The following is a 461,373-nucleotide window of genomic DNA, read 5'->3' as shown; positions in this document are numbered from 1 at the left end:
GCCTTGTTCATATAGACGACCTGATAGTTCCGGTCGCAAATCATCACGTTCACGGCGGCGTTATCCAGGCCCGCCTGCAACCGCGCGGTCTCGACTTCCAACTTGCGCGTTTGCGTCACGTTCAGCCATTCGAGCGAATTGCCCACATATTCGCCCTTCTCGTTGGTGATGGCCTTCACCATCAGGTCCAAGGTCAAGGGGCCCAGCTGAATGTCGGCCCGGTGCGGGAGATTCTTCGGATTCTCCAAGATCCGGCGGATGCGGCCCGCGTCTTTATGGAATCCATCGATGCAGGTTCCCACCAGCTTGCTGCTGTCGAAGCCCGGCAGCACTTTGCGCAGGTCCGCTTCGATCTCGCGGAAGGAGGTCAGCGCCCCCTCGTTCACATAGGTGATCACCAGGTTCCGGTCGCACATCAGGAGGTTGGCCCGCGCATTGTTCAGTGTGGAGACCATCTCCTGCTGCTTGGCCGAGGCCTGCTCCAGCGAGGTGCCCATGTCATTGAAGGCCGCCGCCAGTTCGCCCACTTCATCCCGCGTCGTCACCGAAGACCGCGCCGCCAGGTTCCCGCCCCCCAAGGCCTGCGCCGCCGTCAGCACATCGGCCAAGTTCTTCGCGATGAACCGCGCCAGCAGCCACCCGAACAGCAGCCCCAGCGCAATCCCTCCCGCGCTCGCCCCCAGCATGATCATCTTGGTATCCATGAAGGTCTGAACCGCCCCGTCGTATTTCTGCTGGGCGATCTTCGTCTTCGTGTCGACCACGTTGTTGATCGCCTCAATCGATGCGCCGAACTTCGCGGCTCCCTCGCCCTTCATCGCGGCCAGGGCATCGGCCTGCCGCCCCTCCCGCAAAGCCTTGAAGATCACCGTCTCACGGTAGGTCCGGTAGTCGTCATATTTGGCGACGAATTGATCGTACGCAGCACGGACCTCTTCGGAGCGAATCGTCTTGGAAAAGGCGTCGCGAGTTTCCGCAATCTGGCCGCCCAGCTCGCCAACCTTGGCCAGCGCGGCCTCACGGTCGGCGGCGCTCGTAGTTAAAATGGCCGTGATGGTCTGCGCCCGCACCTGGTGAATCAGCCCACGCACTCTGGTGATCATCATCAGCGGCTTCAACTGCACGTTCTGGATGTTCTCGGTGTTATCGCGCAGCGCCGCCGCGTTATAGAGGCAGATGCCGGTCAGCCCCGCCATGATGGCCCCGGTGAAGGCAAACCCCAGCATCAGTTTCGTCGCGGTCTTCAGATTTCCAAACCAGGTCAACATGGAAGCCCCCTTTGGTGATGGCAATGGATGTCGTGGTGCCGATGCCGGTGTGCCCGGCGCCGGTGATGCCGTGGAAGACGGGCTGGGCCCGCCATGGTAGCGCGCCGCCCCTTGCAGCATGATCGTGGTGATGGCCCCACAGGCCTCGGTCCAGGCCTGTTTGACTGGCGGCGTCCAAGCCGGGCCGGCGAACTCCGCCAGCACCGCCAATAAGTTCTCTCCGACCGCCTCGTAATGCGCCGGCAGCGCGCCATACTCCACATGGCGGGCGCCCAGCGTCTGCAAGGCCTCGGTCAGTTTGTCTGGACGGCGGAGGTTCTGCACGACCAGCACCAGGGAGGCCAGCAGCTTCTTCTTCTGTTCCGCCAGCGTCGTGTGCTTGAAGAGGGGGATGACGGCGGGATACTTCTGAAACAGCCGTTCGTAGAACCGGCTCACCAGCGCTTCGCCCTTCGGCGCCACCAGCTTGAAACTCTGCTCCAATAGCTCGACGTTCAATCCCATCTGATTTCTCCCTGAGAGAGGTTCAGCGCCTGGCGCCCCCTATAGGCGCACGGCCCGTGACCCTGGCACACACACTCAGGTCCCGCGCCTGGCGCGGGACCTCTGCCCCGGCTGTCAGGCCGCGGCGGCGATCGCGTCCTTGACCTCCTGCTCGATGAGCAGCCGGTCGATGTCCAGCAGCGAGATCAACCTGTCGCCGGACTTGCCGATGCCGTTGAGGAAGGTGACATTCACCTTGGCCCCGAATTCGGGCGCCGCTTGAATATCTTTCCTGTCGATGTTCAGCACGTCGGAGACCGCATCCACGACCAGCCCCATCACTTTATCCTGCACCACCACCACCACGATGACGGTAAACATCGTATAGTCGATGGTCGGCAGGCCAAACTTCGTCCGTAATTCCACGATCGGCACGATGGTGCCCCGCAGATTGAGCACCCCCTTAATGTGCGGCGGCGTGTTGGGAATCTTCGTGACGGCTGTATAGCCCTTGATTTCCTGCACCCGGAGGATGTCCACCCCATACAGCTCCTCCCCGAGGCTGAACGTCAGAAACTGGCTGCCGTCGGTGGTAAGCCCGATCTGCTGATTGCTGTCTTTGCTGACGCTGTCCGACACTGCTGCCATGGAGGCCTCCTTCATGAAGTGATGGGTGATGGGGAAAGGCCCGAGGTGAGGTCAGAAACGGGCGCGGGGCTAGAGGCTAGGGACAAGAGGTGGAATACCACCCTTTCCGCTCCCTAGCCCCTTGCTCTCACCTCTCCGCATTCCGCCTCGAGCCTCTTCTCATGCCGCCCCTTGCCCTCATCCTTTTCAAAAACATTTTCACACTCGAAGTCTTTGGCCCAGCATGCGTGGAATCCACACAAGAGCATGCCCTGCCGAAGGCTGTATCGGTGAGAGGCCGGGGCAAACTAAAGACGTGTTTTGTCCCTATCGCTAGGGACGTGCTCAGAGGAGAGGGTCGGCGGACAGGGAACGGGGGGCGGACTGAGTCGTATAGCGGCTCAAATACAAGGCCACCGCTTCGGAGCGGCGCGACACATTCAATTTGCTGAACACGTTGGTTAAATAGTTCCGCACGGTCTTATCGCTCAGCGTCATCGCCACGGCGATTTCCTTGTTCGTGAGCCCCTGCGCAACCAGCGCGAGAACGCGCTGCTCCTGTTGAGAGAGGCCCGGCGGGGCCTCGGCAGGACTGGACAGCGCATTGATGCGCGCCCTCGCCCGCTCCGCCAGCATCGGATCGAGGCAGGACCCTCCGCCGGCAACATGCACGACGGATTGCACGAGCGTGGCGCTGCTGACTTCCTTCAACAAATACCCTTGCGCGCCCGCCATGACGGTCGCGAACACCGCCTCGTCGTCCACGTAGGACGTGAGGAACAGCACCCGGGTGCCGGGGCAGGCAGCCCGAATCTCGCGGCACCCTTCGACTCCATGGCCGTCCGGCAGCCGGAGATCGAGCAGGACAACATCAGGCTGCAACTGCTGGCTGAGCGCGAGTCCTTCGGCCAGCGTGCCGGCTTCGCCGACCACAGAAATAACCGAGGGCTGCTCCTCGAATAACGTCCGCAACCCAAGGCGAAGCAGTTGATGATCGTCCACCAGCAGCAGCCGAATCGGGGTGCCTTCAGATCGAGACATGCGTGGCTCTCCTTATCAGGGTGATCACAATACGTGTGCCGGTTCCCGGCGCCGTCGTTATGGCTATCGCGGCGCCAATCTGCCTGGCGCGGGCCTCCATATTGCCCATCCCCAGGCCCTGCTTCCTGGAGTCGGCCGGGTTGAATCCACAGCCGTCGTCTTCAATCGTCATCTGCCAGCGGTCGCCGGCGGGAACCAGCGCGATCCGGCAGCGGGTCGCGGAAGCATGGCGGACGACATTGCTCATCGCCTCCCGCACGATGTACAGCAGATGCCTGATCTCGTCCGGCGGCAAGTCCGCCAACTCCTCGTCCCGCTCAGGCAGCTCCAGCAGCCATTCCACCGAAGACACCCCCCGGTACGTGTCTATAAGAGTCGAGAGACCGCTGCGGATGGTCTCGGCCTGCGCCCATACCGGATCCTGGCCGCCCATGAACCGGCGCACTTCGGCGATCATCAGCGCCAGGTCTTCGATCTGCACGTCCAGGCTCTTCTGGGCGTTGCCGGATTGCGAAGCCAGCAGGCGGCGGCTGTGTTCCAGGCCCAGCCGGAGGGCATACAGCGATTGCAGCACACCGTCGTGCAAATTGCGCATGAGGGCTTCGCGTTCTTGCATGACCCGGTCCATGACGGCGTGGGCCTGGCGCATGGCTTCCAACTGTTTGCGGCCGGTCACGTCGTGCACCATACCGAGCGATCTCACGACCGCCCCGGCTGCGTTGCGGATATGCACGCACTTCTCATGGACGATACGGATGTCGCCTGTGCCCTGCGCGACAATGCGATGCTCGATCTCATACGAATCGAGCCCATCCCGGATCGAACCCGCATAGGCGGCATCCACGGCCGCGCGGTCGTCGGGATGCACGCAGGCCAGGAAGGATTCGTAGGTCGCTACGCCTTCGCCCGGTTCGATGCCAAAAATACGGAAGGTCTCATCCGACCAGGTCAACCGGCCGGCCTCCACATCCAGCTCCCAACTGCCGAGATGCGCGAGCGCCTGGGCCTGATTCAGCCGCCCCTCACTCTCGCGCAATTGCGCCTCCATCCGCTGGCGCTCGTCGATTTCAACGCGCAGCGCATGGTTGGATTCGGCCAGATCCATGGTCCGCTCGAACACCCGCCGTTCCAATTCCGCATGCGATTCCCGCAAGGCCTGTTCCATCCGCTTGCGCTCGGTAATGTCTTCCGAGATGCCCACCAGATAGGCCGGCTCGCCAGTGGCGCCGAACATGGGAATTTTTCTTGTATGCAAATACCGGACACCATGGGGCGTATCGATCCGCTCTTCGGGAATATCGACCAGGTGGCCGCTCGCCAGCACCTCGCGGTCTTTCGCCGTGAACAGGTCGGCCTGCTCTTTGGGAAAAAGGTCGAAATTGTTTTTACCCAGGATGTCCTGCGCCGAGACGCCCAGCAGCTCTTCGCAGGCCCGGTTGAACCGCACATGCCGCAGCTCCCGCGCCTCCTTTACGAACACCACGCTGGGCAAATGATTCAACACCGACGCGATAAAGGCTTCCGATTGCCGCAGCCGTTCCTCACTCTGCTTGCGCTCAGTGATGTCTTCCGAGATCCCCAGCAGATACCGAGGCGTGCCGTTGGAATCGGTTAATGGAATCTTTTTGGTGTGCAGATACCGTATCCCGTTGTGCTTCGTCTGGATACCCTCTTCCGGAATATCCAGCAAGCGTCCTCCGGCCAGCACCCGCCGATCCGCCGCCGTAAATGTCTCGGCATCCTTGGCCGGGAAAAAGTCATAATCATTCTTGCCCAGCAGTTCGTCGTGCGAATAGCCGAGCAGCGCTTCACCGGCCTTGTTCAACCGCACGAACCGCAGCCCCTCGGCCTCTTTCACAAAGACCATGTTCGGCAGATTATCCAAGACCGAGGCCAAGAACGCCTCCGACTCTCGCAGCCGCTCCTCCGCCCGCTTGCGCTCCGTCAGATCGGTATGGGTGCCGACTACGCGCAGAGGCTTGCCATGAGCATCCCGAGTCACCACCTTCCCACGAGCGAGAATCCATTTATACGAGCCATCCTTGCACAAGAGGCGGTGTTCGCTCACATACAGATCCGGCTCTCCATCGAAATGTTTCCGGATCTCCTCGTAGGCAGCCGCTTTGTCCTCCGGATGAACACGGCAATCCCACTCGCCAAAGGTATCCCCGATCTCGTGTGGCTCATACCCAAGCATGGTCTTCCAGCGTGTGGAAAAATACACCTGGTTGGTCTGGGCATTCCAATCCCACACCCCGTCGCCGCTGCCCTCGAAAGCGTACTGCCAGCGTTCTTCCGATTCCCTCAACGCGGCCTCCGCCGCCGATTGGGCGGCGGCCTGCCGCGCCCGTTCGATTTCCGTGGCGATCCGCTGGGCAAAGATCCGCAACAATTCCTGCTCTTCCTCGGTGAAGTCGCGCGGTTTGTCGTCCAGCAGGCAGGTCACCGCCACCACCTCCCCCCGGCTGTCCAGCGACGGCACGCCGCAGTAGGCCATGGCCTGGTGGGCCCGGAGAAACGCGGCCTCCGGAAACCGCTCCATGACCCGGTCGAACACGCGCAGATCCTTGGCCGTTTTCACGGTTGCGCAGGGGGTGATGGCGAGCGGACAGCGGCCGGCATTCCGCGTCACCTGGCCGTTCATATAGAGGGACTTGAACAACAGCTCCTCTCCCACGATCTCAGAGAGACAGACGATGCGCACGTCGAACATCTGGCCCAGCACGCGCGAGGCTTCGTCAAAGATATGGTTGGGATCTCCAGAAAGCGTCAGGCTCCAGGCCGACAAGTGCTTCAACCGGGCGATGCGGGCGATGGCCTGCTCCGACTGCTGCACCGCCGCCGCGGTCTTCGCTGCGAGCCGCCGAGCCTGTTCCAAACCGGCGGCAATGCTCAAGAGCAGGATCGACGCCACTGCCCGGTTGAACAGGACCGCCGGGAACAGAGGTCCGGAGGAACACAGAACGCCCAGTATCGTCAAGCCGATCAGACCGCCTGCCGCCCAATAACGGACCCCACGCGCGGGCAGGAACCAGGTGAGGAGGAGCGGCAGCACATAGAGCATTGGCACGGCATAGCCGAGGGGCAGCAGCAGGTCGGCTGAGAAGATGCCGCCGACAAGACAGAGCCAGGCCATCACGGCAGGTTGATGAACCGGTCTCCTGATAGTTTGCCACAAGGACCCGAGGGCAAAGTTAGCCATGCCCCTCAATCTTGCAAATGGCCTGCCGAGGGAGAGTCTGGGAATAGCGGCCTGAGCAGAGGATTTTGTGGCTTTTGAGGCACCATCGGCAAAATTTGCCGGTCTAACGGCGGTCTCAGAGACAGAACCTAGACGAGCCCGTCAATACTCTGACGCATGGGGAAGTGATCGGGCATGGGCCAGAAGTTTGGCACGAGGCAAGGGGCGAGGGGGAAGGGAATGGTGATGGGCGAAGCCTGATGAGGGCCGGAAGGGACGCCGGTCTTCCCTGCACCGGTCACACTTCACAACTCACGCTGTTCATCCCGTCGAGGAATACCGGTCAAGATAGTCTTGGGCAAAGGCACGCGCGTCCGACACGAGCAGGGCCGACAGCACCGCCACGTCCTGCTGCAACGATTCGAGCACGAGACGATCGATCATCTTCACATCCGGCTCCAGACTAAACCCGGTGTCCGATTCGCTCTCGGAATAGGACACACAGATATGCCAGGGGTTCGCAATCTGTTTCTTGAAATGCCAGTACGCCAGCAAATCGCCGATCAACCGTGCAAACACCAGCGAACGAGTATAGAACCAGACTTGCGGCAGCCGCCGCAACGTCCCATCAGGAGACATGTGGCCCTCACAGGACCAGACGGGCGGACAGACTCGCAGCGACATGAACGAGAAGACGAGCGGGGCAATCTTCGGTTCGATGGGATACCGCATACCGTCTGAGGACATCTCCACCGAGGCAGAGATACAATCAGGCCCACAGGCACAGGTACAGACCGGTGAATGAGAACAGGGGCACGGCACCGTGCACGACGGACACACGCGCACGTCCCGATAGGAGGGTTGCTCGAGGAAACCAATGAGATCACGGCGTCTGCTCGCCTCAGCCTCTGGATTGGGATCCGGCTTGTAGAGTTTCATCGATCATCCCTACACCTGCGCATCGATATTCCCCAGCGCGACAGAATACCATTCTTTACTACCACGAATGCTGATGGATAGGAATAGGAATTGAGAAATACCACACATAAATGTGGGGCGCAGAGATGCGATCAGGTTAGAGCCGGGCTCGTGGGACGGTTGCAGACAGGTGCGGGGCGCGAGGCGAAGGGGAACAGGGGACGTGATGGATGAAGGGTGATGAATGATCGGTGAAGGGAAGAACACAATCCCTTCCGACACTCATCACCCATCACCGATCACTCATCACATTCTTCTAGAACTCCTCAAACTCATCCTTTTTGGTTGCATGGCCGTTCCCTGAGGCCACTCCGGCGGGTTTCGGCGCCGGCCGGGCGGCCGGGCTCTTGGCCACCGTCTTCACCCGAGCCCCTGGCCCCTCGCCCCTCGCCCCTCCTCCGACCCCTCGCCCCTCGCCTCTGGCCCCTGGCCCACTCATATTCACCTTAAAGGCGGCCACCTGGCGCATCAGCTCCTGGGCCTGCGCCTTCATGGACTGGCTGGCGCTCGTCGTCTCTTCCACCAAGGCCGCGTTCTGCTGCGTGGTCTCGTCCATCTGCATGATCGCCTTGTTCACCTGGTCGATCCCGCTCGCCTGTTCTTGCGAAGCCGCCGTGATCTCCGCGATGATGTCGCTCACCCGTTTCACCGAGCTCACGATCTCGTCCAGCGTCTTCCCGGACTGATCCACCAGCTCGCTCCCGTCGGTCACCCGCTGGATCGACTCGTTGATGAGCCCCTTGATCTCCTTCGCCGCCGTCGCCGACCGTTGCGCCAAGTTGCGCACTTCGGCCGCCACCACGGCAAACCCGCGCCCATGTTCCCCCGCCCGCGCCGCTTCCACCGCGGCATTCAGGGCCAAGAGATTGGTCTGGAAGGCAATTTCATCGATCACCGTGATGATGTCGGCGATCTTCTTGCTGCTCTGGTTGATCGCCCCCATGGCCTCAATGGCTTTCGTGGTCACCGCCCCGCCCTTGTCGGCGGTGTCGCGGGCGGCACTTGCCAGTTGATTGGCCTGCTTTGCATTATCCGCATTTTGTTTGACCGTGCTCGTCATTTCTTCCATGGACGCGCTGGTCTCTTCCAGCGAACTAGCCTGTTCGCTCGTCCGTTGCGAGAGGTCTTCGCTGCCCTTGCTGATCTGCTCCGACCCCGCCGTCACGGCTTCCACCGCCTCGCGCACGGTCATGATGGTCTGGGTCAGGTTATGGACCACGGCGTTGATACTGCTCTTCACCTTTTCCAATTCCCCCTGGTACTTCCCATTCATCTCCTCCGTCAGATCGTTGCTGGCCAGCCGCCCCAACACCGCCTGGGCTTCAGCCACCAATTGCTCCATTTCGGCCTGCGCCTTCTTCTGCGGCGTGATATCCGTCGCAAACTTCACGACCTTGTAGACCTTGCCGTTGGCATCCACGATCGGATTGTAGGAGGCCTGAATCCAAATTTCCTTGCCCCCCTTGCCGATCCGGCGATACACGCCCGCATCGAACTCGCCCCGGTTCAGCTTCTGCCAGAAGGCGGCGTACTCGCCTGTGCTCGTATAGGCCGGATCACAGAACATCCGGTGGTGCTGCCCCTGGATCTCCGGCAGTGTATAGCCCAGACAATTCAGGAAGTTGTCGTTCGCCGTCATCACCGTGCCGTCCAGCTTGAACTCGATGGCCGCTTGCGCCTTATTAATGGCATTGATCTTCCCCTCGAATTCGGCATTGCGATTCTTGTCCGCCGTGATGTCGGTCGCAAACTTCATAACCTTATAGGGCTTGCCATTCGCATCCATAATGGGATTGTAGGAGGCCTGAATCCAGATCTCCTTGCCCCCTTTGCCGATCCGGCGATACACGCCCGCATCGAACTCGCCCCGGTTCAGCTTCTGCCAGAAGGCGGCGTACTCGCCTGTGCTCGTATAGGCCGGATCACAGAACATCCGGTGATGCTGCCCCTGGATCTCCTGGAGGCTATAGCCCAGGCAATTGAGGAAGTTGTCGTTGGCGGTAATCACCGTCCCGTCGAGGTTGAACTCGATGACGGCTTGCGCTTTGCCGATGGCATTGGTCACGCCTTTGATCTCCGCCGCCTGCGCCTGCGCCTGCTGCATCATTTCCTGCTGTTTGGCCGAGGCCTGCTCCAGCGAGGTGCCCATGTCGTTGAAGGCCGTCGCCAGCGCCCCCACTTCGTCGGTCGTCGCGACGGAAGACCGCGCCGCCAGGTCCCCGCTCCCCAAGGCCTGCGCCGCCGTCAGCACGTCGGCCAGATTCCGGGACAGAAATCTCGCGATCCACCAGCCCAAAACAAGGCCCACGACAATGCCAGTGGCGATGAGGCCGATGAGCAGATTCCGTGAGCCTTGATACGCCTGCTGACCGGCGTCAAAGTTCTCCTTCGCCTGTTTCTCATTGTCATCGATGAGGGTGCTCAAATGCTCCACGACCCGCTTGTATTTGGGCGCGACCTCCGTCTTCATGACCTGATAGGCCTGCTTGTCCTTCCCCTCGCGGCTGAGCGGCAAGGTCTGCGCATCGCGCGCCTTGAGATAGTCGGCCCAGGCCTCCCGGTACTTCGGATACACCTCCCGCTCCACTGAGGAGGTCATCAAAGGCTCATACTTCGGCCAGCGCTCGGCGATTTCGCCTTCGAGCTTCTTGAGCGTCGCTTCGATCTCCGCCTTTTCCTCTGAGGTCGGCGCCGCGATGTGCTGAATCACGTTGGCGCGCACTTGGTGCGTGCGCCCGCGCATTTCCGCCAGCAGCTTGATCGGCTGAAGATTCGTTTCATAGATCGACTGGGCGCCCAGATTGAGCTGGTTCATATTCATGAGCGCGATCACGCCGACCCCGGCCATGATCACCCCGGTGAGTGCAAACCCCAGCATCAGCTTCGTCACGGTTTTCAGATTGCCAAACCAGCTCGACATAGACGCCCCCTTGTCCGATGGATATCGCGGTGTGGAAGATGACGGTCCTGCCAGATTGTGCGACCGGCCAGAGCCGGCCTGGCGGGCAGCTCCTTGCAGCATGATGGTCTTGATGGCGCCATAGGCTTCGGTCCAGGCTTGTTTGACTTGCGGCGTCCAAGCCGGGCCGGCGAATTCGCCCAGCACCGCCAGCAGATTCTCTCCCACCGCGTCATAATGCCCCGGCTGCGCGCCATATCCGACATGGCGGGCGCCCAGCGTCTGCAAGGCGTTCGTCAGCTTGTCCGGATGCCGGAGATTTTGCATGACCAAGACCAGCGAGGCCAGCAGCTTCTTCTTCTGCTCAGGCAAGGAGGTCTCTTTGAACAAAGGCTTGACGGAGGGATATTTCTGAAATAGCCGCTCATAGAACCGGCTGACCAGCGCCTCCCCTTTGGGGGCGACCAACTTGAAACTCTGCTCCAGTAACTCGACGTTCAATCCCATGACTGCTCCATGCTCCTCTGCGATTGTTTCATTCCACTCCGGCCTGCCCCCACCACCCATCACCTATCACACGTCACACCGCACGCATCTCGCGGTTACGCAGCCTCCGCCATATCGGCGTCGGTCAGCAGCCGGTCGATGTCGAGCAGCGCGATCAGCTTGTCGCCGGATTTGCCGATGCCATTCAGGAACGTCACATCGGCTTTAGCCCCAAACTCGGGCGCCGACTGAATATCTTTCTTCTCGATATCGAGCACATCGGACACGGCATCCACGATCAGCCCCATCACCTTGTCTCGCACCACGACCACGACGATGACCGTGAACATGGTGTACTCGATCGTCGGCAGGCCGAACTTGGTCCGCAATTCCACGATCGGGACGATGGTGCCCCGGAGGTTCAGCACCCCCTTGATATGAGGCGGCGTGTTCGGAATCTTCGTGACGGCCGTATAGCCCTTGATTTCCTGCACCCGGAGGATATCCACCCCGTACAGCTCCTCACCCAGGCTAAACGTCAAAAACTGGCTGCCGTCAGTGGTCAGGCCGCTCTGCTGATTGCTCACTTTTACCGTCGTGTCGGCTGCTACCGCTGCCATAACATCCTCCCTCATGTAGTGATCCGTGATGAGCGTCGGGAAGGTACATTCGCCCCCCCTCACTGATCACTCATCACTAATCACACGTCCCGTGGTCCTCACACGCTAGGGACAAATCCCTCTACTGGAGTGCCTATCGGCGAATAGCAGGGGAATCTTGAATCCCCCAATAGAAATTTAAATAGAGGACACCAGTCCTCGGCCGCACAATTCGTGGCCGGACATGTCTTGAAAAGGATGGCTCAGGAAGGCTCGCGCGATGTGGATGACAAGAAGGCGCTTAGACAGAATCTCCTATCTGGTTGATATTACAATAATTAGCAGCCTACTAAGGGAAATAATACAGACGGGCGAGGGGTTCGGGGCGTGAGGCAAGGGGCGAGAAGTGGGAATCCCGCCCTTCCAACCCCTCGCCCCTCATCCCGTGCCTCTCGCCTATTTAGAACTCCTCAAACTCATCCTTCTTGGTTGCATGGCCGTTCCCTGAGGCCACTCCGGCGGGTTTCGGCGCCGGCCGGGCGGCCGGGCTCTTGGCCACCGTCTTCACCCGTGCCCCTGCCCCCTCGCCCCTCGCCCCTCCTCCGACCCCTCGCCCCTCGCCTCTGGCCCCTGGCCCACTCATATTCACCTTGAACGCTTCCACCTGGCGCATCAGCTCCTGGGCCTGCGCCTTCATGGACTGGCTGGCGCTCGTCGTCTCTTCCACCAGCGCCGCGTTCTGCTGCGTCGTCTCGTCCATCTGCATGATCGCCTTGTTCACCTGATCGATCCCGCTCGCCTGCTCCTGCGAGGCCGCCGTGATCTCCGCGATGATGTCGGTCACCCGTTTCACCGAGCTCACGATTTCCTCCAGCGTCTTCCCGGACTGATCCACCAGCTCGCTCCCGTCGGTCACCCGCTGGATCGACTCGTTGATGAGCCCCTTGATCTCCTTCGCCGCCGTCGCCGACCGCTGCGCCAGGTTGCGCACTTCCGCCGCCACCACGGCAAAGCCGCGGCCGTGCTCCCCGGCCCGCGCCGCTTCGACCGCGGCATTCAAGGCCAAGAGATTGGTCTGGAAGGCGATCTCGTCGATGACCGTGATGATGTCGGCGATCTTCTTGCTGCTCTGGTTGATCGCCCCCATGGCCTCAATGGCTTTCGTGGTCACCGCCCCGCCCTTGTCGGCGGTGTCCCGCGCCGCGATGGCCAATTGATTGGCCTGCTTCGCGTTATCCGCATTCTGCTTCACGGTGCTCGTCATCTCTTCCATGGACGCGCTGGTCTCTTCCAGCGAACTGGCCTGTTCGCTCGTCCGCTGCGAGAGGTCTTCGCTCCCCTTGCTGATCTGCTCCGACCCCGCCGTCACGGCTTCCACCGCCTCACGCACGGTGATCATCGTGTGCGTCAAATTATTGAGCGCCGTATTGATACTGGTCTTGATCCGCTCCAGTTCGCCCTGATAGGTCCCGCTCATTTGCTGCGTGAGATCGCCTTGCGCCAAGGCGCCGAGCGATTGCTGCGCTTCGGCCATGCAGGCTTCCAATTCAGCCTGGGCTTTTTTTTGCGCCGTAATGTCGGTCGCAAACTTCACGACCTTATAGACTTTCCCCTTGGCGTCCACGATCGGATTGTAGGAGGCCTGAATCCAGATCTCTTTGCCCCCCTTGCCGATCCGGCGGTACACGCCCGCATCGAACTCGCCCCGGTTCAGCTTCTGCCAAAAGGCCGCGTACTCGCCCGTGCTCGTATAGGCCGGATCACAGAACATCCGGTGGTGCTGCCCTTTGACTTCATTAAGTGTGTACCCCAGGCAATTCAGAAAATTGTCATTCGCCGTGATGACCGTGCCGTCCAGGCTGAACTCGATCGCCGCCTGCGCCTTGTTGATGGCGTTGAGCTTGCCCTCGAACTCGGCGTTGCGGTTCTTGTCGGCCGTAATGTCGGTCGCAAACTTCACGACCTTGTAGACTTTCCCCTTGGCGTCCACGATCGGATTGTAGGAGGCCTGAATCCAGACCTCTTTGCCCCCCTTGCCGATCCGGCGATACACGCCCGCATCGAACTCGCCCCGGTTCAGCTTCTGCCAAAAGGCCGCGTACTCGCCCGTGCTCGTATAGGCCGGATCACAGAACATCCGATGGTGCTGCCCCTGGATTTCATTGAGTGTGTAGCCCAGGCAATTCAGAAAATTGTCATTCGCCGTGATGACCGTGCCGTCCAGGCTGAACTCGATCGCCGCCTGCGTCTTGTTGATGGCGTTGAGCTTGCCCTCGAACTCGGCGTTGCGGTTCTTGTCGGCCGTGATGTCGGTCGCGAACTTCACGACCTTGTAGGGCTTGTGGTTGGCGTCCAGAATCGGATTGTAGGAGGCCTGAATCCAGACCTCTTTGCCCCCCTTGCCGATCCGGCGGTACACGCCCGCATCGAACTCGCCCCGGTTCAGCTTCTGCCAAAAGGCCGCGTACTCGCCCGTGCTCGTATAGGCCGGATCACAGAACATCCGATGGTGCTGCCCCTCCACTTCCTGAAGCGTATAGCCGAGAGTTTTCAAGAAGTTGTCGTTGGCCGTAATGATCGTGCCATTCAGATTGAATTCGATGACGGCCTGCACCCGGTCGATCGCTTCGACTCTCGCCTTCAAGTCATTGTCCGTGGATTCTTTTGCAAACAAATTTCGCAGCGACATGATCACTCCTCCTTAGTATTGGCGCCGGAGACGGAGCCGAATCGCGGACGCTTCCCAGCACAATCTGTTGTAGTGATAGACACTTAGGCTGCCGCGGCCTCCCGCATATCCGCATCGGTGAGCAGCCGGTCGATATCAAGCAGCGCCACCAGCTTGTCGCCGGACTTGCCGATCCCGTTTAAAAACGTCACGTTCACCTTGGCGCCGAACTCGGGCGCCGCCTGAATATCTTTCCTCGCGATGTCCAGCACGTCGGACACGGCATCGACGATGAGGCCCATCACTTTGTCCTGTACCACGACGACCACAATCACCGTGAACATCGTGTACTCGATCGTCGGCAGGCCGAACTTGGTCCGCAATTCCACAATCGGGACGATGGTGCCCCTCAGATTGAGAACCCCCTTGATGTGCGGCGGCGTGTTCGGAATCTTTGTGACGGCTGTGTAGCCCTTGATTTCCTGCACTCGAAGAATATCCACCCCATACAACTCCTCACCCAGGCTGAACGTCAAAAACTGGCTCCCATCAGTCGTGGGCCCCACTTGCTGATGCCCCTCTTTTGCAACACTTTCAACTGCTACAGCCGCCATAACACCCTCCCCATGAAGTGATGAGTGATGGGTATTCACTCGTCACTGCTTTCCTTTGTCCTTACCAACTAGGGACATTTGCCTTACACTAGGGACTGTATCGGAAATTTACTGGGATACTTTAGAGGGCAATAGGAACAAATGACGTTTTGCACCAGAGAAACAGGGTCATTTGCCTATATTGGGGTACACCGGACGGGGGGAAGTCACAGACGGGTGCGAGGCACGGGGCCAGGGGCGAGGGGGAAGGCAAAAACAGGTGAGAGGTTCGGGGCGCGAGGCAAGGGGAAGTCACAGACGGGCAAGGGGTCCGGGGCGCGAGGCGATAGGACGGTCAAGAATAGGCAAGAGGCACGGGGCAAGGGGTCGGAAAGATCGTCCTCTCGCCCCTAACCCCGTGCCTCTCGCCTGTCATCATCTTTCAGAAAAGATAGATCACTTGGAACGACAGGGTTTCCTGATTGTTCACCGGCCGGTTGCCATACAAAAAGACATTTTTATCGGACTTATCGTACCGGAACTCCAGACGCGTGATGAGCGACGGGACCGGCCTGTACTGGAGAGTCGAGGTATATTCCCACAAGGTCTGCTCAACGCCGCCAGTGCTGGCATTGGCGCAGGTATTCCAGCCGCCCGGCACGCCGCTAAATGGATTACTTGTGGTGCCATTCGTACCAACGGTGCTGCCGGTACAAGTGCGGGCTCCGCCCGAATCTTCAAAGATCTCGCCGCGCAGCCGCAGGCTCCAGCGCTCGTCGAAATCGTGGAGCAGATAGGCGCCGAGGCCTTTCCAATGCGCCGTTTTCCCGCCAGTCTTCGCCAGATTGGCATTTCCTTCATTGCCATAGTACGGCTCCAGGATGATCGTATCCTGTGCCGTCGCCTTGATCGTGACGATCGAGCCCGACACAAACCGCATGGCTTTAGGATCGCTCCCGGTTGCGCCGGTGATGCAACCACTGGCGCCTCCAGTCGTCAGCCCGCCTTGGCAATTAGACTGTTCCGCGCCGTAAGACCCATAGAAGCTCAGGCCAAACCGGTCGTGCGGCGTCAGGGCCAGCAGCCACTCGACGGTTTTGCCCTTGTTGTTGTCGTCGATATTGTCCCAGCCGTTGACCAGGCCAACCACCGCCGTCACGACAGGATTGAATTGATACGTGGCGCGAATGCCGGTCGTCGTGAAGGCCTGGGCCAGGCCGAACATGAAGGTGCGGGAGAAGTTGGGATTTTCCCAGCTATTGATCACCTCATATCCGATCAGCGTGTTCATCTTCCCCACTTGAATCTTGAGGCCGTTGCCGACCGGGAGAATGTATTCCGCATAGAGTTCTTGGAAATCCAGCTCATTGCTCGCGGTCCCCGGCTGGTAATTCGTCCTCGCGCGGGTCACGCGCGCATCCGGGCCGAAATTCAGCCGCGCGCGAAAGCCCGCCCGCTCCAGCCCGCTGCCATTGGCATCGGCGGGCCGTTCAAGCATGACTTGCAGCATGTGCGGCATGAAGGCATTCGCATTGGTATCGAAAATACGGAGCTGGTTCAGATTGGTGCCGGGGTTGTTGAAATTGTGCGTATAGGCCACATCGAGAAATCCGGAGGCCTTGAAGCCCAGCGTTTTCCAGATGGATTCCGCCTCGACTTTCTTCTCCAACACTGCCAACCGGTCCTGCACAGTCGGCGCCGCGCTCGGTGCGGCGGCAGGCGCTTCCGCCCATGCCGGATAGGCCCCGATCAATCCCATAACGGCACAGACCCCGGCCAATCGCAGATAGCGTATATTCATTGTTCGTAATCCTTTCGCGATTTCATGGATGGGTGACGGGCATGCTCACAAACGGGCGCGTGGCACGAGGCGCGAGGCGAGGGGGAGGAGAAGAGCACTCCGCTCCTCGTTCCACCTCTCGCCCCTCGCCCCGTGCCTCTCGCCTATTTAGAACTCCTCAAACTCATCCTTCTTGGCCGCATGGCCGTTCCCCGAGGCCACTCCGACGGGCTTCGGCGTCTCCCGAGGAGCCGACTTCTGAGCCACGGGCTTGGCCGCTGCCTTCACCCGTGCCCCGTGCCCTTCGCCTCTGGCCCCTGGCCCACTCATATTCACCTTAAACGCCTCCACCTGGCGCATCAGCTCCTGAGCCTGCGCCTTCATGGACTGGCTGGCGCTCGTCGTTTCTTCCACCAAGGCCGCGTTCTGCTGCGTCGCTTCGTCCATCTGCATGATCGCCTTGTTCACCTGGTCGATCCCGCTGGCCTGCTCCTGCGAGGCCGCCGTGATCTCCGCGATGATGTCGCTCACCCGTTTCACCGAGCTCACGATCTCTTCCAGCGTCTTGCCGGACTGATCCACCAGTTCGCTCCCGTCATTCACCCGCTGGATCGACTCGTTGATGAGCCCCTTGATCTCCTTCGCCGCCGTCGCCGACCGCTGCGCCAGGTTGCGCACTTCCGCCGCCACCACGGCAAACCCGCGGCCATGTTCTCCCGCCCGCGCCGCTTCCACGGCGGCATTCAGGGCCAGCAAGTTAGTCTGGAAGGCGATCTCGTCGATGACCGTGATGATGTCGGCGATCTTCTTGCTGCTCTGATTAATCGCCCCCATGGCCTCAATGGCTTTCGTGGTCACCGCCCCGCCCTTGTCGGCGGTGTCGCGCGCCGCGCTCGCCAGTTGATTGGCCTGCTTCGCGTTGTCCGCGTTTTGTTTGACCGTGCTCGTCATTTCTTCCATGGACGCGCTGGTCTCTTCCAGCGAACTGGCCTGTTCGCTCGTCCGCTGCGAGAGGTCTTCACTCCCCTTGCTGATCTGCTCCGACCCCGCCGTGACGGCTTCCACCGCCTCACGCACGGTCGTCATGGTCTGGGTCAGGTTGTGGACCACGGCATTGATGCTGTCCTTGATCTTGGCCAGCTCACCTTGATATTGGCCGCGCATCTGCTCGGTCAGATCGTTGCTGGCCAGCCGCCCCAGCACGCCCTGCGCTTCAGCCACCAGTTGCTCCATTTCGGCCTGCGCCTTCTTCTGCGGCGTGATATCCGTCGCAAACTTCACGACCTTGTAGACCTTGCCATTGGCGTCCACGATCGGGTTGTAGGAGGCTTGAATCCAAATTTCCTTGCCCCCTTTGCCGATCCGGCGGTACACGCCCGCATCGAACTCGCCCCGGTTCAGCTTCTGCCAGAAGGCCGCGTACTCGCCGGTGCTCGTATAGGCCGGATCACAGAACATCCGATGATGCTGCCCCTGGATCTCCGGCAGCGTATAGCCCAGGCAGTTCAGGAAATTGTCGTTCGCCGTCATCACCGTGCCATCCAGCTTGAACTCGATGGCGGCCTGGGCCTTGCCGATGGCGCTGATCTTGCCCTCAGCCTCCGCCGCCTGGTTCTTCTGCGCGGTGATGTCGGTCGCGAACTTCATGACCTTGTAGGGCTTGCCGTTCACATCGAGGATCGGGTTGTAGGAGGCCTGAATCCAGATCTCCTTGCCGCCCTTGCCGATTCGGCGATAGACCCCCGCATCGAACTCGCCCCGGTTCAGTTTCTGCCAGAAGGCTTGATAGTTCCCGCTGGCCGTATAGGCCGGATCGCAGAACAGGCGATGATGATGCCCCTGGATCTCCGGCAGCGTATAACCCAGGCAATTCAGGAAGTTGTCGTTCGCCGTGATCACCGTCCCATCCAGGTTGAACTCGATGACGGCCTGCGCCTTGCCGATGGCGTTGGTCACACCCTTGATCTCCGCCGCCGCCACTTGCGCCTGCTGCATCATCTCCTGTTGCTTGGCGCTCGCCTGTTCCAACGACGTACCCATGTCGTTGAAGGCTGTCGCCAGCGCGCCCACTTCGTCGGTCGTGGCCACGCTTGACCGCGCCGCAAGATTCCCATCCCCCAACGCCTGCGCCGCCGTCAGCACGTCGGTCAGATTCCGGGATAGGAACCGCGCGATCAGCCAGCCCAGCAGCATCCCCACCGCGATCGCCAGCGCCGTGCCGGCCGCCAGCGTCACGAGGGCATTGGCCGCCGCCGCCCGTCCGTCGTCGTTCATGTCCTTCGCCACGTCTTGCACCGTCTTCAGCAACTCATCCAGCGCCGCATTGGTCGCCATCAGCTTGAGCAAGACCTGCTGCGTGTTGAAGACTTTCGCCTTCTCGGTCAACTGGGCGGCTTCGGCCGGTGTCTTGGCCTGCCGCGCCTGTGCGTCCATGACCAACACCTCACTAGCCGATTCGAGATAACTGTCTAACTTCTCCCGTAATGTCTTGAGATCCTTGGCTTCGTCCCGCCCGGATTTGGATACGCGCAGCACGGTGGCCGCGTAATCGCCCAGCGATTTGAGCATGGCTTCCTTGATCGGAGGCAGCTCCGCGCGCGTCTTCTCCGCAGCCGCCGGATCCGCGGTCGAAAGCAGCAAGGCCACCCGGTTCCGGTACCGCATCAAATTGACCGACACTTTGGCCAGATCCGTGGCGGCCACGGTGTAATCTTCATAGACGATGCGCAACTTTTCCCGCACATCCATCAATCCCTGCGCCACAGCCGCGCCCAGGGCGCACATGATGAGCCCCATCAGGGCATAGCCCAGGATCAACTTCGTCGCCGTTTGTCTATTGCCAAACCAGGTCAACATGGCAGTCTCCTTTTTTTACTGATATCCGATTGGCCCTCACGCCCCGTGTCCTTAAGCCGCGGTGGCCAGGGCCTCTTTGATCTCCTGATCGATGAGCAAGCGGTCGATATCCAACAGTGAGATCAGCTTGTCGCCGGACTTCCCGATGCCGTTGAGGAAGGTCACATTCACCTTGGCCCCGAACTCCGGCGCCGCTTGAATATCTTTCTTATCGATGTTCAACACGTCGGACACAGCATCCACGACCAGCCCCATGACTTTGTCTTGCACGACCACCACGACGATCACCGTGAACATCGTATAATCGATGGTCGGCAGGCCGAACTTGGTCCGCAGTTCGACGATCGGCACAATCGTCCCTCTGAGATTCAGCACGCCCTTGATGTGCGGCGGCGTGTTGGGAATCTTCGTGACGGCCGTGTAGCCCTTGATTTCCTGCACCCGGAGAATGTCCACTCCATACAGCTCCTCCCCCAGGCTGAACGTCAGAAACTGGCTGTCGTCGGTGGTCAGCCCAGTTTGCTGGCTGCTGTCTTTCGTGATCGTCTCTACCGCTGCCGCCATGGGATCCTCCTTCATGAAGTGATGGGTCACAACCGCCCTACAGCCATAGCGGCTCGACATCTGTCTCTCATCCACTAGGGAGCCTATCGGCATCCCAATGGCGATTCTTTAGCGTTAGTAAAATATATGCGGGTGTTTCTTGAATAGGAGCGCCGCCGTCCGGCCGTGGCGGCGCCACAGCCGGATAGCGGCAGAGATGTCGTGCTACTGTGCGGATGCGGGAGGGGGATCCTGAAAAACCGTCTAGGCCGCCACCGGAGTCCCTCGACGGGCCATTTCCAAGAGGCCCCGGACATCCAGAATGAAGCCCACGGTGCCGTCGCCGAGGATCGTGGCGCCGGCCACGCCTTCGACTTTGCGGAAATTCTGCTCCATGCTCTTGATGACCACCTGCTGCTGGCCGAGAATCTCGTCCACCATGACCGCGACCCGTTCCCCTTCCGTTTCCAGAATCAGGAGAATCGCCTTGGTGGGATCGGTGTATTCCGGCTGCAACGAGAAGACCTCGTACATGCGCATCATCGGCAGGTAGGTGCCCCGCACGTTGATGAGCTCGCCTTTGCCCACCACGGTCTTGATGACCTCAGGCTTGGGCTGGATGGATTCCAGGATAGAGAGCAGCGGCACGATGTAGGTTTCTTGGCCGACCCGGACGGTCATGCCGTCGATGATGGCCAGGGTCAGCGGCAGCTTGAGGGTAAAGGTGGTGCCTTTGCCCAGCGCCGTCTTGATGCTGACGGTGCCGCCCAGGGCTTCGATATTCCGCTTGACGACGTCCATGCCCACGCCGCGGCCGGACACGTCGGTCACTTTTTCCGCTGTCGAGAACCCGGGCTTGAAAATGAGCGCCCAGATCTGATCGTCGGACAGTTTGTCGTTTTCGGTGATCAAGCCCTGCTTGATGCCCTTGGCGAGAATCTTGTCGCGGTTCAAACCGCGGCCGTCGTCTTCGACGGTGATGCAGATGCTGCCGCCTTCATGGAAGGCGTTGAGCCGGATAGTGCCCAGCTCGGGTTTGTTATTATCGAGGCGTTCCTCCGGCGGCTCCAGGCCGTGATCGGCGGAATTGCGCACCAGGTGCGTCAGGGGATCGCCGATGGATTCGATGACGGTCTTGTCCAGTTCGGTTTCTTCGCCCGACAGGACCAGCTGAATCTTCTTGCCCGCTTTGGCCGACAGGTCGCGGACCAGCCGCGGGAAGCGGCTGAAGGCGGTGCCGATCGGCAGCATGCGGATGCCCATGACGCGTTCCTGGATTTCGCGCGTGTTGCGTTCCAGCTGCGCCATGCGCTCCAAGAGGATCGGCATCTGGCGCATCTCGAACCGGGCGCCCAGGTCGCTCAGCATCGACTGAGTGATGACCAGTTCGCCGACGAGGTTGATGAGCTTGTCGATCTTGGCGGTATCCACCCGGATGGAGGCCGTATCGGTCTTCTTGGCGTGGGCGGCGGATTCTTGCTGCCGCTGCTTCAGCAACGCCTGCTCGACCTGCTGCGGCGTGACGGCCTGCTGCTCGACGAGAATTTCGCCGACGCGCTTCTGCTGCGACAAGGCCTTATCCAGCGTCTCCCGCGAGACGGCGCCGCTTTCGACCAGCAGTTCGCCCAAAGGCTTGGGCTCTTCGCCTTCAGCAGGCGCGAGGCCAGAGGCAATGGGCAAGGGGTTCGAGGCCAGAGGCGATGGGCTGGCGGGTTGAAGCCGGTTTTCCTCTCGCGCCTCGTGCCCTTCTTCAATTTTGAGAATGCTGTCTTCACGAACAAATTCAAACACCCCTTCCACCACTTTCCGGTCTTTGACGGTATTCAGCTTCATCGTCCAGGCCAGATAGCAGGTCTCCGGATCCATGGCGGCCAATTCCGGCAGCTTGGTTGTATCGACGGTGACCTCGGACAAGGTGCCCAGGGCGCCCAATTCCTTGAAAATTTGCAAGGGGTCAAGACCCCGCTGGAAGAGCCAAGCCGGCGGAGTCCAACTGATGATATAGGTGTGGCCTTGATTGGCAGCCGGCGCGGACGCCGCCTTCGCAGCCACTCCGGCCTGAGGCGCCGCCTGGCCGCCCGACTCACTGGCCGCCGCCAGTTCGCCGGTGAGCCGCTGCACTACTTCATTATCGACCGGCTCATTGCTCTTGGCCGCCTCGATGAGGGTCTTCAGACAATCGGTGGATTTCAAGAGCAGGTCGGCAATCTGCGGGGTCACCACTTTCTGGCCATTGCGCAGCAGATCCAGCAGGGTCTCCATCTTGTGCGTGAATTGGGCCACCGCGTTGAACCCGAACATCCCGGCTGTGCCCTTGATGGAATGGGCCGAGCGGAAGATCTTGGCCAGCAGATCGAGGTCCTCGGGGTGCTGTTCGAGCGCCAGCAGGCCCTCCTCGACAATGGCCAGATGTTCCGCGGCTTCCTCGAAAAATGCGTCTTGGAATTGTGCGAAATCGTTGCTCATAATATCCTCGGTATCCTCGTCTGGCGAGCGGTATGAGGCCCGGGGCTTGAGGTCTGTCAGGGGCGCCTCTCGCCTCGTGCCGCTGTCCCCGTGCCCGTTATGCCGGCATCACCTTCGCAATGATTTTCAGCATCAGCTCTGGGTTGAACGGCTTCACGATCCACCCCGTGGCGCCGGCTTCTTTGCCGGCTTTCTTTTTATCCTCAGCCGACTCCGTGGTCAGCATCAGAATAGGCGTGAACTTGAAGGTCGCTATTTTTCGCAATTCCTTGATGAGCGTGATGCCGTCCATCTCCGGCATGTTCAGATCCGTGACGACCAAATCCATTTTGGCCCCCCCGGCGACTTTATTCACGGCATCGATTCCGTGTTCGGCTTCGATGACCTTGAAGCCGGCATTAGTGAGGGTAAAGGCGACCATCTGCCGCATGGTAGGTGAATCATCGACGATCAACGCTGTCTTGGCCATGTCCAACTCCCCGCTTTAGTAATAAATCCATTGCCCCGTTAGAATAACGTCACGGACTCATCCTGCCCCCCGGCTTGACCGACCGGCGCCGGCGGTGTCTGTTCCCCCCGCGCGGCCGCGTGAATGCGGCGCTCGGCTTCCATCGTGTAGCTGTGCTCCAAATCCTTGAGCAGCGAGAGGCTATCCGCCAGATCCTGATCCGGCTTCCCATCGACCAAATGCTGCAAATGGTCGCGCAAATGCGTGAGCGCGTGCTCGACGTGTTCGAGCTTTTGCCTGGTAATGTCTTGAAATTGCAGCGCCATCACGATGCGGCCCACATCGCTGGACAGTTCGGTCGCCCGCTGTTTCGACTCCCGCACCGAGGCCAGCAGCTGCTCCCGCTGTGCGGCATCGAGGTTCCGGTCAGCCTGGCCGAGGTGGATCGCTTCTTCCGCCTGTCGGCTGGCCCGCTGCGAGATCGCCTGCAGATTCGTCATCAGATTGAGCGCCGCCGTCTCGGTTTGTTCCGTCACGGCGTTCATCTGCCGGATGAGCACCGGAATGAGCGGCAACGCGCAACTTGCAAAGGCTTTCCAGGGTTTTGAGGAATCTGTCATAAATCCCGCTATTCGCTTAATGGCTCGGTGAACCCCAGTTGGGTCAATTTTGCCTGGAGATTTTCCGGGATGACGGGCACCAGCAACCGGCCCGATTGTTTGGCGGCCCACATGAGCTGGATCGCCGCCGTATCGACCCGCTTGACCTGGCTCAGATCCAGGCAGACCAGTCCGTCATTCTTCAGCAGGGTGATCAGCGACTCTTTGAACGCCGCCGCTTCGAAAATGCTAAGGTCTCCGGCCGGCGCATATTGTCGTGAATTGGCATCCATGATTCCCTCGCTCTCTCCCGGTTGCACGGTTCCGTCCGGCTGGGTTTTGCCTGGACCGAGTACGTTCTTTATCGGCAGTTCCCGTTCTTACTTGAATGTGCCCGCACTATTTTCTTTCGTCGCGCCTGGCGCCACCTCCGGAGCCGTGGCGGCGGCCGCCGCTGGATCTTCTGCCGGTTCTATCGCGGATGGCCCGGCAGGATCTCCGGACGGTCTTCGCGCATCCTTCTGTTTCATAATGGCAATTTCCACCCGCCGGTTCTTGGCGCGATGCTCGGGGGTCAAATTGTCGGTCACCGGCCTCGCATCGGCATAGCCGACCGCCGACAAGGCATTGGATGGAACCCCATATAACTCGCTCAGCACCCGCACGATCATCACCGCCCTGGTCGCGGACAGCTCCCAATTGGAGGGGAATTGCACGGTACGGATTGGTACGTTGTCGGCATGCCCTTCGACACGCACCTGTTTGTTCAATTCCACCAGCACATCGGCCAGAGCCCGGAGAAACGGGAGGGCCTCCGGAAGCAGCGTGGCTTCTCCGCTCTTGAACAAGACGGCATCCGGAATGGTCAGGACCAATTCGCCGTTGCGCTCCTCGACGATCGGCGCCCGGTCGGCCTGCGACGTTTGCAGCATGGTTTTGACAATGTCCCGAATCCGCCGGATGACCGGCTCTTTGGCGTCGAGCAGCGGCGGATTGATAGAAGCGGGCTTATTGTCGCCCATGACAAATGGCTGCATCGAGGTCGGCGGAGCGGGAAAGGGGTTCAGGGCCGCCTTGATGGATTCGCTAACGGTGCGAAACTTTCCCTCGTTGACCGCGGACACGGAATACATGACGACGAAGAAGGCAAACAGCAAGGTGATGAAGTCCGCATAGGACACCAGCCACCGCTCATGATTCTCGTGTTCTTCGTGTTTTTTCTTTGCCATGTCTGGCCGTTACACATGAACCGCGAAACGTGAAACGCAGGCATTCTGAGGCGAGATACGCTTCACGAACGACACACGACAATTCACTTCTTCGCTTCCTTCGTCCGTTCGCCGTGCGGCAGGAAGCTTTCGAGTTTTTCCTGCAGCAGCCGAGGATTTTCGCCCTGGGCCAGGCCCACCAGGCCGAGGATGATCATGTTCCGCGCGCCGGCTTCCTCTTTCAGCTTGAATTTGATCTTGTTGGCAAACGGCAAGAAAAAGAGGTTGGCCGCGCCGACGCCGTAGACGGTGGCGACGAACGCCACGGCGATGCCGCCGCCGAGCTTCGAGGGATCGGCGAGGTTTTCCATTACGTGAATCAAGCCCAGCACGGCGCCAAGAATGCCGACGGTCGGAGCATATCCGCCGGCCGCTTCCCACACTTTGGCCGCCAGAATCCCTTCTTCTTCATGGTGCTCCATTTCGATTTCGAGGATTTCATGCACGGCCTTGGGATCGGTGCCGTCCACGATCAGCTGGACCCCCTTTCTAAAAAAGGGATCCTTGATATCCTTGAGCTTCGCTTCAAGCGCCAGCAGGCCCTGCTTTCTCGAGACATTCGCCAAATCCAGGATGAGCTTGATCGTGCCTTTGAGGTCATTGTGCGGATTTCCGATCACCAGACCGAGCGATCCGATGGCTTTGATCACGACCGACAAGGGGTTTTGCACGCAGCAGGCGCCGATGGTGCCGCCCATGACGATAATGAAGGCGGTGAGCTGCATGATGGAGCCGAGATGGCCCCCTTCAAGCGCCTGGCCGCCGATGATCGACCCCAGCGCGAGCACAATGCCGAGGATGGTTGCGATATCCACGTCGAGTCGGTCTTTCTACCCCTGCGGGTTACGCACGCGAAGGCACCGGATCTGCCGCTCCTACTTTTGAACTATTGCGCGAGCCCTCGCGCCTCTGATACCGTCCAGGAACACGAAGGGAGCCCGCATGAATTCGTCGGACATTCTCATTCTCGATGCGAAGCAAGCGATTCTGGAGGAGCAACATCGCCGGTTTCAGGAGCTGCAGGCCGATGGCAATTGGCACGCCGCGCTGCCTCAGCTGCAGCAGACGCTGACCTGCGCGTCCGACCTTCTTCAGGAGTCTCTCACGCTGCTGGAGAAAGTGCTCAACCAGGCGCCGCTTTCAGCGCCGCCCTCTCTTCCCCCCGACTCCCCTGTCTGAACCGCCTGCTGCCGGGACGCCGGATTACTTGAATCCGAACTGGGCGAGAATATCGTCGGCGACGTTCTGCTTCATGGAGGTCATTTTCGTTTCCTCCAGCTGCTTGAGCATCTCGCCGGCCTTCCCCGCCACAACCGGATCCCCGGCGTTTTGCTGAATTCCAAACACCACGACGAGTTCCATCAACTTGCCTTGCACGTCGTCGATGATCGTCACCAGTTTTTTGACCCGCTGGGCCACCAAATCCTGAAACGACAGGGCCGTCATGATTTCGGTGAGGTGCTTGTCGTCCTGCCCCAAGTCGAGCGAGATTTTCTTGACGCGCCGGGCAAGGCTGGAGCAATCGACGGCTTCCAGCGTTTCCACGATGGCGGCCAGCTCTTTGACGGCCCGGCTGCGGTTGTCCTGAATCATTTCCGTCAGCCGCATCACTTCCAGCGTGCCATCCTCGGTCATTTTATTCAGGTCGGTCAGATGGGTGGCGGCCATCGGGAGTTCGTTGCTGCTGGACATGATCGGCCTGCCGACCTCGCTGAGCTTCCGCATGGCGGATTCCACAAAGCGGGCCAATTCGCCCAGTTCTTCGTATAATTTATTGGTGCCGTTCTGCACGGTATCCTCCCCTTCTCGCGTCGCGCGTGTGCCCCACCGCCTTCGAATCAGGCACCGCTATTTGAAGATCTTCCCCATCTTTTCCTGCATCGTTTCGGCCGTAAACGGCTTCACGATGTAGTTGCTCACCCCCGCCTGAATCGCTTCGACCAGGTTGGCCTGCTGGGCTTCGGCCGTCACCATGAGCACGGGAATCGCTTTGAGTTTTTCGTCGGCGCGGATCGCCCGCAGCATGTCGATGCCGGTCATGACCGGCATATTCCAGTCGGACACGACGAACCCGTAGGAGGAATCGGCCTGCAATTTCTGCAAGCCTTCCTGGCCGTTCTCGGCCTCTTCCGTATTGCCGAATCCCAATTGCTTCAGGATATTTTTGACAATTCGCCGCATGGTCGCCATGTCATCGACAATCAGGATTTTCATGTTTGGATCTGCAGGCATGGGTCCTCCTCTTTCCTTCCAAATACAGGTTCCGTTTCGCACACCGCGGCCCCGAGGGACCGCTCCCGTTCGAGGCACACCTCCGCCGCTTGTGCCTGTCTATCGCCGTGACCGGACAACGCGAATGCGCTAGGCCGCCAGGGACCGGCTATGCATCCAGTCATGGATGTCGCGCCGCAGGAAGCGCCAATGCTTCCCGATCTTCGACGCCGGCAATTCGCCGATCCGCGCGAGCTTGTAGACGGTCGATTTGGGCACCCGCAGAAATTGGGCGACTTCCATCACCGTCATGATCTCGCCATCCGTTGTGTGTGCAGAGTCTGTGGTTGATGCTGGTATAGGATTATTCATAGTGAGTGGATTATCGGTGTCGCCGATGGAAAACTTGAGAGCCTGCTGATGCCGAATATGGCAGATCCCATTCGGATGGGAGTCCGGCGGGAAATTTGCACCTGCTACTCCCAATAATCACGAGATTGCGTTTTTCTAAAATTCAGGCCGAAACAAGAGCCGGCTCCCATTACAATCCGGCAAAAATGGACACCTATGACAAAAATTGTCTCTATCGCATCCGGAAAAGGCGGCGTTGGAAAAAGTGTAGTGGCGGCCAATCTGGCCCTCTTATTGGCTCAACGCGGCCAGCGGGTCGTCCTGGCCGATCTGGACCTTGGCGGGGCCGACAGCCACATTCTCTTCGGCCTAGGCAATCCCCCGCTGACGCTCACCGATTTTATAGACCATCGCGTCCCGGCACTGGCGGATGTGGCCCAGCCGCTTCCCGTGCACCAGAATTTGCGGATTATTCCCGGCACCGGTGATACTCTGGCGACGGCCAATCTTGCCTATTCGAAAAAGAAACGCCTGATTCGCCATTTTCAAGAACTGGACACCGATGTGATCGTGGCCGATATCGGCGCTGGGACCAGCTACCATGCCCTCGATTTCTTTTTGATGGCCGACCATCATCTCGCCGTGGCGACGCCGGATCCGACCTCGGTGCTGGATTTGTACCGCTTCATCAAATTGGCGGCGATTCGCCTGGTTCTCTCCTCCTTTCTTGCCCGCGACGTGGTGGCGGAAGCCTTGGCGGATCGCGATTACTCCAGTGTAGAGGAAGTGCTGGATGTGGCCGGCAAAACGGACGAAGCAGGCCGGGGGATCGCGGAATCGGCGCTCCGGTCATTCCAGCCAGCCCTGATCCTGAACCGCGTGGCAGGCCGAGCACGGGTGAATGTGCCGCAACTCCGCAAGCTCCTCAAGGAATATGTCGGCGGCGATTTGACGCTGCTGGGTGAAATCCCTGACGATCCGGCCATGGACCGCGCGGTGCGCAGCTATCGGCCGGTAACCGTCAGCGAACCGAACGCCCCGTCGGCGGCAGCCTTGAATCGGATTGCGGATGCCCTCCTGCCCATCCTGGCAGCCGCACCCAAGCAAGCCGCGTAAGAATCGTCAAACGTGAGACGTGAAAGGTGAAACGTTTCATCTTTCACGATTGACGTTTGACGCAACTGCTAGCGCTGCTGGCGGCGGGCACGAAGCCGTTCGGCTTGGAGATGAATGATGTGCCGGATGATGTGTTCCTGATTATCGGCGGAGAGATCGACAAATTCCGTGGCGAGATCGCACCCCTGGTTCTGCGGCAGCGGCGCCGCGCGAATAACTTTTGCGACCGTGTGAACCGGGGTGAAGGGGGGAAGGATGATCTTCAACGCAAGATGATCGTCTTCCCGAAACATCCGTGTGGATGCAAAACTGATCCCGCCACCGCTGATATTCACGGCGGTCAGCCTGGCGATGGCAATGCTGTTCGGCTGGGTGTGCGCAATCGCTTTCAGCAGCACTTCCATCAGCCAATCGATTTTCATCATCCAGGGCAGCAGCGTGGACTCGGCCAGCAACTCTCCCGATCGCGCCAGCAGATCTGCGGTCGGCTTGTTGATCGCCGCGGAGACCATTTCTTCCGTCACCGGAGACAGGCCAGGCGGGGGCGCATCCGGAGGATCGCTCACCAGGCGGTATTCCAACAATAGGTGATCATCGATGCGGATCCACTCGCGGCGTTCGTCCGTATCCGCTGCGCTGCGTACCGCCGAATCGTTGTGTGCTGGAACCGCCATCCCCTCTCCTTCCGGCAACCTCAGGCCGCCGCGCAAATCGCCGCCGCCTGCACGGGCGCCAGATGCACTGGGCTGTGCACGACGACGCGGTTGCGCCCTTGCGCCTTGGCCTCGTACAGCGCGCTGTCCGCCGCCTCGATCCAGTCGGCAATGGAGGCGATCGCGGGATGCGGCGCATCCGCCAGCCCGATGCTGACAGTCGTGCGCACCATTCCATCCTCAAGCCTGAAGGCCTGCCGCTCAATGAGGCTGCGCAACCGTTCGGCCAGGGCGTGGGCCTGCTCCAGCGACGTATGCGGCAACACGACGGCAAACTCTTCTCCGCCATATCGGCCGACGATATCGATGTCGCGCACCGTGTCGGTCATCAGTTTCGCCAGGTCTTTGAGCACCTGATCGCCGGCGGTGTGGCCGAGCCGATCGTTCACTGTTTTAAAATAGTCCAGATCCAGCAGCATGAGACACGCGGAGGTGCCGTAGCGCAACCCCGCCTTGAACTCACGCGCGAGCGGCGCATCGAGCGCGCGCCGATTGAGCACGCCGGTGAGCGGGTCGCGCAAGGCCAATTCCTGAATGTGCTGGTAAGTGTCGGCATTGCGCAAGCTCAGCGACAAGGACGTGCCGATGGTCGCCAGGAGCTGCTGCTCTTGTTCGGTAAACGGCGTGGAGCCGGTGCGCGCGACATGGAGGACGCCGTGGCTATGCGGCCCGAACACAAGCGGAATGTCGCAGGCCAAGCCGTCCGGAGTCGGTCCGTCCCCCGCGGCGCCGGTGACCGTGGAGGCAATCGGCAGCGGCCGCGAATGCACCATTCGTAATGTCGTCGCACCGGCCGTGATCCGGCTGTGCGTGCGCTCGATCCGGCTGATCAGATGCGCGCGCACCGCGGCTTCTCGGTCCCGCGCCGGCTCGCTCAGCCAGGTCCAGACTTGCGTGGGACTGCTGCGCGCCACCCCGATCAGATCGGCTCTGATCAATGCCGGCAGACCGGCAAATAAGGCCTGCACGACGGCTTCGGCGTTGAGCGACCCGGCGAGCGCCTGCGTCAGCTGGTTCAACCCCGCCAGGCGCTGATTGTAATCTTTCAACATATCCCGGTCGTGCGACAGCGCGGCATTCGCGGAGGCGAGTTCGCCGGACAGATTCCTGACTTCGAGAAACGTCCGCCGGTTCGCCAAGCCACTGGTGATCGCATCGGTCAACCGGGCGCTCGTACAGGGCCAGCTGATATAGTCGAAGGCCCCGCGCCTGAGGCTGAGCGCCACACTATCGGCCTTCATGTGTTTCCCCAGCAATATGATGCAGAGATCGTTTTGCCGTGCGGCCGCTTCGTTCAGGAACGCCAAGGTATCAGCCATGTCTGCCTCTGTCTGATACACGATGGCATGGACGTCCGGCGTGAGCGATTGATCGAGTCGGAATGCGGCGCGGGCCACCGGCACGAGGGTGAACCCTTGAGCGGACACATGCCGCCAGCGCGGGTCTCTGTGCAAGGCCGCCGTGCCGACCAGCAGCACCGTTGAAGGGGGCTGATGTCTCGCCATGCTTACGGCTTCCTCGGTTTCTCCGAATGGGTATCGGCTTTCGCGCCTGTCTTGTGCGCGTGCCGCTCACGCGCTTCCGCGGACACGGAGACGCGGTCCTCGCGTCGGGGTGAGTCGCCCGCCGGCTGAGCCGGCGGCTTCCCTTCATGCAAGGTTCGCTGATAGGTCCGCACGATGTTATGGATCTGATTCGTTTCAATGGCCATAACAGCCTCCCGGATACGATTGGTTAGACATGTTTCTCAATCGTCCCTGAGCCTGCTGACGCTCCGCCATTCCATTGGCGCAGTCCTTGTAACCGTTGCCGGATCACCAGCGCATGCTCCAGCAATGACATCACGCCCGCTTGGGCCAAACGAGCCCGTTCCGCCACTTCCCGATCGAGCGCCTGTACTCTCGCCAGGGCCTCAGGCTGAAGCGCCGATTGCGCCAGCACCGTTTCTCGCCGCTGGTAATGGGCCGCCACGAGATTCCATTCCCCTCTCGCCGCCGCCACACTCGCAGCTTCGGTGATCTCTTCAAGCGTCCCGGCCTGGTCGGAAGATGGGCGTTCCATGCCGCTACCGGGCCATGGCCAGGGGCGCTTGGTGTTGTGCCGCCACTTCCCGCCAGGCCTCACGCAAGGTGTTCAGGCAACGGAGAGGCCCGTCGAGCTTCCGCATGTTGTTCCGGGCATTGGCCTCGATCAGTTCCGCCAGCATGTAATCGTAGAGCCGGTGCAGCGACTTGGCGATGTCTCCGCCCTGTTCATAATCCAGCACGCTGTCCAGCTCCCCAACAATCGAGATGGCGCGCCCCAAAAATCGGGCCTTGTCCGCCAGACTGTTGGTCTCGATGGCTCGGCGGGACAGTTCAATGGACTGAATCGCCGCGTCATAGAGCAGGACGACCAGTTGCACCCGTGAGGAGGTCAGGATCTGTGTCTGCTGGTACTGATTGGCATATTGTGTGAGCATGTGATTCTTCCTTGAATCGTGGCTATTATCGTGACGACGATACGGACGAGAGATAATTCGATTGGCTCTTCAGCTGGCTCAATAATCCATCGAGCGCCGCATACTGCGCTTTCAACCGTGTCTCGTATTGAGAGATCGCGTCTTCCTTTTTCGCGATCTCGTCCGTCAAGCTGGAGATTTGCTTGGTCAGCCCTGATTTCCTGAGCGTCAGCGGCCCATTCGTGACATCGTCGAGTACATCGACAGCATCGCTCATTAATTGAGCCACGCCCGTGATGCCGGTTTGCTTGATAAAGAGATTCTTCACCGCCGTATAGCTGCTGCTCAACACACTATCCAGCTTGGCGGCATCAACGGTAATGGTACCATCACGCTCCGTTTTAAACCCGATCTCCCCGGTGGAACCAAGCGTAGACACCCCGGAAACAGTCGAGGACAGGGCCGTTCGAATCTTCGACAGAACGGTCTTGACGGTGGGCTCATTGAAAAAGAGGCCACCTTTTTTGGTCGTCACATCGTAGGTGTTCCGTTCGTTGATGAACTTGACGACATCGTTATAGGCCGTAGCCACCGCCGTAATGTTGGCCTTCACGGCGCTCACATCCCGCGTGACATTGACTTGGACGGTCGAGGTGCCGGACGTCGTGCCGGTCAACGTCAGCGTGACGCCTGGAATGGCGTCGGTAATGGTGTTGCTGCTACGGGTCAGGGTGACCGTTGCCGAGCTCCCAACGACGACTGTGGCGTCCTGCGCCGCTTGCAGCGTATCCACACCGGTCGCCACCATATCTAAATCCGTGTCATCGGCCACGACGGTGATGCCGTTCGAAGCCCCTGTGCTATTCGACGTGAGAGCCAGACGATAGGCCGGAGTGGTATCTGAGCCGGTATTGATGATGGAGGCCGTCACCCCTGCTCCCAAGTCATTGATCGCAGTTTTGAGATCGTCCAGCGTCGCCGTCGCGCTCAGACTGACCGTTTGGTTGCTCCCGGTCCCTACTTTAAAGGTGAAGGTCCCAGAGGCGCCTGACACAATATCCGTCGTCGTCGCCGCGACGGTTTTGGCCGCTTTGCTGACCACCTGGTGGGCTTGGGCCAGTTGCGTAATTTTCAGCGTATAGGTTCCCGGCGAGGCCGTCGAAGACCCTGTCGCGCTGACGAGCGTGTCATCCGACACGCTGGTCGCGGACCGATCGAATGACGTCGCCAGCCGCAGCTTGTCGGCTGCGCTTTGCAGCATGATCAGCTTCGTGCTGAGCGTGGCATAGTCCGTGGACTTCGAATTGAGGGTGGCTTTCTTTTCGGTCAGACGATCAACTGGCAAATGCGCGACCTTGACCAGCTGATCAACGACTTGCCCGAAATCGAGCCCGTTGCCGAGCCCGCCGAAACTGATGGTCGCCATTGGGGTCCCTCATCCCTCTGCGCGTCAGGCCTGCTCCGCGAGGAGCACGCCTTTCGAGCCGGACAAATATTTCGCCAGCTCGAGAATTTCCTTCGCCGGAAACTGGCGGATCACTTCGCCAGATTCTTCGTTGAACACCTTGACGATGACGCGTTTCGTATCGTCATCGACTTCCAGCCTCAACTTCGCATCCGTCGTCTTGATGAGATCGCTGACCTTGGCCACCGCCTGATCGAGCGTGGCTCGCTCGATCGGGTCGGATGGCGTCTGCTCGGAACCAGGTTGCATCCGTGCGGCAGCCGGCTTGGGAGCCGCTGCATCTGCCGGTTCACCCCCCTGATGGGGCGTGGTCAGGAGATCCGCCGTCTTGTTGACCGGTGTAATCATGGCAGCCTCCGTGTGAACCAATCGGATGGGCGGCCGCTCATCACGAGCGGCCGCCCATGCCGTTTACTAACCTCTCAACAAGGCCAGCGCCTGTTGCGGCAAGGTATTCGCCTGTGCGAGCACAGAGATACCGGTCTGCACCAGGATCTGGTTCTTGGTGAATTGCGAGGTTTCATACGCCACGTCCGCATCGCGGATGCGCGACTCTGCAGCCGTGAGGTTTTCACTCGTGATCTGCAGGTTGGAAATGGTCGCTTCGAACCGGTTCTGGAGTGACCCGTATTCGGCGCGAGCCGTCGCCACGGCGCTGATCGCATTGTCGATGTTTCCCAACGCGCTCTGCGCCGCCGCAGAGGTGGACACGTTCACCGAGCTCATGCTCAAGGACGAGAGCGAGATGTCGTTCAAGTCCAGCGACAACGTGTTGCCGGAACCGCTCCGGAAGCCGATCTGCACGGAGAACGTGATCGAGCTGCCGCTCGTCAGCGCCTGGCCGTTGAATTCCGTGGTCTGCGCAATACGATCGATTTCCGACCGCAACGCCACGAACTCCTGATCGATGTACGAACGTTCGGTGGCGCCGACCGTGCCGCTGGCGGACTGTGACGACAGTTCGCGCATACGAGACAGCAAGGACCCGATCGTGGCGGCCGCGCCGTCGGCGATCTGCGTCAAGCTGATGCCGTCGGAGGCGTTCCGGGTCGCCTGATTGATACTGCGAACCTGAGCGCGCAACGACTCGGACAAACCGAGACCGGCGGCATCATCCGCGGCGCGGGTGATGCGCAAGCCGGATGAGAGCCGTTCGACCGACCGCTGCAAGCCCCCGGTGTTGACTGACAGGTTCCTCTGGGCTGCAATCGACGCCGGGTTGTTGTTAATGATAAGTGCCATGGATGCTTCCTCCTTGACTGTCTCACTGACTGACGCTATCTCGCTTCTGCGTCCGTGCTGAAGCGTATGGCCCGTCTACACCTGTAGATCGGTTGCCTTCCTTATCGGCTAAACCAGCAGGGACTTGAGGCCACGCAGGAAGAAGCAGTGAACAGTTCGAGCCGGCAGGAATGAACACGAACGGAGACCGCCATTCTAGGCCTCCAACCGCGGCATCAGCTCATATTCCAGCACATCCGCCAGGCGCACCAGATCCCGGTCGGCCCGCGCCTGCAACAACTCCCGCACCCACACCGGCAACTCGTGGCTTTGAGCCGAGGCGGACGGCGACGACTCGACGTATTCAATGTAGTCGGCGAGCTGCCCCAGCCAGGCATCGAGGCCGGCGGTCGATTCTTCCCCGAGCCTGAACCGGGTGGCCAGGCCGCGGGCATCGTTTCTCAAGAGCGTCGCATACCGTCGAATCGTGTTCTGGGCTTCCTGCATAACGTCGTCCATGCTCCGGGACGAGGCCTGGATCCGCGAATATCGGCTGCTGGATTCCCCCAAAAACGCGGGATCCAAATCGCGGTCGGTGATCGGCCGCTGATCGACCATCAGCGACGTGATGAGACGCGCGCGGGCATGGGCTTTTTCCGTAATGTCGGCCAGCACTTCGCCAAGCGTGCTCTGTTTCACGACATCCCACTGTTCCTGATCGAGGGTGACATGCATAACGCCTCTCTTTCTGTTGTCTAATCGGGCACCCAGCCCGCGTGAAATGTTCGATGCGATCAATAGGCAGCGACGGTTCCTCTGAGCATTGGCAATGGCCGCACAGCAGCCGGATGCGTCCGCTGGGTCAGACGGCGATGCACATCGGTCAGCTGCCGTTGCCACTGCCGATAGGCTTGCGCATGGTGCTGGGCCATCCGATCCAGTCCCCGGACATCGTCATTGTGAATCATCCGCCAGAAGACGGCGGTCACAGGGGAACTGGCTGCCGCCGCCAAGCCAATGTCTACCACCCGGTCTCGCAACGCCGCTTGCGCCCGTTGCAAGGAGAGCAAGGACGAGGGCGCCGCCGAAACCGCCCGGACAATTCCCTCGGCCTGGCGGCACAACTGTTCGACCTCCGGCAACATCCCGGCGATGTGCTGGGCGGCCTGCTCGGCGTCCGACGGCAAACCGGGATCTGCGGGAATCCGGCTGGCAGTGCCCGTGAGCCATTCGTACCAATAGCGGCGCCAAAACCGGCTGTACCAGTCCCGATCCGATGTCCCGGTGATTCCCACAGGCCGGAAGGTGCCCAACTGATCTTCGTCAATGCCTGATTCATACACACCATAGCCCGGTTCAGAAGCTGGCACCGGCCCCTGCCCCACCACATGCCGCATGAGGTCGGCGACCATGCCGGTCGGAATGCGGTCTTTACAGGTCTGGTGCCCGCAGACTCGGTCGAACCCGCAGGGCGCGCAGTCCAACTCCGGCTGGATCACCCAATGGCCCGGTCCATGCGGTCCGGTCTCGCGGAAATCCACGTGCCCCACGGACAGATCGATGACCGGCGTCTTGACGCCCACGGCCAGGTGCATGGGCCCTGTATCGTTGGTGAGCAGGAGGCGGCATTCGGCCAGCAGTCCGACAAGCTGCTCCAACGTGGTGTGGCCCGCGGCGCTCACCAGCGGCTGCCGTCCGCTGGCAGCCCGATAGGCCTGCACCACCTGGGCGATGGTCTCCTGCTCGGAAGGGGTGCCGATCAAGACGATGCCTCCGGCCCATCGGAGGCTGAACTGCGCCAGCGTCTGTCCGAAATGATGAGGCCGCCAGGCCTTCATCACATCGCTGGCCCCCGCCTGGACCGCAATCCACTCGGCCGGCGCATCGGGCGGCGCGGCAAGAAATCGCTTTGCCCAGTCTTTGGCCTGCGGCGTGACGGTCACCGACAAGGGGGCAAACGCCCCAGCTCGGCTGCCGCCGAGCGCATACACATCGACCAGATTGAAACGGTTCAATGACCGGAACCGGTGCATGTCGGTGAAATAGCCCATCCAGCCGTTCTCGATCACGCTCGCCCCATCCCAAGCCGCGCGGGCGCCGCGGATATCCGGCGCGCCGATGTAGGTGCTGAGCAGCGCGCTGGGCCGATTGAACGTCAGGTTGATAATCCGGTCGTACCGGCGCGCCACCATCGGAGCCGCCCACAGGGCCATGTCCCGATAAAGGGACACGGCGCTTTTCGCCGCGACACGGCTGTCGTCGATCAGAGCATGAAAGTCGAAGGGAAGAATCTCTCGCAGTCCGGTCAACAGCGAGGCGACTGCGGCGAATCGCCGGTCGACAATCAAATCGACCGCGGCCCCCGGCCATTCTTCCTGCAGCCGCGCCAGAAGCGTCCCCATCTGGACGAGATCGCCCATCCGGGTCACGTTCACGATCAGCACCTGCCGCGTCATGCGACATCCCGCATTTCTTCGCGATAGCTGTCGAGCATCAGGATCAAGAGATCCTCGCGCGCGAGTTCTGCTCCGGGCCCCTTGGCTCTGATATGCGCCGCCAGGTCTTTGAGTTCAACCCGCTGGGTGCCGGGGAATTGCCGCAATCGTGCCGCCAGTTCAGGCGCCGCCGAGGCCTGCTCCGCCAGCGCGCCCGCGTTCCGCTCTCCCCGCAAGATGGAGCCGATGCGATCGGGCTGGCGCAGGCCCAGCTCGGCCAGCAAGGCGGTCATGCGATGCTGATAGGTATGTTCCCGCAACACCCGCTGGCGTGCCGCGTCGGCGATGCGCCGGCGGCCGGCCGGATCGCCCAGCCAGGTCCGGATCAACGCGCGGACTTCGTCGGCCCGATCGAATTGGACGACTTCTTCACCGGTGAACAGCTCGCCCAGCAAGGCGCGGCGGTCGGTCAATTGAAACGCCCCGCAGGCGGCCAGTTCGAAGGTCCGGGGATTCACAAAGTCGCCCTGCGGATCGAGGCCTTCACCCGTGCAGGAGTGGAGGTTCAGATTGATGGCCGTGGCATTGAACACGCTCAAGCAGGTTTCCGTATCGATGCGGGCGCCCTGGCGCTGCAACACGGGAGCGAGATCGGCCGCGCCGTCCCATTCATTCCCCCACAGCTTGAAGCTCCACTCCCTGGAGATCCAGCGGGGCAGCAGCCTGCGGCGGTTGGGATACCCCGCCCCAACAAACGACACATCGGCGCCGAATTCCGCCTGTTCCTCAGCCGTGAGAATCAGTGGCCGATGGATGACGGGATCGGCGGCCATCGGCAGGTAGCTGACATGCGGCGCGCCGGCCCGTTTCAACGCCGCCTGGCACTCGGCCTGCTGAATCACAAACCAGTAGTCATAGCCCGGCGCAAGTTGCTGCCAATAGGTCAGGTGCCGGTAGTTTTCCACAAACCACATGGCCGTCAAGAATTTCTTGCGGCGCAGGTGTTCGAGCGCGCCCAAGCTCATCGGCGCCTGCGCCATGGCGAGCACGAGGTCCGGCGGATCCTCGGCCAGCTCGGTCAGGGTGCTCATGCTCAGCACGTCGGCGAAGCGGTTTTGCATGGCGGCGCGATGGCGGGCATCCCGAAACGAGCCAAACGCCTCATAGCTGCGATGGTGTACGCTGTGATCGATCCAGCTGACGCGGTGTCCCAAAGCCTCCAAGGCCCGGACGACGTAGCCGGTAATCGGCAAGGAGCCGCCGTAAATAGGCCCAACCACCGCGACATGAAGCTGCCCGCTCTGCTGCGCCGCGACCAACCGCCGCAAATGGGTCTCAAGCTGCTGATGACGCTCGGCATGGATCCGTGCCGCAGGACCATAGGTAAAGAACCGCAACGGCGTGGACTTCCCGGCCAGCCGCGCGGCCATGTCTTCCGGACTGCCCCAGAGCCATTCAATCGTCCCGCACCAGGCTTCCAATGGCCGGCAGCCGATGGCATCGTGGAGCGCCGCGAGATCCGGCACGACAACGGCCAGCTTCGTCTCCGCCGGCTTCAGCGCGGCCAGGGCTTCGATGTGATAGAGCAACCCGGCCCCCAGGACGACACCCACTTCGCCCGGTTGCCATTCTTTGACCAGCGCCTGAGCCCAGGCCTCGGCCTCTTTTCGGGGATCATAGGCGCTGTGAATCCACTGGCCTTGGACCTTGGCCGTCGGACTTCCCTCCCGTGAAGGGCTGATGGTCAGGCTCCCGCCCAGGCTGTCCCGCACCGCGGCAGCGAACGTGGGATCATGCTTGCTCAGGCGCTCAAGATTGCGTTCAAACACACTCATATATTCCTCAAGCCGCGACCGCGCGGTGTAATTCCTGCCAGATTGCTTCTCGCGCGCGAGGCGGCGCCGCCGCTTCACCCGCCTTCGTATAATAGGTTCCCCGGGCATCGGCCTGACTCATCCAGATCGACCACCCATTGAGCGCGGCGGGGGGCCGATTGAGGAGCGCGTCCAGCGACGATTCGATCGGCCACGTCGTGGGGACCGCCAGACCGCCGTCCGGACTTTCTGCTTGCCACACGATATGTCCCGGCCCATAGGGACCGGTCTCATGCACTCTCGCGCGGGCGATGTACCATCCGATCACGGGCGTGCCGACCGCGGCAGCCACATGCAGCGGGCCTGTATCCGACCCGATCACCCGCTGGCAGCGTGAGAGCACGACGGCCAATTCAGGCACGGTCGTTCTCCCCGTGACATCCCAGACTCGCCCCTGCAAAGATGCCGGCAACGCATCCTGTATCTGCCGCGCCCGTTCCCGCTCGGCTCCCTGCCCGATCAAGACGACCCGGCCACGCGAAGCCTGATTTAAAAATTGCACGATCCAGGTGCGCCACACCTCGGCGGGAATCTGCCGAGCCTGATCACCTGCCCCGACAATGAGGCCGATCCACGGAGTGCCCTCTTGCCCAATCCGTTCCAGATCCGCCGGCAGCGCCGTAGCCGGGAGCTGAAGATGCGCAGCCTGCCCCGGCGGGACGACTCCGCACAGCCCGCAAAAGGCGTCCGATAGATGCACATGATTGGTCTTGCGCGTTGTGGCGATCTCTCTGATATACGCCGCCCACGGAGTCAGGCGCTCGCTCAGCGGCCCGTCAGCCAATGGGCCAACGGTCTCCTGGGCCAGCAGCGCGCCGGCCAGGATGGCGCGCGGATGCTGGTTCAGAACATAGGCCCGGTCATAGGAATCGGAACAGAGGGCGGCCAGTTCGGCTTCGATGTGACGGAGCTGATCGCGCCTGATGCCGGTCGCCGCTTGTGAAGCCCACTGTTGCCAGACCGTACCATCCCATCCCATCACCCGATCAATACCGGGGATCATCCCAGCAAGATCGCGAAGCTGGGCCGGGCACAGCAGATCGATCCGATCCTGTGGGTGGCGCGCGCGCAAGGCGGCCAGTACCGGCATCGATTGCACCAGGTCACCGAGCCGGGCCAACTGTACGACCAGAATCCGCTTCATGGTTGTCTACGCCGGCGACACATCCATGGCCAGCACCGCTTCCTTCCCGGCAATCGCTTGCCGCAACTCCCGCATCCCCTCGTGATCGGGAGCCAGCGCCTCCAACTGGGCATATTCCTGCCGCGCCTGCTCGACGTGATCGGCGCGCAGCAGCACGCCGGCATAGGCAAACCGCGCCGAGATGTCGCTGGGATTGCGGGCGACATAGTTCCGCAGCTGCACACAGAGTTCCGGCCAGCGGTTCTGCGCCGTGCCGGCTCGCAGCAGCCAATGAATGACTTCGGCATCATCGGGATTTTCACCCAAGACTCGCAAAAATGTTTGCCACGCTCCCTGCGGATAGGCCCGTCCCATCGAGGCCATGCCGATCCCCATCAGGCACTTCCTGCGGTCGGCCCCTTGATTCAAGGCGGTCGTAAAGGCAATTTCCGCGTCACGATACTGTTCCCGCTGCATGTGGAGAATAGCTTTGAGCAGCAGCCCCTCGGCATGGGACGGATAGTGCTTCAGCAGCGCCTCCAGCCGCGAGGCCGCGGCCGTGACTTGTCCCTTGCTCAAGGCCTCTCGAATGATCGAAATCTGTTCCGCCGCCGGATCGTCGAGCGCCGCGATCCGGCGCATAAAGGACGCCGTAAGCGCCGGCTGCTTGATGGCCTCGGCCACCGACGCGGCCCATTTCAATACAGAGCGATCGGCCGGCCAGTCAGCGTACTTGCCCAGTTGCTGCACGACCGCCGCATCATCCCGGCGCTTTGCCGCCAGTTGCGTCTCGGCCACGATCCCCCACGCCTGCCGATCCTCGGATCTGTCCAGGACCTGCAACTCGCTTTCCGCCCGTCCATTCCGTGACACCGACACCGCCTTGTATCCATCCTCCACATAGAGACTGTCATCATCCACCAGCCACCACGCGTGCCCCCACCGCTGCATGAGACGGCGGCCATTCTCCGCATCATGCTGCTTGCGGCCCGGCGTCTGGCTTTCCAGATGGAACAGGACGCTCTTGGGCTGATACACGATGCGGTGCCCCTGCTCACGCGCCTTGAAGCAGAGATCCACATCTTCAAATCCGTTGACATATCCCTCATCGAACCCGCCCAGCTCCTCGAACAGAGTCCGGCGGATCAACACGCACGCCCCGGTCACCGCATTCAGCTCGCGGCGTTTGTTGACCGCCGGATGGGTTTCGGCAAATCCCCGGTAGATGTGGTAGGGCGTGTGCGTAAGCCGGTCCACCGCCACTCCCGCGTGCTGGACCGTCCGGTCAGGATACAGCAGCTTGCTCCCCACGACCGCAATGCCCTGATCTCCCTTGACCTCTTCCACCAATGCGCTGAGCCATCCTTTCAGGGGAATGGTGTCGTTGTTGAGGAACACCAGATAGTCGCCCTTGGCGGCCGCGGCGCCCTGATTGCAGGCCTTGGCAAACCCCAGATTCTCCCGGTTACGGATGACCTGAATATCCCCGCCCAGCGAGTTCAACAGGTCCGGCGTGCCATCGGTCGAGCCGTTGTCTACCACGATGACTTCGTACGACGCCCCCTCCGTGACCTCCGCCAGCGCCATCACGCACTGCTGGGTCAGCTCCACTTTGTTCCAGACCGGGATAATGATGGAACAATCATACTGCTTGGCCTTGGTCTCCCGATGCGCAGCCGCCTCCCGGCGGAGCCCCGCCAGACGCTCGCGCTGCTGCTGCACAATCTGGGGATAGGGCGCCGCATAGGGCGCATACTTGCGATAGATGATCTCCGCCGTTCGCGCGAAGGCCTCGCGCGGCTGGCTCGACATGGTCGTCCCGTCGGTGCGCCAAGTAAATTCTGCCGTCGTTTGCGCAATATGCGCGAACGAATAGCGGGTCGCCAGCCTGATCCACAAATCCCAATCCTCATGCACAAACAGACTCTCATCGAACCCGCCAACCTCATCCAGGCACGTCCGCTCATGCATCACGCAGAGCACCGGCATGTAATTGTTGATCAGCAACTGATGGGGATTGAATTCGTGCGAATACGGCCGGTCCCGGCCAACCTCCATGATACGCTCCCCCTCCACACGTTCATGCACCCGCCAGGCATCCGTATACGCCACTTTGCAATCACCCGTTTCCAGCCGGCTCACCAAGACGCGCAGGTGATCCGGCAAGAACCGGTCATCATCATCCAGATAACAGACATATTTCCCGGCTGCATGACGCAGGCCCGTGTTGCGGGATGCCGCGAGGCCGCGATTGAGATCATGCGTGATGAGGGTGATCCGTCCATCACGATTCAAGTCCGACACCACCGCCTCAACGGACACCGTTCCGTCGTTCACCACAATGATCTGGAAATCCTGATAGTCCTGTGCCTGCACACTGGCAATCGCTTTGCGCAACCGCTCCGGCCGATTAAAGGTCGGGATGATCACGCTGACCATCGGCGCGCAATTGATCGACGGCCTGGGCAGGGAGGGCGTAATCGCGGCCCGTTGGGCGATCCACACCTGGTAAATCGGCAGAAGATTTCTGGTCCTGAGGTCGTGCGCCGTCACCGTGGGAACATACCGGAGCATCGGGATTTCCACGTAAATCCGCTCGACGCCCAGCGGCGTGAAGCCCTGGCCGGTTAGAAAATTCGCCAACTGCTGTTCCGTAACCCAGTCCTCCACCGGCTGGCTGGGCGGGGCAATTGCTTGCCAGCGTTCCCACATTTCTCCTCGTGGAGTCGTGAGAATAAGATAGCCGTCCGGTGTCAGCAGCCGCTTAAGCCCATCCAGAAATGCGGGCTTCTGCGGATGCGGCACATGTTCAATCACCTCGGAACTCAGCACGATATCGTAGGGGCGGAAATCCGGCCGCGCCAAAACGGTTTCTGCCGTTCCCGTTTCAAAGCGAAGATGGGGAAACATCTTGCGCGCGTGGGCGACGACGCCGGCCACCGGTTCAACCCCTTCGACGCTTCCATATTCCGAGGCCAGATTCGCCAGCCACCCGCGGCCGCAGCCAACCTCTAATATCCGCAGAGTGGCCTCCGGACGTTCCTTTTGGACTCGCCGCAGCACATGTTCAAGAAACCCGGCGATCTTGGCCCAGCGGGCCGCTTCATCCGGATTCGGTTCAGGAGTAGACCAATGGGGGCTGTTGACGAACATGTTGACGTAGAATTGCTCCTGATCCATAGACCCCTCGTGTGATGATGGCTGTGGTGGATGAACCCTTGGCGTTTGCCCTGGACCGCCGTTCGGAACCGTCGTCTTCCAATCCGCCGGCGATACTTCAGCCGGAATTGGCGTGCTCGCACCACTGAGCCGGTCATACTCGGCACGAAGTTCCTCCCGCGACCGAGCCACAGCAGGCGGCATAGCAAACGGCCTGGCCAGGCTCCCGGTACGAATCAGCGATATCCAGCCGGCCAGAATGTCACGCCACTGAAAACAGGCTGCCCAATGCTCATACCCTGACTGAGCCAGCCGAGACCGGAAATCTGGATGCGTCATGCAGACCTGCACGGCCCTCCGAAACTCCGGGAGCGGAAGCACAAGCCCGCCGGCCTGGCTGGCGGCCGTCCCGCAACCTGGCGCCGCCAGCCAGGGGCGCCGGAGGCTCATGGCCTCCAAGAGGCACAGCGGGGACACTTCAGCATCGGACGACAACACCACGAGATCCGCGGCCTGCATGGCCGAAGCCACCCCCTGCCGGTCCAAGCCCGGCAGAAACAGCACCTCCGGACAGGCTGACAGGCGGCGCATGACCTCCTCGACATACTCGGTTTCATGGGTCCGGTGGCCAATGACCACCAATCGCGACCCCGGCGGAAGCGGAGTCAGCGCATCCAGCAACCCCACGTGATTCTTTACCCGGTAAAGATTGGCCAGGTGCAGGATCACAAATTCGTCGCGGGCGATGCCATGCCGCGCACGAAAATCGTTTGTTGGCGTGAGCGTCCGCGTGCCATTCGGGACCACCGTGACGGGAATCCCCTCTTCGCGGCAATATCGGGCATCCAGCGTTTCCTGGCCCAACACAATCACCCCCGCGGACTCACCGGCCAATTGCTTCATCAACCGTTGCACGTGGGGACGGCCCCGGAGAAAATCGTACCCCTCCTGATTGATCGTCGGCTGAAAGAGGATGCGCCGCTCGCGCAACCGGGGAATCATGAGAACGGCAAAAAACAAGGGGTTCACGGGAGAGCCAATCAGAATCACCGCGTCATGCCCGCCGGACTCCACCAATTCCCTGACCTGGAGCGCCGCCGCCGGCATGCCTCCGCTCATTTGATCCGGCTCATCGACTTCGATGATCTGAATGCCGCGATGAACCGCTGCCGTGCGATCCGGCTGCCGATAGCAGGCCACCTGCACCTGGACACCCGACGCGGCAAGGTCGCACCCCAATTCTTCCACCACAGTTTCGACCCCGCCAACCGACGGCCAAAAATACGGGGTCACGATCAGCACGGAGCGCGCAGCCGCCCCCTGGCCGACTGGCAACGATGACGGGCTCGAAGCAGCCACGTCCGGCTTCCATGCGACCATGTCAATCGGCACAGGGGGATTCGACGGCACCACGGCTTTCCTATCTGGGTCGTACGGCTGCGACGCCGGTGGAGACGACAAGAACAGCCGCGTGAAGACCTCCAGTTCTTTCAAGGCGTACTGCCGCGCGTCCTTTTCCCGGTCTGGCGCCAGCGGAGCCAGCACAATTCCATGCGCCGCTCCCAGGAGCGCGAACAGCGCCAGCGGGTCTCCCGATGCCCGAAATTGATCGGCTTTCCGGCGGATATCGGCGGTCAGCGTATTCCACTGCCGGATATCCTTTTCGTACATAGTCTTGTACCGACGATAGATCGTCTCGGGCGTATAGGCCGTGCCATGCCGGCCCACCACATCGGGGTGCAAGATCCACTTGATGCCATGCCGGCCCATTTGTTCGAGCAGATCCATCTCGCTGGCTTTCACATCCTGAAAGGCCAGCCCCTTCATGAGGGCGGTGCGGTAAATCTTCACCCCCTGGATGGTTCTCCCACGATCATCGTCATGCAGATGGAAACAGATCATCCCAACATCGTCCGGCGCGCGACGCATGGCGGCTTCCATTGTGGCCACCGCATCCGGCTGCAAGATCATGTCCTCGTCGACCTGGATAAAGAACTCGGTCGCGCAGTCCGTGATCATTTTCTGCGCCGCCGCGCTGAACGGACTGACATTCCGGATGAATTCCAGCACGAATGAGGCCCCCTGCTGAGCCTCAAGCCCAGCCTTGCAGGAAGGGAACGCCGGATCGTCCACAGTCAGCACGAACACCGTCGTCGCAGGCATTGCCGGTTTGCCGGCATGAACGAGCGCTGAGCTACACCCATTATTCGTGTGCGCATGCACTGGTGTGCCCTCCTCTTGGAATCGAGGCTCCCGTCCTGTTTGAATCCAGCTCAAGATTTGTGCCGCACGTTGCTCCGTTGTATGAGCCCCAAGCACCGCCGCACGCGCGGCAATGGCAATATCCCGCCCATAATCGGCATCCTGGGCGAGTCGCGCTAAATGCTCCCTCAATACCGTAGGGCACTCTTTGGAATAGAGGAGAATTTCTCGCCCGTCGGCGAACAGTGCCTTTGTTTTCGGGCGATCGGGAACCTCCCACGACACAACCGGGCGGCCCGCTGCCATCGCTTCGATCACACGCCCTGCGTAGCCCTGAAATAGGCTCGGCAAATTGACGATCGCACGCCACGGCTTCAGGTGAGCCAGCCAATTCGCAAAGATGGCTTCTCGCAACTGCCGCCACCCATTCACATAGTCGGTCAGTGCGTCAGGATTCGGCCGCCAGCCCGACTGAAACCTGGCGGCTACTCCTCGATGCAAGGCATCGAACAATCGAGGAAAGTCCGTCGAGGATTCGGCGGACTGGGGACGAACCAGCAGCTCTTTGAGTCCAGGCATTTCCAGCCACGCACTCCGGTCCCCATACAGTTCGCCGTAAAACGCCGCCTCTTGACGGGATACTGACTCGACAGCAGAGGCTATGTACCTCCTCGGCACCGCGGCTGGCCAGAATGCAGCCCGCACGGTGCCCTGCTCATTGAATCGCCTGGCATCCTCTTCGTCCACAGCCAGCACATGAGTCATGTGGCGAGTCTGTCGTTCAACGATACCGGCCCGCTCCCGTAAATGCGGCCACCGCAGACAATCCTGTTCGCTATACCGAAGCGATTCCATAATGAGGCCGACCCTAACTGGCGCCAATTCGGCAACCCATTCCAGAAAAGCATCTGAATAGCGGTTATGGACAAGCCACACCCAGACTTGATCAAAGCGTTGGCCGGCGACGAGATCTTTCGCATAATGGAGCCAGGACAGTGGCGAGGTATCCGGTACGTGGCTCAGTACCGGCAGCGTGACACACTCACAGCCATTAGCACGAAGCCCGTCTTCCACTGCGAAGTTGCCTCCGTACGACCAAGCTTTCGCCTGTGCCCACGTCGGAAACTCCAGTTGCAGGAGCAGGATTCTCGGTGTCCCCATCATCTCCTTGCATCCCCGTCGACATAATACCGCCCTACACCGCCAGCCTTGGAAGAAGCAAGATCACTAAGCGGTCGTATTCCACCAGTCCCATATCCAGTTTGAACGCCCCCTGCAGGCCTCATCGTGCACCACAACCGCCATAAATGCGGCCAACTTGCCATCCAGCAGGCCGAGGCGACGTCATACCAGGCAACAGTGCTCATGCCGCGCACACCTCCCGAAAGAGTTCCGCTATCCGCAGCATCAAGTGCGGATCAGAATATTGAGACGAAGACAGCGCCTGATTTCGGCACGGCACGGCCGTGAGCCTGGCATGCAGGGCTTCCGCCACCGCATCCACATTGTCAACATTGATCTGCTTCACCGAGGCATAATCGTCCAGCAACAGGCTTGCCTTAGCATCATCAAAGTACACGCGGTTCCTTGCGAGTCCGTTCAGGATCAGACCGGCGGCCGGATCATTCACATATTCTTCCGCCCCTGGCGCATCAGAACACAGCACATAGCATCCACTGCAAATCGCTCGTGTGATTGACATGGAATGAAGCCCCATCGATGGCAAGAGCATCACATCCGCACTGTCGTAGTACGCTTGCAACTCAGATTCTGACGCTCTTGTAATCTGCCGCACGTAGGGGGAACGCACGATCGCCATAACCTCTTCCGGCAGATCATCTGGAGTCAATCCGACAATGACTAGCTCCAGCGGAATCATTGCCCCTACCCTGTGAAAGGCCAACAGGGTTGTGACACCGCCTCGCAGCCAAAAGCTGGAAGACTCGCCATGAAAAGAATTCGTGAACAGAATCCGGCGCCTGCCCTTTGTGGGTGGGATCGGCTGCCCGCCAGGCAGTTGCCTAGCCCGCTCAACACTCCGCTGTACGAATGGCATAAGCGGGATATACGCAGTCTTGTCCTGAATGACAGGATCGGGAAACAAGCCTCGCAAGTACTGAAGTCCGGTAGCCGAATGCGAGACGATCTTTTTAATATTTAAATGTGCGAGCGATGCTCTGATCAGGGGATAAAACGGATGATCTACCAGTGAGGTGCCCCTGGCGAATTTTCCATGAGATACCTCAGGCCAAAAGAACAGAATTGGGGTTTCGAAATGCACGATGCTGCTATACCGCAGAGATGGAAGAATGGTGTGATGAAACCCAACACTATTTGGTGGTGCTACGGCATCGGATAAATGATACCTGGTCGCGACGAAGCGCTGGACAATATCACGCTCTACACCCGTTAAGGCCTGCATCTCATCTTCCAGACGTCGGTAATATGCTGCAAACTCTGAGCGGTCGAACATGGGGTTGACCTGAGGCCCCGCGATGCTGACCTGGCCAGCCAAGCTATCCAATACACTAACAATCAATGGGTGTGCGCCATTCAGATACTGCGCGAGCGTCCATGGAACGAAGAGGGATTTCATAGCTTTACCACCATCATTCTCCAGGCCCTGCTCACGGCTGTTGCATCTGAACCGCGTCAGAATATATAGGGCTCATCCACCTTCTTATTCCGGAGCCGTCCCGAAGCCAGCAGCGTGTAGTACATCAAGAGATTGGCGGACGATCCGGAATTGCAATGAATCGAATGGGGTACTCCAAGCCACTTGGACCACTGTGACTCGAATTCGACGGTCACCGGGCCTTTCGTCAGGCGCGGATAGGTTTGGAGCCAAGCGATGAGCCGGTCGATGTCCTGTTGATCGATGGTGTCGTAGGCTAGACACCATCGCGGATTGAGGGTGGCGGGCGACGCGGCAGAGCTCTTCATAGGCTAGACTCCTGACAAAGGTGGCACCACGATCCGTGTGGCACATGAGAGGAGTACAAAATATGTGCCAGACCGCCTGACCCACATTAGATGTCAGATTTTGCCGTATGAGAGAGAAGATTCCGTTGACCCGGTATAAATTGCCGAGGTAGCTGGAAAGACTCGCCTAGCGAGGATTCTGTTGCAGGATGGCCCTACCAAGCGGAAAAATGCTCAGCCCCTTTCTGACTGGTCCACTTTTGAATCGCCTGTTGGACGGACCCTCCCCACCCGCGATATTCGATGTACTCCATTTCCTGAAAACGAAACTCGATCCCCACAAGACAGGTGCTGTCATGAAAATCCGCACTTTTCACAATACCCGTCAAATTTGTGACATGCCCCAATCCAGCCAGTTCAAAGGCCATGCGTACTTTTTGGCCAGGCTTGATCCAGTGATGCGACTGTGACAGGACCACACTGCAGCCCCCAAGACTCAAATCTCTGAGAATCCCTCCGAGCATGTCAGCAGAAGGACGATGTCCACCATGGCCCATCCCGCCTTCCGCGCGCTCCAACAGTACCGGCTCTCTCGACGACACGCGCACATACTTCCGAAGGTGCATGCTTTCGACGATCTGCGGATAGGCGAGAAACAGGAGCGGCACAGGCGCCGAAACAAGATCGCGAATCTCGCTCCGATACCCGACCAATTGCCCCGCATGTTCATAGCTCACACTGCACGCGGTTCCGCGAGGAATCTCTGTCCCATGCGCGATCTGCGATGGCCATTCACAGATGAGCCAGGCATGCTCTTTCCACCCCAGGAGCGCTGACCCAAAGATGCCCTGCTGCTCACCGAGCACCAACGATAATTTCAGCGGAAGGCCGACCGTCATAAAGGCGCCCGGCGATGGCTGCATCGTCGAGATGTCGTTCATGCGCGCTCCGAGTCAAGATAGATTCCGGGTGAAATCCCCGTCGTGGCACGATCTGTCACGCTGACAATGGTGCGCCGCACCGTGTTCTTTTCTTGGACGGCCAAGTCAATCGTTTCCGGCTGCGATAACAGCACATTTCCAGGCCCCTTGACGACGATCACCACCGGAGTCAGCGGAGTCTCATGATTGAGACGACCCACCACCGCCAACTCTCCCGTATTCAGCACCACTAACGATCCGACGGGATACACCCCGACAACCTGGATAAACCGCTGAACCAAACGTGGATCCAGATGGCCCTTCTGGGAAATGAGATACAAAAATTGCAACGCTTCGTGAGCTGGTTTGGCTTTATGGTAGCACCGCTCGCTCGTAATGGCATCATAGATATCGACCACCGCGGAAATCAGCCCAAACTGACTGAGCTGATCCCCCGTCCGCTGGTAGGGATAGCCGCTGCCATCGACGCGCTCATGATGCTCGAGCGCCGGCTTCAAGAAGCAATCCGGCAAATCTGTCGTACCCGACAGCACCTCGGCTCCGCGCAGCGCGTGCTGCTTCATGATTTCGAATTCATGCGGCTCGTACTTTCCCGGCTTATTTAGAATCTCCAGGGGAATCTTCGTTTTTCCGATATCGTGCAGCAAGGTGCCGACGCCCAGCTGATGAATCTCCTCCCCAACAAAGCCGAGATTACGGCCCATCGAAATGGCCAGCAACGACGTATTCACCGAGTGAAAGAACGTATATTCGTCAAAATGCTTGAGACGCGAGAGACTGGTCAATGCATCGGGATTGCGCAACACACTGTCGGCCATGTCGGCTACGACTTGATTCACCGCATCCATATTGATATCGCGGCCCATCCGCACATCGTTCATCGCGTCCTGAATGACGGTCTTCGCCGCCGCGTAGACAACCCGCGCCGCCGGCAACTCCTCTTCGAATGGGAGGACTTCCGTTTGGGGATCCGCTTTACTTGGCGATTCGGCAACAACAGGTCCTAAGTCCTCTGACGTCTCTTGAGGGTGCCCACTCACGGTCTCGCCTGGCCCGGCCAGCTCGGCATCATTGGCAATTTCGACCGTTTGCACACCCGAGGCCTTGAGCTGCTCGATTTGCTCTCCCGAAGTGACGGTCATCCGATGCCGGAAAAAGGGGGTCGCAAACCAGGAACGATCTAATTTTTCGATGCGCATGCCGGGCCGTAACTGATCAATATGAATACGAGTGGACATTCATCACCTGCAATTGAGAACAACAAGGCCTGCCCCTGCCAGGGCGCTCCGATTCTTTATCGGCAGGATGGAGTCCAGGCTTGAGCCATTGGGCCGCATTTCGCAAGCATTTTCATAGCCTTGGGCATGATTCCTGCCCTTGTCCGCCAAGTAAAGAACCGTCTAAAACTAGCCGATAGGATATGCGGGATCCTGCATCATGCAGCCACATGACCTGTGCATGAAGGGGTAAAGGAGCGCCGCATTCATGAGTACAACCAAGCGTATTTCCATCGATGAAGTGACCCCGGGTATGTTCATTCTCGACGTGAACCTGCCGTGGTACCGAACCCCCTTCCTGTTTCATTCCCGTGTCATTGAAGATCTCAAAGCGATCCAGCAGATGAAGGATCATGGCATCACCACTGTCATGATCGATACGAGCAAAGGCCGGGATGTGGCCGATGTGACCAATGACCCGGTTCGACCTTCGACGCCCGCTGAACCGGCGGCAGACACCTCCGCCCAGCAGTTGCAACCCCAGACCTCGGCCGAAGCGGTGTATAGCGAGGCGCATGAGGCCGTCGACCGCATCTTTGCCGATCTGGAACGCGGTCTGCCTCCGACTCCGGCCAAAACGAAAGCGATCGTCGAGCGGGTCTTGGCACATGTGCTCGACCGGCCTGACACGATGATCGCACAAGGGATCATCCAGAAAATGCGCGACTTCGACCGTTCTCTCGCCGCGCACGCCCTCGATGTCTGCATCCTCGCGCTCGTGGTGGCCGTTGAACAGGGAGTCGATCCCGCGCTCTACGATCATGTGGGGGCCGGCGCCCTCTTGCACGATGTGGGGTATGTGAGGCTTCCCCGCAATCTCGTACGAAAACGCTCCGACTGCACGGAACCGGAGCGCCGGCTTTTGCAGAAACACCCCCAATTGGGCGTGTCCTTGCTGAGGGAACACACGGCGTTTCCCGAAGATGTGCTGCGCATCGTGCAGGAACACCATGAGTATGCCAACGGCAGCGGCTACCCGAGCGGCATATCCGCGACGTCACTGTCTCCTCTGGCTCAACTGGTCGGCATCGTCAATTTCTATGACAGCCTCGTCTGCCGGCGCGGCGGGCGCCCGGCCATGAACCCGCACGATGCCATCCGGCAACTCTTCCTCGCCGGCGAACAACAGCTCTACGCCAAATCGCTGGTCGAGACCGTCATTCGCAGTATCGGGGTCTACCCTGTCGGCAGCCTGGTCCGCCTCAATACTGGCGAACAGGCCATCGTGGTTGGCGCCAATCCGACGCAACGGCTGAAACCGCAAGTCAGGATCATTGGCGGTCCGCAGGGAGAATCCTATACCAATCCCGAACGCATCGATCTAGCCATGCCCGGCCAGTACGGTGTGACACGAACAATTCTGCGTGTGCTCGATCCGATGCAAGAACGCGTGAATGTCTCCTTGTATTTAAGCGATGTCGCGAATCGGCTGGCTTCATGAACGACGCGTCGTCACCGCAACCGCCTCTGCCCTCGGCTGGTCTTCGAACTCATGCATTGCTCCGCCATGAGGCGCTGCTCGATGGGCTGCCGCTGGGAGTGGCGCTGCTCGATCACACCGGCGTGATTCAGGCGATCAATGCCGAGGGGGCCCGGTTATTGGGGGGCACCGCACAACACTATCGCGGACAACTCTTTGCCCGCATCTGGAGCCAGGTCACCAGGAGCGATGCGGCGGCCGTTCAGGAGCAGCTCTCCGCCGTGTACCGGGATGGCCAGCCCCTGCAACCTGCCCTGGTTGAGATTCACCGGCAGACCGAAGGCTCTACACCGGTGGAATGGACATGCCTGCGGATCGATCAGGATGGAGAACCGGGCCTCTCCATCAGCTTTCGGGATGTGTCTCGCGAGCGCGATTTGCAGCAGGATCGGAATCGTCTCATCGCCATTGCCGATGAAAGTCCCTATCCAATTATCGAACTCGACCGCCATGCCAATCTTGTCTATGCCAATCCCATGATGACGGAGCTGCTAGGACAATACGGCTATTCACCCAACGGCTTTCCTCGCATCGCCCCTCGCGCACTTCCCGAACTGGTGACGCAATGCCTGTCCTTGGGCATGGCCATTCACGGCGAGGAGGTGCGTCTTCCCGAAGCCAGCTTCTCCTGGATCTTGTGCCCCGTCCCTGCCAACGCCCATGTGCGCGGCTATGCGGTCGAATTGACCGCCGTTCACCGGGTGCAGCAGGCGCTGCAGCGAACAGCCGATGAATTGCAGGCCAACAACCTTCGCCTGGACGGAGCCCTCCAGGAAGCCAAAGCCGCAACCCGCACCAAGGCGGCCTTTCTGGCTACCGTCAGCCACGAACTGCGGACCCCGATGAACGGCGTGATCGGCATGACCAGCTTACTGCTGGAAACTGCCATGACGCCGGAACAACGCACCTATGCGGACACGATTCGCCAGTGCGGAGAATCCCTCTTGCTGTTGATTAACGACGTCCTGGAGTGCAGCAAGATTGAGGCGGGCAAATTGGAGCTGGAATGCCTGGACTTCAATCTGCGCGTCACCCTGGACGAGGTGTTGCGTCAGTTTGCCGAACGGGCCGAGTCAAAAGGCCTGGAGCTGATCGGATTGGTCCATGCCGAAGTCCCGACTGGATTGCGGGGTGACCCGGCCCGGTTGCGTCAGGTCCTGACCAATCTCGTCGGCAATGCCATCAAATTCACCGATCACGGAGAAGTGTCGCTGCAGGCCTATCTGGCAGAAGACCTGCCCGATGCGGCCGTGATTCGCTTCGAGATCACCGACAGCGGAATCGGCATTCATCCGGATACCGTGGAGAAGCTCTTCAAGCCATTCGTGCAAGCCGACAGTTCGACGACCAGGAGATATGGCGGGACAGGCCTGGGCCTCTCCATTTCCAAACAGCTCATTGAACTGATGAACGGACACATCGGTGTTCACAGCGCACCCGGCCAGGGAAGCACCTTCTGGTGTACTGCCAGATTTCTGAAACAACCTGTCGCAGAACCGGCGATCAGCCCGCTGGCAGATCTGCAAGGACGGCGTGTCTTAATCGTCGACGATAACGAATCCAACCGGCTCATCTTGCGGCACCTCACATCCGGATGGGGCATGATCGCTGAAGAAGCAGACAACGCCCAGGCCGCGCTGGAGCGGATAGCCGCCGCGGAATCCCGCGGTGAGCCCTACCATTGCGCATTGCTCGATGTCGTCATGCCGGGAAAAGACGGGTTTCAGCTTGCCGGAGAGCTCCAACAGCGACCGTCGAACCGGATGACTCGAGTGGTGATGATGACGTCCATCCTGCAGCAAGGCCATGCGGAACGAGCCAGGCTAGCAGGCGCGCGCGCCTATCTGAGCAAACCGGTGAGGCATGACGAATTGCGGGATTGCCTGCGCAGGGTGCTGGACGTTGCACTCATAACACAGTCATTAACCACACCCGGCGATTCCGCATCCCCTCAGTTTATTACACGCCACAACTTGCCCAGCCAAACCGTCCGCCCGACCATCCTGATCGTGGAAGACAATGCGATCAATCAAAAACTGGCTGCCCGCATGGTCGAGAAACTCGGGTATCAATCGGATGTGGTTGAGAATGGACGGGAGGCGCTCGCCGCCATTGAAAGCAACCGCTATGCGGCGATCTTCATGGATTGCCAGATGCCGGTGATGGACGGGTTTGAGGCCACCCAGGCCATCCGGGCACTGGAAGCCAGCGGCAAAATGTATTCGAGCGCCGGTCACCTGCCGATTATCGCCGTGACCGCCAATGCCATGCAGGGGGATCGGGAGCGCTGTCTCGCCGCAGGCATGGACGACTACATGGCCAAGCCGATCAAATTGATCGAGGTGCGGGACACGCTTGCCCGATGGATCATACTCCCCTCACCACATACCGCGCCTGACACGGAGGCCACACAACCAGCCCCTATGCTCCCCCATCAGGGGATCTTCGATCCGGTCCAAATGACGTACAATATCGGCGACGACCGCGATCTCGTGATGCAATTGATCGATCTTTTTCTGGACGGGCACCCCGCGGTCCTTGCCAAGATCCGGACAGCGCTCTCACGGAATGATGCGAATACGGTGGCGATCTTGGCCCACACCCTCAAAGGAAGCGCCCGCAACCTCTGCGCGGCGGAAGTCGCCTTTACAGCCGGCCGCTTGGAGGCCATCGGTCATCTGGGCAGGTTAGAGGATGCCCCGCCCCTCTGCGCCCAACTCCAGGCGGATCTGCAGCGATTAATTCATGCCCTCATCTCCTACCGCCGGGCCATCGACCCGCCGAATCATCAAGCAGCCTGATCGATGATCGTACAGTGGAGACTTGCTCTGCGAGAGATAGTTACGCGGCAGAACCGACCGTTGCGCTCGCGGCCGGACCGGCCGAGGCTGCAGCATGCGGCGTGGATGGAAACAACGGATAGCGGGTTGGATATTCGTCGGTGAGCACAAGCTGTTTGCACAGCTTGGTCCGGGAATTCATCAGCAAGGGACCTCGAAGATTCGCCGTAATGCCCGTTGGGTCCTCCGACGGAATCGTCAAGAGAACGGACAGGATCAATTCGTCCTGCTCCGTGGCTTTGACTTCAGTCACGGCATCCGAGGAAATATCGACGTTGTAGCCAGGATGAAACAGCGCCGGATCGATGATCACGAAGGCCACGCCCGGCTCATCCAGCGATTGCAGCCACTTGAAGGGCGCATCGGTATCATGATCAAGAATGACGAACCGTTGAGATTCCGGAAACCCCAAGAGGCCGGCAGGAAAAGTCAGGATGTTCCCGTCTTGTATGTCGAATTCCCCAAAGCGGGTGGAACGGCAATGCATGAGATGTCCTTATGACGCGATCCGTCGATTAGGCGGTGCCAGGCGCCTGAAGGCCTCCAAAGGGACCACTTGCGTCCGGGCCGCCAGCTTGTTCTCGTCCTGAATCCTGGCATGCACTTCATCGCGATGGACTTCCACCGCCTGAGGCGCTTCAATGCCCAGGCGGACCTGTCCGCCTTTCATTCCCAGGACGACGACTCGAATGTTGGGACCGATCGTGACGCCTTCGCCACGTCTCCGTGTAAGGACCAGCATGAATGCCTTCCATGGCCGTATGTGCTCTGTACCCTACGACACTATCGGTTGAATGCGAGAAACCTTGAGCGGCCGCGCTCCTTTTACTGGAGATAATTGAGCAACGATGTATTAAAGAGCTGATTCAAGGTACGGCTGGCCGCCTCGATCGAATATTGCTGCAAGGTCAGATCCGAAATCGCCTTGGCCAAATCGACGTCTTCCGTTTCCGACAGCGTTTGGGTAAAGAAGCTCTTCGCTTCATCCAGGCGCGCCCCGGTGGCATCCAGCCGATTCGAGAGCGCCCCCACCTCACCCAACACGGCCCCGGCCTGGCTCAGGCCCTGATTAAAATCTCCGATCGTCTCACTGATGCCGCCCCGGTAATTCGTCCGCAAGGAAGTCACGAGATTCTTGATCGACGCAAAGAGATCGACATCGGGCCCCACAAACGCCTGGTTGCCCGGCACATTGGTCGAAACCGTTTGATTCGGCCCCACTTCCACATGATGCACACCGGCATCGCCTTGATACTGCAGCCCGGTAACCAGGGCAAACCGGTCGCCGGTCGCCGGCGAGCTGCTGCCGGTCGTCAAGGTAACCCGAAGCCCCTCAAAACTGATCTCGGTGCCGGCACTGTAGGCTTGATTGGCCAACACCGTCCTGGGTGTGAGGCCCACGGCATACGTATCGCCGGTCTGCGGGCCGCCCTGCTGTCCGTTCGTCAAGACCACGCGCAGGCCATCGAACTCGATGGCATTCCCGGAAACATACGTATTGCCTGACGAGACCGTCGTACTCGTCGTGGTGTTCACGATGTTGAACTGCGTGCTGGAAGTAAATTGAATCGCATAGCTATTCAGCGTCAGATTATTGGGCGCGATAATGCCGGCGTCGGCGGTCAAGGCGCCTCCCGCATTCGACGCGCCGCGTGTCACCGCCACCGGCGCGGTCACATCCAGCACATCATAGGTCGACGCGGAAGAAAAGCGAATCATGTAGTCGTCCAGAGTGACTTGGTTCTCATCGGCCACTGTCCCCTGGCTCGCGATCGCGCCGCCGGTATTGGTTGACGCGGGACTGCTCGTGGCCGTGATCGCAAACGGAGAGGCGCCGGTCGTCCGGCTTCCCCCATTCAACCCCAGCGACGCTCTGGCCGTTCCCCCCGTGATGGCAACCGTCGATGTCGGGCCAGACGTATCCGATGCGATCACGAGATGATCGGTGTCGAATATCACGGTCACGTGCTTGCCCGCGGCGGACAGCGCGGAATCGGCGTTGATTTGCGTTTGGACCTGCGCCGCCAACTGTGCGCCGGTGAAACTTCCGGTCGCAGTCGTCAGGTCGATGGTGCCGGATGTCGTCCCATCGACGGACACGACTAAGGTGTCATTCGTCCCATTGGTGAGCGTAACGGGTGCCGTAATGGCGAGGCCTGTGGTCCGCCCGTGGGTGCTGGTCCCGGTAAAGACGGCCTGCCCGTTCAACTCGGAATTGGCATATTGCTGAACGAGGCCGTATAATTGGCGCACTTCCTGTGACCCGCTGACACGTTCGGAAAGCCCGTTCGTGTCGGTCCTGAACTGCACCGCCAGTTCCTGAATCCGGCTCAACGTGCTGGTCGTGCTGGTCAGTAATGAACCGCTCAGATCGAGTCGCGAGCGCCCCAGCGAGATGTTCCGGAGGCGTTGATCGATCGCCGCAACCGACGCTTTATCCAGCCCGATGAGGTTAAAGGCACTGGGGTCGTCCGACGGCTGGCGCACTTTCTTGCCCGTCGAAACCTGCTGTTGAAACTCCAGCGCGCGCGCGCGCGAACGCTGGAGATTATTCACCAGAAGGCCAAAGGTTTGTTGTTCGGTCACTCGCATCGCAATCGCCCCTCTTACCGCTTCAAGGAAAGCAGGGTATCGTACATTTCATCCGTGATTTTGATTAATCGGGAGGCCGCCTCAAATCCGCGCTGAAACTTGATCATATTGACCAATTCTTCATCGATCGAGACACCCGATACCTGCGCCCGGAATCCATCCAGTTGATCGCGCAAGATTTCCTGTGCGCCTAAATCCCGATCGGCCGTTTGGGCCAACACGCCAATATTCGCCGCCGCATTTCGATAACTGTCCTGAAGCGTGATGTTGCCTAACGACGAAAAGCTCTGCCCTTGAATGGCCACCAATTGCAGCATCGTGTCGTTATTCCCCGGCACTCCGGTGCGCGTGGACGATGCCGCGACGGAAGCCGGCGTCGTCAACGCAACAGAAATGTCACGAGCCGTGTTCTCATAGGAATTCACCCGAAACACATCATTGGCTGCGGGCGCGCCACTGACCGTGACGCTGAGGCCGTCGAAGTTGACCGTCATAGGACTGCTGTAAGTGCCACTCGCCGCCGTACTGGTCCCGCCGGTCAATCCCAAGGAGGCCCGTGCAGTCCCGCCGGTCACATTCACGGCGGAAGAAGCTGTCGTATTGTTGGAGGTAATCACAAACCGGCTGGTCGTCGTGTCGTAGGTGACCGATACCGAGAGCCCCGCCGCATTGATTTTCGCCTGCATCTCCTGCGCGAGCGCGGCGCCGGAGGAGTAGGCCCCCCCCGTCAAAGTAACGCCGACTGCCGCTCCCCCATCCACCGTCACCGTCAGCGTATCGTTCGTGCCCGTCACAATGTTCAATGGAGACCCGGACGAAGGCGCGGTTATGGCCGTCCCCGTATAGTTTCCCTTGATCGTGGCACCCGTGGTGGTATCGACGATGGAATAGGCGCTGGAAGAGGAAAACTGAATTTCATAGTCGTGAAAAGTCAGCAGACTATTGGCGGTGATCGCGCCGCTCCCGATGGTGCCGGTGCCCTGATTATCGGCAGACGCTTCGGTGGTCACGCTCAAGGGAGAAAAGAAATCCTGGCCGGTCGATCCATCGAGACCGAATCCTTGCCGGTGGATCTGGTTTACGGCGTTCGACAACGTCGCCGCCAGCCGGTCGAACCTCGCCTGGAGATCCGGAATCGTGGTATCACGCAGATCCAGGAGACTGCGAAGACTGCCATTGGAAATATACTGGTCAATCCTGATCGTCCGTGAGCCACCCATCGCATACCCGATCTCGACCATCCCACCGTTCTCAGCAGAGGTTACCGTCGTCAGATCACGCTGAGTGGTATTATCCACCAGTATTTGCCCGCGCGCGGCAAATACGGTAAGTCCACCCGTGGACGTTTCTGCTGTCGTAACATCGATCCGCTTGGCCAGCTCGTTCAGCGCCAGATCGCGTTGATCGCGCAAATCATTGGCATTTTGCCCCATCAACTCAGCCGAAGTAATTTGGCCGTTCAATTCCGCAATTTGCTTAGTATAGCTATTAATCTCCGTCACGGTTTGCGTGACTTGGAGATTGAGCGATTGTCGTGTCGTGGTCAAATCCGACGCGGTTTGATTCAACGCGGCAGCTAATTGTGAGGATTTAGCCAGCAACACGGACCGAGCCGCCAAGTCGTTGGGCGACGTCGAGACGTCTTGCAAACCTTGATAAAAGTCGTTCAAGCGCGCGCTGATCCCCTGATCGTTGCTGTCACCAAAAATACTTTGCAGGCGAAACAGTTCGTCACGCGACAGAGTCAACCGGCCGAGCGTCTGTTGCGAGGTCGTGATCTGCTGATTGACAAACGTATTAATGTTCCGGCGAATGGAGGTGGCCTGAACCCCCGTCCCCATCATACCGGGCTGACCACTAATAGGGCTTCGCTCTGCAAGAACAGCTTCCTGCCTAGTGTAGCCTGGGGTATTGACGTTGGCGACGTTGTGTCCCGTAACCGCCATCGCCTGCTGCGAGGTATTGAGTGCCGAGCGGGCGATATCGAATAAGGAAGTCAGGCCGACCATAGCTACCCCTGCTGATAGAGCATGGCTGCGGAAGACTGAAGCGTGGCCCGCTGCCCGTTCCGATTGTAGGCGTCTGCGCCAGATAGGGTTGCGGTGCCTGCCGCCAGGGCGCCTTCAATCACATGGCGAATGCCTTCGATTAAGACGACGTTCTGCTTGATTTCCTCCCGCGCTCGTTTCGCGACGGTCATCAGCGCGTCGTGATGGCGCCGTAAGGCTGGAACATGGGGGCTTTGCCAGCAATCCAGCAAGGCTTGAACAGACGTTGCAGCCTCCGGCAGGTTTGCCATCTCTGCAAGGCCACGGATCGCGGCTTCCCTGGACTGGGTCAGCGTCTGAAGCGTCTCCAGTATCGCAAGACGGCGGAGATTGATATCGTGAAACTCTGTAATGGCTAGAGCCTTAATCGCACGCCGCTCTTCCTCGACAGTTTCGAGCAGCGCATGACAGGACTCGCATTCCTGGATAAGAACCTGGCTCAGCGCCTGTGCCTGTGAAGAACTCCCCGAAGTCATAACGCACTCCTTGCGACCCTGCTTCGGAACCGGCGAAGCCATCCTGGCTTCGATTCTGACGACAACCGACGCTGTTTCTACAGGACCGCGTCGGTCAACACTTGCTTCATAATCGCATCGCCGACCTTGCGGCCACTCACATCATACGTGCCGCTATCGATCGCCTGCTTGATGCGATCGACCCGTGCCTCACGTTCAGGATCAGGCTCTTGGCCCAGCGCCCGAATACGCTGCAACTCCTTCGCCTGCTCTGAAATGTGGACTTGATCCTTGCCGGATTCCTTCTGGGCCGTCGACCGTGCCGGGGCTGGCCCGTTGGCGGGCTGAACCCCCAAAAGAATCTTGGCTAATTGATCTGCCCGACCGTGACCTGAAATCTCCATGATGCGCTCCTCTTGCTAACGACTGGTTGGCTCCCCTGATGTGACCATCCGGAGGCTCCAATCCCTCTCGCATCCTTTATCGGCTTCCAGGGCGTGGAACTTGAGGGGGCGGCGTAAAATTTTTTTCGATATACGATTCGACCATCTTGGCAATCCCGATCCCACCGGCATCGGCAGCCCGATTACTGATCTCCTGGTCATAAAAGGAATAAAAATATTGGGCATCTTTCCCGGTCATGCCTGTTTCATGAACCGTTTCCCTCATGACTTTCAGCAGATACGAGATAAAGAAGGCCTCATACTGCTTGGCCGCCTTGCGCATTTCTTCAGGATTTTGTGGAATTGACTGCGTCTGTGACGGGGCAGAGGCGCCGGTCAGAGATAATGAGCCCCCCTGATCCAGCGTCTGCATCATGGGAACCACTGACGTCTCGTTTATCCTCACACGATCACCATGATAACACTAAAATATACTTTAAATTCAATTATATGCCTAAATAATCTCAAGGCTTGCCTGAAGTGCCCCTGAAGCCCGTAAGGAAGAAAGGATGGCCACCAAGTCCCGAGGCGTCACCCCGACTGCATTGAGAGCTCGCACCACATCGCCTAACGTGACCGTTTCATCCACCACCATCAATCTGGACTCCTGCTCTTTCACCTCGGTCTGGACATCCGGCGTCACAACGGTTTGTCCACCCGTTGATCCGATTAACGGAGCTGGCGGCTGGGACACATTCAAGGTATTCTTCACCGAGATCGTCAAATTGCCGTGAGAAATTGCGCAGGTCGATATACGGACATGCTCCCCCAATACGACGGTTCCCGTCCGTTCATTCACCACCACCTTCGCCGCGGCATCGACGGAGACATCCAATCCTTCGATTGAAGCGATATACTCGACGACCCGCCCGTGAAAAGCGGTTGGAATAAGGGCCTTTACGGATCCCGCATTGACTGCGGCGGCACTCCCCTTGCCAAATACCCCCTCGATCGCCTCGGCCGTCCGAATCGCCGTGGTAAAGTCCGCCTGGCGCAACAAAATCGAAACCGTTTCCCAGGAATCGATATCGACGACCGCTTCCTTCTCAATAATGGCCCCGCCCGGCACGACACCGGCGGCCTGATGGTTCTTCGTCACCGTCGCCCCGCCCGCGCCTCCCATCCCACCCAAGAATCCTCCGATCGACACCGGACCCTGGGCCACGGCAAAGACCTGCTGGTTAGCCGCCTTCAACGGCGTGAGCAGCAAAGTCCCACCCTGAAGACTCTTGGCATTGGCCATCGAGGACACCACGACATCGAGCGTCATGCCCGGCTTGGCGAAGGGCGGCAATTTCGTCGTCACCATCACCGACGCAATATTCCTCGTGAGCAATTGAATGGGATCGATCACCAAATTGATCCCCATCTTGTTCAACATCGACATCATGGCCTGAATGGTAAACTGGCCGCCGATAACCTGGTCCCCGGTGCGATCCAACCCAACGATCAAGCCGTAGCCGATCAATTGGTTCTCGCGCACGCCTTCGATCGTCCCGATGTCCTTGATCCGGACCGCATCGGCGGGAATCGGCAGGAGTACCAGCCCAGCTAATACACTGCTCACGATAACTTGAATCCACCGTGTCATCATTGCAATACGATGTCCTTTTGCCCTGAGGCCCGATGAGGAGATTGGGCCGGTGCTTTCCGTCCAAGCCAGCGAGACAACCAGCCCTGCTCCGGCTCGGGCTCTTGCCCAGCTCCGCTCGGAACAGCTCCATTATGCCAATAGACCGTGCGCGTCGGAAGCAGCGGCGGCGCCAAATCCGCGCGCCGGACGACACCGCTCAGCACCATCATTTTGAGCGAATCCAGCGAGAGGGGTTTGCGCCATGGGAGCCATCGCCGTACCGGCTTACGCCTGACCGTCGTTGCCATCTCCCCCCCTTTCATCAGAACGGATAAATCCAGTCGAGAATGCGGACCAGCCAGCCAGGCCGCTGCACATCGTCCAGCACACCAAGTCCGGTATATTCGATTTTGGCGTCGGCAATGGCGGAGGACAGGACCGTGTTTTTAGTATCCACGTCCACGCGGCGGACGATGCCGGAAATCGTCATCAACTGTTTCTCCGCATTGACACTCACCTCCCGATGGCCCTCCACTCGAAGATCGCCGTTGGGTGACACTTCCGTCACAATCACCGAGATCGTTCCCGTCAAGGTACCTTCCCGATTGGTGGCTCCTTTGCCGTTGAACTTATTGTGCGCGCTCGCATCAATGCCCAGTCCGCGCCGCGCTTCATCGCCGAGACGGATCCCCGGAATGCCGATGTAGCCCACCCCGGTTCCGGCCAGGCTGTTCTCCATCGTCGATTCCCGTTGCGCCGCCGTGTCCGCTGACTTCGACCCCTTATGCTTCTCGACAATTTTCACGGTCAGAATGTCGCCCACCCGCATCGCGCGCATGTCTTCATACAAATACGCGCGGCCATTCTCCTCCTGCCAGAGCGAACCGGTCGTTTTAGGCGGAGGAAGCGGCGGAATAGTCAGCTTGCTCGATGTCGAGGGTGTATTGGTACAGCCGCCCGCCAGCAGCGCAAGGAGCAAACAGCCACCGCCTGTCATGCGTGAGATCTGCATTGGCACTCCTAAAAGTCCACCTGAACCAAGCCCGGCGCAATAATCTTCGCCCGCAGTTCCCGTCCGGAATCGAGATTGGCCACCATCACGGTCTGCCCAACCTGGCCGCTTCCCTTCGTGACGCCGGTTGTCTGGATCGACAATCCTCCCCGTTTCGCTTCAATCAACACCCGATCGCCCTTCTTGATTAAAATGGGGGCTTTCAGAAAGGCCTGGCGCAGCGGAGTGTTGGGCTGTAACGGACGTGCGGCGCTCTTGCCCTGTACCAAATTGAGATCCGTGACAAACTGAGACTTGAGATCGTAGGTCACGATCCGCGCCATCGTCAGATCCTCGGCCTCAAGGATTTCATCCGCTTTGACGGAGCGATTCGGGACGACGACGTCGATTGAGGCCGCCAGATCCACCAGCACCTCCATCGTTTTCCAAGCCTTTCCATCGATCACAATCTGCACGTTCACATTCCGCCGTCCCATGGCGCCTTCGGACGCCACAGGGAGAACGAGCAATTCCGCGGCCCCGACGGGAATCTTCACGGATACAGCCGGCTCAATCACCGCCACCTGCACGGCTTTGACGCGAGACCCCCATTCATTCTCGAAATATTTCCGAACCGCCAGCTGGATCTGCTCGACGGACACCTCTCCCTTTGCGGGACGCCCGGCATCGAACTTGTGCGGCGCCGGCCCTCCTTGGCCGGCCACCGACGCCAGGTGCACCACCTTTTCGGACCCCGCGCCCCATGCCTGCCCCACGATTACCTGGACGAGAACAGCGGCGAAGATCAGTCCTATTCGATACATGGTCACCCCTTATCTGCGGAGATTATTGGCAATCGACATCATCTCGTCCGATGCCTGAATGGTCTTCGAGTTAATTTCGTAACTCCGTTGCGCGATGATCATATTGACCATTTCTTCCGCCAAGTTGACGTTCGAGCTTTCCAGAAATCCCTGTTGAATCTGGCCGAAGCCCGTCGAGAATCCGCCGGTCCCTTGCGTGGGCGGGCCGGACGCAAAACTGTCGATCATTAAATTGTTCCCCATGGCGACGAGGCCGGAGGGATTATCGAAGCGGGTCAGCTGGATTTGGCCGACTTGAGACGCCTGAGTGACGCCCGGCAGCAGGACGGACACGGTGCCATCCTGGCCGATATCCACTTTCAACGCGCCCGACGGAATCGTGATCACGGGGTTCAGCAAGTCGCCGTCGCCGGTCACCAGATTGCCGACGTTGTCACGCTTGAAGGACCCGTTGCGGGTATACATGATCGTGCCGTCCGGCCTGGAAACCTGGAAAAAACCCGGCCCATCAATGGCCAGGTCCAGATCGTTGTTCGTCTGCCGCATATTGCCCTGAAGCCATTCCTTTGAAACAGTCGTGGGTCGCACGCCGCCGCCGACTTGAATGCCGACCGGATAGACCCCCACGTTCGACGCGTTCGTGCCGGGCAGGCGCTGGATTTGGTAGAGCAAATCCGCGAATTCCGCCCGGCTGCGCTTGAACGAGTTCGTATTGACGTTGGCAAGGTTGTGGGCAATGGTATCGACGTTGAGTTGTTGCGCCGTCATACCCGTTGCCGCGGTCCACATGGCTCGAATCATACTTCCCTCCGGTCAGTCGGGCGTGAGTTCCGGGGCACGAGGCGAGAGGGAGATTCCCGTTTACCATCCCTCGCCACTAGCCCCTTGCCTCACGCCAGGTTCAGTTACAGCACTCGTCCGACATCCTGAATCGCCTCTTCGGCCATGCGATCCAGCGTTTGAATAAGCTTTTGTGCCGATTCGTATCCGCGCATCCCCTGAATCATCTTGACCATCTCTCCCACCGAATTCACATTCGACTCTTCGACATGGCCCACTTGAATCGATGGATTCTTCGCAACCGCGCCCTTATCGGACGCGAACATGCCTTCCGTGTATTTCTCCGGCATCTGATCGTCAGGGAACTCCACCACCTTGATCTTGCCCACGGGATTCCCATCGACCTTGATCTCTCCCTGGGCCGAGATCTCCAGCTTCCCTGCCGGAATCTTCAGTTCTCCCTCCGTTCCCATCACCGGATACCCAAGGTTCGTCACAAGCCGGCGCTGATTGTCGAGCGACAGCATCCCGTTTCTAGTAAACCGCGTGCCCTGAGGCGTCTTCACTTCAAAAAATCCTCGCCCATCGATCGCCACGTCGAGAGGATTGCCCGTCAGACGAATCCGTCCGGCATCATAGGTCGTCTTCAAGGCATAGGGAGCGACATACACACGCTCAGCCGGGCCGAAGGGCTTCACCAGCATCCGATTCGCAAAGGCGTTGGCATTGGCCACCATCGGCACACCCGTCTGCACTTTGGGCAAAATCGATTTGAACGCTTGCTCATCCTGCTTGAAGCCCGGGGTGTTCACATTAGCCATGTTATTGGCAAACACCTGCATGCGCCGTTCATGAGCGATCGCACCGGACAGGATCGGATAGATACCTCGATTCATCGCGTACACTCCTGGATGGATGCCGTCGAACAACTACACAGCAACCGTCATGCCAGAGCAGTGCGGTGTCCGAATTCAACACTAGTATGAGAATTTACTGGGGATTGCGCCGTGAACTCGTCAGAAGACTGACAGACTGCGAGAATATTGGCAGATGCACGAGGCGGAAAGTTCCACCGGAGCGGCAGAAAGTGCCTAGTTTGGACAGGTGTTATGCGGCTCGCGATGCGTGCGGGGAAACGGAATTGGCCCCTGGTCTCTCTTGCCAGGCCGAGCCGGAGAAATGGATGGGATGCTCCGAACTCGCACGCGTCAGTGACTGAACCGCCTGAGCCAGCAAGGCTTCACCGGACACGATCTCAGGACCCAGCATCGCGCTGCCGATCCGGCAGGACAACACGACCTCTTGCCCCGACACCAATAACGGGAGGGAGAGCGTGCGCTGAATGCGGTCCGCGCAAGCCCTGATCTGCTCTCCTGACACAACCGTCTCGATCAGGACCGCAAACCGTTGCCCCCCCAGATAGGCCACCGTATCACGGGATTGGAGCGCGCTCTTGATGCGAGCCGCTTCCACACGCGCGACCAGCGTCACGCTCGCTGGCGTTCCTGCTTTCGAATCCGGCCGGAAGTGGCTCAATTCGACGACCAGCACACCGACACTCCGCCCAAGATCTGACGCCTGCTCGGCCGCATGCTCCAAAAGAACGCCAAACAGGCGGATCGTCGGCAGCCCGGTGACTTGGTCATAGGCGGCCAGGCCCTGTCCTTGCGGAACGGCATGGGTGCGCTGGGTACGCGGCCAGCACCAGAATCCGGCAAGACCGCATCCCACACTGACCAACACACCAACCAGGCCCCCCAGCCCCCCTGTTCTAAAACTCGCGGCGGCAATCACGGATGATACTGGCCCGACATGCCTCGCTGAACCAGTGGCCTCGAGAATCGCCCCCTGTGCGGTGAGAAGGCACCCAAGCAACGCAAGTAGAAACCAGCCCAGAGCGAGCGGCCGCGAGGGCCGCACGCAGCCGATGCTGGACGAGACCAGGTCGCGGATCCGGCGAGCAAAGAACCCGCGCCAGCCATGGCTGAAAGAATGACCGATTGCTGTGGAGACCATCAGAGATTGTCGCTTCATGCCAATGCAGTTCCTGCCACCACGGCTTCCATGACAGATCTTTGTCGGCTGATTTGCGGAAGAACTAAAATCGGAAGGCCGGGGATTGCAGCGAACACGGCGGGCGGGGCCCTACGGCCCCCGCGCCTCCCGCCTTAATGCTCTACCTGTAGATGCGCTTTCAACCGCACGATCGCTTTCGTATGGATTTGGCACACACGGGACTCCGTCACCTTCAGCAGCTCACCGATTTCTTTCATCGTAAGTTCTTCATAATAGTAGAGCGTCAACACGAGCCGTTCCTTTTCCGGGAGATCCTGGATCGCTTCGGCAATCGATTCCCGTTCACGCTCATTCACCAGACTGGAGAGCGGGTCAGGATGATGCGTATCGGCCAGCATCTTGACCACCTTATGGCCATCCGGCTCCTGAAGTCCCAGGTCATCGATGCTGATCATGACCGCACCCCGCGCCCGGGAAAGAAAGTCGTCGAGCTCCGACATCGGCATCTTGAGCTCCCCGGCTACCTCTTCATCGGACGGCGGACGGCCCAGCCGGTTGAGGAGCGTGACATGCGCCTTCTGCAAGACGCCGATGCGCTCATGCACCGAGCGCGGCACCCAATCCATCGAACGAATTTCATCCAGCATGGCGCCGCGAATGCGGAATTCCGCATAAGTTTTGAATTTGGCTTCGCGGGACGGATCGTACTTGTCCATCGCATCCATCAGGCCGATCGTCCCGACTGAAATCAAGTCTTCCGCATCCAAATAGGCCGGAAGCCTGAAGGCCAGCCGATGAGCCATGGCCCGAATCACATGCGCAAACTCCTTGATCAATTTTTCGCGCTGGGCCAGTCCGCTGGGAATGGCCGGATGCTCTCGACCGACTGCCGTTTTGCTCATAATCAATTCGCCTATCGCTCCCTCAGACCGCGGAAGTGGTGTGGATCAATCGTTGCCAGAGAAGCTGCACGGAACTTTTCGGGAAGACAGGGGCGTGCCACTGCATAACCCGCCGTGCAAGCCCGGTAATGGCCTGGGCCGCCGGCGAGTCCGGATAGACCTCCATGAAGGCCTTCTGCTGCCTGACCGCAAACGGCACATAGTCATCCTTCGGAATATAGCCAACATATTCGATGGCGACATGCAGGAATCGATCCGCGGCTGTGTCCAACTTGCGGAACACCTCCATCGCTTCCCGCGGACTCTTCGCCATGTTCACCAGCACTTTAAAGCGATGTTCTCTGTATTGGCGGGCCAAAACTTTGATCAAGGCATAGGCGTCGGTCAACGAGGTCGGCTCCGGAGAGACGACGATGATGGAATCTTGTGCCGAGGAGGCAAAAAAGGTCACGTTCGAGGAAATTCCTGCTCCGGTATCGATGAGGAGCACATCCACGGATTCAGAGACCTGCTCCAGCTGATCCAGCAGCAGCAGCTGCTGTGATTCCGTCAGCGCCGTAAGCTGAGGCACCCCCGAGCTCGCGGGCAACACCCGAATGCCGCCCGGCCCGTCAAGAATGACATCGTTGAGCGAATGGGTCCCGGCCAGCACGTGTTCCAGCGTATATTCAGGCACCAACCCGAGCAGCACATCCATGTTCCCCAGGCCCAGATCGGCATCCAAAACCAGCACGCGCTTGCCGGCTTTGCTCAATGCGATGGCCAGATTGGCCACCACGTTGCTTTTTCCGACTCCGCCCTTTCCACTCGCCACTGTGATGACATGGGTGAGTGCGCGGGGGTGGTCCATTACCTCAGCTGCTGTCGGTGAAACAAATCGACTCTGCATGCGAGATCCTCCTACCCTTTGACAAGCCTGGTCATATCGGAATCCATGGTGGTGGACGAGAGCAGCGTGACCTGGTCTTCATCCACCGAGGGCGGCTCCGCCACACGATAGCGCCGGCGGATCAGAAATTCCGCCAGCCGTTGCGGCGACGCCATTTCGAGATCCTCCGGCACCCGCTGTCCGGCGCTCCAGTAGGACAAGGGAATGCCCGCGTGGTAGGCCAGATCGTAGAGCGCGCCGAACGCCTCCGTTTCATCGAGTTTGGTGAACAACAACCGGAGCAAGGGCAAATCGTTCACCTTGGCCAATTGCCGTTGCAGGTCCTGTTCCCGCGTGGCGGCGGACAGCACGAGATGGGTTTGCACTTCCGGCTCATCCCGCAGCGCCCGGTGCAAGTCGTGGACGAGGGCCACATCGCTCTCGCCGAATCCGGCCGTGTCGATCAGCACGACATCGGTGTGCGCCTGTCGCCGCACGCCCTCGGCCGCCTGTTTGGCCGACGTCGCCGACGCGAAGGGGATTCCCAGCACCTTGGCATACATCCGGACATGCTCGACGGAGGCCGGACGATAGGTATCGAACGTAATGATGGCGACCGACTTCTTTTCTTCCAAGCGATAATGGGCGGCCAGCTTCGTGAGAGAGGTTGTCTTTCCAACCCCGCTCGTTCCCATCATGATCGCGATCGCCCGATCGCCCGCTCCGGCGAGCAAGGGCCCGCTGACACGGATATCCTTTGCAATCAGCGCCGCCAGCGCCGCCTGCTGCTCTTCCAGCGATTGCCGCGCCTCCGGCTTCCCTTCCGCGGCCAGTTCATGGCCGAGGCGGTCTGCCGTCGAAGGCCGCAATCCCTGCATCACCAGATTGCGGCACAACGTGGCCATCTCGGGATTCTTGTGGACGCCCAGCGATTGCACCTCCACGGGCAATGACGCGGACAGCTGCTGGCTCAGCGCGCGCAGTTCCCGGCGCAAGGCCTGAACGCGCGCCTGTTTCCAGGACGAGGCCCGGACCGGTTGATCCGCCGTGGCCGGACGCGCCACAACCGCCGCGCTCGATCTCGCCACAGGACCGACGCTCGGCTCTGCTTCGGAAGAAGGGCGGACCCCGAGCACGGACTCAGGAACCGGCCGCGCAACGGACACGGACGCCGGAACAGGCGCAGGAGATGGCGGCGGCGTAGCGAGCAAGCTCTGCAAGGTGGCGCGAAACGCTTCCTTGGCCACAGGCTGGAGCTCCGGGACTGGGGCGGGAGCCTGGGCCTGGGCCTGAACTTTGACCGCAGGCGGCTCCGCCGGTTTGGGCTCCGGCTTCTTGGCAATGGGCGCGGACTCAGGCGGTTGAAAAGATGACAGCGCGGGAAGGGGGTCGTCTTCGGCCGCCGCCATGACTTCCAGCACCGGCTTATTGAAATAGCTCATGAGCCGGCCGCCATGCCGCACTTCCTTGGACGACAGAATCACCGCATCCGGTCCCAATTCGGCCTTAATCGACCGGATGGCATCCTGCATGGTGAGCGCATGAAATGTTTTGACCTTCACAAATCACCTCACGACGGTTGAGGAAGTTCCGAATCAAGCCGGACCGTATCGACCGACTGCAAGCGCACCAGCGCATCGATTTCATTCATCCCAAGCACCGGCACCGAGTGCAGCAGCCGGTCGGTCAGACGCCGCAGATGCCTCCGCACGGCCGGAGAACAGAGCACGACCGGCTGTTGCCCGCGCGACGCCACGCGCTCGGCCGATTGCTTCAAGGCGGTCAACAATTTGTGCGACAGACCCGGGTCCAGATTCAGCAGACTGCCCTGCGGAACGGCCGCGGCCTGTTCGGCCAGCGTGCGGTCGAGTCTCGGATCGAGCGTAATCACCGACAGCGACCCGTCCGGGGATTGATACTGCTTCGTAATGGTTCGAGCCAGCGATTGACGCGCCATCTCCGTCAGCAGCTCTGCATCCTTCGTGCTATGCGCATGATCGGCGACGGCTTCCAAAATCGACCGCATGTCCCGTATCGGAATGCCTTCCTTCAGAAGATTCCCGAGAATCCTCACCACCGTTCCCAGCGAGACCAAGGTCGGAATCAATTCCTCCACGAGTTTCGGGTGGGTCTTGCCGACTTCGTCCAGCAAGGCTTGCGCTTCCTGCCGCCCCAACAGCTCATGACCATGCCGTTTAATGATTTCGGAGAGATGGGTAGTGATCGCCGAACTGGGGTCCACGACCGTATAGCCAGCGATTTGCGCTTGCTCACGCGCCTCTTCCGTCACCCAGAGGGCCGGCAAGCCGAATGCGGGTTCCTTTGTGGGAATCCCCTGCACCATCCCCCGCTGCGCCGTCCCTGGGTCGATCGCCAGCACATGGCCCGGCAACACCTCGGCCTTGGCCACCTCGACCCCCTTCAACATAATCGCGTATTCGTTGGGACGCAGTTGCAGGTTATCGCGAATATGAATGGGCGGCACCACGAAGCCCATCGATTCGGCAAACTGCCGCCGCAAGCCCTTGATGCGATCCAGCAGCGCATTGCCCTGCGTCCCTTCCACCAGGCTGATCAAGCCGTAGCCGACCTGCACTTCCATCAGATCCAGCGGCGTCACCTGCGTCACAGGCTCTTCGGTTTTCGCGGTCACGGGCGCCGGAGCCGCTTCCGCCGGAGCCTGGGCGCGCTGATGCAGATGATAGGCCAGCCAGGTGACGCCGCCGCCCAGGAGCAGAAAGGCCACATGCGGCAACCCCGGCACAAAACCGAGGGCCAGCAGAATGCCGCCCGCGCTGCCGACGGCTTTCGGCGACATCAGCACCTGGCGGGTCATTTCACCGCCCAAATCGGTGTCGGCCGCCGCGCGCGTGACCACAAAGCCGGCCGCGGTCGAGACAATGAGGGCCGGAATCTGCGCCACCAGGCCTTCACCCACCGTCAGGAGCGTATAGGTTTGCGCCGCCAAGGCCGGACTCATCCCTTGCTGAAGAATGCCGATCGTCAATCCGCCGATGATGTTCACCAGCACGATAATGACCGCGGCCACCGCATCGCCGCGCACGAATTTGCTGGCACCGTCCATGGCACCATAAAAGTCGGCCTCTTCGGCGATTTCTTTCCGGCGGCGCCGGGCCTCCGCTTCGTTGATCACACCCGCATTGAGATCGGCGTCGATGCTCATTTGCTTGCCGGGCATGGCGTCCAAGGTAAACCGCGCGGCAACTTCCGCCACACGGCCGGCGCCCTTCGTCACGACAACGAAGTTGATAATGACCAGAATCGCGAACACCACCAGGCCGACCGTATAGTTCCCGCCCACCACGAAATTACCGAACGCCCGGATCACTTCACCGGCTGCCGCCGCCCCTTCGTTGCCATGCAGCAGAATCAGCCGGGTCGACGCGATATTGAGCGAGAGGCGCAGGAGCGTCACCATCAGCAGCACGGACGGAAATACGGAAAATTCGATCGGCCGCCGGACTTGCAAGCCTACGAGCAGCACGATCACCGACACGGTGATATCGAAACTCAGCAGCAGGTCGAGCAGGAACCGCGGCAGCGGCAGCAGCATGACCATCAGGATGGCCACCACCCCGACCGACATGATAATGTCCGGATGCTTGAGCAACGGCGCGGGTTGAACGGGTTCCACGGCAGCGGCCATACGCGATATTCCTTTTTCTTAGAGCTGGCCCGGCGAGACACCCTTCGCGCGATAGACAAAGGCCAGAATTTCGGCCACGGCGCGATAGAGGTTCCCGGGAATTTCCTTGCCGATATCCACGAGCTTGTACAGGGTGCGGGCGACCGGCTTGTTTTCGATCACGGGCACGCCATGGTGCCGCGCCAGTTCACGAATCCGTTCGGCGACAAACCCGGCGCCCTTGGCCACCACGAAGGGCGCGGCCATCTTCGTACTGTCATACTTAATCGCCACGGCCAAGTGCGTCGGGTTGGTGACCACCACATCGGCGGTCTTCACCGCCGCCATCATCCGCTTCTTGGACAAGTCCCGCTGCGCCGCCCGCACACGCCCGCGAATGAGCGGATCGCCTTCCGACGCCTTATGCTCTTCTTTGATTTCCTGTTTCGTCATCCGCAGGCTGCGTTCCCATTCATAGCGCTGGTAGAGGTAATCCAGCCCCGCGAGAGCCGCCAGGGCGCCGGTCACACCGATCGCGACCTTGAACACCAGTTTCCCGGCCATATGCATGGCGGTCCCCAGATCGTAATCAATCAGGGCCGGCAGCACGACCAGATCGTGGCGGGCGGTCAGCATCGCCACACCGGTGATAATCGCAATCTTGAGCAGCCCCTTGACCAGTTCCATGACCGATCGGAACGAGGCGAGCTTCGAGAGCCCTTTGAGCGGACTGAGCCGTGAGAAGTCGAGCTGGATGGCGTTAGGCCGCCACATCCATCCCGTCTGCGCCAGAGACGCCCCGACACCCAACAGGACAATGACACCCAGGAGCGGAAGCACGAACGACAACAGGGTTGTGCCCATCTGGACCAGAATGGTGTGCACCTGATCGACCGTCAGCGAGCGCAGGGCCGCGGGTTCAAACGACATGGCCAGCCCTTGGCGCGTCACTTCCGTGAGCTGCCGGACACCGAAGGGCGTCATCGCCGCCAAAAACCCCACGCCGCCCAACAGCACGGCGGCCGTCCCCACATCGCGGCTGATCGCGATTTGGCCTTGGCGGCGCGCCTCCTCTTTGCGTTTCGGTGTCGCCTGCTCTGTTTTATTGCTGTCGTCATCAGCCATGGCCGAGGCTCCGCATCAAGGCTTCGATGGTCAGCTGAAGCTGCTCGATCTGTGTCGCGAGCATCTCGACGGTAAACGGCATCCCGATCGCCAGCACCGCCAGCCCGCCCGCAATGGTGATGGGAAAGCTCAAGACAAAGACATTGACCTGGGGCACCGCCCGCCCGAGCAGGGCCAGCAGCACATTGATCAAAAGAATGGTGATCAGCACCGGCGCCGCCAGCTTCAACCCGATGGTAAACATCTGCTGGGAAAGCAGCAGGATCTCCTCGCCCACGGTCGCGGACAGCTTTGCGCCGAACGCCGGAATGGCCTCGTAGCTGTGAATGATCGTGGCAATGATCAGCATGTGCGCATTGAGCGACAGAAAGACCAGCGACGCCAGCATGGTATAGAACTGCCCCACCATCGGGGCTTGCTGCGAGGTGGTCGGATCGAAGAGATGCACCGCGCCAAAGCCCATTTGCGTCCCCACGATTTCCCCCACCAATTCCAGCGAGCCGAAAAACAGGCGCACGGCCAACCCGATCGTCAGCCCGATCAGCAGCTCACTCACCAGTCCGGCGGCCAGAAACATCGGATCGGGCGAAATGGCCGGAGGCACATGAATCACCGGGGACAGCACCACGCCCAGCACGAGGATCAAGGCCAGTTTGACCTTCATCGGAACCGTCCGGCCGCCAAACACCGGGAGCGCCGCCAGCAGACCGCCGATCCGGGAGACCAGCACCAGGAAGGACTGGAACTCCGGCAGCAGAATATGAATCGTCTGAGTGAGTCCCATAGTCCCGCCTTAATGGGCGTAATTCGGAATGCTGATCAGCAAATCGCTCATGAACGAGGTCAGCACGCCGAGCATCCAGGGCATGAACACCAGAATGGCGCCGAAAAGCGTCAGGATTTTCGGCACGAAACTGAGCGTCGCCTCATTCAATTGCGTCATGGCTTGAAAGGCGCTGACCGCCAAGCCGACGATCAAACTCAGGCCCAAGATCGGCGCGGACACAAGCAGCGTCGTCTCCAAGGCCTGCCGTCCCAATTCGGTCACCATTTCTGGAGTCATAGGATTACTGGAAGCTCCTTACCATCGAACCCACCACTAAATACCAGCCGTCGGCCAGCACAAAGAGAATCAATTTGAACGGAAGAGAAATGACCACCGGCGGCAGCAGCATCATGCCCATCGACATCAGAATGCTGGCGACGACCATGTCCACGATCAGGAACGGAATGTAGATCAGGAAGCCGATTTGAAAGGAGATGCGCAGCTCGCTCAGAATAAACGCCGGAATGACGACATGCGTGGGCACCTGCTCCACCGACTCCGGCTTCGGGATCTTGCTTAAATTGATGAACAGCTCCAAATCCTTGTCGCGCAATTGCCGCAGCATAAATCCGCGCACCGGCTCCATGCCCTTCTTCCAGGCGTCTTCATAGGAGATTTGCTCCGCGAGGAGCGGCTGCAAGGCATCGGCATACACCCGCTCCCCGACCGGCGCCATGATGAACATCGTGAGAAAGAGGGCGAGCGCCAGCAACACCTGGTTCGGCGGAACGGCCTGGGTGCCCAGCGCTTGCCGCAGAAAAGAGAGCACAATGACGATGCGGGTAAAGGACGTCACCATGATGAAGAAGGCCGGCGCCAGGGAAAGGACGGTCAGGAGAATGAGGATTTGAATGACGACGGCCGTCTGCTTGGGCGAGTCGGTTCCCAAATCGATGCTGACCGACGGCCCTGCCGCCAAAGCCGGCTCCGGAGCCAGCGCCGCAATCAATAGACCGAGGGAAAGGAGGAGCCCGATCATGCGAAGACAGCTCCGCCAGTCAAGGCGCCACGCGTCCGGCATGCGGTTAGTCGTCATGGCCGCCTTTCTTTGTCTGCCGGAGGCTGTCGGAAAGCTGTTGCAACCAGGCGGCGGGGCCCGTTGCGGAAGGAGCCACAAGTGACACGGAACCGCTTCGGGCGGACTCGTCCAGAAAGGTCTGCACCTTCTGCTGATCGTCAATGCGCCCCAGCGGGACGAGGTCGGTGGCCGTCATGCCGACAATCAGGTATTCTCCGGCAACCGACACCAGCGCGATCGACTTCCTTGGCGCCAGATAGGTATTGGCCACGACCTGCACGAGCGGCGTGGCGCCCGGCACCCCGCCCCTGGCACCCACCATGCGGCGCGCCCCCCAGGCCACCAGCCCCATCAGGAGCAGGACGACGGCGAGGGCGGAGACGGTTCTGGCCAGACTGTCCCATAGATCGATCACCGGTGCGCGCTCCTTGTCTCGGCTTAGGCAAGCTGTTTCACACGTTCAGCGGCACTCACCACGTCGGTCAGGCGGATGCCGAATTTCTCGTTCACGACCACGACTTCGCCTTTGGCCACCAGCTTATTGTTCACCATCACTTCCATCGGCTCGCCCGCCAGCTTGTCGAGCTCGATCACCGAGCCCTGCGCGAGCTGGAGCAAATCCCGGATGGCCATCTTGGTCGATCCGACATAGACGGTCACCTTCATCGGAATATCGAGGATGAAATCGATATTCTTCGGCGGTTCCGCTGTCGCCGTGTTGGTGACGGGCGGGAACGATGCCGGCGTGGCACCGGCGGCACCTGCCGTATTGGTCGTCTGGGCTCCATCTGTGTCGGCCATGTGTCGTCTCCCCTGCTAGATCAGATTAATTCAGCACCTTGGTCACCCGGCAGGCATGATTGCCGCGAAACACACCCGGGCTGCCCTCGAACTTCACATAGTCTTCGATAAAGCATTCGAGCGGATCGCCGGGGCGCTGATCCAGCATCACGACGTCCCCCGGCGAAAAGTTCAGCACATCCTGGACGGTCACCGTCGTCGTGCCCAAGCGCACGGCGATGGGCAATTCACACTCATGGATCATCTCGCGGAACCGGTTGTTCCACGCGCCGTCCTGCTCCAACTGATCGGAAACAAGCCCCGAATACAGTTTTTCCTTGATCGGCTCGAGCATCGCGTAGGGGTAGACGACAAACAGATCACGAGTGGTCTCACCGATAATCACTTGCAAGGTCACCACAATCACGACTTCCGACGCCGTCACGACCATGGCAAACTGCGGATTGCTCTCCGAACGGACGTAATCGATTTTGACGGGGAGGATCGCCTGCCAGGATTTTTCCAGATCGCTCAACGCCAGGAGCATGAGCTTCTTGATCATCCGCACTTGGACGGCGGTAAAATCTCGCCCTTCCGGCTTGACGTGGGTCTGGCCCTTTCCGCCGAAGAAGTAATCCACCAGCAGATAGACGAGGAACGCATCCATGACGAAGAGGCCGTTCCCTCTCAAAGGCGCCATGTGAAACACATTGAGCGACGAGGGCATCGGAACCCGTTTGAGAAACTCGCCGAATTTGATGACCTGTGTGCCCACGACGAGAAAATCGATCGGTTCCCGCAACACCCCGGTCCAAGAAGCCGATTGACGCCGGATAAACCGGTCGTTGATCATCTCCAACGTCGGCATGCGCCCACGAATGATCCGCTCTTGATTTTGCAGATCGTACTGCTTGACCCCGTCACCGGCCCCATCTGAACCCGCTTCAACCTTCGGGTCCGTATCGACTTCTCCGGAGACGACGCCTTTCAGCAGCGCATCGATTTCATCTTGGGAAAGGATCTTTTCCATACAACGCCGCTATTGCACCACGAAATCGGTAAAGTAGACGGTCTTCACGCCGGGCTTCGGCAGCAAGGCATTGACCCGCTGGGTGATTTCATCCCGCAGCTGAAACTTGCCTTGCGGCGTGCGGATGCTGGCGGAATCCTTACTGGACAGCAGGACAAGAATCGTGTCTCTCAATTGTGGAATACGGCCGGACAGATTGGCCGACACCGACTCGTTTTCGACCTCCAGCTTCACCGTTAGCTTCAGGTAGCGGATATCCGGCGCATCGGCAAGATTGACGATAAAGGGTTCTGTCTCGAAGATGACCCCGGGCGATGCGGCACCGGTACCTTTCGCGGTGTCGCCATGACCTTCCGCCTTGGCCGGCGCCTCAGGCGCATGCGCACTGGCCGTCTCCCCGCCTCCGCTATGTCCGCCCATCATCTTAATCACGACAAATGCCCCACCGACCCCAACAACCAGCGCGGCCGCCACAATAATGATCAAGAGCTTGATCGGAAAAGCCGGAGGGGCTGCCGAAATAGGGGATTTTTCATCTATCGCTGCTTCTGCCATAGGACCCTCCTCACGCATGAACGATCAGTTAGTGGGACTTGTGCAATGCATATGCCAATTGAACACGGGAAAGGACGCCGCTGCAGGCATGCGAATTCCTACGCCAGATACAGGCCTTTTCTAGATACTGTGGCGCCCTCCCCACTAAGAGGAGCCCATGGGCAGCCGTGTGCTTGACAGCGTCAGAATTCTGACGGAGATCTGGATAGGAGCAGTGGTCGGATAAGGAGGAGAATCTGGCCGGCCTGGAAATCAGGCTGGCATGGCCTGGGCGGTCACGTCAGACGTGACCGCCCAGGATAACCGCGAAATCGTTACCGCTTCAGATTCACCAATTCTTGCAAAATCTCATCCGATGTCGTGATGACACGGGAATTGGCCTGGAATCCGCGCTGCGCGGCAATCATATCGATGAAACTTTGGCCCAGGTCCACATTGGACAATTCCAAGGAGTTCGAGAGCACCCGGCCCAATCCGGCACTATCCGGCGCACCGGTGACCGGCTGACCGGAATTCCCCGATTCGGCAAAGGTATTTTTGCCCGTTCTGGTCAAACCGATCGGGTCAGGGAAACGGGCCAGGACGACTTGCGCGAGGGCCCGCAACTGTCCGTTGGAAAACCGCCCGCTGATGACGCCATTTGCATCCACACTAAAGGCCTGGAGCGATCCCGCCGCATAGCCATCTTGTGTTTGCTGCACCAGCGAGGACGTCGAACCAAACTGGGTGGTGCCATCCAGACCGCTCCCGCCATCCGTGATCACGCTGGACCCAAAATTGTAGGTAATGAGCTGATCCGGTGTCGCGCCGTTAAAGTCAACTTGAAGCTGACCTGGCGTCGATCCAAGCGCCCCAGCCGCCGTTCCCGTATCGAATCGCATCATCGGGCTTTCTCTCTGCAAGGTCCCGTCCGTCCCGAAAGTCAGCGTCCCGGCGCCGATTCGCACAATGCCCAACGTCGAATCTATATTGGCTGAATTATAATTGGCCGTATTCACGTCGGCCGTCGTTGCCACAACATTATAATTCCACGTATTGGACCCCACCTTCGTAAAATAGGTCGTCAGCAAATGATCGTTGCCTAAACTGTCATAGATGGTCATGGACGTCGAAAAATTCGAGGTGCCGACTGGATCAGCAATACTGAAATCCGTACCCGTCGTTGACGTGGCTGCCGCCATATTGAGATTGGCAAACAAAGTATCCGCCCCATTGGCTGCCGCGACTACCGTACTCGTATTGGTGGTCACATCGTTGGTCGTGCCGGAAATACCCGATCGGAAGGTAAAGATATTGCTCGGACTCACCGTGGCTTGAAATCCATCATAGGCGGCCTGGAGATAGGGATTTGTGGCCGTTAATCCCCGCACGGCATTTTGAATCGCACTGGCCAAGGCTGACCCAGTCAATCCGTTCGCCACGGTAATAGTTCGCGCACCATCTCCATTCAAGTTGATGGTGAACGAGTTGTTTCCCGCTGCCGTCGTTGTCACAGAGGCCGCGCTCCCCACCAGACTGGCTTCCACCCCCGTCACCGCGGTCCCGGAATTCAAGTTAGCCGCGACAAACGCAGCCGCCGTCGCATTCGGCGCCGCCGTCGTCGTCGGCAACGCGATATCCCCGATATTACCGGTAATCGTGCCGGCCGTATCTGCTAAGTACCCTTGCAGCTTGAATCCTGTCGGATCCACGACGACACTGTCTTTATTCAACCGAAAGAGTCCGTTTCGACCATAGAATGTCGCGTTTTGAGAGTCGTGCATGATGAAAAATCCGTTGCCGTCGATGGCCAGATCCAACGTATTTGAGGATGTCGCCAAAGATCCTTGGGTGAAATCGCCTTGCACAGAGGTCAGCGCCACGCCGATACCGGTCTGGACGGCTCCTGATCCGCCCGAGATCGAGGAGCTGATCAGGTCTGCAAAAGTGGCGCGGCTCCCCTTGAACCCCACCGTACTGAGGTTCGCGATATTGTTCCCGATGACCGACAAGGCCGTCCCGTTGGCATTCAAGCCGCTGACGCCGGCAAAGAGAGACGATAAGATACCCATGGATACAACCCTCCTTCTGTGTGTGTCTGCTTACTCGCTCGTATGTTACTGAAGCTCCACAATAGCCTTGCGATCGATCACCTGGTCGCCTGCCACCAATTGCGTCTGGCCATTGGTGCTCCGAATCCCCGTTACTGTGAGAGTCGATGCGGTGGCCACCTGTACCGCCGCGCCTTTAGTATCTTTTGCAACAATCTGATACTGATAGACTCCCGGTTGCATCAGTGCCCCACTTTGATTACGTCCGTCCCACTGCGCTTGTTGCTTTCCGGCCCCTTGCGTCCCGAGGTCGAGGGTCCGAATCACCTTATTGTTCTGATCCAGAATTGCCGCGCGGACAGAGGCCGCATCGCGATCCAGCGCATAGGTCATCGGCGCTGGTCCGGTCCCAAGCTGAATCAATGCGCCTTCAACTTGCACCTGACGGCCGATCATCGGCAGCAACGCATACTGCATGGCATCATTTTGATTCGTGATGCTCTGCTCGAGCAGCTTCACCTGCTGCGTGCTCTGATCCAATTGGCTGAATTGGGCCAGCTGCGTGACAAATTCAGTATTGTCCATCGGCTTCAGCGGATCCTGATTCTTCAACTGCGTCACCAGCAACTTGAGGAAATCATCTTTCCCCATTTGATTGGCGCCGGTAATATCGGCGAGCTTCGGAGTAGCACCTGCGGCTGTCGTTTGGACGGTTGGTGATGTAACGGTTGCCATGGTGATAGTCCTCTTTCTGCTACGCCACGAGATTCAAGATCCCCGGCCGATGATGTGTGCTTGCAAGAGCGGCGTCAGAACCCTGTCCTTGAGAGCCGCCCTGTCGATAGGCCCCATCCCACTGGTTCTGTCCCTGCGGGGTCTGTTGCTGGAACGAACGGCCCGCGCTCTGCCGGTCGATATCGACTCGAAATTGCCCCATGTCCAATCCAGCATTCTGAAGCGCGGCTTGCAGCTTCTCCTGACCGTTGGCCAAAAACTGGCCGACCTCGGCACGGTCTGATGTGAAGTAGGCATGAACCGTGTCTTGATTCATCGCCACCCGAATATTCACCCGGCCCAAATCGGCTTGGGCCACTTCCAGGACCACCGATCGGGTATGGTTCGGGCCCTCTGCCGGCATCCAATCGGTCGCCTGCACCGACTGGGACATGGCCGGCTGGGACGCCTGATGAGCAGGGGAAGCCGGCTGGCCGGTCAGGACCGTTCTGGAGTCCGCAACACCTGCCGCCACTCCGGCAAAGCTCGCCTGGGCTGGTGCCTGGCCAGGCGCCGCCCCGGCACTTGCCGGGAACACATTCTCGCTCTGACGATCACGGCGTTCCTGCTCCGAGAGATCAGAGCCATTCTGCGTCCGGTGTTCTTCTGAAAATGACTGCCACGCGGCCGCTGTCACCGTCGGCTCATCGGAAGCCGAGAGTTTCTTCGGTTGCGGCTGTTCCGGCAAAGACTCAGGGCGCGCCTGACCTGTTTGACGAACCTCGTCCTGTTCATGGACTGGGAGCTGAAGCGATTCGAGACTCGCTGGCTGCGCCTCTGCCTGCGGCACAGCCGTGGGTACGGCCACAGACCCCGTCGGCGGCACGGCAACCGGCACGGCCGAGACAAGCGGCTGTGCATCTGATGACTTGGCATCCTTGGCAGGAGTCTGCCTGGCGACAGGGCTCGCTTGTGCCGCAACCGGCTCGTCAGACGCCATCACAGACATCGTCTGCATACCTGGAACGGGCGCCGGTTCTTCCAGTGAGGCCATGCCGGCTATGCTCGAAGAGGCAGGTGAAGATTCGTCATGTGATGCCGCCGGTTTGGCTCCATCAGAAGCCGCTTGTGACACGGCTGCGCCAACAACGGAAGCGTGTGAAGAGGGGGTTCCCTCCAGCGGTATCGAATGGGCATCCTCCTGGCCTGATCCCATCCCCTGCCCCATCACGTCTGGAACCGCTGTTGGAGCCGGCTCTGAAACTGGCGCACTGGCCAGTGCCAGCAACACCGCTTGCATCGTCGCATCTGGCATGCCGGACGATTCCGTGCCGGTCTTGGCCGCAACCTCTTGCTCTCCCGCCTGATCGGAGTCGCCGGCCTGTTTCGACTCAACCGCCTGATCCGGCTTCGTTGAATGATCCGGTGCCTCAGGTTGGTCAGAGGCGCTGGCCTGATCCTGCGTCTCAGTCTGCTCCTGCGTGACGGATTCTTCCGACTTTGAGGACGGCTCAGACTCGCGCATCTGACGTGGTTTCACAGATGGCTTCGATTCCGCATGGCGGTCATCCGAGGATGTGGTTCTTGGAGAAGAATCTGAATCCTGGTTCGGCTGGTTGCGCGCTGGCTCCTCTGATCGCTCGTGCCGCATCTCACGCTGACGGCCTGAAACAGAACGGAGAACGGATGAAAAGGGTTTCTCTGGTAGGCCCGAGGCCACAAACTTCTCCCCGGATCCCTGACGGGCCGGCGTTCCCGCACCGGGGGTCACGGGAGCGGGAGCAGTGATTGTGGGGATCGCCGAAAAATCCATAATCTCCTTTAGCCCCCCATCAGCACTCGGGTGGCTCGCCAAGGGAGATTTCAAGCCTCGTGCCAAAACATGGCAATCGCAAAACCCCAATAAATGCGGCATTTTCACGAGAACAGTTGCGGGAGAACAGCCAGAGCGGAAAGAAATGCTGGGGCAGTAGGCAAGAACGATCTAGCAGGTTGCGAAAATAATCGCGCAGAGCCGTCAGCATCGATGAATGAATCAAGCATGGGAGCAGCCCGGAGCAATCGCAGGATGATCAAAAAGGCCGTCCAGCAAGGCCGCAGCCAGCGAAGAGGCGACGCGTACTGACGAACGTACGGAGAGCCTCTGAGCGCCGCGAGAACGCCGCTGGCGGACTTTTTCAGCATCCTGTTAGTGAGACAATCGAGAATTACGGGGCAGGAGCTAACAATTGTTCGGTCAATTTGGCGGCCCGCTCGGCTTTCATTTGCGCGAGAATGGCGCCGGCGGTTTTGCCTTTCACGAGGCGCAACATTTCAATGGCCTTCCGTTCCGGCATCTGTTCCAGCCGGGCGGCGGCATCTTCGGCCGGCATCGATTCATACATCTTGGCGAGTTGCGCCTGACTCTGAACCTTTTGCTCTTGCGACTGTTTGGCCGCGGCCGCTTTGCGATCGGCCAGCACTTGCTCCTGCTGGGCCTTTTGTGCATCCGCCTGTTTTTTGGACTTTTCCTGTGCCTCTTCCAACCGCTTTTGCATGGCCTCGCTTCTCGCCAGCACAGCCTCCACTTCAGCTTTCAGCGCGAGCAGCCGCGCCTCTTCTTGCCGGACCGCCTGCTCACGGCGGTCCAGATCTTTCTTCCGCAAGTCCATCATCTCGATCAGCTCTCGTGGCGTGTCGATGGCAGGGCCCTGCGTAACAGGGGCCGCAGAGGGCAGATCAGCGGCATTCTCCTTCTTCTCGCCCGCTCCATCCGGCGATGCCCCAGTGGCAGACATGGACATCGAGGTGGCACTTGTAGAGGCCGTCGTTTGCGCGTCGGAGGAGGCTGGCCCAAGCTGTACCATGACCCAGAACAAGATCAGCGATCCTGCCACACCGCCCATCAGCGTCCACAGATGCCGGCGGCGATCGGAACGGGTGTGGGACCGGCCCACTCCCGCGCCCTGACGGGTGGCATGACGAAGGGTGATGCGATCAGGACTGCAATCGAGACTCCGGCGAGTCATGGCTACAATTCTCCCTTGGAAGCCCCATGATAATGGGCGGCGTCGTCCGTCGCATGCTGCTCACGGCGGCGCTCCTCCGTCTGAGCGGCCTCCCGGTAACGTTCCGCCAGCCGCTCCAGCGTCTGGCGGTCCTGCCGGGCCGCCACCAATCTCACCTGCACGTCTTCCCATTGCTGGCGCCAGTGCGCCACGGTTCGCCGGGCCTGTTCCGATGCGGCGGCATGCGCTTCGAACCGCGATTGCCATTGCAGCAGCTGCTCGATCTGCATGCCCTCCCGCATCTCTTGCCGGTAGCGCTCTTCCTGCACCCCCTGCTCCTGGGCCAGACGCTCGCAGGACTGCTCTGCCTGCATGAGAGCCTGCGCCACCTGCGCCAGCTCCATCTTCAGCTGATCCTCCACTTGTGTCCGATACTGTTGCAGCGACGTCAAGCTCATGTGGTCTGTTTCGCCAATGCCAGCAAATCCTGGCGTGAGGCCGCGAAGTCGGCCGGCTGATCGACCGGCTGCCGCAGAAAGGCGTTGATCGCCTCCTGCGCGCGCACGGCACGATCGAGCATCGCATTCATCCCTTGCTTATAGGCCCCCAAGAGAATGAGGTCTTCCGATTGCCGGTATCGCGCAATGAGTTCGACCATCTGGCGGGCGGCGGATTCCTGCTCCCGGCTGACGATGTCCCGCATGACGCGGCTCGTGCTTTGGAGCACATCGATCGCCGGAAAATGATTCTGCGCCGCAAGGGTGCGCGAGAGAACAATGTGGCCGTCGAGAATGGACCGGACGGTATCCGCAATCGGATCGGACAGATCGTCGCCGTCAACCAGGACGGTATACAGCCCCGTAATCGTGCCGGTTCCAGGCCCAGTCCCCACCCGCTCCAGCAGCTTCGGCAGCATGGCGAACACCGACGGCGTATAGCCCTTGGTGGTCGGCGGTTCGCCGATCGCCAAGCCCACTTCCCGCTGGCTATAGGCCAGGCGGGTCAAGGAATCCATCAGCAGCAGCACCTGCTTGCCCTGATCGCGGAAGTATTCCGCAATACTGGTCGCCACCAGCGAGGCGCGCAGGCGAACCAGCGGAGGCTGGTCCGATGTCGCAACGATCACAACCGAACGCTGCAGCGCCGCAGGTCCGAGATCGCGCTCGAGAAACTCGTTCACTTCACGGCCCCGTTCGCCGATCAACGCAATGACATTGACATCCGCCTGGGTATAGCGGCTGATCATGCCGAGCAACACGCTCTTGCCGACTCCCGATCCGGCAAAGATGCCGACCTTCTGTCCCCGTCCACAGGTCAGGCAGGCGTTAATGGCCCGCACACCCAGATCGAGAGGGGTCGCGATGCGGCTGCGCGACAAGGGATTCGGAGGGCTGGCATGAAGCGGATACTGCGCCTCGGCCACGATCGGCCCTTTGCCATCGATCGGTTCCCCGAGACCATTGAGCACCCGCCCCAGGAGAGCGGGTCCGACCGGAAGGCGCGCCGCCTGCCCTGTCGGCGCGATGCGGCTGGAGGGCCCGATCCCCTGCATCTCTCCCAGCGGCATGAGCAGGACACGATCGGCCCGAAACCCGACGACTTCGGCGGGAATCACCCCTCGCCCATCCTCACGCGTAATATGGCAAATATCTCCCACGGTCGATCTGGCACCATAGCCTTCGATGACCAGTCCAACAGCCTGGGCGACGCGCCCTGTGACAGCGAGGGGATCGACCTGGTCGAGCAAATCGCTAAACGACATAATGCCCTCTGGCTCGAAAAGCCGCACTACAGCCCTCGATGACAAGTCCAATAACCTGCGCGACCCGGCCGGTCACGGATAACGGATCGACCTGGTCGAGCAGATCACCGAGCGACATGCTGTCCTCTTGCTCTGAGCGCTTCTCCGAGCCGCATGAGCTGCGTATCGAGCGACGCATCGACCACCCGGTTCTCCGTGTGCAGGATGCAACTGCCGCGCGACAGAGAAGGATCCGGCTCCACATGGAGCGTCACCGTCACATCCCCCATCTGACTGAGTTCGGCCCGCACGGAGTCCAGCAGCGCCGCATCGGCGGGATGGGCTTGAAGCGTAACCTTGGTGGACTCCCGCAGTGTGGCCAGCGCCGTTTTAGCCTGGCCGACGATTTGCTCTTTGCTCTGGGCCGCGTTCTCACGCAAGACTTTGGTCGCCACGTGAAAGGCCAGGCTCACCACGTCGTGCTCCACCGTCTGCTGCAACCCATTCAACGCCTGATTGAATGCCTGAACGGCGTTCGCGAGCAGCGCGCGATCCTGAGCGACCGTGGCGCGGTCCTGCTGGCGCCGCGCTTCATCCCGGGCCAGCGCCTGCCGTTCCCCTTCAGCCACGCCCCGCTCATACTCTGTGAGACCGTCTTGCCCGCGGGACGCGCCATCCTCCCCGAAGGTTTGCAGTACCATGTTCTGCACATGCAACCCGCCGGCGCGAACGACGGCATGTTTCAGCACCGTATTTTCCAGCCGCAACCGATAGAGTTCGAGCAGCCGGCGAGCCGTGAGCAAGACCACATCGTTCTGGACCGGCTTCATGAGAAAATCGGTGGCCCCGGCTTTCATCGCCCGCACGGCCAATTCGATGCTCGGCGCCCCGGTCATCACGACCCCGATAATCCGCCGGTCGTGCTGCTGCGCCTGCTCCAGCAGACTGATCCCGTCCTGGTCGGGCAGTGTGACATCCACCATCACCAGCGAAGGCGAGGCCTGCTTCAGCAGCGCAAGGGCTTCCTGCCCAGACCCGGCGACGCGAATCGCCACGCCTTCAGACTGAAAGAGCTCCAAAAACAGATGCCGGATGCTCTCATCATCATCGACCACAAGGATGGACCCCTGCATCCGCTTGCCGCTCGAGAATGCGGCCGCCGCAAGGGCGGCAGGCGTCGTCGTGCCGGTCTCCATCTAGAGCATTTCCTCCCCGGCTCCCGCCACGATAATACGGCCTTCCTCCTCCAGCTTGCGGCATACCTTGAGAATGTTTTGCTGGGCGCGCTCCACATCGGTAATCCTGACCGGACCTTTGGACTCCATGTCTTCCTTGAGCATTTCTGCCGCACGGGAGGACATATTCTTGAAAAACTTATCCTGGATGGTGAGATCGGCGCCGCGCAAAGCCAGCGGGAGATCGTCCTTGCTGATTTCCTTCATCAGCTCCTGCATGCCGCGATCGTCCAGCTTGATCAAGTCGTCGAACACGAACATCAACGCTCGGATGGCATCCGCCAGCGGCTGGCTCCGTTCCGCGATCTTCGCCATGATGGTGCCTTCCGTGTTTTTATCGAGCCGCGTCATGATGTCGGCCATCACTTCAGCTCCACCAAGCGTCTGGGCCCGCATGCCGGTGCTGGCCAGCAGCGTTTCTTGAAGTGTATTACTGAGTTCCTCCAACACGTCCGGCTGCACATCTTCCATCGTGGCCAAACGCAGCGCGACGTCGCCGCGCAGAAATTCCGGCAACTGCGCCAGCACCTGGCTCGCCTGTTCGCTTTCCAGATGGGCAAAAATCACCGCGATCGTCTGCGGATGTTCGGTCTTCACCATTTGCACGATGGTTTTCACATCGACCCATTTGAGGGCTTCGAGTCCGGGGTAGGTTTTGCGGCTCATCGACTCGATGATGGCCTTGGCTTTCTCCGGACCCAGGGCTTTGATCAGGATATTCTTGATGTATTCATTGCCTTTGAACTGCACTTCACCGACCGCGCTGGCGGCTTGGAATTCGGAAATCACCAATTCTTCTTCTTCCTTGGTAATTTTAGCCGTCCCATTCATGTAGTTCCCAAGCTTCTTGATCTCCTTGGGATCCAGCTGCTTGAGGACTTGCGCCGCCGCTTCCTCTCCGATCGCGCGCAGCAGAATCGCGGCCTTCTGCTCACCTGCCATTTGCTTGGGTGCTGCCGCCATTGCTACGCATTCCCCTTCAGCCACTGCTTGACGACCACCGCGGTGTTCTCAGGGCTCCGCTTGGCCATATCGACCACCTGCGCGCGTGACACGCCCGCTTCGAGCGAGGCTTCGACCGCGCTGACCGGAGCCGGAAGGGTCGGTGTTCCCGCCTCGTTTGACGGCCCTTTCTCCTCCGCGGTGGGCCCCAGCATGGCAATCAGCGGACGGACCACGAAGAAGAGAATCAGGAGGAACAACAGGCCGCCCACGCCATAGCGGAGATAGGGAATCCACGGCTTGGGTCCGTCGGCGATGGCTTCGACCGTCGAGACAGCCGGTTCTTCTGGGCCGAATCCGAACTGGACGTTCACGACCTGCACTTGATCCTGCCGCTCGGCGGAATAGCCCATGGCTTTTTTGACAATCTCTTCGATGCGCTTCAAATCTTCTTCCGATCGCGGAATGTATTTTTTCACGGCATCCACCGCCGCCTCTCCGTCCGCCGCTTTCGGTGTCTCGTAGGTGCCATCGACCAGCACGGCGACAGAGAGCTTCTTGATCGCGCCGACCGGTTCCACGATGCGGGACACGGTCCGGCTGATTTCATAATTGACGGTCTCATTCTTGGTTTGCGTGGCATTGGAACTGGTTTGAGCGGCTTCCAGATCGGAACCCGGCGGCACATTCGACTGGACACCGGGCACCCCGCCAGACACACCGTTCACGCCGCTCGACTTTTCCTGGCCGCGCTGTTCGCTGCGCACCACCTGCCCGTTCGGATCGTAGCGCTCTTCCGTCGTTTCGACTTTGCGAAAATCGATCAGGCCGGAGACGCGGACCACGGCCTTGTTCACACCGACAATCCGCTCGAGCATGCTTTGCACTCTGGTCTCGATGTCCTTTTCGACCGTGTGCTGATATTCCAGCTGCGTGCTGCTCAAGCCCACCGTTTCATCCGCAGCCGTGGAGGACAGCAACAGTCCGTGTCCGTCCACAACAGTGACATCGCGCGCCTGAAGCCCCTCCACACTGCTGGCCACCAGATGGACGACGCCCTGCACTTGGGATTTGGACAAGGTCAGACTATTGCGCAACGACACGACAACCGACGCCCGGGCACGATCCTGCTCGTTGGCAAAGAGCCGCCGCTCGGGAATGGCCAGGTGCACGCGCGCCCGCTCGACTTCCGGCATCTGCGCGATCGTCCGGGCCAGCTCCCCCTGCAACGCGCGCCGGTAATTCAGCTTTTGCACGAAGTCCGACATGCCGATGGAGGTGCGGTCGAAAATCTCATACCCGACGCCGCCTCCCCGCGGAATGCCTTGCGTGGCGAGCTGCAGCCGCAACTCATGCACCTGGGCCGAGGGCACGAGAATCGTCGCGCCGCCGCCGGTTGTTTCGTACGGCGTTTTCGCTTCTTTCAACTTGTCGATGATGGCCGCCGCGTCTTCACTGTTCACGTTCGTGAAGAGCACTTGCATATCCGGCTGCTGCGTCCAGAGCGCCAGGGCGATCAGCCCGGCCACGGATCCGGCCAGCGCGACAAGAATGATCAGGCGTTGATTGATCGAGAATTTCGAAAACATGCTGGGTGTTTACCTTGTTCATGCCGCCATCGGCGGTTAAATCTGCATCCGCTGAATTTCTTCGTAGGCGCCCACCAGTTTATTGCGGATCTGCATCATCAGCTGAAACGAGGCATCGGCTTGCTGCAAGGCCACCATCGTCCGATGGAGATCCTGGGTTTGCCCGGTCATGAGGGCATCGACGGCCTGATTGGCCTGCAACTGCACGTCGTTGGCTTTGCCGATGGCCGACTTCAGCGAATCCACAAAGGTGCCGGACGCGCCGGAGTCGCCCTGCCCCGGGCTGACGATCTTGTCAGAGATCGGTTGAATGGCTGGAGAGATTCCCTGAATTGGCGTCATGGCTTACCTCCCACACTCTCAGGCAATGTTCCACATGGAACATTGCTCATTACGACACGGAACAATACCATCATTGGTTATCGTCCAATTTCTAGCGCCTTGTTCCACATGGCGCGGGTGGCATTGATGGCTTGCACGTTGGCTTCATAGGCCCGTGACGCGCCGATCATGTTCACCATTTCCTCCATGACATTGACGTTCGGCAGCCGCACAAACCCTTTGGGATCGGCGTCCGGATGGTGCGGATCGTAGATCATCTGTCCCGGCTTCGGGTCCTCCACCACGCGCGACACGGACACGCCTTCCAGCGCATGCGCCGCCTGGCCGATCGCCACCTGCCGGAACGCCTTCTGAAACGCACTCGGCACGGCGGTCGAGCGAAAGACCACATCGCGGCGTTTATACGGCCCTCCGCTGGCAGTTCTAGTGGATTGCGCGTTGGCCAGATTGCTCGCGATGACATTCAAGCGGCGCCGCTGCGCGTCAAGCCCCGACACCGAAATCGCCATCGAATCAGTCATGTCCATGGTCGGTCCTCCTCATCTCTACTCCCGGCTTACCGGGCATCCCGAATGGCACTCAGCAATTGGTGAAACCGCATCGCCGTAATGCTCGCGGCGGCGTTGTATTGCATGGCGTTGTCGGACAGCTTGGCCATCTCCAGTTCCAGATTGACGGAGTTGGCGTCCAAGGGCAGATCCCCGGCAGGCACTTCCGCCAATTTTCCCGTCACGGTCTGATACCCCTGCGCGCCATGCGGACCGATATGCTGGCCCTGCGTGACCGCCAATGTCAGCGGAAAGCGTCCCTTGTGGGCCGCCTGTAATTGTTCGACAAACTGCAGATCCGACGCGCGATAGCCGGGCGTTTCCTCGTTGGCAAGGTTGGAGGAGATCACCCGCTGCCTGGCGCTCCGCAGATCCATATTCCGATGGAGCAATTGCATGGTGTTATCGATAATGTTCATCGCGCACCTCCTCCCCTCAACTCACGATTGCAACCTTGGTGCCCGGATTTTCCTCGCGGCATCGAGGACCCGGCAGCCTTGACCCGGCAAGAGTTGCCCAGGCCCGATCACTCCGCCCGGCAAGGATTTCCCTTTATTTAGCCCCGTCACACCGACAGCGGACGCTCCGTCTCCCGGTATTCGCGCAACTTATTGCGTAAGGTGCGAATGCTGATGCCCAATTCTTTGGCCGCATGCGTGCGGTTATCTTTGACACGCGCCAAAGTTTTGAATATCAACTCCCGCTCCATTTCCCAGAGAGATCCGTTGATGAGCGTCTGCACCGGAGGCGCGGCTGACGCCGGGGCCTGTGCGGGCATCGCCATCTGATCCGGCTGTCCTGACGGGAGATGGGCCGGAAGGATCGTCCCCTGCCCGGCCAAAAGCACGGCCCGCTCCATCACATTTTCCAGTTCACGCACGTTGCCTTTCCAGGGGAGCGTCTGGAGATGCGCGAGCGCCGCGTCGGAAAGACTAGGCTGCGGAAGCCCGTTGCGCGTGGCTGCCGTCCCGGAAAAATGCCGGGCCAGCAAGGCGATGTCGGCAGGCCGTTCGCGCAAGGGCGGCACCGTGATGGGAAATACGTTCAACCGATAGTACAGATCCTCCCGAAACCGCCCCTGCTCCACTTCGCGATACAGCGTGCGGTTCGTGGTGGCAATGACCCGGATATTGACGGGAATCGGATCCCGTCCGCCAATGCGATCGACTTCACGCTCCTGCAACACGCGCAAGAGCTTGGCCTGCAACCCCAGGTTCATCTCGCTGATTTCGTCCAGCAAGATGGTGCCGGTATGGGCCATTTCGAATTTTCCGATTTTCTTCAGCATCGCCCCCGTAAAGGCGCCCCGCTCATGGCCGAACAGCTCGCTCTCCAGCAACCCGTCCGGCAAGGCGGCGCAATTCACCGCGATAAAGGGGCGATGGGCGCGAGGGCTGCGGGCGTGGATAAATCTTGCCAGCAACTCCTTTCCGGTCCCGCTTTCGCCATTGATCAAGACCGTGGCTTGACTGGCCGCCACCCCTTCCACCGTGCTCAAGAGCCGGACCATGCCGGGATCTTGCGTAAGGATCGCCCGGCCTTCGACCGCCACGGGCGAGGTGGGCGATTCGGTTTCGCGGCCGTCTTTCAAATTCAGAATGATACGCTCCAGCAAATCCATCGAGAACGGTTTGAGGATATAATCGCTGGCTCCGTACTTCATGGCCTCAACCGCCGTCTCCACCGTGCCATAGGCGGTCATGAGCACGATCATCGTCTGGGGCGCGCGCGCCTTGATCTCCTTGATCAGGTCCAAGCCGGTCATGCGGGGCATCTTCAGATCCGTGAGAACCAGCCAGGGCTTGAACCGGACAAGCCGGTCCAGCGCATCGGCGCCGTCGACCGCGCCCTGCACCTCATAGCCAAGACGGCGAACCGTTTCCATGAGCGCCGTGCGCATCGACGGCTCATCATCAACGATCAGCACCCGCTCAATGGTCTCAGGGGCATCTGTCAGCAACTCTCGGTCAGTCATGGCGGCGATCCTCCATCTTGCGGGCGTCAGGGGTGGGTGAGACAGCCGTCACGCCGGCCATCTCGCAACGATCAGTCGTCACATCATCGCCGCCCGCCGGTTGCGGGAGCAGGATGGTGAACGTGGTGCCTTCACCGACCCGGCTCTCCACATCGATGCGCCCGTGATGGGCATCGATAATGGCATGCACAATGGCCAGGCCCAGGCCGGTTCCCTCATCCTTGGTCGTGAAGAAGGGGTCGAAAATGCGCTGCCGGTTGGCCGGATCGATCCCTTGGCCCGAATCCGTGACGGTCATGCGAATCGACGGCTCTCCGAGCGGTTGATCGGCCATCCCGGTAAGGGCCAGCGTCAACCGGCCTCCTGCCGGCATCGCCTGGACGGCATTGAGAATCAGATTGAGCAGCACCTGCTTGAGCTGGCCCTCGTTGCACCAGAGTGAGGGAATCCGAGGATCCAGATTCAACCGGATATCGACCGCGCTCTTGGCCATGGCGTGTGAGGCCAGCGACAAGGCATCGAGAACCAGCGGTTCAATCCGGTGCCAGGCGCGGGAGGATCGTTCCGGCCTCGTATACAGCAGCAAATTTGACAACAACCGGTCGAGCCCATGCACGGCCTGTGAGATCTGTTCCGCGTACCCCAGACTCCTCGGCATCTCGTGCAGGTCACGGCGCAACATCGACGCGAACAATTCCACGCTGCCGAGGGGATTCCGAATCTCATGCGCAATGCGCCCGACCATTTCCCCCATGGCGGCAAGACGGTGCTGCCGCTGAAGGCGCTCTTCCAATTCACACATCTGCGATACGTCATGCACCAGCAAGAGGCTTCCGGAGGGACTCCCTGAAGAGGCCTCCATCGCACTCCGCGACAGCGTGAGCAGTCTCTGCCCGACACGTTGAGGATGCCCGCTGACGCAGACATGCAGGCGCTCCAACACCTGCGCGACCGGCTGCTCCAGAAGAGCCTCCTGCGTGACACCCAATAGCGTCACCGCCGCGGCATTCGCCCGGGTAATCTTCCCCGCATCGTCCAACACCAGCACGCCGGTTGTCAGGGAGTTGAGAATGCCGCTGAGATGCAGCCGCATGGCCTCATTCTCGCGCAACTGGGCCCGCAACGCGTCGTTGCTCTGCGCGAGTTCCACATCCATTTGCTCGATCCGCTGCGTCAGCGTCGAATAGGATTGCTGGAGCGTATGGGCGGCTTGATCGAAGGTCTGAAAGGCTTGTTGCAAGAGATCGCGTTCGGCCGGATGCGCCGCGGACGGTGGCGTCATAGTCCCTCCTCCTTCGGCTGCTGCCGCGCCTGCCGGATGACGTCGTAATAGTGAGCCGAAAAGCGCGTGAGCAATTGATCCTCGCTCTGCCCCAATTCCGCCAAGGCGACCGTGGCGCGATCGTACTGTTTCAAGGCCCGCCACCCGCGCGCGATCTGGAGCCTGGCCCAGTCGATCTGCGCGGGGGACGGTTTCTTCTCGATGACCGTGTGGTACACCTCGTTCGCTTGTTCATGGCGTTTTAATTGTGACAACAGATCGGCATAGGCCATCAGGGCGGCCACGGATTTCGGCGCGCCCGCTTTAAACGCTTCCTCAACCGCCAGCACCGCTTCGTCGGGCTTCTTCATCTGGAGAAGGACGGCCGCCAGTTGCTGATACATCCAGGGCCGTTCCGGATGGCGTGGATGGCGGAGAATCCACTGGCGGCAGAAGTGCAACAACCCGGCCGTGTCCTGCTCTTCCATCATCGCGGTCACGAGCAGCCGCAACCCTTCGGACTGAAAGCGGCCATCGGGAAACTGGAGGCGTGCCCGCTCCAGCACGCCTCTCGCCGCGGCCGGATCGTGCTGATCAAGATAGGTTTTGCCGAGACTGACCAAGGCCTCCTCTGTGAGCGCCGGCAGCTTGTTCGCCTTCACCAACGCCTGATAGAGCCGCCCGGCTTCGCCGATAAACCCCAGGCGCCGATGCGCATCGGCAATCGTGAGCAGGAGCGGAGAGGCGAGATAGTGCCGCTCGCCAGCGGGCCCATGACGCTGAAAGAGGCTGATCAAGGTGACATCGTCCTGCGAGCGGGCGGCCGCTTCCATCCAGGGCTGCAACAGCGTAGCCAGCCGCCTCGACGCTGTTATCGGCCAGGGATCTTCCGGAGCCCTCTCCCCGCGCTCTACGATTTCCTTGTACACGGAGAGCGCCTGCGGAATCTCGTCGCGGCGTTCATGATACCGGGCCAAATACAACAGCGCTTCGCTCCCGATCGCATGGCGGTCGTATTGCTTGGCCACCGCTCGCATGCGGGTTTCAAAATCGAGCGCGGCAAACCCTTCCTCAGATCCATGATGAATCGTTTCGAATACATTCAAGCCGAGCCGCTGCCCCCCGGCCTGATGCAGGCGCTCGGAGACCAATGCCGCCAGCCGAACCTGCGCCAAATCCCCGGCTTCCGAACCGCGATAGTGGCCCGCCACAAAATCAAGAAAGAGTTCGGCCGAAGGGCGATGATCCGATGCCAGCAAACTATCGGCAAGACGCAACAGAGCGCCCGGCGCATCGGGATGGCGAGGGATCACATTATAAAACTGCAGGAGAAGCTCTCTCCCGAGCCCGCCATGCTGCGCGTCCATTTCAATCGCGGCATATCGCTGCAGCACCATCGGGTCGATCCGAACGGCCGCAGGCCATCGCCGATAGCTCAAGTCATACAGCACACGCGCGTCACGAAAGCGCCGCTGCCGAAACAGGCTGTGGGCCAAGCCAACCGTTGCCGGCATGAGCACCTGTTCATACCGGCTCTGCTTCCGGACATTCTCAAAGGCCTGTCCGGCCTCGGTCCATTTCTTCAATGCCAGAAAGGTATACCCGAGCCCCAGCAACGCCCGGTGGCCATCCGGCGTGTTGGGGCTATGAGCCATGGCCCGCTCATACATCGATTGGGCCTCGTGATACCAGGCTTGCTGCAGATAGAGATCGGCGATGCGCCACTCGGCGCGAAGCGCATTATCCGATTGCGGATACTCCAGCACCAACGTCTTATACTGGTTGATGGCATTCAGGCGATGCGTGTTAGAGGCGCCTTCGAGAAGAAACGATTCCGCCAGAAACGCGAGGGCCGAGGGAGCCAAGGAGCTGGAGGGCTGCTGCGCCAACACTTTTTCGAAGTGGCGGCGCGCCTGCGTCCAGTCTTCTTTCTTATACGCGCTGATGCCCTCCTGCAAGGCCAGACTATCCATCCCCTGTGAATGGCCTTCCAGCCGAGGCCCGTCATCGGGCAGAGGCTGGCCCGGCAACTCGATCTGCTCCGGCTGCCCCGCAGCAGACGGCAGTATCGTCGAGGAGGCGGCAGGTTGAGCGGTTGGCGATTCACCGAACGCGAGGGAACGCTCGACACACCACACAAGCAGCGCGAGGATCAATTGTGTCCAAACCAATCGTGATGACTTCACGGATTGGCTTATTCAGCAAAGACCATGCCCTCCCTATCGCATTTGATTTACTGGGCAAAAACGGCCGCCTGGCGGGTTGCGGCCGTGACCATTCCCCTGGCGCCGTCAAAACTCTCGACAGCACAGAAGATGAGACAGTCAATGAATTGACAACGGGGGGATGGCTAGTTCGAGAGCGCGTCGACTTGGGCTTTGGCGTCAAAGCCTTTGCGTTTGAGTTTTTCGACGAGGGTTGTCCGATTGACGTGGAGCAGCTGCGCGGCTCTCGCCGTGACGCCGTTCGCCTTCCGCAAGGCTTCGACGATCAGCTGATTTTCATACTGCTCCACTTCGTTGGAGAGATGAATGCCGTCTTCAGTGAAGCGAATGAACTGCTCTTTCATTTCCGCGGGACGCGCGGGTTTGTGGCGAATTTTTTCCGGCAAATCAATCACGGTCAAGAGGCCCTCTTTTTTCAGGACCACCAGCCGCTCCACCATATTCTCCAACTCCCGAATATTACCGGGCCAATCATACGCTGCCAGAAAGCCCATCGCCTCTGGCGCAAAACCCGTCACATGCGTGCGTTTCGTCTGATTGAAACGCGTGAGAAAATGCTCGACGAGCAAGGGGATATCGCTGCGCCGGTCCCGCAAGGGCGGGGTCACAATCGGAATCACATTGAGGCGATAATAGAGGTCCTGCCGAAACCGCTTTTCCTCCACCATTTTCTCAAGATCCTGATTCGTCGCCGCCACGATGCGCACATCGACTTGAATCGTCCGGTTGCCGCCGACCCGCTCGAAAGCGCGCTCCTGCAACACGCGCAGCAGCTTAACCTGCAGCGGAAGGCTCATTTCACCGATTTCGTCGAGAAAAATCGTCCCCCCGTTGGCCATTTCGAACCGGCCCATTCTGGTATGGGCCGCGCCGGTAAAGGCGCCCTTCTCATGGCCGAACAGTTCCGACTCCAGCAGATTTTCAGGAATGGCGCCGCAATTCACGGGAACCAGCGGACGATCTTTGCGCGAGCTGTTGAAGTGGAGCATCCGCGCGACCAGTTCCTTGCCGGTTCCGCTTTCTCCCTGGACCAGCACGGTACTGTCGCTATCCGCCACCTTCTCCACGAAATCGAGCACCTGGCGAATCGGCTCGCTGACGCCAATCAACTGTTCCAGCCGGTATTGATCGCGGACCGCTTTTCGAAGGAGATGATTTTCCTGGCGGAGGCGCTGAAACTCTACCGCTTTCTTGACGACGACGATAGCCGTATCCGGATCGAAGGGCTTGGTGATAACGCCCGCTTTCATCGCCCGCACGGCGCACTCCACCGTTCCAAACCCCGTCATCACAATGGGAATGATTTTGGCATCGATTCGGCTGATGCGATCGATGACTTCAAGACCATCAAAGTCCGGCAATTGAAAATCCGTGATGACGATCTGGACAGGGTGATCCTTGACCATTTGGACACCGCTGGTCGCGTCCTCCGCGACAGACACCGCATAGCCCTCATTCGTGAGGGTTTCTTCCAAAACCTCGCGAACCGCTTGATCATCGTCGATAATGAGAATGTGGGTCTGAGACATCGCGTTTCGTTCCGGTGCAGATCAGGCTGAATTTGGCTTAGATTAATGTGCCGAGGCCCTACAATGCAAGGGAGACGATCGCACTAGAGGCGATACGAAAGAGGGGGGAATTTCTTGACAGCATCTTTACGGAGTTGTTAGGGTGCGCTGTTCTCAGGTCTCTTCGACACATCTATATAGACGGGCTGGCGTAGCTCAATGGCAGAGCAGCGGTTTTGTAAACCGCTGGTTGGAGGTTCAATTCCTCTCGCCAGCTCCACACTTTACGACATAGCAGCAAAATCAGCACATTTCCTGAAAATTCTGGCACTTACGCGACAGATCTCACTAATCCCTTAAGACTCAATGAGCTTCGGATCCCCCTCTAGCTCCTCTATTTCTTCCTCGGCCGCCATCCCTTTGGTCGTCGATGGGTGCAGGCCATATTTTCGCAGCATTTTATAGAAATCCGCCCGATACCGGCCCGCAAACTGAGCCGCCCGCGAGATATTCCCCCCCGTCAGCTGCAAGACGTTCTTGAGGTAGGTGCGCTCAAATTCCTCTTTCGCCTCCGTGAGCGGCTTCAACGGCGTGTCAGCGGACGCGCTCACCGACGGGAGCAGATCCGGCGTAATCATGTCCTGACGGGACAGCACGACGGCTTTTTCGATGGCATTCTCCAGCTCTCGAACATTGCCGGCCCAGGGATTGATCATCAGCCGGTGGAGCGCCGCAGGAGTAAACCCGCGCACATCCTTATTGGCCCGCTTGACGCTCATCTTCAGAAAATGCTGCGCCAAGAGCGGAATGTCATCACGCCGGTCGCGAAGCGGTGGAATGAACAGCGGGACCACCGAAAGACGGTAGTACAAATCGTTTCGGAAGCTGCCGTTCTTGACCGCTTCCCCAAGATCTTTATTGGTGGCGGCAATGATGCGGACGTCGATCTTTGTGGAAAGTTCGGACCCCACCTCGCGCACCTCCCGCTCCTGCACGGCGCGCAGCAATTTCACCTGCATCGAGAGCGGCATCTCCCCGATTTCGTCAAGAAACAGCGTGCCGCCGTTCGCGCTTTGAAAAAGCCCTTTCTTCGGGCCATGCGCGCTGGTGAAGGCGCCGCGGACATGTCCAAACAACTCACTTTCAAACAGCATTTCCGGGATGGCCGCACAGTTCAACGCGACAAAGGGCCCCTTGCTGCGCCGGCTATTGGTGTGGATGACCCGCGCCATCACCTCCTTGCCGGTGCCAGTCTCGCCATAGAGCAGAATCGTCGCATCCGAATCGGCCACTTGCGCGACCTGCTGAAACAGCTGCTGCATGGCGGGGCTGCGGGCCACCACGTTTTCAAGTCCGTACAGCTCCTTGACCAGGGATTTGAGCCGCTGGATTTCCAGGCTCATGCGCTGTTGGGACAGCGCTTTCTCGATCGTCGCTTTCAATTCCTTGTCATCGAACGGCTTGGTGAGATACCCGAAGGCACCCCGCTGCATGGCCTCGACCGCATTGGGAATGCTCCCATGCGCGGTCAGGATAATCACGGGCAGTTCCGGATGAAGGCGAAGCAACTCTTCGGTCACTTCCAGCCCGTTTTCTCCATTGAGGCGCAAATCGGTAATGGCGAGGTTAAACATCATTTTTTTCGCCTCTGCCAGCGCCGCCTTCCCGGTCGTGCAGGGCGTGACGGCAAACCCCATGGCCGACAGGCGCATTTTCAGGAGGTGCAGCAAGCCCTCGTCATCGTCAACGACTAAAATATGTTCGTGCTCCATGGTGTTCCTTATGGGGTTAGGTCAGGATTTGGCACCGGGAGACCGCCCACAGAGGGACGGATCGGACGAACCTTCTCCCGCATCTCTTGATCGATCCGCTTCAGCGCCTCCAGCTGGGCAGACAATTCCTCGATCTTCTTGTCCCGCTCCTGCAATTGCTTTTGCAGCGCGTGCACGGAAACCGGCTCGGACTTTTGACTGTCCCGGTCCTTCCTCGACGTCAGCAACTCGATTTTCCGCTCAAGGTCGGCCAGCTCCCGCTGTAACGACTCGACCGTTTGGGCATCGGTTTCTTTCAGCACGCGCAATTGTTGCGTGACGATTTCCCGGTCCAGCAAATCCCGCACAAGCCGGTTCGCAACATGATTGAGCGACGCATGCGCCTCAGCCAGCGCCGGCGCGATGAGGACCGCTTGGGCCCAGGATTGCTCTTTTTGCACGGTCCGCTCCTGCAGCAACTGCAGCCAGGCTTGACTGGAGGCCGCCAGACGGCTCTTGGGGGCTACGGCCAGCACCCGCCCAAAGTATTTCTCCGCGACGTCGCGGCTTTCATAGAGTCCCAAGAGCGCGCGGGTAAAGTACACATGATCGCAGGAGCTGGTTTCATTGCATTTTGCCGCTAAACCGTCTTGTTTCCTAATCAGGGCTTGATAGGCCTTGGCGTCTACCGGGTCCACAGTGAAATAGGGCTGGTGGCTCGGCAAGGGGGATGTCCACAGCGCGCACCCGCTGAAGACCATCGCCAGGGGAATCGTCCATCCTGCGGCTCTCATCCTGGACATGCTCAATTTGCTCCCCCAGGCTTGGTCAGCCGCAGAACAAAACGCACCGTCGTATCCTTCCCGGCCTCGCTCTCGATCCAAATTCGCCCCCCGTGCGCCTCCACCACCTTTTTGGCCAGCGCCAATCCTAATCCACTGCCGGCCAAGGCATGCTTCGGCTTATTCTTGCCCTGATAGAACCGTTCAAAAATATGCGGGAGATCTTCCGTCGCAATACCGGGACCGGAATCCGACACCGCGACCTCCAGCGTGCCGCCCTTGAAGTCCGGCGTGATCTGAATCTTGACGGCACTGCCTTCCGGGCTGAACTTCAAAGCATTGGACAGGAGGTTATCCAGCACCTGCTCAATGCGCGCGGTATCGGCCTTCACCCACAGCCGTTCCTCCGGATGCTCGACAAACACCTGCACATGCTTGGAATCCGCCAGCAACTGCACCTTTTTGACGGAAATATCGGCCACCCGGCGCAATTCGGTCGGCACGATACGGTACTCCATCATACCGGCTTCCATCTTGGAGAGGTCAAGTATCGTCGAGATCAGATGAATCAGACGCCGGCTGCTGTCCGCCATGATCAGCAGCGTGGTGCGCTGGTCCGCCTTTAATGGGCCGGGGATTTCGTCGAGCAACAAATGCGTCCCCTCCTGGATCGACGCCATCGGCGTGCGCAATTCGTGCGAGACGTGCGCCAGAAACTCCGCTTTCATATCATCCAGCTCTTGCAGCTTCTCGCCCATCCAGTTCACCGTATCCACGAGGTCCCGCAATTCCGGCGGCGCGGAAATCTGAAGCGGCGTGCCGAAATGGCCCTGTCCGATCTGCTTGATATGGCCCTGCAGCTGGCGCAGCGGGAAGAGAATGCTGTAACTGGCAATCCCCGCCAATCCGAGACCGAACACCAAGGCCACCAGCACCAGCTGCTCCGTCGCCGCCTCGGCCTGCGCGGCGCGCGCACGCGACTCGCTCACCCCCGCACTGATGCGCGCTTCGTGCAGATCCATGTAGCCCTGAATGGAGGCCGTCATCTGGTCCATCAGGAGATCGCGGCGGGCTTCATAAGCCGGCGACCCCGAGGCGGACTGTTCGATGACACGCGAAAACTCCTCATGCGCCAGCACCAGCCGCTCCTGAAACAGACGGCCGGTTTCCTGCAACCGCGAGACCCCCGGCGACACGGTTTCTTGTGCCCGCAACTGCTGGAGGCTTCGTTGAAACTCTTCCACCTCTTCGTTGAAATTCTTCAGAAACGTCTGGTCTTTAGTCGCCAGATACTTCTTTTCGCTGTTCAACTGTTCATACAGCCCCGCTTGAAGGCGCTTTGCCGCATCGACCGCCGGATAATGGGACAGCACCATATCGGTGCTCAGCGCCGTCAATTGCCGGAGCTGAAACAGCGCATACAAATTCACGCCGGCCATCACGACAATGATGACCAGGCAGGTCAGAACCAGCCGCCAGAAAATCGATAACTGCACGCCTCGGGAACCTTCCGTCCGCGGAGAAAAGGGAAAACCTGATCCAGGTGTAGGAAAACCCATACACTATTTCACTTCTCGACTCAAGCGCGCGTCCTGCCTCAGCTCGCTGAGCGGGTGATCGTCACGGGACGTTGGGGTGAAAGGCCCACTACTGCATTGCCGCAATGGATAAGGACATTCTGAGAGCCACTGCTCTCGCCGATCCCCTAACGCCCCGGGTCGAACCCACGGGCAAAGAGGCGCTGACGGCGAGATGATCCATGTAGTAATGCAAAGAGATGGCCACGAAAGAGGAGAATGCTCATGGCGACAGGAGGAGTGAGGAGGATGGCGAGAATCCAATAGGCGTCGGCGGAAAACCCCAGGTAGGAAAACCATCCGCCGAGCACCGTAAAGGGCAAAATCAGCAATTGAAAGAAATCGAGCCCTGCCCCACGGCCAAGCCGGCTCGACAACGAGACAAACTCCCGCAGCCCGGTTGGCGAAAGCACGACGGGAAGCATCAACAGGCCGAAAGGCAGAAACCATTCAATCCAATTTTCCAGCACAAACTCATAGGAGGTCTTGAACACATCGAGGGGGGAATCGTGCCGGACTTGGTAAATAACCTCGAGCGCCGGGTTGAGCAGGATAAAGAGGAGCACGAGGCAGGCGGACGAGAGAAACTGGCCGTAGGGATTGGCCTGCGTGCCCATATCGAGCGCCATGATAGGAAGCCAGAGCACAAATCCCACGCCAATGACATCCCAGAAATAATGCCCGAAGCTGTCGAGAATGTCCTGAAATTGAAGCGTCCGCGCCCGGCTGAGCGATTGTTCGATCAAATGCAAGGTGGCCCCGACCAGCAGGGCATTGGCGGCGCCGAGCATAAAACCGCCGGCCATTCCCAAGGGACCGGCGATCCGGGAAATGCCCACAAACAAGGCGGCAAATCCGACCAGCGCCAGCATGGCGATCCACCCACGGCGCAAAGACTGTCCGGTCGAATGGAGTGCGTCTCGATAGAGCGCGATCAGCGACGTCAGCGGGTTTGTCATATCTCGTCATCCCACGTGGTTCGATCAAAATCCGAATGCGCACCATAGTCTGGATCGCCCTGACGGTCAAGATTCCATTGCGGACAGCCAGAATCTCCTGCCCCCATGGCTTGACTCGTTCCAGCCCGTGCTTATTGAACAAGTACCAGACAATTATTGAAACGAACCGGGAGAATAGCCCCATGGATATGAATCGGATGACGGTGAAGCTGCAGGACGCCTTACAGGCCGCGTCTTCCCATGCCATGCGGCGCAACCATCAAGGAATTGATGTCGAACATGTGTTACTCGCCTTGCTGGAGCAGGAAGGGGGAACGACATCCGCCTTGTTGGAACAAGCAGGGGTTGCCGTATCTGCCGCGCGGCAAGCGGCCGAGCAGGCGCTGAATAAACTGCCCCAGGTACAAGGCGCCACCGGCAGCCCGGGGCAAATCCATGTCACCAGCCGGCTCAGCCAGGTCCTCGCGAAGGCGGAAGACGAGCGCACCGCGTTGAAAGACGACTATCTCAGCGTGGAACATCTCCTGCTCGCCATGGTGCAGGAAGGCGGCATCTTCAAGAAGCTGGGTGTGACCAGAGACCGTCTGTTAGCCGGACTGCAACAGGTGCGCGGCAATCAGCGCGTGACCAGCCAGGATCCGGAAAGCACCTACCAATCGCTCGAAAAATACGGCCGCGACCTGACCAAGCTGGCGGGGCAAGGGAAACTCGATCCCGTGATCGGCCGGGACGACGAAATCCGCCGGGTGATCCAAATTCTCTCCCGCCGAACGAAAAACAATCCGGTCCTGATCGGCGAACCGGGCGTCGGCAAAACCGCCATCGTCGAAGGGCTGGCCATCCGCATTATTAAAGGCGATGTGCCGGAAGGCTTGAAACACAAGCGGGTCATCGCGCTCGACATGGGCGCGTTGGTCGCGGGCGCAAAATTCCGGGGCGAGTTTGAAGAACGGCTCAAAGCCGTCTTGAAGGAAATCCAATCGTCACAGGGACAAATCCTCCTGTTCATCGACGAGCTGCATACCGTCGTGGGCGCCGGCGCGGCCGAAGGGTCCATGGATGCGGCCAATCTGTTGAAGCCGATGCTCGCCCGCGGCGAGCTGCACCTGATCGGGGCCACCACGCTCGACGAATATCGCAAACATATCGAAAAAGATGCGGCGCTCGAACGGCGGTTCCAAACGGTCTTGGTCGATCAACCGTCCGTTGAGGATACGGTGTCCATTCTCCGCGGCCTCAAAGAACGTTACGAAATCCACCACGGCGTGCGCATCAAGGACGGCGCCCTCGTCGCCGCCGCGAAGCTGTCGCATCGCTATATCGCGGACCGGTTCCTCCCGGACAAAGCCATCGACCTGGTCGATGAAGCGGCGGCCAGGCTCCGGACGGAAATCGACAGCCTGCCGGCTGAATTGGACGAAGTCTCGCGCAAAGTACTCCAGCTGGAAATCGAACGCGAAGCGCTCAAAAAAGAAAAGGATCAGGCCAGCGCGGCCCGTTTGACGGCACTGGAAAGCGAGCTCGCCGACAAACAACGGACCGGACAGGCGCTCAAAACGCAGTGGGAATCGGAGAAGGCTTCCGTGGGACACCTGCGGAAAATCCGTGAGGCGATTGAAGCGGTGAAACTGAAGATCGAGCAGGCGGAGCGCGCCTATGATCTGAATCGCGTGGCGGAACTCCGCTATGGCGAACTCCCCCGTTTGGAGCGGGAACTGGCGGTCGAACAAACCTCGCTGGGCAAGAAGCAGCATGAGAACCGCTTGCTGAAGGAAGAAGTCGATGAGGATGAGATTGCCGCCGTCGTCAGCCGGTGGACCGGCATCCCCGTGTCACGACTGATGGAAGGCGAATCGGACAAACTGCTCAAGCTCGAAGACCTGCTGCATCAACGGGTGGTGGGGCAGGATGAAGGCGTCCGGGCGGTGGCCGATGCCGTGCTGCGCGCCAGATCCGGCATCAAGGATCCCAACCGGCCGATCGGCTCCTTTCTGTTTCTGGGCCCGACCGGCGTGGGCAAAACCGAACTCGCCCGCGCGCTGGCCTCGGTCCTCTTCGATGATGAAAACAACCTCATTCGGATCGATATGTCCGAATATATGGAGAAGCATACCGTCGCCCGCTTGATCGGGGCCCCTCCCGGCTATGTGGGCTTCGAGGAAGGCGGCCAGCTGACCGAAGCGGTGCGGCGCCGGCCCTTCTGCGTCGTGCTCTTCGATGAAATCGAAAAAGCGCACCACGATGTCTTCAACGTCCTCCTCCAGGTGCTCGATGACGGGCGCTTGACCGATTCCCAAGGCCGGACCGTCGATTTCAAGAATACGGTCCTCATCATGACCTCGAATATCGGCAGCCCGCAGATCTTGGAATCGCAACAAACCGGCGCCACCTATGAGCAGATGCGGGAGGTCGTCATGGGCGAGCTCCGGCAGCATTTCCGGCCGGAGTTTCTGAACCGGGTCGATGAGGCGGTCGTCTTCCATCCGCTGGCATCCGCCCAGCTGGTGAAGATTGTCGGGATTCAGTTGGAACGGTTGAAAGCCCGGCTTGCCGAACGCCGCATTACGCTGGCGATCTCGGCGGCGGCGCTGGCCCATTTGGGAGAACGAGGCTACGATCCGGTGTACGGCGCGCGGCCGCTGAAGCGGCTCATTCAGCAGGAACTCGAAACACCCCTGGCCCGGCTCTTGGTCAAGGGGGAATTGCGCGACGGCGATACGGCGTCCGTGGATATGAAAGAACAGGGGCTGGTCATTATCCCGACGGTGACGGCGGAGGGCTGATCGCCCTCCCCTAGCCGATCACAATCGACCCGCCTTTTTGATCCTGCGTCACACCGCTGGTCTTGAGCTTGTCGAGCCGCCACTCCTTCGCCGACACTTCGAGGGTGTGCCCTTTCATCGTGAGAAATTCGCCTTTGGAGAAAATCACGACGTTGGGCGCCTTGGCCTCGACCTGAAGCAGCACTTTCCCCGTCGCCGTTTCCTTCAGCAGGACCGTCTTGGGAGTCTTCGTGACATCGTACGCCCGCCGTTCATTGAACGTAATATTGCTATCGACCATCTTCACCAGCATTTTCCCCGTCTGATCGAACAAGGCGAAGCTCACCAGCAACGCGCCGGTGGAGGGATGCTGCGCCACTTGCATGAGCGGCACGCCTTCGACTTCGATCGTCCCGTCCGTATTGCGATAGAGATTCGACCCGATTTGAAGATCCATGATTCCCCTTTACCTGATGCGGGTTCGGGGTGCACCGAACCCTGCGCTATGATTTCTTAATCCGATCGAGGATCAAGGCGATACAGCCGCCCAAGAGCCCGCCGCCGATCACCGTCGTCAAGAGCTCCGCGAGCTTGAGCGTCCACACCGACCCCTGCGCCTGCATGACATCGCGAATCCCGCCCTGGAGCATGAGCACCGACAACGCCATCGTCGCCCCCACCACGAACCACCAGAGAAATACTTTAATTGTGGGAAACACGGCTGGTCTTATCCCTCAATGGTCCGATCGAGCGCCCGATATTGAATCGCTTCGGCGATATGCGCGACCTCGATCTTCTCCGCGGCCGCGAGATCGGCAATCGTCCTGGCCACCCGCAAAATCCGTCCGTGCGCGCGCGCGGACAAATGCAGCCTCGCCATGGCCTGTTCCAGGAGTTCCTGGGGCGCGGTGGACAGTCCACAATACCGCTTCACGAGTCTGGGCTTCAACTGGGCATTTGTATAGATGCCATCGGACGTGTAGCGGGCCCGCTGGCGCTCGCGGGCGGCCAGTACGCGCGCGCGAATGGCGGCGGAGCTTTCGCTGGGCGGCTGTTCAGTCCGCAGCTCCCGCACCGGCACCGGCGGCACCTCTAAATGAAGATCCAGCCGGTCTAACAAGGGACCGGAGAGTTTCGCCCGGTAGCGGCGGATCTGCGGCACGGTGCAGACGCAGGGGCGCGACCGGTCGCCGTAATACCCGCAGGGACAGGGATTCATCGCGGCGATCAGCATAAACCGGGCGGGATAGCGCAAGGACCCGCTGGCTCTCGTCAGAGTCACATGCCCGTCTTCGAGGGGCTGCCGCAAGCCCTCCAGCACCGGCCGCTTGAACTCAGGCGATTCATCGAGGAACAGCACCCCATTGTGGGCCAACGACACTTCACCCGGTTTGGGAACGGCTCCCCCGCCGACCAGGCCCGCATCGGAAATACTGTGGTGCGGCGCCCGAAAGGGCCGCACCATGAGCAGGGGCCGCTCCGGCGCCAGTTGCCCCGCCACACTGTGCACTCGCGTCGTTTCAATCGCTTCATCCAATTCCATGATGGGCAAGATGGATGGCAGCCGCCTCGCCAGCATCGTCTTGCCGGATCCCGGCGGGCCGATCATCAGCAGATTGTGGCCGCCGGCCGCCGCCACTTCCAACGCCCGCTTGGCATGATCCTGCCCCCGCACATCGGCATAGTCTTCATCCTCCGCCGGGCGAAGCGACTCCAGATGCATCCGATTCGAGACGGACGGCAACAACGCGTGCGCCCCTTTCAGAAACTCGACCGCCTCAGGAAGGGTATGGATGGGATAGGCCGTCACCCCCTCGACGAGCGCCGCCTCAGGCCCATTCTCCGCCGGCAGCAGAAGCTCATAGCCCTTGCGGCACGCCAACCCAAACGACAAGGCCCCCACAATCGGCTTGATCCGGCCATCGAGCGAGAGCTCCCCCAGCAGGACCCGCCGGTCGAGCGCAGCTTGCGGAATGATGTCCTCCGCCACCAAGATGCCGATGGCGATGGCCAGATCCAGGCCGGAGCCTTCTTTTTTGATTCCGGCAGGAGCGAGATTGACGGTGATGCGTTTGGCGGGAAAATGAAACCCGGTATTCTTCAGCGCGGCGCGGACACGATCCCGGCTCTCCCGGACCGTCGCGTCCGGCAGGCCCACCACGGAAAATTGCGGGAGCCCTCCGGAGATATCGACTTCGACGTCAACCAAATGGGCATCGAGACCAACGAGCGCAGCGCTCGCGACCTTGGCCAGCATGCATTCACAGCCTTTCTGTGCCCGGGAGACGCGGAATTATAGAAAGTCCTGGCATCGGTTTCAAGAGAACCGGCGCACCCTGCTCGTGCGGTAGCTCCGCTCCCGGCAACTCTGTATAATGAGCCGCATGCACCTCTGGCCCACTCCCCCAGGGGATTCTCGTCTCGATCAGCAAGCCGCCAGGGCCAGACAGCCGTCCCCTGCTGCGAGGGTAATGCTGATCGCGCTGGCCGGCCTATTCTTCATTGGCATCTCCCCCGCGCCAAGCCAGGCCACGCCACACCTTGTCCAAGCCCCGCGATCGGGAAAAGCGTCTTCGCCCCAGATCGGCGCCGTGATGGCTGCGCTGGCCACCTTGCAGGATGCCGGCGTGCTGCCCCCGGAAGACTCACGCGAAGCGACACACATCATTAAGTGGACGATTCAATTTCAATCGGTCTTTATGAAAAGCGACGATGCGGCGGTCCGAACCTTTGCCCTCCAAGCCCTGGCGCCCTCCGATGGAGAACAGGCGCCTGAGAGGCTGGCGTCGCTTCGCGCGACCGGATGGACGGCGGAGATCCTTGAGGCGCTCGCCGAAGAGGAAGCCCGTACGGCGGAAGAGGCCCGACAACTCCTCGCTCCCGGGTTCGGCCAATTCAATCTCTCCGTGGAAGACTTTCACCGTTTTACGCAACTGGTGCGCGAGGCACGGGAGTCATTCACCCGGCGCGGGCTGGAGTTCAAGACCGTGTTCGCCACACGCAGAAAGGAGATGCCGGGAGCCGGTTCAAATTATTAAAGGAAGTGCACCGTTCAACGACATCGCATGTCCGATGTGACACAAGGAGGTTTCTATGGCAACCAGGGCGTACATTCTGATCAAGGTGAAGGCGGGAAAAACGAAAGACGTCGTGCAGGCGTTGAAAAAGATCCCCGGCGTTGAACAGGCCCATTCCTGCTTCGGCCGGCCGGACATCTTTGTGTTCATCAGTGTCCAAGACGAGCGGTCACTGTCGGACGTGGTTATTACCAAGGTCCATTCCATTGACGGGGTCGAAGAGACCGATACCCATATCGTCGCGGAAGGCTAGCTGGCCAGCGGCAAGGTCACCGGACTTCCTCCGGCCTCTGCGGACCGGTAGCAGGCTTCTGCCAGTTCCACGGCACGGCACCCGTCTTCGCCGGTAATCGGCATAGGCCTGTGCTGTTCCAACGCCCGCAGAAACTCCCTGATCGTGACCAGTACGGTCTGGCTCGGGGGGACCGTCTGCTCCTCACCGGCGGCGGCCGGCACAATCGAGCGCAGCTGGCGGTTGCTCCAATCAGCCGTCAGCTGCCCCTCTGACCCAATCCATTCCACGCGTCCCACACGTCCGGCGGCCACACGAGCCACCTCGATGGCGCATTGCGTGCCACCGTCCGTGAGAAGATGCACCATGGCCAAGGTCTCCGGAGCGGCCGGCGGAAGCCGGTCCATCAGACAGCGCACGGCACGGATCTCCTCCCCCGTCACATAGCGGACCAAATCCAGCAGATGCACGCCGAACTCCAGCAACGCCCCCCGCTTGCCATACCCATCGGCATGCGTGGCATCGCGCCCCTTTGTTTCAATCCGGCTCGTCAGCACAAGATGATGGGAACGGCCGATCGTGGGCTTGGCCGCCCGCAGCCATTGAATCGTCTGATCAAACCGCAGCGTCTGCGCCGTCATGAGCGGAACGCCGGCCTTCACCGCCGCCTCGACCATCGTGCAGGCGTCTTGATAGGTCGTCGCCAGCGGTTTCTCGATCAGCACCGGCTTGCCCGCCGCCACCGCCGCCAGACAGATTTCCTTGTGCAGAATCGGCGGCGTCACGACGATGACCGCCTGAACCTGCGGGTCGGCGATCAATTCCTTGACCGATCCATACATCCTGACAGACTCGCTGCCGGAAAGATCCAGTCCCTGAGCAGGATGCTGCCGGCAGACTGCGTGCAGCCTGGCATCTGGAATATCCTGGAGGATGTGGCGGGCATAGCGAATGCCATGGCGGCCGGCGCCGATGAGCCCAAGACCGATCGAATGCGTTGACGACATGTCTCCTCCCAGCTCCGCACACTCTAGACAGGATGTGAAAACGGGTCAATGTCTCCGTACAATCTTCCCCGCACGCCACCATGACACCGCTCCGTTGACATTCCCGCAAACGGTTGCCTATAGTCGGCCACTCACGAGACGCAGCTTCATATTCTTCGCACCAGAGACCGCTGAGAAAGGTTCGAGCGCCATGACGACCACACATTCGGCCCCCTTTACGCTGGAACAAATCGGAACCGGGGCCGCCCGCTTCCCAAGTGGCGTGCCGATCCCAACCCATTCGGATCAGATGGTCGATCCCTATTTCAAAACGCGGATGCCCAAAGAGCACCAAATCGACAGTCTTCTGTTCTGGCCGCAAGACAAAAACATCTATCCCGGACTCGTGCTCCTCCATGACCAATGGGGGCTGACCGGACAGATGAAGGATTTGGGCGCACGCCTGGCCTGCGAAGGCTATGTCGTCGTGATCCCCAACCTCTACGGCCGCCTGGGCGGCATGGTCACGGCCAACGACGAAGTGGCTGAAGCCTTGAGGGCCAAAATCAACGATACCCTGGTGCTGCAGGACATCAACTCCTGCTGCGAATATCTCAATACACGCGACTTTGCCAAACGGAACATTCACGGAGTCGTCGGCTACGGCATGGGCGGCTCCCTCGCCCTGCGCTTTGCCGCGCAGCGGAAGCGCCTGCGCGCCACCGTCGCCTATTACGGAAAAGCGCCCCAGCCGCGCGAGCTGATGAAGGACGTCCAATCCCCGATCCTCTACCATCAAGCGGGACAAGACACCTGGGCCACCGCCGACGATGCCGAGCAACTGCGCGCCGCCGCCGCGGAATACGGCAAGAAAGTCGAGATCCAGACCTATCCGGATGCGCCCCATGCCTTCTGCAACGAGATGAAGCGCGACAGCTACCGGCCTGAGCCGACCGCGGCCGCATGGGAACGGACCGCCCTCTTTCTCAAAACCTGTTTCCAAGGAACGTGATTCGGATCGCCATCCGCCGATTCTTACCCAATCCGCTGAGACGCCACACTATGCGCCTTTCAATACACTCGATTGCCGCCGCCACGCTGCTACTGACTCTGACATTGCTGCCCGGTGCGCTGAGCGCTCTGCCGCCGGCACAGGCAGCGGAATCTCCCGCAGGACCAGCCGATCTCTTGCCCGTCATGCAGAAATACGGCGAGCAGCTCGGCGCCGTCACCGGAGAGGCACAGGCTGTGGGGCTCTTCGTCACGCAGGTCGGCCCGGCGCTGGGTCTGCACGACGTCGCCACGACGCTGGCCGCCAAAACGATTCCGGCTAAAGTCGCCAAAGAGCTGGGAGTCCAAGAGCTGACGGGTTCCGCCCAACGGCTCATCGCCAACCTTGCCGCGTGGCAGATTGCCGACCGCCTGTCGCAATCCCTGAGCGAACGGGCCACCCCCGTCTTTACACCTCCACCGGCGCTGATGGACTGGATCCAAACCTCTTCGCCCCTGCCCGTTCTCACGCAGATGACCAAGGAATTGTCGCAGCTGGCCGGGGAAAAGCCGGAGGCAACCGCGGCCGACCGCACGCCTCTAGCCCTGGCAGCAGGACGGCTGGCGCTCGACGCGCAACAGCGCGCCATGGCGGAATGGTGGCAGCTCAAGACCTGGAAAGACCGGGTTCGGACGGTGCGCGGACGCAGCCGGCTCTGCGGAACCTGGCAATGGATCATTCACAATCACCAGCAGCATCATCAGGAACAAAAATTCCCCCTGCTCTTCCCTCCTCCGGGGCCAGACTATCCCCTCGCGTCCGGGCTGACCGAAGTCATCGTACTGGGAGAGAACGTCTATCTCCGATGGGAAAGCAACGGCCTAGTTCAGGAAGACAGCCTCCAGTTCACCAAGGAAGGAAGAGGCCTCGAAGGCACCTTCGTGAACTCGCAAGGGGGATGGGGATCAATTAGCGGAAAACGGACCAGCGACTGCAAACCGTAACGCGACGACCGAGCGCGCCCTCACTCTTGCGAGACCACCGTCCCACGCCAGACAGACCAGCCCAAAAGACTCCAGCCGGTGATAAAGGCCAGGCCCCCGATCGGCGTGATCGCACCAAGCCAGCGAATGCCCAACAACGAGACGCCGTAGAGGCTCCCGCAAAACAGGAGCATCCCTGCGGCAAAACACCAACCCGCCCGCGCCACGCCTGGGCAATCGAACGCCCGTCCGGCCACACCCGCGGCCACCATCCCAAGCGAATGGTACATCTGATAGCGCGCCGCGGTTTCAAAGACCGCCAGCATCGGCGGCTCCAGCATATTCTTCAGCATATGCGCGCCAAAGGCGCCTGCGGCCACGGACAGCCCGGCCAAGAGACACCCCAGCGCGGTGACAGACTGCAACGACCGTGATGATGCCATGACATGCTCACAAACTGGTGAATCGATCGCGCCGAGTGAACCGGCGGCGTATTTTAGCAAACTCCACACCAAGACGATATGCGAGTGATCCGTTGAGAGATCAAACGGCTCCACTCTATTTTTTCATCATGTTCTAAACGGCAGCTTAGAATGGCTGGCCGATACCAGTTGGCAGAAAAGAAAAACTCTCAACTTTTTTCGATTCGCCCCTATTTTGGCATGGAACCGCTCGGTCCCCACCTTCTGTGGATAATCCTGTGTGTAAGTTCCTTTTTACATACAGGAATGCATGAACTGTGATGCGTTGAGACCACATTGCCTAAGAATTAGGCATTGATGCCATGTCACCCGCACCACAATATGTAGTGGACAGACCTCTTATTCCATAGTTTTTTATACATTCCCAAGAAATACTGGCTTGACAACATTATTTTTCCGCTCCTAGTGCGAGTTCGAGAGCCTCAAAAAAAGAAATATCCACAGGGGCAATGGTTTTCTGAGAAAAAGTGACGCAATCCTGCATCATAACAGGCGATTAAAAACGTCAAGATCCAAACCGACAAATTTCAAAAAAAAGGGCACTCCTACCCCCGGCCCTCACTCTTCCCCCTCTTTATCTGCATTCCTTTATCTGAACCGATCAATTGACTTCGCCTTTCCACCTCCCTACTATGCCCGAGCTCATTTACGGAAACCGCCCATGGCCACCACTCCACTACAAGATCTTGCCGCCTCCCTTCACGATTGCCAGCGCTGCAAACTGGCCAAACTGGGGCGCAGCCAGGTGGTATTCGGCGTCGGCAATCCACACGCCGACATTATGTTCGTGGGGGAAGCGCCGGGATTCAACGAGGATCAGAAGGGCGAGCCCTTCGTCGGCGCGGCGGGAAAGCTCTTAAACGATCTCCTGCAATCTGCGAACTTGTCGCGCGATCAGATCTACATCGCCAACGTCATCAAGTGCCGTCCGCCGAATAACCGCGATCCGGAGCCGGATGAAGTCGAGACCTGCAAGCCGTTTTTGCTCCAGCAGATTCAGTTGATCCGGCCCAAGTTGGTCTGCACGCTCGGCAATTGGGCCACGCAGACCTTGCTGGAACGAAAAGTGGGGATTACCAAGGTGAAGGCCCAGGCCTTTTATCTGAAAGACTTCGTGCTCTTCCCGCTGCTGCACCCGGCGGCGGCGCTGCACCAAGGGAATCTGCTGCCGACCTTGAAAGAAGATTTCAAGAAGTTGAAGGAGTTTCTCGACAAACACACGAAACCGGCTGAACCAGCACCCGGCAAGCCAGCAACAGGCCCGACCCTACAAATCGACTCGCCGACTCCGGAACAGACCAGCCTGTTCTGAATCGTCCCCTCGCAAACGCCCGGCACATGTTCTTCGCATATCTTGAATGAGCCCATTAGGGTCGGATCTTGTATTGTGCACTCCGCCTAGCAACACGGCAGCACTGACATCCAGCGCTGTGAACTCCCACGCCCCGCCATTCGTTTCGGACGTTTCACCTTTCACGTTTGACGTTTCACGAGGACGCCATTCCTCATTAAGGAATGGCGTCGGATCCACGAACAACCCATAGCCGGCGGCGTCGGTATCCAACGTGATCGTGGTGCCGGTCGTGAGCGCGAGGTACCCATCAGCCAGATCGGCTATTGTAATGGTGGCCTTACTGAGCAGCGCGAGTTGATCGAAGCTGAGAGCTGATGGCTGAGAGCTGATAGCTTCGGAATTGTTGACCAAATTCCGATCAGTCGGTACAGTTTGGCTACCGAAGGAGGGACTATGCTGAAGTTGGCCTTGATTCTCGCTGTCGCTGTTGCTCAAGTGGGGTGCAGCGTTGAAGAGGGGGTTGGACCTTACAGACCTACACCCATGACCAACGATAACCGGGACCAATTGGAAGGGCTCAAGCGAGAATTTCTGAACATCGAAGATCTCAGAATTGGCGATGGCCCCCTTGCCGCTTGGGGCCGAAGAATCAAGGCCAACATTGAAGTCCATTATACTGACGACACCGTTATCTATGAAGGATCTATATTCGACGATGTCGGCTTTGAGGGAAGCGTCTTCATGTATAACGCAACCCAAAAGAGTGGAGCTTTGAACAGTAGTCAAGTCGGTATCTGGCTGGGAATAAACGGCATGGCTGTTGGAGGCAAGCGACGCATTACCATTCAGCCCAGATTGGTTGACACTGGACCGCTCGTCAAGAGCATCCCCGGCTATGGAGGGGCGGATGTCCGCAAAGATACGCTGATTGTCGAGGCTACCCTGACAGCTTCCTGTGTGCCCACCCTGCTGAGAGCCATTCACTTTCCCACTAGCCGCTACATGATCGAACGAGAAGTCGGGTGCCGAGACCATGAAGAGCCCCGCCGTACTTCCAGCGATCCCATCTGGAAACTCTATTAGGTTACTTGTTCCCGTTGACAGCCCCGACCACTGAGCAGCGGCCACTGCCAGAAACGGATTTATCACTGACTGAGCAATCTGGACTTCAGAGCTGATGTTAGGCTGCGCGGCAGCCTCCGCCATGATTGGTGAGCCTGGTAATCGCAATGCGATGTTATCAAGCAGCAGACTCGCGGGACGTTCTCGTACGATAGGCAGGGTGCCTGTCATCGACAAGCGGAAGCTAAGAGATGTGACCTTGCCGTGCAAATCCACACTTGGGCTCTGTGGATTTCCTAAATCCTGCCTGGCTATGAGCGACACCTCCGTATGGAACCAGCCTGACTGACCGGCTATAGGCGTTGGCGTTACCTTCGGCCCAAGTTCATAATCTTGTCCGTCGATACGAGCAAAAATTCGCACATCAGGCGTACGGGTCGATTGCCCACCTTGACCATCCCCGCCCAATTCAGCCGACAGCATAAAATCAAACTGCAGTGCCTGAGCTGTGGGCGAAATGAATAACCGGTTATGCACAATTTGAGAATCGAACAAGTCATCAAGGAATGCCGCATGGCCTTGCAATCCATTGGATTCAATTATCGCCTGTCCAGATGCATTCACTTTCGGAACAACGACAACGGGTCTCAAGCTAGTGGTCAGTTGAGCGCTGAGACTCTGATGTAGCGACCATCCTGGAGTGCTAGTCTCATATGATGGGAACCGCTCTGCACGATGTAAGTTTCCGTGTTCAAAGTTCCCGTTAAAGATTGTCTCAATGGCCTCACCATTTGGATGAACAATCGCCTTCATAGGTCCATCAGTGTTGTCAAACTGTACCCCCCGCCCAACTAACGAAGAATCAAGGAACTGCACACCACCGCCAGGAGAAAACGCCCATCCTTCACCGATCCCCTCCCATACCGAATCTGGACGGTCAAACGGGAATGTTAATAAGCCATTGTGGGGATACTCATGCGCGACATACCAGGGGATCTTTGATCCTTTAAATGGATCCGAAACGTTCGTGCCCAGAGCTCCCCCTGGCGCAACAACAAAACTTGAAACATTATTGTAGAGATTTCTGAAAATCGGCTCTCCTTTTGCGGATGTGAATTCAAATGTAGGAAGGCTGAGATCGACCGTTCCTGCATACCATCTCCACACCCGGCTGTGGGGACCTCCGATACCCTCCAGACTCAGCAGCGGTATGCTCGAAAAGTCATCTTGAGTAAATAGAGCTCTCCCTGGTGTCCCATTTTTAATCCCGCTCAGCGCAGCATTGATCTCAAAACCAGATAGTGCCCGTCCGTTTGGAGTAAAGGTTAGTGCATCTCTTTCCTTTGCTGCTTCCTGAAAGTAATTATCCGCAAAAATGACATTGCTCCATCGCGTGACATCGGGATCATAGAATTCATCGTAGAAGATGTTACTGGGTATGCCTTTGAAGATTGCATCAAAGATAGCCGCAGGCTGGACAAAAGTTGGGTTCTTTAGACCATTTACAATCGCCCCACCTGCAAGAAGAATAAAATCTTTGGTAAAGGTCCCGCGATCAACCTTGAGCGATGGCTGATTGAAGTCATGCGGATCAAGGGTCGTCATCCGTACTAGCGTGGATGGAACTTCGGTGCCCAATCTCTGCACGATTTCACTATTCACGACTGTCCCACGGCTATGAGCAATGAAGTGCATCGGAGAGGAGAAAACCTTTCCACTAAGATCCTGATTCAACTTCAGGAAATGGGGTCAGGCATTACTATTGACTTATAAGCGGGATCCATCGACCGCCGAGCTCACATGCTCGAGACCCATCCCATGCCCCAGCTCGTGCATCAGCACCGACAGCAAGTCGCTCTTCCCAGCGGCAGGGCAGCAGCCTTCCTCTTCGGATGGCTCCTCCTCTCCGGCATATCAAACCATTGCACCAGCATCTCGTCCCACCAGCCCTCGGTCACGCAAAAGAAATAAGGGTTTTCCAACTCAACATTTCCCAGCACATGACCGTCTTGAATTTGTGAAACGTCGCTCGTCTCTTGGCGAATAGAACGAGGGTTCATCCCTGCTTGCAAAATTCGCTTCGCGTTTCACGAGAGACACTCACGCCACCGCCACCCTCCTCCCTCCCCCAAAACCTACTCGACGACCCTCCACCTCGCCAGAAGGCTGGATTGCTTGTCATATTTACGCGAAATGAGTATTCTCCCCACAAGGAAAGCAGAGAGACGCGATGACGACCGATGATGTCCTGAAATCCAAGCGCAACGATATTCTCCGGCTTGCGGCACAACACGGCGCCCGCCATGTGCGTGTGTTCGGATCGGCGGCGCGCGGAGAGGCAGGCCCGGCCAGCGACATCGATTTATTGGTCCGGATGGACCGTGGACGGAGCTTGCTGGACTTGATCGAACTGAGCCAGGAACTAGAGTCCGTCCTGCACCGTAAAGTGGATATCCTTACCGACGAGGGCCTGAGTCCTTACCTTGAACAGCGCATCCTTGACGAAGCCGTTCCGCTATGAAGGATGACCGCATCTACCTGCTCCACGTTCGCGACGCGATCCAATATATTCTGGAATACACTGCCGCCGGCAAGGATCGTTTCTTCACGGACAGAAAAACACAGGATGCCGTCGTCAGAAATCTGGAAATTATTGGCGAGGCGACCAAACGCATATCGGCCCCCCTCAAAGAGGCTCATCCCGACATTTCTTGGAAACCCATCGCCGGAATGCGAGACAAGCTGGCGCACGATTATTTCGGCGTCAACCTTCAGCTCGTATGGGATGTTGTTGAGCGCGACTTGCCTATTCTGAAGGGCAAGATTGCGCAACTTCTGGAAGACCTAGGCAGTCGATCCTAGCCGGGAATCAGGACTGTCAATCCTCGACCCATGACAGTCCGATGCTTTGCTATCGGTCCACCGGCGAGACTTGTTCGCAGCAGAGCTTACGCTTTCGATTCGACCTTGGTGGATGAGTCTGACGCTGAATCAGCGGCTTCGCCGCCTTCTTCTTCGGCCGGCTTCTCTTCTTCCGGCATATCGAACCATTGCACCAGCATCTCATCCCACCAGCCTTCGGTCACGTCGTCGCCGGGATCGGTGCCGAGAAACGCAACCTCATCTTTCTTGACGTCAGGACCTACCAAATGGGGCTGGAACTTCGCGCGATCGATGACTTCTTTGGTGGCATAGCCGCCGATGATCCAGGCATCCGGATCGGCCCGGCGCGATTTGTAGGCCTTCAACTCGATCTTCAAATACATGAAGATCTGCTGCTGGACCGGATCCAGCACGCCGGACTGGGGCAGGCTGAGCGTCTTTTCAATTTTCTTGCGCCAGTGCCGGTCGTCATAGCGCGACGTGACCAGCTGGAGCATTTTCTTTCCGAGTTCGGCATCAAGCGGCATGGAAACTCCTAGTGGCTAGAGGCACGCGGCTAGAGGTAAGAGGGACGCCTGGGTCTCTCGCCACTGGCCCCTCGCCTCTTGCCCATCTTACATTTTGAGATGCTGCTGGAAAAATGCGAGGGTTCTGCCCCAGGCATCTTTCGCTTCAGCAGCCCGATACACATCTTTCCGCAGATCATTGAAGAACGCATGCGGGGCACCCGGATAGGTCTTGATCTCACCGGGCTTCTTGTACTTTTTCAGCGCTGTCACCAGTCGCTGCACATCGGCTTTGGTAATCCAGCCGTCGTCTTCTCCATAGATATAGAGGACCGGCGCCGAGAGTTGCGCTAACGGTGCATCGGGATTCGGCACTTGCCCATAGAATGGAACCGCGGCCTTAATGTCTCCGTTCACACAAGGCAGCATCAAGGCATAGGAACCGCCCATGCAGAACCCTGTGACCCCGATACGGGCCGGATCGACTTCCGGCACAGTCTTGAGATAGGCCACCGTGGCATTCAAATCCTTCAACCCATCTTCTTGTTTGAGCAAGCCCATGAGTTCGCCCGCCCGATTGGAATTGCTCATCGGGACCACTTCGTTCTGAAGCCGCGAGTACAGATCCGGCGCAATCGCCACATAGCCTTCCGCCGCAAAGCGCTTGGCAATATCCTTCACATGCTCGTTCAGCCCCCACCATTCCTGAATCACGATGATCGTGGGGCGGCGCTCCTTCGTCTGCGGCGCGGTCACATAGGCGCGCACCGTGACGTCACCGCTCGGATACTGCACCATGGTCTCTCTGATCGGTTCAGCCATATTTCACCTTGCTACACCTGCACGCATTTCATCCCTGCATCCGAACCATCAGCCATAGACTAGCCGCCATTCGCCCTAGTTTCCCGCCACCATCAGTTCGGCCAATTTGAGGGTCGGGCTGGCTACCCTGCTGCGGAAGACCAGATCGTTCCCCACCATCTCGATGTCCTGGAACATCTGTTTCAGATTACCGGCAATCGTGATCTCTTCGACCGGATAGGCCAGCTCGCCATTTTCAATCCAGTAGCCGCAGGCCCCGCGGGAGTAATCGCCCGTCACCATATTGATGCCAAACCCGATCAACTCGGTGACATAGAGCCCGTCTTTCACGGACGCAATCATCTCTTGCGGACTTTTCGATCCGGGAACCAGATAGAAATTGGTCGGGCCAACCGACGGGCTTTCCCCCACACTCCGTGACGCATTCCCCGTCGAGGCCATCCCCAGTTTCTTGCCCGAATAGGTATCGAGCAGATAGCTCTTCAAGACTCCGCGTTCGACGATCATGTTCTTGCGCGTCGCCAATCCTTCTCCATCGAACGGCCGGGACCCGAGCCCCCCGTCCATCCGCCCATCGTCATAGACCGTAATGAGATCGGATGCGATGCGGTTGCCCAGTTGATCGAGCAGAAATGACGCCCGCTTGTAGAGGCCGTAGCCGGACACGGCGCTACAGAGGTTGCCGAGCAGGCTCCCGGCCGTTTCTTGGTCGAAAATCACCGGCACGCGCTTGGTCGCCACCTTGCGGCCACCCAGGCGGCGCAAGGTGCGCCGTGCGGCTTCCTGGCCGATCGATTCCGGCGTAGAGAGCTTAAGAAATTTGCGCTGCACTTCATACCAGGAGTCCCGCTGCATGCCGCCGCTCACCGGATCCGTCGCGATCGGCGACACCGCCAGCGAAAAACTGGAACTGCGGTACTCCCCGATGAATCCGTGACTGTTCCCCAGCACCACGCGGCCGGACGATGAATCGAAATCGGCGCCTTCGGAATTCGTGATCCGCTGGTCCGCCGCCATCGCGGCAGCCTCCGCCCGCTTGGCCAGCTCGATCTGATGATCGGGATTGAGTTTCGTCGCATCGTAGAGATCGAGATCGGGCCATGCGGCCGCCATCTGCGACGCATCCGGCAACCCGGACACCTCGTCCGGCACCACCGCCTTGGCCAGCGTACAGGTTTCATCGACCAGCCGATGCAGCGACTCGGTCGAAAAATCGGAGGTCGAGGTGCAGGCCGAGTGCTTGCCCACAAACACCCGCAACCCCAGCCGCTTTTCCCGGGCCTTGCTCAAGCGATCGACGACGCCCACCCGCACTTGCACGGAAAAGGTTTCGCCGTCCGCGACCACGATATCCGCTTCCGTTGCGCCGCACGCTTTCGCACGAGCCAGCACATCGGCAGCCAGCTGCGCATATCCGTTCGTCTGTTGGAGGGTGTCGCTCATCGTCTTACCGTTGCGTCCCGCCAACGGTGATTTCATCGATTTTGAGGGTCGGCAATCCGACGCCCACCGGCACGGACTGTCCATCCTTGCCACAGGTGCCGATGCCGTTATCCAACTTGAGATCGTGTCCAACCATGGACACCTTCGTCAATATTTCCGGGCCGTTGCCGATCAACGTCGCCCCTTTGACCGGCTTCGTAATCTTGCCGTCCTCGATGAGATAGGCCTCGCTCGCGGAGAACACGAATTTGCCGCTGGTGATATCCACCTGCCCACCGCCGAACGTGACGGCATAGAGGCCCCGCTTCACCGATTTGAGAATCTCAGCGGGGTCCGACTCGCCCGCGAGCATGAAGGTGTTCGTCATCCGAGGCAGCACGACGCTTTGATAGCTTTCACGCCGGCCGTTGCCGGTCAGCGGAATGCCCATCAGCCGCGCATTGAGCTTATCCGTGATATAGCCGCGCAGAATGCCCTTCTCGATCAAAACCGTCCGGCCCGTCGGCGTGCCCTCGTCATCCATGTTCAATGAGCCGCGGCGGAAGGGCAAGGTCCCATCATCCACGATCGTACAGACATCGGACGCCACGCGTTTGCCGATCAGGCTTGAAAAGGCGGAGGTTTTCTTGCGGTTGAAGTCGGCTTCCAGGCCGTGGCCGATGGCTTCATGCAGCAAAATGCCGGGCCATCCTCCGCCCAGCACCACCGGCATGACACCGGCCGGCGCATCCACCGCCGACAAGTTGAGAATCGCCTCGCGCGCCGCTTCTCTCGCGTATTCCACATACCGGCTCTCATCGCGATAGAACTCGAACCCGACCCGTCCGCCCCCGCCGAACGACCCCACCTGCCGATTGCCATTCTCTTCGGCAATACAAGTCACTTGGAGCCGCGAGAGCGGCTGCACATCGCCGATCAGCGTGCCATCGGACGTGGCCACCACAACAATCTTATATTCGGTATTAAAGGACGCCAGCACATTCTTGATCCGCGGATCGTAGCGGCGCGCCTCCGCATCGATGGCATTGAGCAGCGCCACCCGGTCGGCCGTGGCCACTTCCGCCTTGGCCCGCTCGATGGGATAGAGATCCCGCGTAGGGCGCCGCTGCACCGGCACCGGCAGCCCCCGATCGCCTTTGGGAGAGTTCGCAATATAGCGCGCCGTATCGGCGGCAATTTCCAAATCTTTTTTGGTCAGTTCATCGGAATAGGCAAAACCCGTTTTTTCACCGGCAGTGGCCCGCACCCCAACGCCCTGAGAAATGCTCTTGGCCGCCCGCTTGACGATGCCTTCTTCCATGGACACGGATTCGGATACCCGTGACTCGAAGTAGAGATCGGCATAATCGACATCGCGGACATTCAACCGGTCGAGCGCATGGCGGACCTCCAGGTCTGTCATGCCGAATCTGGCAAGCTGAACGGAATCGGACATCGATCGGTTCCTTCATCGAGTAAGGACGGACAAGCGCCGAGTATAGCTGATTCATTTCCGCAGCCGCAATGCGACGTCTATTAACCATTGACAGATATAGGGCTTTTACTAAATATGGTTTGACATTGTGTACCCCCGCCAGTAGACTTTGCTCACCTGCCCTTGTGTCTGTACAAGAAAGGACACCGACTCGATTCCCATGCAACCGTCATCTTCATCCCCCGGTTTGGAACAGCTTTCTGAACAGGATTTGACCGCCAAATTGGAGCCGGAACTGCTCCCGAAACATGTCGCAGTCATCATGGATGGCAACGGCCGTTGGGCGGAACTGCAGGGCCTCCCCCGCATCGCCGGTCACCGGGAGGGGATCAATTCCGTCCGTGAAATGATTACGCTCTGCCTCGAACTGGGCATCCAACACCTGACGATCTATGCCTTCTCCCAGGAAAACTGGAACCGGCCCATGCAGGAGATCTCAGCCCTCATGGGTCTGCTGGAACATTATCTCTCCACCGAACGGGCCAGCCTGATCGAGCAACGCATCCGCTTCCGCGCAATCGGACGCCTTGAGGCGCTTCCCGAGTCGGCCCGGCACTGGGTGAAAACCACAGAACAAGAAACAGCCCATTTGGACAAAATGCACCTGACCGTCGCCCTCAGCTACGGAGGACGCGCGGAAATCGTCGATGCCGTGCGTGGCATCGTCGCCGACACCCAGAGTGGAAAAATCAGGCCGGATCGGCTGGACGAATCCCTGGTGCAGCAGTATCTGTATACCCACCCGCTTCCTGATCCGGATCTCCTGATCAGAACCAGCGGCGAAACACGCATTAGCAATTTCCTGCTCTGGCAACTCGCCTATACCGAGCTCTATTTCACCGCCACGCCCTGGCCAGACTTCCGCCGGCGCGAATTTCTCCTGGCGCTGATCGAGTACCAGCGGCGTGAGCGCCGGTTCGGCCGGGTCCTGAGCGCGGTGTCATCATAATTCCCGTGGGCAATCTCGGAACCGTAGATCCCCCTGCCGATCGGCCGACACCGGCTCCGTCTGCGCCCGCCGCGGCCAAACGATTCGACATTCGACGGGTCTATACCGCCCTCATCGGCATCCCCATTGTCTACGGCATTATCCGCTACCTGCCCGCCTGGGGCGTGACCGCTCTGGCCGTATGCGGCGGCCTGCTGGCCCTGCTCGAATTGACCCGGATGTGTTTCGGCGACCGGCGCAACCGGGCATTGCTCGGCATCGCTCTCGGCCTGACCGCCTTGCTCATTGCCAGCCCCCACGGCACAGTTCCCGTCATCGCGATAGTCTTGCCGGGCATGCTGCTCGCGCTGCTGGCCATGCTGTTGTCCTCGAACCCGCTTGAATCGCGTTTTCGAGACACGACCGTCGCCGTATTTGGCTCGCTCTATGTTGGGCTGACCCTGAGCACGCTGGTCTCAACACGCACCTTGCCCGGGGGAGAATGGCTGATTGTGTGCATCGCCCTCGTCACCTGGGCCGGCGACATCGGCGCCTACTATGCCGGCACCTTGTGGGGACGACATCCGCTGGCCCCCTCGATCAGTCCGAAAAAGTCCTGGGAAGGATTGGCGGGAGGGCTCGCGCTCTCTCTGCTTGTCGCCCTGCTCGCGCAGTTCTGGCTGGTTCCGCAATTGACCGTTGCGGATGCGCTGATCCTGGGCCTCCTCATGACCGGAACCGGCCTCCTCGGAGACCTCTGTGAATCAGCCATCAAGCGCAGCGTCGGCGTCAAAGATTCCGGCGGCTTGCTTCCCGGTCACGGCGGCATGCTCGATCGCCTGGATAGTCTCTTGTTCACCGCCCCCACCTTCTACTACTATGTCACGCTGGTCCGCGGCCTCTCGCCGCTGCCCTAGGCAGGAGACGCTATGAAAACCATCATCATTTTAGGCTCGACCGGATCGATCGGCACCAATACGCTGGACATCGTCCAGCGATTTCCTGAAGAGTTCCGTGTCGCCGGCCTCACTGCCGGCAACAACATCGACAAACTCGAAGAACAGATTCGGATCTTCAAGCCCAGAGTCGTCGCCGTCTCCAATGATGCGGCCGCCGCGACGCTTCGGCAACGCTGTGCCGGCATCCCGGTCGACATCCTCGCCGGCGAAAAAGGCATCGCGGACGTCGCATCTTTGCCGGAAGCCGAAATGGTGATTTCCGCCATCGTCGGCGCAGCGGGGCTGGTCCCCACCCTCGCCGCGATTCGCACCGGCAAACACATCGCCCTCGCGAATAAAGAGCCCATGGTCATGGCGGGTAAACTCATGCAGGAGGAAGCCCGCAAACACGGCGTCAACATCTTCCCCGTCGACAGCGAACACAGCGCCATTTTTCAATCCCTGGTCGGGCATCGCCTCCAGGACGTCCGCCGCTTGATCCTCACCGCTTCCGGCGGGGCGCTCTGGACCTTGACGAAAGAGCAGCTGCGCGATGTCACGCCCGAGCGGGCCTTGCAGCATCCGAACTGGAAGATGGGCTCCAAGATCACGATCGATTCCGCCACGCTGATGAACAAAGGGCTGGAAGTCGTCGAAGCCCGCTGGCTGTTCGACATTCCAGAATCACGCATCGAGGTGCTGGTCCATCGGGAAAGCATCATTCACTCGCTGGTGGAATACGAAGACCGCTCCATGATCGCCCAGCTCGGATTGCCGGATATGCGCACGCCCATTTCCTATGCCATGCGCTATCCGGAGCGGCTCCCCCTGGATCTGCCCTCCTTGGACCTGGCCGAAGTGGGGAAATTGACGTTCTGCAAGCCCGATCACGAACGATTCCCCTGCCTCCAGCTCGGCTATGAATCGCTGCGGATCGGCGGCACGATGCCGGCGGCGATGAATGCCGCCAACGAGATCGCGGTCGAGGCCTTCCTTCAAAAAGGCATCCGGTTTCTCGAAATCGCCGAGGTCATTCGACAGACCATGGACGCGCATGCCCCCAAAGAAATCCACTCCTTGGAAGACGCGCTCGATGCGGATCGGTGGGCGAGAGACAAAGCCGAATCGCTGGTTCACGCCTTGCCGCGCTGACCGGTCATTTTGACTTTTACCGGATGAATGTTAGATTAAGATCCTGAACCTTTCACACTGAGCACCAACTATTATGATATCCGCCTTTACCTGGTCCCCCGATACGCTCTGGATCTTGATGCAAAAAGCCTGGTGGTTCCTCGTCGTGCTCGGCGTCCTCGTCGCCTTCCACGAACTGGGGCACTTTCTGGCCGCCCGCTGGGTCGGCGTCAAAGTCTTGAAATTCTCTCTGGGATTCGGCCCAAAAATTTTTGGCCGGCAAGTGGGGGAAACCGAATATCTGCTCTCCGCCATCCCCTTGGGTGGCTACGTGAAACTCTTCGGCGAAGATGAAACCGAAGCGACCACGCAGGAAGACCGGCGCCGGTCCTTTGCCCATCAGGGCTTATGGGGCAAAGTCCTGATTGTCGCCGCCGGCCCAGGCTTCAATTTCATCCTCGCCTATCTGATTTTTGCCGGCTGGCTCTCGACGGGCGCGCCCTTGTTCGTGCCCACGTTCCGCGACCTGAGTCCCGATATCGAAGCGCTCGTTCCCGGCTCACCGGCCGCATCGGCTGGCATGGAAATCGGCGATCGCATCACCAAGGTCAACGGGAAAGACATCTCGACCAGAACGGAATTGCTGGACGCCGTCGCGCAAAGCAAGGGCCAACCCCTCACGATCGAAGTCAAGCGCGATGCCCAGGTCAAGCCCCTGACCGTCACTCCGGTGCCGGTGCAGGGCCAGCCTTCAGAAACGGCTGACACCGCCTACACCATCGGCGTCGAAGAAACGCCCCCCCTGGTCACGTCCGTGATGCATGGATTGCCTGCCGCGACCGCCGGGTTCCAGGCCGGAGACCGTGTCGTGGCCATTGAAGGCCAGCCGATCTATACCTGGCTCCAAATGACGACCATTGTGCGGGATAATCCTGCCAAACCCTTGCAAGTGGATATCCTTCGCGACGGACAGCGCATTCGCCTCAGCGTGACGCCGTCAGCCGAAAAAGCCACCGTCAACGGGCAATCCATCGAGGTGGGGAAAATCGGCATTTCCGGCCCAGGCCGCTCGCTGATGCACGCGAACAACCCGCTGCAAGCGGTCTATCAGGGACTCGATGCGACGTGGGGCTGGACGGAATTGACGGCGGTCGGGCTCTATAAAATGGTCGTGGGCGATATTTCGAGCAAGAATATCGGCGGACCGCTGACGATCGCGAACATCTCCGGAGAAGCCGCCTCACAAGGCGCCTCCAGCGTGGTCTTCCTGATTGCCATCCTCAGCATCAATCTCGGGGTGCTCAATCTCCTTCCCATTCCGATTTTGGACGGGGGGCACTTGCTCTTTTTCCTCATTGAAGGCATCCTGCGGAAACCACTCGGCGACCGGCAGCGGGAAATCGCCCAACAAGTCGGGTTGGTCTTGCTGGTCGGCGTCATGATTTTCGCTTTTTGGAACGACATCGAACGACTCTTCCTTCGCTAACACCCATGAAAACATCCCAGCTCCTGATCCCCACATTACGGGAAGTTCCCGGTGAGGCTGAAACTGTCAGCCACAAACTGATGCTGCGCGCCGGCATGATCCGGAAAGTCGCCGCCGGCATCTACACCTATCTCCCCCTCGGCCTGCGCGTGATTCGCAAGGTCGAACAGATTATCCGCGAGGAGATGAATCAGGCCGGCGCCCAGGAAGTGCTCATGCCGATGGCCTCTCCCGCCGAACTCTGGCGCGAAACAGGCCGTTGGGATTTTTACGGGAAAGAGCTGTTGCGGTTTAAAGACCGGCACGAGCGGGATTTTTGCCTGGGGCCCACGCACGAAGAAGTCATCACCGACCTCTTCCGCCGGGAAGTGAAATCCTATCGGCAACTGCCGATGAACTTCTATCAGATCCAAACGAAGTTCAGAGACGAGATCCGCCCGCGGTTCGGCCTCATGCGCGGACGAGAATTCCTCATGAAGGACGCGTATAGCTTCGATCGCGATGACGCCGGCGCCAGGCTGAACTATCAGAAGATGTATGACGCCTATCACCGGATCTTTACCCGCTGCGGCCTGACATTCCGCGCCGTGGAGGCGGACACCGGACTCATCGGCGGCAGCTCATCGCACGAATTCATGGTCTTGGCCGATACCGGCGAGGAAACCGTCGTCTACAGCGACCAGGGCACCTACGCCGCCAACGTCGAACGGGCGGAAGTCCTGCCTCCAAGTCAGACCGAACAGGATGCCCTCAAGCCCCTGCACACCGTCTCCACGCCGAATTGCCGCAGCATTGAAGAGGTCACAGCCTTTCTCAAGATCTCCCCGGCCCGCCTCGTCAAAACGCTGCTCTATACAACGGGAAAAGAGACCGTGGCCGTCCTCGTGCGAGGCGATCATACGGTCAACGAAATCAAGCTCAAGAAAGTGCTGGGCGTGACGGACATCGAACTGGCCGGTCCGGCCACCGTTGAGAAATCCACCGGAGCCCCGGTCGGGTTTGCCGGCCCTGTCGGGTTACAAGGCATTCGAATGTTTGCCGACCATGCCGTTCCCGCCTTGCGTAATGTGGTCGTCGGCGCCAACCGCCTCGACACGCATTATGTCGATGCCAACTGGGAGCGCGACTTCAAGGCCGACCAGGTCCTCGACCTCCGCAACGCACAGGCCGGCGATCCCTCCCCTCGACAGGACGGCACGCTGAAAGCGACCAAAGGCATCGAGGTCGGGCACGTGTTCATGCTCGGCACAAAGTACAGCAAGGCCATGAACGCCACGTTCCTGGATCCGCAGGGCAAGGAATGTCTGGCCGTCATGGGCTGCTACGGCATCGGGGTCAGCCGGTCCGCGGCCGCCTCGATCGAGCAAAATCACGACGAGCGCGGCATCATCTGGCCTTTCCCCATCGCTCCGTTCCATGTCCATCTGATCCCGGTCAGCCAATCGGACAAGACCGCAGAAGCCACCGCCGCGATCTATGCGGACCTTGTGGCGGGCGGATTCGAAGTGCTCTGGGACGACCGGGAAGACCGCGCCGGCGTCAAGTTCAACGATGCCGATCTCATCGGCGCCCCCTTCCAAGTCGTGGTTGGCGACAAAGGATTGGCGGAAGGCGTCGTGGAAGTCAAAATCCGTCGATCCGGAATCAAAACTCGCATCGCGCCGGCTGAACTGCTGCCGCATCTCCGCGCCGCAATCCCTGCGACCAATCCCCAGCCATAATTATCCGCCCGCTCTTCCGGTGAGTCCTTCGTGCACCGTCCTATTCCTGCTTGAATAAACTTGTCTTTTCCTTGCCTTCCCATGCCATTGGGCTAGACTGACCTTCATTGAGCAATCTGCGCCGCTTCTTCGGGAAGCCGGCTGCTCATGACGCGAACCACGCGCCCATTTGGTTCACAACGCTGAGCGAAACAGAACTGCCGGGACGCAGGCAATCCAATGACGCCAAACCTTCAAGAACTGCAGCCAAAAGCCGAGCATGCCGAGCACGTCAAACGGATTACGACTCAAATCAACGCGGCCACCGACCTCGATCACATTCTGCTCGACCTGCATAAAGAGATTCTTGGCTTATTCGACGCCGAAGACCTGACACTCTTTGCCTTCGACTCAGAAAAAAAAGAAATCTTTTCCAAAGTCCTGCAAGTCGATGGTGTCCAAGAAGTCCGTATTCCCATCTCGGAGCAAAGCCTCGCCGGTTTTTGCGCCAAATACCTGCGCCCCGTCAATATCGCCGATGCCTATAATCTGGCCGAGCTCCAAAGCATCCATCCAGCCCTGCTTCATGACACCTCCTATGACAAAAGCACCGGGTTTAAGACCAAACAGGTCCTGACCTATCCGATCGTTGCCGACAATAAATATCTGATGGGCGTCCTCCAGCTCCTGAACAAGAAAAGCGGCAGCCGCTTTACCAGGAAGGATGAGGAGTCGGTCGCCGAAATCGCCAAAGCCCTGGGCATCGCCTTTTTCAACCTCCGAAAAGTCACCAAAAAGAATCCGACCAAGTTCGACCTCCTCGTCACAAATAACCGCATCGCCCAAAATGATCTTGAGAACGCCCTCGCGGAGTCCCGCAAAGGGATGAGTGACCTCGAAAGCATTCTGATCGAAAAGTACAAGGTCCCCAAACTCGACCTGGGGAAATCGCTCGCCCAATTTTTCAAATGTCCCTACATCGAATACAGCGAACGCACCCTCGTCGATATTGAGCTGCTCAAAAATCTGAACGTCGATTACTTGAAAAAGAACCACTGGATGCCGCTCAAGCGGGATCGCACGGCGATTGAAATTCTGACCGATGACCCTGGCGATCTGGACCGCGTCCAGGACATCAAACGCACGTTCCCCGGGCTCAATATCCGCTTTGCCGTCAGCCTGCGCCGCGACATCGCCCAATTCCTCGCCTCCGCCACAGGGCAGAGCGATACAGGGGGGGGCCGCAAACTTGACGAAAATGTCTCCGACATTCTCGGCGAACTTGTCACCGAGGCCCAGGCTGAGGCGATGGAGGATGCGTCTGGGGGAAGCGGCCTGGATGAAAATGACAGTGCGATCGTGCGTCTGGCCAACCAAATCATCGCCGACGCCTATCGCCAGAACGCTTCGGATATTCACATCGAACCCTATGGAGAAAAGCGCGAAACACTGGTCAGGTTCCGGGTCGACGGCGACTGTTTCGAATACATGAAGATTCCGCAAAGCTACCGGCGCGCCATTGTCTCCCGCCTCAAAATTATGGCGAGTTTGGATATTGCCGAGCGGCGGAAACCGCAGGACGGCAAGATCAAATTCAAGCTGAATGAAACCAAGGAGATCGAACTCCGCGTCGCCACGCTGCCCACCGCGGGCTTCAACGAAGACGTGGTCATGCGTATCCTGGCGGCCAGCGAACCTCTGCCGCTCGACAAGATGGGGTTCTCGGATCGCAACCTCAAAGGCATCAAGGACATTTCCACAAAACCCTACGGCATCATTTTGTGTGTCGGACCGACCGGATCAGGGAAAACGACCACGCTGCATTCCGTGCTGGGCAACATCAATACTCCGGACATTAAAATTTGGACCGCGGAAGACCCCGTCGAAATCACGCAATACGGACTGCGCCAGGTCCAAGTCCAGCCCAAAATCGGCTTCACGTTCGCGGCCGCGATGCGCGCCTTTCTCCGCGCCGACCCGGACGTCATCATGGTCGGTGAAATGCGAGACAAGGAAACCGCCGATACCGGCATTGAGGCTTCGCTGACCGGCCACTTGGTGCTCAGCACCTTGCACACCAATAGCGCGGTGGAAACGGTCACCCGTCTTCTGGACATGGGCTGCGATCCCTTCAGTTTTGCCGATGCCATGCTCGGCGTCCTCGCGCAACGGTTGGCCCGCCGGGTCTGCAAAGACTGCAAGGAACAATATGTGGGCAGTCCGGTAGAGTATGAGGAAATCCGGCAAGGCTATGGGCCAGAATATTGGGACAAACTCGGCATCAAACAGGACAATACCTTCCGCTTGACCCGAGGAAAAGGATGCGAGACCTGTAACCGATCAGGATTCAAAGGGCGGGTTGCGTTGCATGAGCTCCTGCTCGGATCGGATAAGATGAAACGGATGATCCAAGAAAAGGCCCGGACCGAAGATATGTTGCGAGCGGCCCTCGAAGAAGGGATGACGACCTTGATGCAAGACGGGATTCAGAAAGTTCTACAGGGTCACACCACCTTTAAAGAAGTCAAGGCGGTGGCGATCAAGTAACTATTCTCCGACGAACTGGATAGACCTTCCCTCAAGGCCCGGACTCCTCCAAGGAACCCGGGCCTTGACGCATGGACCCTCCCAATATAACCCTCCTATGACGAAAGTTGACAGTGAGAGGCCTCTACGACTAGCTCCGCATAGCCGAGTGTATTATTCTACCCGCGAGACCGACGATCCAGTCAGTCTCGCACAAGCCAAGAGGAGAAGAGAGGATATGACGAACGTCCATCGAATCATTGCACTCAGTGTATCAAGCGGCCTGATCCTAACCGGCTGCGCGGAAGAGGACCCCTATATGAAGACGAAGATCGGGGCGGCGATCGGCGCGGTAGTCGGCGCAGGGGCAGGAGCCGCCATCGACAAGAAGAATCGGGGGCGTGGAGCGGCGATTGGCGCGGCGGTGGGAGTGCTGGCCGGCGGTGGGGTCGGTCTTTACATGGACAAACAGAAGAAGGCCATCGAGGAGAAGCTTGCCAAGGAACTCCAATCCCACGACGTCGAGCTCAAGAAGCTTCCTGACAACAGCATCCAGGTTGACGTCAAAAGCGAAGCCTCCTTCGCCATGGGCAGCACAGAGATAAAATCCTCCTTTCACGACGTCTTGGCAAAACTTGGCGGTGTGGTCACGCAGTATGACAGCACCGCCGTCCATGTCATCGGCCACACCGACGATCAGGGAACCGCCGCCTTTAACCAACAGCTCTCGGAACAACGGGCGCAGGCCGTCGCCGCACAGCTGTTGAGCGCCGGCGTCCATCAAACCCGCGTCCTGACGGAGGGCCGTGGAGAATCTCAGCCGAAAGCCGCCAACACGACACCGGAGGGCCGCAGCCAGAACCGGCGGGTCGAAATCTACCTGAAACCCGTCGTCGAAGGCCAAGAAGCCGCCGCATTCGCGCCGCCCAAGTAAGCAACACAAGCTCGGCGTGGGATAGCCTCTGGCTATTCCACGCCACCCCTTTTCCTCTTCCCTCTACATCAGCCAGCCTCTGGCCTCGCATCCTCTTTGCCAGTACCATCCCGTAATCCATGCGCCAATAGATGCAGGCCACTCCCACCGCCTTTTCCCCTGGCATTCGGTGCCCAGTGCCCGGCACATTCTTCCCGCCCACACAAGCAGAGAATCGGCGCTGAAGACACATAGCCCATTCGGCGTACTATTTGAGCGCGCCATCGGTGGCACGAAAGTTGGACATCACAGCGGGAATGAACACCTCCTCATTCTTCGACCGGCTCACCCAAGACGTCGCCCCGCTCGGAACCTTGCACGCGCCGCTGCTCAGCTGGCTCGGCTCGATCGGCCTCCTCATCTTTTTTGCCTGGCACATCATCCAGCTCTCCCGCCACACCGCACAGGCCCGGCAGCCATTTCAACGGCTCGGTGAGACGCTGGCGCCCTTGGTGCAAGAACGCCAGCGCCAAGCCACGTCCCGCTTCCCGCACCATCGCCGAACGATGAGCGCCAACGGGCCGGTTGCCGAGCTCAATCATCGTGATGGGCAAGACCTTCAACGAGTCGATACCGCCTTTCGGCAAGAGCCCCTCCTCGCGCAAGCCTGGAACCGGTATCGGCAAACCCTGGTCACCGAACAGGTACCCTGGTATGTCGAACCGCGCATATTCAGTTCCCGCGCCGCGCAGGACCTCTTCGCGCTGGACGCACTCTTCAGCAGCCGCATCAACCTCGCGTGGTATGGCCAGGTTCCCGCGCTCCTGACCGGTTTCGGCCTGCTCTTGACCTTTGTCGCCCTCCTGATCGGGCTCAGCAAGCTCCAGCTCCATACGGACGGACACACCATCGTCGGCATTCAAGGATTGATCAATGGCCTGGCTGGAAAATTTCTGACCTCCATTATCGGGCTGCTGTGCGCCAACCTGTTCACCTTCATTGAAAAACCGGCGATGTTCCGGCTGCTCGCGGCTCACCAGACCTGTATGCACCACCTCGATGAACTCTTCCCGCGAAAAACACTGGAACAACTGTTGGAAGGATTGCACGGCCTCTCCCAGGGAGAACCGCACGCGAACCAATTCGTCCGACACTCCGCGGAATCGTCCCTACCAACGGACGCTCTGACGCAGCCGATCCGGACCATGACGGACGCGATGCACACGCTGACCCAGGACCTTCGCACGCACCTGCTCTCGACGCAGCCCTCGCGCGAGTCCGATCCTGTGCAGATCCTGTCAGACAACTTAGCTCCGCTGATACAAGGCCTCACCGGCACCGTCGAACGGCTCACCGACATTTTGAATACGCAGCAACAGCAGCACTATGCCTCCACGACCCAGGTGAACCACCTGATCGATCAACTGACGGGACGGCTCAACAGCGAGCGCGAGCTCACCCACGCTCCGTCTCCCACTCCACAGCCAGGATGGTTCAGAAAAATCCACGCCGCCGGACGAGGGCTTCGCCCATGAGACTCGATCATCAGGCCGATGCGCGCATCGGCCGCCAGGAGCGTCGAGATGCCGTTTAACGAAACTTCGCACAAGTCCGTCGTCTCGCACACCACGACTAACGGCCTCATGGACTTGATGACCTCGCTTGCCATCATCTTCATCCTGCTCCTGGCGGCCTCCCTCGCGCCGCCATCGGATGCTGATGGCCCGCGAGCGGAAACGGTCACGACACCGGCCCGTGCCACAGTCCTGGAGCCGGATGTCCGCAGTGCCCTGCACAGGCATTTGCAGCCCTTCGGATTGTCCGTAGACGCCGATCCGCACGACCCGCTGCTGATGCACATCGTGATACCCGACGATCTGCTCAACTTCGAATTCGGCCAGAGCACGCTCACCAAGAGCGCCGAACGCTTTCTTCAGGAAATGATGCCCCGGTACGCCGCCGCACTGTGCGGTTCGCTCCGCGGCCACGTCGATTCGGTGGTGATCGAAGGACACACCGATGACCTTGGCCAGGACACCGTGAATTTACGGCTGAGCCAGGAGCGGTCTTTCCGGGTGATGGTGAAAGGACTCGACGTGATCGAGCGTGACGCTCCGTCGGTCGCCGCCTGCTTCCAGCGTATGACATCGGCCAGCGGACGCGGGAAGCAAGACCTCATTTACGATCCGGCCACAGGCGTTGACCGCGGCAAGAGCCGGCGAGTGATCTTCAAAATTCGCCTCCGATCGGACGAACAGCGGCGCCAGCTGGCGGAAGCGGCGCACCCTTCCCTGCAGAAGCCTGCCCATCGGGGCTCCGCGGCTTTCTAGCAACCGACGTCTCGCCTCTTTGTTCTCTGCCAGACCTGCGCATCGGCCGATCGGTCGTCGTTCCCATCGGCCCAAGAGGCTCGGTGCCGCTTTGACTGAACCAGCCCTTCATGGTACTGTGAAACAACAATCACGCAACGGGAATATCCCTCTCGCCCCGCTCCAGGTCTTCCGCGTGTTGTTTCACATGACCGACGTAATGATGCAGCCGCCATCCGCATCACACTGATGCACGTGAGATTCCTGCATCAGAGCCGTTAGGAAAGACCGCCGCAAGCCGACGGGGATTCGAGCAAGACGCCACAGGGCCGGCATTCACGAGATCACCAAGGAGGTCACCATCGCACGTCCAGGCAAAACGACCATGGCCAAGCGGGATCGCGAAAAATCGATTCAGGCCAAGCGGAAAGAAAAGGAAGAAAAGCGGATTATTCGCAAGAACGAAAAAGATGTCCGTGGGACGACGCCCGAAGGGGAAGACCCCGATTTGGCAGGACTCCGATGGGGGCCGCAAGCCCCTCTCTTTTAGCCAGACGCCGACGAGGGGACCGAGATCATCGGCCCCCTCCTCATGCGTGATTACGCAGGACGCACAAACCGATCCGCCCCAAACGCGCCGCGCAGCCGTTGCGTGATAAAACGGCGAAATTCCACTTTCTGCTTGAGCATCAAGACCAATCCCTCGGCATCCACCAGCACGAACAGATCGTCCTCGACGACCAGCGTCCGCGCTTGATCGCCCAGGTTGATCCGGTACTGCGTACGCCCGTCGGGATTTCGACCGGGGCCATTGACCAGCTCGGTCAGCCCATCAACGACACCTTCCTGATTGTCCGTCCGCAACCGCACTTTGGTCCCATCCGGGATCCTGATCCATGAGGTTCCTTTAGTGGCCGATGGGCTTTGCGTCTCAGGCATAACATCCTCTTCTAAAAGTAAATGAATGAGCGAGCGAGCGATCCATCTCGAGGCCCCTCGCTAATTTCCCGTCGTGCGCTGAACGGGCTGCTCGCCTCGCGGCGCGCCATGCCCGGCGTACCGGCGGTCTCGCTGCCCAGACGGACGCCCCTGCGCCGGCCGGCCCGAGCGCTGCAGCCCCCTCGGCGCATGGGAGCTCAACGATGGACTCGCACTCCCCGGCGCAAGCGGAACCGCATGCCCCAGCAGCTGCTCGATGGCCCGCAGTTGCAGCGAATCTTCCGCCGTCACAAAGCTCGTGGCCCGTCCGGTCGTCTTCATCCGGGCGGTCCGTCCGATGCGATGCACATAGTCTTCCGGAGAATTCGGCAAATCGAAATTGATCACATGGCCGATATTGGCCACATCGATGCCTCGGGCCGCGATATCGGTCGCCACCAGGACCCGAAAGGTCCCGCGCTTGAAGCCTTCCAGCGCAGCCCGGCGCTGCGAGAGGCTCCGATCGCCATGCAACACCGCCACCTTGTGCCCGACCCGGTCCAAAACCCGGCCCAGCTTGTCGGCGCGATGCTTCGTGCGCGTGAAGACCAGCACCGTATCCTGCTCCTGCCCCAGCAGCGCCACCAGCAAATCGGCTTTGCCGTCATGGGTCGTATGGTGCAAGGCCTGCGTGACGCCGTCCGCCGTCGTGGCAGAAGGCGTGACCATCACCTTGACCGGATTATTCACGCTCGCCTGCACGAGGCGGGTGAGATCCGCCGGCAGCGTGGCCGAGAACAGCAAGGTCTGCCGTTCTTCCGGAAGCGCATCGAGAATCTGATTGATCTGCGGCGCAAAGCCCATATCCAGCATCCGGTCCGCTTCGTCCAAGACGAGGATCTTGATCGGCGCCAGATTGACCGTGCCGTTCCACATATGATCGAGCAACCGGCCCGGTGTGGCCACGATAATGTCCGGCCGCTGCCGGAGTCCGCGCACCTGGGCCTGCATATCGGCGCCACCCATAATCGCGGTAGCGGAAATGCGGCGGCCGGCGCCAAGCTTCTCGATGGTGGCCAGAATCTGCAGCGCCAGTTCGCGCGTCGGCGCGAGAATCAACGCTTGCGGCTGGCCTTTCGGCAAGACCGCCAATCGCTCGATAATCGGGATGACGAACGCCGCCGTCTTTCCCGTTCCGGTCTGCGCGCAGCCGATGACATCCCGGCCGGCCATTGCAGGCGGAATGGCCTGGGTTTGAATGGGAGTTGGGGAGGTGTACCCGGCCTTGACGAGGTCGCCCAATAACGCCTCAGACAAGCCCAGAGCATGAAAATTCTCGTGAACAGACGTATCCACTGCACTATCCTTTCAGTTTGATCGCATTATGACGGGATCAGAGAACCGAGGGGAGAAACAACCGACGAAGGGTGCAACTCCAGACTGGACCTGGTCGCGATGCGATCGCGAAGTCCGTTATGGTGTGAACATTGCCTCGCCGGACTACTGCGAAACCAATGTATCCACAACATACAGCATGACCGTTCAGCCGTCAACCTCTTGCACAGTTTGAAAAAAGAACGTGCTCCGCTCTTCACAACGGATCACGCGCTAGAGTAGTCGCCATCTGTATCCGTCTGTGCTATCGTAATCGGGAAATATAAAGGGACACATCACGATGACCACCACTGCAGTTCCCATTCGATTGGCCCGCCGTTATCACGTCGGCTGGACCGTGGTGCTCTTTCTCTCCATTGTGGCCGGCGCCTTGCTGGCCATTCCGACTTACGCCTATTTCTACGACTACTCCTGGCTCGACTGGACGCTCTTCGGCATTCTGTACATGGTCAGCGGGCTCGGCATCACAGTCGGCTATCACCGGCTCATGTCCCATCGCAGTTTCGACTGCCCGAACTGGGTCAAAGGGGCCCTCCTCATCGCCGGAGCCTGGGCTCTGCAAAACAGCGCCATCAAATGGACCGCCGACCATCTCCGCCATCACGCCCAGTGCGATCAAGAAGCCGATCCGTACAACGCCCAGCTCGGATTCTGGCACAGCCACTGCGGCTGGCTCTTCGCGGAGCGAAAGCATGATGATATCCAGTATGCCTCGCGCGTCGCGCAAGATCCTGTCGCCATCTGGCAACACAAGTACTATGCCCTCATCGTCCTGGCCGGACTCGCGATGACCTTCCTCATCGGATTCATGGCCAACGGGCTCATCGGCGGCATCGGCTGCTTTCTTCTCGCGGGAGTGGGCCGGACGTTCGCCGTCTTGAACTCCACCTTTTGCATCAACTCCATCTGCCACCTCTGGGGGAGTCAGCCGCATGGATCGAAAGATTCCAGCCGGGATAGCTGGCTGGTTTCACTGATTACCTTCGGAGAGGGCTACCACAATTACCACCACATGTATCCCAGCGACTATCGCAACGGCCCTCACTGGTACGACTTCGACCCTTCCAAATGGCTCATTTACAGTCTGTATCTGCTGGGCCTCGCCTCTGGACTGCGCACGGCCTCCTATTCCGGAACCACATCCGCGCGGCCTTCGTAAGCCGCCGCCGGCATCACGCAAGAACCGCAGCCCCCACGGCCTCGGTTTGACTCCAACCCAGGCCCATGATAGGGTATGGCTTCGTACGAGCGAGATTCCTCCCTTCGCGCTCTCCCTTGTCACTCCCAGTCTCTGCGCGACAGTCGCCGTAGTGTAGCGGCGCTTATGCCGACTCCTGTTGAATGGTTATTCGTGCCATTCACGCGAGGAGGCATCCTGCATGGTGATCGACTCCGGTTTCTCCGTCGTGTGCCCAGGGATCACCCTGGCGCATATCTTACGGCCCTGTAGAAGGAGCATGTCCATGAAGATTTCGTCCGTCTGGAAAAGCGGCAAGACGACCAAGAAGAAGAACCGATCCGTCCATAAACCGAAGATCCGCTGGGAAATGCTGGGGCTGACCGATCCCAATCTTGTGGACAATTCCCCTTCCATCGAAACCATCAGACTCGAAGTGTCGTCTATGGCCCGATTCGGCATTGGACCGGACACGCGCTCACGCGTCGCGGCTCAGGAAAGTAAGTCCTTGGGACGAAACCATCCATCAGCGGCAAGCAGAACCAGCCGCCGCGGCGCAACCGGCGCCGCCGAGTAGAGCCGGGAGAGCGGCTTGGCGGCCGGAGTGCCGGCGTCCCGTAAATCCGCTGCGTGAGCGGGACGACGGCATACCACCCGCCCCAACTCGTCTCTTTCCATGCGTTGCACGGCAAACGGTTCCTGATGCCGTGACAGGCAGTGTTTCGGCCGCGCTGAGGCGCAGCCGGATCGACACGCCAGATAATTCAGACGCCTCGTTCACAGACATCACGGGATTAGAGACCCCACGCACTGCGCTCCTGGCGCAACTGGCATGAAAGAAAGGCCGTCCGTAGCATGCTCGTATTCCACAACCTTCTTCAGTGGTTCAGCCATAACCCGCTGGGTGCGGCCACCGTCGTCTATATCACCAGTGTGTGCGGCGTGCTGGTCTATGGCTATTTTGAGCCCAGAGATCCACGATAGCGCCGGAGGCCCAACAGGTCATGCCAGGGAGCATATGAATATCGATGGGGAAACGGGTTCTCTATGTCGGTGGACTATCGGAAGGCATCTCGGACATCGAGCTGTGCGACCTGTTCAGGAAATACGGAGCCGTGGCACGCGCCACCATCGTCCGGCACAAACACAGCGGCAAATCGGCGGGATACGGTTTTGTGGAAATGGGCTCCGGCGAGCAAGCCTTGACCGCGGCCCTCGCGCTGGAGGGCACGCAATTCGCCGGCCAATCGCTGCGGCTATACGTCACTCCGCATATCACGCACACGACATGAGCACGCAACACCACCTTGACAGGAGCAGGCACTGATGAGCCGCACCAATCTTGACCTTCTGATGACATTTCCCGACGGTTCACACCTGGTCATCAGCACGCAATGCTCGAAAGAGAAAGAGTTTTCCTGCGTGCTCTATACCGCCACGCTCGGGAAAGACGATCAGGCTACTTTTCAGATCGTCTCCAACCATCTGTCGGCCTCGACCAGCCTGCACGCGCAATCGCATGCCTATGACTACGCGCTGCGGCACTTTCCTCAGGCGAACGGCCTGTTGAAAAAGCCCCCGTACCTCATCTGGTCCGGTCCCCGAGCAACACTGAATCAGTAATCGCGCCCCCAGCCAAGACTAGGAGAACGGCAGGTGCGGCGGCACGTCGGCCTGCGTTGAGAGTTTCAACCCTTCAATCGCCCTCGCAACATCCGCCTCCGTCGATCCAAACCGGTCCCCCATCACCTTGATCGCCTGCTTGATAGCTGCCGTCATCTTCACAATTTGTTCGTCCGCTGTCATGCCCATCTCCCTTCGTCAATTTACTTGCCCACACCCATTCCCGCCTCTCCTATCATGGTTGCATCACCATGATCTGATCCTTCATCCCGTCATAGACATCCTGCGACAGCACGTGCCTTGTCACCAGATCCTCTGTCCGCTGATAGGGCCGACCCTGTACGATCTTCTTGGCGCACAACACTCCGCTGCCGTTCAGAGATTGAAGCCGTTTGGACGTCGCACAATTAATATCCGTCAATTTGTACGTCTGAAGCCCCAACTCGTCGGCAATCAGGTACACCTTTGCGGCAATCGCCTCAGCCCACCGATTGCTGGTTGTCATTGAGTGGACATTGCGTCCCATCATCAGTCCTCCTTTCAGTACACGCCGTCTCCCCTGCCTGCGAAGCAGACACAATGGATACGGTACGACACCACCCCGTGCGCATCACCCCAACACGATCCGAATGCGATGCGCGCCGTCGAAAACAAGCGGAATCCCTTCCCGGCCAGTCACCGGCTGCCCGTCCAACTCTGTCAGCGTCACGCCACGGCTCACATGGTGCGGATTTTCGACCGAGATGTCATAGACCGCTGAATGATACCGGAACTGAATGGAATACCCGGGCCAGTTATGTGGAATACACGGATCGATGCAGAGAGTCGCGCCCCGTAAGCGAAAGCCAAGCATTCCTTCCACACCGGCCCGATAGAACCAGCCGGCCGCCCCGCTGTACCAGGTCCATCCTCCCCGCCCGACGTGCGGAGGCTCGGCATACACATCCCCGGCGACCACATAGGGCTCGACTTTGTACCGTTGCACGTTTGCGCGCGAGGCAATGCGTTGAACAGGATTTAACAGGCGGAACAATTCGCCGGCCTTATCTCCATCACCCAGTGCCACGAATGCCAGCACCGTCCAGACGGCCGCATGCGTGTATTGGCCTCCGTTTTCGCGAATGCCCGGGAGATAGCCTTTGATATATCCGGGATCCATTGCCGTCTGGTCAAAAGGTGGCGTCAATAACCTGATCAGCCCGTCTCGCCGGTTGACCAGGTACTGATCCACCGCCGCCATGGCGCGCGCACCGCGGGCCGGGTCCGCTGCGCCGCTGATCACACCCCAAGACTGCGCGATCGAATCGATCCGGCATTCCTGGCCCGCCGCAGATCCAAGGGGCGTCCCATCGTCACAATACGCGCGCCGGTACCATTCTCCGTCCCACCCCTCCCGCTCGATCGCGGCCTTCAACGCGCTCACATGAAGCCGCCAGGCTTCTGCCCGCACATGCTCGCCTCGGGAGGCGGCCACTTTGGCAAACTCCCAGAGCACCGTATGCAGGAACCAGCCGAGCCAGACACTTTCCCCCCTGCCCTCCTGGCCGACACGATTCATCCCGTCATTCCAGTCTCCGGCGCCCATAAGCGGGAGGCCGTGACGGCCAACAGCCAGACTCCGGTCCAAGGCCCGCGCACAATGTTCAAAGAGCGTGGCGCGCGTCTCGGACACCCTTGGCTGAAAATAGGATTCCTGTTGCCCCTCCGCCAACCTCTCGCCTTCCAAAAAAGGCACCAGCTCATCGAGCACGGTCATGTCGCCCGTGACCTCAAGAAATTGAACGACCGCATACGGCAACCAGAGCAGGTCGTCGGAAATACGGGTCCGCACACCACGACCTGACGGAGGATGCCACCAGTGCTGCACATCGCCCTCGACGAATTGCCGGGCGGCGGCCCGCAGCAGATGCTCACGGGTCACATCGCGCGCCGCCACACTCAGGGCCATGACATCCTGAAGCTGGTCACGAAACCCGTAGGCCCCGCTCAACTGATAAAACGCCGCCCGCGCCCAGACGCGGCACACCAGCGTCTGATAGAGGGCCCAGCGGTTCAACATGACATCCGTGGCCCGCTCAGGCGTGCGGACCTGCACCGCACCCAACACGTCATCCCACCGACGGATCACGTCGCCCAGGAGCGCGTTCATATCCATACCGCGATACCGCTCGACCAAGAGACGCGACTGCTCCCGTCCCTCCGTCTGGCCAAGAAACCAGACGATCTCAGCCCGTTCGTCCGCCGCCAGCTCAATCGTCAATTGGAGCGCGGCACAGGGATCGAGGCCGGCGCCGACACGGCCAGACAATGTTCCTCCAAGCGCAAGCGCCAGCGGGCGCTCGGGAGTGCCATTGCGGCCAAGGAATTCCGCACGATCGCCGGTCCAGGACGTCTGCTTCCCTGCGAGATCGGAAAACGCGATGCGGCCGCCGAATTCACCGCTCCAGGCATTCCGCGCAAACAGCGCACCGGTCTCGGGATCCATCTCCGTCACGAGATACGGCGCGGAGTCGCTGCGGGAACTCCCCAACACCCACTCCGCATAGGCCGTAATGGACAAGCGCCGGGAACGGCCGGACAGATTCTGCAGCGTCAGTCTCGAAATCTTGATCGGGTCTTCAGGCGGCACACATTGCAGCAGTTCGGCCAGAATGCCATGCGACCCATGATGGAACCGGCTATAGCCCTGTCCGTGACAGGCGACATAGGGTGCCGGGTCATCGCGAATCGGAAGGGCCGTGGGACTCCATACCTCCTGTGACTCGTCATCGCGGATATAGAACGCCTCTCCGGATAGATCGGTTACCGGATCATTCGACCAGGGCGTCAGCTGATTCTCGTGGCTATTCAACGACCAGGTGAACCCCGAGCCAGATTCCGAAACCAGAAAGCCGAACGATGGGTTCGCAATCACGTTGACCCACGGGCGCGGCGTCCTCAGCCCTTCACCAAGCATCGTGACATACTCACGGCCCTCATCGGCAAAACCGCCCAGTCCGTTAAAAAATTCGAGGTTCCGGTCAGGCAAGGGCACATCCAGCCGTTTCTGAACACGCCGGATTGGCGCCGTGGGTGGCGGGGGGCTCTGCCGGCGCTGTAATCGGGTCACCTGCTCCGCCAACGAGCCCCGCCGGCTCAACAGCACAACCCGGGCCGCTTGCTGCAAGAGCAGCCGGTCTTGCGCAGAGAGCAGATCGGTCCGCAGGAGATAAATGCCGCCCCGTGGCGCTCCGGTATCAGGACAGAGGCGCAATCGGCTGCCTTTCACCAGCGCCTCCAGCGAGCCTTGCAGGCCCTGCTCGTATGACGACGCCTTCTCGTTCAGGATGACCACATCGGCCGCCAGCTGTCTCATGCGCCAATATTCATGGGCCCGAAGCAATTGCCGGACGAGATCGACATCCTCCGCCTTATCAACCGAGGCTAAGACGATGGGCAAATCACCGGAGATGCCATGGGCCCAGAGTGCCGTACGATCCAGCGTACTGTCGGCCAGCGTCTCTGCAGAGGGCCGCAGGGAGGCATCGGCATATAACACCGCATTCGCCAATCGCTGAAAGAGCTGCGCTTCACCGGTCTCAATGCCGAGATGATGCAGTTGGACGTGCGCCTGCGTCCAGGCCAGCGACACGGCCCGCTCAAATACCCTCGCATCGCAATACTTATCCGCCAGGTCCAGCACCTGCTCGCGAGTGGACCCGGCAATAGTTGAAAACACGACATGCACCGTCCCTCCAGCTGGCACACGCACCGTGCGGCGCAGACTCATCATAGGATCGAGGACGGACCCGGCTGTATTCGACAGCGGCCGGCCGTCCATCATCGAGACGGCCGTACGGACATGATGCCCGCGGCCCAAAAATCGGGCACGATCCGTTTCATATTCCAAGGCCCCCACCGTCTCCCCTTCGACCACCACCACATGAGCGAGCCAGACCGCCGGTTCCTCGTCTGACCGTCTGCGCCGAGTGGCGAGCAATGCCCCCACCTCCTGCACGAATTCCGTCTGCACAAAGAGATTGCCAAAAGCCGGATGGGCGACATCGGCCGCCTGCGGAGCCAGAGCCAGTTCGGCATAGGAGGTGACTTGCAGATCGCGGGCGCTGGCGCCCAGATTGCTGATCGAAAGGCGCCGGACTTCGGCATCATCCTCTGATGACACCACCACCTCGAGCGTGGTGCTCCACTTGCCATCCCGCCGGATAATCTCCGCGCGTTCTTCGCAAAACGTCACCTCATAGTCGTCAGGCTCGACGCCGCTGGGCTGATACCCCGCGGACCAGACACCCCCCGTCGTCATGTCGCGGAGAAATACATAGGCGCCCCAATTATCCCGCGTCGCATCCTCCCGCCAGCGCGTCACAGCCATATCCCGCCATCGGCTATAGCCCGAGCCTGCCGCCGTCACCATCACGGCATACTGCCCATTCGAGAGCAGATGGGTGCGCGGTGTCTCCTCATGCGGCGACGTCAATCGCCGCACGACCGGCGGAATGAGATCGCGGACCTGCGCCACGGCAGATACCTCGTCCGCTCGCGGCCTCGTCACCGGCACATCGCGCGGCGTGCGTTCCTGGAGCAGGAGCTCCGCCGCCCGGACCATCGGCTCGGCGTGAAAGCGGCTTCGCATCGCCCCGCCGTTCAGCACATTTGCGATGGCAATGAGCGTCATGCCCTGATGATGCGACATATAGGCCTGGATGACCGTCACCGATGCCCCGTCAGGAACGCGTGTGCCGGTATAATCCAGCGCCTCATAATAGCCATATGCGCCCCGTCCGCCGGCCTCGGCCAGTCGAGCGAATCCTTGCACCGCCGCGGCGGGATCGATCATGGCCGCGAGCGCCGTCGCATAAGGGGCCACGACGACATCGTCGATCAGACCGCGCTTGAGGCCAAGACCCGGCACCCCGAAGCTGGAATACTGGTAGGTCAAATCCAGATCTCTGGCATTGTAGGCCGACTCCGACACCCCCCAGGGCACGCCGCGTTCCGCCCCATACTGAATCTGCCGATGCACAATCAGGTCATAGGTCCGGCTCAGCAAGCTGCCAGGCGGGCACCGCATCACCAGCGCGGGCATCAGATATTCGAAGATCGAACCAGACCAGGACACCAGCGCGGAACCCGTCCCCACCGGCGTCAACGCCCGGCCCAAGTGAAACCAGTGCGAGGCCGGCACATCCCCCTTCGCGATAGCCAGAAAGCTCGCCAGCCTGGCCTCCGACGCCAATAAGTCGTAGCAGCTGGGATCCAAACTGTTGTCCGCCACACGATAGCCGATGGAAAGCAGCTTGCGCGTCGGATCGAACAAGAAGGCGAAATCCATGGCGCGCACCAGACGTTCCGCGTCGTCCGCCATTGCCGCGAGACGCCGGGTCAACAGCGTGACATCGGCAGCCGATTGCCGCAGCGCGTCAGCCAAGGCCGCAATCCGCCCCAAACTGACCCGGTGCGGCGCGGGAGTGCTGAGCCGTTCGCTCCGCAGGGAGTCGAGCGCACGGAGCGCGGCCTCACACCGTTCCGGCGCGCTGGCCAGCGTGGGAACGGGATGGAAGTGCGGCGCAATGACCGCCCACTCCGGGGACGGCCCAGAAGGTCCATCGAACAGAGCCGCAAGGTCTTTGTCACTGAAGCGGATCCAGGGAAGCACCAGCGCCGCGTCCCGAACATGGCTCTCGACGCAGACGCGGATCGCCTCGGCCCAGATGCGCAACTCCCCGTCCGGCCCTTCTCCCCGCTCCTGCGAGAGGGCCTGCGCCATATCGGCCACCGTACGGGAGACGGTATGCAGGTGGCCAATCCGGCTCGTCCACCCTGCGGCATCGCCCGGCCGCGACCGTAACGCGGCCGCCACCAGATCGACCGCCTGGCTCAACTGTTTGCGAGTCACCGTGTGTGTCTGTCGCTGATCCGGTATCTCTGCGAGTGCCTCGCGTAATAACTGGATGGCATCATCGATGCCGGCCAACAGATTGCCGTCGATAGAGGAGGACTGAATCAGTTCGCGGCATCCATTGCTCACGGCCACCAAATGTCCCGCGAGATTCCCGCTATCGACCGAGGACACATACTTGGGATCCAGCGGGCACAGCGTACGCGTGTCGTACCAGTTGTAAAAATGTCCGTGGCACCGCTCGAGACGGTGCATGGTGGCCAGCGTGGCGTCCAGCCGTTCGGCCGCCTCGACCGTCCCCAGCCAGCCCAGATCACGGGCGGCCAGGGTGGAGAGCAGATAGAGCCCGATATTCGTCGGAGATGTGCGATGCGCGACGACGGGTTTCGGATCTTCCTGAAAGTTATCGGGGGGCAGTGCATGGTCCTCCGAGGAGACGAACGTCTCGAAGAACCGCCAGGTCCGGCGCGCAATCAATCGCAGGGCTCTGGCATCCGCCGGGGACACCGGCTCGGCCCCGATCTGTGGAGGCGGCAGACTGACCCACCGCGCCACGGCAGGAGCCGCCACCCAGAGCAGGAGAAACGGAGCCGCAGCGGCCCAGGAACCCTCCCCTCCCCACACCGCCACTCCGCCGCCTGCCAGGACGGCCAGCGCCACACTGCCGGCCATGCGGCGGTACATCCCGGTCAAGTTGCACGTGTACGCTTGCTCGGCTTGCGCCGCTGTCACCCATTCCAGCATCGGCCGGTGCGTGATCGCAAGCCGTCCGAGCGTCCGAACAATCGCATCCATCATGAGCCAGGCCTGATGCGCGAGGAAGGTGGACGTCAAGCCGATTTGCGCCGCGGCCAACTTGAGGTCGGCGCCAACCCCTCGCAAATGAGTACGCAGCGCCACACCGGGCCGGCGTGGGTAGAGCCCGAGTACAACGGACACGAGCGAGGGAATCGCGATGGCGCTCAGAATACATCCGGACCACACCCAGGCCGATCCCTTCGGCAGCAGCCACCCGGCGATCAATGTCAGACAGGCCGTGGGAGCCGACAACGTACGGCGAAGATTATCGGCCATCTTCCAGCGGCCGATCGCGGGAATCGTGACCGGTCGAGCAGGCATTGAACCGGTGTGTCCGCGACCGAACAGCCAGGGCAGCAACTGCCAATCGCCGCGCGCCCAGCGATGCTGTCTGGCGGCCGCCGCTTCATAATGGGCGGGAAAGGCTTCGAACAGTTCGATGTCGGTCGCCAGGGCCGCGCGCGCGAACAGCCCTTCAAAGAGATCGTGACTGAGCATCGTATTATCCGGCACCTTCCCGGCCAGCGCCGCCTCGAACGCGTCGATCTCATAAATGCCCTTGCCGGTGTACGATCCTTCCCGAAACAAATCCTGGTAGACATCGGACACGGCCGAGGCGTAGGGATCGACCCCGCTGGGGCCGGAAAACGTTTGTTGAAAATAGGACCCCTCGCCGCTGCCCGGCAGCGACGGCGTAATGCGCGGCTGCACGACTCCATAGCCATCGAGCACACGACCGGCGCGCGGGTCGAACCGGGGCCGGTTCAGCGGATGGGCCATAGTGCCGATCAAGCGGTGCGCAGCTCCTCGCGGCAGCCGTGTATCGGCATCCAGCGTGATGACAAACCGGACCGATGGAATGACTTCGGGAGGATGCCCGCAGACGGATATGAACGTCGTGCTTGCCGAACCGCGCAGCAATTGATTCAACTCGTGCAGCTTGCCGCGCTTCCGTTCCCATCCCATCCAGAGATGCTCGGACTCGTTCCAGAGGCGACGGCGATGCAACAGCACAAAACGCGATCCGCCTCCGGCCGCGGGGCCATACCGCCGGTTCAGACGCGCGATCCCCTCGCCCGCGCTCGCCAGCAGCTCGGCATCGCCCGGCAGGCATTCACTCGGCGCATCTCGCCAGTCAGAAAGCAGCACGAAGCGCAAGTCCTCATCCGCATTCGCCAGATAGTGCACTTCCAACCGCTCGACGTGCTCCTCAATGCCCTGTGGATCCGTCAGCAGCGTGGGCACCACGACGATCGTCCGCAACTCTTTCGGGATGCCGTTGCGCAACGCCATGCGGGGCAAAGGCCGCGGACCGAGAATCGTCATCACGGTCCGATTGATCAGCGCCATCGCGACATCCGATGCAGGGACGAGGGCCAGAAGACCGAGCAAGGCGAGACCCGCGATGCCCACACCCGTGTGATCCGCGTACCACAGCGGCAAGGCCAGAACCATGGCGGTCACAACGGCCAGCGATCCCAAATAGCCAGGCGCCGACGCCTGGACATACCACCGCACCAGCCGCTGCTTCCAGGACTCCCGGTAGCCCAGTTCGCGTTCAAAGGCCCGGCGGCCTTGTGAGATGAGGTAATAGCCGGGATCCCGCTGCCGTTCCCGCTCCGGCTGTGCCGACGCATGAGCCTCAGCCCCCGCCTGCAGAGCGCGCTGCACCACACGCGTGGCCACGTCGATTTCAGAAAGCCCCGTGCCGCGCGAGAGATCTTCAACGCCATGCCGGTAGGTGTCTCGGGTGACAAAATCCATCTCGGCATAACCGGAAGCACGCCGCAACATCGCATCCACCAGGCTGACGTGCTCGACAAACTCCGCCCAGTCGAAAGCCGAGGTCAGCCGCATGCTGGTAATGACATTGCGCACGGTCACACTCATGGCCGCCTGTTGCTGATGCTCGGCATGCACCATGTCGTCGGCGGTCGTCCCCTGCGCGGCCAGCCGTTCGTCCAGCCACCGCAGCACAGGACGCACCTTGGGATCCAGGTCGCGAAGCCGCTGGACCAGCTGCACGGCAAACGCCGTGGCCAATGGCCTGTGTTCAAACCGGCGCAACGCCGTGGCCGGAGACTCAGGGGCCACCGCCCCGCTCCCCAGCAGGCTGTCTGCCAGTTCGTCGGCTTCCAGCCTGGCGGCGCGGCTCTGCACCATCCGTTCAGCCAGCCGGCGAAGGTTTTCGACGAGCACGACACGCAGCGAAATCGCCACGGCCCATAATTCCCCCATCGTCAGCGGTTGCACACGCTGATAGGCCACAACAAACCGGCGCAGCATGTCGGGATCGAACCGGCTGTCGGTGTGCGCGACGAATGCCCAGGCGACCCCGAATACCCGTGGATACTGCTGCAAATGCCCGGATGCCAGCTTCGGCAATTGCCGGTAATACCCAGGGGGCAAATCATCGACAATCTCGCGAAGCTGTTCATCCACAATGTGGAAATTATCGACCAGCCACTCCGCGGCAGGGGTAATGGCCTTCTCATCACGAATCGCGCGGGCGATCGTCCGGTAGGAATCCACCAACACCCGTCCATTCTCCAGGACGCGGGGCATGAGGAGTCCGCCCCGCCGGGAGTCGTCCGTCACAACCTGCGCCACCGCCAGACTCTCCGCATGCTGTTCAAGGCGCTCGGCGCCAAACAACTCGGCGCGTATCGGCTCGTTCAGCTCTGCACTCAAAGGAACAAATGAAGGCACTGTATCCATGGGTCTCCCTGTTCGATCCTGATGCTTCGGGAGCAATCCGCTGCACAAGCGGACGCAAGAAGTGTGCGATCGCGCGGCTCGATGGGAAGGGACGCACGCGACAGAGATCGAAGAATCGGCAGGGTGAGCTATCGCCCCCGGTTCAGCGAATAGGATCCGCTCGACGGCAAGACGGGAGCATGCACGCTGTCCACGGTCTGTTGCAGTTCACGCAAGGCCTGAGCGATCTGTTTGGCCGAGCAATGACGCAAGGCATGAAGGCTCTTCCCCGTCCATAGCCGAAGGCCCTTTTGCGGGGAACCATTCAATGTCAGCACATAGGTCCGTTGTGTCTGTTTCATACCGTCCTCCGTTGTGTTGATAGCACTGCCTCACTGGCCTCCCTGGGGATCAGCGTTTCGAGGCCACGGCTCTCCTGAGGGCATCGATGATCGCAAGGATCACCGAACCCATCACGAGGCCCGCCGGCCAGATCGCCTCCCAGTTCCACACCGTCATGCTCCCTTCCAGCGGCGCCAGCCCCCATCACTCCGTGGCCCTGCCAAGAACCCGGGCGCCGCTCTTCGGCCTCCCTTTGCCTGGATGCACGGGAGGAGCCCCGGGAACCCTGGCCCGGCTCCGAGGCGGAGACTGGTGGCTCGCTCGATTGGCTTGAATGCCGGGATCCGTCGTCTCACCACAGAGCAGACACCGCCAGCCTCCCACGGCATCCTGACTCGACGCATCTCTCAGCTCGATGGCCATCATCAGCCCTTGGCATCGTAAACACTTCATACACGCGCCCTACCTTCTTTTAATGATGTTGCCGTCTCGATTGCTCCATTGCTGGGAGGAGCCAGGACATCTTCAGGGCCAGCCGTTCCTTCCGGGATGGCTGGCCACATCAGATACGGTGCTGCACAGACTCAGAACTTCAACGCATCTGCGCTCAGCGTGCGGGCCCCCTCCTCATGCGTACAGCTCCGTTCAGCCAACAGGCGTTGTCCAACCGTCGCCACCGCGGGAATTCTTGCCAAGCAGGCCTTGAGCGTATCCTCTACTGCGCCCGTTGCAACCTGGCTCAGCGCGTTCGCTTGCACAGACACCCGCGCGCCTTTCTCCACCTGATCAGCCGCATCGCTTGACAGCGCCATCCACGGCCCCATCGCCAGCACGACCGAGAGCCCCAGGACTTGTGTCGCGAACCATTTGGTTGTCATCGCGCTCCTCCTCATTTCACATCGGGTCCACAGTTGGCACTTCAGGATGGACCCATTCCATGAAGCGCATGCGAACGTGCACGTTCTCCGAGATCAAAGATGCACCGCGGACCAGACCCTGATACCGTTCAATTCACTCGCACACAATTGAAGGCGCTGCGGGCGCACGGAGTTCGAGAGGACGACGGAGACCGAGGGATCAGACGCGCTGAGGAAGATGGGGATGCGCGAGAGATGGGAGAATCGACAGAGTTTACAATACCATAATTTTCATTATCATTCTACAAGCCACCGAAAGAACCGGCAACATGCGTCCTTGCAAACAAAGAATCGGATATTGAGCGAGACATGACGCCCGTTGCCCATACTCCATTCCACCATCTCTATCATCGCGGCAATAGTACTGCTCCGCGTTCGCTATTTACCCAAGTGCGTGGTACAGTGACTGCATCAGTGCATCCCGCATGCTCGTACTCCCTCATCATTCCGTCCGTTCCCTCTGCGCCGGCGCGCGATCGTTCTGACAGTCTGCACCGTTCCTCCGTCATCGCTTGCGGCGCATGCCAGAGTGGCATGCGCCTGGTTATCGAAGTGGCCCGCCCTTCAGCCGAAGGCGGAAGATCAGGATGAAGGCATAAGGAGACCCCGCATGACGACTGTATCACCCCATCCCGCACGCACAGAGAAGCCCTGGGTCCGCATTCCCGATGGGACCATGGTTCGGCATCGCCAGGAAGGACATGACGGCATCATCGATGGCCTGACAGAATTCGTTTCGGGGCCTGAGCGGAATCCTGACGGAAAAACGCAATACCGGCTCAATGTCGGCTCTCCGACCCGGCAACTGGTCACGGAACACGACCTTTCCATTCTGCTCGACAAAGAGAACCTGATCATCATGGCGCGGCAGAAAGAACCCTATCGCCGCTCTGTGACCGCACACCTGCGGAGCGCATTCGCCGACGACCGTTTTGTACGGTCCGCCTGATTCAGGGCGGGCCTCGCGGCCGAATAGAGGCCGTCACCCAACGAGGGAGCATGACTGAGATCTGCTATTCCAAGGGGAAAAAGATTATTCTTCTTCCGGAACAAAACAGGCAGGGAATCTGGTTCTGCCGTTTTACGATTCCGGGACTAGTGGAGGCCCCTCCCCGCGAATCCGGCAAGAACTCCCCTGATGGCTACAAGTCCGAATGGGAGGCCAAGACAGCCGCATACGAAGCAGCCAAGCGGGCCATCGACTCCGTGATAGAGGGTGCGAATAACCGCATCCCGGGAGGATCTCATGGGCCACACCTCACTCAAAAAACGGCATCGGCAACACACACAACAGGAACGGCAGCAGGCCAAGGCGTTGCGCCGCGACCAACGGAAACAGGAAAAGCCGGCCCTCATCCGGGTCGCCGGTGAGGAGGACCCGGATCTCAAAGGCATGGTGCCAGGTCCGCAGCGGCCGCCCGACAACAACGAGCCCTAACCGCACAGACGGCCGCCCGCATGCGGAATTCGCCGAGACATTCGCTTATTCCCGGAAGGCGTGCTAGGATATACCTGTTTCAACGCGGCGGGCCTCGCATGGAACATCTCATCGAACGGCCCATCACCGATGTTGTTGTCACCGAGAATCTGATCGGAAGTCTGACCTAAGCCGCCTTCATGATTGCGTCTTTGGCCCATTCCTCCCCTCTCCTGCTCGAGTCTCAGACAATATCATTCTCAGAAGGAGGAACCCCCATGGGTTCAAAATTGTATGTCGGCGGCTTGCCCTACTCGGCGACCGAAACGCAGCTCACCACTTTGTTTGCCACGCACGGCACCGTTGAGTCGGCGCGCGTGATTGCGGACAAGTTCACCGGACAATCGCGGGGCTTCGGCTTCGTCGAAATGTCGACCCCTGAAGAAGCCAAGGCAGCCATTGCAGCCTTGAACGGATCCCAGATGGACGGCCGCTCCTTGACCGTGAACGAAGCCAAGCCCCAAGAACCCCGCACCGGCGGCGGTGGCGGCGGCGGACGGTTCAGCGGCGGCGGCGGTGGACGCGGGAACGATTTCGGCAGCCGCAGCCGGTTCTAACGCCACACGGCGGATCGCAGAGGGGCGCCTCACCGAGGCGCCCCTCTCTCACCTCTCAGAGGATCTCTGCGATGACCTCAGCCTCCGAATCCTCGCCAACATGCACCCGCAGCAGGCCCAATTACCTGACAATGGCCTTGTTTGCACTCGTCTCATTGGGAACGGTCATCGGCGTCCCAGCCTTCGCCTACTGGTATGGATACACGTGGGTAGACTGGACGATGTTCGGACTGCTGTATGTCATGACGGGGTTGGGCATTACGGTCGGCTACCATCGCCTAATGGCGCACCGCAGCTTCGATTGCCCCGATTGGGTCAAGGCGGGGTTCTTAATCGCCGGCGGATGGGCGCTTGAAAACTCCGCGCTCAAATGGGCGGCCGATCATATCCGCCACCATGCCTGCTGCGACCAAGAAGCCGATCCGTATAATGCGCAGCGCGGGTTTTGGTATAGCCACTGCGGATGGCTGTTTTTCAAAGATCTGAACGCCAACGAAAAATATGCCTCACGCCTTCGGCAGGACCCTGTCGTCATGTGGCAGCATCGGCACTATCTGCTCATCGTCCTCTCGGGCCTCGCGCTCACGTTTGTCGTGGGCTTTCTTCACAACGGGTGGATCGGCGGCCTGGGATGTTTCCTGCTGGCCGGGGTGGGACGAACCTTTGCCGTGCTGAATTCAACCTTTTGCATCAACTCGGTCTGCCATCTCTGGGGAAACCAGCCGCACGGCCAAGCCGACTCCAGCCGCGACAGCTGGCTGGTCTCGCTGCTGACATTCGGCGAAGGCTACCATAACTATCACCACACCCATCAAAGCGACTACCGCAACGGCCCCCGGTGGTACAACTTCGACCCGTCAAAATGGTTGATCTATACCCTGTCCAAACTCGGCTTAGCCTCCTCCCTTCGCACGGCGCCCAACACATAACACCGCAGCCGCGTCTGCGGCGCGCACAACGCGGCGCGCGGCTCTCAGACGCTTCCGATGAATTCTGTCCTGGGGTGCTCTACTGAACCAGCACTGAGACCGGCCATTCGAAGATAGCCGGCCTCAGGAATGACGGGATAAAACGGGAGCGCGCTTATTTACCGGTAGGCCGCTTCGGCTTCTTCGGCCGGTCCGCTTCCGACGACTCCCCTTGCGAGAGCAGATCTTCAACCTGTCCTTCGTTGCATGTGAGATCATCGGAATCCCGAATGGGCATCACCGGATCGATTTTCTTCGCCGTCTTCTCATCTCGTGGACTCTTGGATGTCTCTTGCATTGGTCTATCCTTGCGCAGCAACCCGCTACCGTTGAATGGCCTTACTCCCAGATCCGATGCACTTCGCTCACATGCTCAACCCCGTCCGTCTTGCCGATCTGCCACTGCACCCCGTCGGGAATCGCCACAACTTTGAGTTCGGCGCAATGGCCATTGGCATCGGCACAGAGCTCTTCCACGACACGGACGAGCATGGCATCATTGCGCGGAACGAGTTGTCCGCACTGATTCAAACTCGGTTCGCGCGGCCCGGCGGCTTGCGGCCAATAGGCGCCGCGATTCGTCTCCTGCAGCGCCTCCGCCTGCCCCAATTCCCGCAACCGCATGAATGCCTTATGGCTCAAACAAAACCGATCGACACTGGTATTGATCACGATCTTTTGCATCGCTCGATCTCCTTTCTCCCATATATCTCTGCGCACCGGGCACGGCCCCGGCGCGATAATCGACCGATCGATCGACTACGCCACCGGCTTGGGGTCTTGATAGCCGATGTAATTCCCCGTCCAATGTGAATAGCGGCGATTGGCCCAGGTGCTGACTTCCTCCTGCTCCACAGCCCCATACCGTTTCTGAAGCACCGTGGCGAAGGCCGCCAGATCGCCCTGGATTTCCAGAAGATCTTGATCGGTAATCTTCTCCCATTTTGTCTTCAGCGGAGCCTTCAATTGATCCCAGAACTGTCCGAATTGTTCCTGATTCATCGCGCACTCCTTTGTGATGAGATGACAGACGGATCCCCGATGACACGATCAACAGACCGGAACGGACAGAGACCGCGTGCACGAAGATCGATACGCTGGCGTAGAAGCGGCGGAGACCGGGGAATCAGACGCGCCGGCACGAAACAGGAAAGAATGCGCGAGAGATGGGACAGTCGGCGTGGCTCAATACGTCATAAACCACCCTACAGGGCAAGGCGCTGCACTGTCAATGTCGATTGGGCCGGCTACGCCGGAGGTTTCTCGCCGGAGAGCTTCTTGTGCAAATACTTGCGGCTGAGCGTGGTGATGAGAAACGCGAGTCCGACGGCGATGGGAACGAATACGGCGGACGCCACATTCGCATTGTGCAGCCAGCCCAATTCATGAAACCCCTTGAAGAGATACGCGGCCAGTCCGCTCAAGTAATAGGCAATCACGATGACGGAGAGGCCCTCGACCGTATGCTGGAGAATGGCCTGGCTCTTGGTCGTCTTATCCACGCTCGTGAGCAACGCCAGATTCTGCGCTTCCAGCATCAAATCGACCCGGGCCCGAATGATCGAGATGATCCCTTCGAATCCGCTGCCCAGCGTCTCCATCCGCTTCAAGAGCTGCTGATAGCCCTCCGCCACGCCGGTCACTCCGCTCAGCACATAGTCGGACACAGGCCGATACGACACCAGCGGCCGCTCCGCCAGCGACGCCAATGTGGCGTGCACAATCTTATCGTAGGGCAATGACGCCGATAGCTCGAAGTGCAACCGTCCGGCCAGCCGATTCGTCTTCAACAAATCCTGCGTCAGGCTGTTCAGCCATCGCTGCAACGTCAGCGAGTCGGCGTGGCCGATATGCCCAGTAATAATTTCGCGCTGCTGCATATGGACCTGCTCGAACTTATGGACCGAGTCGATCGCGGCCGAGAACAGCGGCTTCTGCATCAGCAATAGATGATAATACGTTTCGATCCGCACGATTGCATCCACGATATCCTTCAGATGCGAGGCCTCGGTCCGCCCTGACCCGACGCTGACCAGATAGCGCTCACGCCGCTGCTCGTCCGGCGTAAAACTCGTCACCAGCGACGTGGCCTCGTCAAAAATCTTGCTCCCATAGATCACCGGGCCCGGCAGAACCGCAGACAGTTCATCCCGCGAAGGAATGGCCTCGGCCCGCAAGACAATGTCCAGTCGGCACACCTCAAGCCCCAAGGGCGTGACCGGAAACCGGTAGTCGGGAAAGAGCAGCGGCCCAAAACTGACCGTGGCGGCCGCACCGACGGGAAGGTGCCACAACTGATAACTGTAGTACTCCGTGTGGGCCTGCCACACGACGATCAAGCGATCCCCATTCCCCGCGACCTTGACGCCGTACCCAAACGTGTCCCGCAGCACCGTGTGATTCGGCGCCATCTGAAACGACTCGACGATGCGGCGAAATTCCTCACGGCTGGCCGGCCGGTCAGTCGGAGGGTCGGCCATCCGAAACGCCTTGTAATGCACATGCGCCGGCACACGCAGCCACTCCGTCAGCGGAATCTGCGGCCGCTCATGCAGCTTTCTCAAAAGTTCGTCCGTGCCGGCTTTCTTGTCGTCTGGTTGCTCCACAATGCCCTCACAAATGACGCGCATCTTAGCGCAATTCAGGATCGATTCGCTATTCGAACCGGATCATGCCGCCTGCACAATCTCCTGATAATACCCTTCCAGATCGGCCACACGATCCGGCGGAACGATCACCAATTGCCGCTGATCAAAGGTGTTCGCACAATACAGATAGATTCCGCCTGCAATCCTGCCAAGCTCGACGTGCAACTGGCGCCCGTCGGCCTCTTGTCGCGTGCACTCGTTCAACACCATGCGATCCGTGAGTTGTTCCCACGCCCGCTGCGCCGACGGCCAATGATTTTCGTAGAGCGGCGCATGCGGATCCTGAGACTGCCGCACCGTGGCGTCAAACAGAAGGCCCTCATCAGGCTCCGGCGACTCATCCCAGGCGCCATTCCCTGGCTGGCGTTCGCCCAGCACATAGAATGGCCCATCGTCGGCCACTTCCTCCACAAGCCGGTACCGGACAGGTTCCGGCTGTTCGGCCAAATGCCACCCTCGCGCCGCCAGCGCACGCTGAAACGGCACCCGCCGCGCCAACTGACTGGTTTTCTCGAACAGGATCACCCTGGCTCCTGGCGCCAGGAGGCTTGCCAGCCGATCGAGTCGAGAGCCGAGCCCGGTGCGCCGTTCAAAGTCCGCCTGCTGAAGACCATCGCGATCCCGTTCGAACGTCTCCCAGCTCCGGCTTGGCACGCCGGGATCCTGTTCCGCCTGCACCAGCGCGTGCGTGGCGACAATCAGATCATAGGAGCGGCGCGGAGAGACGGCATCGAGATCCGCGCAATGAAAACGGACATTCGTCAAGCCCAGCCGCTCCGCCTGCTCCTGCGCCCTCGCGATGGAGGCCGGCGAGCGATCGATCCCGACGAATTCCGCCTGTGGGTACTGCTGCGCATAGAAGGTCGTCAGAATCCCGATTCCGCAGCCGACATCCAATACCGTCTGCGCCGGAGATAGGCGGGCGGCCACACGCGCTCCGATCTCGCAGTAATACTCGTAGCGCTGGCTGTAGAGAACGGGCAGGATGTGAGGCTGCGCCGTCAGATCGTAAAACGCGATGTCGTCACAGAGCGCCCCGCTCCGTTTGCGTTCGACCTGCTGATTGAGCTGATTGAGATCGGCGGAAGAAAACGCGTCCCGCTGCCAGGCGAAATAGTCGGCATCGGACAGCACATGCCGAAGTCCCCATCGTGCCAGGTGGGCATGAAGTTGGTCGAGCAAGACAGAACTGTTCATGCGCCTCTCGCTAGAGGATGTTCAAACAGTCTGCCTGCAAGGCCGCAGTGAATGAGGGGCCGAGGCGTACTGAGTTAGTACGTCGAGGGTCCGAATGAAACGAGAACGCAGCAAGCGGGCTGTTTCAACATCCTCACGCACGCTTCAGCATGATCGCGTCTTCATAGGTATCCGGCACCGGATGCGGGTACCGCAACTGCCCGCCGCCAAGCACGACATACTTTTCGTTCGTCAGCTGCTCCACCCCGATCGGCCCCTTCGTCTGCACGCGCGAGAGATTTAGTCCGATATCCGGCCCCGCCCCATAGCTATCGCCCGCATTCAGCCGCGTTGAGGCATTCACCATCACCGCCGTCGCATCAACCTCGCGGGTAAACCGCATGGCGTGATTATAATCGGAGGTGGCAATCACCGCCGTCAGACAAGGGCCGTGCTGGGCAATGTGCGCGAGCGCGTCGTCGAGATCGGCCACCATCTTGATCGCCAAGACCGGCGCCAGGAACTGCCTGTGCCAATCTTCCTCCGTCGCCGGCTCGACCGCCTGATGGCCGGTCATGGCCATCTGCCCCATCATCGCCACGGTTTTGGGACAGCCGATCACCCGGATCTTATATTCATCGAGCAGCCGGCGAATCAATGCAGGCAAAAACGGCCTGGCCACCGCCTGCTGGACTAACAGCGTATCGATCGAATTCGGCGCGGACGCCTGTTGAATTTTTGAATTGATAATCACGTTCTGGGCCATGGGGATATCGGCATCGGCATCGACGTAGGCATGGCTGATCCCGCCGTCGTAGCACAAGATCGGCATCTTCGCCGAGTCCAGCACGGCCTTGCGCAGGCCCGCACCGCCGCGAGGGATAATCCCGTCCACGCTCTTGCCGGCCCGCATGATGTCCATGGCGACTTCTTTTTCCGGCCGGTCGATCAGCAGCCACGCGCCGGACGGCACCCCCGCCTGCTCCGCCGCCTCACGCAAGCCCCGTTCGATCGCCTGATGGGTCCGGTTCCATTCAAACGCCGGGCGAAACACACACACATTGCCGGACTTGAGACAGAGGGCGAGCGACTCCACGGTGATCAGGGGTTTCAATTCGGAAATGACCGCGATCACCCCGATGGGCACACGCACCCGGCTGACCAGCAGACCATCCGGCCGTTCCCACCGTTTCGTCACCGCCCCAACGGGATCAGGCAGATCAGCGATCTGGCGCAGGCGATCAGCCATTTCTTTCACATCGTCCGCAGTCACTCGCACGCGGGTCACCGCTTCCTTCACCCGTTCGCCCCGTGCGCCTTCCCCCAGCAGGGTCTTGCCGACCGCCTCTACATCGAGCTTGTTAGCCGCTAAAATCTGTTCCTCGTCCTGCTCCAGCCGATCGGCCATCGCGCGCAGCGCCTTCTCCTTGACCGGCCCGGAAAGCAACGAGAGCGGACCCACGACATCCCGGCATGTTTTCAACAGCTTATCGATGTACATCTTAACGGGAACTTCAGGCATATCGGAGCCCCTTTTCTGAGAAAAGTCGTCGCAGAATACCGCGCGGACTATAGCATGCGATTTTTTCGAGAGTAAAGCCGAGCCTGCGCCCGATGCGCATTCCATGACGCACCGCCGACGCTTATCCAACCTGCGGCGGGACACGCTTGCCATGCTCCGACGCCAGCCACCGGCTCAGCCAGGCCCAGAGCACCATCACCGGAATAAGGGCCCACGCGATTTGCAGCGTCGTCACCCCCAGCGCCTTGACGCCCGTCACCAGCCACCCGGTTGAGGCATCGCCCCCACGCGAGACCGCTGTATCGATGAAGTTCTTGGCCTTATATTTCTCTTCCCGGCTCACGACCGTAAAGAGCATTTCCCGCGCCGGTTTGGACAACGCATATTCCCCTACACGCCGCACGACGGAAAAAATGACGTAGACGACGAGCCCTGGCCAGAGCGCGATCCCAAGAAATCCGGCCAGACTGACGACGGGAAGAACCAGCAAGGCCGCCACCAGGCCAAACCGGCCAACCAGGCGATGGGTGATCAGGACCTGCGTCAGCCAGGTCAGGATATTCGTCGCAAAATCCATTGCGGAAAAGAGCCGCGTTCGCGCCTCTGGCGTCGCCACATACTCAGCCACCAGACGCACCTGTTCAAAGTAGAGAAAGGTGGCGGTCATCGTGAGCATCGCCAGATACCCACAAATCCCCAGCAGGTAGGGAGAGGCCAAGGCCAACCGGATGCCTGCCAGGACTCCACCGCCGAGCGGCTCCCCGGCCGGGGCCTGCCGCCCTGCCGCCCGGTCACGGCTCCACCGCTCCAACCGGTAGATGCAACCCATGCACGCCAACAAAAACAGTCCCGACACCAGCATCAGTACCGGGACCGGACACAGATAGGTCAGGCCGGTTGTCAGCAGCGGCCCCACGAGCGCGCCCGTGCTCCCGCCCGCGGCAATCACCCCGAACAGCCGCACCCCCTGCTCCGGCGTGAAGAGATCAGCCATCAAACTCCAGAAGACGGACACGACAAACAGATTAAACACGGAGAGCCAGACGAAGAACACACGCGCGATCCATTCAGGATGCCACTGGCTCGTCATGGCCGCAAAAAAACACAGGAGATGGACGATAAAGAAGAGATAGACCGACAACAGCAGCCGGGCACGGGAATAGCGCGCCGAAACAAATCCAAACAGGGGTGTCGCGACCAGGAGGGTCAGGAACGTGCCCGTCATCATCCAGGGAAGATGCTGCACGCCGCCCTCGATCGCCATCTCATCGCGCACGGGACGCAGAATGTAGTAACCGCAGAGCAAACAGAAGAAATAGACGAACGACCAGAGCAGCGGCGCCCGCTCGTCCGCTTCGACCTTGGCCCATGTCCAGAATCGCTCAAGCAGCATGGCCTCGTCCTATCACGCGAAGACAGTGCCCGACCGTTCTCCTCTCCTGCAAGGAGAAAATTTGCTACAATGCGCCGACATCTTTCTTCTGGAGGAGCCATGATCGATCTTCGCAGCGACACCGTCACCCTCCCGACCGACGCCATGCGCAACGCCATGGCACGGGCCGAAGTCGGCGATGACGTCTACGGCGAAGATCCCACGGTCAACCGCCTCCAAGAAATGGCCGCCGCGCTGCTGGGCAAACGCGCGGCCCTCTTCGTGCCCTCCGGCACCATGGCGAACCAGCTCGCCATTCGCGTCCATACCCAGCCGGGACAAGAAGTCATCGTCGAGAGCACGGCCCACATCGTGCGCTACGAACAGGGGGCCGCCGGCGCCCTGGCGGGCGTGCAATTGCATTGGGTCACGGGCGACCGCGGGATCATGACGGCGGATCAGGTCGAAGCGGCTATCCGGCCGAAAGATCCCTACAGCATCCCCACCGGCTTGATCTGTCTCGAGAACACACACAACAGCGGAGGCGGCACCATCTACTCCCTCTCCACCATCGAAAAGATTCGCGCCATCGCGACGAAACACGGCATCCCCATGCACCTCGACGGCGCGCGGTTGTTCAACGCCGTGGCCGCCACGACGCTGCCGCCCGCGACCTATGCGCAGCATTTTGAAACCGTCTCCTTTTGCCTCTCAAAAGGCCTCGGCGCGCCGGCCGGCTCGCTGCTGGTCTCCAGCGATAGTCAGCTCATCGACAAGGCCCGCCGCTTCCGCCGCATGTACGGCGGCGCCATGCGCCAGGCCGGGATCCTCGCGGCGGCGGGCATCCATGCGCTCGACCACCATGTGGCGCGATTGAAAGACGATCACGACCACGCCAAACGGCTCGCGCGCGCCCTGTACCAGATGCCGGCCGTCCGCATCGCGCCGCAGCATGTCGAAACCAATATCGTCATGTTCGAGATTCCCGAACATCGCCTCACGCCCGCCGAACTGGTCGCACAGCTCAAGCAAGAGGGCCTGCTCATCCATACCGTCGGCGGGCACCGGTTCCGAGCCGTGACCCATCTCAACATCACCGCGAAACAGATCGACGCGGCGGTCGAAATCTTCGCACGAGTCCTCGGCTCCTGAGGCGCGTCCGTTGACACCTCCTGCCGCGGCTCCTACAATGCGGACTATTACCTATCGAGAGATCGTATGCCGCTCCACATGGTGTCGTTCCAACAAATCAGCCGCATTCTCGACGTGACCGATGGGCTCGGCCTCAACCGGGAATGGGTCGAAATCCCTCTCTCGCCGGAAAGCCCAGGGCTCGTGCGCAAACTGACCAACGGCAAACTGGAAATCGTGGTCGATGCGGACCAGCCGTTCGACCAATGGCTCATGTCGCTTCCGGCTCAAATCCAGCAGGCGCACGGATAATTATGGACTCGCACGTATCAGCACCGATCCCCACGCGGGAAGAACTCAACGCCGAGCTGCTGGAGGTACCGGAACCGCCCGAGCAACCGGCGACACCCGAGCCCCCCGGATTCGACGATAGCGTCGCCATCGCGCTCAAACATATCCGCGGGCGCCGCGGCGGCGACCTCGTCGGCATTCTCATGGTCGGGTCCGGCGCACGCCGCGCCATCACCCCGCACAGCGATATCGATCTGATCGCACTGGTCAAAGGAGACCGGGAAGGGCATGAAATCCTCCGGGCCGGGGAACGCCTGGTCGATATCCGCTACTACGGATACAAACTCGTTGAGGACGAACTCGCCTACTCATTCGTGCTGCCCTCGCTCCTGCGAAAAGCCCGTATCCTGCACGACCACGAGGGAATCAGCGCCACCCTCATCGAGAAAGCCAGCCAGCGATTCCGAAAAGGGCCGCCGGCCACCTCCATGAACGAACAGATCCGCATCAAAGCGGAATGCCTGCACTGGCTGGGCAAAGCCCAGGACGTCCTGGATAAGCCGGCGCTCGCGCAATACCTGCTCAATACGTTTTTTGAGGAGTCCACCCAGGCCTTCTTTCGGATTCGGGGATTCTGGCTGACCGCTCCTGTGGATATCCATCGTTTCATGTCGTCCCGTGAACCGGCGCTTGCCGATCTGGCCGCCCGCTTCCTCCTCGCCTCCAACGTGGCCGACCGGCTTAACTTTGGGCGGCAATTTGCCGATCTACTCTTTAAAGACATCCCCAATCCAGCACGCATCGACTAGGACGGTCGTGCCACTGAGCGGATGTCCTGTGTGCCTGGTACGGCCGAATCGTCACCACGAGCGGACTCGCTTCGCGGAGTGTCCGCTCAGGCAATAGCGAACACCACTCAGCCATCACCTATACGTACGCGAAGGAGCTGCCATGGAACTCGGATTCATCGGGCTTGGCAAAATGGGCATGAACATGGTCACGCGATTACGCCGCGACCAGCATCGTGTCGTCGTCTTCGACCGGTCGGCCGATCTGGTCACGCAGGCTGAGGGCCAGGGCTGCATCGCCTCGTCCTCGCTCGCCGATCTCGTTGGCAAACTCAGCGCCCCGCGAACGGTGTGGATCATGGTCCCCTCGGGCATGCCGACAGAAGAGACCGTACACGCCGTCGCCGCCCTGCTCCATCCAGGCGACACCATCATTGATGGTGGAAATACCCGGTTCCATGACGATGTCCGTCGAGCCGCTGAGCTCAAAGCCAGACAGATCCATTACATCGATGCCGGCACCAGCGGCGGCATCTGGGGACTGAAAGTGGGGTATTGCCTCATGATTGGCGGGGAGGAGGCTCCGATCAAGCGGCTCACACCGCTCTTCACGACACTCGCCCCCGAGAACGGCTGGGCCCATGTCGGCGGCCACGGCGCCGGACACTATGTGAAAATGGTGCACAACGGCATCGAGTACAGCATGATGCAGGGCTATGCCGAAGGGTTTGAGCTGATGTCCAAGAGTGAATACCACCTCGACCTGGGCCGCATCGCCGACTTGTGGATGCACGGCAGTGTGGTGCGCTCATGGCTCTTGGAGCTGGCGGTCAGCGCGCTCAAGGACGACCCCAAACTGGAGAAGCTCAAAGGCTTTGTGCAGGACTCAGGAGAAGGCCGCTGGATGATTGCCGACGCCATCGAAAAAGATGTGCCGGTCCCGACGCTCACGACCGCCCTCTTTACCCGATTCCGGTCGCGGCAGGAACAATCCTTTGCCGAGAAGATGCTGGCGGCGCTACGGAATGCCTTCGGCGGCCACGCCGTACGCCGGTAATCACACGATTCCAACCTCACAAGGGCATCCATGGCAGCCACGAACCCACGCATCGACATCAGCCCGTCCCAGGAGACCCTGCCTCCCGTCGAGCCCTGCACGCTGGTGATTTTCGGCGGATCGGGCGATCTGGCCAAACGCCGGCTGATCCCCGCGCTCTATAATCTGCTCCTCGACGGCCTCATGCCCTCCAACTATGTCGTGCTGGGACTCGGCCGCAAACCGATGAGTGACGATGAGTTCCGCGCCGCCGTTCGCGAGGGGGTCATGACACATTCCCGCCAGGCGCTGATTGAGGACACCTGGAATGCGTTCGCCCGCCATCTGTTCTACCTGGCCGGAGAAAACGACGATCCGCACACCTACATCCGGCTCAAGGCCCGTGCGGAGGAGCTGGAACAGACCTTCCGCTTGCCGGGCAACCGCATCTTCTATCTCAGCATCCCGCCCAGCTCGTTCACGCCTGTGTGCGAAGGCCTCTCCAGCTCAGGCGCCGCCATCAAAGCCAATGGCCATAGTCCCTACGCCCGCATCATCGTGGAAAAACCGGTCGGCCGCGATCTGGCCTCGGCCAAAGCCATTAATGAAGTCACCGCCCGCGTCTTCGACGAATCTCAAATCTTTCGAATCGACCATTATCTGGGCAAAGAAACCGTGCAGAACCTCATGGTCGTGCGGTTCGCCAACAGCATCTTCGAGCCACTCTGGAACCACAAATACATCGACCACGTCCAAATCACCGTCAGCGAAGCGGAGGGGGTCGGCACCAGAGCCAGCTATTACGAAGAAGCGGGCGCGTTGCGCGACATGGTGCAAAACCACCTCCTCCAATTGCTCTGTCTCGTGGCCATGGAACCGCCCTACTCGCTCGACCCGGATGTCGTGCGCAACGCCAAGATGGAAGTGCTGCGCTGCCTGCGCCCAATCGCGGGGAAAGACGTGGAGGAATTTACGGTTCGCGCACAGTACACCGAAGGCACCGCCCACGGTGAAGCGGTGCCGGGCTATCGGCGGGCACAAGGGGTACGCCCCAATTCGACGACCGAAACCTATGTCGCGCTGAAGTGTTTCGTGGAAAATTGGCGCTGGTCCGGCGTGCCCTTCTACCTGCGCACCGGCAAGGCCTTGCCGTTACGCGCGAGTGAAATCGCGGTGCAGTTCAAAGACATTCCGCAAATTCTCTTCAACGCCAACGCCCAGGCCCCGCAGGCTCCCAATGTCCTGACACTCCGTATTCAGCCGGAAGAAGGCTTGTCGTTGCGCATCGTCTCGCGCGTGCCTGGCACCAGAGCGCAGACACATCCGGTTGAAATGAATTTCAAGTACGGGGAAGTCTTCGGCCGCCCCTCACCCGAAGCCTACGAGCGGCTGCTCTTAGACGTCATGGCCGGGGATGCGTCACGCTTTATGCGCCGTGACGCCGTAGAAGCCTCCTGGGCCTGGATTACGCAGATCCTTGACGGGTGGCAACAATCCGGACAACGCTGGCTCCCAGAATATCAAGCCGGCACCTGGGGCCCGGTCGAAGCCGACCGCCTCATCCAACACGACGGCCGCACCTGGCGGACGCTGTAAGTGCTCACCGAGCGGTGTGCACCTGCTTCCGAATCTCCTCCTTCGTTCCCAACCCGCCGATGAACCGCTCGAACGATCCATCACGGTAGAGGGCCAGGGCCGGAAGCGAGGTCACGTCGAGTTCGGCTGGGATCTGGAAGTTCTCCTCGACGTTCATGGCCAGAACCAGCACCTTCGCTCCGAGTTCGTCCTGCAATTGCGCCAATTCGCGCATCAACGCGTGACAATGCCCGCAACCCGGCTTCCAGAACTCGACCAGCACCGGCACGGCGGCACGCTCGACCACCCGGTCGAAATCCGCATCGGTCACTGGTTGAAGGCCTAAAGACATCGTCGCGATTATTGCTGTGCCAATGCAGGCTGCAAGACCTGCCGATAGACGAGATCGGCAAAAAGACGATAGCCCGCCGTGCTGAGATGGAGCCCGTCGTTGGAATACTCCCGGGCCAGCAAGTTGGTGTCTGGTTCGGCGGTGGCGGCAAACAAGTCGATCGCCGGAAGCGCCTTCGTCCTGGCATAGGCACCGATCAAGCCATTGAGTTCGAAGCGCCGGGCCACATGACCGGCCACCCACTCCTGCCCCTCGCGGCTGCTTCCGGCATCTTCCACCCTGAGGGAGGGCACGGTGACCGGAACCGGCACTCCGCCGGCGGCCAGCGTCTGTTCATACATCTTGACCAAGTTGCGCATGATCTCGGCCGGCGGCCCATTCCACCCCAGGTCGTTGGTTCCTCCCAGAATGACGACATAGTGGGGGTGATGCGCCAACACATCCCGCCGGAACCGCAAGAGCATTTCCGCGGTCAATTCGCCGCAGATTCCACTGACCCGCACCTCACCGGCGGTACCGAGCCGTGCCTGCACCCACTCGCCATAGGGAGTGGACTGACCTTGGGGATTCTCCCTCGTCGGGGCCTGAAACCCGGCAGTCAGGCTGTCGCCAAAACAGATGACGCGGACGGGCTGATTCATCGTGGCGCGATTGTACCGGCCACGACGCCTTCTGACAAGCAACCGGATGACGCCGCCCTCATACATTCCGCTAGTCAAGAATACCGATTTTCTTGACGATTTTTCGATGTCCCGATAAGTGTACTACTATGTCAGAATTGAAGGTGGCCCAAGAGATGATGGCCGCAGCAGTGGCTGCGAAACAGCAGGCTGCCCCCGAAGTGACTTCGGTGGTCCAGCTGCTGAAATCGCTGGACCGTGCGTCGAAAAACATCCGCACCTTCGGGATACGCAACAGCGTCGCGCAGAAGTTTTTTAACCAGTTTTATACGGACCTGACCACCCACCTTGCCCATTTCAACGCCTTAACCTTTCTCGTGCAACGAGACGGGCTCTACCTCATGGACCAACTGGTCTATAGCTCCCAGACCGCCGAGGCCGGTGAGAACTTTGCCTTTACGCTCTACAGCGACGGCATTCGCGAGCTGACGCTGCACCCCGATATCACGGAAGAAGATGTGCTCTTCTTCTTCGAAGCCTTATGGAACACCTCCACCACAGACGGATCGGAAGACGATGACATCGTCACGCGCCTGTGGACCAAAAATCTCCCCACGATCACGATCGTGACCGCCGATGAAGTGATGAAAGTGTCAGACATCGATACCGTCCTGACGCCGCAAGCACACACCCCGCTGGAGGCCTCTCTCAAGGACATCCTCGAAGATGTTCGCGCGGCAAAAGCCGCCGACCCGCAACACACGCAGTCCCAGAAACCCCGCCTGACCTCCGGCATCATGGGCTATGACGTGTCGGAATTTGAACTGGCGTCCCTCGAACGCGATATTGCGGCCGAGTCGGCCCGTCAGAGTGCCTCCTATGTCCTTGAGATCCTCAGCGCGATTCTCTCCTCGGAACGGTCCCCTGTCTTGCTGAGTAAAGTCCTCGATATCTATGACGGCGTCCTCATCTCGCTGTTTCAAGGCGGACACTGGACACTGGCGGAACAAGTCCTCAGTCTTCTCGGCGATGCCGAGGCCATGCGCCAGGACTTGACGCCGGAGCACCGCGAGAAAATCGGCGCGATACTGGAGCGGATCGGGCAACCGGAGCACGTGAAACTGATTGAGCGCTACCTCAATACCACAGACGACCCGTCCCTGGACGGGCTGCCCTCGGTCCTCCTCATGATGAAACCCTCCGCGATCTCCGCGCTCTGCACGCTGCTCGGAAATTTGGAGCACCCCACGCATCAAACGTTGCTGTGCAGTGTTTTGACAGACCTTGCCAAGAACACACCGGACTTGCTGGTCCGCCATCTCACCGACCGGAAACCGGCGCTTGTGCGCAATCTCTTGAGCGTGATCGCCCAATGGAATATGCCAAGCCTGGCCGACAGTGTCGAGAAGATCATCCGGTACCCGGATCCGCTCATCCGGCGTGAGGTGATCCGCACGCTTTCAACCCTGAGACCATCGGGCAGCGGCGCCAAGATCGTCCCGCTGTTGAACGACCACGATGAAGCCGTGCGCCTCGCCGCGCTCAAGCCCCTGCTGACCGGCCACTATACGGCTCCGTTTTCCATCTGGGAACCGATCGTCACGGCGGAAACCTTTGGCGAGCGCCCGCCTGCGGAACGGCGCAATATCTTCCACGCCATGCGTGCAACCGCCGGAGACGAAGCCGTCCCCTTTTTGATGAATCTGCTCACGGAGTGGGGATGGACGAATCGGAAAAAACGGGAAGAGCTGGCCCTGCTGGCCGTCGATGCCCTCGGCAAGCTCGGAACCGCAGCCGCGCAGCACGCGCTGGGAACCGGCGCCGAGAAAGGAACGGCCGCGGTCAAGAAAGCCTGCGTGACTGCGCTGGCCCAGATGACGAAACACCTGGATACGCGCTAGCCGACACATTTTATGTATTGCGAGGACGCGTCTCGTGACTGAACCATTGCGCAGCTCAGACCCCGCCACAGCCTCTGCGGCGGCGGCACAGCCCATTCTGACCCATGAAAAATCGCTCACGAAGAAAGTGGCGAAGGGATCGGAAGCCGGCGACATCTACGACCAGCAAGTCCTCATGCTGGGCACGCAATTGGTCACCCAGCTGAGCATCCTCATCAAGATGTTCCGCATCCATGGCCGCACAAACGCCGCGCTGGATGGCCCCGTCGACACCGCCATGACCGTGATCGCCACGCTGGCTCATGAGGAGCCCGCCACCATCCGGCTTCAAAACGATTTTCTCTTTCTCGGCCAGCGCCACCTGAAAGTGACCTCCGGGCAAATGGCCGTGTTCTCGATCGTCATCGACACGTTCAACAAATGGAACATCGGCGGGGTTTCGTTTGCAGCCTCGACGACTCCGCGGGATCTTCGAGAACTGGCGTACCAGCTGGCCACATTCGATGTCGTCAAAAGCTCACTGGACACCCTGCGTACCGCGCTGGAAGAACAGTCCGTCAAGGGCATTACCATCGAAGAGCGCCGGGTCCTTCGCGGCAAAGCGACGGCGAAAACACGCTATGCCAACGCCGCCGCCGCCGTTGGGAAACTCATCCAAGACTCTCGTGAAAAAGGCACCATCGGGTTCAAACAGGCGAAACGGGCGATTCAAAGCATCGTCGACCTCATGATGAACGACGAAGCCTCCCTGCTCGGGCTGACGACCTTGCGCTGCCACGATCAATACACCCACAACCACTCCGTCAACGTTTCTCTGCTCTCAATGGCCTTGGGAAACCGGGCCGGCTATCCCAAAGTCGAGCTGGCCGATTTGGGGCTCGCAGCCCTCTTCCACGATCTCGGGAAAGCCACCATCCCGATGGAGGTGTTGAACAAGCCGGGAGAATTCACAGAAGAAGAATGGCAAATGATGCGCAATCATCCCACCGAGGGGGCACTGAGCCTCGCGCAGATGCGCGGGATCACCAATTTGCCAGGCCGCATGGCCTCCGCCTCATTCGAGCACCACATGAACCTGGACTATTCCGGCTATCCCAAGCTCAACGTCCCCTGGAAATTGTCCATGACCGGGCGCATCCTCATGATCGCCGACTGTTATGACGCCATGACCTCGTCGCGGGTCTATCGGCGGGAGCCGATGTCTCCGGCCAAAGTCCTGAATATCATGTTTGCCAAGTCCGGCTCGTCCTTCGATCCCACCCTGATGAAGCTCTTCATGACCTGCGTCGGCATTATTCCGATCGGCAGCCTCGTCATGCTGGACACGAATGAGCTGGCCGTCGTCCTCAAGCCTGCGATCGACCAGGCCGAGGCGGAATATCCCTACGTCAAGGTGATCACGGATCCCGCCGGAACGCCGATCGACAATGGCCGCGAACTCGACCTCCGCGAGAAGGACGAGATGGGCGAATACCGCCACTATATTGTCCGGCTCATCGACAATACCGAGCGCAAATTCGACACCAGCCGCTATTTCGTCTAGCCAGGCGATACCGCCTTGACAGGCACCCATTGCCTCGTTATTCTCACCCGCGATCAGCTCAAGTCCTGCGTCATGCTTAGCCTAAGGAGTATTGATATGCGCCTCCCGGTCTTCCGGACCCTGTGTGCCACCGCCCTGTTGACCCTCGCCCTGTCGCCCCTGTCCACCTCGCTCCACGCCGCCGAGGCGTTCAAAATGGGGGTCGTCGATCCCCAAAGCGTGCTGGAGAAATCGAAAGCCGGGAAAAAAGCGCTGGAGGGGCTGAAGGAATATGTCTCCACCCGCCAGAAACTGCTCTCCCGGGATGAAGAGGACTTGCGCAACTACGAGAAGCAATTGAAGGAGCAAGCGGCGAAGTTGAGCGACGCTGAGAAAAAAGAAAAAGAAGCGCAGTTCCGCGGCAAGATTCAGGACTATCAACGGCGCGCGCAGGAATTCAATCAGGAATTACAGGGCAAGCAAAAGGAACTGGTGGACGACTATATGAAGCGGATCTCCGCGGCGACCCAAACCGTGGCCGAAAAGGGCGGCTTCTCGCTCGTCGTCGATAAGGGCAGCGAACAGACCATCAAAATCGTGATTTACAGCAAAGACACGATCGACCTTACCGAACAGGTCGTCAAAGAATTTGACCGCGTCAACAAGTAATCCGGATCTACGCCGGCTGGCCCTTCTCCAAGGGACAGCCGGCTTCCCGCCAGGCCTTAATTCCCCCGTCCATTGAGATCACATCGGTATAGCCCATCTGCTGCAGCGCCTCTGCCGCCAACACAGACCGATAGCCCCCTCCGCAATACAGGACGATCGAGGCCTGCTTATCGGGAATCACCGTCTCAATGTCGCGCTCGATGATGCCCTTCCCAAGATGACAGGCTCCGGCCGCATGATCCTTCGCAAACTCATGGTCTTCCCGCACATCCACCAAGTGAAAGCGCTCTCCGCGCGCCTGCCTGGCCTGCACATCGGCCACCGTGCACTCCCTCACCCGCTGCCTCGCCTGCTCCACTAATCGCAAAAATCCAGGATTATGCTGCATCGGTCCTCCTTTTACTCGAACAGTGAACACTGTACGGCCCCAGAACGCCGGAAAGTGGAGGGAATCTCGCCCCTATCCGTCTCCTGAAAGCCGGTCTTGCGCTTCGTCACCTCAAACAACTGCTCAATCATTTGCCAATAGGTCCCGCGCCCCTGATGACGGGCAAAGAACGCAGTGTCTGTGAGATGCCCCTCCCGCGCCTCCCGCAACCGATTGACGATCTTGCTGAACCGATCCGGAAACGCCGCTTGCATCCGTTCGAGAAACACCGGTTCGACGCTCCCGGACAATCGCAGCAAACTATACGTGACGGTCCTGGCTCCGGCCTCATAGGCTCGCGCCAACAACTCTGGAATCGCCTCGTCATTGAGCCCGGGAATAACCGGCGCGAGCGACAGGCCGACCGGAATCCCGGCCTCCGCCAGCGCCTGCATCGTCTCAAACCGCTTTGACGGCGAGGGCGCCTGCGGCTCGACCAGCCGCGCAGTCTCGTGATCCGCAAAGGGAATACTGACATACACCTGCACCCAGGCTTCCCGGTGCAAACGCGCCAACACATCCAGATCTCGCCGGATCAGCGCCCCTTTCGTGATAACCCCCACAGGATTCCGGTACTCGGCACAGACCTCCAGACAGGCACGCGTCAACTCATACGAGGCTTCGAGCGGCTGATAGCAATCGGTGTTGCCGGAAAATACGATCAACTCCCCTTGCCAGGACGGCTTCTCGAACGCACGCCGCAGCAACTGCGGCGCCTCTTCCTTCACCATGATTTTCGTATCGAAGTCGGTCCCTGCTCCAAAGCCCCAGTACTCATGGGACGGCCTGGCGTAACAGTAGGCGCACCCGTGAAAACAGCCACGGTAGGGATTGACGCTCCAGCGAAAAGGCAGGTCCGGGCTGTCATTGCGGCTGAGAATCTCGCGGCTGGCGTCTTCAAAAATCGTCAGCGTCGCGGCAGGGGCCGGCTCCAACAATTCTCGATGCCGCGACTCAAACGGATTGGGAGGATTGGCCACAGGACGCATAGCGCTATCCTGTCCAGCCGCAGCCATCCTTGTCAATCCAGACCCTGCGGTTTCGTTGACTCTGCCCGAATCAGGTGCTAGATTCCTCGAACTTTTTCAGGAGTTGAGTCGTGTACGATCTACGTCAGCTGCGCGATAATCTGGAATCGATCCGTGAGCGCCTGGGCCGCCGGGGAACCGACGTGCCGTGGGACAACATGAAGCAACTGGTAGAAGAGCGCCGGAGCATGACCACCCAGGTGGAGCAGCTCCGTTCTGAGCTCAAAAAAGGCTCCGAGGATGTCGCCCGCCTCAAACGGGAGAAACAACCGGCCGACGAGGCCGTTGCCGCGATGAAACAGCTTGGCGATCGGATCCGCGAGATCGAAACCGGCCTCCGTGGAGTGGAAGATACCCTGGCCGACATGAATCTGCGCATCCCCAATGTTCCGCACGAATCCGTCCCGGCCGGACGGGATGCAGCAGACAACATGGAAATCCGCCGCTGGGGCACCCACCCCACATTCACGTTTGCCCCCAAACCCCATTGGGACTTGGGGGAAGCCCTGGGCATCCTGGATTTCGATCGCGCCGCCAAGCTAGCCGGCGCGCGATTCGCCGTAATGCTGGGGGCCGGGGCCAGGCTGGAACGGGCCTTGATCAATTACATGCTGGACCGGCACACCACGCAGCATGGCTACCGGGAAGTCTTGCCGCCACTCCTGGTCAACCGCGCCACCATGACCGGCACAGGACAACTGCCCAAGTTTGAAGAGGATCTGTTTCGCCTGAAGGATGAAGATTACTTTCTCATTCCTACGGCGGAAGTCCCGGTCACCAACCTGCATCGGGACGAACTGCTCGACGAAGACGCCCTGCCGATCCGCTACACCGCCTACACCCCCTGCTTCCGCCGCGAAGCGGGATCCTATGGGAAAGATACGAGAGGCCTCATCCGGCTCCATCAGTTCAACAAGGTAGAACTCGTCTCCTTCTGCGCGCCAGAGCAGTCACACACAGAGCTGGAGCGGCTTACCGGACACGCCGAGAGTATCTTGCAGGGATTGGGGCTGCCCTATCGGGTCATGACCCTCTGCAGCGGAGATATGGGGTTTTCGGCGGCCAAGACGTACGATATCGAGGTGTGGCTCCCGTCGCAGCAACAGTATCGGGAGATTTCCTCCTGCAGCAACTTTGAAGCGTTTCAGGCGCGGCGCGCGAGCATTCGCTATCGAACCAAAGGCGACAAGAAAACGGCCAAGACGGAGTTCGTCCATACGCTCAATGGCTCGGGCCTGGCTGTCGGCCGCACCTTGCTGGCCATCCTGGAAAATTATCAGCGCGAGGACGGGAGCATCACGGTCCCGGAACCGCTCCGCCCCTACATGGGAGGGCTTGACTGCATCAGCAAATAACGGCACAACCTACAACGACAAGCGTGCATACGGAGGGGTGACGGAGCGGCCGAACGTGCCAGTCTTGAAAACTGGAGACCTCGCAAGGGGTCCGCGAGTTCAAATCTCGCCCCCTCCGCCATACCCCTCTTCCCTGCGATCTTCCAATTCTACGCCCGAATCAAGATTTGCTCACAGGCTTCGCTTAGAGACGCTTGCTGTTCTTCCGAATACCGCACCAATCGAGCCCTCTCGCGCGCATCGATTGTAATGAGTTCGATCGCGACCCATTGATGGCTCACCGATCGCACCTCTGCCAGCTGAATAACGATATAGCTGTCATCGTTCGGGAGCCAGAGCCGGACTCTGACCAGGTCACCCGCCGAAAGAAAGCCAGGCTCCCTCAGCCTTCGATCGACCCCGGATATTTCATAGATACAGCCTTCCGCCTGATACTGCGGAGCCACCGAACTTAACATGCAATCTATTGTGACCGTTCCCACAGACATCCGATCGTTCCTCCTCCCCCTGAGCGATTCGTTCACGCTCCACGGTATCCTTTCGACCATCGGCACCACTATCCCCCAGAAGTTGGATATTCCCCCTCTTTCAACCACTGCTGGTAACATTCCGCGCCTGCCACGATTTCAGCCAGACACACAGGCCCCTCAATGTGGGAAGCACACCCTACCTCTTCGGTATTTCACACCGCCACGGAACCCCGTATCGTGTCTCCTGCCAGCCTGAGCAGGCGATGAGAAAGGCACCGAAGTACGCACACCATGACAACAGGTTGATCCGCGTAAGGAGGGAGCCCCATGCAAAAACAAATCGGCAAGGTGGGAACCATTCGGAGAAACGTCGACGGAAAAGCCTGCGCATTCTGTGGGAGCCATCAATATCAACTCCGTCTGACCCCCGCGGCCGAACCGGGAATCGTGAAGCTCCATGCCTATTGCGTCCAGTGCCACCGCCAACACTCGATTGGCAACAATCTTGGAGACATCCTCTGGATGTAGATGCCGTCTTTCGGCCTTGAGTCCCCTTCACCGCTAGAGGGAGGAACATATGCACAGACCCCTGACCCGCTGGAATCACTACCGGCACACTCGCAGACAAACCCGTACCGCCCTTCGTTTGCTCACCCTGAGCGGTGTCATTCGCCCAAGTACCAGCGAGCCTCGCTATATCATCTCACCGTTGAAAGTGACCGCACTTCGTGACCATCAGGAATGCCCGGTGCAGATTCAGCCCCATGTTCCATCACGCCCCCATCAGATAAACCTGGCCATAACCCGCCTTCAAGCCACAGCCAAAACCTGGGTTGAATTTTCCACCCACCACTTGCGGCAGTTGCACTGGGGAATGGGAAAGGCGGCCTGGCGCATTATCGGAATTCCTTCTGTCCGATAAGACCTTTTACTTGTGCCGCTCATGCCGGCTGAGGTAATATCAGCCCGCTCGTTAGCGGACCAATCCCCACTGACGAAAACATGCCCGTTCGATGCCCACGGACATGCGCCCCATCGCAGCCCTATCGTGGAGAGGTGGCCGAGTACGGCCGAAGGCAACGGTTTGCTAAACCGTCGTAGGGAGAATATCCTTACCGAGGGTTCAAATCCCTCCCTCTCCGCCATTTTTTGAACGAGGATTTCCTCACCATCACGAAAGGATGATCCATGCGCATCGTTGCATTGCTCGCGGCTCTGCTGCTGACAGCGTCACCCACACTGGCAGCCTCAGGAGACCCCACGACAGACGACCAAAAAACCCTCTATGCCCTGGGCTTGGCCATCAGCCAATCCTTAGGCACCTTTGCCCTCAGTGAAGCGGAATTAGAATTTGTCAAATCCGGCATCGCGGACGGCGTCTTGAAGCGCACTCCCAAAGCGGATCTCCAGGCATTCGGACCAAAGATTCAACAACTCCAGCAAGCCAGAGCCGCAGCCGTGGCCGAGGGCGAAAAGAAAGCCGGCGCGGCCTACCTGGCTAAAGCGGCAGCAGAAAAAGGCTCCACCAAAACGGACTCCGGCATCATCATCACCCCGATCAAGCCGGGCACCGGCGCCGCACCTAAAGCTACCGATACTGTAAAGGTCCACTACCACGGCACCCTCATCGATGGCACCGTATTCGACAGCTCCGTGAAGCGCGGTGAACCAGCCACCTTCCCGCTGAGCCAAGTCATCAAGTGCTGGACCGAAGGCGTGCAACAGATCAAAGTCGGCGGCAAGAGCCGCCTCGTATGCCCCGCCAACCTCGCCTATGGCGACCGTGGCTCGCCTCCCGTGATCAAGCCGGGCGCCACGCTGACCTTTGAAGTTGAGCTATTAGAGATCGTCGCGGCAAAATAACCGGCCGTGACAGACAGAGGAGCGGCGGCACCGATCGGTGCCGCCGTTTTTTTCGACAAGAAACATGGAGCAGGCCCAATTGGTCTTGACCAACTCACGGCTCCTGCGGTATTGTCACCACCTTCCGCGACCGAGCCTCTTAGCGTGCCGAGGTAGCTCAGTTGGTAGAGCACAGCCCTGAAAAGGCTGGTGTCGACAGTTCGATTCTGTCCCTCGGCACCATATCCCCTTCAAAATATTAACAAAATCCAGCTTCATTCGACCCCGTCAAAAAGCCACGATTTCAGCATTTTTCAGCTTATTTCGCCCGATTGGTTGTCCAAATGGTTGTCCAAGACCATGAGCGGTCAACCAGCTCCCAGGGCTTAGAGACGATCCTTTTTCATGCGCTACAATGCCCTGTCTTACACCCCGTTTTATGTTCGCCACCATCACCGTCCCTTCCCCGTTACGGCTCATAATCGTTGTCGAAAAATCTATGCGGGCCGCATTCATCTCATCGCGCAACACTGTCATGACACTGTCTTGACATCGCTTCCCTCTTACGCTACCTTTAATACCAAGGAGAGGTGCCAAGATGACAGTCCGTGCTATTCGAAGCGAAAAACTGGATCTTCGGCTGAGTGCCTCAGATAAGCGGATACTGGAAGCGGCGGCCTCCGTTTCCAGTCGATCAGTGAGTGACTTTGTCCGTGAAAGTGCGCTCGCGCACGCTGATGAAACCCTGGCAGATCGTCGCACCTTCCTCCTGAGCAAAGCACAATGGGCTGAGTTTCAGGCGGCGCTCGATGCTCCGACTCGCCCCCTCCCTCGCATGAAAGAACTCCTGACTGAGCCAGGATTCTTTGACGCCCGCCCTCTTCACCGCACGACAGAACCGCGTTGACTCGAACGATCGAAAAGCTTCAGCGCCACCACGCCGTTGATGCATTCGACTGCGGCCGAAAAGAGCTGAATCGCTTTCTCCAGCAATACGCCCTCCCCAATCAACAGAGCGGGGGATCACAAACCTATGTGGGGGTGGTCGATGACACCATCGTCGGCTATTACGCACTCGCGGTCGGATCGGTTGAGCAAGCCATGGCCCCGGAACGAGTGAAGAAAGGGCTCGCCAAACATGCCATTCCAATCATGCTGCTCGCCCGGTTAGCCGTAGATCTTCACTGGCAGAAGCAAGGAGTGGGTGCTGCACTCCTCAAGGATGCAACCCTGCGAACCCTACAGGCTGCGGATATTGCCGGAATCCGTACCTTGGTGGTCCATGCCAAAGACGAGAAAGCAAAACAGTTCTACGAACGCTTCGATTTCCTCCCCTCCCCCAGCGATCCGTTGCATCTCTTCATGCTCTTAAAAGACCTTCGAACGCTCTTTTCGTAAGACGCGCTCTCATCAAGACCCTCCACGCCTCCTCCTCTCTCGTCGTTCCTATTCCCTCTTAACACTGTTGTCCCCATAGACGCCCGGGCCATCCTTGCCACCTTCATTTCATGTGGGTCCAGTCTGTCCCTCGGCACCATAATCCCCTTCAAAATATTAACAAAATCCAGCTTCATTCGACCCCGTCAAAAAGCCACGATTTCAGCATTTTTCAGCTTATTTCGCCCGATTGGTTGTCCAAGAAGTTGTCCGAGACCAACTGCCGTACTCCCACGCTAGAGAGTCAGATCCAAACGCTGTAGACAATCAAATCCCTTGACCTATGAAGCATTAAGTAACGAATCAGTATTGAACTCTCGCAGCATAGAACGCAGTCTTTTCCATAGATGAATCCATTTTGATCCGGGCTGAATTCTTTTAGGTTCTTACAAGAATCTCGTTTCATCAATTCCATATTTCGCAAGAAAACGAAACCCCTCCAATAAGCCCGCCAATTCACGCCTGAGAAGACCACACCATCGCAGACTAACCTGCCTTCGCATTGGCCTCTCGTTTGCAAATTCATTTCAACGAGAACCAAGAGCTGGACGCTAGCAATCAAATGCCGTCCACACCGGCAAGGAGCTGACCATGGATTTCACACTATTGATCTTCTTCTCCAATACCCTCATGGCCCTCTTTATCTATCTGGTCCTGAGGCTGATTTGGCAAGACTGACAGGGAAACGGCGTCATGCAGTTTGCCCTGAATGGGAATGTCAGAACCGAGGTCCCGATGCTTCTCCTCCTTCAACCGTTGCCTTGGCAAAGAGCCGGCCATGCGGCATCCGGCTCACATGCGGAGTCGAGTCGCTCCACACAGCCTGGATCGTGCCCAATCCAGACTCTGCCTGCCGCCTCCACGCCGAGGACATGGGAGCCGCCCTTTCCCTTCATGGAGCGGCGGCTCCTTCAAACGGTCAAGGCACAATATGAACGGAGCAGGTGGGCAATACAAACGGAAGCACGGCGGGATCAAGCTGAAACGGATCGAGCCCCTGCAGCATCGAAGCGGATGCATTCTTTGCACGGAGGACAACCCCGCCGTCACGGCGCTGCACCAGAGTTATCGAAGGCCATACCGGTTCATGTGCCGCAGGGGGGAGAACATCCAGTGACAGCCAACGAACGGACACACCAGCTGGCAACCGAGAAGAGACAAGAGGCACGATCGGAAGACCGGGGGCAGAATCAATGATCGAGGAGGAGACGTAAAAGGCTTTGCCTGCAGAGGACTTATCGCCCAGGCCCGTCTGAAAGCAGCCGGCTAGCATTGAGGCCAAACACAGGATCCAGCATGACCGTTGCGTCAAATCCACCATCAGCCCACTCCCGAAGAAAAGCCGTTGCTTCTCTATCGGAAATTGCTGGGATATCTAAAGGCGTTTGCAGAAGAGAATATACGGAAATTACCACAATATGCGCATAGCCTCACATAGCTGGAGAACCCTCCCCGATAACCATAAAGGGTTATTGCGAATATTGCGAAAAAGGCCTAGTTAGGCACCATATCTGACAGGCTGCAGGGTCCACGACAGATCGGCTGACGACAAATGGAGGAGAGCCACGGAATGGCTCTCAGGCTCAAATGCTCACTCCTCCCCTTACTTTTCCACAGCAGCTGCTGCATGGATCTGGCCGGATAATGGAACTCGACCGCTCTCGCTTGTTGCTCGGCTTCAAACGCCCTCAAACATGTGCCACGGTTAAGAATCTGCTGCAAGGAAGCGGGCTCATCCTCGAAGACTCACCGGACCAATCCGATCGTGCTGCGTTCCTTCCGGGGGAACGCGTCCACCACACCGACCAGCGCTTTTGGGTTCGGACGCCCGGCAACAAGCCGGTCGATCAGCGAATTTGGAACGCGCTCGGCTCTAGAACTAGCCAAACACAACTGGAATGGATCGGCCCGGTTTATCGGTTGCCGGAGACAACGGGACGAAAAGGGCTGCTCTGTCCCCTACCCAATACGCTCGTCATCAAGCCCGCTCAACAAGCAACGGTGGTGATAGCAAATAGCCTAGAGGCTCTTACCATAAAGATGCGCCGCTTAGGCCTGGAAGAAGTGTCTGGACAAGAAGCCGCGTGTGCGTTTCGAGCTTATCAACTTAAACAGCCAAAAAAGAACAGTGCCTACGACCTAAACAAACACCTCCAGGAGAACGCACGGGATTCCGTCGAGTTCGTCGATTTTGATTATATGCCTCTATTGGATTCCATCGCATCCGGCGGCCAGCACGCCCCGACCGGACGTCTCTATGAGCAGCAATGGAATTTAACACAGATCGGCGCTCAAAAAGGCTGGGGTATTACAACCGGACACCGCACAGTAGTCGTAGCCGTGATCGACCGGGGCTGCGATCTCACACACCCGAGCCTACAGGCTGCTTATACAACAACGGGCGCAACAGTTTCAGGCTCCAGCATCGTCCCGGGAGGCCAGGCCGTCAACAGCTCGCATGGAACCTATTGCGCGGGCATCATTGCGGCCGAATGGAAAGACCATTGCGTTGCAGGGCTGGCTCCGAATTGCGCGATCATGCCCATTCGGCTCCAGACAGAAACATCACAGGAATTGGCCATCGCCATTGAGCATGCGACGAATCAGCGCGCCCATGTGATCAGCATAAGCTTGGCGGACAATGGATTCGAAAGCCCGAGCGTGAGAGACGCCATCAGAAAGGCGTCCAGCCAAGACATTGTGATCTGTGCTGCGACAGGGAATACCAACGGTTCCTCGATTGCCTACCCCGCATCCGATCCATCGGTCATCGCGTGCGGTGCATTCAGCCTCGATGGCAATAATACCGAGAAGCGCTGCGACGAAACCGTGTGGGGAACCGGGTGGGGATCGAATTACGGCACGGGACTCTCCGTGGTGGCTCCCGGGAACCATATCATCACCACCCAAAACAACGACTCGGGAAGTGCCGATGGCGATTACACAATGGATTTCTGGGGAACCTCTTCGGCGACCCCCCACGTAGCGGCGCTGGCCGCTCTGGTCATCAGCGTCTATGAGAGTACCGGGAAGTCCTACACAAGCCGGGACGTGCGCGACATTATTGAAAGCACCGTAACGCCATTGCCTGCACCTCCCTATCTATACAATCACAATGATCCCACGGGCACCCCTTATCCCTACCTCTGGGATCAAGAAACAGGATACGGCCGCATCAGTGTAGATAGGGCGCTGCAAGAGGCATACAAGCGTTGCACAGGAGGCAGCCCATAGATGGGCAATAGGTTCGTCGGAATTATCTAAGGTATTGTGATCCGGGGAGCCGGGATGTCCGCTACCCCAATATTCTCACCCCCCACAGGAGGAGAACATGACGAAGACACCAACGCTGCTGCTCGCCACACTGTGCTTGCTGGCCACTGCGGTCATCTTGCCCGTGCCATCACAGGCCGCCACCGGTTTAACCGTCGTGATCCAGGGCACACAGCTCACGGCCGGAAATTGCACCGATTTCCCGAACGACGTCGTTCTCAGCAATTGCGACGGAACCGCTAAAAGCTATAGTGGGATTACCATTGAAAAAAAACCGGGTGCCGCCAATCCGGCAATGGCAAAAGTGACCGACGGCAACAATGACTCGATCTGGGTTGAAAATGTGCTCATCACGGCCAGCACGGAGCCAGTGAACGGAGACATCGTATTTTTCGCACAGTTCGATGCACCACCGACAGCCAATCCGAGCGCCAACCCTCCAGTTCAAGTCCAATTTGATCGAACGGCCAACGGTTCGATGACGCGGGGAAGCAATGCAGCTAAAGATGACTGGTTCAAGGTCACCGGCTGGGTCAATGACAACAATACAGGAGACAACGAGATCGCGACATATCAGCAAAAGTCCGTGTGTTGCTCCATCCCGGCATCGTATGGCAATTTCAATCTGGCGACGAGTGAAACCTGGAGTTCCGGTCTTGCCGGAAGCCGTGTAATGAAGGGAGAATTCTGGTTCTATCAGAAATACGCGGGTGACAAACTCACCTTATCGCTTGTCGAAGTGAAGTCTGCCGCAATTGCAAACGTTCCGAACTTCGGCCAGACCGGAGTGTTCGACGGGTATGCCGAAAGATTTTTGAAGCCGTAACCAGAGGACCGCAGGGGAAAGGTTCTAATGGCGGGGTCGGATTTGGGCGGGGAGAATCGATCATGAACGACACAACTAGCCGGAATCAGCTTCCTCGCTTATCTCCAAACTCAAGCATAGGCCTCATCCTTGCCATTTTGGCCTTTCTCTCGTTCACGACAAACAGCCTTCGAGCCCAAGTCACAACCTCGATTACCTCGACGAATGGCGCAGGAAATCTCAACACCACGATCACACCGAATGGAAATCTCTACAACATCACCGGCGGCACGAGACCGGGCAGCGGTCCGAACCTGTTACATAGCTTTGGAGACTTCATCATTGGACCGGGGGATGTCGCCAACTTCCTCAACAGCAGCGGGCTACAAACATCCAACATCCTTGGCCGCGTCACAGGCGGAAATGTCTCGAATATCTATGGGACGATTCAAACCACCCAGTTCGTGAACCCGAACGGGGCCGCCGTCAATTTGTTTCTGATGAACCCTGCCGGCATCGTCTTCGGCCCAACCGCCAGCTTGAATGTCGGCGGATCGGTCGCCTTCACCACCGCCAACTACATTCGCCTGTTCGACGGAACGAACAGCACAAACTTCTACGCGAATCCGGCGAGCGACAGCCTCTCAAACAGCGTGCTTTCCGTGTCGCCCATCGCGAGTTTTGGATTCTTGGAGCCCGCCGCCTTTGGATTCCTGGATGCCGCCCCTGCTCCCATTACCGTTCTAGGCAGCGCGCTCTCCGTTCCTGTCAGCCAATCGATGACCTTGGCTGGCGGAGATATTACGATCACATCCGATCCCGCCACCGGTACACCGAGCATGCTCGCAGCGCCAGCCGGTGAAATCCGACTGGCCAGCGTGGCCTCGCCTGGCGAAATTCTCCTCCCCAATTTGCAGACCGGCCCGAACATCAACAGCCAGTCATTTTCGACCATGGGAACCATCACGCTCTCGGAAGGCGCCTTCCTCGACACGAGCGATAACGCCTTCGAAGCCGGAGGCGCAGGAGGCACCATCCGTATTCGAGGCGGACAGTTGGTGATGGACAGCGCCCTTCTTTTTTCAGCAACCCAAGGGAACGTGGACGGCGCGCCGACCGCCATCGATATCAACCTGACCGGCGATCTGTCGCTCAATAATACAATCGGGATGCCAAGCACAATCTTTTCCGCAGGGACTGGACAAGGCCGTTCCGGTGATATCTCCATCAACGCCCAGAATGTGCAAGTGTCGGGAGGATCCCTCCTAGGAACCTCAACGGACGGCGATGCCCAAGCGGGAAGCATCAACATAACAGCATCCGGGATTGTCTCCGTCACTGGAGGCGACGGCCTAGGAGGCTTCAGCAGTATCCAGAGCAGCACGACGGGAGGAAACGTTGTAGCCCGTGCCGGCGATGGCGGGCAGATTACAATCAACGCCGCCTCGATTTCCCTTGGAGAACAAGGCGGAATCCAAACCCTAACCATAGCCGATGGAAAGTCAGGGAATATCGCCCTTTCGGCCGAGAACCTCACGATTACCGGAGGAGGATTTATTGAGACGATCGGCACAAGCCAGGGTGCAGCTGGAAGTATCGCTGTAACTTCGACCGGCACAGTGTCCCTTGCCGGGGCCTCACAATTCACCCAACCCACGCAAAGCCGCATCAGCACTTCTCAGGCCGGGCTTGGGTCAAGCGGCGACATTTCAATCACTGCAAAGAATTTTCGCCTTACCGATGCCGCTCAACTATTTACGATATCTGACACGGCCGCCAGTGGCACCGTGAACATTACCGCCATAGACTCGATTCTTATCGGACAAAGCGCTGAGATAAACAGCCGAACGAGATCAGTCGGCGCTGATACAGGTCCCATCCAGTTATCCGCACTCAAGAGTATCACTCTTGACGATCACGCCGTTCTTCGAAGTTCCACGACTGAGAGCGGAACCGGAGGGGCGATCAACCTCACAGGAGAATCGATCACGCTGTCCGGCCAAAGCTTAATCACAAGCCGCACCGTATCTTCCGGCCAAGGCGGCCAGATTCAACTCAGCGCATCCGACTCAATTTCTCTTTTGAGTGGATCCATAATCACCACCGAAAGCCTGAGCACATCGACCGGTACAGCCGGGTCAGTCGCCATCACAGCCGGCAAGCAAGTCTTGTTGATGGACCGGGGCACCAAAGTCCTCTCTGATACTCAAGGGCCTGGTGCAGGCGGCGATATTACCGTAACCGCCGGACAATCCGTGACCATGAGCGGTGGCGCATCGATTTCAGCCAGCAGCGCCGGGCCCGGCAATGCCGGCAATATTGCCATCGCTGCGGGACAAGCGTTTCGCATGACAGACAGCACGGTGCGAGCTGAGGCCGCGCAGGCTGGCGGCGGCAATATCGACATCCGCGCGACGGATCTCATCCGGCTGACGGACAGCACCATCAGCACTTCGGTGCTCGGCGGTGCCGGCGGCGGCGGCAATATTTTCATCGATCCGAACGTGGTCATTCTGCGGAACAGCCAGATTCTCGCCCAGGCGGTGCAAGGCAACGGGGGCGCCATCACCATCAACTACTCCCAGCTCTACCTGCAAGACGCCCTAAGCCTGGTCGATGCCTCATCACAGTTCGGCCTGGATGGCCCGGTGAACATTCAGTCGCCGACGTCGAGCCTGAGCGGCACCGTCTCGTCCCTGCCCGCCTCGTTGCGGCAAACGCAGACGCTGCGGACGGGACGGTGCGCCGCCCTCGCGGACAGCCAAGCCAGCAGCTTGCTCATCGCCGGACGCGACCATTTACCGGCGGAACCAGCCGGGTGGTCACCGAGCCCCTTCGCAACCGGCGGAGAGAACAGCGGCCCATTCGCCCGGACCGTGCCATCACGTGAGACCGTCACGACGCCGGCCGACGAATCGGTCTCGTTGCGCCGCATGAATCCGGCCGGCTTTCTGACCCAGAGCTTCGCGGAGAATGGGTTGACCGGATGCCGCGCTTAAGCTCCGACGCGGCCGATCGTATGCGGCGCGTGCCGGCACAGCCGGGAACACGCCTCGCACGCTTCTTGGGGGTCGTTATGCTGCTCGCACTGACGCAGCCGCCGCTCTTCGCGCAAGTCATACCGCCGGTCTTCGACCCGACCGGCCGTTCCGGCGAACCGTCCGGACCGCTGAAAAAAGAGTTTCCGCCGCCCGGCCCGCCGCCCGGTCCGGTCCTGCCACCGGTTCCCCGCCCTCCCGACGGCGATCTCAAGCAGCCGTTGGGACAGATCCGCGTCTTTGTCCATGACATCCATGTGACCGGCAGCACCGTCTTCACGGACGCAGAGATCGACGCAGTCACCAGCCCCTATAAGGGCCGCACCCTCACGACAGACGATCTGGAGCGGCTGCGCCTCGCGTTGACACTCCTCTATGTCAACCACGGCTATATCACCTCAGGCGCGATCATCCCCGATCAGGATGTGACCTTCAACACCATCACGATCCAGATCGTCGAAGGCGCGCTGGCACGGATCGATGTGGAGGGCACCGAGTGGTTCCGCCCCGACTACCTGCGTGATCGGGTCGCACTCGGCGCGGGCACCCCGTTTGCCATCGCCCCATTGCAAGAGCGGCTGCAACTCTTGCAGCAAGATAGCCGGATCGAGCGCATCAACGCCGAACTCCGCCCCGGAGACCGGCGCGGCGAAAGCATCTTGAACCTGCGCGTCACGGAAGCGAGCCCCTGGAAAGCCTGGCTGGATCTGAACAACCATCAAACGCCCGTCGTCGGCGCCGAACGAGGACTGGCCACCGTCGCGCATCAGAACCTCACCGGCCATGGCGATCTCTTTTCCTTCACCTACGGCCGGTCTCGCGGCGTCAATCCCATCATCGATACCTCCTATACGCTGCCGGTCTCCCGCTACGACACCACCGTGACGGGGTACTACCGGCGCAACGACTTTCTCGTCGTCGCCGACAACTTTCGGTCCCTCGATGTGCGGTCTGACGCGGAGATCATCGGTGTCACCATCCGCCAGCCGCTCTATAAAACCCTGACCGACGAGTTCGCCGTCGCCGTGACCGGTGAACGCTTGTACAACAAAGTCACCTGGAGCGTCGGCACCAACGATCTGATTCCCGGCTCGTCGGATACCGGGGTCAATACGGTCAGCGCGCTCCGCTTCATCCAAGAATATGTGCATCGGACGCCGAGTGCCGTGGTGGCCGCGCGTTCCCGTTTTTCGATCGGCCTTGATGCGCTGGGCGCGACAAATAATGCCGGTCCCCTGCCCGACTCGCAATTCTTCTCCTGGTTAGGACAGGTCCAGGGCCTGCGGCGGCTCGATGACTGGGGGGGCGTGCAACTACTGGGACAGATGAGCCTCCAACTCTCGAACGACCGCCTCTTCCCGCTGGAACAGGTGCCGGTCGGAGGACGGTTCAGCGTACGGGGGTATCGGGAGAATACCCTCATCCGCGACAATGCGTTCCTCGCCTCCCTCGAATCGCGCATCCCGCTGCTGGCCTTTCCATCCGGAGAGCCCCGGCTGCAATTCGCCCAATTCGCCGATATGGGCCGTGCATGGGATGCCAAGGGCAGCACGGCCGAGCCCAACACCTTGGCCAGCGTCGGGCTCGGCCTACGCTGGACTCTCCTGCCGCAAGAGCGCGCGCGATTCGAACTCTATTGGGGGCATCCGCTCAACCATGTGTCCCATCCGCCTGGCAATCTGCAAGACCATGGCATCCACCTGCAAATGGTTGTACAGGTCTTATAAAGGACAACGCCCATGCCCCATCGAGATCGGTCTCTCCCGCGCGGCTTCCCCCTCAACCCCCATCGTACGGGCGTGGCACGAGGCCGCCGGATCTTGTTGCGTCTGCTGCTCTGTGGACTCTTCCTGATCACCGGCCTGAACCTGGCAATCGCAGCAGACCATCCTGACCAGCTCATGACCCAGGGCTCGGAGGCCTTTCACCGTGGTGATTTCGAACAGGCCCTCGCCGCCTGGAAAGACGCCGCCCGGTTATTCGGGGAGCAGGGCGCCGTGCGCCTGCAAAGCCAGGCACTCCTCGGCGCCGCGCAAGCCGCGCAGACACTCGGACATACGAAGCAGGCGCTCCAATCTCTGGAACTCGCGCTCGCCCTGGCACAACAACAGACCGACAGGGTCTGGCAGGCCACCGTGCTGGCCCACCTGGGACGCGCCTATCTGGAGACCCGCCACCTGGACATGGCGGCGGATCTGCTCGCCCAAGCCCACACCATGGCCGGCCAGCAGCCCTCTCCCTCGCTGATGGCCTCGATTCTGAACGATCAAGGCATCCTTGCCGTGCTTCAGCAACACGAGGCCGATGCGCTGGCCGCTTTTGCCGACGCCATCCGCCTCGCCCAGGCCGGACAGGCGCCAATGGTGGCCCTCCACGCACGGATCAATGCCGCACGCGCCGCCCTGCGGCTCGGCCGTCCTGACGACAGCCGGCGATGGACGGATCAGGCGCTTGAGCAACTCACCCTGCTGCCGCCATCCCACGACAAAGCCCAGGCGCTTGTGCGTGTGGGACGCTTGTACGCACGGCTCCGGACGCTGCTGCCAGACATCCAATCGCCCCTCTTGCTGCGCGCCGCCGGGGCGCTTCAGGAATCGGCCACGGTTGCGAAGTCCCTCGGCGATACCCGCACGCTCTCCTATGCGCTCGGCTATCTGGGCCATCTGTACGAAACAGAGCACCGGCTGGACGACGCAATCCATCTCACCAGACAAGCCTGGTTTGCCGCCCAGTCGGTGGACGCGCCGGAATCGCTGTATCGGTGGGAATGGCAGTTGGGACGCGAATTGGGACTGGCAGGCCAATTGGACGAGGCGATCGATGCCTACCGGCACGCCGTCGCCACCCTGCAGCCCATCCGGCCACAACTCACACAGGCGCACGCCGGCGACCCGCCGGACGAGCAGGACTCGATCCGCCCGCTCTTTTTCGAACTGGCGGACCTGCTTCTCCAACGCGCCTCGCGCGGCCCCGGCGCGCCCGGCATCGAGCAGGACATCCTGGCCGCGCGGGACGCCATCGAAGCCTCTAAGGCCGCCGAGCTTCGCGACTACTTTCGTGACGACTGCGTGGATGCGCTCCAGGCGCGCACAATGCCCTTCGACCGGCTCGCCCCGTCCACTGCGGTCGTCTACCCGATCCTTTTCCCAACCAGGATTGAACTGCTGGTCAGTCTTCCAACCGGACTCACGCGCTACCTCGTGCCCATCGACGACAAACGGGTCACGCAGGAAATCAGAGCGTTCCGCCGCCTGCTGGAAAAACGGACGACGCATGAGTATCTGCCTCATGCCCAGCACCTCTACGACTGGCTCGTACGGCCAATCCAGGCCGACTTGAACCGCCTGCACATTACGACGCTCGTCTTCGTGCCCGATCGTGCGCTGAGAACCGTGCCGATGGCGGCGCTGCACGACGGAACCGCCTTTCTCATCGACCGGTACGCCGTCGCCTCGACCCCCGGATTGACGTTAACCGACCCCCACCCGCTGGACCGAACACGCACACGCATCCTGGCGGCCGGGTTGACGGTCTCCGTGCAGGGTTTTCCGGCCCTGCCTTACGTCGCGGAAGAACTCGCTTCGATTGAATCACTCTACAAGGGGCAGCGCCTCGAAAATCATGACTTTCTGGCTACCCGCCTCGAAACGGAATTACGCGAAGGCCGCTACGGGGTGCTGCACATTGCCACCCACGGACACTTTTCCCCTGAACCTGCGGACTCGTTTCTGCTCACTTACGACGGCAAACTGACCATGACACAGTTGGACCGCCTGGTTGGGCTCCTGCGCTTCCGGCAAGACCCGCTCGAACTGCTAACCCTGAGCGCCTGCCAAACCGGCATCGGCGACGACCGTGCCGCCTTGGGCCTCGCCGGCGTGGCGATCAAAGCCGGAGCCCGTAGCGCGCTGGCGTCCCTCTGGTTCATCAATGACGAAGCCTCCACCGCCCTCATTGCGGAATTCTACCGGCAGCTCAACAATCCTTCGGCCTCAAAGGCCGAGGCCCTGCAGCGAGCCCAGCGCCATCTGCTGAAGGACCGCGTGTATGCCCACCCGGCGTACTGGGCGGCATTCCTCTTGCTGAACAATTGGCTATAAATATGAAACCATTTTATGCTACGGTATTCGCGATGGAGAGTCATTCAGACGGTGGAGCAACAAGGCCTCTTGTGCGGCGCACATTGCCATATTTGATGCGAGCGCTGTGTGCCGGTCTCATCCTATCGTTCTCTCCCTCGTTCGGACAGACGGCCGATCTCCCCGCTGAAATCCCCTCCGAGAGCGGCTCCGATGCCTCCATACCAATCTATACGCCGCCCCCCAAACTGGTTCCCCGTGCACGCGTTGGAGGCTCCCTTCGCGGAACGGAAGGGAGCGATCCGGAGATTCAGGCCCTTGTCCCGGATCATGTCGGACTAACCATCAGCCGGACACCCGTCTTGAATTGGTTCCTCTCCAAGCCGACCGCCTATACTGTACGGTTCACCCTGGTTGACAATCGCCAGATTCAACCCGTCTACGAAGCTCCCCTGCCTTCTCCGAAAGCCGCCGGCATCCAGGCGATCAATCTGAAAGAGCTGGGGCTCTCCCTTGAACCGGACGTGCAATACCGCTGGTATGTGTCCGTTGTCCGCAATCCCGACTCTCCATCTCAAGATATCGTCGCCGGCGGCGTCATTGAGCGCTGTGAGTTCAACGCCTGCCTGGTGGAGGCAGGGCCGGATCTCACCTGCACGACACACAGCGTCAGTGAGAATGCACATAACGGGTTTTGGTACGATGCCATGTCCTGCCTCTGTTCGCTCATCGAACACCACCCAACAGATAAATCCCTCCGCCGCATGCGGGCGGCGCTGCTCAAACAAGTCGGTCTCCACGGCGTCGCGGAATGGGATTTACGAGCCCTCTCCTCGCATCCTCGTTAGGCCATTCTTTTTCCTCAATATGGTTTTTGAACAGTCGGGAGAATCCTTTTTAGACCAACGACGAATCCATTTTGATTCACTTTAAGAATTTTCTCCCATCTGCTATTCCCGCCATAGCCCCGACAAAATAAATTTTCCCACTATTCTGCCGCATTCTTACTGATCCCATCGGGTTTGTCCGCAACGGCATGTGGTTTGCGTTGCTACTCCAATATTGTCCCATCAGCACCACCGCACTCAGGAGAAGACAGGATGACACTGGAATTCCTTATTATCTGGGTCCCCTTGGTCAGCATCCTGGGCGTTGTGTGGTTCCTGGTCTTGTCCATTACCCTTGACGATCGGCGTATCATCCAAAAGGAACCGGCACATGGCACAACAGACCTCGAAGCATCCGACCCCCCTCAACACCGCCCCTCCCCCCCAGGACCTATGGCCCAATAGTCATAGTCAGCCGACAACGGCGGCGCGGCGCTTGTCCGTGAAAAGTGCCCCCGCCTCTCTGACGGCTCATGGCACCTCACGTGTCACCGTGAATGTGCCCACCATTCTGATCGAGCGCCTCCGAAATGCCATTTATTGGACTGAACGAGCCACGCTGGCGCGTGTCATTACCGATGCGCTGCACGATGCCGTGGCCGAAATGGAACAGGCAAACGGCGGAGTCTTCCCTCCTCGTCTTGCGCCCTTGAAACCGGGAAGGCCCCGTCGCAGGCCGATACCTCAACCGCATCCGCCTTGCGAACGGACTGTCTAGACAGTACGATGGCACGAGCATTTCGAAACAGCCTTATCTGAGACCACCCGCACCTGTCCGCACCCTAGTATGTTGAGGTGCTATGGCCGTCGATACCGCCTCCTATGCCGTCCTCGTCGTTGAAGACAATCCGGACATTGTCGTCAGCCTGCAGGACCTGCTCATTCATGACGGGTATGCGGTCCACACCGCCACCTCCTGCGCCCAAGCGCTCGCCCACCTCCATGCCCACCGGTTTAATGCGGTCTTGCTCGACGTCACACTGCCCGATGGCGATGGACTGACGCTCCTCGGCACCATCCAGCAGCTGGACCCGCACTTGCCGGTCATCATCGTGACCGCCAGCACGGCCACGGAGAAAACCGTGGGCTCACTGTCACGGGGCGCGTACGCCTATCTGACCAAACCCTACCACCGCGAGGAGCTTCGGCAAACGCTCCGGCGCGCCATCGGGGTCAAGGAACTCGCGGTGAAAGCGCAGCAGGCCGAGCATCTCTTGACGGAAAGCGAACACCGCTTCCGCTCGCTGGTGGAATCGGCCAGCGATGCCATCGTCGTTGCGGACGGGCGCGGCACCATCGTCTCGCACAACCGCTCGGCGGCCACGATGTTCGGCTACCCGCACGACGGGCTGCTTGGGCAGCCCCTTACCATCCTGATGCCCGTCCGCTTTCGAGACCGGCATCTGGCCGGGCTGGCGCGCGTCGAGACAACCGGGGTGAGCCGTCTGATCGGATCGGCGGTCGAGCTGCAAGGGATCAAGAAGGATGGCACCGAATTTCCGATCGAACTCTCGCTGGCCACATGGAAAACCGGCGGCGGCAATTTTTACAGCGGCATCATTCGAGACATTTCACAGCGGAAGCAGATCGAAGAAACGCTGCGCCGCAGCGAGCGGTTGCTGAAAGATATTATCGACAATAGCACCGCGGTCATTTACGTGAAAGGCGCGGACGGCCGGTACATCCTGACCAATCGGCGGTTCCAGGAATTGTTCCATCTGACGGCCGGGCAGATTGCCGGACGCACCGACCACGACCTCTTTCCCCCCAAGATCGCCGAGGTCTTCAGCGCCAATGATCGCCAGGTCTTGGACCGCAATGGGCCGGCGGAATACGACGAGACCGCCCCGCATCCGGACGGACTCCATCACTACATCTCCATCAAATTTCCGCTGTGCGACGACACCGGCGGGCCTTACGCCGTCTGCGGCATCTCCACCGACATTACCGAACGCAAACGAATCGGCGACCATCTCAGAACCAATGAGGAGCGGATTCAGCACGCGCTCGGAAGCGCGCGCATCGGCATTTGGGACTGGAACCTCCGGACAGACCGTTGTTACTGGTCGCCGATCGCCCATGACCTGCTCGGAGACCCAGCCGGATCGGGCCTCATAAGCCGGCAAGACTTTCTCGCGCGGATCCATCCCGACGACCGGCCCTCGATCCTGGCCGCGCTCCGCCTGGCGGACAGCACCTCACAGGGCGAAATCGCCTTCGAGCATCGAGTCCGCCGCCCTGACGGCACCCTTCGGTGGCTGGCATGGTCCGGCCATATTATTCATGACGAGACGGGACGAGCCTCTCGCATCGTGGGCACCGTCCAAGCGCACACACCGCCCGGCCGCTGACCGTCATCATGCCAATATACGGATGCCGCACAGCACACCTCTCTCACCTCCGGCATGGCGCGGCCGGACAGCATCTGCTCGCCCTCATCTTGGCACTCCTCGCCTCCATCTTCGCCATTCCGCCGGCACAGGCCGCCGAGATCGCAATCCTCAAGTCCTCGGACCTGCCGGCCTACGCCCAGGCCATCGAAGGCTTCAAAGCCACAGCTCCGGCCTCCGCAACCTATGTGGAATACGATCTGCGCAATGATGCCGAGCTGGGCCTCCTCTTGGCCAAGAAAATCAGAGCTTCGGACGCGCAGATGGTCCTCGCCGTCGGCATCAAAGCCGCGCTGGCCGCCAAGCACGAAATTGCGGATATCCCCATCGTCTATATGATGATCCTCGACCCGCTCAAGCACCGCCTCACGGCGCCCAATATGACCGGCACGCAATTAGAAATTCCGCTCCACCGACAATTCAAAATCATCCACACCCTGCTGCCATCGTTGCGGCGGCTCGGCGTCCTCTTTGAGTCCAACAAATCCGCCGCTCGAATCAATGATGCCGTCCTACAGGCCGCCGCCAGCGGGTTTCGACTGGAATCCTTTCCCGTCGGCAGCGAGAAAGACATCCCTCAGCAACTGCGCGCGCTGCTCGCCGAAGTCGAGGGCCTTTGGCTGACGCCAGACTCCACCGTCCTGACCGCTGAGTCGATTCGGTTTATTCTTGAGTCCGCCCTCGCGCGGCATATTCCGGTGATCGGGTTTTCGCCGGAATTGACGAAGCTTGGGGCGCTGCTCAGTATTTCGATTGCCTACGGCGATGTCGGCCGCGAAACCGGGCAGCTGGCCAAACGTCTGCTCGACGGAGAACGAATACTTTCGACGAAGCCGGTCCCGATCGAACGCATGACGATCACAGTGAATCACAAGACCGCCAACTTCCTGGGCATCGCCTTTCCCGGCGACCTCGAACGCCTGATCGATGCCACTTATTAGGAGGCGACGCCATGCACCCTGACCCCGCCCCTCTCCGCCACGCATCCCCGCCGCCCGGCTCCCCCGCAAGCCCGTTCATCAGCTTGCGCACGAAGTTCGTGCTGTTCTTCAGCCTCATCCTCGTCCTCACCTGCTCCACCTTGAGCTGGTATTTTGTCGAAACCAAACGCGCCGCCATGATGGAGGATCTCCATCGTCTCGGCACCATCCTTCTGGCCAACGTCGCGCATAACGATCATTTTCGTTTTGCGGCCTTAATCGCGGAAGATCCCATTACCTTGCAACAATACATCGATGGACTCGCCTCCATCGACGAAGTCGTCTATGTCGTTATCACGAACGCTCAGGGCCGCATTCTCGCCAAACAGAGCAAGGACACCTATCCCTCCGCCACAGGCTCGCACCCATCCGCAACGCTCCCCCTCTACCCGGATGCCGATATCGCCGCCCGGGCCGTACAGGCACACGCCGCAACTCCGCAGGTCACACCGCTCACGGCGCCAGGCACGCTCGCGCCCCAATCTTCCGAGCGCCACTCGCTCTGGTTTGACGTGTTCCCTGCCCTCTCGGAGAATCTCTATGACTTCGCCCTGCCGATACGCCGCCCCTCGGCGATGCCCCTTCCTCCCTTTGCGCTCGACCCCGACAATCTGACGGCTCCGCGGAGCGAGACGGCCGCCCCGGCCATCTATGGCATCGTTCAAATCGGCCTCACCGACAAACATGTCCGCCAGTCAGTCATCACCATGATGGGAAACGTCTTTGCCTTGACCGCCCTCATCATTGTCGCCGGCATTGCCGGCGCCCACATGTTGACGGCCAAAATTACCACGCCACTGCGGCGGCTCGCCGACATGGCCCGCCAAGTGTCCACCGGTGCCGTCCCGGAGCACTTGCCCGCAACGACGCATGACGAAGTAGGCCAATTGACCTGCCTGTTCAACGACATGGCCCGCTCGGTGCAAGAACGCAATCAGGCCATCACCGCCAACCTCCATACCATTACACGGCACGTCAGCCAGCTCACCACGCTGCATCAAGCCAGCGCGGCCATTGCCAGCACACTGAACATGAACGTGCTCCTCGATACCGTGCTGCAATTGCTGGTCGGTAATCTCGGTTTTGTGCGCATGGTGCTGAGCCTTCGCCACGAAGACCGGGAGACGTCCTATATTGCCAGAGTCACCGGCGTCTCGCCCGACGTCGCCGAATCCGCCTATCGCCTGGAGATTCCCATTCGCGACGACGGCTCCATCACCGCCGCGCTCTTGCTGCATGGAACACCGGTGCTCGTGGAACACCTGGAATCCGAAACCGGCCGGATCCACCCGCCGGTGCTGGCATTACTCCAAGACACCGGCATCTCGTCCTTTATTGCCGTGCCGCTGCAAAGCCGGAACGGCATTGTGGGATATCTGGCCGGAGACCGCGGCCAGCAGGCCTGCACCGAAGACGATCTCCGGATTCTCCTGACGATTGCCAGCCATGTCGCCGCCGCCATCGATAACACGCGGGCCTACATGCACTTGTCCGAGCTCACCCAGCACCTCGAAGAGCGCATTCGCGAACGCACCGACGAACTGTCTCGGGCAAACGACCAACTGCAGGCCCACGACCGGCGGCGCTCGACCTTCTTATCGGTGGTGTCTCATGAATTGCGCACGCCCATGACCGCGATCCGCAACTTTGCGGAAAACATGCTCGACGGGGTCACCGGCCCATTGACCCCCCAGCAGACCACCTACCTCGCCCGCATCGAACACAACGTGGCCCGGCTCGCCCGCATCATCAATCAATTACTGGACTGGTCCCGTTTGGACAGACAGAAAGACGTACTGCACCCGGACTCCGTCTGCATCGCGGAGATCGCGGTCACGGCCATAGACAGCCTGCAAGCCGTCGCGGCGGAAAAACAGGTGACACTGGTCATCGACGCCCATGCGACACTGCCACAGGTCTACGGTGATCGGGATAAACTGGAACAGATCCTCTGGAACCTCATCGGAAATGCCATCAAATTCACTCCGCCTGGCGGAACCGTGACCATCTCCTTTTCCCGCACAGCCGACGACATGGTCAAAACCTGCGTGGCCGATACGGGCTGCGGGATTTCTCCGCAACATCTGCCCCATATTTTCGATGAATTCTCTAAAGTGCCCTCATCAATGCCGGCCTCTCAAGGAGCCCAGCTTGGCTTATTCATCACCAAAACCCTCGTGGCCATGCACAAAGGAGAGATTGCTGTCGAAAGCGCGCCTGGATCGGGAACCCGGATCTTCTTTACCGTGCCCATTGCCGGCATATCCGGCCCCCCCTGCGCCCCGATAACACGAACATTTTGAGAGGAAATGGCAGCCCATCTCAGTCGAAGCGCACATATGATCGCAGAGGAACCAAGCCGAGTAAGGAGCATGTCTTTTCCCGGCGCAATACCGTAGAATTCTTACCCTGGAGCACCGTCCGCTATGCGTGCGAAAATTCTGATTGTTGACGATGACCGCGACATTCTCCTTGGGCTGGAGAATCGCATGGCCTGGATGGGCCACGAGGTTCTCACGGCTCAGGATGGCAAGGAGGGCCTGCGGCTCATCGAGCAGGAACACCCTGACCTGGTGCTTCTGGACCTGGAACTGCCGTTCCTCTCAGGACTCGACATCCTGAAACAGATTCGCGACAAATCCCAGACAAGAGCCAGGCCGGGCGATTCCACCGGCCTCTCATCGGACCACACGGCCCCCCAGGTCATCATCCTCACCGCGTTCGGCACCGTCGAGCGCGCCGTGCAAGCCATGCAATTGGGAGCCTGCGATTTCATTCCCAAGCCCTTCACCGGCGAGCATCTCACCGTCGTCATTAATAAGGCGCTCGCATCCGTGTCGCTTCATCGCCAGGTCGATGTGCTCCGAAAAGAAGTCGCCGAACGATACACCTCGGTCACGGGCCGCGCCGCTACGATGGCGGCCCCGCTCAAGCTGGCGCAACAAGCGGCGGGGTCCAACACCACCGTGCTCCTGCTGGGAGAAACGGGAACCGGCAAGGAAGTCATGGCCCGCGCCATCCATCAGTGGAGTCCGCGCCGGGACAAGCCGTTCATCGCCGTCAATTGCGCGGCGCTCCCCGAAAGCCTGCTGGAGAACGAATTATTCGGCCATGAGCGGGGCGCGTTTACAGGCGCGCTCAAGCGCGAGCCGGGGAAAATCGAAATCGCCGAAGGCGGCACCCTCTTTCTGGATGAAATCGGCGACATGCCCCTCCCGATGCAAAGCCATCTCTTGCGGGTCCTGCAAGATCAAGTGTTCTATCGCATCGGCGGCTCGCAAGCCGTGCACACAGATGTCCGATTCATCGCCGCCACCAATAAAGACCTTCGCCAGGCCATTCGGCAAGGAGCCTTCCGGGAAGATTTATTTTATCGCCTCGACATCATCACCCTCCGGCTGCCGCCGCTCCGCGAGCGGATAGAGGATCTGCCCATCCTCGCGGATCATTTCCTCAGCCGGGCCGTCCAGTTCGGCGCACGCCAGCACTGCACCTTGAGCCCTGCCGCATTACAAAGGCTTCACCATTACCACTGGCCCGGCAATATCCGGGAATTGGAAAATGTGCTGACCAGAGCGCTGGTGTTATGCGAGGGATCCGTCATTGAACCGGTCCATCTCACCCTCTCTTCGGAACAGACCGGCCCGTCGTCTGGCAACCACCAGCCCCTTGCTCTTGAGCAGGGCTATCACGAGTTGATGGAAACATACAGCCGAACCATTATCGAGGAGGCTCTGCGCCGCACTGGATGGAACCAGACCAGATCCGCTGAGCTCTTGGGACTCCAACGGACCTACCTCACCAAACTTCTCAGACTCAAGCAGATTCCCGGCCGGCCTCCTGGAGGCGCACTGGGCCATTCCAACAGGGACGATTCACGCCTGTATCCATAGAGAAAGATTTCCGCCTCCCCTTCATTGAACTGCTACCGATCCAACGTGGATCATTTTGGAATCAATTCCCCCCAGCCCTCAATGTGTAGTACTGGCTCAGCCCCGGCACCTACAGGCACAACATCACGCCAATGCACGGCTCTCTCCCGCCCTCCGCATTGATTGGACAGACTCACCTCTCTGGTTCGGCGCTTGCATTTATTGCTATGCAACCACCACTCAAAATTAGGCCAGAAGCAGCCATATGATGGATTTCATTCTTCTGCTCATCGTCGCGAACAGCCTGGTCGCCGCATGCGTCTACTTCATCATTAGCCGCATCTGGGGAACTCCGGACTTGCGCGCAAAAGACACGGCTCAGCCTGTCAGCACGCCTTATGCACAGCAAGCCCTCAGAGCCTGTTATCAGTTGAACGATATCGCCCTTGAGGCCTCCCCCGCTGAACCGCTGCCGTTCTCCCGCCACGCGATCCCCTTGCCATCGCCGGACACGGCGACTGTTCGGGTCACACTAAAATCGCCATAACAGCCGCATCAGACCGGAGTTCCATATACGCATTCACATAAGACACAATCCTGCGTCTGCGCGCTTACAAGACAACAACCCGACCCGCGGCATTGGCGTCGAGCCGCCGCCGGATCATGCACAGTCTGCTTCGCTACCCCTTCACGCACACGAGCGGTTCGAGTCTGGCGACCTTCCGCGCCAGGTTCGCGTCATCCGCCGCATCGACCACTTCGCTGACATCCTTGTAGGCGCCCGGCGCTTCTTCGGCGACTCCGCGCATGGATGGGCTGCGGATCAGAATCCCACGCGCCGCCAGCTCCTTCACCACATCACGGCCATGCCACTGCCTGAGCGCCTGATGCCGGCTCATGCTGCGGCCCGCTCCGTGGCAGGCGGACCCGAACGCCAGCGTCATGCTCTCCTTCGTGCCCACGAGCACATAGGAGGCCGTTCCCATGGTTCCGCCAATCAGCACCGGCTGCCCCACAGCCCGGAGCGGCGGAGGAATATCAGGATGGCCTGGTCCAAAAGCCCGCGTGGCGCCTTTACGATGGACGAAAAGGCGCATCACCCTTCCATCGATGACATGCTCCTCAACTTTGCAGGTGTTATGCGACACGTCGTAGAGCAGAGAGAGCGTCGCCTGTGGCAAGACCTCCTCAAAGATCTGCCTGACGAGATGGGTGACGATCTGGCGGTTGGCGAGGGCGCAGTTGATCCCCGCCCGCATGGCGCCGAGATACTCCTGGCCCACCTCAGAATTGATCGGAGCGGACGCCAATTCGCGATCCGGCAATTCGATCTGGTACCGGGCGGCGCTCACAGCCATGCGTTTGAGAAACTCTGTGCCGATCTGGTGCCCGAGCCCGCGCGAACCACAATGGATGCTCACGACGAGGTCGCCCTCGCGGATACCGAATACAGACGCTACCTCCGCATCAAACACCGTCACGACCTGCTGCACTTCAAGGTAGTGGTTCCCGGAACCGAGCGTCCCCATTTCGTCCTGCTGGCGCTTCTTGGCGTAATCCGACACGCAGTCCGGTTTGGCGCCGGCCATGCAGCCGTGCTCTTCGATGAACTCCAGATCCTCGTGCAGCCCATAGCCTTTCCCCACCGCCCATTTCGCCCCTCCGGCAAGCATGGCATCCATCGCCTGCTTGTCCAAATGCACCAACCCCGTGCTCCCCACACCGGCGGGAATGCGATGGAACAAGGCCTCGGCCAAAAGTTCCTTCACCGGCTGAAGATCCTCCACCGTCAGTCCCGTGCGAAGCAACCGGACGCCGCAGGAAATATCGAACCCCACGCCACCGGCAGACACGACTCCGCCGAGATCGGGATCGAACGCGGCGACTCCGCCGATGGGAAAGCCGTAGCCCCAATGGGCGTCGGGCATGGCATAGGAGGCCCGGACGATGCCAGGCAACGTCGCGACGTTCGTCACTTGCTCATACACCTTTTCGTCCATGTCGCGAATCAAGTCTTCGGTCGCATAGATCACCCCTGGCACCCGCATCTTGCCGCGGGGTGCAATGTGCCATTCGTCATGCCCTCGCCGTTTCAATCGACTCAGATCCATCACTGCCTCATTTGTTGATCCGGACTAGCGCACCGTATTCCTGAACACTGCTGCCGCTGCCCTGAATCTTCAGGCGCGAGGAACGGGGCGAGAGGCAAGAGGGGAGAGGCCTTCCACCCTCTGGCCTCGTGCCCCTAGCCCCTAGCCTTGTCAGTTGGCGTGAATGCTTTCTACACGTCCACCACGCACTGGGCTATCCAACGGCCTTGCCCGTCCTGCTTCACCGACAGCTCCGTGTAGGTCGCGCCTTTGACCTCGACGGCCGGCTGATGCCGCAATACCTCGACGGGCTCTCCCCATGCCGTCGCCTGTAACGCATGGCCGTTGATGCGCACGGCGAAGCGGCAGAACAGCATCTTCCGCGTGGCCATTTCATAGATGAGCGCGTTCAGCCAATCGACCAGCAAGAGCTCATCATCAGGCGCCTCACAGGCCATCGAGACCGATTGTGCCGGAACGACAGCGTCCGGATCCGTGATCACGGCCGTCATAGCGCGTGCCGCGCCTTCAAACGCCGCGTCCTTCGTCGAACCGATCCCTCGCACGCCGATATCGGCCTGGTGCGGAAAATGTTCCCAGCTTGGCTCCATGGTTTCGAAACGAGGCCTCTCCCGAAAACACCCTAAGCGTGCTGCCGCTCACATCACGCTGACAGTCCCCGCCTTTTCCTTTGCCTCCATCGTGGTTCCGAAGACCGTACACTCTTTCCCTAGTTACAGCCAGTCCCGCCGCGCCTGCTCCACCCGCTCTCCCCACATCGCACTGAGGGGAATCTCCGTGAGCACATAGGCTCCCGGATCAAGCTCCGGAAGAGCGCGAGCGGCGGCAAGCATCATCTGCGCCGTCAGCACCGTGTCGTCACAACGCGCCTCCAGCAGCAGATGCTGGTGACCCAATCGTCCCGGAGGGCCCCGCCGGTCGAGGACCACTCCCCGCCCTTCCTGCTCCAGCGCCGCGAGACTTTCCACCGGAAACACCTGCGTCTCGTCCCCAAGAAAGAGCGGATCGGCGCGGATCGCCTGCGCGACCCTCTCCGCATCCGCCTGCTTCTCCAACTCGACATAGACGTACCGCTGCAACCTCCCCTCGGGGGACTGGATTTCGGCACAGAGCGCATCCCTCACCCCTTTCACACCTTGAGCCATCGTAGTATGGCGAAGGCTGATCCCAGTGTGGCGCCGTGTCTCCGTCGATCCCCCGGGCGTCAGCAGGGCAAACCACGAACGGAACACCGACAGTGCGCCGGGATCCCAGCCCGCTCCGACAATCGCCGGAGCCCGATGATGGAGGGCTGCCTTGCGGATGGCCTGCTTATGGGCATGGAGCGACTCGCCTTGCAGCATGACGCAGTCCACGATTGGAATGCCGTGCTGAAGAATCTGTCCGGCGATCTCTAGGGCTGAATTTGTCGGCACACAAATCAGTGCGGCATCGACATCCCTCGCCTGACCGATGTGCGTGGCCACCGGAACAGATCGTAGCGCCTCCGGAAGCGTTCCCCCCGCACTGCCAGCCCGCCGCACGATGGCGGCCAGACTGAGGTCGTGGCTGCGTGAAATCAATTCCGCGCAGACCTGCCCGACCCGGCCAAGTCCCACGACTGCGAGACGCAATGGTTGCACAGCTGGCATGCTCCTCCGCTACGACAACTCCCCCCACCAGCAGCCAATGAGCAATCGCAATGCCGCCGCTCTGCCAGGCAGCTAATCAGACCGCCGGAATCTCCATTTCGAGATACCTATTCAGAGGATCGGATGACCTGGAGCATCTGCTCGCCATCAATCGCACTGCGCTGACTTGCTCTCCCCTGCGCACGATTGCGACCTTTCGCTACAGTAACTTCAGTAGTCTTGTAGCGAATTACCTCACCCTTTGGCTGTCAAATTAGCGTGGGTAAAGAAGCAGCATATGCTGGCCGAGAACGGGAGGGCCGCCCTCTATCGCGTGGACATGAAAGTCACATTCGTCTTGGACTGACGGGGCTGGACTAGGCGGTGACGGGAAGCTCACTGAAGTAGAAGGCCGTCATCGCAAGGGTGGCCGCCACATTCAATGACTCTACGCCCCGCGACAGCGGAATGGTGAATCTGACCTGCGCAGCGGCGACCGTCTCCTGAGCCAACCCTTGGCTTTCGTTTCCGACAGCAATCACCGTCCGTGCGGGGATCGCTGTGATGGCTCTGATCGAAACCGCATCCGGAGAAGACACCACGGCAGCATAGAGTGAACAGCCTGATTGGGAGAACGCCTCGAGCGCGGCATGTTGAAACACCGGCAGCGCGAGCAATGCCCCGGCAGTGGCCCGTACGACTTTGGGATGGAAGCAATCCACGGAATCCGGGCTCAGCCAGACGCCCGTGAGATTGAGCGCCGCAGCCGTCCGAATGATCGTGCCGACATTGGCCGGATCTTGTAATCGCTCTCCGTACACCCCCAACAGCCGTGCCTGCGCACCCAGGTCCGCTTCACTCCATCTCGGCTGACGCACCACCGCCACAATGCCCTGCGGCACATCGACATCCGAGAGCTTTTCAAACGCGAGATCCGAACAGGTGAACTGCGGCACGGCAAGCACGGCCCGGGCTGCCCGAGCCGCCACGTCTTCACTCTGAAGATACTGCGGGGCGGCGACGAGGCTGAGGATCTGGTCCGGATACGACTGGATGATATCGCGGCAGGCATGGGCGCCTTCGATAACGAAGGCGCCCTCGGACTGCCGCGTTTTCTTCTCGTGAAGCAGGTGCCTGATGAGGGCCGCGTGGGCTTTGGTGAGAGGACGGAGAGGACCGGACACGCCTAGACTCCTCCTACCGTCCGAAACCGCTATCGTGACAACAAACCGTCAGAAGCCTACCGCCGCTTTCGCTCGGAGGCCGCCTCCGCGGCGCGAATCCGCTGAGCCCGTGCCTTGGCACGCTTCAAGGCCGTCAATTTGCCGCGCGTCCGGTCCTGCTCCGTTTGCAGCTTCTCCAGCTGCGATTTCAGATGCGCTTTTTCCTGTTTATGCAGATCCGCACATTCGGCCTTGGACAAATGTGCCCAATCGCCGGTGCCTTGTGCGCGCTTGATCCGAGCATCCAACGACTCACGCAGCTGCTTGGCCCGCATCGTCATCAGCGACTTCAGCGCCTGCTGACGCCTGGTCACTTCTTCTTCTTCCGCCATGATGCCGCGAATATCTGTTCCCAACATACGTCCCGCCTCCTTCTCAAACCACCACACGAACGGTTGTATTGTACCTGATTCTCCCCCTGACCTGCCACCAAGCATACCTATCCGCAACCCATTGATTTACTTAGCCATTACAAATACGCTGTACGCGGAGCCGGTTGCGGCACACCGCTGTTTTCTGTATCATTCGCGCATGGCTATCGGTGCCCTGATACAGGCGTGGAGGCTTTCCAGAAACCAATCTCTGGAGGCACTGTCTACAACGGCCGGGATCCCATCCGCTCTTCTTGAGGAGATCGAGACCGATCAGGCCGACCCCTCTGCGGCCACGATTGAATCGCTCGCCTCCGCGCTCAATATCCCCCCGTCCTGGCTCTTTGATTCACCAAAATCCTTTGAACACCTGTTTGAGCAAGCGGACGACGGCGACCGGCCGGATCCCGCTCAGACCGATCCCGTGACGGATCGCATCCTCGCAGGCTCACGCCTGGATCGGTCGCTCTATGTCATGTTGACGGCCTTGATGCAGGCCGGTGATCCGAAATTACTCAGAGCCGCGGAGATGAGCTTGCGCAGCCTCGTGAAACAATCCCGCCAGGCTACGGTGCCCTGGCTTCACCGGCCGTCAGGACATTTCGAGCCGCCGAGCGATTAAGCTACAAGACCTGCAGGATCAGACACTTCAAATACCTGGTCTCCGGCATGCTGGCCAGGATCGGATGATCGCCGCTTTGCCCCCGCTGCTCGATCAGGCGAAGCTCTCGCTTGGCATCACGCGCCGCCAGCCGAACGGCGCCCCAGAAATCGTGCTCTGAAATATGGTGCGAGCAGGAACTCGTCACCAGAAATCCCTCGGGCTTCGTCAATCTGATCCCCTGGAGATTGATGTCTTTGTACCCGCTCAGCGCTTTTCGCACGGCCTGCTGGCTCCGGGCAAAGGCCGGCGGATCGAGCATCACCACATCGTAGCGCTTGCCAGATTTTCCCAGCGTCCGCAGCTCGTTGAAGGCATCGCACGCCCGGTAGTGGCACTGCGCCTCAACCTTATTTCGTTTCGCCTGCTCGCGCGCCAGCACCAGGGTTTCCTCGCTCACATCGAGCCCTTCGACCGACTTGGCCCCGGCGAGCGCCGCATGAATACCAAAGGCACCCGTATGGCAAAACACTTCCAGCACATCGGCCCCGCTGGCATAGGTGGCCGCCGCCAGCCGATTCTCCCGCTGATCGCAAAACCAGCCGGTCTTTTGCCCGCGCTCGATATCGACCAGAAATGTCGCCGGGCCTTCGGCAATCTCCACCGTCGTCGCCCCGGATCCCTTGATGAATCCGCGCTCAAGCGGCAGCCCTTCGAGCGTCCGGCTCTTGGCATCGTTCCTGAGGTAAATCGTGTGCACGCCCGTTTCCTGAGCCAGCCATTCCGCCAGCCGCTCCTTGCGGCGGTCCATGCCGAATGACAGGGTCTGCATCACGAGCACCTGATCGTATCGATCGACGATCAGCCCCGGCAGCCGGTCCCCCTCGCCATGGATCAGCCGATAGGCCGTGGCGTTTCTCACGATGCGCTTCCGCAGGCGCACCGCCTGGCGGATCCGCTCACGCCAAAATGGCTCGGTAATCGGTTCATCCTCGAAGGTCAGGAAGCGAACCCGGATCTTGGACTCCGGATTATAGAGCCCACGGCCGCAGAATCGGCCGGCCGGCGTCACGACATCGACGACATCGCCGGCCACCGGCTGTCCGTCAACATTTCCGAGATGGCCGGCATAGACCCAGAGATGGCCTGGCCCCTCTGCGCCTCGCGGCTGAGTAAGCGTCACTTTCGCTGTCGGCAGATCATGTGGTGTTGTCATTTTATTGTTATCCGATTGCGCGCCCCCAAAGGTCAAGCACAATCCCAGCCGCCTTGAAATGGGACCGTCCGCGCGACACGATGCTTGACGCCACCTCCGCCGTGTGGTTTGCTGCGGGTGAGGCCCGATTGTTGACCGGTTTTCAGGAGATTGTCCATGAACCGCCCCCCAACCATCGGATCGACCGTTCTTGACCGGCTCCACCGACTCGGGGTCCGCCACATCTTCGGCATCCCCGGCGACTACGTGCTCTCCCTCTATCAGCTGATCGACGCCTCTCCGATCAGACACATCGGCACCACGCGCGAAGACTGCGCGGGATTTGCGGCGGATGCCTACGCCCGCATCAACGGCATCGGCGCCGTCTGCGTGACGTACTGCGTCGGCGGATTGAATACCGTCAACGCGATTGCCTGCGCCTACGCCGAACGCTCTCCCGTGGTGCTGCTCACCGGATCGCCCGGGCTTTCGGAACGCACCCGAACACCCTACATGCACCACATGGTGAGAGACTTCTCCACGCAGAGGGAAGTCTTCGAGCGCATGACCGTGGCCGCCGTGGCGCTCGACGATCCGCTGACCGCCGAACGGGAAATGGACCGTGCCTTTGCCGCCTTGCTCCGATACCGCCGTCCGATCTACATCGAAATTCCCCGCGACATGGTCCATACGCCGCTGCGGAGCACCGGCAAACCGGTCTGTCTCGAAGATGAACCGAGCGACCCGGCGGCGCTGGCTGAAGCGGTGAGTGAGGTGAGGACCATGCTCGCCTCAGCCCAGCGGCCGGCGATTCTGGTGGGGGCGGAGGTCGGCCGCTTCGGCCTGCACGATCATCTGGCGCGCCTGGTCGAACGGCTGAACATTCCGATCGCCTCCACGCTGCTGGGGAAATCCGTCATTCGCGAGGATCATCCATTATATGTGGGAGTCTACGGAGGCCTCATCGGACGCGATGAGGTGCAGCGGTTCATCAACGAATCCGATTGCCTGCTGATCCTGGGCTCGATTCTGTCGGATGTCGAAGATGTGGATGCCCGCTCGCCGCTCATGACCGAAGGCCGCACCATCCATGCGACCGCTGACCGGATCGCGGTCAAGCACCATCGCTACGAAGCCATCCGCTTTCAGGACTTTGTGTGTGCGCTCGGCGAAACCCCGCTGCCGACCTTCCCATCCCGCACACTCCCGGCCCCGGCCATCACCACGACACCCGCGCCGGCTCCGGACGCCCCCGTCACGCTTCAGGGGCTCTTTCGCCATCTCGACAGCGTTCTGACAGCACACACGCTGGTCATCGCCGATGTGGGCGAGTCGCTGTTCGCCGCCGCCGATTTGCATGTCCACCGCCGGTTTGAATTTCTTTCACCGGCGTACTACACCTCCATGGGATTTGCCGTGCCGGCGGCGCTCGGCGCCTCCTTCGCCGATCCCACCTTGCGCCCCATCGTGCTGGTGGGTGACGGCGCCTTCCAGATGACCGGGACGGAGCTCTCGACCTGCGTGCGCTACGGACAGGCGCCCATCGTGATCCTCTTGAACAACCATGGCTACTCAACCGAGCGGGAAATTCTCGAAGGGCCGTTCAATGACATCCACGAATGGCACTACGAACGCCTCTGCGAGGTGATCGGTGGAGGCGTCGGCTCGCGTGTGACGACGCAACGGGAGTTCGAGCGCAGCCTGGCCGCGGCCCTCACAGACGCGTCACACGTCCATCTGCTCAACGTGCTGCTCAACCCCGCCGATCGCTCCCCCGGCATGGTCCGTCTCGCGCGCAGGCTGGGCAAGAAGCTCTCGACCGATAAGCCCTAGGATCGGAGCGGCGCCACCGCACAGATTGCCGGCAGACACCGGCTCATCCCCCTCTCTTGAACCGCGGGCCACTGGAAGAGGATAATTCTCCGTACATCCTGCTATGCACACTGACACTCGACAATGGGTTATCTCGTCCGGCGTCGCCGCACTGACGGTCGGGCTTCTTGTGTTCGATCTCCATACCCCATTGGGCGTGGCCAACCACATTCTCTACCTCGGCCCTGTCTTGCTGTCGCTCCTGTCACCGCAGCGCTGGTTTCCCTTCATCGTCTCCGGAACCGTCTCCATCTTGATCATCGTGGCCGGAGTCCTGAGCGAGAACCCGCATAACGTCCCGCTATGGGTGCCCATTTCCAATCGCGCCTTTAGCATTTGGGCCATGTGGATGCCCATCTGGTATTTCACCAAACGCCGCGACCACGAGATCCAGCTCCAGCGGCTGAACGAGGACCTCGAACAGCGCGTGAAGGACCGCACCCACCAACTGGCCACGGTGAATGACGCGCTGGTCGCCGAAGTGGCGGAGCGCATGCGCACGGAACGGTCGCTCGAATCCAGCCGCCAGGAGTTGAAACGCCTGGCGTCACAACTCATTCGCATCCAGGAAGAGGAACGGCGACGCATTTCACGCGACCTGCATGATGACGTCAATCAGCGGCTGGCCCTGTTCGCCATTGAACTGGACAGCCTGCAGCGGCAGCTCCCCGCCCCTCAACAAGAGGCCCTCAGATCGCTCGCCGATCGCATTGCCGAACTCTCCGAGGACGTCCGCCATCTGGCCTATGGCTACCACCCGTCGATCCTCGACGATCTCGGCCTCTCCATTGCGATGCAACGGCTGGTCGAAGATGCCGCCGCCCGCAGCCATATTGAAGCGCACATCACCTGCGATCACCTGCCGGAGTCGCTTTCTCATGAAGTTGCCACCTGCATCTATCGGGTCGCACAGGAAAGCCTGGGCAATATCATCCGGCACGCCAAGGCGTCCCGGGTCGATGTCGAACTGGGCCGGTCGAGCATGGGACTCACCGTCTCCATCGCCGACAACGGGGTCGGATTTCTTGCCGCTCATCCGCAGAGCGACACGGGAGGGCTGGGGCTCTTGAGCATGAAAGAGCGCGTGACCCTGGTGGGGGGGACCTTGACGATCAAATCCGCGCTTGGTGCGGGAACCCAGGTGCAAGCCACGATTCCCATTGCGGAGGGAGAGATACGATGAACCCGAGGGTGCTCCTTGCCGACGATCATACGCTCGTCTTAGACGGCTACCGGAAGATCCTGGAGGGCTCCTGCGACATCGTCGGCGCCGCCGAGGACGGGCGCACGCTGCTGAAGATGGCGCAGCAGCTTCGGCCGGACATTGTGACGCTCGACATTTCCATGCCCCACCTGAACGGCATCGACGCCGCACGAAAGCTGCACAAGGAACTCCCGGACACGAAGATTATTTTCGTCACCATGCATGCCGACCAGGCTTACGTGGCCGAGGCGTTCAAAGCTGGCGCCACCGGGTATCTGCTCAAACGGTCGGCGGCATCGGAGCTTCTCCAAGCCATTCAATCGGTCATGAATGGGCACAACTATGTGACCCCGCTCATTGCGAAAAGCCTGGTCCAGTCCATGGTCACTGGGCGCACGCCGGCCGTCAAAACAGGGCACAAGCTGACGCCCCGCCAGCGGGAAGTCCTGCAGCTCGTGGCAGAGGGCAACACCGTCAAAGAGATTGCCACGGCACTGGATATCTCGCCGAAAACTGTCGAATTCCACAAAACCCAGCTCATGGAGCAGCTCGATATTCATACGACCGCCGAACTCACCCGCTACGCGCTGGCCCACGGGTTGATCTCCTCCTAATACCGCCGCCGAATCTTCCAATCGTTCCCAGGCATCACCGAGGCATTTTCGGTTCCCCACCCAGGGAAATGCCGAGTACCGCCTTGTCCGTCCGCCTCGTACACTGCACACGTAATGGGGTGAGCCGATTCAGGACCATCGCCAACCTTCAGGCCACGGAGGTCCCTATGACACGGATACGCATTCTCTTGGCAGACGACCATCCGCAAATCTGCGAACTCCTCCGCGTCCTCCTGGAACCAGAGTTTCAGGTCGTCGGCTCCGTCGCCGATGGCGAGACACTCCTTCAATATGCGCACGCGCTGCAGCCTGATGTGATTATCTCCGACATCGATATGCCCAAGGTCACCGGGTTGGAGGCCCTCCCGCTTCTGAAATATGTTGCGCCCCACGCACATGTGATTTTCCTTACAGGCCACGGCAACCCTGCCGATATTGCGGCGGCCTATGCGGCAGGCGCAGAAGGTTATCTCATCAAAGGCAAGACGAACGATCTGCATGGTTCGCTGAGAACGGCCATTCAGAACATTCACCCCCATGCCTCCAGAGCGAATCTCAATGCCATGCAGGCACCCATGTCACATCCGCCTGTCGGAGGGCACCTTGAGCGGTAACGATCAGCGCCTCGCCATGGCGTTTCGGCCTCCGGCAAGCCGGGAGAAACGGACCGGCACCATGGCCTCAACCGCCACACCGTGTGGATTTTGCCGGCGTGTCACAGACCGGCCCAACGAGCCCAAACAGACCACCGGACGATCTGATGCGGCACCCGCTCCCGATCACCAGCCTGTTCTATTTTCTGATTCCCCAGAGCACGATACCTATTGCGGCGAATGCGACAGGTTTTACCGGCAACTGGTTACCTATGGGCGGGGAGAGCCCCTCCCCTTCGAATGGAATCTCGCGGAATCTCCCGAACCGGAAGCTGGGGCCCCATCGCCGAAGGTCTGTGCAACCAATGCCAGACCTTCATTACCCGGGAGCGGTGCGCAATGAAATGTGGGCGCTGTCAGGGGCCGACGGTCTCCGAGGTCTTCGTCGACTGGGGATCAGGCGGGGGCCATCTGTCGTTTTCGGGGTGGCGGTGTCTCATGTGCGGAGATATCAGCGACTCCATCATCCTGTCGCATCGTACCGCCAGGCCTCAGCCGGCTTCCCGCCACCCACGGCACAACACGGGACCGATCATTCGGCAAGGCCGGCCATGACCTTGATTCGCACGAGGGCGGCATCGCGCAGACCATGAGACGAAGCTCATTCGATCAAGAAAACAGACAGACTCACCACACGCCCGGCGCGCTCAAGGAACCCCTGGTGCGCCCGCGCATTCTGATCGTGGATCACGATGATCGGGCACGGCTGGCGGCTTGTCATCGGCTGACTCAGTGGGGATTCGATACAGTTGGAGAAGACAACGGCCTGTCGGCGCTGACGCTCCTGGCCCATACCCCGCCCACCCACTCGTTCGCAGGCATGCTGCTGGAGATGGACATGCCCTTGCTCGGCGGAATGGCGGTGCTCCAGGAGATGAAAGACCGCCATCCCGCCATTCCGGTCCTCGTCATGGCCGACGCGCGCCATATCGGGAAGCTCCGCGACGCCGTCAGAATGTGGGCACAGGAATACCTCGTCAAGCCGCTCGATACGGAACTGTTAAAGCTGAAATGTACCTATTCGTTCTCCAGCCCCATTAATAGGACATGAGATGACCCATCGCACTCGTCCAGCACAGTCAGATCGATCGGTGGCCGGGGCTCAACGGCAACTCCCGTGGCATGCTGCCCCTCCTGTACGGGATGTGCCGGAAAACCCCGTCACTGATTGATCTGGCTCTGGAGAAACAACGACAGGAACCGTGCAGTCCAATGCAACCCTTGAAGCGCGTTCACACGATGAAATGCCGGCGATGTCATGGGCTAAGCGTGGCCACACACTTTGGTGCCGACCAATGGTGGGCATTTGACGGCTGGCTCTGTCTCAACTGCGGCGACGTCATCGATCCGGTGATTCTGACGAATCGGGAATGCCATTCGAACGGGAGCCCGGTGGTCATGAACGCCAAGGGCATGCGCGGAGCAAGGGGCACGGTTTCCGGCAAACTGATCCGGCTCACTCGCTAATATCCTTCCCGGTCATGCCACACCATGCCATTCCATGCGCGGTGCATCACACACGGTGGACACGAGCGCCTGGGTGCCCGGCCAGCCGGCCGGGCACCGCTTCGATCAGGGAACACACGGAGTCTTTTTCTGAGTCAACGCAACCACGGCGAACCCTTCGTACACTGACGGACACCGGCGCCTCGGCAAGCACTGTCGGCTGATGTGCCCGCCCGCTTCCCCCTGAACCGCAAGAACCGGCGGCGCCGCTGCCTTCGTTGCAGCGGGGAAACGCGCCGACCAGATGGAGACTGACCGCTGCTCACTATGACCCACACGCCGTACAAACAGATGATGCCTGCGATCAATAAGAACGTGCGATACCAAGATAAGGAGACACCTGTGCGGAACGATTTTCTCAGCCCATGTTTCATCCTGTCACGGCAACTTGCCGCCGCTGTCCTGTGCCTCGGCAGTCTCGCAAGCTGCGCCAGCTCCACAAGCGTCACGGAACCCGGGCGAACGCATTACGTCCAGATTCAGGAACACGTCAGCCCGCGGCACTTGTACGTCCACGTCGGCGATGAAGTGCGCTGGCAAAACCGGCGGACGGCTCCGGTCACGATTGGGCTTCTGAGCACGCTCACAGCGGACGCTGTGTCCTGCGGGAAAGGCTTTACCCGCTTTGGATCACTCGACGACACCGCCACCATTCCGCCGGACGGCTACGTGAGCCTCTGCTTTGCCCGCGCCGGCACGATTCACTACAACGTCTGGCTCAATCCTGCCGATCCGCTCAGAAGCATGACACCCACCGCCCAAATGCTCATTTCTGCGCGCCCGGCATGAAGAAGGGAATGACATGAGCACCGCGTTCGTCGGAATTATGCAAATGCGCCCGCGCGCCGCTTTTTCTCTCGTCTATTTCGGCGCCATGCTGTGTGGAGCGGCACTCCTCTGTTCGCCAAGCCTGGCGCAGGAACCGCTCCCCACGGTCTATACGCTCGACTCGATACTTGACCTGGCGCTGGCGAGAAATCCTGTGGTGTCGTCCGCGGAAGGGCTCATTGACCGGCAGCGCGGCCAGCAAACCGCCGCCGGCGCCTATCCCAACCCAACCGTCTTCGGCAACGTGGGCTATGGCGAGGTGCGGGACACCGGCCGCGCCAATATCCGCGAGTCCCTGGACCGTGAATCGCTCACCGAATACAACGTGACGCTCGGCCAGCCGCTGGAATGGCCGGCGATGCGGAACGCCCGGAAGCAGGCGGCGGAGGCGGGACTGGCAACGGCCAACGCGGGCCTGTCGGAGACCCGGCTGAATCTGACGACCCAGGTCAAGGTGGCGTTTTATGACTTGCTTCTAGCCCAACAGGATGCCGCCCTCGCCCGGCAGAATCTGGAGACCGTCGAAAGCGTGGCCCGGATCGTCAAGGCGCGGGTCAAATCCGGCGAGGGGCCTCAATTCGAATCGATCAAGGCCGAGGTTGAAGTATTGAAGGCCCGGCAGCAACTCGCGCGCGCGGACAACGCGGTCCGGATCAATCGTGTCGTGGTGAATACCCTGACCGGCGGCGCACTGGAATCCGCCTACCTGGTTCAGGGCGAATTTGCAGGGAGCTTGCGGGAATTGCACATCGAAGGGCTGATGGCCCGCATGGCGGTCCAGCATCCGACCATTCAACGCCTCCTGAAATCGGTGGAACAGTCGGACTGGAAGGTCGAATTCGAGCGGCAATCACGGGTGCCCAGCGTGACCGTGAACGGCAGTTATTGGCGGGAGATCGGGCGCGAAGCGGTGCAAGGCGGCCTGTCGGTTCCCCTGCCGCTGTGGTACCGGAAGCAGGGAGAGATCGCGGCCTCGCTGGGCGAGAAACGCCGTGAAGAGGCGGAGCTGTTGCGCGCCCGCAACGACCTGGCCAGGGCCATCCATCAGCATTATCAAGATGCCAGAACCACGGCTGATTTGATCACGGTCTTCGACAAGGGGCTCTTGAAGCAAGCCCAGGAAGCACTGCGGCTCGCCCAATTCAGTTTCCAGCAGGGCGCATCCAGCCTCTTGGACGTCTTCGATGCCCAGCGGGTCCAGCGCCAGATCCAGATGGACTACGCCCAGGCCCGATACGAATTATCTGTCTCGCTGGCACGCCTTGAGCGGGCCGTTGGCGGAGCACTATGACTCGGCAGAAATCGGACGCGCAGAGCGGAGTACAACCAATCATGACAACAACCTCTCACTCCCATTCCCTTCTGGGCCTGCTTTTCGGCCTGCTCCTGGCTGGGTCAGGATGCGACAGAACGCCCAGCGAAGCCGTCGTGCCCAAGCTGCAGGCTGCCGCCCCGGCTCCCGGGATCGTCCGCCTGCCAGCAGAGGAATCGTCGCGCATCGGACTGGTCGTTCAGCCGGCCACTCGCAGCGACTTCCGGACCTACCGGGACTTTCCCGCCATCCTGCAGCCGAACGAGCGCGCCATGGCCGATATCACGACACTGGTCCGCGGCCGCGTGGTGGATGTCTATGCGGACCTGGGGCAACAGGTCGAAGCCAACGCTCTCCTGGCGATCTTGTACAGCAGCGACCTCGGCCTGGCGCAGTCGGCGTATCTGAAATCGCAGGCCAAACTCCATGTCGCCGAGCAGGCTTATGCGCGGGCGAAGTTTCTGCTGCAGGAACAAGTCATCGGCGAGGCGGAAGCCCAGCGCCGCCACGCGGAGCTGCTCAGCATGCAGGCGGAAGCCCATGAGGCGCGCGATCACCTGAAGCTCCTCGGCATGACTGACGGAGAATTTCGCCGCCTCAATAAAAGCCGGGACATTCGTTCCCACGTCCCGATCGTGGCGCCTTTTGCCGGCCGCATCATCGGACGCCACTTGACCAGAGGCGAAGTCGTCGAGACGACCGAGAAACTCTTCGTGGTCGCCGACCTGTCGGAAGTGTGGGTGCGGGCCAACATTCCGGAGAAAGACATCCCCTTCGTCCATTCCATTCATGCCTCAGGCGGCACGCAGGCGGAAGTGCGCATCAACGCCTACCCGCGGGAAATCTTCAAAGGCACGATCACCTACGTCGGCGATGTCCTGGATCCCGCCACCCGCACCATGCAGCTCCGGCTGGAGCTGCCGAATCCTGAAGGGCGATTGAAGCCGGAAATGTTCGCGACGATCCGCCTCCACTCGGAATCGCAGCCGGACCGGCTGACCGTGCCGGAAGCCGCGCTGCAACGGGATCAGGATCGGACCTTCGTCTTCGTCCAGCGCAGCGTGAACGAGTACGAAGCCCGCGAGGTCCAGACCGGTGAATCCAACGGCGCCCTCACCACCATCCTCGGGGGCCTTCACGAAGGGGAGCCGATCGTGACGCACGGCGCCTTTGTCTTGAAGTCCGAGCTCTTGAAGAAACAAGCCTGATGGCCACTCGTTTATTCGATGCACATAGCTCGGGCAGAAAAGGCCACCCGATCACGACGCATAGCGTGTTCGCTCTCACGTCCGAGCTCTTGAGGGAACAAGTCTGATGGTCGACCGTCTGCTCGATATTTCGCTCCGCCAACGCATGCTCGTCGTGATCTTTGCCATCATGATCGGGGCCGGAGGCCTCTACGCCTTCACAACCATTCCCATCGACGCCTTTCCCGACGTCACCAGCGTGCTGGTGCAGGTCGTGACCAAGGCCCCCGGGCTCTCGCCGGAGGAGGTTGAGCGGGTGGTGACGTACCCGATCGAACTCCAAATGACCGGCGTCCCCGCGCTGACGGAAATGCGCTCCCTGACCAAGGTCGGCCTCTCGCTCGTCACCATCGTGTTCGACGACTCCATGGACATCAACCTCGCGCGCCAGCTCGTCCTCGAGCGTCTGATCGAGGTGAAAGAACTGCTGCCCCCCGGCGCGGAACCGATGCTGGCCCCCAACAGCACGGGCCTGGGCGAAGTGTTTCAATACTACCTGGAGGGACCTCAGAGCCCTCTCCCGGACGAATCCATGCAGCACCAGAATTTGATCGATCAGCGCACCATTCAAGACTGGATCATCCGCCCCCTGCTGAAGAGCACACCGGAAGTGATCGACGTGAACTCGATGGGGGGCTACGTCAAGCAGTATCAAGTCCTCGTGGAGCCGGCCCTGTTGCGGAAATACGATCTGACACTCCATGACATCTTTGACGCCGTCGCCCGCAACAACGCCAACGCCGGCGGCAATATCCTCGAAAAGAACGCCGAAAAATACATCGTGCGGGGTGTCGGGCTGATCCGGACACTCGCGGATATCGAGCGCATTGTCATCAAGGAAACCGGTGGCACGCCGGTATTCGTCGGCGATGTGGCGACCGTGCAGATCGACCATGCGGTCAGGCACGGCGCCACCGTCTTGAACGGGAATCGGGAGGTCGTGAGCGGCATCGTGCTGATGCTGCGGGGCGGAAACGCCCGCGACGTCGTGGAAGGCATCAAAACCCGCATCGACGACATCCATGCGCGGCATCTGCTGCCCGACGGGCTACGCATCGTGCCGTTTTACGACCGGATCGAACTCATCACCGCCGCCTTGAATACGGTGTACAAATCCCTGGCCGAGGGAGTGGCGCTGGTGGTCGTGATCCTGTTTCTCTTTCTGGGCAACATTCGCAGCGCGCTGATCGTCGTCGGCACATTGGTCCTGGCCCCTCTGGCCACATTCATCGTGATGGGTCAAGTCGGATTGACGGCCAATCTCATGTCGCTCGGCGGGCTGGCCATCGCCATTGGCATGATCGTGGACGGCTCCGTAGTCGTGGTCGAGAACGTCTACCGGCATCTCTCGGAACCATCGGCCGCCGCGATCCCGCGGCTCGCACTGATTACCAGATCCGTGAAGGAGGTGGGGCAGCCGGTCGTGTTCGGCATTCTGATTATCATCCTGGTGTTCCTGCCCCTCCTCTCCCTGCACGGGATGGAGGGCAAGATGTTCAAGCCGCTTGCCTACACCATCATGATCGCCCTGCTGACCTCCCTCGTGCTGTCGCTCACCCTGTCACCGGTGCTCTGTTCGCTGATGCTGACAAGAGGCAGCGAGGAGGATCCCTGGATCGTCCGCATCGCCAAGCGCCTGTATGCCCCCTCGCTTTCGTGGGCGTTGAAACACACCAGGGTGGTTCTGATGATCGCCTGTGGCGCGCTGCTCGGCAGCCTGGCGCTGTTCCCGATGCTTGGCAGCGAGTTCATCCCGATCCTCAACGAAGGAGCCGTGGCCCCCCAAACGATCCGGCTGCCGAGCATCTCCCTTCCGGCCTCCATCGAAATTGAAAAACGCATGCAGCAGGCCATCATGGAATTTCCTGAAGTGGAGGCCGTGGTGTCCAAGATCGGGCGCACGGAGCTGGGAAACGACCCCCAAGAGGCGAACGAGAGCGATCCCGTGGTCAGACTGCGCCCGCTCGACGAATGGACGACGGCCCGGACGATGCCGGAGTTGATGCAGAAGTTTCGCGAACGGCTCACCCAGGTGGCAGGCGCCACCTTCCTCATCAGCCAGCCCATTCAGCAGCGGGTCGATGAATTGATTTCAGGGGTGCGGACCGAAGCCACCGTGAAACTCTTCGGCGACGATCTGGAAACCTTGCGGGCAAAAGCCGAGGAGATCGCCGGCGTCCTGGGAACCGTGCGGGGCGTGCGGGACATCAAGGTGGAACAGCTGTTCGGACAGCCCTATCTCACGATCGACATCGATCGCGGCAACATCGCCCGCCACGGGATCAACGTCGCCGACGTCCGGGAAATCATTACCACCGCGATCGGCGGTGAAGCCGCCACCCGAGTGTACGAAAACCAGCAGCGGTTCGACCTGGTCGTCCGCTTCCCGGAACAGTACCGGAACAGCGTTGAAACCATCAGCAACATTCCGCTCAGCGACAAATCCGGCGCCCTCATCCCGCTGGCCGATCTGGGAACGGTGCGGCTTGAAGAAGGCCCGGGGCGGATCAGCCGAGAGCGGCTCCAGCGGTATGTCTCGATCGGGTTCAACACACTGGGGCGCGACATCGGCAGTCTGGTGGCGGAAGCGCAGCAGAAGATCGCTGCGGATGTGACGCTTCCGGCCGGATACACCGTTGCCTGGGGAGGCTCTTTCGAGAATATGGAGCGGGCGATGGCAAAGCTACGCCTCATCGTTCCCATGACGATCGGCCTGATCTTCCTGCTGCTGTACTCCACATTCAATTCGCTCCGCCAGGCAGCTCTCATTATTTTGAACCTTCCCTTCGCGCTCATCGGCGGGATAATCGCACTCTGGCTGACGGGCGAATACCTCAGTGTTCCAGCCTCTGTCGGCTTCATCAATTTATTCGGGGTGGCCGTCTTAAACGGCATCGTGCTGGTGTCCTGCATGAATGCGCTCAGAGAAGAGGGGGCCACGTTGGACGAGGCGGTACAGTCCGGCGCGCTGCTCCGCCTGCGTCCCGTGCTGATGACCGCCTTGGTGGCGTTGCTGGGCTTGCTCCCCCTGGCCTTCGCCCATGGAATCGGATCGGAGGTGCAGCGGCCGTTGGCCATCGTCGTCATCGGCGGCCTGGTGAGCTCCACTGCCCTCACGCTCATCGTGTTGCCCGTCTTGTATCGATGGCTTGAGTCTCGTTACAGCCCGGCTCAACACAGGACTGCCACCGGCAACACCGTAGCGCACAGCTCCGGCACCGTTCTCGATACCGGCGCGTCATCTCCCCAAACGATCACCAGGGATTTCATGCCACCGGCCTCGGGATCCACCTAGTACAATGGAACCTGGGAGAGGCATACATTCACAACATGGTGCCCCAAACGGCCGCTTCCGCAATCCGACGGCATTCTAGCGTCCGCCCCGATGACATGATTTGCCAACCTTGCCTTGTCATGGGGAAGAGTTTCCAGCGCACCTCCCAGTCACATTAAGCAATGCGGGCGCCCGCTGGAGTGGAGGGTTGTGCCATCACTTCCGTTACGGTCAATCAATCGAACTGCTCGCAGCAGCACTCGCATAGAATCCGCGCCCCGCGTCAAGACCGCTGAGAGATCGGGACCTTAGCTCATCACACTACTGGCACTTTCGCCTGAATCACAGGCGGGCACAGGCATTGCTTCACTCATGATGAAACCGAATATCACAGGCAGGCAGACGACAGCGGACCGAAACAAGCCGGCATCCGCGACCGGCCTTGAAGAGCTCCACCACGGCGTCAGATCAGGGAGGACAACATGTCGGACTTCCATCAAAACGGCGTCGTGACGGTGCTCCATCGGCTGGGGCGCCCCAACCTCGAACAACTGGAAGCGGAACTTCAGCGCCATGCCTCGACGAATCCGATCGCCCTGGTCCTCCCCTCGCTCTACTCAGAGCTGCAGCGGCCGGCGCTCAAGAAAATCGTTGAGACCCTGACAGAGGTCCGCTACGTCAACGAGATTGTCATTTCCTTAGACCGGGCATCAGCCCTGGAGTTCCGCCTCGCCAAGGAGTACTTCTCCATCCTTCCGCAGCGCGTCCGGGTGATCTGGAATGACGGGAGCCGGATTCAACAGCTCTTAAAACGCCTCACCGACAATGCCATCGATGTCGGTCTGCCCGGGAAAGGCCGCGGCTGCTGGACCGCCTTCGGCTATGTGCTCGCCCGGCATCAGAGCAAGGTGCTGGCCCTGCACGATTGCGACATCGTGAGTTACGACCGGCACTACCTCGCCCGTCTCTGCTATCCGATCGCCAACCCTAATCTCGGGTACGAGTTTGCCAAAGGGTATTACAGCCGGATTACGGACCGGCTCCATGGCCGCGTCACCCGGTTGTTCATGACCCCGCTCCTCCGCAGCCTCCAGCAGCTGGTCGGCACGCATCCGCTCCTGGCCTTTTTGGACAGCTTCCGCTATCCGCTCGCCGGAGAATTCGCCATGGTCAGCGATCTGGCCTGGGTCAACCGCATTCCCGGAGATTGGGGCCTCGAAGTGGGCGTGCTCGCCGAGGTCTATCGCAATTGCGCATTACGCCGAGTCTGCCAGGTGGATATCGCGGATGCCTATGAACACAAACACCAGGATTTATCGCCCGACAATCCCGAGACCGGCCTCTTGAAGATGTCGGCCGATATTACCAAAGCCCTCTTCAGAAACTTGGCCAGCGATGGCGTCATTCTCTCCGACGGCCTGCTCAAGACTCTGCGGGCCACGTACCTCCAAGCCGCGCAGGATGCGATCAGCCGCTACGAAAACGATGCGATGATCAACTCGCTCCAATTCGACCGACACCAGGAACGCACCGCCGTCGAAGTGTTTCTGAAAGGCATGAAACTCGCCACACAGAGCTTCATCGAAGATCCCCTGGGGGTCCCCATGATCTCCAATTGGAGCCGCGTGGCCGCCGCCGTCCCCGATGTCTTCGGGCTCCTGATTGATGCGGTTGAAAGCGACCATGAGTGGGAGCCGGCGACCGCACTCGGTCGCGCCCACGATACCGCCCCCCTCGCGAGCACCACGTAACCGCGCCACATGACGCCCATGATGAACGACACCCTGACACCACTCGCCGCGCAGACCGAGTCCACGGTCGAGCAGATCGGCGCCGCAGACCTGCTCATCGGCATCCCAAGCTTCAACAATGCCGACACCGTCGGCCACGTGGTGCGGGCCGTTCGGGCTGGACTTGCCAAGTACTTCCCAGACCGTCGAGCCGTTCTGGTCAACGCCGATGGCGGATCCACCGACGGCACCTCCTCGATCGTCGCCAATACCCTGGTGGATCTCGACCTGCTGTTCATCGGCGACCACCAGAGTCCGCTCCATCGCATCGTCACCCCCTACCACGGCATTCCCGGGAAGGGGAGCGCGTTTCGCACGATTTTCGAGATCGCCCGGCGCCTGCGTGTCCAGGCCTGCGCCGTGGTGGACTCAGATCTCCGCAGCATCACACCCGAATGGATTGAGCTGCTCCTTCGCCCGATCGTGCAAGAAGGCTTTGACTACGTGGCGCCGTACTATCAACGCCATAAATACGATGGGACTATCACAAATAGTATTGCCTATCCGCTGACCCGCGCGCTGTACGGCTATCAGGTTCGGCAACCTATCGGCGGGGATTTCGGATTTTCAGGCGCACTCGCCCAACACTATCTGAACAGGCAGGTCTGGGAATCCGACGTGGCGCGATTCGGGATCGATATCTGGATGACGACAGAGGCGCTGACCAGCGGCGCGCGCGTCTGCCAAAGCTTCCTTGGGGCGAAAATTCATAACCCCAAAGATCCTGCGGCCGACCTCTCCGCCATGCTGGCTCAAGTCACCGGCGCCCTGTTCAGCCTGATGGAGATCCATCCATCGGCATGGGCCCCCATCAGAAACTCTCAGCCTGTTCCCCTCTTCGGATTTCAATACGAAACCGGCGTGGAGCCGGTCAACGTGAACGTCGCCAGGATGCTGGAGGTGTTTCAGCAGGGGCTGCGCGACCTGCAGCCGATTTGGAGCCGAATGTTATCGACCGACAGCCTGTCGCAACTGCGCGCGCTGGAAGGAGTGCCGGCGGATGGCTTTCGTATGCCGGATTCGCTCTGGGTCCACATCCTCTATGACACGGCCTTAGCCTATCACGCCAGGATGCTCCCCCAAGACCATCTTCTGAAAGCGCTGACGCCGTTGTATCTCGGAAGAACCGCATCCTTCGTCCTGCAAACACAGGGGCTCACCACGCGTGAAGCCGAACACCATATCGAAGCCCTGTGCCGCGCGTTTGAGTCTCACAAAGACTACCTGGTGACTCGGTGGCCAGAGCCCGGCACCCGGAACTAAGGAGGGCGTGATGACCTCGCAATGGATAGACACCTTGCTCGAACCAGTGACCATTCTTGGCCGGCAGGCGCTGGCCATTCTCCCTAATCTGTTGGCCATGAGCCTGCTCTTGCTTGCAGGGCTCGGCACCGCTTGGGCTGCCGGACACACGGCAGAACGGTTTCTTCGAGTGATCGGGCTCGACCGCGCAAGCGATCGCCTGGGCCTGACCTCCACGCTCCTGCGCGGAGGGATCAAGTCAGACCCCTCCCATCTCATCGGACGGACGGCCTACTGGCTGATCGTGATCTTCGCCTCAATCGCATCGCTCGAAGCGTTACACGTTGAATCGATCAGCAAACTGACGCATGCCACCGTTGCCTATATTCCGCATCTCCTCATCGCGACGGTCATCGGCGTTGCGGGCTATCTCATCTCGAACTTCGTGGCCCAGGGAGTGCTTATTGCGGCGGTCAACGCCGGCCTCCCGCCGGCCAGGCTGATCGCGACAAGTACCCGCTGGACCATACAACTGCTCAGCATCGCGATGGCCCTCGAACAGCTCGGCATTGCGGAGCACATCGTCGCCGTGGGATTCGGCATTACCTGGGGCGGGATCGTCTTCGCCGCCGCGCTGGCCTTCGGCCTGGGCGGAAGAGACTTGGCCAAAACGTTTCTGGAGCGTCATCTGGGACGCTCCACCCGCGAGCAGGGCGCCGACGACCTCCATCATTACTAAGGATCGCACCATGCCGCAATACTTGATATTTACGGACCTTGACGGCTGCCTGCTTGACAGTCAGAGCTATTCCTTCGACGCCGCGCGTCCCGCGCTGGAGGCGATTCAGGCCCGCAACATTCCCATGGTGCTGGTCTCCAGCAAAACACGGGCGGAAATCGAGCCCCTGCGCGAACAGCTCTGCCACCATGGCCCGTTCATTGTGGAAAACGGCGGCGGGATTTTTGTGCCCGTGGGCACCTTCGATTTTCCGCTCGAACGGGCCAGGCCGCGGTCGGCCTACTCCGTCATCGAACTCGGCATCCCCTATGCCATGCTGCGCGATGTCCTCAAGCAGATCGAAGAGACCTTGAGCACTCGCTTGACCGGATTCGGCGACCTCTCCATCGACGAAATTATGCAGGCAACGGGCATCGGACACGATGCAGCCGTGCGAGCCAAGCTGCGCGAATATGACGAACCCTATCTGCTGGAAGGGCCGCTTTCCTTGGTACAGGAAGTCTGCCGCCAGATTACGTCGCGCGGATTGCAATGGACTAAAGGAGGGCGGTTCTTCCATCTGACCGGCCATCACGACAAAGGCCAGGCCGCGATGCGTCTGCTCCACTGTTACCGGCAACAATGGCAGCTGGAAGAACAGGGTGCCATGGCGGAAACGGTGGGAATTGGAGACAGTCTCAACGACCTCTCCCTACTCCAAGCGGTAGACCATCCTGTGCTGATCCAAAAGCCGGACGGCAGGTACGACCCTTCGATCACCCTCCCGCACCTCATACTCGCACCAGGATCCGGCCCAGACGGCTGGAATGCCGCCATGCTCAATCTGCTGGCCCAGGCAGTCTAAGGCAGAATACGGGTGTGATCAGCCTGCCGGATCACGATGTTTTCTTTCCAGAAAACACCGTGGCATCACAGGAGAGATACTTGATCTGCTTGATCGGCACCAGGATCATTTCCCGCGGAGACTCCACGTAAATAAATTCTTGATCTTCAGACAGCCGATGGCTGACCACATCCTTGATGAGCAGCTCCTGGCTGTCCACAAACACCACTTTGACCCAGTATTGCACGAGTAGTCTCCTTCCCAAGAGGCCCACAGCCCCAATCCCGCCAAAGACCGCGCGATTATACTGATCCCCTTTATACCCTGGCAACTTGCCAGCCAAACAGGCACTTCAGTAGAGTACCGTTGCACTGGCCAATCTCTGGACGATCTCTATGCCGATACGCCGTCACAGGACCCTGATCTGCCTGCTCAGCTGCGGCCTCACCGCTCTCTTGCTGGCCATGCCGGAAAGACCGGACGCCCAGGTGATGAACGACGACGCAGAACTCTCGAGGTTACGGGCCAAAGCCGAGGATGCCATTGCTGGCGATGATCCTGACGGAGCCGCCATGATCATGGGGCGGGCGGCGCTGCTGTCAGCTCAAATGGCCAAAAAGCGTGAGGGAATGGCTGGAATGGTGTCTCGCCGAATGGAGTCGCTCTTCCGGTCTCAGGAACATACCTACCGGGCGATGGGCCTCTTTCGGCGGGCCGGCAATCAGCTGCCGGCGTCGTCCGGCGTCTGCGGCAGCCTCAGTTTGGCCCTGGCCAGCCTGCATCAAGCCGCGGAACCCATTGGCGACATTCCCTCACCGCCTCCGGCTCCCCGCTTGCGTGAAGACCTGGCGCAACTGACGGGAACGATCGAGACGTGGCATAGCGTCATCCAATCGGTGATCGCCGAATACCACTGTCCATGAAGCCGCGTCGCGCCCCGCTCCGGCTCAATCCTCTTCAGGATTGATGATGTGCAGTCCGGCCGTTTTGGAGGCCGCCAGCAACTGCGTATCGGCACTGACGACGGTCAGCCGCAACGGCTTCAGCTCCAACGCCAGCGCCAGATGCATGACCTGTTGCGCCCGCAGGAAGGGATACTCCATGGCCAATTCCTTGGTGGCCAGATAGGTGGCCATCGTGGGGGCCAGAAACTGATAGAGCCCCTCCTTCGATTCAATCTCGAACTTATGAATCACCGAATAACAGTCATCGCGGGTGATGTCACCCTGCTGGGCGCGATTCGCCAGCGTGGTGTAGAACTCGGTGACGGTCCATGCCGGAAGAATGGCGACCTTCCCCCGCTTGACCATCAGCTTGTTGACGATGCGGGTGCCCCGTTCCATGCTGTACCGTTTCACGAGCGCAGTCGAATCGAAATAATAGTACGGCATCCGCTAGACCCTCCCCTTCAAAATCACCGCGGCCAACGGTCCCTGGAGCTTGGAGAGCCGGTCTTGCAGTTCATCGAGCGGCACTTCCTCATACCCCTGCTTCCGCAAGGTCTCGGCCAAATTGCCCTGATTGAACGAGGCCGTATCGTCCTTCAAACGGTCCCCCAGGCGCCGCTTGGCCAAACGGCTGGAGAGCTTGCGGCTTGGCTTGGTCAACCCGCGTCCGCGGCTCTTCGGAGCGCGGCCGATGGATTTGTCTGTTGGCTGTGTCACAGTGGTGATTCCCTCCTCGTTAGAATGAACGTGGCGTGGCTGGCACCGGTGCAGCAGGACGCGTCTCTCGCGGACACCCGGCCGATGAAGCCGTGGAATCCGGCAATGGCGCCTCTCCAAATACATGAGATGCGATAGCTTTGGCAAGGTCTGAAGAAAATTCCTGCTGAATCACCCTCAAGGCTTTTGCCGTAGCTTCTCGTTCGGAGAGGTGGCCTTCCTTCCCGCCCCTCGACACCGCCCCGACAACCCGTTGCGAGGCGGACTCCACCACCTCAAAATCGCTGCACCATCGGACATACTTGAACTGCGGATCGCCCACCTGAATGGGCCACATCCGCACCGTCCCGCGAACCAGCAGCTCGGGAGCCACGCCATCGCCGTTGGCCGCTCGATGGGCCACGTGCAGCCCCTCCCGGATCAATCCCTCCGTGAGCGCCCGTTCAATCGGCTCCGCATGGTCACCGGCCACCTCAATGGCCAGGATGAGATTGGTGGCGAGGAACTGATCCAGTTCGTTGGTCAGATCAGTGACATGATAGGCGGCTGGATGGCCCTGTCCCGATGGCCGGACAACCCGCAAATCCGCGTTATACGCGTCGCGCATCACCGCACTTCTCGCGGCACGCCGGAGATTGCGCACCTTCGTCAACTTGTCGGCCGTCTGGCGCGCGTCCGTCAGATCGGATTCGATCGTCCGGTCAAGCTCACGCATCTTCTCCAACAGCGCGGTTTCCCCCTGGCCACGGTGCATCCCGGCCAGCACGTAGTGCACCCCTTTCGAGAAGTCATACCAGGCATCGAGCACCTTCACGTTTTCGAGCACTTTATCGGTGGACACGTTTGTGATCGTTTCCAGCGTCAACCGCCGTTCGGCATTCGCGGCGCCGCGGCTCTCAATCAACAAGTAGGACTCCCAATCCTTGGCGTGCGCCGCTACCTCGGCTTTAAAAATCCTGGCGACCGCCGCATAGGCTTGATCCGTGGCCACGCTCTTGCTCGCCGACTGCCCTTCTCCAAGCAAGTATTGCGCGGACGAAAACTCGGCGCTCACGCCGTCCACCCAGGCTGGTTTGGCCTTGCTTCCGAACCAGGTACAGCCGCTGAGCGCAAGCCCTCCGAGCAGACAGATCAGAAGGGCGCGGGCAGCACGGCGCGGACAAGAGACGATGAAGATCATTGCATCACCCGCTGAATCAACATAATGGTTTGCCCAGGCGCCAGCGAAAGCGTGCGCCCAGTCTCCTTGGCCGGCCCCTCTCCTCCCCCGGCGAGCTGAACCGACATATGGTACTGTCCGGGATCAACCCAGGCCCGCGTGAGATGAATTTCGTCCGGGAGCGTCCGCCAACTGCGTTTATCCGCTTCCTCAGAAGCCACCGCCAATCCTTTTGTCAAAAGACCGACGAGCAATCCCACCAAGGGGGCCGCATCTTTGCCCGCCGCCTGCTGCGCCCCTCGCGTCGCCCCCTCCGCCATCGCGAACTTGGCCGCCGCGCGAGCCAGCGCCTTCACCGTGATTCCCGGCAGCCGGTCCGCCAGGCTCTTCTCGGCCAGGGCGGTAATGTTCTGCCCCAATTCTGAACGGGCGGAGATTTGCCGGCCACTGTCATCCCTCAGCATCAGCTGCTCCCCGGTCACGCGCGTCTTCTGAGGAATCAATTGCGGCAAGGCCACGCGCACCACATGTCCATTGAGGCCATAGAGCACGGTATCCACGCCCCGGTTCTGATGCCGTGACGGGTGCGAGAGCCCGCGATTCAAGAGCACGAGCTGCAGCGCATCCAGGCTGATCGGCAAGTCGAGAAACCGGTCCTCCTTGCGCGGTGCGCGGCCATTATAGCTGACCAGCACGACCTGAGCGAGATTCTGAACCGCCTCACGCGACTGCCAGGCCTCGTCCGGAAACAACCGGCGGTACGCCTCGAACTCCGCGGTGAGCTGCAAGGCCTCGCTCGTCCGCAGCAGGTCGGCCCGCAACTGGCCCGGCACCGGCGTGCGTGCCCATCCGCTCATCGCCTCATAGGCCTCGTAGGCTTTCCGGTAGGCGATAAAGGCATTGTTCACGTCGCCCGTGGCTTCATAGAGAATCCCCGTCAGATAGCGCGCAAATCCATCGTCCTTGTAGGCCGTGTTCTCTTTCGCCTTATCGGACAGCACATTGAGCCGGTGATCGATGCGCCGCGCTTCGACCAGCGACTCCTGCAGCTGTCCTTGCGCCGCATAATTCAAGGCCTTCACGACGTTGATCATGACCTGTTCATAGGCATCGCCTTCGTACGGCAGCGCATTGTCGTTCGTCAGAAAGGCCGCGGTCTCTGAACGGATAGATCTGGTATAGAGCCGCTCGACGTCTTCTTCCGCCTGCTCCAGGACGGCGTTGCTTTGCTGGTAGTCTCCGGCCAGTTGGAGCGTCATGCCCCGGTCCATCCCGTAGAGCACCCGGCTCTTGCTTCCATAGGAGGACTCGCCCTGCTGCACGATGGCGTCGGCCTGTTTCGCATTGCCCGCGAGGAGGCTCTGTTCGATGAGGGCGTACCGATTGATCGAGGGACCGCAGGCCGTCAGCAACAGCACGGCGGCGGCGACACTGACAGGAGCGAGTGAGGAGACAACGCTCCGCCGCACAAGCGCGTGGCGGGCAGAGCGTGAGAGGAGAGAGCTCAACGGAATCCGCGGGTGCCTAGAATATCGTGCGTTTCTTCTCGATGACTTTCTTGATCTTCTTTTGTCCGTACCAGACCTTGGCATTGCTTTCCAGATCCACCATCTGCAAGTCGATCTGGTAAAACACCGCCTTGGTGCCATCGGCTTCATCGAGAATGGTCGAGATCGTGCCCTTCATCATGTAATCGGCGCCGATCTCTTTGCCGGGAGCCTTTTGCGTATCCTCGCGGGCATACATCGCCTGTTCTTTTCGCTCGGTGCGCAGTTCGTCCCGCTCGCCCTTCCCCGCCACGAAGGTCACTTTCTGGGAGTTGGTCAATTCACGCTCCAGATCCGTCACAAAGGTCTGGACGCTGATGTGCTCGTGGCTGCTATTCAGGATAGTCCCCACCACCACCACCGGCTGGCGATGCTTCCCTTGCGTAAAGTTGCCCAGCCAGGGATAGCCGAGCGCTTCCTTGACCATGGTTTCCGCCACCATGCGGGAATCCGTATCGTTCCATCGCCCGCTCAAGTCGGTCACGACCCCGGCATCGACTCGCGTGATTTTCGTTTCCTGTCCGCATCCGGACAGGATGAGCCCCACCGCCGCCATGACACCCAGCCATCCGCGCCTCGTTCCCATCACGCCTGTCCCTCCAAGAAACACACGTCCCGCACGTTTGACCTTCTGAGCCTGCGTTACCGGTTCATCCGCTTATCTTCTTCTTTCTCGAGCCGATCGAACATCTTGTCGGCATTCTTCCTGACAAAATCGCGGACCTGCGCGTTGAGCTCCTTGGCCTGCTCCAGATTGTTCTTCATATCTTCCAAGCTCAATTTGGTCAGCACGTAGTAGGTGTTCGTCTTTTCGTCCTTGTAGCGATCGATCGGACGCACACCGCTGAGCGTCGCGGTGGTCACGGTCTTGATGGCCCGCTCGACATTTTGCTCTTCCGTGTTGCGGGTAAAATCACCGGCCGTGGTTGAGGCGGCATAATCCCGCATCAGATAGCCCGTGTAGGTTTCGAAGGTCTTCGCGATCTCGGCGCGCGCGCGATTCTCCGCCGCATCCCAGGCCAGCGGCTCATTCCGCACGCCGACGACCGAACCGACTCCATAGAAGGCCTTGCTGTCCTTTTCATTGAACGCGCCGGATCCTTTCTGCACCCAGTTTGGCGGACCACCACAGGCGGCGAGTCCCATCAAGAGCGCCATGGCCAATCCGATACCGGCCAGTCTCGTCACATGTGCCTGTGCTGTAGCCATCCGATCCTCCTTCGTCACGAAAGATAGTGAATCCGTGCACGTCAGCAAGTCGAGAATTTACGTGAATTCATGCTAACATGCGTCTCCAGATCCGTCAACGCAACGGCTCCGGTACGGTTGACGCAGAGAGGACGTTTCTCTGCGCCGCAACGACGAGATCCACAACGACAGGCGCTCACAAGGGGAGGCATTCACCGTGGCAGACGTTCAGATAGAAGACGGCATCATTAAGATCGCCAATCTCGACATTCAAGATCCCAAGACCGCCGCCGTGCTCGCGGAATACCCGCAAGTCCGCTGGGCCGAGATCACCAGGCGCGCATTGAAGATTGGATTGGGCTATCTGAAGGGCGGAGGAAAGGACTAGCGTTTCGAGGCAGCATCGGCCTCAGTGACCACTGATTTCGCACGTGAGTCGCTTCCGCCCAACTCCAGGTAACGGCGAAACGCCTCGACGGCTTTGGGCTGATCCTTGAGATGATCGGCGTACAGCGTCCCGAGGGAGAAATAGACGTCCTGATACCCGGCATTCACCTTGAGCGCCTGCAACATCGCCTGTTCCGCCTCCGCGAAGCTGCCCCGCTTTTCATAGATCAGCCCGAGCGTGTAGTGCGAATCCGGATTGTCCGGCGCGTGTTGAACGGCAAGCTGCCCGGTGACAAGCGCTTCATCCAGGTTCGGGAGCACCTCCAACCGAAGATAGCTCTTGAGCACATAGGCATTCCCAAACGCCGGATTGTACTCAATCGCGCGATTCAACCGCTCCAGCGCCTCCTCCGTCCGCTTCCCTTCCTGAAGCAGCGCAAAGGCCTGTTCATACTGCGCCCTGGCGGCTTGCTGCCGCTCCGCTGGGGTCTGGGGCCCCGTGCCAAGAGTAAAGGCCGCCTTGCGTCCTTCGATCAGCACTGTATCCCCATCGCCATCGAGCCTGGCACTGATCGGATGCTGCTGGCCTTGCGAGGCACTCGTAACTTCCTTCTCCAGATAGGCCCCGAGCTCGGAGGCCATCAACCACCCGTTCTTATTGAGATCGGCCGCCCCCTGCAACCCAGCCAGCACCGACGCCGTAAAGAGACTCTTCCCCCCGGGACGAAGCGAGACCTCGCCTTTGTCCCCCGCCGTAATCACTTGCGCCGCGCGCCGTTCCGTATCCGCCTCCGGCGATAACCGGCCCTCCAGAGAGAGCTGTTGCGCTGCGGTGGTTTCCCACCCGCGGACCCCCGCGTCGATAATGAGCAACGTATGCTTGGACGCCGACCGGCGGGTGAATTCCTTGAGCTGCTCGAAGGTCACCGACTTGGCGACATTATTCACCTGCGCATCCCACGGCACGAGATAGCCGAGTTCTTTCCCGTCGGCATCCAGCGTGACTCCGGCATGACCGGCAAAAAAGACCACCAGCCGATCCATCCGCCCGACCTTCCGGGGAAGGAAATTCGTGAACACCTGCTGAAGGTGCCTGAAACTGGCGTCCTTGTCATACACTTCAAGGACATCGTCAAACCCCATTTGGCGAAACGCCTGAGCCACGGTCTTGGCATCGTTCACCACACCGGGAATCGGCGGAGCCAAGAGATAGTTTTCAACACCGATGACGACCGCCCAAGACTTGTAATAGAGCCCCTCGGGCTTCCCCAATTGGGCATGGACGGGCTCAACACCGGCGGCGGTGAGAAACGACCATGCGAACACAAGCGCCATCGCGCGTGCCATTCGCAGAGATAGACGTGAAATCAGTCGAAGAGACATTGACATGACCGGCTCCGAGTCAGACTACCCCTCCGCGATTACGGCTGTCAAGAAATCAGCCCTGCCCCGGCGAAACCACCGGCGATGAAGGGTTGCAGGGACGCCCACCTTTCTCCATAATTGGCCGGATCCTTTCGTATCACGCGACTGAGGAGGTAGACGCGTCATGAGTGAAGACATCGAGACCCTCTTAAAAGAAAGCCGGACCTACCAGCCGACCGACAAGACCAAAGCCGCCGCCCATATTCAAGACTACGAAGCCGCCTACAAACAGTCGATCGCCGATCCGGAAGCCTTCTGGAGCGGTGTGGCGAAAGAGCTCGACTGGTTCACACCCTGGAGCAGGGTTCTGGAATGGAACTACCCGCTGGCCAAGTGGTTTGTCGGGGCGACCTGCAACATTTCCTACAACTGTCTCGATCGCCACGTGAAGGGCGGCCGCAAAAACAAAGTGGCCGTCATCTGGGTCGGCGAAAACGACACCGAACGCGTGTTCACCTACGGACAGCTCTATCGCGAAGTCTGCCGCTGCGCCAATGCCCTGAAAAAGATGGGACTGAAAAAAGGCGATCGCGTCACCATCTATCTCCCGAAAATTCCCGAGCAGATCGTTGCCATGCTGGCCTGCGCGCGCATCGGCGCCATCCATAGCGTCGTGTACTCCGGCTTCAGCGCCCCGGCGTTGGCCAGCCGGATTCGCGATGCCGAAGCGCATCTCGTCATCACCGCCGATGTGGGCTACGACCGGGGCAAGGTCATCCCGCTCAAGCCGGTGGTCGATGAAGCCCTGAAGACCTGCCCCACCGTCGAGCGCGTTGTCGTCGTCCGCCGGCAGAAACCGGAGATCGCGCTGGCCTCCCCCAAGGAAATCGATTGGCACGACTGGCTCAAAAATGAAAAACCGGAATGTGAGGCCGCCAAGCTAGACGCCGAAGATCCGCTCTACATCCTCTACACCTCCGGCACCACCGGAAAACCCAAAGGCGTCGTGCACGTCCACGGCGGCTACATGGTGGGCACCTACATCACCGCAAAGTATGTCTTCGATCTGAAGGACGATGATGTGTATTTCTGCGTCGCCGATCCGGGCTGGGTCACCGGCCACAGCTATATCGTCTATGGCCCGCTCTTGAACGGCGCGACGATCCTGACCGCGGAAGGCAAGCCGGACTATCCCAATCCCGGCCGCTGGTGGGATTTGATCGAGCGCTACGGCGTCTCGATTTTCTATACCACCCCCACCGCCATTCGCCTCCTCATGCGCTACGGAGAAGACTGGCCGAAGAAGTTCGACCTCTCGACCCTGCGCATTCTTGGCAGCGTCGGCGAGCCGATCAATCCCGAAGCCTGGGAATGGTTCCATCGTGTCACCGGCGGGGACAAGCCGATCATGGACACCTGGTGGCAGACAGAAACCGGATCCATTCTCATCACCCCTCTGCCGACCGTCCCGCTGAAGCCCGGCTCGGCCACGCGCCCGTTCCTCGGCATTGAAGCCGATGTGGTGGATCGCGAAGGCCACAGCCTCCCGGCCAACGTCGGCGGATTCGCCGTCATTAAGAAGCCCTGGCCCTCCATGATGCGGACCATTTACAAGGATCCGGAACGATACAAGACCTACTGGAATACCATCCCCAACTGCTACACCGCCGGCGACGTGTGCCACAAGGATGCCGATGGCTACATGTGGTTCATGGGCCGCGCCGACGACGTGATCAAAGTCGCGGGAAACCGGCTGGGCACGGCGGAAGTCGAGAGCGCCCTGGTCAGCCACCATGCCGTGGCCGAAGCAGCCGTGATCGGCAAGCCGCACAAGACCGTCGGCGAGTCCATCAAGGCCTTCATCATCCTGAAGCAGGGCGAGACCGAGAGCCCGGAACTGATCCAGGCAATCAAGGATCAGGTCAAGGCCGAGCTGGGGAAAATCGGCGTCCCCTCGGAAATCGACATCGTCCAATCCCTGCCCAAAACCCGCTCCGGCAAGATCATGCGGCGCGTGCTCAAGGCCAAAGAATTGGGCCAGGACCCCGGAGATATTTCGACCATCGAAGAATAACCGCGTCTTGCCACCAGCCACGTGTCAGTGCATCGGAGCCGGCCCGCCTCGGGCCGGCTCCTGTTTCACTCATCACTCAGCCGCAAGAACACCACCCCATCAAGGTCTTCATGTCTCTCATTCGACCCATGTCGCGTCTACCTCATTGCCCTACACACAACCGGCGTCTCCCGACTGTCTGCCTGCTCCTGACCGGGCTCTGCGCCTTGTCCGCCACCGATGTTCTGGCGGGGAACCAGCTCGCCGCCAAACAATCAGCCCAGATACACCAACCCACACCACAGGAAGCCGCCGCCACATTGCTGCGCCAGGCGCAAGCCCTGCGGGCGCAAGGAGATCTGAACGGCGTGATTGCAACGGTACGGCAGGTGCTCGAACGCCAACCCAGCCTGACGGAGGCGCGCTACCTCCTGGCGACGACGCTCGAAGAAACCCACGATCGTGATGGTGCCATTCAAGAGTATGAGACCATCGTCAAACAGTCTCCTGCCCATCTCGAAAGCCATTTTCGCCTCGGCATTCTCTACGGCCAGCTCAACAATTACAGTGCCGCCATTCGGGCCTTGTACGCGGTCTTGAGCCTCAACCCCAACCATATCGCGGCCCGCTTCAACATCGGCCTGGCCTTTCGCAAAACCGGCGACCAGGACTGGGCCAAGCGCCACTTCGAACTGCTCCTCAAGCAGGACCCCGGCCATGCCGGAGCCCATACCACCTTGGGCAACATCTACTACGAGCAAGGCGCCCTCACCCAGGCCATCACCGAATATCGCGCCGCGCTGACCACCGAACCGGGACACCTGCGCGCGCGCCGCAACCTCGCCCTGGCACTGAAACGATCCGGCGACCTTCCCGGAGCGATCGCCGAATACCAAGAGGCGCTGCGCTCACAAAATATGGACCCAACCCTCCATGTCGAGTATGCTGAGACACTCCAGGCCAGCGGGCGAACGACCGAGGCGGCCCACGTCTATCGAGAAGCCCTCGCCCTCGTCCCGCAGACAGGCCATCAGTCAGCACTCCAAGCCCGCATCGAACACCAGTTGAAACAACTGGTGCCTTAGCCGTTCCGTCCCGCCGCCACAAGCGCGGCCATCACTCCGTGACCTGCACCGGCGGCTGACGAGTATCAGCCGTCACACACATGAGGAGATCGACATGAAGAATCGCACTGATGGGAGAGTCCTATGCCTGAGCCTCATCCTGGGACTGCTCGTCATCGTAAGCGGAACCAGCGCCTTCGCGGAATCCAAGAAATCATCCGGAAAGAGCAAGACGGCGACGGGAGCCCCGAAAGGCTCAGCCGGAAAACCCACCTACCAGAGCGCCGAAACCGCCGGAAAGGCTCCTGCCTGTTTCGGAATCGCCCCGACAATCACCATCGTCAGTCCGGATGAAGGAAAGGCCGGAGACAAGGTGACCTTGACCGGTACCAACTTCGGCGTCGCGGAATGTGTGCGCACCGTCTCCTTCGGCCCCGGTCGCACCGCCACATTCAAACTGGAAAACGCCAACACGATTACGACCACCGTTCCAAGCGGCGGACGGAAAGGGATGGCCATCCTCACGGTCACAACCGCGTCCGGCGAAGACTCGAAACCGTTCTTAGTGAAATAACTGCTTAAATCTGGAGCCCTGTTCTTAGCCGAACACCGCGCTAAGAACAGGGAGAACACAAAGAGGCAGGAATCGTTTCAGAATTACACACCCAAGAGAGACTCCCCATTATCCGATTAGGCCGCTGTGAGCCGGACTTTCTCAACTTTGCCGAGTTTCACATGCTGCATGGCTTGCCAAAGATCATAGTTGGACTGCATGGCGAGCCAACTCTCCGGAGAACGGCCAAGAGCCTTGGAAAGGCGTAACGCCATGTCAGGGCTGATACGGCTCGCACCAGTAAGAATGCGATTCAGCGTTGAAGCAGCCACACTGAGCTTCCCGGCCAGTTCGCGCCCGCTCAGGTTATTGGGTTCCAGATAGACCTGGACAATGAACTCACCGGGATGGGGAGGATTGTGCATAGCCATTAGTGGTAGTCCTCATAATCCAAGATGTAGGCGTGTCCGTCTTTGAACTTGAATGTTACACGCCAGTTTCCATTTACCCATACAGACCATCGGCCGCGCTCCAAGCCTTTCAAGGGATGCAGTCTGAATCCTGGAACATCCATATCCTCAATGGACAGCGCCGTATCCAAGGCCGTGACGCCAAGAAAAGACTCCCGGTACATTTTCTTTTCTAGCCTGAAACCGGGCTTCCATTTCCTGCCATCATGCGCAGGTTAGGCCACACCTTTGCGAAGAGTGTAGCGTTTGTCAAACTCCTCAAACACATGAGGGCTGAAGAAGTCTTGTCGTGCGCTCTTTGGATTGTCTGGGTCCAAGAAGCGAGACATGCAGTACTTAGCATCGGCCATCAGAGCCCTGCGGGCGACATGATACTTGTTCGTAACCTTGAAGTCGGAATAGCGCTTCCGAAGCTTCGCAGTAAGCTGGTTGTATGTCCAGGGATAGCGGGCCTTAAACACCTCGTCCTTCAGGAAGACTTTCGGAGCGTCAGGGTCGTCGGTAATCGCCACTCTAAGCCCAGTAGTGGCGTTGGTGCGCTTCATCCGAAGATTCAGGGTGAGTGCAATTTGATATGGATCGTCATCAGCGACCTCGGTGGCTGCTGCCAAGGCCGAAAGGTATCGAATCAATAGGGCTTCATCGCTACTGACAACAATGCTCTCCGCATCGCGAGGTGGCGCAACAAACCCGATGGGCATGAGATAGAGGTGATATTTGGACAAATCGTAGGCAAACCACTCGCGCGCTAGACGAAGGAAGTTTGCGACAGCCGCAGTACCGAACTCAAAGACCTGCTTGGCTAGAAGAGGCCCGGCGGCGATGAAGTGGACGGCATTATCGCGAACCTCTGAGATTGCGTCGAGATTCTTTTTGACACCAGGGGCTAGTGCTGTGCCGCGTTTCTCCAGTGCAACGACGCATTGCCCCAGACCCAAGGTTTGGCAGTTACCGGCCCTGTTGCGCTTCTTGTAGCGCTTCTTCGTCGGCTTTCCCTTCTTGCTTGCCCGCGCCTCATAGACGTAAAGGCACTTGGGATCATTGGAGTGTTCAGTGAGAAGCTTGGCTTTGAGTAGGAGCTCCCATGCATTGAGGACCAGAATGGCGAAGGACTCTTCACGGTAACGAAAGTCAGGTTTGTTGTAGATCTCAATGGCTGCGACCAAGGCAGCCTCAGCCTTCTGGAGGAATCTCTGAGACCGTGTTATCTGAGCCATCGAGTCACCATGCCTGGATGTGGCCTAACGTTCACAATCAGCCACACTCGATTGCGGGCGCCGGATACACTGTATTGTTAGGCAACTTCAGTACAACGTGTTTTGAACCATGTTTTGCCACATTGAATCCCGATCGAGTGGCTTACCATGATAGACCACCGTGCCAAATGTGTCATCGACAACTCGACGCCCCTTCTCATACACATGCACATGAATTCCTTTTTCCTGGGGCCGATTGGCTGTCCATAGCACGGCCGGTGTTGACGACCACAGTTCATACTCAAATCCTGCATAGTCATCAAGGTTGAACGCTCGATCCGGGACAACATAGGTGTTGCTGTTACTAAACCGATCATGCAGTGGTTTCAGTGGCGTGGAGACAATCGGTTCTGGAGTCCAAATACTATCGTTACCGCAGTTGCCACAGAAGTGTTTCTTGTGTGGGCTTATGGCGAAGTCGCCTAAATCTAAGTGCGGGTAGCCACATTTCTTGCAAGTGACACAAGACATTTCACGTCCCTCCTCAAGGGAGCGAACGAATTCAAATGCCGCGGGTGGCGTAACTTGAATCTTCGTGATTTCAGGATTGTCAAACAGCCCCATGTCTTCGTTATAAGAACAAACGATAGCATCAAAGTCCTTGTCTAAAACTTTATTGGAGTTACTGCTGAATCTCTTGTGAACATGAATCTTCGGAGCTCTCTTGGATATGCTTTCACTTGATAGTGCCGGAGGGAGAGAGCACCAAATGCCAATCTCTTCGAAATCCTTGAACTCAATCTCGAGCGGATCGATAACGTAGCTCATCTTTGCAAGATGGTTGCTGCATAAAACTTCTCCAGATTCTGAGGCGGCCGCGTAATCTGCCTTTACGCCCCAGTGAATTTGATGTGTTTTGCAGTACCAGCGTTTGGCGCCGTTTCGGAACTTTCCAGACGGAATTATTTGGCAAGGGAGCACCGCGTCATTTCCAGCCTTTTCCACAAACATCCCGAAGGCTTCTTCTGAACTAACAGCTATATTGCCTATTGTTCTGCCAGGAGCCCAGCACACAGCATCAGCAGCACCATAGGCATCTTGATGAAAGTCGAAATCCTCTTCGTCACCGATCTTGCGAAGAAAATCTTTCTTTGCCATTCCGGTACCCTTGTTTGACCACTCACATTCCCAGACTTCAACCTTCTGTGTTTCTGAGTTGATTCTTCGCGAGTAAAACATTACAGATTCCATCTCCCCAAATGGGGCTAGTTGTCCAAAAGAGTTTAGGCCAATCCGCATAAGAGCCGGATCCGCCATTGCTGCCCGTACAACACGCCGTGAAACCTCACGACGCCCCACAGGGAGCCAATCATGCCACGTGCTGCTGAATGCACCGCTCGATTTCTTCCCCGACGGCCCGCTTCGCCACACGCAGATCGAACTCACTTTGAAGCCCCATCCAGAGATCCGACGACGTTCCCAAATAGCGGCTCAACCGAAGCGCCGTATCAGCCGTGATAGCGCGCTTTCCGTTGACGATCGCGCTGATCCGCCCAGGCGACACGTGGATCTCGCGGGCAAGCCGGTTGATGCTGATCTCCATCGGCTTCATGAAATCTTCGAACAAAATCTCTCCCGGATGAATCGGCTCAAGCACCCGTTTGCGCGCCATGCTGCACCTCAATGATAATCCACGATCTCAACGTCACAGGCATCGCCCTGATCCCACACAAAACAAATCCGCCACTGGTCGTTGATTCGAATGCTGTGTTGCCCCTTTCGGTTCCCGCTCAACGCTTCCAAACGATTTCCAGGCGGGACACGCAGATCATCGAGCGATTTCGCCCGGTGCAACACTAAAAGTTTCCTTCTGGCTATCCGCTCAAACGCACGAAAGCGCGGCACGTCTTCATCGGCAAACAATGACTCGGCCGCCTTTGAGCGGAAGGACCGTATCATGGGGCATCAGTCTATTCCGCGACACGGCATAGGTCAAGCCACGCACTCGCGTTGACCCTGCGTTCCAGGCAAAACCTCAACCTCCCCTCGCCCCTCCTTACGAAGGAGGGGGAACAATATGGATATTACAGGGGCCGCCGAAGAATGTGACCGTGGAGCGTACGCAGAACCGCTGAAGACATCAGATCAATCCCCGCTTTTGCAGATAGTCCTTATCGATGATCGGCGTGGTTTTCGGAAGCTGGCTGCGTTCTTGGAGGAGGCGTTCGACGTATTTGCCGATGAGGTCGGATTCGAGATTGACAGGATCGTTGACCTGTTTGAGGCCGAGCGTGGTGACTTTGGCGGTATGGGGGATGATGGCGACCGAGAACCCGTGAGCGGATACGTCGTTGATCGTCAGGCTGATGCCATCGACGGTGATGGAGCCTTTCACCACGCAGTAGCGCAGCACTTCCGGTTGGGCTTCGATCGTAAAGAAAATCGCGTTCCCTTCCTGATGCCGGCTCCGAATCGTGCCGACACCATCGACGTGCCCCGCCACCAGATGGCCGCCGATGCGCTCGTTGAGCTTCATCGCCCGTTCGAGATTCACCGGGGCCCCGGCGGTGAACTGGCCGAGCGTCGTGACCGAGAGCGTTTCCGGCGAGACTTCGACGGTAAAATTGTTTTCCCCCTTCGAGATCGCCGTCAGACAGACCCCGCTCACACTCACACTGTCGCCGATCTTGAGATCGCTCATGACGAGTGACGCCAGAATGGTCATCTTCGTCCCGGCCAGCGTCTTTTCCAGTGAAATAACCGCGCCCATTTCTTCCACAATGCCGGTGAACATCAGGTGTTCCTCATAACGATAGGATTAGGGCCATCACAGCCTGCATATCATTTCCCGCGCCATTATAGCATCGGCCTATTTATTCCTCATCGTGATCCAGAACGACGCTGCCGCCAGCAATTGGATGCCCGCGATGATCGCAAAGGCGCTGGAATAGCTCATGCGCTCGATGAGCACACCGGCCAACAGTGGCCCGCTCGCGTGGCCGATATCCATAATCGTCCCCTGCATGCCCATCCCCGCCCCCAGCGTCTTGAACTCGGAGCTATCCGCCACCAGCGCCGACGAAGACGAGGAGACCACGGCTTCACCGAATCCAAACCCAGCCGACAGCAGGAGCAAGACGGGAAAGAGCGCAACATGCGGCATCAAGACGAACGTGGCCGCGCAAATCAGCAGCCCGATCACGATCAGCGGCTGCCGCCCCATTCGGTCTGACACCCGTCCCATAATTGGCTTTGAGAAGAACGATGTCGCCGCTTGGACGGTGAACAAGAGCCCCACCTCGCCGGGATTCAACCCCGCCGCCACACCATAGAGCGGCAGAAAGGCCATCAACGCGCCATTGGCAATCATCTTCGCGCCGTCCGTGGAGCTCGTGATGAGCACTTTGCGATTCCTGGCCACCACGACGAAGCCCTTCCACATCTCGGCCAGAAGCGGCTGCATCCCCTTCTGTTGCACTCGCGGCGTCGCCACATCCAGATGCAGACTGTAAAACAGCACGATCGCCACGCAGCCGAAGACGCCGGCCGTGATAAACGACCAATTGAATCCTGCCGCATAGACGAGATACCCACCGATGAAGGGACCGAGCAGCGCCCCTGACTGGGTGCAGGCCGTATAGGTGCCGAGCGCGGCCCCGCGCCGCTCGCGATAGAGTTCCGCCACGGTCGCCAGCGCGCTGGGGGCGAAAATTGCTGTCGCCAATCCATGCACGAACCGCAACGCAGTGAGGGTATTCAGATCCGTGATGAAAGGATACAAAAACGGCGGCAGGCCGAAGGCCACGACGCCGATCCGTAAGAGAAAGCGGCGGCCATAGATATCGGACAGGGCCCCGGACGGGAGCTTGAGCAACACACCGGTCAAGGTCGAAACCGATACGATCAAGCCGATGCGCTCCGGGCCGGCCCCCAGCGATTCGGCAAACAAAGCCAGCACCGGCATCCGCACCATGTTGTAGCTGATGAAGCAGAAGATTCCGACGGTGCAGATCAAGAGAAAGCTGCGTGACGCGATCATGGGAACGTTCGCCTCCTTCGGCTTGTGCCGCAGAAGTCCGGCGCGCCTCGCCTTGAACGCATGATGGCCGCGTCGATCATGGCGCCGGCTTCGGCACCTGAATGGCCAGCTGCACCGGAAAGAGCTGGCGGGCATCGTGGCGCGCACGCGCCTGCCGCAGCAGCGTCTCGACCGCCGGCGTGAGCATGCCCTCGAACGACACCTGTTTATTGGTAACCACGGTCACCGGCTTGGAGAAATCGACGAGTTGGTCGTTCAAGAACAACGTATAGCGCCGGACCAGGCCCGTTTCGACTTCGATGCGATTGGGCGCCGTCACTGAGGCGTCCAGTCTGGCATAGCGCTTTTTCTTCGTCAGCTCGTCGTGCTTGGAGACCAGATCGTCGGAAAATGCGGCGATCGCATCGGTCGCGTCGATCCTGCCCCAGCCGAAGGATTGAAAGTGACTGGCTTCCCGCACCACCGTGATCGTGGCGGGCACCGGATTTCTCCGCTGGGCGTTGAACCACGCGATGAGATCGGGCAATTCTTCTCGGGGGAAGAAATGGCCGCCGGCCATGGGATGTTCGCGCTGGTGCTCCCGATACACATGCGGATAGCCGATCGCCGCCAGCTCGCGCGAGATCGTCCGGCTCAATTCGACCGGCATCACCTGATCCTTGGCCCCGTGAATGATATACACCGGCGTCGTCCGGAGATTGGCGAGAAACGGCATGAGCACGTCGTCAAGCCCGCTCGCCATCGGCGCGAGGCCGGCGAAGCGCGGCGCATGGTGCATCCCGATCAGCCAGGTGCCGATGCCGCCGTTCGACATGCCGGTGAGAAAGACGCGATCCGGATCGACGTGGTACTTGGCCTGCACCAGTTGCATGAGCGTGAGCACCAGCTCCTCCGCGCGCCGGGTGAACCAGGCCCCGGCGGGGAAGGTCGGGCAGACCAGAAGATAGTCGTTGCCTAACCGGCTCTGCCACCGTTCGAGATAGGCCTCTCCGGTGAAGCCTGCTCCGTGCAGACACACCACCAGCCCATAGGCCTTCGACGGCTCATAGGTCAGGGGGACGGAAAACGCATAATGATAGGTCCGTTCGCGAACGACGACCTGTTCATCCGGCATGATGCCAACCGGCTGCGGATCATAGACGCGGCTGGTCTGAATGGTGCGCGTAATCAGGCCGGTTGTCGCATCCGGATTGGCGAGCAGACGCTGCAGCGTGGCCTCAGCCTTCGCGCCATCCGGCTCATCGAGGTACGAGAAGATCTCGGCGGCCAAATCCGTGGCCTGCGGGGCAGGCTCTTCCGCCTGCACCGCTTCACCAGCCAGGCAGAGGATACAGAGCAGGAGCAGGCCGCACCGCCACCGTCCTACAGGATCGCGCTTCGATTGCCTGGGCATGGAATATTATAGGTCGCCCTCGACGACGACATCCTTTCCCAACAATCTGGTTTGCACCTGTTTCAATTTCCACGCATCGGCCAGGCGGCGCGGGCTCGCTCCGCCGATGACGCCCTTGGATTGCGCCCCGCCCAGAAGCGTCGGCGCGACATACAAGCGCACATGGTTCACCAGCTTGGCGTTGAGGAACGCGGCATTCAGCTCTCCGCCTCCCTCCACCATCACGGAGGTCATCCCGCGTTGACCGAGGAGGGCAAGAAACTGTTTCAGCGAGACGCGTCCTCGCTCGCCAGGAAGCACCAGCACCTCAATCCCCAATTGCTCCAGCGCCCGCAGGCGAGCCTTTGGCGCGGCGTCAGTGGTCGCGATGATAGTCTTTGCCTGACGCTGTTGTGTAAGGATCTTTGCCGAACGAGGGATGCGCAGACGGCTGTCGATCACAATGCGGCACGGTTGTGTGGCTGCCAGGACGGTCAACCGGGGCGGCCTGCGCGCAGTCAGCGAAGGATCATCGTGCAGCACCGTGCCGATGCCCACGATCACCCCATCGACGGCGCTCCGCAGTTGATGGACTTCCCGCCGCGATTGCAGTCCCGTAATCCACTTCGACTCGCCGCCGGCCGTCGCAATCTGTCCATCCAGGGTCATCCCGGCTTTGACGATGACGTACGGCCGTGTGGTGCGCACCCAATGCCCATAGGCTCGATTGAGCGTCTCCGCCTCCCGCCTGGCCACTCCGACCGTCACGGCCAACCCTGCACGGCGCAACTGCGCGACCCCCTTGCCGCGCACCAGTGGATTGGGATCGACCATCGCGACGACCACGCGGCGCACGCCGGATTGAATCACCGCCGGCACACAGGGCGGCGTGCGCTTCTTGAGATGGCTGCAGGGCTCGAGGGTGACGTACAGCGTGGCGCCTGTGGCGCGACTCCCGGCCTGGCGGAGGGCCAGCACTTCGGCATGGGCTTGGCCCGCGGCATGGTGATAGGCCTGGCCGACGACGCGGCCCTTCGAAACGACAACAGCCCCAACCATCGGGTTGGGGCTGGTCTTACCTTGGCCCTTCTCGGCAAGCCGAAGAGCCTGCATCATGTACTGCTGATCGTGTGTACGCTCAGTCACCGTTTCTTACGGCTGACAGATGACTTCTTGGGCGCCGGCTTGGCCCGCTTCGCGGACTTGGCAGGCTTCGCCGCCTTCACGGATTTCGTGGCCTTGGCACGGGCCGGCGCGGCTTTCTTGGCTGCCGCCGGCTTGGCGTCACCTTCGGCAATCGCGGCCTGCGCCGCGGCCAATCGCGCAATCGCCACACGGAATGGCGAACAGCTCACATAGTCCAATCCCAGCTGGTGGCAGAATTCGACGGAGCTCGGATCGCCGCCATGCTCACCGCAAATCCCCAGCTTGATGCCGGGCCTGGTCTGGCGTCCGCCGGCGATGGCCATTTTCATCAACGACCCCACCCCCTCGCGATCCAGTACGGCAAAAGGATCGGACTCCATAATCTTGACCGTCCGATAATGGTCGATGAACTTGGCGGCATCGTCACGGGAGAATCCGAACGTGGTTTGCGTGAGGTCATTGGTCCCGAACGAGAAGAACTCCGCTTCCTGCGCGATGCGATCCGCGGTCACCGCCGCGCGCGGCAGCTCGATCATCGTCCCCACCAGATAGGAGAGTTTCACGTTGTAGCGCTTCATGGTCTCCTGGGCCACTTCGCGAATGAGATCCTTCTGCGATTTCATCTCGGAGACCATGCCCACGAGGGGGATCATGATCTCCGGCACGATCTTCTTGCCTTCCTTCGCCAGTTCGCACGCCGCTTCGATGATGGCCCGCGCCTGCATCTTGGTGATCTCCGGCATCGTGATCCCCAACCGGCATCCGCGCAGCCCCAGCATGGGATTGAATTCATGCAACTCCTCAACCCGCTCGAGCAGACGGCGCTGCTCTTCCAGCTTCGCCCCATCCTTCCCCGTCAATTCCAATTGCGCGATCTCGACCATCAAATCCTCGCGCTTCGGCAGGAACTCGTGCAGCGGCGGATCGAGCAGGCGGATCGTGACCGGATACCCCTGCATTTCACGATACAGCCCGATAAAGTCGGCCTTCTGCAGCGGCAAGAGCTGATCGAGAAACTTTTCCCGCTCCTCCTTGGTCCGCGCCAGAATCATTTTCTGCATGATCGGAATCCGGTCTTCGGCAAAGAACATGTGCTCCGTGCGGCAGAGGCCGATGCCCTCGGCGCCGAAGCCCCGCGCAATCTTCGCCTGATCCGGCACATCCGCGTTGGAACGAACCCGGAGCGTCCGCATGCTGTCCGCCCACGACAGGATCGTGGCAAACAACTGGTACTTCTCCGACTTCTTCGCGTCCAGCTTGCCCTGCACCACCTGAATGATCTCGGACTCCATGACGGGAATATCCCCGTCATAGACGTTTCCCGTCGAACCATTCACCGAAATATAGTCGCCTTCATGAAACACCTTCGCGCCGATCCGGACCGACTGCGAATCGATGACTTCCACCGCCTCGCAGCCCGCCACGCAGACTTTGCCCATCTGCCTGGCCACCACCGCCGCATGCGACGTCATGCCGCCGCGCGCCGTGACAAACCCGGTCGCGGCGTTCATCCCATGTATATCATCGGGACTGGTTTCATCCCGGACCAGCACCACGCGATCCCCAGCCGCCTTCATCTCCACGGCACGATCCGGCGTCAACGCAATCTTTCCTGCTGCGGCCCCGGGCCCCGCCGGCAACCCTTTGCCCAACGGCGTCGCGCGGGAGACTGAGTCCGTGTCAAAAATAGGATAGAGATATTGCGACAATTGCTCCGGCCCGACGCGCTGCACCGCTTCACGTTTCGAGATCAGACCTTCCTTGACCATCTCGACGGCGATGCGCACCGCCGAAATGCCGGTCCGCTTCCCAACGCGCGTTTGCAGCATGTAGAGCTTGCCCTCCTGGATGGTGAATTCCAGGTCGAGCATGTCGCGGTAGTGTTTTTCCAGTTTCTTATAGGTCGCCTCAAGATCTTTATAGGCGGCCGGCACGGTGCGAGCGAGTTCGGTCACCGGCAGCGGCGTGCGAATGCCCGCCACCACGTCTTCACCTTGGGCGTTCATCAAACATTCGCCGAAAAACTTCCGTTCGCCGCTGTTGGGATCGCGCGTGAAGGCCACGCCGGTGCCGCTGGTGTCGCCCATATTGCCGAACACCATCGCCACCACATTGATCGCGGTCCCCCAGTGGTCCGGAATGCCGTTCAACCGGCGATAGGTAATGGCGCGTGCACCGTTCCAGGAGGAGAACACGGCGTTGATCGCCATCCGCAGCTGCTCGTTGGGATCGTCCGGGAAGTCTTTGCCCGTCTCCTCTTTCACGAGGGATTTGAACCGCGCCACGAGATCGCGCAAGGCGCCCGCGTCCAATTGCGTTTCGTGCGCGACACCCATTTCTTCTTTTTTGTGATTCAGAATGGCTTCGAAATGTTCGCGCGGCACGCCCATCACGATGCTGCCGAACATCGTGATGAACCGGCGGTAGCTGTCCTGGGCAAACCGTTCATTGCGCGTCTTGGCGGCCAGCCCCTCGACCGTTTTCAGCGTCAGGCCGACGTTTAAGACGGTATCCATCATGCCGGGCATCGAGGCGCGCGCGCCGGACCGCACAGACACGAGCAGCGGCTTCTCGGGATCGCCGAACCCCATGCCCATCGACCGCTCGACCCGCTTCAGTGACGCCAGCGCCGCTTCCCACATGCCGGGCGGATACTTCTTCCCCAGCTTGTAATATTCCACGCAGGCTTCGGTCGTGATCGTGAATCCAGGGGGAACCGAAATGCCGAGGTTGGTCATCTCCGCCAGGCCGGCACCCTTGCCGCCCAGCAGCTCTTTCATGTTCGAGGTGCCTTCCGCCTTGCCGTCACCGAAGTAGTACACGTATTTCTTTGCCACGCCTGACTCTCCTTTGCGATCGACTGACGAGATCTAGACTGATGGTCTGGTTGCGGCTAATTCCAGGTGCAGCCGGTACCGATTGACAAGATAGCGGCGCGTCAGCATGCCAAACAGGATGATCGCGGCCACAAATCCCACCCACCAGACCAAGCGATAGTCGGCCCGGATGCCGTGGTCCATGTAATAACGGCCATCGGGGCCTTGACGCACTGTTGTATGTGTATCGAGGACATGGGGTGTGCCTGTCGGATCCGACAAGTTGATCCACTCGGAACAGAGACGGATCGGTTCAGTTGCACCCGCAAGACGCTGCCAACTCAACCGCAGACAGACATCCGCTTGCGGATTGAACTGATCCGGCGTCCGCACTAACTCATCCAGATTGACGCCGCTCACCCGCATGCCCAACAGGAACAGGCCGTTGCACACCAGAATCAGAACGACGGTCACGCCGATCGTAAACCGCCGCACCCGTGCCTGGCGAGACGCCTCGTCACCTGCCGCCATACCCCCAACTGTGGAAGGGGAATCCTGCGCCATGCCTTCATGCCCTGCCTAGCTCCCTTGTACCACAATCTGGGAGAAGTCCGCGAACGACATGAAGAACTCGTCCACCGCTTTCAGCAGCGAGAGGCGGTTGCTGCGCACCGCCTGGTCCTCGGCATTCACCATCACCGCGGCAAAGAAGGCATCGATGGCCGGCTTGAGCCGGACCAGCGATTCCAAGGCTTTGCCATACTCACTCGCCCGCATCGACGCCCCCATGTTGTCCCGCTCATCCGACACCGCCTTGTGCAGCGCGGACTCGGCAGGGTCTTGAAACACGGAGGGGTCCACCGGACGGCGCTCCCACTGCTCTTTCTCCACCAGCCGATGGGCGCGCTTGAATCCGACGATCAAGGGATCGAACTCGGCCCGGGTGGTGACCGCGTGCAACGCCTGCATCTTGGCCAGCAGATCCCGCAGATCGAACGACTGGCGGTCCGCCGCACCGACGACGGCATTCACCACATCGTCCCGCAACCCGTGCATCGTGCGGGCATAGTGCCGGACCCGCTCGAACACAAATTCAACCAGGCGTTGCTGGCCATCGCCTTGGTTCGCCCCAGGCTTGAAGCCCGCCGCCGCGACAATCGCTCTGGCCTCACCGAGCGCCCGGCCGAGGTCCACCCGCACAAGCCCCTCCAGCAGAATGCGCACGATCGCCGTCGCATGGCGGCGCAAGGCGAAGGGATCTTCCGATCCTGTCGGCACCATTCCAACATGAAAAAATGAGGCGAGACTATCCAGCCGATCGGCGAGAGACAACACTTGGGCTTCGATCGATTCAGGAATCGGCCCTTCCATTGAGTGCGGCCGATAGTGCTGAAGAATCGCCTCACAGACCGCCGGATCTTCTCCGTCATGCCGGGCGTAGTAGCCGCCCATGATCCCCTGCAATTCCGGGAATTCTCCGACAATCCCGGTCAACAGGTCCGCTTTGCACAAGGTTCCGGCCCGCTCACACACCTGAACGACGGAGTCCTTGAGCCCGGCCGACCTGGCCAGCATTGCCGCAATGGCAGCCACCCGCTCCTGCTTCTGCCCCATCGTTCCGATCTTTTGATGGAACGTCACCCCGGCGAGTTTGCCGACACGATCCTGCAGTGGCGACGTCCGGTCATCGTCATAGAAAAATTTGGCATCCGCCAATCGCGCCGCGAGCACCCGTTCGTTCCCTTCGCGGATCAACCCCATATCCTTCACGCGATTGTTGGTGACCGCGATGAAATGAGCCGCCAGCTTGCCGCTTTTCTTGTCCCGCAACGAGAAGAACCCCTGATGCTCCTTCATCGAGGTGATCAGAATTTCTTCCGGCACATCAAGATACATGTCTTTGAACGAACCAATGATCGCATTGGGCCACTCTGTGGTGGAGACCGCCTGATCGAGCAGCGCCTCATCCTGATTGAGGACAAAGCCCGTCTTCTTGCAGAGCGTGGCGATCTGCTCCTGAATCATGGCGCGCCGGCGCGCCGGGTCGGGAATCACGCCCTGCTTTTCAAGCGCCTTCACGTAGGTCGCGCAATCCCGCACGGCCACGCCTGGCTTCCCGCCGAGCACCCGATGGCCCCTCGTCCGATTCCCGGCCTTGATCCCGGCGGCTTCAACGGGCAGCACGGCTCCTCCATAGAGGACGACCAGCCAGCGCACCGGACGCGCAAAGCGCACCCCCGCCTCATTCCATTTCATCGCTTTCGGGAACGACAGCTTGGCCACCAACTGCGGCACGAGTTCCGTCAACACGACTTTCGCAGGGCGCCCCTCTTCCCGCTTGACGGCGAAGAGATACTCGCCCTTCGGCGTCTGGCGGACCTGGAGGTCCTGCACGGCCACCCCCTGCCCGGTCGCGAACCCCATAGCTGCTTTGGTCGGCTGCCCCGCCTGATCGAAGGCCACCGTCTTTGACGGCCCCATGGCCTCTTTCATAACCGAGGCCTGCTGCGTGGCCAGCCCTTCCACCACCAGCGTCAAGCGCCGCGGAGTGCCCAGAGTGCGGACCCCCGAGAAGGTCAATCGCTGTTCGGCGAGCAGCCGTTCGGCAGAGTCTTTCAGGCTGGCCAACGCGGGACTGATGAACTGATAGGGCAGCTCTTCAACCCCGATCTCCAACAACAACTCCGCCGTGGATGGCGCAGCCCGTCTCACAGTTTTCTTGGGAGCGGCCTTCGCACGAGACATCTTCTTGGTCTTCGGCATGGGTGAGTCTTTGGACGGTTAGGATTTGGTGGATCTGGACACTGATCGCGCACTGCCGGCCTTATGCCCGCTGCGATTCAAGAGCGGATGCCCCATCGCAGCCCGTTCCTCGATATACCGTTCGGCGCATTGTCTGGCCAACGCTCTGACTCGCGCGATGTAGCCCGTTCGTTCGGCCACGCTGATCGCCCCGCGGGCATCGAGCAAATTGAAGACATGCGAGGACTTGATGCAATAGTCGTAGGCCGGCAAGGTCAGCCGCTTGTCTGTTTGGACCAGCAGCCGCTTGCATTCCGCCTCATACGACTGGAAGGCCTGCATCAGCATCTGCACATCGCCTTCTTCAAAGTTATAGCGCGAGCCCTGTACTTCCGTCTCATGGTGAATATCGCCATACTTAATTGAGTCGGTCCAGGCCAGGTCGAACACATTGTTGACCTGCTGCAGGTACATCGCGATCCGTTCCGTGCCATACGTGATTTCGCCGGTAATAGGGCTCAGTTCGATCCCGCCGATTTCCTGAAAATACGTGAATTGAGTGATTTCCATGCCATCGAGGCGCACTTCCCATCCCAACCCCCAGGCGCCAAGCGTGGGCGATTCCCAGTCATCTTGAATAAATCGAATGTCGTGCTGTTTGGGATTGATGCCGAGCTGGGCCAGACTTTCCAAATACAATTCCTGAATGTTGTCCGGCGCAGGCTTCAGCACCACCTGATACTGATAGTAATGCTGCATGCGGTTGGGATTTTCCCCATACCGGCCATCGGTCGGCCGGCGGCAGGGCTGCGGATAGGCGGCACGCCAGGGCTCGGGGCCCAGTGAACGCAGAAAGGTCGCAGGATGGAAGGTACCCGCTCCCATTTCCATATCGTAGGGCTGATGGATCACACAGCCCCGATCAGCCCAAAACCGGCTTAGTGAAAGGATGAGATCCTGATAGGTCACAGAAGATCCCGTCGTCGTAAAAAAGAAGTGTGCATCAACTCAGTCGGCCATTCAAAAACGGAGCGCCAAGCTAACAAGAATAGTTTCGCCCTGTCAAGAAACATTCCCTCATGGATCAAAGAGTTGCAGCGCGATTTTCCCGATTGCACCAGTTGAAATCTCCGCACAGCAATTCGCGTCTGCCCGCTCTCCCCACAAACTCATACCTTGACGGAGATCATGAAACTACACTAATGTCTGAAAACTTGACAAAGTCAGTTGGCAATCGATCACCATCTCTTCATTATGAAGCTTTCGAAGAAAAGCGAATACGGGCTCCGCGCGCTGATCGAGCTGACGCTGGCCTACAATCGCACCACCCTCCAGCGTCACGAAATCGCGGAGCGGCAGCATATTCCCGCCGAATTCTTAGAGCAGATTCTTCTCGTGCTCAAACGTATGGGCCTTCTGGCCAGCCGGCGCGGGATCAAAGGCGGCTACCAGCTGATCAAACCTCCCGAATCGATCACCCTGGGACAAGTCATTCGCATGCTCGACGGGCCTCTCGCCCCCATACCCTGCGTCAGCAAAACGGCCTATCAGAAATGCAGTGATTGTCCGTATGCCTCAACGGCATCCTGTCCGCTTCAGCACGTGATGGGCAATGTACGCAATGCGATCGCCGATATTTTAGACCACTATACATTGAAGGATTTTGCCCAGGGACGACCGCAGGAAGAACCGTAACCAGTTTCTCCTGCGCCAGACGCGCAGGGCAATGCAAGGAGTGCATGACCATGGCTGACGAAATCCAGGGAACGGAATCCCACCTACGGAGCGTGATCAAGGGAATCAGCTGGCGTGTGCTGGGAACCATCGATACGATGATTCTGAGCTATCTGTGGACCGGCAGCATCAAGACCGCGACCCTGATCGGATCATCGGAAGCAATGACCAAAATCTTCCTCTTCTGGGCCCATGAGCGCGTCTGGCACAAAATCCGGTGGGGCCGGATCACGCCACCCACCAGTTCACCCTAGCATTGTTCAAACATCACGCTATTTGGCTGGGAGGCCCATCGATTTTCGCCGGAACACGGCAGATTCGACCGAACCACCCAGCCCTTAGAACCACTGCATAAACCATCTCCTCCAACCTTCACCAACACACACCTGAGAACAGATGCGGACTTTGCGTGAGATCCGCACCCGCTCCCATTTCGTACACTCATCCTCTCTCTCTAGAACGTCTCTGCATCATGGCACTCATCCTTAGCCATTCAACACCCTTCCGTTCTGTCCGTAACACGTTCTCTTAACCGCGCACGATCAAGCGCGCGGATGGCCTCATGCGATAAGACCACCAATTTTACCGATAGTTAGAGGTTCAGCCCGCAGATAATTACATCCCCACATAGCGTAGGGATTTCCCTTCACAAACACCCACCCCGTACAATTTTTACCGCTCGCCAAAACTAAATCTTCAATAAAAACAATACGTCACGATCGGCACATAAGTTGCTCAAGACTAGGTCTAGTTCACGATGCAGGGCCATGACATCCGATTAGGCCCGGTCATTTCTAAGAGGTGAATACATGGGAGCTCATATCACGCACTTAAGAGCCGCTCTCTCTTCTTCAAAAAGAGACAGCACCCTCAGCCGTTTTTCTCTTGGAAAGCATCATCCAGCAGCAGGATGCCAGCTCCTGCTCCAATCAGTTGCTGCCTGCCTAGTCATTATCACCGCCACCCTTTTGACAGGCTGTGCGGGAGGTGGCGAGGGAGCCCCTTCTATTTCCAGCACCCCTGGCACTTCAAGCGTTGCAGGAGCCACCGCTACCCTTGCGTGGGATCCCGTCGCAGACCCAACCGTGTCCGGCTATTACGTGCACTACGGAACGCAATCGCCCGGGCAATCGGGGTCCTGCTCCTACCAGTACTCACAGTTTGTCTCCTCGCCGACTGCGACAGTGGCCAATCTTTCCCGCAATACCACCTACTATTTTGCCGTCAGCGCCTACAACGGATTGGAAAGCGCCTGCTCCACCGAAGTGGCGACGACGACTCCGATCTAAGCCAGTCTCCATTACCTCCTTCCAATGATCCAGTGTCCTTGCTCAACCTAGATCCGCCTCTTTGAACCTATCCTGTACGCCGTCGAGGCCCCAACTCCCCAATGCTGAATGATCCCTTCATTGACTCCCGGAATTCGTTTTGTTAGCCTCATGCTCCGCGGCCTTCCTGCCAATCTCTGAAACAGAGATGCATGCGCCGGCATCCGTGATATTCAATTCCTGAAAGGAGTTCCGATGGCCAGTTCAGCCGTTTCACCCGACACGCTCAATGCGCTGCACAACAAGGCGACCCACCTCCGCATTGAGAGCGTTCGGGCAACCTCTGAGTCAGGCAGCGGCCATCCCTCCAGCTGTTGCTCCGCCGCCGACATCGTGGCGGCACTCTTCTTCTCCGTCATGCGCTATGACCCCAAGAATCCCAAGGCACCAAACAGCGACCGGTTTGTCCTTTCAAAGGGCCACGCCGCGCCACTCTTATACGCAGCCTGGGCGGAAGCGGGACTCTTCCCCAAGAGCGAGCTCTTAAAACTACGGACCCTGGCATCCGATCTGGAAGGACACCCCACGCCGCGCCTGCCCTTTGTTGACATGGCAACGGGTTCGCTGGGCCAGGGGCTCCCCGTGGGAATCGGCATCGCGTTGAATGCCAAGTCCGTCGATAAACTCGACCATCGCACCTACGTCCTCATGGGCGACGGAGAATCCGTCGAGGGATCCGTCTGGGAAGCGGCGGAAGTCGCGCGCCATCACGGCCTGGATAATCTCTGCGCCATCGTCGATGTGAACCGGCTGGGACAGAGTGATCCGACGATGCTGCAGCATAATATGGAGGGGTACCGCGCCCGCTGGTCTGGGTTCGGCTGGCACGCGATCGTGGTCGATGGACACGATATGGCCGCCCTCCTTGCCGCGTTCGATGAAGCCGCGCGCACCAAAGGCAAACCTACCGTCCTGCTCGCCAAAACGTTCAAGGGCCACGGCATTTCATTCATGGCAGACAGCCCAAGCTGGCATGGCAAGCCAGTCCCCAAAGGAGAAGAGACCCAAAAGGCCATCGATGAATTGACCAAGCAACTGAAGCCGGCGACCGGGACTCTCCAGATCACGAAACCGGCGGCCACAACAATAGCCGCGCCTACAGTCACCGCGCTCCCCCCCTCTCCCTACAAACCGGGCGATGCCGCAGCCACGCGCGAGGCCTTTGGGGCAGCCCTCGAAGCCTTGGGCGGCGTGAACTCCTCGGTGGTCGGCCTGGATGCCGATGTGAAAAACTCGACCTACACCGACAAGTTCGGCAAGAAATTTCCCAACCGCTTCTTTGAAAACTTCATCGCCGAACAAAATATGCTTGGCGCAGCGGCCGGCCTGGCGGCCTGCGGCAAGGTGCCTTTCGTCGCCACCTTTGCGGCCTTTTTCACGCGCGCCTACGACTTCATTCGCATGGCCGCCATCAGCCAATCCAACATCAAACTGGTGGGCACGCACGTCGGCGTCAGCATCGGCGAAGACGGCCCGTCGCAGATGGGGCTGGAAGATATTGCGATGATGGCGGCCCAGCCGGGCGTGGTTGTCCTCTATCCCTCGGACGCCACCTGCACCTATCGCCTCGTCGAAGCGGCCGCCAACCATCGCGGGATGGTGTACATCCGCGCCGGACGTCCGAAATCGCCGGTCCTCTATGGCGCAGACGAAACATTTCTCATCGGCGGCAGCAAGGTGCTCAGGAAAAGCGCGAACGACGCGTTGACGATCGTCGCAGCGGGCGTCACCCTCTTCGAAGCCCTCAAGGCGCACGATCAATTGAAAGCGGCGGGCATCGCCGTGCGCGTGGTCGATCTCTACAGCATCGCCCCCATCGACCGCGCCACGCTCCTTGAAAGCGCACGCGCCACACAGGGGCGCCTGCTCACCGTCGAAGACCATTATGCGCACGGCGGCCTGGGCGACGCGGTCCTCAGTGCCGTCGGGACGGAAGGCATCAAGGTCCACAAGCTGGCCGTCCGCACCATTCCCCACAGCGGCAAACCCGACGAACTCGTCGATCACTTTGGCATCGGAGCACGGTCCATTGTCGAAGCGGCCACACACATCGTCAAGTAACCGCGCGAGTTCATCGCCCCCGGATGAACTCGCGCATATCCCGCTGCTGAACATTCTCTCCAGCGCAGACCGCCAGCGTGTACTGCAAGACTTAACCGAGCAACGCTACACCAAAAAGGACGTGATCTTCCGGGAAGGCGATCCGACAGAATACTTTCATATCGTGAAGGAAGGCACGGTGAAATGCGTAAAATCGTCGCCGGATGGAAAAGAATGCACCCTCAAAATGCTCATGCCGGGCGACCTCTTTTGTTGTGACGCCGCCGCGTTCGAAGGCACCGCACACCCCGGCACGGCTCAGCCCATGGGCGATGTCAGCATCCTCCGCATGAACAAGAAAGCGTACTTCGACATGCTGCGGCGGAATCCGGAAGCCGCCATCGAAGTCATTAAACATTTGGGGAATCGCCTGAACGAAGCCCAAGAGAAGGCCAAAGTCCTCGCACTCGACCGAGCCGACCAGCGGCTCGCGTCGTTGCTGGTAGACCTCGCCACTCGCAATGGCATCCAGTCCCCCCAAGGCCTCATGCTCCCGATGCGCCTCACCAGACAGGACATGGCCAATATGGTGGGCACAACCACTGAAACCGCCATTCGCATCATGAGCCGATTCAAGCGCGACCGCCTCGTCTCCGGCACTGCAACCCGCCTCATCATCCTGAATCTTGACCGCTTAAAAGCGCTTGCCTCCTCCTAACCAATTGAAAATATTATACTCACGAATATTCAAAAATATGACCTGCGTCATATTACTTTCCCAATAACCTCCGTATCCTCTCCCATACAAGCTGGCGCTTGGATTGGGCATTAAAGCCCGCAGACGTTCACCGGACGCATAAGTCGTTCTTTCAACCATACCGAGAGGAGTACACCATGAACAGGCATAGATCACAGCAGTTCGTCGCCATGACGGGAGCGATCGCCATCGCCCTGGCCGGCACGTTGGGACTGTCATCCGCCGCTCTGGCCAAAACCCATGACATTCACATGACTGCCGTCGAATCCGACATCGTCATCGATGGCGGAGGGGAGAAGTATGCGGCCTGGACGTTTAACGGCACCATGCCAGGGCCGGTCGTCCGCGTGACCGAAGGCGATACGATTAACTTTACCCTGACCAACCCGGCCACGAACAAGAATCCGCATGCCATGGACTTCCATGCGGCGGAAATCGACTTCTTGAAGAATTACAAGGCCATCAATGCCGGCGAAACCATCAGCTACACCTTCGTGGCCAAGAAACCCGGCATCTTCTTCTATCACTGCGGCGCGCCGCCCATGATCCAGCACATCGCCCGAGGCATGTTCGGCGCCATCATCGTCGATCCGAAGGATGCGTCCGTTTGGCCCAAGGCGGATCGGGAATATGTGTTGGTGCAATCAGAGTTCTTCAAGAACCCCAACGATGTGCAGGCGATGTTCGACCGGAAGTTCGATGGCGTCATGTTCAACGGCGGCATCTTCAAGTATCACCCGTTTGTCACGGGCGGCGGAAAGCTCGATGCGAAGCCGGGAGAGCGGGTGCGCGTCTATTTCGTGAATGCCGGGCCGAATGAATTCTCCGCCTTCCACCCGATCGGCGAGATCTGGGACAACGTCTACGAGAGCGGCAACCCGGCCAACAATCTCAAGGGCGTGCAGACCTATGTCGTCGGACCGGGCAGCGCGGCCACCTTCGACGTGGTCGTCGAATCAGCCGGCGCCTATCCGCTGGTGACCCACTCCCTGACCGGGGCCCTCCGTGGCGCGATCGCCGTCCTCTTGGCCTCCCCCGATGCCAAGCCTTCGACGAACTTGATGCCCATGGTGCCGTGGGAACTGCCGGCAAAAACGAAGTAGCGTTGATTTCCTGCTCCGGCTGATCATATGATCAGCCGGAGCGCATCAGTCCCGTCCCACGTATTCACAAGAGACACATTCTGAAACAACATATCCTCCTCTTCATCGGTCTCAGTGTCTGCCTCGCATGGCACGAACCCGCTCGAGCGGAATCGGCGCATGACCGTGTCGCCCTCATGCTCAGCGGCCCGGACTGCCTCTCAGTCCGGCACGCGATCACCACCACTCTTCAGCAACAAACCGGCGTGCTCCATGTGGACCCGGACTTACTGCCAGACCATGTGCTCATCGATATCTCTCGGCCCTCGCTCTCCGAGGAAACATTCGCGGCCACCGCCAATGCCGCCATCGGCGGAAGCCGGTGCCGGGCAGAGATTATGCGATCCTGCATCACGGCGGAACCCGCCAGCCGCCACGCCGATTCATCTCAACCGGCCGATGGAGCGGCCCAGCCGCATTGACGGACAGCCATGCCGATCAGCCATCGAGAGCCTGCATGGCCTGCCGCTGCGTTTCGGCTCAGCCTATGCGCCATCACCCTGACGCTGCTCCTGCCCCTCCCTGCCCAGGCGCAAGAAGCGCTGCTGGAAGTGTTGCCCTTGCGGCCGTTTAACTTCGACGTCGCCCTGCGCCAACAATCATTCGCACCCAACGATCGGGAGGTCACCTTGCAGGCCGGACTAACGGCGCTGCGGTATGGCGATGGGGAGGTGCGGGTGGGCTATCAATATTTCAGCATTCACACCGACGACTTTCACACCGATCAACATGCGCTGTTTCTCAACCCTCGCTGGAACAATGTCCTGGACCTTCTCGAGTTTCCGGCGTCCATGCCAATCGGCCGCATCCTCAAGCATCTTTTTTTCGGTCCGCTGGAAGACCGCGCGGTGCCCTACGTCGGCGCCTTGCTGGGCACCGTCATCTCCGGACAAGGCCGCACTGCGCCCGGGCTGCTCTATGGCGGCCAAACCGGCGTGCGTTTTCCGGTGGCCCGCGGGATTTCACTCGACCTGAGTCTGCAATATACGCAGTACGATGTTAATTTCCGTGGAGAATCGGGGCAATCACAGCAATGGCTGTTTCTAACCGGATTCCGATATTAAGCGAATGTCTGCGACTGCTGCGTCCGATGATCGGGACGATGAATCGTCTTGGCTGCGCCATGGTTCCGGCTTGCCTCAGACGCCGGTCGGCGCTCGCCATCGGCGTCCTACTCTGCCTCCTCCCGATGGTGCAGGGCTGTGGCCTGATCTTCGATGCGATGCACCAGATCTATCCCATCACGACCAACGAACTGGATAAGATCTGCCGGCGGCAGCAAGTCCAGGTCGGGATGGCGGTCGAGCCTTTTCGGCCATTCGTATTTCCCGCCATCTGGACCGACGAAGGCGCCCGAGTCACCGGACTCGACACCGAACTGGCGCGAACCATCAGTGAGGCGCTTGCGGTCCATTGCGGCACCCCCGTGACCCCGGTCTTGCACCTGGTTCGATTCCGGGATCTCTTTCTGCTCTTGAACGAGGGGCAATTGGACTTCTTTGTCTCGGCCGTGGCCGCCGGAACGCCCTCTCCGGGCCGATCCGGATTCGCCTACTCCACGCCCTACTTTTCACAAGGCGGCCTCGGCGCCATCGCCACACGCAAAGAGATCATCGACCAGATCCAATCGCGCTTCAGAACGACCGGCCGCCCCACGGCGCGGGAACAGCTCCTGAACGGAATGACGGTCGCCGTTCAAGACAGTACGGCCGCACACCTCTATGCTGAAGCCAGGCTCACCAATGCCAGGCTGCTCGTGTGCGACTCGCTGCCCGCCGCCTTCGAGCATGCCGCCGCCGGACTCTCGCCGGCAATCGATGTGATCGTCGGCGCACACCCGGTTCTGAACTTCATGATCAAGACCACGCGCCGGGACTGGCAGCTCTTGATGAAGGACGAGCGTACCCCGCTGCAATTCACGCAGGCCGATTATGCCGTCGCCATGGCGGAAGAAAGCTATGCGTTGCGCTGGTTTATCAACGATGTCATTTTCCAGCTCCAGGATTCGGGCCGACTGGAGCAGATGCGGCATCGCTGGATCGACGAATCCTATGCCTACCCGCGCCGGGCCGCGACGGAAGGGCTGCCGTTCGATGTACAAAAGATGCCGGCGCACTATGCCCAAGGCGCCTGCCGGGAATCATCGTCGCGCTGACCGCGACACAGGAGGTTCTATGATCCGCCGCCCATGGCTCGCCCTCATCACCCTGGCAATGGCGCTTGGCCTCACTCCTGCCCAGGCATCGCCGCCCGAACAGCTTCGCGCCGAAGCGGAAGAAACCGCCCGGCTGCTGGCCAAACTCTTCCAAGCCGGGCGCCTGGCGATTGAACAGAATCAGGCCTTGATCGACGATGTCCACAGAGGAGACAAAGGTTTTACACCGGAGGTCTTTGAACGGCAGATGAGCGAGATCTTTCGGCAACGGACCGGGATCGACCTGAGCACGCTGGCCGTGAAACAGGCGCCGTTCGCGGTGCCGTCTCAGGCCCGCACCCTCCTGCCGGCCCTGATCGAGGCCAGCAAGGACGTCGTCCGCGACGCGCAGGTCGTCATCAATCAGCGCGGGATCGGATATAAGAATTTCATCCCGGCCACCTTCGGCAGCCAAGCATCCGCGCGGTTTTCCAAACAGTCCCGCGTCCAGCTGAAACAGACCGCGATACAACCGCGCAATCCCAAGAACGAGCCGGACGAATATGAAGCCTCCGTCCTCCAGTGGCTGTCGGGACGGCCCAACGGCGAGGCCTATGTCAGCGAGTTGACCGAATCAGGCAACACCCTGCGCGTCATGATGCCGATTTATTACCAGCGGGAGTGCCTCGCCTGCCACGGCGGACCCAAGGGGGAATGGGATATCTCAGGCTACCCCAAAGAGGGCGCTCAGGAAGGAGACCTCGCCGGCGCCATCAGCGTCAAAATTCCCTTGCGAGCGGAATGAGGCGCCCAGCTCCGCCCCCTGCGCCGCGCATCTATGGATTCGGCGCGACAAATACCAGAACCTTCAAACGCTGGTCCGTATGATTCTTGACGCCATGCTCTTCCCCGGCCGGAGCCATGGTGCCCTCTCCAGGGCCGAGCACCTGCTTCACTGATCCGACCTGAAACGTGCCCTGACCTTCCAGCACAAGATAGACCTTATCCTGCTCTCCATGAATGTGGCCCTTCTGCTCCTGCCCCGGCTCGAAACAATAGATGTCGCAGAAGAATCGCTCCGTTTGAAACATATTGTTCTTCTTCATCTTCTCAGGACTAAACTGCTGATAATCCGACAATTTTACGACTTTCATCGCAATGCGCTCCTCTGTAACTATGAATGATGAACGGATGACGCGATTCGTCTCACGATCGAATCCACCGGGACCAAATGGCGGGACAGGCCCAAGTCTTGTGACGCAATGCCCATCGCAAGCCCGAGCAATTGCGGCAAGTGAAGAATCGGGAGATCGAGCGAAGTCTTCACAGCCTGCCCGGCTCGCTCCTGGTAAATATCCAAACTCATATGGCACAACGGACAAGGCGTCACCATGCACTCGGCCCCCTTATCCTTGGCCTCCTTCATGTTCGCCCCGGCCATCGCCACCGCGATGGCTTCCTTTTCGAGCATCACCGGAAACCCGCAACACTTCGTCCGGCCGGTGTAGACCACCGACTCCCCTCCCAGTGCGCGGATCACCTGTTCCAGCGACGTGGGGTTTTCCGGATCGTCAAATCCAAGATCCCACGAGGGACGGAGCATATAGCAGCCATAGAAGGGGGCAATGCGCAACTCTCTCAACGGCGCCTTCACCAGCTCACTGAGCCGTCTGACCCCAATCTCGCGCACGACAATCCAGAGCAGATGCTTGACCTGTACCGTCCCTCGATAGGTGATGCCCTCCGGCTCCAACAGACGGTTGATTCGCTCCAGCAACCCCGGCTCAGTCTTCAAGCGCCTGTTGGCCGCCCCCATCACGCCCTGGCAGGTGCCGCAGATCGTCATGATATCGAGCCCCAGGCCCTCAGCCTGCGCAAACGTCCGCGCATTCAAGGCCAGCGCCACATCCGGCTCAGCTTCGGTCACCACACCGGCCCCGCAGCAGGAGGCCGCCGCCAGTTCGACCACCTCCAGGCCCAGCCGCCCCACAATCGCCATAGTGGACTGATAGAGTTCCGGCGTGGCCCCTTTGGCCGCGCAACCAGGATAGAGCGCAAATCTCAACGCCATCTGATTGACTCCTAAGGAATTCTGGACAGCGCCTCACGAGACAACTGTTTCAGTTCGTCAATAGCCCTATGGATGCCTGATTTGACGCCATCCCATTGAGCATCCGTGGCCGACTTCAGCTCCTCAAGCGTTTTTCTCGTGGCATCTTTCTTGACCTCCAAGTCATTGATCGACTGCTGCAACTCGGCCCGCGCCGACGCCGAGGCCTGCCCGACCTTGGACTGAAGCTGGAGAATCTGCCGCTGAATCACCTCCAGTTCTTCCCGCGCCGCCTGTTGAAACGCCTCTTTTTGCTGAGCCGTGTACTGCCTGGTGGCCTCCAGCGTCTCCCGCGCATCCTTCCTGATCGTCTCCGCGGTCACCGCTGGTTCGGCTCCGTACCCCCCAACCGGCAACAGGCCCATTCCCCAGACCATTATCCCGGCCATCAATCGCGCGTGCATCACGTCCCCCTTCTTCCCCATAGATTCCCGCAGTATAGTCAGCCCTCCGGAGCTTGTCATCAGCCCACTAAACTTTTGCCCCATATCAACCGACAAAGACACGTCACAAGAATACACCGACCACAACGAACAGGAGCGCCACAAGACCCATGGCCCCCGATATCCAAACGCCGGCAGCCGCTATAGACAAACTGGAACAGGCGCTCCTTCAGAAGATCGAGCAGGGAGACGTTGAGCTCCCGCTGCTGCCTCATGTCGCCAGCAAAGTCATGGCCTTGGCCTCCGATGCGGATGCCGACGCGGCCAAGCTCTCAGGACTCATTCACCAAGACCAGGCACTCGCCGCACACGTCCTGCGCATCGCGAATTCGCCGGCCTACATGCCGCGGAGCCCGGTCGTCTCACTGCAACATGCCGTCGCCATGCTGGGCATCAACTTACTCTCCGAAATCGCCTTTACCGCCTCCTTGAAAAACGGGGCCTTTCAGGTGCCCGGTCATGAAGACCAGGTCAAACTGCTCTGGCGCCACTCATTAGCCAGCGGATCCTATGGCAAAGAAGTCGCAAGGATGCGGCGCGTCAACGTGGAAACAGCCTATCTCTGCGGCCTGCTGCACGGAATCGGGAAGCCCGTGATCCTCCGAGCCGTCACCACGCTCGCCAAAGAACTGAAAATCAACGTGGATCCTGAGACCCTGCAACCCCTCATCAATGGCTACCACGCACGCGTGGGCACATTGATTGCCGACAAATGGGGGCTGCCCAAACAGGTCGCCGAAGCCATTTCGTATTATCACGACTACGATCACGCCACGGCTTTCCGGCAAGAATGCCTCCTGACCTGCGTAGCGGACCTCCTCTCCACCCACATCCTGTCGCCCGAAGAACTGCCGGAAGAAGAGTTGCGCGAACATCCCGTCTTCGCCGATCTGAATCTGTACCCGAACGACATCGATCAACTGCTGGCAGGCAAAGAGAAAATTCTGACCGTCGTCAATTCGATGAACCTATGAGCACACCAACCGCCTACGACATTGTCATCATCGGAGCCGGCCCGGCCGGTCAGAAAGCCGCCATCCAGGGCGCCAAAGCGGGCAAGCGCGTGGCCCTCATCGAACGCGAGCGCGGCATCGGGGGCAGTTGCGTCTATCGCGGCACGATTCCGAGCAAAACCCTCCGCGAAAGCGCCCTGCACATCAACCGGTTGCGGCGCGCCAGCGAAGCGTTTGAATTCCGCATTAAGCCCGACGCGGAAATCTCCGCGCTCCTCAGCCGCCTGGAAGAAGTCGTGCAAACGCACGACACCTTCATGAGCAAGCAACTCCGGCGGAACGGCATCTCGCTCTTTCACGGCCGCGCGCGCTTCCTCAATGACCGCACCATCGAAATGCAGTCCGTCGATGGCGCGCGCCAGCAATTCACCGCCGAGCATTTTGTCATTGCCACCGGCTCGCGCCCCCGGAATCCGCCGGAATTTCCCGTCGATCACGAACATATCCTCGACAGCGACTCCCTGCTGTCCATGATCTATCTGCCGCGCTCCCTCGCGATCATCGGCGGCGGCGTCATCGGATGCGAATACGCCTCGATCTTTGCCTTGCTGGGCGTGCAGGTGACCTTGATCGATCGGGCCACCGCGCCGCTGCAGTTCATGGATCAAGAACTCGTGGCCCAGTTCGTCACCAGCTTTGAGCAGCGCGGGGGCCAATATCTCGGAGGACAAACGATCAACAGCATGGCATGGGACGGCGCCACCCAGGTCGTCACCATCCTGGGCGACGGCCAGATCATCAAGAGCGAGAAGCTCCTTGTGGCGCTGGGCCGCCAGGCCAACGTGGAAGACCTCAACCTGGCCGCGGCCGGGCTTCAAATCAACGCCAAAGGCAGCCTGTCCGTCAATCAGTATTGCCAAACGGACGTGCCCCACATCTACGCGGCCGGCGACATGGTGGGCGCCCCGGCCCTCGCGTCCAAAGCCATGGAACAGGGCCGCCGGTCCGTTCGCCACGCGCTGAACCTCCCGATCGGCGACGCCCTCTCCACCATTCCCCTGGGCATCTACACGATTCCGGAAATGGCGAGCATCGGCATGGATGAAAAGGCGGCCAGCGAACGCTATCGCAACCCGATCGTCGGACGGGCCAAGTTCGAAGAAATTGCGCGGGCGCAAATCTCCGGCTCCAGCGACGGCCTCTTAAAGATGATTGCCGACCCCCGAGGCGAGCGGCTGCTCGGCATTCAGATCGTGGGAGAATCCGCCACCGAACTGATTCACTTGGGGCAAATGGCGCTGCAGCAAGGCGCGATGATCGAATCGTTTATCGATAGCGTGTTCAACTTCCCCACCTACGCCGAAGCCTATCGCGTCGCCGCGCTGGACATCCTCGGCCAGGCCGCCAAGCGCGACACGGCCGCCGCCGCCTAATTCTCCGCGCGCGCCGATTAAATCCCCGCTCTCGGCAACGGTCCGTGTTCAACACGGTGAACAACAGGACGGCCATTCCGTATCGCAGCCGCTCTCACACGAGAAACAACGGGTTTACTCGGCTCTGCAGTAAGTCAATGCACACCTCTACTCCTGGAACGATTAGAATTGACCTAAAGAGTGTTGTTTCATTGCCCCGCACTTTATTTACTGCTAAGGTAAAACCCTGTCCCCTTTATGCCCTGAGGACTAGCTCTATGCTCTCACAAGGACCCTCGCCGTTATTTCGGCACTTCGCGGTTATCCTCTTTTTAGCCATCTTGCCTCATTGCGCCCAAGAATCACCGGACGCAAAGAAAGCCAGGCATAAGGAGCGCGCCCTCGCCTACTTCGAAAAAGCACAGTATCAGGAAGCACTGATCGAGTATAAAAATGTCGTTCAAATCGATCCCGAAGACGCCGATGGCCATTACCGGCTTGCGCTTACTTACTTGAAAGTCGGCGGAGGCCCCAATTTGGAAAAAGCGTTTCAGGAATTAACCACAACCGTCAATCTGAATAGTTCCAATTATGATGCTCACCTTCGGTTGGGCCAACTTTATTTGATGGCCAATCAACCGGAGAAAGCTCTGGAGCGAGCCCAAAGCGTTCTGGCTTCGGCCCCGGAACAAAAGGAAGGCCATATTCTTCTGGGGCAAAGCCTGGTCGGAAACAAGAAGCTCAAGGAGGGCATCGCCGAACTGACCAAATCACTCGAGTTGGATCCGAACAATGCACAGGTCGCGCTGGACCTTGCCCGCGCCTATGTACAAGCCCGCAACCTCCAATCCGCTGAGCGTACTCTTCAAGAAGCACTCCAGAGCAATCCCAATGCCGCTGAATTGAGAGTTGCACTGGGAGATATCCGCATGATCCAAGGCGCTCCAGACCTGGCGGAACCGGAGTACAAAAAAGCCCTGGAATTAAATCCGAATGATGACGGGCTCTACTACAAGCTGGCACGATACTATCAAGATCGGAATCGCGCCAGCGATGCCGAATCCATCCTGATTCAGTGGTCGAAAATTAAGCCAACCGATGAGAAACCCGTCATTGCCCTGGGTGACATGTACCGCGCCAACGGAAAGCTCGATCAAGCGCTAGCCGCCTATACACAGGCCGTTGGAATCAACCCCTCTTCGATGCTGGCTCGGGACACCGTGATCTCCGCCTACATCGATCAAAATAAACTCGACGAGGCAGACCGTCGGATCAAAGCCATCCTCGCCGCAAATCAGAAAGATCCTGCGGGACGTTTTTTCGAGGGACGGTTGAAGCTCGCGCGAGGGGCCGCCGCCGATGCCATTCCCCTCTTTCAGGACATGCTGAAGGATTATCCGAAATCAGCACCGGCGCATCATTTTTTGGGTATCGCCTATGCCTTAACAGGCGACCTCGAACGTGCGGCCACAGAACTGATCGAGGCCAAGACGCTCACTCCGCAGGCTTCGGAAACCCGTGGCACACTGGCCAAAGTCTTGCTCAAAAAAGGAAATGTCGAGCTGGCGATTGATGAAGGGCTTGCCGCCCTCCAGTACAATCCCCGGAATATTGATGCGGCTTTGGTCCTTGGCGAAGCCTACCTACGGCGTGGAGACCACGCGAAAAGCAAGCAAGTCTACGACGCACTGGCAGAAATTATCCCTCACGATCCGACCATCCATCATGCGCTCGGCCTTCTCGCCCGCGGAGACAAACAGTATGCAGACGCCCTTGAACATTTCGAGAAGGCCTTGTCCGCCTCTCCGCAGTTTTTCGACTCTCTCGATCAAATCGCTGCGATCTTGACCGCCCAGGGGAAAACCCAACAAGCCCGCGAACGTGTCACGCGCCAGATGAAGATCGCCCCTGACAATCCTCTTGCCCATGTGCTGCTCGGACGGCTGTTCATGGTGGAGAAGGACACCTCCAATGCTGAAGGTGCATTTAAGGCCGCCATTCAGAGCAAAGACGCTCCCCTGACAGCCTATACCAGCCTGGCCGAGTTGTATGCCCGTATCGGCAAACTCGATCAAGCCATCCAGGAGCTGGAATCCGCCGTGCGCAAAACGCCCGGAAATGTTCAGGCTTTGATGTTGCTTGGACTGGTGCTCGAAGCTAAAAATCAACCGGAAAAGGCATCCGCTTTCTATGAGGAGGCACTGAAGACCAACCCTCGATTTGCACCGGCCGCCAATAATTTAGCCTGGTACCTTATTGAAAACGGAGGAAATCCTGAACAGGCGCTGACCTATGCAAAAACTGCAAGGGAGGTCTGGCCCCAAGATCCCATCATTGCTGACACCCTTGGGTGGATCTACTATAAAAAAGGCGTTTTCCTCACGGCTGACAGCCTTCTGAGGGAAGCTGCGGCCAAACTTCACACCAACCCCGTCGTCCAATACCACTACGGCATGACCCTCTATAAAAGAGGAGAGCCTGCCAAAGCGACCAAAGCACTCCAGACGGCATTACAACTCAATCCAACATTTCCGGGATCCGATGACGCCAGAAAAACGCTTGAAGAGCTGCGCAAATGAACCTCCCCGCAGCTTGCCGCTGAGTCTTCAGCGAAGACGCCCCACCTCCACTCCACAAGAGTGAACCATCCAGCTTAAGGACGAAGGGGATCTCCCTTTACTTGCTTCACCGCGAGGACCTCCGCTGCCTGTTCAAGCGACTCCAAGCGCTCCTCCGTCGACGGATGGTCACGCCCATAGGCATCATCCGCATGAGAAGGCAGCAGAGCCATTCGTCGCCAGAAATCGATCGCCCTCTGTGGCTCATATCCGGCGCGGGCCACAATATACAACCCGATCCGGTCGGCCGCCAATTCAAACTCATGCCTCGACTTCGGCGGCCCCACATCCACCCCTTTCACCACATGAGCCGACAGTACGGCCCTGAGCGCCTGATCCAGCTGAGCCGTCTGGCTGTGAGCCAAGGCATTATGGGCAATTTCATGAGCAATCACCAAGGCCAACTCAGCATCGGACCTGACCATGCGCAAGAGTCCGCGGGTCACGGCAATGGCTTTCCCATCTGCAAAAGCATTGACGGCCTCATCCTGAATCACAACCAGCCGATACCGGCAGGAAGACACCGCCGTGATCGGCACCTCCTCAATCCGGCCACGCAGACTCACCCGAACCATCAATGGCTGAATTCTGGCCAGCGCCGCCACTGAAGCTCGCCTCATCACCTCACTTGGGGTCCACTGTGTTGCATCTTCCCCATTAAGCGCTAACAGCTTCGAACCTGAGCGCAAGCCGGCTTGTCCAGCCGGGAGCAATGGATGGACATACCGCACCACCGGTGTTTCGCCATTCGAATGCCCCTCCTCGGCATCGCGCCTGGCGCTATCCAGCAAAAACCCATACGTCGGCTCCGTCTCCAGCGGGCAAAACTCCGTTGCCGCCACGAGCAATGGCCACACAATCTCCACGACCTTCATTTCATCTGCCAGCCACCGCTCCTGGAGGCTGCCCATGTGCGAGAACCTTGGACTCGCGCAGCCTGACAGCCCCGCAACGACCGCCATGCACGCAAAAATTACGCCGGCGCACCTCATCTCGTTTCTCGGCCGCCGATCGGATTTGCGGCATCGCCAAAGGTCAGAGCCACCGCCTCCTGCCACCCATGGGTATGATCGAAGAACGCCTGCAGAACCCCCTCTGCGTCCTCACAACGCTCAAGGCAGATCGTACCCGCCTCAAAGATGGCATTGGCAGGAGGATGGCCCGTTAATCTGGCGACGAGTTCACGAGCAATCACACGATATGGGTCCGCAGTAAACTCGCCATCGACCCAGTACCATCGCCAGACCAAAAACCGACGGCCTGTTTTCATTTCAATACGATACGTCTTCACCGATATGGACAGGCGATCAAGCACGACCACCTTCCGTTTTTCAGCAAGCACATGGCCATCATTCGTCCCGACGATTCGATTCTCAAATTGCATCAGCCGGGCCCCAGACCGAGGCGCCCCGTAATACGCGGTGAACAGATGCACCCTTTGGCCATCCAACTCAAAGGTCCGCGTCGCTTCTGCCAATGCCCCTTGATGGAACGGCCGCCACTCTTCCAGATCCCCGTTGTGCGCCACAAACGGGGCGGACACGACCGGCCAGGAGGGAGCACCTATTCCGATTGACACACGCTGATAATCGGCTCCTTGCATAACCACAGCAGGAGCAGCTGAAAGGCCGGCGCCATACATACATAGAACCGCCAATCGAGTGAAGGAAGGCCCCGCCTTCTTGAGCTGTCTCTCCGCGCCAACAGGAACTGCGGAATCACCGGATTCCGCCGGGCTTGCAGCGGGCCTTGCTCGCGATAAATCGTCCCGCCAGCGAAACCCCACCCAAAAAAGCGGAAACTCAATGAGTCCGAAGATCACCCAGCCATACACCAAGTGATCCACATCCATCGCCAGCTTGTATCCGCTGACAAGCGCGAGGACAACGATGACAATCGCCCGCACAGAATTTCCTGCGATCGGAACCAGGAAAGACGCGACGAGAAAGGCCACCCGCTTCGGCCAAAACCGATAGGTCATTCCGGCAAACAAATACCCCAACATGAGCGCAGGAATCACATACCGGATACCGGCACACGACTCAGCCACCTCCCAACTGCCTCCCGGCACGTGCAACACTCGACCGTCCAGAAAGACCGGCACACCTATAAGTCGAAGTCCGGTCACGGTCCCCATCGCCGTCATGTCTTGAAGCCACGGAATGAGCCCTTCTCCAACGGGAACGGCAAAATACAACAGACCGAGCGGAAAGAGCACAAGGCGGAACGCATTCGTACCGAGGAAGAGCCACACCAGCGAGAGAATCAACGATACCAGAGCGATCTGCTGACCGACCGCAACAGAAATCGACGCAAAGACTGCCCATACAGCTCCGGCAAGAAAGATTGCAGCCCCCCCCAAGAAAGTCGGCTGAGGTTCACACCCTTCTATTAGAGCCCGGCGTCTCCAGAGCAATAGCACCGTACCAGGCACGACCAAGAAACAATGATTGAACGTATCATTTGCTGCCCATGACTGAACAAGATCTCGAATCGTATCCCAATAGACGGCAACGACGACCGCCAACGCCGAGAGAAGAGCCACCAGCGTCCTGCCCCATGGTTCCGGCAACAGAACACCCTTTCCCTTCAATCCCCCGTCCTTCGCCAAGTCGATCGACTCTTCCCGTGGCATTACTGCAGAAGCCTTAGCCATACGACCAACCCCAACAACTAATACTTAGAATAAGATCCTGAAGGTCTTGCACTGAAACGAGAAATATCAGAACGGTCCGCAGGTAATCTTACCGGACTTGGACAGGAAAGACGAAGAACCAACGACTTTATGCAGGAAAGAATTCCGAGGAGGAGGCCCCCACGTGAAATAGAACGGGCCGGCCTCGATTTCTCGAGGCCGGCCCGTTGGAAGGTCGCAAGCCTTGATAGGCGGACCGTCAGACTTTATAGCGACGAGCAGCACCCCAGGCCAACATTCCAGCGCCCATCACTGCCATGGAGGAGGGAATCGGAAGATTGCCGTTGCAGCAGCCCACTTCAAAAGAACCATACGTTCCCTGAAACTTTATCGGAACCGCCCCCTCAATCGTTAGGCCGTTGGTAAACAGGCCGTTGCTCATCAACCCAAACGTAAAGTTGTCCGTCTGCCCGACCTTCAACAGGTCACCGTAGGCGCCACCGGAGCAATTATTCGAAGCATACGCGCAGGCCTCAACTTTAAAACCACCGGGAAAACTCTGTCCAGTAGCCGAGATAGAAATTCCATCGAATACCGTTCCACCTGTAATATAGCCACCGATGAGGTTCGGCGTCGTATTAAATCCAAAACTGTTGACGCGGCCCGCCTCCGGATTATTCGAGGAGGTATTCGTCATGGAAACGGAAAACTCCACCAGGCTCGACGAGAAACTCGCCACGGTAAACGTGGCATTCGCGCTTAACTGCGTGCCGGTTGGAGCGCCATTGATGCCGCTGATATCCTTGTACCAGCTAAGGCTAAAGGAATCGCCAAGGCTATTCACCGTATAACTTGCAGCCTCGGCTGACTGCATAGCCGCTCCGAGGAGCAACGCGCTTGACACAGCTAAAATCGCCAAGCCCTGTTTAAGATAATTCATCTATGATTCCCCCTCATAATTTATTACTTCGACCACTATGTACCGATGCTTGGTTGAGGTCTATTGCAACAGATAGGCCAAAATTTCAAACAAAAGATTTGCCAACTAAGCATTTGAAATATAACAATATTTTTCCAATCACCCTTCATACTGCACTTCACCAAACGGCCTACTTGTAAAAAATAACGACACTACGAAAGTATATGGTTATTATATTTCAACAACTTACGATCGACGTGCCCGTAAAATTCTTCGACACCACTTATTTTCACAATCCCTATACTTTCAAGTAATTACGGCGTGACTTCATATTTATTGATTAAATCATGCAAGGTGGGACGGCTTATCCCTAAATCCATTGCGCTTTTACTAATATTCCCATGGTTCCTCATTAAGGTACGCCGAATCAGATCCCGCTCAACCAATTCCCTGGCCTCTTTAAGAGTTTGAGGGCGGCTCTTATCATTGGATGGCGAGAGTTCGAGATCTTCAGGCGTAATGTGCCCCCCTTGAGCCATAACAACCGCACGCCGGATTCTATTTTCAAGCTCACGGACGTTGCCCGGCCAACTATGCTGAGCCATAGCAGTGATAGCTCCTGGCGAAAATCCTCGTATCTTTCTCTTGCACTCATCGGCATAGCGAGCCAACAGCTGATTGGCCAGTAACGGAATGTCGCCCTCCCGCTCCCGTAAGGGGGGAAGCGGAATAGTCAAGGTGCACAGCCGATAGTACAAGTCTTCACGGAACCGGCCTTCGGCTTGGGCCTGAAGGAGATCACGATTCGTTGCCGACACGATTCTGGCATCCACCTCGATTACCCCGCGCCCTCCAATTCTCTCAATCGTTCTCTCCTGAAGGAACCGAAGCAACTTGACCTGCAACCCCAACGGCAATTCCCCGACCTCGTCGAGAAACAGCGTCCCGCCCTCTGCGGTCTCAACACGGCCCTTTCGCTGAGCATGAGCCCCGGTAAACGATCCCTTTTCATGGCCAAACAATTCACTTTCCAGCAATGCTTCGGGGATCGCACCGCAATTAATTGCGATAAAGGGGCCCGCCCGCCGCGAACTGTGCCGATGAATCGCGCGCGCGACCAATTCCTTTCCCGTTCCACTCTCGCCAAGAATCAGCACGGGAATCTCCGCACCCGCCACCCGGCGAATCGTATCCAGCACTTTCTGCATCGCCGGACTTGTTCCGATAATTTCCGGAGTCGTGGTCGCCGCCGTTGCGGCGAGCATGCGATTCTCCCGCTCAAGCCCGACCAAATAGGCCGCCCGCGCCAAGACAACCTGTAACGTATCCAGCGCCACCGGCTTCTGCATGAAATCGTAAGCTCCGCTCCGCACGGCCTGCAGCGCATGGGCATGATCGCTATTTCCGGTAATCACCACGATCTTGGCATGCGGCTGCACCGCGACAATCTGCTCAAGCGCCTGCAACCCTTCCGATACCCCATCTTGATGAGGAGGCAAGCCGAGATCCAAGGTCACAAGATCGGGCGATTCGCGGCGCACCAACTCCACCGCGGTGTCACGGTCTCCGGCCTCGACAATCTCATATTCGCCAAGCAGCGCCCATCTCATCTGCTCTCTCATATCCGCATCGTCATCGACAATGAGCAGCCGCGGCCTAGACGCCGGTACCTTGTTCATAACCGCCCCCCCTCCCCGCCAATACGCATCGTGTCCCCAGCTTGTCCAATGACCGCGGCCGGCAACTCCAGCCAAACCGACGTTCCTTCGCCGAGTTGACTTTCGATCCGGATCGTTCCGCCATGGGCTTCTATCAACGTCTTACATTGATAGAGGCCAATCCCGGTCCCGTGCTCCTTCGTCGTCATGAAGGGCCTGAAGATTGTGCGGAGACGGTCGTGCGCCATGCCTGCCCCTCGATCTTGAACCAGCACTCGAATCGTCGCGCCCTGGGCGAATGTCCGCACGGTTACGCGATTGGCATACCCGCCCGCCTGTTGCGCATTATCCAACAGGTTGTATATCACCTGCCGGAAGGCCGCTCGAACGCCCGCCACGGGCGGAACCTCGCACAAATCCAAATCAATCGGAGGCCGGGAGGCAGCAGACAACTGGCCTGTGACCTCGCGAATTACCATATTGATATCAAGCAATTCTGCCAGTTGCCCCTGCCCAGATCTCGGCGAAAGCTTTCTGATCAAATCCATCATCTGTTGGGCCGTCGAAGACACCGTCCTCATAGCCGCCTGCTGAAACTGAGGACTCTCTCCGTGCACCTGCGCATTCTGGACGACCAGCGAAAGCTTGCCGGCCAAATTTTTCAAATCGTGCATACAAAACGCCGCAAACCGATGGAACGCATCCAGTTCGGCAGCCGACGTCCGATCTTCGGCCATCTGTGCGCTCGTAAGCAACAACCCCACGTGGCAGGCAATAGCTCGCAATAAATCGTAGTCGTCCCGCTCGTAGGCTCGTCCGTCCAGTCCGCGGCTCAACGACGCAAAGGCAATGAGCTCTTTGTCGCTCCGATGCACGGGCACGTAGAGCGCTTGATCCGGCTGAAGTCCGGCTTCTCGCCCTGCGGAATCCAACACGATGGGCTCCGAGCTCTGCTTCAAGCGGCAAATCACGGGAGCATCAGGGGCGAGCGCCGGCAAGACAGTCACGTTGACGGAACGCACCTGATGAAACCGTCCGTCTGCGTCCATATACAGCCACAGGGACATCGTCCCGGCGCTAAACGTTCGCGCCAGCAAGTCGCGGAATCGGTCCAGAATAATATCAACGGTCTCCGCCCCCTGAAAATACTCGGTGACTTCCAGCCACTTCACACGATAGTCATATTTCGACCGGTAGAAATGGCGCAAGACCGTATCGCGTATCGCGATGCGCACCGAGCGGGACGCGAGCAGCACGGCCAACGCCAGTATCCCACCGAATACAAAGAGCAGGCTGATGACCGGACCAATGTCGCGGCCCATTTGGCGAAACCATTCGGCCAAAGAGCCAACGGCGAGCAGATAGGCGCCAACCACGAGAAAGGTACCCGATCCAACCAGTGCCTGAGGAGACACATACAACCGGCTCGTGATCGCCAAAACACCGCCGCGAACAACACCGAACATCACAAGAGCCACGGCAAAAATGTTCAACGTGCCGCCGACCAATAATAGATCGCTTTCCCACACCGGCAGCAGCAAAATCTGCGTGGTGAAATACACCTGAAACGCAGCCAGCCCGCTCAAGCCGATCAGCACATATTTGATCTGATAGCGCATCGGGTCGGGCGCCGTCCGCAACACCACTTCCATTTGAGCGACCCCGATCATCATGGCAATCGATATCAGCGCATAGATCACTTTGCCGAGCGGACCAAGCTCAAGAATCGAAACCGCCTCCTGAAACGGCCCCACCGGTATCACGAAGGTCGTCCATAGTGCGGCCATCGCCACGCCGGCCACGCCCCATACGCCGGCCACGCCGCTCCGGCCTTTCCCTGAATCCCTGAGGGACGCGGAGGCGGCCCAGACCATCGCCGCCTGGCCCAACTCTCCCATCATGAGCACCCGAACCCAGAAGGCCATGTGCGTACCGTCGGAAAGCATGAACCCGCTGGCCAGGCTCACAAGACAGGTCGCCACCAACACTCCGATGACGCTCTGATAGAAACGCTGCGCGCGATAATACCCCCACAGCCAAACAGCAACCCCGCCGGAACCGAGCGCGGCCAGATAATTGATATTAGCCGCCCAGAAGGGAACCGAGAGCATTGAGAACCTTTCCGCAGACCAGGCTCACAGCCTTGATCCACAGTCAACGGGGAGGCGCACTTCGATCACAACAACTTCTAGCGTAGCAGAAGCCCCGGCCCGGAGGGAGAAAAGAGGCAAAATTAGACGGACTAAGCCCCCCCTCACAACGATGCCAGATTTCCAGGCGACACCATTGCAGCCACGGCCCCTCATCGGACCACGACCACGAGAATATCCAGTTCACAACGACGCGGCAAGACCCCGCCCGTTCCACTTTTCACATGTGAGGTCTCACGCCTGCGGCTTCGCCATCGGCGGCGCAGCAGGGGAGCCACCCGTTCCGTCTGGCAAGCAAACGCCTTGATCGCCTTCCGACCGAGATGCTGAAGCGCTACGAGAAATGGAAAGAGCTCGTGCGAATCTCCGGCCCTGCAGGCCTACGCCTGATCAAAAGATTTTATGAGAACGGCTTCAAGAAGAATGGGAAGGACATTGCTCGTCCAGGCTGCGCGCCCGATCTCGAGTCATCGACAAAGTTGAAGAACAGCGCATAGTGGTGCTGGTCATGAATGGACGCGCCCGCTCACGCGTATCGGAGCCATGACGAAGAACAACGACATACGTCTGGGAAAATCGCGGGTGGCCGTTTCGGCAGGAGAATCCATTCGGATCCTTCGTGATCTGCACGGGCTGATTCAGAGCGAGTTGGCGCGAAGAGCCAAGATTTTACAATCCACAATCTCAGCCACTGAAGAGGACCACATCCATGATATGTCGCACGGGCGAAAACCCTGGCGCGTGCCAGCAGTGCCATCCAGCAGTCCTGGTCTTTCCCGGTTGGGACGTGACCAAACAGTCCGCAGACGCACTCCTGACGGAATGCGGCAACATTTGCGTAGAACGGTTCATCATCGATGAGAGGAAAGGTGGGGCGCCTCGACTGAGACGCCCCGCTCGTCGCATAACGGAGAGCTTAGAACCGGCTGCGGCCGCCGCCACCACCCGTGCGGGGTTCTTGCGGCTTGGCTTCGTTCACCGTCAACGCACGTCCGTCCATCTGCGTGCCGTTCAGGGCGGAAATCGCCGCCTGGCCTTCTTCCTGCGAGGCCATCTCGACGAAGCCGAAGCCTCGCGATTGTCCCGTGAACTTGTCCGTGATCACACGCGCGGACTCGACAGTCCCGTGTGCGGCAAACAAGGTGGTTAATTGCGATTCCGTTGCCGCATAGGGCAATCCGCCAACATAAAGCTTTGAACCCATGGGGGTCCTCCTTCCAAAAAGTGACATTGTAGAGAACACGAGAAGAGCTTCACGAGGGGAAGGAGAGGGCCAAAGACGCAAAGAACAAGGCGACCTAGGTCAGACTTCCGATCAGATTCTCGGTAACAACAACATCCGAAATGGGCCGTTCAATGTGATATGCCCCGCGAGGCCCGCCGCGTGACACATCGGCACTCTAGCACGCATGCACATAAATAGCCAGGCACAATAATTCGGCCAACTCCGGCACGCACGCGCACCACACTCGCCCGTCGCATGACGGTGTCGTTCTCCACACATTGAAGCAAGGAGGATGGACCGGAACAAGGGTCGGATAAACGGCGCGCGGGCTTGTCGGAGTGGTAACAGGCTAGCAACGTTGCGCGAGCTTTTTTTTAATCACCGCCAGGTTCTCAGGAGTCGACCGCACCCGCAGCGTGAGGCCCTCGGCATCATAGGCTTCGGACAAGATCCGCATCCGGGCGCGGATCTCCGCCACCACCCCTTGCGCCGTAAACGGAATCCGTAAGTCCTCGTCGAGCATCTCGCGCTCAAAGTACCCCATGATGCGCTCACGTAACGCCTGCAGATCGTCTTTGTTTCTCGTGGATAGACATACGGCGTCGGGAAATTCCGCCTTCAGCGACGCGAGCTCTTCCGGGCTGAGGCGATCCCGTTTATTCAAGACCAACAGGCTGGGAACCTCCGTGGCGCCGACTTCGGCCAACACCTTCCGCGTCACATCGAGCTGGGAGCGAAAAGACGGATCTGAAGCATCGACGACAAACAGCAGCAGCGAAGCGCCGGCCGCTTCATCCAGCGTCGATTTGAACGAGGCCACCAGATCATGTGGGAGCTTCTTGATGAATCCCACCGTATCCGTCATAAGCACTTTCGGGCGTGTTTCAGGCGACAGTGGCCGGATCGTCGTATCGAGCGTGGCAAACAGCTTGTCGGCCACGAGCACCTCGCTGCCCGTCATCGCGCGCATCAGCGAAGATTTGCCGGCATTGGTGTACCCGACGAGCGCGACCGTCAATTCGTTTTCCCGTCTCGCGCGGCGCGTGAGATGCTCGTCCCCGATCGCCGCCAATTCCGTCCTGAGTTCCTTCATACGATCACGAATTCGGCGCTTATCGAGCTCCACGCTCGTCTCTCCGGCCCCTTTGCCGCCGATCCCCCCGCTTTGCCGCTCTCGCGCGCCGCTGGCCTCACGCAACCGAGGCGCCAAATAATTGAGCCGCGCGATCTCCACCTGGAGCCGAGCCGCTCTGGTCCGGGCATGCCGGCTGAAAATCTCAATAATGACACCGGTCCGGTCGAGCACCAGAACACCGGTGGCACGTTCCAGATTGCTCAATTGTGACGGCGACAGATCACAGTCCACAATGACGATCTGCGCCTGTTCGCGAGGACCGGAGGAGGCCTCGGTGGCGTCATCCGCTTCGCCCTCTTCCGATTCCTCCGGTTCGTCCGATGCCGCAGCCTCGAACTTCGAAGCCGCTTTGTGCTTCGGCCGTTCAAACGCCGATTCGATTTTCCCGGAACCGCCGGTCCACCGCGCCAATTCGGCGAGCTTCCCCTGCCCCAGGACCGTCGCATATTGGTCGGAACTCCGTTTTTGCGTCACCTGGCCAACGACCGTGTAGCCGAGGGTCTTCACCAGACGAGTGAGCTCTTGGAGAGAACTCCCCAGCTCCTCCCCGGTCACACGAGGGGTGTGGATCGCCACAAGCACGGCATTCGATTGCGAGGGATTCGACATCGTAGACAGTTCCTTACTCCCCTCTTCATGAGGGTCGTGCATCTTAACAGGAAATGGTCCGTTCAGGGCAGCTCGCGTAGAACCCTTCAGCATTAATGAATGGATCAGCACTGGGCTTCGCCATCGGCGGCGTGGTGGGGTGGGAGCAGGCGTGACTGACGACGAATAAAGCGAAAACACGAAGCGTAGGGTTCACAAGAACAAGAGACACCAGCCCGCTAAGTCTTTGACCGGATCACTCTCTCAGACCTATCATGCAGGCTGATAGTGCAGAACAAGGAGCTGGCTGGATTTAAGAGGAAGCAGGGCATAAGTTCGGCCATCATTATCCACAAACTCAACTTCGAACACACCAGGACCAAGCAATTCCACCACCGTGCCCACTTGCCCGCGCAGCAAGCCCCGATCAGACACATCTTCTGTAAGCGCCACCACATCGAGCACATGAATGTCTTGAGTCATGATGCAGGCTCCTTGCTACAGCACATAACACGAGCGGCGGCGTGGGGGGAGCAAACACTCAGAGGCGGGCGAGGCATAAGACGGTGGGACAGGCGGTAAAGCTTTCCCAATTACATAGCCTATTCACAATTTTCAGCGCTCGACAGAAACGAAAAGAAGAGGACGCCGTCGCCGAAGGCAGGAGGGCTCTATCCGGTGGTTTGGAACTCGACCTTCCTGGCCTCCGTCACCCGTTTAGACGCATCCAGAATCTCAATGGAGACAAGATTGCCTGCTGCATCATAATCCAAAATCACGCCGGGCTTATCCTCGTCACTTTCCGCAATCGGCGTATTGTCCTTCAGAATCATGCTCAACGTATCGCTCGTCTTGTCGTACGACACCTTCATCGGTTCCTCCAATACTTCTCGACCTTGCTGGTCCGATAGGCCGTCACCACCTCTGCCGGGCACCGATCGACATCCACGAAGACACGAAGCAGAAACACTGTTCCAGGCGGCTCTACCACCACCTTCGATTGAAGAACGACACGGCCAGGTCGAACCTCAATGCGTTGTTCCGGTGAAAGAAGTATCGCACGGACGGCCTCCTCGCTCAAGCCTCGCCGTAATAGTTCAAACCGGGCGTGTTCAGTGAACACATAATCTGTAATGGGCAACGCACTCACAAGCAATGTTCCAAGAGGCTACACACCACAAGGCCAATAAGCCGGAGAACCACCACGGGCCTTCACTGCGGCAGAATACATCGAGATGATACGGTTGGGAAGATACGGTTTTTTCAGAGGGTGTACCGAGGAGCACTGCCCTCTCGCACATCGATGTGCAGGCCGGGATCGTAGGGAATGCACGCAGCGCTGGTCAGAGTAAGAGGCGGTCAACGGAGGCAGCACGGCACTCAAAACCCAGCCCTCAGCTCACTGTTTCACGAGCGGCGGCGTGGTGGGGGCGGACACTCAGCGGCGGGCGAGGTGTGAGCCGGTGCGGCAAAGAGGACGGCTCCGGTTACGCGGGCGCGTCAGGCTTCCACGCGCAACACATCCCTCCCCCAAGGACGCGAGACCAGCTCGCTGACTTGACAAGGCCTGTAGCTCCAATGTAATTACAGAACGTACACTCGTCAGATAGCGATAGGAGAGCGGATGAAAGCACGCATCGTACGAATCGGCAATTCGCAAGGCATCCGGATTCCGAAATCCGTCATTGAGCAGTGCCACCTGCACGGCGCCGTCGATCTGGAAATCCAGGATGGGCAACTGGTCATTCGCTCGGCAGCCAAGCCGCGGGCGGGCTGGGGCAAGGCCTTCGAGGACATGCATCGCCACGGAGACGATCGCCTGAAGGATCAGGAATCAGCCGCCCCATCCACGTGGGACCGGAGCGAGTGGACATGGTAGTGTCCCGCTTCGACGTCTACCTCATCCGCCTCGATCCCACCCAAGGCCGTGAAATCCGCAAAACCCGCCCGTGCCTCATCATCTCCCCGGACGAAATGAACCAGCATATCGAGACGGTGATCATCGCCCCCATGACGACGAAAGGCCGCCCCTATCCCACCCGCGTCCCGGTGCGGTTCAAAGGCAAGTCGGGGCAGATCGTGTTGGATCAGATCAGGACGGTGGATAAAAGCCGGCTGGTGAAGCGCGTGGGAAAAATCGACGACATGACACGCACCCAAGTCCTCGCCCTCCTCGCCGAACTCTTCGCCCCATAACCTCCACACAGCGGGCCCGCAGGAATTCAGGGATAGCCGTCTCAGGCAAGGCGAGATGTCATCACGCCCCTTCGATCCGCAGGCCAAAGACGTAGAGACTTTTCACAGCGCTGATCAAGGTAAGGGCAGGTCAACGGAGGCGCGGCACTCAGAACCCAGCTCACTGTTTCGCCATCGGCGGCGTGGTGGGGGCGGACACTCAGCGGCGGGCGAGGCGTGAGTCGGCGTGACTGACGGGGCAGCTTCGGATTAAGCAGCCAGGCTCATTTTCTTCTCTTCGAATTCATTCCTTAAACGACTTGAAGAATTCGAGATCCACGTCATAGGTCTTGCGAGGGGTAAGCCCAAGTTCGAGCTCCTCAAACATTCCTATTAATCGCTCCCCATCTACTAGTTCGATTGGGGGCACTCCATCTCGAACCGCTTCTCTCTTGGCATCACTAGTAAATGTGCCAGTGGTCAGAATAAGGCCCTTATCTGCCCTACCCATCATCGCTCCACGAAAATCTCGAACTGCCCCAGACCCAACTGAACCGTCATACCTCTTACATTGGAAGTACACGCGAAAGCTAACAAATGGATTGAGTTCAAGTACGCCATGTCCATCAATCCCACCATCACCAGAACGCCCGGTAACGATCACTTCTTCAAACCCAGACTCCCGCAAGAGACGCTGACATAATCTTTCAAACCCTCCAGGCGACAGGGATTTCATCGTGGCCAGCAGCTGTTCCCGATAGGTCGCATCAGGCATCCCTGGCAAAGTGAGCTCTTCGATCGCAATCGGCGTTGCTGCCCCAGCGGGAGCCGTTGGAGGCTCCACAGCTTCAGGACGTGCGGTAGTTTCCTGAACACGTCTCGTCATCTCTCGAATATCTGCTTCAGAGAGCCGGGCCGCATTTCGCCCCTTTTCCGTTAAGGACCAGACACCTCGTCGAGACGAGTCGATATAACCATCCTTCACTAGATAGAAGCGGGCCCAATGGACTTGGTTTTCAAACCGTGAAACGCCATTTGCAAGGCGCTCCTCAAGAATCGAATCCGACAACGAAAGCTCTTTTGCAATGGCTGGACAGACTTCGGCTGGACGTGCTGACCCTCCCAGCTTTTTTAAACTCTCAAGAACAGGATTGATGTAGTCGGTATATTGAGGCGGGCGAGGCGAGGGTTCCTTGCTCATGAGATCAGCCTTTCTCTGCATCATTTCCTAAATCATTCGCAATCAGCCGGAACTGTTCTAACGCCGCTTCGAGGTCGTCCACGATTTCTTGGGCGATGATGTCGGGGTTAGGAAGGTTGGCGCTGTCTTCGAGGCTGTCGTCTTTGAGCCAGAAGATATCCAGGCTAGCTTTGTCGCGGGCCACTAATTCGTCGTAATCGTACGACCGCCAGCGGCCATCTGGTTTCTTGTCAGACCAGGTCGCTTGGCGGGTGTGGCGATTGCCTCCGGCCTGCTTGTCAGGCCGGTCGAGATTGCCGTTGTAGCATGTCACGAACTCGTCGAGGTCTTCGCGTTTGAGCGGATCGGTCTTGAGGGTGAAGTGCTTGTTGGTGCGCAGGTCGTAGATCCAGAGCTTCTTGGTCCAGGGCGTCTCGCTTGCAGACTTTTTGTCGAAGAAGAGGACATTGGCTTTCACGCCTTGGGCATAAAAGAGTCCGGTCGGCAGACGCAGGAGCGTATGCACGTCGCACTCATGCAAGAGCTTGCGCCGGACAGTTTCCCCTGCCCCACCTTCGAAGAGGACGTTGTCCGGCACCACGACTGCGGCGCGGCCATTTTGCTTGAGCAAGGTTTTGACGTGCTGGACGAAGTTGAGTTGCTTGTTGGAAGTCGTCGCCCAGAAGTCATCACGCTCGACGATGTCCCGTTCCTTGGAGACCTGCCCCTCTTCGCCGACGATGGTCGTGCTACTCTTCTTTCCGAACGGCGGATTGGTCATCACGATGTCGAACCGATCGCCGGGATCAGCGGCCAAGGAGTCGGATACGACAATGGGCAGGTCTTTATCGCTTCCGATCCCGTGCAGCATCAGATTCATCGCGCAAAGCCGGGCTGTGCTTTGGACCAATTCCCATCCCTTGAACGTGCCCTGCTTGAGTTGTCGCTTCTCGTCCTTGGTCAGGGTGGGATAGTGCTTCACGATGTAGTCGTGGGCGGCCAGGAAAAACCCGCCGGTCCCGCAGGCCGGGTCGCAGATCGTCTCGCTGGACTTCGGGGCGATGGCCTCTACCATTGCGACAATCAGCGGCCTGGGAGTGAAGTACTGGCCAGCGCCGGACTTGGTATCTTGTGCGTTCTTTTCGAGTAAGCCCTCGTAGGCATCCCCTTTCACATCGGCGCTCATCGTGGACCAGTCTTCTTTGTCGATGAGATCTACAATCAGCCGCCGAAGCTTCACCGGGTCCTGAAACTTATTCTGGGCCTTGGTAAAGATGAGACCGAGCATCCCCTTCCCTTTGCCGAGCTCTTCCAGGAGATGACGGTAGTGGTCAAATAGGTCGTCACCGTCCTTCTTGAGCAGGCTGGGCCAACTGTACTTGTCAGGAATCTGGCTGGGCTGGTTGTACGGCGGCTTCGTGCGCTCGTCGGCCATCTTGAGGAACAGCAAATACGTCAACTGTTCGACGTAATCGCCATAGCTCATCCCGTCGTCGCGCAGAACGTTGCAGTAGTTCCAGAGTTTTTGGACGATGGCAGAGGGGCTCATAGAGTGATGGCTAGACTACTCACCGAAAAAGGGGGAAAGGCCCTGGCGCAGAAACCACTACGACGACGCCGACCCAGCGAGTTCGCGTGCATGGGCAATCTCACGCTTGTGCGCCGGACGAACCTGAGCGGCCAACAGTGTCACCACAGCCACCGTCTCACCATCCAACGTCGTAAACTCAACCTCGTACCCTTCGCCACCCCGATGAATGAGGACCACCGTACCGATATCGCCACGCCTCAAACCGTGCTTAGGAAGGTCGCATTCCAGAATCACGTCTTCCAATTCCTGAATCATCGCGTCCTCCGTTTCAGGGGATAGGCGGTCACAAATCTCGGTATCTGACCGCCTTTATCTATAAACCAGACCGTCCGCACTTGCAATTGCCGGCCATGTGGCGCGACAAGCGGGCCTTCGATGATATACCGAGTGCCAAATGGAGTGTCCTCCGAGAGGGTCACAGCGTTGCCCCTCGCCTGTTGCCGCAAGGCGTCTGCCAGCGCTTCCCATGCGGACACCTGAAACCCGAATGCAGAAAAGAACGCGGCCTTTCCTCTGCCTGCGCGATGGGTCGAAGACAGCATATACTGGACCACTTTGGCCTGAGGAACCTCTAAGCGATCAGCATGGGGCAGCTTCATCACACTATCAATTCAAGCGGTGAATAACACTCGCCCGCCATCTTGAGGAACAGCAGATACGTCAACTGCTCGACGTAGTCGCCATAGCTCATCCCGTCGCCACGGAGGACGTTGCAGTAATTCCAGAGTTTTTGGACGATTTGGGTAGAGGGACTCACTTGGCTATCCAAGCAAGCTCACGGAGACGCTGATAGGCTACACGGATATGCTCGGAACGGAACATCTTTTGTTTTCTCTCGTTCCACCCATGCACTGACTCTATAGCTGCCTCTGGTGTAGTTGCCTTTGGCTTGCTATGAGTGCACACCCAGTGGACGGAAGAAAGGAGCTCCATGCCGTAGGGAGTCTCAAATCCTTGAATAAGGTTACTCACACGGTTCACTCGGGCGATCGGCAAGGGATGCTGGCTCAGGTATAAGTCAGCTTCTTTCGCCGCATCAGGAAGCAACTCAATTTCAGTATCAGGCTTCTGGCTATCGCCATAGCCACGGATATGATGCCCCTCAATTCGCTCCAAGACTTTGTTCAGATTCGCCGCATATGGACCATAGGTTCCCGCTTCAAACCGCAAGCGAAGAGGCTCGCCTGCCTCCTGAAGAAAGTACATCAACTTTTGGATTTCAAGAAGAGTGAGACGGTAACTTAACGACTCATACTGGTGCATGACCTTCACAAATAGAGCACGGCTGATGGTCATCTCCGGCCTTTTCGTGTTGACCGGCATGGTCTTCGCCTCTGGCGCGCCCAAAGGACTAAACAAGTGTACCTGAGTGTCAGACAACTCAGCGAAAGCCGCTTCGATAAGTGGACGAACATCTTGCCAATCCAAACCGCCATTTCCACAGCCCAACGGCGGTACCGCAATCGAACGTATACCAAGCCGCCGGATATCCGCCACTAACGCACGGAGACCATTCCGGATATCCTCAAGCCGGGACTTTTCTCGCCAATGCCGCTTCGTCGGGAAATTAATGATGTATCTGGGATTAACCATTCGGCCAGATTCCCAAACCAGCATTTGGCCTGGACGAACCTCTTTCGCACGACAGGCCTTGGCATAGACATCAAAGTTTTCTGGCCAAGCTTGCTTAAACTGCAAAGCAATGCCTTTGCCCATGAACCCGTCGCAGTTGACGGTATTGACGAGGGCTTCCGCGTCAGTTTGAAGAAGGTTGCCTGTAGCGTTATGAATCATGTCAAAAAAAGTCACCAATAATACCAATTCCGATCAACCCTGACTACCCTCCTCTGATTCGCAGGGAAGGCGGACTGAATCGTCTCAACGCGTTGCTTCATCCTCCCATCAATCACCACAATCTCCTGAATCAAAGACCACGGACAGTGTCGGTGCACGAGAAACTCAGCCTGTTTTCTCCGCTGGCGATCCATATCATCAATCGCGTCAGTCCAATACCGCTGATTCACCACAGCCCAATCCACCGCATCCAAATGAGTCAGATCATCAAACCATTCGGTGAACATGGCTAGGCCATGACCATCTGAATACACAAACTTGACCCCGGCTGCCTCAATAGCTTGAGCCGACGAGACCAAGTAGATGAGCGGGTCCTGTCCCTCACTATAGCCCTCTACGCGGCCAGTCTTTAGATTCAGCATCATCGGCGAAAGATAACCGAAATAGAACGGCACATAGTCGTGAATGGTCCCTCCGGGGCCTAGCTGAACGGGCACCGCCGCACGAGCACTCTGAACCTCTGCACTATGGCAGAAACGATACGGCAATCCGTCATTGGGCACATGATTCGGAGCATGCAGCCCACCTCGCTGGATGATCGTATCGAGGTTATCCACGTGAGTGAACCTGAGTATGGGTGTGGGATTGGGTATCATGCCTTCCCTAACATTGGAGCCTCCCAGCAAACGCCTGTCCAAGAATCGACTGCCGCAATCGGTCGGCGCGGGTGAGGTTGGCCTGGACGGCGGCTTCAAGTTCGTCGATGACGGACAAGCGGCGATCGACTTCGGCAACGATCTGCTGTTGCTCATTAAGCGGTGGAATTGGAACCGGGAACAGTTTCACTTCACCAACATTGAGATGTGGTGACGCACTGCCACCAGTCAAGGACCGGACACGTGCAAGAATCCACGAAGAATTCAGCCAGTGCATCAGAAGATTTGGCGTGAATAGCGAATGTGACCGCAAAAGCATCATCCGTTGACCAAGGCAAAGATCAATTCCATGGGGAACCATGCACGCAACCCCAAGGATCCCGCCCTCGCGACTGTAAACAACGTCATTCTCCCTCGGTTTTAATCTCTGAATTCGTTTCTCATAGGTGGATTGAGACACAAAGCGCACATCAGCCAAAACCAATCGTCCCGGCCGAAACTCCGTGGTTCGAAGGCAGACACGACCCGTCGCTTCCCACTTCGGCGTTGAGTGCGGACAATCCACAACGTCCGAGCATATGGTCTCAACTGAAGACCATGTCCAAGTGTTCGGGAGTGGTGGCAAATTCGTTCTATCCGGTACGGGTATCTCTTTGTATTTCCCTCTGCCGGTCCACTTCGCCCTTCGTTCGGCGAGGATGCGTTCAAGGAGTTTGCTGGCTGGTTCGACGTTGGGATGCAGCCTACGCCAGTCTTCGGTCAGCTTCCCTTCGACGGCGGCTTTGAGGACGGCAGCTTTGTAGCGTTTGAGATTGGCCTTGACACGTTTGAGATTGGCGACGGCTTCGTCGAGGCGAGAGAACTGCTTTTCGATCTCAGCGACGATGCGCTGCTGTTCAAACCAAGACGGCGCATCGAGGCCAAAGCCTTTGATGTCTTTTGGGCGAACTGCTGGATATAGGGCGCCTTGGACGAGGCTCGACATTGCGTCAATGAAAGCATGTGTCTGCACACCATAGAAGAGCCAGCGAGGTTCGATGCCCTCAACTGGTCGAAGCACATGGAAGCCTGTAGATCCGATAGCCCCTGTCAAGTCGTGTGAAACAATTGCAACTGCATTCAGGTTTGGCCTAGTCATCGAGACCAAAACATCTCCAGGCTGTAACCGCTGCTTGGCTCGACTCGGAGCAGCGCTTCCCGGAAGGAACTTCGGCTCGACAATTCTCTTCAGATCATTATCGATACTGCTGATATCAATGTAAGTGAACTCTCCGGTTTTGGGCGGGCCGGACTGATCAATCTTTGGAACAGTGAGATCACCGAGAGTGCTCATGCTGCCAACGCCCCGTTTAATTCTTCAATAAGCGTATTCAGCTTGTCCCCAAAGATCTGATGGACTTTCCCCAACCCGCCTTCTTGAGCAAAAGGCGCGTACTCAAAGTCGTCCGGCTCAACCACAAGATTTGCTGCGACGTGGTCACGGATCATTTCCAACCAATGGCGCTGTTCGTCGGTGAACTTCTTCCCACGGCTCCCTTGCTCCCCCAGCCACGCCTTGAAGTTGGCATTGACCTTCTCGGGAAAGGGCACCAGCTCATTCTCCTGATGCGTGGCGAAGCGAACGAGAGAAACCAGATCGGTCAGGATGCGCTTGCCGCTTGCGCCTTTGACCTTTGACTTCTCCAGCGCGGCATAGGCCTGCCAGAGCTGGGATTCGTTCCAGAGATAGGGCGGCTTTTCGATGGCGTGGGCCAGGTCCTTGATGTCCTCGAACGTGAGCCGTTGCTTATACGGCTTGCTGTAGAGCACTTGCAGAGCCGTGATCTCGTCCTTGTGCTGTGCGATGAACTGCTCGAAGGACTGCACGATGGTGCGGGCACGGGCCAGCGCGTCGGCGCTGAAGCCTGCTTCGATAACTTGGTCCTGACTGACATGGTCGATCGTCAGTTCGTTCTTCTTTTTGATCTCGACCAGAAGTTCGCGGAATTTCGGATCGTGAAATGGCTTGGCTGCTGCTTGAATCAACGTGGTGGCGACCTGCTGGATCTGCTGCTCAGTCGGCTTGCTCGTACCGAATTGCTGCGTGGCTCGTTCTTCTTGCCGATCGGGATTGACCGCTTCCACGAGAGCCCGGCTCAGGTCCTTGAGTGAGAGGCCGCCGCTGGCTTTGCTGATGGCCTGTTCATCGGCCTTCGTGATGCGGTGCTCCATGCGGGCCAGCCGTCCGGCAATGCTGGTAAGCACATCCTCTTCCATATTCCCCAATGCCACAGCTTGGAGCAGCTTCTCAAAGGCGACGCTGGGCTTTTTCTCCATCGGACGAGCATCGGTCTTGTCTTGCTCGCAGACGCCGACGGCATCGACGATGACGAAGTGGTCTTTGCTCGTGGCATCTGGCGTGACGGCCTTCAGATCATCCGGTTTGATGACGCGGACGCCCCGGCCCTTCATCTGCTCAAAAAAGGTGCGGGATTTGACCGCGCGCATGAAGACGACGATTTCAACCGGCTTGATGTCGGTGCCGGTGGCGATCATGTCCACCGTGACGGCGATGCGGGGATGGTAACTGTTGCGAAAGCTCTTAATGAGGTCTTTGGGAGTCACCCCGGTGGTGCGATAGGTGATCTTCTGGGCGAACTCGTTCCCCTTGCCGAACTCCTCGCGAAGGATTTCGACGATGTTTTCCGCGTGGGCGTCGTCTTTCGCGAAGATGAGGGTCTTGGGGACCTCGGTCCGGCCGGGAAAGATGTCGGTGAAGAGCTTGTCCCGGAAGGCTTTGACGATGGTGCGGATCTGGTCCGGAGCGACCACGTCACGGTCGAGCTGGTCGGGATCGTAGGCGAAATCGTCGTCGAGCCGCTCCCACCGCTTGGTCCGCGTCTCCCGATTCATCAACTGCACGCTATACCCCGCCTCTACTTTAGACCCTGCCTGCGTAATGGCGGTGCGGATGCGGTACACGTCGTAGTTCACGTTGACGCCGTCGGCCACGGCCTGCTCGTGATTGTATTCCATGACGAGGTTTTGATTGAAGAAGCCGAAGGTCTGTTTGTTGGGCGTGGCGGTGAGGCCGATGAGGTGGGCATCGAAGTATTCCAACACCTGCACCCAAAGGTTGTAGATGGACCGGTGGCATTCGTCGGTGACGATGATGTCGAAGGTTTCGATCGGAATGGCCGGGTTGTAGTCCAGCGGCTCGGGTTTCTTGAAGAGCCGTTCGAGGCCGGACACGGAGGCCTCTTCGTCCTCCTCCGACAACTCCCGTCCCTTGAGCATGGAATACATGCGCTGGATGGTGCTGATGCAAACGCGCGCGGTGGTGTCGAGGGTATTGCCAGCCAGCCGCTGGACGATGAACTCTTCAGTGAACTTGAAGTTATTGTAGGGCGAGACGTACTGCTGGAATTCCTTCAGCGTCTGGTCGCCCAGGTTGCCGCGATCGACGAGAAAGAGTACGCGCTTCGCCCCGCCGAACTTGATGAGGCGGTAGATAAAGTTGATGGCGGTGAACGTCTTGCCGCTGCCGGTGGCCATTTGGATCAGCGAACGCGGACGATCCTGAGCCAGCGACTTCTCAAGATTATTGATGGCGGTAATTTGCGCGGGCCAGAGGCCGGTGATGCTGAGGGGTGGCAGGGTTCTCAGGCGACCACGAAGCGTCGGCGCTGCGGATTCTGCGGCCAGGGATGCGCCGTGCAGATCTCCGGAAACTTCACTGTGCTGAAGGATCAAGCTGGCCAACGTCTCGGGCCGATGGAAGCTGAACACCGGACGGCTGCGCGGCTGAGGATCGAGGCCGTTCGTGAAGCGCGTTTCCAGGCCGGTGCTCTGGTACAGAAATGGTAAGGGACGAATATGGGCAGGCAAGTCCGTAGGGAGGCCCTTGCTGTATTTCTCGGCCTGAACTTCTACGCCAATAAGCGTCACGCCCTCTTTCTTGGCTTCGATAATCCCGGCTGCCTTACCGTCCAGATAGAGCAAGTAATCCGCAAAGCCGTGGCCGCTCACGAGGGGGAAATTTCTGAGGACGACGCCCCGTCCAGCATGAAGATTCGCGCTCTTGTAGTCCTGCACGCGCCAACCTGCCTGCTCCAGCGCCTGGTCGATGTGCTCGCGCGCCTGATCTTCCGGGGTGGCCATGGGGCGCAGAATACCCGTTTTCACCCCATAAATCACCAGGCCTATGCCTCCCCTCCCTTTGACCCCACGCATCCCTTTCGTATAGGCTCACCCTGGTCATTATCCAGGACGGAGCCATGAACCGATCAGACCGACGCCGACAGGACGCCATCCAGGGAAAGACCGGCCACGCTCCCGACTCCTTTGCCCTCCGCAACCTGCTCGACCAGGGCAAGCGCCACCATCAGGCCGGGCAACTGGCGGAGGCCGAACGGAGCTATCAGCTCGCCTTGAATATGGCGCCGGGCCATCCCGAAGCCCTTCAATTGCTGGGTCTGCTCGCCTATCGGGTGGGCAGCTACGACCAGGCGATCGACCTCATTACCCAAGCCCTCGACGCCTCCCCCTCGACGCCGCTCTATTGGTTCAACCTCGGCGTGGTGACGCAGCGCGCAGGGAAGAAAGACGAGGCGGTGCGGGCCTATGAGCGGGCCCTCTCGCTCAATCCTAAATATGTCGAAGCTCTGATCAACCTGGGGAACGTCTTCAAGGATCTGCAGCGCCTCGACGAGGCCGTGCAGGCCTACCGCAAGGCTCTGGCCCTCAACCCGAGCCATGCCGATACCCATAACAACCTGGGGGTCGCCCTCAAAGAACAGAACGATCTTCAGGGCGCCATCGCCTCCTACCGTGACGCAATAAGGCTCAAGCCCACACACTTTGAGGCCTGGAACAATCTGGGGCTCGCGCTGATGGAGACCGGCACTATCGACGAGGCCATCGCCTCGTTTGAACAGGCCCTGACCATCGTGCCCGACTCGCCCAAAGCCCTCTACAACCTGGGCGTGGCCCGCATCTGGACGGGGGAACATGACAAGGCCCTCGCCCTGCTCACCAGGATTGCGACCGCCAAGCACGACCATGGCCGGGCCGTCACGGAGACCAGCCTGTTCCGGTCACGGTTGAAACACGATGCCGAGCAGGTCCGCTACCTCATGGAGCGGGGGCTGCTCGATGCGTCACAGCAGCGCTACGTGGAGGCCTTGGACCGATTGACGATCGCGCTGGCCGCGCAGCACCCCACGAAGAACCGCTGCCCCATCGAGGCCGCCGCGCTCACGCCGATTGCGCCCTCTTTCAATCAGTTCCTCTATCGCGCGTCCTGCGAACGGCTGGCCGAGGGCGCACTGAATCCTGCCCTGGATGTGCCGGCCATCGAATCCCGCTATCTGGGGGCACGGCCCGAAGTCACGTTTATCGACCAGCTCTTGCGGCCGGAGGCTTTGACCGCTTTGCGCCGGTTCTGCCTGGAGTCCACGATCTGGAAGAAGGACTACGAGAACGGCTACCTCGGCGCCTTTTTAGGGGATGGCTTCGCGACGCCGCTGCTCTTGCAGATCGCCGAGGAGCTGCGCCTGGCCTTCCCGCGCATCTTCGCGCAGCATCGCCTCACCCAAGCCTGGGCCTTCAAGCAAGACAGCGCCAGGCGCGGGCTCACGCTGCATGCCGATGCGGCGGCGGTGAATGTGAATTTCTGGATTACGCCGGACGAGGCGAACCTGAATCCTGAAAAGGGGGGCTTAGTGGTCTACGACAAGGAAGCCCCGGCGGACTGGAACTTTGCGGCCTATAACAGCGAGCAGAACAAACCGAAGATTCTGGAGTGGCTGCATCACGTCGGCGCCAAAACTATCCGGGTGCCCTATCGCGCCAACCGCGCCGTGGTGTTCAACTCCGATCTGTTTCACGAAACCGACGAGATCACCTTTCGGGACGAGTACCCCAGCCGGCGCATCAATATTACCTTGCTCTACGGGTACCGCCACCGGCCGTAGCCTCGTGCGCCTGCAGCGCCTCCCCGTCCCATGACTCCGGCTGCGGCTCAGCCATCGCTTCGACCACGACCGACTTGATCCGCTGCTGCATCCGGGTGGTCGCCAACCGCATGACGAGCGCGACGAGCGCCGACAGGATCACGCCGATCGGAATCAGCAAGCCCCCCACCAATTGCAGCCGCGCCTCTTGCGTGCGCACCGCCCCCTCTCCCCTGGTCCGCAGAAAACTGAGGCGCGCCCACGCGATGGTGGAGCCGTTGGCCAGCACCGGCTCGAAGACGGTCACCCGCTCCTGGCCGGGAGCCGGTTCATCGACAAACACCCATTCCCGGCTGTGCGCGCGGATGGAAATCCATTTGGCATCCTGCATTAAGTGGCCGACATAGGCGGAGTTTGAGGCGGCCAGCACCCGGTCGCCCGTATCGATCAGCATCGTATCCGCCAGCCCCTCCGCACCCCAGGCATGGCCCAGCAACTCTTGCATCTTGGCCACATCGACCAGCAGCACCGCCGCGCTCAACGAGGCAAAGGCCCGGCTCACCGCCCCCGCCCGCTGCTGAAACGCCTGGCTGACCGCCTGCTCCCGTTGCTCGCTGTCGGCCAGATCCAACCGGTGGAGGGTGTAATAGAGCAGACTCCCGATAAAGAGGGTCGCCACAAGCGTCACGAGTCCCACACGAATCATGAGCCGGTGCCTCCTGCGCGCAGACCGCCTCCCGCTCGGCGCGGCGCCTGCGATTGAACTGCCCTTGCATGCATTCCATGGACGACTAACACGGCAGGCTGTTCCCCTCCGAGGCATTCTCGCGCTGATAGGGCTCGCGCTCCAACTCCTTCACCAGCTGCTGCAGCCTGGGCCAGGCCTCTTCGGAAAGGCTCACAAACTCCAAACCGAACGAATGGTCGCGATACCATCGCACGACCGCCTGTGTCACCTGAATCGGCGGCTCTTGCTTCGACACCTGCATGGTCAGCTGCAGCGTCGTGCCGGCCTTCACTTCGGTCAGGCTGAAAATGCGGCACCCCCGGATGGAGAGATCCACGACATTGCCATCGCCCTTCACGAGATTGATCGAGCTGAAGGAGCTCGCAAACGACACGGGGAAGCGGGGATGCTGCCGATGTTCCATAGTCACGGCCCTCGGACTTGGGTTTCCTAGCCGTTACTATTGCCAATCGGCCTGAGTTCCGCCATCTTTTTTGTAATTTCCGCAGGATCCGCCGGCGCACCCGCCGCTGAAGGAGGAAGATAGGCTAGGCTAGGCCAGCGGAGCCCGGCGGCCCCGGCGAAAAATGGCCTGGATTTGCGAGAGGCCTGCCAGCCGATGCGCGAAGGGATTGGGCACCTTGCCCTTGAAGAACATCCTGATTCCCAATGGAAGGATTCGCCGGAAACGGGAGCCGTCGGCCCCCACTACTTTGAGCGGCATCACCGCTTCATTCAGCCGCCCCTGCCCCTCGATGAGCCCGGCAAACGCCGTGATATGACGCGCGCCGGCCGTGGGAGGCAGCCGGCGGTCCAGCGAGGCCCGCCGCAGCCGGATGATGGCTTCCATCGGCTTGACATCTTTGGGACAGACCTCGACGCAGAAGTTGCACCGCGTGCAATCCCAGATGCCATGCTCGTCTTGCAGCACTTCCAGCCGCGCGCGCGTGACCCGTTCCGACTCACGGGGATCGGCAAGAAACCGGTCGGCCTTGGCCAGCGCGGCTGGTCCCGCAAACTGCGGCGACACCGCATGCACCGTACAGGCCGCCACGCAGGCCCCGCACATGATGCAGGCGTCCACATTGTGGAATCGGGACTCCGCCGGTTCGGGAAGGCCCCCCGCCGCCTCAGCCGGCCGATGGTCCGCGAGCGACGAGGAGGAGAGCCAGGGCGTGATATCCCGGATCTTCCGCCAGAACGGCCCCATATCGACGACCAGATCCTTGATTACCGGAAAATGCGGCAGCGGCGCGATCCGGAGCCGGCCATGACGCGCATATTCCTGCCGGACCGACGTGCGGCAGGCCAGCTTCTGGCCGCCATTGATCTCCATGGCGCAGGATCCGCAAATGGCCGAACGGCAGGAATAGCGGAGCGCGAGCCGGCCATCCACCTCCTGCTTGATGCGGATCAGCAGATCGAGCACCGTCGTGCCGCGCCTGACATCGAGGCGAATTTCCTCGTCATGCGGCGCCGCGTCTTGTTCGGGATTGAACCGCTGAAGGGTAATGGTGAGGCGCATGGAAGAAGCTTTCAGCCTTTAGCCGTCAGCCCTCAGCGAACACTGAAAGCTGATCGCTGAAGGCTGATCGCTCATGTTAATCCAGCTCGAAGATCTTCGGAAAGTTCGTCAGGTTGCGGCAGCCGTCCTTCGTCACGAGGACCATGTCCTCGATGCGCACGGCGCCCAACCCGGGATAGTAGAGTCCCGGCTCAACGGTCACGACATGGCCTTCCTGCAACAGCGACCCGGTCCGGCTGATGCGCGGCGCTTCGTGAATATCCAGCCCCACCCCATGCCCGGTCCCGTGGAAATAGCCCTGCATCCGGCCCTCGACCAGACCCGTCTTGTACCCGGCCTTGTCAAACCGGTCACAGATCCCCTGATGGATCTTCATGCCGTCGGCGCCGTCCTTGATCTTGGTGATGGCCTCTTCCTGGGCGTCTTTCACCGTTTGATAGAGCCGTTTCAGTTCGGGGCTGGCCGTCCCCCGGATCACGGTGCGGGACATGTCGGCGAAATAGCGGCTGTCGGCCGAGCGCGGGAACACGTCGAAAATGATGCTCCGGTGCGCCGGCAGGGGGCCGCTGCCCTCGTGATGGGGATCGCAGGCCTGCTCGCCGCCCGCCACAATCGTATGTTGCGCCACACAATCGCGCTCCATCAGCTTCACATTGATCAGCTTCTTGATGCGTTCCGATGTCAGCGGCGCCCCGTCCAGCCACAGCTCTGGCCCGCGAATCTCGGCCTGCTTGAGCGTCGCATGGGCCGCGGCCACCGCCTCTTCCGTCGCCCGCTGCGAGGCCTCGATATGCCGGACCTCTTCGGCCGTTTTGATCACCCGCTGCTCGTAGAAGGGATCCCGCTTCGGCTTCAGGCTATAGCCCATCTCTTGCAGCCGGGTCGCATGGATGAACGGGAAATTGGCCGGAACCAGCAGCTGCCGGATCTTCGCCGCGCGCAGCACCACATGCACAATATCGACCGTGCCGGGTTCTTTCACCCCTTGCGCCTTGGCCTGTTTCTCCAGCTCCGAGTACGACAGCACCCGGTCCACCGACGCCTGCGTCTTGGCCCGATCCATTTCGAGATCGCTCATCACCAAGAGGCGCTCGCCCTTCACTTCCATATATATAAACGGATCCGGCGCCACGAACCGCGTGGCGTAGTAGAGATTCGAATCGCCTTCGCTGGCGGCGATAAAGAGCGTGGCGATATCAGGCTGTGCGGAGGCAGATCGTTTCATGGATGGACGGCACCACGGAGCCCGATGGTGCCCAAACCCTTTCGTGTGAGGCGTCCGGCGATGCTAACATGGGGTCCGGGGTCGGTCAAGGCGTGGCGGGCACTGGCTCAGGCGCCGCGTCGCGCAACGGCTCGGCCGGCTTCCCGTCGTTCGGCGTCACCAAATCCATCGGCAGCGTCAGCGTATTCTTCAGCACATCGATGGCCAGCTGCGCCAGCCCCGACAGGCCGGCCGCAAACGACTTCATCGGCAGATAGGTGACCTCGGGATCTTCCAAGGCGCCCTTGATGGAGAAGATCGCCGTCGCCATCCCGGTGCGCTCGCCGGCCAAAATGCGTCCGAATAACGGAATCGAATTGATAAACTTTGAATAGGACCCGAAGGGACTGACCACGACGACCATGTCCAGCTGATCGGTGGGCAAGTCGTAGTTCCCCGCGGCCGTGATTTTCAGAATCGGACTGTCGATAATCAGGTTTTCCGTTTGAACCGACCCGTTCTGAATCGTCAGCGTCGCCGCGATTTTGTTATAGGGCAAGCCGTCCTTTTCCAAATCGACCTTGCCCTGCAAGACCGCCGGCAGGTTGAGGATGCTCAGAATCTTCCAAATGGCGCGCTCTTTTTCTTTCAAGATGCGACCGTCCTCCAACAGCACCTCGGCCTTCCCATTGAGCGAGGGGTACACGCCGTGCGGATTCCGTCCATGGCCGCGGATCGATCCGCTCACCCGCACCAGGCCGGAGATGCCCTGCGTCTCCGCATGCATCAGCCGCAGCAGATCCTCCGCTTCCAATCCGGTCGCGCGCAGCGACACGTCGACGTCCGTCGGCTCGTTCCGCGGAAGATGCACCACGACCCGCCCGGCCACCTGCCCATTGGCCGACCCGCCGGCAATCCGGTCGATGTCCAGCATGCCGTCTTGCAGCATGATCCGCGCCGTGAGCCCGCCGAACTTGAGATGCTGATAGTGCGCCCGCGCCACCGACGCCGTCACCGCCGTCTGGCTCGTGGCCGCGAGAGATTCGAGGACCTCGCGCATCGGCGACCGCTCCCCTTTGGGAATCACCAGGTCAAGATCCAGCTGATTGGACTCGATCTTGCCGGTGATGACCGGCTTGCCCGGCCAATTCCGCACCGTCGCCTCCAGGGCCAGATCACTGTCCTGCACCTTGAACGACAGCCGCTTGATCTCCATGCCGTTCCGCACCAGCTTCACCCGCGCATAGAGGTCCTCCACATACCCGCCGCCCTTGACCTGCATCAGGCCGTTGGTCAGCGCCAGCCACCCCGTCGTCCGCCAATTCTTCCAATCGGTCTCCTTGCCTTTGACATCGAGCGACACTTCCACCTGGCCCGCTTCGAATCCGCCTTTGGCAATCCATTCCGGCAAGCTCGACAGCGACAGGACGCCCGTGGCCACCGCCACATCGATGGAAAACTTCCCGCCGACCTTGATCGTCCCCTTGACCGGAATCCTTGCCGCCGGCACGACCAGCTCCACCAGCGTGACCGTCGCGGCATTCTTCTGCGTCAAATCGCCTTCAAACTCCAGCACCGCGGGCGCGCCGACGGGCTTTTCCATCACATCCGGCACCACCACCCTCGACTCCGTCAGCACCAGATTGCCCCGCACATGCGGAGCGCCCGTCGCGCCGGTCAGCTGCACCGCCGCGCTGAGGAGGCCCTCGAACATTCCGGCCGGCACCACCCCGCCGGGCACAAACCTCGCGATGCGGCCGGCATCGCCGTACGCGCGGATGACAAAGTCCTGAAACCGGCTGGCAGCGCCGCCCGTCACCACTCCCTGCGCCTGCAGGGTCGTATCCCCCAGATGCCCGGTGACTTGATCGAACTGCGTGCCGCCCTCGGCGAGAATCACACGGCCCTGCAACCCGGTGACCCGCTCCGGAAGCGACGGATGGGTGAAGCTGACGTACCGCGCCGTGATCTCCCCGCCGGCGAAGGTAATGCCGTCAGGCTGGGTCAGCGGCCCCACGAGGCGAAACGTCGGCAGCGTCAGCCCTTCCACATCCCGCATCCCCGCCAGCAGGGCGGCCAGCTGTTCCGACTTCACCGTCTTGCCGAGAAACTGCACCAACTCGGCCGCCGCCATGCTGCCGGTGATATCCAGCTCCAGCCAGGGGCCGGCCTCCAGAAACGAGACCTGGGCCTTCCCCTCTGTAATCTGAATCGCCCCGTAACTCCCCGTGAATGCCCCCACGCGCACCCGGCCCGGCTCGACCGCCACCACCCCGGCAAGATCCTTCGCCAGCACGCGCTCCTGCCCCAGCAACGCACGGCCCTCTTGAATGTGAAACTCCCCGGTCACCGAGAGCTGCGGACCCGCCGCCGCCGATCCGGTCACCGTCGCGTTCACCAGCTGCACTTTCCCGTCGATCTGATGCTCGGCCATAATCGCCGGGAGCTGCGCATGAATCCATTGCGCCGGAATCGTCGCCAGCAATTCCGGCAGCGTGACCCAGGATGAATTAAACGTCACCGCAAACGTCGGCTGCGGGGTCAGCAGTCCGGACAGATTCGCTTTCCCCGTCACACTCAACTGATTCACCCGCGCCGTCAGGGACGACAGCACCGCGTCGTATCCGGATAATCCGGGCAACACACGCACCTGGCCTTGAAGATTGATGAGCCCCTGAATCTGATCGGGAACCGGCCGAGGCCCGAAGAAATCGGCAATCCCACGCAGGGCCAGATTCGCCGCCTCCACGCGCCCCTCGAACTGAAACACGGGCAGAGGAGCAGGGGCGCCCTCCGCCGCCAGCGCCGCGGACCGCTCCACCCGCTTCACCTGGCCCTCCAGCGAGACCGCCGCGAGCCCGCCCTCTCCCGTCTGCGCCACCGACACCTGCACATCCGCCACGCCCTGTTCCGGCCGGATCACCACCCCTGCTTCGACCTGCTCCAGGGTAAGCGACCGAACCCCGTCCGCCCGGCCCTCATCGATGACCGTGACCGTCCCATTGACCACCCGCGCCTCGCGAATCAAAAAGACCCGCGTGAGCATCTCCATCGTCCGCTGATCGGTCGCCGCCTGATTCGTCCCATCCAGCATATTCCAGTGCCCCGCCTCGTTCCGGCGGATGGTCAGCACCGGCTCTTCAACCAGCAATCGCTTGCCGACCACTTGTTTTTTCAATAAGGGAAGAAACCGCAGGACGAGATCGATCCGCTTCGCGGACAGTACCACCTGCTCTGAATGGGGATCGTGAATGGCGACTTGGCTGAGGTCCACCCGGATGCTCGGGAAGAGCACCACCTTCACCCGATGGACTTCGATCTTGCGGCCGAGGCTTTCCTCCAGCTGCGCCAAGACAAATTCCTTGAGATAGTCTTGGCCAAAGAGGGTGTTTGAAAACAGGATCGCCGCGCCGGCCAGCACCAGCAGAACAAGCAACACCATAAACCCAAGCCGAAGACGCGACACGCCACCCTCTTCACGAGAAATATTCAAACCGGCGCGATCTTACCGGAACCTTGCGTTGAAATCCAACAAACCTGCATAGGATAAGGGGTTTTTCGATTGGACCGATACCAGACAGGGACGCGGCTCCGCAGATTCGGCGCGCAGCGCGGGGCTCCGGCGCTCCGGTTCAGCCCCACCCGGCGATACTGCAGGAGGATCGAACCGTCAGGCCGCCGCACTCGACGGCGGCGCCTCCGTTGAGGGCTTCGTACACGCGCTCAGCGCCTGGTCTAATTCCTGAAGCGCCTCTTTCAAAGCCTGGCCGTGCGACCGCTTCGGCAAAGAATTACCTTTACATTGCTCATAGAGCCGGAGAAATTTCTCGGCCCCGAGAAACGCCGCGCTCTCGGCCAGCTCTTTGAGCAAATAGCCAAGATTCTCCGAAATTCCCGCGTCCGAATCCTGTTGCTCCAGCACGACCGCCGGCAGCGCCGCATCCAATTGCGCCCTGAACAGCCGGGCAAGATCATCGTATTGCTCCGCATCGATGCCCAACTTCGCCATCATATGCCGCTTCTCTTGCAAGACAGGGAGCGTGTCCTGCTTCAGCAGGTCCGCCACCCGCTTGAGCAACTGCGCTTTCTCGACGGGTTTGACGAGGAATCCCTGGCAGCCGAGGGCTTTCGCCTTCGAGACCGTATGGAGATCCGAATAGGCAGAGGCGATCAGAATCGGAAGATCCCGGCGCTCCGGCATCGCCTTGATCAGGCCAATCATCTCCAACCCGTTCATCTCCGGCATCATAAAATCCGTGATGATGAGCTCGATGACCTCCGGGCCGCGCAGGATCTCCAGCGCCGCCGCGCCGCCATCCGCCACGATGGTGCGATACCCGCTCCCTTTGAGCTGGAGCGCTAACAATTTGGCATTCACCGCATTGTCTTCCACGATTAAAATGCTCATCGCGCATGTCCTTGGTTAATATAATTCCTCTTTCCTGCTCAGGCACACAGAATCGCCGCCACTTCTCTTGGCCTCTCACGGCACAAGCCCCTTGGCCAAAACCTCAGGCCGCATCGGCTTGCCCCGGCAGCAACCCGTCACGGGAACTCCCCGCCGCCTCGGACGCCGGCTCGCCGGATCCCGCCGAACAGGACGCCCGCTCGCGCGCCGCCTGCCGCGCCGCGACGAGACAGGCCTGCAGCTGCGCTTCGTGCACCGGCTTCGCAAGACAGGCCGCGTACCACGCCTGCGCGGCCTCCTCTGTGCCGCCAGGCTCTTCTTGCGAGGCCAGCACGATCAGGTGCGTGGCGGCCAAAACGGGATCGGCTTTCATCGCCGCGGCCAAGGCCCGCCCGTCCATCCCGGACATGTCCCGGTCGATGATCGCCACCTCGCACGGATCACCACGCTCCGCGCAGGCGCGCAAGCGCTCCAAGGCCTGCCCCCCGTTGTCGGCGACCAGGCAGCGCACTCCCCATTTAGCCGCGTACAATTCCAGCATGCGCCGGCTGAGGGGATGATCGTTCACCAGACACAGATGCAAGCCCCGGAGATCCTGCACAAGGGGAGCCCCTGCAGGCAACACCGCAGCCGGCTGTTTCTCGAAGGTGACCGCAAACCAGAAGGTGCTCCCCACACCCACCTGGCTGTCCACGCCGATCTCCCCGCCCATGAGCGACACGAGCCGTTTGCAGATGGCGAGCCCCAATCCGGTCCCCCCATACTGTCTCGTCGTCGAGGTATCCGCCTGGCTGAAGGATTGAAACAGGCGCCCTTGCACGGCAGGAGACAGGCCGATCCCCGTATCACGGACCTCTACCCGAACAGTGGCCTTCTCTGCGGTCTGGCGCACCAGTCCGATCGTGACCACGACCTCGCCCTGCGCGGTGAACTTGATGGCGTTCCCGACAAGATTCAAGACGATCTGGCGAAGACGCCCGGGATCCCCCCGCAAGGCCGTGGGCACATCCGCCTGCACCCGGCAGGTGAGGGCCACGCCTTTGTCCCTGGCGCCGGACTCCAGCAACCGCACGACGCCCTCCACCGTCGCACGCAGATCGAACTCAATCGCCTCCAGCAGCATCTTTCCGGCTTCGATCTTGGAAAAATCGAGAATATCGTTGATCACCATCAAGAGATGCTCGCTGCTGTTCCGAATGGTCGCGGCATAGTCCCGCTGCTCGGGGGTCAGGTCCGTCTCCAACAGCAGGCCGGTCATGCCGATCACCCCATTCATCGGCGTGCGAATCTCATGACTCATCGTCGCGAGGAATTCCGATTTGGCCTGCGCGCTGGCCTGCGCCTCTTCCAGCAACTTCGTTTTTTCGATCGCGACGCCGGCATGCGCGGCCAGCGCGGTCATGAGGGCTTCATCCAGCTCCGTGAACTCGGCAGGGCCGCGTGAGCCGCCGGGGACAGCATCCGCGCCGGCCGTGCCCCGCTTATCCGACACATACAGCCGGCCATACACCCGAGGCCCCACGAGAATGGCCAGCCCCAACAAGGATCGCATGGGGGGATGATGCGGCGGGAAGCCGGTAAATCCCGGATGCTGCGTCAGATCGCGCAGCCGAATGATCGACGTCCGCTCATTCAGCGTCCCCAACAATCCCCGCCCGGCCGGCAGCGCGCCAATCGCCGCTTGCGTCGCGGGATCCATCCCGGCGGTAATGAACTGCGTCACCTGCCGAGTCGCCGTGTCAAAGACCGCAAGGGCGGCATAGGAGGCCCCGGTCAAGGCGTGGGCAGTCTCGCACACCTGCTGCAAGAGCTGGGGGAGCTTCTGCTCGGAGGTGAGGCGCCTGGTGCTCTCCAGCAAGGCTTCGAGCGCTCCGCTGTGCCTCTGCAGCAACCGCTCATGCTGGGTGGCCCGCATCCACTCCCGTTTCAACGACCCCGTCGTCCACCACAGCAGCCCGATGGAAGGCGCCAGCAAGACGGCGCCAGCCCACCCCAGGGGCACCAATTGCGCCCGCAAGGGTGCGAGAATTCCGTCGCGATCCATCTGCGTCAGGATGCGCCAGTGAAATCCGGGGAAGGCCTCATAGCCCTTGGTCTGAGCAAAGCCGGTCACGATGGAGACGTGCCGGCGGGCATCCGCTTCCTCCCGGTACCCGGATCCGTCCGCCTGATCCTGCGGCACGGGCGAGGGCGGATTCGTGACTTGATTCACAGGGGTCTCCCCAGCCCCGATCGAATCGGCGGCAAGCGCGCCGTCACGGTCGCGCAGCTGATACTCAATCCGCGCCGACAGGCCTTCCTGGATCCGAATCGTGTCCAGCGTCCTGGCAATGATGCCCTCCAAGACCGGAAGGCCGACACGGCTGGCCATGACGCCTCGGAATTGTCCTGCCGGCCCTCGAATCACAGCGGTGAATCCCACGGTGAGCATATTGCCGGCCACCGCCGAACGCTGGATATCCTGCAGCATGACCCGAGGTCCGGTGCGTGCGAGGGCCTCGCGAAACCATGCCTCGCCGGACACATCCTGGCCGACCGTCGCCCGATCGGTCGCCGCCATAATTCGCCCGGCCTCATCTGTCACGCCGATCCAGGCATAGACGGGATTGGCCTGTTGAATGTCGGCCAAGGCCTGCGTCATGGCCGGGACCCGCTGCTCCTGAAACACACGGGTTTGCGCAAACAACGACATATCCCCGTACCGCTCAGACAGCATCCGGTCGATTTGCTCTGCGCTGGTACTGGCGGCCAAGGCCAGCCGTTTGCCGGCCCCCTCGATCAATTGCGTCCGGACATTCAGAGAGAAGAGCCCTCCCATCACCAGCGCAATCAGGGTGATCCCGACAATCAGGGGGCGCGCCCACCAGCACCACAATCGGTGAGACGAGCGTTGCTCGCGAGATGGTCCTGCAGCGTTCAACCCTACCCTCCGGTCCCGTTTCATCCTGTCGCAGCGGTTCAGATCTACTTGCGCGCGCCCCGCCTCTGCCGGGGTCTCGTCTCTGATCCCCTTTTCTGAGATGCCGTTCCTCCGGCTGCGTCTTCCTTTATCGGCAGATTGATCGGTGAGTTGAATCAAATGGCCCTCGCTAGGACAGGCGGGTGCGGGTCTGATCGTATGGATGGCCTGACAGATCCCTTCCCGGTCCTTCCCCCAGAGTTTCCGCTAGAGGCCCTTCCCGCAAGCCGCTATAATCCGGACCTTCACTGGATCGACCGAACCGTTGCACCAGCCCGATTCCACTGACCAGGCCTCTCCGCCACGCACGCGCGTCCGCTGGCTCATCCTCGGGCTGCTCTTCGCCATCAGCGTGGTCACCTACATCGACCGGGTGAACATCTCCGTGACCGCCCGGCACATGATGCCGGCGCTGGGCCTCACCGATCAGCAGATGGGGTTCGTGTTTTCCGCCTTCGTCATCGGCTATGCGCTCTTTCAAATTCCCGGCGGCTGGCTGGGGGACCGGTGGGGGGCGCGTCTCATCCTGACGATCGCTCTGCTCTGGTGGTCGGCCCTCACCGCCTGGACCGCGATGGCCCCCGCGTCGCCGCTGACAGGATGGCTCGGTATTGTGGGAGCCCTGGCGCTCGCGCGGTTTCTGCTGGGTGTGGGGGAAGCCGTGGCCCTCCCGAACTTCAACCGCGCCGTGACCGACTGGCTGCCGGCGCAGGAACGCGGCCTTGGCATCGGCATCGCCATCGGCGGCATCGGGGTCGGCGCGGCCGTCACTCCGCCGATCACCGCCTGGATCATGGTCAACTACGGCTGGCAGACGGCCTTCTACCTCTCCTCCGGGTTGGGCATCGCCTTGGCGGCTGTCTGGTGGCTGCTCGCCCGTGATCGCCCGGCCGAACATCCCTGGGTCGGCCAGCGCCATGCCCTCGCGGGTGCGCAAGCCCCTCGCGCCGCCTCCCCCGCCATCCCCTGGGCGGCGTTGCGGCGCACTCCGACGGTGTGGTGGCTCGTGCTCAGTTACAGCTGTCTCGGCTACGTCGCCTACGTCTACATGTCCTGGTTCTATCTCTATCTCGTAAATGTGCGCGGCTTCGATATCCTGCGGGGCGGCCTCTTCGCCTCCGCTCCGTTCCTGGCCATTCTCCTCTTCTGTCCGATCGGAGGCTGGGTGACGGATCGTCTCGTCCAGCGCCACGGGATTACGCGTGGGAGACGGCAGGCCGGCATGGCCGGGATGCTCCTCGCGGGAACGGCGATTGGACTCGGGGCTCTCGTGGATTCCCCCTATCTCGCCATCGCCAGCCTCTCGCTCGGCGCCGGCTGGCTCTATTTCAGCGTCGGCGCCTACTGGTCTTCGACGAGCGACCTGTCCAAAATCCATGCGGGGAGCCTGTCGGGGTTGATGAATACGGGCGCCAACATCGGCGGAGCCCTCTCGCCGACCGTCACGCCCTGGATCGCCGAACAGTGGGGCTGGCCGGTCTCGCTCGGCGCCGCCGCGGCGATCGCACTCATCGGGGGAATCCTGTGGCTCAAGATCGATCCGGGGAAGGGATTATCTCGTGAAACGTGAAAGGTGAGACGTAAAACGATGAAGATCGGAAACTCATCGGAGATCTCTCATCCTCTTTAAACGTTTCACTTTTCACCTCTCACGTTTCACGATTCTTGCCCCTTGCCCCTCGCCCCTCGCCCTTGTTACAGTCTCCACCTATGACTATGCAATTTCAGAAAAAAGATCCCCGCGCCACGATCGTCACCAAGTTCGGCGAGATCAAGATCCGCTTCTACCCAGACGACGCTCCGCGCCATGTGGAGAATTTCGTCAATCTCGCCAAGATGGGCTTCTTCGACGGGACCACGTTCCACCGCGTCGTGCCCGGCTTCATCATTCAAGGCGGCGATCCCTACAGCAAAAATCCCGACCGCACGACCCACGGCACCGGGGGGCCTGGCTACTTCCTCCCGCCGGAGCCGAACGACCGCCCGCACAAGCGCGGCGCCCTGTCGATGGCCAAGATGCCGCGCGAGAGCAACAGCACCCGCGACTTCAACGACAACGGCTCCCAATTTTTTATCTGCGTAGGGGACAATAGCGGCCTGGACCGGCGCTATACCGTCTTCGGCGAAGTGTTTCGGGGCATCGAAGTCATCGACCAGATCGTCGCCGCCGCCCGCGACGCCGCCGACAACCCGCTGGAGCCGATCACGATGACGGTGACGGTGAAGGAATAGGGTCAGGCCGCTCAACTCAACGCCTTGCCATTTCGCGCATGCCGTTTCGCCCGCAGGAAACATCCGTTCCTTGATGCGGGTGGGACCATATGTTAGGGTTTCGCTATGAGACGGGCTTGTCTGAACAGAGAATCCAGCGCCTCTGCATGGCCGCAAATCCTGCTGCGCGCCTGGATCATGGTCTGGATGCTGGCCGTTCCCCTCTTCCATGTCCATCCGGAAACGGACCATCATCACGGAGAGGCCGGACATGTCCATGGCGGGACCGTCCATACGGTCTTCTCCCCTGACCTGGACGGCGAATTTACGCGCCATCATGAGACGGCCGCTGCCGTCGAGCAGCCGCCTGCAGACCACATCGCCCTCTCCACGCATCCCTCACAGGCGTCGGACTATGCCGAACTCGGATTTTCCTTCGTCAGCGATTCGACCGATCGGAGTCTCCCCAAGCCGCTGGCCGGCGTGCTGTTCGTCGTTGAGCCTCCCGCCGGCCTGACATTGCCCCCCATCAGCCCGGTGAGTCAGGATCGGACCTTCTCCTCATCCCATACGCTCTTCACGCGCGACATTCCCTCACGCGCACCACCGTCACAGCTCGTCTAGTTCTCTCCATTGACCGTTTGTACTCGCGTTGCACCGGTTTCGTTGCGCTGGCAGGCGTGATCCGGCCGCGCTGAGACCGCTCGTCGAAACAGAGGAGGCTCTGATGAGTCCTCGTATCGTTCTTGTTATAGTAATCCTCTGCGGCTTGGCAGGGCGCATGACATTGAGCTCGGCCGCTGAGCCTGCCGCCTCCGCCTATTCATTAGAGGAGATCCTGGCCGTAGCCGCGGAACACAGTCCGGCACTGGCCGGCGCGGAAGGGCTGGTCAAGCAAAGCCACGGTCAACAGATCGCGGCGGGAGCCTATCCCAATCCCTCGCTCTCGGGCACGACCGGGCGCGGGGCGATTCGCGACCCCAGCAACGGCGTCCGCATTACCGAGCGGACCGTGACGGTCGAGCAACCGCTCGAATGGACCGGCAAGCGGCAGGCACGGCAGGACGCCGCGAACGCCGGGGTGGCCGGAGCCACAGCCGCGCTGGAAGAAACCCGTTTGGCACTCGTCGCCGATGTCAAAGTGGCCTTCTATGCCGTGCTCTTGGCCCAGCGTGATGCCGAGCTCGCCGCTCAGAACGTAAACCTGGTTGAAGAAGTGTTGCGCACGGTGAAAGCCAGGGTCGCGGCCGGCGAAGCCACCTCCTTCGATACGATGAAAGCCGGCGTCGAGGTGCAGAAGGCGCGGAAAGAAGTCGCCCGCACACAGAATACGCTGCTGGTGGCCAAGGCGCGGCTCAATACGATCACGGCCGGATCACTCGGCAAACAGTTTTCCATCCATGGGGACTTCCTCTCCCCCCGGCAAGGGCTGGACATCGATCAGCTGGCAGCCCGGGCTGTTGAGCAGCATCCCACGGTCCGCCGCGTGGCCAGGCTCGCGGAGCAGGCCGAGCATACCGTGCGCTACGAACGGGAATCCCGCATTCCGAATGTGAGCCTCCAGGGAACCTACCATCGCGAAGCCGGAGACGAAGCCGTCTCCGCAGGCCTCAGCGTCCCGCTTCCGCTCTGGTACCGGCGGCAAGGGGAAATCGAGTCGGCCCTGGGCGCGAAATACCGCGCGGACGCGGAACAGCGGCGGGCCCAAACCGAGTTGGAACAGGCCATCACACAACATGCACAAGAAGTGCGCACCGCGCAAGACCAGCTGCAGGTCTTCGAGACCGGCCTCTTGAAACAAGCGGAACAGACGGTGACCGTCGCCCGGACCAGTTTTCGGCAAGGCGCGGCGAGCCTGCTGGACGTGCTGGATGCCCAGCGCGTGTACCGGCAGACGCTGCTGGAATATGCCCAAGTGCGCGCGGACCTCTCCATCGCCTTGGTCAGACTGGAACGATCCTTAGGAGCGCCGCTATGAGCCGGCACACCACGGCACACCGGCTGATGGCTGCCGCCATACTGCTACTTGCGGGCTGCGGAGACCATGGCACGGAACCACCGGCCCATCCTCCCACGGCCGCACGCCAGCGGGACCAGGCCGGCCCTCATGCCATCCAGCCGCCGCCGACGGTCCGGGATCGCCTGCGAACGGAGCCGGTCGCGCGGCATGCGATTCCCGACGTGATCACCGCTCCCGGCGAAGTGGCGTTGGATCTGACGCAGGTGGCCAAGATCACTCCGCGCATCGCAGGACAAATCGAACAGATCCGCGTGCAATTGGGCGATCACGTCAAGCCCGGCCAGCCGCTTGTGGCCATCGGCAGCTTGCAGCTCGATCAGTTGGTGGAAGAATACCTCGTCGGGAAAGCGCAGGCCGACGTCGCTGCCAACAGCTTCCAGCGGACAGAGAAACTGCGGGCGGACGACATTGTGTCCGAACGCAAGCTCATCGAAGACAAGGGCCGCTATCTGGAAACCAAGGCGCGCTACCAGCATGTCCGTGAGAAGCTGCTGGCCATGGGGCTGTCGAAGGCAGAGCTGGCCGGGCTCGAACGTGGCGGGCATGAAGAAGGCCATCACTATACCTTGACCTCCCCCATCGCCGGCACCGTGGTATCACAGCAGGCTGTGCGCGGACAGGGCGTGGCGCCGGGCGACGCATTATTCGAAGTCGTCGATACCAGCCGCGTCTGGGTGTTCGCCAACCTGCCGATCGAACAGGCGCGCAAATTCACAGAAGGCGACCAGGGCACGATCGCCCCCAAAGGAGCGGATGCGGTGACGGCGCCGCTCACCTATATCGCGCCGATGGCCGATGACACCACCAGAACCATCCAGGTCCGCTTTGAAGTCGCCAACGCGCAGGGGCATCTGAAGCCGCGGGAATATGTCGAGGTTACCCTCACGCTGCCAGGCTCACCGGTGCTGGCCATTCCGATGTCTGCCGTGACCGCTGTGGGCCAAGTCCGTGGGGCCTTCATCGAACGGGACTCCGCCTATACCTTCGTGCAGGTCGAGCTTGGCCGGGAGGGCGGCGGATGGGTCGAAGTGACGAAGGGCTTGACCGAGCAGGACCGTGTCGTCACCGAGGGCGTCTTCGACCTGAAAAATGTCCTTTTAAAAGAGCATATCGGAACGGGGGAATGAGGCGCCGATGGACCGCTTGCTGACGCTCTCTCTGCGCTATCGATTCTTCACCCTCGTGGCCGTCATCATGGTCATCGCGGCAGGCCTCTGGTCCTTCGCGCACCTCACCATCGATGCCGTACCGGATCTGACGCCCGTCCAAGTGCAAATCCTGACCCGCGCCCCGGCCCTGGGACCGGTCGAAGTCGAGCAGTTCGTGACCGTTCCCATCGAAGCCTCGTTGAACGGTTTGCCCGCTTTGCGCGAACTGCGATCCGTGTCCCGCTACGGCCTCTCAGCGGTCACGGCGATTTTCGAGGACCACACCGACATCTACCGGGCTCGGCAACTCGTAGCCGAGCGGTTGGCCCGTGCGGTGGAACGGATTCCCACTGAATATGGCCGTCCGATCATGGGTCCCCTGACGACCGGGCTGGGAGAAGTCTATCAATTTACGCTCAAGGGGCCGGGCTACAGTCCGATGGCCTTGCGCACCCTGCTGGAATGGGACATCGGCATGAAACTGCGGGCGGTCCCCGGCGTGGTGGAGGTCAACATCTGGGGAGGCGAGCCGCAGCAATTTCACGTCATCGTGGATCCGGCGAAACTCCTGTCCTTGAAATTGTCGCTCAAACACATCGTTGACGCCTTGCATCAGAACAATGCCCTCGCCGGAGGCGGCTACATCGAACACCAGCGCGAGCAGCTCCTGATTCGGGGGGAAGCGCTGGCCACCCAGGTGAGCGATCTCGCCCGTATTGTGGTTGCCCATGGATCGGGCGGCGTCCCGATTTATATCGCCGACGTGGCGGAGGTGAAGGAAGCCTCAGCCCTCCGCATCGGCGCGGCCACGGCCATGGGAGAGGGTGAGACGGTGATCGGCATGGTCCAGATGCTCGCAGGCGAAAATGCCCAGCGCGTCGTTACGCAGGTGAAGGCGCGGGTGCAAGACATCCAGAAGACGCTGCCTCCCGGCGTCGTGATCGAGCCCTACTACGACCGCACGCTCTTTGTGTCCAACGTGATCGGGACCGTGCGGAACAACCTGCTGGAAGGCGGCCTGCTGGTCATCGCCGTGCTCTTTCTCTTTCTTGGGGATCTGCGGGCCGGCCTCATCGTGGCGTCCGCCATTCCGCTCTCCATGCTCATCGCCTTCACCGGCATGATGCAGGCGGGACTCTCGGGCAATCTCATGAGCCTGGGGGCCATCGACTTCGGCCTCCTGGTGGATGGATCGGTCGTGATGGTGGACAACATCCTGCGCCGGCTGGCCTCGGCCAAGAGCCGGAACCGGGACGAACGCCTGGCGGCGGTGCTGGCCGCCGGGCGAGAAGTCCTGCGCCCCATGACGTTCGCCGTGGGCATTATCATGCTGGTCTATGTGCCGATCCTCACGCTCACCGGCATCGAAGGAAAGATGTTCCGTCCGATGGCGGCCACGGTCATCATGGCGCTGGCGGGCTCACTGCTGCTTGCGGTGACCGTGACGCCGCTCCTCTCCTTCTGGTTCGTACGGCCCGGACCCGACCACGAAGAGACTCGTCTCATTCGGATCCTGCGCGGCCTTTATGCGCCCTGTTTGCGTTGGACGCTGGCGCACCCGCTGTGGCCGGTCGCAATTGCGCTCGGCCTGTTCCTCCTCAGTCTCGGCCTTGGAAGCAGATTGGGGATCGAGTTTATTCCCAGGCTGGATGAGGGCGATCTCGCGATACAAGTCTGGCGGCTGCCGAGCGTCTCGTTAAGCGAGTCCGTCGCCACCTCGCTCGACATCGAACGAGTGCTCCGCCAATTCCCCGAAGTCACCCACGTCGTCACCAGGACCGGCAGCCCCGAAGTCGCCACCGATGTGATGGGCGTGGACATGTCCGACGTGTTTGTCATACTGAAACCGCACAAGGAATGGGTGACGGCCCGCACCCGCGAGGCGCTGATCGAGCAGTTCACAACCTCGATCACGGGGCAGGTCCCGGGGGTCGGCCTCAGCTTTACCCAGCCGATCGAGATGCGCTTCAACGAATTGATCGCGGGCGTGCGCTCGGATCTCGCCGTCAAAATATTCGGCCCTGATCTGGACGTGCTGCGGCACCAGGCCGAGCGGGTGGCTCATGCGCTGGAACAGGTGCCGGGCGCGGCGGACGTGAAAGTCGAGCAAGTCGCCGGCCTGCCGCTCCTGCGCGTCATCGTGAACCGCGAGGCGATCGCGCGATACGGGCTCACGGCCGACGAGGTGCTCACCCTCGTGCAGGCGACCAGAGTGGGAGCGGTCGTCGGAGCGGTCGTGCAAGGCCCCCGGCGATTCGAGCTGGTGGTCCGCTTGGCGGAGAGCGCCTCACGCGACCCCGGCACGTTGGGCAATCTCTTGATCCCGACCATGCACGGAGAACTCGTCCCCCTGTCGCGCGTCGCCACGATCCAGGTGGATGCAGGACCGGCTCAAATCAGCCGTGAGCACGTACAGCGAAGAATCGTCGTGGAGTGCAACATTCGAGGCCGCGATCTGGGCAGCTTTGTGAACGACGCTCAGGGCGCGGTGGCCCAGGCCGTGACCCTTTCCCCAGGGTACGAGATCACATGGGGCGGGCAATTCGAGCATCTCAAGGAGGCGTCACGGCGGCTGGCTGTCGTCGTCCCCGTCACCCTGCTGCTCATTCTGGGTGTCTTGAGCGTCATTTTCGGAGCCATGCGCCCCGCGCTTCTGATCTTCTTGAATGTGCCGCTCGCGCTGTCGGGCGGCATCCTGGCGCTCTGGGCTCGTGGATTGCCGCTGAGCCTGTCGGCCGTCATCGGCTTCATCGCACTCTTCGGCATCGCGGTGTTGAACGGCGTGGTCCTGGTGAGTCACATCCGGCAGCTGGAATCGGAGGGGCGCTCGACCGATCAGGCCGTCACCGAAGGCGCGATGGACCGGCTGCGGCCGGTGCTGATGACGGCATTGGTGGCGAGCTTGGGATTCGTGCCGATGGCCCTCGCCACCAGCCTGGGCGCGGAAGTGCAGCGGCCGCTGGCCACGGTGGTGATCGGCGGGCTGTTCACGTCCACCGCCCTGACGCTCTTGGTCCTTCCCGCCGTGTATCGGCGGTTCCCACAGGGCGCCAGGAGAGCGCATCCACCTCATCGGACCGGCCGGCCTAACTGCGATTGATCCGGCTAAGTCCGAGAGCCTTGATCGAGTCCCGCGCAGCCGCGCGGGCTTTGATGGCGGGATTGAGCAGCGCACCGGGATCGGCATGCACTCCGCGCTCGGACACGCGGCGGCATTGCCGGATCACTTCGTCCAGCGCCGCGCGGGCATCCTGCGTGCCGGGATCGGCGGGTGCCAATTGCTTGAGCATCCCCTCGGCCAAACGCGAGGCTTCTCCGCAATGATGCAAGATGGCCTTGGCATCTCCCATGCCCCCATGCGCCATCATCTCCTCGACATTTTTCATCAGCCCATCCGCATCCGCTTGCAGCCTGGACGGCTCTGCCGCCGCCACGCCAGCCGATGCCGTCACCGAACCCCCCACGCCGACCAGCACCGCCGACAAGAGCCATCGCCCCACGGCGGCACACGCAACCATTCGCCTCATCTCAATACACTCCCTTCCCATCAGCCTGGGGCGTTGTCAACGCCCGGTACAAACGATGAAACTCTTCCGTGCTCAAAGCAGGGTTCTGAAGCTGAGCCAGTGCCGCCCGATCGATCTTGGTCTCAACCGTGTCGTCGTAATTCGACGACGCAATCGTCACAAATCGAGGCGGGAACAGCCGCTGAGGCAAGAGGATCTCCACCCCGAGGTTATATTTCGCGGCGAGCCGAATCGCCTCCCGCGCCTGCTCGGCCGGCACGTCCCGGCCAAGACCGATGTTTTTCGGGGGATGCCCCAGTCTGGCGAACTGAAAATGGACGTTGGTGAGACCGGCCTTGGCAAACTCATCCGTCAGACTCTGTCGCTGCTCTCGATACGAGTCCGCCAACACCACCTCGACCCGGCTGACGGCAGGCCGCCCTTCATCGGCTCCCGCAATACCCCCGGCCGCGAGCAACCCCCACAACACCAGGCTGGAGAACCCAAGAATCCGTACCCTCATGCTTACTTCCCTTCAAACGTGAATCCCACGCTGACCGTGCCCTGTTCCGTCACGCGGATCGGCTGCATCTTCTCCCCTAAGACCGGGTGCCAGGCCTTCAATTGATACTCCCCCGGAGGAATATCCGAGATGCTGAACGATCCTTCCGGCCCTGTGATCGCATAGTAGGGATTCTCGACCACCAGCCCATGCCCCTGCATGTAGGGATGCATGCCGCATTGCATCGTGACGCTCCGGCGGTTGCCCGTCGTGCGCACCAGATCGCTGGTGCCGCCCTTGGTCAAGGCGGGACGGTGAAACATGATGAAAATGTGGCCTTGTTCATCCCGTTCGTAAAACTGCAGATCGTGGGCCACGGAATCGAGATTCACGACGCGCAGCGCATGTTCTTGCCGCAGGGCAGAGACGAAGGGGACGAACTGGCACATATTGGCTTCCAGGCTGGTTTCTTGCCAGGTAAACGGCTTGCCCTTCGCCACCCCTTCAATCGTCACGATGACATCCTTCAGTTCACCCTGAGCGCCCACAAAAACTTCCTTGAGCAAACGATAGCCCGATCCATCGGACAACGCGCCGCAATAGACCCGGTCATAGTAACGGCGCAATTCGAATCGATCCGGCGCCGGTGCCGTTCCGGCAAACCGGACCGAACCCGTCACGGCTCCGCCGTTGGTCACGGCCACTTCTTCATAGGCCCATACAGTCCCCACAGCCATGGTAGCCACGCTCGCGGCCACCGCAAGAAGCCCGCCCATCGCCACGCGACACATCTGTGCTTTCATTGTCACCCCCGCGTCCCCGTTCCAAAGAACATGGGGGAGCCAGAACGCTCCCCCATGAGATTGAGTGATTTTGACCGGCCTGGCACATGTGCGAGCGGGGCGCAGGGACATCCCCGCGCCCCGCCACAGTCTTGCTTACCGACCTGCCGACGACGTCCGGAAGAGCGCCCCGCCGTCGATCGCGCGCTCCGCCGTCTTGCCGGCCTGAGCATGCGCGTTCAACGAGAGGATCTTCTGATCGCCGAGTGGCAGCACGCGGAAGAGCCCCCACTGACCGGCATTGGCGAACGCCGGACGCTGGTTCTTCCACATGTAGTCGCCGGCGAGCTTGTTCGGCCCGCCCGCGCCACCGGTGAGATACGCATTGATCACTTCAGAACCGCCGAACTCCATGGTGCCGACCTGATCGGCGCCCACCATGTACGGCTCGTGCGGCCACTCGTGGCCTTCCACGGTGAACAACTGCACCTGCTCGCTAAAGGCGCCGAGCACGTGAATCGCCACCGGGTCACCCACATGGGCCTGCAGCGTCGGCGTCACCGGCTCCTCGCCCGCCTTGGTGCAGGCAAAGGACCCGACAATCTCACACCCCTTCTCCACGCGCCAGTTGGTGGGTTCCGAACGGTAGTTCACCGCCGAAATACCCGCCACTTGCTGGATGTAGGGCATGAAGCTGACGCCCACGATGTTATCCTCGTCCTGGAACATCAACGAGAAATCGCGGTAGTTCTTGCGATTGTCGTTGCCGGGGATCGTGCGATCCACCAGCACGTCCGCGCGCCAGCTGCTCTTCATGGTGATATCCTCGCCGGTGATCGGGTCGCGATAGCGCGAACCCTTCGGACCGACGATGATGGACCCGAAGAGGCCGTTGCGCGGATTTTCCACCACGTTGCCCCAATCCTGGATCAGGGCGGCCAATTCGCCGTATTCCGGGTGAGCATAGTACGTATACGTCTTGCTCTGGCCCGGGGCGATCGTTTGATCGCCGGCGTTCTTGCCGATGTTGCCGCCGAACGAGTCCTTCGGGTCGAACGCCATCATATCGACGTGGAACCCGGCCCGTTCTTTGGCCATTTCGTTCTTCAGGTTGATCTTGACGCAATCCCCGACGTTCACGTGCAGCGTGAGCGGGCTCGCCTTCACGGCGCCAGACTTCACCTGGTCACGATCCGATTCGAGGACGTAGATCTTCCCGTTCGGATTGCCCAGCACCATCTTCCGCTCAAGGTCCACTTCCATCATCTCCGGCGCCTGATCGTGGTACCGGATGTGATGATCGATCGCGGACACGTTGAACGACTTCACCGGCGCATCCGCCGGACAGACGGACGGCGCCGACTTCTGAATCTCTTCACGGTTCGGCAGCGGCTTCAAATCCTTCTGCGCTTCATCGAAGACGCGGAAGAGGCCCCAGCTGCCTTCGGCGAAATGCGAGGCGCGGCCACTGTAGTACATGTAGTCGCCCGCCATCTGCTGCGGTCCGCCCGCGGCGGGAATCGCCGGGTCATACCGCTCGCCGATCACGAGGTGCACGGTGCTGCGCGGCATGGCCGTCGCGGCATAGCGCTCCATCGGGAACCAATGGCCCGTCACGTGCCAGGTATGCACTTCGTTGGCTGAACCCACCAGCGCCCGAACCAGGATCGGATCGCCGAGATAGGCCCGCAGCAACGGAGTCTCCGGATCGCCGTGAATGCCGGACACGAACAGCTTCGACGGATCCGGATTGTTCGCCAAACGCACGCTCAACGGCTCCACGCGCATGCTGTAGCCGCCGCCCGTCGTCGCTTCGCCGCCGTTCAGGAACGTCATGGCAGACTTGTTGATCTTCTCCGGGAACTGATGCGACGGAGGCCCGTCCACCGTCACCGCGCCCATGCGGGCCTGCGGATTGTCGGTGGTGATCAACTCGGCCGCCCGTGCATTGCTGTCCACGATATGCATGATCACTTCGCGGAAGCTGCCCCGCACGTGGGCCGAGACCGGCTCCAGCGTGTGGATGTCCGCGATCGGACCGCTCCGCAGTTCCTTGCCGGTGACCGGGTCATGATACGTCGACCGCGGCGGCTCGGTGATCAATGCGGAGAACAGCCCATGGCCCCAGGTATCCGTGCCGAACACATGGTCGTGCCAGAACACGGTGCCCAGATCGACGTCCAGATACCAGCGCTCGCGGATGAACTCCACGCTCGCGATATCGTTCTTCCGATGGGCGTACTTCAAGGGACGGTCAAAGGTAATGGTCTTCCCCTTGATCGCCTTGATACGGGCCACTTCAAAATACTTCGGATCGTCCATGGCCACACCCAATTCGGTGTTGACATGGTACCGGGACGCATCCGACACCGTGATGCTGGACGCCCCCGCCTTGCTGTCCGCGGTCAACACGCTGTTCGCCGGCACCGGCATGCCCTTCTCAGGCTCCGGATCCTTCAACATCGTGAAGGCGCGCAGCGACATGTCGTAGGAGAACCCGATCGTGGGTCCGTCCGACGCGCTCGTATCGAACTGGAAGAAATGCGGATGCAGATTGATCTTGTTCGCCCAACCCGTGCGGGCGTCATCCGGCACTTCGTTCTTGTAGATCACGTCCACGCAATCGTGCACGTTCGCGCGAATCACGAGCGGCACCTGCTTCTCGTAATTCTTGCGGACTTCTTCCTCTTCCTCATGCAACACGTACAGCATCCCGATCGGATCGACGATCGCCGCGGTCTTGGGCGTCGCTTTCTTCAAGGTAATCGGCAGCGTGATCGCATGAATGTTGAACTGCTTGCGCGGGGCGCCTTCCGGACAGAGGCTCCAGGGGCCCTGTTCGCCCGGCTTGGCCGGCTCGGTGCTCTTCGTGCCGTCCTCACGGACGTGGAAGGGCTCCAGCCAGGGGGCGCCGCCATGGTTCGGCGCGAACGGAGGCCGCTTCCCGAGATGCGGGCGCAGCCACGGGAACGCGAGCTTCCCGGTTTGCGGATCGAACGTGATCGCCGGCCGCTCATTCGGCGTGGCCGACCAATAGTCCGCCCAGCGGTGCGGCGTCTCCGGCTCATTCATCGCCCGGAAGCCGTCCCACTTCCAGTTCACCACCGTCGCATCGTTGGCCTTCGCCTGCAGCACCTGATCTTCGGTGTTGCCCGGCAAGCCCTGCGGCGGCAGCATGTACTCGACCCAATCCTTGATCGACACCTTCACCGGATTGGCCTTCCAATCGGTCTTGTCCTTCGTGATCTCGTACTTCTTGCCGCCATACCAATCCACCAGCGTCCCCACCAGCTTGTCGGAGGTGACCGACGCCTTCATCTTGCCCTTGCGGTCAGGCAATTCCACCAGCGGCTTCATCACGTCATTCTGGAAGCCCGGCGCCTGCAGCGTGTTGTACACGCGCCAGAATCCCCACATGCCCGTCACATAGTGCTGCGGAATGTGGCAATGGAACACGAACTCGCCGGCCAGCGCCTGCAAGCCGCCCGAACCGCCTTCGATCACTTCGTCGTAGATCTCGGACGGACCGATGGATTGCACGTCCAACCGATCCGAGACATCGCTGATCGGCGGGAACTTCACCGGGCCGTTCTTGGACAAGGTCGGATCAAGACGGCTGGTGCCGGGCTGTCTGGCCCAGCGGATGGATCCGCCGTGCAGATGGTGCGAGTGCACGATTTCCGATCCGCCGACCATGCGGAACTTGGCCGGATCGCCCAGATAGGAGCGCGGAATCGTCGTGACCGGATCGCCAAAGGTGTACGATCCATAGCCCTGCGATTCATCGGCAAAGCCGATCAAATGCGCCTGCAATTCCAACCGCTCGCCATGCGGCTCGCTGCGATAGTTCAGCAAACGCGCCGACGGACGATAGGTGTCCGTGTGGGCATCGCGCTGGGGCAGCATGTCGCCCTTGCGATCCAACAGGCGGAACGTTTCGTCGCCCGCTTCATGATAGAAAATCACGAATTCGCGGAAGTCCGAGCCGCCGGCCACATCGATCATGGCCTCCCAGCCGCTCGACATTTCCTCGCCCGTGAACGGGCTCAAGAACCGCGAGCCGCGGGGCTCCACGACAAATGACCCGATCATGCCGAGCGAATACTGATCCCGGCTCGCATGGCTATGAAACGCCCGTCCGCCTTCCTGCATATCGATCGGAATGTACCATTCGAACTCTCCGCTCTTGCCCGGCGCCACCAAGGCGTCCGGATTGGTCGCGGAAGCGGGCTTCCCCGTGCTGGCCACCAGCATCTGAGACCCGTTGATGATCATGTTCGTGGCTTCGCCCTCGATCTGATTGCGCAAGGTCATCTTCACGCAATCGCCCTGGTTCGCCCGAAGCACCAAGGGCTGAATCAAATCGCCCTGCAATCCATTGGACAATGCCCCCCCGCCTGCGAAGGTCGGATCATCGGTGTCCCGCGCCGCCCGGTTCTTCTTCTCTTCCTCGCGCACCCCGGCGACATTCTCCGTCAAGGTGTACATGTAGCCCGGATAGAAATCGCCGAACCGGTTCACGGAGATTTCCACGTTCATCGCCGTGACGTCATACTTCCGCACCGGCGCATTCGCGGGGCATCGGCCGCCCTGCGTGACCTGCACCTTGTCAGGATCGTCGGCCACCAGCAAGACGCCCTGCTGCATCGCATGAGCGCTGGCCCCTTGGAACGGCCCGCTCGACTTCACTTGCCGCTCAATCTGCTCGATGGCCTTGGACATTCTGTCCTGCAGCATCGGACCGGCGGACTGATGCACCGCCGCCCCCTCCGCGGCGTCATGCCCCTCATGGGACACTGCCGCCCCGGCCGCCACCGCCCCGGCTAAGCCGAGGCAGGTTGACAGGCCTAAGACACCTGCTCGAACCCACTTCCTTGAAGAACCCATACGTTCGGCCTCCTCCTTACAGTCCGCACATGGTTCACGCCCACTGACACTGCGCCCACTACAGAATATGGAGAGTCTGGTGAAGGCCAACTTGCATCGGAGGGATTGTCAGGAGGCCGGTCCTTTCTTTCCCGCTCCTTCACCAGACAATGCTGTCATAACTGTCACGCGCCGAATCGCCTTTGCACACGAAGGCACGCGCTTCCCAGAGCAAATTGCGTTCCCTCCGTTCGGAAGAGGACATTCCTGGTGTTTTATGGCTATTCCGGCTTCTCGGCAGAATCGATCAGATGCGGAAATGGGGCGCACAGTCCCCATTTCATAGCAGGGAAACTATCCTAACGTGCTGATGTTATGGGATGTATGCAAATCTAAGGGCGCATGCCTGAGTGGGGCGCACACGCCCCATTGCCGTCTGATGAATCCGCATGGGAAAAGACTGACGCAAAATCCGTTTCGCCATCTTGTGCCGGACGAGAACGCGCATTATAGTGGCGCCCGGCCGTGTCATTGAGACGATCGCCCCGAGGCTCATTCAGCACCATCACCCCACAGACGGCAATCGACAGCGGCCTCACAGAGCATTATGAACCTTGCGCTCAGCATCCTGCTCCTCAGCCTTGCCATCCTCGCCACACCCGCCTCCGCTTTGGCGGCACGGCAGGATTCTGTCGCCGCGATCGCCGCACAAGCCAGCCCGTCGCCGATGATGGCGGTTGCGGAGGGCTTCTTTCTCATGGGCACCACTCGCACCGGCCATGAGGCCTTCAGCCTCGCACTCCAATATGACGACACCGAACAGCCGCAGCGCCGCATCTGGCTGGACCGCTACGAGATCGACCGGGATGAAGTCAGCCTGAGCGAATATCTCGGATGGCTGATACAACAGCAGCGTCCGATTCCCGGCGAGCTGCACAAGCTGATCGACCATGTGACCACCGTCCATGCGATTCGTTCTGACACCGTGGCCCGCTGGCCGGCCCTCTATGCCACCTGGACGGAGGCCTCGGAGTTTTGCCATGCACAGGGGAAACGGCTCCCGACCGAAGCCGAGTGGGAAAAAGCCGCGCGGGGGGAGCAGGGCAATCTCTTTCCATGGGGATCGCAGCCGCCAACGCCGGCCCTGGCCACGTTCGGGCACTATCATGCCCACGAGATTCCGCTCGTGACATCCGTGTCCGCCGGAGAGGCCGGCCGCAGCCCCTATGGCCTGCACCACATGGCGGGCAATGCCGCCGAATGGGTTGAAGACTGGTTCGGCATCGACTACTACATGACCATGCCGGAACGGAATCCATCCGGGCCGGCCACCGGACGATATAAGGTCGCTCGCGGCGGGTCGTGGAAAAGCACGCCCGCCCTGCTGCGCGCCGCGACCAGAAGCGGCGCGCCACTGGAGCAACGGTCGCCCACGATCGGATTTCGCTGCGCGCGCTCCGCCGCTCCCTCCACCCTCCCGACACCATGAGGACCGCTATGTACAGGATTTGTCTGTTGCTTGCGATTGGACTCAGCCTCGGCGCGATGACGCCGGCATGGTCAGCCGCCACGCCAGACCGCGAACATCCTGGCTGGAGAAGCTATACCAACGCCCGCTTCGGATTTTCCGTCCGCTATTCCGACACCTGGAAACTCGGCAATCCGCTGCCGGACGGCATTGGCATTACCTTTCAGCCGCCAACCGAGCACAGCCTCGTCGCCCTCTCCGGCCACATGAACCTCCTGGAGGGAACGAGCCAGGACAAGCGGCAGACGCTCGACGAATTCACGGCCGCGCACCGCCGCATCATCACGGAGATCTTTGAGAAGAAGAAGACGGCGCTAGCCTGGCAGAAGGAGCAGGAGACGACGCTGGGCGGATTTCCCGCCAAGCGCCTGGCCTTCACCTATCAGGACGAACACCAGACCGCCATGCTGGAGGTCCACATCTTTACCCTGGGACGGAATGAAGGACGCGGCGTGCGGATCAAAGTGCCGGTCAGCGCACAGGGGGAGGTGCTGCCGCTGGTCACGCAAATGCTGGAGACCTATCAGCCGGGACGGGACCAAAATGCCGTGAGCCCATTCGTGCAGAAAGAGGGCCAGCGCTAACGGTTATGTTTTGAAGCTGCCCCTCACCATGCACAAACAGGTAATTATGCGCCGTGCTCGCGGACCTCTTTGAGATGCTTCATCGCCGCACGGGCGGCGGCCCGCGCCTTGACGGCGGGATTCAAACTGGCGCCGGGATCGACCCTGGCCCCCATCTCGGCCACGCGCGCACAGTGTGCAATGGCTTCCTTCAGGAGCGGCGCGGCCTCTTTCCCATGCTCGTCCGACGGAGGCAAGAGCTTCAGAATCGCCGCCGCATGATTCGCCACCTCGCCGCAATGGTGCACGATGGCTTTTCCGTCACCCATGCCGCCATGCATCACCATCTCCTCGGCATCCTTGATCATGGCCTTCCCATGTTCCTGAAGGTCGGCCAGCACCCCGGCCCACGCCAGGGACGCCGCCATCGCCCATCCCATGGCGGCCCCGTACAATGCAATAGCTCTCATTCGAATACCCGGCCTTTCTTGACTGGCACATGTTCCGCCGGCGTGAGCCGGCGATAGAGTTCATGAAACTGCTCCGTCGTCAGCCCTGGACGCTCCAATTCCTTGAGCGCCTCCTCGCTGACCGGATATTCCACCGTGTCGTCGAAACTGGACGACGCGATCGTCACATACTGATCGGGGAACAGCCGCTCCGGCAGCAACACCGCGATCCCCCCGTTGTATTGCTTGGCCATCCGCATGGCCGCCTGAGCCCGTTCGACCGCCACCTTGGGACCGAACCCGATATTCGCCGGCGGCTTCCCCGCCTTCATGAATTGCACATGCAGATTCGTGAGGCCGGACGCGGCGAACGCCTCCACGATCTCGGCCTGATGCGCGCGATGCTCATTCGCCAAGACCACCTCGACCCGCCCCGCTGGCACAACATCCGCTGCCGGCAAAACGCCGGCTGAGCACAGACCGGCCAGCGCCGCCACTCCCATCGCCACGATCACCCGCATCATAAACTGCCTCACTTCGCCTCAAAGGAAAGATCGAGCTGCACGGTCCCGTTCGGTTCTACCACGATCTCCCGCTCCTGTTCACCCAACGCCGGATGCCAGGCCTTGATCCGATAGGTCCCTGGCGGCACCTCGCCGATGGAGAATCCTCCATCCAGGCCCGTCACGGCATAATAGGGATGATCGACCGCATAGCCCCAATTCTGCATATAGGGATGCACGCCGCATTGCATCGTGAACACCTTCCGCCCCTTGACCAGATTGACCGTCTCGGTCGTCCCGGTCGCTTTCAATGACGGCCGGTGGAGCACGATGTCCACTCCGGACTGATCATAGGTGTAGCCTTGAATGTCATGCGACACCGGGTCGCGGTTGATCACCGTCAGCTGCCGCTTGTCGTTGATCACTGTCACGAACGGCAGAAACTGACAGACATTGGCCTCCACTTGCGCATCGCTCCCCGTGAACGGTTTGCCTTTGGCGACCCCCTCCACCACGATCACTACGTCTTTGATCCCGCCCTGTTCTCCGGCAAACACTTCCTTGAGCTGCCGGTATCCATCTCCGGTAGACAAGGCCCCGCAGAAGACGCGGTCCGGATACCGGCGCAGCTCGAAGGATTTCGGCTCCGGCGCCGCGCCCTTCAGCGTCACCGTCCCCCGCACCACCGCCCCATCTGTCACGGCACCCGTTTCATAGACCGCCGCCGCGCCCGTTCCGCTCATGCCCATGCTTCCGATCGCCCATAACGTCAGCGATGCCCACATCATCGACCGTTTCACCTGCACCTCCTCACCCTCAGGTTTGTCGTGAATAGTGGCCGGACGTTCGCCAAGCCCGTTGCGCTCCTGGCGCCTCTCCCGGCCGGATAAGGAAACGGGGGAATCCGGTATTGCTACGGCCGGATTCCCCCGCGTGCCAACGCTGCTCCGCGTGAAGCTAGTTGGTCTTCATCGCGACCGGCACGGACTGAATCGGAGCCGGCTGCTCCGCCTGTTTCGTGGCCGGCGCGGCTCCGCCCAACGGCAGAATCGCGCGGCTGTCGCGGTCCAGCACTTTCAGCGTGCCCCAGTGTCCGGCATCGAGATAGCCCGGCCGCTGGTTCAGCCACAGGTAGTCGCCCGGAATCCCGTTCGGGCCTCCGGCTCCCCCATGCAGCCAGGCATTGATGACCTCGGCACCGCCGAACTCCATGGTGCTCACGAGGTCCGCCCCGCTCATGTAGGGCTCATGCTTCCACTCATGACCCGACACACTGAACAGCTGCACCTGCTCGCTGAAGGCGCCCAGCACGTGAATCACGACCGGATCGCCGACGTGCGCCGCGATGTTCGGCGTCACCGGCTGGTCGCCCGTCTTCACGCAGGACAGCACCTCGCTGTACGCGCAGCCTTTCTCGGTCCGGTAATCCGTCGGCTCGGACCGGTAATTCACCGCCGTCACACCGGCCACCTTTTGGATGTACGGCATGAAGCTGGTGCCGATGATGTTGTCTTCATCCTGGAAGAGCAACGCAAACGACCGGTAGTCCTGCCGGGTTTCGTTCCCCGGCACGTTCCGGTCCACCAGCACATCCGCGCGCCAGGAACTCTTCTGCGCGAGATCGTCGCCGGTCACCGGATCCCGGTACTGCGATCCCTTCGGCCCGATCACGATGGCGCCGAAGAGCCCGTTCCGCGGATTCTCGGCCACATTCCCCCAATCCTGAATCAGCGCGGCATTCTCGCCGAACTCCGGATGGGCGTAGTACGTGTACAGCCGGCTCTGCCCCGGGGCCACGGTCTGGTCGCCCGGATTGTTGCCGGCATTGATGCCCATGGACTCCTTCGGATCGTACGCCAGGTTGTCCACATGGAACCCGGCCCGCTCCTTGGCCATCTCGTTCTTGAGCATGACCTTGATGCAATCGCCCACGTTCACGTGCAGCGTCAACGGGCTCGGATCGAGACTGCCCGAGACGACCTGCGCCTTCTCGCCTTCGAGCACGTACATCTTGCCGCGCTCGTTGGCGAGCACCATCTTGCGCTCCAAGTCCACCTCCATCGTACCGGGCGTGCCCTTGTGGTAGCGGATGGCCTTGTCGATGGCGGCCACATTGAAGGTCTTCACCGGCGCATCGGCCGGACAGACCGACTTGGCCGACTGCGGAATCTCCGAGCGGCCCGGCAGCGGCTGCAACGTCGCATCCGCCTTGTCGAGCACCCGGAAGAGGCCCCAGCTCCCTTCGGCGAAATGCGACGCGCGCCCGCTGTAATACGGGTAGTCGCCCGCCATCTGCTGCGGTCCGCCCGCCGCTGGGATCGCCGCGTCGTACCGTTCGCCGATCACCACATGCAGCGTGCTCCGGGGGATGGAGTTCTTGCTATAGCGCTCCATCGGGAACCAGTGCCCGCTGATGTGCCAGGAATGCACTTCGTTCGCCGACCCTTCGATCAGCCGCACGACCACCGGATCGCCGAGATAGGCCCTGAGCATCGGGGTCTCGGGATCGCCGTGGATCCGGCTGCTGAAGAGCTGCGACGGATCGGGATTGTTCGCCAGCCGCACGGACAGCGGCTCGACACGCATGTTGTAGCCGCTCCCGGTGGTGGCCTCGCCGCCGTTCAAGAACTTCATCGGCGACACATTGAGCTTGTCCGGATAGACCGCGGACGGCGTGCCGTCCACGGACACCGCGCCCACTTTGACTTGCGGATTATCGGCCGTAATCAATTCGGCCGTCCGGGGATTGGAATCCATGACCTGCGTCACGATCTCGCGGAACGAGCCGCGGATATGCGCGGACACCGGCTCGGTGGTGTGAATGTCGGCCACCGGCCCGCTGCGCAACTCCTTCCCCGTCACCGGATCATGATACGTGGACCGCGGCGGCTCGGCGATGAACGTGGAGTAGAAGCCGTGGCCCCACCCGTCCAGGCCGAACACATGGTCGTGCCAGAAGGTGGTGCCGAAATCGGCGTCCACATACCAGCGCTCGCGAATCCATTCGACCGACGCGATCTCGCCCTTCTTGTGGTCGTGTTTCAACGGCCGCTCGAAGGTGATCGTGTTGCCCTCGATCTTGCTGATGCGGGCGGACTCGAATCCACCCACGTCGTCCATGCCCACGCCCAGCTCGGTCTTGACGTGGTACCGGGACGCATCCTTCACCTTGATGCTGGTCGAGCCCTTGGGGGCGTCGGCGTCCAGCGTCGTGTTCATCGGGACCGGCATTCCCTTGCCGGGGTGCTCGTCCTTCAGGATGGTGAAGGGCCGCAGGGACATTTCGTACGAGAACCCGATGATCGGGCCGTCCGACGCCTGCGTATCGAACTGGAACATGTGCGGATGCAGGTTCGTCTTGCTGGAGAACCCTTGCCGCTCGTCGTCCTTCAGCTCGCTCTTGTAGACGACATCGATGCAATCCTGCACATTGCCGCGAATCACGAGCGGGAACTGCTTCGCCGGATTCTTGCGGACGTCCTGCTCCTCTTCATGGAGCACGTACAGCAACCCGTTGGGATCGACGATGGCCGGAGTCTTGGCCGTCGCCTTTTTCAACGTGATCGGCAGCGTGATCGCATGGATGTTGAACGACTTCACCGGCGCGCCCACCGGGCACAGGCTCCAAGGCCCGTTTTCTCCCGGCTTGGCCGGCTCGGTCGAATTGCTGCCGTCATCGCGGCGATGGATCGGCTCCAGCCACGGCGCGCCGCTGTGGCTCGGCGAGAAGGGCACGCGCCGGCCCAGATGCGGACGCAGCCAGGGCCAGGAGAGCTTTCCGCTCTTCGGATCGAAGAGGATCTCCTGCCGCTTGCCCGGCGTCGCCGACTTGTAGTTCACCCATTCGTACGAGGTCTCCGGTTCGCTGAGCGCCTTGGCGCCGTCCCACGCCCAGTCGTTCACGGTGGAATCGTACGCCAGGGTCTGTTCTTTTTCCGTCTTCTTGTGGCCCGGCTGCCCTTGCGGCGGCAGCTGCATTTCGACCCAATCCTTCACGGACACCTTGGCCGGAGTGGCGTTCCAATCCGTCTTGTCCTTGGTGATCTCGAACTTCTTGCCGCCGTACCAATCGACCATGGTGCCGACCAGCTTGTCACTGGTCGCGCCCGTCTTCATCCGGCCCACCCGGTCCGGCAATTCCACCAGCGGCTTCATGACGTCGGTCTGGAAGCCCGGCGCCTGCAACGTGTTATACACGCGCCAGAACCCCCACATCCCGGTCACATAATGCTGGGGAATGTGGCAATGGAACACGAACTCGCCGGCCAGCGCCTGCAAGCCGCCCGAGCCGCCTTCGATCACCTGATCGTAAATCTCTGTCGGCCCGATGGACTGGACGTCCAACCGATCCGACGTGTCGCTGATCAGCGGGAACTTCACCGGCCCGTTGCTGGAGGCCGCGAAGTCGAGGGTGCTGTTGCCCGGCTGGCGCGCCCAGCGGATGGACCCGCCGTGCAGATGGTGCGAATGCACGATCTCCGATCCGCCCGCCATCCGGAACTTGGCCGGATCGCCGAGATAGGACCGGGGGATCGTCGTGGCCGGATCGCCGAACGTGTAGGAGCCGTAAGCCATCGACTCGTCCCCGTAGAAGCCCATGTGGGCCTGCAATTCGATGCGCGTGCCGTGCGGCTCGCTGCGGTAGTTCAGCAAACGCGCGCCCGGACGGTACGAATCGGTGTGGGGATCGCGCTGCGGGAGCATGTCGCCTTTCTTGTCCAACAGGCGGAACGCTTCGTCACCGGCTTCATGATAGAAAATCGCGAACTCGCGGAAGTCCGCGCCATTGGGATCCTCGATCATCGCCTCCCACCCGCTCGCCATGGGCTTGCCGTCGAACGGGCTGAGATAGCGCGAGCCGCGCGGCTCCACGACGAGCATGCCGATCAGCCCCTGATTGAACTGTTCGCGCGAGGCATGCGAGCGGAAAAACCGAGCGCCTTCCTGCGTATCCGGCTTGATGTACCATTCGAAACTCTGCTGGCCTCCGGCGGGGACTGTCGCCTCGGGATTGACCGGCGTGGCGGGTTTTCCCGTCGCCGATACGACCATCGACGAGCCGTTGATGACCAGATTGGTCGCTTCCTCATTGATCCCGTTGTGCAGCATGAGCTTCAGGCAGTCGCCCTGGTTGGCCCGAATTACGAGCGGCTGGATGATGTCTCCCTGCAGGCCGTTCGACACGGCGCCGGGATCGTTGTCCTTGTCCCGCGCCGCCTTGTTCGCGGCTTCTTCGGCGCGCGCCTTCTCGACGTTCTCGGTCAGCACGTACATGTAGCCGGGGAAATAGTCCAGGAACCGGCTGAGGGTAATTTCGATATTGATCGCGGAAACGTGATACTCCTTCACCGGCGCGTTCGACGGACAGCGCTGTCCGTTGTTCACGGCCACTTTCGCCGGATCCTCCGCCACCAGCAGCACGCCTTGCTGCAGCATGTGGCTGTTGGCCCCGGTGCTATACGCCCCCTTCTGTCCGACAAACTCCTGCTGCCGTTTCACCTCCTCCATCATGCGGTCGTGCAGGACCGATCCGCCTTCCCGATAAATAACCTTTTCCGACGATGCCTCTCCGCTTCCGCCATGGTGGCTGTGCTGATCCAGCGCCAGACCCAGCGGAGCGCTCAGCAGACTGCTCGCGAGCAATGCAGCAGGCAGACCGGCAGCCACGCGCCGCGCGCGCCGCCGATGCGAGCCCGATACCGTTCTCATACAAGGGCCTCCCTTTCCATCGCCGTGGTGCTTCGGCACGGCGTGTTAACCGATCCTGGACACACACCGAACGCTGGCGGGCCGGCAGACCTCCTCTCGCACCGTCCCGCATGGAGTAATGCTGGTGATGGGCATCCATCAAGATGCGGGCTATTCAGAGGCCGGTCCGAACAACCTGCGCCACCACCAGTGCCCGTGCAGCAGCGCAATATCGGTGCCGCCCTCGCGCAAAGAGATAATCGCCGCTCGCACAGCGCCGTTGGCACGCCGTGGCGCCGTGACAGGCACACCGGCCCCTCGCGCAGCGATGGGACGATCCCGTCCCACGGCGCGGGATCGCATCCTTCCAGAATGAAATGAAATCAATTAGATAACGCTGTCTATCGTTTTAAGCAGACGCCGGAGGCAAACTGTAGCGGAGCAGCACACATCACGCGCACATCACCTTGCACCAGGCGGTGATGGAGGGAGAGGCTCTATAGAGTTTGAAGATGGTCCGGAAGAGAGGTGCTGTCGAAAAGCGGCCCATCAGCCAGCACGAAGGCCCGCTCCACCACCTGCTGGAGTTCTTGCAGATTGCCCGGCCAGGCATACCGGCACAGCTTCGCCAGCGCCTCCGGCGCAAATCCGAACACCGCCGGCAGCGGCTGCTGCTTGCGAAGCCAGAACGGCTCCATGAAGAGACGCGAGAGTTGATCGATGTCTTCCAGCCGCTGGCGCAGCGGCGGCACCGCGATCGGCACCACGTTGAGATGCTGATAGAGATCCTCTCGAAACGCGCCCTCCCCGCACGCAGCTTGGAGATTCCTCGAGGACGACGCCACCACCCGGGTATCTACGGAATAATACAGGCCGCCGTTCACCCGTCTGGCCCGGCGCTCTTTCAGCGCCCGCAAGAGCTTGGCTTGCAGCCGCAAACTGAGACCGCCCACTTCATCCAGGAACAGGGTGCCGCCGTCCGCGGACTCCAGCAATCCCGCCCGGTCGACACTGACGCCGGATAATGAATGGCTGCCGAATAGTTCCCCGTCCAGCAGCGCGTCGCTGGACGTCACGCAATCGACAGACACCACATGCTTGGCGCGGCGGAGACTGCCGGCATGGATCACGCGAGCCATGCGGGCTTTGCCGGTGCCGCGTTCTCCGGTGAGCAATACCGCCGCTTCGGTTTCCGCCACCAGTTCAATCGCGGCCCGCACCGCCTGCATCTCTGGCCCCCGTCCCGCCAAGACCGGCTCGGCAGCGGAAAGCGGACTGCCCCATGAAGGGCGAGGCAGCCCGGCGGGCGCCGGTTCGATGGCCTCTCCCCCTTCAGCTCCCAGCGCCCGCCGAATCACACTGCGCAATTCTTTCCCGGTGAACGGCTTGGCCAGATAATCGAATGCGCCATGCCGCATGGAGGCCACCGCCGTCTGCAGCGAGGCATAGGCGGTCAGCAGCACGACCTTGATCCTGGGATCGATGCGCTTCGCGGCTTTCAACAAGGCCAGGCCATCGAGGCCCGGCATCCGAAGGTCCGTCAGCAATACTTGCGGGCGCTCGCGCTCGAGCACCGCCAGCGCCCGCTGCGCATCGGCTTCCACCACGCAGGTATACCGGGACCGGCTCAAGAGCCGCCGGCAATTTTCGATCGCCTCCGGCTCATCGTCCACAATCATAATTTTTTCCGCCGCCATCGTCCGATTCGCTCCATGTCCGCAACTGGCTCAGCTGCCAAGAGGAACGCACGCTGCCGTCCGCTCCTGCAAAACAAGGAGCAAATACAGTGCCGCTACGAAACTGGCTAAATATCTAGGCAGGAGGACGCGGCATGGGGCAATCACGCCCCATGCCGCACCCATGTTGAAGAGTTACCCTATCGAATGGGACAGGAATGTCGCGCGGAACGGGCCGGTCATCCCGGCTCTCGGAGGCCATGCCGCTTGACCATCCGCTCGATGGTCTTGCGATCCACACCGGCTTCTTGCGCCGCGTGGCTCATGTGCCAGCCATGGCGTTTCAGCAACTCCAGCAGAAAGCTCCGCTCAAACGACCGGACCACTTCCTGCTTGGCCTGCTTGTAGGAGGCGGCTTCCTCCGCCTCGGCTTCGTCCGATTCTCCCGCTGCGCGCAACCGCTCCGGGAGATGCTCAACCCGGATCGTCGGGCCATCCGCCAGCGCCGCCACCCGTTCGATCACATTCTGCAGTTCCCGCACATTGCCGGGCCAGGCATGCGCCTTCAAACAGGCCATGGCCGATGGATCGAATGCGGGCTCCGCCTCGGACCCGGCGCGCCCCCGGCCCCGAAAGCGCGCGAGAAACTCCTGCGCCAGCACCTGCACATCGCCGTCACGCTCGCGCAACGGCGGCAGCACGATGGGAATCACGTTCAGCCGGTAGAAGAGATCCTCCCGAAATTCGCCTTTGCGGCAGGCCTCTTCCAAATCGCGATTGGAGGCGGCAATGACCCGCACATCGATGTCGGCATAGCGCGTGCCGCCCACGCGACGGACATGGCGCTCTTGCAACACGCGAAGCAGCCGTGACTGCAGCGTCTGGCTCATCCCGCTGACTTCGTCCAGAAAGACCGTGCCTTGGTGAGCCACTTCGAACAACCCGGCCTTCGCCGCATGCGCGCCGGTAAAGGCCCCTTTTTCATGGCCGAACAATTCAGATTCCAGCAGGGAGTCGGGCAGCGCCACACAATCGAGCGGCATGAACGGCTGGCGCCTCCGCTCGCTTTCATCGTGAATCGCGCGAGCCACCAATTCTTTGCCCGTGCCGCTTTCACCGTAGATCAAGATATTCGCATCCGTCCTGGCCACTTTGGCGATCAGACTCTTCACGTCCTGCATCGCCTGGCTCCGCCCGAGAATGCGCCCAAGGGCGCTCCTGCCGGAGGAGTCTGAACAGCCCGCGCCCCTCTCGGACACCGACTCGGCCGCGCGCGGCGGCTCCGCCTGGTCGAACGCCCGCTTGGCCACCTCCTCCAGGCTTTTACTGGTATAGGGCTTCAGCACATAATCCAACGCGCCATGCCGCATGGAGTCCACGGCCGTCTGCACGGTGGCATAGGCGGTCAATAGCACCACATTGATCGCGGGATCGACTCGTTTGGCCTCGGCCAGCAGACCGAGGCCGTCGAGGCCCGGCATGCGCAGATCCGTGAGCACCAGATCGGGCCGCTCCTGCCTGATCCGCTCCACGGCGCGCAGCGAATCGTGCTCCGTCAGGCAGTCGTACCCCAACCGGCTCAAAATGCGGCGGCAGTTATCCAGCGCATCGACTTCATCATCGACGATCAGTATCTTCCCTGTTCCCATCCGGCCTCCTGATGCGTGTCACTGACTGGCGCAAGCGCGGGCAGATACACGGACGCCACGGCCCCGCGCCGGCCGTTTTCGATTTCAAGATGTCCACGGTGATCGGCGACGATGCCATAACTAAGAAAGAGCCCCAAGCCGGTGCCCTGGCCTTCTTCCTTGGTGGTAAAGAAGGGATCGAAGATGCGCCCCAACATCTCTTCCGGAATGCCAGGGCCCGTATCGCTGATGCGCACCAGCACTCGCTCGCCCTCTTTCCCCGGACAGCGTTCGGACTGCACCGTCACCAGCGCCGGAGGCACCCCCTCCTTCGCCGCGTCGAGCGCATTGTTGATCAGATTCATCATCACCGTTTCGATCCGGTCACGGTCGCCCATGATCGGCGGCAGTTCCGGTGACAGCGCCACGTCGATCCGCACGCCTTTGGCAGATGCCCGTTCCTGCGACGCCTCGATACAGGCCTTCAGGACGCAATTCACATCGATCGGCTTCAGCACGGTCGCGGCGCCACGGGACAAGGCCAGCATGCTCTTCGTAATCCGTGAAATGCGGTCGGCCTGAGTGCGGATCGCCAGCAGGTCCCGCTGCTGCTCCTCCGACACGCCCAAGTGCGCGGCCTCGATCTCCATGCACTCGATCCGGTTCAGAATGATCCCCAGGGGGTTATTGATTTCATGCGCGATCCCGCTGGCCACCTTGCCCAGCGTCGCCAGCCGTTCGGCGAACTGAAGCTGCTTCATGTGCTCCGTGACTTCGGCCGTTTTCTCCTCGACGCGCCGCGCCAGATCGGCATTCAACGTTTCCAGCTCCACCCGCGAGGCCTTAAGCCGGTCGGCCATGCGATGGACGGCGGCGGCCAGTTCCTCGAACTCATCCCCTGTTTGAATATTCAACGGCCGGTCGAACGTGCCCTGGCTGATCGCCTCCACGCCGGCCTGCAAAATCTGAATCGGCTGCGCAATGCGTGACGCCACGTAGCGGCCCATCGCCCACAACAATCCGAGCATCACCAAGCCAATGACCGCCAAATTCCGCAACTGGTCCCGAATGGGCGCGTAACTCTCGCCTGGTTGCTGACGCACGAAGATATGCCAGGAGCTGTCGGGCAACGGAAGGCCGGTGACCGGCGCAAAGCCGACCACCGTATCCGTCCCGCCATGCCCGTCATCTTCCGCAATGCCCCAACCCGGCTGCATCGAGACGATCATGGACATGAGCTGGCCGGGAATGCGGTGCGCCTGCCGGGGCAGAATCGGGCAGACCAGCGGATGGCCCGCCGCGTCGAACAGCATCGCATGGCCGGTCTGCCCGATCCGGATTTGATTGATCATCGCGAAGAGCGTATCGAATCGATACGACGCCTTCACCGCCCCGATCACCGTATGCTGCCGCTCGTCCAGAATCGGCACGGCAATATCGATGGTTTCTTCCGGCGTCCTGAACGATCCTTCGTGCGCCGGAATCAGCCCGCTGACATAGACCTGATCGACCCCTCCCGCGTGAATCGCCGCCCACCAGGGCTCGTTCGCAAACACATAATGATCGGGATCGGAACTCGCGGCCACCAGCGCCCCGTGCTTGTCGGCGATCAGCAAGCCGACAACTTTGTCGCCGTCGCGCACTTTGGTGCCCAAGAGGAACCGGGATAATTCGGCGTTCATCAGCCTCCTGGCGCCGTCCCCTCCCTGTTCCCACACCTGCATCCGCTCGGCAATGACGGCTTGCACGGATGCCGGCTCCTGAGGGTAGGATTGGTTGGCTCCCTCCACCGGCTGGCGGACACGCAACGGGGCGGAGCCCAGCAGCCTGACGCTCTGCACCTCGCTCTGCACCAGCAGGGTCACGCGATCCGCCGCCTGCACCGCCACGGCTTGCAGATTGCCGCCGATGACATCACGCAGCGACCGCATGCCCGACACATAGGCCAGGACAAGCCCAATCACCAGCGGGATACAACCCACCAGCACGATGGCCAACACAATGCGTCCGCGAATGGTCCGGATTCTCATAGCCCCCCTGCCGCAGACCGCATTGTAAGCAACAGGCAGAAGAAAACTCTAGCCCACCGAAAGGGGATGAGGAGGAGACCGGCGGGTCAGGCTACTCGTCGTCGGCCTTTTTGAGCCGTCGATCCAACGCAAATCGCGTCAGGCCGAGGTGCTTGGCAGCCAGGGTTTTGTTATAGTCCGACAAGCGCAGCACTTCGTCGATCAGCGCCCGCTCGACATCGATGAGCGTCTGTTGTCCCAGCCTCATCTCGACTCGCACGACCGGATCGGTTCCCGTGCCCGCGGCCACGGCGACCTTCGCCGCGCTCTCCCGCAGTTCAGCGGGCAGGCAATTGGGCGTCAGCGTCCGCCCTTGGCAGAAGATCATGGCGCGTTCGAGAATGTTCTGCAGTTCGCGGATATTGCCCGGATAGGCATAACGTTCGAGCATCCGGCAGGCCTCGGGATCCAGATCCGGCACCGGCTTGCCGAACTCCTGCGCGAAGCGGACAATCGCACGCCGGCAGAGGGGCAGAATATCTTCCGCGCGCCGCCGCAACGGCGGGAGTTCAAACGCCACGACATTGAGCCTGAAATAGAGATCCTCGCGAAAGGCCCCGCGCGCCACCTCTTTCTTCAAATCCCGATTGGTCGCCGTAATGAGCCGGAAATCCACCCCGAGGTCGTCGGTCCCGCCAAGGCGCCGAAACGACCGTTCTTGAATCACGCGCAACAGCTTGGCCTGCATGGACTGATCGAGGTCCCCGATCTCGTCCAGGAACAGCGTGCCGCCTTCCGCCTTTTCCAGCAGCCCCAGCTTCCGCTGGTTAGCGCCCGTAAAGGCGCCTCGTTCAAACCCGAACAGCTCGCTCTCAAAGAGCTCCTTGGGAATCGCGGTGCAATTGACGCCGATGAACGGCCCGGACGCCCGTGGCCCGTTGTGATGAATGACGCGCGCAAAAAACTCTTTCCCGGTTCCCGTTTCGCCGAGCAGCATCACCGACGATTTGGGATTATCCGCCACTTCACGCACCTGTTCGAGCAAGTGCTTCATCGCATAACTCTGGGCTTCCAGATTGCTCAACTGATACTGGCTCTCCTGCCGGCCCAGCTCCGACTCCAGACGCCGCCGGAGCGTCACGACATCCAGCACCCGGGCGACCACCGGATCGATGCCCTCCAGATCGACCGACTTGATCAGAAAATCATACGCCCCCAGCTTCATCGCCTCCACGGCGTCCTGCACGGTTCCGTACGCCGTCAACATGATCACCATGGCGGACGGAGCCAGCTGCCGCAGGCTCTTTAGGGTATCGAGCCCGTTGAGGCCCGGCATCTTCAAATCGAGCAGCACGAGATCGGGCACATCGTGCCGGAGCGCCTCCAGCAACGCTTCGCCGGACTCGTACCCCACGGCGCGATGCCCTTGCCGGGTCAGCCGCTTCACGATCGCGGTGCGAATCGCCTGTTCATCGTCGGTCACAAAAATGACTGCGCGCATCGGTCAGCCTTTCACCGTGTGCGGCTCCTGGCTCAGCGGGAGCCAGATCCGCACGGTCGTCCCTTTTCCCGCCTCGCTCGTCATGTGGATATCGCCCCCATGACTCGCGATGATGTTCCGGCAGATGGCGAGCCCCAACCCCGTGCCATGCCGCTTGCCTGTGGTAAAAAACGGCTCAAAGACGCGGGACAGCGCGTCGGGCGCAATCCCGACGCCGGCGTCTTTGACGAGCACCACGATGCCCGGCCGATCCTGGCTGGACAGTTCGAAGGCGATCACCTCGATGGCCGCGCCATTCACCGGAGAGGCATCGATCGCATTGTGAATGACATTCAGCAGCACCTGCTTGATCTGATCCCGATCGGCATGCACCTGGGCGGCTGTCGGGGACAACGACGCCCGGATGCCGAGCTGTTTCGCCTGCAGCGGCACATCGAGCGTTTTGACCACTTCGTCGATCACATCCGAGAGGCTGAACTGCACCGGCGCCAGCTCGCGCGGCCGCGCATATTCCACGATTTGGTTCACGATGCGATCCAATCGTTTCGCCTCTTTCAAAATCACGTCAATGTCCGTCCGCCGCGGATCATCGCCCGCAAACTCATCCAGCAACAGCGAGGCGGTGGACCCGATCCCGACGAGGGGATTCCTGAGCTCATGGGCAATGCCCGCCGCCACCTGCCCCAACGTCGCCAAATGCTCGGCCCGGCTCAACCGGGCCTGCAGGTCTTCCAAGGCCGTAATATCGACGTTGAACCCCACATACACCGGCTGGAGGCCGTCGCCGCCGACGATGGGCAGGCGGCGGCTCAACACTTTGCGCACGCCGCCGTTCTTGTGCAAAAATCGGAAGACGGTTTCGCACGGCTGTCCCTGCGCCACCGCTTGCCGAAATTCTGACAGGACTCGGTCGCGGTCCTCGGGGTGAATGCACTCCCTGAACGCATCGGGGTCCACCGGATCATCGGGATCAAGCCCCGCAAGCTCTTGGTTATAGCGATTGCTAAACGTAATCTGCATTCCCGTCGTGGTAAAAATCCCGAACGGAGCGTGATCGACAAGCCCTCGATACTTTGCCTCGGAGGCCGCCAGGTGCTCGTTCAGCCGGCGAAGAGCGGCCTCGGACTTCTCCATCTCATTGAAATGCCCGCGAATCTGGGCGCTCATGTCGTGCATGACCCTCGTGAGATCCCCGATTTCGTCGGTGCGCGCCAGCACAGCGATGGCCGGCACCAATCCCGCGGGCGAGGATCCGACCGTCGTCGCCAGGTCGCGCAGCGGCGTCGCGATCGAACGGGCAATCAGATAGAGCGCGCTGACCATCAGCCCGAAGGTAAACACGCCGCCGCCCAGCACCACGAACATGGTGGACGTGCGATCCTGGCTCAACTGCGCCAATTTTTCAGCGACACTCTGCTGCCCGTACCGGTCAAAGATTCCCATCTGCCGCCGAATCTCCACCATCAATTCCCGTCCGCGCCCCTCTTCGATGTAGTGGAATGCCTCCTGTTTGTGCCCCTCCTTGATGGCGCGAATCAACGCTTCTTTCTCCGTCACCAACTGGACCACCAGCGTTTGAATCGCTTTGAAGCGATCCAACTGCTCACCGGAAAGGCGCTCGGCCAGATCGTGGCCGATGGCAGCGATCCCTTCCTGCGCGACGCGATACGGCCGCAGATACCGATGCTGTTCGGTCAGCACATATCCCCGGAAGCCGGTTTCCAGATCGACGGCCAGCCGCATATACTCGGCCGCATTCTTTTGCGTCACATAGAGACTGTCCAGCTGCTCTTCGTCTTGCGAAAACGTCTCCACGCTCTGGTAGGTCATGACGCTCAAGACGATGAGGGCGACCAACGGAATGAACGACGCGAGCAGCAGCTTGCGATGAATCGGAAGGTTGTTGAACAGGCGGGCGGCGCGCTCTCGCATGGGCTCTCCCTCAATAGAGCATCGTAGGATTGCGACCCGCCCCGTGTCAAACGCACTCATTGCGCCGACAGGGCCACGTGCCGTTCCGGACTCCCGCCGCAGCCCCATCAAGGCGCCGACCGCTGCGTCAGATCATTATCAATCCCGTTGTGACGCACATTAACATCTATCCCCCCGACAGGCGGCGGTTTATCGAGATTGGTATATTGGAATGTACCGAACGGCTGGATCTCCTCGTCCGTCGGCAATTGCGTACGGTCCCAGCCTCCGCCGAGCGCACGAATCAGCGCGACCGAGGATCGCAGCAATTCGGCCTTGATCTGGACCGATTCGATGCGCGCCGTGAGCGTGGCCACCTGCGCGTAAATCAGTTCAAGGCTGGAGGCCAGCCCGCCCTGATACAGCTCCGTGGTCAGGTTTTGGGCCTTTTTCGTCGCTCCGACGGCAGCCTCCTGCCGGTCGACCGCCGTGCTCAGCTGAGTCGTCAGGCTCAAATTGTTTTCGACTTCGCGGAAGGCGTTGAGCACCGTCGAACGGTATCGATCTTCCGTTTCGCGGTAGGCCGACCAGGCCTGCTGCAATTGGGCGCGTCGATACCCTCCCTGAAACATCGGCACCGCGACCGTCGCGCCATAGGACCATAAACTGTTGGCCAGCTGGATGAGATTGAAGCCGGCATCCTCAAAGCCGCCTCCGGCCCGGAACGTCACATTCGGATAAAACGCGGCGCGGGCGATGCCGATGGCGCGGTTCGCTTGCGCCATCTGGCGCTCCATTCTGGCCACGTCAGGCCGACGCTCGAGCAAAGTCGACGGGATCGTCTGTGGGATCGTGACCGTCGCCACTCGCAGCTGATCGACCGGTTTGATCGTGAACCCGGCCGGCGCCATGTTGACGAGAATGGCAATCGACTGTTCCGTCACCTGGCGTTGCCCTTGAACCTGAGCCAATTTCGTTTCCGTGCTATAGAGAAGCGATTCGACGCGGGCGACATCGAGGGCCGACGCGATCGCACCGGCGAACTGAGTCTTCACGATGGCGAGTGACCGTTTATAGAGGTCGATCGATTGCTTATAGGTCGCGACCTCGGCGTCGTAGCCGCGCAGAGTGAAATAATTCGCCGCGATTTCCGCCTGCAGGCTGAGGCGCGCAAGCCCATAGTCGGCGGCGCGTTCCTCGGCGCGATACGTTTCCACGCGCGTCGCATTGCGGATCGCCGACCAGAAATCAGGTTCCCAGGAGGCCAGCCCGCCAATGGACACGGAGCTTTCCCGGAGCGGACTGTCAGGCGGGCGAAACAGGGTATTATCTGATTGCCTGTTATTCGAGGCCCCAAACCCCAGTCCTATCTGCGGCATTCGGCGCGACCGGGCCTTCATCATGTCATCGCGAGCTTGGATGAACCGTTCCGCGGCGGCCTGGAGATCCGGATTGGCTGCCATCGCCTGCTCTTCAAGTCTGTTCAGGAGCGGATCATCGTACAGCGTCCACCAATCCGAACGCAGGGCGTCATCCGACGGCTTCGCCTCCACAAAGGGACTGGCTCCGTGCCATGAGGCCGGAACCACGTATTGAGGGGGCTGATAGGCCGGCGCCAGATCGACATGCGGCAACCAGTCGCTGCAGGCTGACATACTGAGCGCCAGCAGGACCATCCCACTGCGCCGCACACCGGCGAGCAGGAGGCCGGACACCTGCGATCCTGTTCGTGCGGGGGTGCCCATCATGTGAGGAGAACCGTCATTTTGAAGTTTCTTCCTTTGAGGCCGGCGCATCCGGCGTCACGAGATCGTACCCGGGCGCCGGCGTGACGATGCGCACGGTGTCGCCTTCCAACAGCGCGGCGCTGGGGTTATTGATAATGTGCTCGCTGGCGGAGATTCCGTCCGCCACCTCGATGGCGCTGTCGAGAATCCGACCGACGGTAATCGGCTGAAAATGCACGCGGCCGCCTTCCGTCACCACGGCCACTTGCGCGCCATGCTCTTGAAAGACCATGGCGGTGGACGGAATCGTGAATACACTTTTTTCGACCGGCGCCGTGAGACGGACGGTCGCGTAGGAACCCGGCCACAGCGCCCGGTCCTCGTTCTCGATCGTGAATTCTGTGATGGCGGTGCGCGTGCTCACATCGAATCCACGGGCGACGGTCAGGAACTTGGCGGTGAAATGCCGATTGGGCAATTGCGGCACCGTCACGTCAGCCGTCAGACCTGGCTGGAGAAAGGGCCCGAACGCCTCCGGCACACTGACAAAGAGGCGCATCATACTGACGTCGGCCACGGTAAAGAGGTTACTGATCGTGCTGGAGCCGCCGGAGGAACTGATCGTACCTTCTTTATTGACGTAGTCGCCGACATTGATATTGCGGACAGTGACCACGCCATCGTAGGGCGCGACGATGGTCTTGAACTGAATCATCGCCTCGAAGTTCTTGACGTTTTGTTCCGCCGCCTTGACCTTGGCCGCTTCGGCTTTCGCCTCGGCGACTTGCACCGAGATCGCCTGCTCGGAAAGTGCGTGATTCGTGCGCATCGCCACGTAGCGTCGTGCCGTCAGTTCGGCTAGCGCATTCTTGGCACGCTCCGATTCCAAATCCGCCTTGGCTTGCGCATATTGGGCGTCGAGCGTCGGCGCGTTGATTTCGGCGAGCACATCGCCTTTCTTGGCCTGCGCCCCGTAGTCCTTGTACCACATCTTCACATAGCCCGAGACCTGCGCATAAATCGGCGCTTCGTACCAGGCCTGGATATTGCCGGGAAGCGTAATCGTCTCGTTCGGCGGCAACGGCGTTGCATGGATTACGGCCACGGTCGGAACGGCGCGTTCGAGGGTGGCGTCACGCAGCGCCGCAGCTTCGAGCCGGCCTTCGTACAGCCGATATCCGACATAGCACACACACAGAAGTATGGCTGCGACCGCAAGGCCTTTCCCGCGCAGGCTATTCATCTCAGGTACGCTCCTGTTGGCGGACGGCGCGCCGGTTATACATGATGGCGTACACGCAGGGTACGAACACCAGCGTGAACACGGTGGCCACAACCAAGCCGCCCATGACGGCGCGACCGAGCGGCGCATTCTGGGAGCTCCCCATCGACATCGGCAACATGCCGATGATCATGGCGGCTGCGGTCATGAGTACGGGACGGATGCGGGCCTTCCCGGCTTCGATCGCCGCCCGCAGCGCATCGCCGTGCTCGGCAAGCCGTTCACGGGCATAGGATACGACGAGAATCGAATTGGCCGTGGCCGTGCCCATGGTCATAATCGCGCCGGTCAGCGCCGGTGTGGAGAGATTCGTATGTGTCAGAAACAAACTCCAGGCGATGCCTGCCAAGGCGCCGGGCAAGGCCGAAATGATGATGAAGGGATCGAGCCACGATTGGAAGTTGACGACGATCAAGAGATAGACCAGCACGATGGCCACGACCAGGCCAATGACGAGTTCGGTGTAGGCCCCGCGCATCAATTCGGCCTGACCATGGATTTCGACCGCCGCACTCCGGGGCAGCTCGCCTTTCATGCTGTGGGCGACCGTTTCGACATCCGCCAGCACGCCGCCCAGATCACGCCCGTCTGCGGACACATAGATGTCAATTAACGGCATGATATCTTTGTGCGTAATCACGCCAGGCGTGCCGACCGCCGACAACGTGGTCACATTGCCGAGCAATTTCAGGCCCTTGTCCGATGCGTCCCGATCATCTCGATCGACGGGCACCGTCAACAGATCTTTGATGCTGGTGAGCTGCTGCTGAGGGGTGTACACGTTGATCCGGTAGGACATGCCGGTCTTCCGATCAAGCCAGTATTGTTGGTCGACCTGCTGGCTGCCAGCCGTCGTCAAGAGCAGGTTGCCGGCAACGTCCTTCTGGGTCAGATTCATGCCCAGTCCGAACATGCGGTTGGTTTCGGCGAGCAGGGTCGGCGTGCGCATGGTCTGCTGGATCACGACGTCGGTGGTCCCGGGGATCTGGCGCAAGCGGCCGGCTAGATTGCGGGCGAACTCGTAGTTGGCGTACCGCTCGGGGCCGTTGATCTGCACGTCAATGGGCGAGGGCGAGCCGAAGTTGAGAATCTTCGCGGTCAGGTCCGCCGGCTGAAACGTGAAGTCGGTGCCGGGATATCGCTCGCGCAAGCCCTGGCGGAGAATCCGCCGATACTCCCATACCGGCGACTTTTCATTCTTGAGGGAGATGGTCATATCGCAATCCTGCGGACCGATCGTCGGCGTTGGAATGAAGGCCAGGTTATGCGCGCCGACCGGCAGCCCGCAATTGCTCACGATGCCTTCGACCTGGCCGGGGAGCAACCGCTCAATGTCTTTCGAGACCAGCGAGGCAATGCGGCCCGTCGCCTCGATCCGCATGCCGAGGGGCGCCCGCATATGCATCTGCAACGTCCCGGACTTGATCTCGGGGAAGAAATCCCGGCCATTGAAATACAACAGACTGAGCGAGCTGACGGCGAGGACCAGCGCGATGCTGACGACACGGCCCCGATGGGCGACGGCCCGCTCAAGCAGCACATTGTACCGATCGCGGAAGCGATCGAAGCCGTGCTCGAACCCCTGCTGAAATCTGGCAAAGACGCTCAGCGGCGGCCTTTCTCCCGGCAGCGCCCCCTCCATCTGGGCATGCGGCCCCTGATGCCCGGCCAGCATGTAATTCGCCATGGTTGGCACCAGCGTCCGGGAAAGAATGAAGGACGCCAGCATCGCGAAGATGATCGCCTCGGCCATGGGCATGAACAGCCACCCGGAGACCCCGCTCAGCTTGAAGAGCGGCAGCCACACGATCGCGATCGCCAATGTGGCCACAAACGTCGGGAGAAGAATCTGCTTGGAGGCATCCATGATGGCATCCTCCAGCGGCTTGTTCATGGCGAGATGGGTGTCGATATTCTCAATCATCACCGTCGCATCATCGACCAGCACGCCCACGGCCAGCGCCAATCCGCCCAACGTCATGACATTGATGGACTGGCCGGCCCAGTGCAGGCAGATGATGGACGTCAGGATGGAGAGCGGAATTGTGGTCGCCACAATGACCGTCGCCTGCCAGGAGCCAAGCAGGAGGAGGACGATGAGGCCGACCAGGACGGCCGCGATCACCATTTCGGAGACCACATCCACAATCGAATCCCGGACGAAAATCGAGGCATCGTTCAGCAGCTTGATCTTCACGCCATCCGGCACAACCTTCTCGATACGCGGAATCATTTCCTTGATTCCATCGACCACATCCAGGGTAGAGGCCTCGCTGCTCTTCATCACGATGATGATGACGGACTGCTGGCCATCCACCAGCACGGCATTTGTTTGCACCCGGCCGGCGAGCCGCACATCAGCGACGTCCCGCAGGTGGATGAAGGCATTTCCCTCTCGCTTGATCGGGATGTCGTTGAAATCATCGACCTTCAGGGGGGACGCGTTCGTCAAAACGATCCAGTCGGTCGATTTGATCTTGATATCGCCTCCGGGCAGCACCAGATTCTGGCTCCCGAGAGCCAGATGGACATCAGACGGGGTCAGGTGGCGGGCGAGCAATTTCTGCTGATCGAGCGACACCATGATCTGCATATCCTGCCCGCCGTAGGGATGCGGCAGAATGGCCCCGTCGATGGTGACCAACAGGGGCCGGATCCGCATGATGCAGAGATTGTAGAGCTCCGCCATCGTGAGCGTATCGGAGGTGACTTGCAGCATAGCCACCGGCACCGAAGATGGCGCGAGACGCATGACCATGGGCGGGGAAATATCCGGCGGCAGCGCTTTGACCACCGTCTGCGAGATCGCCGCGATATCGGCTTCGGTCCCGCCGCGGTCGATACCGTCCTGAAGATAGACGTTGATGATACTGCTACCGTAATAGGAGTGACTGACGATGCTCTTGATGCCCTCGACGGTCGACGTGAGGAAGCGTTCGAAGATATAGGTGATGCGCCCTTCGACATCCTGCGGCAGCAGACCGTCGTAGGCCCAAACCACGGAGGTGACGGGAATCAAGATGTTCGGAAACACATCGGTCGGCATGTGGAGCGTCGTCTGGACGCCGAACAAGACGATCAAGATCGCAAGAACGACAAACGTGTAGGGCTTCTTCAGGGCGATGTGGATAAGCTGCATCATGGGCAGACACTATGTAGAGCAATGTCTGTGCCCTTGAACTAGCCCGTCTTCATCCAATCGCTTCCATGATACACATGCTGGAACGCGGCCATGGGAGCATCGCTTCGATCCCCGAACTGGCGAGTCCCCGCTTTCGCACTGCGCGTACCGTGCGGAATCGCTCCCTTTGCACATGCGCTCGGACGTGCGGACTGCGCGCTCGAAATTGCTCGGACCGAATTTCCCACGAATTTGGCGCTTCAGCTCGCCCTCAAAAATGCAAGCACCGAGAATCACCATTGGCACTGATCTTGCGATGAACCTTCACGGAAGGAACACGACATCGATCGTGATGAATTCAGACCTAATCCAAGGGAGTTCACGTGCAACCCGTTATTGGCAGGGGTAGAAAAGGGAGAACGATGATGGGATTTCGGAAGGCGAGCGTGCTGGCGGCAATCATGGGCGGACTCGTTATTGCCGGTGCACCAGTAGGACACGCTCAGACTGAACCCCTGACGGTCGGGGCGCCTCCGAGCCTACGGCCGGCCCTTACCGAAATCCTGCCCATGTTCGAACGAGAATATGGGGCATCGGTGAGCGTGGTGTATCGCCCCTCGAAAACCCTGAGCCGGCAGATCGAACAGGGGATTCCAATCGATGTATTCCTGGCTGCCGGGATGGATGAAGTCGAGTCCCTTCACAAGAAGGGCCTGACACTCAACGGCGCCCCCCGCATCTATGCGCAGACCTCGCTCGTCCTTGTAATGTCGACGGACTCCCTGGCCACATTGGTGTCCTTTCACGACGCGCTGCCTAATCGCACGACCCGCATTGCCCTCGGAGATCCCCGGACGTCCTCATTGGGCGATGTCACGGCCCGGGCGCTCTCCAAACTCAATCCCACCTATTTGGATAAGAGTCGCTCCCACATTCTCCATGCATCCCATAGCGAAGACATTCTTCAGCTGATTCACACCGGCAAAGCTGACGTGGGACTCGTCTATCGCGTCGACGCCATCAACGGCGGACAGGTGCGCATCAGTGACGAGGCCCCTACTGGATCTTATATGCCGGTGCATTTCGGTCAGGCCGTGATCTCGACAGGCCGGGAGAGCGCCCGCGACGTTGCCACGGCGTTTTCCGATTTTCTGATGAGCCCCCGCATCCAGAAACTCTTGCTCAATTACGGATTTGACCCTATCCAGTAACGAGAGCGATCCAACCTGATCGGGCAGCCGTTCAGCAACCACAGCCCATTGCCGCCACCATGGCTCCGGGAATCTGCTTCTATGCGGCACTACGCCGAATATATCCGGCCGGCCTCTTGGCGCCATCGAGAATCGCCCCCACCGCACCTCGTCCAGGGAGCACGCCTAGACGCGCTAGCGAGGCATCCCACTCAAGACGAGCAGGAAAAAAGAGAACGGAACGACACGAGCAATACGGTCCGCCTAAATTCCCGCATAACTTTATTGCCAAAACTTACGTAGCCGTTGCCCTCACACAGCATTAGGCCTCCTCCCACTTGGCCCCAATGAACCGCACTGCGCGCATCGTGCGAATCCGCTCGACCTCACAGTGAATATCGTTCGACTCAGCATTCTTCAGGCGTTTTCTCACACGTCGCGAATGGCACTGACATTGCTTAAGCCGGATGGCGGTTCAAATCAAATCAATCAGCGCACAGTCAGCCACGAATCGAAGGAGGGCTCGGATGGATTACGTCAAACCTCTCGGCGTTGTCGAAAGCATGCTGGCTGGCGCCAATGTCAAACTGAACGTTCCCCCTCTGCACCTCGTCATTCGAGGCATGCTGGCCGGGGCCTATCTGGGCATCGCGACCAGCATGGCGGTCACGGTCGCAGTCGAAACCGGCTCATGGATCGCGGGCAGCCTGCTGTTTCCCTTCGGGCTGGCGCTGGCCGTTCTGCTGGGCACGGAAATCATCACCGGCAGTTTCGCACTGCTTCCCTGCGCCGCCGTTGAAAGCAACGGCCAGGTCGGCATGCGTCGCATCCTTGCCAATTGGGCATGGGTCTTTCTCGGCAATCTGCTGGGATCGACACTCTATGCCCTGCTCTTTGCCCTCTGCATCACCACCGCATGGGACTCTGCGATTTCACCGGTTGGCGCAAAGTTGATCGCAATCGCAGAAGCAAAAACCAACTACTATGCCGCCCATGGCTCGTCCGGTCTGGCCACGGTCTTCACCAAAGCCGTCCTATGCAATTGGATGGTCAGTCTCGCCGTCGTCGCCTCCTTCGCCTCCACCTCCTTCACCGGAAAGCTGATCGCCATCTGGGGACCGACAGTCCTCTTCTTCTCCCAGGGATTTGAGCATGCCGTCGTCAACATGTTCGTCATTCCAGTAGGCATGCTGCTCGGCGCCAATGTCACTGCCCCCTCATGGTGGCTCTGGAACCAAATCCCGGTGACGTTAGGCAACCTGGTCGGAGGCATGCTGTTCACCGGGCTGGCCATCTATCTGACGCATCGGGCTGCCTCGCCGGTAGCGAGACAGCCCGTTCCGGCGGTGCAACCGCACCCCGCCCCCACAGAGCAAGGCTATTCTCCGATTTTCTGACGTGAGGTGATGCGACGATGGCACCAGTGTATCTCCGACGGTTGCGCGGCTGGCGGTTCGTGCTCTTCAATGCCGTCCTCGGCCTGGCACACATTGTCGTCCTGTTCAATGCCGGGTCGTATATCGCCCTCCTGCCGCACGTTTCCGGCGATCTCGGGGGCGTGCTGCCCAGCTTTCTCACCTGGGCCCAAACTGATTTCATGATCGGGCTGGCGCTCGGCTTTCCCCTGGCGCGCTACCTCTCCGGCCGCATCGGCGACTACCGGCTGCTGATCGGCGCGTTCATCGTCTACAGCATCGCCTCGTACCTCTGCGGCGCCAGCGAAACCCTCGCGCAATTCCTGCCGGCTCGCATTGCCCAGGGCATCGCCGGCGGCATCACGCTGCCGATCGCCCAATCGATGCTGCTGAACGAATACCCGAAACGGTTGAAAACGGTGGCGTTGAGTGTGTGGGGATTGTTCAGCTTGACGCCCTTCACCATCGGCATGCCGGTCGGCGGCTACATTGCGTATCTGCTCGGCTGGCGTTTTCTGTTCTATCTGGATTTTGCCCTGACCATGATCATCGTCGGCACGCTCGGGGCGCTGCTCTACGGGCGCGGGTTTCGTCGAAGATACGGGCGCTTCGACTTCGTGGGGTTTCTGCTCCTGCTGGTGCTGTTACTGGGGGGTCAAACGTTCCTGAACATGGGCAACGACTTTGACTGGCTGGACGCTCCCGTTCTGAAAGCGCTGGCGGTCGTGCTGCTCATCGCGCTGCCCTGCTTTGTGATCTGGGAACTCGGTGAGCGGCACCCCACGCTGGATCTCCGGCTGTTCCGGCACCGCAATGTCGTGATCGGCATCGTCTGCTTGACGCTCGGATTCTTTTCCATTCAAGGACTGCTCTCGCTCCTGGTCGTGCAGATCCAGCTGATTCTCGGATACTCGTCGAAACTAGCCGGCCTTGCGCTGCTCCCGCTGGTCCTCCTGGGCGCTCCCGCCATTGCCGTCATGCACCTCCTCTGCAAGTACATTGACGCGCGCTGGCTGATCTTCCTCAACAGCCTCGGATTTGCCGGGACATTCTATTGGATTGGCTTATTCGATGATCCCCACTCGTACGACCAGCTCTTCTGGCCCATGGTCGTGGAGGGCATCTTCCTGGGATCGTTCTTTACACCGTTGACGGTCCTGACGCTGCATGGCCTCTCCGGTCCGCTGGTCATGCGTGCCGCCGAGGTCGCCAACCTGTTGCGTGTCGCGGCCGGTGCCTTCGGCATCACGTTCCAAGGCATCGTGCTCTTTCGGCGCACCCACTTTCATCAACTCAATTTAGCCGATCACTTCGGAGGGCGGCTGGCGATCTCCTACGATCCCGTGGGGCACCTGACAGCCAAACTGGCGGCGGCCGGACTCGCCCCCTCGCAGATCCAGGCCAAGCTTGGTGCGCTGATCCGGCAGGAAGCGGCCATCCTGAGCCTGAACGATGCCTTCCTGGTGGCCAGCGGCCTGTTTCTGGTAATCGGCGTGCTCGTCTGGTTCGCGCACCCAACCCACGTCCCGCTTTCGCCGACCCCGGCGGAAGAGTTGCAGGAACTCCGTGCGGAAGTATTGATCGAGGAAGTGCCATGACATCCCGCTCCGGCTTCACCTATCGCCTGCGGATCGCTGCCGGAATCGGTTGCGCGCTGCTCTTCGGCAGCTGCGCCTGGATTCCCACCGGCAATCCCCCTGCGGAGTTTCTTGAGCCGCCGGAAATGAACGAGACGCTGGCCGAGGTGACAAGCCGGCTCCAGCAGTGGCCGGACGATCGCTGGTGGACGCAATTCGGCAATCCGGAATTGAATGAGCTGATCGACCTGGCGCTCAAGAACAACCCCGGCATCAAACTCGCGGCGGCGCGGCTGCGAGAAGCTGAGGCGCTGGTGAAGGTGGAAGGCGCGCGGCTCCTGCCCTTTCTGGAAGCGGACGCCTCCCTCACCTATGAACGGATTTCCCAACATGGGGTCTTCGCGGCATTGAATCCAAAAGTCGCGGGAGACAAGATTCTCCTGGGCATCCTTAATCCGTTGAGTGTCCGCTACGAGTTCGACTTCTGGGGGAAAAACCGGGCCACGCTTGAAGCGGCCCTGGGACAGGCTGCCGCCGAAGAAGCCGAACAGGCCGAAGTGCGCCTCAGGCTGACCACCGCCATCGCGCGAGCCTATTTCAAAGGGCACGCGCTTCAGCAACAACTCACCGTGGTCAAGACTCTTGTCGGCATCCGCCGCGACTTGCGCACGCTGGCGGAGACCCGCTTCCGCCTTGGGCTGGACAACGAGCAGCCCGTAAAAACCGCCGCAGCCGACTATGAAGCCGCCATCAAACGGCACACCGGCCTCCGGGATCAATTGGACATCCAGCGCCATATCCTCGCGCGGCTGGCCGGGCAAGGCCCAGATCAAGCCCTGCACCTGTTCGCGAAACCGGCCGTCGTCATTCCGGAGCAGATCGCGGCGCCCGACCATCTCTCCTTGGGACTGTTGGTCCATCGGCCCGACTTGGCCGCGGCCCTCTACCGGGCCGATGCCGCCGCACGGTTGGTCAAGGTCGCCAAGACACAATTTTATCCCACGATCGATCTCACGGCATTCGTCGGGTTCAATGCCCTGACGCTGATGCGGCATGCCGGCAAACTCTCCAACCTGCTGTTCAGCGGCCAGAGCAACTCCTTCGGCGTCGCGCCGGGGCTGCGCATGCCCTGGTTCGAAGGCGGCCGGCTGCGGGGCGAACTCGCCGCGCAACGGGCAGAATACGACGCGGCCGTGGAACTCTACAATGAAACCCTGCTCGATGCGATGCGCGAAGTGGCGGACAGCCTCAGCGCCTGGCAATCGGCGCGCGAGATGATCGAGTCGCACAAGCGCCTGCTGGCCTCCCTGGGCGAAGACTGGCGCCTGGCCAAGGTGCGGCTGGTCACGGGACTGGACGACGACCGCGAGGTGTTGCGGCATCGCCAGCCGGTCCTGGAACAGGAATATGCCTTGCGGGCACTGGAAAGCGACCAACTCGTGGCCGCCGTCGATCTCATCGAAGCCTTGGGCGGAGGCTATCAGAACCAGGATCCCGAACGCAGATCACCCTACAACACGAGCGCACCATGACCACGACCTCACCTGCATCCGAAACCCCGCCGGCACCGAGCGCCTCTCGCCTCCATCCCAAGGCGATCCGCGCTAGAAGAAACCGCCGGCTGCTGATCGTGGCCCTCCTCGTGCTGCTCGGCACAGTAGCCTATCTGAACTACTGGTGGACCTACGACCGATTCTGGATTCGCACCGACAACGCCTATGTGACGGGGAATCTGGTCCCCGTCGCGGCTCAGGCCTCCGGCATTGTCACCCAGGTGCTGGCCGAAGAAACGCAGTTTGTGAATCGGGGCGACGTGATGATCCGGCTGGACGAACATCAGGCCTACGCCGCGCTGGGCCGGGCGCGCGGCCGGCTCGGCGAAGAAGTGCGGCGCATCGCCGCCCTGTTCATGACCAGAAAACAACTGGCGGAGCAATTGGCGTCACGGACCGCCCGCTTGAACCTGGCACGGCACGACCTGGATCGCTATCAGGCGGCGGCGGCGAGCGGAGCGGTCTCCAAGCAAATCCTGCAAAATACGGCGGACAAAATCCTATCGCTGGAAGCGGACGTCCGGGAGTCCCAGGCCGAACTCGATACGCTCGATGCACAAGTGGGAGGCACGACCGTCATGGCGCATCCGGCTGTCGAATTGGCCAAACACCAGCTCATCGAGGCCTATCTGGAATACACCCGCCAGCAGATCAAGGCCCCGATCTCCGGCTACGTGGCGAAACGAAAGGCCCAGGTCGGCGATCGCGTGCAACCGGGGACGCCGCTGATGACGATCGTGCCGCTGGATCATTTATGGATCGAGGCCAATCTGCGGGAAACGGAACTGCAGCATGTGCGCCCAGGGCAAACCGCGCTGGTGGACGTCAGTCTCTACGGATCGCAACACACCTTTCACGGCACGGTCGAAGGACTCGTGCCCGGCAGCGGGAGCGCCTTTGCCTTGTTGCCGCCGGATAATGCCACGGGGAATTTCATTCACATCGTCGAACGGGTGCCGGTCCGCATTGCGCTGCCGGAAGAGGAGATTCGGGACTACCCGATCCGGCCGGGTCTTTCGACCGTGACAAAGATCAACATCGCTGAGTCCGGACAGTCCGTGTGGTCGTCTTTTGCTGCGCCGGCCACGGCGGAATATGCCACCGATATCTATGCCGACGAGCTGCCCACGGCAGAATCGATGGCCAAAGAAGTGATGGCCGGCAATCTCGTCATCGCGGACAATGCTGAGCCAGCTCCTGAGCCGATCGCCCAGGAGGAAAGAGGCAGTCCCCCCTCGGCGCTTCCACGAAATCCCATGCGAACGGTGAAAGAGCCCCGCGGATCGCTTGATTCGGCCATGGTCCCTGAACGCCTTGCTCCTGCTCCCCGCTCATTCGTTCCACAGCGCAGTCCCGACCTCGGGACCTCAGTCGCTCCCCTGACGCCCGCCATCGGTCCCGGATCGGGATTGCTGGGACCGGAAGGGGGACGCAGTCCATCACGCCTTCGACTCGACTTCAATCAAGACCATAGTAAGCGGCCGTTCGGCCCAGACCGGCGTTAGGCTCACCGACAATTCGCACAGTGCTCACCGTGCGAAATCGCTCGATTTTTCCTGCCGCTGCAATGATAGGGTCCGCCAATCGCACGGTTTGCCTGCGGCATCAGCCTTGCTCCATCACTTCACAGCTCACCGCCACAGCGCTCATTACGGGAGGCCGGTCATGAAAGAGATCATCAGTTCGATCGGAGATCGAGAATTAGCCTGGATTATGTTGGCGATCGCGGGATTGATTGTCTGGAGCACATGGGGGCTGGTGTCGTAGCAGACCGACCCTCCTCATTTCTGGGCCCCGCATTACGCGGCCTATCTAAGCACCCATCCAGTACCGCCACAGCGAACGAGTAGCACGGTAACAGTCCAATCCTCCAGACTGCTCAAACAGGCTGCCCGCAAGGCCGGGGGCGTCCCCACCTAGGCACGTCGAAGACCTGTTCAAGGCGAGCACGAAACTGGGAGGCTGTTTCAGCAGCCGTCAGTAGAACGCCATGCTGGCGTAGGTGACGGTGGAGTTGTACTGATCAGTAATGCCTCGGTCGTAGCGGAGGACCTGGCCGGACTCGGCCTCGATCAGGCGCAAGAGCGAGAAGATCGGCGCGAAGCCGGAGATCCGGCGCTGATCATTCTCCTTGATGATGTAGTTGGCAAACTCGTCCGCTTTCCGTTCTTCCACCGGCTTGAGCATTTCCAAGTCGTGCTGCATCGAACGGTGGAACGAAAAATCGGTCGGCGGCTCCTTGTCGCCATAGCGCATCCCGAGATGGGCCAGCTCTCCCGCCGCAATCACGCAATAGCTCCGGCCTGACGCGGTGAGGATCTCGCGCACGCCATCCAGAAACGCGACCACCTGCTGCAATACCGCCGGCTCCGCCACGCTCAACGCGGAAAAGGAACAGAGGACCGGCACGATGGTAAAGGGCTTCTTGCGGCCGACGATGTCCTGCAAAAACGGCAATTGGAATTCAATGGCATGTTCGGCCTGGTGGCACAGATCTTCTTCAAAGGCCACGGGGAACCGTTCTCGGATCTTCGCCAGCAACGGCTGATCGGCCTTCACCACGCCCAGCGGTGTCTCAAAATCTTTGTCCGTCACGGCAAAGAGATTGTCGAGCCCCGCGTAGGCCGTGCCGATGACGACGTACACATCCGGCTGCGCGGCCTCCTGCAGCTCTTTATAGGCCCAGGCGTAGATCGGGCCTGCCTGCTTGAGGTCGTAGGTCGGCGCCACCAGCCCTTTGATGGCCTTGCCCGCGTTCTCGGAGGGCTTGAAGTCCGGCCCTTCCTTGGAGGTAAAGAACCCGTCGATCTGCTTTTTCAGTTTTGCCCCGTCCGCCTCATAGGCGCGCCCGGCGAAGACCGCTGTCCGCAAGGGACTTTCACGATACTGCGCCCGCTGGAGTTTCCGGGCTTCCTCTGCCCGGTCCCCTTCGAGAAAAAGCTTCGTATCGAGATCTGCCACCAATTGCCCGACTTTATCGGGCATGAGGAACTCGCCGAAGCGCTTCAAATAGATCCCGCCAATCTCTTGAAGCGAATGTTCGCCATCGAAATGCTGAATGATGAAGAAGTAGTTGAGCGGCAAGACCAGCTTTTCTTTGCTCAATCCGGTCGGGTCCCAGAGCACGATGTATTGTTCCTCGCCTTCTTTAATGGGCGAGAATTGAAGATTGCGCAGGAGTGGGTATTGCTTGGGATCTTTGGCTGTGGTGGTCGTCATAACGCTCCTTTATGGAGCGCCATTGTAACGAAGGGTTTACGCTCGCTGCAACCGGAGATCTGGTCGTTCTGGTCTATCTAGTCTGTCTAGTCTCTCTTGTCGGTCTCCTTCGACCAGACAGACCGAACAGACCACACAGACTTACCGTTCTTCAGGCGGCTCGCCCTGCGCTCGCCGGCTCAAGAAAATGAGCGTGCCGATCGTCACGAGCGCCAGCCACACCGTCGGGCGTCCATAGGAGGCGTCGGAGAATTCGATCAAGTCGGTGAGCCGGCCGATCAGGAGCGACATGCGGGCCATCACGGTATAGCCGAAGGCCGCGCCGAAGGAGATCATTAGGAACATCACCCCGGTCCGCGCCACCACCCTCCCAGGGCCTGTGTGCTCAACCGAGAAGAAGAAGTAAAACAGCACCGAGGTCACACCGACCAGAATGATAATCACGTTCAGGCTGCTGGCGGGGTTGTGCAAATCCCAGGAAAACGTGACGCCACCGCCCGGCCCCAGCATCAACAGCGGACGAACGGTATCTTCAATCTGCTTCAAAATAAACGACGAGATCGTGCGGGGAATCGCCAGCCCGGACCCGACGCCGACGATGAAAGCGAACGCATAGCGCGACAACCAGGACGCCTTGGGCACGTAGCGGGTGAGCATCAATGAGCCGATCATCACCGGCACCAGCAACACCCACTCCCCGTTCTCCACGATCGGCTTGAAAATGAGATGCACGAGAACCGTGTCGTAGGCCTTCACGATCGTATAGCCGACCGACACGCCCACATAGAGGTGCTCGGCCAGCTTGAAGAGCGGGTTATCCTTGTAGAGAAACGACAGGATACAGAGCGTCAGCCCCGTCGCCACCCATGCTCCGATCAATGTTGCGTCCATTGTACGATCCGTTTCCTACGAACGCTCGCCTTGCCGGCGTGCCTGTCTGCGCATTGAAAAATAGAAGATGTTACAGAGACCAACCAGCACAATGATGGCCAGATGCGTGGCTGACTGGGCATCCATGCCGGCCACCGCCCGCCCCTTCTGCCCGATCAGGATTTCATACTCCGCCGCGCCGCGCAGTCCGCCGATCAACCCATTGATCTGTCCGCTACGCAGCAAGGGATAGAGGCCGGGCGCAATGACGCCGGTGCAGCCGCCGCCCAGCTCGAACTTGTACTTGTCCTTGCCGAACACATACCAGGCTTCGACACCGGGATTTCCCGCGCCGAGGCTGACGAGATAGTTCACATCCCTGAGGCTCTGCACTCCCTCCAGCACCGGCTGGCCCTTCGTCGGCTTCCCGCCGTAGTCGCTCGGAAAGGTGTTGTAGAGGTCCTGGCCCAGATTGATGATGACCGCCGTCCCGCCGGGGCTCCATCCCAGAAACGTGTAGTCCTTGCCGCGCTCTTTGCCCATCTCTTGCGCGACTTGCGTCACCAATTGATCGGCCATGCCTGTGCCGGACACCCACAGCGTCATCGTGACGACGCGGAGATTCTTGCGGAAGGCGTGGCGGAGAATGGCCACCGCCTGGGGATAGAGCTCCGGCTTCGAGGCCGGGTCAAAGTCGATCGATAAGACAAAGACCGACCGCTCCGGCATCTGCTCGATATAGTCGTACACCCCGCGGACCTCCGACGAGATCTTGATCGGCAGCCCGACCGGATAGAGCAGGGGCAAGAGCGTGCACAGCCCGATCACCACAAAGATGATCCGCCGGTCGATCTTGAGCATGCGTTCAGCGAAGGTCATGCCAAAGCCCTGTGAGAGGTGAAAGGTGAAACGTGAAAGGTAAAACGTAACCGGCAAAACCCTGCGGATTCAGACAACGAGTTCATACGTTTTACGTCTAACGTCTCACGTTTCACGTACTATTCCTTGCCTCCCCCCAGATACGACCGTTCGACGCCGAAGATGATTTTCAGCGACAGGGCCACGGTGCCGAGGCTGACGCCGATCAGGATCGCGCGCCGCACCGAGGCGTTCAGCACATTCAGAATCCATTGCGACAGGTCGCCGCTCATGGGGATCAGATACTCGCCGAGCGGCACCCGGCCCATCATCACAATCACCGCAGCGATGAGCAGCACCGCCGCCTCCCGGCTCCTGGCGCGGAACGACCGGTACGCAGCTGACGCGATAAAGAAGGCGAGAATGGCAAACATGGTCCCCTGCAGCGGCACCATCATGAAGTTGTAGACCCAGCCGAACGCCGTCGAGACCCCCTCGACACTTTCTTTCCCGTTGGCCCAGAGGCCCACCGCAATCGTGCCAAGCATGCCCCCGTAGAGGACGACACTGTAGCCCCACCCCGCTTCTTTCCGGCGGATCTTGGCGGCATGGACATGAAACAGGCTGGTCACGCCCAGCACCAGCGCGAACCCGCCGATGATCTGCATCCACTTGGTTGCCGAGGTAAGCACCTGCTCCGAGGCCGGGTGCGGGACATAATATTGCCCCGCGAACACCAGCCCGGTGATCATCGTGATCAACAGCGGCAGCTGCCGGCGCAGAAAGATCATTTCACATCCTTAAATAATTCGAGAAACAACTGCGGCCACTCCGCGTGGAAGATCACTCCCAGCGTGGCCAACGCCGTCCCCACTCCGATGGCCGTCAGGAGGACGGCCTTGCCGAGATCCTGCCCGCGCAGCGTCCCCATCTGCACCGGCTCCCGGGAGAGATAGGCGCTGGCGGCGTACAGCTCCTCGCCGATCAAGGTGTAATCGCAGGTCGTCACGAAAAACGGCAGCTGGTGATCGGAGTCGGTCCCGGCAATCTGGATCGCCCCCGTGCTGGCGCCGGTCTCCGTGAGCAGCAGCGATTCGGCAAAGTACGCGCCCATGAAAAAATTGGCCGCTGGCTTTTTGCGCAACATGATGCCGTCTACGGCCGCCGTATAACTGAATTGATCGCTGGTGATGAAAAAGTTGGAATCTTCCTTGAACAGATCCGGCTTGCCCGCTTCGAGATAGGCCTGTTTCGTGATTTCCTGGCACACCGCCATCGTGATGGGATCGCGATGCGGCACCATCAGCTCGGTTTCATACGACGCCGTGCGCTTGGCGACGCGCCCGAGAATCACCGCGGCCGCGATCGTGGAGGGATCGCTCATGTCATGCGCGCCGGTCAGATACAGAATTGGCTTGCCTAATTCGGTCGCCCGGCCGATGGCCTCATCCACCGCATCGAGGCCGGGAATCCGCCGCAGGAAGATCTCTTTCTTCTTCGCCTGGCTGATGCTGTAGAACACCAGGCCGCCGAACAGCACCGCCAGCACCAGGTTGTTCACCGCATTCCAATTGAACCAATTCGGCTGCGGGGTGGCGAGGATCGTCGGCCCCATCAGGCGCTCCGCCCCGCGCACGGACGCCACCGCGACCTGGTAGCGCACGCCGTCTTTGAGCTCGATCCCCTTCCCGTCCCGCACGATAAAGCGGTGATCGGCCAAGGCGCCGACTCTCGTCCACCAGCCCTGTTTGGACTCGCGCACATAGTGGGAGGCGGCAGAAAACTCCGCAATCACTTTGAGCGGACCTGCTTCAGTGGAGTCGCCGGCCTCTCCGAACCAGATTTCGTAACGGACATCGTCCCGGTCCTGGCTCCCCGACGCCCAGACAACCGTGAGGCTCTTGCCTCCGTCATTGGGCGTATCGAACACCTGCACCTGCGCCGGCGGCACAAGCTGGTCCTCTGCAAGAATCGCGGGCGGGCACCACCCCAAAGCAGCAGCACACGCAAAGACGGCCACACTGGCAACCCACGTTTGGCCACGTTTCACGTTTGGCGTTTCACATTTCACGTGTTTCAACCTTCGATCACTTCGATATTGGTCCTCGGCACCACCGCCACCTGGCCGTCGGGAAACCGCACTTCCAATACCCGCACGTTGCTTTCGGTCGGAATCTTCTGCAAATCCGACGGGAGCGCGGAGACTTCGCCGATCTTGCCGAACAGGGGATCGCGGATAATGCGCACCGGATCGCCGATCTGGATGCCCTCACGCTGCGGCGCGGCGGCCTGGCCTGCGGACAGGGTGCCAACCGGCTTGGCAATGACGATCTCCGGACGGATGACCCCGGCGCGAATTTGCGTCGCTCCTGAAATGGCCGCCTTCTGCCCGGCATGCGCCGATAACAACTTGAACGTCTTCTGCGCCATCGGAATTGTGCCAAACCCCTCGGTCAAAATCAGGGTGAACCCGACCTGCTCCGTACCGGTGATCGCCACACCCAGATCATATCCAAGCAAGGCCCGGAGATCCTTATCATGAATCCCCCCGACCACCAAGCCAGCAATCCCCACCTCTTTGGCCTTCGCCAGCGTTTCAGCCGGAAGGAAGGATCCACCGACGACGATTTTCCCCTTCATGTCAGCTGTGAGATGCGCCGGTGTCAGCACCTCGTCAGGTGACTGAGCCGCCATCGCCAGCGTCCCCCAGGTCTCGCCGCCGATACCGAAGATGCCCTGGATCAACGTACAGACCGCTTCGACCGTCACCCCCTGCTGCGGCTGCACGTCCACGACCGTGCCATCTACATAGCCCAAGACGTCCAGCACGCGCGGAGGCTCGCGCAACAAGACCTGCCCCGTCACCGTCGAGAGCGACTCCACCACCCCGGTGATCGGCGAGCGGATCTCCGTTTTAAACCATTTAATGAGCGGCTTGTTCTCCGCGAGAATCTCATCCTTCTGCACCGGCTCGCCCGCTTTCTTGACGAGATAGTCCGGAATCTCGTCCGGCGCGACGCCCAGCTGGTTAGCGAGATTCAGGGGATAGACCTTGCCGGGCAACTCGGCTTTGGCCACCGGCTGATTCGATTGCACGCGATCGCCGACCTTGACCAGCACGGTGCCGGGCAGCGGCAATTGCCGCCGCCGCCTGATGACGGTCTGCTCGGTGACGGTCAGCCCTGGGGTGTAGGAATGCGCCATATAACAACCTTGGCGAGAGGCACGAGGCAAGGAGCTAGAGAACATCACACCCATCGCCTCTAGCCTCGCGCCCTTCGCCTATAATCTCGGATACAGCTCCACCGCCTTAAACCATTTTGTGAGCGCGGCCACGCGGGCCGGTGAATCGGCGGGCAATTGCAGCGGCCGGCCGCGGCCATCCAGCATGACGCCCACCGCCCCGCCTTGCACCTCGCGCGTCACCGGCACGCCGGCTCCCTGACCCAGATTGATCGCCTTCGCCGGCTGCATCGTCAACGTCGCCTGTTCATTCACGCCCAGAGGGAAGAGCCGCAACTCTCCCATGTTCAACTGGTCCTTTACCACACGTCCGTCCGGGAAAGTCAGTTCGTAGTCGGCCAGCCGGTCACCGGCCTTGGCCTGTCCGATCGGGGCCACGCAGGTCCCAAGATAGACCATGCAATCGCGCACGAACACATCGGTCGCGGCCTTCTCGTTGATCGTCGAGAGCACGCCCAAATGCGGCATCATGAAGATGCTATCCACCGACAACCTCGTGAACCCAAGCGGCTCGTAGGCGTCCACCATCATGAGCATCGACTGAATTCGGCGCGGCGCATGGGAGAGAATCCCGCCGCTGCCGACAATGAGATCCAGCTTCAGCATGTCGATCAAGGTTTTGCCGGACGCCCCCTGTTCGAACACGTCGGAAATCGTCCGTTCCTGCTGCACCCCTTTGAGCCCGGTCGCCAGCGACTTGTGATGGATCAGCGCCAGGCGCAGCGCCTCGCGGGAAATGGCCTGTTCAATCTGCAATTCGTCGAGGGTCTGCGGAATCGTCGTGGGCCGCACCATCTTGTTCTTAATACGGTTGCGCAGCGTCTGCTCGTCGATCTCGAACGGCACCCACCGCATGATGTTCGCGAGCCCCGCCTCAGCCAACACATTCGAGATGCTGTAGGACATGCCCAGATTGGCACTGACCGTGCGATTGAAGACCCCCTCGAAGACCGAGAACACGTCGGTCGTCGCGCCACCGATATCGACCCCGATCAGATTGAGGTGCTCGCGTTTCGCGATGGTCTCCATGATGACACCGACCGCCGCCGGCGTCGGCATGATCGGCGCACCGGCCATCTCCATCAGCTTCTTATAGCCCGGCGCCTGCTGCATGACATGTTCAAGAAAGAGGTCGTGAATCTTGTTGCGGGCCGGCGCCAGGTTCTCCCGCTCCAGCACCGGCCGGATATTTTCCGTGATTTCAAGGGCGGCCTTCTCGCCTAGAATCTTCTTCACCTGCCCCTGCGCATCCTTGTTGCCCGCGTAGATCAGCGGCAGCCTATACGTCGCCCCGAACCGCGGCCGCGGCTCTGCCGCCGCCACATACTCGGCCATCTCCACGACATGGGTCACAGCACCGCCGTCCGTGCCGCCGGACATCAAAATCATGTCCGGACGCATGGAGCGAATCCGCTCGATCTTTTCGTGCGGCAGACGGCCATCGTTCGAGGCCAGGACATCGATCACAATCGCCCCGGCGCCGAGGGCGGCCCGTTGCGCGCTTTCGCCGGTCATGTTCTGCACCACGCCGGTCACCATCATTTGCAGGCCGCCGCCCGCACTGCTGGTGGAGATGTAGATATCGACGCCAGTCTTCTGATCTCGGCAGGGGGTGATGATCTTGTCGCCGTCCAGAATCTTGCGGCCCGAGAGCTCTTCGATTTCGGCAATGGCGTTCAGCACGCCGCGTGTCACGTCCTCAAAGGGCGCCTCGACCGTCGTCGGCGCTTCACCGCGATAGGTCTGGCGGTATTCGTCGCCGACTTTCTCGATGAGAATGGCCTTGGTCGTCGTGCTGCCGCAGTCAGTCGCCACGATGACATTCAACGGATAGTCGATCTTGGGTTTGTCGGAGGCGTGAGCTGAAGCACTCATCACACAGTCTGCGCCTCAATGAGGGTGATCAGGCGGGCGAGCGTGTCACGCCGTTCAAGCAACCGAGCCACTTGCTCGACCTCCGAGGCATTGAACGCCCATTCGATGATCGGCCTGAAGAAATGCAGCGCCTGGCTGCCGAGGAAACTCATAGGACCGAGGGATTCCAGGAACACGATGGCCGGCGCCGCCATGCCCCGCGTCACCACCGCATCGGCAACCCGCTGAAGCAAGGCAAGATCTTCAATGGTAAAGACCTCGGCATCGGTCTTGGTCGAAAAGGCATGAGACCATTCCGCACGAACCTTGCCCCATGTCTCCGCCAGCGATGCCTTGGTAAAGGAAGCCATAAGTATGTGGAAAGGCAGTCAAAACAGTTATGGAGGGGCATTATAGGAAGGGGGCAGGTGAGAGTCAATTTAGGGAGGACGCTCCGTCCTCTTCACCGATCTTTCACGACCGCCCTTTTCGCGCTGCACAAGGCAGACACCGAAGGCAACGACGCAGAACCAACGGCCTGCTAAGGGGGATGACCACAGGGCGTGGGCGGGCACAATTCATTGGGCGCCGAGTGTGCACTTTGCGCTTGCGCGCTGTGCACACACGACACCCTTGAAAATACCCATGCAAGTGAACGGGCTGCTGGATGTATTATTTGCGGCGGATTGCCAGATGCTTGGGAGGGCGGCCCACGCGGATCTTGCCCTTTCTGGCCCGGAAGCGCCGGCCCTTCTCAAGCTTCTTGAGCTGAGACTCGATGCCGGATTCCACGATGCTGGTGAGCGTGAGCGTGGGAGTCCAATAGACGACGGTGCGCATGCGCTCGATCAGGACCGTCGGCAACGACAAGGTAATTCGGGTCTTTGGTTTTGCAGGGCGAATAGCTTTCATGATGTATTATAACTACCGATTGAAAGGTTGTTGGCCTTGCAAGGAGGTGATCGGCACTTCCTTGCGATTGACAATTTATAGACTAATACAGCCGCCGTTTCAACACAAGCCCACCGTCAACATGATTGTCTTAGTGGATTTACCTGAGAGAAATCAACGGTATCTCCTGTCTCCCCCCCCTCACCGGCAGAGGAGAGGGCGTGCGATTTATATGGGACTTGGTATACACTCGGGCAGCAGACAACCGGATTCCAGACGTAGGCCATGCTCAAACTGCTCTTAATCGGGACCGGCGGATTTATCGGCTCCATCTTTCGCTACCTTCTCAGCGGGGCAGCGCAATCGTTCAGCCAGAGCATTGCCTTTCCGTATGGCACCCTGACGGTGAATATGCTGGGCTGCCTCTGCATCGGCGTCCTATCGGAACTTTCGGAGAACCGCGGCCTCTTGACCCCGGACGCCAAAGCCTTTTTGATCGTCGGCATTCTCGGCGGGTTTACCACCTTCTCCGCCTTCGGCAATGAAACGATGGCCTTGATCCGGAGCGGAGAACCGGCGCTGGCGCTCATGAATGTCGGCGCACATATCGTGCTCGGGCTTGGCGCCGTATGGCTCGGCTATACACTGGCCTATGCGATTTGGAGGTAACGTATGCTTCCGACGGACGGCTCCCTGCTTCGGATCTTCGTCGGCGAGGCCGACAAATATGACAAACAACCGCTCTACGAATGGATCGTGGCCCAAGCCAGGGCGCAGGGGCTCGCGGGTGCCACCGTCTTGCGCGGCCTAATGGGGTTCGGCGCCAACACGCGCGTGATCCACACCTTCAAGATCGAACGGTTGTCGGAAGACCTTCCCATCATCATCGAGCTGGTCGATGCATCGGAAAAGCTGGAGGCCTTCCTCTCGTTTGTCGAACAACACATCCACTCCGGCCTCCTTGCGACGATGGAGAAGATCCAGATCCGGTTCTATCGAGGCGACCGATCGCCCGCCCCCACGATGCCTCCTCGGTAAAACAGATTTCCCGGGATGTCATCGCCCGCAGAAACGCGGCGTCACCGGCGCGTCGCCCCTCTTGGCTTTTCGCCCTGCTCCCCCCTTTGAGCCAGCTGCGCTGTCTCTTGGGCCGTGAGCGCCCGCCACTGGCCAGGCTGAAGATCCGCAAGCACAATCGGCCCAATCGCGACACGCACCAGCCGGAGCGTCGGATGCCCGACCGCAGCGGTCATACGGCGGACTTGCCGGTTCATCCCTTCCCGCAACGTGATCTCCACCCACGCCGTCGGCACGGTTTTGCGAAAACGGATGGGCACGGGACGAGCTGGAAGCGCTGGCTCCTGCTGAAGCAACCGAACCTCCGCCGGTCTGGTCCGCGTTCCACTCAACAGCACCCCCTCCCGCAGCTGATGCAAGGCCTCTTCGCCGGGAATTCGCTCGACTTGCGCCCAATACACCTTCTGAAGTTTGTGCTGGGGATCCGTAATGCGATGGGCGAGCCCGCCATCGGACGTGAGAATCATTAGCCCTTCGCTGTCATGATCGAGCCGGCCCGCTGCATACACGCCGGGCAGACCGATATAATCCGCCAAGGTCGGACGCCCATCAGAATCGGTAAAACACGGCAGCACTAGATAGGGCTTGTTGAAAATGATCGTCTTGCATTGTGGCATTGCCATGACCTGTCGAGCAGCTTGGCAGGCACATGCGTCCAGGTCAAGCCGACGCGGCAAGAACCTCGCCACAACATAGACCTCTGACAGGAACGCTCATCCGGCCCAAGAGGAGAAGCCGATGCGTAGGGATCCGCCTACAACTTTTCATCTTCCTCTCGATGAAGATAGTCCCCGTGCTCGACCTCCCCTCACACCGCATCCGCAAAAGGCTCACGAAATGAGGGAGTTGCCCCTTGAGGAAACGCTCGCCTCGTTGGGTACATCAGGCCTCTCTCAACGGCACTGCAATTGCTCCTGCATCAGATCAATTGCCTGACAGTACAGGTGGCGTGTCGATGATGGCACCCACTATTCTCAACTAGGAGGTCTACCATGACTCGAATCGTACAGATGTTCGCCTTAGCCGCGTTCCTCACTGCCGGACTCGGCATCCCGATGACCTTTGCGGCGGAACCGGCTCCGGCCGAACAAAAAGACAAGAAGGACCAGGCTGGCTCAAAGGCCGATGAGCAGAAGAAGGACGAGAAGAAAGACACGACCGGCAAGTAAGCGCATTTCGGGGCGCAGCGAGTGCTGCGCCCCGCCTCGGCCCCGCATCCTTTCGTCATTCGTAGGGAAAACCCTACAAGCCCATCGCCACAGACTACACCAGGCATTTCTACACAAATCCCTTCCCTCGCGTAACGCATTGAGAAGGGAGCAATTCCACGCACCTCCCCTGCGCTGAACCCTGGGCATTGAGTTTGCTCACTCACATTCTATTCGTCCGTCATCCTTCACAGGAGGAGATCATGCGCCAACACACACTATTTCCAGCCCTCTCACTCCGCACCGCCTCTCTGATCCTGCTATGCGCCATCACGCCAGTCGGATGTGTCACAAAAGACACCCACATCAAGACACTCGGGGAACTGGATGCCGCGAAAAAACTCTCCACGGAACAAGCCACAGAACTGGACGCACTCAAACAGCAGTTGCGGGCGCAAGCCGATCACTTGAAACAGCAACTGGCGGATCTCCAGCAGAGCCTTGAGCAAGAAGCGGCCCAAAGAAAAACGGCGGAGGACGCGGCCGCGGCGATCGCCAAAGAACGCGAAGCCCTGGAAGCCCGCTCCGCAGAGCTGCAAGCCAAGCTGGATGGGCTGGAACGGGAAAAGGGGCAACTGGGCTCAGACCTGAGCGAGGTCCGCGCACAGATCGAACAACTCCAGAAGAAGCTGGCCGATGAAACGGCCCAGGTCAGCACCCTGGAGCAGAACAACGAGCAGCTGACCGGCAAAACCGCTGCCGCGCAGGGAGAGATTGCCAAACTGCGGCAGCGCGCGGCTGACCTGGAAGCGGAAGCGGCCCGAGTCGCCAGGGAGCGGGAGCAACTGCGCCAGCAGCAATCGCAACTCGCCGCTACGCTCGACCAGGAGCGCGCGAGGCTCAAAGCCGAAGAGGCGGAAAAAGCCCGCCTTGCGAAGGAGCAAGCCCTGCTCGCCGCCAGCCTCGAGGAAGAACGCCAGCGGCTCAAGAAAGAGGAAGCAGAGAAGGCCAGGCTGGCGCAGGAACAGACTCAGCTGACGGCCAGCCTCGAACAGGAACGCCAGCGCCTGAAGGCGGAAGAGGCCGAGAAAGCCCGCCTTGAACAAGAGCGGGCGGCCAAGGAAGCCGAGATTGCCCGATTGACACGCACGCAGGAAGAACTCTCGAAGTCATTGCAGGACGAAATCGCCAAAGGCAACATCACCATCCAGCAAGTTCGCGATCAGCTCACCATCAACATGGTGGACCGGGTCCTGTTCGATTCCGGCCAGGCGCAGGTAAAACCGGCCGGCATGAAAGTCCTGAAGCAGGTTGGCGACGTGCTCAACAAGATTACCGACAAACAAATCCGGATCGAAGGGCACACAGACAACGTTCCCATCAGCACGAAGCTGCAGGATAAATTCAAAACGAATTGGGAGCTGTCCACGGCCCGGGCGACCACCGTCGTGCGCTACCTGATCGATCAGGGCGGCGTGGACCGCCAATATCTCTCAGCGGTCGGCTATGCCGAAACCCGCCCCGTAGGCCCGAACGAAACCGAAGAAGGACGGAGCGCCAACCGGCGCATCGAAATCGTCCTCCATCCGAAAGACCTCTCGAAAATCTCGGGACAGCTGGGGGCCGCCGGTTCGGACGGAAAGTAACCCGTCCGCGACCGGGGCGGCCATCATGGAGGCATGGTGGCCGCCCCGGCCCGAGCTTGTTTAGCACACACCAGCTGAACGGATACGAGCGAAAGCGGGCGGGATTAATTGGACTTGAACGACTCTTTCAGTTTCTGCCCGGCCTGTCCAGCTTTTTCGCCAAGCGAATTGGCCGAGCGCTTCAACTCAGTGCCGACCTTCTTCGGCGTCTCGCTGTCTTCCAGCTTTTTGACCGCGCCGGTCACTTCCTTTTCGATCTTTTCCGCCAGACTCTTCACCGACGTTCCGATCTGATCGACCACGCCAGCAGACTCCTTGCCCTTCCCTTCAGGCTCCACGGCCAAAGCTCCCGTGGCCGCCCCGCAGACGAACACCACAAAGAAGACTCCGATTTTCAATCCGGCGCTCCTCCATATACGCTTCATGACATCCTCCGATTTACCCTATGACGTTACCACTTCAACCGTAATTTGTCTCGCTCCCACTCTTTCGGAAACAACGCCGGCTGATTATACTGGGGGAACATTGCGGCTTCTTTCGAAAGGATCATCCATGCGTATCGGCAATCTGTTATCCTCCGTTTTCACACGACTCCTACTCTTCAGCACCTGGACCGGCATCGCCCTGCTGACCACCCAGGCCGGAGCGGAACCGACGCCGCTCAACCAGGACATGTTTCTGCGCGCCAAACAGGCCACTGTCGGCATTCTGGAAGACACGCAGGATCAACGCACTCCGGACAAGCCTGGGAAAATCCTTGTTCGCGGCACCGGCTTTCACCTGCGCGACGGCTACATCGTCACCGCCCGGCATGCGGCGGAAAAACACGATGCCACCACCGGCGTCGTTCTGGAGAAAAAGATCCGCATCCTCACGACCGATCTCCACGAACTGCCCGCTGATCTGGTCGGAGACAGCGCCTTCATGGACGTCGTCGTCTATCGCGTCGCCGAATCCCATCGGGCGAAGCTGCTCGCCAGCGCCCCGTTTGCCTCCGGCGAGGTGCAGACGGGCCAGGCAGTCTTCACCGTCGGCTATCCGATGGGCTGGGGCCCCACCATGGCCTTCGGACACCTGGGCAATACGAATACGTTTCTGCAAACGGTGGACACCAGGCTGATCCAGGCCGATGTAGCCGCCTGCAGCGGCAACTCCGGCGGCGGGCTCTTCAATGACAAGGGCGAGGTCGTCGGGATCATGCACGCCATCATTCAAACCGAGCGCGACGATTCCACCGCCCATTGCAGCCGCATGGCCTTTGCCATCCCGGCGATCCTCGCCAATCGAATTGTGAATGCCGCACTGGAAGGAAAGCCCCTGACCTTCTCAAAGATGGGCATTCACATGATGGCGGTAAAAGACGGCACGAAGTGGCGCATGGCCGTGAAAGACGTGAGTGAGCCGTCCAAGTCAGCCGGCATCCAAAAGCACGACATCATCATCGCGGTGGACGACACCGAGATCAACGACGCAGCGCATCTGAAGAACTATTTGATCGAGCGCACGACCCCCAGCCAACAAGTTCGGGTGAAAGTCCGGCGCATCGATGCGGATTTGACCTTTACGGTAACGCTAGGAGGGGGCTGACGCAGGCAGGGCCTGATACCAACCGTTGGCCCGAACAAGCGTTACAGGCTGGTCAAAGAGCCGGCTGAGGTTCCCATCTGTGAGCAGATTGGCCTTGCTGCCGTCGGCGATAATCTGCCCTGCTTTGAGCAAGACGACCCGCTCAATCTCCGGCGGGATTTCGTGCAGATGGTGGGTAACCAGGAGCACCGTCTTTCCTCGGCGGATCTGCGCGCGCAGGAGATCCAGGTATTGGAAACAGGCCTTCAGATCAAGTCCGCTCGTCGGTTCGTCCAAGACCAGCACAGTGGGATCATGCACCAGCGCGCGGCCGAGGAGAAAGCGGCGTTGCTCGCCGGTCGAGAGATGACCGAACCGGCGGCCGGCCAATGACTCAATGCCAAGCTCTCTCATCACCTCACGCGCCCGCGCAACCTGCGCCGCGCTGAACTCCTGATACTCATACGTATCATTGCTCGCATAGAAACCGGACAGGATGACGTTCACCCCCTCGGCGCAGATCAGATAGTCGCGCTGAAGATCGTGCGAGACGAGACCGAGGCGTTTCCGCACGTCCCAGACATTCCCGCCCTCTTCCCCCAAGAGGCTGATCCTGGTCTCCTCCAACGGCAGCGGATGGACGCCGCCCGCCAGGAGCTTGAGCAGGGTCGATTTCCCAGCGCCGTTCGGCCCCAGAATCGCCGCATGCTCGCCTTCCTGCAGCGCAAAGGAAAAATCTGAAAAGACGCAGGTCTCTCCCCGATAGACGGTCGCTTTGTGAATATCGATGATGGAGGACATAGAAGCCCGCTAGGCTTCGTGGGGATTGGAGTGAGTCTTTTTCGGAGAGGCTGGAATCTTTGGCGTCGCCGTCTTCACGTCGGCATTCTGTGCGCGATGCAGCAAGGCGTGATCCATGAGGACCAGCGCCATCATGGCTTCGGCGATCGGCGTGGCCCGGATGCCGACACAGGGATCATGGCGGCCATTGGTTTCAACCGTGACCGGCTTGCCCTGTTTGTCGATCGACTTGCGGGGGATACGAATGCTCGAGGTCGGCTTGATCCCGATGGTCACGACCACATCCTGCCCGGTCGAAATGCCGCCGAGGATGCCACCGGCATGGTTGGAGAGAAATCCTTCCGGTGTCAGCTCGTCTCCATGCTCGGACCCGTGCTGAGTCACGGAGGCAAACCCCGATCCGATCTCCACCGCCTTGACCGCATTGATGCTCATCATGGCGCTGGCTAAATCTGAGTCCAGCTTTGCATAAACAGGCGCGCCCCACCCGACCGGCACATGCTCCGCCACGGTCGTGATTTTCGCCCCAACGGAATCCCCGGCCTTCCGCAGGTCATCCATGAAGGTTTCACACTGAGCGACACGGTCAGGATCGGCCGAGAAAAAGGCGTTGGTGCCGACAGCATCCCAGGTCTTGAACGGCAATTCGATCGGCCCCAGCTGGCTCAGGTAGCCACGAATGACGACGCCGTATTTTTCCGAAAGCCACTTCCTGGCAATGGCCGCAGCGGCCACGCGCACCGCCGTTTCGCGCGCCGAGGATCGTCCGCCGCCGCGAGGGTCGCGAATACCGTACTTCTGCCAATAGGTGTAATCGGCGTGACCGGGCCGGAACGTGTCGATGAGATTGCCGTAATCACGGCTGCGCTGATCTTCGTTGCGGATGAGGAGAGCGATGGGTGTGCCGGTGGTCTTTCCCTCGAAGACACCGGAGAGAATCTCGACGGTGTCGGACTCCTGCCGTTGCGTGACATGGCGGGAGGTGCCAGGCTTGCGCCGATCCAGGTCTTTCTGAATATCTTCGGTGGAGAGTGCGAGGCCCGGCGGACATCCATCGACGACACAGCCAATCGCGGGCCCATGGCTTTCGCCAAAGGAGGTGACCGTGAAGATTCTGCCGAACGTATTGCCGGCCATGCCCCTCTACTCCACCAGATCCAGCTTGATCCTCAGTTCCTTCAACTGTTCGGCACTGACAGCCGAGGGCGCATCCGTGAGCGGACACTGCGCCTTCTGCGTCTTCGGGAAGGCGATGACATCGCGGATCGAATCCGCTCCGCCCAGCAACATGATGAGCCGGTCCAGCCCGAAGGCGATTCCCCCGTGCGGCGGCGCGCCATATTCCAAAGCCTCCAAGAGAAAGCCGAACTTGGCCTGCGCTTGCTCCTTGTTGATCCCGAGCAGATCGAGAATCTTGAGCTGGATATCGCTCCGGTGGTTGCGGATGCTCCCGCCGCCGATCTCACTGCCGTTCAAGACCATGTCGTAGGCCTTGGCCCGTACTTTCAGCGGATCGGAGTCCAGCAAGGCCAGATCTTCGTCCATCGGCGCGGCGAAGGGGTTGTGCATAAAGATATAGCGCTTCTCTTCCGGCGAATAGTCCAACAACGGGAACTCGGTCACCCAGAGCGGCTTCCAGGCCTGCTTGTCGATCAGGTTCAGCTCTTCGCCCAGCAGCAGACGAATCCGGCCCAACACATCGTGTACCACCGCCGGCTTGTCAGCCCCGAAGAGCACGAGGTCTCCCGGCTGGGCTTCCGGCAAGGCCGCGGCAAAGGCCTTGGCATCGAGGAATTTCGCAATGACCGACTCCAACTGGCCTTCCGCCGTAATTTTGAGCCAGGCGAGGCCCTTGGCGCCAAACGTCTTGGCCGTTTCCCCCAGCGCGTCGATGCGGCTGCGCGGCATCGTGGCGCCCCCCTTCACAATGAGGGCCTTGACCAGGCCGCCTTTCGTGGCAGCCTCTTTAAACACCTTGAACTCGCTAGCCGCCCCGAACGACGTCACATCGTGCAGCGGCATATCGAACCGCAAGTCCGGCTTATCCGATCCATACCGTCCCATCGCGTCCGCATAGGTCATCCGTGGAAACGGCGTCGGCAACTGCACGCCGCCGGCATCACGGAACACGGTGACAATCATCTGCTCCATCAAGCTCATGACGTCCAGCCGGTCAACGAACGACATTTCCAGATCGATCTGGGTAAATTCCGGCTGGCGATCGTTCCGCAAATCTTCGTCCCGGAAGCAGCGGGCAATCTGGTAATACCGGTCCATGCCGCTGACCATGAGCACCTGTTTAAAGAGCTGCGGCGACTGCGGCAGCGCGAAGAAAGTGCCGGGATTCACACGGCTGGGCACGAGGTAATCCCGCGCGCCTTCAGGCGTGCTCTTCGTCAGAATCGGCGTCTCGATTTCGAGAAAATCTTCTTTATGCAAAAAGCCACGCACGGCTTGGGCGATATCGTGCCGGGTCTTCACCAGCTTCTGCATGCGGGGACGGCGCAAGTCCAGATACCGGTACTTGAGGCGAATCGACTCCGTGACCTCGGCATCGTCTTCGATCAGGAACGGCGGCGTCTTCGATTCGTTCAACACCTCAACGGCATCGACAAAAATCTCGATCTCGCCGGTCGGCAGATTCGGGTTCTTCGACTCATCCGGCCGTGCCATGACCTGGCCAGTCACCGACACCACACATTCGCTGCGGAGGACATGCGCGCTGTCATGCACCGCCTTGTTGCGTTCGGCATTGAAGACGACTTGCGTCAATCCCGTGCGGTCGCGCAAATCGACAAACATCACCGTGCCGTGGTCGCGCCGCCGCTGGACCCATCCGTTCAACACGACCGTCTGCCCGACATGGGCCTTGTTCAATTCACCGCAGCGATGCGTTCTCGCCTTCATGCCACTCGTCTCGCTTTCTTCGGCACGTACCGTTTCGTCTTCCCGGGCTTGGCCCAGCCTGCGCGCCGCTTGGGGCGCGGGGGCCGCACACCGGGATCTTTGCCTTCTTGTTCCAATGTCCGCCGCTGCTCGACGACCTCGCGCAAGGCATTGGCCTCCCGATCCGTCAAGAAGCGGAACTCGCCGGACGTCAATCCGCCCAGCGACAACGGGCCCATCTTAACCCGCGTGAGCTTGATCACCGGATGGCCGACGGTTTCCAGCATTCGCTTCACCTGATGCTTCCGGCCCTCGTGAATCGTAATTTCCACCCAGGAATTGGCCTCGGCCTTGCGGATCTTTTTCACGGTCGCCGGGCTGGTCATGCCGTCTTCGAGATTCACGCCCTGCTGCAGTTCGGCGATTTCGTCGTCTGTCAGCACGCCCTTCACCTTGATGAGATAAGTCTTGGGCACGTGATAGCGCGGATGGAGCAGGGCCTGCGCCAGATCGCCGTTGTTCGTCAGCAGCATCAAGCCTTCGCTATCGAAGTCCAAGCGGCCGACGGGAAACACGCGCACGGAGACACCATGCAGGAAGTCCTTCACGGTCGTCCGGCCTCCCGGATCGTCCAGGGTAGACATGACATGCTTCGGTTTGTTCAGCATGAGATAGACGAAGGGCTGGACGTTGGTCAGATGCTTGCCATCCACCTTGACGTGATCGCGTTCCGGATCGACCTTCGTGCCGAGTTCGGTCACCACCTTGCCGTTGACGGTCACATGGCCGCTCGCGATCAGCTCCTCGGCCTTCCGGCGGGATGCCAGACCGGTCGTCGCGATAATTTTCTGTAGCCGCACACTGCCTTCAGGCGCGGGGCCAGAGGCACGAGGCGAGCGGTTCAGAATCTTTGCTCTATTCTTCTCCGTCATTTCCTGCTACCCCCTTGCCTCTCGCCTCGGCCCTCTTGCCATCTCATTATTCCCACTCAATCGTGGACGGGGGTTTCGAACTAATGTCGTAGACGACCCGATTCACGCCCTTCACTTCATTGATAATCCGGTTCGACATGCGGCCCAGGACCTCATACGGAATCTTGGCCCAGTCGGCGGTCATGCCGTCCACACTGGTCACCGCACGAATGGCCACGACGTTGTCATAGGTCCGTTGATCGCCCATGACGCCGACAGTCCGGATCGGCAACAGCACGGCAAAGAATTGCCAGATATCCCGGTAGAGACCCGCACCACGGATTTCCTGATCGACGATCGTTTCCGCCCCACGCAGGATCGCCAGTCGTTCCTTCGTCACGGCGCCGAGCACCCGAATCGCGAGACCGGGACCGGGGAACGGCTGCCGCCAGACGATCTCATCCGGCAAGCCCAATTCCTTGCCCAGCACACGGACTTCATCTTTAAACAGTTCGCGCAATGGCTCAATGAGCTTCAACTTCATGCGAGCCGGCAACCCGCCCACGTTGTGATGCGTTTTGATCGTAGCCGACGGGCCTTTGAAGCTCACGCTTTCGATCACGTCCGGATACAGCGTGCCCTGGACCAGGTACTTGATGCCCTTCAGCTTCTTGGACTCTTCGTCGAAATTCTTGATGAACTGCCGGCCGATGATCTTGCGCTTCCGCTCAGGATCGGACACGCCCTTGAGGGCGGCCAGAAAGGGCTCGGTCCGGTCGAGGATCCGCATATTGAGATGCATCTGCGAGGCAAAGGTCTTCTTCACCTGCTCGCGCTCGCCCGCCCGCAATAGTCCGTTATCGACAAAGACGCAGGTCAGCTGATTGCCGATGGCCCGATGGGTCAAGGCTGCCGCCACGGACGAATCCACGCCGCCGCTCAGCGCGCAAATCACACGATCTTTCCCCACCTGCTCCTTGATCTGCTGCACCGCCGTTTCGACATAGGACTGCATGGTCCAAGTCGGGGTGCATCCGCAGATTTCGTAGACGAAGTTTTTGAGAATCGCCGCCCCTTCCGGCGTGTGCGCGACTTCCGGATGGAACTGGAGACAGTAGATACGCTGATCGCCGTCAACCCGCTTCATCGCCGCCACAGGCGAATTGCTCGTATGGGCAATGGAGCGGAAGCCCGACGGCATGCGCTCGATCCGGTCCCCGTGGGACATCCAGACGACCGTCGATTTTCCCTCGCCGATGCCTTTGAACAAATCACTGCGGTCATCGATCAGCAGATCCGCCCGGCCATACTCACGATGCGGCGCCTTCACGACCTTCCCGCCTGACAGATGCGTGACCAGCTGCATCCCGTAACAAATGCCGAGGATGGGAATGCCCTGCTCGAATAACTCTTTTGGAACGGAAGGCGCCTTCTTTTCGTAGACGCTCGACGGCCCGCCGGACAGGACGATGCCCTGCGGGCGATAGGCGAGAATCGTCGCCAGCGACGCCGTACAAGGCAGAATCTGCGAGTAGACCTGCGCCTCGCGAATCCGCCGGGCGATCAGCTGGGTATACTGCGAACCGAAATCGAGAACCAGAATTCTATTGTGCCAAAGTTCCATGGTTTAAAGAGCGTATCGCTGATGGCTGATAGTTCAGAAAGAGGATTCGGCAGGTCGTGAAGAATCGGCATCCGGCGCTTCTGCTATCAGCTATGCGCCATCGGCCATTCGCTCCGGCTCACTCCCAATCCATCCGGTAGTTCGGTGCTTCTTTGGTGATGATCACGTCATGCACGTGGCTTTCGCGCAGGCCGGCCACCGTCTGTCGAATAAACGTCGCCTTCTGCTGAAGATCCGCAACCGTCCTGCACCCGCAATAGCCCATGCCGGACCGGACCCCGCCGACCAGCTGATAGACCACCGCCGACAACGGGCCTTTATGCGGCACGCGGCCTTCGATCCCTTCGGGGACCAGCTTCTGCACCGGACGCCCGCCTTGACCGTAGCGATCTCCGCCTCCCCGTTCCATGGCGCCGATCGAGCCCATGCCGCGATACATCTTATAGGTCCTGGCTTGATACAATATGGTCTCGCCGGGCGACTCTTCCGTGCCCGCCAACAATCCGCCCAACATGACGGACGAAGCGCCGGCCGCCAAGGCCTTCACAATATCGCCGGAGAACTTGATCCCCCCGTCGGCAATGATGGGCACCCCGGTTCCGCGCAAGGCTTTGGCGCAATCGGCGATCGCGGTCAACTGCGGCATGCCCGCGCCTGATACGATGCGCGTGGTGCAAATCGACCCGGGCCCCACGCCGACTTTCACCGCATCGACCCCCATCTTGAGCAGGTCCTTCGCCGCGGCCGCCGTTGCGATATTGCCGGCGATCAATTCCAAATCGGGATGATTCTTCTTGAGGCGCTTGACGGTATCCAGCACCGCCTGGGAATGGCCGTGCGCCGTATCCACAACCACCAGATCCACACCGGCTTTCTTCAGCAGACTCGCCCGCTCATCGGTGTCCGGTCCCACGCCCAGCGCCGCGCCGACGCGGAGTCGCCCATGCGCATCCTTGCAGGCATTGGGATACTTGATCCGCTTTTCGATGTCCTTGATCGTGATGAGCCCCTTGAGCTCGAAATGCTTGTTCACGACCGGCAGTTTTTCAATGCGGTGCTCGTGCAGGATCTCGCGGGCCTTTTCCAAACTGGTGCCTTCAGGCGCCGTCACCAATTTCTCCCGCCGCATCACCTGCGACACCTTCAGATCCATCCGGGTTTCAAACCGCAAATCACGGTTCGTCAGAATCCCGACCAGCTTCCCCTGTTTCGTCACGGGAATGCCGGAAATCCGGTATTTCGCCATGAGCGCATGGGCATCGCGAATGGTCTGATCGGGGGAGATGGTGATCGGGTCGAGAATCATCCCGCTCTCGGATTTCTTCACCCGGTCGACTTCCGTGGCCTGATCCGCCGGAGACAGCACGCGATGAATGATGCCGATGCCGCCTTCACGGGCCATGGCAATGGCCAACCGCGACTCGGTGACCGTATCCATGGCCGCGCTCACCATCGGAATATGGATCCGGATGTTGCGCGTCACATTGGTGTGCGTCTCGACTTCATTCGGCAACACCTGCGACTTCGATGGGATCAGGACCACATCGTCGTAGGTGAGACCCAATCGCGGCTCTTTATCCAGCATGCTCTCCTCGCCCTATCCCCGCTGCGCGTCCGTTAGGCCCGCTGCGCGTTCTGCCCTTTGTCGAGCTCCGCCATGGCTTCGGCGTCTTCCTGCAGCCGCTCGCTGCCTTCGTCGGCCGGCATGAATTGCTGCACGCGGGTGTTCCCGCTATCGACGACAAACACACTGCCCTTGGCATCGACCGCGATGCCGTACGGGAAGTTGAACTGCCCGTCGCTGTTGCCGTAGCCGCCCCACTGCGTAATGTAATTGCCTTCCTTGTCGAACTTCTGGATGCGCTGGTTGCCGGCATCGGTCACATACACATCGCCCGCGCCGTCCACCGCCACGCCCCAGGGATTCCGCAGCTGTCCCGCCTCCTGGGCCAAGGCGCTGCTCGCGTGCCCCGCTTCGGCGCTGCCGCCCCACTTGGTCAGCAACTGCGGCAGCACGTTCGTGCTGGTGTCGAATTTCTGGATGCGGTGGTTACCCATGTCCACGACGTAGACGGCGCCGTCGTTCTGATCGACGGCGATGCCGCGCGGGAAGTAGAACTGCCCGTCGCCGCTGCCGAAGCTGCCCCAGGCCATGACGAACTCGCCGGCCATGTCGAACTTCTGCACGCGGAAGTTGGCGCTGTCCACCACATAGACGAAGCCGCGCACGCGATCGACCGCAATGCCCCAGGGGGCATTGAACTGGCCTTCGCCGTTGCCGCGCGATCCGAACTTCATCAGGTACCCGCCGAGCTTGCCGTCGAATTTCTGGACGCGGTGGTTGTTCGTATCGACCACCCACACATCGCCCTTGCCGTCGCAGGCGATGCCGGTGGGATTGTGGAAATTGGCGTTGGCCGATCCGAAATTGCCCCAGAGAATAATGAAGTTCCCGGCATTGTCGAACTTCTGAATGCGGTTGTTGCCGTTATCGACGACGAACAGCGACCCCTGCTGGTCCACGCACAAGCCATACATCGGGGCCATGAACTCGCCGCCATGCAGCAGCGACGCGCCGCGGCCCGGCTTGCCCCACTTGGAGACGCAGAGATAGCCCGAGGTATTGACCAGAATCGTGGCGCTGGCGGGCGTCGAAACGTTGTTTCCGACGTCCTTGAACCAGACATAAATCGTCTTCTGCCCGTCGGACGGCGACAGAATGAACGGAATCGTCGCGCCGAACTTGACCGCCGACGTGACCTCGACCCAGCCGGGCGTGCCCGCCATCGGTGTCAACGGACTTTCTGAGATGAAGTAGGCGCCGACTCCGGTATCCAAGTCGGTGGCCGAAATGGTCACCACCACTTCAGGCGAATTCGTCATGAACGCGCCATGATTGATGACCGCATAGGGATTCTGCGGCGCCGTGATATCGATGAGCACCGGGATGGCCGTCACTTCTTCGGACAGTTCGCTTTCGGCTCCGTCTTCAAACACGGCGCTGATCGCATAGAAGTAGGGCGTGTCGTTGGTCAGTCCTGTATGGGTGTACGGGTTGGTAACCCCCTCGACCTTGGTTCCGCTTTGCAGCGTCAGATTCGGCACGGTCCCGAAATACAGGTTGTAGGAGACCGCCCCGGGCACATCCATCCAGCTCAAGAAAATTTCCGTATCGCCCGGCTTCACCGCGACGCTGCGCGGAGGCTGCACCGTGCCGGCCGCCGGCGCCTTGGCGGACCGTTCTTTCCCGCGCGAGATTTCTTCCTCGGTCGGCACATACTTGACGACCCGGTTGTTGCCGCTATCGACGACATACACCGCGCCTTCTTTATCGACCGCAATGCCGTAGGGGAAATTCAACTGCCCCTTTGTCTTGCCGCGATTGCCGAAGGAGCAGAGGAACGTGCCGTTGCCGTCGAACTTTTGAATCCGGTGATTGCCGCTATCGACCACGTAGACATTGCCGAGGGAGTCGCAGGCAATGCCCCAGGGCGACTTGAATTGTCCGGGGCCGTTGCCTTCACGCCCCCACTTGGTGAGGAAGCTGCCGCGCGCATCGAACTTCTGAATGCGGTTGTTGCTCTCGTCGGCCACATAAATATTGCCGACGAAATCCACCGCCACGCCGCGCGGGAAAAAGAACGCGCCGTCGAAGCTCCCGTCACGCCCCCACTTCAAGAGCGGCTGGCCGTCGGCTTGAAACTTCTGAATGCGGGCGTTGCTCGTATCGGAGACGTAGACGTTGCCCTCTTGATCCGTCGTGAGCCCCCAGGGCACATCGAACTTGCCCATGTCGGCGCCGCGCCAGGCGAAGCCGAACTTGCCCCAGGCCTTCATCACGTTGCCTTCGAGATCGAACTTCTGCACGCGGTTGTTGCCGCTATCGGCGACGTAGAGCACATCGTCCGGCCCAACGGCCAATCCGCGGGGATAATAGAAGCACCCTTCCTGCGAACTCGGTTCACTGCCCCACCGGGCCAGGAACTTCCCGTCCTTCGAGAACTTTTGGATCGAATGATTATCGGTATCGGCAACATAGATGTTGCCGTCTTTGTCGAGCGTAATGCCGGTGGGAGAGCTGAATTCGCCGTCATCCGGCCCTTCCTGGCCGATGACCATGGCCAACAGATAGGGCGATGGAATGGCCATGACTTCCTGCGATTCCGGACTCTCGCCCTTTTGCGTCACGACCGTCACCACATAGTGGTAACAGGTTCCGTTCGCCAAATCGTCATGCACGAACGGCGAGGTCGATCCCTCCAGGCAGCTCGCCTTCTCCTTCTTCACCCCGATGACCGCCTTGAAATCTTCAGCGCTGGCAATCGGGCGCGTGAGTTCGGAGAACTTGATCTGCACGCCCTTTGTCGTCTGGAAATAGAGGTTGTAGTACATGGCATCGGGCACCGGATCCCACGTGATCGTGACCCGGCCATTCCCGGGTTTCGCCTGCACGTTTTGCGGGGGGGGCGGCAGCTCTTCATCCGCGGCGACCGAATCGCCGGCACCCCATTCACTCTGAGTGCCTTCGGCAGATAAAACCAGCCGATCGAACCGGAACATCTCGTCGAGAAGCCATGCCTTCATCATAGGTGTTGCCTCGTGTTGCTAAAGCGGTCCCGTGCCAAGAACAATGGTTCTTTCAATAACTTAGGATTGGACTGGCGAGTCTAACAAAGGGCTTGAAACAGAGTCAAGGCGAGGACTGCCGTGGAATCTGCGCGTTCCCCCGTCGTCACCACCACACACTGGCTATCTCGATGCGCCGGCAGAGGCGCCCGGCGCCAGTTCACACGGCTAGGCGTGCTCGAGCGGCTCATCGGCCAATTCGCCATTGCCCCTCGAAGGATGAGCGCCCTCAGCCGCTTCTTCGGGCATACCGCCCTGGGCGCAGAGCGTTTCCTCCGCCGCTGTTTCCGCGAGGACCTCGCTGTCGCCCTGATCGCTCAGGGTTTCTTGGGCGGCCGCGTCGATCGGCCCGCCACTCGCGCGATCTTCCGCTATCAGGAGATCGGCAGCTTCGCCCGATGCGCCATCCTGCCCGGTTAACACCACCTGCTGTTCCACCACCTGCTCCACCCTATCGGCCGGCGGTACTTCGCCCTCTACGGCCAGCACATCCGCCTCACCGATCGGCAGCATCGACTGCTCCGACTCGCCCAGCTCTTTGAACTCGCGCAAGGGCGGAAGCTGCGAGAGATCGTTCAGCCCGAAATGCTCAAGGAAGAATTTCGTGGTGCCATACATGATCGGGCGGCCCGGCACTTCCTTGCGCCCCACGATGCGGACCAATTTCCGCTCCAGCAACGTCCGCACGACCCCCGAGGTTTCCACCCCGCGAATTTCCTCGATTTCCGATTTCACGATCGGCTGCTTGTAGGCGATGATCGCGAGCGATTCGAGGGCCGACCTGGACAGCTTGGCCGCGGATTTGGCCTTGTCCAACCGCTTGATCCAGGAGGCATACTCCTGCTTCGTCACCAGGCGATAGCCGCCGGCGATCTCGGCCAGCCGGACGCCCCGGCCCTCGTGCTCCAAATCCTGCCCCAGTGCTTGCAAGGCACGCACGATCTCCGCCTTGCTGACATCGCCGATCACGGCGAGCAGCCGCTGGACGGACAGCGGTTCCGGCGAGATAAACAGCAGCGATTCCAGAATGCCTTTCAGCTCCCGCTCTGCGATCGCTTGGACGGCCGCGCTCTGCTCGACCGGCGCTTCACCGGCACTGAGCTCGAACGTCTCCGGAGCGTCCGTACCAGGGCTGGCTTCCGGCGCGGCGATCACGTCGGTCATTTCGTCGGTCATGGGCGTCATGTCCCCCTCCATTCAGCATCCGAATCATCCAGCTCGGCAGGGTCCGGCACGAGAGAAAACGCCCGCGACACCAGGATCGGCCCGAACGTTTCTCCTTGAAACACCCGTGCGACACGCAGCCTGATCAGCTCCAGCAAGGCCAAGAATGTCACAATGATCACCAGCCGGTGGCAGGATTCTTCGAACAACGCGGCAAAGGCCACGGAATCCTTGCCCTCGAGCGTTTCCAGAATCACATTCATCCGCTCACGAACCGTCAAATTATCCGGGATGATCTCGATCAGTTTTTTCCCCGCGGGATTGCGCTGCATGATGCCGTTCAGCGCGTCCACGAGATCGAACAGGCTCACATTTTCGAGCAGGGTTTCATCGGACTCGACTTCGACGGGCGGGCCCGGCTCCCGGCTGAAGATCTCGCGCCACATCTTTTCCTGCCCATCGAGCTGGCGGGCCGCTTCTTTATACGTCTTATACTCCAACAGGCGCCGGACCAATTCTTCCCGCGGATCGGGGCCGTCCTCTTCATCCTCCGCCGCTTCATCGGCCGGCAGCAGCATCTTTGACTTGATCTGCAACAGCGTCGCGGCCATGACGAGGAATTCCCCGGCCACGTTCAGATTCAACTCCTTCATCGCCTCGACATACTCCAGGTATTGCTGGGCAATCATGGCGATGGGAATATCGTAAATATTGATTTCGCTTTTCTTGATGAGATGCAGCAGCAGATCCAGCGGCCCCTCGAAATTCTCGATGCGGACCTGGTAGGGAAGCTCAGTCTGTGCGAACCCGTCGGTGTGTTGCTCCACGGGTGGCGTTATACCAAGTTATAGGGGGGTGGGGCAAGCCTGAAACTATATATGGTGGGTCGAGCTAAGATACTGATTTACTTCAGCTTGAGGGCATAGGCGACTAACACAGCGGCCATCAGGAGAAAAAATAGCGTCACACCATACTGCATGGCAGGGGATTGCCCCCCCTTTCCCTGCCCCTCTGGCGAGACCCCTTTTGCGCCAGTCATCGTCGGCGCCTGATCGAATCGCACCTTGGCAAGATCTTCTCCTCGCTTGAACTCCGCATTGGAGAAATCGGCGGTTTGAAGAAACTGGGCGCCGGCAAACTGGACGTTCCCGGCAAACACCGCAAACCCGAAGAAGGCCTCCCGGCTAAAAATGGCATCGGCAAAGCTCACGGTCTTCTTGAATTGCGCTCCGGAAAACCCTGTCCCGAGCCCAAACCGTGCCCGGTCAAACTGAACCGGCTGTTCAAAAACCACCTCCAAGAACTCGGCCATGCCATTGAAGAGACTCCCCTGACAATCAACCGCTCCCCGGAAGACCGACCGATGAAATCTCGTATGCGGACCAAACCGCGTGTCGACACAGTGGAACGCCTCGGCAAATTGCCCCCGGATAAAATAGGACTCGCGCTCGAATACCGCCCGATCGATGGTGACTACTCCCTGAAACACCGCCCGCGAAAGATCCACCCCGTCCTTGAACTGCGTGCCCTGAAGATCGACGGGACCGGCGAACTGCACCGTGCCCTTCGCGGACTGATGGCGCAGGGCCCCCTCCACAATCGAATCGCGAATCGTGATCGGTCCCTGGATGACCCGTAACTCATCCGCCTCGATGGAATTGAGCGCCGCCTGCTGCTCAGGGGTAAGCCCCTTCGGCACCTGCGATTGATACAATGGCAGTTGATCGACGATGAGATCGCCCTGCACTACGACCCCAACGAGATCGACGGCCTGCCCCTGCGCGATGGTCTTGAGAATAGCGGCCGCCTTCACCGCATTCGCTTCCCGGTCGGAGCCGGTACAGTCGGCGCCAAGATGCACCATGAGCGGGCCAGGTTTCCCGGCTGGTGAGGACTCGACCGTACAGGCCGCGGCCGCCAGGCTTGCCGGGAGAAACACCGCCACCCCCACGGCAACGACAGCCGCCACAACACAAACCGATCGAAGAAACCGCGTTTTCAACATAGTCATGACCGCCGTGATTCGAAATGCCCCCTGCCAAGGCAAGGTGAGCGATTGGTGTGAGTAGCAGAGCGCGATGCAAACAGAAGAGGCGCGAACAATGGGGAGCTACGAGACCGTCACCAGCCCCTCAACGATGGCCCGATACTCCTCCTCCGTCAACCCGTGCATGCCGAGGCTCAATCGCCGGCTCAGTTCCGCCTGATCCGGGATCTGCAAGACCCGCTGCAACAGCGCATGGGTGTCCTGGGGGGAAGAGGCCCACTGCTTCGTCAACGCGACACGGACAAAACCGAAGCGTGCTTCGGTCTTAAAATCGTCCCGCAGAAACTCATCCATGTCATGAAGCGGCAAGACCGGCGAGGTAATGGCCACATCCGCACAGATCCCCGCCTTCAATACATAGATCAACGCATGGGAATCCGGCGTCAGCAACTTGGCCAGATTGTCACGAATCAGAGCCGTGCAACAACCCCATAGCCCATGGGACAGTTGCAGTTCCGCACTCTCGATCGAACTCCGCTCTCGGAGCGTGCCAGCCACAAAAATGAAATGACTCATGCGGCTAGCTGAGGCCCCTTCGGCAAGACACAAACACCCTTCTCAAACGCCGGCCCACTCCACGCACACAACCTTGGGCAGACCAGACGATCGCTAATTGTTCCGATAATCGTCGGTGTCGTCGAGCAGGTCTTCGGATTTATCGAGGAAATCCACATCCTCGTCATCGTCATTAGCATCGAGGGCGAGATCTTCCTCCTGCATATCCTCTTCGATCTCACCTTCCATCTCCAACTCATCGTCGGCGATGTCCTCATCGAGCTCGACCTCTTTGGGCGCCTCAATGGCTGCCGGGATCGCGGCAACGGGCTTTCGTGGAGCCTCCTCGACCTGAGGAGCGGCCGCCTTCGCGGCAGGCGCGGCAGCCTTCTTCGGCGCCGAGGCCTTTTTCTTGGCCACCGGCTTCTTCACAACCGGTTTCTTCTTGGCCACCGGCTTTTTCGCGGCAGGCTTCTTCTTGGCGGCGGGCTTCTTCGTCGCCGGCTTGGCGCGCTTCACGGCAGCCCGTTTCTTGACCGCCTTTTTCGCCGCCGTCTTCTTAGCCGGCTGCTTGGCCTTGGCCTTTCCCGACGACTTCTTTGCGGCTTTCTTCTTGACCTTCGCCATCAGTATTCCTCCTCTAGAGTCCACAACGCCTGGCGTCTCGCATTGCGGCCTCCATCTAGCATGAACCTATAGCCTCTTGCAACCAGCATATTCGCCGGACTCCCGCCCCCGATATTTCCCCTAATGAGAGCGGGGAAACGGCCGGCATCACGCCGATGCCGCCTCCCCGGTCACACAATCGTCGAGCCGTCAGCCTAAAACAGTAACAGCCCGGCAGACTAGCCGGGCAAGGCTCCCTCCGTGATACACTGATTAAGTGAGAACATGGCGAAAACGAGTCTTACAAGGCCGAAATAACGGCTCATCCGTAGAGCAAGAAAAGGAGCGTCGATCCCGTGAAGTGGTCACTGAGCATCGTCATGAGCAGTCTTCTCGTCGGGGGGTTAGCCTGGCCAATCTCTGCGACGCCGCCATATACCCTGATTATGATCGAGGACGGGTCACCCTATTTCGCGCCGGTTCGGGCCACCGTCGCCAGCGGCAGCCCCGTCCGCTGGGATAACCCCACGCCGACGCACCATACCGTGACCCACAATGGCTGCATCGAAGACGGCAGCCCCTGTTTCTTCGATTCCGGAACAATCCCGCCGGGAGAGCAGTTCGATCTTCAGGGCCTCCCCCCGGGCCGCTACGCCTACCACTGCCGCATTCACCCCATTATGCGGGGCGTGCTCACGGTGACAGACGCGGCATTAGGTCCCTCTCAACTCTAGAAGGATAGTAAAATCTTCCCAGCGGCATTCTCCCTTCCGGCCACAAGGGACAAGCCGCAAGGGACAGAATGGCAACTGCATGGAGGGGGCCGCCTCCACTTGATACCTGCCTCTTGTAACGTGTCACGCCATTTGGTCTTGCGAGAGCACCGGTCGCTCCTGTAGGCTGCGCCTTCCCACGGGGGACGATCGCACATCATGAAGCCCGTAGCTGCAGTTCAAGAACCGCTCCACCTGACCGGCGAGACGCTGAACCTCCTCGCCTGGCACATTCCCGACCTCGTCGCCTATCAGCATCGCGAAGACGAATACTGGCTGGCGCCGCTCGACGACAATTTCCCGCTCATCCGGCTGAACCTGACCGGCATCGAAATGCTCAAGTCGATGAACGGCCACATCACCGTTGGCGCCCTGCTCGAAAAATACGGCAACAAAGTCTGCGGGCCGGACGGCCAGCCGGGCCAATGGCACCTGGAACGCTGGGCCACTCCGAACTACTCCCTCTGCTACTTCGGCACCGAGCCGCCGGGCGGCCACCGGCACAAGGCCAAGTGGGATATTCTCCTCCAGCAGATCCGCGAAGGCTGGTCCGGGCAGGAAGGGTTCGAGGGAGAAGAGCACCTGGAAGACTTCCATCATCACGAGCTGACCCACAGCGCAGAGGACGACGGCCACTTCGACCTGATCGAAACCACCGTCTCACACCTGTTCCGTGAGCCGAACGACGCGCTCGCCGGGCTCACCTATGGCCGGCTCCTCATGCGGCAACTCCGCAAGCTGGGCTGGTTCAATCCCAAACCGAAAGTCATCCTCGAAATCGGCGGCGGGCTCGGCTATGTTGCGCGCGAACTGGGCAAAGAACTGCTTCCGTTCGAAAGACAGTCCATTAAATACATCTCACTCGACATCACCAGTCCGTTCCTGAAGCTCCAGACCAAGCGGGCCCAAGAAGGCGGCTGGGGCGGACTCGGCACGCGAGCGAATGCCGAAGCGCTGCCCTTCACGGACAACTCCGTCGATCTCGTCATCGACAACGAAAATATGGCCGACATGACGCCGGTCAAACTGACGCGCCAGGAGCTGCTCACCAACAAGGGTGAGACCGAGCAGCACCAGGAAGCCCTGGACTGGATCAGACGGCTCCGCCTTCCGATCGAAACGAATCCACCCGACGAGGTGATTTTCAATTTAGGCCCCATCCGCTTCGTCGCCGAACTCTGGCGGGTGCTGAAACCAGGAGGCCATGCCTTCCTGACCGAATTCGGCATTGAAGAAGGCTGGCCCGCCCCGGTGAAGCTGCCGGGCCATACCGAGTATGAAGTGCAATATTCCCACTTGAAACAGGCCGTGCGCTGGCTGGGCTTCCAAGAGCGCTACCTCTCGCTCCCCCAATTCCTGGCGATCAAGCCGGACACGAAGGTGCTCTGCACCGGCGCGGCCTATACTATTCAGCGGTTCTGCCAGGCCATGAACAAGCCCTTCACTGTCCGCGCCTACACCGAAAGCGAGCTGAAGCAGGCGCTCGGCGACATACTCCCCAAAATCCACGGCGCGCACTACCACGACGTGGTCGATCCCGCCTGGTTCGGCCTCATCGACTTCAAAGTGCTATTGCTGGAAAAGCCCGGCGGAGCCCCGAAAGCCCAATTCACCGAGACCAAGGGCTATCGGTGGTATTCGCAGAAATAAGGCGTGAAATGTAAGGCGTGAGGCGTAAAAATTGGCTTGGAGTGCTGTGAAGCAGCGCCAGCAAGAATCGCCCCTCTACGCAACAGCCTTTGACCTCCGCACTTCTTTCATTACGCGGAGTCCGATCTGATCCTCAGCAACTTCAAGATCGTAGCGGCTCTGCAAGTGAAGCCAATACTGCGGACTCTGGCCGAGATAGCGGCCCAGGCGTAACGCCAACTCTGCCGTCATAGACCGCTGCCCACGCACCACATGGCTAATGCGCATAGCAGGAACGCCAAGTTCCTGAGCCAGTCGATACTGCGACAAGCATAGCTCTTCAAGGATCTCCCTAAGGTAGACACCAGGATGTACTGGGGTGATACGTGCTCTCACCATACCCCCTCAACTATAGCGGAAACCCCGACTCGTTAGGCTGCAAATTCAACCCGCACAGTACGCCCCAGACGGGCTTCGAGCGTAATCAGCATTTCGAGGCTGAACTTATCCCATTTGCCGCGCACGAGATCGGACACGCGGGACTGTGCGATACCCAAGCGCTTGGCCGCTTCCGCCTGGGTGAGTTTCTGCTTCTCGATGTAGAGGCGAAGATCGCTCATCAAATTGGAGCGCATCTGGAGCACGACCGCCTCAGCCGGATCGAACCCGAGGTCCGCAAAGACATTGCCGCTCGACTTTGTCGTTTTCTTTTTCATGCTCGAACTATGCTCATTCGTCGCGCAAGTGACGTTGGGATGCGACCGAGCGGGTTTCTCCGAATTGCTCATCTAGATACGCTCAATCATCGGCATGACGCCGGTCGAGATGTATTTGGAACCCTTCAGCGATAAGTTGAAGCTCACTCCTCAGTCCTTCAGTCAATACGTTAGTTTGTCGATTTGCATCGGCGCTGTCGGCTCGAAGGGCTTCGGCCACCGTGCCAACGAGCTGGTGAATTTGAACTACCGATTCCTGATCCACAATATTTCCCTATAAAAACCACGCGAAATTGCAGACCGTGATGGTCAGGCAGCAGCCGTGAAAAGCAGAAGGCCCCTCTCATTCACAACAGTCAAACAATAATCCAACAGGCCTCAGACCTTGGAGCCATTTTAAGCGGGACGAATATTTTTGCAGTAGAATTCAACTGCGAATTTATAACGAGACAACGCTATTCCTAAGATAACGTTCTTTTCTATGATTCCGCCGGAGACAAGACTCACCAAATTTCCCTTGGTATCTACAATCGGGGCGCCGCTGCAACCACCAAAATCATCGTGCCCAGGGTGAGGCACAGGCAATCTGAACATATGATAGGCGCCGGCGCTTTCAACATACCGCAGCCCGGGATAAATGACTGGTTGGGTAGTTAGACCGGATGAATCTAGCCTTGGATAGATCTCACCAGTGAACGCATACAGTTCATCCACATCAGGATTTCCTGCGGACTCCAGGTCAAACACATGGCGCTGTCGTTTCGCCGACATTAGTCCAAATGGTGTCAGAAGATGGAACGCTGATTCAAGATCAGCAGGAACCTCGGCAAAAGCAAAATCAGCTCCAGCGCTCTCGCCTGTTCGTCGATTAATCTCGCCAGGATAGCAGAATCGGGCCCCTTGGTAGAATTCGGCTCCCCTAGTATTGTCGTAGCCTAGCTCAATGACCCAGTCTGACGAACCCAATTCTACTGCATGGGATACGGTTAAGATAAACCTCCGGTCTTGGCAGGTAACAAAGCAACCCGACGCAATATCAATAGGAGTATTGTCTGGCCCTATCCGCTTAAGCGGAATACTCGTGACACGCACCCATTCAAGCCATTTATTGCATTCATCTGGCGTCATCGTCTTACCAAACTGCTCCCTTATATCCTATAGCCTGATCATATCTGCCCCTTGCTTTCATCCTGTTGGAGTCACAAATTGAAACACCCAGCCTGCATTCCCAAGTCGCTCACAAGCACGATGAACACTCCAACAAGGCAACACGATTCGTGATGATAATCCCGGCAACGAAGCAAAAATAATTGAAGCTAAACCAGCAGAACTAGCGGACATCCTGGGCACAGCGGAAGCCAAGAAGATACCGTTTCCCATAAGTCACGCCGACTTCCCCTGTCCGCTCCCAAATCTTCAAGCCAAGCCCTGGTGTATATGTATTGCTCAACCACGAGCCTCCACGAAGCTGTCTTCCTTCCACCCATTCCCACGCATTCCCTGCCATATTATGGATACCGTACGGACTTCGACCACTCACATGGCTATTTACCGGCTTAAGCTTTTCCGCATATACGTTACAAAAGAAGTTGCAGAATTGCCCCCAATAGTTAGCCAAATCCTTAGTGGGTTCCGTGTTCCCCCACGGATACATCCGCCCATCTGTCCCCCTTGCCCCTTTCTCCCATTCCTATTCGGTCGGAAGGCGTTTGCCATAGTAATGGCAATACGCCACAGCGTCCGCGTACTCGACTCCAATCACGGGTAGCATCCCATGTCTATCAAGGCTGACATCACCCCAATGTTCAGGTTTACTATGACCAGTCGCCTCCATGAACGCAGCATACGCCTTGGTGGTTACCTCGAATGTGTCTAGATAAAAGCCTGGCAGTGACAATCTCTGGTTATCTTCCCCATAAAGGAACTCCCCCTCTGGCACCAATATCATCGGCGCACCGTCATTGCCATTGATGCGAACAGCCACAATCGGCTTTCTCTGCTTCGTCTGCTCAAGCATACGGTCGGCTCGATCGCGCTGCTCCTGCCCTGCAGTTTCCTGGGCTAGACGCTCAACTTCCATCTGCGACTGCGCGTTCTCTCGGGCTTCCCGTTCACTCTCTTCTTGATGAAACCGGATCACTCGCTCGCTAGCGGCTTGCGCCTCTGCCAATTCTTTCTGACGCTGCAGGAGTTGTTGTTCTGCAGCTACTTGTGCCTTCCGGACACGCTCTTCCTGATCCAAGCGAAGTGCTCGCTCACGGGCCTCCTGGTCGGTCCGACGTGCCTCTGCTAAGGCTCGACGTTCATCATCCAAGGCTCGCCGCTCTGCTTCCAAGGAACGACGCTCCGCCTCAAGAGCACGATGTTCTGCACCAATCTTTTCGGAGTAGCACTCCAGCAGGAATGTGAACTGCTTTGCCGCTGCCCCAATCTCCGCGGACTCCAATTTCCTCCCTGAAGCAGCTGTTTCATAGCCAACACCGTGGGAGTCAAGAAATGCCTTGGCCACGGCACCATTAATGGCAAAGTTAATATTCTGTGGAATGTCCCCTGTTACTTTGGCGACCTTCAAGGCGTCCAACTTGCTCACGACAACACCCACGATCTGGCCACTCTGATCGAAGACGGGGCCACCGCTATTGCCTGGCTGAGCAGGAGCGGTCATTTGAAGGAAACGCGTATCGTTGCCTAGCCCAGCCAGGGCACTCACCGTTCCCGTCGTTATATTAGCTTCAGAGGCCAACACTCCATGTAAGGGGAATCCGACCAAGACCACACTGTCCCCCGCCCGAATATTCCGCCCTTCACGAAAATGAGCAGTGCTCGGCATGGCGCCAGGTAGTTTGAGGACGGCGAGATCATTTCTCGGATCGGTCCCTATAACCGCTAATTCCTTCTGGATACCTTCTACGGTGGCTCGAACTGATATGCACCCTTCCACGACATGATGGTTGGTCAGGATATGGCCTTGGCGACTTACAACAAAGCCGGTTCCGCTTGATTGCGGGCCATCGTCAGCGGCTGTTGCGCCCACTGTAGTACTGGAACCCAGCAACACCACTGTCAGGATTATTCGATGCATCACACTTCCATGATGGGGATAAAAGGAAATGCGCCTGGCGTCTTTATTCATGAGGTTCTCCGCCAACCGCTAAGCTCCAACATACATCCCCCTTAAATTTTCATATTCCTTGACGACACAGACAGGTCAGGCAATCTTTCTCCGGCGCATCGCCTTGTCGAGATCGAACGTGGCCTGAAGGTTCATCCAGAGTTTGGCCGAAGTGCCAAGAACTCGCGCTAGATCCAGGGCGGAATCCGCCGTGATGTCGCGTTTCCCTTTGATCAGCTCGTTCAGACGTGCTCGCGTCCAGCCAAGCTTTTGCGCCAGCGCGGTTTGAGTCATCTTTCCGGGAACAAGAAACTCTTCGAGCAACATCTCGCCGGGGTGAAAAGGGTTTTTAGGAAGTCTCATGGCTCTCTCCTCCAGATATCTGGAACCTCAATGATAATCAATTACTTGAACCTCGTAGGCATTGCCGTCATGCCAACGAAAAACCATCCGCCATTGATCGTTGATCCGAATGGAGTGAAAGCCTTTCCATTCACCTTTCAACGCTTCCAATCGATTCCCCGGAGGTTGACGAAGGTCGCCGACCTCCGAAGCATCGTGCAAATAGAGCAGCTTACGACGGGCCGTTCGTATCAAATCTGGTGGGAATCGTAGAACGGCTTTCGATCGCCGATCATCGAAAAGGTCTTCCGCAAGTCTGTTAGCAAAGGATTCAATCACGGGGCTATGTTATCGAACCTCGATAACCGCTAGCAAGAGGCAAAGGGCTGGCCCATTGAAGTACTATTTAAATAGACCCTCGCATTGCCACATTAATCAACGCCCCTTCCCTCAACCCCAAGTCACTCACCAGTACGCTCGCCATCCCCAGCGTCTCCATGATCGTGCAGATGATGATGGCGCCGGCGGCGATGACTTCTTCGCGGTTCTTTTCCAGGCCAGGCAGGCCCATACGGTCGGCCTTCTTACGGCTCAGCAGAGTCTGTTCGAGTTCCTGAACGGTTGAGAGCGTCAGGCGATAATTGTGGATGCGGGCCGGTTCGTAGGCGGGCAGCCTCTGCGCCATTGCGGCGAGGGAGGTAATGGTTCCGGCGGTTCCCACGAAGGTGGCGGTCTCGTAGCCCTTCATCTCGGCGACAGCGGCCTTGGTTTCCCGTGCCACCCAGTCCCTTGCCTGCTGAAGCTCTTCGCTCGTTGGAGGATCATGGTGAAGCAGCCTCTCGCACAGACGCACCACACCGATGTCGATGGAGCGGACGATCGGGGCCTGGCCTGGCCGATCCAGGATGAACTCGGTGCTCCCGCCGCCGATGTCCAGCGCCAGCATATCAGTCACGCCGGCAGGAAGACCGGAGCGAATGCCGAGCAAGGTGCGCTTCGCTTCTTCATCGCCGCTGATCACTTCGACATCGAATCCGGCTTCGCGCTTCACACGATCCAAAAACTCAGCGCGATTGGCCGCATCGCGGACGGCGCTCGTGGCCACGACGGCAATGCCATCTACATGGTAGCTCTCAATAATCGTATTCCACTCCCGCAAACAGTGAATCACCCGATCCATCGCGGCAGAGCTCAACCGCCTCGCCTGATCGACGCCTTCGCCCAGGCGAAGGATGCGCCGGTCTGAATAAAGTTCTTTCAGAGGAGTGCCGGTCGGCAAATCAGCGATGAGCAGCCGGCAGGTCAGCGTGCCAATATCGATGCCGGCCAATCGAAGGGTGCGGGCAGGCGATTGAGTCATTGCTCGTTCCGAATCTCGTCCATTTCAGCTTCGAGTTTCTTCCGGGCCTCTTTGAGCTGCTGAATCTCGCGCACCACCCGGCCGATATCTTCGTCGTACATGACACGCTCCGCCGTCTCGCCCCGCTCTTTCATCTCGACCGCCCGCTCGCCGATGTCTTTATAGAGATCCGATAATTGCTGATCGATCTTCCGGACCTCCAGCCGCATCCGGAGCAATTCCGTTTCTTCCAGCGCCCGGCTGGCAGCATGCGCTGTGCCCAATCGCAGCGTGGCGATGCCTGTACGAAGATCATCTTTGATTCGTTGTAATAGTCCCATAAGAACTCCCGGCTAGAGGTCAGGGGCAGGTGGCGAGAGGAAAATACTCCGATCCTCCTTGCCTCTAGCCTCGCACCCCTCGCCTATCTTTAGCTGATCGACCCCAGTTCCAATTTCTGCTCCCATTTTCTGAGCATCGCCTCTTTCAGGCCTTGATGCCCCGGTGCGCTCAGGTGCGGGTCCTGCTTCAACAGAGCGAACGCCTCCTGCCTCGCCTGCTGCAAGAGATCGCTGTCCCGCACGATGTTGGCCACGCGAAACTCGGGCATGCCCCATTGCCGGAATCCGAAGAACTCCCCCGGCCCTCTGATGCGCAAATCTTCTTCCGCGATCACAAACCCGTCGTTCGATTGCACCAGGGCATCCAGCCGTTCCCGCGCGTTGGAACCAGGCTCCTCCCCACCGGGCGGCTGGCGCCCGAGTTTCGGACGGCTCCGTGCGAGCCACGTTGCCATAAGCAAACAGTAGGATTGCTCGGCCCCGCGCCCCACCCGTCCACGCAATTGATGCAGCTGCGCCAATCCGAATCGCTCGGCATGCTCGATCATCATCGTCGTGGCGTTCGGCACATCCACCCCGACCTCAATCACCGTGGTGGCCACCAGCACATGAATCTTCCCGGCCTTGAAATCGGCCATGACCGAGTCTTTCTCAGCAGGCTTCATGCGCCCATGCAACAACCCGACTCTGAACTCGGCGAACTCGCCGTTCTGCAACTGCTCGGCCCCTTGAATCGCCGCCTGCAAATCGCTCTTCTCCGACTCTTCCACTAACGGGTACACGACATAGGCCTGGCGCTTGTTGCGCAGTTCATCTTTCAGAATCTGATAGGCCCGGCGGCGCTGCGATTCGCTGAAGAGAAAGGTCCGCACCGGCCGGCGCCCCGGCGGCAGCATGTCGATGACGGACACATCCAGATCGCCATAGACGGTCATCGCCAAGGTACGCGGGATCGGCGTCGCCGTGAGCACCAGCACGTCCGGCTTGTAGCCCTTGTCGATCAGCGACTTCCGCTGCAGCACCCCGAACTTGTGTTGTTCATCGACCACCGCCAGCCCCAGATTCTTGAAGCCCACGCCCTTCTGAATTAACGCATGCGTCCCAATGGCCACCTGCACCTCACCGGAGACGAGCTGCGCCGCCTGGGCCTTCTTCACCGCCGCCTTGTCGCTCCCGCGCAGCAAGGCAACGTTCACCCCTAGCGCTTCCAACGTGCCCTTGAGGTTGCGGTAGTGCTGCTCGGCCAGAATTTCCGTCGGTGCCATAAGGGCCGCCTGGTAACCAGACCCGCAGGCCATCACGATGGCATGCAGCGCCACGACCGTCTTCCCCGAACCAACATCGCCTTGCACCAGCCGATTCATCGGCCGCGGCGAAGCCATGTCACGAAAGACCTCGCGGATGACCTGATCCTGGGCCGCTGTCAGCTTAAACGGCAATAACCCGCTTAACTTCCCGACGATCGGCGCCCGGGGATTGAACGTCAGCCCTTTCGGCTGTTCCTGCACCGACCGCTGCCTGGCCGCCAGGGCCATCTGCAAGAGAAACAATTCTTCGAAGGCCAGGCGCCGGTGCGCAGGCGTCTTGCCCCGCTCCAACAATTGCGCGTCCACTCCGGCTTTGGGGAAATGCACATCGTGGATGGCTTCTTGAATCGGAATGAGCCGCTGGCGGGCCCGCAGCGTGACTGGCAAAGGATCCCGCAAGTCCCGCGCATGCGCATCCAGGAGGGTCTTCACCAGCACCCGCGACTGGCGGGCGGTCCAGCCTTTGGTCTCATGATAGATCGGCACGATGCGGCCCACATGAAGCGCCGATTCCGCAGCCTCGCCCACGACCTCATACTGCGCCACATCCATGCGCGGCACCATCCAGCCCTGCTGTCCCGCAATCACCCGCCCGCTCAGCATGACACGCTTCCCCACTGCCAGCACTTCTTCCAGGTACGGCTGATTGAAAAACACCACCTGCATCCGCCCCGTCTCATCTTCGATGCCGACTTCCAGCACCGACAGGCGGCGATTCTTGGTTTTCTTGGCGTCGCACTTGGCGACCGTGCCACAAATCGAGGCCACCATGCCCGGCACCAGGTTGCCGATCGGCGTCATCACCGACCGGTCTTCATAGCGCCAGGGGACGGTCCACAACGCATCTTCCACCGTCGCGATCCCCAGCCGCTGGAGCAGGCTGGTCCGTTTCGGCCCCACGCCCTTTACAAACTGGATGGGCAGATTCCACAGATCCTGCCGTTCATGACGCTCAGGTGGCAGACTCGGCTCGACCGGCTCCGCACGGCCGAATCGAGGCTCGCGCACCGCCTCGCGCAGCAAGGTTAAGATGGAACAGGCGGCACGAAGACGCCGCTGCTGTTCGGCCAGCGGAAGCCCGGGCTGAAAGTCGATGAATAATTCGCGAAGAAATTGCAGACGGGTTTCAATGACGGGGGGAACCCCCTCCTGCGCCAAGGCCAACTGCACCTGGCTCGACACGAAACAGCTCAGATTTTTTACCGCGCCGGCGTGGATGCAGGCGTCTTTGGTCGCGAATTCAATCGGCCTGGCCAGGCGGTCGAGCCATTCCTGAAACGTCGCTGGCACGCTGGACTCGGAGGGAGTCTGCATAACTGGCGCGGATCGTAACATACCCCCGCCACGCACTCAATGAAGCCGGGCGCCAGGCCCAGCGCCTCTTCTCACCGCACACCCGTGCGAATACACCGAATTCTTTGTCGTACGTGCCTCGGGTGCTACACTCAGCCACGAGGTTACGATGTATCGCCGAAACATTACGCCCATTCTCATCCCCCTAGCCCTCTGCTTGGGGATCTTCATTGCCTATCAGCTCTTTTTGAAGGAGCTTTGGACCACCATCCCGGAGGCCGTCTCGCCTGCTGCTGACAGCGAGCCCTCCCCCGCGACACCGGCAGCCTCCCAAACCCCGGCCGGCCCGACCGATGAAGAACTCAAAGAGGCCAGAACGATCGACCCGGCCATCGTCCCGGACTCCCCCTCCAGCCGGCTGCTGGAAGCGATTCGCGACGAGATCGAGAAAAAGAACTTCGCCCTGGCAGAACGCAAACTGACCGAGCTGTCCCCTTCCCTGTTGTCCGACGAAACAGCCGTGCCCTATGTCGCCATCCTCTGGAACAACCTGGGCCTTGAACAGGAACGAATCGACGGCACGAAAGTCTCCGTCAAAGCCTTCAAGAAGGCCGCCATCTTGGACCGCACCAACCCGGTCATCCAACTGAATCTCGCCCACGCCTATTGGGAACTGCGCGACCCGGCTCTCGATCAGACCTTTCTCACCACGTTGATCGGTCTCGCTCCCCATGAAGCCTTTCCCCACCTCGCAATGGCCGATCTTCTCTACGAGCAGGATCACCTGGCCGAAGCCGCCACACATCTGGCTCAGGCGACGGAGCGGGCCGGGAAAGATCCCCGCGTGCAGTCCTACCTGGCCACGGTCACGGCCAAAGTGCGCCATACGGACGCAGTGGAATCACGCATGACGGCACGGAACAGCACCCATTTCATGGTCAAATACGATGGGGGAGAGGACCAAGGCACCTGGACGACCGTGCTGGAAATTCTGGAAGATGCCTATCGCGACGTCGGCCAGCGCTTGAACCACTTTCCGGCCAAACCCATCGTCGTCGTGCTCCACACCAAAGACACCTTCCAATCGGCCACCGGGAGTCCGGCCTGGGCCGATGGCCTCTACGATCCGGTCCTCGGCCGCATTCAGATTCCGACACAGGGCGCCACCACCGATACGCAGTGGCTGACGCATGTCCTCCGCCACGAATACGTGCACGCGCTCCTCCATGACCGTCTCGAAGGCCAGATCACATCGCTGCCCGTCTGGCTCAATGAAGGGCTGGCCATGCAACTGGCCGGCGATCCCTGGCCGGACCTCGACCAGGCCATGCCGAATGGCGGCTCCGTCATTCACTTGAAATATTTGGAAGGGGGCTGGGGGCGGTTACCGCACAACGCCGCGACGCTCGCGTACCTCGAGGCCAACTCCGCGACGCACTATTTGATTGACCGATTCGGCATGAGCCGTGTGGGCGAGCTCCTCAACGCGTTCAAAGCGAAGGCCACCGTCGCGACGGCCCTGCAAGAGAAACTCTTTCTCTCCTACGACCAATTCCACCAGCAATGGCTGGATACGTTTCTACAGAAACGCGGCTAGATTTTCTCCTCTGACCTATGCCGCTCATGCCCTCCCGGCCAGGTCGGCAGCACCCGCGCTTCATCTTCCACAGGCTCCAGCTGCGGTTCCTCATCCTCGTCACCCTGCACCACCTGGTCCTCCCACAGCAGACGGCGGCCATCGCGCTCAAACATGCGGATATGGAGCTCAAACGACGGACGCGCCAAGGCCGCGCGACGCCCCTCCGACACCAGCCGGTTGGCGATCCGATCCATGCGGAGGCGGCCGTCCGTTGTAAATTCATCCTCCCACATCAATCCGCCCGTTGACGAATCGAGCGCGCGCAGGAGGAAGGACGGTGCGGAGGCGGAAGGGGACGTCGAAGCGATTCTCGTCACCGTCGCCCGGCGAGGCTCAAGCGTGGAGACCCGTTGTCCTGGGCCTGCCGCATCCTGCGGCGTCAAATTGAGGTTGCCTTCCCACTGAAACTTCCCGGTCTTGGCGTCATACACGCGCAGCACGAAATTCGAGAGATCGGTCGCGCCAGGGCCTACGCCTCCGGCGAAAATCCGCTCGTCCGGCCGCATGCCCTTGGCAATCCCCTCTTCCTTCACGTTCAATTCATAGGTCTCGTCGGACAAGACCTCTCCGCTCTCGGCATCGTAGGTCTTCACCGTGATGGTCGAAGCGTCACCGGCCTGATAGCCAAACCCCGCCGCCACAATCGTTCCCGCCCCAGGATTGGTCCCGCCCCAGGCGAAGGCCGGCCCCAGCAGACACCAGCCGAGGACCCATGCAAAAGACTTGAGCGAATGGGAACGTGATGGCAATGGCGTTGAGCGGCTCACCCCCTGCCCTGAGACAGACTTCCCGCAGACGTCCGATTGATGCCGTTGAGCGCCCTGGCGAAATAGTGGCATGAGCCCTCCGTGATATGGGGCATTCTGCCTGCCTCTGCGCTGTCACGTACATTCCCCACTGTGGGAAGATTCCCCCCGGAAAGAGGGGGAAGAAGACACGCAACGCTAGACGGAAGAGGGGAACACTATCGAGAAAGAGAACGTGAACCGCACGATTGCACCGCACCGAAGAGCCGATACCGGTGTCTGGCCATCCAGCGATAGACTCGCTCGGCCAATACCCGCACCACCGTCCACCGCAGCATCCAGCCAACAGTCCGCCCGCCAGGAATCCCCGGAACGAGCGGGAGAAAGGCCTCGATTCCCTGTGATACCAGTCCAGACGGATGCACCAACAGGGCCATAGCGGGAGGACCAGGACGATACCGGTCCCCCAAGACGGCCGACGCCTCCGCACTCTCGTAGGGAATCATCCGCAAGCCGGACCCGGCCGCTCCCAAGCCAGCTCGCTCCAGGCCCTGCTTCGCCGTGACACACAGCCGGCACTGCCCGTCATAAATGAGCAGGCTGGGACGATGCGAATCCAACGGGCACGAAGTTTCCACGCCGGTCATGACCCCGCAGGCTACCATCCGGCCAATCAGCCGCTCAAGCGGCCATTGCCGATGCGCCCACGGCAGGCTATAGTGCCGACATGACACAACCGTGGGGATTACTCGCCAGCTTGATCGGACTCATCGCCGTGGGCGTCGCCACGCTCTTCGCCTTGCAGTCCCAGCCGGGACAGCCGGAACCCAGCCACCTATGGATCGGATTTCTGATCGGGATACCGATCGGATTGGTCGTGACAGTCCGGCTGGGATTTCGGTGGGCACTGATGGCGAGTGTGATCTACAGCACCGTCGGGCTGGCGCTCGATCTCTCAACGATGGTGCAATTGATCACGAAAGACCAGCCGACACTGGCCATGCTGACGACCAGCGGATTCAGCGGGCTCTTGAACTTCCTCGTGATTGCGTTTGGCGGGCGGGCGTTCCTGGACATTTCCCTGGCGCCTCCGCCTCCAGGATCCCCTCCACCCACTCCTCCGTCCCCTGTTTCAGGCGCTACCCCCTGACCCCACTGCGGCCCGCCGACAAAGTCCGGTACCGCCGAACAGAGGCTCATCCCGCCCGTCCGATTGTCCGCGCGCACCAGGTGGTAAGAGACTGGACCGCGGCAGGATTGGCGAGATCGACCCCGCGCTCGAACGTCGCGGCCACAAACTCGTCATTCATCTCCGTCTGCTCGGAAAACCCTGACTGGAGGAGTATTTGACGATATTTGGACACAGCCGGCTGAATAAAATACTTGGCCTGTTTGGCCAATTCGTCCGACCCCAAATCCTCGGTCGTGCCGTCCGACATCAGACTTCGTACATCATCCATGGCGATCCCGTATTGGCAGAGCACCCGCCCGTCCGGCGTCAATTCAAACAACCAGCCATCGGAGCCCAACTCCATCGTCAGTGATCCGCCCGGCGCCAGCTCAACGAGTTGCGGGAAGGTCTGACGGAGCGACTGCGTGAGAGACGTCCACGAGGACGAGACGGCATCGGTCATGCGTGCGTCTCCCGCCAAGGCTCAGAGGCCGGCGAACCGCTCAATCGGGCCCGCAGCGATTCCAGGCGTTTTGTGTTTTCTTCCAGCTTGGGAAGCTGATACTTGCGGTCCATCGCGACCACCTGGTCGAGAAGATCGGCGGCGTCCTGCAGCCGGCCGGTTTCTTCATAACACTGTGCCAGCACATAGCGCGCGCCGCCGGCACGCAGCTCATCGCGCAAACGCTCGGCGATCGACCGGCTTGTCTGGCAGCAGGCAATCGCATCGTCATAGCGCCGTTGAACCAGAAAGGTCCGGCCGATCATGCGCCAGGCATCCGCGACTCCGCCCTGATTGCCGAGGCGCCGCATCAACGCGAGCGACTGCTCGTACAGCTGGACCGCCTGATCGAACTGCCCCGTCTCCCGCGCGACCAGCCCAAGATCGGAGAAGAGCACCGCCTGCCCGGCTTCATCATGGGCCTTCGTCATGAGATCCAGCGCTTCCAGATAGTAGGCGCGCGCGCGATCCCATTCACCCGCATCGGCCCGGAGATTGCCTAAGTTCGCCAGCGTCGTCCCAATGCCTTTCTCGTCCCCGAGGATCTTCTGCAACTCCAGCACTTCCTGATAATAGGCCTGCGCCGCCTCGCGCCGGCCGCTGACCGCGCAGATATTCCCGAGATTGCCGAGCGTCGCCGCCATCGCCCGCTGATCGCCGGTGATCCGGTCGCACTCGAGTGCCTTGGCATAACAGGTATAGGCATCCGTGTAGAACCCGCGGGAGAAATGCTCATTCCCCTGGCGATTCAATTCTTCTGACAGCCCGTTGCGCAACGCCATGCGGCACGCTTTCTATTGCAGCGCCTGTTCAAGGACCGGCTTCGCGCCGGTCATAATCGACGCGCCATCGCCGACGATCACCGCATCAAACTGGTACTTGAGCAGCCGGCGCAATCCCTCTTTCGCCTTTTCCCGATCCGCATACTTCTCCGCCGGCAGCATCGACAAGGCGCCGGCCGGCTTGCCGATCAGTGCATCGCCGAGAATCAGGATGCCCTTGCCCTGCTGGATGAAGAGCGCCGACTCTCCCGGAGACTTCTGATCCTTGAGCTGCACCACCCAAATCCCGCCGGGAAGCAGCTCCTGATCCTTGAACGTTTTCGTCGGAGGCAGCTCCATCTGCGCCGCATCGGCCTCCGGCACGAACACCTGGCACTTGAACTCCGTCCGAACCGCCGCCGCCTCGCGCACATGGTCGCGGTTGGTCACGATGAGGTAATCGACCGGGCCGTTTCGGCGAATGAAGGTACTAGCCTCGGCGGTCATGGGAGGGGGATCGACGAGGATCTTATGTTCCCCCACCGTGAGAAACAGACCGTTAAAGTTCATCTGCTTCTCGTCAGAGAACCAGGACCACTGCCAGATGCCGGGTAGAAGGGGTTTCATAGCTTTGCGAGACGCGCGAGACTGGCTCGACAAGCGTGACTCGCGGGAAAGAATGTATTCAGGCTCGTAGGCATTGTGTTTCACGCCTTTCGCGTATAGCTCGCTTATCGCGCCGGTTTATAACGCCGCGACCGCATCGGTGACGGTCTTCGTCACTTTGGCGAGAATGCCGGCTTCGTTGGGGAGGTCCAGAATGTCGTCTTCCGGCACCGTGATAAACTTCCGATTCGGCCCTTTCGTCAGCGAAATCAGAAACATGCTGTTCGACGGAGTCACGGGAATGACGACCTGCACAGCCCCATCCACGCCCTTCACCAGATCCAGAAACGTCTGTTTGCCGGCTTCCAATTCATCCATGAAGCACCCCTTCGCTCACAGGCTGACATAAATCTCCTGTCAGCTTGTCGTCTTGTCAGCCTGTCAGCTCTACATTTTTGACGAACCCGCCAACAGCTTTTCCACCTCTGCCGTAATGACATCGGCCCCAGCCAGGTCCATATTGCCGACCCGTTGCCAGCGAATGATGCCTTGCTGATCGATGACGTACACATTCGGAATGAACTTGCCGCCGCCATAGAGCTTATCCGTCACCTTCCCGGGATCGAGCAGGTAGGGATAGGTCACCTTCACCGGAAACGCCGACAAGAATTCCCCGACATCTTTCTTGGAATTGCCGGACGAATTAACCCCGATGACCGCGACCTCTTTGCCTTTGGTCATCTCGGACACTTTTTGAAGGGTCGAGCCCTGCATCATGCAAGGATCGCAAATATGGAAGAGCCCAAGCACCACGACTTTCCCTTTATAGGCATCCAGCGACACCGTTTCACCGGTGATCGCCGTGAGCGTGAACGACGGGGCCTTTTCACCGGTCTTGAACAATCCGGCCGCCAATACCAGCTGCGCGGCCAACGCCGGAGCCAGCAAAGCACCGAGTATGAATAGCACTCGCTTCATCAAAGCCTCCTTCCTTCTTCGCCGTGCCGCGCCTTGCGCATGAGTGCCGGGCAGATCGTCCGCACTCCGCACGCAGCACTTCCGCGGTCATCCTAGCATGCGAATTTTTTCAGGGGCAACAGGGCCGGGAAGAGGATTCAGGAGGAGGAAGCGCTATCGCTCTGATTGAGCATCTCTTGAAGCTGGGCTTTGGCATTGCCCTCGAACCGCACGAACTCGACACCGAACCGAAAGTCTTGCTTCCAGCGGACCGCGGCAACGGCGATGTCGATCGGGTTCCGTGCGCCGGTGAGACGGATATGAATCCGGAGGGATTGGCCGACCGTGACATTCAGCGGGCCATTGATCTCGCCGCCGGTGATGGTCAGATTGCTGAGGATGCCGTCCCCGCTCCCCTGCTCTCCGCTCACGGTCACAGGATAATCGACGCCGATTCGATCCCGGCCTCTTGGCTGCATGCGACTGGCCCTCCCTTGAGGCCGACAATATTCCGTCACTGACCCCGTGCTCAGTGCGACGGTTCAAAGAGCCCGAGCTGCAATTCTTCCGCGCGCGTGAAGGCGATCGGATACTTTTCCGTGAAGCAGGCGTTGCAATACTGGCCCGGCACGCCGGGCGCCGATTTGAGCATGCCGTCCAGGCTGAGATAGGCCAAGGAATCCGCCGTGATGTATTTGCGGATTTCTTCGATCGAATGATTGGAGGCGATCAGTTCTTTCTTCGTCGGCGTGTCGATCCCGTAAAAACAGGGGGACACGATGGGCGGCGAACTGATGCGCATATGCACTTCTTTCGCGCCCGCGTTCCGCAACATCTTCACGATCTTCCGGCTGGTCGTGCCGCGCACCAGCGAATCGTCCACCACGACGACGCGCTTGCCCTCCAGCACTTCCGGCACCGCGTTCAACTTCACCTTCACCCCGAAATGGCGGATCGACTGCTCCGGCTCGATGAACGTCCGCCCGACATAGTGATTGCGAATCAGCCCGGTCTCAAACGGCACGCCTCCGCCTTCGCTGTACCCGAGTGCCGCCGGCACACCGGAGTCAGGAACCGGAATCACGATATCGGCCGGCACCCACGATTCCTGCGCCAGCTGGCGACCCAGCGCCTTGCGCGTGGCATAGACGGCGTTGGCCCCGAAGATGCGGCTGTCGGGCCGGGCGAAGTACACATACTCGAACACGCACATGGCCGGATCGACCTTGGGAAAAGGCCGGTGGCTGTCGATGCCCTGTTCGCTGATTACAACCAACTCACCCGGCTCGATTTCCCGCACGTATTCGGCGTCGAGCAAATCGAAGGCGCAAGTCTCCGAGGCCACGACCCAGCTCCCCCGCACTCGCCCGAGACAGAGCGGCCGCAACCCGTGCGGATCACGGACGGCGATCAACCCGTTGTCGGTCATCAGCACGATGGAGAAGGCGCCGCGCACTTGGTTGAGCGCATCCATCACCCGCGCCAAAAAGGTGCTCGCGCGCGAATGGGCGATCAGGTGAATAATGACTTCGGTGTCCGAGGTGGATTGAAAGATCGCGCCGTAAGCTTCCAGTTCGTTGCGCAGAAACTGCGCATTGATCAAATTGCCGTTATGCGCGAGCGCCAGGTTCCCGAAGGCGAAGTTGACGATCAAGGGCTGCACGTTCTTCAAATCGTTGCCGCCCGAGGTGGAGTAGCGATTATGGCCGATCGCCATATGCCCGGGCAGCTTCTCCAGAACGGACTTATGATAGATATCGGCGACCAGCCCCATCCCCTTCTGGACATAGAACTGCTCCCCGTCGCCGGACACGATGCCCGAGGCCTCCTGCCCGCGATGTTGGAGCGCGTACAAACCCAAATAGGTCAGATTCGCCGACTCTTCGTGGCCATAGATGCCGAAGACGGCGCATTCGTCGTGAAACTTATCGGGCGTGATGAGCGGTAATTCTTTTGTCATGATACTCGCAATGTTCGGTACAGCTTATGCTTGATTCAGCGTCCGTTCCAGTGAAAAGCCCCAACGATCCGCGAGCGTCGCCACGGGCACCTCAATCGTTGCGGCAGACGTCTGTTCGTCTCCCACATGAATGGCCAGCGATACCCCGCCCACTGAGCCGATCACCGCAGCCGGGACGCCCAGTCCCTTGGCGCAATCCAGAATAGCCTGCCGCTGAGCCGGCTTGGCCGAGATCACAACGCGCGACTGCGTCTCCCCGAACAGCAGCGCATCCTTCCTCAGCCGTCCTTGAGGCAGGCGGACCCCGGCGCCGCGCGCCTGGCCGGGCCCCGAGACACAACATTCGGCCAGTGCCACGGCCAATCCGCCGTCCGAACAATCGTGCGCGGACTGGAGCAGACCGGAACGGATCAATTGTAACACACAGGCCTGTACCGCCTGCTCCGTGTCCAGATTCAGATAGGGGGGAGAACCCTGCTCACGGGCGTGCAGCACTTTCAAATATTCCGATCCGCCCAAATCTTCCCGCGTCGTTCCAAGCAGCAGAATGTCGTCGCCATCCTCCCGGAACCATTGCGTCATCGTCTTCTCGGCCGACTCGATCAGCCCCACCATGCCCAGCATCGGCGTCGGATAGATCGAGAGCCCGTTCGTCTCGTTGTAAAAACTCACGTTGCCGCTCACGATGGGAATCTTGAAATGCTCGCAGGCGTCCTTCATCCCTTCGATCGCCAGCACAAACTGCCACATGATGTCCGGCCGTTCGGGATTGCCGAAATTGAGGCAATCCGTGAGACCGATCGGCTCCGCGCCGGAACAGGCCAGATTCCTCGCCGCCTCCGCCACCGCGAGCCGCGCCCCTTCGTAGGGGTGCAACAGGCAATAGCGGCTGTTGCAATCCACCGTCATCGCCACGGCTTTATTCGTGCCCTTGATGCGCACCACCGCCGCGTCCGATCCCGGGCGCACCATCGTATTGGTCCGCACCATGTGATCGTATTGCTCATAGACCCAGCGCTTGCTGGCAATGGTCGGCGATTCCAGCAACGCCAGCAAGGCCGCGTTGGCATCCTTCACGTCCGGGATCACGTCGTAATTGAGATTGGTGAGCATGTCCTGATAGGCCGGCGGTGAATAGGGCCGCTCGTAGCGCGGGCCGTCATCCGCCAGCGACTTGGCCGGAATGTCCGCCACCACCTGGCCCTGGTCCAGTACGCGCAGCATGCCGGTCCCCGTCACCTTCCCGACCACCGCCACGTCCAAATCCCACTTTTTGCAGATCCGGATACAGTCCTCTTCCTTGCCGGCCTTCGCCACCATCAACATGCGCTCTTGCGACTCCGAGAGCATCAACTCATAGGGCGTCATGCCTGGCTCGCGGCGCGGCACATGGGTCAGATCCAGGTCGATGCCGTTCCCCGCGCGCGAGGCCATCTCGCAAGACGAACTGGTCAGCCCGGCCGCGCCCATGTCTTGAATCCCGACGAGCAGATCGTTCGCCATCAGTTCAAGACAGGCTTCCAGCAACAGTTTCTCCTGGAACGGATCTCCCACCTGCACCGTCGGCCGCTTCTGCTCGGACGTATCGTCAAACGAATCGGACGCCATCGTCGCGCCATGAATCCCGTCGCGGCCTGTCTTCGAGCCGAAATAGATCACCGGATTGCCGACGCCCGCGGCCGTGCCGAGGAAAATCTTGTCCTTCTGCGCAATGCCGAGGCAGAACACGTTCACCAGAGGATTGAGCGAATAGATATCGTTGAAGACGATCTCGCCGCCCACCGTCGGCACGCCCATGCAGTTGCCATAACCGGCGATGCCTGCCACGACCCCCTTCACAATATGGCGGTTCTTCGCCGTATCGAGTCCACCGAACCGCAGCGAATCGAGCAGCGCGATCGGCCGCGCCCCCATCGTAAACACATCGCGCAGGATTCCGCCCACACCCGTCGCGGCCCCCTGATAGGGCTCGATAAACGAGGGGTGGTTGTGCGACTCCATCTTGAACACCACACAGAGCCCGTCACCGATATCCACCACGCCGGCATTTTCACCGGGGCCTTGAATAACGCGCGGCCCGGTCATGGGCAGCTTCTTCAAATGCACGCGCGACGACTTATAGGAGCAATGCTCCGACCACATGACGGAAAACATGCCGAGTTCCGTCAAATTCGGCTCACGTCCTAAAATCTCGACGATCTTCTTGTACTCGTCGTCAGTGAGATTGTGCTGGGCGATCAACTCTTTCGTGATAACTAGCGACATCGAGAGATTCCTCTATTGGCAATTACAGGCTTAGGCTTTGACCTTCATCGCCTTGAGCAATGATTGGAAGATCAGCTTCCCGTCCTGATTCCCCAAAATATCTTCCGCGCACCGCTCCGGATGCGGCATCATCCCCAGCACATTGCCCTCCGGATTGATGATCCCGGCGATGTTGTCGAGCGAGCCGTTCGGATTCGCCTCCGGCGTGACCTTGCCATCCGGCGTGCAATACCGGAACACGATTTGCGCGTTCGCCTGCATAGCCGCCAGCGTGACCGGGTCGGTGTAGTAATTGCCGTCGGCATGGGCGACGGGAATCTTCAAGACCTGGCCAGGCTGACAGGCCTCCGTAAAGGCCGTGGCGGCATTCTCGACCCTCACATACACATCCTTGCAGATAAAATGGAGCGACTTATTCCGCAGCATCGCGCCGGGAAGCAGCCCCGCTTCGAGGAGGATCTGAAACCCGTTGCAGATGCCGATGACGGCGCCGCCGTCCTTGGCAAACGCCTTCACCGCTCCCATGACCGGCGAAAATCTCGCGATCGCGCCGGTACGAAGATAGTCGCCATAGGAAAACCCGCCGGGGAGGATCACAAGATCGATCCCCTTGAGCGAGGTCTCCTTGTGCCAAATCATTTGCACCGATTGCCCCAACACATGCTGAAACACGTGCTGGCAATCGTGATCGCAATTACTGCCTGGGAAAACGAGCACTCCAACATTCATAGTCCGCGGCCTTTTCGTCTCACCTTTTACGCCGTGAGTTCATACCGATATTCTTCAACAATCGTGTTTGCCAACAGCTTCTCGCACATTTGCTTCACTTGCGCGTCGGCCTTGGCCTTGTCCGTTTCCTTCAACTCCACTTCCATATACTTGCCCACCCGCACATTCGCCGTATTCTTGAACCCCAGCGAATCCAGCGCATGCTCAATGGCCTTCCCCTGCGGATCCAAAATGCCCTGCTTCAACGTCACATGAATCTTCGCTTTCATACCGTTCCCCTCTTCTTCTCGTCCTCTTTCCCAAAGGAGCGGTGGCGGGTGCTGCCTATTGCGCGCATTGACCGAGCACCTTCCATGAGTCCCCTTACAATTGATCCTGCGTGCGCGGGCAGCGAGCACAGGCAGTACCCGTCACCGCTCCACTCTCCCCTATGCTCCCGTATCCGGCGGCTTCGACAATTCCGTCATGTGCTTCCGAGCCCAGGTAATGCCCGCGATCAGCCCCACGCCCAACAGGGTCAAGGCAATGAAGCCCACCTTATGCAGCAGAGACTCCGTCAGCACCGCAAAGGCCGCCACGCACGTCGTCCCGATCCCCAAGGATATAATGGGGCCGTTATCGCGCACAAACATCACGAAGCGTCTCACAGCTCTTTTCCCCTTTTCTCTCCCCTTACCCTTCGCAGGTGAGACGGGGTTGCTGCGCTTTCCTGCGCGCATGCACCGAGCATCGCCCGCAATCTCATTTCCAATTGAATCCCGGATGCGCGGGGCGCGAGCAAGAAGCGCAGCAACCCCGTCTCACCCGCATACCCTCTTCAACACTTCCTGATACGCTTCTTCGATTTTGCCCATATCTTTGCGGAACCGGTCCTTGTCCATCGACTCGCCGGTAGACACATCCCAAAGTCGGCAGGTGTCCGGGGAAATTTCGTCGGCCAATACCAGCTTGTTATGGAAAACGCCGAACTCTAACTTGAAATCCACCAACTGCATCTGCCGGTCGGCAAAGAACGGCTTCAAGACGGCATTCACCTTGTGCCCCAGCTCCCGGAGATCCTTGAGCAGCGCCGGCGTGGCGATATTCATCACACGCAGATGGTCGTCATTCACGAGCGGATCGCCGAGCGCGTCATTCTTGTAATAGAACTCCACAATGGCCGGCTCGATGGCATCGCCCTCTTTGAGCCCCAACCGCTTCGCCAGGCTGCCGGCGACAATGTTCCGCACCACCACCTCGACCGGCACGATGGTGACTTTCTTCGTGAGCATTTCCCGGTCGCTCAAACGCTTCACAAAATGCGTCCGGATGCCTTCGTCTTCGAGCAGGAGGAAGAGCCGTTCGGAGATCTTATTGTTGATGATCCCCTTCTCGACGATGGTGCCGCGCTTCTGCGCATTGAAGGCCGTCGCATCGTCCTTGAAATACTGCACCACCTCGTCCGCCCGTTCGGCGGTAAAAATCTTCTTGGCCTTGCCTTCGTAGAGCAATGTTCCGGTTGTCATATGTCTCTCCCGCGATTCAGGCGCTATTGCGCCAGCACTTCGATCAACTGATCCAGCGACCGCACTGTGCCCACCAGCGTCGGGTTCCCCACCCGCCGGTTGTGCTTGGCTTCTTTGACTTTATTCAAGGCCAAGACCAGCGCATGAAAATCGTCCAGCTTGGCCGTCTCAAAATAGGTGATGAAATCGAAGTCGTCGAGACCGGTCGCATGGTAGAGCTTGCGCTTGACCGTCTTGTGGTACGGCAAGGCCGCTTCGGTATGCTCCAGCATCATCGCGGCGCGCTTCTCTTGCGGCAGCGACCACCACTCGCCATCCTTGCGGATCGGAATCACGATGGCATAGGGGCCGGACTCGCTGGGCGCCTTGAGATCCGACTTCAGCTGCTCGGAAAAACCCGGCACATAATTCGCCTTCTTCGTCAGCCCGTTGAACACCACCACACTCGTCACATACTTGCCGAAGACGCTGTTCTGGAGATCCACCAGGAACTGTTGGGTATCTTTCAATTCCGCCGCATGCACGCGCAGCAAAAAGTCGGCGTGGTCGGACAAGCCCCGCAGCAGGTAGGTATCGATGGCCAGCTTCTCGCGATGCTGCTCGACCACCCCTCGAAACGAGGTCAAATGCGCGATCCGCGTCGCCTGATCCAGCTTCCCCCACTCGGCATCGAACCGGAACGCGGCAAAGGTGCCATAGACGCCCGGCTCGCTCAACAGCTTGTCGCGATCGGCGGCAGGAGCCGGCAGCGCCGTCACGCAGCCGAGCGCGACAAGGACACAGGCCATCATGAGCCCACGCCAGATATGCATCATCGTCCTCCTCGTTTCCTGCCACGCGCGGCGTTGGCCGCGCGGCCGGAAAATACCCGGCGGTAAATCTGGTCCAGATGCCGCAGATAATAGGTCGGATCGAAGCAGGCGGCGATCTCGCTCTTCTTGAGATGCTGCGAGATGAAGGGATCCTGGCTCACCAAATCTTGCAGCCCACCGGCGCCCTTCCAGGAGGCCATCGCATTCCGCTGCACGGCTTCATAGGACTCTTTGCGCTGCGCGCCTTTTTCGACCAGCGTCAGCAAGAGCCGCTGCGAATAGACCAGACCGCCGGTCAAATCGAGGTTGCGCTGCATGTTCTTGGGATAGACGATCAGATCCTTCATCAGATCGGTCGCCTTCGCCAGCATATAGTCGACGAGAATCGTGCTGTCCGGCATGATGACCCGCTCGACGGAGGAATGGCTGATGTCCCGCTCGTGCCAGAGGGCGACGTTTTCCATCGCCGCCAGGCTGTTCGCCCGGACGATGCGCGCGAGGCCGCAGAGGTTCTCCGACACGATCGGATTCCGCTTGTGCGGCATGGCCGACGAGCCCTTTTGCCCCGCAGAGAAAAACTCCTCCGCCTCCAGCACTTCGGTCCGCTGGAGATGCCGAACCTCGACCGCGATTTTTTCGATGCTCGCCGCCAGCAGCGCCAGTGCCGTGGCATAGGCCGCATGCCGGTCCCGCTGGACGACTTGATTGGACACCGGATCTGGCGTTAGCCCCATCTGCCGACAGACATACTCTTCGACTTCCGGCCCCTGATGCGCAAACGTGCCCATCGCGCCGGACAGCTTGCCGACGGCGATTTCCTGCCGCACCGCCGTGAGCCGGTTCCGATGCCGGCAGAACTCTTCGTACCAGATCGCCAGCTTGAACCCGAACGAGATCGGCTCCCCGTGAATGCCATGCGAGCGGCCCACCATCACCGTCATCTTGTGGCGCAGCGCCTGCTTCTTCAGCACCGCGAGCAACCCATCGAGCCCTTCGAGGATCAGATCGAGCGCCTCCGTCATCTGCACCGCCAGCGACGTATCGACGATGTCCGACGATGTCAGCCCCATGTGCAGAAAGCGGTGCTCCGGCCCCACCGTGTCCATCAAGGATTCAAGGAAGGCGATGATGTCGTGCTTCGTGACCTTCTCGATCTCGGCAATCCGCTCCACGTTAATCCTGGCTTTCTTGCGGATCTTCGCGGCGGTGCCGCGCGGCGCCTGTCCGGCCTTCTCGAACGCGGCGCACGCCTGTAATTCCACTTCCAACCAGATTTCGTACTTATGCTTCAGGTCCCAAATGGCCTTCATCTGGGGACGGGTATATCGCTCAATCACGTTCGACTCTCCTAGTCGGCTGCTGAAATGCCCTACAGCTTCGTTCTCGGTTGCGTGTGTCCCTCAACGTACTTTTTCTGTACGCCTCGGGCCCTACACTCCCTTCGGCCTTGCTGAAGGCCATTTTGAGCAGCCTCACAAAAATCTCAGGTTCGCTTCCACACCGGCTTGTCCGGCGTCTTGCGCTTCAGCTCCAGCTTCGGTTCGGTCGCCAGCACCTTGTCCAGAATGCCGTTCACAAACTTCGAGGCCTCATCGTCGCCGAAACTCTTGGCCAGCTCGACGGATTCATCCAGCGTCACCTTCGCCGGCACGTCATCCATCCAAAACAGCTCGTAGAGCCCCGCACGGAGAATGTTGCGGTCCACGATCGGCATGCGGCTCACTTTCCAGTTCGTCGCGTAGTGCCCCATCAGCGCATCAAGGTCCCGCTTTTTCTCCAGCACCCCTGCGACCAGCCGCTCGGCAAAGGCTTTCGTCTCTTCATCCGATTCCAGCGGCTTCCAGAACTCATCGAGCCAGAGCCCCTTCTTTCCATGGATGTCGTACTGAAACAAGATCTGCAACGCGCGCTCGCGTGCTTCATGGCGCGATCCCATCGCTAGCGACCACGCTTTCGCACGATCCGCTTGGCGCGCGGCTTCGGCTTCACCGGGACCGGATCGGGCGCCAGTGTCTTGAGCTGCTTCACCACCGTCGCCATCTCAATGGCCGACTTCGCCGCCTCGCCGCCCCGATTGAATTTGGCCGGATCGGCTCGCTCGATGGCTTGCGCCACCGTGTCCGTCGTGAGCACCCCGAAAATCATGGGAATGTCGGTATCGAGCATGGCCTGACCGATGCCCCGGCTGGCTTCCGCGCTGATGTAGTCGAAATGCGGCGTATCCCCGCGAATGACGGCGCCCAGACAAATCACCGCGTCGAACCGCCCGGACTTGGCGAGCAGCCGCGCGACCATCGGAATCTCGAAGGCCCCCGGCACCCGCACCACATCGATCGCCTCGGCCTTCGCTCCGTGCGCGGAGAGCCCTTCGATGCAAGACGACAGCAGCTTGCTCGTGACAAATTTATTGAACTTTGCGACGACGATCCCGAACCGCAACCCCGTCGCATCCTGAGAACCCTTGCGAAGCTTCATGCACCACCATTCTGCGGGGACAGCCTCCGTATGGCCCCCCGCACCAAACCCATCAGTGCCGCATACCCCCATCGCCCTGCGACACCCGCCAGAACACTCAAAGCGAGCAGCATCAGAGAAGCGACAGACCAACTGCCACTACTCCCTCCATCCGACGGCATGGCTCCGATCAAAAGAAGCCCGGCAATTCCAGCGGCAAATATCGCATCGTAATAAGGAAGCGACCGAGTCTTGTGCTTCCACATCAGGAGAACGCAAACCGTGCTGACAAGCAAAGAGAACAGGACCGCCCCTTGAAGAATCAGGGAAAAATCTGCGCCTGACAAAAACACATCCAGTACGATGACGAAGGCAGTGAAATACACCAGCACTCCGATTAACCACCGCGCAATCAGCGACTCGCGTCCCACCCCTGAAATCCTCTCTACACTTTCTTGAGCAAATGCCCCATCTTATTTTTCTTCGTGCGCAAGTACCGCACGTTCGCCGCGCGGGGCGCAATCTCGATCGACACCCGCTCGACGACTTTCAACCCGTAACCTTCGATGCCGACGATCTTGCGCGGATTGTTGGTGATGAGCTTGATCTCGTGCAATCCCAGATTCACCAGGATCTGCGCCCCGACCCCGTAATCCCGCAAGTCGGCCTTGAACCCCAGCTTGAGATTGGCCTCCACCGTGTCGCTGCCTTCGTCCTGAAATCCATACGCCTTCAGCTTATTGAGCAGGCCGATGCCGCGCCCTTCTTGATTCAGATAGAGCAGCACGCCGCGGCCTTCGGCCTCGATGATCTTCATGGCGCGATGCAGCTGATCCCGGCAATCGCACCGAAGCGAGCCGAGCGCGTCCGCCGTCAGGCAGCCCGAGTGGACCCGCACCAGCGTGGGCTCTCCGGTATCCACCTTGCCTTTGACAAGCGCGATGTGCGTCGCGCCATCGACTTCATTCTCAAACGCCACGGCTTCGAAATCGCCAAAAATCGTGGGCATGCGCGCGGTAGCGGCGCGCTTCACAAACGTCTCCCGCTGCATGCGATATTCGATGAGCGCCTTGATCGTCACCATCTTCAGCTTATGCAGCTTGGCGAACTTGGCCAGCTCCGGCACGCGCGCCATCGTCCCGTCTTCGTTCATGATCTCGCAGATGACACCGGCCGGTTGCAGCCCCGCCAGCCGGGCCAAATCGACGGACCCTTCCGTCTGCCCCGCACGCCTGAGCACCCCGCCTTGTTGCGCCTTGAGCGGGAAAATATGTCCCGGCCTTGCCAAGTCGCTCGGCTTTGACTTTGGATCGACCGCCACTTGAATGGTGATCGCACGATCGGCGGCCGAGATGCCCGTCGTAATCCCTTTTCGCGCATCGACCGATACGGTGAAGGCCGTGCCGAAGGTCGCCGTATTCTCAATGGCCTGCGGCGGAAGTTGCAGCTCTTCAACCCGCTCGGGGGTTAAGGCCAGGCAGATTAGCCCCCGCGCATGCTTGGCCATGAAATTGACCATTTGCGGGGTGACTTTTTCGGCGGCAATGACCAGATCGCCTTCATTCTCGCGATCTTCATCATCGACGAGAATGATGCACTTGCCCTTCCGGATGTCTTTGAGCGCGTCTTGAATGCTGTTGAATGGACTCGCCATAAATTCCAATCTGAAGGTTCAGGGATGCCCGTGTCTTGAACGGTCAATTTATCATTGAACATCGACCATTTAACATTGTTTTTTTACCCCTATTTTTGAACCGGGGAACCGGCCTCACGCCGAGCGGGTGAATCCCCCGGCTCGCAGGCTGATGAAGACGGTGCCCCAGGCGCAGACCCCCAGCCCGGCAAAGAACCACAGCCCCAAGTCGTAGCTTCCCGTCAGGCTTTTCAGCCCTCCCACGCCCAAGGGGAAGAGAAAGCCGCCAAGCCCTCCGACCGCCCCGATGATCCCGGAAGCCAGCCCGATTTGCTTCGGGAACCACTCAGCCACCATCTGAAACACGACGCCATTGCCGAATCCCATGGCTCCGATGGTGACGATCATCATCGTTATCGCCATGATTTGAGAGGGACTGGTCACCGCCACCACCGTCCCGACGATGAGCGGAAACACGATATAGAGCGTCCGCACTCCGCCCTGCCGGTCGGCAACGTAACCTCCCAATGGGCGGATGACGCTGCCAACCAAGCCGCAGAGCGCGGCGGTCGATCCTGCGGTCACGGCGTCAAATTGATAGGTCTCATGGAGCAGCGACGGCAAGAGGCTGCACAACCCGACAAAGCCGCCAAACGTGATCGCATAGAGAAAACAGAGCCAATAGGCCGACCGTTCCCGAATCAACCCGGCAGCATGATGCCACCATTCGACATCCCGGCGATGCCGGTCTCCCGGCCTTCCATCTCGCACCAGGATCATGAACAAGCCAAGCGTGGCCGCCACCACGCCCGCCATGACGCCAAACACCTGCTGCCATCCCAGCTGCTCGGCCCATCGCGGCGCGAGAAAGAATACCAGCACGGTGCCGATGTTGCCGGAAGCCGCCAGCCCCAGTACCAGGCCCTGCGAGGACGGCGGATAGGCTTGCCCGGCCAGCGGCAACGCCACCGCAAAACTCGCGCCGCCCAGCCCCAACAAGAGAGCCAGACACCAAAGACCGGCCAGGGACGGGTCGGCAAGCCAGCCCCACAATAAGACGGCCCCCTCTCCCAGCAGGATCATCACCGCCGTCTTCTTAGCGCCAAACCAATCGCAACTCCACCCGCCCCACACACGCAAGATGGCCCCGCCCAGCAATGGCAGCGCGACCAGCAGAGCCAGATCGGTCTCGGTCAGGTGCAACGCTGCCGCCAACGGCAGGCTCAAGGCGCCGATCAAGAGCCACACCATGAAACTCACGGTCAAATGCAACCAGGCTCCCACCAGCGTGGGCCAGTGGCCATTTTTCAGAATCTGCCAGATATCAGACACAAACCAGCCTCCGACATGAACTTCTCACTATAGGTGAGCCGCTTTCATGGGCGCAAGGGAACCAGCCCCGAAAACAATCTCCCCCGCCGACCTTTGTCCATTAAAGAGCTTCTGTTATAGTCAGCCTTCTATGAGTGGCAGAGCCCCAGCAGAACACGAGCCCGACGACGCCTTGGAGCCGGAAATCCTCGATCCGTCAGACGACGAGGTCATCGAGGCAGAGGCGGCACCGGTCGTTGTGGATATTCCTGCGTCAGACGGACGCCAGCCGGCCGACGAACATGCCGTCGTCCCGGTCACCACCCTGCAGCAATATCTGGCCGAAGTCCGCCGCTACCCCTATCTCTCGAAAGAAGAAGAGCTCCGGCTCTTTCACGAGTATCAGGTGCAGGGCAGCCGTGAAGCCGCCGTCAAACTCATCATGGCCAACCTGCGCGTGTCCGTGGCCATCGCCTCCGAATATCTCCATACCGGCGCCGATCACATGGACCTGATTCAGGAGGGCAACGTCGGCCTGATGCAGGCCATTAAGAAATTCGACCCCAAGAAAAACGTCCGTTTCTACGCCTATGCCGCCTGGTGGTCGCGCGCCTACATCCTCCGATACCTCTTGAATAACTTCCGCCTCGTGAAAATCGGCACCACCCAGGACCAGCGGAAGCTGTTCTATAACCTCAAGAAGGAAAAGGCGAAGCTGGCCCGGGAAGGGTTCGCCCCCGACACGAAGCTCCTGGCCGACCGGCTCAATGTCCGCGAGCGCGACGTGATCGAGATGGACCAACGGCTGGGAAATTGGGAGCTGTCGCTGGATCAACCGATCGGTGAGGAACAGGATGGCACCCTCCTGGACATCCTGCCCTCCCAGCAGTCGGGGGTGGACGACCTCATCGCTGACAATGAGCTCCGGGTTCTCTTCAGGAAAAAACTGGCCGAATTTGCCAAAACCCTCGATGAGCGGGAAGAAGACATTCTCCGCAACCGGCTCCTCTCGGAAACGCCGCTCACGCTTGACGATTTGGGTGAAAAATACGGCATTACCAAAGAACGGACCCGCCAGCTGGAGGCCCGTATCATCAAGCGGTTGCGGGAATACATCAAGAAAGAAGTGAAGGATTTTGACCGGTTAAGAACCTAAACCTCTCCTCTCCCTAATCCCCCCCAAATGGTGAGTGGAATTCTTGAAACTCAATAGGTTATGATTCTCTTGTCCAGCATGACGGGCCTGAGAAAGAATTTCTTTTCCTCCCCCTTGACTTGGACCGGCCTCGGGCTATCTCTCCACTTGTGTTGCGGGGGAGTATTCCTCTGCGAGCGCAGAAAGCGACAGTCTAGCCGACAAGTGTGAATCGCTTTTCCATCGTTTCAACGTGTACCAAAGTTTATTCATCGCACGAGGAGGGTTTGTTATGAGCACAGCAGCGCAGGACAAGAAGAACGTCGCCAAGGGCTTCCAGCCCCTGGGAGATCGGCTGTTCGTTACCTACACCGAAGAACTGGAACGGACCGCCGGCGGCATCTATGTGCCGGATTCCGCGAAGGAAAAGCCGCAGAGAGGCGTGGTGCAGGCCATCGGAAGCAAGGTCGAGAACGTCAAGGTCGGCGACCAGGTCCTGTTCGACAAGTATTCCGGCAGCAAGCTCCGGATCGAGGACACCGACTGCTTGATCCTCAAGGAAGAAGACATCCTCGGCATCTTCACCAACTAATTTGACTCACAAGACGACGACTGAACTAACGGAGGACTTACATGGCCAAGCAATTACTGTATAGCGAGGCGGCTCGCGCGTCGATTCTCAAGGGCGTTAACCAGCTGGCGGATGCCGTGAAGGCGACCCTCGGCCCCAAGGGCCGGAACGCCATTCTCGACAAGAAGTTCGGCGCCCCGACCATCACCAAGGACGGCGTGACCGTTGCCAAGGAAATCGAACTCAAGAACCCGTACGAAAACATGGGCGCCCAGCTCGTCCGCGAAGTCGCCAGCAAGACCAGCGACACCGCGGGTGACGGCACCACCACCGCCACCGTGCTGGCCCAGGCGATCTTCCGCGAGGGCGTGAAGAACATCACCGCCGGCGCCAACCCGATGGAAATTCAACGGGGCATCAACAAGGCCGTGGAAGTCGTGATCGGCGAGCTGAAGAAGCTCAGCAAGCCCTGCCAGAACAAGACCGAAATCTCCCAGGTCGGGACGATCTCAGCCAACAACGACAAGACCATCGGCGACCTCATCGCGGAAGCGATGGAGAAGGTCGGCAAGGATGGCGTGATCACGGTCGAAGAAGCCAAGTCGATGACCACCTCGCTGGACGTCGTCGAGGGCATGCAGTTCGATCGCGGCTACATCTCCCCCTACTTCGTCACCAACGCCGAGCGGATGGAATGTTCCGTCGAAGAGCCGCTCATCCTCATCAATGAAAAGAAAGTCAGCAGCATGAAGGACCTCCTCCCGGTCCTCGAGCAGGTCGCGAAGATGGGCAAGCCCCTCGTGATCATCGCCGAGGAAGTGGAAGGCGAAGCCCTTGCGACCCTCGTGGTCAACAAGCTGCGCGGCACCTTGAACGTGGCGGCCGTGAAGGCCCCTGGCTTCGGCGATCGCCGCAAGGCCATGCTGGAGGACATCGCGATCCTCACCGGCGGCCAGGTGATCTCGGAAGACATCGGCATTAAGCTCGAGAACGTGAAGCTCACGGACCTCGGCCGTGCCAAGCGCGTGACCATCGACAAGGACAACAGCACCATCGTCGAAGGCTACGGCGATCCGAAGAAGATCGAAGCCCGCGTGAAGCAGATCAAGGCCCAGATCGAAGAGACGACCTCCGACTACGATCGCGAGAAGCTCCAGGAGCGCCTCGCCAAGATCGTCGGCGGTGTGGCCGTCATCAACGTCGGCGCCGCGACCGAGACCGAAATGAAGGAAAAGAAAGCCCGCGTCGAAGACGCCCTCCACGCCACCAAGGCGGCCGTGGAAGAAGGCATCGTCCCCGGCGGCGGAACCGCGTATCTCCGCTGCATCGATGCGCTGGGTTCGCTCAAGCTGGTGGCCGAGCAGCAGGTGGGTGTGAACATCATCCGCCGCGCGCTCGAAGAGCCGATCCGCCAGATCGCGGCGAACGCCGGGATGGAAGGGTCTGTCATTGTCGAGAAAGTGCGCAATGACAAGAACGCCAGCTCAGGCTACAACGCGGCAACGGAAGAATATGTGGACATGATCAAGGCCGGCATCATCGATCCGACCAAGGTGTCGCGCTGTGCCCTGCAGAACGCGGCCTCCGTGGCGGGCTTGATGCTCACCACCGAAGTCATGATCACCGACATCCCCGAAGAGAAGAAGGAAGCCGCCGGCGGCCACGCAGGCCACAGCCACGGCATGGAAGGGATGTACTAAGAGAAGCGCTAGGAAGCCATCGGCTTTCAGCCACGAAGGCCCCGGCGGGATCACCCCCGGGGCCTTCGTGTTTCATAACCCCCTCTGCCCGACCATCAGAGCGTACCAACAACAGCTCACAGAGAAGCGCGACTTGAAGGCAGGCGAACTAATCCGTTGTTAATATTCCTCACCCTAGATGTATTCCTTATAGCTTTGGAGCCCCTCCTGAGCTTATCGCTTTTTGGTTCTTATCTTTTTCGTATTTCTCTGCGAGATCCGTGAATGCAATCTCGCTATCGTATAACCTATTCAAATCCACAACAAACGTTGCAATTTCTGTAACAGGACTAACCTCTTTGCTTTGCTTACTAGTAAAGCGAACGTAGGCAGCAGCTTGCACCCCACATCCCTTCAGTGAGAGATCAAGGCTAATATAGTTCCTAACTGGCTTAATGCACTGACCCCATGTTCCATACGCTTGACAAATAACTGCTTGCGCAGACTCACCTCTGACTAAATCTTTGAGCCTATAGCTCGGGTCTATTAGCTGAAGAGGTATACATGAACTGTTTGTTTGGGAATTTATCCCCCAATAATAATAATTTGCGCCACCCTTTTCTTCCCTTTTATCCCATTGCCCATACTTTTCAATCAAACCTGTCTCTGTCGCTAACAGACCTGGTGTCTTATCATTTGGATAAGACTGGTACTTCGCAACTGCCAAGACTTCTTGCTTAACCGGAGGATTAGAGAAGTCAACAATCACAACCTCATCCGCCTTTTTATCAAATGTATTGTTTTTCTTCATCATCGCAACTGGCAGAGAAGCATATTGACCAATCCACTGTTTTCCATACGAATCAAAATTTATTGGGAAATTACTGCTTGACGGAAACTTGGCACTTAATAAATCTTTCACCTCGGTAACACCCATTCCAATTGTTATACCTATAACGTCCTTGGATTTAATCGTAGGGTTGCCCAACGATACCCTCGAATCACTCTTCCCCTCATCAGGTGTTGGAGTGCCGCTCACTTGTGAAGGCAAAAGTATATTTCCTTGTTGAGATGAGAGCTTCGATTGAGCCAGTGGAATACCAATAACACGAAAGCCTCGACTCCCCGCCGTGCCAACAGGATTCCCTTGGGCGTCAGCTTGGCGGAGATAGATCTCTCCTTCGAGAGTAAATACAGATCCTGGCCTTACCCCAGCATCATTACTGGCAAATTTAATTGACACTTGTCCTTCAGAAGTTGGGTCAAGCAGTAATGGATAATATTGAGTTCCGAGAGGTAATCCGCTCGAACTGCTTATCCTCCAGCTTCCACCAGAATTATCTGTAAGCGACGCTTTCGTCAGCCACATTGCATAACGGCCACGCGTCCGGCTTACTAGGCTAATTCCGGCTGTAGCCCCTCCGTCACGAAGCACCTGCAGATCCGTCACATACAAGCAATATTCCGGCGCACCACTCACCGGCCCCTTCCCTTCCCCGCACATGCTCTGCGCCATTCCTTTTCCCAAATTCTGCATCACCTGCCCGAACTGCCCCTCCGCACAAGACACCACGGACATAGCCGCCAGCACAATGGCGCAGGATGACCACACGCGATGAATCCTCATGATCCCTCCGTTCAAGAATGAACTGCTTTCAAATCACACACCAACGGATCTCCGAAAACCTGGCATCACATCAACAACCTGATAAAACATGAGGGCGCTACATCCTTACTTTGCCCTCACAAACCATTACCGCCCCAGCGGCCCCATCATCATGACCCAGCCATCATCGCTTTTCACAAAACGCCCCTTCATGGGGGATTTCTGAGGGCCTGCGCCGCCTTCACCGAGCCTGGACATTTCCACGTCACAGTTGTATCCGGGGTTGCCTTCAGCCTTAGCGCAGGCGAGCTTCTTCACGCTGATCTTGCCAAGTTCATCATCGAGATCAAGATTACGGTTGGCAGTGCTCCCCTTCGTCAAAGACTTCATCAGAGGATCGCTCTCAAGTTGCTTCATTAAGGCCTGCGTTTTTTCTAACTCAGCCTTGGCAATCACTTTCACAGCCTTCTCAAGATCCGCCTCACTGGGCTCCCCTGAACACCCGATCAGTACACCCGCCAGGCTGACGGCACAGACACCCGCGATGACCATTACGCAACTCAGGCTCCGCCTCGCTTCCTTCATAAGAACCTCCCTGTTCAGAATTATCGCCCTGCTCTCGCCATAGCGCTGATGCGAAATTCACTCGTAATTGCTTCGCGCAGACCGATAGCGGCATCAGCGCGTGGTTCCACGCACAATGCTCAATCGCGCCTAACCGAACGGGAAGCGGGAACGAGAATTCCCACGGAAGAAAGAATGAGCCAGACTGCGGATGACAGAGAGGGAGAAAGGTCCACGGCTCAACGACCACCATCAGCACCCTCCCCACAGGAATCATTCGCTCGACCTGCAGAACACCACAGGGGCAAAACGGACGCATTCTAATGCAGGCATAACAACAATCGCAACCAGGCCATTCAGATCTATCCCTGCTGGCGAGGCGGCGGGAACCCCGCATGCCTCGCCAGATACCTCCCACTGTTAGAACAATGAACAGGTCACTGTACCGTCGGCACCGGATAAGACAACGTGCCATTTAAAGTAACGGCAGCGGCTCCCGTCAGACTGCTGAGCACAGAGTTATTGAACGTGACTGTGCGTGCCGCCATATCGACGGTGATATTGCAGGAGGTCGTTGAATTGGCGCAGTACCAATAGGTTCCTGTGGCACCGACCAAATCTTCATACACCCAATAGGCCACGGTAGTGGCATTCAGATTGCCAGTCGCCGAGTCAAATCCGACTACGACAGCCTCCCAATGTGCAGTGTTCAAATTGTAGCCTTCTTCCCAGGCGACCGCAGTGACACCAACAGGAGGATTTATTGCGACCGTATACGTAATTGCCGACGTATATGTTGGATCGGCAACGAATGTTCCACCGACACTGGCGGGGGCATTGCTCACGCTCAACTGCCCTCCTCCACCGCCCCCTGAAACCGAGTTGATGGTAAGGCTGAACTGCTTTTGATCAGACTGTTGCGGATTCCCGCTATCCGCCACTTGGACCGTGAATGTTGCGTTTTCCTGTACCGTAGGCGTGCCGCTAATCGCCCCAGTGGACGGATTGAGCGTCAACCCTGTGGGCAACGACCCGGCACTCACGCTCCACGTTCTGGTACCGGTCCCCCCCGCGGCAGCCAGCGAAAAATTGTATGTAGACCCAACGACCCCAGCCGGCAGCGGCGAAGTGGTCGTGATGCTGATCGGCACCACACCAGCCGGACTGATCGTCAGGCTCAGTTGCTTGGTCGCGACCCCGCCGACCGAATCCATGACCTTCACCGTGATCGTCGTCGTGCCCGCCGTTGTTGGGGTCCCTGTAATGACACCGGATGCAGTCAGCGTCAACCCAGCCGGCAAGGGATTCGACCCGACATTCAAACTCCAGGCATAGCCCGGCACGCCGCCGGTTGCGGCTAATGTCTGATTGTAGCCTGCATTCACATTGCCCCCCGCCAACATGGAGGTGGTAATGGTCAAGACCCCCGGATTGACCACAATGCAATTGGGCAAGGTTCGCACAAAATCCGTGGGGTCATTCGGCGACGAGGTCACCGTGACGGCATTACTAATCGTTTCATAGCTATATGAATTCCAGTCCCACCGTAACACACTGATAGTCGCCGAACTTCCCTTCCGTACTCCGACCCGGAAGGCGCCATCAGAATTTGTCCAAGCATAAGCTACTCCGGTGTAGTCAATGCCTGTGCTTCTCACCTCAGCCATCACCACCGGCTGACCATTGGCATCTCTCACGCAGCCCTCGACCCAAGTTCTCAGCAACCGATCGTCGGCATTCCAGGCGCTAAAATGCGAGACGCTCCCTTCGTAATACTGGTTAGGGGCTGATCCTTGTAGTGTCGCCGAGCCTTCTTCCTTCCACAGCCCGGTCGTCTCATCGAAATACCACAGCGGAATGGTCGATGGAGGATTGGGATTCTGCGTCCCCAGCGAAATCCGGATCGTCGCGGTCTTGCCCGCCGCAAGGTTGTACCGCGTTCCCGCATTGTCACGAATATCGACCACGATCGCGCCAAAGCTCTCGATGGCCGTGGTCCCGCCAGCCGTGACACCCGTATAATCCCCCGGCATTAAATTGGGATCGACTGCCGGGTTGATCGGAGTCACTGAGACAGTGACCGTTCCGGCCGCCGCGCCGCCAATTTTGGGAACCAGCCCATTGGCGGGCAGATCCACCTGCGCCGTCGAGTTGGGCACCGTCACGGTGCCCCCGGTCCCCACACTGACGGCTGTACTGACACCCGTCGTAAGAAGCTTGACTCCGAGCGTCGTCGTCTCACCGACCACCACACGGGCCACCGGGAAGGCCTCTGCATACCCATTCGCCTCCACATGCACCACACTCCGGTCTCCAACCGGCGCAGCCACCGTAAAACTTCCATCCGATGCCGAGGTCGTCGAACCGGCTGTGGTGCTCACCGTCGCGCCAGCCACAGCCCCATTGTTCGATGCCGATACCACCTGCCCCGTCACCATCCCGGTCTGAGCCGCTGGCAATGATACCGTCCCCCCTCCGCCACCAGCCCCACAGCCCCCCAACCACAAAAGAGACTGAATCAGCACCCCCACCACCAACCGTTGCCTCCAATTTGACCTGATCCACCTCATCATCCCCTCCTTGGTCTCGTTGATCCCGTTGTCCGAAGCCCCTTCATTCCACCTCGGAATGCGCTCTCTGCAAACGGGTCTAGCGCAACAGCCATGCCGACTAGCGAAGGAAGGACAAACTCGACGAGCATGGACACATAAACATTTGAATTTACTGATAACTCGTTCAATTAACGAAGTGCGCATACTCACGATTAGAACTGGCTCGCAGCCGTGGAGATCAAGAGATCCCCGCAGGCTGCGGGAAGCCTTCCAGCAGCCTGATGGGACAAACGAAAGGGAGGCGATGGGTTAATGGATTGGAAATGGAAAGTGTCAGTATCGTAGCTGCAGAAGGAAGGAGGCCGCTATACAACGCCCACAGTTCCCCGGAGACTCACTCCGGTGTTTACTAATAACGCCACGAGAAATCCTGGATCGTGCTTGGGTTAGTGGCCGTGAATACCTGTCCCTATCTGACCTTGATCGCGGATCGATGGAAGAACAACAACGGGAATGCACACTCGCTAGGCAGTCCTGTACTTAACCCGCACCAGCTCAGCCAGCGCCTCGTGATAGCGCTCCGGCAGATTCTTGAACCGCTTGCGGCAGCCGGCGAGGGCAGCCTCTTGAGAGGGGAAGGTCGCTACGACCTTGTGCAGGTGTTCGACATATTCCTTGAGCTTCACTTCCATCAGCCTGGTCAACCCCGGATCGCCGGCGAGGCGTGAGGCCGCTGCCCGTTCATCGCCCTTCTGCTGCACCAATGCCTGGAAGCACATGCCCTTTAATCGCTGCATGACCGTGCTGCGGTCCCAGCCCAGCGTGGCCGCCGTGGCTTGAAGATCGAAGCTATGCTCTCGAAGAAGCCGCAACAGAACCGTATCGCTTTTCTTCGGATCGTTGTCCCCTTCGGACAAGGCAACGGCTGGCCCGGCTGGAGCCAGCCCGCCGGCCTCCCCTGCTGCCGGACCAGTCAGGCGAAGATCCTCTTCCATAATCGTAGCGCCGTCCGCGAGGATCACCGCGTTTTCCAAACACCGTTTCAGCTCCCGTACGTTCCCCTTCCAGGGCCACGCTTTCAGGCGATCGAGCGCCCCCTGGGAAAGCATAATCTTTGAACGGCCTTCCTGCGCGGCCGTCCGATCGATAAAACTCTTCGCCAGTTCAGGCAGATCGGCCTGCCGTTCCCGCAACGGCGGCAACCGCAGTTCAATGCCGTGCACACGATAATAGAGATCTTCGCGAAACCACCCCTCGGCAATGCCTTGCAATAAATTCTTATTGGTCGCGGAGACGACGCGCACGTCGATCTTCATGGGGTTCCGGTCGCCCACGCGTGTGACCACGCCCTCCTGCAACACACGCAACAACTTGGCTTGTTGGACCATTGGGAGATCCCCGATTTCGTCGAGAAAGATCGTGCCCTTGTTGGCCTGGAGAAAATAGCCATCGTGGTCGCTCACCGATCCGGTGAAGGAGCCTCGCTTATGCCCGAACAGCTGGCTCTCAAACAGATCTGCTGGAACAGCGGCCATATTCACCGGCACAAATGGTCCGGTTGACCGGTCGCTCAACCGGTGGGCTGCCTGCGCGAAAAGTTCTTTGCCTGTCCCTGGTTCTCCAAGAATCAGAATCGGCGTCAGACTGCGCGCGGCTTTCCGGAGATCTTTCCAACAGCGCAATAACCCCGGATCACGCGTGAGAATCCCCTGGCGCGCACATTCCATCTGTAATTCGCGCTCATCGAGGCTGGAAAGCTTTCCAGGACTCACCTCAGCCGCCCGCGCCTCATCCAATCGTGCCTGCAAGCTGGTCACCGCCTGGCGGGCTTCCGCCGCTTCCTCCTGGGCCTGGCGTAAATTCCGCTGCAGGGATTCCATCATGTCGCGCAACTGCGCCGTCTGCGCCTGCCCTTCCGTCGCCTCTGTCCTGGCGCTCTCAAGATCGTCTTCCAGCTGTTCGACACGCGTCTCGTGCTGGACTAGCAATTGCTGCCGTCCCGCCAACTCTCGATGCAACGCCAACAGGCCCGATTCCAATTCATGAATCCGCCCGGTGTTCAGCCGATGGGACCACACAAGCCCGCCGCCAGTCGCGAGCACCAGCCCGGCGATCGGCAGCACGATCGGCAGCACAAGTCCACATAGCAAGAAACTGACGTGGGCCAGGGCGAGATAGGCGAGTCCGAGGCCAGCCGCCACGGCGATACCGTTCCACAGCGTGCAGGCTAGCATCGACCAGGATCCAGCCGTTCCTAGTACCGCGACGAGCATCCAGATTCCCCAATCCGGCAGCGGCCGCAGAGCGCTTCCCGTGAGCACCGTGCTGAAGATATTCGCCAGGATAAACCCGCCGGGCGCCGTGAGCTCGAGCGGGGTCTGCCGCTTATCCGACCCCAACGCCGCATGCACGATCAGCACCGCCTTGCCCGCCACCTGCTCACGCAGTTCCGCCTCGCGTCCTTCGTTGATGGCATCCCACACATCGGCAAAGGAGAGATAGGGGAACGGACCATCCGTCCAGCGGCCGGCATAGTCGATCAAGACATTCCCCTGCCGATCGACCGGAATCGAAAGGGTTCGCTGCGAGCCATCGGGTAACGTCGCATGCGGAAACACCAGGGAATCGCCAGGAATCAACTGCATCGCGTCCGGCTTCACATGAAGATACGCCGCTGCCAGCGCGACCCCCATCGAAGGAAGCGCCACTCCGCCGGCATTCACAAACGTCGGCACACGCCGGTACACGCCATCCGGATCGGATATCGCGCCGATGTGGCCGCCGCCCCGCGCGGAGCTCAGAAGGCCAGGCATCGGACCAGCGACACGGCTCGCATGGAGCAGCGCCTGCACGATAACTGAGTCGAATGTGGGGACGATATGCGCAAGACTGTCCTTGAGCGGAAGATGGACGGTCGGCGCCGATCCGGCGTCATGTTCGAAACTGACCGGAAGAGGAACCAGCACATTTCCCGCGGAAGATACCGCATCGGCCAACGCCCGGTCGCTGGCACCTCCGCCCCGCTCAGCCGGACTCTCGTCTCCAAAATGAAAATCCAGCGCGACCGCCGTGGCGCCGGCACGATGCAGTGCGCCGATCACCTTCGCAAACATAGCGCGATCCCAAATCCCGACGCCGAATCGGGCATCGCTTTCCGCATCGCGGCCGATCATCACCAATTTATCGGTGGCAGGCCCGGCACCTCGCCACCGCATGCGAAGATCGTAGGTGCTGGCCTCCCAGGATGACGCCAACCCCGGCACAAGCATCAGCAGCGCGGCCAAGATAAGACATGACGCCACTCCAATATCCAGGCCTGCGACAAAGCGATGATTTGGTTTGAACGACATCGCGTTTCTATTAGCAGGATCGCCCAGGATCGGGTGACACCCCCGGCGAGCCCAGCATGTCCGGAGGCTTGCACGGCGATGCCGGTTTCAACGGCTGACCGATCGGCTCGAGATGCTCGACACGATCGGCCAGGGCTTCGACGGATGCTTCAAGGCTCGCCTTGGTCGGAGCGGCCGGCGCGCGGCGTGAACGCCCGAGGGCCTCTTCGAGCTCATCGCCGGCATCACGTGCCCGCTGGCGTGTCGCGGCGTACAGCTTCGCTTCCATTTCTTTGGTTTCTTTATAGAGCCCCTCAATCTCCCTCATGCGCGCCTCATACTCCGCCTTCGTGACCGCGCCCGCGTTGTACCGATTGCACAACTCCACATACCGGGCAATGGTGCCATGCACGGCCTTGTCCCAGGCCACGCCGGAACGCCGGCTGAAACTGAACTCCGGCCCGACCTTGAAGATGAACTGCGCTACTTTGAATGCCGCGCCGAGATTCGTCTCTTTGGTTTCATAAATGGAACAGTCGAGTTTCACGTCAGGGGCTTCAGCATGCGCTAGTTGAACCGCCCCTTGCATCACAGCTATTCCGAGTATTGCGGCCATCACGATTCGGCCGATTGCTTGAGCCCGGGTATGCGTGCGTTGTGTCCAATGCATCTTCATGGCTGCTCCTATCGACGGCGTTTCCGAATCTCGTTTTGCATATCATCCATTTGGGACTCTAAATCTTTCTGCACCAGATCCAGCCCCTTCATTAACCGGTCCAGGCTAAACGGCCGCACAGGCGGGAGACCGGGGCCTGTTTCCGGCTTGGCTTCCGGCTGGTTTTCGAGCACTTTCACCGGCTGCGGTTTGGCCGGAGGCGCAGCAGCCTGTTTCCCCCCATCGGGGATCGGAGCGGGCGCCACTGTGGGTTTGACAGGTTCCGCAGGACGTTCCGTCTGTGCCGCGGGTGGCGCCGCATAGGCGACCTGAACGCCCTGCTTGCCCAGCCAATCCTTCGCCACATTGGATTTGATGGCAAAGTTGATGCTGGTGATCGCCAGCCCGTCTTTGGCCTTGCGGGCGATCATGCTATTGACGCCAACTTGATGCCCCTCCATATCAATCAGCGGCCCGCCGGAGTTTCCGCGATTGAGGCTGGTTTCGGTTTGGAAGATATCCTTCCCTGGCACATCGGTAAAATTCTGCCATTCGGCGCTGATCACGCCGGTCGTCAGCGTCCAGAGCCCTCCCGACTCCGGATGGCCGATGGCCAGCACCCGCGCGCCGATGGTCGTTCCCCCGGGATCAGCCAGCGCCAGCACCGGTAACGGCGTGGCCGGATTCGTGATCTTCAGCAGCGCGAGATCCAGCGCCTTGTCATACGCAACCACCGTCGCCGCATGCCGCCGGGTCAGATTCTCCTGATTACTCTCGTTGCCGATGACGCGCTCCGGCTTGAGAAACACAAAGACTTTCTTTGCGGGGGCATCCGTCGGTTTATCAAGAATCACGTGCGCGTTGGTGAGCACCAACCCGCCGGCATCAATAATCGATCCGGTGCCCTGCCCCATGCCTTCAGATCCCACCGCGGCAATGAACACCACGGCCGGTGCCGCTGACGCATAGATCTGCGCCGGAGACAGCTCTGCGGCAACCGCCTCTGCCAACCGGCCTTCGACGGCGAGCGCGAGCGCGACGCCCACGCGGATCGCTCCTCGCAGGAAACCGGTTCCTGCCACTCTGGCTTTGCTCTTCATCGCCCCCTCCAATATTCCGCGGCGTGTCCCTCGTTAGGACTTGCCTTCCAGCACTTCGAAGGTCACATCCTTCACGCTGCGCAGGCCATCTTGATCGGCAATGCTGACGCGAACCGTATGCTTCCCCGACGGCAATTGCGCGCCAGGAACATGAATCCCGCTCGCTGTTGCATACGCCCGCACCCGGTCCGTGATATCGATATTAATGAACTTCACCACGCTCACTTTCAGGCTTGCCGGATCGACCGGGCTCATTTTGGGCGTAAACTTAATATCGACTTCGACCGGCGGCGGCGCGCTGCCGCCGTTATTCGGCTTGACCACCTCGATCTTCGGCCCCAGATCCGACTCGGCGGCAATGGGGATTTCACCGCCCAACACCCCCTCCCGCGCCGGAGCCATCGCGGCCTCCTGCGGCGTAATCAACCAGACGTCATTGTCTTTGACGGCTTGCGCCGGCCCCGGCGCCAGCACGAACCAGGCGCTGACTACTGTCCCGATCACTGCCATAGAGATGATGGCCATTCTGTGTGTCATCCTTGCCTCCTTCCATCAGACTTATTGTCCGATAGGCGTACAGACCAGTGTGTAGACGGTTCCCTTCTCTCCGTATTTCACATTGTCTCCGGAATGCACCCATTGCTCACGCACCTGCGCCTGTGTCAGCACCACCTCGCTGCTGAAACCGGCGCGCTCCCGTATGGCCGTGTCCGAGCTGGTGGCGTCACCGCGGGTCTGCAGCGTCATCTGAGACGTCACGGTCACCGCCACTGCCCTCGCCAGCTCCGTCATCGCCGCCGCCTTGCTATTCGTCCGGGCATCTTCGGCATAGTAGGTGGGCCCGCTGACGCCGATCGCGCAGATGTCCCTCTTCGATGCGGGCAGCGCGGATATCCAGGCCGGAGGCTGCTCGGCGCAGCCAATGCAGCCGAGCAGCCACCCACTCCCGAGCAGCACGACACTCCATCGCCGGACAGGCATCCCCTGCTTCCTACTTTTTCTTCTGCAGCTCGTCATTCAGCTGGTCATGAGCTTTTTCGGCGTTATTGCGGACCCATTCCCGAAGACCGGCATCCAGCTGCGCAAATCCGGCACTCGCGGACTTGTACGACTTCATGATTTCCATGAACTGCTCCATGTCCAGCCGAGCCAGCGCATAGGCCTCGTTCCGCATAGGATGCTCCCAGTACTCCACAATCTGCACGCCGACGAGCGTCGCTTCGGTCACCTGCTTCATCGTGTCCTGGATATGCTGCTCCACCTCGACCTTCGACATATCGCCGGCTGTGGTCTCGGCCATATACTGTTTCTGCAAGCCGGCCACGTAGACCTGCAGCGTCGCCGCCATGTCGTTCCGCGCCTGGCCTTCCGCCGCCCGCCGGCGCAAGGTCGGATTTCTAATTCCTGAGGCGCTCCCCACACCGTGCAGCACGCGCCGTTCCCCACTGAAGGCCGCGCCCTTCTGATTCACCCACTTCGGCAGGCCCTTCACATCCTGAATCGGCGTATCGACCCTGGCCATTCCGTCCGCTTCCTGCCCCATCGGTTTCTGCTCTGCGCAGCCAGTCACCAGCGACATGATCGCCACAGCCCCCATCGCCACCAGCATCCCCGCTTTCATTCCGTTGTCACGCTTCATCTTGCCCCCCTGTTGTGAGTAATGAGTGAATGTTTGAACTCTCTCATTTGGAGTCCGTTACCTGACTCCCCGTTTGACTCTCTGCTTCAGCAAACCTCATTCCAGCGTGCCTGCCACTCTAAACCGTTGAAATACAGTGATCTAACTTCGTTATTCCCGGGAAACACCCCTTGTGTTTCATGCTCTTCCCCGCATCTCCCAGGGAACGTTCCCCGCGCGGACTTGAGGCGACTTGTTACCAGCCCACCCTGGGCATCCAGCTAGCCCCAATCCCACCGCCGCCGGAATCCACACTCATCCGATTCGTAAACAGATCGTCCTGAACCTTGGCTTCTTCATCCAATACCCCAAGCTCAATCATCAAGACGGACAAATTAGCCGGGAGGGCCGCCAGATTGAGCGTGACCCGCTTGATCCGCTCATTGACCGTCTGGCCACTCTCATTGGCGATCTTTTGCACCTCTTTTTTCCAATTTGGCCCCGCCTTTTTCAGGTGGTATCCGGCGATGCCCAGGAGGATTTCCGATTGGCACATCGTGCCTTGCACCGCATCCACAGCCGTCTGAATATTCGCCGCCAGCGCGCGCTGCTCCGGAGTGAAAGCCCCCACCTGGGTCTTGATCTGCCCCATTTCAATCCCCAGCTTCGCCAGCTCCTCTTTATACGCTGTGACCGTGACCTTGAATTCCTCTTCCTGCACCGCAAGCTGCGCCTTGAGTTCTTCGACCTCTTTCGCATTCGTGTCCCGCTCGCTGGCCTTCACCGCCTCTTCAGGGGTTGAAGGGTTGCCGAATTCTTCGGCCTCCAGCTTCTGGATCCGCTGCACAATTTCTAAAATATCCCGCCGTTCCTTCCCTTTCTTTTCTTCCGCTTGCAGGACGGATTCCTGCGCGCGCAGAATCTCCGGCTTGTTTTCAGCTAAGGACATGACCGCATCGAACAGGCTTGGATAGACCTCCATCGCCGTACCCGCCGCACGCCCGGCAAACAAATCCGCCTTCGGCTCGAACGCCGGGTTATAGTGGAGCAACCGGTAGAAGACTTTCGTAAAGGCCGGACTATACCCAGGCCCCAGCACTTTCGTCGCCAATGCATTGACTTCAGACTCGGCGGGAGCGGCGGCTCCGGCCTTGCGGAGGGCATAGAGGTCGGGATACTTGTTAAACAGCAGGGTCTGAAGATACATCGCCTTCAGCTTCAGCGCCGACGTTTGCCCGGCAGCTCCGGCATAATAGGCCGGATCCTGCTGAATCAACTGCCGCAGCGCGTTCTCCTCGCTCATTGGTACGCTGCCATTAGCCTTCTGAGGCCACTCAGACCCTCCGGAAATCGGCAAGGTATGCAAGATCAGATCGCCGACCTCGATAATCCTGGCTGCCGTATTGACCCGGTCCAAGGCCGACTCAATCGTCGGAGGCTCTTGGAGCAGGCCCCAAGTTTCCTTGACCACATCCCAGGACAGGCACTTCGGTGACACCGTGATCGGCAAGCCAAACCCTCCGAACATGGAGCCCGATGAGCCGGAGAGGCTGGACTGGCCGTTCCCTCCCGAGAGAGTCCCGCACCCCGCAAGCCCGAAGCACAGCACCCCCGCGGCGATGATTCGGGATGCCTTGCCTAGCTGATCACTCACTGGCCGTTTCATACGTCCCTTCTCCTTTTCCGGTTTGACGAGTCCCGTCATGCCCCTGCGGGTCGTTCTACTTCTTCACGGCTCGTCGGGTGGTAGTTCCGGCGTCATTCTGCCTGACGGCCCGCTACCCTTCGTTTCAGCAAGCCCTGTTCCTTCAGCCCACGTACTCAAACTGCCTGGGAATATGGTGTTTCCCTCAGCGGATACGGCACGAGTCAGCGGCCGCACCCCGGCTTTTCCCCGCATGACGCAGGGCCGGCTCCCCGCGCAACGCATGAGACGGTAGCCCTTGCGTCCCGAGCACCTTACTCAGACCCCTCCATGCCCTTTTCAATCACCGGCCTGGTTTTCTCGAAACAGGATTTGGCCGCCTGTTGATCGATCACATACTCCTGACCGACCTTCGCGGTGCCCTGGCACGCCGCATCAAAGGAGGCAATGACACGATCTTTGAATCGAACCGTCCCGATCAGCTTATAGATCCGGCGCTTCATCCCTGACGCCTCGGCTTCCTTGTCCAGCACGACTTTATAACCGGCATAGATGATGTCGGCTGGCTGCTGACAGGCAGGCTGCAACGGATCATCGGCACATACACTGTGCCCGCTATCTGAAGCCACCAGCTTATTCCCTATTTGTTTGAACAGCGCATCGAGATGACCGCGAGTAGCAGTGACCATCTCGCCCTGCGCCTCAGATCGGTCGAGGAGCATGAGCTGCTTGTTCTTGAACATTTTGCGCCACTTCTCCCAGGTCTTCCGCCTCTCCGCTTCAACATCCGCTTTGGAAATCATTGCGAGCGCATATACCATGCAATTTTGCCGATCCAAATACCGTTCTTCGATTCTCGACCCAGACAAAGTCTGATCGACAACCTGCTTGGTCAGGGATTCGATTTTCATCATTGTGACGCCCTGGTCTTCTTTCATATCCTGCACAATCTCATCTTTGACCGACACTGAAACTTCAGCGGCCAAAGCCGCCCGTGCATTCCCCTCCGCGGTCTGGATCTGCTCGGTGGGATTTGCCATGTGCGGAGCACTGCCGACTCCCACAAAATCTGTGGTGAGGGGACGCTTATTAACCCAACTTGGCGCAAGACGTTCCGGCAAAAAAGTGCACTTGTCAGTGCCAAACAGCACTTTCACCACCGGCTCGGCATGCACAGGCAGGCTAAAGACCGATCCCCACAGCACCACCAGCATGATGGCGCCCCCCATCAATCCAGCGTTTTGGACAACTCCTGTAACACCCCTCTTCAACTGCCCTGGTTTGCCCTCCCCTACGCTATTCATCGCGCTTACTCCCTCGACTTTTTAGCGGCATTGATGACAATGGAGTCTCGAAGAAACTTCTCCGCTCGCACAAGCGCCTGCGTATAGACATCATCCCGTTCCAGCTCTGACGCCTTCTTATAATCAGCCACCGCTTCCTTGAACTCCCACAACCCCTCATGGGCAATGCCGCGGTTGTACCATGCACGCGCATCATTCTGATTTTGAGCAAGGTGCTTGCTCCAGAACTCGATCGCCAGTTTCCAGTTTTTCTCTTTTGCCGCAATCCACCCAGGGTCTGCAGATCCCAACGGGCGGCCCTCTCGAAGTTCGCCCCTTTTCCCTGACACAAACATCGCCGCGAACTTATCAATCACCCGCTTCACCAGCGCAGCCTGCATCTCTTCGGTCGAAGCCCCGGGTCTATTTGATTCCTCCCGCACTGTTTTTTGGTACAACGGCTTCCCTGCATGCGACAGACGCATCGTCGCATTCAATACGCCATACCCCATTCGCATGGAGCATTTCTCGACAGTCCCATCGACTTCCAGAGGCCCCTCCAAATCGGGAAGCCCAGGTATCGTCACTGTGAAGTCTTCCACTGCTCGCGCCTTGACCCCCTTCTCTAGCTCTGGTGCACATTCCTGAGGCCCTTGAAACGCATGCACGTCGACTTCTCTAATACTCCCTGGCGGTATAAATTCCGGCTTCACCGGCACATCGACAATGACGAAAGCTTTCGAACACCCTCCCAGTAAAAGACCCAGCATGACCAAACCAACCGACCCAACACCTCGCCTGACCTGCAGCAATGCATTCTCTTTCATTCTTCGCCGACGGCTCCCCCCATCACACATGCGCATTCCTCCTTTGTGCTCCCTGCCTATCTTCAACTCACACCCTCACACAGCCCTGTCAGCTCGCTGTTCACTCGACAAATATTTATGAAATGGATCGCGGTGGCGGATGCAAGAGGGGGAAGGGAAACGACGTCCGAACTCCACAGCCTCGCGCAGCCACGGAGAATATATCCAGGCACACACTATCTCGCAGACGTTTTAAACTGGAGAGAATCGCTGGCCTGCCGTCCTTTGACGGCAGACCGCTCATTGAGAATGCGGCTATATGGAAGACCTTGAAGGGAGGACAGGGGGCTGGAATCGTCCGTAAGGAGAACCATGCGTTACGCACTCAGAACGACCCTCCGCTTCTCCTTACTTCACTGCAATGAAACCCTTTAATTAGCAGGATGAAAAACGGCCCCATTCTAATGAAGGCACTCATTAGTCGCAACTAGGCCATTCGGCCCTACCCATAAGTAGGGTGACGGGAAATGAAACCTTAGCACGATGGTCTGACGATGAGCCGAGAACCTCATCAACCCACTTCTGGCTCAATACGAAAATAGGCCTTATCGGCACCTTCTAACACTCCAACTTTTCTCCCCATGCTCCGAGGCGGCGGGGAATCCCGCCGCCTCGCCAAATCCAATCTCCCCTCACTCATCACGGCGTAACGCTCAACGAGCCATTCAGGGTAATGGTAGGTACTAGATTTTCAATGTCACCCAACGTCGCGTTCGCAAAAGTGACCGTCCCTGTACTGACGTCCAACGTAACCCCACTACATGGAGTCCACCCAGGAAGCGGAGAACCTAACGGCGTGAAACAAGACCACTGTTTGTACACCCCTCCATCTGAGATAAAGAAGGATGAACTTACTAGGTTCCCTGTTGAGAGCTCATAGACTACCCCTACTCCCTCTATATGGCCCCCTGAAACTACCTCACCCCATACAACACCTCTAAACCCAAAGAAGTCTTCTATAACAATATCGCTCGGATTCACGACAAAACTCCCTCCCACGCTCGCTGGTGCACCAGTCACCGTAAGCGTGCCTCCTCCGCCACCACCGACTGAGTTGATGGTCAGACTCAGTTGCCGCTGATCAGACTGTTGTGGATTCCCACTATCCGCCACTTGAACGGTAAACGTAGCCGTCCCCTGTGTCGTAGGTATGCCACTGATCGCCCCAGTGGACGGATTGAGTGTCAGTCCTGTCGGCAACGACCCGGCAGTCACGCTCCACGTTCTGGTGCCGGTTCCCCCCGTGGCTGCCAGCGAAAGATTGTAGGTAGACCCAACGACTCCTGCCGGTAGCGGCGAGGCGGTCGTGATGCTGATGGGCATCACCCCAGCCGGACTGATCGTGATGCTCAGCTGTTTGGTCGCGATCCCGCCGACCGAGTCCGTGACCTTCACCGTGATCGTCGTCGTGCCCGCCGCCGTCGGCGTACCCAAAATCACGCCGGATGCATTCAACGACAATCCGGCCGGCAAGGGATTCGACCCGGCATTCAGACTCCAGGCATAGCCTGGCACGCCGCCGGTTGCGGCTAATGTCTGATTGTAGACGGCATTCACATTGCCCCCCGCCAACACGGAGGTGGCAACCGTCAAGACCCCGGGGTTCACAACCAGGCAATTCTGCAAGGTTCGTACAAAATCCGTGGGGTCATTGGGCGACGAGGTCACCGTCACAGAATTACTGATCACCTCGAAACTAAATGGATTAGAATTATACTTAACTACCCTGACTGCCGATGATCCGCCTTTCCGGACTCCTACTTTGAATGTCCCGTCGGCCATCGTCCAATCAGAATCGCCTCCTGAGTAGTCAATGCCGTCACTCTCCACCCATGCATAGGCCACCCGCTGCCCATTTGCATCCTGCACGCAGCCATTCACCCACGTTCGCAGCATCGGATCATCCGCATTCCACGTACTGAAATGTGAGACAGTCCCTTCGTAATACTGATTTGGAGCCGTTCCTTGGAGCGTCGCCGTACCTTCCTCCTTCCATAACCCGCTTGTCTCATCGAAATACCAGAGGGGAATGGTGGTGGGAGGATTCGAGCTTTTGGTCCCTAACGGAATCCGGATCGTCGCGGTCTTGCCTGCCGCTAAGTTATAGCGATTACCGGCATTGTCGCGGATATCCACAACGATCGCGCCAAAGCTTTCAATCGGCGTCGTTCCTCCAGCCGATAAGCCGGTAAAGTCACCAGGCATTAACTTCGGATCGACTGCGGGGTTAATCGGAGTAACGGACACATTGACCGTTCCGGCTACCGTGCCGCCATTTTGGGGAACCAGCCCATTGGCGGGCAGATCGACCTGCGCCGTCGAGTTGGGTACCGTCACAGTTCCACCGCTCGCCACCGTCACGGGCTGCGTAGACCCGACCGGGAGCAACTTGACGCCAACCGTCGTAGTCTGCCCCGATACTACCCGTGCAACTGGAAACGCCTCCGCAAACCCGCTGGCCTCAACGTGGATGACAGCACGATCATTCACCGGAGCTGGTACCGTGAAGCTGCCATCGGCGCCTGACGCAGTCGACCCTGCCGTTGTGCTCACGAACGCACCTGCCACCGGCGCGTTCCCTGTCTCCGCTGAAACAACTACCCCAGATACAGATCCCGTCTGCACCGAAGGTGTGCTGCCGCCACTGCTGCTCCCACCTCCGCTGCAAGCAACCAGTGCGATGCACGCCACAACTGCAATGAACCCCGATAAACCAATCCCCCGCCATACACCCTTCATAACCACCTCCCTGTAGCCAATCGCATCCTTGCCGTAACCGAGCCCGCAACTGACGGATCACTGGCACATGCCCCACATGGACATACAGACCATCTCCCTTGGTCCACACCACAAGAGCTTCATGACCATCTTCCAAGAAGAAACTTCCCGCGATATGTGCTTCGTCGCATCATTCTGATACTGCGCGCGCACCATCTCAGGACGGCCTATCCCTGACAATACGGCTTCGGTCGTATGTGCCATCCTGCTGCCCGGCATCTTCCTGCCGATAAGCCAGTTCATAACAGAGCGCCATTGCCTCAAACCGGCTGTGAATGCCCAACTTGGCAAACACTCGTTCCAGGTGTTTCTTGACCGTGCGGAGAGCCAGGCCCAGAATCACGGCGATATCCCCGTTCGATTTGCCTTGCACAACCCACTGCAGGACTTCGTACTCCCGAGGAGTCAAAGAGGCGAATCGGGGATGCGTTCGGACGACAACCCCGATATGGAACCGTTGTTTTTTCTCGTTCATGAGCTCCCGGCTTTGGATTGTTGATGTGGTCATGCCCTGCCCATCAGCAAGCCCTCTGCCAGCGAAGCCACGGCTGAAGCAACCGCATAACTCTTCCGGTTCATCAATACGTTAGCGAGCAATGACTGGACTCCATGAAGGCCGCGGAGGATGGGCCGTCGAGAAAATCCCCACAGATTCCCCCCCATGATGCGGGGAACCCATCGCTCAGGACTTTCAACGAAAACCAGAAGGAGATCGATAGAGACAGGGGAACAGCCGCTAGCGGCCTGCTACGGCTGGCGCATCATCCGCAGCGTCGCCTTGAGCAGCTTGGAGGTCTCGGGGGTTTCGAACAGGGAGCGGAAGAGATCGTGGACGACGGTGGTGTGGGCGGCGTGGTCGGATTGGAAGTGTGTGAGGGCAGCGGATCGGCTGGCACCCTGGTAGCCCATGCGGATGGCGCAGCGTTCCAGTTCGTCTTGCTGATCGGGAAGTGAGTGGGTCTGGAGATCGTGAACCATCTGTAGTTTGTGTTCGGCGTCACGGAGAAAGACGTAGGCGGCGGTCAGGTCATCCCGTTCTTTGGCGGTAATCAGCTTGAGACGAACGAATCGATTCAACGCGCCGAGCGTGCTGCGATCCAGCAGCGCCGGGACCCGCTTGCCGGCCAGCACCTGAATCGTCTGCACGAGAAACTCGATCTCGCGGATGCCGCCGACGCCCAGCTTCACATTCCGCCGCTCATGGCCGCGGTCGGCCATCTTCGCGTCGATCATGTCCTTCACGGCGCGGACATCGCGCACGATCGCCAGCGCCCCTGCCAAATCAGGCTTGGCCGCAGCCGGGCCGAAGATGAAGGGTTTCACCGACCGGAGAAAGGCTTTCCCGACATGCATGGACCCGGCAATCGGCCAGGCCTTCAGCAGCGCCAGCCGCTCCCACACGACGCCTCTGGTCCGGTAATATTTGTCGTAGTCCTCCAGCGAGCGGGTCAATTGCCCGACCGACCCCTCCGCCCGCAACCGCAGATCCACCCGGAAGATGAAGCCTTCGTGCGTCTGCTCGGAAATGGCCTTCGTCAAGCGCCTGGCCACATGCTCGAAGTACTCTTCGTTGGAGATGGGCTCGAGCGGTTTCGCTCCCCCGCGCGCGCCCTTTCGCGTGACAGCCCTGGTCTCCCCGTCATGGGACTCGCAGATATAGAGCACATCGACATCGGAACTGTAATTCAGCTCGTGGCCCCCAAGCTTGCCCATGCCGATGACGGTGAACCCCGTCTCCACCCATTTCCCCTGCCGGTTCTTATGCATGGGTTTGCCATGCTCGGCCTGCAAATCGGCATCCACCACCCGATAGGCCGCATCGATCAGCACCGAGGCGAGATCGGACAAGGCGCCGGTCGTTTCCGGCACATCGGCCAGCTTCAGCACATCGCGCACGCCGATGCGCAGCATCTCGCGCCGCCGAATACGCCGCAGCGCATCCAGCTTGAGCTCGGAGACGGTCAGCTGGCTCAACTGCTTCTGAATCGCCCGCTCCAGCCCAGCCCTGGTCGGCGGCTTCGACAGCACCTCCTGCTCGGCCAGCCAATAGATGAGCAGCGGATCGCGAATGAGGGTCACGGCCAGCGAGTCGCTGTTGCCGAAAATGGTGCAGACCAGGTCCAGCATACGGGGAGAGCTGCGGAGATATTCGAGAAAGGACGAGCGGGAGACGTTCGAGAGCAGCCGCTCCCAATGGTTCACCGCCTGATCGGGATCGGCGGTGCGGCTGACGGAATCCAGCAGCGGAACCAGAATCCCGGCCAACTGCCGCCGGTGATGCGGCTCTCCCGCCATGGCCTGCAGATTGGCGTCCGCTTCTTTGACGCGTTGAATATGGTACGAGTGGAGAATCGCCTCCAACTGCCCCGGCTCCAGACTGGATGCGAGAAGCAGCGGCGTCGGATCGAGTCCGCTGGGCGGCGCCAGAGCAGAACCGGCACGGGATGGTACAGGCGAGACCTTTCGCGCGCGTGTCATAACCGGGCATTATACTGACCGGCTCCGGTTCCCACAACGCAGCCTACTTCGGGTATACTGCGCCCCATGGCGGATCTCGACCGGTCACGCGAATCATTCCTCACCACGCTGCATCCGCTCTGCCCTGCCGTCGAAGACGACGTGCTGCGCGACTTCGTCACGCGGATGGATGCCGAATACTTCGAGCGCTTTCCACCGGACACCATTGCGCACCATATCCAACTCACCAGCAAGCTGACGCCGGACCATCCCTGCGAACTGTCGGTGCGGCCGGCGCGGGACCAGCACATCGAGCTCAGCATCGTCGCCTACGATTACTTTTCCGAGTTCGCCACCATCTGCGGCCTGCTCTCCGCCTTCGGCCTGAACATCGAAGAAGGCCGCATTTACACCTTTGCCGATGCGGCGGCCTCGCCCGCCAAAGCAAAAACTCCCTGGCCGTCAAGGCGGCCCCAAGGCCGCCCCGGCCTCAGCCGCAAGAAGATTGTCGATGTGTTCCTCGTGCAGCCCGTCAGCGGCGAGCGCTTCTCCGCCGCCGAGCAAGGAGCCCTCACCCAGGCATTGACTGACATGATCCGCCTGCTGGACAACGGCCAGTTCGAAGAGGCCCGGCAACAGGTGAACCGCCGCCTGGTTGAACGATTGGGCAAACAGCGGAGCGCCTTTACCGGACTCCTCCACACCGTGCACATTACCTTCGACAACAGCCAGTCGCCGACGGACACCATCATGGACATCCGCTCGGACGACACCCCGGCTTTCCTCTACGCCTTCGCCAACGCCCTCGCGATGCGCAACATCTACATCGCCAAGGCCCAGTTTGAGAACGACGGCACGAAACTGCACGACCGCTTCCACGTCCGCAATCGCTACGGACAGAAGCTGCTCGATAGCGCCGAGCAGGAGCATCTGCGCCTGACCGCAGTGCTGATCAAGCAATTCACCCACGCCCTCACCTGGGCGCCCGATCCGGCCAAAGCCCTCGAATCCTTCGACCAGTTCCTCGACCTCATCGTGCAGGACACCGGCAAGAAGGCCAAGAGCCAGGCGCTCGACTTTCTGCGCGACAAACGCACCTTCCCGATCCTGGCGCGGCTGCTCGGCGCGAGCGACTTCCTGTGGGAAGACTTCCTCCGCCGCCAGCATGACAACCTCCTGCCCATGCTCACGGAATACCGCGACGCCCCGCTCATCAAGCCGCAGGCTGCCCTGCGCAAAGAATTAGACCGGGCCATCGCCAAGGCCAAGACCGACGAGGCGCGCAAAGAGGCCCTCAATCGCTTCAAGGATCGGGAATTGTTCCGGATCGACATGAAGCACATCGTGGAACCGACCACCAGCCTCCCGGACTTCTCCCTGGCCATTTCGCAATTGGCGGAAGTTATCGTGGAGCGGAGCCTGGCCGATTGCCAAGCCAAGCTGAACAAGCTCTATGGAGCGCCCCGCCTCGCCAACAAGAAGCCCTGCCCCTTCGCCATCCTCGGCGCAGGCAAATTCGGCGGGCGGGAGATGGGCTACGCCTCCGATATCGAAGTGCTCTTCGTCTATGGCGGGAGCGGACGAACCAGCGGCAAACAGGGCATCGAGAACAGCGAATACTTCGAGCGCCTCGCGCAGGAACTGCTGCAACGGATCGAGGCCAAACAGGAAGGCATTTTCCACATCGACGTGCGCCTGCGGCCCCACGGAGGGAAAGGCTCACTGGCCAACGCGTTCGAAGAAGTCTGCACATACTACAGCGCCGAGGGACAAGCCGCACCCTTCGAACGGCAGGCGCTCATCAAGCTGCGCCATATCGCGGGCGACAAGTCACTGGGCAAGCAGGTCGAGGCCCATCGGGATGCGTTCGTCTACAGCGGAGCGCCCTGGGACCTGGCCCTCGCGCTCGACCTGCGGCGCCAGCAGATCGCGCAGCTCGTCGAGCCGGGCAAGCTCAACCTCAAACACAGCCACGGCGGCATCGTCACCATCGAATACGCCGTGCAATACCTGCAAGTCATGCACGGCCACCGGCACCAGAGCCTGCGCACGCCGAACACGCTTCAAGCCCTCGCCGCGCTGGTCGAGGTGGGCCTGATCCCCCGCGCAACGGGAGAGAGCCTCCGCAAAGCCTACCTGTTCATCCGCATGCTCATCGACGGCCTCCGCATGGTGCGCGGCAATACCAAAGACCTCGTCCTCCCGCCCCCCGACTCAGACGAGTTCATCTTCCTCGCCCGCCGCGTCGGCTACACAACAGACGACTGGCAAGCAGGCGCAAGGCATTTGCAGACGGATATCGAAGGACACATGAAGCTGGCAAGGGAGTTCTTTGAGAAGATGTTTGGGAAGGTGTAAAGTCTTGCTCTCTCGACGGGGGCGATTGCAAGAGCAGACGCTCATTTAGCTTCAAGACCACTCATCTAGGGCCTAACCTATGATTGAATTTGGAGAAGGACACCTACCGTGTTGCTTGTAATCTTAGGTGCTGGTGCATCTTATGACTCTGCCCCATCACGGCCAGCCAGTGACTCTCGGTACAACTCGATGTCCGAACGCCCCCCAATAGCAAACGACTTATTTGGTGATCGCCAATACTTTGGCAACGTGATGAACAAATACCCACAATGCCTTCCTATTATTCAACAATTGCGAGACATGCCAGAAGGGACCGTCGAAAAGCAGTTACAAAAACTCCAAACTGAAGCAGCGAATTACCCCACCCGTCTTCAGCAACTCGCGGCAATCCGCTACTATTTACAAGAAATACTTTTCGAATTACCAAGAACGTGGCTAAAAGAAACACAATCCATCAGCAACTATCTTGCACTCGTCGACCACATTCGGAAATCAGGCGAACGCGCCGGCTTCGTAACTTTTAATTATGACACTTTATTGGATGGAGCATTGGAGCAGTTTGGATGTACATTCAACGATTTTCCGTCATATATTGAAAACCATCTGCCACTTATCAAGATTCACGGCTCCGTTAGCTGGGGTCGGCTGAGCACTGCGCCTATAGATATTCGCGGGAAGCGGGTAGACATTGCTAATTCCGTAATTAATTCATACTCGCCCGAATTCATAACGAACCAATATGTAATCGTCGGTGAATCCCCACCGGCACCCAGGCAGGACCGGGCAGTTTTTCCTGCCCTCGCCATCCCCGTTGAATCCAAGCTACAGTTCGAATGCCCTGCATACCATGTTGAAGCACTGAAATCCTTGCTGCCTCAGGTAACTAAAATTCTCGTCATTGGATGGCGAGGCACAGAGGAACCATTCCTAAATCTATTGAGGGAAAAGATAAAGAAAGCTGATCTTGTCATGGTGGTTAACGGCGATAAATCAAAATCGGAGGAGGCGTCAACAAACCTTGGTCGGGCGCAAATTCTTACACCCCGATATATTAATTTCGATGGCGGCTTCACGGAGTTTTTCAAAAGTGGAGCAGCAGACAGCTTCTTTGGTCGGTCATAGACAGATTCGATCAAAACAAAGGAACAGGAAACTTCTCCATAATATATTGCGGGGCAGGTCTTGCGATCACACAAGGGTCATTACATAGGGTCAGGCACGAGTATTGACTTATTGCGAAGTGGGATTGGAATACGGACGGGGGGATCTTTCCTGATTACTCGGCATGATGCCATCCGGCCACGACCCCATTGATTTGACGGCACCCCGCTTGCGGCTGTATCATCACGACCAGAATTCTGGTCATCTTTTCAGTTGAGGTATCCCATGGCAAAAACGCTGCCCTTGTCAGAAGTGAAGACGCGGCTTCCGGAGCTGATCACCGGCGTCGATGAACGTGAGGAAGAGGTGATCGTCACCAAGAACGGCAGGCCTGCGGCGATGCTCGTCAACGTGCAGGAGTATGCCCGCCTGAAAGAGACGCTCGACGTGCTGAGCGATCCGGCCATGATGCACCAGATCGCCGAGAGCCAGGCCTTCTACCGAACCGGCAAGAAAGGTCTCTCGTTCGAGGACGTGTTCGGGGAACCAATTGCGCCCGCCAAGAAGCGCCGCACTGCGTGAAGCCCTTTCAGCCCATCATCCCTCCGCATGTGGCGGAGGTCATCCGCGCGCTCCATCCCGATCTGAAACGATCGATCAAAGCCGCGATTCGCGCGATTGCCATCGATCCGGAATGCGGGGAGCCGCTGCGCCGCGAACTGCGCGGACTCTGGAAGTTTCGCGTGCGCCGCTTTCGGATCGTCTATGCCACCGACCGAGCCCGCCACACCATTCGCCTCATGGCCGTTGGCCCTCGCCAATCGATCTACGAAGACCTCACGGCTCAGCTGCGGGAAAAAGTCGAATAACGGCGGGGATAGGAATCGGGGATATTCTCCGTTTCACTCCGAGCGGCCTATCCTCGGCGGCTCGGAGCGCCTTCCGTCACGGTGCGAGATGCCCCCGTCACGCAGCTTGCGCTCGACAGAGCTTCTCGATCTGCCGCTGGACTACAGGGCGGACGCTGGTGAACGAGAGGCCGAATTCGCGCGAGTTGATCCAGCGCACCACAGCGCCTTCAATGACGACCGGGTTGGCCATGCCCTGCAGGAAGATGCAACACTCCACGCGCTCCCCTACCGGAACCGCCGCAAAACTTGTGACACGACAGCCCCATGGTGACAGGTCACGCAACACGCCCTCACCAGTCATCCTTCGACTTTTTGCAGAAAAATGACTCTGCAAACAGACCGGCGCGCGGGCATGCCGCCGCTTATCTGCCGCGCGAGCGCATGACGCCGGTTGGCCTGGCTGCCTCGAGATGCGGGCCTGCTGGACCAGCCGTATAGGCTGGCCTGAGGAACCGGCACTCGCTCTCTCAAACAAGCGATGCCCCTTTAGACTTTTCGCCTGCCGACTAAGCCATTGCCCGGTCTGCTCCAACAAGGCATTCACATGAGGCTTTAATTGCCGGCCACGCTTCTTCACCTCTTCCATGCAGACATGCCAGGAACCCTTGGACTGAGGAACTGGTGCTCGACCGCCGGAACTCAGATACTTGATCCGTTGTGCCACATCGAGAAATCCAGGGGCCTCTTTTCTAATCCACCCATATACTTCGAGGCTTTCCGCATGCCGGCCCAGCAATTCCAGCGTCTGCCCCATATGATAGAGAATGTGTCGCTGTTCTTCGGGCGACACCGTAGGCGACACGGCAGCTTGCCGGAATGCCATCACGGCTTCTTCATGGCGCCCGGAGGCCTTGAGGCATAAGGCAATTTGGACATGGGCTTTTCCGGCACAGTCTGGACTGAGGGAGGCTTTTTTAAAATCCTCGATCGCCTGAGGGAGCATCTGCACCTGCTTGAGGACCAACCCGCGCTCATAATGATCAAGTGCTGACATCTGTTGGGCCATGCCTGCTCCTCCGATTGTTCGTCCCACATCCCGTGATACGAGGCCGGATAAGGGGATCTGCAAGACTAACGCCTTGCACTGAAGGCCTACTTTCCATTACTTATCTAATCGTAACTGTTCGAGGATGGATGGGCCACCCGACAGGGCGGCCAATATGGTACGCCGCCCTCTACTGAACTAGAATTAAAACGGATCAGAACGCTTGTGAGTGTGACCACATGATCGAAATTTATACAGACGGTGCCTGCAGCGGGAATCCCGGTCCTGGCGGATGGGGCGCGCTGCTGCGCATCAGCGAAACCGAAACGGAACTCTGCGGCGGCGAGCCCGCGACCACGAACAATCGCATGGAGTTGCTCGCCGTCATTGAGGCCTTGCAATCGCTCAAAGAGCCGGTCACCGCGCTGGTCTACACCGATTCGCAGTATGTCCAGAAGGGCATCAGCGAATGGATTCACAACTGGAAGCGGCGGGGCTGGAAGACGGCCAGCAAGGCCCCGGTCAAGAACGAGGATCTCTGGCGCCGCCTGGATGCGCTGGCATCCGGCCATACGATCGAATGGCGCTGGGTGAAGGGCCACGCGGGGCATCCGGACAACGAACGTGTCGATGCGCTGGCTCGCGCCGGTCTGGAACAGGCGCGCCGCGCCGGGAAGGCGATCGGCGGAACGAAGAACGGTGCTGAACAAGCGTGGGACGGGAATCTATTCTGACTCGGATCTGGCGTGCACAGCCAATCCGACCGGCCTATTATCCTGACAGTCTGCTACGGTTTCTTCTGTCCGATCTTACTCTCCGTCCCGTTCCACAAGCGCTCAATGTTCCCCTTGTGCTTGAACACGATGAGGCCGCTGACGATGACAGAGAAGAGGACAAAGCCCACCGTGGGACGGGCGAGAGCAGCAATGAGCGGAAAGAGGCCGAAGGCCGTCAGTGCGCCGCCTGAGGAATAGCGCCAGAGCGCGACCGCGCCCAGCCAGGCCAGCAGCAGCGTCACACCAATGACGGGGGCCACGCCGAGCACCGAACCCAAGGCGGTGGCGACCCCCTTGCCGCCGGTAAAGCCCAGGAACGGCGAAAAGAGGTGGCCGAGAAACGGCGCGAGCGCCACGAGCAGGATGGTCCATTCGTCTTGCAGCAGCTGTGTGGCCGCATACCCCATGACCCACCCCTTGCCCATATCGCCGGCCAAGGTGAGCAGGCCGGCCTTCTTCCCCGAGACTCGCAGCACGTTGGTAAAGCCGACATTCTTGCTCCCGACCGTGCGCGGATCTGGCAGCCCCATCGCCTTCGACACCACGACGCCGAAGGGCACCGCGCCGAGCAGATATCCGACCACAATCAGAGCACCAAGCAGCCAATTCATGTCCATGGATATTTCCGATACTTAGAGGAGAGCCGCACCGATACAACTACCGCTGCCACACACCGCCCAGACAATCTTGACTCACCCGTCGCGCCACCTTTTACGCCTGACGTTTTACGGCTCACGGCTACAGGCCCTTGGCGACAACCTGCTTCCAAAAACTCCAGACATACTGCCCGCCCGAGATGTAGCCCAACACCAGCGACAGGTAGAGCGTGGCACTGCCGGCGAGGTGGAGATTGCCCAGTTCGGCGAGCCCCGTCCCTTCAAGAATCAGCAACACGATCGCCACCACCTGCAGCGCCATCTTGTATTTGCCGGTGGCCTCCGCGGCAATGATCAAGCCCTCACCGGCGGCAATGGCCCGGATGCCGGTGACCGCCACTTCACGCGCGATGACGAGAATCGCCACGAGCGCGCTGACCCGGTCGATATTGACCAGGAGAATCAAGGCCGACAGCACCAGCAGCTTATCCGCAATCGGATCGAGCAACTTCCCAAGCTTCGTGACTTGTCCCGTTCGGCGGGCGATATAGCCATCCAGCAAATCCGTCACCGCCGCCACCACAAACACGATGGCCGCGCTCAGCGACCGGTCCGGCGTCGGCGTAATAAAGAGGGCCACGAAGACGGGAATCAGCAGGATGCGGACGAGCGTGAGAAGATTGGGGAGGTTGAGCGACTCCTGTCCGATTTCCCGCCAGACTTCCAAGACGCGGTTCATAGCCAGATCACATCCCCTAGCAGACTAGAGACAAACTAATGGGTTTACCAAAATGGTGATAGCACTACCCACAGAGAGCAACAAGAGAAGCACGCAGGATGCTCAAAAAGGCCGTTCAGCAAGGCCGCAGCCGATGAATGCACCGGAGGCGTACCCTCAGGGGTACGTTGAGGATGCGTTCGAGGCGAGAACGACGCTGGCGGACTTTTTCAGCATCCTACTAAACGATGCCGCTTTTCAAGAGATCATGCAAATGAATGACGCCGCGGATGTTGCGATCGCCTTCGGTGACGACGAGCGTGGTGATGGAAAACCGCTCCATCATTTCCACGGCCTTGGCCGCCAGCACATCGGGGCCGATCGTCTTGGGATTCCGGGACGCCAGCTCGCGCGCCGTGGCCTTGGCAAAATCTCCGCCGCGCTGAATGAAGCGCCGCAAATCCCCGTCCGTGATAATGCCCGCAAGCTTGCCGGCCTGATCGACGACGGTCGTCATCCCGAGCTTCTTGGCCGTCATTTCCAGCATGGCCGTCGTCCCGGCGACGGATTCCTCGACTTGTGGAAGATTGGCGCCGCCGTGCATGAGATCCTTCACCCGCACTAGCAACCGGCGGCCCAGGGACCCGCCCGGATGGAACTGGGCAAAGTCTTCTTCCTGAAACCCGCGCTTCTGCAAGAGCGCAACGGCCAACGCATCGCCCATGGCGAGCGTCACGGTCGTGCTGGCCGTCGGCGCCAGCCCCATCGGACAGGCCTCTTCCGCCACCGACACATCCAGGGCCACATGGCTGTTTTTCGCCAGCGTGGAATTCATCCGGCCCGTGAGCCCGATGACCGGAATGCCCATGCGCTCGACGTAGGGCAGGATCTGCAACAGTTCCGCCGTCTCCCCGCTATTGGAAATCGCAATCAAGGCATCGCGGCGAGCCAGCATACCCAGATCACCGTGCACGCCTTCGGCAGGATGGAGAAAGAATGAGGAGGTGCCGGTGCTGGCGAGCGTCGCCGCGATCTTCTGTCCGATCAGGCCGGACTTGCCCATGCCGGACACGACGACCTTCCCCTTGCACCGGAAGAGCACATCCACCGCCTTGGCGAACGACTCGTCCAGGCGCTCAACCATCGCATGGACGGCACGCGCCTCGATTTCAAGCACCCGCTTGCCGTCGCCCAGGCTCCCCAGGCTCTTGATCCCCTTGGGAGTGGAGGCCCGCTTTGGCTTGGGCTTTAATTGCGTGGTTTTGCTGCGTCGCATATCCGCATCACCCGTTCGAGCAAAGATTTCAGTTGATACAATCGAACCCTGTTGGGCCCATCGGAGAAGGCCTATCCTGATTGGAATGGACTTCCATGAAACACCTGTGGACCCCGGAATCAGTTCCGTGGTTTTGCGGCCTCACAGATCCGAAGCACCCGTTCAAGCAAAGATGTCAGTTGATGCAGCGGCACCATGTTCGGTCCATCTGACAACGCCTCGTCCGGGTTCGGGTGCACTTCCATAAAAAATCCGTCCACCCCGGCGCCGGCCGCCGCGCAGGCCAGGGGCTCGACAAACTCGCGCTGGCCGCTGGATTTGGTGCCCCCGCCGCCCGGCAACTGCACACTATGGGTCGCGTCGAACACGACGGGATAGCCGAAGCTCCGCATGATGGGAAAGGAGCGCATATCGACCACGAGATTGTTGTAGCCGAACGACGAGCCGCGCTCGGTCAGCACAATGCGCTGGCTTCCGCACTCCTCCACCTTTTTGACGGCGTTGGCCATTTCGGGCGGTGAGAGGAATTGCCCCTTCTTCACATTGACGACCTTGCCGGTCTTCGCCGCGGCGATGAGCAAATCGGTCTGCCGGCAGAGAAACGCGGGGATCTGCAGCACATCGACCACCTTCCCCGCCTCAGTTGCCTGCTCGTCCGTATGGACATCCGTCAGCACCGGCAGCCCCAATTGGTCTTTGACCTTCTTCAGCACCGCCAGCCCCTGCTCAAGGCCGGGACCACGATAGGACTTGATCGAGGTGCGGTTGGCTTTATCGAACGAGGCCTTGAAGACGTAGGGAATCCCGAGGGACTTGGTGATCTCGGCAATCCGGCCCGCCGTATCCATCACCAGCTGTTCGCTCTCGATGACACAAGGCCCCGCGATCAGAAACGGCCTGTTTCCCGCGCCAACCTTGAAGTTTCCTATCTCGACTTCCTTCGCCATAGCTTTCCCTTATTTCTTCCCATGAGGTGCTCAAACCAGTTTTTCAGCGAGGCCGCAGGTGAGTCGAAACCGGAGGCGTACCCTCAGAGGCACGTTGAGGATTTCGACGAACCGAGAACAAAGCTGAAAGCTGGTTTCAGCACCTCACGTTAATGGCCGCACTTGCGGCGCAACGCCGCACCGATGAATCCACTGAACAAGGGATGCGGACGGTGCGGGCGCGAACAGTATTCCGGATGGAACTGCGTGGCCAGGAACCAGGGATGCTCCTTGAGCTCGACGATCTCGACCAGCCGTCCATCGGGTGACAGGCCGCTCAAGACCAATCCCTTGGCCGTCAATTGTTCACGATAGGCGTTATTGAATTCATAGCGATGGCGATGCCGCTCGCGCACTTCGCTCACGCCGTACATCTTTTGCGCCAGCGTGCCTTCGCCGAGCTTGCAGAGATAGGAGCCGAGCCGCATGGTCCCGCCCTTGTCGCTCACGCCCTGCTGATCGGACATCAAGTGAATCACCGGATGGGGCGACTGTTCGTCGAACTCGGCGCTATTGGCGCCCGCCAGCCCCGCCACGTTCCGCGCGAACTCGATGGTCGCGCACTGCATGCCCAAACACAGCCCGAGGAACGGCACCTGGCGCTCGCGCGCATACGTGATCGTGAGGATCTTGCCTTCGACCCCGCGCGTTCCGAACCCGCCCGGAATCAAAATCCCGTCAGCCTCGCGCAGGATCCGCTCCGTGCCTTGCCGCTCGACATCTTCGGACTCGATCCAGGAAATATTGACCTTGGTTTCATGATCGATGCCGCCATGCACCAGCGCTTCGGCCAGGCTCTTGTAACACTCTTTCAGTCCCGCGTACTTGCCGACCAGCGCAATCGACACTTCATGCTTGGGATGCTTGATCTTCTGCACCATCGCATCCCATTCGCGGAGATTCGGCGGGCCGGTCTCGATGTGCAACTGCCGGACGATCAGCTCATCCAGCCCTTCCTTCCTAAACACGATCGGCACTTCGTAGATCGTCTCGACATCCTTGGCGGTAATGACGGCGTCCTTCTCGACGTTGCAGAACATCGCGATCTTGGCCTTCATCTCCGGCGGAATGTAGCGGTCGGTGCGGCACAAGAGGATGTTCGGCTGGATGCCGATCTCACGCAGCTTGTTCACCGAATGCTGGGTGGGCTTCGTCTTGAGTTCGCCGGCGGCCCCGATATAGGGCACCAGCGTCAGGTGGACGTACAACACATTCTCGCGCCCCACGTCGTAGGGCATCTGCCGGATGGATTCGAGAAAGGGCAGGCTCTCGATATCGCCGACGGTGCCGCCGATCTCGACAATCGTGACATCCATGCCCTTCGAGATGCGCATGATGCATTGCTTGATCTCGTCCGTGATATGCGGCACCACTTGGACCGTGCCGCCGAGATAATCGCCCCGGCGCTCCTTGGTGATCACGGAATTGTAGATCCGCCCCGTCGTATAGTTGTTTTCCTTGGTCAGCGACAGCGACGTGAACCGTTCATAGTGGCCGAGATCGAGGTCCGTCTCCGCCCCGTCGTCGGTCACGAACACTTCGCCGTGCTGGTAGGGATTCATCGTCCCCGGATCGACGTTGATGTAGGGATCGAGCTTCAAGAAGGTAATCTTCAGCCCGCGGCTCTCAAGCAAATTCCCGATGGAGGCCGAAGCCAGCCCCTTCCCCAGCGACGATACCACTCCGCCTGTCACAAAAATAAATTTACTCATGGTTGCCCCCACGATCGGCGACCGCCCGTTGCTCCGCGCCCACCTGTCTCATCGGCTCGGCACCACTCGATTCCGGCTCAGTTCCCGCTTGATGGCATCGTACTGCTGCAGCCGGTCCGCCACGTCCGGCACATCCTCCGGCGCATCCACGCGCAACGAGGCATGCTGGGTCTCCCACACCCGGATGCGAATCCCGTGTTCCAGCGCGCGCAACTGCTCCAGCTTCTCGGCATCCTCCAGCTGGCTGGTGCCCAGCCCGGCAAACCGCAGCAGCGTTTCCTTCGTATACATATAGAGGCCCAGATGGATGTAGTGGAGCCCGCTCACCACCCGCCGACTCGCATCGTCGCGCACCCAGGGAATCGGCGCCCGCGAAAAATACGAGGCATAGCCGCGCAGGTCCGTCACGACTTTTACGATGCCCGGATTCTGGAGATCGTCCGTCGCATCCATCTTCCGCTTCAGCGTCCCCATTTCCGCGCCGCTTTGAATAAACGGTTCGATCAGGTCGGACAGCAGTTCCGGATTCAGGGGGATCTCATCGCCCTGCAAATTGACAAACCACTCGCCGGCAAACATGCGCGCGACGGCCGCCACGCGATCGGTGCCCGTGCGATAGTCGCCGGCCACCATCACGACGCGCCCGCCGAACTGTTCCACTGCGCGCTTGATCCGGTCATCGTCCGTGGCGACCAGCACTTCGTTGACCGACCGGCAGGCCGCCGCCTGTTCATACACATGCTGAATCATGGGCTTTTCGCCCAGCCGCACCAGCGGTTTCCCTGGGAACCGCGACGACCCGTAGCGCGCGGGAATGACGACGATGACCTGTTGCGTGGCCCTACCCATTCCCCACAGCCTCCAGGAGCTGCTTGGGCGATACGGTGGCGGTCCCGACCATGCCGACGACGATCCCGGCCGCATAATTGGCCAGCGTCGCCCCTTCGCGCATGCTGGCGCCGGTCGACAGGGCGAGTGCGAGCGTGCCGATCACGGTATCGCCGGCCCCCGTCACATCGTAAACCTGGCGCGCTTGCGTCGGCAAATGCCAGGAGGCGCCGTCCCCCTCGTAGAGGCTCATCCCCTTTTCACCGCGCGTAATCAGCACGGACTGGCACCCCAGCCGTTGCCGGATCAGCGCCCCCGCCTGATCGACCGTCTGATCGTCATCCCCATGGAGGCCGGACGCCTGCGTGGCTTCCAGATGATTCGGCGTCATCACGGTGACGCCTTTGTAGTAGCTGAAATGTTCGACCTTGGGATCCACGATGATGGGAATCCGGCGCAAGGCGGCCAGCCGCGTCAGGTCCGTCATGAGCTGCGCCGTGACCACCCCCTTCGCGTAATCTGAGACGACCAGGCAGGACAATTCCCGCATGCGGGATTCGACATACCGCAACATGCGTTTCTGCAGCGCGGCCTTCAGCTCCTGCCGGCCCTCGACGTCATAGCGCACGATCTGCTGATTATGGGCGATGACCCGGCTTTTCCGCGTCGTCGGACGGTCGTGATCGATGATGACCCCGCCGCGGGACGACTGAGTCGTCCGCTGGCTTCCCAGCTCTTTCAGCAGCAACCGTCCGCTTTCATCGGCGCCGATCACGCCGCAGAGATCGGCCTTGCCGCCCAGCGCCAGAATGTTGTTGAACACATTGGCCGCGCCGCCCAAGCGCAGAGACTCGGACTCCACATGCACGACCGGCACCGGCGCTTCGGGAGAGATCCGGCTGACCCGCCCCATGACATAATGGTCGAGAATCAAATCCCCGATGACCAGCACACAGGCCTGGGGAAACCGCTGCACATACTGGCGGAGCGCCTTGGGAGACGCCTGCTGCTTGGAGCTGTTGGATGCCTGAGGTGCCATGGCCTGCGCTGCGTCCTCCCTACTGAATCGCCTTGCCGAACCGCTCCCACCGGACCCACTCGGTCCAATTGCCTTGCCCACTCCAGGACCAATAAATCCGAAAGGCCTTGCCGCGAATTTTCTCTTCGCGCACATAGCCCCAGAACCGGCTGTCGAGGCTCTGATCCCGGTTGTCGCCCATGACAAAGTACGAGCCGTCCGGAACGGTCACCGGGCCGAAGTTGTCGCGCGGGTTGACCGTGCCGTCGATGATGCCGGGATCGATGCGCTGCGTAAACCCTTTGTCGTCCAACGGTTCTCCGTTCACGATGACCACTTTATTGCGGACTTGCACCGTATCGCCAGGCCCGCCCACGATGCGCTTGATAAAGTCTTTCTCTTCGTCTTCCGGAAACCGGAACACGATGACATCGCCCCGTTGCGGCTTGCCGAACGCCACAATCGTGCTGGAGGTGTAGCAATTCACCGGGGGGAAAGCCGGTTGCAGCTTGCAATCGGCCGGCCACTGGAGGCCGTAGGACAGCTTGCTGACCAGGATGTGATCGCCGATCAACAGCGTGGGAATCATCGAGCCGGACGGAATCTTGAAGGCCTGCACCACGAATACGCGAATGGCAAACGCGAGCAGCATCGCCACGACGATGGCTTCGGCATATTCTCGGACGATCGATTTGGCGCCGGGCCGATCCGTGCCGGCATCCGGCGATCCGGAGGGAACCGCGGCCGAAGGCCCCGTCACCTCATCCAGATTGGGCGGGGTCGGCTCGGCGCTCATTCGTCACCGACTTTCAAGAGGGCGAGAAACGCTTCTTGCGGCACTTCGACGCTGCCCACCGACTTCATGCGCTTCTTCCCTTCCTTCTGTTTCTCGAGCAGCTTCCGTTTGCGGGAAATGTCGCCGCCGTAGCACTTGGCGATGACGTTCTTCTTCATCGCGCCGATCGTTTCGCGGGCGATGATCTTATTCCCGATGGCCGCTTGAATGGCGATTTCGAACATCTGCCGCGGGATCAGTTCCTTCATCTTCTCCGCCATCTGCCGGCCACGGTAGTAGGCGCGCTCTTCATGGGTAATGAATGACAGGGCATCGACCGCCTCGCCGTTCAGCAGAATGTCGATCTTGACCAGCTTGGACTCCCGATAGCCCAGGAGTTCGTAGTCCAGCGAGGCATAGCCCTGGGTGCGCGACTTCAGCTTGTCGTAAAAGTCCAAGATCACTTCGTTGAGCGGCATCTCATAGCTGATGACCACGCGCGTCGGATCGAGGAAGTGAATGTCCCGCTGAATGCCGCGGCGTTCCTGGCAGAGCTTGAGGATCGACCCCATGTACCGCTCGGGCGTAATGACGGTGGCGAGAATGAAGGGCTCCTCGAACGATTCGATGCTGCTCGGCTCCGGCAGGTCGGCGGGATTGTCGATTTCCAGCACATCGCCCTTGGTGGTCATCACGCGATAGACGACCGTCGGCGCCGTGGTGATCAGCGTCAGCCCGTATTCCCGCTCCAAGCGCTCCTGAATGATCTCCATGTGCAGCAACCCCAGGAAGCCGCACCGGAATCCAAAGCCGAGCGCCAGCGAGGTCTCCGGCTCATAGATGAAGGAGGAGTCGTTCAACCGCAGCTTGACGAGCGCATCCCGCAAATCTTCGTACTTGGCGGTATCGGTCGAATAGAGGCCGCAGAAGACCAGCGGCTTCACTTCCTTGTAGCCGGGGAACGGCGTGCTCGTCGGCTGCGCCGCATCGGTCAGCGTATCGCCGATCTTCACGTCCGCCACTTCCCGCATATTCGCGCACACATACCCGGCTTCGCCGGTCAACAACTCGGTTTTCTTCGTGCGCTTCGGCGTGAACTGCCCGACTTCCATCACTTCAAACACCCGGTCGTTCGACATCACCTTGATCTTCATGCCGGGGCGAACGGACCCATCGACGATGCGGGTCAGGACGATCACGCCCTGATAATTGTCGAACCAGGAATCGAAAATGAGCGCCTTCAGCGGGGCGTTGGGATTTCCGGAGGGCGGCGGAATCCGTTCGATCACGGCCTCCAGCACTTCCGGCACGCCCTTGCCCTCCTTGGCGCTGATGAGCATAGCATCGCTGGCATCGAGCTGGAGCACGTCGGAAATCGATTGCTTGGTGCCTTCGACATCGGCGCTGGCCAAATCGATCTTGTTGATGACCGGAATGATCGTAAGGTTGTTCGCCATGGCCAAGTTCACATTGGCGATGGTTTGGGCCTGCACCCCTTGAGTGGCATCCACCAGCAAGAGCGCTCCTTCGCACGCGGCAAGGCTGCGGGAGACTTCATAGGTAAAGTCCACGTGCCCCGGCGTATCGATCAGATGCAACGAGTAGATCTTCCCATCGTTGGCCCGATACTTGATCGCCACCGCGTGAGCCTTGATCGTAATGCCACGTTCCCGTTCCAGGTCCATGGCATCAAGGATCTGCTCCTTGGCCTCTCGGGCAGTCACCGCGCCAGTTGCGTCGAGGATCCGGTCAGCGAGGGTCGATTTGCCGTGATCGATATGAGCGATAATCGAAAAGTTGCGAATAAGACTTTGCAAATCCTGGCTCTTTTCTGAATAAAATCGGTTCATTATAGTAACTGCCCCCCAGGTTGTCAAAGCGGCGGTGCGCCCGTATAATCCGCGCCACGCGCCGATTTCTCGCGCCTTTCGACGCACACCGTTTCCGATCATCTTCGCCGATGTCGAGACTCGCATGGCCAGAAGAACCAGCCCTGACAAATTCGCTGAGTGGGACCGCCAATACCTCTGGCACCCCTTCACCCAGATGCAGGAATGGGCACAGGAGGAGCCGCTCATTATCGAGCGCGGAAAAGGTTCCTACCTGATCGATGCGAAGGGGAAAAAGTATCTCGACGGCACATCCTCCATCTGGGTGAACCTTCACGGGCATCGGCATCCGGTCCTTGACCGTGCCATCAAGACCCAGCTGGGCAAGATTGCCCACTCCACCTTTCTCGGCCTCTCGAATCCACCGGCCATTCAGCTGGCGCGCGAACTGATCCGCCTCGCGCCCAAGGGACTGACCCGCGTGTTCTATTCCGATAATGGCTCCACCGCCGTTGAAGTCGCCCTAAAGATGGCGGTGCAATACTGGCAACAGCACCACCCCGACGCCGGACCCAAAACATCCTTTCTCCACTTGAAGCAGGCCTACCATGGCGACACCCTCGGCGCCGTCAGCGTCGGCAACATCGAGCTTTTCCACGGCCGATTCAAGCCGCTGTTGTTCCCGACCGTCGAAGCCGATCCGCCCTATTGCTACCGCTGCCCGCTCAAGTTGACCTATCCCGGCTGCGGCACGGCATGCCTCGACCCTCTTGAGCAGGTTTTGAAGACACGCCATCGCGATCTTGCCGGGCTGATCATCGAGCCGCTTGTCCAAGCCGCCGCCGGCATCATCACATCGCCTCCCGGCTATCTCAAAAAAGTCCGCGAGCTCTGCACGCAGTACCAGGTCCTCATGATTGCCGACGAAGTGGCCACCGGATTCGGACGGACCGGCAAGATGTTCGCCTGCCAGCATGAAGACGTCACGCCGGATCTCATGTGCATCAGCAAGGGATTGACCGGCGGCTACATGCCCCTTGCCGCCACGCTGACGACCGAAGACATCTACACCGCCTTCTTGGGAAAATACGAAGACTTCAAGACCTTCTTTCACGGCCACAGTTACACCGGCAATCCACTGGGCTGCGCCGTGGCGCTGGCGAATCTGGAGGTCTTCCGGAAAGAACACACCCTGGCGGCACTGCGCCCCAAGATTGCCGCGCTCACCCGCTTTCTGCGCCCCCTCGCACAGCTGGAGCAGGTCGGCGACATTCGTCAACGCGGCTTCATGGTGGGAATCGAGATGGTCCAGAATCGCGCCACCCGGACAGCCTACCCGCTCGCCGCCAGGATCGGTCACCGGGTCACGATGGAGGCGCGCCGCCGGGGGCTCATCCTGCGCCCCATCGGCAATGTGCTCGTCCTCATGCCTCCGCTGGCTGTCACGCTGAAGGAGCTCCAACGCATGGTCTCGATCATCCGGCAATCCATTGTGAGCACCCATGACACAGTATGATGTCCTCGTCATCGGCGGCGGCGTCATCGGGCTCAGCATCGCCAGAGAGCTGAAAGCGCGCCAGGCCGATGCGCGCATCGGCCTCATCGAGAAAGAGTCTGAATTCGGCGCCCACGCCAGCGGGCGCAACAGCGGCGTGCTCCACGCAGGCTTCTACTATTCGCCGGACAGCCTCAAGGCCAAACTCACGAAACTCGGCAATGAGCGCATGACCGCCTATTGCGAGCACAAGGGCATTCCCATCAATCGATGCGGAAAACTCGTCGTGGCCAAGGATGAGTGCGACCTGCCGTCCCTCGATGAGCTCCTGCGGCGCGGGCGGACGAATGGGATCGACCTTCAGGAATTGAGCGAGGCGGAGGCCAAGAAGATTGAGCCGCGCGTCAAAACATTTCAGCGAGCCTTGTTTTCGCCGCGCACCTCGACGGTGAATCCGATTCACGTCGTCGAAGCCATGCAGCGAGATGCCATGCAGGAAGGCATCGAGCTGCACCTTGGCACCGCCTACGTGAGCCGGACCGAGCAGGGCATCCGGACCAACAGAGGATTGATCGCGGCCGGCTACATCGTGAACGCCGCCGGACTCTATGCAGACAAGATCGCGCTGAATTACGGCTTTTCCGAAAAGTACCGGATCCTGCCCTTCAAGGGACTCTATCTCTACTCAAATGAACCGCCCGGCTCATTCCGCACCAACATCTATCCGGTTCCCGATTTGCGCAATCCTTTCCTTGGTGTCCACTTCACAATTACGGCGGATGGAAAAGCCAAGATCGGCCCCACAGCCATTCCGGCCTTTTGGCGTGAGAATTACGAAGGGCTGAGCAATTTCAAGCTGAGCGAGTTGATGGAAGTGGCCGGCCGAGGATTAGGCCTGCTGACCGGCGCGCAATTCGACTACCGGCGTCTGGCGGTCGAGGAGATCGCCAAGTATTCCCGCAGCAAGATGGTCGAACTTGCCTCGGTACTGGCCGAAGGCGTGAAGGAGAACAACTATGTGACGTGGGGCCGGCCGGGCATCAGAGCCCAGCTGCTCGACATCACCACGAAGAAACTGGAGATGGACTTCGTGCTGGAGGGAGACCGCCGATCAATGCATGTGCTCAACGCCGTCTCACCGGCCTTTACCTGCTCGCTCCCCTTCGCCGCCCATGTGTGCGATGAGATCGAGCGCCACACACACCCTCCCATTTAAAACACCGGCTCTTTCAACACGCGCAGCAGATAGCGCCCATACCCGTTTTTCAACAGGGGCTGCGCCAGCTTCTCCAATTGCCCTGCGTTGATCCATTTGTTGCGATAGGCAATCTCTTCAGGGCACGCGACCTTGAGCCCCTGCCGGTGTTCGAGCGTCGCGATGAATTGACTGGCGTCCAAGACCGACTCATGGGTCCCGGTATCCAGCCAGGCATAGCCGCGCCCCATGACTTCGACATGCAGCCGCCCCCGTTCAAGATACAGCCGGTTGAGATCGGTAATCTCCAGCTCTCCGCGCGCCGAGGGCTTCAGCTGCTTCGCGAACGCCACGACCTCGGCATCGTAGAAATAGAGCCCCGTGACGGCATAGTTGGATTTCGGCGCCGCCGGCTTCTCTTCAAGATTGATAGCCCGGCCGCTGGCGTCAAACTCCACCACGCCATACCGCTCGGGATCCTGCACGTGATAGGCGAATACGGTGGCACCGTTTCGGCGTGCCATGGCCTGATTCAACAGCTGGGGAAAATCATGACCGTAAAAGATATTGTCTCCCAACACCAGCACCGAAGGATCAGTCCCCAGAAACGACTCTCCGATGATGAAGGCTTGCGCCAGGCCATCCGGCGAGGGCTGCACGGCATAGGACACGCGAAGCCCCCATTGCTCCCCAGTCCCGAGCAACTGCTGAAACCGCGGCGTATCTTGCGGAGTGGAAATGACCAGCATGTCCCGCACCCCGGCTAGCATGAGCGTACTGAGCGGGTAGTAGATCATCGGCTTATCGAAGATGGGCAGCAGCTGTTTGGAAACCGCCAATGTGGCCGGATGCAAACGAGACCCCGTGCCGCCCGCCAGAATAATGCCCTTGCGTGTCATAACGCCCCCTGTGCCGCCAGTTCATCCAGACACCGCCGGACATGCACCTGCCAATCTGGCAGAAACAGGCCGAATGTGCTTGCGACTTTCATCGTATTCAACCGGGAATTTCGCGGCCGTTGGGCCGGCAGCGGGTAGGCCTCGGTCGGAATGGGCACCACGGCATCCGGCGCCGTCTTGACCGCCGCGCCTCGTTCCTTCGCCAAGGCGACGATATACCGCGCATACTCATGCCAATTCGTTTCACCGGCCGCCGCTACGTGATAGGTGCCCCTGTAGCGGTCGTCCTGACCGTTGCCCGTGATCCGGGAGATGGCCAGGGCCGTGACATCGGCGAGCAACTCCGCACTCGTTGGCGCCCCCCATTGATCGGCAATCACTCGCAGCGTCTCTTTTTCTTTGGCCAGCCGCGCGATCGTTCTCACAAAATTCTTTCCTCTGGCGGCGAACACCCAACTGGTTCTGAAAATAAGGTGCTTCGCGTGAAGGGCGCGAATCGCCTCCTCCCCCTCCCACTTCGTCCGGCCATACACCGAGAGCGGGTGCGCCGCATCGTCTTCCACATACGGCGCGGGTTTCCGTCCATCGAACACATAGTCGGTGGAGTAATGGACCAGCCAGGCATTGAGACGCGCCGCTTCCTCCGCCAGCACCCCCACCGCGTCGGCATTGATGCGCCGCGCCTTGTCCGGCTCCGATTCGGCCTGATCCACCGCCGTGTAGGCGGCCGCGTTCACGATCACCGCGGGACGCTGCCGACGGATCCAGTCCCGCACGCTGTCAGGCCGTTCAACATCAAGATCCACCTGTTCGGTTGCCACCAGGTCGCCCAAGATCGACAGCGACCGTTGCAACTCCCATCCGACTTGGCCGTCTTTGCCGAGCAATACGATCTTCATCGGCTGTACTGTTGCTCCACCCACTGGCGATAGGCTCCGCTGGTGACATGCCCCACCCAGGCCTGATGGTCGAGATACCACCGCACCGTTTTCCGCATGCCGGTCTCAAACGTTTCCGCAGGCGTCCATCCCAGTTCACGCCGGATTTTCTCCGAGTTGATGGCATACCGGCGATCGTGCCCGGGGCGATCCTTCACGAACGTAATCTGGCTCTGGTAACTGCCACCGCCCTGTTTCGGATGCCATTCGTCCAGGATGGCACAGACAGTTCGCACGACGTCCAGATTCACCCGCTCATTTCCCCCGCCGATATTATAAGTGTCGCCAACCCGGCCGGCATCCAGCACTCGCCGGACCGCGGCGCAATGATCTCCGACATAGAGCCAATCGCGGACCTGCTGGCCATCCCCATACACCGGCAACGGCTGGCCCGCCAGCGCATTGAGAATCACCAGGGGAATCAGCTTTTCGGGAAATTGGAAGGGCCCATAGTTATTCGAGCAATTGGTCGTGACAACCGGCAGCCCATAGGTGTGATGATAAGCCCGCACGAGATGGTCCGATGCGGCTTTGCTGGCGGAATAGGGGCTGTTCGGCTCATACCGGTGCTCCTCGGTAAAGGCAGGGGCGGCTGTATCTAGTGAGCCATACACCTCGTCCGTGGACACATGCAGAAAGCGAAACGAGGACTTTCCCTCCTCCGGCAGTCCGCTCCAATAACCGCGCACTGTTTCCAGCAACCGGAACGTGCCCACAATATTCGTCTGGATGAAATCTTCGGGTCCGTGGATGGAGCGATCGACATGGCTTTCCGCCGCGAAATTGACAACGGCGCGCGGCCGATGCTCGGCCAGCAGCTTCGCCAGCAAGGCCGCATCGCCAATGTCGCCCCTCACGAACTGATGCCGGCTGTCCCCCTGGGTCGACGCCAAATTCTCCAGATTGCCGGCATAGGTGAGCTTATCCAGATTGACCACGGCTTCCCGGCCGTCCCGCAGCCAATCCAAGACAAAGTTAGCGCCGATGAATCCGGCCCCGCCGGTCACAAGAATGCTCATTCGCTCGCTCCTCTACCAGAACCATCACTGACTAGCAGAGCCAAGTACTTATATGTAGCCCTTTGAAGCGGCTTCGCCCACTAAATTCCGCCTTTTACTCACGAGAAATCACGATCGGCGCGCCAACGCTCACGCCCAACAGGCTTGCCGCACTCCCTTCCTTGACAAACACTTCAAGCACCCCGTTGCTATTGATCAACCCGCACGGCGCGCCGGACCGGCCTGCCTGATAGCTGCCCACCAGCCCCTCAATCCTGTGATCCAAGAGACGAATCGTGACAGACGCACTCCCGATGCCAGCTTGAACGGCCATGACATGCGCCGAGGTAATATTGGAAATCGCGTTCCCGAAGCAATCCACGTATACAATGTGCCCCCGCACCCTGGCTCCTTCGACCATCGGCTGAGGCCAATCGATCGTGACCGGATCGGATACCGGCGGTCCGAATACCCCTGCGTGCAGTCCTGTGCTCAACCAGGCGGCAGCCGGCGCAAACACATCCCGGCCATGGAACGTGGCGCCCTGCGACTCCAGCCGGTACTGCCGGTTCTCCAATTGCCAGATCTCGGCGTCCGGCTCCTCGGTGAAAATCGGCGTCAAGAGGCCGTTGTCCGGAGCCACAAAATAGTACCGAGCCGTTTTCACGAGAATCGCCCGGCGGCCGCTCCCGACTCCCGGATCGACTACCGCGACATGCACCGTCCCCTCAGGGAAATACCTGTAGCAGGACCGTAAACAATAGGCGGCTTCATCGATGCGATGCGGGGTGATGTGATGGGATAGATCGACGATGCGGGCTGCGGGGTTGATCGAGAGGATCACCCCTTTCATGCTGGCGACGAACCAATCGCGCTCACCGAAGTCGGTCAGGAGGGTGATGAGCGGGAGTGCCGACGGCACGTCACAGTTCCTCGAACTTGATCTCCACCACTTCGTACTCGACCATTTTCACCGGCGTGGTGACTTCGACGAAGTCGCCGACGCGCTTGCCGATCAACGCGCGGCCCACCGGAGACTGAATGGAGATCTTGTTGAACTTCATATCGGCTTCGTCCTGCCCTACCAGCGTATACTGCTTCTTGGATTGCGACTCCTGCTCGATCACCAGCACCGTGGACCCGAAGACCACCGTCTCCGTGATCCGGCCGGCGGCAATCTCAACCACCCGCGCGTCGGCCAGCTTCGATTCGATCTCGATAATGCGCGACTCGATAAAGCCTTGCCGTTCCTTGGCCGCATCATACTCGGCGTTCTCGCTCAAATCGCCATGGGCACGCGCTTCGGCGATGGCTTCGATCACATTGGGCCGCTCGACTTTCCGCAGGCGATCCAGCTCCGCCTTGAGGGCCTCAAATCCTTTTTTCGTAATCGGTGTAGGCATGGTCTCTCTGGTCTCCTCCCAAGCTAGCCCCGATGATACTCTTGCAGCGACCGAATGGACAATTCTTTCTTTGTCAGGGCTTCAATCCCCATCACAGCCGCCAATGCACCCCGCATCGTGGTGTAATACGGCACCCCCTTCTGGAGGGCTTCACGTCGGATCGACAGCGAATCGGTATGGGCGGATGCCGTTCGCACCGTATTCACCACCAGAGCAACCATTCCGTTCTTGATATGGTCGACGACATGTGGCCGCCCTTCTTTGACTTTATGGACCACTTCCACTTCCACGCCTTGCTCTTTCAAGAACCCTGCCGTTCCGCTCGTGGCCTGAATTTGAAAGCCCAACTTCCGCAAACGCGTGGCCACATCCCAGGCCGCAGGACGATCGGTATCTTTCACGCTAATGAACGCCGTCCCGCTTTTCGGCAGACTCGAACCAGCTCCCGCCTGCGACTTGGCAAAGGCCCAGCCGAAATCGCTGTCGATACCCATGACTTCGCCGGTGGACTTCATCTCAGGCCCGAGCAGCACATCGACACCCGGAAACTTATTGAACGGGAAGACCGCTTCCTTGACCGAGAGATGCTTCGGCTGCGGCGCTGCCGTGAAACCCAATTCGGAGAGAGACTTGCCCAGCATCACTTTCATCGCCAATTTCGCCAGCGGCGCACCGATCGCTTTGCTGACGAACGGCACGGTGCGCGACCCGCGCGGATTCACTTCAAGGACATAGACCGTCTTGTCCTTCACCGCGAATTGGGCATTCATCAACCCCACCACGCCCAATTCGATCGCCAAGGCTTTCATCTGCCGCTCGATCTCGTTCACAAGAGCCTTATCCAAGGTATAGGGCGGCAAGGAACAGGCCGAGTCTCCGGAATGCACGCCCGCCTCTTCGATGTGCTCCATGATCCCGGCGACGACGACTGTCTTGCCGTCTGAAATGGCATCGGCGTCGATTTCGATCGCATCCGCAAGATACTTGTCGATCAAAACCGGATGCTTCGGCGAGGCCTTGACCGCCGAGCGCATGTATTCCAACAACCCGCCTTCATCGTAGACGATCTGCATGGACCGGCCGCCCAACACGTAGGAAGGCCGCACCATGACCGGATAGCTGATTGTCCCGGCAATCTGCACCGCTTCTTCGACCGAACGCGCCATGCCGCTCTCGGCCTGCCGCAGCCCCAGCTTGTTCAATAAATCACGGAACCGTTCCCGATCCTCCGCCCGATCGATCGCCTCGGGACTCGTCCCTAGAATGTTCACCCCCGCTTTGGAGAGCGGCAAGGCCAGCTTCAACGGCGTCTGCCCGCCGAACTGCAACACCACCCCCAGCGGCTGCTCCCGATGGACGATGTTCAGCACATCTTCCTCCGTCAGCGGCTCGAAATAGAGGCGGTCGGACGTGTCATAGTCGGTGCTGACGGTTTCGGGATTGCAATTCACCATGATCGTTTCGACGCCTTCGTCGCGCAACGCCATCGCGGCATGCACGCAACAGTAGTCGAACTCGATCCCCTGCCCGATCCGGTTGGGCCCGCCGCCCAGGATCACCACCTTCTTCCGATCGGAAGGCCGTGACTCACACTCGCTGCCGTAGGTCGAATAGAGGTAGGGAGTATGCGCCTCGAACTCCGCCGCACAGGTATCCACCCGCTTATAGGTAACGGACCGAGCGGATGGCCCAGAGCCCATGCGCGCCTTGCGGACGACAGCCGCCTCGACGCCGAGCAATTGGCCGATCCGGTCGTCGGAGAATCCCCACTCCTTGGCTTCCCACAGCAGCCCGCCGGCCAGGGCCGCCGACGCATTGCCCGCCTGGGTCTGAAGGCGTTGTTCAAACCCGATCAGATCGCGAATCTGTTCGAGAAACCAGGGATCGATTTTGGTGATCGCAAAGAGTTCTTCATTCGTCATCCCAAGTCTGATCCCGTCAGCGAGATACCAGAGCCGCTCCGGCAAAGGGGTCTTCAAGGTTCTCCGAATCTTTTCCAACGCCTCTGTTCGATTGAACTCCGCGGGAATGCCCCGATCGATCCCCAGGCGCGAGGCCAGTCCGTTCAAATCCAATTCGAGCGAACGGATCGCTTTTTGGAGCGACTCCTTGAAGGTCCGGCCGATGGCCATCACTTCGCCCACCGACTTCATTTGCGTGGTCAGGGTCGGGTCCGCTCCCTTGAACTTCTGAAACGCAAAACGCGGAATCTTGACGACCACGTAATCGATGGTCGGCTCGAAGGAAGCCTTCGTCACACCGGTAATGTCGTTGGTGATTTCGTCCAGCGTATAGCCCACCGCCAGCTTGGCGGCAATCTTGGCAATCGGGAATCCGGTGGCCTTCGACGCCAGCGCCGAACTCCGCGAGACCCGCGGATTCATTTCGATGATGATCATCTCCCCGTTGTCAGGGTTCAGGCCGAACTGAATGTTGGAGCCGCCCGTATCGACGCCGATCTCGCGAATAATCCGCAACGCCGCATCGCGCATGCGCTGATACTCTTTATCGGTCAGGGTCATGGCCGGCGCCACGGTGATGCTGTCTCCCGTGTGGACCCCCATGGGATCCAGGTTCTCGATCGGACAGACGATGACCACGTTGTCCTTGAGATCACGCATGACCTCCAGTTCATATTCTTTCCAGCCGATCAACGACCGCTCGATCAGCACCTGGCTGACCGGGCTCATTGCCAGCGCCCAGTCGATCAGCTTTTCGAACTCTTCCCGATTGTAGGCAATGTTGCCGCCGGTGCCGCCCATCGTAAAGGACGGCCGGATAATGGCCGGGAATCCCACCTTCTCTAAAATTTTGGTCGCCTCGTCGCGAGTATGCGCCGTCCCGCTCTCCGGCACCTTCAGACCGATTCGTTCCATCGCCTGCTTAAAGGCTTCCCGGTCTTCGGCTTTATGAATCGCCTCCGCTGACGCCCCGATCAGCTTCACGCCGTACTTGTCCAGCACGCCGCGCTTCACCAGCCCCATCGTGGCATTCAGCGCCGTCTGCCCGCCCATCGTCGGCAGCAAGGCATCCGGCCGCTCGCGCTCGATGACTTTCTCCACCACATCCAGCGTGATCGGTTCGACATAGGTCCGGTCGGCCAGTTCCGGATCGGTCATAATGGTGGCGGGATTGCTGTTGATGAGGATGACCTTGAACCCTTCCTCCCGCAGAGCCTTGCAGGCTTGCGTGCCGGAATAATCGAATTCACAGGCCTGCCCGATGACGATCGGACCGGAACCAATCAACAAGATCGACTTGATATCAGTACGTCTGGGCATGAATCCTCTCGTTACACACTAACTGGGTTCAGGCATCGGTCCAATCAATGGCCGATAGGGCGCAGCCGGCGGCACCGGACTTGTCGCGGCCCCATGATAATGTTGCAAGGCCTCAGGCAGCCAGGCTTCGATCTGATTGATGCGCGTGGCATCCGACGGATGAGTCGAAAGAAACTCCGGGATCGATTGCTGGGCGCGGAAACAGACCTTCCCGATCATCTGCCTCGGGCACCCGCTCATGCGCTCCCAAAACGGCACGGCTTCCCGCGGATCGTATCCTGCTTCCGCCATGAGGCGCAGGCCGATATAGTCCGCCTCCGACTCCTGCTTCCGGTTGAACGGCAGCGACACATTCACTCCGTAGGCACCCAAGGCGCCGGCAATCGCCCCGCCGCCGCCGTGCGCTCCCACCGCCGCGCCAATCGCGCCAAGTTGGGCGATCTGGTCGATGATGCTGCGGCTCATCCGCTCGACGCCATGGCGCTGGAGCGCATGCGCGACTTCGTGTCCCATCACGGTGGCCAATCCGGCCTCCCCTTGCGTATGTTTCAGAATGCCGGTAAACACCGCGACCTTCCCGCCGGGCAAGGCAAAGGCATTCACCGTCTTGTCATCCTGAATGACGGCGAATTCCCACTGATACTCCGGCTTGTTGGCCGCCTTGGCAATCCGCTGGCCGACCCGCTGCACCAGCTCGTTGATCTCCTGATTCTCACTGAGCCGGGCCTGCCGCAACACTTCCCGATAGGCTTCCAGGCCAAACTGCATTTCCTTTTCTTCCGAGAAGAAAATGAGCTGATCGCGCGCCGTCCCCGGAGCCCGATAACAGCCCGTCACCAACGAGAGCACGCTCACCGCCGAACAGGTCCCCAAGACCGCAGAGAGCCCCGCGACCCAGCGCGCCCCCAGCACCAGCGCCGCACGGCGGCCGATCAGGTCTGTCTGGTCCATTTGGTCGGTCTGGTTCATGTGGTCTGTTTGGTCTATTCAGTCTGTTTGGTCTATTTGGTCAGTCTCATTGGCCTACGCCATTGCCTTTAGCTGCTTTTCCCTCCCACTGACCAGAGAGACGAGAAAGACCGAACAGACCAGACCAACCCTTCTTCCCTTACGGCATCCACATATACATAAACTGAGGCGTCCCGCCACGGACAACCGCCATCAGATCGAGAGTGCCCAGACCGGCTAAGGGACCAGGCGCCATCAGCTTGGAGTAGACATTATTCGAATATTCACCGGGACGCCGGTACATGACCACCCGGGCCTCCGTCAATCCCGCCTTCTTCTTTGCCAGCTCAACCGCATCTTCCAGATACCCGATCTCGTCCACCAACCCGGACGTCTTCGCTTGCTCTCCGGTATACACGCGTCCGTCGGCCAGCTTCTTGATCTGGTCCATCTGAAGCTGCGGACGGCCTTCCTGCACCACCGCCAAAAACCGCTGATAGAAGGAATCGATGAGTCCCTGGAAAATCGCGCGCTCGTCCGTCGTCATGATCCGGAACGGCGAGCCCATGTCCTTGCGAGGCCCCGACGTGATCGCCGTCGCTTCGAGTCCGACTTTTTCCAGCAACCCATGCGCATTGACCGTCAGCATAATCACGCCGATGCTGCCCGTGACGGAGGAGGGATGCGCGAATACCGAGTCCGCCGCCGCGGCAATATAGTAGCCCCCCGATGCCCCTACGTCCATGATGGACGCGACCAGGGGAATCTTCCGGCTGGTTTTGAACGTCTTGAGCTCGTGATGAATAATATCCGATGCCGTCACCGTCCCGCCCGGCGAGTTGATGCGGAGCACCACGGCCTTCACCTTCTCGTCCTGCATGGCCCTCGTCAACTGCTCTTTGACGCTCGCCACGAGGCTTGGCGTCTGGGCCAAGCCCTCTCCATCCTGAGAACTGATCGTTCCGGAAATCTCAACGAGCAACACCTTGGCGTCGCCCTTGCCGCTCACCGGCATTTCCTGGAGCGGACCCGGTCCGGGGAACAGAGGGAAATTCAACGTGCATCCGGAAATCAGCAGCGCTATCAGCACGATCATCGCAAACCGGCTATGCATGGTGTTTCTCCATCAACTGGACGAATTCCTCGAACAAATAGGCCGAGTCATGCGGACCGGGCGAGGCTTCAGGATGATACTGCACGGAGAAGACCGGCTGATCGACACAAGCCATGCCTTCAATCGAGTGGTCATTCAGGCTCACATGCGTGATGGCCACCGGCCCCATCTTCGTGTCCACCGTCAGCGGGCGGTCCGGCACCCCGTTGAACGAGGCCGGAATCTGCACCGCGAAATTATGATTCTGCGAGGTGATCTCCACTTTCCTCGTCCGCAGATCCATCACCGGATGATTCGATCCATGATGGCCGAACTTCAGCTTGTAGGTCTTCAGGCCAAAGGCTAATCCCAGAATTTGGTGCCCGAGACAAATGCCGAAAATCGGATAGCGGCCGATCAGCGACCGGACCGCTTCCATGGCGTAGGGCACGCCTTCCGGATCGCCGGGACCGTTCGAGAGAAACACCCCGTCCGGCTTCAAGGCCATGACCTCGGCCGCCGGCGTCGAAGCCGGCACCACCGTCACCTCACAGCCCACATCGACGAGGCGCCGAAGAATGTTCTCCTTCACGCCAAAATCATAGGCCACAACCCGCCAGGGCTTGCGAGTGGCCGGCCGCGCGGCGCTCATTCCGAGATCGGGCGCCCACTCGCCGGAATCACTCGTCCAGGCATACGACCGCGCCGAAGTCACCTCCGCCACCAAATCGCGCCCGACAATGCCGGGAGCGGTCTTGGCTTTCTGGACCGCGCGCGCGCGATCCCCATCCAGATGCGTGATCAGGCCCTGCTGCGAGCCATGCTCGCGCAGGTGCCTGGTCAGCGCCCGTGTATCCAATCCTTCGATCGCCACCACCTGGGCCTTCGCCAAATAATCCTGGAGCAACCCCTTGCTGCGCCAATTGCTGGCTAGCCGGCTGGCCTCCATCACGACAAACCCTTCCGCCCAGATCTTGCGCGACTCGACATCCTCCGGCGTCACACCATAGTTCCCGATGTGGGGACTGGTCATCGTAATGATCTGCCCCTTGTAGGAGGGATCCGTCAGCACTTCCTGATAGCCGGTCATCGCGGTATTGAACACCACTTCACCGACTGTCTCGCCTTCGTAACCGAGCGCGCGCCCTTCGAAGACCGTGCCATCCGCCAATGCCAAGAGCGCCTTCTTCATGCCTGCCCCTTACCCGATCGCAATGTGTGATTGACGCGAATGCCCATGAGCACCATGCCCAGACACAAATTCACCATGTACAACGCCCGGACCGGCATATGAATCTTGAAAAATGCGGCAAAGGCCGCCTTCCTCGCCGCCTCATCCTTGATCGCAAACGCCTCGGCTTGCAGCGCGGCGGCTTGCGGATGCAAGACCCCGATGATGATCCCCGCAATCAGCACCATCGCCCCCAGCACCATCATCTCGGCCCGCGTGGGGGCCATCACCGGATGTTGCGTTCGATGCCGCCAGACCACGCCCGCCACCAACACCGCCATCGCGCCCAGCACCACGCGATTGAAGCCCTCAAAGGCCCGCGTGAGAAAAAATCCTCCGGAATCCTGCCCGCCAAACGTATTAAACACCGCGGGAATCACCGCCGCCACCAGCACTACCAATCCGCCTACCCACAGGCCCAACGCCAGCCACTCCAGCGTGAGACCTACTCGCGACGTCCAGAGAAAGGCCCGGCCCTCCATCCGTCACGCCCGCTCCGCCGCCGGGGCCTCGAACACGACTCGCCCCCCGACAATCGTCGTCTTCACCCGCCCCTTCACGGTCCACCCGGCAAAAGGAGTATTCCGGCTTTTCGACTTGAACTTGCTGGGATCGACCTTCCAGGATTCGTTGGGATCAACGATCGCCACATCCGCGTCGGCGCCGACCGCCAAGGTCCCCTTCTTCAATCCAAAGGCCACCGCCGGCGCCGCCGTCAATTTATCCACGGCCTGCTCCAAGGTCAGCACGCCTTCCTCCACCAAGGCCAGCGTGAGCGGGAGTGCGGTTTCCAAGCCCACAATCCCGAACGGCGCCTCGGTAAAGTCCTGCTGCTTCTCCTGCGTCGCATGCGGCGCATGGTCGGTGGCAATGACATCGATCGTGCCGTCGCGCAGCCCCTCTTTGATCGCCTGCACATCCCCGCCGGTCCTGAGCGGCGGATTCATTTTTGCCAGCGTGTTGTAGCCCCGCACCACATCTTCCGTCAGCGTGAAATGGTGCGGACAGGCCTCCGCCGTCACCTTGATCCCGCGCGCCTTGGCTTCGCGCACCATGCGCACCGACCCGGCCGTGCTGATATGGGCGAGATGCAGCCGCGCCCCGGTGAGCTCGGACAACGACAAGTTGCGGGCCACCATCACATCTTCCGCCGCGGCAGGAATGCCGGGCAAGCCCAGTTCGGTAGAGATCATCCCCTCGTTCATGCAGCCGCCCTCGGCCAGATGCAGATCTTCGCAGTGGTCCACCACGGTCAGATCAAAGGCCAGCGCATATTCCATCGCCCGCCGCATCACCAGGCTGTTCATCACCGGCTTGCCGTCATCCGAGATCGCCACGCAGCCGGACCGGCGCAGATCGCCGATCTCCGCCAATTCCTTCCCCTCCGAGCCTTTCGTAATGGCTCCGATCGGCAGCACATTGGCCAGTCCCGCCGTCCGCGCCCGATCGATCATGAATTCCGTCACAGCCTGATTATCGTTGACCGGCTTGGTATTCGGCATCGCGCAGACCGTGGTGAATCCGCCCGCCACCGCCGAGGCGCTGCCGCTTTGGATCGTTTCCTTGTACTCGAATCCCGGTTCGCGGAAATGGACATGCAGATCCACAAAGCCGGGCAACACGAGCTGGCCCTTGGCCTCAATCATCGTGCATCCGGCCGGAGCCTGCAGGTTCGTCCCAACGGCCGCGATCTTGCCCTGATCGATCAACACATCCGCCACCCCGTTCACGCGCCCCGGATCGATGACATGCCCGCCTTTAATCAAAATTGCCACGATTTAGTTCGCTCCTGACATGAGATAGAGAACGCCCATGCGAACGGCTACACCGTTCGCCACCTGATCCAAAATCACCGACGACAGACTATCCGCCACGTCCGGCGCAATCTCCACCCCGCGATTGATCGGCCCGGGATGCATGACGATCGCCTTTGGATCCGCCAGCTTCACCCGCTCCGCCGTCAATCCGTACAGCCGCGCATATTCACGGATGGTCGGGAACAGCGCCTTCCCCTGCCGCTCCAGCTGGAGCCGCAACATCATAATCACCTGCACATCCTGCAACCCCTCGTCGAGATGGTGAAATACCGTCACGCCAAGTTTTTCAATGCCGAAGGGAATCATCGTGGCCGGCCCCACCACCCGCACCTCGGCGCCGAGCTTCGTCAGGGCCAAGATGTTGGAGCGCGCCACCCGGCTATGCGCCACGTCGCCGACGATGGCCACGCGCAATCCTTGAAACGGCAGCCCCCGCTCGCGAATCGTATAGAGATCGAGCAGCGCCTGCGTCGGATGCTCATGCCAGCCGTCGCCCGCATTGATCACCGACGACTTCACCCCGCGCGCCAAGGTCTCGGCAGCCCCGGCCGACGAATGGCGCAGCACGATGATATCCGCCTGCATCGCCTCGATATTTCGCGCCGTATCGAGCAGGGTTTCCCCCTTGACCACGCTGCTCGACGAGGGAGAAAAATTGATGACGTCCGCGCTCAGCCGCTTGGCGGCCAATTCAAACGAGGTGCGCGTTCTCGTACTTGGCTCAAAGAACAGGTTGACGACGGTGCGCCCGCGCAGCGCTGGCACCTTCTTGATCTCACGGCCGCTGACTTCCTTGAAGGAGTCCGCCGTCTCGAGAATCAAGGCAATCTCGTCCACCGACAGAGAAGCCAGACTGAGGAGGTGTTTATCTTTGAGGCTCATGGCAACCTCCGCTCACGTTCCGATCCCACACGCACAGCCCTTTCAGGATCCGGCCTTAAAAATGACCACCCGGTCATCCTCGCCGAGTTCCTCCAACAGCACTTGCACGTTTTCTTCCCGCGACGTCGGCAGATTCTTTCCGATATAGGTGGCCTTGATCGGCAGCTGCCGATGGCCGCGATCCACGAGCACCGCCAGCTGAATTTCAGCCGGCCGGCCCAGATCCATCAACCCATCCATCGCCGCGCGGATCGTGCGCCCCGTGAACAGCACATCGTCCACCAGCACCACCACCTTGTCCGACACGTCGAACGGCACCGAGGTCGTGCGCAACACCGGCTGCTCCTTGCGCAGCGACAAGTCGTCACGATAGAGGGTGATGTCCAAATCGCCGATCGGCACCGCCACCCGCTCGATCTCTTCAATCCGCTTCGCCAACCGGTGCGCCAGATGCACACCGCCCGTTCGAATCCCGACGAGCGCCAGGTCCTTCACGCCTTTATTGCGCTCAAGAATTTCATGGGCAATGCGCGTCAGCGCCCGGCCCATATCCCCGGCATCCATGATCAACCGTTCGTTCTGTTTATCCGTAGTCACTGTTGACGCTCCACCCGCTAGATTTTCCCCCACCCCATCACTCGTCACCCGTTACATTTCACGTCTTCTTGAGGACATAAAAAAACCCTCTCGCCTGAGCGGGCAAGAAGGTTCACGTCGTGAATCCGGCCATCGCCGGGTTGGGTTCTCATATCGTCTCCTTGCTCACCTCGCAGGATGAGCGTTAAAGGCAGCTGCATCTTACTGACGGCTCAGAAGCCTGTCAAGGCAGGGATTCGAGGGGGCAGCGGACAGCCTCGCCGGCATAGCTGATTATTCTAAGGGGACACGATTATGGACGCGTGATTTCTTCGAGGGTGAATTGCTTGGGCAGCAGGACGGGCAGCACCAACCCGATGGGGTCGCCGCGCTTGATCGTGGTGGGCTTGTGCAGTTGCAGGAGAAAATTGGCGGTGAAGGCTTCGTAATCCGGCAGCCAGTCATATTGGTTCGGCGTGCGTTTATACTCCTGCGTTTTAATCCCCTCCCAGATACTAAAGGTCCGATCAGGAAGGTGGAAGAAGGGGTTGGGAAGATCCTTCATCATGAGGCCAACGTGCTTGGGATAGTAGAAGCGAATCCCGCAGCAGAGTTTAGGATACCCGCTGTTCAGAATCAGGTCGACATACATGCCGGAGAACGTTTTGTAGCCCAGCAGCCGCTCTTCCGGTTGAATCGGCGGCGATTGCCACTTGACCCCCTCGGCCGTCCGGCGCAATTTGATATCCGCGGGGCAGCGGATGAGCCAGCCATAGCTGCCGACGGTGCGCACCGGCCCGCAGTCGTCCGGCACCACCTTGTATCCGCTGGCGGCCAGCGCCCGTTGCTCATCCAGCGTCATATTATTCAACATCGGCCGATGGGGATGGAAATCCAGCTTCAGCCGCTCCGGGGGAAAGGCCGTGGAGTACTCCCGCTCCCAGTAGATGACGATCTTGTCTCCCGCCTCTTCGGCAGGCATCTGTTCTTGGGTCGGCTCGCTCATGAGGATGACAGTAATCGAAGGAGGCGGATCGGCGCAAGAGGTTACATGCGGCGGACGTGAAAGAGAGTCAGCCCGCTGCGCAGCTTGGCTTTCGGCAAAATCGTCTTGTGCATGGCAAACGTCGGAAGCCTCTCCACCGCTTCCTGCCAGCACAGCTGAAACCCGGCCTTCGGCAACTCGTCTCCCAGACGCGCTGGGCCGACGACGAAGGCATTCCCGCCGGTCTTGGTCCGCTGGGCGAGCAGGCGCAGGCGGGCCACGAGCAGACTCGCCTGCTCAAATTCAGCATAGGGAACCCACACATAGGCAAGGTCATGGGAGGCGCCGACCGATGTCACTGGAGGCTGAGCACTGGCGAGCGTGAACTGTGTCCGCTGGAGCCACTCCCACCGTTGGATTTCGTGGCACTGGGTCCACAGTTGCTGGGCTTGCTTGTACGCAAAGGCCGGATGCCAGACGGTGACGGACACGTCTCGAGGACGATCGAATGGGAGGCAGGTCGAAATGACCGCGTCGCCGTTCTCAATCAATATCCGCTCAGCCCGCAAGAGAATCTGGCCGATCTCACGGTCCTGTTCCGCCAGATCTTGCAGATAGTCCGCCACAAACGGTTGCGCCGCCAGTTCTCCGACCGGTGTTTCATCCTGCGGATACAAGAGCACAGCCCCAAAGACTTCCCCCGGCTCAACGGCCGGAACGCCCTGCACAAAGACCGATCGCCAATCGACGGAACTGACGGTGGCTCCCCCTTCAGTGGCCATAGACCCGCCGGCGCCCTGCGGCAGGCTCAGTTCCGTCGTACGATCCCGATCCTTCAACCGAAGACGCCCATCGACAATCGTGGCCATGCGATCCCAGGCCGCCACTCGCCGCCCCTTGGGATTGGCATAGGACAGTCCTGCTGGATCGTCAGCACACGTCGCCTTCACCAACTGGCCGCCCCGCACCGTCACACAGAGGCGCTGAGCCTCGTCGAAATAGCGCAAGGGCAGGGCGCGCGACGGCAGCCACGTGAGCTGATGGGCGCGCGACGGATCCATAAACAAAGCCATCGGCTCTCCCCCGCCCGGGGCCTGTGCCGTGAAGAAACTGCTGAAGAGTGCAAAGGCCGCTTCCGAGGGATAGGTGGGAATGCCCCGATAGCGCAAGGGCCGCGGGCTTGGCTGGCCCTCGTTCTGATCGTCGTAGAGACCGCGAATCAGTTCAAACGCGGCGGAGCCGGTGCCAGGCAATAAGGATTTGAAGAGTTCAACGACCGGCAGGAAATCAATCCGGTCCCAATGCATCGCCCCCATGCAGGACATGAAGCGGGCATGGTCGAAGGAGCCGTCCTCCAGCACATAGAAGGCGTCTTTGCGATGCCGAATCGTCGCCTGGCCATGCGCATCGATGACGAGATCGTCGTCCCCGTAAAAGAACCGAACTTCTTCAATAGGCACGCGCATCGCCTGCGCCGCCATCTGCCGCAGGTCTTCCGCCTTCAGCCGCTGCCAGCCCGGCTTCGTGGCCAGATTAAGCCGCGTCTCATTCACCAAGCCGCCCGGCTTCAGCCCCACCCACCGCCCCCAGTCGAGCCGCAAGCGGGCCCGCACAAGAACGGCAGCCCCTTTCGCATCCTGTCCCCATTCGCATTCATGGAGCGGGTGGCCGGCAGGATCAGCGGCCAGCATGCGGCGCCCGTCCGGCCGATAGAACACCAGATGGCCGGAAGTCTGACGGACGACTCGCCCGCCGGCCTGGTCGAACCGTTGAGCCAGATCACGGTTGTCGGGAAACTGGATCGCTCCGGGAAACGAGAATGCGGTGCGAACGGGATCGTCTGGCATTTACTCGCGGATCTGACCGCTCCCCATGACGACAAACTTCGAGCAGGTCAATTCTTCCAACCCCATCGGACCCCGGGCATGGATGCGGGAGGTGCTGATCCCGATTTCGGCGCCGAGACCGAATTGATAGCCGTCATTGAGCCGCGTGGAGGCATTCACCAGCACCGCCCCCGCATCGACCTCGCGCAAAAACCGCATGGCCCGCTGATAATCGGTGGTCACGATCGCTTCGGTGTGTTGGGAGCCATACTTGGCGATGTGTTCCATCGCCTCGTCCATATGCTTCACCACCTTCACCGCCAGAATCAGGTCCAAAAATTCCTTCCCGTAATCATCCTCAGCAGCAGGCTTCGCCTCTGGCAAGAGCTGGCAGGTCTTCGGACAGCCGCGCACTTCCACCTTGGCGGCCGTCAACTTGTCCATGAGGCGAGGGAGAAAGGTCCTGGCAATCGATTGATGGACCAGCAAGGTTTCCATCGCATTACAGGTCGAAGGCCGCTGGGCCTTGGCATTCACACAAATCGATTCGGCCTGCGCCTGATCGGCATCCGCATCCACATAGATGTGGCAGATCCCGGCATCATGCTTCACAACCGGAATGGTGGCATGTTCGGCAATCGTCTTCATGAGCGATGGCCCGCCGCGCGGGATGATCAAATCGATATACCGGTCTTTTTTCAGCAGCACCGGCACGACTTCCCGATCAGGCCGTTCGACAAAGGTGATGGCGCCGGGAGGCACGCCTGCCTTCTCTGCCGCTTCGGCCAGCACCGCCGCAATGGCGGTGTTCGAATGAATCGCTTCGCTGCCGCCCCGCAGGACGCAGACATTGCCGGACTTCAAGCAGAGCGCGGCGGAATCGGCCGTGACGTTCGGGCGGGATTCATAGATGATGCCGATGACGCCGATCGGCACCCGCACACGCCCCACCTGCATCCCGTTCGGCCTGGTCCACATCTTCGGCATGTCGCCCAACGGATCGGGCAGCTTCGCGACTTCCCGGATGCCGGCTGACATCTCCGCAATCCGCTTGTCCGTGAGCCGGAGCCGGTCAGCCATCGCCTTCTTCTCCGGCGTTGAGCCAAAGGCCTCGACATCCTTTGCATTCGCTTCGAGGAGCTGCTCTTTTTTTTCATCCAAGGCATCGGCCATCGCCTCGAGAGCCCGATTCTTGACCGCTGTGGAGAACGTCGCCAGCCGCCCAGCCGCCTGTTTGGCTCGCGCCACCAACTCCTGGACATACTCTGGAATCGGCTGAAGCGGAACGTCTTGAAGATCCGTTGATTCGGCAGAAACTACGGCCGTGTCGCGCTGCGGTTCGAGATCAGATGACATGCTTAACCCTTCTCCATAAAATATGACGCGGAGGACAGGATACCGTGCGAGTTTGAAGGGGGTCAAGCAGTGCCGCGCGACGGGCGAAAACGGCGGGACAGGCGAGACGGGCGGGGAAAGCCTATCTCGCCTGTTCAATCTGTCTGGTTAAGCGAGGACCTGCTTGAAATACTTGATCGTACGGACCAACGCCTCCTCCAGCGGCACCTGAGGCTCCCACTTGAGCAGCGTGCGTGCGCGCGTGATGTCAGGCCGCCGCACCTTGGGATCGTCGGCCGGCAACGGATGGTACGTAATCTGGCTGGATGAGCAGGTCAGCTCGATCACCAGCTTGGCAATCTCCAACACCGTCAACTCGCGGGGGTTGCCGATATTCACCGGATTATGGATGCTGTCGCCGCCCTCGCCGTTATTTTTGGCATGGAGGAACTTGCGGTCCGTGCGTTGTTCCACACTCCGGTCCGAATCGATCATCAGCAAGGCCAGAATGCCCCGTACCAAATCGTCCACATAACAGAAACTGCGCGTCTGCGCACCATCGCCAAACACGCTGAGCGGCTTGCCTTGCAGCGCCTGAACAATGAAGTTCGACACCACTCGCCCATCATGCGGACGCATGCGGGGGCCAAAAGTATTGAAGATACGGACGATCCTGGTATCCACCCCATGATACCGGTGATAGGCCATGGTCATGGCTTCGGCAAACCGTTTCGCTTCGTCGTAGACGCCGCGGGGGCTGATCGGATTGACATTGCCCCAGTAGGACTCCGGCTGCGGATTGACCAGCGGATCGCCATAGACTTCCGACGTACTCGCCAGGAGCAGCCTGGCGCCTTTGGCCTTGGCCAAACCCAGGGCTTTGTGCGTCCCTAACGCTCCCACCTTTAACGTGGCGATCGGCAACTCAAGGTAATCCTGAGGACTGGCCGGCGAGGCGAAATGCAGGATGGCATCCAACCCTCCCTCAATATGGAGATAGTCGCACACATTGTACTTCATGAAGGAAAACCGTTCGTTTCCCATCAGGTGCGCCACATTTTCCACCCGGCCTGTCACCAGGTTATCCATGCAGACCACGGTATGGCCTTGCTCAACGAGAGACTCGCATAAATGGCTGCCTAAAAATCCCGCTCCACCGGTAACCAGTATTCTCATAGGAGTCCTTTGTTCGGAAAATATCACGTCCAACGTCAGTTGATTCGATCTACAGTAGGGGAATATCTAACTTCCTATAAGCGGCCAACAAGAGATCTTGCCCTTGAAAGAATATGCTCTATAGAGAGTACCCTCACTACCTACGGCACTCGCTGACAGCCCCTACCATGCACTATTTCCCCTAGAGCCGCCAATACCTAATGCCCGCCGGCACCGTTGCCGGGTCAAAGACACTCTTCACATCGATCAGCACCCCGCCCTGCTGCGCCCGCAACGGCTTCAGCACTTCTTGGAGCCCCATGTCGAGATAGGCCCGAT

General features: G+C 59.9%; 403 protein-coding genes, 4 tRNA genes and 1 pseudogene (1 of these 408 only partly in view). 127 read left to right on the top strand and 281 right to left on the bottom strand.

What is annotated here, in order from left to right; all coding sequences use genetic code 11:
* The 18 genes from RI101_05740 to RI101_05655 all read right to left on the bottom strand — a co-directional run.
* On the bottom strand, window positions 1–1,772 hold the 5' portion of the coding sequence (locus tag RI101_05740) for a methyl-accepting chemotaxis protein (protein ID MEC4889545.1). Its footprint begins 1,501 nt before the window's first position; 1,772 of the gene's 3,273 nt are visible here — the first part of the coding sequence; it begins with the start codon at window positions 1,770–1,772; the stop codon falls past the left edge of the window.
* A 114-nt stretch (window positions 1,773–1,886) separates the two neighbouring features.
* Window positions 1,887–2,399, bottom strand: coding sequence for a chemotaxis protein CheW (locus RI101_05735; GenBank protein MEC4889544.1), 513 nt, complete (start codon window positions 2,397–2,399; stop codon window positions 1,887–1,889).
* Window positions 2,400–2,723: 324 nt separating this feature from the next.
* On the bottom strand, window positions 2,724–3,419 hold the full coding sequence (locus RI101_05730; GenBank protein ID MEC4889543.1) for a response regulator transcription factor: 696 nt from the start codon (window positions 3,417–3,419) through the stop codon (window positions 2,724–2,726).
* On the bottom strand, window positions 3,406–6,621 hold the full coding sequence (locus RI101_05725) for a PAS domain S-box protein (GenBank protein ID MEC4889542.1): 3,216 nt from the start codon (window positions 6,619–6,621) through the stop codon (window positions 3,406–3,408). The genes RI101_05730 and RI101_05725 overlap by 14 nt, the downstream gene beginning before the upstream one ends.
* 300 nt (window positions 6,622–6,921) lie before the next feature.
* A complete protein-coding gene (locus RI101_05720; GenBank protein ID MEC4889541.1) occupies window positions 6,922–7,347 on the bottom strand; it encodes a hypothetical protein in 426 nt (141 codons plus the stop codon).
* A 487-nt stretch (window positions 7,348–7,834) separates the two neighbouring features.
* Window positions 7,835–10,984, bottom strand: coding sequence for a methyl-accepting chemotaxis protein (locus RI101_05715; protein ID MEC4889540.1), 3,150 nt, complete (start codon window positions 10,982–10,984; stop codon window positions 7,835–7,837).
* Window positions 10,985–11,079: 95 nt separating this feature from the next.
* On the bottom strand, window positions 11,080–11,583 hold the full coding sequence (locus RI101_05710; protein ID MEC4889539.1) for a chemotaxis protein CheW: 504 nt from the start codon (window positions 11,581–11,583) through the stop codon (window positions 11,080–11,082).
* Between the two features lie 439 nt (window positions 11,584–12,022).
* A complete protein-coding gene (locus RI101_05705; GenBank protein MEC4889538.1) occupies window positions 12,023–14,251 on the bottom strand; it encodes a methyl-accepting chemotaxis protein in 2,229 nt (742 codons plus the stop codon).
* A gap of 83 nt (window positions 14,252–14,334) precedes the next feature.
* The gene (locus tag RI101_05700) at window positions 14,335–14,844 is read right to left on the bottom strand and encodes a chemotaxis protein CheW (protein MEC4889537.1); all 510 of its coding nucleotides are present in this window, start codon (window positions 14,842–14,844) and stop codon (window positions 14,335–14,337) included.
* Between the two features lie 421 nt (window positions 14,845–15,265).
* Complete coding sequence (locus RI101_05695) at window positions 15,266–16,624, bottom strand: outer membrane beta-barrel protein (GenBank protein MEC4889536.1); 1,359 nt, start codon at window positions 16,622–16,624, stop codon at window positions 15,266–15,268.
* 147 nt (window positions 16,625–16,771) lie between these two features.
* A complete protein-coding gene (locus RI101_05690; GenBank protein ID MEC4889535.1) occupies window positions 16,772–19,459 on the bottom strand; it encodes a methyl-accepting chemotaxis protein in 2,688 nt (895 codons plus the stop codon).
* Between the two features lie 51 nt (window positions 19,460–19,510).
* Window positions 19,511–20,023, bottom strand: coding sequence for a chemotaxis protein CheW (locus RI101_05685; GenBank protein MEC4889534.1), 513 nt, complete (start codon window positions 20,021–20,023; stop codon window positions 19,511–19,513).
* Window positions 20,024–20,266: 243 nt separating this feature from the next.
* Window positions 20,267–22,468, bottom strand: coding sequence for a chemotaxis protein CheA (locus RI101_05680; protein ID MEC4889533.1), 2,202 nt, complete (start codon window positions 22,466–22,468; stop codon window positions 20,267–20,269).
* A 97-nt stretch (window positions 22,469–22,565) separates the two neighbouring features.
* Entirely contained in the window at window positions 22,566–22,937 is a 372-nt protein-coding gene (locus tag RI101_05675) for a response regulator (protein MEC4889532.1), read from the bottom strand.
* Window positions 22,938–22,975: 38 nt separating this feature from the next.
* Window positions 22,976–23,536: a hypothetical protein gene (locus RI101_05670; GenBank protein MEC4889531.1), complete on the bottom strand. Its 561-nt coding sequence runs from the start codon at window positions 23,534–23,536 to the stop codon at window positions 22,976–22,978.
* Window positions 23,537–23,544: 8 nt separating this feature from the next.
* Window positions 23,545–23,808 carry an STAS domain-containing protein gene (locus RI101_05665; protein ID MEC4889530.1) on the bottom strand — a complete coding sequence of 88 codons (264 nt, stop codon included), beginning with the start codon at window positions 23,806–23,808 and terminating at the stop codon, window positions 23,545–23,547.
* Between the two features lie 87 nt (window positions 23,809–23,895).
* Complete coding sequence (locus tag RI101_05660; GenBank protein ID MEC4889529.1) at window positions 23,896–24,744, bottom strand: flagellar motor protein MotB; 849 nt, start codon at window positions 24,742–24,744, stop codon at window positions 23,896–23,898.
* Window positions 24,745–24,827: 83 nt separating this feature from the next.
* Window positions 24,828–25,598, bottom strand: a complete 771-nt coding sequence (locus RI101_05655) for a flagellar motor protein (protein ID MEC4889528.1) — start codon at window positions 25,596–25,598, stop codon at window positions 24,828–24,830.
* Window positions 25,599–25,725: 127 nt separating this feature from the next.
* On the opposite strand from RI101_05655, the gene RI101_05650 reads away from it, so the two are divergent.
* Window positions 25,726–25,962, top strand: coding sequence for a hypothetical protein (locus RI101_05650; protein MEC4889527.1), 237 nt, complete (start codon window positions 25,726–25,728; stop codon window positions 25,960–25,962).
* A gap of 24 nt (window positions 25,963–25,986) precedes the next feature.
* On the opposite strand, the gene RI101_05645 is transcribed toward RI101_05650, so the two are convergent.
* From RI101_05645 to RI101_05635, 3 genes are all read right to left on the bottom strand, one after another.
* A complete protein-coding gene (locus tag RI101_05645) occupies window positions 25,987–26,574 on the bottom strand; it encodes a protein phosphatase CheZ (GenBank protein ID MEC4889526.1) in 588 nt (195 codons plus the stop codon).
* A 57-nt stretch (window positions 26,575–26,631) separates the two neighbouring features.
* Entirely contained in the window at window positions 26,632–27,015 is a 384-nt protein-coding gene (locus RI101_05640; GenBank protein MEC4889525.1) for a chemotaxis response regulator CheY, read from the bottom strand.
* A 129-nt stretch (window positions 27,016–27,144) separates the two neighbouring features.
* A complete protein-coding gene (locus RI101_05635; GenBank protein ID MEC4889524.1) occupies window positions 27,145–27,306 on the bottom strand; it encodes a helix-turn-helix domain-containing protein in 162 nt (53 codons plus the stop codon).
* A 255-nt stretch (window positions 27,307–27,561) separates the two neighbouring features.
* On the opposite strand from RI101_05635, the gene RI101_05630 reads away from it, so the two are divergent.
* Window positions 27,562–28,461, top strand: coding sequence for a P-loop NTPase (locus RI101_05630; GenBank protein MEC4889523.1), 900 nt, complete (start codon window positions 27,562–27,564; stop codon window positions 28,459–28,461).
* 68 nt (window positions 28,462–28,529) lie between these two features.
* Here the strand turns inward: RI101_05630 and RI101_05625 are convergent, their stop codons facing one another.
* The 17 genes from RI101_05625 to RI101_05545 form a co-directional block, all read right to left on the bottom strand.
* Window positions 28,530–29,135, bottom strand: coding sequence for a PilZ domain-containing protein (locus RI101_05625; GenBank protein ID MEC4889522.1), 606 nt, complete (start codon window positions 29,133–29,135; stop codon window positions 28,530–28,532).
* Window positions 29,136–29,155: 20 nt separating this feature from the next.
* Entirely contained in the window at window positions 29,156–30,679 is a 1,524-nt protein-coding gene (locus tag RI101_05620) for a diguanylate cyclase (protein MEC4889521.1), read from the bottom strand.
* 2 nt (window positions 30,680–30,681) lie between these two features.
* Window positions 30,682–30,885, bottom strand: a complete 204-nt coding sequence (locus RI101_05615) for a hypothetical protein (GenBank protein MEC4889520.1) — start codon at window positions 30,883–30,885, stop codon at window positions 30,682–30,684.
* Between the two features lie 23 nt (window positions 30,886–30,908).
* The gene (locus tag RI101_05610; GenBank protein MEC4889519.1) at window positions 30,909–31,235 is read right to left on the bottom strand and encodes a hypothetical protein; all 327 of its coding nucleotides are present in this window, start codon (window positions 31,233–31,235) and stop codon (window positions 30,909–30,911) included.
* 4 nt (window positions 31,236–31,239) lie between these two features.
* Window positions 31,240–31,635 (bottom strand): flagellar export chaperone FliS, encoded by a 396-nt coding sequence (gene fliS / locus RI101_05605; protein MEC4889518.1) that lies wholly within the window; start codon window positions 31,633–31,635, stop codon window positions 31,240–31,242.
* A gap of 25 nt (window positions 31,636–31,660) precedes the next feature.
* Entirely contained in the window at window positions 31,661–33,040 is a 1,380-nt protein-coding gene (gene fliD / locus RI101_05600; protein ID MEC4889517.1) for a flagellar filament capping protein FliD, read from the bottom strand.
* A 24-nt stretch (window positions 33,041–33,064) separates the two neighbouring features.
* On the bottom strand, window positions 33,065–33,427 hold the full coding sequence (locus RI101_05595) for a flagellar protein FlaG (GenBank protein ID MEC4889516.1): 363 nt from the start codon (window positions 33,425–33,427) through the stop codon (window positions 33,065–33,067).
* 66 nt (window positions 33,428–33,493) lie between these two features.
* Entirely contained in the window at window positions 33,494–34,321 is an 828-nt protein-coding gene (locus RI101_05590; GenBank protein ID MEC4889515.1) for a flagellin, read from the bottom strand.
* 195 nt (window positions 34,322–34,516) lie between these two features.
* The gene (locus tag RI101_05585; GenBank protein ID MEC4889514.1) at window positions 34,517–35,035 is read right to left on the bottom strand and encodes a hypothetical protein; all 519 of its coding nucleotides are present in this window, start codon (window positions 35,033–35,035) and stop codon (window positions 34,517–34,519) included.
* Between the two features lie 59 nt (window positions 35,036–35,094).
* A complete protein-coding gene (locus tag RI101_05580; GenBank protein ID MEC4889513.1) occupies window positions 35,095–36,756 on the bottom strand; it encodes a glycosyltransferase family 9 protein in 1,662 nt (553 codons plus the stop codon).
* Window positions 36,753–38,570 (bottom strand): glycosyltransferase, encoded by a 1,818-nt coding sequence (locus RI101_05575; GenBank protein MEC4889512.1) that lies wholly within the window; start codon window positions 38,568–38,570, stop codon window positions 36,753–36,755. Before RI101_05575 ends, RI101_05580 begins: the two co-directional genes overlap by 4 nt.
* 7 nt (window positions 38,571–38,577) lie before the next feature.
* Window positions 38,578–39,753, bottom strand: a complete 1,176-nt coding sequence (locus RI101_05570; GenBank protein MEC4889511.1) for a glycosyltransferase family 9 protein — start codon at window positions 39,751–39,753, stop codon at window positions 38,578–38,580.
* A 6-nt stretch (window positions 39,754–39,759) separates the two neighbouring features.
* A complete protein-coding gene (locus RI101_05565) occupies window positions 39,760–46,257 on the bottom strand; it encodes a glycosyltransferase (protein ID MEC4889510.1) in 6,498 nt (2,165 codons plus the stop codon).
* A 199-nt stretch (window positions 46,258–46,456) separates the two neighbouring features.
* Window positions 46,457–47,689, bottom strand: a complete 1,233-nt coding sequence (locus RI101_05560; GenBank protein ID MEC4889509.1) for a glycosyltransferase — start codon at window positions 47,687–47,689, stop codon at window positions 46,457–46,459.
* A gap of 56 nt (window positions 47,690–47,745) precedes the next feature.
* Entirely contained in the window at window positions 47,746–48,036 is a 291-nt protein-coding gene (locus RI101_05555) for a DegT/DnrJ/EryC1/StrS family aminotransferase (protein MEC4889508.1), read from the bottom strand.
* 194 nt (window positions 48,037–48,230) lie between these two features.
* Window positions 48,231–48,956 carry a flagellar brake protein gene (locus RI101_05550; GenBank protein MEC4889507.1) on the bottom strand — a complete coding sequence of 242 codons (726 nt, stop codon included), beginning with the start codon at window positions 48,954–48,956 and terminating at the stop codon, window positions 48,231–48,233.
* Complete coding sequence (locus tag RI101_05545) at window positions 48,953–50,194, bottom strand: HD-GYP domain-containing protein (GenBank protein ID MEC4889506.1); 1,242 nt, start codon at window positions 50,192–50,194, stop codon at window positions 48,953–48,955. The genes RI101_05550 and RI101_05545 overlap by 4 nt, the downstream gene beginning before the upstream one ends.
* A 247-nt stretch (window positions 50,195–50,441) precedes the next feature.
* On the opposite strand from RI101_05545, the gene RI101_05540 reads away from it, so the two are divergent.
* On the top strand, window positions 50,442–51,674 hold the full coding sequence (locus RI101_05540) for a DUF3391 domain-containing protein (protein MEC4889505.1): 1,233 nt from the start codon (window positions 50,442–50,444) through the stop codon (window positions 51,672–51,674).
* Window positions 51,671–54,514, top strand: a complete 2,844-nt coding sequence (locus RI101_05535) for a response regulator (GenBank protein ID MEC4889504.1) — start codon at window positions 51,671–51,673, stop codon at window positions 54,512–54,514. The genes RI101_05540 and RI101_05535 overlap by 4 nt, the downstream gene beginning before the upstream one ends.
* Before the next feature lie 40 nt (window positions 54,515–54,554).
* On the opposite strand, the gene RI101_05530 is transcribed toward RI101_05535, so the two are convergent.
* From RI101_05530 to RI101_05320, 43 genes are all read right to left on the bottom strand, one after another.
* Window positions 54,555–55,040, bottom strand: coding sequence for a flagellar assembly protein FliW (locus RI101_05530; GenBank protein ID MEC4889503.1), 486 nt, complete (start codon window positions 55,038–55,040; stop codon window positions 54,555–54,557).
* A gap of 9 nt (window positions 55,041–55,049) precedes the next feature.
* Window positions 55,050–55,295 carry a carbon storage regulator CsrA gene (gene csrA, locus RI101_05525; GenBank protein ID MEC4889502.1) on the bottom strand — a complete coding sequence of 82 codons (246 nt, stop codon included), beginning with the start codon at window positions 55,293–55,295 and terminating at the stop codon, window positions 55,050–55,052.
* An 83-nt stretch (window positions 55,296–55,378) separates the two neighbouring features.
* Entirely contained in the window at window positions 55,379–57,145 is a 1,767-nt protein-coding gene (locus tag RI101_05520) for a flagellin (GenBank protein MEC4889501.1), read from the bottom strand.
* Window positions 57,146–57,159: 14 nt separating this feature from the next.
* Window positions 57,160–59,154, bottom strand: coding sequence for a flagellar hook-associated protein FlgK (gene flgK / locus RI101_05515; GenBank protein ID MEC4889500.1), 1,995 nt, complete (start codon window positions 59,152–59,154; stop codon window positions 57,160–57,162).
* Between the two features lie 2 nt (window positions 59,155–59,156).
* Window positions 59,157–59,669, bottom strand: coding sequence for a flagellar protein FlgN (locus RI101_05510; protein ID MEC4889499.1), 513 nt, complete (start codon window positions 59,667–59,669; stop codon window positions 59,157–59,159).
* Between the two features lie 77 nt (window positions 59,670–59,746).
* Entirely contained in the window at window positions 59,747–60,052 is a 306-nt protein-coding gene (gene flgM / locus RI101_05505; GenBank protein ID MEC4889498.1) for a flagellar biosynthesis anti-sigma factor FlgM, read from the bottom strand.
* Window positions 60,053–60,128: 76 nt separating this feature from the next.
* The gene (locus RI101_05500) at window positions 60,129–60,467 is read right to left on the bottom strand and encodes a rod-binding protein (protein ID MEC4889497.1); all 339 of its coding nucleotides are present in this window, start codon (window positions 60,465–60,467) and stop codon (window positions 60,129–60,131) included.
* Window positions 60,468–60,545: 78 nt separating this feature from the next.
* On the bottom strand, window positions 60,546–61,685 hold the full coding sequence (locus RI101_05495; GenBank protein ID MEC4889496.1) for a flagellar basal body P-ring protein FlgI: 1,140 nt from the start codon (window positions 61,683–61,685) through the stop codon (window positions 60,546–60,548).
* Window positions 61,682–61,972: a hypothetical protein gene (locus RI101_05490; GenBank protein MEC4889495.1), complete on the bottom strand. Its 291-nt coding sequence runs from the start codon at window positions 61,970–61,972 to the stop codon at window positions 61,682–61,684. The genes RI101_05495 and RI101_05490 overlap by 4 nt, the downstream gene beginning before the upstream one ends.
* 14 nt (window positions 61,973–61,986) lie before the next feature.
* Window positions 61,987–62,676 (bottom strand): flagellar basal body L-ring protein FlgH, encoded by a 690-nt coding sequence (locus tag RI101_05485; protein ID MEC4889494.1) that lies wholly within the window; start codon window positions 62,674–62,676, stop codon window positions 61,987–61,989.
* Between the two features lie 8 nt (window positions 62,677–62,684).
* Window positions 62,685–63,479, bottom strand: coding sequence for a flagellar basal body P-ring formation chaperone FlgA (gene flgA, locus RI101_05480; protein ID MEC4889493.1), 795 nt, complete (start codon window positions 63,477–63,479; stop codon window positions 62,685–62,687).
* Between the two features lie 9 nt (window positions 63,480–63,488).
* A complete protein-coding gene (flgG, locus tag RI101_05475; GenBank protein MEC4889492.1) occupies window positions 63,489–64,280 on the bottom strand; it encodes a flagellar basal-body rod protein FlgG in 792 nt (263 codons plus the stop codon).
* A gap of 104 nt (window positions 64,281–64,384) precedes the next feature.
* On the bottom strand, window positions 64,385–65,155 hold the full coding sequence (locus tag RI101_05470) for a flagellar hook basal-body protein (protein MEC4889491.1): 771 nt from the start codon (window positions 65,153–65,155) through the stop codon (window positions 64,385–64,387).
* Window positions 65,156–65,366: 211 nt separating this feature from the next.
* Entirely contained in the window at window positions 65,367–66,293 is a 927-nt protein-coding gene (locus tag RI101_05465) for a diguanylate cyclase (GenBank protein MEC4889490.1), read from the bottom strand.
* A 134-nt stretch (window positions 66,294–66,427) separates the two neighbouring features.
* Window positions 66,428–67,177: a FliA/WhiG family RNA polymerase sigma factor gene (locus tag RI101_05460; GenBank protein MEC4889489.1), complete on the bottom strand. Its 750-nt coding sequence runs from the start codon at window positions 67,175–67,177 to the stop codon at window positions 66,428–66,430.
* A 22-nt stretch (window positions 67,178–67,199) separates the two neighbouring features.
* Window positions 67,200–68,027: a MinD/ParA family protein gene (locus RI101_05455; protein MEC4889488.1), complete on the bottom strand. Its 828-nt coding sequence runs from the start codon at window positions 68,025–68,027 to the stop codon at window positions 67,200–67,202.
* A 50-nt stretch (window positions 68,028–68,077) separates the two neighbouring features.
* Window positions 68,078–69,607 (bottom strand): flagellar biosynthesis protein FlhF, encoded by a 1,530-nt coding sequence (flhF, locus tag RI101_05450; protein ID MEC4889487.1) that lies wholly within the window; start codon window positions 69,605–69,607, stop codon window positions 68,078–68,080.
* An 8-nt stretch (window positions 69,608–69,615) separates the two neighbouring features.
* Complete coding sequence (flhA, locus tag RI101_05445; protein MEC4889486.1) at window positions 69,616–71,712, bottom strand: flagellar biosynthesis protein FlhA; 2,097 nt, start codon at window positions 71,710–71,712, stop codon at window positions 69,616–69,618.
* Window positions 71,713–71,730: 18 nt separating this feature from the next.
* Window positions 71,731–72,816, bottom strand: coding sequence for a flagellar biosynthesis protein FlhB (flhB, locus tag RI101_05440; GenBank protein ID MEC4889485.1), 1,086 nt, complete (start codon window positions 72,814–72,816; stop codon window positions 71,731–71,733).
* Window positions 72,809–73,600, bottom strand: coding sequence for a flagellar biosynthetic protein FliR (gene fliR / locus RI101_05435; protein MEC4889484.1), 792 nt, complete (start codon window positions 73,598–73,600; stop codon window positions 72,809–72,811). Before fliR ends, flhB begins: the two co-directional genes overlap by 8 nt.
* Before the next feature lie 9 nt (window positions 73,601–73,609).
* A complete protein-coding gene (gene fliQ / locus RI101_05430; GenBank protein MEC4889483.1) occupies window positions 73,610–73,879 on the bottom strand; it encodes a flagellar biosynthesis protein FliQ in 270 nt (89 codons plus the stop codon).
* Window positions 73,880–73,883: 4 nt separating this feature from the next.
* Window positions 73,884–74,678, bottom strand: a complete 795-nt coding sequence (gene fliP / locus RI101_05425) for a flagellar type III secretion system pore protein FliP (protein ID MEC4889482.1) — start codon at window positions 74,676–74,678, stop codon at window positions 73,884–73,886.
* Window positions 74,668–75,075: a flagellar biosynthetic protein FliO gene (locus RI101_05420; protein ID MEC4889481.1), complete on the bottom strand. Its 408-nt coding sequence runs from the start codon at window positions 75,073–75,075 to the stop codon at window positions 74,668–74,670. The genes fliP and RI101_05420 overlap by 11 nt, the downstream gene beginning before the upstream one ends.
* Window positions 75,076–75,098: 23 nt before the next feature.
* The gene (fliN, locus tag RI101_05415; protein MEC4889480.1) at window positions 75,099–75,461 is read right to left on the bottom strand and encodes a flagellar motor switch protein FliN; all 363 of its coding nucleotides are present in this window, start codon (window positions 75,459–75,461) and stop codon (window positions 75,099–75,101) included.
* A 25-nt stretch (window positions 75,462–75,486) separates the two neighbouring features.
* Window positions 75,487–76,470, bottom strand: a complete 984-nt coding sequence (gene fliM, locus RI101_05410) for a flagellar motor switch protein FliM (GenBank protein MEC4889479.1) — start codon at window positions 76,468–76,470, stop codon at window positions 75,487–75,489.
* 9 nt (window positions 76,471–76,479) lie between these two features.
* Window positions 76,480–77,025 (bottom strand): flagellar basal body-associated FliL family protein, encoded by a 546-nt coding sequence (locus tag RI101_05405; protein ID MEC4889478.1) that lies wholly within the window; start codon window positions 77,023–77,025, stop codon window positions 76,480–76,482.
* A 314-nt stretch (window positions 77,026–77,339) separates the two neighbouring features.
* The gene (locus RI101_05400) at window positions 77,340–79,076 is read right to left on the bottom strand and encodes a flagellar hook protein FlgE (protein MEC4889477.1); all 1,737 of its coding nucleotides are present in this window, start codon (window positions 79,074–79,076) and stop codon (window positions 77,340–77,342) included.
* Window positions 79,077–79,121: 45 nt separating this feature from the next.
* Window positions 79,122–79,790, bottom strand: a complete 669-nt coding sequence (locus RI101_05395; GenBank protein ID MEC4889476.1) for a flagellar hook assembly protein FlgD — start codon at window positions 79,788–79,790, stop codon at window positions 79,122–79,124.
* 19 nt (window positions 79,791–79,809) lie between these two features.
* Window positions 79,810–81,309, bottom strand: a complete 1,500-nt coding sequence (locus RI101_05390; GenBank protein MEC4889475.1) for a flagellar hook-length control protein FliK — start codon at window positions 81,307–81,309, stop codon at window positions 79,810–79,812.
* A gap of 667 nt (window positions 81,310–81,976) precedes the next feature.
* The gene (locus tag RI101_05385) at window positions 81,977–82,777 is read right to left on the bottom strand and encodes a hypothetical protein (GenBank protein ID MEC4889474.1); all 801 of its coding nucleotides are present in this window, start codon (window positions 82,775–82,777) and stop codon (window positions 81,977–81,979) included.
* A 2-nt stretch (window positions 82,778–82,779) separates the two neighbouring features.
* Entirely contained in the window at window positions 82,780–83,214 is a 435-nt protein-coding gene (gene fliJ / locus RI101_05380; protein ID MEC4889473.1) for a flagellar export protein FliJ, read from the bottom strand.
* Entirely contained in the window at window positions 83,211–84,518 is a 1,308-nt protein-coding gene (locus RI101_05375) for a FliI/YscN family ATPase (protein ID MEC4889472.1), read from the bottom strand. Before RI101_05375 ends, fliJ begins: the two co-directional genes overlap by 4 nt.
* Window positions 84,508–84,636, bottom strand: coding sequence for a hypothetical protein (locus RI101_05370; protein ID MEC4889471.1), 129 nt, complete (start codon window positions 84,634–84,636; stop codon window positions 84,508–84,510). The genes RI101_05375 and RI101_05370 overlap by 11 nt, the downstream gene beginning before the upstream one ends.
* Window positions 84,623–85,693, bottom strand: a complete 1,071-nt coding sequence (locus RI101_05365) for a F0F1 ATP synthase subunit delta (GenBank protein ID MEC4889470.1) — start codon at window positions 85,691–85,693, stop codon at window positions 84,623–84,625. The genes RI101_05370 and RI101_05365 overlap by 14 nt, the downstream gene beginning before the upstream one ends.
* Window positions 85,694–86,695 (bottom strand): flagellar motor switch protein FliG, encoded by a 1,002-nt coding sequence (gene fliG, locus RI101_05360; GenBank protein ID MEC4889469.1) that lies wholly within the window; start codon window positions 86,693–86,695, stop codon window positions 85,694–85,696.
* A gap of 2 nt (window positions 86,696–86,697) precedes the next feature.
* Window positions 86,698–88,263, bottom strand: coding sequence for a flagellar basal-body MS-ring/collar protein FliF (fliF, locus tag RI101_05355; protein MEC4889468.1), 1,566 nt, complete (start codon window positions 88,261–88,263; stop codon window positions 86,698–86,700).
* Between the two features lie 36 nt (window positions 88,264–88,299).
* Complete coding sequence (fliE, locus tag RI101_05350; GenBank protein MEC4889467.1) at window positions 88,300–88,605, bottom strand: flagellar hook-basal body complex protein FliE; 306 nt, start codon at window positions 88,603–88,605, stop codon at window positions 88,300–88,302.
* Between the two features lie 77 nt (window positions 88,606–88,682).
* Entirely contained in the window at window positions 88,683–89,132 is a 450-nt protein-coding gene (flgC, locus tag RI101_05345; protein ID MEC4889466.1) for a flagellar basal body rod protein FlgC, read from the bottom strand.
* Between the two features lie 29 nt (window positions 89,133–89,161).
* The gene (gene flgB, locus RI101_05340; protein ID MEC4889465.1) at window positions 89,162–89,572 is read right to left on the bottom strand and encodes a flagellar basal body rod protein FlgB; all 411 of its coding nucleotides are present in this window, start codon (window positions 89,570–89,572) and stop codon (window positions 89,162–89,164) included.
* 146 nt (window positions 89,573–89,718) lie between these two features.
* The gene (locus RI101_05335; GenBank protein MEC4889464.1) at window positions 89,719–91,128 is read right to left on the bottom strand and encodes a sigma-54 dependent transcriptional regulator; all 1,410 of its coding nucleotides are present in this window, start codon (window positions 91,126–91,128) and stop codon (window positions 89,719–89,721) included.
* Entirely contained in the window at window positions 91,121–92,410 is a 1,290-nt protein-coding gene (locus RI101_05330; protein MEC4889463.1) for an ATP-binding protein, read from the bottom strand. Before RI101_05330 ends, RI101_05335 begins: the two co-directional genes overlap by 8 nt.
* A complete protein-coding gene (locus RI101_05325; protein ID MEC4889462.1) occupies window positions 92,407–94,575 on the bottom strand; it encodes a tetratricopeptide repeat protein in 2,169 nt (722 codons plus the stop codon). Before RI101_05325 ends, RI101_05330 begins: the two co-directional genes overlap by 4 nt.
* A 164-nt stretch (window positions 94,576–94,739) precedes the next feature.
* A complete protein-coding gene (locus tag RI101_05320) occupies window positions 94,740–96,143 on the bottom strand; it encodes a sigma-54 dependent transcriptional regulator (protein ID MEC4889461.1) in 1,404 nt (467 codons plus the stop codon).
* Window positions 96,144–96,327: 184 nt separating this feature from the next.
* On the opposite strand from RI101_05320, the gene RI101_05315 reads away from it, so the two are divergent.
* Window positions 96,328–96,402 (top strand) — tRNA-Thr (locus RI101_05315).
* 76 nt (window positions 96,403–96,478) lie between these two features.
* On the opposite strand, the gene RI101_05310 is transcribed toward RI101_05315, so the two are convergent.
* The 4 genes from RI101_05310 to RI101_05295 form a co-directional block, all read right to left on the bottom strand.
* Window positions 96,479–97,894, bottom strand: a complete 1,416-nt coding sequence (locus RI101_05310) for a sigma-54 dependent transcriptional regulator (GenBank protein MEC4889460.1) — start codon at window positions 97,892–97,894, stop codon at window positions 96,479–96,481.
* 8 nt (window positions 97,895–97,902) lie between these two features.
* The gene (locus RI101_05305; protein MEC4889459.1) at window positions 97,903–98,676 is read right to left on the bottom strand and encodes a hypothetical protein; all 774 of its coding nucleotides are present in this window, start codon (window positions 98,674–98,676) and stop codon (window positions 97,903–97,905) included.
* A 2-nt stretch (window positions 98,677–98,678) separates the two neighbouring features.
* Window positions 98,679–100,151: an ATP-binding protein gene (locus tag RI101_05300; GenBank protein ID MEC4889458.1), complete on the bottom strand. Its 1,473-nt coding sequence runs from the start codon at window positions 100,149–100,151 to the stop codon at window positions 98,679–98,681.
* A 209-nt stretch (window positions 100,152–100,360) separates the two neighbouring features.
* Window positions 100,361–101,191 carry a hypothetical protein gene (locus RI101_05295; GenBank protein MEC4889457.1) on the bottom strand — a complete coding sequence of 277 codons (831 nt, stop codon included), beginning with the start codon at window positions 101,189–101,191 and terminating at the stop codon, window positions 100,361–100,363.
* A gap of 182 nt (window positions 101,192–101,373) precedes the next feature.
* Between RI101_05295 and clpB the strand changes: the two genes are divergently transcribed.
* Entirely contained in the window at window positions 101,374–103,974 is a 2,601-nt protein-coding gene (gene clpB / locus RI101_05290) for an ATP-dependent chaperone ClpB (GenBank protein ID MEC4889456.1), read from the top strand.
* A 10-nt stretch (window positions 103,975–103,984) separates the two neighbouring features.
* On the opposite strand, the gene RI101_05285 is transcribed toward clpB, so the two are convergent.
* From RI101_05285 to RI101_05275, 3 genes are read right to left on the bottom strand one after another with little or no spacing between them, the layout of a single operon-like run.
* Window positions 103,985–104,410, bottom strand: coding sequence for a hypothetical protein (locus RI101_05285; GenBank protein MEC4889455.1), 426 nt, complete (start codon window positions 104,408–104,410; stop codon window positions 103,985–103,987).
* Between the two features lie 46 nt (window positions 104,411–104,456).
* Window positions 104,457–104,672 carry a hypothetical protein gene (locus tag RI101_05280; GenBank protein ID MEC4889454.1) on the bottom strand — a complete coding sequence of 72 codons (216 nt, stop codon included), beginning with the start codon at window positions 104,670–104,672 and terminating at the stop codon, window positions 104,457–104,459.
* An 8-nt stretch (window positions 104,673–104,680) separates the two neighbouring features.
* Window positions 104,681–106,210, bottom strand: coding sequence for a YifB family Mg chelatase-like AAA ATPase (locus RI101_05275; protein MEC4889453.1), 1,530 nt, complete (start codon window positions 106,208–106,210; stop codon window positions 104,681–104,683).
* Between the two features lie 127 nt (window positions 106,211–106,337).
* Here RI101_05275 and RI101_05270 point away from each other — a divergent pair, with 127 nt between their 5' ends.
* Window positions 106,338–106,991 carry a hypothetical protein gene (locus RI101_05270; protein ID MEC4889452.1) on the top strand — a complete coding sequence of 218 codons (654 nt, stop codon included), beginning with the start codon at window positions 106,338–106,340 and terminating at the stop codon, window positions 106,989–106,991.
* A gap of 55 nt (window positions 106,992–107,046) precedes the next feature.
* The gene (locus tag RI101_05265; GenBank protein ID MEC4889451.1) at window positions 107,047–107,283 is read left to right on the top strand and encodes an Lrp/AsnC ligand binding domain-containing protein; all 237 of its coding nucleotides are present in this window, start codon (window positions 107,047–107,049) and stop codon (window positions 107,281–107,283) included.
* Here the strand turns inward: RI101_05265 and RI101_05260 are convergent.
* Complete coding sequence (locus RI101_05260; protein MEC4889450.1) at window positions 107,280–108,269, bottom strand: Gfo/Idh/MocA family oxidoreductase; 990 nt, start codon at window positions 108,267–108,269, stop codon at window positions 107,280–107,282. The two genes, RI101_05265 and RI101_05260, sit on opposite strands and share 4 nt — an antisense overlap.
* Before the next feature lie 190 nt (window positions 108,270–108,459).
* Here RI101_05260 and RI101_05255 point away from each other — a divergent pair, with 190 nt between their 5' ends.
* Window positions 108,460–109,260 carry a dienelactone hydrolase family protein gene (locus tag RI101_05255; GenBank protein MEC4889449.1) on the top strand — a complete coding sequence of 267 codons (801 nt, stop codon included), beginning with the start codon at window positions 108,460–108,462 and terminating at the stop codon, window positions 109,258–109,260.
* Window positions 109,261–109,310: 50 nt separating this feature from the next.
* A complete protein-coding gene (locus tag RI101_05250) occupies window positions 109,311–110,243 on the top strand; it encodes a hypothetical protein (protein MEC4889448.1) in 933 nt (310 codons plus the stop codon).
* Between the two features lie 20 nt (window positions 110,244–110,263).
* On the opposite strand, the gene RI101_05245 is transcribed toward RI101_05250, so the two are convergent.
* Window positions 110,264–110,665, bottom strand: a complete 402-nt coding sequence (locus RI101_05245; protein MEC4889447.1) for a DUF423 domain-containing protein — start codon at window positions 110,663–110,665, stop codon at window positions 110,264–110,266.
* Between the two features lie 700 nt (window positions 110,666–111,365).
* Here RI101_05245 and RI101_05240 point away from each other — a divergent pair.
* Complete coding sequence (locus RI101_05240) at window positions 111,366–112,016, top strand: uracil-DNA glycosylase (protein ID MEC4889446.1); 651 nt, start codon at window positions 111,366–111,368, stop codon at window positions 112,014–112,016.
* On the opposite strand, the gene RI101_05235 is transcribed toward RI101_05240, so the two are convergent.
* Window positions 111,972–114,665, bottom strand: a complete 2,694-nt coding sequence (locus tag RI101_05235) for a hypothetical protein (GenBank protein ID MEC4889445.1) — start codon at window positions 114,663–114,665, stop codon at window positions 111,972–111,974. The two genes, RI101_05240 and RI101_05235, sit on opposite strands and share 45 nt — an antisense overlap.
* Window positions 114,666–115,290: 625 nt before the next feature.
* Between RI101_05235 and RI101_05230 the strand changes: the two genes are divergently transcribed.
* Complete coding sequence (locus tag RI101_05230; GenBank protein ID MEC4889444.1) at window positions 115,291–115,581, top strand: nucleotidyltransferase family protein; 291 nt, start codon at window positions 115,291–115,293, stop codon at window positions 115,579–115,581.
* On the top strand, window positions 115,578–115,922 hold the full coding sequence (locus RI101_05225) for a DUF86 domain-containing protein (protein MEC4889443.1): 345 nt from the start codon (window positions 115,578–115,580) through the stop codon (window positions 115,920–115,922). Before RI101_05230 ends, RI101_05225 begins: the two co-directional genes overlap by 4 nt.
* Window positions 115,923–116,008: 86 nt before the next feature.
* On the opposite strand, the gene RI101_05220 is transcribed toward RI101_05225, so the two are convergent.
* The 4 genes from RI101_05220 to tldD all read right to left on the bottom strand — a co-directional run bounded on the left by RI101_05220 (window position 116,009) and on the right by tldD (window position 120,149).
* The gene (locus RI101_05220) at window positions 116,009–116,470 is read right to left on the bottom strand and encodes a hypothetical protein (protein ID MEC4889442.1); all 462 of its coding nucleotides are present in this window, start codon (window positions 116,468–116,470) and stop codon (window positions 116,009–116,011) included.
* Window positions 116,471–116,557: 87 nt separating this feature from the next.
* Complete coding sequence (locus tag RI101_05215; protein MEC4889441.1) at window positions 116,558–117,271, bottom strand: dienelactone hydrolase family protein; 714 nt, start codon at window positions 117,269–117,271, stop codon at window positions 116,558–116,560.
* Window positions 117,272–117,346: 75 nt separating this feature from the next.
* Window positions 117,347–118,714, bottom strand: coding sequence for a TldD/PmbA family protein (locus RI101_05210; protein MEC4889440.1), 1,368 nt, complete (start codon window positions 118,712–118,714; stop codon window positions 117,347–117,349).
* Between the two features lie 4 nt (window positions 118,715–118,718).
* Window positions 118,719–120,149 (bottom strand): metalloprotease TldD, encoded by a 1,431-nt coding sequence (tldD, locus tag RI101_05205; GenBank protein ID MEC4889439.1) that lies wholly within the window; start codon window positions 120,147–120,149, stop codon window positions 118,719–118,721.
* A gap of 199 nt (window positions 120,150–120,348) precedes the next feature.
* Between tldD and RI101_05200 the strand changes: the two genes are divergently transcribed.
* The 10 genes from RI101_05200 to RI101_05155 all read left to right on the top strand — a co-directional run bounded on the left by RI101_05200 (window position 120,349) and on the right by RI101_05155 (window position 132,669).
* Complete coding sequence (locus tag RI101_05200) at window positions 120,349–121,137, top strand: isoprenyl transferase (protein ID MEC4889438.1); 789 nt, start codon at window positions 120,349–120,351, stop codon at window positions 121,135–121,137.
* Between the two features lie 5 nt (window positions 121,138–121,142).
* Window positions 121,143–122,033 carry a phosphatidate cytidylyltransferase gene (locus RI101_05195; GenBank protein MEC4889437.1) on the top strand — a complete coding sequence of 297 codons (891 nt, stop codon included), beginning with the start codon at window positions 121,143–121,145 and terminating at the stop codon, window positions 122,031–122,033.
* 12 nt (window positions 122,034–122,045) lie between these two features.
* Entirely contained in the window at window positions 122,046–123,206 is a 1,161-nt protein-coding gene (locus RI101_05190) for a 1-deoxy-D-xylulose-5-phosphate reductoisomerase (GenBank protein MEC4889436.1), read from the top strand.
* A gap of 73 nt (window positions 123,207–123,279) precedes the next feature.
* Complete coding sequence (rseP, locus tag RI101_05185; protein ID MEC4889435.1) at window positions 123,280–124,671, top strand: RIP metalloprotease RseP; 1,392 nt, start codon at window positions 123,280–123,282, stop codon at window positions 124,669–124,671.
* A gap of 5 nt (window positions 124,672–124,676) precedes the next feature.
* Window positions 124,677–126,392, top strand: a complete 1,716-nt coding sequence (locus RI101_05180) for a proline--tRNA ligase (GenBank protein ID MEC4889434.1) — start codon at window positions 124,677–124,679, stop codon at window positions 126,390–126,392.
* Between the two features lie 219 nt (window positions 126,393–126,611).
* Window positions 126,612–128,918 (top strand): GspE/PulE family protein, encoded by a 2,307-nt coding sequence (locus RI101_05175; protein MEC4889433.1) that lies wholly within the window; start codon window positions 126,612–126,614, stop codon window positions 128,916–128,918.
* A gap of 217 nt (window positions 128,919–129,135) precedes the next feature.
* Window positions 129,136–129,831, top strand: a complete 696-nt coding sequence (locus RI101_05170; protein MEC4889432.1) for an OmpA family protein — start codon at window positions 129,136–129,138, stop codon at window positions 129,829–129,831.
* Window positions 129,832–130,097: 266 nt separating this feature from the next.
* Window positions 130,098–131,345, top strand: a complete 1,248-nt coding sequence (locus RI101_05165) for a hypothetical protein (protein MEC4889431.1) — start codon at window positions 130,098–130,100, stop codon at window positions 131,343–131,345.
* Window positions 131,346–131,393: 48 nt separating this feature from the next.
* Window positions 131,394–132,140, top strand: a complete 747-nt coding sequence (locus RI101_05160; protein ID MEC4889430.1) for an OmpA family protein — start codon at window positions 131,394–131,396, stop codon at window positions 132,138–132,140.
* Window positions 132,141–132,504: 364 nt separating this feature from the next.
* Window positions 132,505–132,669 (top strand): hypothetical protein, encoded by a 165-nt coding sequence (locus RI101_05155; protein ID MEC4889429.1) that lies wholly within the window; start codon window positions 132,505–132,507, stop codon window positions 132,667–132,669.
* A gap of 50 nt (window positions 132,670–132,719) precedes the next feature.
* Here the strand turns inward: RI101_05155 and RI101_05150 are convergent, their stop codons facing one another.
* Both RI101_05150 and RI101_05145 read right to left on the bottom strand, forming a co-directional pair.
* Entirely contained in the window at window positions 132,720–133,058 is a 339-nt protein-coding gene (locus tag RI101_05150; protein MEC4889428.1) for a hypothetical protein, read from the bottom strand.
* Window positions 133,059–133,118: 60 nt separating this feature from the next.
* Window positions 133,119–134,393, bottom strand: coding sequence for a DEAD/DEAH box helicase (locus RI101_05145; GenBank protein MEC4889427.1), 1,275 nt, complete (start codon window positions 134,391–134,393; stop codon window positions 133,119–133,121).
* Between the two features lie 319 nt (window positions 134,394–134,712).
* Here RI101_05145 and RI101_05140 point away from each other — a divergent pair, with 319 nt between their 5' ends.
* The 5 genes from RI101_05140 (at window position 134,713) to RI101_05120 (ending at window position 137,232) form a co-directional block, all read left to right on the top strand.
* Entirely contained in the window at window positions 134,713–135,591 is an 879-nt protein-coding gene (locus tag RI101_05140) for a fatty acid desaturase (GenBank protein ID MEC4889426.1), read from the top strand.
* A 304-nt stretch (window positions 135,592–135,895) separates the two neighbouring features.
* Window positions 135,896–136,186, top strand: a complete 291-nt coding sequence (locus RI101_05135) for a hypothetical protein (protein ID MEC4889425.1) — start codon at window positions 135,896–135,898, stop codon at window positions 136,184–136,186.
* 278 nt (window positions 136,187–136,464) lie between these two features.
* The gene (locus RI101_05130) at window positions 136,465–136,593 is read left to right on the top strand and encodes a hypothetical protein (GenBank protein MEC4889424.1); all 129 of its coding nucleotides are present in this window, start codon (window positions 136,465–136,467) and stop codon (window positions 136,591–136,593) included.
* A gap of 44 nt (window positions 136,594–136,637) precedes the next feature.
* Window positions 136,638–136,901: an RNA-binding protein gene (locus tag RI101_05125; GenBank protein MEC4889423.1), complete on the top strand. Its 264-nt coding sequence runs from the start codon at window positions 136,638–136,640 to the stop codon at window positions 136,899–136,901.
* 34 nt (window positions 136,902–136,935) lie between these two features.
* On the top strand, window positions 136,936–137,232 hold the full coding sequence (locus RI101_05120) for a hypothetical protein (protein ID MEC4889422.1): 297 nt from the start codon (window positions 136,936–136,938) through the stop codon (window positions 137,230–137,232).
* A gap of 18 nt (window positions 137,233–137,250) precedes the next feature.
* Here RI101_05120 and RI101_05115 read toward each other — a convergent pair whose 3' ends face one another.
* From RI101_05115 to RI101_05095, 5 genes are all read right to left on the bottom strand, one after another.
* On the bottom strand, window positions 137,251–137,415 hold the full coding sequence (locus tag RI101_05115) for a hypothetical protein (GenBank protein ID MEC4889421.1): 165 nt from the start codon (window positions 137,413–137,415) through the stop codon (window positions 137,251–137,253).
* Between the two features lie 52 nt (window positions 137,416–137,467).
* Complete coding sequence (locus RI101_05110) at window positions 137,468–137,761, bottom strand: helix-hairpin-helix domain-containing protein (GenBank protein ID MEC4889420.1); 294 nt, start codon at window positions 137,759–137,761, stop codon at window positions 137,468–137,470.
* Window positions 137,762–137,842: 81 nt separating this feature from the next.
* On the bottom strand, window positions 137,843–146,644 hold the full coding sequence (locus tag RI101_05105; protein ID MEC4889419.1) for a glucoamylase family protein: 8,802 nt from the start codon (window positions 146,642–146,644) through the stop codon (window positions 137,843–137,845).
* A 128-nt stretch (window positions 146,645–146,772) separates the two neighbouring features.
* The gene (locus RI101_05100; GenBank protein ID MEC4889418.1) at window positions 146,773–146,985 is read right to left on the bottom strand and encodes a hypothetical protein; all 213 of its coding nucleotides are present in this window, start codon (window positions 146,983–146,985) and stop codon (window positions 146,773–146,775) included.
* A gap of 564 nt (window positions 146,986–147,549) precedes the next feature.
* Window positions 147,550–147,843, bottom strand: coding sequence for a hypothetical protein (locus tag RI101_05095; protein ID MEC4889417.1), 294 nt, complete (start codon window positions 147,841–147,843; stop codon window positions 147,550–147,552).
* Between the two features lie 649 nt (window positions 147,844–148,492).
* Here RI101_05095 and RI101_05090 point away from each other — a divergent pair.
* The 4 genes from RI101_05090 to RI101_05075 all read left to right on the top strand — a co-directional run bounded on the left by RI101_05090 (window position 148,493) and on the right by RI101_05075 (window position 150,845).
* The gene (locus RI101_05090; GenBank protein ID MEC4889416.1) at window positions 148,493–148,831 is read left to right on the top strand and encodes a hypothetical protein; all 339 of its coding nucleotides are present in this window, start codon (window positions 148,493–148,495) and stop codon (window positions 148,829–148,831) included.
* Window positions 148,832–149,128: 297 nt separating this feature from the next.
* The gene (locus RI101_05085) at window positions 149,129–149,320 is read left to right on the top strand and encodes a hypothetical protein (GenBank protein MEC4889415.1); all 192 of its coding nucleotides are present in this window, start codon (window positions 149,129–149,131) and stop codon (window positions 149,318–149,320) included.
* Window positions 149,321–149,577: 257 nt separating this feature from the next.
* Entirely contained in the window at window positions 149,578–149,916 is a 339-nt protein-coding gene (locus RI101_05080) for an RNA-binding protein (GenBank protein ID MEC4889414.1), read from the top strand.
* 71 nt (window positions 149,917–149,987) lie between these two features.
* Window positions 149,988–150,845, top strand: coding sequence for a fatty acid desaturase (locus RI101_05075; GenBank protein MEC4889413.1), 858 nt, complete (start codon window positions 149,988–149,990; stop codon window positions 150,843–150,845).
* Window positions 150,846–150,999: 154 nt separating this feature from the next.
* On the opposite strand, the gene RI101_05070 is transcribed toward RI101_05075, so the two are convergent.
* The 7 genes from RI101_05070 to RI101_05040 all read right to left on the bottom strand — a co-directional run bounded on the left by RI101_05070 (window position 151,000) and on the right by RI101_05040 (window position 157,623).
* Entirely contained in the window at window positions 151,000–151,182 is a 183-nt protein-coding gene (locus RI101_05070; protein MEC4889412.1) for a hypothetical protein, read from the bottom strand.
* Between the two features lie 41 nt (window positions 151,183–151,223).
* Window positions 151,224–151,568, bottom strand: a complete 345-nt coding sequence (locus tag RI101_05065) for a hypothetical protein (GenBank protein MEC4889411.1) — start codon at window positions 151,566–151,568, stop codon at window positions 151,224–151,226.
* A 75-nt stretch (window positions 151,569–151,643) separates the two neighbouring features.
* A complete protein-coding gene (locus RI101_05060) occupies window positions 151,644–151,886 on the bottom strand; it encodes a hypothetical protein (GenBank protein ID MEC4889410.1) in 243 nt (80 codons plus the stop codon).
* 245 nt (window positions 151,887–152,131) lie between these two features.
* The gene (locus tag RI101_05055) at window positions 152,132–153,490 is read right to left on the bottom strand and encodes a DUF3422 family protein (GenBank protein MEC4889409.1); all 1,359 of its coding nucleotides are present in this window, start codon (window positions 153,488–153,490) and stop codon (window positions 152,132–152,134) included.
* 63 nt (window positions 153,491–153,553) lie between these two features.
* Entirely contained in the window at window positions 153,554–154,729 is a 1,176-nt protein-coding gene (locus tag RI101_05050) for a methyltransferase domain-containing protein (protein ID MEC4889408.1), read from the bottom strand.
* A 133-nt stretch (window positions 154,730–154,862) separates the two neighbouring features.
* Window positions 154,863–156,230 (bottom strand): glutamate-5-semialdehyde dehydrogenase, encoded by a 1,368-nt coding sequence (locus tag RI101_05045; protein MEC4889407.1) that lies wholly within the window; start codon window positions 156,228–156,230, stop codon window positions 154,863–154,865.
* A gap of 121 nt (window positions 156,231–156,351) precedes the next feature.
* On the bottom strand, window positions 156,352–157,623 hold the full coding sequence (locus RI101_05040; GenBank protein ID MEC4889406.1) for an MFS transporter: 1,272 nt from the start codon (window positions 157,621–157,623) through the stop codon (window positions 156,352–156,354).
* Between the two features lie 99 nt (window positions 157,624–157,722).
* Here RI101_05040 and RI101_05035 point away from each other — a divergent pair, with 99 nt between their 5' ends.
* From RI101_05035 to zwf, 5 genes are all read left to right on the top strand, one after another.
* Window positions 157,723–158,754 (top strand): GntG family PLP-dependent aldolase, encoded by a 1,032-nt coding sequence (locus RI101_05035; protein MEC4889405.1) that lies wholly within the window; start codon window positions 157,723–157,725, stop codon window positions 158,752–158,754.
* 66 nt (window positions 158,755–158,820) lie between these two features.
* Window positions 158,821–159,045: a hypothetical protein gene (locus RI101_05030; protein MEC4889404.1), complete on the top strand. Its 225-nt coding sequence runs from the start codon at window positions 158,821–158,823 to the stop codon at window positions 159,043–159,045.
* 2 nt (window positions 159,046–159,047) lie between these two features.
* Window positions 159,048–159,833, top strand: coding sequence for a hypothetical protein (locus RI101_05025; protein MEC4889403.1), 786 nt, complete (start codon window positions 159,048–159,050; stop codon window positions 159,831–159,833).
* Between the two features lie 142 nt (window positions 159,834–159,975).
* Window positions 159,976–160,869 carry a decarboxylating 6-phosphogluconate dehydrogenase gene (gene gnd / locus RI101_05020; protein ID MEC4889402.1) on the top strand — a complete coding sequence of 298 codons (894 nt, stop codon included), beginning with the start codon at window positions 159,976–159,978 and terminating at the stop codon, window positions 160,867–160,869.
* Window positions 160,870–160,899: 30 nt separating this feature from the next.
* Window positions 160,900–162,444: a glucose-6-phosphate dehydrogenase gene (zwf, locus tag RI101_05015; GenBank protein ID MEC4889401.1), complete on the top strand. Its 1,545-nt coding sequence runs from the start codon at window positions 160,900–160,902 to the stop codon at window positions 162,442–162,444.
* 4 nt (window positions 162,445–162,448) lie between these two features.
* Here the strand turns inward: zwf and RI101_05010 are convergent, their stop codons facing one another.
* Window positions 162,449–162,775: a thioredoxin domain-containing protein gene (locus RI101_05010; protein MEC4889400.1), complete on the bottom strand. Its 327-nt coding sequence runs from the start codon at window positions 162,773–162,775 to the stop codon at window positions 162,449–162,451.
* An 8-nt stretch (window positions 162,776–162,783) separates the two neighbouring features.
* The gene (locus RI101_05005) at window positions 162,784–163,416 is read right to left on the bottom strand and encodes a GDSL-type esterase/lipase family protein (GenBank protein MEC4889399.1); all 633 of its coding nucleotides are present in this window, start codon (window positions 163,414–163,416) and stop codon (window positions 162,784–162,786) included.
* A gap of 155 nt (window positions 163,417–163,571) precedes the next feature.
* Here RI101_05005 and RI101_05000 point away from each other — a divergent pair, with 155 nt between their 5' ends.
* The 3 genes from RI101_05000 (at window position 163,572) to RI101_04990 (ending at window position 167,487) form a co-directional block, all read left to right on the top strand.
* Window positions 163,572–165,296, top strand: a complete 1,725-nt coding sequence (locus tag RI101_05000; protein MEC4889398.1) for a hypothetical protein — start codon at window positions 163,572–163,574, stop codon at window positions 165,294–165,296.
* 34 nt (window positions 165,297–165,330) lie between these two features.
* Window positions 165,331–166,839: an HD domain-containing protein gene (locus RI101_04995; protein ID MEC4889397.1), complete on the top strand. Its 1,509-nt coding sequence runs from the start codon at window positions 165,331–165,333 to the stop codon at window positions 166,837–166,839.
* Between the two features lie 96 nt (window positions 166,840–166,935).
* Entirely contained in the window at window positions 166,936–167,487 is a 552-nt protein-coding gene (locus RI101_04990) for an OmpH family outer membrane protein (protein ID MEC4889396.1), read from the top strand.
* 7 nt (window positions 167,488–167,494) lie between these two features.
* Here RI101_04990 and RI101_04985 read toward each other — a convergent pair whose 3' ends face one another.
* Window positions 167,495–167,875 carry a rhodanese-like domain-containing protein gene (locus tag RI101_04985; GenBank protein MEC4889395.1) on the bottom strand — a complete coding sequence of 127 codons (381 nt, stop codon included), beginning with the start codon at window positions 167,873–167,875 and terminating at the stop codon, window positions 167,495–167,497.
* A gap of 11 nt (window positions 167,876–167,886) precedes the next feature.
* Complete coding sequence (locus RI101_04980) at window positions 167,887–168,903, bottom strand: PA0069 family radical SAM protein (GenBank protein MEC4889394.1); 1,017 nt, start codon at window positions 168,901–168,903, stop codon at window positions 167,887–167,889.
* A 110-nt stretch (window positions 168,904–169,013) separates the two neighbouring features.
* On the opposite strand from RI101_04980, the gene serS reads away from it, so the two are divergent.
* Together serS and RI101_04970 are read left to right on the top strand one after the other, a co-directional pair.
* Window positions 169,014–170,297, top strand: a complete 1,284-nt coding sequence (gene serS / locus RI101_04975) for a serine--tRNA ligase (GenBank protein ID MEC4889393.1) — start codon at window positions 169,014–169,016, stop codon at window positions 170,295–170,297.
* 31 nt (window positions 170,298–170,328) lie between these two features.
* Window positions 170,329–170,418: transfer RNA gene (locus tag RI101_04970), tRNA-Ser, on the top strand.
* Window positions 170,419–170,446: 28 nt separating this feature from the next.
* Here RI101_04970 and RI101_04965 read toward each other — a convergent pair.
* The gene (locus RI101_04965; protein ID MEC4889392.1) at window positions 170,447–170,755 is read right to left on the bottom strand and encodes a hypothetical protein; all 309 of its coding nucleotides are present in this window, start codon (window positions 170,753–170,755) and stop codon (window positions 170,447–170,449) included.
* A 339-nt stretch (window positions 170,756–171,094) separates the two neighbouring features.
* Here RI101_04965 and RI101_04960 point away from each other — a divergent pair, with 339 nt between their 5' ends.
* The 4 genes from RI101_04960 (at window position 171,095) to RI101_04945 (ending at window position 172,852) form a co-directional block, all read left to right on the top strand.
* A complete protein-coding gene (locus RI101_04960; protein MEC4889391.1) occupies window positions 171,095–171,295 on the top strand; it encodes a hypothetical protein in 201 nt (66 codons plus the stop codon).
* 522 nt (window positions 171,296–171,817) lie between these two features.
* Window positions 171,818–171,912: transfer RNA gene (locus RI101_04955), tRNA-Ser, on the top strand.
* A gap of 43 nt (window positions 171,913–171,955) precedes the next feature.
* Window positions 171,956–172,630, top strand: coding sequence for an FKBP-type peptidyl-prolyl cis-trans isomerase (locus RI101_04950; protein MEC4889390.1), 675 nt, complete (start codon window positions 171,956–171,958; stop codon window positions 172,628–172,630).
* A 146-nt stretch (window positions 172,631–172,776) separates the two neighbouring features.
* A tRNA-Phe gene (locus RI101_04945) sits at window positions 172,777–172,852 on the top strand.
* Between the two features lie 45 nt (window positions 172,853–172,897).
* Here the strand turns inward: RI101_04945 and RI101_04940 are convergent.
* Window positions 172,898–173,146 carry a hypothetical protein gene (locus tag RI101_04940; GenBank protein MEC4889389.1) on the bottom strand — a complete coding sequence of 83 codons (249 nt, stop codon included), beginning with the start codon at window positions 173,144–173,146 and terminating at the stop codon, window positions 172,898–172,900.
* Window positions 173,147–173,512: 366 nt separating this feature from the next.
* Between RI101_04940 and RI101_04935 the strand changes: the two genes are divergently transcribed.
* From RI101_04935 to RI101_04875, 13 genes are all read left to right on the top strand, one after another.
* The gene (locus RI101_04935) at window positions 173,513–174,007 is read left to right on the top strand and encodes a GNAT family N-acetyltransferase (protein ID MEC4889388.1); all 495 of its coding nucleotides are present in this window, start codon (window positions 173,513–173,515) and stop codon (window positions 174,005–174,007) included.
* A 1,683-nt stretch (window positions 174,008–175,690) separates the two neighbouring features.
* The gene (locus RI101_04930; GenBank protein MEC4889387.1) at window positions 175,691–177,280 is read left to right on the top strand and encodes a S8 family serine peptidase; all 1,590 of its coding nucleotides are present in this window, start codon (window positions 175,691–175,693) and stop codon (window positions 177,278–177,280) included.
* Window positions 177,281–177,377: 97 nt separating this feature from the next.
* Window positions 177,378–178,145 (top strand): hypothetical protein, encoded by a 768-nt coding sequence (locus RI101_04925; protein ID MEC4889386.1) that lies wholly within the window; start codon window positions 177,378–177,380, stop codon window positions 178,143–178,145.
* A 62-nt stretch (window positions 178,146–178,207) separates the two neighbouring features.
* A complete protein-coding gene (locus RI101_04920; GenBank protein ID MEC4889385.1) occupies window positions 178,208–181,123 on the top strand; it encodes a filamentous hemagglutinin N-terminal domain-containing protein in 2,916 nt (971 codons plus the stop codon).
* Complete coding sequence (locus tag RI101_04915; GenBank protein ID MEC4889384.1) at window positions 181,111–182,889, top strand: ShlB/FhaC/HecB family hemolysin secretion/activation protein; 1,779 nt, start codon at window positions 181,111–181,113, stop codon at window positions 182,887–182,889. Before RI101_04920 ends, RI101_04915 begins: the two co-directional genes overlap by 13 nt.
* 12 nt (window positions 182,890–182,901) lie before the next feature.
* On the top strand, window positions 182,902–185,262 hold the full coding sequence (locus RI101_04910; GenBank protein ID MEC4889383.1) for a CHAT domain-containing protein: 2,361 nt from the start codon (window positions 182,902–182,904) through the stop codon (window positions 185,260–185,262).
* A gap of 71 nt (window positions 185,263–185,333) precedes the next feature.
* Complete coding sequence (locus tag RI101_04905; GenBank protein ID MEC4889382.1) at window positions 185,334–186,089, top strand: DUF928 domain-containing protein; 756 nt, start codon at window positions 185,334–185,336, stop codon at window positions 186,087–186,089.
* A gap of 370 nt (window positions 186,090–186,459) precedes the next feature.
* Window positions 186,460–186,846 carry a hypothetical protein gene (locus tag RI101_04900; protein ID MEC4889381.1) on the top strand — a complete coding sequence of 129 codons (387 nt, stop codon included), beginning with the start codon at window positions 186,460–186,462 and terminating at the stop codon, window positions 186,844–186,846.
* Between the two features lie 82 nt (window positions 186,847–186,928).
* The gene (locus RI101_04895; protein MEC4889380.1) at window positions 186,929–188,479 is read left to right on the top strand and encodes a PAS domain S-box protein; all 1,551 of its coding nucleotides are present in this window, start codon (window positions 186,929–186,931) and stop codon (window positions 188,477–188,479) included.
* Window positions 188,480–188,487: 8 nt separating this feature from the next.
* The gene (locus RI101_04890) at window positions 188,488–189,459 is read left to right on the top strand and encodes an ABC transporter substrate-binding protein (GenBank protein MEC4889379.1); all 972 of its coding nucleotides are present in this window, start codon (window positions 188,488–188,490) and stop codon (window positions 189,457–189,459) included.
* Between the two features lie 11 nt (window positions 189,460–189,470).
* Window positions 189,471–191,801, top strand: coding sequence for an ATP-binding protein (locus RI101_04885; GenBank protein MEC4889378.1), 2,331 nt, complete (start codon window positions 189,471–189,473; stop codon window positions 191,799–191,801).
* Between the two features lie 123 nt (window positions 191,802–191,924).
* Window positions 191,925–193,391, top strand: coding sequence for a sigma-54 dependent transcriptional regulator (locus tag RI101_04880; protein MEC4889377.1), 1,467 nt, complete (start codon window positions 191,925–191,927; stop codon window positions 193,389–193,391).
* 244 nt (window positions 193,392–193,635) lie between these two features.
* A complete protein-coding gene (locus tag RI101_04875; GenBank protein ID MEC4889376.1) occupies window positions 193,636–193,917 on the top strand; it encodes a hypothetical protein in 282 nt (93 codons plus the stop codon).
* Between the two features lie 133 nt (window positions 193,918–194,050).
* On the opposite strand, the gene RI101_04870 is transcribed toward RI101_04875, so the two are convergent.
* The 5 genes from RI101_04870 to RI101_04850 form a co-directional block, all read right to left on the bottom strand.
* A complete protein-coding gene (locus RI101_04870) occupies window positions 194,051–195,481 on the bottom strand; it encodes an RtcB family protein (protein MEC4889375.1) in 1,431 nt (476 codons plus the stop codon).
* 170 nt (window positions 195,482–195,651) lie between these two features.
* The gene (locus RI101_04865; protein MEC4889374.1) at window positions 195,652–196,071 is read right to left on the bottom strand and encodes an archease; all 420 of its coding nucleotides are present in this window, start codon (window positions 196,069–196,071) and stop codon (window positions 195,652–195,654) included.
* A gap of 123 nt (window positions 196,072–196,194) precedes the next feature.
* Window positions 196,195–197,112, bottom strand: a complete 918-nt coding sequence (locus tag RI101_04860) for a diaminopimelate dehydrogenase (protein ID MEC4889373.1) — start codon at window positions 197,110–197,112, stop codon at window positions 196,195–196,197.
* Window positions 197,113–197,468: 356 nt separating this feature from the next.
* Entirely contained in the window at window positions 197,469–198,275 is an 807-nt protein-coding gene (locus tag RI101_04855; protein MEC4889372.1) for an RNA methyltransferase, read from the bottom strand.
* Window positions 198,276–198,331: 56 nt separating this feature from the next.
* Complete coding sequence (locus tag RI101_04850; protein MEC4889371.1) at window positions 198,332–198,673, bottom strand: hypothetical protein; 342 nt, start codon at window positions 198,671–198,673, stop codon at window positions 198,332–198,334.
* 172 nt (window positions 198,674–198,845) lie between these two features.
* On the opposite strand from RI101_04850, the gene RI101_04845 reads away from it, so the two are divergent.
* Window positions 198,846–199,307 carry a helix-turn-helix transcriptional regulator gene (locus RI101_04845; protein ID MEC4889370.1) on the top strand — a complete coding sequence of 154 codons (462 nt, stop codon included), beginning with the start codon at window positions 198,846–198,848 and terminating at the stop codon, window positions 199,305–199,307.
* Window position 199,308: 1 nt separating this feature from the next.
* Here RI101_04845 and RI101_04840 read toward each other — a convergent pair whose 3' ends face one another.
* On the bottom strand, window positions 199,309–200,502 hold the full coding sequence (locus RI101_04840) for a class I SAM-dependent rRNA methyltransferase (protein ID MEC4889369.1): 1,194 nt from the start codon (window positions 200,500–200,502) through the stop codon (window positions 199,309–199,311).
* Window positions 200,503–200,658: 156 nt separating this feature from the next.
* On the opposite strand from RI101_04840, the gene RI101_04835 reads away from it, so the two are divergent.
* The 14 genes from RI101_04835 (at window position 200,659) to RI101_04770 (ending at window position 217,606) form a co-directional block, all read left to right on the top strand.
* On the top strand, window positions 200,659–202,314 hold the full coding sequence (locus RI101_04835; protein MEC4889368.1) for a thiamine pyrophosphate-binding protein: 1,656 nt from the start codon (window positions 200,659–200,661) through the stop codon (window positions 202,312–202,314).
* Between the two features lie 103 nt (window positions 202,315–202,417).
* Window positions 202,418–203,536: a sensor histidine kinase gene (locus RI101_04830; GenBank protein MEC4889367.1), complete on the top strand. Its 1,119-nt coding sequence runs from the start codon at window positions 202,418–202,420 to the stop codon at window positions 203,534–203,536.
* Window positions 203,533–204,171: a response regulator transcription factor gene (locus RI101_04825; protein MEC4889366.1), complete on the top strand. Its 639-nt coding sequence runs from the start codon at window positions 203,533–203,535 to the stop codon at window positions 204,169–204,171. The genes RI101_04830 and RI101_04825 overlap by 4 nt, the downstream gene beginning before the upstream one ends.
* Window positions 204,172–204,338: 167 nt before the next feature.
* Complete coding sequence (locus tag RI101_04820) at window positions 204,339–204,785, top strand: response regulator transcription factor (protein ID MEC4889365.1); 447 nt, start codon at window positions 204,339–204,341, stop codon at window positions 204,783–204,785.
* Between the two features lie 628 nt (window positions 204,786–205,413).
* Window positions 205,414–205,875, top strand: a complete 462-nt coding sequence (locus tag RI101_04815; protein MEC4889364.1) for a response regulator — start codon at window positions 205,414–205,416, stop codon at window positions 205,873–205,875.
* Between the two features lie 218 nt (window positions 205,876–206,093).
* Window positions 206,094–206,291, top strand: coding sequence for a hypothetical protein (locus RI101_04810; GenBank protein ID MEC4889363.1), 198 nt, complete (start codon window positions 206,094–206,096; stop codon window positions 206,289–206,291).
* A 381-nt stretch (window positions 206,292–206,672) separates the two neighbouring features.
* On the top strand, window positions 206,673–207,119 hold the full coding sequence (locus tag RI101_04805) for a hypothetical protein (protein MEC4889362.1): 447 nt from the start codon (window positions 206,673–206,675) through the stop codon (window positions 207,117–207,119).
* 13 nt (window positions 207,120–207,132) lie between these two features.
* Window positions 207,133–208,449, top strand: coding sequence for a TolC family protein (locus RI101_04800; protein MEC4889361.1), 1,317 nt, complete (start codon window positions 207,133–207,135; stop codon window positions 208,447–208,449).
* 41 nt (window positions 208,450–208,490) lie between these two features.
* Window positions 208,491–209,678, top strand: a complete 1,188-nt coding sequence (locus RI101_04795) for an efflux RND transporter periplasmic adaptor subunit (protein MEC4889360.1) — start codon at window positions 208,491–208,493, stop codon at window positions 209,676–209,678.
* Between the two features lie 106 nt (window positions 209,679–209,784).
* Window positions 209,785–213,012, top strand: coding sequence for a CusA/CzcA family heavy metal efflux RND transporter (locus RI101_04790; GenBank protein MEC4889359.1), 3,228 nt, complete (start codon window positions 209,785–209,787; stop codon window positions 213,010–213,012).
* Window positions 213,013–213,473: 461 nt separating this feature from the next.
* Window positions 213,474–214,742, top strand: coding sequence for a glycosyl transferase (locus tag RI101_04785; GenBank protein ID MEC4889358.1), 1,269 nt, complete (start codon window positions 213,474–213,476; stop codon window positions 214,740–214,742).
* An 18-nt stretch (window positions 214,743–214,760) separates the two neighbouring features.
* A complete protein-coding gene (locus RI101_04780) occupies window positions 214,761–216,044 on the top strand; it encodes a glycosyltransferase (GenBank protein MEC4889357.1) in 1,284 nt (427 codons plus the stop codon).
* 10 nt (window positions 216,045–216,054) lie between these two features.
* Complete coding sequence (locus RI101_04775; GenBank protein ID MEC4889356.1) at window positions 216,055–216,762, top strand: hypothetical protein; 708 nt, start codon at window positions 216,055–216,057, stop codon at window positions 216,760–216,762.
* 10 nt (window positions 216,763–216,772) lie between these two features.
* Window positions 216,773–217,606, top strand: coding sequence for an HAD-IIB family hydrolase (locus RI101_04770; protein MEC4889355.1), 834 nt, complete (start codon window positions 216,773–216,775; stop codon window positions 217,604–217,606).
* Window positions 217,607–217,637: 31 nt separating this feature from the next.
* On the opposite strand, the gene RI101_04765 is transcribed toward RI101_04770, so the two are convergent.
* Window positions 217,638–217,832 (bottom strand): hypothetical protein, encoded by a 195-nt coding sequence (locus RI101_04765; GenBank protein MEC4889354.1) that lies wholly within the window; start codon window positions 217,830–217,832, stop codon window positions 217,638–217,640.
* Between the two features lie 148 nt (window positions 217,833–217,980).
* On the opposite strand from RI101_04765, the gene RI101_04760 reads away from it, so the two are divergent.
* Window positions 217,981–218,508, top strand: a complete 528-nt coding sequence (locus tag RI101_04760; protein MEC4889353.1) for a hypothetical protein — start codon at window positions 217,981–217,983, stop codon at window positions 218,506–218,508.
* A gap of 24 nt (window positions 218,509–218,532) precedes the next feature.
* Here the strand turns inward: RI101_04760 and RI101_04755 are convergent, their stop codons facing one another.
* The 6 genes from RI101_04755 to RI101_04730 are packed head-to-tail and all read right to left on the bottom strand — an operon-like array spanning window position 218,533 to window position 223,164.
* Entirely contained in the window at window positions 218,533–218,976 is a 444-nt protein-coding gene (locus RI101_04755) for a type II toxin-antitoxin system VapC family toxin (protein ID MEC4889352.1), read from the bottom strand.
* A 3-nt stretch (window positions 218,977–218,979) separates the two neighbouring features.
* Entirely contained in the window at window positions 218,980–219,249 is a 270-nt protein-coding gene (locus tag RI101_04750) for a hypothetical protein (protein ID MEC4889351.1), read from the bottom strand.
* Window positions 219,250–219,268: 19 nt separating this feature from the next.
* The gene (locus tag RI101_04745) at window positions 219,269–220,429 is read right to left on the bottom strand and encodes an LPP20 family lipoprotein (protein ID MEC4889350.1); all 1,161 of its coding nucleotides are present in this window, start codon (window positions 220,427–220,429) and stop codon (window positions 219,269–219,271) included.
* Complete coding sequence (locus tag RI101_04740) at window positions 220,426–221,877, bottom strand: hypothetical protein (GenBank protein ID MEC4889349.1); 1,452 nt, start codon at window positions 221,875–221,877, stop codon at window positions 220,426–220,428. The genes RI101_04745 and RI101_04740 overlap by 4 nt, the downstream gene beginning before the upstream one ends.
* Before the next feature lie 55 nt (window positions 221,878–221,932).
* Window positions 221,933–222,541, bottom strand: coding sequence for a penicillin-binding protein activator LpoB (locus tag RI101_04735; protein MEC4889348.1), 609 nt, complete (start codon window positions 222,539–222,541; stop codon window positions 221,933–221,935).
* Window positions 222,542–222,597: 56 nt separating this feature from the next.
* Window positions 222,598–223,164 (bottom strand): hypothetical protein, encoded by a 567-nt coding sequence (locus RI101_04730; protein MEC4889347.1) that lies wholly within the window; start codon window positions 223,162–223,164, stop codon window positions 222,598–222,600.
* Between the two features lie 196 nt (window positions 223,165–223,360).
* On the opposite strand from RI101_04730, the gene RI101_04725 reads away from it, so the two are divergent.
* Window positions 223,361–223,531, top strand: coding sequence for a hypothetical protein (locus tag RI101_04725; GenBank protein MEC4889346.1), 171 nt, complete (start codon window positions 223,361–223,363; stop codon window positions 223,529–223,531).
* On the opposite strand, the gene RI101_04720 is transcribed toward RI101_04725, so the two are convergent.
* Window positions 223,528–224,865, bottom strand: coding sequence for a caspase family protein (locus tag RI101_04720; GenBank protein ID MEC4889345.1), 1,338 nt, complete (start codon window positions 224,863–224,865; stop codon window positions 223,528–223,530). The genes RI101_04725 and RI101_04720 overlap by 4 nt on opposite strands.
* Window positions 224,866–225,079: 214 nt before the next feature.
* On the opposite strand from RI101_04720, the gene acs reads away from it, so the two are divergent.
* From acs to RI101_04705, 3 genes are all read left to right on the top strand, one after another.
* Window positions 225,080–226,969 carry an acetate--CoA ligase gene (gene acs / locus RI101_04715; protein ID MEC4889344.1) on the top strand — a complete coding sequence of 630 codons (1,890 nt, stop codon included), beginning with the start codon at window positions 225,080–225,082 and terminating at the stop codon, window positions 226,967–226,969.
* A 128-nt stretch (window positions 226,970–227,097) separates the two neighbouring features.
* Entirely contained in the window at window positions 227,098–228,033 is a 936-nt protein-coding gene (locus RI101_04710; GenBank protein ID MEC4889343.1) for a tetratricopeptide repeat protein, read from the top strand.
* A gap of 94 nt (window positions 228,034–228,127) precedes the next feature.
* A complete protein-coding gene (locus RI101_04705; GenBank protein ID MEC4889342.1) occupies window positions 228,128–228,586 on the top strand; it encodes an IPT/TIG domain-containing protein in 459 nt (152 codons plus the stop codon).
* A gap of 116 nt (window positions 228,587–228,702) precedes the next feature.
* On the opposite strand, the gene RI101_04700 is transcribed toward RI101_04705, so the two are convergent.
* The 13 genes from RI101_04700 to RI101_04640 form a co-directional block, all read right to left on the bottom strand.
* Window positions 228,703–228,996 (bottom strand): HigA family addiction module antitoxin, encoded by a 294-nt coding sequence (locus RI101_04700; protein ID MEC4889341.1) that lies wholly within the window; start codon window positions 228,994–228,996, stop codon window positions 228,703–228,705.
* 254 nt (window positions 228,997–229,250) lie between these two features.
* A complete protein-coding gene (locus tag RI101_04695) occupies window positions 229,251–230,201 on the bottom strand; it encodes a DUF3644 domain-containing protein (protein ID MEC4889340.1) in 951 nt (316 codons plus the stop codon).
* A 138-nt stretch (window positions 230,202–230,339) separates the two neighbouring features.
* On the bottom strand, window positions 230,340–231,389 hold the full coding sequence (locus tag RI101_04690) for a hypothetical protein (GenBank protein ID MEC4889339.1): 1,050 nt from the start codon (window positions 231,387–231,389) through the stop codon (window positions 230,340–230,342).
* Window positions 231,390–231,600: 211 nt separating this feature from the next.
* On the bottom strand, window positions 231,601–231,903 hold the full coding sequence (locus RI101_04685; GenBank protein MEC4889338.1) for a HigA family addiction module antitoxin: 303 nt from the start codon (window positions 231,901–231,903) through the stop codon (window positions 231,601–231,603).
* Window positions 231,904–231,911: 8 nt separating this feature from the next.
* The gene (locus RI101_04680) at window positions 231,912–232,190 is read right to left on the bottom strand and encodes a type II toxin-antitoxin system RelE/ParE family toxin (protein ID MEC4889337.1); all 279 of its coding nucleotides are present in this window, start codon (window positions 232,188–232,190) and stop codon (window positions 231,912–231,914) included.
* Between the two features lie 181 nt (window positions 232,191–232,371).
* Window positions 232,372–233,025, bottom strand: coding sequence for a riboflavin synthase (locus tag RI101_04675; GenBank protein ID MEC4889336.1), 654 nt, complete (start codon window positions 233,023–233,025; stop codon window positions 232,372–232,374).
* Between the two features lie 75 nt (window positions 233,026–233,100).
* Window positions 233,101–234,270 (bottom strand): MFS transporter, encoded by a 1,170-nt coding sequence (locus RI101_04670; protein MEC4889335.1) that lies wholly within the window; start codon window positions 234,268–234,270, stop codon window positions 233,101–233,103.
* 76 nt (window positions 234,271–234,346) lie between these two features.
* Window positions 234,347–235,663 (bottom strand): hypothetical protein, encoded by a 1,317-nt coding sequence (locus RI101_04665; protein ID MEC4889334.1) that lies wholly within the window; start codon window positions 235,661–235,663, stop codon window positions 234,347–234,349.
* 6 nt (window positions 235,664–235,669) lie between these two features.
* Window positions 235,670–236,788 carry a bifunctional diaminohydroxyphosphoribosylaminopyrimidine deaminase/5-amino-6-(5-phosphoribosylamino)uracil reductase RibD gene (gene ribD / locus RI101_04660; GenBank protein ID MEC4889333.1) on the bottom strand — a complete coding sequence of 373 codons (1,119 nt, stop codon included), beginning with the start codon at window positions 236,786–236,788 and terminating at the stop codon, window positions 235,670–235,672.
* Entirely contained in the window at window positions 236,785–239,625 is a 2,841-nt protein-coding gene (gene ppdK, locus RI101_04655; GenBank protein MEC4889332.1) for a pyruvate, phosphate dikinase, read from the bottom strand. Before ppdK ends, ribD begins: the two co-directional genes overlap by 4 nt.
* A gap of 33 nt (window positions 239,626–239,658) precedes the next feature.
* Complete coding sequence (locus tag RI101_04650; GenBank protein MEC4889331.1) at window positions 239,659–240,135, bottom strand: hypothetical protein; 477 nt, start codon at window positions 240,133–240,135, stop codon at window positions 239,659–239,661.
* A gap of 48 nt (window positions 240,136–240,183) precedes the next feature.
* Window positions 240,184–242,367: a glycine--tRNA ligase subunit beta gene (glyS, locus tag RI101_04645; protein ID MEC4889330.1), complete on the bottom strand. Its 2,184-nt coding sequence runs from the start codon at window positions 242,365–242,367 to the stop codon at window positions 240,184–240,186.
* A gap of 18 nt (window positions 242,368–242,385) precedes the next feature.
* Window positions 242,386–243,315: a glycine--tRNA ligase subunit alpha gene (locus RI101_04640; protein ID MEC4889329.1), complete on the bottom strand. Its 930-nt coding sequence runs from the start codon at window positions 243,313–243,315 to the stop codon at window positions 242,386–242,388.
* Between the two features lie 285 nt (window positions 243,316–243,600).
* On the opposite strand from RI101_04640, the gene RI101_04635 reads away from it, so the two are divergent.
* The 10 genes from RI101_04635 (at window position 243,601) to RI101_04590 (ending at window position 252,286) form a co-directional block, all read left to right on the top strand.
* Window positions 243,601–244,041 (top strand): Rrf2 family transcriptional regulator, encoded by a 441-nt coding sequence (locus tag RI101_04635; GenBank protein MEC4889328.1) that lies wholly within the window; start codon window positions 243,601–243,603, stop codon window positions 244,039–244,041.
* A gap of 50 nt (window positions 244,042–244,091) precedes the next feature.
* The gene (locus RI101_04630) at window positions 244,092–244,334 is read left to right on the top strand and encodes a DUF2061 domain-containing protein (protein MEC4889327.1); all 243 of its coding nucleotides are present in this window, start codon (window positions 244,092–244,094) and stop codon (window positions 244,332–244,334) included.
* 555 nt (window positions 244,335–244,889) lie between these two features.
* Entirely contained in the window at window positions 244,890–245,369 is a 480-nt protein-coding gene (locus tag RI101_04625) for a fibronectin type III domain-containing protein (protein MEC4889326.1), read from the top strand.
* Between the two features lie 234 nt (window positions 245,370–245,603).
* Entirely contained in the window at window positions 245,604–247,469 is a 1,866-nt protein-coding gene (locus RI101_04620) for a transketolase (protein MEC4889325.1), read from the top strand.
* A complete protein-coding gene (locus tag RI101_04615) occupies window positions 247,438–248,166 on the top strand; it encodes a Crp/Fnr family transcriptional regulator (protein ID MEC4889324.1) in 729 nt (242 codons plus the stop codon). The genes RI101_04620 and RI101_04615 overlap by 32 nt, the downstream gene beginning before the upstream one ends.
* Window positions 248,167–248,342: 176 nt before the next feature.
* Window positions 248,343–249,308, top strand: coding sequence for a multicopper oxidase domain-containing protein (locus RI101_04610; protein ID MEC4889323.1), 966 nt, complete (start codon window positions 248,343–248,345; stop codon window positions 249,306–249,308).
* Between the two features lie 176 nt (window positions 249,309–249,484).
* A complete protein-coding gene (locus RI101_04605) occupies window positions 249,485–249,769 on the top strand; it encodes a hypothetical protein (GenBank protein MEC4889322.1) in 285 nt (94 codons plus the stop codon).
* Between the two features lie 9 nt (window positions 249,770–249,778).
* Window positions 249,779–250,411, top strand: a complete 633-nt coding sequence (locus RI101_04600) for a hypothetical protein (protein MEC4889321.1) — start codon at window positions 249,779–249,781, stop codon at window positions 250,409–250,411.
* 38 nt (window positions 250,412–250,449) lie between these two features.
* Entirely contained in the window at window positions 250,450–251,502 is a 1,053-nt protein-coding gene (locus RI101_04595) for a transporter substrate-binding domain-containing protein (GenBank protein ID MEC4889320.1), read from the top strand.
* Between the two features lie 19 nt (window positions 251,503–251,521).
* A complete protein-coding gene (locus RI101_04590) occupies window positions 251,522–252,286 on the top strand; it encodes a DUF3365 domain-containing protein (protein MEC4889319.1) in 765 nt (254 codons plus the stop codon).
* Window positions 252,287–252,317: 31 nt separating this feature from the next.
* On the opposite strand, the gene RI101_04585 is transcribed toward RI101_04590, so the two are convergent.
* The 3 genes from RI101_04585 to RI101_04575 are packed head-to-tail and all read right to left on the bottom strand — an operon-like array spanning window position 252,318 to window position 253,998.
* Window positions 252,318–252,635, bottom strand: coding sequence for a cupin domain-containing protein (locus tag RI101_04585; protein ID MEC4889318.1), 318 nt, complete (start codon window positions 252,633–252,635; stop codon window positions 252,318–252,320).
* Window positions 252,636–252,655: 20 nt separating this feature from the next.
* A complete protein-coding gene (locus RI101_04580) occupies window positions 252,656–253,552 on the bottom strand; it encodes a CoB--CoM heterodisulfide reductase iron-sulfur subunit B family protein (GenBank protein MEC4889317.1) in 897 nt (298 codons plus the stop codon).
* Window positions 253,553–253,563: 11 nt separating this feature from the next.
* The gene (locus tag RI101_04575; protein MEC4889316.1) at window positions 253,564–253,998 is read right to left on the bottom strand and encodes a hypothetical protein; all 435 of its coding nucleotides are present in this window, start codon (window positions 253,996–253,998) and stop codon (window positions 253,564–253,566) included.
* A 146-nt stretch (window positions 253,999–254,144) separates the two neighbouring features.
* Here RI101_04575 and RI101_04570 point away from each other — a divergent pair, with 146 nt between their 5' ends.
* From RI101_04570 to RI101_04560, 3 genes are all read left to right on the top strand, one after another.
* Entirely contained in the window at window positions 254,145–255,008 is an 864-nt protein-coding gene (locus tag RI101_04570) for an HDOD domain-containing protein (GenBank protein ID MEC4889315.1), read from the top strand.
* Window positions 255,005–256,420, top strand: a complete 1,416-nt coding sequence (sthA, locus tag RI101_04565; GenBank protein ID MEC4889314.1) for a Si-specific NAD(P)(+) transhydrogenase — start codon at window positions 255,005–255,007, stop codon at window positions 256,418–256,420. The genes RI101_04570 and sthA overlap by 4 nt, the downstream gene beginning before the upstream one ends.
* Window positions 256,421–256,677: 257 nt before the next feature.
* A complete protein-coding gene (locus tag RI101_04560; GenBank protein ID MEC4889313.1) occupies window positions 256,678–258,978 on the top strand; it encodes a tetratricopeptide repeat protein in 2,301 nt (766 codons plus the stop codon).
* A 74-nt stretch (window positions 258,979–259,052) separates the two neighbouring features.
* Here RI101_04560 and RI101_04555 read toward each other — a convergent pair whose 3' ends face one another.
* The 9 genes from RI101_04555 to RI101_04515 all read right to left on the bottom strand — a co-directional run bounded on the left by RI101_04555 (window position 259,053) and on the right by RI101_04515 (window position 270,199).
* Entirely contained in the window at window positions 259,053–259,928 is an 876-nt protein-coding gene (locus RI101_04555) for a M48 family metallopeptidase (GenBank protein MEC4889312.1), read from the bottom strand.
* 77 nt (window positions 259,929–260,005) lie between these two features.
* The gene (locus tag RI101_04550; protein MEC4889311.1) at window positions 260,006–261,652 is read right to left on the bottom strand and encodes an EpsI family protein; all 1,647 of its coding nucleotides are present in this window, start codon (window positions 261,650–261,652) and stop codon (window positions 260,006–260,008) included.
* A gap of 259 nt (window positions 261,653–261,911) precedes the next feature.
* Window positions 261,912–262,592 (bottom strand): cistern family PEP-CTERM protein, encoded by a 681-nt coding sequence (locus RI101_04545; protein MEC4889310.1) that lies wholly within the window; start codon window positions 262,590–262,592, stop codon window positions 261,912–261,914.
* Between the two features lie 293 nt (window positions 262,593–262,885).
* A complete protein-coding gene (gene prsR, locus RI101_04540) occupies window positions 262,886–264,250 on the bottom strand; it encodes a PEP-CTERM-box response regulator transcription factor (protein ID MEC4889309.1) in 1,365 nt (454 codons plus the stop codon).
* Window positions 264,247–266,340 carry a PEP-CTERM system histidine kinase PrsK gene (gene prsK / locus RI101_04535; GenBank protein ID MEC4889308.1) on the bottom strand — a complete coding sequence of 698 codons (2,094 nt, stop codon included), beginning with the start codon at window positions 266,338–266,340 and terminating at the stop codon, window positions 264,247–264,249. The genes prsR and prsK overlap by 4 nt, the downstream gene beginning before the upstream one ends.
* Before the next feature lie 955 nt (window positions 266,341–267,295).
* Window positions 267,296–267,583: an RNA-binding protein gene (locus RI101_04530; GenBank protein ID MEC4889307.1), complete on the bottom strand. Its 288-nt coding sequence runs from the start codon at window positions 267,581–267,583 to the stop codon at window positions 267,296–267,298.
* A gap of 370 nt (window positions 267,584–267,953) precedes the next feature.
* Window positions 267,954–269,348, bottom strand: a complete 1,395-nt coding sequence (gene hflX / locus RI101_04525; GenBank protein MEC4889306.1) for a GTPase HflX — start codon at window positions 269,346–269,348, stop codon at window positions 267,954–267,956.
* Window positions 269,349–269,600: 252 nt separating this feature from the next.
* Window positions 269,601–269,810 (bottom strand): DUF4926 domain-containing protein, encoded by a 210-nt coding sequence (locus RI101_04520; protein MEC4889305.1) that lies wholly within the window; start codon window positions 269,808–269,810, stop codon window positions 269,601–269,603.
* Between the two features lie 188 nt (window positions 269,811–269,998).
* Window positions 269,999–270,199, bottom strand: a complete 201-nt coding sequence (locus RI101_04515; GenBank protein ID MEC4889304.1) for a DUF2283 domain-containing protein — start codon at window positions 270,197–270,199, stop codon at window positions 269,999–270,001.
* A gap of 752 nt (window positions 270,200–270,951) precedes the next feature.
* Between RI101_04515 and RI101_04510 the strand changes: the two genes are divergently transcribed.
* Window positions 270,952–271,206 (top strand): AbrB/MazE/SpoVT family DNA-binding domain-containing protein, encoded by a 255-nt coding sequence (locus RI101_04510; protein ID MEC4889303.1) that lies wholly within the window; start codon window positions 270,952–270,954, stop codon window positions 271,204–271,206.
* The gene (locus RI101_04505) at window positions 271,200–271,523 is read left to right on the top strand and encodes a type II toxin-antitoxin system PemK/MazF family toxin (protein MEC4889302.1); all 324 of its coding nucleotides are present in this window, start codon (window positions 271,200–271,202) and stop codon (window positions 271,521–271,523) included. Before RI101_04510 ends, RI101_04505 begins: the two co-directional genes overlap by 7 nt.
* A 283-nt stretch (window positions 271,524–271,806) precedes the next feature.
* Here RI101_04505 and RI101_04500 read toward each other — a convergent pair whose 3' ends face one another.
* The 8 genes from RI101_04500 to RI101_04465 form a co-directional block, all read right to left on the bottom strand.
* The gene (locus RI101_04500; protein MEC4889301.1) at window positions 271,807–272,703 is read right to left on the bottom strand and encodes a restriction endonuclease; all 897 of its coding nucleotides are present in this window, start codon (window positions 272,701–272,703) and stop codon (window positions 271,807–271,809) included.
* A gap of 4 nt (window positions 272,704–272,707) precedes the next feature.
* Window positions 272,708–274,231, bottom strand: coding sequence for a class I SAM-dependent DNA methyltransferase (locus RI101_04495; GenBank protein MEC4889300.1), 1,524 nt, complete (start codon window positions 274,229–274,231; stop codon window positions 272,708–272,710).
* A 57-nt stretch (window positions 274,232–274,288) separates the two neighbouring features.
* The gene (locus RI101_04490; GenBank protein MEC4889299.1) at window positions 274,289–274,528 is read right to left on the bottom strand and encodes a DUF4926 domain-containing protein; all 240 of its coding nucleotides are present in this window, start codon (window positions 274,526–274,528) and stop codon (window positions 274,289–274,291) included.
* 343 nt (window positions 274,529–274,871) lie between these two features.
* Window positions 274,872–275,030 carry a type I restriction-modification system subunit M N-terminal domain-containing protein gene (locus tag RI101_04485; GenBank protein MEC4889298.1) on the bottom strand — a complete coding sequence of 53 codons (159 nt, stop codon included), beginning with the start codon at window positions 275,028–275,030 and terminating at the stop codon, window positions 274,872–274,874.
* Window positions 275,027–276,067, bottom strand: coding sequence for a macro domain-containing protein (locus RI101_04480; protein MEC4889297.1), 1,041 nt, complete (start codon window positions 276,065–276,067; stop codon window positions 275,027–275,029). Before RI101_04480 ends, RI101_04485 begins: the two co-directional genes overlap by 4 nt.
* An 11-nt stretch (window positions 276,068–276,078) precedes the next feature.
* Window positions 276,079–276,684 carry a DUF4433 domain-containing protein gene (locus RI101_04475; GenBank protein ID MEC4889296.1) on the bottom strand — a complete coding sequence of 202 codons (606 nt, stop codon included), beginning with the start codon at window positions 276,682–276,684 and terminating at the stop codon, window positions 276,079–276,081.
* Between the two features lie 46 nt (window positions 276,685–276,730).
* Window positions 276,731–278,056 carry a restriction endonuclease subunit S gene (locus tag RI101_04470; GenBank protein MEC4889295.1) on the bottom strand — a complete coding sequence of 442 codons (1,326 nt, stop codon included), beginning with the start codon at window positions 278,054–278,056 and terminating at the stop codon, window positions 276,731–276,733.
* On the bottom strand, window positions 278,053–280,887 hold the full coding sequence (locus RI101_04465; protein ID MEC4889294.1) for a type I restriction-modification enzyme R subunit C-terminal domain-containing protein: 2,835 nt from the start codon (window positions 280,885–280,887) through the stop codon (window positions 278,053–278,055). Before RI101_04465 ends, RI101_04470 begins: the two co-directional genes overlap by 4 nt.
* A 92-nt stretch (window positions 280,888–280,979) precedes the next feature.
* Here RI101_04465 and RI101_04460 point away from each other — a divergent pair, with 92 nt between their 5' ends.
* Complete coding sequence (locus RI101_04460) at window positions 280,980–282,677, top strand: tetratricopeptide repeat protein (protein MEC4889293.1); 1,698 nt, start codon at window positions 280,980–280,982, stop codon at window positions 282,675–282,677.
* Here RI101_04460 and RI101_04455 read toward each other — a convergent pair.
* The 7 genes from RI101_04455 to RI101_04425 form a co-directional block, all read right to left on the bottom strand.
* Window positions 282,643–283,362: a hypothetical protein gene (locus tag RI101_04455; GenBank protein ID MEC4889292.1), complete on the bottom strand. Its 720-nt coding sequence runs from the start codon at window positions 283,360–283,362 to the stop codon at window positions 282,643–282,645. The genes RI101_04460 and RI101_04455 overlap by 35 nt on opposite strands.
* An 85-nt stretch (window positions 283,363–283,447) precedes the next feature.
* Window positions 283,448–283,807: a PilZ domain-containing protein gene (locus tag RI101_04450; GenBank protein MEC4889291.1), complete on the bottom strand. Its 360-nt coding sequence runs from the start codon at window positions 283,805–283,807 to the stop codon at window positions 283,448–283,450.
* Between the two features lie 129 nt (window positions 283,808–283,936).
* Window positions 283,937–284,908, bottom strand: a complete 972-nt coding sequence (locus RI101_04445) for a succinate dehydrogenase/fumarate reductase iron-sulfur subunit (protein MEC4889290.1) — start codon at window positions 284,906–284,908, stop codon at window positions 283,937–283,939.
* A 76-nt stretch (window positions 284,909–284,984) separates the two neighbouring features.
* Window positions 284,985–286,133 carry a Xaa-Pro peptidase family protein gene (locus RI101_04440; protein ID MEC4889289.1) on the bottom strand — a complete coding sequence of 383 codons (1,149 nt, stop codon included), beginning with the start codon at window positions 286,131–286,133 and terminating at the stop codon, window positions 284,985–284,987.
* An 85-nt stretch (window positions 286,134–286,218) separates the two neighbouring features.
* Window positions 286,219–289,578, bottom strand: coding sequence for an AsmA-like C-terminal domain-containing protein (locus tag RI101_04435; protein MEC4889288.1), 3,360 nt, complete (start codon window positions 289,576–289,578; stop codon window positions 286,219–286,221).
* 204 nt (window positions 289,579–289,782) lie between these two features.
* A complete protein-coding gene (locus RI101_04430) occupies window positions 289,783–290,520 on the bottom strand; it encodes a response regulator (protein ID MEC4889287.1) in 738 nt (245 codons plus the stop codon).
* A 103-nt stretch (window positions 290,521–290,623) separates the two neighbouring features.
* Window positions 290,624–293,440, bottom strand: a complete 2,817-nt coding sequence (locus RI101_04425) for an ATP-binding protein (protein MEC4889286.1) — start codon at window positions 293,438–293,440, stop codon at window positions 290,624–290,626.
* A gap of 304 nt (window positions 293,441–293,744) precedes the next feature.
* On the opposite strand from RI101_04425, the gene RI101_04420 reads away from it, so the two are divergent.
* The 6 genes from RI101_04420 (at window position 293,745) to RI101_04395 (ending at window position 301,958) form a co-directional block, all read left to right on the top strand.
* Window positions 293,745–295,049, top strand: coding sequence for an MFS transporter (locus tag RI101_04420; GenBank protein MEC4889285.1), 1,305 nt, complete (start codon window positions 293,745–293,747; stop codon window positions 295,047–295,049).
* Window positions 295,050–295,189: 140 nt separating this feature from the next.
* Window positions 295,190–295,711 (top strand): peptidylprolyl isomerase, encoded by a 522-nt coding sequence (locus tag RI101_04415; protein MEC4889284.1) that lies wholly within the window; start codon window positions 295,190–295,192, stop codon window positions 295,709–295,711.
* Window positions 295,712–295,816: 105 nt separating this feature from the next.
* The gene (locus RI101_04410) at window positions 295,817–296,314 is read left to right on the top strand and encodes a hypothetical protein (protein ID MEC4889283.1); all 498 of its coding nucleotides are present in this window, start codon (window positions 295,817–295,819) and stop codon (window positions 296,312–296,314) included.
* Between the two features lie 157 nt (window positions 296,315–296,471).
* Window positions 296,472–297,668: a TolC family protein gene (locus RI101_04405; GenBank protein ID MEC4889282.1), complete on the top strand. Its 1,197-nt coding sequence runs from the start codon at window positions 296,472–296,474 to the stop codon at window positions 297,666–297,668.
* Window positions 297,665–298,837, top strand: coding sequence for an efflux RND transporter periplasmic adaptor subunit (locus tag RI101_04400; protein ID MEC4889281.1), 1,173 nt, complete (start codon window positions 297,665–297,667; stop codon window positions 298,835–298,837). Before RI101_04405 ends, RI101_04400 begins: the two co-directional genes overlap by 4 nt.
* 7 nt (window positions 298,838–298,844) lie before the next feature.
* Window positions 298,845–301,958, top strand: a complete 3,114-nt coding sequence (locus RI101_04395; protein MEC4889280.1) for a CusA/CzcA family heavy metal efflux RND transporter — start codon at window positions 298,845–298,847, stop codon at window positions 301,956–301,958.
* Here the strand turns inward: RI101_04395 and RI101_04390 are convergent.
* The 4 genes from RI101_04390 to RI101_04375 form a co-directional block, all read right to left on the bottom strand.
* On the bottom strand, window positions 301,945–302,385 hold the full coding sequence (locus RI101_04390) for a hypothetical protein (GenBank protein MEC4889279.1): 441 nt from the start codon (window positions 302,383–302,385) through the stop codon (window positions 301,945–301,947). The two genes, RI101_04395 and RI101_04390, sit on opposite strands and share 14 nt — an antisense overlap.
* Window position 302,386: 1 nt before the next feature.
* Window positions 302,387–302,887 (bottom strand): hypothetical protein, encoded by a 501-nt coding sequence (locus RI101_04385; GenBank protein ID MEC4889278.1) that lies wholly within the window; start codon window positions 302,885–302,887, stop codon window positions 302,387–302,389.
* A 2-nt stretch (window positions 302,888–302,889) separates the two neighbouring features.
* On the bottom strand, window positions 302,890–303,669 hold the full coding sequence (locus RI101_04380) for a carboxypeptidase-like regulatory domain-containing protein (protein ID MEC4889277.1): 780 nt from the start codon (window positions 303,667–303,669) through the stop codon (window positions 302,890–302,892).
* Between the two features lie 135 nt (window positions 303,670–303,804).
* On the bottom strand, window positions 303,805–308,535 hold the full coding sequence (locus RI101_04375; GenBank protein MEC4889276.1) for a multicopper oxidase domain-containing protein: 4,731 nt from the start codon (window positions 308,533–308,535) through the stop codon (window positions 303,805–303,807).
* 586 nt (window positions 308,536–309,121) lie between these two features.
* Between RI101_04375 and RI101_04370 the strand changes: the two genes are divergently transcribed.
* Both RI101_04370 and RI101_04365 read left to right on the top strand, forming a co-directional pair.
* Window positions 309,122–310,003: an SUMF1/EgtB/PvdO family nonheme iron enzyme gene (locus RI101_04370; GenBank protein MEC4889275.1), complete on the top strand. Its 882-nt coding sequence runs from the start codon at window positions 309,122–309,124 to the stop codon at window positions 310,001–310,003.
* An 8-nt stretch (window positions 310,004–310,011) separates the two neighbouring features.
* Window positions 310,012–310,626, top strand: coding sequence for a hypothetical protein (locus tag RI101_04365; GenBank protein MEC4889274.1), 615 nt, complete (start codon window positions 310,012–310,014; stop codon window positions 310,624–310,626).
* Between the two features lie 44 nt (window positions 310,627–310,670).
* Here the strand turns inward: RI101_04365 and RI101_04360 are convergent, their stop codons facing one another.
* The 13 genes from RI101_04360 to RI101_04300 all read right to left on the bottom strand — a co-directional run bounded on the left by RI101_04360 (window position 310,671) and on the right by RI101_04300 (window position 332,121).
* A complete protein-coding gene (locus tag RI101_04360) occupies window positions 310,671–311,075 on the bottom strand; it encodes a hypothetical protein (protein ID MEC4889273.1) in 405 nt (134 codons plus the stop codon).
* The gene (locus RI101_04355) at window positions 311,072–311,578 is read right to left on the bottom strand and encodes a hypothetical protein (protein MEC4889272.1); all 507 of its coding nucleotides are present in this window, start codon (window positions 311,576–311,578) and stop codon (window positions 311,072–311,074) included. The genes RI101_04360 and RI101_04355 overlap by 4 nt, the downstream gene beginning before the upstream one ends.
* Window positions 311,579–311,586: 8 nt before the next feature.
* On the bottom strand, window positions 311,587–312,357 hold the full coding sequence (locus RI101_04350; protein MEC4889271.1) for a carboxypeptidase regulatory-like domain-containing protein: 771 nt from the start codon (window positions 312,355–312,357) through the stop codon (window positions 311,587–311,589).
* A gap of 157 nt (window positions 312,358–312,514) precedes the next feature.
* Entirely contained in the window at window positions 312,515–317,266 is a 4,752-nt protein-coding gene (locus RI101_04345) for a multicopper oxidase domain-containing protein (GenBank protein ID MEC4889270.1), read from the bottom strand.
* A gap of 150 nt (window positions 317,267–317,416) precedes the next feature.
* Entirely contained in the window at window positions 317,417–317,593 is a 177-nt protein-coding gene (locus RI101_04340; protein ID MEC4889269.1) for a hypothetical protein, read from the bottom strand.
* Between the two features lie 149 nt (window positions 317,594–317,742).
* Entirely contained in the window at window positions 317,743–318,942 is a 1,200-nt protein-coding gene (locus tag RI101_04335; protein ID MEC4889268.1) for a sigma-54 dependent transcriptional regulator, read from the bottom strand.
* A gap of 218 nt (window positions 318,943–319,160) precedes the next feature.
* The gene (locus RI101_04330; protein ID MEC4889267.1) at window positions 319,161–320,570 is read right to left on the bottom strand and encodes a sigma-54 dependent transcriptional regulator; all 1,410 of its coding nucleotides are present in this window, start codon (window positions 320,568–320,570) and stop codon (window positions 319,161–319,163) included.
* Window positions 320,549–322,579, bottom strand: coding sequence for a cache domain-containing protein (locus tag RI101_04325; GenBank protein ID MEC4889266.1), 2,031 nt, complete (start codon window positions 322,577–322,579; stop codon window positions 320,549–320,551). Before RI101_04325 ends, RI101_04330 begins: the two co-directional genes overlap by 22 nt.
* 91 nt (window positions 322,580–322,670) lie before the next feature.
* Complete coding sequence (locus tag RI101_04320; protein MEC4889265.1) at window positions 322,671–324,059, bottom strand: sigma-54 dependent transcriptional regulator; 1,389 nt, start codon at window positions 324,057–324,059, stop codon at window positions 322,671–322,673.
* Between the two features lie 3 nt (window positions 324,060–324,062).
* A complete protein-coding gene (locus RI101_04315; protein ID MEC4889264.1) occupies window positions 324,063–325,991 on the bottom strand; it encodes an ATP-binding protein in 1,929 nt (642 codons plus the stop codon).
* Between the two features lie 107 nt (window positions 325,992–326,098).
* Entirely contained in the window at window positions 326,099–327,718 is a 1,620-nt protein-coding gene (locus tag RI101_04310; protein ID MEC4889263.1) for an efflux transporter outer membrane subunit, read from the bottom strand.
* A 13-nt stretch (window positions 327,719–327,731) separates the two neighbouring features.
* Complete coding sequence (locus RI101_04305; GenBank protein ID MEC4889262.1) at window positions 327,732–328,940, bottom strand: efflux RND transporter periplasmic adaptor subunit; 1,209 nt, start codon at window positions 328,938–328,940, stop codon at window positions 327,732–327,734.
* A gap of 1 nt (window position 328,941) precedes the next feature.
* On the bottom strand, window positions 328,942–332,121 hold the full coding sequence (locus RI101_04300; protein MEC4889261.1) for an efflux RND transporter permease subunit: 3,180 nt from the start codon (window positions 332,119–332,121) through the stop codon (window positions 328,942–328,944).
* Window positions 332,122–332,522: 401 nt separating this feature from the next.
* Here RI101_04300 and modA point away from each other — a divergent pair, with 401 nt between their 5' ends.
* The 5 genes from modA (at window position 332,523) to RI101_04275 (ending at window position 339,340) form a co-directional block, all read left to right on the top strand.
* Window positions 332,523–333,311, top strand: coding sequence for a molybdate ABC transporter substrate-binding protein (gene modA / locus RI101_04295; GenBank protein MEC4889260.1), 789 nt, complete (start codon window positions 332,523–332,525; stop codon window positions 333,309–333,311).
* 506 nt (window positions 333,312–333,817) lie between these two features.
* Window positions 333,818–334,687, top strand: a complete 870-nt coding sequence (locus RI101_04290) for a formate/nitrite transporter family protein (protein ID MEC4889259.1) — start codon at window positions 333,818–333,820, stop codon at window positions 334,685–334,687.
* 17 nt (window positions 334,688–334,704) lie between these two features.
* On the top strand, window positions 334,705–336,303 hold the full coding sequence (locus tag RI101_04285; protein MEC4889258.1) for a DHA2 family efflux MFS transporter permease subunit: 1,599 nt from the start codon (window positions 334,705–334,707) through the stop codon (window positions 336,301–336,303).
* Window positions 336,300–337,814, top strand: a complete 1,515-nt coding sequence (locus RI101_04280; GenBank protein MEC4889257.1) for an efflux transporter outer membrane subunit — start codon at window positions 336,300–336,302, stop codon at window positions 337,812–337,814. The genes RI101_04285 and RI101_04280 overlap by 4 nt, the downstream gene beginning before the upstream one ends.
* Window positions 337,811–339,340 (top strand): HlyD family secretion protein, encoded by a 1,530-nt coding sequence (locus tag RI101_04275; protein ID MEC4889256.1) that lies wholly within the window; start codon window positions 337,811–337,813, stop codon window positions 339,338–339,340. Before RI101_04280 ends, RI101_04275 begins: the two co-directional genes overlap by 4 nt.
* Before the next feature lie 472 nt (window positions 339,341–339,812).
* Here the strand turns inward: RI101_04275 and amrB are convergent, their stop codons facing one another.
* The 9 genes from amrB to RI101_04230 all read right to left on the bottom strand — a co-directional run bounded on the left by amrB (window position 339,813) and on the right by RI101_04230 (window position 348,791).
* Window positions 339,813–341,054: an AmmeMemoRadiSam system protein B gene (amrB, locus tag RI101_04270; protein ID MEC4889255.1), complete on the bottom strand. Its 1,242-nt coding sequence runs from the start codon at window positions 341,052–341,054 to the stop codon at window positions 339,813–339,815.
* 141 nt (window positions 341,055–341,195) lie between these two features.
* Window positions 341,196–341,945 (bottom strand): hypothetical protein, encoded by a 750-nt coding sequence (locus RI101_04265; GenBank protein ID MEC4889254.1) that lies wholly within the window; start codon window positions 341,943–341,945, stop codon window positions 341,196–341,198.
* Between the two features lie 15 nt (window positions 341,946–341,960).
* Entirely contained in the window at window positions 341,961–342,803 is an 843-nt protein-coding gene (locus RI101_04260) for a hypothetical protein (protein ID MEC4889253.1), read from the bottom strand.
* 119 nt (window positions 342,804–342,922) lie between these two features.
* Window positions 342,923–343,573, bottom strand: a complete 651-nt coding sequence (locus RI101_04255) for a hypothetical protein (protein MEC4889252.1) — start codon at window positions 343,571–343,573, stop codon at window positions 342,923–342,925.
* Window positions 343,570–344,733 (bottom strand): DUF6754 domain-containing protein, encoded by a 1,164-nt coding sequence (locus tag RI101_04250; protein ID MEC4889251.1) that lies wholly within the window; start codon window positions 344,731–344,733, stop codon window positions 343,570–343,572. Before RI101_04250 ends, RI101_04255 begins: the two co-directional genes overlap by 4 nt.
* Window positions 344,734–344,858: 125 nt before the next feature.
* The gene (locus tag RI101_04245) at window positions 344,859–345,986 is read right to left on the bottom strand and encodes a hypothetical protein (GenBank protein MEC4889250.1); all 1,128 of its coding nucleotides are present in this window, start codon (window positions 345,984–345,986) and stop codon (window positions 344,859–344,861) included.
* Between the two features lie 78 nt (window positions 345,987–346,064).
* Window positions 346,065–347,900, bottom strand: a complete 1,836-nt coding sequence (locus tag RI101_04240) for a glutamate mutase L (GenBank protein ID MEC4889249.1) — start codon at window positions 347,898–347,900, stop codon at window positions 346,065–346,067.
* Window positions 347,900–348,250, bottom strand: coding sequence for a hypothetical protein (locus RI101_04235; protein ID MEC4889248.1), 351 nt, complete (start codon window positions 348,248–348,250; stop codon window positions 347,900–347,902). The genes RI101_04240 and RI101_04235 overlap by 1 nt, the downstream gene beginning before the upstream one ends.
* Window positions 348,251–348,551: 301 nt before the next feature.
* Window positions 348,552–348,791: a hypothetical protein gene (locus tag RI101_04230; GenBank protein ID MEC4889247.1), complete on the bottom strand. Its 240-nt coding sequence runs from the start codon at window positions 348,789–348,791 to the stop codon at window positions 348,552–348,554.
* A gap of 264 nt (window positions 348,792–349,055) precedes the next feature.
* Between RI101_04230 and crcB the strand changes: the two genes are divergently transcribed.
* Both crcB and RI101_04220 read left to right on the top strand, forming a co-directional pair.
* Window positions 349,056–349,439 carry a fluoride efflux transporter CrcB gene (crcB, locus tag RI101_04225; protein ID MEC4889246.1) on the top strand — a complete coding sequence of 128 codons (384 nt, stop codon included), beginning with the start codon at window positions 349,056–349,058 and terminating at the stop codon, window positions 349,437–349,439.
* A gap of 3 nt (window positions 349,440–349,442) precedes the next feature.
* Complete coding sequence (locus RI101_04220; GenBank protein MEC4889245.1) at window positions 349,443–349,808, top strand: DUF190 domain-containing protein; 366 nt, start codon at window positions 349,443–349,445, stop codon at window positions 349,806–349,808.
* Window positions 349,809–349,849: 41 nt separating this feature from the next.
* Here the strand turns inward: RI101_04220 and RI101_04215 are convergent, their stop codons facing one another.
* Entirely contained in the window at window positions 349,850–350,470 is a 621-nt protein-coding gene (locus RI101_04215) for a pseudouridine synthase (protein MEC4889244.1), read from the bottom strand.
* Between the two features lie 369 nt (window positions 350,471–350,839).
* On the opposite strand from RI101_04215, the gene RI101_04210 reads away from it, so the two are divergent.
* Window positions 350,840–351,016, top strand: coding sequence for a hypothetical protein (locus RI101_04210; protein ID MEC4889243.1), 177 nt, complete (start codon window positions 350,840–350,842; stop codon window positions 351,014–351,016).
* A 242-nt stretch (window positions 351,017–351,258) separates the two neighbouring features.
* Window positions 351,259–352,641 carry an OmpA family protein gene (locus tag RI101_04205; protein ID MEC4889242.1) on the top strand — a complete coding sequence of 461 codons (1,383 nt, stop codon included), beginning with the start codon at window positions 351,259–351,261 and terminating at the stop codon, window positions 352,639–352,641.
* Between the two features lie 104 nt (window positions 352,642–352,745).
* On the opposite strand, the gene RI101_04200 is transcribed toward RI101_04205, so the two are convergent.
* On the bottom strand, window positions 352,746–353,066 hold the full coding sequence (locus RI101_04200; GenBank protein ID MEC4889241.1) for a hypothetical protein: 321 nt from the start codon (window positions 353,064–353,066) through the stop codon (window positions 352,746–352,748).
* A 127-nt stretch (window positions 353,067–353,193) separates the two neighbouring features.
* On the opposite strand from RI101_04200, the gene RI101_04195 reads away from it, so the two are divergent.
* Entirely contained in the window at window positions 353,194–354,228 is a 1,035-nt protein-coding gene (locus RI101_04195; GenBank protein ID MEC4889240.1) for a trypsin-like peptidase domain-containing protein, read from the top strand.
* Here RI101_04195 and RI101_04190 read toward each other — a convergent pair.
* The 12 genes from RI101_04190 to RI101_04135 all read right to left on the bottom strand — a co-directional run bounded on the left by RI101_04190 (window position 354,214) and on the right by RI101_04135 (window position 369,388).
* Complete coding sequence (locus tag RI101_04190) at window positions 354,214–355,008, bottom strand: ATP-binding cassette domain-containing protein (GenBank protein MEC4889239.1); 795 nt, start codon at window positions 355,006–355,008, stop codon at window positions 354,214–354,216. The genes RI101_04195 and RI101_04190 overlap by 15 nt on opposite strands.
* Window positions 355,009–355,017: 9 nt before the next feature.
* Window positions 355,018–356,145: a chorismate synthase gene (gene aroC, locus RI101_04185; GenBank protein ID MEC4889238.1), complete on the bottom strand. Its 1,128-nt coding sequence runs from the start codon at window positions 356,143–356,145 to the stop codon at window positions 355,018–355,020.
* Window positions 356,146–356,151: 6 nt separating this feature from the next.
* Entirely contained in the window at window positions 356,152–357,915 is a 1,764-nt protein-coding gene (gene aspS / locus RI101_04180) for an aspartate--tRNA ligase (protein ID MEC4889237.1), read from the bottom strand.
* Window positions 357,912–358,754, bottom strand: coding sequence for a pseudouridine synthase (locus RI101_04175; GenBank protein MEC4889236.1), 843 nt, complete (start codon window positions 358,752–358,754; stop codon window positions 357,912–357,914). Before RI101_04175 ends, aspS begins: the two co-directional genes overlap by 4 nt.
* Before the next feature lie 118 nt (window positions 358,755–358,872).
* Window positions 358,873–360,429, bottom strand: a complete 1,557-nt coding sequence (guaA, locus tag RI101_04170) for a glutamine-hydrolyzing GMP synthase (protein MEC4889235.1) — start codon at window positions 360,427–360,429, stop codon at window positions 358,873–358,875.
* 118 nt (window positions 360,430–360,547) lie between these two features.
* Complete coding sequence (gene guaB / locus RI101_04165) at window positions 360,548–362,014, bottom strand: IMP dehydrogenase (protein ID MEC4889234.1); 1,467 nt, start codon at window positions 362,012–362,014, stop codon at window positions 360,548–360,550.
* Between the two features lie 32 nt (window positions 362,015–362,046).
* Window positions 362,047–365,016, bottom strand: coding sequence for a 6-bladed beta-propeller (locus RI101_04160; protein ID MEC4889233.1), 2,970 nt, complete (start codon window positions 365,014–365,016; stop codon window positions 362,047–362,049).
* A gap of 207 nt (window positions 365,017–365,223) precedes the next feature.
* Window positions 365,224–366,240 carry an SMC-Scp complex subunit ScpB gene (scpB, locus tag RI101_04155; protein ID MEC4889232.1) on the bottom strand — a complete coding sequence of 339 codons (1,017 nt, stop codon included), beginning with the start codon at window positions 366,238–366,240 and terminating at the stop codon, window positions 365,224–365,226.
* On the bottom strand, window positions 366,237–367,046 hold the full coding sequence (locus RI101_04150) for a segregation/condensation protein A (GenBank protein ID MEC4889231.1): 810 nt from the start codon (window positions 367,044–367,046) through the stop codon (window positions 366,237–366,239). The genes scpB and RI101_04150 overlap by 4 nt, the downstream gene beginning before the upstream one ends.
* 77 nt (window positions 367,047–367,123) lie before the next feature.
* On the bottom strand, window positions 367,124–368,230 hold the full coding sequence (locus RI101_04145; protein ID MEC4889230.1) for a hypothetical protein: 1,107 nt from the start codon (window positions 368,228–368,230) through the stop codon (window positions 367,124–367,126).
* Window positions 368,231–368,329: 99 nt separating this feature from the next.
* The gene (locus tag RI101_04140) at window positions 368,330–368,782 is read right to left on the bottom strand and encodes a hypothetical protein (protein MEC4889229.1); all 453 of its coding nucleotides are present in this window, start codon (window positions 368,780–368,782) and stop codon (window positions 368,330–368,332) included.
* A 93-nt stretch (window positions 368,783–368,875) separates the two neighbouring features.
* Window positions 368,876–369,388: a hypothetical protein gene (locus tag RI101_04135; protein ID MEC4889228.1), complete on the bottom strand. Its 513-nt coding sequence runs from the start codon at window positions 369,386–369,388 to the stop codon at window positions 368,876–368,878.
* A gap of 335 nt (window positions 369,389–369,723) precedes the next feature.
* On the opposite strand from RI101_04135, the gene RI101_04130 reads away from it, so the two are divergent.
* A complete protein-coding gene (locus RI101_04130; protein MEC4889227.1) occupies window positions 369,724–370,101 on the top strand; it encodes a hypothetical protein in 378 nt (125 codons plus the stop codon).
* Between the two features lie 198 nt (window positions 370,102–370,299).
* A complete protein-coding gene (locus RI101_04125) occupies window positions 370,300–371,790 on the top strand; it encodes a class I SAM-dependent methyltransferase (protein MEC4889226.1) in 1,491 nt (496 codons plus the stop codon).
* A 75-nt stretch (window positions 371,791–371,865) separates the two neighbouring features.
* Here the strand turns inward: RI101_04125 and RI101_04120 are convergent, their stop codons facing one another.
* The 9 genes and pseudogenes from RI101_04120 to recG form a co-directional block, all read right to left on the bottom strand.
* Entirely contained in the window at window positions 371,866–372,168 is a 303-nt protein-coding gene (locus RI101_04120; protein MEC4889225.1) for a HigA family addiction module antitoxin, read from the bottom strand.
* 32 nt (window positions 372,169–372,200) lie between these two features.
* The gene (locus RI101_04115; protein MEC4889224.1) at window positions 372,201–372,485 is read right to left on the bottom strand and encodes a helix-turn-helix transcriptional regulator; all 285 of its coding nucleotides are present in this window, start codon (window positions 372,483–372,485) and stop codon (window positions 372,201–372,203) included.
* A 396-nt stretch (window positions 372,486–372,881) separates the two neighbouring features.
* Window positions 372,882–373,613 carry a hypothetical protein gene (locus tag RI101_04110; GenBank protein ID MEC4889223.1) on the bottom strand — a complete coding sequence of 244 codons (732 nt, stop codon included), beginning with the start codon at window positions 373,611–373,613 and terminating at the stop codon, window positions 372,882–372,884.
* A gap of 202 nt (window positions 373,614–373,815) precedes the next feature.
* Window positions 373,816–375,567 (bottom strand): annotated as a pseudogene (locus RI101_04105) (SUMF1/EgtB/PvdO family nonheme iron enzyme).
* A gap of 126 nt (window positions 375,568–375,693) precedes the next feature.
* Entirely contained in the window at window positions 375,694–375,960 is a 267-nt protein-coding gene (locus RI101_04100) for a HigA family addiction module antitoxin (GenBank protein ID MEC4889222.1), read from the bottom strand.
* A 27-nt stretch (window positions 375,961–375,987) separates the two neighbouring features.
* The gene (locus RI101_04095) at window positions 375,988–376,278 is read right to left on the bottom strand and encodes a type II toxin-antitoxin system RelE/ParE family toxin (protein ID MEC4889221.1); all 291 of its coding nucleotides are present in this window, start codon (window positions 376,276–376,278) and stop codon (window positions 375,988–375,990) included.
* Between the two features lie 67 nt (window positions 376,279–376,345).
* Window positions 376,346–377,299 carry a Ppx/GppA phosphatase family protein gene (locus RI101_04090; protein MEC4889220.1) on the bottom strand — a complete coding sequence of 318 codons (954 nt, stop codon included), beginning with the start codon at window positions 377,297–377,299 and terminating at the stop codon, window positions 376,346–376,348.
* Window positions 377,296–377,619: a hypothetical protein gene (locus RI101_04085; protein MEC4889219.1), complete on the bottom strand. Its 324-nt coding sequence runs from the start codon at window positions 377,617–377,619 to the stop codon at window positions 377,296–377,298. The genes RI101_04090 and RI101_04085 overlap by 4 nt, the downstream gene beginning before the upstream one ends.
* Before the next feature lie 89 nt (window positions 377,620–377,708).
* Complete coding sequence (gene recG, locus RI101_04080; protein ID MEC4889218.1) at window positions 377,709–380,240, bottom strand: ATP-dependent DNA helicase RecG; 2,532 nt, start codon at window positions 380,238–380,240, stop codon at window positions 377,709–377,711.
* A gap of 148 nt (window positions 380,241–380,388) precedes the next feature.
* Here recG and RI101_04075 point away from each other — a divergent pair, with 148 nt between their 5' ends.
* Window positions 380,389–381,816, top strand: coding sequence for a peptidase MA family metallohydrolase (locus tag RI101_04075; GenBank protein ID MEC4889217.1), 1,428 nt, complete (start codon window positions 380,389–380,391; stop codon window positions 381,814–381,816).
* Here the strand turns inward: RI101_04075 and RI101_04070 are convergent.
* Together RI101_04070 and RI101_04065 are read right to left on the bottom strand one after the other, a co-directional pair.
* Complete coding sequence (locus RI101_04070) at window positions 381,813–382,697, bottom strand: hypothetical protein (GenBank protein ID MEC4889216.1); 885 nt, start codon at window positions 382,695–382,697, stop codon at window positions 381,813–381,815. The two genes, RI101_04075 and RI101_04070, sit on opposite strands and share 4 nt — an antisense overlap.
* Before the next feature lie 125 nt (window positions 382,698–382,822).
* A complete protein-coding gene (locus RI101_04065; GenBank protein MEC4889215.1) occupies window positions 382,823–383,338 on the bottom strand; it encodes a DUF393 domain-containing protein in 516 nt (171 codons plus the stop codon).
* On the opposite strand from RI101_04065, the gene RI101_04060 reads away from it, so the two are divergent.
* A complete protein-coding gene (locus tag RI101_04060; GenBank protein ID MEC4889214.1) occupies window positions 383,332–383,754 on the top strand; it encodes a hypothetical protein in 423 nt (140 codons plus the stop codon). The genes RI101_04065 and RI101_04060 overlap by 7 nt on opposite strands.
* A 46-nt stretch (window positions 383,755–383,800) precedes the next feature.
* On the opposite strand, the gene RI101_04055 is transcribed toward RI101_04060, so the two are convergent.
* The 19 genes from RI101_04055 to RI101_03965 form a co-directional block, all read right to left on the bottom strand.
* Complete coding sequence (locus RI101_04055; protein ID MEC4889213.1) at window positions 383,801–384,238, bottom strand: hypothetical protein; 438 nt, start codon at window positions 384,236–384,238, stop codon at window positions 383,801–383,803.
* Window positions 384,235–385,059: a tetratricopeptide repeat protein gene (locus RI101_04050; GenBank protein ID MEC4889212.1), complete on the bottom strand. Its 825-nt coding sequence runs from the start codon at window positions 385,057–385,059 to the stop codon at window positions 384,235–384,237. Before RI101_04050 ends, RI101_04055 begins: the two co-directional genes overlap by 4 nt.
* Window positions 385,060–385,071: 12 nt before the next feature.
* The gene (locus RI101_04045; protein ID MEC4889211.1) at window positions 385,072–385,665 is read right to left on the bottom strand and encodes a hypothetical protein; all 594 of its coding nucleotides are present in this window, start codon (window positions 385,663–385,665) and stop codon (window positions 385,072–385,074) included.
* Between the two features lie 117 nt (window positions 385,666–385,782).
* Window positions 385,783–386,022 carry a hypothetical protein gene (locus RI101_04040; GenBank protein MEC4889210.1) on the bottom strand — a complete coding sequence of 80 codons (240 nt, stop codon included), beginning with the start codon at window positions 386,020–386,022 and terminating at the stop codon, window positions 385,783–385,785.
* A 69-nt stretch (window positions 386,023–386,091) separates the two neighbouring features.
* Window positions 386,092–386,622: a TlpA disulfide reductase family protein gene (locus RI101_04035; GenBank protein MEC4889209.1), complete on the bottom strand. Its 531-nt coding sequence runs from the start codon at window positions 386,620–386,622 to the stop codon at window positions 386,092–386,094.
* Window positions 386,623–386,759: 137 nt separating this feature from the next.
* Complete coding sequence (locus RI101_04030; protein MEC4889208.1) at window positions 386,760–387,080, bottom strand: PilZ domain-containing protein; 321 nt, start codon at window positions 387,078–387,080, stop codon at window positions 386,760–386,762.
* Between the two features lie 50 nt (window positions 387,081–387,130).
* Window positions 387,131–388,561 (bottom strand): amidophosphoribosyltransferase, encoded by a 1,431-nt coding sequence (gene purF / locus RI101_04025; protein MEC4889207.1) that lies wholly within the window; start codon window positions 388,559–388,561, stop codon window positions 387,131–387,133.
* Between the two features lie 24 nt (window positions 388,562–388,585).
* Entirely contained in the window at window positions 388,586–390,826 is a 2,241-nt protein-coding gene (gene purL / locus RI101_04020; protein ID MEC4889206.1) for a phosphoribosylformylglycinamidine synthase subunit PurL, read from the bottom strand.
* 30 nt (window positions 390,827–390,856) lie between these two features.
* Window positions 390,857–391,555, bottom strand: a complete 699-nt coding sequence (gene purQ, locus RI101_04015; GenBank protein MEC4889205.1) for a phosphoribosylformylglycinamidine synthase subunit PurQ — start codon at window positions 391,553–391,555, stop codon at window positions 390,857–390,859.
* Between the two features lie 26 nt (window positions 391,556–391,581).
* The gene (purS, locus tag RI101_04010; protein ID MEC4889204.1) at window positions 391,582–391,824 is read right to left on the bottom strand and encodes a phosphoribosylformylglycinamidine synthase subunit PurS; all 243 of its coding nucleotides are present in this window, start codon (window positions 391,822–391,824) and stop codon (window positions 391,582–391,584) included.
* A gap of 159 nt (window positions 391,825–391,983) precedes the next feature.
* Window positions 391,984–392,202 (bottom strand): hypothetical protein, encoded by a 219-nt coding sequence (locus tag RI101_04005; protein MEC4889203.1) that lies wholly within the window; start codon window positions 392,200–392,202, stop codon window positions 391,984–391,986.
* Window positions 392,203–392,355: 153 nt separating this feature from the next.
* Window positions 392,356–393,060, bottom strand: coding sequence for a phosphoribosylaminoimidazolesuccinocarboxamide synthase (locus RI101_04000; protein MEC4889202.1), 705 nt, complete (start codon window positions 393,058–393,060; stop codon window positions 392,356–392,358).
* Between the two features lie 23 nt (window positions 393,061–393,083).
* Window positions 393,084–393,875: a chlorite dismutase family protein gene (locus tag RI101_03995; GenBank protein ID MEC4889201.1), complete on the bottom strand. Its 792-nt coding sequence runs from the start codon at window positions 393,873–393,875 to the stop codon at window positions 393,084–393,086.
* A complete protein-coding gene (purB, locus tag RI101_03990) occupies window positions 393,872–395,209 on the bottom strand; it encodes an adenylosuccinate lyase (protein MEC4889200.1) in 1,338 nt (445 codons plus the stop codon). Before purB ends, RI101_03995 begins: the two co-directional genes overlap by 4 nt.
* A 146-nt stretch (window positions 395,210–395,355) precedes the next feature.
* On the bottom strand, window positions 395,356–395,808 hold the full coding sequence (gene nusB, locus RI101_03985; GenBank protein ID MEC4889199.1) for a transcription antitermination factor NusB: 453 nt from the start codon (window positions 395,806–395,808) through the stop codon (window positions 395,356–395,358).
* A 2-nt stretch (window positions 395,809–395,810) separates the two neighbouring features.
* A complete protein-coding gene (gene ribH, locus RI101_03980) occupies window positions 395,811–396,347 on the bottom strand; it encodes a 6,7-dimethyl-8-ribityllumazine synthase (protein ID MEC4889198.1) in 537 nt (178 codons plus the stop codon).
* Window positions 396,344–396,757, bottom strand: a complete 414-nt coding sequence (locus RI101_03975) for a hypothetical protein (GenBank protein MEC4889197.1) — start codon at window positions 396,755–396,757, stop codon at window positions 396,344–396,346. The genes ribH and RI101_03975 overlap by 4 nt, the downstream gene beginning before the upstream one ends.
* Before the next feature lie 14 nt (window positions 396,758–396,771).
* Window positions 396,772–397,980, bottom strand: coding sequence for a bifunctional 3,4-dihydroxy-2-butanone-4-phosphate synthase/GTP cyclohydrolase II (locus RI101_03970; protein ID MEC4889196.1), 1,209 nt, complete (start codon window positions 397,978–397,980; stop codon window positions 396,772–396,774).
* A gap of 114 nt (window positions 397,981–398,094) precedes the next feature.
* Window positions 398,095–399,291 carry an MFS transporter gene (locus tag RI101_03965; GenBank protein ID MEC4889195.1) on the bottom strand — a complete coding sequence of 399 codons (1,197 nt, stop codon included), beginning with the start codon at window positions 399,289–399,291 and terminating at the stop codon, window positions 398,095–398,097.
* A gap of 130 nt (window positions 399,292–399,421) precedes the next feature.
* On the opposite strand from RI101_03965, the gene RI101_03960 reads away from it, so the two are divergent.
* From RI101_03960 to groL, 3 genes are all read left to right on the top strand, one after another.
* The gene (locus RI101_03960; protein ID MEC4889194.1) at window positions 399,422–400,426 is read left to right on the top strand and encodes an RNA polymerase factor sigma-32; all 1,005 of its coding nucleotides are present in this window, start codon (window positions 399,422–399,424) and stop codon (window positions 400,424–400,426) included.
* Window positions 400,427–400,697: 271 nt separating this feature from the next.
* The gene (locus tag RI101_03955; protein MEC4889193.1) at window positions 400,698–400,997 is read left to right on the top strand and encodes a co-chaperone GroES; all 300 of its coding nucleotides are present in this window, start codon (window positions 400,698–400,700) and stop codon (window positions 400,995–400,997) included.
* Between the two features lie 41 nt (window positions 400,998–401,038).
* Complete coding sequence (groL, locus tag RI101_03950; protein ID MEC4889192.1) at window positions 401,039–402,676, top strand: chaperonin GroEL; 1,638 nt, start codon at window positions 401,039–401,041, stop codon at window positions 402,674–402,676.
* 187 nt (window positions 402,677–402,863) lie between these two features.
* On the opposite strand, the gene RI101_03945 is transcribed toward groL, so the two are convergent.
* The 15 genes from RI101_03945 to RI101_03875 form a co-directional block, all read right to left on the bottom strand.
* Window positions 402,864–404,282: a hypothetical protein gene (locus tag RI101_03945; protein MEC4889191.1), complete on the bottom strand. Its 1,419-nt coding sequence runs from the start codon at window positions 404,280–404,282 to the stop codon at window positions 402,864–402,866.
* A gap of 126 nt (window positions 404,283–404,408) precedes the next feature.
* Complete coding sequence (locus RI101_03940) at window positions 404,409–404,846, bottom strand: hypothetical protein (GenBank protein MEC4889190.1); 438 nt, start codon at window positions 404,844–404,846, stop codon at window positions 404,409–404,411.
* Between the two features lie 416 nt (window positions 404,847–405,262).
* On the bottom strand, window positions 405,263–407,398 hold the full coding sequence (locus RI101_03935; GenBank protein MEC4889189.1) for a putative Ig domain-containing protein: 2,136 nt from the start codon (window positions 407,396–407,398) through the stop codon (window positions 405,263–405,265).
* A 503-nt stretch (window positions 407,399–407,901) separates the two neighbouring features.
* Window positions 407,902–410,727, bottom strand: coding sequence for a sigma 54-interacting transcriptional regulator (locus RI101_03930; protein MEC4889188.1), 2,826 nt, complete (start codon window positions 410,725–410,727; stop codon window positions 407,902–407,904).
* Window positions 410,728–410,737: 10 nt separating this feature from the next.
* Window positions 410,738–411,382, bottom strand: a complete 645-nt coding sequence (locus RI101_03925; protein MEC4889187.1) for a hypothetical protein — start codon at window positions 411,380–411,382, stop codon at window positions 410,738–410,740.
* 8 nt (window positions 411,383–411,390) lie between these two features.
* The gene (locus RI101_03920; protein MEC4889186.1) at window positions 411,391–412,461 is read right to left on the bottom strand and encodes a serine protease; all 1,071 of its coding nucleotides are present in this window, start codon (window positions 412,459–412,461) and stop codon (window positions 411,391–411,393) included.
* Window positions 412,462–412,494: 33 nt separating this feature from the next.
* Window positions 412,495–412,998 (bottom strand): hypothetical protein, encoded by a 504-nt coding sequence (locus RI101_03915; GenBank protein ID MEC4889185.1) that lies wholly within the window; start codon window positions 412,996–412,998, stop codon window positions 412,495–412,497.
* A gap of 21 nt (window positions 412,999–413,019) precedes the next feature.
* A complete protein-coding gene (locus RI101_03910) occupies window positions 413,020–413,442 on the bottom strand; it encodes a hypothetical protein (protein ID MEC4889184.1) in 423 nt (140 codons plus the stop codon).
* Between the two features lie 10 nt (window positions 413,443–413,452).
* Entirely contained in the window at window positions 413,453–414,100 is a 648-nt protein-coding gene (locus RI101_03905; protein MEC4889183.1) for an LPP20 family lipoprotein, read from the bottom strand.
* 235 nt (window positions 414,101–414,335) lie between these two features.
* Window positions 414,336–415,745, bottom strand: coding sequence for a hypothetical protein (locus tag RI101_03900; protein MEC4889182.1), 1,410 nt, complete (start codon window positions 415,743–415,745; stop codon window positions 414,336–414,338).
* Window positions 415,746–416,038: 293 nt separating this feature from the next.
* The gene (locus RI101_03895) at window positions 416,039–417,028 is read right to left on the bottom strand and encodes an LPP20 family lipoprotein (GenBank protein ID MEC4889181.1); all 990 of its coding nucleotides are present in this window, start codon (window positions 417,026–417,028) and stop codon (window positions 416,039–416,041) included.
* A 5-nt stretch (window positions 417,029–417,033) separates the two neighbouring features.
* Window positions 417,034–417,834 (bottom strand): tetratricopeptide repeat protein, encoded by an 801-nt coding sequence (locus tag RI101_03890; protein ID MEC4889180.1) that lies wholly within the window; start codon window positions 417,832–417,834, stop codon window positions 417,034–417,036.
* A gap of 678 nt (window positions 417,835–418,512) precedes the next feature.
* Window positions 418,513–420,426, bottom strand: coding sequence for an Ig domain-containing protein (locus tag RI101_03885; GenBank protein ID MEC4889179.1), 1,914 nt, complete (start codon window positions 420,424–420,426; stop codon window positions 418,513–418,515).
* A gap of 382 nt (window positions 420,427–420,808) precedes the next feature.
* Window positions 420,809–421,159 (bottom strand): helix-turn-helix transcriptional regulator, encoded by a 351-nt coding sequence (locus RI101_03880; GenBank protein ID MEC4889178.1) that lies wholly within the window; start codon window positions 421,157–421,159, stop codon window positions 420,809–420,811.
* A 239-nt stretch (window positions 421,160–421,398) separates the two neighbouring features.
* A complete protein-coding gene (locus tag RI101_03875) occupies window positions 421,399–423,129 on the bottom strand; it encodes a hypothetical protein (GenBank protein ID MEC4889177.1) in 1,731 nt (576 codons plus the stop codon).
* A gap of 66 nt (window positions 423,130–423,195) precedes the next feature.
* Here RI101_03875 and RI101_03870 point away from each other — a divergent pair, with 66 nt between their 5' ends.
* The 4 genes from RI101_03870 to RI101_03855 all read left to right on the top strand — a co-directional run bounded on the left by RI101_03870 (window position 423,196) and on the right by RI101_03855 (window position 427,436).
* Complete coding sequence (locus RI101_03870) at window positions 423,196–425,466, top strand: hypothetical protein (protein ID MEC4889176.1); 2,271 nt, start codon at window positions 423,196–423,198, stop codon at window positions 425,464–425,466.
* A 108-nt stretch (window positions 425,467–425,574) separates the two neighbouring features.
* Window positions 425,575–426,588, top strand: coding sequence for a hypothetical protein (locus RI101_03865; GenBank protein MEC4889175.1), 1,014 nt, complete (start codon window positions 425,575–425,577; stop codon window positions 426,586–426,588).
* 264 nt (window positions 426,589–426,852) lie between these two features.
* Window positions 426,853–427,149: a type II toxin-antitoxin system prevent-host-death family antitoxin gene (locus RI101_03860; GenBank protein MEC4889174.1), complete on the top strand. Its 297-nt coding sequence runs from the start codon at window positions 426,853–426,855 to the stop codon at window positions 427,147–427,149.
* Window positions 427,146–427,436: a type II toxin-antitoxin system RelE/ParE family toxin gene (locus tag RI101_03855; protein MEC4889173.1), complete on the top strand. Its 291-nt coding sequence runs from the start codon at window positions 427,146–427,148 to the stop codon at window positions 427,434–427,436. Before RI101_03860 ends, RI101_03855 begins: the two co-directional genes overlap by 4 nt.
* Before the next feature lie 97 nt (window positions 427,437–427,533).
* Here RI101_03855 and RI101_03850 read toward each other — a convergent pair whose 3' ends face one another.
* Window positions 427,534–428,484, bottom strand: a complete 951-nt coding sequence (locus RI101_03850) for a PilZ domain-containing protein (GenBank protein MEC4889172.1) — start codon at window positions 428,482–428,484, stop codon at window positions 427,534–427,536.
* 218 nt (window positions 428,485–428,702) lie between these two features.
* Between RI101_03850 and rnhA the strand changes: the two genes are divergently transcribed.
* Window positions 428,703–429,197 carry a ribonuclease HI gene (gene rnhA, locus RI101_03845; protein ID MEC4889171.1) on the top strand — a complete coding sequence of 165 codons (495 nt, stop codon included), beginning with the start codon at window positions 428,703–428,705 and terminating at the stop codon, window positions 429,195–429,197.
* 53 nt (window positions 429,198–429,250) lie between these two features.
* Here the strand turns inward: rnhA and plsY are convergent, their stop codons facing one another.
* From plsY to lepA, 9 genes are all read right to left on the bottom strand, one after another.
* Window positions 429,251–429,856, bottom strand: coding sequence for a glycerol-3-phosphate 1-O-acyltransferase PlsY (gene plsY, locus RI101_03840; GenBank protein MEC4889170.1), 606 nt, complete (start codon window positions 429,854–429,856; stop codon window positions 429,251–429,253).
* Window positions 429,857–429,977: 121 nt separating this feature from the next.
* Window positions 429,978–430,574: a CDP-diacylglycerol--glycerol-3-phosphate 3-phosphatidyltransferase gene (pgsA, locus tag RI101_03835; protein MEC4889169.1), complete on the bottom strand. Its 597-nt coding sequence runs from the start codon at window positions 430,572–430,574 to the stop codon at window positions 429,978–429,980.
* A gap of 220 nt (window positions 430,575–430,794) precedes the next feature.
* Entirely contained in the window at window positions 430,795–431,829 is a 1,035-nt protein-coding gene (locus RI101_03830; GenBank protein ID MEC4889168.1) for a KpsF/GutQ family sugar-phosphate isomerase, read from the bottom strand.
* A 119-nt stretch (window positions 431,830–431,948) separates the two neighbouring features.
* Complete coding sequence (gene kdsA / locus RI101_03825; protein MEC4889167.1) at window positions 431,949–432,776, bottom strand: 3-deoxy-8-phosphooctulonate synthase; 828 nt, start codon at window positions 432,774–432,776, stop codon at window positions 431,949–431,951.
* 149 nt (window positions 432,777–432,925) lie between these two features.
* Window positions 432,926–434,527 carry a CTP synthase gene (locus RI101_03820; protein ID MEC4889166.1) on the bottom strand — a complete coding sequence of 534 codons (1,602 nt, stop codon included), beginning with the start codon at window positions 434,525–434,527 and terminating at the stop codon, window positions 432,926–432,928.
* A gap of 48 nt (window positions 434,528–434,575) precedes the next feature.
* Window positions 434,576–435,376 carry a 3-deoxy-manno-octulosonate cytidylyltransferase gene (gene kdsB / locus RI101_03815; GenBank protein MEC4889165.1) on the bottom strand — a complete coding sequence of 267 codons (801 nt, stop codon included), beginning with the start codon at window positions 435,374–435,376 and terminating at the stop codon, window positions 434,576–434,578.
* Window positions 435,369–436,394, bottom strand: a complete 1,026-nt coding sequence (gene rfaE1 / locus RI101_03810; GenBank protein MEC4889164.1) for a D-glycero-beta-D-manno-heptose-7-phosphate kinase — start codon at window positions 436,392–436,394, stop codon at window positions 435,369–435,371. Before rfaE1 ends, kdsB begins: the two co-directional genes overlap by 8 nt.
* 19 nt (window positions 436,395–436,413) lie before the next feature.
* On the bottom strand, window positions 436,414–437,169 hold the full coding sequence (gene lepB, locus RI101_03805) for a signal peptidase I (GenBank protein ID MEC4889163.1): 756 nt from the start codon (window positions 437,167–437,169) through the stop codon (window positions 436,414–436,416).
* A complete protein-coding gene (lepA, locus tag RI101_03800; GenBank protein ID MEC4889162.1) occupies window positions 437,166–438,998 on the bottom strand; it encodes a translation elongation factor 4 in 1,833 nt (610 codons plus the stop codon). The genes lepB and lepA overlap by 4 nt, the downstream gene beginning before the upstream one ends.
* A 124-nt stretch (window positions 438,999–439,122) precedes the next feature.
* Between lepA and bioA the strand changes: the two genes are divergently transcribed.
* Both bioA and lhgO read left to right on the top strand, forming a co-directional pair.
* Window positions 439,123–440,493, top strand: coding sequence for an adenosylmethionine--8-amino-7-oxononanoate transaminase (gene bioA, locus RI101_03795; GenBank protein MEC4889161.1), 1,371 nt, complete (start codon window positions 439,123–439,125; stop codon window positions 440,491–440,493).
* Window positions 440,480–441,688 carry an L-2-hydroxyglutarate oxidase gene (gene lhgO / locus RI101_03790; protein MEC4889160.1) on the top strand — a complete coding sequence of 403 codons (1,209 nt, stop codon included), beginning with the start codon at window positions 440,480–440,482 and terminating at the stop codon, window positions 441,686–441,688. Before bioA ends, lhgO begins: the two co-directional genes overlap by 14 nt.
* Here lhgO and rfbA read toward each other — a convergent pair.
* From rfbA to RI101_03705, 17 genes are all read right to left on the bottom strand, one after another.
* Window positions 441,685–442,566 carry a glucose-1-phosphate thymidylyltransferase RfbA gene (gene rfbA, locus RI101_03785; protein MEC4889159.1) on the bottom strand — a complete coding sequence of 294 codons (882 nt, stop codon included), beginning with the start codon at window positions 442,564–442,566 and terminating at the stop codon, window positions 441,685–441,687. The genes lhgO and rfbA overlap by 4 nt on opposite strands.
* The gene (gene rfbD / locus RI101_03780; protein ID MEC4889158.1) at window positions 442,563–443,465 is read right to left on the bottom strand and encodes a dTDP-4-dehydrorhamnose reductase; all 903 of its coding nucleotides are present in this window, start codon (window positions 443,463–443,465) and stop codon (window positions 442,563–442,565) included. The genes rfbA and rfbD overlap by 4 nt, the downstream gene beginning before the upstream one ends.
* Window positions 443,462–444,523, bottom strand: a complete 1,062-nt coding sequence (gene rfbB, locus RI101_03775) for a dTDP-glucose 4,6-dehydratase (GenBank protein MEC4889157.1) — start codon at window positions 444,521–444,523, stop codon at window positions 443,462–443,464. The genes rfbD and rfbB overlap by 4 nt, the downstream gene beginning before the upstream one ends.
* Window positions 444,524–444,617: 94 nt before the next feature.
* Window positions 444,618–445,424: an SAM-dependent chlorinase/fluorinase gene (locus RI101_03770; GenBank protein ID MEC4889156.1), complete on the bottom strand. Its 807-nt coding sequence runs from the start codon at window positions 445,422–445,424 to the stop codon at window positions 444,618–444,620.
* 1 nt (window position 445,425) lies between these two features.
* Window positions 445,426–445,905 (bottom strand): transcription elongation factor GreA, encoded by a 480-nt coding sequence (greA, locus tag RI101_03765; protein MEC4889155.1) that lies wholly within the window; start codon window positions 445,903–445,905, stop codon window positions 445,426–445,428.
* A gap of 23 nt (window positions 445,906–445,928) precedes the next feature.
* Window positions 445,929–449,186, bottom strand: coding sequence for a carbamoyl-phosphate synthase large subunit (carB, locus tag RI101_03760; protein MEC4889154.1), 3,258 nt, complete (start codon window positions 449,184–449,186; stop codon window positions 445,929–445,931).
* 18 nt (window positions 449,187–449,204) lie between these two features.
* Window positions 449,205–450,155 carry a M48 family metallopeptidase gene (locus RI101_03755; protein ID MEC4889153.1) on the bottom strand — a complete coding sequence of 317 codons (951 nt, stop codon included), beginning with the start codon at window positions 450,153–450,155 and terminating at the stop codon, window positions 449,205–449,207.
* A gap of 139 nt (window positions 450,156–450,294) precedes the next feature.
* A complete protein-coding gene (sppA, locus tag RI101_03750; GenBank protein MEC4889152.1) occupies window positions 450,295–451,248 on the bottom strand; it encodes a signal peptide peptidase SppA in 954 nt (317 codons plus the stop codon).
* Complete coding sequence (gene carA, locus RI101_03745) at window positions 451,241–452,419, bottom strand: glutamine-hydrolyzing carbamoyl-phosphate synthase small subunit (GenBank protein MEC4889151.1); 1,179 nt, start codon at window positions 452,417–452,419, stop codon at window positions 451,241–451,243. Before carA ends, sppA begins: the two co-directional genes overlap by 8 nt.
* Complete coding sequence (locus RI101_03740; protein ID MEC4889150.1) at window positions 452,416–452,940, bottom strand: hypothetical protein; 525 nt, start codon at window positions 452,938–452,940, stop codon at window positions 452,416–452,418. The genes carA and RI101_03740 overlap by 4 nt, the downstream gene beginning before the upstream one ends.
* 3 nt (window positions 452,941–452,943) lie before the next feature.
* A complete protein-coding gene (locus RI101_03735) occupies window positions 452,944–454,233 on the bottom strand; it encodes a dihydroorotase (GenBank protein MEC4889149.1) in 1,290 nt (429 codons plus the stop codon).
* Between the two features lie 3 nt (window positions 454,234–454,236).
* Window positions 454,237–455,157, bottom strand: coding sequence for an aspartate carbamoyltransferase catalytic subunit (locus RI101_03730; protein MEC4889148.1), 921 nt, complete (start codon window positions 455,155–455,157; stop codon window positions 454,237–454,239).
* A 42-nt stretch (window positions 455,158–455,199) separates the two neighbouring features.
* Window positions 455,200–455,754 (bottom strand): bifunctional pyr operon transcriptional regulator/uracil phosphoribosyltransferase PyrR, encoded by a 555-nt coding sequence (gene pyrR / locus RI101_03725; protein ID MEC4889147.1) that lies wholly within the window; start codon window positions 455,752–455,754, stop codon window positions 455,200–455,202.
* Between the two features lie 292 nt (window positions 455,755–456,046).
* Window positions 456,047–456,739 (bottom strand): hypothetical protein, encoded by a 693-nt coding sequence (locus RI101_03720; GenBank protein MEC4889146.1) that lies wholly within the window; start codon window positions 456,737–456,739, stop codon window positions 456,047–456,049.
* 41 nt (window positions 456,740–456,780) lie between these two features.
* Window positions 456,781–458,565 carry a hypothetical protein gene (locus tag RI101_03715; protein ID MEC4889145.1) on the bottom strand — a complete coding sequence of 595 codons (1,785 nt, stop codon included), beginning with the start codon at window positions 458,563–458,565 and terminating at the stop codon, window positions 456,781–456,783.
* Complete coding sequence (locus tag RI101_03710) at window positions 458,566–459,900, bottom strand: glutamate-5-semialdehyde dehydrogenase (protein MEC4889144.1); 1,335 nt, start codon at window positions 459,898–459,900, stop codon at window positions 458,566–458,568.
* A gap of 147 nt (window positions 459,901–460,047) precedes the next feature.
* Window positions 460,048–461,055 carry a UDP-glucuronic acid decarboxylase family protein gene (locus RI101_03705; GenBank protein ID MEC4889143.1) on the bottom strand — a complete coding sequence of 336 codons (1,008 nt, stop codon included), beginning with the start codon at window positions 461,053–461,055 and terminating at the stop codon, window positions 460,048–460,050.
* Window positions 461,056–461,373: the final 318 nt, after the last annotated feature.

It is taken from the genome of Nitrospira sp. (genome assembly GCA_035968315.1).
In the GTDB taxonomy this organism is placed as follows: Bacteria; Nitrospirota; Nitrospiria; order Nitrospirales; family Nitrospiraceae; genus Nitrospira_D.
Note: the sequence above shows the minus strand (reverse complement) of the source record. Positions and strands in the feature narration are given on the sequence as shown.

What these genes read in the sequence shown, in the direction of transcription:
- RI101_03860 (MEC4889174.1), top strand. Translation starts at nt 426,853, where the DNA reads ATGGCAAAAACGCTGCCCTTGTCAGAAGTGAAGACGCGGCTTCCGGAG.
- RI101_04625 (MEC4889326.1), top strand. Translation starts at nt 244,890, where the DNA reads ATGGGAGCTCATATCACGCACTTAAGAGCCGCTCTCTCTTCTTCAAAA.
- RI101_05685 (MEC4889534.1), bottom strand. Translation starts at nt 20,023, where the DNA reads ATGGCGGCAGCGGTAGAGACGATCACGAAAGACAGCAGCCAGCAAACT.
- purL (MEC4889206.1), bottom strand. Translation starts at nt 390,826, where the DNA reads ATGTCGCTAGTTATCACGAAAGAGTTGATCGCCCAGCACAATCTCACT.
- RI101_05335 (MEC4889464.1), bottom strand. Translation starts at nt 91,128, where the DNA reads ATGACTGACCGAGAGTTGCTGACAGATGCCCCTGAGACCATTGAGCGG.
- RI101_04705 (MEC4889342.1), top strand. Translation starts at nt 228,128, where the DNA reads ATGAAGAATCGCACTGATGGGAGAGTCCTATGCCTGAGCCTCATCCTG.
- RI101_04255 (MEC4889252.1), bottom strand. Translation starts at nt 343,573, where the DNA reads ATGATCTTTCTGCGCCGGCAGCTGCCGCTGTTGATCACGATGATCACC.
- RI101_04400 (MEC4889281.1), top strand. Translation starts at nt 297,665, where the DNA reads ATGAGCCGGCACACCACGGCACACCGGCTGATGGCTGCCGCCATACTG.
- RI101_04815 (MEC4889364.1), top strand. Translation starts at nt 205,414, where the DNA reads ATGAGACGAAGCTCATTCGATCAAGAAAACAGACAGACTCACCACACG.
- RI101_05135 (MEC4889425.1), top strand. Translation starts at nt 135,896, where the DNA reads ATGAAGATTTCGTCCGTCTGGAAAAGCGGCAAGACGACCAAGAAGAAG.
- RI101_04875 (MEC4889376.1), top strand. Translation starts at nt 193,636, where the DNA reads ATGATGGATTTCATTCTTCTGCTCATCGTCGCGAACAGCCTGGTCGCC.
- RI101_03755 (MEC4889153.1), bottom strand. Translation starts at nt 450,155, where the DNA reads ATGAACCAGACCGACCAAATGGACCAGACAGACCTGATCGGCCGCCGT.
- RI101_04210 (MEC4889243.1), top strand. Translation starts at nt 350,840, where the DNA reads ATGACTCGAATCGTACAGATGTTCGCCTTAGCCGCGTTCCTCACTGCC.
- RI101_05635 (MEC4889524.1), bottom strand. Translation starts at nt 27,306, where the DNA reads ATGACGGTGATGGAAGTCGCCCAATTTCTGCGGGTGCCCAAATCGACC.
- RI101_04410 (MEC4889283.1), top strand. Translation starts at nt 295,817, where the DNA reads ATGAGACGGGCTTGTCTGAACAGAGAATCCAGCGCCTCTGCATGGCCG.
- RI101_05295 (MEC4889457.1), bottom strand. Translation starts at nt 101,191, where the DNA reads ATGACAAACCCGCTGACGTCGCTGATCGCGCTCTATCGAGACGCACTC.
- RI101_04215 (MEC4889244.1), bottom strand. Translation starts at nt 350,470, where the DNA reads ATGGCAATGCCACAATGCAAGACGATCATTTTCAACAAGCCCTATCTA.
- RI101_05735 (MEC4889544.1), bottom strand. Translation starts at nt 2,399, where the DNA reads ATGGCAGCAGTGTCGGACAGCGTCAGCAAAGACAGCAATCAGCAGATC.
- RI101_04325 (MEC4889266.1), bottom strand. Translation starts at nt 322,579, where the DNA reads ATGAGAATCCGGACCATTCGCGGACGCATTGTGTTGGCCATCGTGCTG.
- RI101_04570 (MEC4889315.1), top strand. Translation starts at nt 254,145, where the DNA reads ATGGCCCCCGATATCCAAACGCCGGCAGCCGCTATAGACAAACTGGAA.
- RI101_04630 (MEC4889327.1), top strand. Translation starts at nt 244,092, where the DNA reads ATGGCTGACGAAATCCAGGGAACGGAATCCCACCTACGGAGCGTGATC.
- RI101_05690 (MEC4889535.1), bottom strand. Translation starts at nt 19,459, where the DNA reads ATGTTGACCTGGTTTGGCAATAGACAAACGGCGACGAAGTTGATCCTG.
- RI101_04315 (MEC4889264.1), bottom strand. Translation starts at nt 325,991, where the DNA reads ATGCGAGAGCGCGCCGCCCGCCTGTTCAACAACCTTCCGATTCATCGC.
- RI101_04960 (MEC4889391.1), top strand. Translation starts at nt 171,095, where the DNA reads ATGCAAAAACAAATCGGCAAGGTGGGAACCATTCGGAGAAACGTCGAC.
- RI101_04115 (MEC4889224.1), bottom strand. Translation starts at nt 372,485, where the DNA reads ATGAAAAAGAAAACGACAAAGTCGAGCGGCAATGTCTTTGCGGACCTC.
- RI101_04490 (MEC4889299.1), bottom strand. Translation starts at nt 274,528, where the DNA reads ATGATTCAGGAATTGGAAGACGTGATTCTGGAATGCGACCTTCCTAAG.
- RI101_04275 (MEC4889256.1), top strand. Translation starts at nt 337,811, where the DNA reads ATGACCACGACCTCACCTGCATCCGAAACCCCGCCGGCACCGAGCGCC.
- RI101_04395 (MEC4889280.1), top strand. Translation starts at nt 298,845, where the DNA reads ATGGACCGCTTGCTGACGCTCTCTCTGCGCTATCGATTCTTCACCCTC.
- RI101_05220 (MEC4889442.1), bottom strand. Translation starts at nt 116,470, where the DNA reads ATGCCGCTTGATGCCGAACTCGGAAAGAAAATGCTCCAGCTGGTCACG.
- RI101_04240 (MEC4889249.1), bottom strand. Translation starts at nt 347,900, where the DNA reads ATGAGTGCTTCAGCTCACGCCTCCGACAAACCCAAGATCGACTATCCG.
- RI101_05725 (MEC4889542.1), bottom strand. Translation starts at nt 6,621, where the DNA reads ATGGCTAACTTTGCCCTCGGGTCCTTGTGGCAAACTATCAGGAGACCG.
- flgC (MEC4889466.1), bottom strand. Translation starts at nt 89,132, where the DNA reads ATGGACATGACTGATTCGATGGCGATTTCGGTGTCGGGGCTTGACGCG.
- RI101_04595 (MEC4889320.1), top strand. Translation starts at nt 250,450, where the DNA reads ATGAATCGTCTTGGCTGCGCCATGGTTCCGGCTTGCCTCAGACGCCGG.
- RI101_04965 (MEC4889392.1), bottom strand. Translation starts at nt 170,755, where the DNA reads ATGTTAAGTTCGGTGGCTCCGCAGTATCAGGCGGAAGGCTGTATCTAT.
- RI101_04135 (MEC4889228.1), bottom strand. Translation starts at nt 369,388, where the DNA reads ATGGCGAAGGTCAAGAAGAAAGCCGCAAAGAAGTCGTCGGGAAAGGCC.
- RI101_05035 (MEC4889405.1), top strand. Translation starts at nt 157,723, where the DNA reads ATGATCGATCTTCGCAGCGACACCGTCACCCTCCCGACCGACGCCATG.
- csrA (MEC4889502.1), bottom strand. Translation starts at nt 55,295, where the DNA reads ATGCTGGTCCTTACACGGAGACGTGGCGAAGGCGTCACGATCGGTCCC.
- RI101_05080 (MEC4889414.1), top strand. Translation starts at nt 149,578, where the DNA reads ATGGGTTCAAAATTGTATGTCGGCGGCTTGCCCTACTCGGCGACCGAA.
- bioA (MEC4889161.1), top strand. Translation starts at nt 439,123, where the DNA reads ATGGCCAGAAGAACCAGCCCTGACAAATTCGCTGAGTGGGACCGCCAA.
- RI101_04885 (MEC4889378.1), top strand. Translation starts at nt 189,471, where the DNA reads ATGCACCCTGACCCCGCCCCTCTCCGCCACGCATCCCCGCCGCCCGGC.
- prsK (MEC4889308.1), bottom strand. Translation starts at nt 266,340, where the DNA reads ATGCTCTCGGTTCCCTTCTGGGCGGCTAATATCAATTATCTGGCCGCG.
- RI101_05030 (MEC4889404.1), top strand. Translation starts at nt 158,821, where the DNA reads ATGCCGCTCCACATGGTGTCGTTCCAACAAATCAGCCGCATTCTCGAC.
- RI101_04520 (MEC4889305.1), bottom strand. Translation starts at nt 269,810, where the DNA reads ATGACTCAAGACATTCATGTGCTCGATGTGGTGGCGCTTACAGAAGAT.
- RI101_04710 (MEC4889343.1), top strand. Translation starts at nt 227,098, where the DNA reads ATGTCGCGTCTACCTCATTGCCCTACACACAACCGGCGTCTCCCGACT.
- RI101_05240 (MEC4889446.1), top strand. Translation starts at nt 111,366, where the DNA reads ATGGCCACCACTCCACTACAAGATCTTGCCGCCTCCCTTCACGATTGC.
- RI101_03705 (MEC4889143.1), bottom strand. Translation starts at nt 461,055, where the DNA reads ATGAGAATACTGGTTACCGGTGGAGCGGGATTTTTAGGCAGCCATTTA.
- RI101_05470 (MEC4889491.1), bottom strand. Translation starts at nt 65,155, where the DNA reads ATGAATCGAGGTATCTATCCGATCCTGTCCGGTGCGATCGCTCATGAA.
- flhA (MEC4889486.1), bottom strand. Translation starts at nt 71,712, where the DNA reads ATGGCCGCTGCCGTGGAACCCGTTCAACCCGCGCCGTTGCTCAAGCAT.
- RI101_05500 (MEC4889497.1), bottom strand. Translation starts at nt 60,467, where the DNA reads ATGATGCAGACGCTGGATCAGGGGGGCTCATTATCTCTGACCGGCGCC.
- RI101_03870 (MEC4889176.1), top strand. Translation starts at nt 423,196, where the DNA reads ATGGCGGATCTCGACCGGTCACGCGAATCATTCCTCACCACGCTGCAT.
- RI101_04220 (MEC4889245.1), top strand. Translation starts at nt 349,443, where the DNA reads ATGCTTCCGACGGACGGCTCCCTGCTTCGGATCTTCGTCGGCGAGGCC.
- RI101_04895 (MEC4889380.1), top strand. Translation starts at nt 186,929, where the DNA reads ATGGCCGTCGATACCGCCTCCTATGCCGTCCTCGTCGTTGAAGACAAT.
- RI101_05110 (MEC4889420.1), bottom strand. Translation starts at nt 137,761, where the DNA reads ATGATGGGACGCAATGTCCACTCAATGACAACCAGCAATCGGTGGGCT.
- RI101_05250 (MEC4889448.1), top strand. Translation starts at nt 109,311, where the DNA reads ATGCGCCTTTCAATACACTCGATTGCCGCCGCCACGCTGCTACTGACT.
- flgK (MEC4889500.1), bottom strand. Translation starts at nt 59,154, where the DNA reads ATGGTCGGCCTGACTTCCTTATTCGATATCGCCCGCTCGGCACTCAAT.
- RI101_04585 (MEC4889318.1), bottom strand. Translation starts at nt 252,635, where the DNA reads ATGAAAGTCGTAAAATTGTCGGATTATCAGCAGTTTAGTCCTGAGAAG.
- RI101_04455 (MEC4889292.1), bottom strand. Translation starts at nt 283,362, where the DNA reads ATGATTCGTGTGGGACTCGTGACGCTTGTGGCGACCCTCTTTATCGGG.
- RI101_04610 (MEC4889323.1), top strand. Translation starts at nt 248,343, where the DNA reads ATGAACAGGCATAGATCACAGCAGTTCGTCGCCATGACGGGAGCGATC.
- purQ (MEC4889205.1), bottom strand. Translation starts at nt 391,555, where the DNA reads ATGAATGTTGGAGTGCTCGTTTTCCCAGGCAGTAATTGCGATCACGAT.
- RI101_05400 (MEC4889477.1), bottom strand. Translation starts at nt 79,076, where the DNA reads ATGGGTATCTTATCGTCTCTCTTTGCCGGCGTCAGCGGCTTGAATGCC.
- flhB (MEC4889485.1), bottom strand. Translation starts at nt 72,816, where the DNA reads ATGGCTGATGACGACAGCAATAAAACAGAGCAGGCGACACCGAAACGC.
- RI101_05140 (MEC4889426.1), top strand. Translation starts at nt 134,713, where the DNA reads ATGACCACCACTGCAGTTCCCATTCGATTGGCCCGCCGTTATCACGTC.
- RI101_05590 (MEC4889515.1), bottom strand. Translation starts at nt 34,321, where the DNA reads ATGGCACTTATCATTAACAACAACCCGGCGTCGATTGCAGCCCAGAGG.
- guaA (MEC4889235.1), bottom strand. Translation starts at nt 360,429, where the DNA reads ATGGAACTTTGGCACAATAGAATTCTGGTTCTCGATTTCGGTTCGCAG.
- RI101_04330 (MEC4889267.1), bottom strand. Translation starts at nt 320,570, where the DNA reads ATGGGAACAGGGAAGATACTGATCGTCGATGATGAAGTCGATGCGCTG.
- RI101_04120 (MEC4889225.1), bottom strand. Translation starts at nt 372,168, where the DNA reads ATGGTGAGAGCACGTATCACCCCAGTACATCCTGGTGTCTACCTTAGG.
- RI101_04870 (MEC4889375.1), bottom strand. Translation starts at nt 195,481, where the DNA reads ATGGATCTGAGTCGATTGAAACGGCGAGGGCATGACGAATGGCACATT.
- RI101_04030 (MEC4889208.1), bottom strand. Translation starts at nt 387,080, where the DNA reads ATGCAGCCAAGAGGCCGGGATCGAATCGGCGTCGATTATCCTGTGACC.
- RI101_04985 (MEC4889395.1), bottom strand. Translation starts at nt 167,875, where the DNA reads ATGCAGCATAATCCTGGATTTTTGCGATTAGTGGAGCAGGCGAGGCAG.
- guaB (MEC4889234.1), bottom strand. Translation starts at nt 362,014, where the DNA reads ATGCTGGATAAAGAGCCGCGATTGGGTCTCACCTACGACGATGTGGTC.
- RI101_05050 (MEC4889408.1), bottom strand. Translation starts at nt 154,729, where the DNA reads ATGAACAGTTCTGTCTTGCTCGACCAACTTCATGCCCACCTGGCACGA.
- RI101_04100 (MEC4889222.1), bottom strand. Translation starts at nt 375,960, where the DNA reads ATGAGACTTCCTAAAAACCCTTTTCACCCCGGCGAGATGTTGCTCGAA.
- zwf (MEC4889401.1), top strand. Translation starts at nt 160,900, where the DNA reads ATGGCAGCCACGAACCCACGCATCGACATCAGCCCGTCCCAGGAGACC.
- RI101_05180 (MEC4889434.1), top strand. Translation starts at nt 124,677, where the DNA reads ATGAAAACATCCCAGCTCCTGATCCCCACATTACGGGAAGTTCCCGGT.
- RI101_05330 (MEC4889463.1), bottom strand. Translation starts at nt 92,410, where the DNA reads ATGACGCCACCGTCCGCGGCGCATCCGGCCGAACGCGATCTCTTGCAA.
- rnhA (MEC4889171.1), top strand. Translation starts at nt 428,703, where the DNA reads ATGATCGAAATTTATACAGACGGTGCCTGCAGCGGGAATCCCGGTCCT.
- RI101_03720 (MEC4889146.1), bottom strand. Translation starts at nt 456,739, where the DNA reads ATGAGCGAGCCGACCCAAGAACAGATGCCTGCCGAAGAGGCGGGAGAC.
- RI101_05210 (MEC4889440.1), bottom strand. Translation starts at nt 118,714, where the DNA reads ATGAGCGACACCCTCCAACAGACGAACGGATATGCGCAGCTGGCTGCC.
- RI101_04320 (MEC4889265.1), bottom strand. Translation starts at nt 324,059, where the DNA reads ATGCGCGCAGTCATTTTTGTGACCGACGATGAACAGGCGATTCGCACC.
- RI101_04775 (MEC4889356.1), top strand. Translation starts at nt 216,055, where the DNA reads ATGACCTCGCAATGGATAGACACCTTGCTCGAACCAGTGACCATTCTT.
- hflX (MEC4889306.1), bottom strand. Translation starts at nt 269,348, where the DNA reads ATGTCGAATCCCTCGCAATCGAATGCCGTGCTTGTGGCGATCCACACC.
- RI101_04310 (MEC4889263.1), bottom strand. Translation starts at nt 327,718, where the DNA reads ATGATGGGCACCCCCGCACGAACAGGATCGCAGGTGTCCGGCCTCCTG.
- RI101_03915 (MEC4889185.1), bottom strand. Translation starts at nt 412,998, where the DNA reads ATGACACACAGAATGGCCATCATCTCTATGGCAGTGATCGGGACAGTA.
- RI101_04680 (MEC4889337.1), bottom strand. Translation starts at nt 232,190, where the DNA reads ATGATACGGTCCTTCCGCTCAAAGGCGGCCGAGTCATTGTTTGCCGAT.
- RI101_05215 (MEC4889441.1), bottom strand. Translation starts at nt 117,271, where the DNA reads ATGGCTGAACCGATCAGAGAGACCATGGTGCAGTATCCGAGCGGTGAC.
- rfaE1 (MEC4889164.1), bottom strand. Translation starts at nt 436,394, where the DNA reads ATGGCACCTCAGGCATCCAACAGCTCCAAGCAGCAGGCGTCTCCCAAG.
- RI101_04555 (MEC4889312.1), bottom strand. Translation starts at nt 259,928, where the DNA reads ATGGGCAGCCTCCAGGAGCGGTGGCTGGCAGATGAAATGAAGGTCGTG.
- RI101_04825 (MEC4889366.1), top strand. Translation starts at nt 203,533, where the DNA reads ATGAACCCGAGGGTGCTCCTTGCCGACGATCATACGCTCGTCTTAGAC.
- RI101_04785 (MEC4889358.1), top strand. Translation starts at nt 213,474, where the DNA reads ATGTCGGACTTCCATCAAAACGGCGTCGTGACGGTGCTCCATCGGCTG.
- RI101_05270 (MEC4889452.1), top strand. Translation starts at nt 106,338, where the DNA reads ATGCACCTCTGGCCCACTCCCCCAGGGGATTCTCGTCTCGATCAGCAA.
- RI101_05580 (MEC4889513.1), bottom strand. Translation starts at nt 36,756, where the DNA reads ATGACGCGGCAGGTGCTGATCGTGAACGTGACCCGGATGGGCGATCTC.
- RI101_04915 (MEC4889384.1), top strand. Translation starts at nt 181,111, where the DNA reads ATGCCGCGCTTAAGCTCCGACGCGGCCGATCGTATGCGGCGCGTGCCG.
- RI101_04050 (MEC4889212.1), bottom strand. Translation starts at nt 385,059, where the DNA reads ATGGCGTTGCGCAACGGGCTGTCAGAAGAATTGAATCGCCAGGGGAAT.
- lhgO (MEC4889160.1), top strand. Translation starts at nt 440,480, where the DNA reads ATGACACAGTATGATGTCCTCGTCATCGGCGGCGGCGTCATCGGGCTC.
- RI101_05715 (MEC4889540.1), bottom strand. Translation starts at nt 10,984, where the DNA reads ATGGGATTGAACGTCGAGTTACTGGAGCAGAGTTTCAAGTTGGTCGCC.
- RI101_05530 (MEC4889503.1), bottom strand. Translation starts at nt 55,040, where the DNA reads ATGCATTGCCGTTCCACCCGCTTTGGGGAATTCGACATACAAGACGGG.
- RI101_05560 (MEC4889509.1), bottom strand. Translation starts at nt 47,689, where the DNA reads ATGAAATCCCTCTTCGTTCCATGGACGCTCGCGCAGTATCTGAATGGC.
- RI101_05060 (MEC4889410.1), bottom strand. Translation starts at nt 151,886, where the DNA reads ATGAATCAGGAACAATTCGGACAGTTCTGGGATCAATTGAAGGCTCCG.
- plsY (MEC4889170.1), bottom strand. Translation starts at nt 429,856, where the DNA reads ATGGACATGAATTGGCTGCTTGGTGCTCTGATTGTGGTCGGATATCTG.
- RI101_04925 (MEC4889386.1), top strand. Translation starts at nt 177,378, where the DNA reads ATGACGAAGACACCAACGCTGCTGCTCGCCACACTGTGCTTGCTGGCC.
- RI101_05630 (MEC4889523.1), top strand. Translation starts at nt 27,562, where the DNA reads ATGACAAAAATTGTCTCTATCGCATCCGGAAAAGGCGGCGTTGGAAAA.
- RI101_04990 (MEC4889396.1), top strand. Translation starts at nt 166,936, where the DNA reads ATGCGCCTCCCGGTCTTCCGGACCCTGTGTGCCACCGCCCTGTTGACC.
- RI101_05375 (MEC4889472.1), bottom strand. Translation starts at nt 84,518, where the DNA reads ATGTCGTTTAGCGATTTGCTCGACCAGGTCGATCCCCTCGCTGTCACA.
- RI101_04720 (MEC4889345.1), bottom strand. Translation starts at nt 224,865, where the DNA reads ATGGCGCTTGTGTTCGCATGGTCGTTTCTCACCGCCGCCGGTGTTGAG.
- RI101_03740 (MEC4889150.1), bottom strand. Translation starts at nt 452,940, where the DNA reads ATGGAGGGCCGGGCCTTTCTCTGGACGTCGCGAGTAGGTCTCACGCTG.
- RI101_04470 (MEC4889295.1), bottom strand. Translation starts at nt 278,056, where the DNA reads ATGAGCACTCTCGGTGATCTCACTGTTCCAAAGATTGATCAGTCCGGC.
- RI101_04380 (MEC4889277.1), bottom strand. Translation starts at nt 303,669, where the DNA reads ATGAAAGCACAGATGTGTCGCGTGGCGATGGGCGGGCTTCTTGCGGTG.
- RI101_03820 (MEC4889166.1), bottom strand. Translation starts at nt 434,527, where the DNA reads ATGAGTAAATTTATTTTTGTGACAGGCGGAGTGGTATCGTCGCTGGGG.
- RI101_04265 (MEC4889254.1), bottom strand. Translation starts at nt 341,945, where the DNA reads ATGGACGCAACATTGATCGGAGCATGGGTGGCGACGGGGCTGACGCTC.
- sppA (MEC4889152.1), bottom strand. Translation starts at nt 451,248, where the DNA reads ATGCATAGCCGGTTTGCGATGATCGTGCTGATAGCGCTGCTGATTTCC.
- modA (MEC4889260.1), top strand. Translation starts at nt 332,523, where the DNA reads ATGATGGGATTTCGGAAGGCGAGCGTGCTGGCGGCAATCATGGGCGGA.
- RI101_04370 (MEC4889275.1), top strand. Translation starts at nt 309,122, where the DNA reads ATGAACCTTGCGCTCAGCATCCTGCTCCTCAGCCTTGCCATCCTCGCC.
- recG (MEC4889218.1), bottom strand. Translation starts at nt 380,240, where the DNA reads ATGCAGACTCCCTCCGAGTCCAGCGTGCCAGCGACGTTTCAGGAATGG.
- RI101_03970 (MEC4889196.1), bottom strand. Translation starts at nt 397,980, where the DNA reads ATGGCGAGTCCATTCAACAGCATTCAAGACGCGCTCAAAGACATCCGG.
- RI101_04950 (MEC4889390.1), top strand. Translation starts at nt 171,956, where the DNA reads ATGCGCATCGTTGCATTGCTCGCGGCTCTGCTGCTGACAGCGTCACCC.
- aspS (MEC4889237.1), bottom strand. Translation starts at nt 357,915, where the DNA reads ATGAAGGCGAGAACGCATCGCTGCGGTGAATTGAACAAGGCCCATGTC.
- RI101_05485 (MEC4889494.1), bottom strand. Translation starts at nt 62,676, where the DNA reads ATGCAGATCTCACGCATGACAGGCGGTGGCTGTTTGCTCCTTGCGCTG.
- rfbB (MEC4889157.1), bottom strand. Translation starts at nt 444,523, where the DNA reads ATGAGCATTCTTGTGACCGGCGGGGCCGGATTCATCGGCGCTAACTTT.
- RI101_05095 (MEC4889417.1), bottom strand. Translation starts at nt 147,843, where the DNA reads ATGACAACCAAATGGTTCGCGACACAAGTCCTGGGGCTCTCGGTCGTG.
- RI101_04505 (MEC4889302.1), top strand. Translation starts at nt 271,200, where the DNA reads ATGGTAGTGTCCCGCTTCGACGTCTACCTCATCCGCCTCGATCCCACC.
- RI101_04195 (MEC4889240.1), top strand. Translation starts at nt 353,194, where the DNA reads ATGCGTATCGGCAATCTGTTATCCTCCGTTTTCACACGACTCCTACTC.
- RI101_05085 (MEC4889415.1), top strand. Translation starts at nt 149,129, where the DNA reads ATGGGCCACACCTCACTCAAAAAACGGCATCGGCAACACACACAACAG.
- RI101_03960 (MEC4889194.1), top strand. Translation starts at nt 399,422, where the DNA reads ATGAGTGGCAGAGCCCCAGCAGAACACGAGCCCGACGACGCCTTGGAG.
- RI101_05040 (MEC4889406.1), bottom strand. Translation starts at nt 157,623, where the DNA reads ATGCTGCTTGAGCGATTCTGGACATGGGCCAAGGTCGAAGCGGACGAG.
- RI101_05260 (MEC4889450.1), bottom strand. Translation starts at nt 108,269, where the DNA reads ATGTCGTCAACGCATTCGATCGGTCTTGGGCTCATCGGCGCCGGCCGC.
- aroC (MEC4889238.1), bottom strand. Translation starts at nt 356,145, where the DNA reads ATGGCCGGCAATACGTTCGGCAGAATCTTCACGGTCACCTCCTTTGGC.
- RI101_04260 (MEC4889253.1), bottom strand. Translation starts at nt 342,803, where the DNA reads ATGACCTTCGCTGAACGCATGCTCAAGATCGACCGGCGGATCATCTTT.
- RI101_04670 (MEC4889335.1), bottom strand. Translation starts at nt 234,270, where the DNA reads ATGATCGCGTCACGCAGCTTTCTCTTGATCTGCACCGTCGGAATCTTC.
- RI101_03920 (MEC4889186.1), bottom strand. Translation starts at nt 412,461, where the DNA reads ATGAAGAGCAAAGCCAGAGTGGCAGGAACCGGTTTCCTGCGAGGAGCG.
- flgM (MEC4889498.1), bottom strand. Translation starts at nt 60,052, where the DNA reads ATGGAGATTTCAGGTCACGGTCGGGCAGATCAATTAGCCAAGATTCTT.
- RI101_05695 (MEC4889536.1), bottom strand. Translation starts at nt 16,624, where the DNA reads ATGAATATACGCTATCTGCGATTGGCCGGGGTCTGTGCCGTTATGGGA.
- RI101_05245 (MEC4889447.1), bottom strand. Translation starts at nt 110,665, where the DNA reads ATGGCATCATCACGGTCGTTGCAGTCTGTCACCGCGCTGGGGTGTCTC.
- RI101_03940 (MEC4889190.1), bottom strand. Translation starts at nt 404,846, where the DNA reads ATGAAGGAAGCGAGGCGGAGCCTGAGTTGCGTAATGGTCATCGCGGGT.
- RI101_05160 (MEC4889430.1), top strand. Translation starts at nt 131,394, where the DNA reads ATGCCGTTTAACGAAACTTCGCACAAGTCCGTCGTCTCGCACACCACG.
- RI101_04235 (MEC4889248.1), bottom strand. Translation starts at nt 348,250, where the DNA reads ATGGCTTCCTTTACCAAGGCATCGCTGGCGGAGACATGGGGCAAGGTT.
- RI101_05640 (MEC4889525.1), bottom strand. Translation starts at nt 27,015, where the DNA reads ATGCCTGCAGATCCAAACATGAAAATCCTGATTGTCGATGACATGGCG.
- RI101_04845 (MEC4889370.1), top strand. Translation starts at nt 198,846, where the DNA reads ATGGCTATCGGTGCCCTGATACAGGCGTGGAGGCTTTCCAGAAACCAA.
- RI101_05385 (MEC4889474.1), bottom strand. Translation starts at nt 82,777, where the DNA reads ATGACTCGCCGGAGTCTCGATTGCAGTCCTGATCGCATCACCCTTCGT.
- RI101_03930 (MEC4889188.1), bottom strand. Translation starts at nt 410,727, where the DNA reads ATGTCGTTCAAACCAAATCATCGCTTTGTCGCAGGCCTGGATATTGGA.
- RI101_04280 (MEC4889257.1), top strand. Translation starts at nt 336,300, where the DNA reads ATGACATCCCGCTCCGGCTTCACCTATCGCCTGCGGATCGCTGCCGGA.
- RI101_05570 (MEC4889511.1), bottom strand. Translation starts at nt 39,753, where the DNA reads ATGAAGCGGATTCTGGTCGTACAGTTGGCCCGGCTCGGTGACCTGGTG.
- RI101_05065 (MEC4889411.1), bottom strand. Translation starts at nt 151,568, where the DNA reads ATGCAAAAGATCGTGATCAATACCAGTGTCGATCGGTTTTGTTTGAGC.
- RI101_04795 (MEC4889360.1), top strand. Translation starts at nt 208,491, where the DNA reads ATGACAACAACCTCTCACTCCCATTCCCTTCTGGGCCTGCTTTTCGGC.
- RI101_04635 (MEC4889328.1), top strand. Translation starts at nt 243,601, where the DNA reads ATGAAGCTTTCGAAGAAAAGCGAATACGGGCTCCGCGCGCTGATCGAG.
- RI101_04755 (MEC4889352.1), bottom strand. Translation starts at nt 218,976, where the DNA reads ATGCCGTACTATTATTTCGATTCGACTGCGCTCGTGAAACGGTACAGC.
- RI101_04290 (MEC4889259.1), top strand. Translation starts at nt 333,818, where the DNA reads ATGGATTACGTCAAACCTCTCGGCGTTGTCGAAAGCATGCTGGCTGGC.
- lepB (MEC4889163.1), bottom strand. Translation starts at nt 437,169, where the DNA reads ATGAGCGCCGAGCCGACCCCGCCCAATCTGGATGAGGTGACGGGGCCT.
- RI101_04305 (MEC4889262.1), bottom strand. Translation starts at nt 328,940, where the DNA reads ATGAATAGCCTGCGCGGGAAAGGCCTTGCGGTCGCAGCCATACTTCTG.
- RI101_04850 (MEC4889371.1), bottom strand. Translation starts at nt 198,673, where the DNA reads ATGTTGGGAACAGATATTCGCGGCATCATGGCGGAAGAAGAAGAAGTG.
- glyS (MEC4889330.1), bottom strand. Translation starts at nt 242,367, where the DNA reads ATGCCGAAGACCAAGAAGATGTCTCGTGCGAAGGCCGCTCCCAAGAAA.
- RI101_05540 (MEC4889505.1), top strand. Translation starts at nt 50,442, where the DNA reads ATGAGTACAACCAAGCGTATTTCCATCGATGAAGTGACCCCGGGTATG.
- RI101_04760 (MEC4889353.1), top strand. Translation starts at nt 217,981, where the DNA reads ATGCCGATACGCCGTCACAGGACCCTGATCTGCCTGCTCAGCTGCGGC.
- RI101_04890 (MEC4889379.1), top strand. Translation starts at nt 188,488, where the DNA reads ATGCCAATATACGGATGCCGCACAGCACACCTCTCTCACCTCCGGCAT.
- RI101_03710 (MEC4889144.1), bottom strand. Translation starts at nt 459,900, where the DNA reads ATGTCATCTGATCTCGAACCGCAGCGCGACACGGCCGTAGTTTCTGCC.
- carA (MEC4889151.1), bottom strand. Translation starts at nt 452,419, where the DNA reads ATGAAGAAGGCGCTCTTGGCATTGGCGGATGGCACGGTCTTCGAAGGG.
- pgsA (MEC4889169.1), bottom strand. Translation starts at nt 430,574, where the DNA reads ATGAACCGCGTCTTGGAAGTCTGGCGGGAAATCGGACAGGAGTCGCTC.
- rseP (MEC4889435.1), top strand. Translation starts at nt 123,280, where the DNA reads ATGATATCCGCCTTTACCTGGTCCCCCGATACGCTCTGGATCTTGATG.
- RI101_05230 (MEC4889444.1), top strand. Translation starts at nt 115,291, where the DNA reads ATGACGACCGATGATGTCCTGAAATCCAAGCGCAACGATATTCTCCGG.
- RI101_05710 (MEC4889539.1), bottom strand. Translation starts at nt 11,583, where the DNA reads ATGGCAGCGGTAGCAGCCGACACGACGGTAAAAGTGAGCAATCAGCAG.
- RI101_05070 (MEC4889412.1), bottom strand. Translation starts at nt 151,182, where the DNA reads ATGCAAGAGACATCCAAGAGTCCACGAGATGAGAAGACGGCGAAGAAA.
- RI101_04000 (MEC4889202.1), bottom strand. Translation starts at nt 393,060, where the DNA reads ATGACAACCGGAACATTGCTCTACGAAGGCAAGGCCAAGAAGATTTTT.
- RI101_04440 (MEC4889289.1), bottom strand. Translation starts at nt 286,133, where the DNA reads ATGAAACGATCTGCCTCCGCACAGCCTGATATCGCCACGCTCTTTATC.
- RI101_05365 (MEC4889470.1), bottom strand. Translation starts at nt 85,693, where the DNA reads ATGGAGACCGGCACGACGACGCCTGCCGCCCTTGCGGCGGCCGCATTC.
- RI101_04730 (MEC4889347.1), bottom strand. Translation starts at nt 223,164, where the DNA reads ATGGCTACAGCACAGGCACATGTGACGAGACTGGCCGGTATCGGATTG.
- RI101_05680 (MEC4889533.1), bottom strand. Translation starts at nt 22,468, where the DNA reads ATGAGCAACGATTTCGCACAATTCCAAGACGCATTTTTCGAGGAAGCC.
- RI101_03945 (MEC4889191.1), bottom strand. Translation starts at nt 404,282, where the DNA reads ATGAGGATTCATCGCGTGTGGTCATCCTGCGCCATTGTGCTGGCGGCT.
- RI101_04745 (MEC4889350.1), bottom strand. Translation starts at nt 220,429, where the DNA reads ATGATCTTCATCGTCTCTTGTCCGCGCCGTGCTGCCCGCGCCCTTCTG.
- ribH (MEC4889198.1), bottom strand. Translation starts at nt 396,347, where the DNA reads ATGAAGCTTCGCAAGGGTTCTCAGGATGCGACGGGGTTGCGGTTCGGG.
- RI101_04920 (MEC4889385.1), top strand. Translation starts at nt 178,208, where the DNA reads ATGAACGACACAACTAGCCGGAATCAGCTTCCTCGCTTATCTCCAAAC.
- RI101_04345 (MEC4889270.1), bottom strand. Translation starts at nt 317,266, where the DNA reads ATGAGAACGGTATCGGGCTCGCATCGGCGGCGCGCGCGGCGCGTGGCT.
- fliG (MEC4889469.1), bottom strand. Translation starts at nt 86,695, where the DNA reads ATGGCGGCAGCACCCAAGCAAATGGCAGGTGAGCAGAAGGCCGCGATT.
- RI101_04430 (MEC4889287.1), bottom strand. Translation starts at nt 290,520, where the DNA reads ATGAGCATTTTAATCGTGGAAGACAATGCGGTGAATGCCAAATTGTTA.
- RI101_04665 (MEC4889334.1), bottom strand. Translation starts at nt 235,663, where the DNA reads ATGCCCAGGCAATCGAAGCGCGATCCTGTAGGACGGTGGCGGTGCGGC.
- RI101_05125 (MEC4889423.1), top strand. Translation starts at nt 136,638, where the DNA reads ATGGGGAAACGGGTTCTCTATGTCGGTGGACTATCGGAAGGCATCTCG.
- RI101_04445 (MEC4889290.1), bottom strand. Translation starts at nt 284,908, where the DNA reads ATGCGCCTCACCATTACCCTTCAGCGGTTCAATCCCGAACAAGACGCG.
- RI101_05665 (MEC4889530.1), bottom strand. Translation starts at nt 23,808, where the DNA reads ATGGATGCCAATTCACGACAATATGCGCCGGCCGGAGACCTTAGCATT.
- RI101_05520 (MEC4889501.1), bottom strand. Translation starts at nt 57,145, where the DNA reads ATGCGAGTGACCGAACAACAAACCTTTGGCCTTCTGGTGAATAATCTC.
- RI101_04560 (MEC4889313.1), top strand. Translation starts at nt 256,678, where the DNA reads ATGCTCTCACAAGGACCCTCGCCGTTATTTCGGCACTTCGCGGTTATC.
- rfbA (MEC4889159.1), bottom strand. Translation starts at nt 442,566, where the DNA reads ATGACACGCAAGGGCATTATTCTGGCGGGCGGCACGGGGTCTCGTTTG.
- RI101_03955 (MEC4889193.1), top strand. Translation starts at nt 400,698, where the DNA reads ATGAGCACAGCAGCGCAGGACAAGAAGAACGTCGCCAAGGGCTTCCAG.
- fliQ (MEC4889483.1), bottom strand. Translation starts at nt 73,879, where the DNA reads ATGACTCCAGAAATGGTGACCGAATTGGGACGGCAGGCCTTGGAGACG.
- fliF (MEC4889468.1), bottom strand. Translation starts at nt 88,263, where the DNA reads ATGTTTTCGAAATTCTCGATCAATCAACGCCTGATCATTCTTGTCGCG.
- RI101_04060 (MEC4889214.1), top strand. Translation starts at nt 383,332, where the DNA reads ATGACACAACCGTGGGGATTACTCGCCAGCTTGATCGGACTCATCGCC.
- RI101_05660 (MEC4889529.1), bottom strand. Translation starts at nt 24,744, where the DNA reads ATGGCAAAGAAAAAACACGAAGAACACGAGAATCATGAGCGGTGGCTG.
- RI101_04865 (MEC4889374.1), bottom strand. Translation starts at nt 196,071, where the DNA reads ATGGAGCCAAGCTGGGAACATTTTCCGCACCAGGCCGATATCGGCGTG.
- RI101_04800 (MEC4889361.1), top strand. Translation starts at nt 207,133, where the DNA reads ATGAGCACCGCGTTCGTCGGAATTATGCAAATGCGCCCGCGCGCCGCT.
- RI101_04140 (MEC4889229.1), bottom strand. Translation starts at nt 368,782, where the DNA reads ATGAGTCATTTCATTTTTGTGGCTGGCACGCTCCGAGAGCGGAGTTCG.
- rfbD (MEC4889158.1), bottom strand. Translation starts at nt 443,465, where the DNA reads ATGAAGATCGTATTGCTCGGCAAAGACGGCCAAGTCGGATGGGAGTTG.
- RI101_05100 (MEC4889418.1), bottom strand. Translation starts at nt 146,985, where the DNA reads ATGAAACAGACACAACGGACCTATGTGCTGACATTGAATGGTTCCCCG.
- RI101_04205 (MEC4889242.1), top strand. Translation starts at nt 351,259, where the DNA reads ATGCGCCAACACACACTATTTCCAGCCCTCTCACTCCGCACCGCCTCT.
- acs (MEC4889344.1), top strand. Translation starts at nt 225,080, where the DNA reads ATGAGTGAAGACATCGAGACCCTCTTAAAAGAAAGCCGGACCTACCAG.
- RI101_05650 (MEC4889527.1), top strand. Translation starts at nt 25,726, where the DNA reads ATGAATTCGTCGGACATTCTCATTCTCGATGCGAAGCAAGCGATTCTG.
- RI101_05265 (MEC4889451.1), top strand. Translation starts at nt 107,047, where the DNA reads ATGGCAACCAGGGCGTACATTCTGATCAAGGTGAAGGCGGGAAAAACG.
- RI101_04830 (MEC4889367.1), top strand. Translation starts at nt 202,418, where the DNA reads ATGCACACTGACACTCGACAATGGGTTATCTCGTCCGGCGTCGCCGCA.
- RI101_05000 (MEC4889398.1), top strand. Translation starts at nt 163,572, where the DNA reads ATGATGGCCGCAGCAGTGGCTGCGAAACAGCAGGCTGCCCCCGAAGTG.
- RI101_05075 (MEC4889413.1), top strand. Translation starts at nt 149,988, where the DNA reads ATGACCTCAGCCTCCGAATCCTCGCCAACATGCACCCGCAGCAGGCCC.
- greA (MEC4889155.1), bottom strand. Translation starts at nt 445,905, where the DNA reads ATGCCTACACCGATTACGAAAAAAGGATTTGAGGCCCTCAAGGCGGAG.
- RI101_05495 (MEC4889496.1), bottom strand. Translation starts at nt 61,685, where the DNA reads ATGATGACACGGTGGATTCAAGTTATCGTGAGCAGTGTATTAGCTGGG.
- RI101_05460 (MEC4889489.1), bottom strand. Translation starts at nt 67,177, where the DNA reads ATGAGCAAAACGGCAGTCGGTCGAGAGCATCCGGCCATTCCCAGCGGA.
- tldD (MEC4889439.1), bottom strand. Translation starts at nt 120,149, where the DNA reads ATGTCCGATTCCGTTCAGCTTGCCAGATTCGGCATGACAGACCTGGAG.
- RI101_04300 (MEC4889261.1), bottom strand. Translation starts at nt 332,121, where the DNA reads ATGATGCAGCTTATCCACATCGCCCTGAAGAAGCCCTACACGTTTGTC.
- RI101_05190 (MEC4889436.1), top strand. Translation starts at nt 122,046, where the DNA reads ATGAAAACCATCATCATTTTAGGCTCGACCGGATCGATCGGCACCAAT.
- RI101_04085 (MEC4889219.1), bottom strand. Translation starts at nt 377,619, where the DNA reads ATGGGACTATTACAACGAATCAAAGATGATCTTCGTACAGGCATCGCC.
- RI101_05565 (MEC4889510.1), bottom strand. Translation starts at nt 46,257, where the DNA reads ATGATGGGGACACCGAGAATCCTGCTCCTGCAACTGGAGTTTCCGACG.
- RI101_04980 (MEC4889394.1), bottom strand. Translation starts at nt 168,903, where the DNA reads ATGCGTCCTGTGGCCAATCCTCCCAATCCGTTTGAGTCGCGGCATCGA.
- sthA (MEC4889314.1), top strand. Translation starts at nt 255,005, where the DNA reads ATGAGCACACCAACCGCCTACGACATTGTCATCATCGGAGCCGGCCCG.
- RI101_05465 (MEC4889490.1), bottom strand. Translation starts at nt 66,293, where the DNA reads ATGAAGCGACAATCTCTGATGGTCTCCACAGCAATCGGTCATTCTTTC.
- RI101_05275 (MEC4889453.1), bottom strand. Translation starts at nt 106,210, where the DNA reads ATGCTGGCCAAGGTCGCGAGCGCTGCGCTCGTTGGTCTCGATGCCCAT.
- RI101_05670 (MEC4889531.1), bottom strand. Translation starts at nt 23,536, where the DNA reads ATGACAGATTCCTCAAAACCCTGGAAAGCCTTTGCAAGTTGCGCGTTG.
- RI101_04550 (MEC4889311.1), bottom strand. Translation starts at nt 261,652, where the DNA reads ATGCCACGGGAAGAGTCGATCGACTTGGCGAAGGACGGGGGATTGAAG.
- RI101_04230 (MEC4889247.1), bottom strand. Translation starts at nt 348,791, where the DNA reads ATGAAAGCTATTCGCCCTGCAAAACCAAAGACCCGAATTACCTTGTCG.
- RI101_04110 (MEC4889223.1), bottom strand. Translation starts at nt 373,613, where the DNA reads ATGACGCCAGATGAATGCAATAAATGGCTTGAATGGGTGCGTGTCACG.
- RI101_05090 (MEC4889416.1), top strand. Translation starts at nt 148,493, where the DNA reads ATGACGACTGTATCACCCCATCCCGCACGCACAGAGAAGCCCTGGGTC.
- RI101_04285 (MEC4889258.1), top strand. Translation starts at nt 334,705, where the DNA reads ATGGCACCAGTGTATCTCCGACGGTTGCGCGGCTGGCGGTTCGTGCTC.
- lepA (MEC4889162.1), bottom strand. Translation starts at nt 438,998, where the DNA reads ATGAACCGATTTTATTCAGAAAAGAGCCAGGATTTGCAAAGTCTTATT.
- RI101_04650 (MEC4889331.1), bottom strand. Translation starts at nt 240,135, where the DNA reads ATGGCGGCAGGTGACGAGGCGTCTCGCCAGGCACGGGTGCGGCGGTTT.
- fliD (MEC4889517.1), bottom strand. Translation starts at nt 33,040, where the DNA reads ATGGCGACCATCAGTTTCGGCGGGCTCGGCAACGGGCTCGATTTCGGG.
- RI101_03875 (MEC4889177.1), bottom strand. Translation starts at nt 423,129, where the DNA reads ATGACACGCGCGCGAAAGGTCTCGCCTGTACCATCCCGTGCCGGTTCT.
- RI101_04500 (MEC4889301.1), bottom strand. Translation starts at nt 272,703, where the DNA reads ATGAGCAAGGAACCCTCGCCTCGCCCGCCTCAATATACCGACTACATC.
- RI101_03730 (MEC4889148.1), bottom strand. Translation starts at nt 455,157, where the DNA reads ATGAGCCTCAAAGATAAACACCTCCTCAGTCTGGCTTCTCTGTCGGTG.
- RI101_04780 (MEC4889357.1), top strand. Translation starts at nt 214,761, where the DNA reads ATGATGAACGACACCCTGACACCACTCGCCGCGCAGACCGAGTCCACG.
- RI101_05305 (MEC4889459.1), bottom strand. Translation starts at nt 98,676, where the DNA reads ATGTCCAGGATGAGAGCCGCAGGATGGACGATTCCCCTGGCGATGGTC.
- RI101_04910 (MEC4889383.1), top strand. Translation starts at nt 182,902, where the DNA reads ATGCCCCATCGAGATCGGTCTCTCCCGCGCGGCTTCCCCCTCAACCCC.
- RI101_05045 (MEC4889407.1), bottom strand. Translation starts at nt 156,230, where the DNA reads ATGCCTGAAGTTCCCGTTAAGATGTACATCGATAAGCTGTTGAAAACA.
- RI101_04125 (MEC4889226.1), top strand. Translation starts at nt 370,300, where the DNA reads ATGAAGCCCGTAGCTGCAGTTCAAGAACCGCTCCACCTGACCGGCGAG.
- purS (MEC4889204.1), bottom strand. Translation starts at nt 391,824, where the DNA reads ATGAAAGCGAAGATTCATGTGACGTTGAAGCAGGGCATTTTGGATCCG.
- RI101_05025 (MEC4889403.1), top strand. Translation starts at nt 159,048, where the DNA reads ATGGACTCGCACGTATCAGCACCGATCCCCACGCGGGAAGAACTCAAC.
- RI101_04460 (MEC4889293.1), top strand. Translation starts at nt 280,980, where the DNA reads ATGAACCGATCAGACCGACGCCGACAGGACGCCATCCAGGGAAAGACC.
- RI101_04245 (MEC4889250.1), bottom strand. Translation starts at nt 345,986, where the DNA reads ATGGCGCATTCCTACACCCCAGGGCTGACCGTCACCGAGCAGACCGTC.
- RI101_05170 (MEC4889432.1), top strand. Translation starts at nt 129,136, where the DNA reads ATGACGAACGTCCATCGAATCATTGCACTCAGTGTATCAAGCGGCCTG.
- flgB (MEC4889465.1), bottom strand. Translation starts at nt 89,572, where the DNA reads ATGAACATTATCGATAACACCATGCAATTGCTCCATCGGAATATGGAT.
- RI101_04600 (MEC4889321.1), top strand. Translation starts at nt 249,779, where the DNA reads ATGCCGATCAGCCATCGAGAGCCTGCATGGCCTGCCGCTGCGTTTCGG.
- RI101_04075 (MEC4889217.1), top strand. Translation starts at nt 380,389, where the DNA reads ATGTATCGCCGAAACATTACGCCCATTCTCATCCCCCTAGCCCTCTGC.
- RI101_05550 (MEC4889507.1), bottom strand. Translation starts at nt 48,956, where the DNA reads ATGAACGACATCTCGACGATGCAGCCATCGCCGGGCGCCTTTATGACG.
- fliN (MEC4889480.1), bottom strand. Translation starts at nt 75,461, where the DNA reads ATGGCCGACACAGATGGAGCCCAGACGACCAATACGGCAGGTGCCGCC.
- RI101_05200 (MEC4889438.1), top strand. Translation starts at nt 120,349, where the DNA reads ATGCAACCGTCATCTTCATCCCCCGGTTTGGAACAGCTTTCTGAACAG.
- RI101_05555 (MEC4889508.1), bottom strand. Translation starts at nt 48,036, where the DNA reads ATGAAGAGCTCTGCCGCGTCGCCCGCCACCCTCAATCCGCGATGGTGT.
- scpB (MEC4889232.1), bottom strand. Translation starts at nt 366,240, where the DNA reads ATGACGCCCATGACCGACGAAATGACCGACGTGATCGCCGCGCCGGAA.
- RI101_05575 (MEC4889512.1), bottom strand. Translation starts at nt 38,570, where the DNA reads ATGAGTGTGTTTGAACGCAATCTTGAGCGCCTGAGCAAGCATGATCCC.
- RI101_04700 (MEC4889341.1), bottom strand. Translation starts at nt 228,996, where the DNA reads ATGGCTATGCACAATCCTCCCCATCCCGGTGAGTTCATTGTCCAGGTC.
- RI101_04200 (MEC4889241.1), bottom strand. Translation starts at nt 353,066, where the DNA reads ATGAAGCGTATATGGAGGAGCGCCGGATTGAAAATCGGAGTCTTCTTT.
- RI101_05115 (MEC4889421.1), bottom strand. Translation starts at nt 137,415, where the DNA reads ATGACAGCGGACGAACAAATTGTGAAGATGACGGCAGCTATCAAGCAG.
- RI101_04840 (MEC4889369.1), bottom strand. Translation starts at nt 200,502, where the DNA reads ATGACAACACCACATGATCTGCCGACAGCGAAAGTGACGCTTACTCAG.
- fliE (MEC4889467.1), bottom strand. Translation starts at nt 88,605, where the DNA reads ATGACGCCAATTCAGGGAATCTCTCCAGCCATTCAACCGATCTCTGAC.
- RI101_04860 (MEC4889373.1), bottom strand. Translation starts at nt 197,112, where the DNA reads ATGCCAGCTGTGCAACCATTGCGTCTCGCAGTCGTGGGACTTGGCCGG.
- RI101_05585 (MEC4889514.1), bottom strand. Translation starts at nt 35,035, where the DNA reads ATGCATGTCACCCTCGATCAGGAACAGTGGGATGTCGTGAAACAGAGC.
- amrB (MEC4889255.1), bottom strand. Translation starts at nt 341,054, where the DNA reads ATGACGACCACCACAGCCAAAGATCCCAAGCAATACCCACTCCTGCGC.
- RI101_05310 (MEC4889460.1), bottom strand. Translation starts at nt 97,894, where the DNA reads ATGGAGCACGAACATATTTTAGTCGTTGACGATGACGAGGGCTTGCTG.
- RI101_05610 (MEC4889519.1), bottom strand. Translation starts at nt 31,235, where the DNA reads ATGGAACGCCCATCTTCCGACCAGGCCGGGACGCTTGAAGAGATCACC.
- carB (MEC4889154.1), bottom strand. Translation starts at nt 449,186, where the DNA reads ATGCCCAGACGTACTGATATCAAGTCGATCTTGTTGATTGGTTCCGGT.
- RI101_04450 (MEC4889291.1), bottom strand. Translation starts at nt 283,807, where the DNA reads ATGGAACATCGGCAGCATCCCCGCTTCCCCGTGTCGTTTGCGAGCTCC.
- RI101_04685 (MEC4889338.1), bottom strand. Translation starts at nt 231,903, where the DNA reads ATGGCGCGCAAACGGGTGCTTGAGCCGATTCATCCGGGAGAGATTTTG.
- clpB (MEC4889456.1), top strand. Translation starts at nt 101,374, where the DNA reads ATGGATATGAATCGGATGACGGTGAAGCTGCAGGACGCCTTACAGGCC.
- RI101_05595 (MEC4889516.1), bottom strand. Translation starts at nt 33,427, where the DNA reads ATGATTACACCGGTCAACAAGACGGCGGATCTCCTGACCACGCCCCAT.
- RI101_04510 (MEC4889303.1), top strand. Translation starts at nt 270,952, where the DNA reads ATGAAAGCACGCATCGTACGAATCGGCAATTCGCAAGGCATCCGGATT.
- RI101_04835 (MEC4889368.1), top strand. Translation starts at nt 200,659, where the DNA reads ATGAACCGCCCCCCAACCATCGGATCGACCGTTCTTGACCGGCTCCAC.
- RI101_04355 (MEC4889272.1), bottom strand. Translation starts at nt 311,578, where the DNA reads ATGATGCGGGTGATCGTGGCGATGGGAGTGGCGGCGCTGGCCGGTCTG.
- RI101_05010 (MEC4889400.1), bottom strand. Translation starts at nt 162,775, where the DNA reads ATGTCTTTAGGCCTTCAACCAGTGACCGATGCGGATTTCGACCGGGTG.
- kdsA (MEC4889167.1), bottom strand. Translation starts at nt 432,776, where the DNA reads ATGGCGAAGGAAGTCGAGATAGGAAACTTCAAGGTTGGCGCGGGAAAC.
- RI101_05625 (MEC4889522.1), bottom strand. Translation starts at nt 29,135, where the DNA reads ATGGCGGTTCCAGCACACAACGATTCGGCGGTACGCAGCGCAGCGGAT.
- prsR (MEC4889309.1), bottom strand. Translation starts at nt 264,250, where the DNA reads ATGAACAAGGTACCGGCGTCTAGGCCGCGGCTGCTCATTGTCGATGAC.
- RI101_05005 (MEC4889399.1), bottom strand. Translation starts at nt 163,416, where the DNA reads ATGAATCAGCCCGTCCGCGTCATCTGTTTTGGCGACAGCCTGACTGCC.
- RI101_04690 (MEC4889339.1), bottom strand. Translation starts at nt 231,389, where the DNA reads ATGGCAAAGAAAGATTTTCTTCGCAAGATCGGTGACGAAGAGGATTTC.
- RI101_04360 (MEC4889273.1), bottom strand. Translation starts at nt 311,075, where the DNA reads ATGAGAGCTATTGCATTGTACGGGGCCGCCATGGGATGGGCGATGGCG.
- RI101_03715 (MEC4889145.1), bottom strand. Translation starts at nt 458,565, where the DNA reads ATGCCAGACGATCCCGTTCGCACCGCATTCTCGTTTCCCGGAGCGATC.
- RI101_04405 (MEC4889282.1), top strand. Translation starts at nt 296,472, where the DNA reads ATGACATTGAGCTCGGCCGCTGAGCCTGCCGCCTCCGCCTATTCATTA.
- RI101_04545 (MEC4889310.1), bottom strand. Translation starts at nt 262,592, where the DNA reads ATGAATTATCTTAAACAGGGCTTGGCGATTTTAGCTGTGTCAAGCGCG.
- RI101_03935 (MEC4889189.1), bottom strand. Translation starts at nt 407,398, where the DNA reads ATGATGAGGTGGATCAGGTCAAATTGGAGGCAACGGTTGGTGGTGGGG.
- kdsB (MEC4889165.1), bottom strand. Translation starts at nt 435,376, where the DNA reads ATGGGTAGGGCCACGCAACAGGTCATCGTCGTCATTCCCGCGCGCTAC.
- RI101_05155 (MEC4889429.1), top strand. Translation starts at nt 132,505, where the DNA reads ATGGCCAAGCGGGATCGCGAAAAATCGATTCAGGCCAAGCGGAAAGAA.
- RI101_04495 (MEC4889300.1), bottom strand. Translation starts at nt 274,231, where the DNA reads ATGAGCCCCTCTGCCATCGTCCAAAAACTCTGGAACTACTGCAACGTT.
- flgA (MEC4889493.1), bottom strand. Translation starts at nt 63,479, where the DNA reads ATGTATCGAATAGGACTGATCTTCGCCGCTGTTCTCGTCCAGGTAATC.
- RI101_05395 (MEC4889476.1), bottom strand. Translation starts at nt 79,790, where the DNA reads ATGGCAACCGTTACATCACCAACCGTCCAAACGACAGCCGCAGGTGCT.
- RI101_03905 (MEC4889183.1), bottom strand. Translation starts at nt 414,100, where the DNA reads ATGAAGCGTGACAACGGAATGAAAGCGGGGATGCTGGTGGCGATGGGG.
- RI101_04035 (MEC4889209.1), bottom strand. Translation starts at nt 386,622, where the DNA reads ATGAAGCGAGTGCTATTCATACTCGGTGCTTTGCTGGCTCCGGCGTTG.
- groL (MEC4889192.1), top strand. Translation starts at nt 401,039, where the DNA reads ATGGCCAAGCAATTACTGTATAGCGAGGCGGCTCGCGCGTCGATTCTC.
- RI101_05675 (MEC4889532.1), bottom strand. Translation starts at nt 22,937, where the DNA reads ATGGCCAAGACAGCGTTGATCGTCGATGATTCACCTACCATGCGGCAG.
- RI101_05320 (MEC4889461.1), bottom strand. Translation starts at nt 96,143, where the DNA reads ATGTCTCAGACCCACATTCTCATTATCGACGATGATCAAGCGGTTCGC.
- RI101_04820 (MEC4889365.1), top strand. Translation starts at nt 204,339, where the DNA reads ATGACACGGATACGCATTCTCTTGGCAGACGACCATCCGCAAATCTGC.
- RI101_04055 (MEC4889213.1), bottom strand. Translation starts at nt 384,238, where the DNA reads ATGACCGATGCCGTCTCGTCCTCGTGGACGTCTCTCACGCAGTCGCTC.
- RI101_03890 (MEC4889180.1), bottom strand. Translation starts at nt 417,834, where the DNA reads ATGAAAGAGAATGCATTGCTGCAGGTCAGGCGAGGTGTTGGGTCGGTT.
- RI101_04900 (MEC4889381.1), top strand. Translation starts at nt 186,460, where the DNA reads ATGGCACAACAGACCTCGAAGCATCCGACCCCCCTCAACACCGCCCCT.
- nusB (MEC4889199.1), bottom strand. Translation starts at nt 395,808, where the DNA reads ATGGGATCGCGCCATGAAGCACGCGAGCGCGCGTTGCAGATCTTGTTT.
- RI101_05370 (MEC4889471.1), bottom strand. Translation starts at nt 84,636, where the DNA reads ATGTCGCTCGGTGATCTGCTCGACCAGGTCGATCCGTTATCCGTGACC.
- fliM (MEC4889479.1), bottom strand. Translation starts at nt 76,470, where the DNA reads ATGGAAAAGATCCTTTCCCAAGATGAAATCGATGCGCTGCTGAAAGGC.
- RI101_03880 (MEC4889178.1), bottom strand. Translation starts at nt 421,159, where the DNA reads ATGACCACATCAACAATCCAAAGCCGGGAGCTCATGAACGAGAAAAAA.
- RI101_04580 (MEC4889317.1), bottom strand. Translation starts at nt 253,552, where the DNA reads ATGGCGTTGAGATTTGCGCTCTATCCTGGTTGCGCGGCCAAAGGGGCC.
- RI101_04375 (MEC4889276.1), bottom strand. Translation starts at nt 308,535, where the DNA reads ATGGGTTCTTCAAGGAAGTGGGTTCGAGCAGGTGTCTTAGGCCTGTCA.
- RI101_04620 (MEC4889325.1), top strand. Translation starts at nt 245,604, where the DNA reads ATGGCCAGTTCAGCCGTTTCACCCGACACGCTCAATGCGCTGCACAAC.
- RI101_03830 (MEC4889168.1), bottom strand. Translation starts at nt 431,829, where the DNA reads ATGCGACGCAGCAAAACCACGCAATTAAAGCCCAAGCCAAAGCGGGCC.
- RI101_05130 (MEC4889424.1), top strand. Translation starts at nt 136,465, where the DNA reads ATGCTCGTATTCCACAACCTTCTTCAGTGGTTCAGCCATAACCCGCTG.
- RI101_04590 (MEC4889319.1), top strand. Translation starts at nt 251,522, where the DNA reads ATGATCCGCCGCCCATGGCTCGCCCTCATCACCCTGGCAATGGCGCTT.
- RI101_04070 (MEC4889216.1), bottom strand. Translation starts at nt 382,697, where the DNA reads ATGCCACTATTTCGCCAGGGCGCTCAACGGCATCAATCGGACGTCTGC.
- RI101_05545 (MEC4889506.1), bottom strand. Translation starts at nt 50,194, where the DNA reads ATGTCCACTCGTATTCATATTGATCAGTTACGGCCCGGCATGCGCATC.
- RI101_04675 (MEC4889336.1), bottom strand. Translation starts at nt 233,025, where the DNA reads ATGTTCACCGGCATTGTGGAAGAAATGGGCGCGGTTATTTCACTGGAA.
- fliS (MEC4889518.1), bottom strand. Translation starts at nt 31,635, where the DNA reads ATGCTCACACAATATGCCAATCAGTACCAGCAGACACAGATCCTGACC.
- RI101_04735 (MEC4889348.1), bottom strand. Translation starts at nt 222,541, where the DNA reads ATGGGAACGAGGCGCGGATGGCTGGGTGTCATGGCGGCGGTGGGGCTC.
- RI101_04190 (MEC4889239.1), bottom strand. Translation starts at nt 355,008, where the DNA reads ATGTCCTCCATCATCGATATTCACAAAGCGACCGTCTATCGGGGAGAG.
- RI101_04770 (MEC4889355.1), top strand. Translation starts at nt 216,773, where the DNA reads ATGCCGCAATACTTGATATTTACGGACCTTGACGGCTGCCTGCTTGAC.
- RI101_05150 (MEC4889428.1), bottom strand. Translation starts at nt 133,058, where the DNA reads ATGCCTGAGACGCAAAGCCCATCGGCCACTAAAGGAACCTCATGGATC.
- RI101_04390 (MEC4889279.1), bottom strand. Translation starts at nt 302,385, where the DNA reads ATGAGGCGAATGGTTGCGTGTGCCGCCGTGGGGCGATGGCTCTTGTCG.
- RI101_05455 (MEC4889488.1), bottom strand. Translation starts at nt 68,027, where the DNA reads ATGGACCACCCCCGCGCACTCACCCATGTCATCACAGTGGCGAGTGGA.
- RI101_05235 (MEC4889445.1), bottom strand. Translation starts at nt 114,665, where the DNA reads ATGACGACCCTTGATCCGCATGACTTCAATCAGCCATCGCTCAAGGTT.
- RI101_04515 (MEC4889304.1), bottom strand. Translation starts at nt 270,199, where the DNA reads ATGAAGGTGTCGTACGACAAGACGAGCGATACGTTGAGCATGATTCTG.
- RI101_05730 (MEC4889543.1), bottom strand. Translation starts at nt 3,419, where the DNA reads ATGTCTCGATCTGAAGGCACCCCGATTCGGCTGCTGCTGGTGGACGAT.
- RI101_03850 (MEC4889172.1), bottom strand. Translation starts at nt 428,484, where the DNA reads ATGGCCCAACAGATGTCAGCACTTGATCATTATGAGCGCGGGTTGGTC.
- RI101_03995 (MEC4889201.1), bottom strand. Translation starts at nt 393,875, where the DNA reads ATGATGCATATCTGGCGTGGGCTCATGATGGCCTGTGTCCTTGTCGCG.
- RI101_05285 (MEC4889455.1), bottom strand. Translation starts at nt 104,410, where the DNA reads ATGGATCTTCAAATCGGGTCGAATCTCTATCGCAATACGGACGGGACG.
- RI101_04040 (MEC4889210.1), bottom strand. Translation starts at nt 386,022, where the DNA reads ATGGATGAATTGGAAGCCGGCAAACAGACGTTTCTGGATCTGGTGAAG.
- fliR (MEC4889484.1), bottom strand. Translation starts at nt 73,600, where the DNA reads ATGGGACTCACTCAGACGATTCATATTCTGCTGCCGGAGTTCCAGTCC.
- RI101_04385 (MEC4889278.1), bottom strand. Translation starts at nt 302,887, where the DNA reads ATGAGGGTACGGATTCTTGGGTTCTCCAGCCTGGTGTTGTGGGGGTTG.
- RI101_05620 (MEC4889521.1), bottom strand. Translation starts at nt 30,679, where the DNA reads ATGGCGAGACATCAGCCCCCTTCAACGGTGCTGCTGGTCGGCACGGCG.
- RI101_04530 (MEC4889307.1), bottom strand. Translation starts at nt 267,583, where the DNA reads ATGGGTTCAAAGCTTTATGTTGGCGGATTGCCCTATGCGGCAACGGAA.
- RI101_03910 (MEC4889184.1), bottom strand. Translation starts at nt 413,442, where the DNA reads ATGCCTGTCCGGCGATGGAGTGTCGTGCTGCTCGGGAGTGGGTGGCTG.
- RI101_04930 (MEC4889387.1), top strand. Translation starts at nt 175,691, where the DNA reads ATGGAACTCGACCGCTCTCGCTTGTTGCTCGGCTTCAAACGCCCTCAA.
- RI101_04880 (MEC4889377.1), top strand. Translation starts at nt 191,925, where the DNA reads ATGCGTGCGAAAATTCTGATTGTTGACGATGACCGCGACATTCTCCTT.
- RI101_04045 (MEC4889211.1), bottom strand. Translation starts at nt 385,665, where the DNA reads ATGAAACCCCTTCTACCCGGCATCTGGCAGTGGTCCTGGTTCTCTGAC.
- gnd (MEC4889402.1), top strand. Translation starts at nt 159,976, where the DNA reads ATGGAACTCGGATTCATCGGGCTTGGCAAAATGGGCATGAACATGGTC.
- RI101_05225 (MEC4889443.1), top strand. Translation starts at nt 115,578, where the DNA reads ATGAAGGATGACCGCATCTACCTGCTCCACGTTCGCGACGCGATCCAA.
- RI101_05405 (MEC4889478.1), bottom strand. Translation starts at nt 77,025, where the DNA reads ATGGCAGAAGCAGCGATAGATGAAAAATCCCCTATTTCGGCAGCCCCT.
- RI101_05700 (MEC4889537.1), bottom strand. Translation starts at nt 14,844, where the DNA reads ATGGCGGCTGTAGCAGTTGAAAGTGTTGCAAAAGAGGGGCATCAGCAA.
- RI101_05705 (MEC4889538.1), bottom strand. Translation starts at nt 14,251, where the DNA reads ATGTCGCTGCGAAATTTGTTTGCAAAAGAATCCACGGACAATGACTTG.
- RI101_05490 (MEC4889495.1), bottom strand. Translation starts at nt 61,972, where the DNA reads ATGGCAACGACGGTCAGGCGTAAGCCGGTACGGCGATGGCTCCCATGG.
- RI101_04940 (MEC4889389.1), bottom strand. Translation starts at nt 173,146, where the DNA reads ATGACAGTGTTGCGCGATGAGATGAATGCGGCCCGCATAGATTTTTCG.
- RI101_05720 (MEC4889541.1), bottom strand. Translation starts at nt 7,347, where the DNA reads ATGTCCTCAGACGGTATGCGGTATCCCATCGAACCGAAGATTGCCCCG.
- RI101_05615 (MEC4889520.1), bottom strand. Translation starts at nt 30,885, where the DNA reads ATGGCCATTGAAACGAATCAGATCCATAACATCGTGCGGACCTATCAG.
- RI101_04145 (MEC4889230.1), bottom strand. Translation starts at nt 368,230, where the DNA reads ATGACTATGTTGAAAACGCGGTTTCTTCGATCGGTTTGTGTTGTGGCG.
- flgG (MEC4889492.1), bottom strand. Translation starts at nt 64,280, where the DNA reads ATGATTCGAGCCATGTGGACCGCGGCAACGGGTATGACGGCGCAACAA.
- RI101_04160 (MEC4889233.1), bottom strand. Translation starts at nt 365,016, where the DNA reads ATGATGAAGGCATGGCTTCTCGACGAGATGTTCCGGTTCGATCGGCTG.
- RI101_05255 (MEC4889449.1), top strand. Translation starts at nt 108,460, where the DNA reads ATGACGACCACACATTCGGCCCCCTTTACGCTGGAACAAATCGGAACC.
- purF (MEC4889207.1), bottom strand. Translation starts at nt 388,561, where the DNA reads ATGACAAAAGAATTACCGCTCATCACGCCCGATAAGTTTCACGACGAA.
- RI101_04365 (MEC4889274.1), top strand. Translation starts at nt 310,012, where the DNA reads ATGTACAGGATTTGTCTGTTGCTTGCGATTGGACTCAGCCTCGGCGCG.
- RI101_04090 (MEC4889220.1), bottom strand. Translation starts at nt 377,299, where the DNA reads ATGACTCAATCGCCTGCCCGCACCCTTCGATTGGCCGGCATCGATATT.
- RI101_04335 (MEC4889268.1), bottom strand. Translation starts at nt 318,942, where the DNA reads ATGGCGGCGGAAAAAATTATGATTGTGGACGATGAGCCGGAGGCGATC.
- crcB (MEC4889246.1), top strand. Translation starts at nt 349,056, where the DNA reads ATGCTCAAACTGCTCTTAATCGGGACCGGCGGATTTATCGGCTCCATC.
- RI101_04480 (MEC4889297.1), bottom strand. Translation starts at nt 276,067, where the DNA reads ATGATTCATAACGCTACAGGCAACCTTCTTCAAACTGACGCGGAAGCC.
- fliP (MEC4889482.1), bottom strand. Translation starts at nt 74,678, where the DNA reads ATGACGACTAACCGCATGCCGGACGCGTGGCGCCTTGACTGGCGGAGC.
- RI101_04790 (MEC4889359.1), top strand. Translation starts at nt 209,785, where the DNA reads ATGGTCGACCGTCTGCTCGATATTTCGCTCCGCCAACGCATGCTCGTC.
- RI101_05120 (MEC4889422.1), top strand. Translation starts at nt 136,936, where the DNA reads ATGAGCCGCACCAATCTTGACCTTCTGATGACATTTCCCGACGGTTCA.
- RI101_03925 (MEC4889187.1), bottom strand. Translation starts at nt 411,382, where the DNA reads ATGAAGATGCATTGGACACAACGCACGCATACCCGGGCTCAAGCAATC.
- RI101_03900 (MEC4889182.1), bottom strand. Translation starts at nt 415,745, where the DNA reads ATGAAACGGCCAGTGAGTGATCAGCTAGGCAAGGCATCCCGAATCATC.
- RI101_05535 (MEC4889504.1), top strand. Translation starts at nt 51,671, where the DNA reads ATGAACGACGCGTCGTCACCGCAACCGCCTCTGCCCTCGGCTGGTCTT.
- RI101_04605 (MEC4889322.1), top strand. Translation starts at nt 249,485, where the DNA reads ATGCTCAGCGGCCCGGACTGCCTCTCAGTCCGGCACGCGATCACCACC.
- RI101_04415 (MEC4889284.1), top strand. Translation starts at nt 295,190, where the DNA reads ATGACTATGCAATTTCAGAAAAAAGATCCCCGCGCCACGATCGTCACC.
- RI101_03895 (MEC4889181.1), bottom strand. Translation starts at nt 417,028, where the DNA reads ATGAATAGCGTAGGGGAGGGCAAACCAGGGCAGTTGAAGAGGGGTGTT.
- fliJ (MEC4889473.1), bottom strand. Translation starts at nt 83,214, where the DNA reads ATGAGCTTGACGTCGCTGCAACAGTATCGGACACAAGTGGAGGATCAG.
- RI101_05175 (MEC4889433.1), top strand. Translation starts at nt 126,612, where the DNA reads ATGACGCCAAACCTTCAAGAACTGCAGCCAAAAGCCGAGCATGCCGAG.
- RI101_05105 (MEC4889419.1), bottom strand. Translation starts at nt 146,644, where the DNA reads ATGGATACAGTGCCTTCATTTGTTCCTTTGAGTGCAGAGCTGAACGAG.
- RI101_05510 (MEC4889499.1), bottom strand. Translation starts at nt 59,669, where the DNA reads ATGACTTCGGGGAGTTCTTCACAGGCACAGGCGCTGAGCCAGGTTCTT.